Here is a 461373-nt window from a genome sequence, read left to right as displayed (position 1 = left end):
CGAGACCTTCAACACCTGCCTGCTAAACCTCTACCACAACGGGGAAGAAGGCTCCTCCTGGCATAGCGATGATGAGCCCGACTTAAAACAACATGGCGCCATTGCTTCCATAAGCTTGGGCGCCGAAAGAAACTTCCTGTTCAAACACAAGCAAACAAAAGAAAAAGTAGCCATCCTCCTGGAACATGGCAGCCTGCTGCTCATGAAAAACGAGACCCAAAGCCGCTGGCTGCACAGTCTTCCCACCACCAGGAAAATAACCACTCCCCGGATAAACCTCACCTTCAGGACCATTGTTGTGTAACCCATCCCCATTCCCCCTGTTCACCCTGCAATCTTGATAAGATCAAATAAAAAATCCAATCAAACCACTTTTCCGTATTTATCTTTGTCACTAAGATAATTATCCGTCAAGATATATTTATGGACAACACCGATAACGTCACCGCCATCCGGCGCCTGAGCCAGCAGTATGCGTATACCGCCCTGCAAATGCATGAAACCGTGGCCCGCAGGGCAGGCCTGCCGGGTACAGACCATAAATACCTGGGCTTTTTCCTGCAGAAGGGCGCGATGACAGCCGGCGAACTGGCAGCCCTCACCGGCCTCACCACCGGGGCTGTAACGGGCCTGGTAGACCGCTTTGAAAAGAAAAAACTGGTAAAGAGACGCCCTGCAGCAGACGACCGCCGCAAGGTGATCATTGCGCCGGACACCAAGGCGATCATGGCGCTGCTAAAGCCCCTTTACAAAACCTATCGCAGTAAATCCGAGCAACTCATTGCGTCTTTCTCGGATAAGGAACTGGCTGTGCTGGAAGCCTATTTCCGCCAGGCCGTTGCCATCATGGAAAACACCACCCATCACCTTAACAACGAATAATATGCATCCTTATATACTTGGCTTCCACGAACCCGGTGCAAAGAACCCTGCCCTCACTGGTGGTAAAGGCGCCAACCTGGCCGCTTTGAGCGCCATGCCGGGCATATCTGTACCAGCAGGCTTTTGCATTACAACAGCGGTATACCGGGAAATAACAACACACAACCTTGCATTCAACACCCTGCTGGCCCAATTGGAGACGTTGAAAATAACAGACCGGGATGCCATCCGCGACATTAGCGCAAACATCCGTGCAGCCATTACAGCCACACCCCTTCCTTCCACACTTGTTACAGCGATGGCGGAGCAACTGCATTTGTTCAAAGAAAACCAGGCCTTTGCGGTACGTTCCAGCGCCACGGCAGAAGACCTTCCCCATGCATCCTTTGCAGGCCAGCAAGACAGTTACCTGGACATTACCGGCCTGGCCTCCCTCCTCCGGCATGTTAGTAAATGCATGGCATCCCTGTACACGGAACGCGCCGTGATCTACCGCATGCAGCAAGGGTTTGACCACCGCAAGGTGCAACTGTCCGTGGTGATCCAGCAAATGGTACCCGCGGAGGCGGCAGGCATGCTCTTTACTGCGGATCCTGTAACCGGGCACCGGAAAATATCGTCCATTGATGCCGGATTAGGGCTAGGAGCAGCATTGGTAGCCGGAATGGTAAACGCGGATCATTACAAGGTAAGTGAAGGCAGCATTATCGAAAAAAAGACTGGCAACGGTCAGGTGCTTACCGACCTGCAGGCCTTGCAACTGGCGGAACTGGGCCACGCCATTGAACAACATTTTGGCGGCCCACAGGATATTGAATGGTGCCTGGCGGGAAATGCTTTTTATATAGTGCAAAGCCGGCCCATCACCACCTTGTTCCCCCTACCCGCCGTGCCGGATAATGCATACCACGTTTATGTTTCCGTGGGCCACCAGCAGATGATGACAGATGCCATGAAACCACTGGGGCTATCCGTTTTCCAGCACACCGCCGGCCGCACGATGTACAATGCAGGCGGCAGGTTGTTTGTGGACATTGCACCAGACCTGGCCATTCCTGAAAAAAGAACCGTGCTGGTAGATGTTCTGGGCAAGGCGGACCCGCTTTTCAAAGATGCATTGCATACCCTCCTGGAGCGCAATCATTTTCCCAGCCCCCCGGAAACACCCGCCGGCAGTAGCGCCCCGGCCTTCCATACCCTGAACGATTATGACCCATCCGTGGTGCAGGAACTGATACAGAAAAACCAGGCATCTGTACAAAAGCTGCAAGAGGACATTCAAACACAAAGCGGTGCAGCGCTGATCGATTTCATCCTGGATGACATTGCACACATGCGTAAAATCCTGTGGGACCCGCAAAATTTTGGCGTAGTGATGACCAGCATGAATGCCGCCTTCTGGATCAATGATAAGATGCAGGAATGGCTGGGAGAAAAGAATGCGGCAGACACCCTGGTGCAATCCGCGCCCTACAACATCACTGCGGAAATGGGCCTTGCCCTCATGGGCGTAGCAGACGTAATACGCCCTTACCCGGAGATCATCGCCTTCCTGCAGCAAGCCACCGCTGAAAATTTCCCCGGTGGCCTGGTCAATTTCAACGGCGGGCAGCAAGTCCTGGATGCCATTCGTGATTTCCTGCACAAATATGGCATGCGCTGCGCCGGGGAAATAGACATCACTAAAACCCGCTGGCAGGAAAAACCGGTTACACTCGTACCGGTTATCCTCAACAATATCAAAACCTTTGCACCGCATGCCGCGCAGCAGAAATTTGAGCAGGGCCTGCAGGAAGCACTGGAAAAGGAAAGATCATTGCGGGAGCGGCTGCTGCAACTGCCGGATGGCGCGGAAAAAGCCAGGGAAACAACGCGCATGATCCGCCTGCTGCGCAACCTGGCCGGCTACCGTGAATATCCCAAGTACGGCAACGTAGCGCGCTACTTCATTTACAAACAGGCTTTGCTCCGGGAGGCACAACAACTGGTGCAGCTACAGGTATTGCAGGAAGCAACAGACATTTATTATCTCACCCTGGAAGAGCTGCGGGATGTCCTGGACACGCACAGTGTAGACAACACGCTGATCGCCACACGCAAAAATGAGGTCCTACAATTTGAGAAGCTGACACCTCCAAGGATCATGACCTCGGATGGGGAGATCATCACCGGCGCATACAGGCGGGAGCACCTGCCCGCCGGTGCCATGGCAGGCCTTGCGGTATCTTCCGGCATAGTGGAAGGAAGGGCGCGTGTGATAGTAAACATGGAGCAGGCAGACCTGGCGCCAGGCGATATCCTGGTAACAACATTTACAGATCCCAGCTGGACGCCGCTGTTTGTATCCATCAAAGGCCTGGTAACGGAAGTAGGAGGGCTCATGACCCACGGTGCGGTCATTGCCCGGGAATATGGCCTGCCGGCCGTGGTGGGCGTAGAAAACGCCACAAAACTGATCAGAGACGGGCAACGCATCCGGGTGAACGGAACTGACGGATATGTAGCGCTATTAAGCAAGGCACCCTAACGCGGTAAATACTTTGCAGCCACCACCGGCAGGATGGGCAATTTAAAACTCTTCCTCTTCCTGCACGGGCTCCCCTTTCGGAAAAACGAGCGTAAAAGTGGTGCCCATGCCCGGGTTGCTTTCCACGCTGATAGCCCCGTTATTCATCATCGCAAATTCATGGCTCAGCAGCAATCCCAGCCCAAATCCCCGCTCCCCGGCGGTGCCATATTCGGGCTGCTGGGCGGAGGTGAACAGTGATTTTAATTGCCGGTTGCTCATCCCTGCGCCCTGGTCAGTGATCCGGATGGAAACACGATCCCCATCCAACTCCGTGGCAATAATTATTTCACCACCCTCTTTGCTAAACTTTAGCGCATTGCTGAAAACATTGCGGAAGATCACCGCCACCTGGTCACGATCTGCCCGGATGGTATGCCCCTGCAAGATCCTTTTTTTGACAACCACCTTTTTCTGGTGGATGGCAAGATCAAAAAAGTCCAGCACTTCCTGGACCAGGGACAGGACGCCAAAATCCTGCGGAGTGGTCTGGATGCCCTGCAGGTTCCGGGTACTCCATCTCAGCAGGTTATCCAGCGTACGGTTGAACTGTGTGATCTTTTCCGAGAGTATGCCAGTGGCTTCCGTCATATACCGGTCGTCCACCAGCCCTTCATGGAACATGGTCAACAGTCCTTCCAGCGTGGCCAGCGGGCTACGGATGTCATGTGCCAAGATGGAAAAAAGTTTTTCTTTATCCTTGTTCATGGCCAGCAATGCCTGCCGCTGGTACTCTATTGATTTCAGGTTATCCGCCTGGATGCGTTTAAAGAAACCAAGATATGACATCATGCAGATGATGGCCACCGCAATATTGGACCACACCTGGTATTGGCTTACGGGCGGGCCAAGCAGTGGCGGCTGGGGAAATAGCAGTACCGCCACAAAACAGCCACCAGCAAGCCCCACGAGGCACAACAACAACCACCCCCTGTCATAGATCAGCATCACAACGATCAATATCAGCAACAGGTAGTATTCCGCCCCATTGTGAAAATACAGGCCGGATATGGTGTAAACCACGATACTGAAACTGATCACTATCAGCCTGGCGCTGAGGTGCATCCGGCGGCTGTGCAGCACCAGCAAGATCGTCATGGACACGATGTTCAGGAGGTTGAGCATCGCCAGCCCATAGTACCGGTTAAAAAGATTCAGGACCAGGTAAACGAACATCAGGAAGATACCGGGAACAGCGGCCAAATTCAACAACTTGGTGCGCCTGGCCTCGATATAGGGCATAGATGGATCTATACCCAGGTTAATGGTATTGTTCCAGGCTGCAGCAACGCGCACAAAAATAGAGTTCCACATCTACATAGTAATATTAAATAATAGCCTTGTTGGCAATGCGAAGGGGCTTGTTTCCGTGTGCAAGTCACATAACAATTTTTCCATTGGATTACCCTGCCCCGGAAGCCCTAATAGGATTTACGGCCGAATGTAAGCAAAATAAGGATTCGTAAATAAAACGTCCCGGACCATAGCGGAGCGTACCGTAAATACGGAACGCACCTGGCATAGTTTTTACGCCGGATTTTCACAGCAAAGCCGCATAGACCCCGGATCTGTGCAGCTTTACATTTTTTTGTGCGTGGTTATAGCGCCATTTTGCGCTGGCGGGTAAACTTCAGTATGTACCCGGTGCAGATCAGCAGGCCTATGAACGTCATGCCCACACCGATCAGGGAAGGATAATTATATGCATATCCCATGGCCAGCGGAATGCCCCCCAGGAAGGCGCCCGCGGCATTGGCCACGTTGAAGGCGGCCTGCATGAACGCAGCGCCCATCATCTCTGCCTGCGGTGCAGATTCCATCATCATGATGTTGATGGGTGCAGAAACAGACATGGACAAGCCTCCGCACAGGAAGGTGAGCACCATGGCCACGATCGTGTATTGTGCAAAGAAGAACACGCCCAGTAAAGCAAACATCATCAGGAACAACAGGATCACCGTGGTACGGGCCGCGCCAATGCGGTCGGACAGGATACCACCCAGTAAATTACCCACTACCATACCGGCACCGGCCAGCACCATCACGTAGGCCATGTGCGCGGGTTGTACACCCGCTACTTCTGTCATCAGCGGGGTAATGTAGCTAAACCATGCAAACAGGCCACCAAAGCCAATGGCGGTGATCAGCAACACATACCAGGTTTGCCCGCTGGTAAGGAAATGCAGTTCATTCTTCACGTGCGTTCTCTCTTCCACTTCCATATCCGGCAGCCAAACGGCCAGGAACACGATGGTGATCAGCCCTATCAGGCTTACAATGGCAAAGTAGAAACGCCAGTGATACGTATGCCCAATGAAAGTGACCAGCGGCACCATGGCCAGGTTTGCCACGGTAAGCCCGGTAAACATCAGTGAAATATACAACGCCTCTCTTCCTTTGCCCGCCAGGCGGGAAGCTACCACCGTGCCCACGCCAAAGAAAGCGCCGTGCGGCAGGCCGGATAAAAAGCGGGCCACCATCATGAGGCCGTAATTGGATACAACAGCCGATAACCCGTTGAACAAAGAAAACAGGATCATCAATCCCAGTAACACTTTCTTGGGCGGCTTGCTCACCGCATACCGGATGAGCAGGGGCGCTCCGATCACTACCCCCAATGCATAAGCGGAGATCAGGTGGCCTGCTTCGGGAATATCCACCTTCAGGGAATGCGCAATATCCGGCAGTAACCCCATGATCGTAAACTCTGTGGTACCAATTCCCAGCCCACCAATAGCCAGTGGTATAACACGCTTGTCCATCGTTCTTCCTTTAAATTTTTAGCATACTGTACGGGGCCGTTCCAACTTTTGAAGACCGCAAGTTACGCAATACCGCCTGCTTTGTCATATTAAAAAATTGTACAAAGCTATTATTAATCTGATGGCCACAGCCGGCACATCCGCCCAAAACAAAGCCTGCCACGCATTCCGCGCGGCAGGCTGTTATGGAAGATTTGGGGCTATTTTACCGGTTAGTTCAGCGTACCCGTAAAGGTAAAGTCGGGATTCTCCACGTCTTTGAACTGGCCCAGCACCTGCCCGGTGCCCTGGTCCACGTAATAATCCAGTGTGAAGTGATCCACGTTCAGGCGCTGCTTGGTGAGCGGGGCCATGTCGTTGCCGATCAGGGAAGCGTTGCCGCTCAGGGCCGCTGCTGTAAAGGTATACACCCCATCCGCCGTTTTCGTGTAGCTGTAGTTAAAGTCTGCAATGAACTTGTTGCTGCCCTGGTAAATGTCCAGCTCAAAGGTCACCTTGGAATTATCCACGTTGAACATGGCCTGGAGGCGGTCCATGCGCAAACCGTAAGGGCCGTTGGCCATGGAGGTGGATGCTGCGGCCCTGCGGGTCACAAAGTCAGATCCCCAGCCCGGGTAGGTAGTAGCATAAGGAATAATGATATCCGTGTAGCTGATGCCAATGAGCAGGTGCAGGGGCAGGATGGGCGTAGCAGATACCTGCACGGTCACTTTCTGTCCGTCTACCATGGCATAGAGTTCCTGTTTATCCGCATCCCAAAGCAGCTCCGTGATCTTTTTACCGTTGTACACCAGCGGCTCTTTCAGCGTTAAGCCAGTAAGCGTGGTGGCAAAGGGCGTAGCAATGGAGTTCACAACACCTTTGTCGTCTACCCAGGTAAGAGTGACTGCCTTGGTAGCAAAGTTGATTGAAGTGGCCACCTTGGTGGTGCCATCCAATACCAGGTACAGGTTCTGGTTGACACTGGTATAGTTCACCATGTCCATCAGGATGGATTTCAACCCGCCAGCCTTGAATGCTGCCGCCTGTGCCGCGGTTGCTTTTACCATCAGCATTTTGCTGTCGTTCAGGTTACCATGCATGGTCATGGAATCGGTAGTGAGGGTGTCTATGCTGAATTCAAAATCAGAATACAGTCCCCAGCCCATCACACCGCCATTCTGGTTGGCATCCGGGTCGGCCAGTACATGCATGTAGTTGTACGTATCAAAGAATAATGCGGGCGATATGGCCTGCCTTACCTTGTAACTGCTTTCCATTGGATCAGCGGCCATATCAAAGCTAAGGTCCGCTATCATATTCACACGGTTACTGTCGGAGAAGGTCATATAAAAGGAGTAGCCGCCACCTCCATCAGGGTACAGGTATGCGATCCACCCGTCTTTATTGCCGGTCAGCGCATCCTGGTATTTTTTCAAAGCCGCCGCCGTGCGCTCTTCGGGGCGCTGTCCGGTGGCCGGTTCAGTTTCCTCTTTTTTACAGGCGGTCATAAAACCCGCCAGCAAAGCGATATAAACGATCAGTTTCTTCATGTTGTTTTAGTTTAAAACGCCAATCAAATAAGAATTGGGATCACTTACCTTATAGAAGGCAGCCTTAGCCCCTTTTGCGCCCTGCGACCCTGGCACTACATCCGGCGCCCAGTCCAGGTGGAAAGGCGTGTTCTTGATGTAGCCATCCACGGTTGTCATCCACGCGCTTATAAACTGCATGTTGGAATACACCGTGCCACTTGGTTGCGGAGACACCGGCACCAGCGTTACCAGGCCTGCCGCGCGGTCGGTGAATACCATGTCATAATCCGTATCGCCATAGTAAGTGGTGGTACCTGCGGCATTGGTAAAGTAATAGCGCAGGGTCATCTTGCTATCGGAAGTGAAGGTCATATCATATTTCACCAGCGGGAAGTTGTGGGAAGCCATCGTTGCTTTGGCGGCATTCCAGGCCGTCATGAATTCCGCTGATTGCGGCGTTTCGGTAGAGGGGCTCGCGGCAAACTTCGTATACAGGCTGTTGGGTCCAAGCGAGTTGCCCAGGATCACCGGCGCCGTAGCCTGCACGGCGGCCTGCACCTGGCGTTGCAGTTCATAGAAGTCAATGTTCCAGGCACTCTTGAAATAGGTCACTACGATCTGCTCCTTGGCGCGCAGCTTTGCCTGGGGATCTGCCGGCAGTGCATTCACAATGTTGTTATACTCGTAGCTGCCCATCATCAGCATGTTGGCCACCATTTCTGCAAAATCTTCCACCGGGTTGTCACGGGAGTACTGGGTAATGAAGCCCAGGGAGCGCGCTTCAGACAGGCTGAAGTTGTACCAGTTTGCCGTGTAATCCGCTTTGGTTACCAGGCCAAAAGCCGGGTCCACCGCGGCCTTCTGGTTGAGGATGTGGGTAAACTCGTGCTGGATCACCTGGATCATCTGCTTTACATTACCGGGATTGGTATGGTCAAAATAGTTGATCACGTACAGCACGATCTTGCGCCCACCTTCTGCAGTACCCAGGGTAATGGTGCCATCATCATTGAACTCCGGGCTGCCCACCAGTACAAACTGTTTGGGTGCATTGAGCTTCATAAAATCTGCACCGCCTACTTTCTCATATGGTCTTATCCAAACGTCCGTTACCGTTTGCATGGCCGGTTCCACCTGGTCTTCCAGCGGGGGCACCATGTCTTTGGACAGGTTCAGCTCAAACGGGTCCCAGCGGTACTTTACCTCGATATTGTAAGGCACCACGAAATTGGCATCCAGCCATTTGTCCAGGGCCGTTTTGGGCAGGTTGTTCTGGTCAATGGCGTCCAGGTTGGTGCTCAGTTTTTCATCTTTTTTACAAGCGCTGAACGCAAACAATACCAACGCCAGCAAATTGATGATATATAGCTTTTTCATGTTTGACAAGTTTTGATATTGTTATCTCGGGTTTAAGGGCACGTTGGAAAGCGCAACCTCTTCCGGCAGCTGGAACAGGCGGCGGGGATCGTCCGGCTGCAGCGTTACATAGGTATCGCTATTGTTCTGCGCCTTCACATTGTGTACCACCGGCAGTTTCAGGCGGATAATATCCAGCCAGCGCAGGCCTTCCTGTATGAACTCGCGTTTCTTGAAGTCCAGGATGGTCTGTACCAGTCCTTGCTTGGGATCACTGATGCCATAGAAGTCCTCGATCTTAGCCAGCGTTACCCCATGGGTAGCCGGATTGTAGTTGCGGATGCGGGTGCTGGCAAAAGTGTTGATGTCTGCCAGAGCCAGGTCATTCTGCCCGAGGTTTGCATAGGCCTCTGCCCTGTTCATCAGCAGCTCATCTGCGGTGAACTGTATCATCATGGCATACGGGATACCGATGTTCGCATTAGGGCTGGAACGTACAAACAGCTCATTCCATTTCAGCAAAGTGAAGTTGGCACCGCCGTAGCTGTACATTTTTTCACCACTGAAATTAGTGCCTGTTACCATCTGTGTGCTCAATTCATCATTGAGGTAATAACCCATTCCATAGCGGTAGAAGGAGTTATTACGCGCCCAGATGGAAGGGGCTTCTGTGAGCAGCAGGTTGGAATTCTGCGAAGCCTGGGTGAACATGATCTGCATTTCATTGGCAGATGCATTGTAGTATGTTGTGTTCCACGGGCGGATATTGGAAGCAAAGCTATTGCCCGGGAAGGCGGCCGTTGCATATTCCACTACCTTGTCATATTCGTGCTTGAACAGGTAGAAGCGGGCGGCAAATGCATAAGCAGCAGCCGTATTGAAATGGTATTTGGGTACGGCGTAAGCACTGTTGCGCAGCAGGGGCAGGCCTTCCAGCAGGTCCTTTTCGATCTTGTCATAGGTTTCCTGCACGGTACCGCGGTCGTATTTTTGAAATACCACTTTTTCAGGCGTAACCACATACGGAATGCCGGGCGCAGTGTTCTTGCCACCCGGTTCGTACGGGGTGGCATATAAAATGGCCAGCATAAAATGGGCATAAGCGCGGGCCACCAGCGCCTCGCCTTTGTAAGGCTGGTAGGGCTTGGGGTCGGCTGCTTTGGCAATGGCGTCCAGGGCCGCGTTGGCCGCTGCAATGGCCGCGTAGCTGGCATTCCAGAAGCCGGTGGGCGAACCGCCATCGCGGCTGCGCACATCCGTCCAGTTATAGGCGTCCTGGTTCATGGGGTCCAGGGTACCTACGTTGATGCCCTTGTCTTCGGCGTTGTCTGATGCCGCCTCCGTGAAAGTGGCATAGTCTGCCTGCGTGTAAGCAGTGCCCAGTATTTCGGCCACTTTCTGTACCGTGTTCAGTTGGGTACGCTGGTCCGGCGCCTGTTCCAGGTATTTTTTACAGGAGGTGCCAGACAGTAGCAGTGCGGCGGATAGGAGAAGATATTTTGATTTCATGAGATGCAGTATTAGAGTCCAACCTTGAGCGATAATGTGAATTGGCGCGGAATGGGCAATGCCACACCACCGGCACCAAAGAATTCAGGATCCTGGCCATTCAGCTTTTTATCCGCGTAGATCAGCCACACGTTGTTAGCCACCAGCGTAAGGGATGCCGTTTTCAGGCCCGCCCGGCGCACCAGGGTAGGCGGCATCATGTAGCCCAGGGACACTGTTTTCAGTCTCACGAAGCCACCATCTGCCACGCGTGCATCAGAGTAGTTGTAGTTGTTGTACGGGTAGCCATCCAGCTTACCGGATTCACGGGGTGTGATGATGGAAGGTACGTTGGTGTGCGCTTCATCACCCGGCATTTCCCAGCGTTTCAGGAAGATGGAGGACATGGCATCCAGGTCGGTATAGCTGGTTTTGAAAATGGGGTTCAGCCTTACCTTGTTGCCTGCACTGAAAGTTAACAGGGCAGAGAAAGTGAGCGCCTTGTACCGCACGGAGTTATAGTAACCGCCGGTAAACGTAGGATCCACCGGGCCTTCGTAATGGAGGTACTTGGTCACGTCACTCTGCAGGTACACGTTGGTGCTGCGCGTACCGTCTTCATTGGTAAAATAGGGAATACCGGTCAGGTGGTCGAGGCCAACAAACGGAATGGAAAAAAGACCGCGTTGTGCATATCCTTCCTGGGCACCGCCATCAGGCTTTACCAGGTCAAAGATATTGGGCTGATTCTTCAGGTTCGTGATCTTGTTCTTATTGTGCGCAAAGGTGAGCTGCGTATTCCAGCTCCAGTCCTTCTGCTTGATGATGGCAATGCCCAGGGTAACTTCCTGGCCTTTGGAGCGCATGTCTGCGTAGTTGGCCACCTTGGTCTCTTCCCCGCCAATACCGGAAGTACGGATAGGCCCGATCAGGTCAAAACCACGGCGGTCATAATAATCCGCGGTAAGGGTAATGCGGTCTCCCAGGAAACCCAGGTCCAGGCCCAGGTCCAGTTCTTTCTGCTTTTCAAAGGTCAGCTCTGAGTTTTCCAGGCCGGCAATGTACAGCACCGTTTCCCTTTCAGAAAGATAAGGACGGTTTGTGGTATGCGCCTGCAGGTACAGGCTGGAGTTGGTAGCAGGGCCCATGCTGGCGGTAAGGCCATAAGTGGCACGCAGCCTGGCGCTGCTCAGTACATGCAGCAGGCGGGTATTGCGCTGCATGAAATTCTCGTTGTCAATATTCCAGGCACCAGACACGTTCCAGGTGGGCAGCCAGCGGGCAGTCTTGGACTGTCCCAGCAGGTTAGAACCATCATAACGGCCGGTGGCATTGAAGCTATACTTACCCTTGTAGGAGTAAGCCGCGCGCATCTGGTAGTTCAGATAACGCTCGTAGTTATAGTTCATGCTGTAGTAGTTGAAGTTGGACTCCACGTTCTGCTTCACGATGTTGGGATCAATGAAGGGAACGCCCCCCTGGTCAAACTGGTAGCCGTAACCATCAAAGGTTTTGTGCTGGCGGTTAATATAGCGCAGCTCCTGTGCAGCATACACATTCACCAGGTGGTCCTGGCGGAAAGAAGTGTTCCACTCCAGCGCATTACGGAAATAATAGTTGGTAATGTTATCATCCACCGTGTTATAAAAACCACCATAAGGCAGTACCGTTACCGGCAGCGCATTCGGATCGTCCGGGTTGTGGTACAGGAAACGGTTGTTATTCATAATGGTGGTGTTCTGCTCTGCCACACCTGCGCGGTAAGCCTCGGCCTGGTTAGAGTTTTCCGTCACCTTATGTTCCTGGCTGGTTTTAGCATAGCGGTAAGAACCATCGAAGGAGTATTGCAGCGTTTTGGTGATCTTGTATTTCAGCCCACCCTGTCCTTTAAAGTCTATCTGGGTAAGGCCCAGTGTATTGTTCTGCAACTCATGGATGATATTGAACGGCGCGTAGTCGCGGGTAAAATATTCCAGGTTGCCCTGGTCATCATACGGCGTCAGTACGCGGCTGGTGTTGAGCGCATAGCTGAAGGGATTGATGTCAAAGTCACGGTCGTACTGGCCAAACACCGGGTTGCTCAAACGGCCTAATGTACCGGGTGCCATCTGGTCACGCACGGAGGCTTGTGTGAGTAACTCAAATGAAAGACGGTCGTTGATCTTGAAAGAACCTCTCAGGTTGCCGGTAAAGCGTTTTACATTGTCCCCGATGCTCCAGCCGTTATCGTGGAGAAAGCTGGTGGATGCATAGAACTGTGATCTTTCAGAACCGGAAGACACGCTCAGGGAGTGTTCCATCATCAGCGAATTTTTGAACAGCACATCAAACCAGTTGGTGTTGGCATCCGCATAGCGCTGCAGGAAAGCCTTTTCACTGGGGATGTTGTTGTTCAGCTTATAATTGCCGGTAGCGGTATCATAATCGTACATCTCATTGTACATCTTGGTAAATACGCCGCCATTGGCATTATTAGCCGTTGAAGAGTGGTTCAGCCATCCTTTGTTCAGCATCTCCAGGTATACGTTCATCTGGTCTGAAGAATTCAGGATGTCGTAGCTGCTGTAAGAAGGTTTCAGGTAAGAAGTGAAGTTACCGGTGTAAGAAATATTCGGTACACCGGCGGTGTTCTTACCTTTCTTGGTGGTCACTACGATCACCCCGTTCATGGCGCGGGCGCCGTATTGCGCGGTAGCGGCAGCGTCTTTCAGGATCACGAAGCTCTCAATGTCGTCAGGGTTCAAACCCGCTACAGAAGAGCCGATCAGCGTATTGGGGTCGCCGGTGGAAAGCTGTTCGTTGGAGATGTTCACCACGTCTTCCAGCACCACGCCGTCTACCACCCACAGCGGTTTATTATCACCGTTGATAGAGGTGGCGCCACGCACGCGGATCTTGGGCGCCGCACCAAACGTACCGGATACGTTCTGCACAGATACACCGGCTACGCGGCCTTCCAGCATGCGGCTTACGTCGGTGATACCATCGCGCTTCACGTCCGATCCTTTCAGCGTGGTAGCTGCGCCGGTAAAGAGCTTGCGGTCCAGGGTCTGGTAACCCGTGGCCACTACGTCCACTTCACTGAGCGACTTACTTTCCTGCTGCAGTTCAATGTTGAATACGGGATTGCTGCCGCTTACCACCCGCTCCACAGACTTGTAGCCAACCATGGAAAATACCAGGACACCGTTCTGCGGCACTTTGATGGCAAATTCACCATTACCATTTGTAGTGGTACCGGTACGCGTGCCTTTGAGCATTACGTTCACACCGGGCAGGGGTACTGTATTACTGCCTTCCCTGGTAGTAATGCGGCCCTTTACCACCACGTTGTCATCTGCCGCTTTAGGCGCTATAGTGGCCTTTTTGAGGATCACATTATTCCCTACAATGGTGTATTCAATGCCCGCCTGGGAAGGCAGGTCGCGCAAAGCATCGTCCAGCTTGCCGGAGTTGCGGCGGCGGGAATTAATGGCGATCACCAGGTCTTTGTTGATCTCCGATCCATCATAAATGAAGGCAACATGGAACGTGTTCTCCAGCTGCTTCAGGTAAGGTTCCAGCTTCTCCGATGTGGGAGCCTGCCGGGCAAAAAGTGGTGCTCCCGGGTTCAGCGAGAACAACATACCCAATAGGGATACTTGGCAAAGCCATACGGCCCGCCTGCGGTAAAGATTTTGGTTCATACGCTACAAGTTAGATTGGCATTTTATAGAGATTATTTGTTCTTGACGATTAACCGGTCCCCCTGCTGCTCTATCCGGATGGGGTACGTCTGTTCCAGCAACTTGATCACTTCTTCCAGGCTATTGTTATTGAATGTGGCGTTTAATTTCCCGAGGTTGGAAAGATTGGTATCCAGGTCTATCTGCACATGGTAATGATCTTCCAGTTTGCCGAACACTTTTTTCAAAGGTTCATCCACAAAACGGAGCTCACCGGTAAGCCATGCATCGCTGTTCTGATTTTGATTGCTATAGGTGATGATGCTATCTGTTTGCAGGTTGTAACGCGCTATGGTACCTGCGTTCAGCACGGCCATGGGCTGGTTGTCCGACAGGAACATGACACGGCCTGTTTTCACATCCACAGCGATATGGGTGGTATCCTTGTGAATATTAAAACTGGTGCCCAGTACTTTTACCGCCGTCCTGTCCATCGTTACGGTAAAGGGTCGCATGGAGTCCTGCGCAATTTTGAAGAACGCGTCTCCATTTTCCAATACAATGTTCCGGTTGTCTGCCACAAATTTTTCAGGGTAAGCCAGGGTGGTGTTAACATCCAGGTACACCGTAGAACCATCGCTCAGCTGCAGGGAGTCACGGAGCTGGTGCGTGGCGCGGGTCAACATTTTCACCGTTCCCTTCCGGGTAAGGCGGTACCCGCCTGCTACTGCCAGCAGGGCGGCCACAGCAGCGGCAGCGCTCCAGGCCCAGCGCTTCCTGCGGGAACGGGCTGCGCCGGCCTCATAAGCAGCATACATGCCGGGTACAGCGCCCGGCAGCGGGGACATTTTTTCTTCTAATCTTGCTACAGCCGTAGCTACATCGATGTCACGCAATACACTGGCCGCGGACGAAGCTTGCCATAATTTACAGACCTCCCGGTAATAGGTCTCATTGCCAGGGGCCTGTGCTCTCCAGTTCTCTACAGCGGTGGACAGGTGCTCGTCTTCAGGGGTGTTAAGGTGCCGTACGATCAATAATAACGCTTGATCCTCCAGGGCCATTTAGATTTGGTTTGGTATTAGACAAATGGCCGGAAGGTTCTCCCCTAGTCCAATTTAAAAAAAATTAAAGCGGCTTTTTTGAAAATATTTTAACCGGCAGTAGGTAACGGAACTGGCGGAAATGTAAAAATGCTACTAGTGCATGCTTAATATCAATAACAGGGACTTATATTTTTCAAAGTTTGCCTTAAAGCTTTTTTCTTCCAGGAGGTTCTTGCGCAATACTTTCAGCGCATGGGCAATGTGGTTTTCCACGGTACGTTCACTGAGCTGCAGCTGCTCCGCTATTTCCCGGTATTTGAGGCCATCAAAACGGTTCATTTTAAACACCTTTTTACACTGCTCCGGCAGCCGCTCTATTTCCCCGTACACCATCACCTGCAACTCACTTTCGTGCAGCCGCTCAAAAACATCCTGCTCTGTGATCTCCTGGCCTATCAGCTCATGATGGCGCTGCAGGTTCTTTTCCCGCTTCAGGTGGTTGAGGGACCGGTTGATGATGATACGGCCAAAGTAGGTTTTCAACGCCTGCGGATTTTCCAGGGTGAACGGGGCTTCCCAGTATTTCAGGAATGTATCCTGTACAATATCTTCCGCCACACGCATATCTTTTACATATTGCATGGCCAGCAAGGCAAAGGTTTGAAAATGTGCCGCGTATAACCTTGTAAATGTTACTTTCCCGACGAAATCCGTATCCACACTCATTGTTTGGTGTGCGTTTGATAGTAATAAACGTATACGTAAAACATATACGGTGGTTGCACCACAATATAATAAAATAGTGTTTATTTTCTGTTATCTTACGTCCAATGGACCAAGCTTAGGAAATTTCAACCACACATGAGGAAAAATTTATTGCTGCTGATGCTGCTGGCCACAGGTGCCGGCACCAGCGCCCAATCTATTACTACTAACAACCACCCCCGTTATCCGCTCATTCCCTGGCCCTCCAGCCTGGAAGCTGCCAGCGGTACGGCCCACGTAGATGCACATTCCCGTATTATTGTTCCCGCAGGTACCTTCACCGGCGAAGCCCGCGCCCTGCAGCAGTTGCTGCGCAAATACCTGGGCCCCACCGCGGCACCCATTACCAGCGCCGGCGCCAGCACCACTGCCACAGATATTGTGCTGCAGGACGATGCCGCCCTCACCGCACCGGAAAGCTACCAGGTAACCGTAAGTGAAAAACGCATCACCCTCTCCGCCCACCAGGCAGCCGGCATGTTCTACGCAGTGCAGACCCTGCGACAGCTGATGCCTGCATCCGTGGAAAACGGCCATGGGAAAGACATTCCCCTGCCCGCCGCCCACATCCGGGACCAGCCGGTGTACGCCTGGCGTGGCATGATGCTGGACGTATCCCGCCACTTCTTTTCCATGCGCTACCTGCGGCGCTTCGTGGACATGATGGCTTTGTATAAATTCAACAAGCTGCACCTCCACCTCACAGACGACCAGGGCTGGCGCATTGAAATAAAAAAATACCCCAAACTGACCACGTTGAGCGGCTGGCGTACGTTCAACGACCAGGACTCTGCCTGCATGAAACTGGCTGCGCAAACCGGCAACCCCGACCTGGAAATAGATCCCAGCCACCTGCGTCACGTGAACGGACATACGCAGTATGGCGGCTACTATACCCAGGCAGAAATGAAAGCTTTCATTCAATACGCCGCCGCCCGCCATATTGAGGTGATCCCTGAAATAGACATGCCCGGCCACATGATGGCCGCCATTCTCCAGTACCCCGAACTTACCTGCAGCGGCCAGGCCAGGGACTGGCGGGAGAGCTTCTCCACGCCCATCTGCCCCTGCAAAGACACGGTGCTGGCCTTTGCCCGCAATGTGTTTGCCGAAGTTGCCGCCCTCTTTCCCTCCAAGTACATCCACATTGGCGGAGACGAAGTGGAAAGGAGCGAATGGGAAAAGTCTGCACTGTGCCAGCAGTTCATGAAAACGCATGGACTTACCAACACGGCCCAACTGCAATCCTGGTTCATTGACCAGATGGAGACCTTGTTCCATGAAAAAGGCAAGACCCTCCTGGGCTGGGACGAGATCGTGGAAGGTGGTATAGACAGCACCGCCACCGTAATGTTCTGGCGCACCTGGGCCAGGATGGCGCCGCTGAAAGCCGCCAGCAATGGCAACAAGCTGGTAATGACCGCGGATGGGCCGCTTTATTTTGACGCCCTGCCAGACAGATATAGCCTGAGCGCGGTGTACCACTACGATCCGAATGATACCATTTACCACATGAATGCCACGCAGCAGCGGCAGATCATGGGCCTGCAGGCCAACCTGTGGACGGAAAGGGTACCCACGGAAAACAGGGCAGACTACCTGCTGATGCCGCGCATGACCGCCCTTGCAGAATCTGCCTGGAGCCGCAAAGACCTGTATGCGTCTTACCTGCAACGCCTGGAAGCGCACTATCCCCGCCTGGAGAACATGGGCGTGCATTACCGCCTGCAAGACCTGCCAGAGGCCAGTGAGCACCGGGTGTTTGTAGATACTGCCACCTTCTTTCTTGCCTCACCCGCACCACAACTTACGCTGCGGTATACAGAACAGGGCTTTCCTACCGCATCTTCCCCAGCCCTCACCAAACCTTTGCGGATCAACAGTAACCGCACGGTACGCGTGGCCGCATTCACCCCAAAAGGCCGCCGGGGTGATATTAAGACCATCACGTTTGAACAACAGGCCTATGCCGCGCCGGTGGCTACATTCGCCCAACTGCAGCCCGGCCTCCAGGTGCAGCGCATACCGGGCGCGTTCAACACCACCAAGTTGATAAAAGGAAATGCAGATACCACCATGGTGCTCACAAACGTGGCACTGCCAGCCGGCATGCCGGAGTCTTATGCATTACTGTTCCACGGTTACCTGAAAGTGCCTGCCACCGGCATTTACAGCTTTTTCCTTTTGTCTGATGACGGCAGTGTGCTGAAGATCGCAGACCGTGTAGTGGTGGATAATGATGGCGGGCATTCCGCAGAGGAAAAAAGTGGGCAGATAGCCCTGGGCGGGGGGTTACACCCGTTTGTACTGGATTATATGAACATAGGTGGCGGGGCCGACCTGCAACTGTTGTATAGCCAGGATGGGGGTAAGCCGCAGCCGGTACCAGCTTCCTGGTTCTTCCGCAGCGGTACCCCCAACTGATGTGCTATTTAGAATTTGATCTGCAAGGGTTCTTTGGTGTACTGGCCTTCTTTGTAAGATTCAAAGTACCAGTTGCCACCGGTTTTCAGCACGATGCCATGTGCGCCATTGCCGTCTGCAATGAACAGGTCCGGCTGCGAGGTTTTCAGTAACGTGAGTACGATCTTCGGAGACGTATCGATCAGCTGGAAACCGGTGGCAGTGGCCTGCGCATATAGCACGCTGCCTGCATTGGCAGCTGCCGGTGTACTGGCTGCTGCTGTTGCAGCGGGAGCACCCGCCGCTACCATAGCAGCCGCAGGTTGTGCTGCCGCAGGTGCGGCTTGCACGGATGCTGTTGCAGCCTGGGTGGTTGCGGCTACCGTCTGCGGGGCAGGTGTACCGGAAGGCCCCACATAGCTGTAGGGCGTTTCGTCCAGCGACTTGAAAGCCTCGGCCAGCGCCTGGTTAAAGGCTACTACGTATTCTTTTTCCCAGCTTTTACCTTCTTTACCTTTGAACACGATATTACCCTGGCAATCTTTGAGAAGAAGGGTAAGGTTGGTCACAAACATGCCCTTTTTCTGCACCACGTCTGCGGTGAGTGCCTGGCAGCGGTTGCCCGCAATTTCCTGGGGCAGGTTACCATTGTCACTGTAAGCCGTAAAACCTTTCTTGCCCAGCAAGGCCAGGGATTGGGTGTTCAGGCCGTATTGGTCCGGCTCTTTGGAAAAACCAAAGCGCTCCGGCACCAGCACATATTTGTAGTTGTTGATCGTATTCTGGGCATAGCCGGCAAAGGAAACAAGCAGCAGAATAAGGACGGAAAATCTTTTCATAATTTTTAGCTTCTGATACCAACGAATATAGAAAAAATACAGCGGTTATAACATTGACTGGAAACTGAACCTGGCCATGCTCCAATATTCATCCAGCCCTATGATCCGGGGTTTAAAAAAGGAAATGATGGCCGGCCAGTCTTCCGTGCGCATCACAGACACGCCCGGCAGGTCTTTGCGCACGCGGCTTACGGGGCGCCCGTATTCATCCATGGTTCGAGGCTGCCATTGCCAGTCTTCCCCGCCCAGGGCTTCCACCAGGATGGGGCGCTGGCCCAGGAGGTGCTGATACAGGCGCTGCTGCAAACCCGCATCTGTGGCGGAGATCTCTACTATGACACTGGCGGTTTTATGGTCTGCATCCAGTTTAAAGCTGATGCCGGGCACCCGGGTCTTGTAGTTCGACCAGCTTATCATTTCCCCATCCGCGGAGAGAATGGGTTTCATATATTTTCCAAAAGCCGTCCAGAAGGCCTGTTTCTGCCGGGAAATTTCCTGCTTCGTGTACATAACTTCCACCTTGATCAATCGCCTAAAATTACAGGGAAAGCAGGCGCGGATGAAATTATTTTATACCCGCCATGACCACGCGGGGCAAGATCACAACGTAAAACTGCCCTTCAGTTGTATCGCATCGCTGGCGCCGCCCACCATCACGGTAAAGCTGCCCGGTTCCACTACCCATTGCATTTGTGCATTGAGCAGCTGCAGGTCTTCCGGGGTTAAAGTAAAGCGGATCTCCTGCTGCTCACCAGGCTGCAGGCGAATGCGCCGGAACCTTTTGAGCTGCTGCACGGGTGTTACCACGGAGCTGTAATCATCTTGCAGGTAAAGTTGCGTTACCTCATCACCGGCTACGCTGCCTGTGTTTTTCAGTGTGTACGTTATCTCCACGTTCTTGCCCTTTACCGTGGTGCGCAGGTCACTGTAAGTAAATTTCGTATAGCTAAGACCGTAGCCAAAGGCATACAATGGCCTGGCATCCATTTCCACGTAGTCGTGACGGGAGGCGCTTTTGTAATTGTAATATACCGGTAGCTGGCCCACGGAGCGCGGGATGGAAATGGGCAGGCGGCCGGCGGGATTGTAGTCCCCGAAAAGCACGTCTGCAATGGCATTGCCCCCTTCCTGGCCGGGATACCAGGCATTGAGGATGGCCGGTACATGCGCCGCGGCCCAGTTAATGTTCAGCGGGCGTCCTTCTATCAGCACCAGGATCACCGGTTTGCCGGTAGCCACCAGGCTTTCCATCAGTTTATTTTGTAGGCCCATCAGGTCCAGGCTGACGCGGTCGTACCCCTCCCCGCTTTCCATATCGCTTACGGCGTTTGCATTCACTTCCGCAGCGCCGGTGGCCTGGTACGATGTTTTGAAATCACGGGCACTGGAACCACCCAGCACCAGCACTACTGCGTCAGCATTGTTTGCGGCAGCTACTGCCGCATCTATGTTGCCCGTGGTAGTGTCACGGATGGCACAGCCTTTTACGTAAGTGACTTCCCCGTTTATCTTCGCTTTAATGCCTTCCAGTACGGTCACGACCTTATCGTCCGGCTGGGGTGCGGTGTAATCGCCCAACTGGTTGTAAATATTGTCTGCATTGGGGCCTATCACCGCCAGGTGGCGGATGGATTTGGACAGGGGCAGCAACTGGTTGTCATTCTTCAGCAGCACAATGGACTCCAGGGCTACCCTGCGCGCCAATGCCCGGCTGGCGGCTGTTCCCACGATCTGCTCCACGGCGGCAGTATCTACATAAGGATGTTCAAACAGGCCCATTTCAAACTTGAGCCGCAGCACGTGGGCTACAGCGCTGTCTATAACGGTCATGGATACACGCTTATCCTTTACCGCTTTTATCAGGGCATCTCCATATGCTTCCCCGCCCAGGTCTGCATCCAGGCCGGCATTGATGCTCAAGGCAGCGGCAGTTTCCAGATCCGGCGCCACGTGGTGGTTGGACCTTACCCCGGGAATACCGCCCAGGTCGGATACTGTAAAGCCTTTGAAGCCCCAGTCCTTTACCAGCACATCTTTGAGCAAATAGCCGTTGCTGCTGCAGGGAATGCCATCAATAGCATTGTAAGACGCCATGACAGACAGGGCACCGGCTTTTACCGCTGCGCGGAATGGAGGGAGGTATGACATCTGCAGGTCACGCGGGCCGGTAAGCGCAATGCCGCCATTGTGGCCTCCTTCCGGCGAGCCGTAAGCGGTGAAGTGTTTGAGGGTGGAGATCACATTGTGACCGCTGTTAATGCCCGTACCCTGGAAACCCTTTACCATGGCCACCCCCATCTGGCCGATCAGGTATGGATCTTCCCCGTAGGTTTCCTCCACGCGCGACCAGCGGGGCTCCCGCACCAGGTCCAGCACCGGCCCGTAACCAATGTGGGCACCCTGTGCGCGCGCCTCTGCTGCAATGGTACTGGCCATGTCATGTATGAGCGCCGTATCCCAGGTGCTGGCCTGACCAATGGATGTAGGAAACACCGTAGTGCCAATGGCCATGTGCCCATGCGGGCATTCCTCCGCCAGCAGCAACGGGATGCCCAGGCGGCTATGTTCCATCATGTAACGTTGCAATGCGTTGGTGGCCATGGCAGACTGGCGGGGCGACAGGCCTGTTTCCAGGGTCTTCTTCGTCCACGGGTCTGCACGCAGGGTAGCCCAGAAGCTGCCGATGTAACGCTTGGTCTCTATCTGCCTGAATGCTTCACTCACTGTTACTGCATCGCCATGCTTTTCATACATTTCCCAACCCAGCAGAGTATTGAGCTGTCCTACCTTTTCCTCCAGGGTCATGCGTTGCAGCAGGTCCTTTACCCTGGCGGGTACCGGCGCTTTGGCATTCTTATAGGTTTGTGCACCGGCGCTGCCGGTGGTCAGCAGTAAAGCAAACAGAATGATGCGCGTCCTCGTCATAGCGTTAAAAATAAAGCGGAAGCGGTGCAGGAAGGAAGAAATGTGCAAATCGTATCACGGATTGCGTAAATAACATTAAAATACCTATTTTTCCTACACCGTTAAACATCCCGCCCATCATGCTGCATAAAATACTTTTCACACTGGTGCTCACCCTTTTGCCGGCAGCGCCGCTTTTCGCCCAAAGCCGCTACCACACTACGTATGCGCAGCTAAAGGATTTTAAAGGCCGTTATGAGGCAGCTGGTGGCAGCACGCTGGATATTGCCGCATCGCCGTGGGACACGCTGCTGTACGCCATCCTGGGCAAAGCCAAGTACCCACTGCGGCCGGCCGCAAAAGATGTGTTCCTGAACAATGGCAATCAACAGGTGGGTTGACACACCGGGCACCGTGGGCCGTCACAACTCCGGCAATCCTATTACTGTGGGTTATATCATCCAGCAAAAAGCAGGCATGCCTTTGTCCACCTATGCCGCTAAAAATCTTTTTGCGCCCTTACAGATCCAGGACTTCCGGTGGGATTTCCGCCCGGACCCATCCAATGAAAATAACTACTGCCAGGTATTCCTGACGCCCAGGGACATGGCCAAGTTCGGGCAACTGTTTTTGCAAAACGGGCGGAGGAAAGGTAAGCAGCTCCTACCGGCAGCTTGGGTCAGGGAATCCACCGCCCCGCACTCCGTTGTGCAAAATATACCGTATGGTTACTTCTGGTGGCTCAAGTACCTGGACGCGGGGAACACGCGCTATTACAGCTTTGCAGCCCAGGGCAATGGTGGCCAGAAGATCTACGTATTCCGCAGCCTGGACCTGGTAGTGGTGACCACCGGCGCAAATTTTAATTCCAAATCACCGGCAGATGAACTGATCGCAAAATTTGTGCTGCCGGCATTTAATAAAAAAGGCCCGCAATAAATGCGCGCCTTCTTTAGCAGGAGATTGCATTGCACCTAAGCCACCGGCTGGTAATTCACCATCCAGTTGATCCCGAATTTATCCGTGAAGCTGCCAAAGTAAGCGCCCCAGAACATATCCTGCAGTGGCATGGAGATATTGCCCCCGGCAGACAATGCATTAAAAATACGATCTGCTTCTTCGCGGGATGCAGGCTCCAGGTTAATATGCATGTTATTGCCCTGGGTTACTGTAAAGCCCATTTCCCCGGGTGCATCCGTACCCATGAGCACGTGCCCATCCAGCAGGGGCAGCTCCACGTGAAGTATCATTTTCTTCAATGCGTCAGACAGCGGATGCTGCGGATCGGAAGGCGCTTCATCAAAACGTTGTATACCATTTACAAATTCAGTTTTGAATACGGAGCGATAGAAGTTGAAGGCCTCTTCCGTATTGCCCGGGAAGTTTACATAGCTGGATACGCGGGGTTGGTTGTTGGGCTTCTTTTGTTTGCGCAGGTAAAACTGTGCCTTGATGTATTCGTCCAGGTTTTCCATGCCCATGGTAAAGCCTTCGCGGAAACCCATGCTGATAATGGCTTCCAGGTCCTGGAGCGATTCAAAATCCATCTCCACATTCACCACGGTACTATCACCTTCCGATTTAAAACTGTTACTCCATCTTACGCGGGGTTTGTCGTCATTGGCCACGCCGTTCTCGTCGCAGAAGGCATCATTGCCGGCGTAATGTTTTCCGGGTGTAATGCTTTCATAATTGAACAGGCACCAGTGTCTTTCGCCCTTGGGGCTCAGCATGCAGTACAGCCAGCGGCCACCCACGCGGAAGTCCATGGACTTGGTTTCATTTTTATAAGGCTTGGGCGCCCACCATTGGTCCAGGATGTCCGCCTCTGTCCACGCGGCCCATACCAGGTCTGCCGGGGCATCAAAAGAGCGGTCCACTTTGATCTTGTTGTGCTCCTTGTCAACAATAAAATTGAATAGAATGGCTTTGTTCATCGTTTTTTATTTTTCAGGTTCAACAATACTTGATCCAGTTGTTCAAAGCGGTTCTCCCATAGTTTCCGGAACTGCTCTAGCCATTTATCGATCTCCTCCATTTTCTTTGCTTCCAGGTGGTAATACACTTCCCGGCCTTGCTGCTGGGAGGTCACTACTTCACATTCTGCCAGGATCTGCAGGTGTTTAGACACGGCCTGGCGGGTGGTCTGGAAATGTTCTGCCAGCCCGTTGGGCGTCATGGCCTGCAGGGCCAGCAGGGCCAGGATGGCGCGCCGCGTGGGGTCTGCAATGGCCTGGAATATATCTCGTCTCATAACTGTATAATTTACGCAACCGTTCAGTTGCAAATATAAGCAACCAATCGGATGCGCAAAATTTTTTGTGGAAGTTTTTTGGAAAAAAATGTAGGGTTTAGCTGGTGGTTAAATTAGGTGGCAATAAAAAAGGCCTGCACAGATGCAGGCCTTTATAATGAATGCGGAAGAAGTTTTGAAACATACACTGGTGCAAATTCCTTTGCCACATCCGCCAGCGTGGTCTTCCCGGTGGGCACGGTATCGTTTATTGATGGTACACCGCTGCAAATTCCTTTGCCACATCCGCCAGCGTGGTTGTTCCCACGAAGGGCTTGTGATGGATATAGTCTTCCTCCAGCAGGCCAGTGTGGATGGCACTGCCCAGCTCAACGAGGTTTACCGCAAAATGCTCCGGCAAACCAGCGCCCAGCAGGCTTTGCAGCACCTGCTCGTCCGGGAAGGTTTTCCAGGTAAGATCCGGCTTGCCAATGGCGGCGCCTAATGCCTGCGCAATTTCCTGGCAGGTGTGCTCTTCACTTACCACGTAACGGATGCTGCGGCCGGGTACCCTGTTATTGAATGCAGCGGCGGCGGCAGCGGCGATATCGCGCGGGTGCACCAGCAGGATGCGGTCATTATCCCCATGATTAGAAGCCATGAAACCAGCACTTTTGATCATGCCCACATAGGCAAAGAGGTTCGTGGCAAAATAGCCGGGACGTAGGTGCGTAACCGTTATATCGTTCAGTGTGTTGAGTATTTGCTCAGCATCGTGCGCTCCCAGGATAATGCCTGTGCCATGGTCCAGGTGGGCGCCATAACTGCTCAGGTGAACGATGTGTTTTACACCTGCCTTGCGGGTTGCCTGTGCATAATTGCCTGCCACATCACGGTAGTAGGCGCGCAGGTCGTGGGTAGCATGGTTGGGCGGTATCATGGCAAACACTGCTTCCGCACCCTGGAACGTTTTCTCCAGGAAAGCCACGTCATTTACAACGCCAATGGCCGCGCTGGCGCCAATCGCTTCAATGGCCGCCTGCTTATCCGGGCTGCTGCTGATCACAGTTACATCATGCCCCTGCTGCGCCAGTGTCTGCACCAGGGGTTTGGCTACATTGCCCAAAGAACCTGTTACTATTACTTTCATAAATACCATTTTAGTTTGGTATTACAAAAGTCCGCCAATCAAAACGCCCGCACGTAGCCTGATCTACGATTGTTGTAGCCGATTTTAACGCGGGCTTACCGGCGCCCTTTTATACCGGCCCCAGGCCACAAAAATACAGAGCAATACCACGACAATATTAAATCCGGTCAGGTGTGCCTCCCCCCTCATCACATGAAACACTATTGCGCAAACCATCAACAACACCAGGCCCAGTGCCGCCAGGGGCGTGAGTAGTGGCTTCACGCGCAGGGCCGCCGGCAGCACCAGGCCCAGGCCTCCTAACAGGTCTATAATGCCGGTGCCTTTTACCAGCAGTGACGATACCTGCCCTACCCAGGGCCACATCACCGCCAGTTGTGGGATGGGTGTGCTTAATTTCATAACAGCCGCCCAGGCAAACGTGGCGGCCAGCACTACCTGCACCACCCATAGCGCTATGTGCAGGGTCTTTAATGGAGATGTCATTGTCATGGGACCGATCATTTTTTTGGTAACTGCACAAAACTAAGCACCTTTACTAACCAAACATAAGTACTATACACCTGGTTAGTACTTACACAGAAGTTAGTAACGCAGCCAGGCTAAAAAATAAAATATGCTGACAAAAGGCGGATGCCCGAAAAATATGCTGTCCATACGTGATGCGCTGGAAGCCCTGGAAGGCAGGTGGAAAATGCTTATCCTTTTCTCCCTGTCCACCGGGCCCAAACGCTTTGGACAGATCGCCAAAGAAGTAACCGGCATTTCTGACCGGATGCTATCGAAAGAACTGAAGAACCTGGAGGCTAACAAACTCGTGAAACGGGAGATCTACAGCACCTTTCCGCCCACCGTGGAATACACGATCACTGCACATGGGAGATCCCTGGAGAACGTGATGGATGCCCTGCACTACTGGGGCCTGGCCCATCGCAAAAAGATCATGGGGAAATAACAATACCTTTATTACATGCTACACCGTTTTCCACCGCCTCCTTCCGCTACAGACGCTTCTTTCCTGGCCAGCGCCACGGAAACATTTGCCAAGCTGAAACAGGAATCCACCGCGGGCAGACGCACGGTAATGATGACCGAGCATACCCTCATCTTTGTGCTCAAAGGTGTAAAGCTGCTCCACTTTGCCCATGAAACAGTGCGCGTATCGCCGGGAGAAGTGTTCCTGCTGCGCAAAGGCATTTACGTGATGGCGGAATATATTGAAGAGGGGCTGGACTTTGAAGCGCTGATGCTTTTCCCGCCGGGCCAATTGCTACGCAGCATGACCGCACAAAGCCGCGCCGGCACTACCTTACCGGACGGCCGCTGCCTGGTGTTCCCAGCCACCCCGCTGGTCAATGCATTTAAGGAGGGTTTCCGGCAATATTTTTCCCGGCCGCCATTGCACCTGGAAACGCTCCTGCCCTTGAAACAGCAGGAGATCTTATGGCTGCTGCTTTCCGGCCCACAGGGCCACCAGGTACAGGCCTTCATACAGGCTGCCATTCGCGCGGAACCTACCGATATTGATCACATTGTGCGGGAATACCTATTGCAACCGGTGAGCATTGCAGAACTGGCGGCCCTGGCTAATTGCAGCCTGGCCAAGTTCAAGCGCGATTTCCAGCAGCGCTATCAATGTGCACCACGCCAGTGGATCAACCAGCAACGGCTGCAGCATGCGCGCATGCTGTTGCAGCACACCCACAAGCAAGTGACGGAAATTGCGGCGGACTGCGGCTTTGAGAGTACCTCTTATTTTATACGGCTTTATAAAAGCAACTATGGGTATACCCCGGCCCGGGAAAGAGCCAAAATTGCTATGGATTGAGCCATCCGGGTTAACAGCCAGGGGCTGCCACGCTGCAACTTTGCAGTAAATATTTTACCATGAAAATTTTAGTGATCGGTGGGCAGGGCACCATCGGGCAGCGTGTGTGCGCAGCTTTCCGCCAGCGTGGGCATGCGGTGGTCGTTGCCGGCAGGAATAGCGGCGATGTGCAGGTGGACATCAGTCAGCCAGCCAGCATTACCGCCATGTTCACCAGCACCGGCATGGTGGACGCCTGCATCTGCACCGCCGGAACGGGCTACTATGGCCCATTTGAGACCATGACCAGCGCGATGATGATGCCGGGGATAGAAGGCAAGTTACTGGGGCAGGTAAACCTGGTATTGCTGGGTAAAACCTGGTTGCAGGAGGGCGGCTCCTTCACACTTACCAGTGGCATAGCCGCACAGCACCCCGCGCGCAACGGCACGTGCGTGGCCATGCTCAATGGTGCGGTGAACAGTTTTGTGCTGGGCGCCGCGCAGGAACTGAAAGGGCAAAGGCGCATCAACGCCGTAAGCCCCGGGCTGGTGGAAGACAGCAAGGACCGTTATGGCGCTTTCTTCCCGGGCTATAACCTGGTACCGATGGACAAGCTGGTAAACGCCTACATCCTCAGCACGGAAGGCGCCGTGAATGGGCAGATCCTGAAGGTATACTCCTGAGATCCCGAAGGTATGCTCCCGATGAAAGCCATCGCAAATGCCCGGATCCTGAAAACATATCCCTGGCAGCACCCATCGTAAGATGGCCGGATCCCGAGGCATGTTCCCAACACGGTGCTCAGGATACAGTCTGGTGGCGGGCTTGCAGGCCTGCTGCCATTTTGTGCATATTCTGCAGCCAGCCTTTATCCATGGCGTCAAAGATCCGGAGATTTTCCAGCACCTTAAACCGGTCGTGCACCAGCGTCATTTCAGTACCTTTTTCTTTGGGGCTGAGGGTGATGGTCACCACGGAATCAAGGTTGGTACTGCCATCGCCGGGCCCGCCTTTCCAGGAATAAGAGAGCTTATGCGGGGCCGCAATTTCCAGCACCTTGCAATACACGATACCGTCAAAATCAAACTGGGGCATGGGCGATATGCGGAAGGTGAACTCATGACCCGGGAGGGGCTTAAAATCATTGGGCATAAGCCACTGGGCGATCAATTCTGCATCAGTAATAAACTCCCACACCTGCTCCGGTTGCTGGGGAAAGAAAATGCTGTGACGGATCTGCTTTTCCATAATGAGTAACTTTTAGGTTACTTAAAACTAAGCGTAACTTTTGAGTTACGCAAATTTATTTTGAAGGAGGCGGGCGCCGGGTCCCATTAATTAACCCAGGTGAATGACCGGCCCGTTCGCAGTTCCCAATTTTGTGACAGTAAAAACACCTGTTCACATGCTCTATCATTTGCTCCTCATCGTTCACATCGCCGGCTTTCTGCTCATGGCAGGCACCACCCTGGCAACCTGTATTTTGTTTTTCCCGGTCCGCCGCCATCCGGCAAAAGCCACCGCGGTACTGCCCGTTATTCACTCCTTGTCCATCGCACTGCCCATCGGGGCACCACTATTATTGCTTTCCGGCACAGGCCTGCTCTGGCTTACCGGCGGCGCATTCCTGGCCCAACGCTGGATGCTGGTAAAACTGGTACTGGTGGCCCTGCTTCCCCTCAATGGATTCACCATTGGCCTGGCACAGGAAAAAAAGCTAAAGGCTAACATTAACGCACGTACGTTGCGCCACATGCATTGGTTCTATGCTTCACAGCTGTTGATATTCATTAGCATTTTGGTGCTCGCAGTTTTCAAATTCCAGTAATCCACCTTATCCTTCATCGCATATACAGGCACCGTTTTGCGATGCCTGCCGGAGGGCAGCCGGGTGAAGCCGCGCCCATTCTTTCCATTATCTTTGCGTTGCAAAAAACACAAATGCCATGGACGCTAACCGGTACCTGTTGCTGATGCTTGCACAAAAACTCAAAGCTGAACGGTATCCCGTAGCTGTTTCCGACAGTAAGGATACCCTCAATGTGGCCGGCACACTGGATGTGGCCACCGGCATTACACAGGCTATTGAGAACCGCCTCATCAACGTGCAGGTGATCACGTCCAACCCGGAGCTCTTCCCGGAAGGCATCGTGGAAAACCTGCTGGGCACCGGCCCTTCACTGGAATCGCAGATCGCCTCCGCAGTGGACAATTACCTGCAGACCACTTTCCCTGCCATTGCGGAAGCCTTCCAGGACGGGCACATAGCAGCACTGGACTTCACGGACGATGCCGGCATTGGCTGGCACTCCCGGCCCGGTGCGCTTTCCCTGCAAGGCCAGTGGGCGGATCAGCCCGAAGGAGAGCCCGTGCTGGAAATACTGAAGCCTGCACTGGCGCATGCACTGCCCAATAAAAAGATCAACTGGCTCAGCGCCACCGCAGGCCGCTTCAAAGACGGATCAGTGACCATTGAATGCCTGCTCAATAACACGCCCTGGACCGCGGGCACGGCAGCGATGCAACGCCTTGCTGACAGCTGGCCGGCGCAGGAAAGCTTCCGGGGATTGAAGCAATTCATCGCCTTTCGCCGCTGCGATAAATTTGACCCACAGTAGTTTTTTTTAGAAAAAAATTTACTTTTGTACTACCAATCAATACAGCTCCGCTGATGTAGAATCTGATTTCTTTCCGGCAAACGACTAACCTGGCACCGCTGCAAACGCAGTGTGGACGCCGTTTTTACGCACCCGTAACTGAAATCAGGCATGCAACTGCAAAACGTAACCTACTTCCATCCCAACAAGGACCTCCTGTTTGAAAATATCAGCCTCACCATTGCCCCGCATGAAAAAGCGGCCCTCATTGGCAATAACGGTGCAGGTAAATCAACCCTGCTGCGTATCCTGGCCGGCGAGCTGCAACCCGCATCCGGCACCGTGATCAGCGATAGCAAGCCTTTTTATGTACCCCAGCAGTTTGGCCAGTTTAACCACCTCACCGTAGCCCAGGCCCTGCAGCTGGAAGACAAACTGAAAGCATTGCACGCTATCCTGGATGGTGATGTAAGTGAAACCAATATGGCCCTCCTCAACGACGACTGGGCCCTGGAAGAGCGTTGCCACGAAGCGCTGGAAGCCTGGGGCCTGGAAGGCCTGGACCTGCATCAACCTATGCAGCAACTAAGCGGCGGGCAGAAGACCAAGGTGTTCCTGGCCGGCATTGGCATACACCAGCCAGACATTGTGCTGCTGGACGAGCCCAGCAACCACCTGGATAGTGACGCCCGCTCCCTGCTGTACGATTTCATTGAAAACACCCAATGCACCTTACTGGTGGTGAGCCACGACCGCCACCTCCTCAACCTGCTGGACACCATGCTGGAACTGAGTAAGCGCAGCATCACGGTGTATGGCGGCAACTATGAATTTTATGCCACACAAAAACAGATAGAACACAACGCCCTGGACCAGGATGTAAAAAGCAAAGAGAAGGCGCTGCGCAAAGCCAAAGAAACTGAACGGGAAGCCGCGGAAAGACAAGCCAAGCTCAATGCCCGCGGAAAAAAGAAACAGGAAAAATCCGGCTTGCCCACCATCTCCATGAACACCTTCCGCAACAACGCTGAGAAGACCACCGCCCGTATGAAAGATGCGCACAGCAACAAAACCGGCCAGTTGCACGAGGAACTGACGGAGCTGCGCAAAGCCCTGCCGGATATGGATAAAATGAAATTCGGGTTTGAAAATCCTTCCCTGCACAAAGGAAAGGTGCTACTAACGGCTAAGGCAATACGCTTTTCTTACGGCACACGCGAGTTATGGCCGGAAGGACTGGACCTGCAGCTGCGCAGCGGGGAGCGCCTTAGCCTGAAAGGCAGGAATGGCGCGGGTAAAACTACCCTTATCAACATTATCCTGGGCCGCCTGCAGCCTACCGCGGGCACAGTAGAAAGCGCCATCAGCAATGCGGTGTACATAGACCAGGACTATTCCCTGATCAACAACCAGCTAAGCGTATATGAACAGGCCGCGCAATTTAATACCGCCGCCCTGCAGGACCACGAGATCAAGACCCGGCTGGCCCGCTTCCTGTTTACCCACGACTACTGGGATAAGCCCTGCAGCACACTAAGTGGCGGGGAAAAAATGCGCCTGATGCTCTGCTGTCTTACCCTGGCCCGGCAGGCCCCGGATGTGATCATCCTGGATGAGCCTACCAATAACCTGGATATGCAGAATATTGCTATCCTCACCACGGCTATTAACGCGTATAACGGCACCCTCATCGTGGTATCGCACGACCGTTACTTCCTGGAGGAAGTGCGGGTGGAACGCAGCATTGACCTGGAGGGTGGATGGTTTGCGCAGCGGGCGCATGATGGGGGTGATCCTTTGAAATAAAATTAAGTACGGATAACCGATCCTGAACAACAAACCCTGCAGGCAGCCTGCTGCAGGGTTTATCTCTGTTATGCCGGAACAGCATTATCGTTTTAAAAACTTCAGCAGCTCCGCATTGAATTTCTCCCTTTCTTCAATGAACGTGCCATGGCCGCTTTTATCAAACGTTACCAGTGTTGCGTTTTTTATACCTGCGTGCATTTGTTCTGCCAATGCATAAGCGGCAATTGCATCGTCTTTTGCGTGCAGGATAAGCGTAGGCACCTTTATTTTAGCCAGGTCTTCGCGCAGGTCTTCATCACGCAGGGCGGTGAGCGCCTTCACCATGGCGTAGGGAGATGCAGTTACACCCAGGCTGCCCAGCCACGCAAAGTAACCGGGTGTAAGGGTGTTGGTAGGCAGTACAAATCTTTCGCCGACGGTGTCCGTTAACGCGGGGCGGTTCACTTTCAGTAGCTCCAGCCAGGAAGAAATGTCTTCTTTGGTGAACAACGGGTAAGGATAATCAGCTGCTTTCGTGTGCTTGGGTGCAGCAGCAGAAAAGAGGGCCAGCCCGGACAGGTGCTCCCCACCATACTTAGCGGCAAAGTGCAGGGAATAAGCACCTCCCATGGAATGCCCGCCCAGCACGGCATTTTCGAGGCCCAGGGTTTCCATCACTACTTTCAGGTCGTCTGCAAATACATCGTAATTGTACCCCCCCTCCGGCTTGTCGGACAGGCCAAAGCCACGGGTATCCACCCCGATGGCGCGATAACCGGCTGCTACCAACGCGTGAATAGTGTACTCATACATCGCCGCGCCAAAAGGATAGCCGGGGATCAGCACTACCGGCTGCCCGGCTCCCATGTCTGTTATGTGCAGGCGCACGTTGGGTTCCACTTCAATGAATGCACTACGGCCTAATGATGCTTTCCTGCGGGACTGGAATGTTTTACTGCTCATCATAAAAAAGTTTACCGCAGGCAGGACAAAGGGTATTCCACACCTGTAATCAGCCATGGCATGGCATTTCACCCGCGTACCATCCTTACGTTGCCTTACGGTATATCGTGAAATTATGTCGGCTGGTAAAACCCTTTTCATTCCACCGCCTTTATGCCCTGCGATAAATCCACGATATATCGGAAAACAGCTTTGGCACAAGTATATACCAATGCCCTCACATTCAATATCTTAAAATACGGCAGTGCGTTTGCCTTTTCCAGGGCAAACTTAAATACACACGCATGCAACAAACAAATTTTTGGAAAAAGACGATCTGCCATGCAGCGCTGCCGCTGGCGCTTGTATTGGCCGCAGGCAAATCAATGGCCCAGGATGTAAAGCCCGCCGGTATTAAGAACATTGTGATCGTGCATGGAGCCTTTGCCGATGCATCGGGCTGGGAAGCCGCTTACAAACTGCTGGTAAAAAAAGGGTATAAAGTAACCCTGGTGCAAAACCCCACCAGTTCCCTGGCTGCGGATACTGCTGCCACCAATGCCGCTCTGGAACGCCAGGATGGTCCCGTAGTACTGGTAGGCCATTCCTGGGGTGGTACGGTGATCACGGAAAGTGGTAACGATCCTAAGGTAAAGGCCCTGGTATACGTGGCCGCCTTCATGCCTGATGCCGGGGAATCCACCCTGGAGCTGGTGCAAAATGCAAAGCCCCTGCCCGTACAAGGCATCCTGACACCCGACGCACGGGGAAACGTTTACCTGGGCCAGTCCACCTTCCAGCAGACTTTCACACCTGGTCAGTCCAGGGAAAAAGCTGACTTCATGTATGCGTCACAAATTCCTTTGACGGTGGAAGCCTTTACCGACAAGGTGACGCATGCAGCGTGGCACAACAAACCGGTGTATTCCATCAAACCTTCTAACGACGGCACCGTAAGCCCTTCCCTGGAAGACTGGATGAACTCCCGCGCCAAGGCCAAAGTGACTGTGATCAAAGGTGGCCACACCCTCTTTATGGATAACCCGGAAGCAGTAGTGAAGGTAATTGAAGCCGCAGCGGTGAACAGCTAACCAGAAGCCGGTGTTAATCCAATGATGGTTAACCGTTAATTGCGGTGGATGTTTTATAAACGCCACTTTGACTAACGGTTAACCATCTTGATTATACGGCAACCGGGAAACAAAAATACCGCGCATGCTGCGGCAGCAGCAGCAAACGGTGTATCCCCGGTTTTAACGGGCTTTCAATAGGGCCCTGCACTGGTGTGCTATTTCCAGTTCTTCATTGGTAGGTACCACCAGTACTTTTGTTTTTGCGCCGGCGGCGCTTACGTCCCTTATACCTTGCTGGCGGAGGGCGTTGCGTGCGGCATCGAGCTGTATGCCCAGGAAATCCATTTCCGTGCAGGCCATTTCCCTTACCAGTGCATCGTTCTCCCCTACACCGGCAGTAAACACGATGGCATCCAGGCCATTCATTACCGCGGTATAAGCACCAATGAACTTTTGGATACGGTAGCAGTACATATCATACGCCAGCTTTGCAGCTTCATTGCCTTGCTGTAATTGCGCGGTAATGTCGCGCATATCACTGTGGCCGGTGAGGCCCAGCATGCCGCTTTTCTTATTCAACAATTCCGTGAGCTGCGCTGCGCTGTAATTTTTTTGCTCCATGAGGTACAGCAGTACTGATGCATCAATATTACCACAGCGGGTGCCCATCACCAGGCCATCCAGGGGCGTGAGGCCCATGCTGGTATCCAGCGCGCGGCCGGCCTTTACAGCGGCCATGCTGCACCCATTGCCCAGGTGGATGGTGACCAGTTTTGCATCCGGCTTTTTCAGAAATTCCATGGCGCGGCCGGCCACATAGTGGTGGCTGATGCCGTGAAAACCGTATACCCGAATGCCATAATCTTCATAGAAATCCTGTGGGATGGCGTAATGAAATGCTTTTGCAGGGAGGGTTTGATGGAAGGCGGTATCAAACACGGCTACCTGCGTTGCCTGGGTAAAGATCTTTTCCGCGGTTTCAATGCCTTTGTAGTGCCCGGGATTGTGCAACGGTGCCAGAGGATATAGTTGTTTGATCTTTTCTTTTACTTCCGGCGTGATCACGGTGGTTTGCGTAAGCGTTTCCCCGCCATGCACAATACGGTGGCCTACCACGTGAATCTCTGCTGCATCAGCTATCACCGCAATATCCGGGCGGGTGAGCAGCTTACCTACTTCCTGCATACCGGTGGTATGGTCCGGCACAGGTCTTTCAATTTTGATAACGGCTTCCTTACCGTCGCGGAGAAATTTGTGGGTAAGATTGCTGTTGGGCAACCCAATGCGCTCCACGATGCCCTGGCAGCGCGGGGTATCTTCCCCGTCCATGAATAACTGGTATTTTATAGAGCTGCTGCCGGAATTGATCACAAATATGTTCATGAATGCTGGCTTTGAATAGCGGTGATGATCACCGTGTTAAATACATCGTCTACTGTGCAGCCGCGGCTCAGGTCATTCACCGGCTTGTTAAGCCCCTGTAACATGGGACCAATGGCCAGTGCACCGGTTTCACGCTGTACGGCTTTATAGGTGTTGTTGCCCGTATTAAGATCGGGAAAAATGAGCACGCTGGCTTGCCCCGCCACCGCGGAACCAGGCAGCTTTTGCCGCCCCACGACGGGATCTACCGCCGCATCATATTGAATGGGGCCTTCCACTTTCAGGTCGGGCCGTTGTTCCCTTACCAGTTGCGTGGCGCGCCGCACCTTGTCCACATCTTCCCCTTCACCGGAAGTACCACTGGAGTAAGACAGCATGGCAATGCGTGGTTCAATGCCAAAGGCCCTGCTGTTATCCGCAGAAGAGATCGCGATCTCTGCCAGCTGCTCCGCCGTAGGATTGGGATTCACCGCGCAGTCACCAAACACGCATACCCGGTCTTCCAGGCACATAAAGAAAATGGAAGATACCGTAGAAATACCCGGTCTTGTTTTAATGAACTGCAGCGCAGGACGGATGGTGTGTTGCGTGGTATGCACTGCACCGGACACCATGCCATCCGCATGGCCTTTATACACCATCATGGTACCAAAGTAAGATACGTCTGTCATCAGGTCCCTGGCCATTTCCAGGGTTACGTGTTTAGCCTTGCGCAGTTCGTATAAGGTTTGCACATAATCATCGTAGTTGGGCGAAGTAGCCGGGTCAATGATGGGCACCTCCAGCTCAATGCCCAGGCGCTTGATGGAAGCGGCAATGTCAGTAGGATTGCCCAATAAGATCACATTTACGATCTGCTGCGCTTTTAAACGTGCGGCCGCCAGGAGGATACGGTCATCGTTCCCTTCCGGCAGCACGATGGTCTTCTTTTGCCGCTTGGCCCATTGCGCCAGCTGGTACTGGAACATGTGCGGGGTCATTACATCGGAATGATAGGTAACGATCTTTTTATCCAATGCATCGATATCTACAAAGCGGTGGAACGTTTCAATGGCCAGCTGGATCTTCCGCGTATTGTCCGGCAGGATGCGGGCCTTTACGCTGGCCACTTCGGTGGTGGTCTCAAACGTACCGGAAGCCACCGCCATGATGGGTACTACGTTTTGCAGGCCTTCTATCAAACGTGTTACCGGTTCATCCGGCACCGTGTCTGCACTAAGCACAATGCCGGCCACGCGGGGATAGCTGGAAGACAGGTTGGCCTGGAGGGAAGCAATGATGATATCGCCCCGGTCACCGGGGGTTACGATCAGTACATTTTCCTTCAGGTAATTTAAAAAGTTGGGCACCTGCATGGCACCTGTAAGGAAGTGGTCGACCTGGTTTGATAAGTGATCCTGCCCGAAGAGCAGCTTACCACCCAGGTGGGCAAAGATGTCGCCCACGGAAGGATGCTGCAACGCGCGGTCCGCGGGGATGGCGGCGGCCAATACGCCCGGCGGCAGCTGGGCGGCCAGGCTTTGCCGCACCAGGTCTACCTGCGCAGGGTCTACCCGGTTGGCCACCACAGCGATTACCTGCACATCATGGCTCAGATAAGAGCGGCAAAACGTAAGCCCTTCCTGGATCACTTCCGCATTGGTCTTGTGCTCACCGGAAATGAGCAACAGGGCGGGTGCATTCAGGTTCTTGGCCAGCGTGCGGTTGATCTCAAATTCAAACGCGGTACCCTGACCGGCAAAGTCGCTGCCTTCTATCACTACAAAATCATACCGCTCTTCGAGCGCTTTATAGCGGGCTATTACTTTATCTATCATTTCGCCCTGGCGCTGTGTGCGTATGAGCTGCAGGGCATCCTGGCGGGTAAAGGCCCATGCATCATCATAAGATTGCGGCAACTGGAAGTGCGAGAGCACGGTTTGAATGTGGGTATCAGGATGCGCAGGGTCGTCAGAAAGGATCACAGGCTTGCAGTAGCCGATCTTCTGGGTTTTGCCCAGCAGCATATCACATAGCCCAAGCGTGATCACGGACTTGCCGCTATAAGGCTCTGCGGAAGCGATGAAAATGCTCTTTGTCAATTTGAAGGGAGTTAATTGTTAATTATTAGTAGTCAATCGTACGCCAGCAGTAAGTTACTTGTTAAACGTTGATTGTTAACCGTGCGTGGCCCACGACAAGCCAGCCACCACAAAAAGTTAACCATTAATTATTTTTCATCCCTTCACCCGTTCCCTTTTTAACAATGAACGGTTAACGCATCCCATTTAACCATTAACAATTAACGGTTAACAGGTAACGGTTACGCCTTCACGGCTAAGGAATGAACGAATTGCGGCAATAATTTGTTTAATAAGTACCTCGCCGGCCAGGCAGCGTTGGCGTTATTCTTGTGCCATTGCTGGGTGCCCGGCGAATGAGGTGCCTGCTGGTATTTGCCCGGCAAATGTCCGGCATTCATTCCCGGGAAAAGTTGTATTAGATCAGTTTAAAAACTGACCTTCCTCATGGAAATAAACAGGGCAATACCTGTTCTTTAAGCTATATTACTATAAAACCAGGTTTGTATGATTGAGCAATATTCCAATCCGCTTTCACCCGAAGCATTGCAGCAGATAGATGCATACTGGCGGGCGTCCAACTATCTTTCCGTGGGACAGATCTACCTGCATGATAATCCCCTGCTGAAGGAGCCCCTGAAGATCGAACACATCAAACGCATGCTGCTGGGCCATTGGGGCACTACGCCGGGGCAAAACTTCATCTATGTGCACCTGAACCGCATCATTAAGCAGTACGACCTGGACATGCTCTACATTTCCGGTCCCGGGCACGGCGGGCCGGCCATGGTGAGCCAGACCTACCTGGAAGGCACCTACAGCGAGGTGTATCCTACCATAGGACAGGATGAGGCGGGACTGAAACGGCTGTTCACCCAGTTTTCTTTCCCGGGCGGCATTCCCAGTCACGTATCGCCGGAGTGCCCGGGCTCCATGCACGAGGGCGGGGAACTGGGATATTCCCTGAGCCACGCTTTTGGGGCCGTGTTTGATAATCCCGGCCTGGTGGTAGCCTGCGTGGTGGGTGATGGGGAAGCAGAAACCGGGCCCCTGGCCACGGCCTGGCATTCCAATAAATTCCTGAATCCCGTGAATGATGGCGTAGTGCTGCCCATCCTGCACCTGAATGGTTACAAGATCGCCAATCCCACGGTGCTGGCCCGCATCCCGGAAAAGGAATTGTTTGCCCTGTTTGAAGGCTATGGCTGGAAACCCTACCTGCTGGCGGGCGATGATCCCTTGACCATGCACCAGCAAATGGCCGGGCTGCTGGACACCGTTGTAGCAGACATCAAAGCCATAAAAAAACAAGCCACGGATGACGCCACGGCGGCGCGTCCCTGCTGGCCTATGATCATCCTGAAAACACCCAAAGGATGGACAGGGCCTAAATTCGTAGATGGGTTACCGGTAGAAGGAAGTTTCCGTTCCCACCAGGTGCCCCTCTCCGACCCTTCCCAACATCCCGAGCACCTGACCCAACTGGAAGAGTGGTTACGCAGTTACCGGCCCCAGGAACTCTTTGATGAAACCGGCCGCCTGCAACCGCAACTGCAAGCCCTGGCCCCGGAAAAAGAAAAGCGCATGGGCGCCAATCCCCATAGCAACGGGGGCCTGCTGCTGCAGGACCTGCGCATGCCGGACTTCCGGGAGTATGGCTTAAAGCTGGACGGGCGCGGCATGAAAGGCCCCGGTGACACCCTGGTACTGGGCAAATTCATCCGGGATGTGATCCACTTAAACCGCGACAAAAAGAACTTCCGCCTCTTTGGCCCGGACGAAACCCTGTCCAACAAACTGGACGCAGTATTTGAAACCACCAACCGCCAATGGATGGCCGAAACGATAGACACGGATGTGTTCCTGAAAAAAGAAGGCCGTGTGATGGAGATGCTCAGTGAACACCAATGCGAAGGCTGGCTGGAAGGCTACCTGCTCACCGGGAGGCATGGCTTGTTCAATTGTTATGAAGCCTTCATCCACATCATTGACTCCATGTTCAACCAGCATGCAAAATGGCTGAAAGTAACTGCAGGACTGCCCTGGCGGCGCAAGCTGGCATCGCTCAACATCCTGCTGGCATCGCACGTGTGGCGGCAGGATCACAACGGTTTCACGCACCAGGACCCGGGCTTCCTGGATCACGTGGTGAATAAAAAAGCGTCGGTGGTGCGGGTATACCTGCCGCCGGATGCCAACTGCCTGCTGTCTGTGATGGACCATTGTTTAAAGAGCCGGCATTATGTGAACGTGGTGGTGGCCGGCAAACATCCTTCCCCGCAGTGGCTGTCCATGGATGAAACGGTGATCCATTGCACCAAGGGCATTGGCATCTGGGAGTGGGCCAGCAACGATGCGTGCCAGGATCCCGATGTAGTGATGGCATGCGCGGGGGATGTGCCCACCCTGGAAACCCTGGCGGCAGTATCCATCCTGCGGGAACGCTTGCCGGAACTGAAGATCCGCGTGGTGAACGTGGTGGACCTGATGAAACTGCAACCGGAGAGTGAGCACCCGCATGGGCTGAGTGATACGGATTTTGACGCACTATTTACAAAAGACAAGCCCGTGATCTTTGCCTTTCATGCGTACCCGTGGCTGATACACCGGCTTACATACCGGAGAACGAACCATAACAACATCCATGTGAGAGGATACAAAGAGGAAGGTACCATCACCACGCCATTTGATATGACGGTGCTGAATGAGATGGACCGTTTTAGTTTGGTGCAGGACGTGGTGGACAGGCTGCCGCAGCTGGGAAATACCGGCGCATATCTGAAGCAGGAAATGAAGGATAAGCTGATAACGCACCGTAATTATATCCGGGCTAACGGGATTGATATGCCGGAGGTGAGGGACTGGAAGTGGAAAGGGTAAGATAAAGTGCGGAAATTAGCCGCGCCTCCGTAAATTAGGCACCTAATCCACTTTACATGCAACCACTGATCTCCATAAACGATCCTGCTATCACTGATGCCCGCACGGTACTGGTAGATGCCCGCGGGGGCGCCGATGCCCGCCAGCGTTACCTGGCCGGCCATATTCCCAACGCCATCTTTGCCGACCTGGAAACTGACCTGGCCCTGGTGCCGGAAAACCCTGCCCACGGCGGCCGCCATCCCCTGCCCCCGCTGGCAGATTTTGCCCGCCTGCTGGGACGCATGGGCATCACCCCGCACACGCACGTGATCGTATATGACGACAAAGCCGGCGCCATGGCCGCAGCCCGCTTCTGGTGGATGCTGCGCGCCATAGGCCATGAAAAAGTGCAGGTGCTCAATGGCGGCCTGCAGGCTGCCACCGGGCACCTGGCGCTCACCCATGAAGTGCCCCAGCCCACCCCGGCATCTGCCTACCCGGTACCGCCCACCTGGCCCGGCACCGTGGATATGGAAACCGCCGGTGCTGCCGCGCAGGACCCGCACAAACGCGTAGTAGATGTACGGGAAACACCGCGCTACCTGGGCCGTACGGAACCAATTGACCGCATCGCCGGTCACATTCCCGGCGCGGTGAATATTCCCTACCTCACGAACCTGGATGCCGATGGCCAATACCTGCCCCCTGCCACGCTGAAAGCCCACTATGAAGAAGCATTGGGCGGCACACCTGTGCAGGACGTGATCGTGCACTGCGGCAGCGGCGTTACGGCCTGCCACACGTTGCTGGGCATGGCACATGCCGGCATGGAAGGCGCGCAGTTGTATGTAGGCTCCTGGAGCGAGTGGTCGCGCAATGATAAACCCATTGCCACTACCCTGGCATAAGTTGCAATTTTAACATCTTGCTGACACCCGGGCACAAGGTATGTGGTAACTTTGGTAAAACATTTTACATGAAAGCATTCATCGTGCTGCTGGCCTTTATCACCGTAGGTTTAACGGCCTGCGGCCAATCTGATAAACCAGCCGGCCCCAATCCCTACTACTCCCGCACCGATACGCAGCAGCTGCACGTGGATAATGCCACCTGGAAGAAGATCCTTTCTCCCGACCTCTACGCCGTGGCCCGGGAAGGCGCCACGGAACGGGCTTTCACCGGTAAGTACTGGAACACGGACGACCGGGGTACCTATTACTGCGCCGTGTGTGGTAATCCGCTTTTCCGCTCCACCGCTAAATTCTCCAGCGAATGCGGCTGGCCCAGTTTCTTCCAGCCCCTCCGCAAAAACGCTACCGTGTACCTGGAAGACCACTCCCTGGGCATGGACCGCATAGAAGTACGGTGTGGCCGCTGCGGCTCCCACCTGGGACATATATTTGACGATGGCCCTCCTCCTACCCACAAACGGTATTGCATGAATTCTGTGTCACTGGAGTTTGTGCCGGATAAGAAGTGAAAATTGTCTTAAGTCTTAGGTCTTAGGTCTTATGTACCTTGCGTTGTTGCATGAGGGAAGACCTAAGACCTAAGACCTAAGACCCCCATTGAAAGATTTGTTAATATTTCCCTCCGCTTTTGCTTATCATTGCAACCTTACTTAGATTGGACCTGAAATGGTTCCCGGAAAACAACGCTTGAAAACAACTACGCTTCTTATAACGCTGCTCTTCCTGCAACTGGGCGCCATGGCGCAAAAGCTGCAACTGGTAAAGGGCACCGTGTACGACCGTACTGCGCGCTTTGGCATGGTGGGCGTAAGTGTAATGAGCAATTCCGGCCGCGGCACGGTGACCGATTCCCTGGGCCAGTACGCCATCCGCCTTCCCATCACCGATTCCATCAGTTTTTCTTACCAGGGCAAAGCCACCATGAAGTTTGCGGTGGCGGAGTTGCCACCTAATCACCCGTTTGACATGAGCATCCGGGTGGATGTACACGTGCTGCCCACCGTAGTGGTAGACGCAAAGCGCCTGCACGATTACCGGCGCGATTCCCTTGAATTCCGCGACGAATACCGCAAGGTGTTTGATTATGGACGGGATTATTTCACCGCGGTGAATGGGGGGGCCGGTATTAACCTGGACCTGCTGTTCAGCCTCCGGAAAGCCAAGCGCATGGAGCAATTCCAGCAACGGCTGATAAGGGATGAACAGGAAAAATACGTGGACTACCGCTTCAACAAAACCCTGGTGCGCCAGATCACCGGCCTGCAATCCCCTGCCATAGACACTTTTATGGTATGGTACCGCCCCAGCTATGAAATGCTGCAAAGTTTTGAGAACGAGTACGCCTACCTGAAATACATCCAGGAGTGGGGCGATTACTTTGGCCAGGAATGGAGAAAGCGGTACCACCAATCGGCCTATAAGAAAGGCTATTGATCCTCCTGTCTTTTTTGCACCGGGGACTTTCATGGTTCGCTAATTCTCCCTATCTTGTTGTCACCTATACTAGAACCCTTATGTTAAATTGTCCCAACTGTACAGCCCCGTTAACTGCACAAACAGCGCATTGCCCGACCTGTGGCGTTTCCCTGCAAACAACTGCTATTCCTCATACCTGGAGCCAGCGTGCTACCCCGGACGACCAGTTGCGCGTGGATGACCTGCTGTACAACAGCGATGTATACCCCCGCGCCAGTTTATGGCGGCGCTTCGTAGCCTACCTGATAGACTCGCTGATCTTTGGCGTGCTGTTTGTGCCGGCCATCGTTACAGTTGCAACCGAAAATGACAGTAATACAGCCGCCAGTACAAACCTTGCGTTCGTCATTTTGCTCCTCGTTCCGTTTGTGTACTTTATTGGGAAGGATAGCCTGTTCCGGGGGCGCAGCTTAGGCAAAATGGCCATGGGGCTGATGATAGTAGACGTGGCCAACCAGGTGCCCTGCGGTGCAGGTAAAGCAATTGCCCGTAACCTGGTGGGCTTTGCACTGGCATTTGTTCCTCTTGGAAGTATTGTAGACGTGGTGCTGATACTTACTGACCCTGAAGGCCGCCGCCTGGGAGACCGTGTTTGCCGCACGCAGGTGGTCCCGCAAAGTGCTTATCATAAGGCCTGACCCAAGCCTATTTCACATACTGACCTGTCCCGGAAATTTCTAATTTGACGTGGATGGCCAATAAGGCACAGCCCAACGACGGAAAAACCCCACGAACGACATATGCCCCACACGAGCGGGCCCAAAGTGCTGCAACGGTTGTCTGCAACCCGGTTGCAGCGCTTTGTCTTATTTATAAAAATGGCATACAGCAATACTGCAACTTTGGATTAAAACAACGCCATATGAAAAAGATCCTCTTATTACTCTTCGTATGGATAGCCGCGCTCCTTCCCGCCAAAGCCCAGTCCATGATTGACCCGGAAGATGAAGCCGGTATCCAGCAAACCATTGCCGGCGAGACCGCCGCTTATGTAAACCGCGACAGCGCCCTGGTGCTGAGCTATTACACGAACGATCCTATTACCCAGGCTGTGTGGAACGCACCGGATGGTGGTTATGGCAGCTACCGCGGCTACGAAGTACTGAAAGCAAACGTGGCAAGCGACTTCCAAAAACATCCTGAAAAGCCCATTGAGCCTACAGTGGAGCGCACGGACTGGTTTTTCCGGCCACTGGGCAGGGACTGGATGTGGGTGAACTTTACGCAACGCAGCGTAACGCCGGACGGTAAGAAAATGGAGAACTATGAAACCCGGGTAATGAAAAAAGAACGTGGTAAATGGAAAATAGCAGTGATGTATGCCATGAGTGATCACGGCAGACATTAATACTGCAAAAGGTGAAGTACGCAACTGCTTCACTTTTTTTTATACACCCATGCCACGCGCAGCGTTACCAGCAACATGAGTATGGCCGCCACCGTGGCCGTAATATGCAGGGAGTGTAAAAAGGACGACCGGGCTGTTTGTACTAACGCCTGCCCTGCCGCAGCTGGCAGGCGCTTTGCCGCTTCCACGGCGGCTCCCAGCGTGTTGCGTGCCTCGCCACCGGTGTGCTGCATGGCTGCCCGGTACACCGCCGTACCCATGCTCCCGAGCAGGCCCACGCCCATGGCAGCGCCAAAGGTGGTACTGGTTTCATAAATACCTGCCGCAGCCCCAGCCTTTTCATGCGGCGCCGCAGAAATTACTTTATCAACACCCAACGTGACCGTGCTGCTGGTGCCAATGCCCATACACACCGTACCCGCGATCAGCATGGCCAGGTCACTGGCCACTGCATAGCAAACCAGTGCCAATGCGGTCATCAACATGCCGCTTATGATTACGTTAGGCGCGCCCCACCTGCGTGCCAGCTGTGGCGCTGCCATGCAAAAGACCATGCTCACCAACGTGGATGGCAGGGTCCAAAGGCCCGCTTGCAATGGGTCCAGGCCCACTACCAGTTGCAGGTATTGTGCAACAAATAAATACAACCCTGCCCAGCAAAAAAGCGACAACAGGAGGCCCAGCAACGTAGCATTGAAAGAGGCCACTTTAAAGAGCTGCAGGTCTATGAGCGGATGCGCGGCCTTTGCCTGCCTTTGCAGGAAGCCCAGCAACACCAGGATGCCTCCGCAGGCCAGCCCTGCAGAAACCCCATTCACGGCCACCGCCTCGCTGCTGCGCTTCACGGCGTAGATCAGGGATAACAGGCCCAGTAACAGCAGGAATGCGCTGCCTATATCAAAACGGCCTTCCTGCGGCGCACGGTATTCCGGCAGGAAACGGGGCGCCAGCACAAGGAATAGCAGCATCACCGGTGTACCGATCAAAAACACGGAGCCCCACCAGTAATGATCCAGCAACAGCCCGCCCAGCAAGGGCCCCAGCATAGTACCCGTGGAAAAACAAGTGGTCCACACGCCCATGGCCACCGCCCTCTCCTTATCATCATGAAAAAGGCTCCGCACCAATGCCACGATAGACGGCATGATGGCCGCACCTGCCATGCCCATAATGCCGCGCGCCACGATCAGCATATTCGGGCTGCCGGAAAAGGCCCCCATTGCAGATGCCAGGGCAAACACCACGGCACCGCACAGCAGTAGTTTACGCCGCCCTATACGGTCGCCCAGGGTGCCCATGGTAATGAGCAGGCCTCCCTGCAGGAAAGAATAAATATCCGTGATCCACAGCAGCTGCGCACTACCTGGTTGCAAAGCCGCGCTGATATGGGGCAGGGCCAGGTAGGTAACGGTGAAGTCCATAGACACCAGCAATGTAGGCAGCGCCAGCGCTGCCAGCCCTACCCATTGGCGCCGCCCGGCCTTTGCCGGTGCTGCTTCCAGGGGAATAACCATCTTATCCGTCATATGGTAAAAATAGGAATGCAGGGGTAAAACCAGGCTGTGCGCGCGGGACAAAGAACGGGGGTGATAAAGACAAAAAAGGTTCTACCGGCTCAGGAGTTTGCGTGCCACATATTCATCAAAAAAATGCTGGCGGTAAGCATTGCCAATGGGCACTTCAAACTGGCGGAGGAATACGGTGTTGTTGTCAAAAGAAGTAATGTGCTGCACATTCACGATATAAGATTTGCTGATACGCACAAAGAGCTGGGCGGGCAGCTGGTCGTGAATGGTTTTGATGTTCATGGCAGTAATAATATTCTGTCCTTCCGTATGCAGCACCACGTAATCTTTGAGGCCTTCAATAAAAAGAATATCCTTGAAAAAAACCTTGAACACTTTGCGATCTGCCTTCACGAAAAAATAGTCGCCGGCAATGTTTTCAATGCTGGCCATCTGTGGTGAGCCTTTAAGCAGTTGCAGGTAAGCCTGCGCTTTCTGCACGGCCTTCTGGAAGCGCTCGGGGCGTATGGGTTTGATGAGATAATCCACCGCGTCTACATCGTAGCTATCCAGTGCGTATTCCGCGTAAGCGGTGGTGAAGACCACCAGTGTCTTTGGGGAAATGCTGCGCGCAAAATCCAGCCCGTTGGTGCCGGGCATCTGAATGTCCAGGAACACCAGGTCCACCGCGTTTTCATCCAGGAAAGCGGCGGCAGCGGCGGCGTTGCTGAAATTACCCAGCAGTTGCAGGTCCTTTTGTTTACTGATCAGCAGGGCCATGCCTTCCCGTGCCAGGGGCTCGTCATCTACCACGATGCAATTCATAAGCGGATGCTTAATTGGATGATGAATTGGTCTGCAGTTTCATGCATCTGCAGCCGGTGCCGGTCCGGGTAAAGCAAAGCCAGCCTGCGCTTTACGTTTGCCAAACCCAGGCCGCCCTCTTTTTTGGGGCCGGCTTGTACCGGCTTTGAATTTACGCATTTAAACTGCAGCATGTCATTTTGCACGGAAAAATAAAGTTCCACGTAAGACGGGGAATCCGCATCCAGGTTGTGTTTCACCGCGTTTTCCACGAAGGTGACAAAGAGCAGGGGCGGTACCAGTACCCCGCTCAGGGCGCCTTCCTGTGAAATGGAGAAGCGGAACTGGTCCCGGCGGATGCGCTCCAGGTTGAGCAGGTCATTGAGAAAATGAATATCTGATGTGAGGAGCACCTGTGCCCGGGTACTATCGTACAGCAGGTAGCGCAGGAAATCACTGAGTTTCAGGAGCACCTGGGAGGCCTTCTCCGGGTCTTTTTGCGTAAGCACATTGGCATTGTTCAGCATATTGAACAGGAAATGCGGGTTGATCTGGTTCTTCAACTGCTCCATTTCCGATTGCAGTGTATTGCGTTCCAGTTCATTGATGCGCTGCGTATCCAGCACCCAGCGCTGGAAGAGCTTAATGGCCGTAGAAGCACCTACCAGTGACATGATGAGCACTACAAAAGGAAAGATGCGGGGCCCGTCGTTCAGGTGGCCGTCATTCAGGTAAGGATGCAGCACGCGCTTTACAAAAGTGACGATCTGGTAGGCAATAACAAGGTACACGAGCAGGCCTGCCGTGAAGTGCAGGTAGCGGCCTGTCAGCAGGAACTTAGGCGTAAGCCAGTACATATTGGTATAGAACATGGCCACCAGCCATACAAACAGGCAGCTCTTCACATACGTGGCCAGGGGCTCATTGCCCACCATATTGTTGTTATACAAGGCTATCGCCACAAAACACAGCACCAGCACATGGCGGAACACCCGGTAGCGTGCTTCCAGGAGGAAGGATAGCAGCCAGGCGGAGGCCAATTGCCCATTCGGATTTTTTCGCATGGTACAAAAATAAAGCGAGGGGGCTATTCGTCTTCCTGTTTTATACAAAACTCCCCGGAAATTATACCAAGTATGCACCGTTATTTTGGTATAAAAAAAGGCACCTTTGCTATAATTTCCCGCAAACAAGCCCCGCCAGGCAGTAGTTTTGCAGCATTCTATTTTACCAGTTTCTAAAACACCACATCGATGCGTCGATTCTTAATGCTAGGGTGGCTGTTGTGCACCGGGCTTGGAGCCTTTGCGCAGGACCAGCTTACCTTTACCTCGCTCGACGATGTATTTGCCTACGCGGAAGCGCACAGCAGTACGTACAAGAACGCCTCCCAACAAACGCTGCTGGCCAAGTACCAGACCCTGGCCGCCCAGCTCTCTAAATGGAACCTGAAGGCGGAGGCCAATTTCACCGCCATAGACAATACCAAGCTGCCCGTAAACTTCCTGCCGGCGGAGATCTTCGGCGGCCAGCCCGGTGAGTTCAAGACCATCACCCTGGGCCAGCAATACGTAAGCACCATCAGCACCTCTCCCCAGTTTGACATCCTCAACCCCTACGCCATGGGGCTGGTAAAAGTATCCAGGGCCAATGAGCAGCTGACCCGCATTACCAACCAGCTGAATAAAAAGACCCTTTGTGAGAGTATTGCGGCTTCGTACTACAATATCCTTTCTTACAAATGGCAGCTCCTGGCCCTGCAGGAAAGCCTGGTCAATGCGGATTCCCTTACGCAGATCATGCAGCGCAAACAGGTGGAGGGCATAGCCCGCACCCAGGATGTAAACAACTCCCTGGCTAACCAGCTGGCGATCAAAGACCGCATACAGCAGCTGGAAATACTGGCTGCACAGGAAACAGAGAACCTGAAACTGCTCTGCGACATTCCCGCCGGTGCGGAAGTGAGCGTAACAGCCGCCCAGCCATCGCCAGTGTTTGACGACAACCTAACGGCAACGAATACACTGAATAAGCAGCAATGGGAATGGCAGCAGAAATACCGCAAGGCAGACCTGGAAGCCAACAAAAAATGGTTCCTGCCCACGGTGAGCTTCATCAGCAATGTAGGATGGAACCAATACAGTAACAACCGTTTCTTCGACAAAACTTCCTGGCCAGGCACCAATTATGTGGGCCTGCGTTTCAGCGTGCCCCTGGCCCCGGACGTGACCAAAGCCGCTACCGTGCGGTATGACCGGGTGTACATGCGGATCAATGAAACCAATATTGCCCATGCCGCCCTGCAGGACAGCGTGAGCAACCGGCAGGTGGTGCTGGACTATAAAAAGGCATTTACCAGCTACCAGCTCTCATCACACATTGCCTCCCTGAAAAAAGATTCTTACCAGAAGAACCTGGATATTTACAAGGAAGGCATTCTTTCCGCTACAGACCTGCTGATCTCTTTCAACGATTGGCTGAACAGCAGCATTACCACGGTGGCCCAACTGGCCACCAGCGAATACGACAGATCCAAGATAAACATCAACAATACTTTCAAATGAGACTTGCCCGCTTATTACCGGCCTGCATAGGCCTGCTGGCCCTGAGTGCCTGCGGTGGCCAGAAAGGCGTGAGCCCTGAGCGCCACGACATTACCGAAATGGTATTTGCCTCCGGCGTGCTGGAAGCTTATGATCAATACAACCTCACCGCCCAGCAGGATGGCTACCTGGTGCAGCTCAACTTCAATGAAGGAGACCTGGTCAGCAAAACCCAGCTGCTGGCTGTAATAGACAACCACCAGAATGTGCTGAACTCCCGCAGCGCGGAAGAACTGCATGGCATAGCCCAACGCAATACCCTGCCCTCCGCCCCTGCCCTGCAGCAGATCCAGGCTAACATCACGGCCGCGGAAGCCAAACTGCAACAGGACCAGCAGCTGGCAGACCGTTACAAGCGCCTGTACCAAAACAACAGCGTATCACGCCTGGAATATGAAAACGCACAACTGGCGGCGGTAAGCTCCAAAGCCACGCTGGATGGGCTGCAACAAGAGTATAACAATGCCAGGATCAATGCCACCCAGCAGGAAGTGGCCCAGCGTTTTGCCAGCGGGGTAAACCAGGTGCTGGCAGGCCAGAACCAGGTAAAGGCAGTGACCAATGGCCGCATTTATCAAAAGCTGAAGCAACTGGGAGACTATGTAAAAAAAGGCGATGTGATCGCCGTGATCGGTGACCCGGACCTGATATACGCCAAGCTGAATGTGGATGAAACCAACATGGCCAAGGTGAAGGAAGGACAGGCCGTAGTGGTGCGCCTGAACACCAACCGCGCTAAAACTTACAATGCCACCGTACACCAGATCCTGCCTGCATTTGACGCCAACACACAATCCTTCCTGGTAAAGGCGTACTTTACCGACAGCCTGGATTTCCGCATAGCCGGCACCCAGCTGGAGGCCAATATCATCACCGGTGAAAAGAAAAATGCCCTGGTAATACCCCGCTCCTACCTGCAATACGGCAGTACCGTGCTGCTGAAAAAAGATAAGAAGAAGGTGCCCGTACAAACCGGCATCATCTCCAGCGACTGGGTGGAGATCCTGGGTGGCATAGATGAACACGCGGTATTGATCCAGGACAACAAATAAAGATCATGGCAGACAAGCACAGGCATAACATTGATTCGGAGATCTCGCTCACATACATCACTACCAGCCGCAAACTCACGGCGGTGGCGTCACTGGGCGTTACCATCGGTGTGGCCATTTACATATTCATGAACTCCATGGCGGCGGGCTTTTCCAAAAAATCCGATGCTACCATGTTCAAAAATGTACCCCACGTAAGGGTGTACAAGGATGATGAGATCAGCGCCCCGCTGCGGGCTGGCGCAGGCAATGGAGCACTCCCGGTGATCGTAAATCCCCGTGTGGTACCGGAAAGCCAGAAGATCATCAACCCGGACCAGGTACTGGCCCTGCTGCGCCAGCAACCGGAGGTGGTGATTGCCACACCCCAGGTAGGCGTGGATGTATTCTACAACAGCGGCCGCACACAGATAGCAGGAACCGCGTCCGGTGTGATCATTGAGGAGGCAGATAAGATGTTCAGCATTGCCGAAACCATGGTGGAAGGCAGGATGGAGGACCTGAAAAGCACGCCCAACGGCATCCTGGTGGGGGTAGGCGTAGCGCAGAAGATGAGTGTAAAAACGGGGGATAACATCACCATCACTTCTTCCCGCAATGTAACCAAGGTGATGAAAGTGGTGGGCATGTTCAAGACCAGCAATTCCAATATTGACAAAACAAAGTCTTACATCAACATCAGCACCGCCCGGCAACTGAAGCTGGAAAGCCCCAGCTACGTGAGCGACATCGATGTGAATGTGAAAGACTACGACAATGCAGCCAGGTACTCCGCACAGCTATCCTTCCTTACCGGTTACAAAGCGGAAGACTGGAAAGCGGCCAATGAAACCCTGGTGGCGGCAGCCAGGATGCGCACTATCCTGATCAATGTGATCTCCATGTCTATCCTGCTGGTGGCGGGTTTTGGCATTTACAACATCCTGAACATGACCATTAACCAGAAGATCAATGAAATAGCCATTCTCAAGGCCATGGGCTTCCAGGGCAGGGACGTGGTACGCATCTTTGTGCAGCAGGCCATGATGATTGGGCTGGGCGGCATCGTGATGGGATCCTTGTTATGCTCCCTGCTGGTGTATGCGCTGCAACATGTGTACGTGGGCGGTGATATTGGCTACTTCCCCATCCATTTTGAACCGCAGATGTATACCCGCGGTATCATCTTTGGCCTGATCATCACTTTCTTTGCCGGCTATTTTCCTGCGCGTAAAGCCTCGAACGTAGACCCGGTATCCATTTTCAGAAAATAAGCATATGCAGTCAGAAGTTATTTTGCAGGCGGATAAAATAGGTAAATATTTCTATGACCCCGAAAAGTTCCGGGTACTGAATGATATTTCCTTTACCGTGAACCAGGGTGAATTTGTAACCCTGGTGGGCAAGTCCGGCAGTGGAAAGTCAACCCTGCTCTACATCCTGTCTACCATGGATACGGAATATGATGGCACACTCTCCATACACAACCAGCAGATAACCGGCATGAAGCAGAACAGCCTGGCGGCCCTGCGCAATGAGAAGATCGGTTTTGTATTCCAGTTCCACTACCTGTTGCCAGAGTTCAGTTGCCTGCGCAACGTAATGATACCGGCGCTAAGACTGGGCAGATACTCCCGGAAAGAAATTGAAGAAAGGGCTTATGAAAAGCTGAAGATGCTGGGCCTTGAAGACCAGGCCCTGAAACTCTCCGCCAAGCTCTCCGGTGGGCAACAGCAACGGGTAGCCATTGCCCGCGCGCTCATCAACGACCCGCTGATCATCATGGGTGATGAGCCTACCGGCAACCTGGATAGCAAAAACACGGGCATTGTGTTTGACATCCTGCAGGACCTGGCACACAACTACCACCAGACCATTGTGGCCGTGACGCACGACAATGATTTTGCCCACCGCAGCGACCGTACCATTGAGATGCAGGACGGCCATATCATCACTACCCAAAAGCAGTTTTGATCATGCGCTGGCAAGGCTCTTCACAGGATTAGCCAGGGCGGCCCTTACAGACAGGTAGCCCACCGTGCAAATGGCCACCAGCCCGGTACCTGCAAACGAAAGCAGGAAGATGCCGGGACCTGGCGTGATGTGATACTTGAATTGCTCGAGGTAACGGGTGGCCGCATACCAGCCCAGGGGCGCTGCCACTACAAATGCCAGCAACAGCAGGCGGCTGAATTCCTTTCCAAACAGCCAGAGGATCTGGTGCAAACCGGCACCCAATACCTTGCGTACGCCTATTTCACGGGTCTTGTTTACCGCCAGGAAGGCAGCCAGGCCATACAGCCCCAAACAGCCAATGAACACCGCGATCGCTGTAAATACTTCCACCAGGCGCAAGATCACATAATCCTGCTCATAGAACCGGGCAATGTGATCATCTATAAATTCGTAAGTAAACACCGCGTTGGGAAATTCGGTAGCCCAGAGCGCAGACAGGGATTTCAATACTTCCGGAATATGTTCCGGATCTGTTACCACGGCGCAGTGCGTATATTGATGATAGTTAGGCATGATCACCACCGGCCCTATCTCGTTATGAAAAGAAGAGTTGTAAAAATTCTTCACCACCCCTACAATAGTACCCACGCCACTGCCCGCATCAATGCTTACCTGGTGGCCTATGACATCAGCCGGCGTTGCAATACCCAGGAGCTTTACAAACTTTTCATTGACCACAAATTCTTTCGCGGAATCTGCCGGGAAAAAGTTGCGGCCCGCTACCAGTTGCAGCCCAAAGGTGGAGAGGTACTGGTCATCCGCATCTTTCTCATCCACGTACCAGCTTTCCGGCTGCGGGCGTGCTTCAAACTGCACGGTGGTAGCATTGCCGGAAGTGGAGGCAGGCGGCATAAAGAACACACTGGCTTTGTACACACCAGGAATGTGCTGTAACCGGGTACGCAATGTCTGAAGCTGCAGGCGGTGCTGCTCCGGTACATTGACCATCACCACCGCATTGCGCTGGAAACCTAAGTCTGCATGCACGGCATAGTACATTTGCCAGGCCACCACCACTGCGCCAATGATCAACACCTGTGAAATGGTGAACTGCAACACTACCAGCACCCGCCGCAGGGAGAACCCACCAACCTGCTGTTGGGATATCCCGCCCCTGAGCGACTGTACCGGCTGGAAACGCGCCATCACCAGCCCGGGATAAGCGCCCGCCAGCAAGGTGACCATGATGACCAGCAGGGGCAGGAAAACCAATACCGCAGGACTATACAGCTGGCGAAGGCTAAGCTGCACCTTCACCATATCATTAAGCGCGGGCAATAAGATAATAGTGATCAATACGGACAACAACACGGATAGCAACGTGATGATGGCAGTTTCCAGCAGGAACTGGCCTACCAGCTGGCGGCGCAGGCTTCCCATTACTTTACGCACCCCTATTTCCCGGGCACGGTTCAGCGCCCGGGCCGTGCTGAGATTTATAAAATTGACACACGCGGTGAGCAGTATGAAAGCCGCGATAGCGGCCAGTGTCCAGAGGTTCTTCTTATTGGCATGCTCCCGGTACCCGCTGAAGAAGTGGGCATCCTGCAAGGGTATCATTTCAAATGCCCAGCCCTGGCGGGTGATCTCATCCGGCTTGTAGTTCTTTTGTACCACCTGCTTCAATGCGGCTTGCATTTGTGCGGGCGTGGTACCCGGCTTCACGAGCACATAGGCCAGGCACCGCCCATAGAATCCATCCCAGCTGCTATCGCTGGCGGTGAAGGGATTTTCCTGGGCAAGGTTGGCATCAGACACAAACACCTTTGCGGTTACATCGGTATTACCTGGCAGATCGCGCAGCACGCCCTTTACAATGAAATCTATCTTGTTCTTAAAACGGATCGTTTGCCCCAGCGCAGCGGCGGGGTTTCCAAAATATTTACGTGCAGTGGTTTCCGTTAGTAATGCACCGCCGGGCCCCTGTAACGCGTTGGGATCGCCCAGCAGCAGGGGGAAATCAAATATTTTAAAGAAGGAGGGCCCGGTAAAGGCTACGCCGCCTGCTTCCATGTACTTCTGCACGGTGCCATGCTGCGTGGTGCTCACCAGCGTGTTGGGATAGGTAACAATGCGGGCGGTGTTTTCCACGAAAGCAAATTCCTGCCGTATCGCCTTGGCCAGGGGGCCCGGCACACCGGCAAAATGATTGACGTTGCCGTCATTGAGGATAGTGGTAGCCTGGTAAATGCGGCTGGCCTTTGTATGAAAACGGTCGAAACTAAAGTGCCAGCTTACCACCAGGAAGATCAGCAGGGAGCAGGTAATGGCCAGGGTGAGGCCCATGATATTGATGATGGCATAGCCGCGGTGGCGGCTTAGCTGGCGGAGGGCTACTGTGAGGTAGTTACGGAGCATAGCGCGGAAGTTTGATGCTGCAATGCGCAAGGCTTGCAAAAGCCCCGCCGGTTTTGCAAACTATTGATTTACAACACACGGCAAAAGCACAGGCACTTGTGCATTGTCCGCCATGGCACAGGAACTGTCCGTTTCCGGACGGCCGGTTTGATCGTGAAAAATACATCCGCAAATGTTCGGCCCTGAGCGGGCGGGCGCCCAATGTACATTTTACAGATTATTGGGTAAAAGGGATAGAAAAATAAAAGCGGCTGCCATGGCCTGGTGTAGACTCCACCCAGATCTGCCCATTATGCAGGGCCACGATCTTCTTTGCATAGGCCAGGCCTATACCCGCGCCGGGGTACTGGTCCTTGGAGTGCAGGCGCTGGAACATCATAAAGATCTTGGACATGGCGGGTTCCTCCATGCCAATGCCATTGTCTTTCACACAAAAGATCCAACGGTTGCGACTGCGTTCTGCCGTCACCGTTACATGGGGCACTTCTCCCGGGCGGCGGAACTTAATAGCGTTGCTCACCAGGTTTTGCAATAGCTGGCGCAGTTCCAGGCGGTAGCCTTGTAAAACTGGCATGTTTTGCCCCTCTACAACAGCGCCGGTGGTGCTGATCATATCATGCAGGTCCTGCTTTACTTCCTCCAGCAGTTCCGCGGAATGCACGGTGGCAATCACTTTGTTGGCCCCCAGCGTGGAGTATTCCAGGATAGCGCGGATCAGCTCCCGCATGCGTACCGCGGCCTTCATTACCAGCGATATGTAAAGGTGTCCGTGCTCGTCCACCAGGGGCGCATATTTGTGCTCAAACATGCTGAGGAAATTGGTGATAGTGCGCAGGGGTTGTTGCAGGTCGTGCGAAGCAATGTAAGTGAGCTGCTCCATTTCCCGGTTGCGGTCTTCCAGTTGCTGCAGGTAGCGCTCCTGCGCCTCCTCCGCTTTTTTATTGGCGGTGAGGTCTTTGGTCACTTTGGAAAACCCGATCACTTCACCGGCATCATTGTGCAGGGCTGTGATCACGATGCTGCCCCAGAACAGGCTGCCATCCTTGCGCATGCGCCAGCCTTCATGATGAGCGCGGCCCTGTAGCCTGGCCATGGCCAGCAGTGCTTCCGGCAACTGGTGCTGGCGGTCCTTCTCGGGATAGAAAATACGGAAATGGCGCCCGATGATCTCTGCGGCCGTGTAGCCCTTTAATTTCTCCGCGCCAATGTTCCAGTTCTGTATACCACCTTCCGTATCCAGGAGGAGGATGGCATAATCCTGTACCGCTTCCACCATGCGGCTGTAGCGTTCTTCAGAAGCCCGCAGGCGGTCTGTATATTCCTTTTGTGCGGTAAGGTCGCGTGTAACTTTAGTGAAGCCTATCACCTCCCCATCATCATCGTGGATGGCGGTGATCACGATGCTGCCCCAGAAGCGGGTGCCATCTTTACGTACGCGCCAGCCCTCATCACGGGCGGAGCCGGTGTTGCGGGCTATATTGATGAGGCGGTACGGCCGGCCGGCCTCCTGGTCCTCCGGGGTATAGAACACATGAAAGTGTTGGCCCACTATTTCATCGGCGGTATATCCCTTTACTTTCTGTGCGCCGCGGTTCCAACTGGCAATCTTGCCCTCTGTATCCAGCAGCAATACAGCATAGTCTTCGATCTCCTCCACCATTTTCTGGGCCATCAGCGCCTTGATATCAATGGCATGCATATTTGTTGTCTATTGTGCTCGTTAAGGTTCTTTATCACACCGGTTGGGCTAAACAACATGGTTTCAGACGATGGATAATGGCTTCCGTATTCACAGCCAATACATTACAAGATAGGTTAATTCAGTAAGAAAACAAGCCCACGCTAAGATGCCTGCACACGCGCGTCGGGTATATCGGCAATATTACCCTCCCAGTATACGCCTTTCCGGTGCCCGTCTTCTATAGACCATGTTGCCATGGCTACCAGCACTTCCCGCAGCCTCCAGCCGGCTTCTGTGAGGCTGTAAGTTACGTAAGGCGGCACCACCGGTTTTGCCTCCCGGGTAAGCAGGCTGTCTGCTTCCAGCTGCTTCAGTTGCTGGATCAATACCTTCTCCGTAATGGAAGGCATGGACTTCCGGATCTCGCTGTAGCGCTTGGGGCCGGAGAGTAGGTTGAACAGGATGATGGGCTTCCAGTAGCCGCCTATGCGCTCCATGAGATACGTAACAGGGCACTGCTGGAAGGTAAGTGCTTTATTTTCCTGGATGGTGGATGTTTTCTTGATCGCGGTCATATAAACCTACTTTAGGGTAAGTACTTGTACAAAAGTAAGTACAAAAATACCTTTGTGCAACAAAAAACAAAAACGCCGTTTTATGAACATCACCATCACCGGTTCACTGGGCAACATCAGCCGCCCACTGGCCACCCAACTGATAGCTGCCGGTCACCATGTAACCATCATCAGCAGCAACCCCGGCAAAACCGATGCCATCCGTGCGCTGGGAGCCACCCCTGCCATTGGCTCCGTTAATGACGAAGCTTTCCTGGCCACCGCTTTCCATGGGGCAGACGCCGTGTACACCATGGTACCCCCGGACTTTTCCGCGCCCAATTACATTGACTACGTGGCTGGTACCGCCCGCAATTACGCCAGCGCGATCCGTGTGAATGGTATTACCCGCGTGGTAAACCTGAGCAGCATAGGCGCCCACCTGGAAAGCGGCACGGGCATGATCTCCGGCCTGCACCAGGCGGAGCAGGTGCTGAACCAACTGGAAGGCGTTCACCTCACCCACGTGCGCGCGCCCTTCTTTTACACCAATTTCATGGGTAACGTGGACATGATCAAGCACCGGGGCATCATTGGCTCCAACTATGCCGGTCGCCTGCTGCTGGTGCATCCGGCAGATATTGCCGATGTAGTGGCAGCGGAGCTGCAGCAACCCGGCCAGGGCAGGCAGGTGCGCTACCTGGTAAGTGATGAACGCAATACCAGCGAGATCGCGGAAGTGCTGGGCGCCGCCGTGGGCAAGCCGGGACTGCCCTGGGTACAATTTACCAACGAGCAACTGCTGCAGGGGCTTACCGGCAGTGGCATGCCGGCGCCCATTGCCAGCCTGTTTGTAGAAATGGGGACCGCCGTACACAGTGGGGCGCTGTGGACAGATTTTGATGCTCACCGCCCCGCCGCCGCACAACGCCGCCCGCTGGAAGTGTTTGCAAAAGAATTTGCCACCCGCTTTTAATGTGCCCTGGCCATGCATAGGGAAGCCGCCTGATCACAAGGCGGCTTCCCGGCGTTAATAACGGTTGTCTGTACGCTGTAATCCCGCTTTCTTACAGCGCCACCCACACTTGTTGAAGCCCGGGTGGCCATTTTTTATCAAAATGAAAAAGGCCACCTGCGAAAGGTGACCTTTATTTTAAGCGATCAACAAAAATGCTGTTGGGTACAGCAGTTATTTCGCTTCCGGCAGGTGTACCAGCCGGACTTCATTTTCATTGGTAAAATATTTTGCAGCGGTTTGTTGCACGCTTGCCCTGGTTACCATGGCCAGCCTTTCATCAAAATGCAATACTGCGTTCATCGGGTCGCCGTTTTGCAAACGGCCCACCAGGTATTGCATCCAGAAGCCATTGTCACGCAGCTGTAACTCCTGGCTGCGGCGGGTTTCCGCCACAAACTTGGCTACATCATCTTCGCTGGGGCCATTGGTCTTCAACTTGTCCATCTCTTCTTTGGTAGCAGCGATCAGTTTTTCCACGTTAGCAGGTGCGCAGGTGATCTGCACGGAGAAGGCATAGCGGCCTTCCGGCAGCTTATTGTAAGTAACGCCGGCGCGGGGAGAATAAGCGCCTCCCTCTGTTTCGCGGATACGTTCCGTAATACGGAACTGCAGGATGGATCCGAGGGCGGTCAACTGCATATTATTGTCTGCATTGTATGCATATGTACCACTGAACACCAGGTTCACCACCGCCTTGTTATCATTGCCTTTGTACACCGTGGCATTCACCTTGCCTTCCGGGATATGGATGCCCAGGTCTTTCCAGTCACTGGTGCCTGCATGTCCTGGCAGTGATGCTACGTACTGTTCCAGCAGCGGATAAAGGCGGGCGGTATCAATATTACCCACCAATACAAAAGTGAGCAGGCCCGCATTGGCAAAGCTTTCTTTGTACACGCGGTAGGCCTCATCCAGCTTCACCTCTTCCAGCCTGGCTTCCGTGAGCGGCTGGCGGCGGTAGTGATGCATGCCCATGATCGCGGCGGCGGTATCTGCAAATACCGCATCGGGGTTATTGCCGCGGCCCGCGAGGCTGGCTTTGGCGCGGCTTATAAGGCCGTTGAAAATATTGGTATCCTTGCGCGGCGCGGTCACCTCCAGGTAAAGTAGCTGCAGCGCCGTTTCCAGGTCTGCAGGACTGGCACCACCCTGGAAGCCCTGGTAACGCTCCTGGATAAAGGGCTGCATCATGGCATTCTTACCGGTCAGTAACTTTGATAACGCCACCGGATCCATATTGCCCAGGCCATTGGCCGCCACCAGCTGCGCCGCGTTAGAAGCCGACATAAATAACGGGTCAGGATATACGGAGGTGCCGCCTGCGCTGAATGCGGAGATCATCACCTGGTCATTTTTATAGTCCGTAGGTTTAACCAACACCTTGATCCCGTTACTCAGCACACAGGTATACACACCCAGGCTATCCGGCCCGCTGCGTTGCAGGATGTGGCCGGCCACCGGCATGGTTTCCAGCAAGCTTTGACCGGTAGCGGCTTCCTGCCAGGGCTGCAGCGGCGCACGGGCCACCGCGGCTATCCAACCATCTACGGTTGCGGCATCGGGCAGGGATGCTTTATCTTTCTCCGGCGCTTCCATGTAAATATCCCGATCGGTGTCCCTGATGGCTTGTTTTGCCAGGGCTTTCACATCGTCTAAGGTGATGCCGGGTACAAGTGTTTTTACCAATGCATACTCTGCATCAATACCCGGGGAGGCGGCGCCCTTCAGGAAGTACTGCACATATTCTTTCACGTAGGAATCGGAAGGCGTTTTATCCCGCTCTTTCCAGGCGGCTTCAAACTCCTGCAGGAAGTTCTTTTTACCACGTTCCAGTTCTGCTGCCGTAACGCCAAAGCGCTGCATACGCTGCACCTCCGTCCATACCATGTTGAATGCTTCCTTCAGTTGCCCGGGCTTAGGGGCTATGTTCACCGTAAAAGCATCCAGGCCGCCCATGAAGCCACCCAGGCCGGCCTGTACCTGCAGGAAAGGTGGATTGCCCTGCGTGGTGATCTGCTGGAAACGTTCCTGCAGTGCGCCATTCATCATCTGCATAACAATAAAGCGGCGGTAATCTTCCCGGTTGCGGATCACCAGTTCCGGTTGTTTGATCATCACCTGTACCTGCGTACGTTGCTGTTCCGCATCGGTAAGCGCCATGAACTGGTTCTTGCCGGTAAGGGCGATGGTGTAGTACTCCCGCTTCTTTTCTTTTGCAGGATTTTTCAAAGTGGCAAACATTTGCTTTACCTGCGCCTCCATCGTGGCCACATCAATATCACCCACCACGATCAGCGCCTGCAGGTCCGGGCGGTACCAGTCCTTGTAAAAAGAACGGATGGTTTCCGGGGTGAAGGTTTTGAGCACACTTTCCAGGCCTATGGGCAGGCGATCCGCATAGCGGCTATGGTTTACCTGCAAGGGCATCATCTGATCCTGGAAACGTTGCTGGGCGCCATTGCGCAGGCGCTTCTCCTCCAGCACCACGCCACGCTCCTTGTCTATCTCCGTGGGATCCAGCGTGGCTTCCCCGGCCCAGTCGCGCATGATCTGCAAGCCGTTGCGCACAATACTGCTATCATCCGAAGGCAGGGGCAACTGGTATACGGTTTCATCAAAAGCGGTGTAGGCATTCAGGTCTGCACCAAAGCGCACACCTGATTTCTGCAGGTATTCCACCAGTTCATTTTTTGGATAGTGCGTCGTACCATTAAAGCTCATGTGCTCCATCATATGCGCCAGGCCACGCTGGGCTTCTGTTTCCTGCATGGAACCGATCTTGTTCACCAGGTAAAAAGTAACCCGGTTCCTGGGCGCTGTATTCTTGCGGATGTAATACGTAAAGCCGTTGGCAAGTTTCCCGGTATGTACGGCAGGGTCCAGGGGAAGCGACTGGGCATGCCCCTGCAAAGGAGCGCCCGCGCCCAGTGTGGTCAGCGCGCAGAGAGCCGCGCAGCCACGGAAGCTGAGTTTAGACATTGTCAGATTTTTTTAATGCGGTTTTTGATCTGCAACAAACCTACATCATTTCAAGAATACGTTCATTACCGATGATCATCATTCCATGCCGGTCATTGGTAATCCCGGCTTGCAGTGTATACGGATAACGGGGCACCGGGCCATCCATCACCGTAGGCAGGAATGCAAACTGTACACCGGCCGCCTGCTGCTTCAGTGGCTCCCCTACTTCTATGATGTGGGTGGAGATAATAAAGCAGCAATTACGATAGGCCGCAAAAGCCGCCGTGACGGCCAGTGTAGCATCATATGCGTCTTTCACATTGGTGCCCTTGAACAGCTCATCAAAGATCACTACCAGGTCCTTCCCTTCACTCACCGCTTGCGCCACGGCCTTTACACGCAATACCTCTGCGTAAAAATGGCTGTACCCAAGGCTCAGGTTATCCGGTACATTGATGGAAGAGAACAGGCCATCGCGCACGGAGAACTCCATGTTTTCCGCGGCCACCGGGAAGCCCATGTGGGCAAGATAAATGGCAATGCCAAACGACTTCATGAATGTGCTCTTGCCAGCCATATTGGCCCCGGTAAGGAATAACAGGTTACACTCCGCTGATAACGACAGGGCATTGGCCACCGCGTTGGCAAGGGCAGGATGGCGCAGTGCCGTGGTGCTTACCCGGTGTTGTGTTTTAGGCAACGCCCGGGCGTAGGAAAACAGCCGATCTTTTGCAACGCCACTCACGGCGATATACACATCCAGGTGATATACCCGCTCCAGTATTTTTTCTACCGCATCGCGCAGGGTATGCCGCAGCAAAAGGTCGTACTTCACTAACTGCATAAAGGATAGCGCTGCATGGTCACCCATACCCCATACGCTTTCCAGGCGGCGGTCTGCCAGCAGCGTTTTTAAGGAGGCTGCCTCATTGCTGTACGCGGACCCTTCCGGCACCCTTAAAGCATCTGCAAACCTGCGCAGGGATTGCAAAATGTGCAGGGCTGCCACCACACCGGCTTTCAGGGCAGCAAACTGCTCATCGTGCACCAGGGCGGCACCTGCCTTTTTACGGAAGGTGGCGGCAAAGACCGCCGGGAAATTAGTGCCCGTGCCCATGCTCAGGTAATTTTCCGCGGTACGGAACACGCTCGTTGGCAGCGGAAAGGTGAATGCCTGCTGCTGGAAGTATTGGAAAATGCTGCTCCGCGCATTGATCGCCTCCGGGTCGGTAAGCGGCTGGGCAAACATGGCGTCCAGCAGGCGCTCCCCGCCGGTGGTATGCACCTTGTTAAACAGGTTGTAAATGGAATGCGGCTTGAACTTGCCCAGCAAGTTAAGGTCTTCCAGTGTTTGCTTGTCTGCAATAAAAGCCATATGCTATTTTTTAGCCAGCCCGGATCTCAGGATATCCAGGATGCCTTCATTGTTGATAATGATCATACCATGCCGGTCGTCGGTAATGCCGGGGGCCAGCGTGTAGGTATATACGGGCCGGTGGCCATCCATGCGCGTGGGCAGGAATACAAAGCGTACGTTCCCACACTCCGCCCGCAACACCTCCCCCGCCTCTATAATGTGGGTGGAAATCACAAACAGGCTGCCCCGCTGGCGGGCAAAGGCTTTCACAATGGCGATGGTGGCCTCGTACGCGTCCTTTACATTGGTGCCGCGGAACAATTCATCAAAGACGATAAAAAGCTTTTTCCCCTGCCCCAGCTCCAGGGCCATTTTCTTTACCCGCAGTACTTCCGCATAAAAATGGCTGGCACCCATGCCCAGGTTGTCCGGCAGGTTAATCGTAGTATAAATACCGTCCAGCACCGCAAACTCCATGGATTGCGCCGGCACAGGAAACCCCATGTGCGCCAGGAACAATGCTATACTCAGGGATTTCATGAAAGTGGACTTCCCCGCCATGTTGGCCCCCGTGAGAAAAAGCACGTTCCCTTCCGGTGTGACCGTAATATCGTTGCCTACGGCGCCTTTCACCTGCGGGTGATATACGCCTTCCAGCCGGACGCCGGATGCGCCGGCCGGCAGGGCGCGGGGGAATGCAAAGCCCCGCTCCGTAGCCACACGGGCTATAGACAGGTACACATCCAGCGCGGCAATATGCCGCAGCAGTTGCTGCACCACCGTCCTGTGCCGGAAGCGCAGCAGCACATCGTACTCCGCGATCAGCGCATGTGATAATTTATCCTTTGCACTGGTTTGCAGCACGGACAGCAATCCCGGTTCTGACAGGAGCAGTAACATTGCCGTCTTCTCCGTTTCATACACATGCCCCGGCCCTATGTCCAGTCCCTGTAAAAAAGTCTTCGTATCACTTAACAATGCCACCAGGGCCTGCACGCCTTTGTAGATCATGGCCGTTTCCCCATTCTGGGCCACCAGGTTACCAAGGCGCTTTGCAAGGGAGTCATCGGCGGCCTGCAATTTCGTACGCTCGTCTGTGTTAGCCAGGTAAGTATCAATGGCATCAAACTGCGCGGGCTGGAAAGGGAATACCATGGCACCCGTGGCAAAATATTGAATAATGCCGCTCCGCCGGTTGATCGCCTCCGGGTCGGAGAGCGGATGCCGGAACATGTCTTCCAGCAGCGCCGCGCCTCCCCGGGTGTGCGTGCGATTAAAGATATTGTACACGGAATCGCCTCCGTGCTTGCCAAAAATATTCAGGTCTTCCAGCGTTTGCCGGTCCGTTGTAAATAACATCTGCTTTATTTTCTTTTACGCCTGATCAGCAGGATGGTTCCAAAAATGAGCAACACACCCGGTATTACCCATACCAGGAAAATGCGCAACACATCCACACCATCCGTAGTGATACTTACACGGTTGTCTTTACTGGGCGGGCGCGAGGTATCGATCGGGAAATCGCCATTATCCAGCCAGCTGAAAATGCCGGTAGCCAATGCGAAGTTGGTCTGCATGGGATTATACCGTTGCAGTTCTTTGATGCTCATAAAGTCCGCGTCACCGGCAATGATGATGTGCTGCTCCTTCCCATTCCGTTTGCGGGACAGGCCCACTACCGTGGGAAACGCACGTTGGATATCGCCCTGTGCGGCATTGAATTCCATTGCGGTGGAATCGGCCACCACTTTGGCTTTGGTCAGCCATGCCTTTTGCGGATCGGTGGTCACCAACTCCTTTACCGCATAACCGCTATCCATTGTGTAGGACAAGCCGGCGGCCGTGGGCATGCTAACCACCACACTGTCTTCCATGGCTTCTTTTACTTTGCTGGTGAAGGCCGCGGCGGCGGTGGTCAGGTTGCCCAACACCAGGTCCTGGGAGAGCTCTTTATGTTTTTGCACGATCATGCCATCCATCAGCTGCACGCCAAATTGTTTCAGGAACGGGTTCAGCACGGCCTGTTTGCCGGGTTCTCCCGCGATAAACAGGTTACCACCCTTATCTACATACTGTTGTATCTTAGCCAGGGTAACCGGGCTCAGTTCCGTCTTTGGATCGGCGATCACCAGTGCGGTAACATCGCCGGGCAGCTCCTGTGTATCCAGTGATATGCTGTCTACGTCAAAGCCCTGGTTCACCAGTGCATTGCGGAAAGTGGTTTCACTGGTAAGGGTATGGTAATCACGGTCGCCATTCTTGTATACGCTGCGTTCCAGGTTGCCCGCCAGGAACAAGACCTTAGGCATCTTGGCCTGCAGCAGGCGCTTAAAGGCTGCCGACACCTCGGTTTCGCTGGGGAAGATCAACTGGTCGTCGTAGATGCGCAGGAAAGTGCTACGGCCTTTGTATTGCAGCTGCATCACAAACCGGTTGTTTTCCGGGCGGAGATTGATGATCTTGTGGATCTCCTCCGGTGATTTGAACAATGACATCTTAAATCCATTGCTCTTTGCCATCTGCTGCGCCATTTCCTTCAGCGTGGCCGGTTCTTTGCCGCCGGTGCTGAAGCTGATGCCATTGCGTCTAAACGTACTGTCGTAATAGTTAGTGTACGTAAATTCGATATCCGGTTTGAAACGCAGGTAAGGCTCCCAGATGGCCAGGAAGTTGTTGCGGAACTCTGGCAACCCAAAATAATAGTATTGATCCAGCATGTTGCTGTACACGTTCACCTGCAGTTTATCGTCTCCCAATTCTTTGATGATGCGTTGTGCATTCGGAGTCAGCGTGCGGGTACGGTTGTTGGTCACGTCCGCATATAATACCATCTTGGGACGGGAACTGATATACCCGATGGCCAGCGCGGATGCCAGCACCATTACATACCGGGCCGCGTTCTGCAACGCCGTTTTGGATTCCCGCGTAGCCTTCAGCCGCACAATGCTCATACCCAGGAAGATGTAAATGATCACGATGAAATAGATCACATCCTTGCTGGTGATCAGCCCCGCCATCATCGCCTGCGCGCGGCCGGACAGTGAAAGGAAGTAGGTAAGGTCCCGCACAAAATCCACCCCCTGCCACAACTGTCCAATGTAGCTCAGGAACCCGATCATTACAAACGTACATACCGCTGCCACCACCTGGTAAGTGGTAAGACAGGACATGAACAGCCCAATGGCGGAGTAAGCGCACAAAAGCAGGTAAAAGCCCAGTGCGGCCGCCAGCAGGGTACCCAGTTCCAGGTGGGGGATATTGAAGTAAGCCGCTACGATCAGGATGCCAAAACCTGCCACCATCAGCAGGCTATACACCATCATGGAAACGTATTTACCCAATATGATCTGCCATACTTTCACCGGGGAAGAATACAGCAACTTGATGGTACCACTGCTGGTTTCGCGGCTGATGAGCCCCATGGTCAGCAACGGGATATAGAAATAAAGCTTCTCCATGATGCTGCCAAACACGCCTCCCCTGCCGGCAAAGATCCTGGCCGTAAGTTCTTTCATATAGTCCAGGCCCCGGCCGCCCAGCTCCTGGGTCACCGCATTGCTATTGAGCACCGTGATATAGGAAAGCGAGCACTGGAAAAGAAATACAATGAGCAAAAACCAGGCAATAGGCGAGTAAAACAGCGTCTTGAGTTCTGTTTTTGCAATTTTAAAAACCGTCTTCATGTATCGGAAATATTATTGGGATGATTGGTTGGATAATTGTTTGAAAATCTCATCGAGGGCGTTCTTGTCGAGATTGATCTCACGCAATCTCCAGCCCTGCTGCACGCTGGCGGCTATGAGCCTTTCCGCAATTTCCTGGTCGCCGCTAAAGTACACGCGCACCTGGCGGGCTGTGAGAAAATCAACTTTGGTGACACCCGGCACTTTCAGCAACTCGGCCTCCGTGGGCGGGTTTTCCATGTTCATCAAAGCACTGTGTGGCTCCACATAGTTGTTGAAAGCATCCATGGTGTCTGAGAATACGATCCTGCCCCCTTCGATCATTTTGATCTCCTTGCAAAGGATCTGCACTTCTGAGAGGATATGGGAAGAAAAGATCACGGCCCGGTCTGTAGCAATCTCCCTGATCAGCGCGCGCACCTCCGTGATCTGGTTAGGGTCCAGGCCATTCGTGGGCTCATCCAGCACCACGAGGCGGGGCTGATGAATGATGGCCTGCGCAATACCCACGCGCTGGCGGTAGCCACCGGAAAGGTTCTTGATCAGGCGCTCGCTGAAATGCGCGATGCCACAACGTTCCTTCACTTCCTTCATCGCCCCCTTGATCTTATCCCTGGGCATCAGCCGCAGGTCAGCACAGTACTCCAGGTATTCATCCACGGTCAGGTCCATATACAGGGGCGCCTGCTGGGGCAGGAAACCGATCAGCTGCTTTGCCAGCTCTGGTTGTTCCCGCATGTTAATGCCGGCAATGTATACATCACCTTCCGTCTGGTTCAGTGCCCCACATAAGATATTCATGGTGGTGGACTTCCCGGCCCCGTTAGAGCCGAGCAGGCCTACAATGCCCGTCTGGCTGATCTCCATGTTGATATCGCGGATAGCCCAGGAGCTGGTATACTTGTGCGACAAATGTTCTATTTTGACAATTGCATTGTCCATCTTCCAAAATTGTTTGTATAATGATTTTATTTACTGATGGTTTTATCTTTCACGGTAAGCAACACTCACGATCCTGCCAAAGCCTGTCCAGGATCTTTTGAAGACCAGCGGCTCATTGGCATCCACCACGCCGTATTGCTCCAGCGTACCGTTGGCGCCTGCGGTGCCGGCCGGATCATACACGCCTACGGAGAGGTAGCGCATCCACACGCCATACGTGGAAGGATATAAACTGGTATGTGTAAATTGTTCAAAGGACAGGTAGCTGATCTCCGCCGGGCTTTTATCCAGCATCAGTTTACTGGTCTGGAGAGACAGGTCGTACTCATACACTTTGCCACCCACGCTGTAAAACAGGTATTCAGGATTGTTGCTCACGGCAAAGTGTGTAGCCTTGTCAATATCCGTAGCGTTGAGTGTTTTCACATAAGTGGGATTGGCACCCGGCAGGAATTTCACCAGCGTGTCTATACCCGTGCCCGGGTTCCTGATAATGGCAACCGCATTGCCCCCGGAGCTCCGGTCCATCCACACCAGCTGGTTACCTTTGGGATAGGCCAGTTCCCCCGCCACCGGCGGCGTGGGATCTGTTACATTAGTAGCGGTGATGCGAGTTGTCACCGCAAAACTGCCATTGTCCATGTTGAACAACGTTGCCCCGCCGGTACCGTCAGACACCACCCAGGGCGATGCCTTGAAGAGGGGCTTACCCACGTATTTATTGATGGGCAGGTTGTACACGGGCGTGCCAGCGCCACTCTTGTTGTACACGTTGTTACCGGAAGTCATGTAATACGTGAGATAATAGAATTGCGGATCCACGCGCAGGTTATCCGCCTTGAAGCCGGCCGGTATATCACCCGTCACTTCGTAGCGCAGATCGTACGTGGGCGTCCAGCTGAATGTTTCCGGATGTATGCGGTTGGTGCCGGAAGCCGTAAGCAGGTATATGCCATAGGTGGAATCGGAGTAATTGAAGGCACTCTGGATGGCACGGGAACACAGCACTTTGTAAGGTTGCCCCTGCGTGGGCAGTGCGGATCCCAGCCGCTTCAGCACGTCTGTGTATTGGGTGAATTTGGCACCCACGGCATCGTAAGACAACATATCCAGGCGGGTATTGCCCCCTACGTCATTCAGCACCAGGTAGCCCTCATATACATCCGTACGTACCAGCAGTGTGGTGCGGATATGAAACAAAACCCCGGTGGTAAGGTCTGTAACCCGGTATTGCAGTGGGTAGGAGCCCGGCAGTTCATCAATCCTCACTTTCAGGTTCTTCTCCGTGGAGATCACCCGATCCCCGGCAAAGCCCTGGTTCACCGACCACTCATAACTGTATTGGTGTGTACCGCCGGCGTCCATGCTGTAAGTAAGCACGGGTGAGATCGACAAAGTATCGCCAAAGGACGCCTTATAACCATTTATGGTATCAAACCCTGCAAAACTTATTTCATTGATCGGGTGGTAGCTGTAGTTACCCTTTTCCTTATTGCAGGATATAAAACCCAGCACCTGTAATGCCAGCACTGCAAAAACTGATATCTTTTTCATTCCAATTTCGTTTTTTGATTACGGTAAAGCCCTTGCATTACTGCTGGAAGTAAGATCCCATCGTCATGGGCGTTTGCCCGTCTGCCTCAAAAATGGTATTACCGGCCGCCGCGTGATCTGTCAGGTAGCGATAGGTAAACCCGCCATAGTAAAGCGCATTGGCCCGCTGCTGCGTAGTAGAGAGCTCCACGGACCAGAAGTCCAATGGCATACCCGCCACCTGGTTCATCAGCCTTACTTTCTTTTCACTGAAATCTCCAAAGTAATAGGAGTAGTTGCTCCAGTAAGGACCGGCCTGCAGCTGGTCAGACACCAACACTTTAAACGTGAGGGTGTGGCTCGTATCGCCTGCGGCGACGTAAGACAGGTCATTGGCGTTGCGCGAGCGGTACTCGATCTGTGTTTTGAACTGGTCATTCTCCCGTAGCCGGAGCGTAAAGGAGAGTACACTGGTCTTCAGCGTTGCAGTGCGTTTTAACGTCACAGGGATGGTATCCGTGATACGCCCGGCATGCATCACAAACGTGGCCGGCAGTATATAATCCGTACCGGCGGTTGCCGTGGCGCCCGCGTCCACCGCCACATCAAAATTGCGGTCCGTCCCTTTTGCCGTACCGGTAACGGCCACGGGTATACGCAGTATGGAATCGGTTTGTTTGTCAGGGCTGAATGCAAATGTCACATTGAGCGAGTCCGCGTAGAACAAGGGCCCCGAATTGGTCTGGTAGCTGTAGTTGAAATAAATGTTATCAGCGGCATGGTAGGTCATCAGCGATTCCTTTTTACAGGAAGCCGCCAGTAGCACGCATACCGTCAGCAATAATATGTTGCAGGATCTTTTCATTGTTTCACTTTTAAAAATCAGCAATGCTTACCGGGTGGAAGTCTCCGACAGCGGCAAAGGCACCACGTATGCGGGATCCACGGTAATGAAATCATACGGGTAGGCTGCATCCGGCACCTGCGTGGCATTGATTCTTTTGTAGTAAAAGAACAACTGTCCCTCGCCCCAGAATTCTTTCTGGTATTCCTTGCGCAGTTCTTCCGAGATGCTGGCCGTAGCAGTCAATGCGGTGAGGCCGCGGTTACGCCTTGCGGTGTTCAGGTAACCCAGGGCAGTGCCAGGGTCCGTATCCGTTTCCGCGAGGATGAAATACATTTCCGACTTGCGCAGCACCGGCTGCAGGAAGCGCCATGGCAGCGCGGGCTGGGTGAGATCCTGGTATTTGAAGAAAGTGCGGTATGACTTACCGGATGCGATCCAATCCTGGGAATAGCGGTAATCGCCTTCATTGCTTTCATATACATTGGCCAGGCGGGTAGGATCCGGTGCGAGGATATAAGCATCCTGCAGGTCGGAACTGAAATAGGTGGTAAAGTTGGTATACAGTGCAGGATTGTATACGGAGAACAATATTTCCGAAGAGAAGATACGATCCGGGTTTACGGGATCATTGGCTACATCATAAGTGGTCCAGGGAAACCACTTCTCCCCTTGTGTGAGCACGGTCAGCGCTGCCTCATGCGCATGTTGTTTATCGCCTTCCCACAGGTAAGCACGGGCCAGCAGGCCTTCCACGGCATAATAGTTCAGGCGCTGGTTGCGCGAGCCGGTGTAGAAATCTGTATTCAGGATAATGCCGGAGGTGATCACCGGGTCATGCTGCAACAGTTGCTGCGCCTGTTTAAGGTCCGCGATCACGTTTGCGAGCACGGTGCCTCCACTAAGGATGGGTTGCGATTGTCCATCGGCTTTCCTGTAATAAGGGATAGCCGGTGAAGTACTGTCCACGGAAAACACGGGGCCAAAAAGACGGAGCAGGTCAAAGTGCATCATGGCACGCAGCGCTATTGCCTCCCCTTTCAGTTCATCTGCATGTGCGGAAGTGATCACTTTAGCGCCCACCGCATTGTCTATCTTGGACAGGAATACGTTCGCCGCCAGGATGGTGGCATATCCCTGGCGCCACAATGTATCAAAAGTGGCCTGCGCTGCGGCTGAGCCGTACTGGTAATAATTAAACACGCTGAGATCGGGGTTGTTGCTCTGTGTACGCGGTTTATAACGTTGCGCCAGCAGTTCCACCGTAGTGGTGGTAAGGTTAGCGCCGTACAACTGGTTTGCGGCCAGGTTCAGGTAAAGTCCGTTCAACGCCTGGTCAATGGCCTTTTCATTGCCATACACCTGCGACTCCGTGTAAGACGTAAGCGGCTGCACGTCCAGGTATTTTTTACACCCGGCCATCGTCAGCAAACCACAAACCAGGAACAGGGTAATGATATAACTGTTCTTCATAAAAAGTCCTTTTTAAAATGAAACATTCAGGCTGAAAGAAGCGGAGCGTGCAAACGGGTAGTCCAGCCCCCTTTCACTTTTTACACTTTCAACCCGGAAAATATCATTGACGTAAAATGTAGCGCTGAGGGATTGCAGGCGCAGGTTCCGGATCCACTGCGCACTGGAGCGCCAGCCCAGGTTGAAAGACTCCCCGATGATGTGGTTGTCTTTCTCCACGAACCTGGAAGAGATGGGATTGGCCGAATATTGCGTCAGGGAAGTAAACTGTGCTATATCACCCGGCTTCTGCCAGCGGTCATACAGCGCGCGGCGGTCCAGGTTAGGGACCACTGTACCCATACCGTTCACCATACTGATGTTCTCCACTTTATTATACAGGGCGCTGTTAAATACATAACCACCCACGCGGTAACGGGCATTAGCCCCCAGTGAAAAATCCTTGTAAGTAAAGTTGGTAGACACGATGCCTTCCACTTCCGGTCTTGTATTGCCCACGCGCACAATGTCCTGCGGGTCATACACGAAGGATATCTGCCCATTCTTTTTCTGGTATAGCTCATGCCCGGTGGCCGGATCAATGCCCAGCGAGCGCACCGCCCAGATATCATCCGGGCTGTAACCATCGTAGTACCGCTCCAGGCCCTTGCTGTCCAGCTCCGCTTTATTGAGGGCGGCAAGCCGGTTGCCAAAACCGCCGTATGTGCTTTTGCTCTGCACACCGCTCACAGATACTGTCCATACAATGCGGTCCTTAAGGTTATAAATGGGCGAGTACCGGAGATTGAAATTCCATCCTTTAGTGGTGAGTGTACCCACGTTGATCACGTAATTATCATTCAGTGCCACGGAAGAAGGCAACGTACCGTTTGCGCCCACAGCCAGGGGATCTGTCTTTTTATGGTAGTACTCTACCAGGCCGGAAATGCGGTTGTTCATAAAAGCAAAATCCAACCCATAGCTACCCTGCAATGTTTTAGACCATTCCAGGTTGGGACTGCCCAGCGAAGCAAGGGACAATCCCTGCCCGAACGTGTTGTTATTCCCACCTACAAAAGAGTAAGTGGACACGGAGGTGAAGTTGCCCAGGTTCTCATTACCGGAATAACCCAGGTTAGCCCGCAGCTTCAGGAGGTTCATCCACTTCATGTCCATGAAGAATGCCTCCCGGCTCAGGTTCCAGCCCAAACCTCCTGATACGAACGGTTTGTATCTTTTGTTACTGCCAAAAACACTGGCGCCATTGAGGGTGTATACTCCGTCAAACATGTAGCGGCCATCATACGCATAGTTTACGCTGCTGGTAAAATCCATGGCCCGCGTGGTCACCTGCGAGGCGCCGGGCACACTGTAAGGCGTGAAGCCATATGCAAACACCGGGTTACCATTGGTACCGTAAGGGAAGCCTACCACGGAGAAAGACACACCTTCATTGGTAGTACTCTGCACCTGTCCACGGGCAATGGCAGTGACCTGGCTTTTACCGATCACGGTGCCATAGGCCACGGTTAAATTGCCGGTGTAGGAACGGCTTTCGGAATGACTGTACGTATAGCTTCCCTTCTGGCGCGCATCCACCCCGTCAAACTGGGTGTTATCCGGCGGGATGAACACAACGCCGGTGGCATTGCCCTTGCTGAGTTGCAGCGCGCCTTCCAGCCGGAACGATTTGGAGAGGGTGTAAATGCCGCGTATGTTATTGGCGAAGGAGAATGTCTTTGCCTGGTTAATGCTGTACAACATGGCGTTGTACAGGGGATTGATCTGGGCGGTGTCATATACCGGGTCCAGCTGGCGGTTGATCACACCGGTGGAATCCGTTTTACGATAATACGGGTTCACAGCGGCATAGCTGGCAAAGGAACCGTAGGGCGATTCTGTGGCCGTATTGCCGGACACCAGCACCTGGTCAGTTACATTCAACCGGCCCTTGCGGTAAGTAACGGTCATATTGCCAGCCCAGTTCTTGCGGCCGGAGCCCTTCATCACGCCTTCCTGGTTGCTGTAAAGGCCCCCTGCGTTGAAGGTAAATTCGTTGTTGCCGCCATTGAGCTGGAGGGAATGTTTATTGGTGATACCCGTTTGCACCGGCACTTTCAGCCAGTACGTATTCACACCGCGCGCCACATCTGCCTGGCGGGCTGCATTGCGCTCTTCCGTGAGCCAGTAATTGGTGCCGCTGGAGGTGGATGGCGTACCAGCAGTCAGCTTTTCCCATTGCAGTTTTTCTGCTGCGTTCATGAGGTTATAACTGCTCAGGTCCGGAAGGTCCAGGCTGAGGTCTGCCACATAGCTGCCTTGCAGCCTGCCCGGTATGGGACGCTTGGTTTCCACCACTACCACCCCGTTTGATGCCTTGGCCCCATACAGCGCGGTAGACGCCGCGTCCTTCAGGATGGTGATAGAGGCCACACGATTCATATCCAGGTCGTAAATAGCCTGCAGCGTGGTTTCAAAACCATCCAGGATGAACAGGGGCTGGTTGGGATCCGCGTTGAACTGGCTGTTCAGGTTCGCGTTGGTAAGCGTTGTCTTGCCGCGTATTTCCAGCGTAGGTAATTTATTGGGATTGGAGCCCTGCAGGTTGTTATCCACTTTGATGAGGGAAGGATCCAGTGTAGCGAGGCTGGCCAGCACATTACGGTTGCCGATGGTCTTCAGCTCATCGCCTGTGAAGGTGGATACCGCGCCGGTAAAACTTTCCTTATTACGTTTAAAGATCCCGTTGTTGATCACCACTTCGGTGAGCGCGGTGGTAACGGGTTTGAGGGAGATCACGAACACGCCATTCTCCAGCCGGCGTATCAGGGTGTTATCCACAACCACCGTGCCCCCGCGGGGCAGGTCTACCAGCCTTTCCACCGGCATGTTGAAGGTGGCGTAGCCAATGCAGGAGATCGTGATCGTTGCATGTACCGGCGCATGCGGGAACACGAACGTCCCGTCGCTCCTGGTCACATAGCCGCGGTCCCCGGCTTTAAAGGAGATCGTGGCGCCTGCCACGGCCTGGTTGGTCTGTGCATTCATCACAAACCCGCTCACATCGATCGTCGGGTCTTGCACGGTGGGGCTCATGACTGTGGCCGGCGCCGGCGTTACCACACCAGGCACCTCCGACAGGATGATCGTGTTATCCTTTACTTTGTAGGTAAATGGCTGGTCCTTCATGATCACGGAGAGGAACCGGTTCAGGTCCATATTCCTCGCGGTGATGGTGACCGGGTGCGAGTGTTCCAGGAAGTCCACCTTCCCCCACACGAGGTAGCCCGTCTGGTGTTCTATGGCCTTGAACACTTCTTTTAATGGCATGTCCTTCGCCGATAAAGAAATGGTTTGTGAATAGCTGGCGGCGGAGAGGTGCATACAAAAGACCAACATTAAGATGGTGGTTATTCTCATAATTTTCAGCATTTGGGCCCGTAGCCGGAACATGCCTGGTGGTGGACAGGCATAGGGATGGTGGCTACAATTAGCAGTTTTTTGCATAAATTGCAGTGTTTGGTTGTTAAAATGTCATGTAAGAAATCACCTTTTGATAAGCCAGACTTCACCGGATCACGCCGCAAACGTGTTCCGGTTTTTTTTTGCTGCCCATCGTGCATAGAGAGGGCCGTTCCATCGCTGGGCCCCCAGACGGTTAGATGTAAAAAAGCATACTTTTTTGGTTGACTAATAGACTTGGTTGATACTAAAACTGCTTACCTGTTATTGGTTGAAATCAAGATCTTCTTCCTGTTGTGATTATATTTCCTTTTTTTATCCTTAAGGCATTACCATTAATTTCCTGCCGGGCAGCATTTCATAATGCAGTCCAAAGCCTTTCAAAGCCCCCAGTACCGTTTCCAGGTCTGCCTTACGCGGTACTTTACCAAAGAATTTCACCTCCGGCACATTGGGCGCGTAAACCACCTGGATATCATACCAGCGCTCTATCTGCATCATCATTTCCCGCAACCCCACGTCTTCAAAATTGAAGATCCCGTTGCGCCAGGCGAGCGCCTTTTCCATGTCAGCATTTTTCAGGAGGCTGATCTCGCCGGAGATCTGCGCCTGCTGACCAGGCTTTACGATCTTTTTATCGCTTCCTTTGGAAACCCGGATCAGGCCTTCCACCAGCGTAGCGTCTATGCTCCCGCCATCTTTATAAGCATTCACGTTGAAACTGGTGCCCAATACTTCCACACCTGCTTCGTCATTAATACTGACGATAAAAGGTTGTGCTGCATTGCCCGCCACTTCAAAATAAGCCTCCCCGGTGATCCGTACTTTGCGTTCCCCGCCGGTGAATACCGTTGGGTAAGTAAGGCTGCTGGCGGCATTCAGCCACACACGTGTACCATCCGGCAATATCACCTGGTACTGGCGCCCCCGCGGGGTGGTCATGGTATTATACACAACCGTAGCGTTGGCATCCTGTATATGATTGTATTGCAGCTGTCCATTTTGGAGGCTTACCTGCGCCCCGGGCTGTGTAGCCACAAACCCGTTCTGCAGGCTGTCCAGGGTTACCTGGGCCCCATTGGCCAGGGTGAGCACGGCACCGTTCCGGCCGGGGGGAATGCTTTGTGCGGTTTGTTTTGCCAAACCGGGTGCGGACGGGTATTGCAACAGCTCATAGCCGCCTACTGCCAGCAGCAGCAACCCTGCCGCCGCGGCCCACCAATAGCGGCGCAGGAAATGTACGCGGTGCACCGGGGGCGATGCTACCGGAGCGGCAGCTTCCCCGCGGATGCTTTCCTGCAGCCTGTTATAAATACGTTCTCCTGCTGCATCCTGTTGTGCTTCATTCTGGTCTGCCGCCGCCGACTGGCGGTAGTCCAGTATAGTAAGGTAGCTCTCTGCAAACGCCTGTTCCTCCGGGCTGGCGGTACCGGCGGCATAACGTTCCAGGAGCTGGGATAATAACTCTTTATCCTTTTCTGCAGGTTGCATATAGCAGTGCGTTTAAGTACCTAGACACAAAAACGGGAAGATCGTCCCGACCTTCCCGTTCTTTTTTTAAATTTTTTTTTATCCCTTGCCGTTCAGCACTTCCAGGAGCAGGAGCACCGGTAGCAAGTGGCCAAAACGGACGCGCAGGAACTGCACGGAGATACTGAGCTGGTTCCGGACGGTTTTCTCGGAAATATCCAGCTGACTGGCGATCTCGCTGGTAGTAAGGTGTTGGAAATAATAGCGGACAAAGATCTTCCGGCGCTTTTCGGGAAGCGCTTCTATCCAGGTGGAGATCAGGGCAATGAGGTCTTTTTCCAGCACTCCCTGGTCTGCGGCATAGAGGGAGGCACCTGCATGCTCCAGTACATTAAATAAAAAAGTGTCCTTTTTACGCGCCAGTTCATTCAGGATACGGTTGTGCAGGGACTTGCCAAGATAAGCCGGCACGTTGTCTATATAGAGGGTTTCCCGGCGGCGCCAGATCTCGAGGAATACATCGTGTATCACTTCACTGGCCTGTTCCGCATCCGCCAGCTTGCGGCTGGCCGTCATATACAGTTTTCGCCAATAGCGCTGAAATAGCTTTGCAAAGGCATCTTCTGAGCCCAAAGCTATTTGGTTGAGTAGTTCCTGGTCGGTATGTTGATATTCACTGGACAATGCTGGAAGGGCATGGGAAGACACCCATCCGGGTAAATTTAATAAAAAATCTTTACGGATGGTATTTTCTTTCCCGCGGGCAACAGCAGGGAGATCTGCCCTATATCATTTCAAGTATCCCTTCGTTATGGATGATCATCATACCATGCCGGTCATTGGTAATACCTCCCGTTAGCCGGTAAGTATAACGCGGCAACGGGCCTTCCATCACCGTGGGCAGGAATGCAAACTGCACACCGGTGACCTGCTGTTTCAGCGGCTCTCCCACCTCTATGATGTGGGTGGAGATAATAAAGCAGCAATTACGATAGGCCGTAAAAGCCGCCGTGACGGCCAGTGTAGCATCATGCGCGTCTTTTACGTTAGTCCCTTTGAATAATTCATCAAAGATCACCACCAGGTTTTTACCTTCACTCACCGCCTGCGCCACCGTTTTTACGCGCAATACCTCCGCGTAAAAATGACTGTACCCAAGGCTCAGGTTATCCGGTACATTGATGGAAGAATAAAGGCCGTCCCTGACGGAAAACTCCATTTGCTCCGCTGCCACCGGGAAGCCCATGTGCCCCAGGTACACTGCGATGCCAAAGGACTTCATCAGCGTACTTTTACCGGCCATGTTAGCACCGGTGAGGAACAACAGGTTGGAAGATGCTGAAAGCGTAAGCGCATTGGCCACGCCCTTGTCCAGCGCGGGGTGGCGCAAACCGGTGGTAAAAAACACCTGTGCCGCCGCAGGCAAAGCATGCGCATAGTGAAAGCCCTTTGCTGCCGCCACTCCACTCACTGCAATGTACACATCCAGCCTTCCCACCTGTGCCACTAACTGCTCCATCTCTTCCCGCAATGTATGCCGCAACAGGTGATCATAACGGGATAGCGCCCATACGGAAAAAGCACGGTCCGTTGCCGCCGTCCAAACCGGCTCCAGCCGCCTGTCCGCCAGCAGCGCATTGAATGCCATAAAGGTTTTAAAGTACGGTTCCGTATCCGGCACATCCAGTGTTGCCATAAATTTCTTAAGCACCTGCAGCATGCGGATGACCGCCGCAGCGCCTTCCTGCAGTTGCTGCCATTGTTCGTTCCTCAGTAAACCGGCAACTACTTTTTTACGTGCCAGGTCTGCCCACACCGCCGGAAAGCTGTGGTGTGTGCCCATGGACAGGTACTGCACCGCGGCATGAAACAGCGCGGGATCCAGCGGGAAGCGGAATGCCTTGCGCTGGAAAAACTGAAACGTGCGGCTACGTTCATTAATGACCGCTGCATCTGTAAGCGGCCTTGCAAACATGGCCTCCAACAATTTCTCCCCCTCAGTTGTCTGCACTTTATTGAAAAGATTATAAATAGACTGCGGCCTGAATTTCCCTACGAGGTTCAGATCCTCCAGCGTCTGTTTATCGGCTATAAAGTCCATACACTATGTTTTAGGTAACCGGGATCTCAGCATATCCAGAATACCTTCGTTATTGATAATGACCATGCCATGACGGTCGTCCGTGATGCCTTCCACCAGTTTATATGTATATACAGGCTGCGTTCCGTTCATATGCGTGGGCAGGTAAACAAAACGCACGTTGTCACAAACTTCCCTGAGCACCGCACCTGCTTCTATGATATGCGTGGAAATAACAAAAAAACTATTCCGTCTTCTTGCAAATGCTTTTACAATGGCAATAGTAGCCTCGTAAGCGTCCTTTACATTGGTGCCGCGGAACAATTCGTCGAATACAATAAACAGGTTCCTGTCTTGCCCCAGTTCAGCAGCAATTTTCTTTACCCGGAGCACTTCCGCATAAAAATGACTGGCGCCCATCCCCAGGTTATCCGGCAGGTTGATCGTTGTATAAAGACCGTCCAGTGCAGAGAATTCCATTTGCGCAGCCGGCACCGGGAATCCCATATGTGCGAGGAACAACGCAATACTGAGCGATTTCATAAATGTGCTCTTACCAGCCATATTCGCCCCGGTAAGAAATAATATGTTGCCCGCCGGCATGATCGCTATATCGTTAGGCACGGCATGCTTTACCAGGGGATGATAGACACCCGTAATCCGGATCCGGTGCTGCGTCCCGGGCAAGGCCTCCGCAAACGTGAACCCACGTTCGCGCGCCACCGCTGCCACGGACATATATACATCCAGTTCATAACAATGGTTCAGTAAACGCTGGATCGTTCCGCCATGGCGGAAGCGGAACAATCCATCGTAACCAGCCAGCACATTGTGCGGCAATTTATGTTTGACGGCATGTGTCAATACCGTGGTAAGATCAGGTTCTTCCAGCAGGCGCATTATCGCATTACGGTCTGCCAGGTACGGATGCGCATGTGGCAGTGCAAGCGATGTCATAAAATGATGTATTGCCTGCAACAATTCCACGAGCGCCTGTATGCCTTTATAGAGCATGGCAGTATCGCCATCCATGGCTACGAGGTTACCAAACCTTCGCGCCATGCCGGAGCCTTCTGCACTAAGCCTCGTCCGTTCATCCGTATTGGCCAGGTAAGATTCAATAGCATCGAGCTGTGGCCCGGTGAACGGGAGCTGTAACCCCGCGCTGGAAAAGAACGACAGCTTTCCACTGCGCCGGTTAATTTCATCCTGGTTGCCAAGCGGGTACCGGAACATCTCTTCCAGTACCGCCGCCCCTCCTTTCGTCACCGTCCGGTTGAACAGGTTGTAAACGCCACCGCCACCATGCTTGCCGAAAATATTCAAGTCGTCAAGCGTCTGCTTATCGGTTGTAAAAAGCATGGATAAATTTTATCTGGTAGATCATAAAAGTTACAGCTGGCACAGGACAGGTCATTTCCTCCTTCTGCGGATCAGCAGGATGGCGCCGGCCAGCAGTACAAGGGCAGGCAAGATCCATACTAACAGGATCTTCAATCGCGCCACTCCTTCCGTACTGATGTTAACACGCCTGTCTTGCGAATCAGGCCGGGTGGCCTCTATAGGAAATTCACCGTTGCTCAGCCAACTGAAAAGGGCCGTATTAAACTGAAAATTCGCTGTCTGGATATTGCTACGGCTCAATTCTCCGTTACTCATCACGTCAGCATCGCCTACCACCACGATGCGTTGCTCCTTACCATTCACCTTGCGCGACAGGCCTAATGCGGTAGCAAAGGATTGCTGTACATCGCCTTCTGCCGGCGAAAATTTAACCGCGCCGGAATCAGCCACCAGTTTTCCCTTCTTTAACCAACTGTTCTTTGCATTGGTAACCAGCAGCGGTTCTACCGTAAAACCACTGTCGGCCGTGTACCATAACGGTGCGGCAGAAGGCATGGATACCGGGATCGTATCGTCATACTGACGGCCTATTGCCGCAGTGAATTTGGCCGCCAGGGGTGTAATGCCCGCCAGGACGAGATCCGGCGACTGATCGTCGCTGGGCTGTACCAGCGTGCCATCCATCAGTTGTACACCAATATGCTGTAACAACGGGTTAATGACCGCCTGCTTCCCTGTTTCCGCCAGCACTATCAGGTTACCACCCGCATCAATGTAGTGCTTAATTTTATCCAGCACCGTTGCGGAGAACGCTACCCTGGGATCCGCAATTACAAGCGCGGAGATATCCTGCGGAATGCCGGAAACATTGGCATCCAGTGTATCGATATCAAAGCCCTGGTTGATTAGTGCATAGCGGAAGGTAGTGGCCCTTGCCTGTGTAATAAGATCCCGGTCCCCTGTTTTATTTACATTACGCTCCAGCTCACCGGTCAGGAAAAGCGCCCTGGGCATCTTATCCTGCAGGAGGCGTTTCAGCGCCGCACCTACTTCCGGTTCTGCGGGAAAGACAAACTGGTCGTCAAAGATGCGCAGGAACGTGCTCCGGCCCCTGTATTTCACCTGCATCACAAACCGGTTAAGCTCCGGGCGCAGATCTACTATTATGTGGATCTCCTGCGGGGTCTTAAAATCCGCCAGGTTGAGGTCTGAACTTTTCGCGATCTGCGCGGCAATGTCTTTCACCCCCTTGCCTTTATAGGAAGCAAACATCATCCGGGCATTGTCGTAAGAGGTGTCATAATAGTTTACGAACTTAAAGTCAATATCCGGCTTGAAGCGCAGGTAGGGTTCCCACAGGCTCAGCAACACATTCCGTTGTTCCGGCAGCCCCAGGTAATAATAATTTCCCAACAGGTTGTTATATGTTGTGACCTCCACCTTCTCTTTACCCAACGTTTTCAATATCTTCTGGCTGGCTTCAGAGATGGTACGCGTTTTATTTGCAGTAGCATCATAGTAAAATGCCAGGGAAGGGCGCCCTGTCACATAACCGATCATCACACCAGACAGTACTACGGCAATGTAACGCGCCGCCTTCACGGTCCACGGCTTGGACTCCATGCCAGACCTGAGTTTCAGGATGGTAAGACCAAGGAAGATATAGACGATGATCACGAAATAAAGCACATCCTTTGAAGAGATCAGCCCTCCCAGCATGTTCTGGGTACGGCCCGACATCGACAAGAAATAAGTAAGGTCCCGCACAAAATCAACGCCCTGCCATAGCTGGCCTACGTAACTAAGGAACCCGATCATCACGAAGGTAGCTACCGCGGCTACTACCTGGTAAGTGGTAAGACTGGACATGAAAATCCCGATGGCCGCGTAGGCACATAACAACAGGTAAAAGCCAAATGCGGCGGCGAGCAGCATTCCCACATCCGCATGCCGGATGTTCATACTGCCAGCCAGGATCAATATACCGAGCATACAGATCATCAACAGGCTATAAACCAGCATGCTCAGATATTTACCAAATACGATCTGCCATATCTTTACGGGGGAAGAATATAACAACTTGATGGTACCACTGTTCATTTCCCGGCTGATCAACCCCATTGTGAGCAAGGGGATGTAGAGATACAATTTTTGCATTACGTTCGGGAATACGCCATACCGCCCGCCGAATATCCTTGACGTGAGTTCAAACATATACCGGAGCCCTATGCCCCCGATCTCCTGTGTACGGGCATTATTACCCAGCACTTCTATATAAGACAGGTTGCACTGCATCAGGAACACGATCATCAGGAACCAAGCAATGGGAGAATAAAATAAATTGAGTAGTTCTGTTTTTGCAATTTTAAATACTGTTTTCATGTCAGGCTTACGCAAATTTTTGAGTGGACAATTGTTTGAAGATCTCATCCAGGGCGGTCTTATCGATCGAGATCTCGCGGAGGCGCCAGCCTTTTGCAATGCTGGCTGCGATCAGCTTTTCGGCGATATCCTGGTCACCGGTGAAATACACGCGTGCCTGGCGGGCCGTAAGGAAGTCCACTTTCGTCACCCCGTTTACCTGCAACAGTTCCGCTTCAGCCGGCGGATTTTCCATATGCATTAACAAACTGTGAGGTGCCACGTAATTATTGAATGCATCCATGGTATCGGAGAATACGATACGGCCTCCTTCGATCATTTTGATCTCTTTACAGAGCAGCTGAACCTCAGAAAGGATGTGGGATGAAAAGATCACCGCACGGTCCGTAGCGATCTCCTTGATCAATGCCCGTACTTCGATGATCTGGTTAGGGTCCAGGCCGTTGGTAGGTTCGTCCAGCACAACAAGCCTGGGCTTATGAATAATAGCCTGGGCTATCCCCACACGCTGGCGGTAACCGCCGGAGAGGTTGCGGATAAGGCGGTTGCTGAAGTGTGCGATGCCACACTTCTCCTTTGCCTCTGCAAGGGCAGGCCTGACCTCATTTTTGGGCATCAGCCGCAGCGACGCACAATATTGCAGGTACTCATCCACGGTGAGATCCATATACAGCGGCGGGTTTTGTGGCAGGAACCCGATCTCGCGCTTGGCCCGGTCCGGGTGCTCCCGCATGTTGATGCCGTTAATAAAAACATTGCCTTCTGTTTGGTTCAGCGCGCCACAGAGGATATTCATGGTGGTGGATTTTCCAGCCCCGTTAGATCCCAGCAGCCCTACGATCCCCGTGTCTGCAATCTCTAAATTTATGTCACGGATAGCCCAGGCTGTCGCGTATTTGTGCGACAGCCGTTCCAGTTTTACAATCGTATTCATATTGAAAGTATATCGGTGTTTAATGCATCAGGGATTGTTCTCCATTCCCGTGTTGCCATTGATGATATTAGGCGGTAGCCGCAGCGTGAGCCGGTTGGGCTGATCCATATGATATTCCGTCGTGGTACCATCGGCGTTATATTGAACGTGTGTAAACACCATGCCGGCAAACAGCGGGTCTACAGACAGGCGGCGCATATCAAACCAGCGGTAGCCCTCCAGTGCGAATTCGCGGATGCGCTCGTCTATCACAAATTTGATCAGCGCGTTTTGATTACCGGCGGTGGCGGCGGGCACGGTCGCATCAGCAGCAGGCATGCGGTGGCTGCGCAGTACTTCCAGGTCTGTTTTGGCACCAGCAAGATCATTGGCCCTTGCTTCTGCCTCTGCGCGCAGCAGGTATAGTTCTGAAAGCTGCAGGCCATAGCGGGAGTATTGCACACCGTACTTTCGCAGGCGCCCTCCCGCGTTTGGCGAGCCATCAGGGTTCTTATTGGTATAGAGCAAAAGGCGCAGGTCACCTGCACGAAACAATGCCTGTGTAGCAGGCGTCAACACCAGGCCATCATTACAAAGGCCATTACCGTTGTATGACGTATTCGGGAATATCTTGGATACTACCGCTTCAGTTAGATCATTGTAATTCTTACCCGGTCCCTGCGGACCATAGGTAGGATCAATAGGCTGAAACACACCACCGGCAGCAAACTCCTGGTTGTAGTCATATAACCTTACGCTGCTGTTGGCCGCCAGGTCCGTGAAGGCGGCATTGAACATTTGCAATGCATCTGCATTGCGGCCCATGAACAGGTACACCTTGCCCAGTAATCCTTCCGCCGCCGGTTTGGACATGCGGGTTTGTATTACAGCTTTTACCGGCAGGCTGGTGATGGCATCTGTAAAATCCTTAATGATAAAATCATAGGTTTCCTGTACTGTACCGCGGGCATAAGGCCCGCCGTTCACATCTGCTTTGGTGATGATGGGAAAACCCGGATCGGTGCCGGCAGTAGCTGCTGCATAGGGTTTTGCGTAATAGTTCACCAACTGGAAGTAGGTCCAGGCGCGGGTGGCCTTCGCTTCTGCCAGGATCCTTGCCTTGTCAGCATCCGTACCATCCTGGGAGTTCATTACTTCATTAATGATCTTATTGAGCGTGTATAGTTCCGACAGGAAATGTGACAGGGCAAACGGGGGCATGTCCCCATCTTTGTAGATCACCGCCTGCCACTGGAACAGCAGCATGGACCATTTGGAATACTGGTTGATGAAAGGCGCCTCCACGGCCACTTCATCCCCCATCAGCTCCGGGTCCTGCCAGCCACCGGCATAGCGGTCAATATAAAAAGCCGGATCATTCATAAGCTGGTCATAATCATGGGTTGTTACGGCCACCTGCTCACCTAGCGGTATCACTTCCAGGAAACTCTTTTTACAGGAGAACAGTGTAAATACAGCAGTAATATAGAAAAGAGGATAAACGATCTTTCTCATAATCCTTCTTAGTTTAAAGTGAATTAAAGTGTAACATTCAGACCTACGCTATAACTATGTTTGAAAGGCGGCAGGTCCCTGTAACCACCATTCAGCGACATGTATTCGGGATCTATGCCATAATGGTTTGCTTTCCATACCATAAAATTGGTCACCTGGCCATAAACGTTCACCCGTTTCACTTTCAGCATGCGCAACACGGAAGGTGACAGATCGTAACCCAGGGTGAGGTCCCGGATCTTCATATAGGATGCGCTCACAACGTTCAGATCGCCTTTCATATAGTAATCAACATTCCGGCGGGAATAGCTGCTATAATCCGCAACAAAGGAAGGGATATTCGTTTTCTTCTCATCACCAGGCTGCTTCCAGCGGTTGAGGAAAGAAGGTGCAATATTGCCCCCGAAAGTAGCGGCATTACCGCCCAATCTCCCGGAATAGAACTGGTTCACATCCTCTCGCATAACATATCCCAGGTTGTATATCATATTTACGGCAAGGCTTAATCCTTTATACCGGAAAGTATTGCTAAGGCCACCGTAATAAGGCGGCACCGTGGTGCCTTTAAACACCAGGTCATTCTTTGTGGCGATGTACGGGTCCTTGGTAATGGTCTTGCCATCTCCCAGTTTTATCTGGGGATCTCCCATGTTATCCAAACCCGCGAAACGGTATGCATACAAAGGCTGCAATGGCAGTCCGACAACATAAAGCGCGCTCATGAGGTAACTGGGTGTATTCATATAATCCTCGATCACTCCGTTGCCCAGGCTTACAAGCTTATTCACGTTATGGCTGAAATTAAAGTTCGTGCTCCAGATGAAATCCCCGATACGCAGGTTTTCGGAGTGGATCGTCAACTCAATGCCCTTGTTACGTAATTCTCCGAGGTTACCAACCGAACTGGAAAATCCATTCAATTGGTTGGTAGGTAAAGGTGTTAACAGATCTGTTGTTTTCTTGTTATACACCTCGATGGAACCGGTTATCCTCCGGTTCAACACACCGAAATCCACGCCCAGGTTGAGGGTATGCGTACTTTCCCAGGACACCTTGCGGTTCGCGGCATTAAGTATATTCAGCGCATCACCCGCCACGCCACCGGAGTATGCGGCAGGATTTGCCTGCAGGATGTCTTCCACCGAAGCAGCGCCTAGGTAGGGTGAATTGCCAGTTATCCCATACGTAGCACGCAATGCCAGGTCATTGAGCCAGTGGATATTCTTCATAAATTGCTCACGGACCAACTGCCATTTGCCTCCAAGACTATAAATAGGTTTGTTCTGCGCGGAAACGTCGCTACCAAAGAGATTGCTGTGATCCCGGCGCCAGCTTAAATCCAGGTTGTATTTGTTATCAAAAGTATAACTTCCCAAAGCGAACCAGGAATTATAACGGGACACAGGCTTTGCAACCAGATATGTCTGCCCATTGAAATAGCCATAACCAGTCACTGTGCCAAATACACCCTGGCTCAATGTTTTATTATCGAGCACCGCATAAGTACCCAACGCCCGTTTGTATCCATACAGCGTGTTTGTGTTGCTATAAGAGACATCCTGTGCCGCTTCTGTACCGGCTTGCAGGCTTACCTGGTCTTTACCGTGCCTGGGAGCAGCATTATAAGCTAGCTGATTACGCACCGTCCAGTTACGCTGATCATAGTTAGTCACCGTGTACGTGCCGCCATCCGTAGGAAGCAGGTATTCCGGTGTAGCACCGATATAGGGCGCCCTGGTAAATGACAGGAGTTGTTTACGCTGTTGCAACATTTTGGCGTCTGAATAATTTTCCGAAGTACCGGGCCCTGTCACGTAACCATAAGTACCGATGAAGCTCAGGCCTTTCCAGATCTTTAACTCTGCGTTAGCCGTAACATTAACGTTCAGGATATTATTATTACTGCTACCATACCCCCGTTCTTTCACAGGATCATAATCCAGGTTTATAAGGCTCCTGGCGGAATAGTCCTGGCGCAAAGAATCACCATAGCCGGTCATGTAAGGCATGTTGATACTATTGCCGTGTGCATCCCTGAATAATTGGTAAGGAATAAAATTATTACTCACACCGATCTCATTATCGCCGCTCGACACGCTATTGATCAGGGTTGTATTTAAGGTAATATTTAATCGCTTGCCGGCATTTACATGTTGGCTTAGGCTTATGCGATAGCTGTTATTACGGCTACCGGGGGTATTGCTTTGCACACCTACCCAACCTAGTGATCCATAAAAGTTATAAACATCTGTTCCCCCAGATACCGACACTGTATGATTGTTGGTAATTGCGTTCCGGAACCAGATATCCTTTATCTGGCCCAGGTTATTGATCCTGCTCAGGCTATCAAGGCGGGCATTTGCCTGTGCAGCACTGATCAGGCCACGGTATTGGTCATAGAGGATCTGCTCATGTGGCCATACTATGCCGGTATTTACATCATTCCAGCTAAAAGCCACCGGATCGAAGACCTCCTTCGCCGTTTCAATGAATTGCTTGCTGCTTAGCACCGGCACATAACTGAAATCAGGTTTGCCCTGGAAGTTAAGGGAGCCTGTATAGTTGATACTAAGCGGCTGGTTTCCATGGCCGGATTTAGTAACGATTACTATCACACCGTTAGCTGCACGGGCGCCCCAGATAGCAGCGGCGGCAGCATCTTTCAGTACCGTGATATCCTGGATATCATCTGGATTTACAGATGCAAAATTATGAACCAATACGCCATTCACCACATATAGCGGATCCGTGCCAATGCTAGCATTAGCCGTGGTAGCACCGCGAACAAGACTCTTGCGTGTAGAAATTCCATCACCATTGTAATTGGATGAAATATCACCAGGCTGCCCGATAGAAAGCCCTGCCACCTGCCCTTCCAGGCGACCTATGATATCATTGGTACCTACCCGGTTGTGGAACGCCTGCATGTCCGGCTTACCAAAGGAACCGGTAGCCCTTTCCTTGCTCAGCGTCTGGTAGCCCGTGCTAAAAGTGACAGTTACCGAAGACAGGGTTGTGATCTTCTCATGCAGCACTACGGACATAAGGCCACTCAGCCTTACAGGCAAACTCACCGGCTCATAACTCACACTGCTAAAAAATAATGTATCGCCAGCGGACAGGTTGCGAAGCATAAAAAAGCCATGGTCGTCAGTGGCGGTGACCACGCGGCCACCTTTTACGATCACTGTCACACCGGGAATCGGGCGCCCTTTTGTATCGTGCACCACGCCACTCACTTCGCCCCGTACAGGCTGTCCGCCAGATGCAATCACAGGCGCAGCCGCGGGCTTTTGCACTTCTGATTTACTTATGAAGATGGTTTTACCCTCCATTGAAAACTCCAGCTGGCGTGCTGTCAGTACTGCCTGCAATGCATGCTGCAGTTCCTCATCCTTCCACTGTACCGTCACCGCCGGTGCGCCTTCCAGGTCTTCGTTGCGGTAAAAGAATTTATACCCCGTTTGTTCCCGGATCACCGAGAGCACCTGCTGCAGGGGTACTGCTTTACCAGTGTAGGTGATCGTTTGCGCCATTGTTCTTGCACTCACCTGCAACACCATTGCCAGTAGTAATACAGTTGTTAATTTCATCACTAAAGCGATTTTGGTTGATAAGCTCCTCTTTGGTGCATACGAACGTAACTTCAAGAGGATAAGACCCTTAAATTGCATACTTGCCTTGTTTAAGTTTTGAGAAAACTAGCGCTTAGACACCTGTTTTTTTTAGCATAACTTTCCCCATAGGCCGGCGTAGGACGCCAATCTTTGCATCCGGCTTTATGGTAAAATGTTTATGTTCTAAAGTGGTCCCTGCGTTCTACATCTTTTGGTTGTTGTAACGACTTTGGTTGACCTGCATACCCCTATTGATGGTAGGAAATAACGGGGCGAGGATGAAAGGCAGCGATTTTTACATACATTTACATTGTTTAAGTTTTGAGAAAAGCGGATTAGACACCTGTTTTGCGAAAAACACAAACAACAGCCAGGGGTAGGACGCCAATCTTTGCACCTGGCTTTTTTGTGCCTTCACATTTATCTTGTATGATCTATGGCCGTATCACCAGCTTACGACCATTCTCTATTTTATAATTCAGCCGTGTTTTAGACAAGCCCTTCAGCACCTGGTCCAGCGTAAGCGAACGGTCTATTTCCCCACTATAGCTGCCTTCCGGCACATTCCCGTCAAATACCACCTCTATATCATACCAGCGCGCAAGCTGGCGCATCACCGTTTTAAGATCCGCGTGGTTAAAGGCAAAACTGCCATCTTTCCAGGCAGTTACCGCCTGCAGGTCTACATTTTGTTCCAGTTTTATATATGTGGCGTTGGCCGGCACCTGTGCCTGCTCACCGGGATGCAGTAGCTGTGATGCGCCCCGGGTCACTATTCTTACCGCTCCCTGTAAGAGCGTCGCATTTATGCTGGCCTCATCCGGGTAGGCATTTACGTTAAAATGCGTACCCAAAACCTGGATCTCGGTACCATCGTTCACTTCCACCCTGAACGGTGCCGTTTGGGAAGCCACCTCGAAATATGCTTCCCCGCTTACCTTCACTTTACGCTCCGTTCCATCGAATGCTACGGGGTAAGTAAGGCTGCTGGCCGCGTTCAACCATACTTTAGAACCATCCGGCAGTACCAGCTGGTACTGGCGCCCTCTCGGGGTAGACATTGTATTATAAACCGTCTGTTTCGTATGTGCGTTCACGTTATATATTAACTGGCCATTCCGGAGGTTCACGGCCGCCCCGCCCTGGGTAGCTACTACGCCATTATGCAGGCTATCCAGTACCACCTGGCTGCCATCCGCCAGGGTAAGCACTGCGCCGGCATGCCCGGGCTGCACGTCCTGTTGCGCCGCCACAGTATGGATGGGTCGCTGCCATACGCTGTAGAGGGAATAACCGATCCCAGCCAGCAATACTGCGGCGGCCGCGGCGGTCCAAATACGCCGCTTCCCATATACAGGCCGGAGGCTGACAGTTTCCCGGTCAGCTTCCATAGCATGATGGAGCTTTTGATAGATCTCATCACCCACCGCGCGCCTTTCGGCATCCGGGAGGGATGCCAGTTCAGGACCGCGGCTGTTCAGCATTTCCAGGTAACGTTCTGCGAATACCTTTTCCCGGGGGCTGGCAGTGCCAGCCTCGTAACGTTCCAGGACCTGGAAAAAGAACTCCTTATCTTGTTCAGAAGGGTACATGCAAAAGCGCTGTTTAGATATATAGTCAGGTAAAAAAGAGGATCTTCCCGGCCTTCACCGGGATTTTTGAAAAAAAATTTAAGGACGCCTTGTAATTTCCTGTACCAGGAGTAAAACAGGCAGGAGATGCCCGAAATGGGCGCGCAGGAATTGCACCGCCATGCTCAGTTGGTTCTGCACGGTCTTATTGGAAATATCAAGCTGCGCCGCAATTTCACGGGTTGAAAGATGCTGAAAGTAATAGCGGACAAAGATCTCCCGCCTGCGCTCCGGCAGTACATCCAGCCAGGAAGAAAGCAGGGCGGTAAAATCTTTTTCCAGGAGTTCCTTGTCGGCTGTGTAGGCTGACGTACCGGGATTTTCCAGTATATCAAAAAAGAAAGTGTCCTTTTTAACTACCAGTTTATTAATGATCCGGTAATGTAATGCCTTGGCGAGATAAGCAGGCACATGTGTAATGGAAAGCGACTCCCGGCGGCGCCAAATGTCCAGGAATATATCGTGCACCACTTCTTTTGCCAGCTCGGCATCAGCCAGCCGGCGGTTCGCGGAGAGGTAAAGACGCTCCCAATAACGCTGGAACAGATCTCCAAAGGCACTTTCATCGCCTTTCACTATCTGAGCAATGAGCTCCTGGTCGGTATTTGAAATATCACTTGACAATTGCACATAGGTGGGAAAAGCCCATGCGGGTAAATATAGTAAAAAAAAATTCCGGGGAAGGAAGCAATCCACCCCAACGGGTATTCCTACCGGAGCCGCTTCAGTTGTTTATCCAGTTCCAGCGCGGCACTGATCAATGCCAGGTGCGTAAAGGCCTGCGGGAAATTGCCCAGGTGTTCACCGGTGTGTCCCAGTTCCTCGCTGAACAATCCCAGGTGATTGGCATATCCCAGCATCTTCTCAAAATTCTCTACTGCCTTGCTGACCTGCCCACTCTTAGCCAGGGCTTCAATATACCAGAAGGAGCACATATTAAAAGTGCCCTCCTCTCCTTCCAGCCCATCAATACGCCTATCCGATCCCTGGTAGCGGTACAGCAGTACATCCAGTCGCAGCTTTTTGTCCAGGGCTTCCATGGTCTTTGTCCACCGCGGTTCCATTGGTGCAATAAAATGCGTGAGCGGCATGAGCAGCACACTGGCATCCAGCAGGTCACTGCCTTTGGACTGCACCCAGGCTTGCACCTTCCCGTTCCAGAAGTTGTGGTAAATATCGTTGTAGATGGCATCCCGCAGGGATTTCCATTCCTGCTCGGGGTAAGGGAATACGCGGTGCTCCGCGATCTTGATAGCCCTGTCCATAGCCACCCAGCACATTAACCGGCTGTGCAGGAACGGCAGCTTGTCACTGCGTATTTCCCAGATGCCATGGTCTTTGCAGTCCCACTGTTCTGTTACGCATTCCACCAGGGTGCAGATCATGGTCCAAAACTCGTAGCTAATAGGTTTATAGGATTTATTGTAGATGTAAATGGTGTCGATCAGTTCACCGTAAATATCCACCTGCAACTGGTCTTTGGCCGCATTGCCAATGCGTACCGGCCGGGAGCCCTGGTAACCATCCAGGTGGGGCAGTTCTTTTTCATCCAGCTCCGTATTGCCATCAATGCGGTAAATAAGTTGCAGCTTACGCTCCTTACACAGATTGAACACCCATTCTAAAAAGTGATGGGCTTCTTCGTATAGGCCTAGCCGTAAGAAGGCATACATGGTAAAGGCAGCATCCCTTATCCAGGCGTAGCGGTAGTCCCAGTTGCGGTGCCCGCCCATGGTCTCCGGCAGGCCAAAGGTAGCCGCCGCAATAACAGAGCCGTACTGGCCGGAGCTTAGTAATTTCAGGGTAATGGCAGAACGCTGTACCAGCTCTGTATAGCGGCCATCGTAGGTGATCTGCCGGCACCACTTGCGCCAGGTGTCTATGGTGTCTATATAAGTGTGCTGTACGTAATTTTTAATATCCGGCTGTTCCTGTATATCGCCGGTAAAAGATTCCAATACAATGTGCACGGAATCATTTTCGCTTACGGTAAATTCTGCGTAACCATCCGCACCGCGTATTTCCAACGGCACTTCTGCCAGCAATCTAAGTTTGGGTAAATGAGCGGCACCTGCGGTAAATGCGATGGAGGGCCCCTGCTGCTGCGCTTCATGCGGGGTACGCGCATAATCAAACCGGGGCGCACAGTGCATGCGGTAGGTGATATTGCCCCGGATGGTTTTTATTTTACGGATAATGCACCCGCAATGATCTTCGTAATGGTCCGTCAAAGGCATATAATCAGAGATCTCCGCGATGCCGGCGTCTGCAAAAAAGCGGGTCAGCAATACTGCCGTACCGGGAATGTACAGTTGCTTGCTTTTGTATTCTTTCATCACCGGCTCTATAGAAAAATAGCCACCCTTTTTGGCGTCCAGCAGGGTGGCAAATACGGTAGGAGAATCAAAACGCGGGCAGCACATAAAATCAATGGACCCGCGCAGTGACACCAGGGCCACCGTTTGCAGGTTGCCAATGATACCATAGTTTTCTATGGGCTGGTAAGAACGCTTTTCATGTTGCATGCAGTACCCAATACAAAGGGTGTACCAGCAAAATGGCGCCCGGCGCCAGCCTTACTGCACTGCAGCCACCTACTTCAGATCAAAACCGTACTTCTTATATACGGCTTGGGCGGCAGGGCTACGGAGAAAGCGCAGGAAATCTGCGGCCGCCTGCGCGTGAGGGGCAGTTTTCAGGGAGCCGGCCGTGTAAATCACCGTGGCATTTTGGGCATCTGGCACCGTTACCAGGTCCACCGGGTTACCGATCATTTTTTGATACCAGGCTTCTGAGTACCATACCGGGCCGGCATCGCTCTGGTTGTAAAGGATACGCATGGGCGTTTGGCGGTGATGGATCTTGGTAAGGTAAGTAGTGCTGTCTTTCACCTTTGTTTCCATGATGGTTTGTTTTAGCGCTTCACCACCGGCTTTTACATAGGATGCCTGTATTTGTTTGGCAACGCCTTCCCAGGCAGGATTGGGCATGCTCACCCGCACATCTTCACGGCCCAGGTCTTTCCAGCCCTGGATATGCTTAGGGTTGCCGGCGCGTACCATGATAGCCAGTTTATTGGAGGTGTAAGACACCGTGTCCTTTAACAGGCCGGCCTTTTCTTCCAGCATGCCTTTGCTGGCGGTAAACACATCGGGGCGCAGCGTGATATGCAGGTTACCGATGGTAAGGTCGCCGCCGGCAATCTGCTGGTCCAGGATGCCTGGTGGTAGCGTTTCTGCAAAGACGCGGGTATACTGCGGGTATGCTTTTTTAAAACCGGCCAGCAGGTCATCAATGCACATAAACTGGTTACCGCCAAAGAAGACCACCAGTTGCGGATCATTGATATCCCCATACAGGTCCGGCACATTGTCTATACCGGGTACCGTGAAGTTTACACTGGCCCGGGGCGGTGTGTTCCAGGGTGGATCAAAAGAATGGTCCTGCGCATGACCTGCCCCTGCAGCCGCCAGCAACAGGGCCGTTATCACTATCTTATGTCTCATGTGTTATGGTTTTACAATGGCCCAGTGCTCCGCCTGGCGCAGGATCAGCTCCCCGTTACCACTTGGTACAATGGCAATAAAATCAAAGACCTTGTCCTGCGGGATCTTCCTTTCCCGCAGGGAATTAGCGCATTGAGCCACGATCACGCCTTTTTCAATAAGGTCCTGCAGGTCCTTTTCATAAGGGCCATCTTTCAGCACTACGTCCGTGCCGGCCGCAAAAGTGACCAGTTCAATGGTGACCTTGCCCTGCAGGCGGGGATCGCTGAGCGCGTTCTGGATGTTGCGGAATGCCTTGACGATGGTCTTGGGATCGTTGGAGTCCAGTTGATAAATAGCGTTATAATGTTTCTGTGTGGCCCTGGCACCGGTAAAAGCCTTGTTGGCAGCCAGTTTGCCGGTATCGGCCTGCGCGTGCGCGGCGGTGGCCAGCAGCAGGCAGCAGGCCAGTTGGATCGCTAATTGTTTCATGGAGTTTTGTTTTTATTGCTTGCGTAAAATACTTGAATAGGTTTAAAAGGCCCGTATTTATGTTGCCGTTCCGTATAAGGATCCGCATAAGGGCCAAATGGGAAATCCAGCGGTTTTCTTTCCCGCATCTGCCAGTCGTTCTGTTGATTGTAATGCGGGCGGGGCTGGCTGTTTACAAAGGCTGCCACGTCCCACGCAGTTGCCTCACTCAGTTGGGGATGTTGATAGTCTGTGCCAAAGGGCATGTTGTTGTACACAAAACCCGCCATGTTGCTGATGCGGTACAGGCCTGCTCCATCGTTAAAGCTATGTGGCCCCCATAACGGCGGATAGGCGTACCCGTTATGGTCCGGGTTGAGCTGCCCCTGCCCGTCACTGCCATGACAGCGCTGGCAGGTAGCGGCATAAACAGCCTTGCCGGCGGCGGGACTGGCAGGGCGGTCCAGGTAAGCCAGTTTCATAATACTGGTACCACCTGGCACCGTGCCTTTGGGCACATCTTTACCCAGCCATTTAATGTAGGCATAAATAGCCTGCATTTCTTTGGTGCTGCTATCCAGCGGCTGGCCATTCAGGCTGCGTTGCAGGCAGTCATTCACCCGGTCATAGATATCCTGTATGCCGTTATTACGGGCGCGGTACAGCGGGTAGGTGGCATATACTTTACCATAGTTATTGCCAAAAGGCACGGTCCCGGCCTGCAGGTGGCAGTTCTGGCAGTTCATGCCATTGGAGATATGCGCCACGCTGCCCCGGGGGCCCAGGTAAGCGGAGGTGTTGGCCACCAGGTCATGTCCATACCGCACCTGTGCATCATCCGGCAGGTCTTCCACCCCTGCACCATGCCATAGTGTATCTGCGCCGGCCGGTTGTTGATCATTCCTGTCCGCTACCTCCTGCTCCCGCCGCGCGTCCCGGACCTGCTGGCAACTATGCCATACACCTGCGCAGCAAATGCAAAACAATAAAACCGGGAACCAGTGTTGCTTCATCATACGTTTAAAATGCTTCCGTTCACCCCAAAGATAACACGCATGTTCCTGGGGTGCTTATTGGTAAATGTCATGCGGCATTACCTTTGGTTATGGTAAGATACGCAGGCTGGCTTTGCTAAAAAAGCGGTATATTTTGTGATCATTTTGCTGTTACCATATCTAAAACTAAACCCACGTACATGATCAGGTCTATTGCAGGCATACTCTGTCTATGCTTTGCCAGCAGCTGCATATTTGCGCAAACAGCGCCCCAACTGGGCCACAGCCCTTTACCGGAGGTGGTAAAGGCTATGACCACCGAAGAAAAAGTAAAGCTCATTGTAGGCATGGGCATGCGCATTGAAGACCTGCCACCCGGCATGCTGCCCCCGGCCGACCCGGGCGATGACCAGGTGCCGGAAAAAGTACCCGGTGCGGCCGGCCGCACGCACGCCATTCCCCGACTGGGCATCCCGTCCATCGTGCTTTCCGATGGTCCTGCAGGGGTGCGCATTAATCCCATCCGCAATGGAGACAGTGCCCATCCTTACTATGCCACCGCTTTCCCTGTAGGCACGTTGCTGGCCAGTTCCTGGGACACAGCCCTGGTGCGGCGCGTGGGCCAGGCGTTTGGCAAAGAGGCACTGGATTATGGTATTGATGTATTGTTGTCGCCCGCCATTAACCTGCAACGCAACCCGCTGGGTGGCCGCAATTTTGAATACTATTCTGAAGACCCCGTGGTGGCAGGCAATATTGCCGCCGCACTGATCAATGGCGTACAGGCCAATCATGTAGGCACTTCCCTGAAACACTTTGCGGCCAACAACCAGGAGTTTAACCGCATGCAGCTGAACACCCATGTGAGTGAGCGTGCGCTGCGCGAGCTGTACCTGCGCGGGTTTGAGATTGCCATAAAACAATCCCAACCCTGGACCGTGATGTCGTCCTATAACCTGGTGAACGATACTTACACTTCTGAAAGCCGGCCCCTGCTCACGGACATCCTGCGCGATGAATGGGGTTTCAAAGGGTTTGTGATGACAGACTGGTTTGGCGGGCAGCATCCCGTGGCGCAGATGAATGCCGGTAATGACATGTTAATGCCCGGAACCCATGCCCAAACAGAGGCACTACTGGCCGGTGTGCAAAGCGGTGTCATTACCCCGGCACAGCTGGATGAAAACGTGACCCGCATCCTCAACATCATCCTGCTCTCGCCGGCGTTTAAACACTACAATTACAGTGATAAGCCAGACCTGAAAGCACATGCGGCCGTGAGCCGCGCCGCCGCCGCAGAAGGTATGGTACTGCTGAAGAACAAGGACAATGTATTGCCCCTGGCCCAAAGCAGGCGCATTGCCTTGTTTGGCAATACATCTTACGACCTCATTGCCGGTGGCACCGGTAGTGGTGATGTAAATAAAGCATATGTGGTATCCCTGCTGGAAGGCATGCAGGCAGCTAATTTCCCGGTGGACGCAGCGCTCTCAAACACTTACCAGGTGTACATTGCAGCGCAGAAAAACCATCGTTCCAAACCTGCCATGGCCTTCCTGGCACCGCCACCCATTGCTGAAATGCCATTGGAAGAAACACTGCTGCAAGCCAAAGCTGCCAGTAACGATATTGCCCTGGTGACCATAGGCCGCCTGGCGGGTGAAGGCGGCGACCGCAAAGTAGATGACGATTATACCCTCACAGCTGCAGAACTGCAAAACCTGCACAACATCAGCAACACTTTTCACGCTAAAGGAAAAAAAGTAATTGTCATAATGAACATTGGTGGCGTGATGGATGTAAGCAGCTGGCGCGATGATGCAGACGCCATCCTCCTGGCCTGGCAGCCTGGCCAGGAAGGCGGGCACGCGATTGCAGATGTAGTGACCGGGAAAGTAAATCCTTCCGGCAAGCTCACCGCTACCTTCCCCGTGCATTATGAAGATGTGCCTTCGGCCAGGACCTTCCCGGGCCAGCTACTGCACCCGGACGATAGCACGGCCGGCAACCCGCTCATGGGCAAGCCCGCGGAAGTAAGTTATGAAGAGGGCATCTATGTAGGCTACCGTTATTACAAAACCTTCAACATCAAAGCAGCGTATGAATTCGGGTATGGATTGTCTTACACAAACTTCAGCTATGGCAAGGTAACCCTATCCGGCAGCCACTTTGACGGCACGCCTATGACCGCGACCCTCACGGTGACCAACAGCGGTAAGGTACCCGGTAAAGAAGTAGTAGAGCTTTACCTGGCCGCACCGGCAAAGATGGCGGACAAACCCGCACAGGAACTGAAGGCTTTTGCCAAGACCAAACTGCTTGCACCCGGCGCTTCCCAGACGCTCACTTTTACATTAAGCATTAAAGATCTTGCATCGTTTAACACGGCCCAGTCGTCCTGGATAGCCGATGCAGGCAACTATGAAGTACGTATAGGTGCATCGTCTGAAGACGTCCGCCAGACGGCCACTTTCACCCTGGACAAGGAAATGCTGGCGGAGAAAGTACACACTGCGCTGGCACCGCAGTTGCCGCTTCATGAACTGCATCCGTAAGATTTTCACTGCACCATCAGTGCAGTTTCATTTTATTGCGCTTATGCGTAAACGTTAGTAATCAATTCTTAGAAGTGCCGGCTGCAGCCAGTTTGCAGCCGGCACCTTTTTTTTCGTGTACCCGTTGTTGTCCGATTTACTGATTTCTCCGGTTGCGCATATTCAATGCGTTTTGCCAATGTATTTTAGCCTCCGGCATGTGCCCCAACATGCTGTCCTGAAAGCATCGATCGAAAAATTTCCGGCCCCCATTTTTAAACCCAACAGCTCAAAAAAACACAACCAAAAGGAGGACATCATGAGTATCAACATCACTGCCATTAATGGCCGCAACCCCTTGTTTGACTATGAGGCTTTTGAAAGCAGCTTTAACCAGCTGGTAAGCGGCACGGCACTGGACGCGCAGGTATTTGCCTTCAACAATTTCCCCGTACCGGTATCTTCAGAAGCCAATATAGACCTGCTGCTGGTACTGGCGGTAAACCCGGAAAAAGGCAACTTTTACCGGTTTAAAAAGAAAGACAGGTATGTGTACCTGCACAACCTGGTCATCCCTGTCAAATTTGTATCCCACCTGAAAACAGCACCGGTGACAATTTCCGGCCTGCAGCTGCTGCACGATGCCGAAGTGCTGGACTACAGCACGGAGATCAGTTCCCTGCGATTTAACCTTACCAACTACCTGGTGCACAAATGCGGCTTCCAGAAAGACCAGCTGTATGTGCAACCCCTTATTTTCATCCAGAACCCACATGAGCAGGTGCTGGACAATTACCTGGTGGCGCCGCAGCTGGACTTCTTTGCGCTGAACCGCTACTTCCTGGAAAGCACATCCGACATCTTCATTTCCTACAAAGAGTGGAAGACAGACGCGGGCTATGCCGCCCTGCCACACCAGCTGCACGCCCTGGCGGAACAGGCCATCCGCGACAGCGAAATAGGCTTCCTCACCCGCCGTAAAACGGAACGCCTGGGGCGCCAGCTAACGAATGAAAAGACCTTGTTTGAAGAGCTGAATAAAAACCTCATCATCATTCATGGTAAGGCCGGCACGGGAAAGTCCAGCGAGTTACTGACCCTGATGATGAAGTGTACCGGCAATGGCGGCAATGCACTCTTTCTCAGTTACAATAAGCTGCTCATCTTTGACATAGCCCGCACTATCAAAGCCCACCAGAACATACAATGCCTGGAACGTGGCGGCAGTATGCCCGGCGAGGCTGCTGTGCTTACCCTGCACTCCTTCTTCTACCGGCTGGCCAGATCACTGGGCGTACTGCATGTGCTTTCTGCCGCCAGGCTGGAAAAGCTCCAGCACCACCTGAAGGAGCGCATGCGCCTTATCTACAATTTTACAGAGCCGCTGCTGCGCCAGCAAAGCGGGTGGGTATCTCTGAAGCAGGCATTAAGATCCACCACCACCCTGGACACAGGCGCCAAAGAAGCGGGGCTTGATTTTATCCGCTTCCTGGAAAGAAGTGAAGATTTTAAACCGGCGCATTTTAACCGCCTGTCTAAAGAATATTACGAGCGCAAGGTCGTGCTGCTGTCACAGGTGGAAGCCAGCAAAACCTTCATTGCCGATTACTATGATGTACTGGAAAACACGCTGCTAGCCATTTCCGAACCGGAAGTATATTTTGAACAGCACGGCATTGCTCATAAACATTCCTTGCTGCTGTGGGCATTGCACTTGCAGGAGCACCAGGTAGTACGGAACGAAGGCGGGGTGAAGATAACGCTGGAAGGCTTTATGGAACAGGTATCGCGTATCCTGGCCGGGCACCAGCGAAACCGTACCGTGTTTGTAGACGAAGCACAGGACTGCCACCGTTTTGAAAAAGACATCCTCCTCTCCCTGTACGGCGCCAATAACCTGGTGGTGGCAAACGGCGGGAAGGACCAGCTGGTGCGGCATACGGAGCTTTGCAACTGGGAAGTATCGCAAAACAAAAAGATCGCCTTTAAGAAGTATTACACCCGCAACAGATCTTTCCGCATCAAGAAAACGGTGGCAGACTTCTGCAACTTCGTGGCAGCCCAATTCAATATCGACTTCCACCTGGAGCCGATGGACGCACCGGATGACGGTGAACTGCTGATCGATTTCCGCCAGCAAAACCCGGATACAGCAGTGAAAGAAGTATTCAACCACCTTGCGTTGAAAGGTGCGGTGAATGGCTGCACCCGCTATGAAAGCCTGCTGGTGCTACTGGAAAGCAACAGCCAGCGCGCTACAGACCAGGGCGAGTTACAGGAGCGCCCCGCGGTAATGGTGAGTGAGCATGGTAACATCCGCGAAACCCTGCACCGCCGTAAGGGCGGCTGGAAATACATGCCAGGGCTGGAAACTTACAAAGACCGCTTCTGGGATGGCACCATTGACGATAAATCCCAACAGGCCGTTCCCGGGCCGCATGAATCGCGCATTATCTATTATGAAAGTTGCCGTGGCCTGGAATCCTGGTCTGTGGCCTGCTTTGCGCTGGACAAATTCTTTAACCAGAAGCTGGAAGAACCCGATGCCGCGCTATTCCTGGCGGAAGATCTTTTCCTGGCCACGGATGTGGAGAAACGCAGGCAGATGTTCGCAGCCACCTGGGTGCTCATGGCGCTTACCCGCGTTATAGACACGTTGTACATACAGCTCAATGACCGTGAATCTGTGTTTGGAAAAGTAGTAGCAGCATACCTGGCCCTGGATCCCGCACACGTGCGGGAATTAGGGCCACACCTGGTAAAACAGTGATCACTACCAAGCGGTTGAAACCTTGCAGATTCCATCAGCCCGCCACGGTGAGGCCTGAAAATTGCGTACATTGTGTAGTGCCGGTGTGCAAACCGGCGTACTTAAAAACGCGACACTTATGGAACACATCGTAAAGATCATCTCCCTGCAACTTGTGACCCACAATGTGCGGAGATACCGCTTTAGCAAACCGGCAGGCTATCATTTTGAACCCGGGCAGGCCACGGACGTATCCATCAACCAACCCCGCTGGAAAAACGAGCTGCGCCCTTTTACATTCACCTGCCTGAATGACGATGACTTCCTGGAGTTCACCATTAAATCTTACCACGACCACGACGGCGTAACCCATACGCTGAGCACCTTGCAAGTGGGTGATGAACTGATCATCCGCGATGTATGGGGCGCTATCAGTTATAAAGGAGAAGGCTATTTCCTGGCCGGCGGCGCGGGCATTACCCCTTTCCTGGCCATTTTGCGCCAGCTGCATAAAGACAATAAGATCGCGGGTAACCAACTGTTCTTCGCCAACCAGACCATGCAGGATATTATCCTCAAGGAAGAGCTGGACCAGATGCTGGGCCGGCAGGTACATTACCTCATCAGCCGGGAAGATTCTCCCTATCACAAGGGTCGCATAGACAAGGCTTTCCTGCAGGCGAATATCAAAGATTTCTCCAAGCCCTTTTACATTTGCGGACCGGACCAGATGGTGGCAGACCTGTCTAAAACCCTGGAGGAACTGGGCGCGAAGGCAGATTCCGTTGTATTTGAAAAATAAGGGGGCCGTCCCCAAATGGACGGGGCGCGTATCAAAAGCGGACAACCGCGGGGTACAGGACCTGCTAATTTACTGGCTTTCAAGGCCCTCCTGTCAGGCCGGATTCTTGTGCAGCAGCCTGTAAACCGCCTGCTGCATGTTCCACAGTTACCTGAAAATAGCGCTCCGCAATTTATGGAAGCACCGCTTTTATACGCTTCTCAACGTGCTTGGCCTTTCCCTCGGCATGGCCGGAGGCCTGGTATTACTGCAGTTCATCCGTTTTCACCTCAGTTTTGATCAATACCATCCCCACCCGTCACAGTTGTACCGTGTAGTCACGGAACTGCACCTGGATGATGGCAGCACCGTGCATGAACAAGGCAGCCCGCTGGCCATGGGCCCTACCTTGCAACAGCAGCAAAGCGGCATTGCCGCACAAGCCGTGCTTACGCAGCTACCCGCGGCCACGGTGGGTGTACCGGGCACCGCGCAGACCACCTACTTCAAGGAACATAACAACGTAGCATTTGTAGGCGATGCATGGTTCCACCTGTTTACTTATCATTTCTTACAAGGCAGTTACTCCACAGCCCCTGGCAGCGCAGTGATCACGGCATCGCTGGCACGTAAATATTTTGGCAGTGACAATGTAATTGGTAAAGCGCTGCAACTGGATAGCAAATACGAAGTAACGATCAGCGGCGTAATGGCCGATCTTCCGGGCCATACGGACCTTGGCGCCAACCTGTTATTGTCTGATGCATCTTTCCGGGGTTTCAGCACGGAGGCAGCAGCAATGCTGCAGGACTGGAACTACATCAAGAGCAACACCCAAACGTTTGTGCAACTACGGGAAGGCGTGGATGTCAATGACATCAACAAAGCCATGATCCGCCTCCGTAACCAGCACTTCCCGAATGATATTGCAAACGTATACCAGTTCACTTTACAGCCTTTAAGTGACGTCCACTTCAATCCCTTTTTTAGCGGCACTATGCAACACTCCCTGCTTACCACGCTGGCATTTGTGGGCATTTTCCTGGTGGTGATCGCCTGTTTTAATTTCATTAACCTGGCCACTGCCCAAAGCGCCCGGAGAGCCCGGGAGATCGGCACCCGCAAGGTACTGGGCAGTGCGCCCCGCAGCATCTTCTGGCAATTCATGCTGGAAACCACCTGCGTTGCCCTCCTGGCCATGCTGCTGGCACTCGCATGGACCTTTGCCGCACGCCCGCTGATGAACAACTGGGTGCAGGTACCCATTTCCCTTAACGTTTTCAAAGACCCGCTCCTGGCGGCTTCCATCGCAGGCTTGCTGGTCTTCATCATCAGTGCGGGTGGTAGTTATCCCGCCATTATAATGAGCCACTATAAGCCGGCAACTGCTTTCCGCGGGCATGGCCAACCCGGTGAACAGCCTCAAAGCAGAATAAAAAAGCCATCCCAATCGGGATGGCTTACAACGTATATGCAGCAACATTATGCCGGCTCTACATGCACCAGCACATCTTTGATATTCAGGTCACTTTGCAGGAGCGTGTCTTTCACTGCGTGCGCGATCTCGTGCCCGCGCCGTACACTCAGTGTATCCAACACCTGGATGTGGATGTCTACAAAATAATCGAAGCCCATTTTGCGCACATAGCATTTTTCCACCAGCAGCACATCCGGGTTTTCACCGGACAGCGCCCTTACTTTGTTCACAATAGCCGCGCCAGGTGTGGCGTCCATCACTTCATTAAGCGCGGGGCCCAGCAGGGAAATGGCATTGTAGGCAATGATGCCGCTGGCAATGAGGGCCGCCCAGTCATCAGCCGCCTCATAACCCTTGCCCAGCAATAAAGCAATGCCCACGCCAACGAATGCCGCAATGGACGTAATAGCATCACTACGGTGGTGGTAAGCATCTGATTTTACCGCCTGGCTGTTGATCTCCTTCCCTACTTTCAGCACGTAACGGAACATCCCTTCTTTAATGAGGATCACCGCGCCCAGTACCAATAAGGTAAAGCGCCTGGGCAGCTGGTGGGGCGTACGGATAAATTCAATGGCGTGCCAGCTTATCCATACCGCCGCGCCCAGCAGGAATAATGAAATGAGAATGGCCGCCAGGGGCTCTGCCTTGCCATGCCCGTAGGGATGTTGCTCATCCGCAGGTTTCATGGCAATGCGCAGGCCTATCCAAAGCAGGCCGGAACTCAGCACGTCCGAGGCGGTTTCAGATGCATCCGCCACCAGCGCGTAGGAATGCCCGAAATAGCCGGCCGCCAGCTTTACAAAAATCAGCACAATACTGATCGCAATACCCAACAAAGTAGTGCGCATCGCTCTTTCGGAAGGATGAAGACTGGCAGTTTGCATAAGCAGGTAGTGGTTTAGAAGGCGCAAAAATAAACCATCTGTTTTGAAAGATAAATTTGTCTGTATGAAATTATAAAAGTAAAGCGCCCCAGGTTAGATGCATCTAACAAAAAGCCCTACCAGCAAGCGTTTGCAGGTAAGGCTTTTCTATGTTATAATTACGTTAATCCCGTTCTTATTGCACGGAAGGTGGCGGTACTTTTATGCCCCAGCGGGTATTGGGTTTGCTGCCCATCACCAGCTTCAGTTCCCCGCCTTTCATCAGTACATCCCGGTACAGCCAGCAATTGGCCAGGGGCTTTCCATTGAGCGTGGCGGATTGTATGTAGTAATCTTTATCCGTGTGATGGGGCGCGCTGATCACCAGCGTGCGGCCGTTCTGTAACTGGATGGTGGCCTTATCAAAACGGGGGCTGCCCAGCTCCACGATGGGGCGCAGGTCTGTAAAGCCTTTCACATCAAAAATGCCCAGTGATGCCAGTACATACCAGGCGCCCAGCTGGCCCTGGTCTTCATCCTGACCATAGCCATAACCATGAATGGGCGCTGTGCCGTAAAACTCATCACAGATCAGCCTCGTCCATTTCTGTGTGAGCCAGGGACGGCCGGAGAAATTGAACAACCAGCTGATATGCAACGCAGGCTCATTCCCATGATTATAAATGGATTTGATACCGGCAAATGCATCGATCTCCTTACCGCCGCCAAAGCTGCTCTGCTCCGCGGATTCAAAGATCTTGTCCAGCTTAATATTAAAGGAATCCTTGCCCATGGCAGCTATCAACGCAGCAGGATTTTGCGGCACAAAGTAAGTGTACTGCATGGCATTGCCCTCCTGGTAACCACGCCAGGATGCATAGGGATCAAAATTGCCCAGGAAAGTGCCCTCCGCCAGTTTGGGCTGTATGAGGTGATTGGCCGGATTGAAAAGATAACGCCAGCCATTGGAATATTTGATCAGCGTCTTGTAATCCGCTGTATGTCCCATGGCCTTTGCCATTTGTGCTACGGCAAATGCGCTGAACGCGTATTCCAGGGTGTGGGAGGCGGAGAAATGTGCTCCCGTGCTATCCGCAGGATCACTTTCCTTGTAAGGGGAATAGCCATATTTCAGGAAGGCACGCGTATCTGTTTTGCCGGAACCGGTAGGCCTGTTTTCCCAACCCAATTCATTTTTCTTTGCAGCAGCATAGGCATAAGCCGTATCGTAGTCCCGGATGCCCGCCTGGTATGCCGCCGCCACCACCAGTCCTACAAAGTTGGTCCCTACCCCGGATACATATTCACTGTTCACAATCCCATCGCCAAACCAGCCCCTGTCCTTAGACAGTTGCAACTGCGTCTGTACAAAATTGATATACGGCTGGCGGTATGCCAGTGACCATAACTGCGTAAGATTCCAGTAACCGCCCCAGATGGCATCGGTGTTGATGAACTGGAAGTTGGCATGCGCCGGCAGCTGGCCTGCGGTGGCCATGTGCTTGGGGTAAGCACCATTCACATCACTGGCTGTGCCGCGGCCCAGCAGTACGTGAAACAGGGAGGTATAAAATTTTATTTTGCTATCCTCATCACCTGCTACGCGGATCTTTTCAAATGCGGTTTCCCAGGTTTGCTGCGCCAGCGCCTTGGCCTGGTCAAAGTTGAGATCCGCAGCTTCCGTTTGAAGGTTCAGCTTTGCATTGTCAATGGAGGTATAAGACAAGCCCACCTTGATCTCCACGGCTTCCTGGTCTTTGGTGGTGTAGTTCAGGTAAAGCCCCGCCCCAACGCCTTTGGCTTCCTGCCGGCCTGCCTGTACCCCGGCTAACGTAAACGCCCCTACGCTATCCGGGCGTTTGCTCAGTTCCCCGTAAATGTACATAGACACCTTGCCGCCGGGATCGTCGTGCTTCGTATACTTGGGCGCGGTGAGTACAAATCCTTCAAAGTGGGTGGCATCCGTCATGCGCACGGAGGCGTCCAGTATGGGCCCGCTTTCGCCCTGCACATTGCCTATGTCGAGGATGATGTGGGACTGCTTGTTTTCCGGGAAGGTATAACGGTGAAAGGCCACGCGGGTGGTGGCGGTAAGTTCCGCGGTGATGTTATAATCGTCCAGCAGCACTTTATAATAACCAGCCTGTGACACCTGATTTTTCCGGTCAAAGTGGGAGCGGTAGCCGTTTTTAGGGCCTTCCAGGTCGCCGGGCTGTACCCGCAGCGCGCCGGTGGTGGGCATAAAGCTTACACCACCCAACTGCCATTCGTGAAAATGCACGAAGCCTTCAATGGAATTATGGCGGGCATCGTAGCCCACGGCTTCCCAGCCGGAAGGATTCCCATAGTGGCCGTTGGTAGACGGGGCCAGCTTGGCCATGCCGCCTGGTACGGCAGCGGGCGTGTAGAAGAACCAGCGGCTGTGTGCCGTGCCTATTTCAGGATGTGCGTACTGTAAAAGGGACTGGGCCTGCACCTGGGTGCTAAGGCCAAGGGCCAGCAGGCCTGCGCTTAGTAAATGCTTCATAAATGCAATGGTTTCCGGAAAGCCAAGGTAGAACAATTTCTAAAAAACAATTTCCAATGCCTGAGGCAACCCACAAATTCAATTCCCCCAAATAAAGAAGCCTGCCACTGAAAACGTATGTGTTCCAGCGGAAGGCTTTAAAATTTTGCAGGCGTTTATTGTGCTATTGCACTACCGTGAATGCAGCTTTGTTCACCTTTTTCAGGCCACTCATGCTGGTACCGGTGTACTCCACCGTGTAAGTGCCCGGTAGTTTAATGTGGTATACTTTGGTAATGTCTGTACTGCCTGTTTGTTGCTGGCCGGCGCCCACCGTGATGAAAGATTCCGCCGGCGGGGGCATCATGCGCTTTACCATGGGGCCGTGGTATTCCAGCAGTTCCCCTGCAGGATTGCGGATATCCAGGAAATCATTCAGGAATCCTTCAAAGGGCGTTTGCCATTTCAGGAATTGCCGGTCCTTGCTCCCGGGATTTTTTACGGTGAAGGTGACCATGATCGGGTCTCCGGCTTTCACGGTGGAAGGCAGGGTCATTTCAGTGATGAGGTCTGCATCGTCAGTATTGGCGGGCTTTTGCATGGTTTTACAGGATTGGGCGGTAAATGCAGTGATACCGGCAGCTGCCAGTACAAATAGTAATTTTCTCATTACGTTGTAGATTGTGTGCGGCAAATTACAGGAAAAAATGAAGATTCCACTGTATCTTGAACAACACCCAACTTTCCTTCATATTCCACAAAACACTGACCATGAAACCAATTGCTACCGAAAGTGCCCAAATGCCCAAAGGAACCTCCAGCGTACTGGATGCCCGCAGCCTGGAAAACAGCTATGCTTCCCTCCTGCCCTTGCTGCATAATGGCATGCGGGTACTGGATGTAGGCTGTGGCACCGGTGCTATCACGGCCGGTATTGCCAATGCGGTAGGCCCGGATGGTACAGCAGTGGGCATTGACAGCAGCGCCCATCTTATTGCCAAAGGCCGGGAAGATCATGCGGCCATTCACAACCTGCAACTGGCGGAGGCTGATCTTTTCAGCTACACACCGGAACAACCGTTTGACCTCGTGGTGTCTGCCCGCGTGCTGCAGTGGCTGAGCAATCCTGTAGCAGCCCTGGAAAAATTCAAATCGCTGCTGCGCCCCGGCGGCTGCATCTCCATACTTGATTACAACCATACCGCCATTGAATGGAATGCACCGCCCCCGCAAAGCATGCGGGATTTCTACGCCGCTTTCCTGCAATGGCGGGCGGATGCCGGCATGGACAACGCCATTGGCGATCACCTGGCACAACTCTTTCTCACCCTGGGATTGCAGAACATCCGCTGCATACGCGCCAATGAAGTATGCAAAAAAGGAGAAGACGGTTTCTTAGCGAAAGCCGGCCTCTGGACAAAAGTAGCCGAACTGAGAGGACCGCAGATGGTGCAGGATGGTTACATCACCGAAGCGGCACGCCTGCAGGCCATTACGGACTATAACGCATGGCTGGAAAGTGACGCGGCACAGTGGATGGCCATGAAACTGAATGATGTACAGGGAAGCCTGTAGCTGCTTTAAGAAACAGCTTCCTGTTTGGGCTGGATGTTTGCAAATGCATCCGGCTCCACGGGGTCAATGGTTTGCTGTGATTTAAAACGCAGCGAGATCTCCGCGCCATCATGGCTGCGGAAGGATAAAGCAGCTTCCAGTTGCTCCGCAAATAATTTCATGAGCTGGATGCCCAGGGAATTGTTATCCTTCAGATCAAAATCGTCCGGGAAGCCCTGGCCGTTATCTTTAATGCGCAACAGCACTTCATCCCCGTTAAACTGGTGCACACTAATGACAATGCGGCCTTTCCGGTGAATGGGGAATGCGTACTTCACCGAATTGGTGATAGCCTCGTTGATAATGATACCCAGGGGCACCGCCTGCGATACATCCACATTCAACTCTTCCACATCCAGTTGGAAGCTGATCTTTTCATAACCGGAAAAACTGCTGCGCAGGTAGATCACCATTTCCTGGATGTAAGAGCGCAGGTTAATGCGGGTGCTGCTATCCGGCTGGTATAATTTCTGGTGGATGATGGCAATGGCCTGCATGCGTTCCCGGCTTTCGCGGATGGCTTCTACAGCGGATGGATCGTTGAGGAACCCGGCCTGCACATTCAGCAGGCTGATAACGATCTGCAGGTTGTTCTTCACGCGGTGATGGATCTCCCGCACCAGCCATTCTTTCTGGGCCAGGAGTTTTTGCTGCTCCGCCAACACCTGTTCCAGGCGCTGGTTCTTGCTATTGATCACTCTTTGCTGCACCTGCAGCTGGATGTTGTGCCGTTGCTTAAAACGGTAACCGGTATAGAGCAGCGCAATGAGCAGCAATGATGAAATAATGATCACGTTGCGGATCAGGTTCGCCTCGCGCAGGCGCGCATCCTGCAACAGGTTCTTGTTCACCAGCTGCACAATGTTCTTCTGTTTTGTTTGCAACTCCTTGTCCTTCTTCTCCGTCTGGTAGCTGATCTCCAGCTCCTCTATCTGCTTACTCTTGTTATCATTGAAAAGGGAGTCGTCTATATTTTTGGAAGTTTCAAAATGCTGTATGGCGGCAATGTAATTCCCCCGGGCAGAGTCCACGGTGAACTGCATACGGTTGATCTTGCTCAGTGTTACGGGGCGCACCGTGCCTTTGGGCAGCCCCAGTATTTTGCCAAAATAGGCGCCCGCCTTTGCATACTGTTTGGTAAGCACGTAAAAATTACCGATCACCTGGTTGTAATGAATATAATCTGTGGTCATCTGGTAATTAGTGCTGTAAAAGGCCTGGTTAAAGCTGGTCTGCTTGTACAGGCGCATCATTTCCAGGTAGTACTGTTCCGCTTTTGCATACTGTTGCATATTGGCGTAGCAGTTGCCATAGCCTTCATAAAGGTCCACCCGCTGCGCGGCATTGAGCGGCGGTACTTCGCGCGCTGTACGCTTCAGGAAGGCAATGCCCTCTTCCGGCTTGTTCATCACGTTAAAGTTCCAGACGGCCAGGCTTACGTAGCCATAATAATCTTCCAGCTGATGCCTTCTTATCAGCACGTCCATGGCCTTGAATATCCAGGTCTGGCTTTGATCATGCATGTTCAGGTCTGCATAAGTGAGGGCCAGTTTGGAATAGAAATAATCTGCGCGGGCCGTATCGCCGGTGGCTTCCATATTCTTGATGAGCTCCAGTTTGTAAAGCAGTTCCTTGTGCAGGTCTGTTTCCAGTTTACTCACTTCTGCCAGCAGCTCATAAGTATCCACCAGTTTGTCATAGTGCAGTGCATTATAAGCGGCCAGCATGCCCAGTAATTCCTTTTCTGCTTTATCCAGTTCACCGGCTTTGATGCAGGCATATGCAATTTCCTTGTGCGCGGCAATGTTTTGCAGTTGCCCGCCTTTGGAAGCCAGCCCGGTGCCGCCGGCTTCAAAGTACTGGATATTGTCCGGCACCATGCCTGCATGTACACCGCCGGTCACTTCCAGGAGGCGGTCCTGGTAATGTTTTTCCATAGCCTTATTGCCGGCTTTGCGGTAAAAGTCGATCACGCGGATGTAGGCAGATTTTCCTTTTTCCCGGTCGTCTTTTTCATAGTAATAATCCCCCAGGCGGGCCTGTGCTTCATTTTGCCAGTATGTATTTTTAATAGTATCTGCCAGGTCCCTGGCGCGGGTAAAGAAAACCAGTGCGGAATCCAGGTCGCCGGGGAAGCGGCCGGGTTTGTAAAGGTAATAACTACCGGTGCGCAGGCTAGCGGCAATGCGGTCTGTATCCGCCATGGGCGGCTGGAAGGTTACCACTACCTGCCGGCCTGCGTCAGCGGGCGCAGGCTGCCCGCTTGCGGCTGTGCCACAAAGCAGTAAGCCCAGGAAAAATAGCAATAGCCTTTGCATGGCGGATATAACAGTTTACCGTGAAGCCGGGAGTGGAAGTTTCAATACGTGGTGTGTGTGCTAAAGATATTGTGTCTGCCTGTGTGCCGCGCGATCCCGGAATGAAAAGTACAATAAAATACCGGATCGCTACAAGTGATCCGCTAAAGAAGCTGCCTGCGCCTGCGCGGGGGAAAGTCGCGCCACTGTCACATTCTTAGCCAGCCATCTTGCAAAGCGAAAATCCTTTACTTTTATTGCCGTAAATGAACGGCTTGTATCCGCCATGGTCATTTGAAAATTATATACTACAGATATGGAATTAGGCATCAGTACATTTGGAGAAGTACAGCGGGACAATGGTTCCGGCCACGCCGTACATGCGCACCGGCGTGTACAGGAATTACTGGAAGAAGTAAAACTGGCCGATGAAGTGGGGCTGGATGTTTATGCCTTTGGCGAGCATCACCGCCCGGACTTTGTGATCTCATCACCGGAGATCCTGATGTCTGCCGCCGCTGCCATTACAAAGCAGATCCGGCTTTCCAGCTCAGTAACGGTGCTTAGTTCTGCAGACCCCGTGCGCACTTTTCAAAACTTTGCCACGGTGGACCTCGTGTCCGGTGGCAGGGCGGAAATGATAGCAGGCCGGGGATCTTTCATAGAATCCTATCCCCTCTTTGGTTTCCGGCTGGAGGATTATGATGATCTCTTTACCGAAAAACTGGACCTGCTGCTCAACATCAATAATAACGAGGTCGTAACCTGGAACGGCCATCACCGCGCCGCCATTCCCGGTCGCGGCGTATATCCGAGGCCGTTACAGCAAAAGATCCCCATCTGGATAGGCGTAGGTGGCACCCAGGCGTCTGCCGTGCGCGCCGGCCGCCTGAACCTGCCCATGATGATCGCCATCCTGGGCAGCCCTCCCCGCCAGTTCATTCCCTTTGTAGACCTATACCGGGAAGCGGCACAAAAAGCAGGGCACGATGTGAGCCAGCTGCAACTGGGCATCAGTTCCCAGTTCTTTGTAGCAGCCGATTCAAAAACAGCGGCAGATAATTTCTATCCCTCGTACGAGGCCCTGATGAACCGCGTGGGCAAGAGCCGCGGATGGTCTGCCATGACCTACCCGCAGTTTGAATACCTGCGCACCAATGGTCCCCTCGTGGTAGGTAGCGTGCAGGAAACCATCGACAAGATCATGGCCCAGTACGAGATCTTCCAGAACACCCGCTTCCTGGCCCAGTTGGTAACGGGGCATGTGCCACACAAGAACATATTGCAAACGATAGAGCTTTTTGGTACTAAGGTGGCGCCGGTGATCCGCAGGGAAACCGGTACCGTTAAAGCCTGATCCTGGTCTGCCTGCAGCAGGTACCTTACTAAAACACGGGGCCTTTTGCAGCGCTATACCTTGCTTGCGCCCGGACATGGACCTGTCCATTTTTTAATGCAATCCAACCAAGTGGCATACTCGTTTGTTATAGAGATACCTCATTTAAACTTCCCTTTATGGCATTTACTTTCACCAGCGTCATAGAGCGCTATCTCCCTGCCGATGTAATAGCCCAGGCGGCTCATTATTATGGAGAGCAACCTGCTGCTGTGCAAAAAGGCGTAGACGCCGTGATCCCCTTATCCCTGGCCGGCATCCTGCAACAAACAGACACCGGGCACGTGGCTTCCCTGCTCGATTTTTCCAATAAGGCTTTTAACAGCGGCATCCTCCAGAACGTTACGGGCACCTTTACACAGGCGGGCGGTGGCATCCCGGCCAGTTCTCCCGGCCTGCTCAATGATGTATTTGGCAGTAAAACCGGTGCAGTGGCCAATGCGGTGGCTACCTATGCAGGCCTCAAGGGCAGCACCGCCTCGGGCCTGCTTGGCACCATCCTGCCACTGGCGCTGGCGGTGCTGGACAAGTACGCCAACGACAATGACCTTAACGCAAGTGCCGTTGCCGCATTGCTGGGCAGGCAGCGAAAAGATATCCTGGCCGCTGTGCCGGCGGGCATAGATGTCACTAAACTGCTGGGCATCCCCGCTGCCGGTGACGGCGTGTACAACCTTCCCAACCCGGCGGTGCCCACCCCCAAAAGGACCAACTGGGCCGGCCCCCTTATCCTCGGCCTGCTCATCATCATAGGCCTGTGGTATATACTGCGCAGCTGCAATCATAGCCCTGCGGCAAAGGCCACAACAGACACTATTGTCAGCGCAGACCAAACCATCCGCCCAGACACGGTAACGGCGCTACGAAAAGAACCTTTACAACTTACCCTTCCTAATGGCATTACCATCAATGCCTACAAGGGCGGCATAGAAGACGAGCTGATCTCCTTCATCAGGGACCCGAATGCACAGCCGGGCAAGGACAAATGGTTTGACTTCAATACCCTCAACTTCAAATTTGGCACCGCGGAGATCCTCCCGGAAAGCAGGACGGAGCTGGAAAACATCGTACAGATCTTAAAGGCTTATCCCAAAGTGAAGATCAAAATAGGTGGTTATACAGACAAAGTAGGTGACGAAGTGGTAAACAAAAAGATCTCCCAGGCCCGTGCTACCGCGGTGTCTAAGGCACTGAAAGACGGCGGCGTAGGCAGCCAGGTGACCGGTGCGGAAGGCTATGGATCACAATATGCAAAATACGCCGCGGATGCGCCAGAAAGCGACCGCATCAAAGACCGGCGGATCGCGGTGAGCGTAAGAGAAAAATAGGTAACGTTCAATGGGCCTGCAACACCGCCAGTGCTTTCTCTGCCGCTACCTGGTCCAGGCCCATGATGGGCATGGTGCGCACCCAGCGCGGCCGTGCCTTTTCCGTGAGCGACAGCAGGGAACTGTCGTCGTCGATGATCACATACCGGTGGCGGTCGCCATGCAGGCGCACCCATTCATTCAGTTCCTGCAGGCGGGTCATCCCTTTCTTTGGCGGCAGGTAATCGTCCATCACCTGTACGCTCTTCACATGTGGGCAGCGCCCGCGGAACAATTGCAGCCAGGCCTCATTGCTGTAGCGGCTCCGGTGGTTACTCGTAAGAATAATATGCGCGTTGCATTGTGTCATCAGCCAGTCCAGCCACTGCTGGGCCACCGGGCTGAAAGCATAGAACTCGTCTCCCTGCAATGATACGGGTCTCCAACTTACGGCAGTGATCATCACACCGTCTATATCCAATAAAATGACTTGTTCCATTGTTAGTGCACTGGTAGTAAATAGGCCACAGCCGGCAACAAGGTAATCCCTTGCGTGCAGTTTAGTTGTTGTGTATATGAAATATACATAAAAATGCCCCCAACATACAAGAATGCCGGGGGCTACTTACACAAAATAGCATTACTTTCTAAGCATGCGCCTCGGTGTTGATCACCCCGCGGAAATAGCCCGCAGATTCGGCGATGCCGGGCAGGGGATCGTCCATGTCTTTCTCAAATTCTATGCTGCAAACACCCTGGTAGCGGATCTTATTCAGCGCCTTGATCAGCGCCGGGAAATCGATCACACCACGGCCTATTTCAATGGCCTTACCATCTTTTACGGCGGCCGTTACGTCCTTGATGTGCAGGTCAAAAATGCGGTCTTTGTAGGTCAGCGCGGCCGTAGCAGGATTTTCACCGGCGCGGGTAGCGTGGCCAATGTCCATGCACAGGCCCATGCGGCTGTCGCGGTTCTTGATGAGGTCATACACGATCTTCGGCGCGGGATACAGCTTATCTTCCGGGCCGTGATTGTGAATGGCGATGCGGATGTTGTATTGTTTTACTTTCTCTTCTGTGTAATCGATCAGCTCGGGGTTGGGCACACCTACGATCAGCGGTACGCCTACCCTTTTAGCATATTCAAAAGCCTGGTCTACCGCCTCTTTTGTCTTCATATAAATAACGCCTACCGCATATACGTTTACACCGGCGGCAACACATTTATCCAGTGCCGTTTTGATCTGCTCCGGCGTACTGTTCAGCGGCAGGTGTATGTCTTTGATGGACAGGTAATTGATGCCTACCCGCTTCATCATGGCCAGGCCATGGTCCAGGTCTACCCTGGCAAAGGTGTAACCGGCAATACCCACCGGCAGTTTGCCCGCGGGGGCGGCAGTGGCCTCATTGCGGCGTGTATGCGCCAGCGTGGCAAGCGGAGATAAACTGGTGGCAGCAAGGCCCAATGCACTCTGTAACAGGAAATTTCTTCTCGTGGACATAACGGGTGTGTTAAAGTTTCCGTGGATGCGCGGCCGTACCGCACAGGTTCAACATGCCCAAGATGTGCATTTTTTTTCATTTTTTCCGGAAAAAAGCCCGCCAGTCACGAAAACGTTTTCGTCCGGGCGGGCAAACAGGTAGGGGGCGCCGGTCATTGGCAATAAGCCGCTGCTTAAAAAAATTGCAGGCCCCCGGGGTGGAAGCCTGCAATAACCTATCCGTAAGGATCTCATTCGGTGTAGCGGGAATTACTGCTGGGCGGTGCCGTATACCACCTCCACCACAGCGGCTATCAGCCCGGGCACCATGTCCATTTTATTAGACGTATGATTTTTCCAGGGCGTTTCTTCCCCTGGGTTTTCCGCATTGGGCGCCAGGATGAAAGTGTAATGCGTGTTGTACATCGTGATGGAAAATTCTGTTTTGCTTTTATTCAAAAGCTGGAAGAAGTAAGTTCTAAACTGGTAATGTGCTTCTAAAGTATCTGCCATATTCAAAAATGAGTTGCAAAGTAAGGGCAAATTAAGAAAATTCCAGCGCCCGGAGGTCGTCTTCCAATGATTGCAGTTGCTGAAAGTATTTCGCCCGGTAGTACAGGTGAGTGCCCAGTACAGACACCGCACCTGCAATAAGGGAGATGATCAAAACCGTGCTCCAGGACAAGTGCCAGTAAGGCATGAACAACTCGATCACTGCAAAAAAATAGGCCGGGTATAACGCTGCGTAGGTAATGAGGAGCGTCCGGTAGAAGCGCTTAAACCCGGTAATGGTACATTCCAGCGTCAGCTTCACATTCTCACTATTATAGCTGGTGAACAGTTGCTCCTGCTTTTTATACATCCATATGGTAACCACACAATACAATAAAATGATCAGCAACCACCCTACCGCTACCAACACATTATCCAGCTCATGCCGGTAAGCGCCTTCAATGATAATGATCGTTCCTACACCCCCCAGTGCCGCCAGCAGCGCCTTCATGGAAGACCTGCCAAACCTGCTCCAATAGCTACTTCTGGCGTGCAGCTCGCCAATGGTATTTGCTGTATGCATGATGATCTGGTTTAATTTTTCCGGTGGAATATTGTAACACCCGGATTCTTTTTCCTGTAGCGCATCCCAGTGCGCCTTAAAGTCGTCCAGTTCCATATTGCCCGTTGTTTACGATTGTTTTTAATTTGGTGCGGATCTTATTCAGCAGGAAGCCCACGTTGGATTCCGAAAGGCCCATCACGCCTGCGATCTCCCGGTAGCTGTGGCCATCCATGTATAAGATAGTGATAGCGCGGTCTACCGCGGATAGCTTTTTGATGGCCGCATACATTTGCAGCACCTGTTCGTTCTCCTCTTTATTATCGGTGGCAGCTATTTCCAATACCTGCTCATCCAGGCCTTCGTACCTTTCCCGTTTGGAGGTCTTCCGGAGGCGGGTAATGGCCGTATTGAGCGCCACCCGGTAGATCCACGTAGACATCCGGGATCCGCCATTGAACGAGCCATAGGCACGCCAGAGCTGCAGCACGATGTCCTGGAAAAGGTCTTCCTTATCTTCCGGGTTGCTGCAGTACATATTGCACACCTTCAGCAACAGGCCCTGGTTAGTGGTTATCAATGAAATAAACTGCTCTTTCAATTACGGGCTATTTATCGATCCATATAATTAGTCGCACGGCAGGGTAAAACCTTAGCGGGTTCCCTAAATTTAATTTTTGGTGCTGGTTTCCGCAAACTACGCAACACGGGGTAACGGGCGGGCATTTTATATTATCTTGTTTGCCGGTTCCACAAAAACACGTTAAATGAACAGGAAACTATTGTGCTGCTTCTTTGCCAGCTTATGCCTCCATGCAGGCCTGCTCCATGCCCAGTCAACGCCACGTTCCACCACGCCCATGATGGGATGGTCCAGCTGGAACGAATTTCATGTAAACATCAGTGAACAGGTGATCCGCGGCCAGGCCGATGTGATGGCCAACTCCAAACTCAAAGCCGCCGGCTACCAGTACGTCAACACAGACGATGGTTTCCTGGCCGGCCGCGATGCTAAAGGCCACCTGCTGACCAACACCAAACGCTTCCCCGCAGGCATGAAAGCCCTGGCCACTTACATCCACAGCAAAGGCCTCAAAGCGGGCATCTACTCTGATGCCGGCATTAATCTCTGCGCCGTGTATGGCGACAAGGACAGTATAGAAACCGGCTCCGGCCTGTATGGGCATGAGCAGGAAGACCTTACGCTCATGCTGCAAACCTGGAACTACGACTTCATTAAAATAGACTGGTGTGGCGGCACCCGCCTGGGCCTGGATGAGCAACTGCGCTACACACAACTGAGCCAGTACATCCGCGCCATAAAACCCAGCGCGTTCTACAACATCTGCCGCTGGCAGTTCCCCGGCAAGTGGGCGCCCCTGGTAGCAGACTCCTGGCGTATTTCCGGCGATATCAGCAACCACTTCAACTCCATCCTCCACATCATAGACCTGAATGCAGATCTCTGGAGATACTGCACTCCCGGGCATTTCAACGACATGGACATGCTGCAGGTAGGGCGTGGCATGAGCCAGGACGAAGACCGCACCCACTTTACCATGTGGTGCGTCATGAACTCTCCCCTGCTGCTGGGCAACGACCTGCGTACCATGAGCAAGGAAACCATGGACCTGGTGACCAACACGGAAGTGATAGCCCTGAACCAGGACCCGCTTTGCTACCAGGCACGCCGCCTGCAAAAAAGCGGTGACCAGGAAGTATGGGCCAAACCCCTGGGCAGCACCACCAGCGGGCAGGTAGGCGTGGCCCTGCTGAACCGTGCCAATGCACCGGCCAGCATTACCCTGAACCTGGACAGCATTGGCATCCAGGCCGCTTCCGGCTACGTACTCCGCGACCTGTGGCAGCACAAGGACCAGGCCCGCAGCACCGCCGCCACAGCTGCTTTCCAGGTACCCGCGCATGGCGTGGTAGCGCTGAAAGTAAAAGGCACCGCGGTAAGCTTCAATATTTTCCAGGCGGAGAAAATGGAAAACTAACTCCTTTATCAACCATATAAAAAGCCCCGCGCTGCATACGCAACGCGGGGCTTTTACTTTTCCCGGCAGGCTTACTGGCGCCTGCCCGGGAATGTATCATCAGTTGCTTTGTGCAAGGCTGATCATCGCCGATACTTCTGCTACCGCGGCATCTTCCCCACCAGAGAAGCCAGTGAAGCGGAAGCGGATATTGCCGTTCTTATCAATGATGAATTTTGTGGGAATGCCATTCACCTTGTAACTGCTCACTACCTTGTTTTCCCCGGTATCAGCATCTTTCAGGTCCATCAGCACCTGGAAGGGATAATGATGATCCGTGATAAACTTGCGGGCTTCCGCGGTGGCTTTTGCACTTTTTTCCCAGGTGTGCACAAAAAGGAACTTCACGTTGGGGTCATTTTTATATTTCTCCTGCGCCTTCTGCATGGCCGGGAAAGAGGCTTTGCAAGGGCCGCACCAGGTGGCCCAGAAGTCCAGCACCACGGTCTTTCCTTTCAGGCTGGCCAGTGTTACGGTCTTACCATTCAGGTCTTTCAGCGTAAAGCCGGGCGCCGCTTCGTTGATAATGGTCTTGGCCATTTCTTCGCGCACGCGGTCATTGAGACCGGCTTTCAGTGAATCCAGGTAGGCGTCAAAACCGCTACCACCCCTTACTTTGGCGTACACCGTGGCCAGTTCTGCTTTGCTCAGGGAGTCCAGTTTCCCCTTTGCGGCGATGTCACTGAGGAAACCCATTGCTTTCGGGTAGTCACCTTTTTCCATCAGCACGCGGGCATACATTTCCTGCACCTGCGGGCGGGGCGGGTTTTCTGCTTCTAATGCACGCTGTATGTACACCAGCGCAGAGTCATATTCCTTATCGTGGTACAGGCAGTTCACATAATCTGCCAGGTAGCCGGGATAGCCAATGGCGGCAAAGCTTGCGCCCATCTCGGCTTTGCGTGTAGTACGGAAAGACCATGCATCTTCAATAGCTTTCTTCAGCAGCGGTTTGGCGGCTGCGTAGTTGCCCAGCTTCATAAGCCGCTCTGCGGTGCCTACCCAGCCCTGCCCTTTCCAGAAAGGCGATGCAATACTGTCTGCATAAGCAATGCCCTTGGCAACGTTGCCAGCATCCAGGTAGGCCATGCCCACCGCGTTGCGGGCATAGTCGTACACAATGTGGTCATTATTATCATACCGGGCTGGCGGAAACCTGGCCATCCACGCATCTTTCAGCGCTTCTTTCTTCACCGGGTCTTTTTCATCATACACCTGCTGCACGGCAGTATTGCGCACATAGACACCTTCCGGGAAACGCTTTGCCACAGCGGCTTGTATGGAGTCTACCGTTTTGGCTTTTTTAAGCCGGTAAAAATAATTGGCAGCGGTAAGCCAGTCCTTTTCTGCCTTGCTTTGCAGCAGGGCATACAGCTTGCCTTCCAGTTCCAGGTGGGCGGCGCTGTCGCCGGCCAGCAGCTTGTTATAGCCGGCGGTCACGGGGTCCGGCTGGGGACCCTGTTGTGCTAACGCTGGTGCAGCTACAGCCAGCAGGCCACTGCATACCAGCAGGTAAAAACGTTTCTTCATGTAAATGGTGGTTATGGGTGATGGATCAATAACCCGGGTTCTGCGTCAGCGCGGGATTGGCCGTGCGTTGCGCATCCGGGATGGGATACAGGATGTCTGTAGAAGACCATGTGGCCGGGCGCATGCCGCCTATCACATCGTCTGCGCGTGTTTTACCGGCAGTGATAATGCTGGCGGTGCGCTTCAGGTCAAACCAGCGGTGGCCCCACTCTGCAAAGAGCTCTGCCTTCCGCTCCTTTTCGATGGCCAGCAGCAATGCCTGTTTGCCAAGGCCGTTGTCAAGCATGGGCAGGCCTGCACGGCTGCGGATGCTGTCCACATCGGCAATGGCGCCGGTAAGGTTATCCCGCTGCGCCCGTGCTTCCGCGCGGATGAGGTACTGCTCCGCAAGGCGCAGCACCACGTTATATTCCGTACCAATGGAAGCCCCGGCGGCCAATGCGCGTTGTTTGTACTTGGTGATGAATTTCCAGCTGGTGCCACCCAGTACCGTAGGCGTTATCCAGTTGGCCTTACGCAGGTCCCCGTCTTCCAGGCTGTTGTACAGCGTGTCTGTAAGCACCATGGCCGGCACTGCGCCGGCTGCAGCGGAATAGCTGCCGCCTTGTGAATCCTGGTTGGTCATGTAAATAGAAAGACCATTCACGGTGTACAGTTGCCAGATGATCTCGTTGCTGCTGTTGGTAAATACACTGTTCAGGTCTTTATTCAACGTATATAGTCCGGAGCTCATCACCAGGCTGGCCGTGGTTTCTGCATTGGCATAATCCTTCGTGTACAGGTAAGCGCGGGCCAGCAATGCATTGGCTGTTTGCCGGTTTACCCGCGCCCGCAGCGGAGTAGGATATGCATCGGTAAGCAGTCCTTGCGCATCCGAAAGATCCTGTATGATCTGCTTCCACACATCTGCAGCCGGTGTGCGGGGCAGCGTGGCATTGGCAATAGGATCGTCTGTAAGCGGCATGGGAATATCTCCAAAGCAATTCACCAGTTCAAACAGCAGGAAAGCACGCCAGGTCTTTACTTCACCCAGCAGTTGGCTTTTTACGCCCGCGGAAAGGGCATTGCTGCGCGTAATGCCCGCCAGCATGGCATTGGCCTGCCCCAGTGCACTGTAACCATATGCCCAGATGGTGTTGGTAACAAGGCTATTGGTAATGGTGAGGGAATTAGTGCTGAATTCATCATAAGCGGCAGATGAGACGGAGTTCATCATTTCATTGGCAGACAATCCCGGCAACTGGCTCATAGGTAAAATAAGAGAGCGGGTGCCCACACTGTTATACACACCCAGCACGGCGCTGGTAGCAGTAGCATCGCTGGCAAAGGCCTGGTCCAGCCCCACCTGATTTACCGGCGGGCCTATCTCCACCAGCTTTTTACAGGCGCCCAGGGTCACCGCGGTGAGCAGCAGGGCGGGTATGAATTTTTTATGCAGTGTAAAACGTAACATGACTTTCAGGTTTAGAATGAACAATTGATACCAAACACGATGGTGCGCAGCGGCGGCATGGCAATGTTGCCCGTACCAAGGCCCGGAGGGCCGCCCGGCACGCTGGTTTCAGGATCAAAGATGTACTTGTTCTTCATCCAGGTAAAGAGGTTCTGCCCTTCTGCATACACGCGGAAGTTGCTGCCCCTGATCTTCGTAAGCCATTTGGTAGGAAGGCTGTAAGAAAGGCTGGCAGAGCGCAGTTTCAGGTAGCTGGCATCGCCCCACAAAGCGGTGGAGTTGCTGTAAGGCGTGTAAGCCAGGTACGTGGGCGTACCGGCTGTGGTGGTAGCAACGGGAAAAGCAGCATCATCGCCCGCTGCACGCCAGCGGTCCAGCACGGACACGTTCTGGTTAGCACGGCTGCTGCCAATGGGTGAGCTCACGTTATTGGTGCTGCCTTTGCGGTGATTGTACTGGAAGAAAATGCTCAGGTCCCAGTGGCGGTAGGAGAAGGTATTGCCCATGCCGCCAAAGTAAGGCGTGCCGGGAGGGATGACAGCGCGGTCGTTATTATAATCAATGGCACCATCATGGTTCAGGTCCTGGAATTGCGGCGCACCGGTGGTCTTGTCGTACCCCAGGTACACATATTTACGCTGCAGGTCAATGGGCTGGCCCACGATGTAAGAAGTGGCATAGAATGAATTAGCCAGTCCCGGGAAGCTGATGAGTTTATTTTTCGGGAAGGTAATATTGAAGGTAGTGGTCCAGCCAAATGATGCCGTCTTCGTGTTCAGCGTGGTGAGTTCCAGTTCCACGCCGGTGTTTTGTACTACTGCAGGCAGGTTCACGGTATAGCTGTTGTAGCCGGATTGGGTGGCCAGGGCCGCAGCGAGCAACTGGTCACTGGAACGGTTGCGGTAATAATCGCCGGTAAAGTTGATCCGGTTACGCAGGAAACCCAGTTCCAGCCCAAATTCCAGCTTACGGGTGGTTTCCCATTTCACGCCTTCATTGGGTAGGGTGGCACGGGATAAAGCCGTTTGCCCCTGGTAGGTACCTGCGGAAGAAAGCAGGGGTATATAAATGTAATTCGTGATCTGGTCGTTACCCGTAGAGCCATAGCTGGCGCGGATCTTACCCAGGCTCAGCCACTTCAGGTTATCTGCAATAAAGTGCTCCTGTGAAAAGATCCAGGCAGCACCCAGCGCGGCAAAATTGGCAAACTGGTTATCCGGTCCAAAGCGGGATGAAGCGTCGCGGCGGAAGGTGGCATTCACCAGGTACTTACCATCGTAATTATAATTTACACGGCCAAAGAGGGATGCATATTTATAATCAAAATAGTTATTGTAGTTCACCGTGACCAGGCCTGCACCGATCAGTGAGCTCATCAGCGCCTCACTGCTATAATTGCTGGCCGTGAGGTAGTTGCCATTGGACAGGCTGCGCTGGATAGTACCTCCTGCCAGGAAATTGAAATGATGCTTTTGCACATCATAGGAATAGTCCAGGGTAGGTTCCACGATGTAGTTCTGGCTTTTGTTCGTGGTGAAGTACGCGTAAGAAGTAGGATTGTTCTGCGGGTTCTGGGTAGAAGCCGGCATGGGCGATACCTGGTCCAGCTGCGTGTTCGTGTAGCCCAGGTTCACCTTCAGGTTTAGGTTTTTGATGATGGTGTAGCGGATGTTGGCATTCGTCATCAGGTTAGTGGTGGTGCCGTTGTAGTTCCGCTTCAGCGCTGCCAGTGGGTTGGTATAGCCAGTTACCCAAACCAGCTTGCCGGTGGAATCCTTCAGCGGCATATTGGGTGGCAGGTTATAATAAGACGTTACATCTGCAGTGGGCAGCAACGTTTTATCGTTGGAGTAATTAGCCGTTACAGCTACATACAGCTTGCGGTTGGCAGAGCTGTGGTCTGCGGAAATGCGGCCTGTGAGGCGCTGGTCATTGAAGTTGCCGGGGAACACTGTTGTTTCCCGGTGGTAACCGCCGCTGAAAAGAAAGTGGGTAAACGCATCCCCTCCGGATACGGAAGCTTCTGCATCCGTACTGTGCGCGGTGCCGCCCAGGAGCAGGCGTTGCCAGTCCGTATAGGCATGCTGGTCCCAAACGGTGAGCTCCGGTGCGTTCACACTGTTGGGCGTTGTTTTGTCATTGGCAAAGGCTTCCTTGCGCAGGGCCAGGTACTGGTCCGTGTTCATCATGTCAATGAAGTGGCCCACTTTACCGGTGCCGGTGTACACATTGGCATTGAACTTTGTCCTGCCGGCCTTGCCTTTCTTGGTGGTGATGAGGATCACGCCATTGGCGCCGCGGGCGCCGTAGATCGCGGTCGCATCGGCATCCTTGAGAATGTCCATGCGTTCAATATCATCTGGATTGATCATGCTGAAAGGGCTGATGCCGCCATTGGCGCCACTGGTGCCCCATGCATTGAGATTATCATTTACCGGTTGTGCGCCACTGAAGTTGGTGAAGGGCACCCCGTCTATTACATACAGCGGTAAGTTACCATAGCTTAGTGAACCTTGCCCGCGGATCTGCACCACGGCAGCCGATCCGGGCAGGCCGTTCTGCTGGGTGATCTGCATACCAGGCACGCGCCCGGGCAGGGCCGCCAGCGGGTTGGCCACGGGTTGCTTCCCGATCTCCTCCGCAGTAATGCTGCTTACGGAGCCGGTGTTCATTCTTTTGGTAGTGGTACCATAACCGATCACCACTGCTTCATCCAATGATTTGGTCAGCACCTGCAGCGCCATGTTAATAGTAGTGCGCTCCCGCACCGCCACGGTCTCCGATTGATAGGAGATGTAGGAAAATAAAAGGTTGGCATTGCGGGGTACCTGGTTAATAACATACTCGCCTTTTTCATTGGTCATGGCGCCAAAGGGAGTCCCCGGCACCACTACAGACACGGAAGGCAACGGCTGCCCGTTGCTGGCATCTGTTACGGTACCGCGCACCGTGATATATTTGGCCTGCATACCAGTGCGCTGTTCTTCTTTAGCCCGGATGGCAATGAAATTACCGGAGCGGGAGTAGGTAAAGGGCTGGTTGGCAAATACCAATTTCAATACGGCATCCAGCTCTTCCTGTTTTACGGCTATGGTTACATGCACCGCTTTTTCCAGCTGGTGCTGGCCATAGATAAAGCTTACGCCGGCCTGCTTTTCTATTTGCCGGAATACTTTTTCCAGCGGCGCATCATTGGCCGTAAGGCTTATTTTCTGGGCATAGGCACCCAGGGTACAAAAGGTGAAGATCACTACACACAGGCTGCGCAGCGCTGCGTGCCACAGGGCTGCTTTCCGCGCGGGTGGACGCTGGGATGGCCTGGCATTGGTTGGTTGAAAATGGAGCTGGCTCCATGACTTGATTAGCAACATAGCTTTTGGTTGACAGTTGACAAAATGAACACACGACGTTTGGTTGATATTAGACACGGTAATCCCTGCTGCCGGCGCAGACGTGCACCAGCGGCTTGCAGCACTACACGGTATTGATTATCTGATCACGGTGATGCGGCGCCCTTCTATTTTGAAGTGCACGAGATTGGTCATCTCAATCAGGTCCAGCACCCTTGAAATGGGAACATCCCGGGGTATCCTGGCCACGAAGCGCTCATCTACATTGGTTTGGTACACCACCTCTACATTGTAGAACCGTTCCAAATCCGACATAATGGTGGGTATGTCGTTTCCATTAAAATAAAACAGGCCGTCTTTCCATGCCATTACGGCTTCCAGGTCTGCAGTTGTGGTAAGCTGTATGTCGCCGTTGCTTTGGCTTACGGCCTGCTGGCCGGGCTGGAGCAACTGTGAACTTTTATCAGTTGTCACGCGCACCGCCCCATCTGCCAGGGTCACGGTCACCCGGTTTTCATCCCGGAACGCGCGTATATTAAAGCGGGTGCCCAGTACCTGCACCACGGAACGGTCTGCCCCGTTCTTTACCTGGAAAGGCTGGTGGGCATCCGGCGTTACTTCAAAGTAGGCCTGCCCGGTCACCGTTACCGGCCTTGTCCCCGCGCTGAACGCCGTGGGGTAGGTAAGGCTGGAACCCGCATCCACCCATACTTGGGAGCCATCTGCCAGTACCAGGTGGATAGCATTGCCACCGGTGGGCACCTGCACCGTGTTGAATGCCGTGGCGCTACCGGCGCCATTATATACCAGCGCTCCCTGCTGGTTCTTGCGCACTGCCAGGCTGCCTTCCTGTGCCAGCAGGCCGTTTCCGGCACTGTCCAGGAGGATCTGCCGGCCGCTGGCCAGCGTAAGTATTGCATGACTGCCCACCGGGGCCGGCACGTCATTTTTGAAACGCTGGGCCTGTGGCGCCACTGCAGCACGGCTGCCGGTGTGCAGGAAGAAGTAACCACTCCCTATCAAAAGGGCCACCACCGCGGCTGCGGCCCAGCGGTAGGCAATCCTCATCACCCGCGCCTTCCGGGAGCGGTCCAGCATGGGCTGCAAGCGGCGACGGATCTCCGCGCCCACCGCGGCTTCATGGCCCATCAGGCTTTCATCCCACCCCGGCTGCACATAAAACTGCCGGAAGACCTGATGGTATTGCATCAACTCTTCCGTGGTGGCTGTTCCTGCCGCCACTTTTTCTGCCAGTGCTATGATCGCTTCTTTTGTCATTACATACATGCTGCCTTTACATAGGCAATTGCCAAAGGGCCTACCCCTAAAGCACGACAAAATTTTTTTCCAGGGAACATTAAATGCATGGATGGATGGCACCAAAGGTGATGTTGCGCATGCCCGGCGCTCAGGCGCAGCCGGCTGCTAACGGTACCAGCAGCATGGCCAGCAGGTGGGGGGCCAGGGCGGTGCGGATGCGGCGTAGCGCAATTGTTTTTTGTGCTTCTACGGTTTTCAGGGAAATGTGCAGCAGGTCGGCGATCTGCTGGTTGGAAAGCTGGCCGTCCCTGCTGAGCAGGAAGATCTCCCGGCATTTTTCCGGGAGGCTGCTGATCACTTGTTGAATGACCACTTGCAGGTCGTGCAGTTCCAGCAGGTCCTGTGGCCCGGGAGCGGACGGCGGAGGTAAGGTAGAGAGGCCTGTGTAGAAGTCCTCCCTTATTTTGCCGGAGCGGATAAAATTGGCCACCTTGAACTTAACAGCAGAGCGGAGATAGGCCGGCACAGCCTGGATGTCCAGCTGGCGGCGCTTTTCCCACAGCCAGGTAAAGATGTCCTGGACGATGTCCATAGCAGCATCCGCATCGCGCAGCAGGTAAAAGGCAGCCTGGTACATGGAAGACCAATGACGGGCATACAGCAGGTCAAACGCCTGTGCATCTCCATGCTTCAACATGCTGATCAGCTCAGGATCGCTATAATTATTATCACTAATCAAATTTGCCCGTTTCTTAGCGCTAAAGTAACTAAAGCGGGGTACAATTACCAGCCCCCTCCAAAAATCAACGCCCCAAGGTAATCGTCAGGCACACGTGATAACCGTAACTAGTGCCGCGCGGCCGCGCCAATGTCTGCCAGCACCGCTTCCAGTTGGGTATTGAATGCCGTAGGCGCTTCTATCATGGGGTAGTGCCCCGTGCCATGGATGGTAAGCAGGCGCACTTCCACGCCTTTGCGCCGCAGGGCAGCGGTGTCTGTAGGTGTATAGTCACTGTTAATGAGGTAAAGCCGCTTATGCAGGACTGCCAGCTTTTGCACACCGTTGTATTGGTCCCCTGCTTCCAGGGCACCCACGGCTATTTTAGGATCTGCATCCAGGATATCCTGCATTACTTTTTCTTTCACAGCCGTATCCGTTTGCGGGGCAAAAAGATAGTGGGCAAACTGGGGCATGGTGCCCCGGTAATCTGCACGGGCCTGTGCATAAAATGCGGCACTGGCACTATCCCCGGCTGGTGTGCTGCTATCTCCCACGCTCTTGAAATTATCAATCCCAACCAGGCCAATAATGTGTTTGTCGTTTTGCGCCGCCGCCTCCACGATGATATTGCCGCTCATGGAATGGCCCACCAGTACTACATTGCGCAGGTGCAGTTGCGTGATCACCGCCTGCAGGTCCTGCCCGTAAGCAGTAGTAGAAAAGTCCTTACCATTCTTGCCCGAGGCGCCAAAACCCGGCAGGGTAATGGCCACTACGCGGTAACGCTTACTGAAAAATAACACCTGGTTGGCCCAGTAATCTTTGTTGATACACCAGCCTGGGGCAAAGAGCAGGGTGGTATCGCCATGGCCAGCTTCGTCATAATCCACCAGCACGCCCTGGCTGTATACAGCGGGATGCTGCGGGTGGCAGGCGAGCAAACAAGCCGTGGTGGCTACATACAGCAAGTACTTCATTGCATGGAATTTTAAACGTTACACTTTTACACAGCCATAGATCTGGAGGTCTACCAGTTCTACATTCCGCTTGCGGTAATCACTTTTAAGGAGGCCTTCAAACTGGAAGCCGCAACGCTCCGCGGTCTTCACACTGGCCAGGTTATCCACCCCTATTTTCATATACAACCGGTGAAAGGCCTGCTCATGAAAGCACCAGTCGCGGAAGCCAGCCAGGGCCTCCGCGCCGTACTGGTAGCCGGTAAATTCCTTGAAAATAAAATAAGCCAGCTCCCCCTTCGGCACCCGCCAGTCTATATCCCGTACAGACACGTGCCCGATAATGCCCGTGCCTTTGAGGAACACACCACAGGCAAATCCTTTACGGGCCTGCCATTGCTCCGCCTTCTTTTTAAAATAGGCTGCCACGTCTTCTTCGGAATGCAGGTGCTGTACCAGGCTGGCAAAGTAGTCCACCAGGTAGTCCCGGTTATGCTGCAAATGCCGGTAAAAGCCGGCAGCATCAGACACCTCGTAAGGTTTGAGGATAAGACGTTCGGTGAAGATCATAGCGATGGTTTTACGGTGAAATGCCGGTGGACAGGAAAAACGGCGGCCCACGGCCCAAAGGTAGCGACTTCCGCCTACAACCACCGCCTCCACATCACCCGCTCCGGCTGATAAAGCGCGCGTGGCCCGGCGGCTTTTTCCATAAATATTTGTTTACATTTGTTGCACCATAGCAGCCCGCCGCAAGGCAGTTGCATTTCACTACTAATCCATTACATGCAAACAACATCCAGTAAACCAGTGGCCGTCATTACCGGGGGTACCTCCGGCATAGGCAGGGCACTGGCAGAAAAATACCGCCGCGAAGGCTTCCAGGTAGCCGTATGCGCCCGCAAACAACCGGCCCTGGAAGCGCTGAAAAATGAGCTGAATGCATCGGACCTCTTTACCCAGGTGGCCGATGTGAGCATAGAAGCCGATTGTAAATCCTTTATTGACGCGGTGTACAGCCAGTTTGGCCGGATTGATATATTGATCAATAATGCCGGCATTTCTATGCGCGCCCTTTTTAAGGATGCAGATATTTCCGTACTGAAATCACTGATGGATATTAATTTCTGGGGCACGGTGTACTGTACCAAATTTGCCATGCCGGCGCTGCTGGCCAGCAAAGGCACGGTGGTAGGTGTGTCCTCTATTGCAGGCTACCGCGGGCTGCCCGGCCGCACCGGCTACTCCGCGTCCAAGTTTGCCATGCAGGGCTTCCTGGAAGCACTGCGCACCGAAAATCTACGTACAGGCGTGAACGTGATGTGGGTATGCCCTGGCTTCACCGCTTCCAACATCCGCAACACGGCCCTGAACCAGCATGGTACCGCACAAAGTGAAACCCCGCTGGACGAAGGCAAACTCATGACCTCCGAAGCGGTGGCCACCGAGATATTCAAAGCCGTGAGCAGGCGCAAACGCACGCTGGTACTTACCGGACAAGGAAAACTCACCGTCTGGCTGAACAAACTGATCCCCGGCATTGCAGACGGGTTAGTGTTCAACCACTTCAAAAAAGAGCCCGGATCGCCCTTGCAATAAGGCTTTCCACAATGCGCTCTTTACAGCAGGCATGCGCATCTTACCCCGGCTATGTGCATCACGTCGCATGCCTGCCCTCCTTCCCACACGGCCCAAGTGCCCTTCCCCAGACCATTTCAGCACTTCACTTATATATTTAATACCTTCATTACGTTCTTTGATGATCTCCGCGTGGATGAAATAAATGTTAAATAACAACAGTTATCCACGTGAATATAAAATCCAAGGCTATCGGCAATTTATGACCGTTCTTTGCAACGCGGCACTAAAATTGAAGTATAGCACGCGTTTCAGGACTACGGTCCTCTTTTTATTTTCATCATGTCTATCATTACCTTAACATCGGATATCGGACTGCAGGATTACCTTGTAGGTGCCATCAAAGGGCACCTGTGGCAGCATTGCCCCGATTGCCAGGTGATGGACATCTCACACCATATCTCCCCTTTTAACCTCCCGCAGGCTACCTACATCTGCAAAAGTGCATTTTCATTTTTCCCGGAAAGTACGTTCCACTTTGTGCTCATCAACCTCTTTGACCGCAAGCAGGAACATGTGCTGCTGGCCCGCCATAACGGCCAGTACATTGGTTGTGCAGACAATGGCCTGCTCACCATGATTGCAGAGGGCACGCCGGAAAAGGTGATCAAATTACCGCTGGACACTGCGCAACCCAAGAATACCTTTACCATCATCAACACCCTCATGCGTGCCGTGAAATCCTTACAGGCAGGGCATTCCATGGAGGAGGTGGGAGAAGTGGTGAGCGAGATCGTGATCCGTCACAACCTGCAACCGCTTACCGGCGATGATTACATTGAGGGCCAGATCATCCACATCGACAGCTTTGAAAATGTGGTGGTGAATATTACCCGCGCCCAGTTTGACCATTGGCGCAAGGGCCGCCGCTTCTCTATTTTCTTCCGCCGTGACGAAGTGATCACGCAGATGAGTGAAACCTATGCGGATGTGCCGGAAGGCCATAAACTGGCCCTGTTCAATGCAGCCGGCTACCTGGAAATTGCAGTGAATAAAGGGAATGCCGCCGGCCTCTTTGGCCTACAGGGCTTCCAGCGCGACCAGCTGATGCAGCCGGGCCTCTCCGCGCAACTGAGCTTTTACCAGACCGTGCGCATCGTGTTTGAATAATCCCGCGCATACTAACCCTTGCGGAAAATCCGTTTATCTTTAGCGCTGAAATGATTTCATGTCCATGATTCCCACATCCCTGACAGTTCCTATTGTAAATACCCAAAAATGGGGACGCAGGCACCAGGTGTTCTATGCCTGCCTCGGGCTTTGGCTGCTGGCCATCCCCCTGAACCTCGTATTTTTCCAAAGCATCCTGGGCTGGCAGTTCCTGGTAGTAACGCTGGTAGTGCTACTGGTGGTAAAGCAGTTCATTGGTGATCCTTACACCATTACCGGCTATCTGAAACTGGAGCCCTGGCAGCTCACCGCAGAATGGACGGACGACTCCTTCATGGTATTCTCCATGCAGGACCTGGAGCAGATCAGCGTGCTCATTGAGGCCGCCGAAGATGACCAGGGCTTTACGGGCAGGGATGACCGGAATATCACCCGCAACTACGTGCGCTCCGGGCTTACCAACGTGCTGGAGTTTTATGAAAATGGGAAACAATACCGCTTCCAGTTCCGCCTGCGCGATGAGGATATGGATGCGCTGAATGCGTGCCTGCTGTTCTGGGTGCGGGGCCAGTATGATGTGCGGATTGATGATTATTCCGGGCGGGCTATTCCACACCGGGTGGAATAAAATTCGATCACCCCCTGCCCCAAAAACCGCAAAAACCGCGCTCCCGCCACCCCCTTTACCCGCCAAAACCCCCTTTTTACAGACAGAATATCCCCAATCAGCTTTCCGTGATTTTCGCATTCATTTATTCCCTTAAATTGCGGCCGGCCTTATTCAGCTTTGTCGGAGCGCCATTGTAACCCTTTACCAAAAGACCTGCAACCAACTCCGCCTGGCTTAATTAAACCTTAATTCCTTTTACCATATTAGCATTATTTACTACTTTTTCTATTTTTGTCGGAATATCTTAAAACAACCGTATGAATTTTAACCGGATTAATAACATTGTAGGCTGGATCGTCTGTATCATTGCCTGCACTGTGTATGTAATGACCATGGAGGCGACCGGCAGTTTGTGGGACTGTGGTGAATTTATTTCCAGTATCTACAAAGTGCAGGTACCCCACCCCCCGGGAGCACCCCTCTTTGTACTGATCGGACGTATCTTCACTTTACCCCTCAGCCCTTCCAAAGCTGCACTGGGCGTAAACTTTATGTCCGCCATCGCCAGTGGCTTTACCATCCTGTTCTTATTCTGGAGCATTACGCACTTTGCGCGCCGCCTCATGATCACCACCGGTGAAGTGGTAGCCTCTAACAAGATGATCGCCATTATGGGCGCCGGTGCCGTAGGTGCATTGGCTTACACCTTCTCCGACTCTTTCTGGTTCTCCGCCGTGGAAGGTGAAGTATACGCCATGTCTTCCCTCTTCACTGCGCTGGTATTCTGGCTCATGCTGAAATGGGAACACGAGGCAGACCGCCCCAATGCAGACCGCTACATTGTGCTCATCGCCTTCATGATGGGCCTCTCCATCGGTGTTCACCTGCTCAACCTGTTGACCATCCCCGCCATGGTGATGATCTATTACTTCCGCCGTTATAAGGTAACCACCTGGGGCATTGTATGGGCCTTCGTCATGGGCTGCGTGATCACCGGCCTGGTTCAGAAGTTCCTCATCCAGGATACCATCAAGGCTTCCGGTCTGATGGACGTGTTCTTCGTGAACAGCCTGCACCTGCCTTTCTTCTCCGGCTTTGCCTTCTACTTCATTGCCCTGGTAGCAGTACTGGGCTATGGTTATGTAAACCCGAAAGTAGGCGTATACGGCCCACTGGTGCTGATGGCCTCCGTAATACTGATCCCCGGCTTTAACGATGGCGATAACACCGCAGGCCTTATTTTCCGCCTGCTGGTTACCGCGTTCCTGCTGGGCCTCCCCTACCTGCTGAAGGTGGCAGGTTATCCCATCAACTACAACCGCATTAAACACGTGACCCGCCTGGCCGCAGCCAGCATCCTGTTCCTGCTGCTGGGCTACTCCACCTATATCACCACGATGGTACGTTCTACCGCCAACCCGTCGGTAGACATGTACAACGTGGACAACCCCATCTCCCTGGTAGGTTACCTGGGCCGTGAGCAATACGGCGATTTCCCGCTGGTATACGGCCAGGTGTTCACCGCCCGCCCCACGGAATACAAGACCGGTGGTAACAACTACGCCCGTGGTCCGAAGAACTACGTGATCACCGGCCAGCGCAGCGAACCGGTTTACGCCGCGGCCGACAAGATGCTGTTCCCCCGCGTATGGGATGGCAGCAACGACCAGGGGCACGCAGATTACTACCGCGACTGGCTGGGCCTTGCACAGGGCCAGGCACCCAGTTATGCCGATAATATCAAGTTCTTCCTGGGCTACCAGGTCAACTTCATGTACTTCCGCTACTTCATGTGGAACTTCTCCGGTAAGCAGAACGATGTGCAGGGTTATGGCAACCCACGCGATGGCAACTGGATCACCGGTATTCCCTTCATTGATAATCTCATGTACGGCGACCAGGACCTGATGCCGGACAGCCTCAAAAACAGCAAGGCGCACAACGTGATGTTCATGCTGCCGCTGATCCTCGGTATCCTGGGCTTTGTATACCAATACCAGAAAGGCTTCCGTGACTGGCTGGTGGTAGGCCTGCTGTTCTTCTTCACCGGGCTGGCCATCGTAGTATACCTGAACCAGGCCGGTAACCAGCCCCGCGAGCGTGATTACGCTTACGTAGGTTCTTTCTATGCCTTTGCCATCTGGATAGGCCTGGGCGTGCTCTGGCTGTACGACAAACTGCTACCCCGCCTGAAAGGCAGCACGGGCGTGGCCGTAACGGCGATAAGCCTGCTGGCCGTACCTTTGCTGATGGGCTTCCAGGAATGGGATGACCACGACCGCTCCCAGAAAACACTGGCCCGCGATGTGGCCAAGGACTACCTGGAGAGCTGCCAGCCAAATGCCATCCTCTTTACGGTGGGCGATAACGATACCTACCCGCTGTGGTATGCACAGGAAGTGGAAGGCATCCGCCCGGACATCCGCGTGATCAACCTCAGCCTGTTGGGCGTAGACTGGTACATTGACCAGCAACGCGCCATGGTGAACAAAGCGCCGGGGGTACCCATGAGCTGGACACCGGACAAATACAATGGAGAGAACCGTAACTATGTACAATTCTTTGACGATGGCCGCTTCCCGCAGAATAAATACTTCAACCTGAAAGAGGTAATGGCGTTCATGGGCAGCGATGAAGACGCCGCCAAGGTGGTGAACCAGAACGATGGTGACAAGATGAACTACCTGCCCAGCAAGAACCTGGTGATCCCGGTGAACAGGCAGCAGGTGATCAGCAATGGCACCGTATCTGTGGGCGATACCGCCCGCATCGTGGACCAGGTACAGTTCCAGATCCCCCAGCAGAAAAATTTCCTGCTGAAGAATGACCTGGCCCTGCTGGACATCATTTCCGCCAATAACTGGAACCGTCCCATTTACTTCACCAGCCCCACAGACCTGGGCCTGAACGATTACCTGCAGACCGATGGGCTCACTTATCACCTGGTGCCCCTGCGTAAAGCGGAAAGCAACGATCCGTTTGGCATGGATAACAACATGAACGTACCGGTAGCGTACAATAACCTGATGACCAAGTTTGCCTTTGGTGGTGCTGAAAAGAAAGGCACCTACTTTGATGAGCCGAACCGTAAACTGCTGCTCTACGTGCGCAATGCCTTCACCAAGGAAGGTATAGCCCTGGCACAGCAGGGTAACAAGGAAAAAGCCCTCACAGTGCTGAACAAGGCAGACCAGAACCTGCTGGAAAGCAACTTCCCGTATGCCATGACCAGCCTGGGTAATACGCACAACTACTACTCCCTCCAGACCGTGTACGCTTACTACCTGGCAGGCGATCTGAAAAAAGCAGGCGAGATCTCCCAGCAGATCACCAAAGACTGCCAGCAGCAGATCAACTACTTCCGCGCCCTGCCAGCAAACCGCCAGTCCGGCTCCCTGGAGCAGGAAGCCCGTTCTTCCGAACAGTTCATCGGCCTCCTCCAGCAGTTGAAACAGCAGTTCTCCGACGCCGCCAAGGCACAGGAACTGCAGCAGAAAATGAACACCAGCGCCACTCCGGCGGATAGTGCAAAGAAATAGTATCATTTGTTGATCATAGTCAGCGGGCGTCTCCAAACGGGGACGCCCGCTTTTTTATGCCAGCCGGTTTCTAGGCTCACCAACGGCACAGGCTATTGCCCGCAAACACCCATTCTGGCGTTACCAGCGCGCTTCCAAAAGCAGTACTGTACCATGGTGAGTTACTTTGGGGATTTTTAAGGATGTGAATGTCCTGGGCAGGCATATAGCTTTGCGCCAGCAGGAAACGCTTTTCCCCCGCTGCATTCACCGCTACATCCATCACGATCACCGCATGGCCGGGCGAACCGCCTTTAATAAATACATCGCCCGGGGCTATGTCCTGTACATGGGCCACCGGGTGCAGCTGCCGGCTCAGGGAAAGCGTGCCTGCATAGCTGAAGACCACCTGCAGGTACTGGTCAAAATCCGCCCGGCTGGTGGAGGGGCCGGCACTTTTCACCTTTTGCAGGTGCCGGTTACGCAATACAAAGCGATAGCCCTGGCGCCAGTCTTCGTAGTTGAGCAACGTACCATCCGTGGCGCGGAACACGATCCCGCCGTACTGCTGGTGGGAGTAGCGCCACTCCGCGTAAAGGCGCATCACGGCGTCTGCGCATTGCTGCAGGTCCTGGTGGCCTACGGAAATATCCAGCACGGCATACTGGGCCTGCTGGTTGCCTTTGGGCGTGCCATTGTAGAGGTACACGGTCTTATCTTGTTTAAGGCCTACCTGGCGCAGCCAGCTGGCAAAGGAACCCGGCGGGGCTCCCACCCGGGTAAAGCCCGCCGGTGGCGGGATGCTGCCGGCCTGCTGTTGGGCAAACACGATGGAATGGGCGCATAGCAAACAGGTAACCAAGAAGCGGAGTTTCATAAAACAATGTATTTTACCCCCCGGATGCAGCATCCGGCATTTTCCATAAAGCTGGCCGTAAACTATATACCTCCTATTCTTTTGGATAGCACCAACAGGCCCCATCCCCGCCACCAGCCGCTTTCCGCTGCCTGGTACCAACAAAACGTTAATCCTGCCCGGGCCTGCCGTTATTCCCCGCGTTTTTTCTGTAATTTTAAAGAACGAAACCGCGAAGACTAGTTAAAACCGCTGCCACCATGCACCAGGACCGCCATCCTCCTGATTGGGGCAGCTAAAATCTGTGACGAATGAGAAGTATCTTTTTTGGAAAATTCAACCCGGACGATAACCAGAAATCTCCCTTCGACCGACTGCTAAGCGCCTTTACCCAACTCCTCACCTATACCAACGGCGACGCCACCGAGGCCCTGCAATGGCTGACGGAACTGGATAAAGAATACCAGCTTACTGACGATGAATATGGCATGGGGGATTTTATCCAGGAACTGCGCGAACGCGGCTACATCAAGGAAAATGAGCAGGACGGCTCCCTGGCCATTACCGGGAAGACCGAACAGACCATCCGCAAAAGCGCCCTGGAAGAGATCTTCGGCAAGATGAAAAAATCGCCTGCAGGCGAGCACAGTACCCGCCGCCCCGGCCAGGGCGATGAGCTCAATGCAGACACCCGCCCCTACCAGTTTGGCGACAGCGTGGAGCAGATAGATTTCACCGCCTCTATCCGCAACGCACAGATCAACCACGGGGTGGAAAGCTTTAACATGTACCAGGACGACCTGGAGATCAAGGAAACGGACTTCAAGGCGCAAACTTCCACCGCGCTGATGATAGACCTCTCCCACTCCATGATCCTGTACGGGGAAGACCGCATCACTCCTGCCAAAAAAGTGGCCATGGCGCTGAGTGAACTGATCACTACCCGCTATCCCAAGGACACGCTGGACATCATCGTATTTGGGAACGATGCCTGGCAGATAGAGATCAAGGACCTGCCCTACCTGCAGGTAGGCCCTTACCATACCAATACCGTAGCCGGCCTGGAAATGGCCATGGACGTGCTGCGGCGCCGGCGCAACCCGAACAAGCAGATCTTCATGATCACGGACGGGAAGCCAACCTGCCTGAAAATAGGCAGCCAGTATTACAAGAACAGCTATGGCCTGGACCGCAAGATCCTGAACCGTACCCTGAACCTGGCCGCCCAGTGCAAAAAACTGAAGATCCCCATCACTACCTTCATGGTGGCTACCGATCCCTGGCTACAGCAGTTTGTCCAGGAATTTACCGAAACCAATAACGGCAAAGCATTTTTCTCCGGCCTCGATAAACTGGGCCAGTTCCTCTTCCACGACTTTGAAAGTGGCAAGCGGAAATTGATGAGATAAGAGAAGTTATGAGTTAATGGTTAAAGGCTGATCGTGCACAAGTGCCATTAGCCGCTGACCATTAACGACTAACCATTAACGATTAACGATTAACATTTCCTGATGAACATTAAGAACATCCAGACTTTTGGCGAATTAAAGAAGAGTGGTTATAAACCGAAAAGTGTAAAAGAAGAGGTAAGACAGAACCTCATCAGCAAACTGCAAAAGAAAGAGATCACATTTCCCGGCATCGTAGGGTACGACGATACCGTTATTCCCGATACAGAACGCGCGCTGCTGAGCCGCCATAACATCCTTTTCCTGGGCCTGCGCGGCCAGGCCAAAACCCGCATGGCCCGCCAGATGACCCACCTGCTGGATGAGTATATCCCCATCGTGGCAGGGTCCGAAGTGAATGACAACCCTTTTGATCCGCTGAGCCGCTATGCACGTGACCTCGTGGCCGAAAAGGGCGATGACACCCCCATTGACTGGGTGCACCGCGATGAGCGCTATGGCGAAAAGCTGGCCACCCCGGACGTATCCGTGGCAGACCTAATCGGTGATATTGATCCCATTAAAGCGGCCAACCTGAAACTGAGCTATGCCGATGAGCGCGTGATCCATTTTGGAATCATTCCCCGCTCTAACCGCGGCATCTTCGTGATCAATGAACTGCCGGACCTCCAGGCCCGCATCCAGGTGGGCCTGTTCAACATCCTGCAGGAAGGCGACATCCAGATCCGTGGCTTCAAAGTACGCATGCCCCTGGATATCCTCTTCGTATTCACGGCTAACCCCGAGGACTATACGAACCGTGGCAGCATAGTAACGCCGCTGAAAGACCGTATTGAAAGCCAGATCATCACCCACTATCCCAAGACCATTGAAACTTCCCTGCTCATCACCGAACAGGAAGCCAGTGTACATGCGGAACAGCTGGGCAAAGTACATATGACGGAGGTGATCAAACGCCTGATAGAACAAGTGTCTTTTGAGGCCCGTAACTCGGAACTGGTAGATAAGAAAAGCGGTGTGAGCGCCCGCCTTACCATTGCCGCATATGAGAATGCCGTGAGCGCCGGTGAGCGCCGCGCCATCATTAACCGGGAGAAAGAGACCTATGTGCGCATTTCCGACCTGCTGGGCATTGTACCTGCTATTACCGGCAAGGTGGAACTGGTGTACGAAGGCGAGCAGGAAGGCCCGCTGCAGGTGGCTTACAACCTGCTGGACAAGGCTACCCGTACCCTGTTTTCCAGCTACTTCCCCAACCCGGACAGCTTTAAGAAGCGCAAGGGCCAGGCTGCACAGGAAAACCCTTACCGCTCCATCATCCAGTGGTTTGATAAAGGCAACAACCTGCAATTCCTGCAAGACGCCACCGACCAGCAATACGAGGCATTGCTGTACTCCGTGGACGGGCTGCACGCGATCGTAAAATCGCACTACAAAAATGCCAGCGCCAAGGAAATGCTGCAACTCATGGAGCTGGTGCTGCACGGGCTGGCAGCCTATTCCCTCATTAGCAAAAAGACACTGGAAAATGAGACCCGCTTCAGTGACCTGCTGGGCACCATGATGAACTTTAACCTGGGAGGCGAAGAGACAGAAGAAGAATAGTATTTGCGCTGCGCGCAATGCAGATAATTAAATGAAGGGCCCTGGCGGAATGCCGGGGCCCTTTTTTTGTGGTGGCATTTCCCCCGGCCACCCCCGCTCCCACCCAATATGCCAACGTTTGCACAAAACTTCGTTTTTTGATCAAAAATTTTATATTTTAACCCCCGGTTCCACTACTTTTCACGTTATCAAATACAGAGATCATGCAACATTCCCGCAGGCAATTCCTCAGCACTGCCGCCAGCCTGGCTGCCGGCGCTGGCCTCCTTTCCTCACTCCCCGCAGCCGCCCGCGGCATCATCGGGGCTAATGACAAGATCCGCATCGGCGCCATTGGCATCAATGGCATGGGCTGGAGCGACCTCACCGCCCTGCTCCGCAATCCCGAGGCAGAAGTAGTAGCCCTTTGCGATGTGGACAAGAACGTACTGGACAAACGCGTGGCCGAACTGGCCAAGCAAGGCATCAAGGTGAAAACCTACAGCGATTACCGCAAGCTCCTGGATGATAAGGACATTGATGCCGTGGTGATCGGGGTGCCCGACCACTGGCATTGTCTTATGATGACAGACGCCTGCGCCGCCGGCAAAGACGTGTACGTGGAAAAGCCCATCGGCAATTCCATTGCAGAATGCAAGGCCATGGTAGCCGCGCAAAAGAAATACAACCGCGTGGTGCAGGTGGGCCAATGGCAACGCAGCCAGCAACATTTCAATGATGCCGTTGCCTTTGTGCACTCCGGCAAACTGGGCCAGGTACGCCTGGTAAAAGCCTGGGCTTACATGGGCTGGATGCACTCCATTCCCGTACAGCCCGACAGTGCCCCGCCTCCCGGTGTGGACTATACCAGCTGGCTGGGGCCCGCGCCCACCAGGCCTTTCAACCCGAACCGCTTTCACTTTAACTTCCGGTGGTACTGGGACTACGCCGGCGGCCTCATGACCGACTGGGGCGTGCACCTCATAGACTATGCGCTCCTGGGCATGAAAGCCTCCCAGCCTAAATCCGTGATGGCAGCTGGTGGCAAATTTGCCTACCCGGACGATGCCGCAGAAACACCGGATACACTGACCACCGTGTATGAATTTGATGGTTTTAATTTACAATGGGAACACGCCATTGGTATTGATGGTGGTCCTTACAACCGTGACCATGGTATCGCTTTCATTGGCAACAATGGTACGCTGGTACTGGATCGCGGCGGATGGGAAGTGATCCCCGAAAAAGGCAAGATGGAAGCCGTGCCCCGCCGCGACAGGGTGGATGACGGCCTTAACCTGCACACCACTAACTTCCTGCAGGTAATGAAATCCCGCAAGCTGGAAGACCTGCATACGCCCATCCAGGCGGGAGAACTGGTGGCCACCGTATCGCAGATGGGCAATATCGCCTTCCGCACCGGCCAGCACCTGCACTGGGATGCCACTCACCAGCGCTTTAATGAAGCCGCTGCCAACGCCTACCTGGCCAAGGAATACCATAATGGCTACAAACTGCCCAAATTCTAAAATGGCACCAGCCATCGCAATACGTGTATTCATCTCCATTCAAAGTGTAATCATATGTGCAAAGTTATATTATCCGCAGCCCTGCTTTCCTTTACCATGGCTGCTTTTGCACAAACCAAGCCGGAAGACACAGAAGTGTGGGAGCCCGTGCCGGCTGTCATAAACCCTGGTACTTCCACCGCAACACCGCCCGGTGATGCCATCATCCTCTTTGATGGTAAAGACCTCAGTCAATGGGACGGTGAAAAAGGCGCGCCGGCCTGGCTGGTAAAAGATGGGGCAGTAACTGTTGTAAAAGGTACCGGTACCATCAAAACAAAAGAGACCTTTACCAACTTCCAGTTGCATATTGAATGGCGTACGCCTGCCGAAGTAGTGGGTGAAAGCCAGGGCCGTGGCAACAGCGGCATTTTTATGCAGGGCAAATATGAACTGCAGGTATTGGACAATTATAACAACCGCACTTACTCCAACGGCCAGGCAGGCAGCTTTTACAAGCAACGCATCCCACTGGTGAATGCCTGCAAAAAGCCCGGCGAGTGGCAATCTTATGATGTGATCTGGACCGCGCCCACCTTCAATGAAGACGGCAGTGTGAAAACACCTGCGCGCGCCACCGTACTGCAAAACGGCGTACTGGTACAAAACAACGTGAGCCTGGATGGCCCCACGGAATACATTGGCAAACCAGTATATAAAGCCCACGGCGCAGGCCCCATCGTGCTCCAGGACCATGGCAACCCGGTGAGCTTCCGGAATATATGGATCAGGAGATTATAATTGTTTCAGGGCTTAGGTCTTAAGTCTTAGGTCTTAAGTCCGGACTATAAAAACAAAGCGGGAGGCACAACCAGTGTCCTCCCGCTTTTGCTATCAATGCGGTTTAAAATACCTTACTACTTCACTACCTAAGACCTGGGACCTAAGACCCAGGCGCCTTCCCTACGCTACGGTCTCCGGCTCCAGTCCACGCGTGAGATACACGGCGTCGCTGATAGGATTATCGTAGTACGCAGCAATGGGCTGGAAACCCAAGCTGGTGTAGAGTTTAATAGCGGGACGCATGTGGGCCAGTGTATCCAGCACAATGCGTTTATAACCCAGCCTGCGGGCTTCTTCCACGGCGGCTGCTACCAGCGCGCGGCCTACACCCTGTTTTTTAAACTGGTCCCGCACAAAGAGTCTTTTCATCTCGCAGGTAGTATTATCAAAAGCGCGGAGGGCAACGCTGCCGGCCGGCTTTCCGTCTATTCTGGCCAGGAACAGGGCACCGCTGGGTGCCGCATAACCGGCGGGGAGTGTATCCAGTTCTTCTTCAAAACCCTGGAATGTCAGGTCCACATCGAGCCACTGCGCATACTCACGGAAAAGTATTTTTACCTGGTCCAAATCTGCCTGGCTGCTAACTTTAGAAATGCTCACCATACCTCAACATTGGTTTTAATTAAAAAGCAAAATGCCTCCTGGCACGCAGAAGGCACTAATGAGGTGAGGTTTCGATAAATATTTATGCTAAAGCGTCACTATCATCCGGAAGCTATGGGAACCATCCTTAAACGTTAGTCGGCTTTGTGGTTGCACAAGAAGTAAAAAAACTGCACTAATTCCTGCCTTCTGTTTAAAACCAGGGAAAGCAATTTAAGAAAAATAAACCAATAAAACTATTATTACTTCAAATTATTTCGAGGCGTCAAATCCCTGATAATAAAGCGTTTCAGCCCATTGTGCAGCCCGCAAGCAACTGCTGTATGCTGTCACCAACCGGCCGCTATCCATACACATATCAATGCAATGATAGCCGGCAGGGCCTGTACATAAAAGATACGGCGCGCCGCAGTCACTGCCCCAAAAAGGCCTGCAATGCCTACACAGCTTAGAAAGAAAGTGGCTACCTGCGTGCGCCAGTGCAGATCGCCTATGCACAACGACCAGATAAGGCCTGCGGCCAGGAACCCATTGTACAATCCCTGGTTAGCCGCAAGCCCTTTGGTAGGCTCAAACAAATGGGCAGGAAAACTACGGAATGCCTTTCGCCCGGCGGTGGTCCAGGCAAACATCTCTATCCACATAATATATAAATGTTCAACGGCTACAAGGCCTACGAGCAAAGCTGCTACAAGCTGCATGGGTATTGTATTTAGCCCGAAAATTACAGCTTATTTCCAATCGTGCAACGCGTACTTCTACCCCATCTTTATAACGTAATTCTACGCACCAGCCTGCAATCCGCCACCCGTCCTGCCTATTCGCTCCATGGCGAATGCAGGATACACTGGCAGAAATCTTTCCGCTGGAATCCCAGCATCATATACGCGCACACATCTGCTTTAATGTTGCCGAAAGTAGTATCTGTCTTATGTTTGAAGCCCTCAAAGAAAGTAGGGATGATCTGTTGTTTAAACCCGGCACGGGGAAATGCCTGCACAATAGCCGCGCGCTCCGCCTCCGGCAGTTCGTGGTAACCTTCTCCCATTACATCCAGTCCCACGCCGGCATACAACAGCGCTACTTCCGGTTCCTTATATTCCGCAATGCCAATAGTGGTGTGCAATGCAATGGTATCCCATACGCGTTGCAATGCCGAGGGCCCCAGGCCATGGCCTTCCAGGAAACTGCGGGCCGCATTAGCCCCGTCTACTTCAAAACGCTTGTCTGCACTGCTGTAACGCGGTGTAAGGCCCAGGTCATGAAACACCGCGCTCACGTACAACAACTCCCCGTCATAAGCCAGTTGACGGCGCTGGCCATTTAACGAAGCAAATACAAATACGCGCAGGGAATGATTGTAGAGGAACTCCGTACCATGCTCCAGGAGCAACTCCGTAGCCTGTTTTGCAATAGCGCTGTCGGGGATGCGCACCCCGGCAACGGATGATGATCTGTTAACTGCCATAATCTTGTTTTTGTACAGCAAAACTAGACCACATGCGGCCAGGGGTCAATGTTAAAACCTGCACATCACATGCTGGAATTTACAAACCGCTCCCGGTACTGTTGGGGTGAGAGGAAGGTCTTTTTCTTGAAGAAATGACTGAACTGGTCTGGCGTGGAAAAATTAAGGGTAAACGCGATCTCCTTTACCGGGCGGGAAGAAAATTGCAGGAAACGTTTTGCTTCCGTGATCAGCTGTTCACTGATGATCTCCTTGGCCCCCTGCCCGCTGAACTGCCGGCAAAGGTCGGACAACTTGCGGGTGGTAATGCCCAACTGGCGGGCAAATCCGGCCACCTCATGCTGCTCCTGGTACTGGTGCTTCACCAGTTGCAGGAAGTGACCGTAAAGTGCACGGTCATGGTCTTCCGCACCTTCGCGCAAGGCGGCATATACATTGGCCGTTTTGATCATAATGATCTTGAGGTACGCGGCCAGTGCATCTGCTTTATTCGTGTAAGCAGGCCTGATGAACTCTGAATAAGTAGCGGTAAACAGATCGGAGAGTGATGCCAGGTCTGGCGCAGGTAATGGTAACCTTTGATGAGCGGAGGCATCGTTAAACAATACCGTCTTACAGTTTGCCGCACTGGCGGGCGCTTTTTCCCAAAAGCAATCGCCAAATGCCAATTCAAAACCATCTGGCTTACTGCCAGCCTGCCAGGCAAACAACTGGCCTTTGGCGATCAAAAATATTTCACTGCCCTGTATAGGAAATGTATGGTCATCTACCTGTAAAATGCCGCTACCGCCCTGCAATAGCAGTAAGCGGTGGTAAGCCGCCCGCCGCAATGCAGTACCCACGGGCATTTGCGGCCACGGCCCTATGGCAAAGGAGTCTTTGATATCAATGTCCGGCTGTATCATAGCCTGCATATTTCACCTTTACCAGGTCTGCCACTACCTTGTCAATGGGCAGGGTGATCACGTCAGCGGAGAACTGTTCCCACGGTATCCAGCGGGCACCTTCCACTTCCGTTACACCGGCAGGCACTTCAAAGTCGAACGGCTGGTCCGAAACCTTTGCCACAAAGGGTGAGCGGGCCTTTACCAGGTAGTAGATGGAAATGATCTGCGTTACATTATCAAAAGCAGATATCTGGAAAAAATCCGTGGTGTAGATATGCTCAAGCACTTCAATTTCCTGGCGCAGTTCTTCCTGCCATTCCCGCACCATGCACTCCAGCGTGCCCTCTCCAAACTCCAGGCCTCCACCCGGGAACTTGGTATAATAGCCCCCGCGGATGTACTCATCCATTACCAGTACTTCCCGCTTTGCGTTGATCATAATGCCGTACACGCGTACGTTGAAGAGTGCCATTTTCTTGCTGTATTAGGTATATTAGGTATTACGTCTTATGTCTCAGGTCTGAGATACCTGTAACGCCAGGCTGCAAAGCATGTGTACCTGGTACCTAAGACATAAGGCCATTTCAGATCACAATATCCCCTTCAAATACCAGGGAGGCAGGGCCGCAGAGCCAGATATGGTCATAGGTCTGGGGGCCGGTTTTGTTGAACTTTACCACCAGGTTGCCGCCCAGTGTTTGCACGGGCACCTCGTAGTGGCGGGCTTCGGGGCCGGCAAAGGTGAGTGCCGCGGCGGTAACACCGGTACCGCAGGAGTAGGTTTCATCTTCTACCCCACGCTCATAGGTGCGCACAAAAATGCCATTACTGTCTGCCAGCGGCTCCACGAAATTCACGTTGGTGCCTACGGCTTTAAAGCGCTCGTTATAGCGGATGCTGCGGCCCTTTTCGTATACGTCAAAATCGCCCAGTTGGGCCACGTATTGCACGTAGTGTGGGGAGCCGGTATTGAGGTAAAAGAAAGCAGGATCTGCTTCCACGCTGTCCACATTTTTCATGAGCAGGTTTACCCAGTTGTCGCCTTCCATGGTGGCTTCATGCGGGCCATCACTGGCTATGAAGCGGATGTGGTCTTTACGGATGCCCATTTTCCAGGCAAAGGCCGTAAGACAGCGGCCACCGTTGCCGCACATGCTGCCGGGGCGGCCGTCGGAGTTGTAGTATTGCATGGCAAAATCATATCCCTCCTGTACGTTGAGCATCATCAGCCCATCGCCGCCCACGCCAAAGCGCCGGTCGCACAGCAGTTTGATCTGTGCTTCGGTGAGCGCATCATAATGCCCGTCCCGGTTGTCCATGATCACAAAGTCATTGCCGGTGCCCTGGTATTTAAAGAAATGAATGTTCATGCAGTAAAAGTAGTGAAAATGAAATTACTGCGCCAGTACAGTTAATGCCTGTTTGATCAGGTTTTGTACTGCCGCGGCGCCGTCTTTGCTGAACTGCTGCGCAATGCGGTTTGCCACGATGGCGCTGATAGACAGCGTATCATGTCCCAGCACGCGACCCAGGCCATAAATGCCGGAGGTTTCCATTTCAAAGTTGGTAATACGGTGATGCTCGAAGCGGAACTGTGTCAGCTGGTCTATCAGGTGGGGATGGGAAAGCGGCCCACGCAGCGCACGGCCCTGGGGTGCATAAAAACCGGGGCAGGTAACGGTGATGCCTGTATGAAAACCGTCGCGGAACTTTGCGGCCAGGCTTTCATTGGCAGTAATGATATAAGGAGCCGCCACGCCGTTGCTCACTTCCACCTGTCCGCGGAAAGATTGCAGCAGCAGCTTCTCTGCATCGGTGTTCTCAAACTGGTAATAAGGCAGGAGGTTATCCAGCCCCAGGCCATGGGACGATACGACAAAGGCATCCACGGGGATATCGCCCTGCAAAGCGCCGGATGTGCCCAGGCGCACGATCTGGAGGGAGGTGAGGCTTTCCTTTACGGTACGGGTGTTGAAGTCAATATTTACCAGCGCATCCAGCTCATTGAGCACAATATCGATATTGTCTGTGCCAATGCCGGTAGACACCACGGAGATCCGTTTGGGGCCCAGGTAGCCGGTATGTGTAACAAACTCGCGGTGCTGGGTTTTAAATTCCACCCGGTCAAAGTGTTTGCTCACTTCCCCTACGCGGTCCGGATCGCCCACGGTGATCACGGTGGAGGCCAGTTCTTCCGGCCTTACATCAAGGTGGTACACCGCGCCGCGGCTGTTCAAGATCAATTCTGATTCTGCGATACGTTGCGCCATTTTGTTGGGTATTTAAAAAATCCCGGAGGAATTTTGAGTTTGATTTGGCAAATATCGAAAATTTACTACTTTTGCAGTCCTGTAAAATTGAAAAATACAACGTAACGTTGCACAGGAAACAAAGGGTACCGTGGCCGAGTGGCTAGGCAGAGGTCTGCAAAACCTCGTACAGCGGTTCGAATCCGCTCGGTACCTCAAAAGGATCACAGTAATGTGGTCCTTTTTTATTTTATACCTGCGTGCAAATGGTCTATCCGCGCACAAATATTTTGAATACGGTCTACCCCATACAAAAACGATTCCTGATTGATCTGCATCCAGTGAAATAATTGTAAAATCAAGGCGTAATCCGCCCGTATAGGAGCAGTACTGGTTTGTGCTGTTCCAGGGGTAAAGCAAACCGGCTCGTGATGAGCAATGCGGTTGCGTAATTCGTTCAGGCGTTCCAATGACCGGAACACGAAGTTGTGGTCGTAACGCTGTGCAGGCGTACTTTTCGGCTTTTCCGGGAAAATACGCAACAGGGACTGCCCGCCCACAAAATACTGGTGCTTTGCAAAGCAATAACGCCAGAAACCAAATTCCAGCGTGGAGAGTAATTTGCAATGATCGTACCCCGTCAGCCGCTGCAGCGCTTCGCGGATAATGTGGGGCGTTTTACCACAATTATGATTGTCAAATATGCCGCCGCATTTAACAGCATTTCGCAGCCAGTCAGCACCGTGCACTGTTGAGTAATGGGCATCAATGGCATTGCGCAGGGCTACTTCAAAGCAACTGATAACAGAAAAGAAATCATGAGACAATCTGAGGTTCAAACGATAAAGGGTCATGGCTTTCCGGGTATTCCCGCGTGTGGCTGCTACGTACCTGCTGAGCCTGCGCGCCGATATAACCCGTTGAAATTCTTTGAATTGCATTCCGGGAAAATATTTTTTGCTAAATATCGGCTAAAATCCGGATATTTGTACAGTACAGTTCCCGGATGTCCCTGAAGCAATTCAAACTTCCGGGTTTTTGTTTTTATCCCCCTTCTTTTTCCTTTCAACTAATTTCCCTGCATGATACGTTGCCGGTGCCCGCGACCCCACAGGGCCATTTCATGAATAAGCGGCTCCAGCGTTTCCCCGTAAGGCGTAATGGCGTACACTACCTTGCCATCCTGCCCGGTACGTTGCACCAGGCCGTTTATTTCCAGCTCCTGCAATTCCCTGGTAAGCATTTTGGGTCCTATGCCCCTGATGCCTCTTTGCAGGTCCGTAAAGCGGCGGGGGCCGTAACCAAGGGCAGCCATCAGCGTCACTTTCCATTTACCGCCCAGCAGGTCCAGGGTGTCATGAATGGCGCGTAAACGGCCGCGGCAATCCGCAAATTCAGTATCGTTACAGATCATGGTGCACAATTTTACTTTCCTGCATGGAAGCGCTTCTGCCGCGGAATTTCCTTGCATTGCAAAAGTAGTTCTTTTACTTTTGTTGCAACAAAATTGCATTTAAAAAAATGGAGCAACATTTTGAGATCATCATCATAGGTGGCAGTTATGCAGGCTTGCAGGCCGCACTCACCCTGGGGCGCGCCAGGAAACGCACGCTGGTGATAGACAGCGGCGCTCCCTGCAACCGCTTCACCCCGCACTCCCATAATTTCCTGACCCACGATGGGGCCGTGCCGGCCAGTATTGCCATGGCCGGCAGGCAGGAACTGGCCGCCTACCCTACCGTGCATTTCCTGGAAGACAAGGCCCTCACCGCCAGGCAAACAGGCAATGGTTTTGAAATACTGACGGCCGCGGGCCAACTGTACCAGGCGGCAAAACTGGTCTTTGCAACCGGCATCCGTGATATTTTCCCGGATATTCCTGGCTTTGCAGCATGTTGGGGCAAAACCGTGATCCATTGCCCCTTCTGCCATGGTTATGAACTGAGAGACCAGCCCACCGGTGTCTTCGGCCCTGCGGATGCCATCTTCGATTTCAGTAAGCTGCTGGTCAACTGGGCCCATGACATCATCCTTTTCCCCGACGGTGCTGCCAGTTTCACGGAAGAACAACTGGCCAAATTACAGCAGCACCAGATCCGCCTGGTTACCGTACCAGTGCAAACCATTCTACAGGAAGGCGGCCGGGTACGGGCAGTGCAAACTGCCGATGGGCAACAGTTTCCGCTCAATGCACTGTATGCGCGCATCCCCTTTGAGCAGCACTGCGATATTCCCGCACACCTGGGTTGTAAACTCACCAACACCGGCCACCTGGAAGTGGATGCCATGGGCAAAACAAGCGTGGAAGGCGTATTTGCCGCAGGCGATAACACCTCCCCCATGCGGAGTGTAGCCATGGCCGTGATGAGGGGGCAAATGGTGGCTGCGGCCATCACCCATGACCTGGCACACGCCACATTCTAGCCCGCTACTACATCCGCACCGGCTACAATATCATCTTTGCCCATAGCGGCAGCTTTCATCTTTTCCGTTGTTTCCTTACCCAGGTATTTTTCTATGCGGTGCTCCAGGAAATAGATCACCGGTGTAAGCACAATGGCGCAGGTAAATTTAAAGGAGTAATTTACCAGACACACAGCCAGCACCTGTTGCCAGCTCCAGTTCTTCCCGAGTTTAAATGCGATATACAGCACGATAAAGCTGTCCACCAGTTGTGATACCACCGTGGAGCCGGTAGCCCGCAGCCATACCCGCTTTTCACCGGTTACCCGCTTAATGCGGTGGAACACCGTTACGTCTACGATCTGGCTTACCAGGAAGGCCGTGATGCTACCGGCAATGATCCACATGCCCTGCCCGTAAATATTACTGTAAGCGGCCTGCATATCCGGTACATCCGGCTGCCCGGTGCTGAGCCAGAAGGCGGCCGGCGGGGTGCGGATAGATAAAAAGAACATGAGGAATGCATAGCTGATCAGCGCTACTGCAATATAAGAGATGCGGCGCACCGCCCGGGGGCCGTAGTATTCATTGACAATATCCGTGATGATAAATTCCAGTGGCCACAGCAACACCCCGCAGGTAAGACTGTAAGACAGCCCCGACTGCCCAAACAGGGTAAAGGTATGGATGGGCAGGCCAAAGGTGGTTTCCAGGGAAAAGATCTTGCCTCCGATGCATTCTGCGATCAGGGCATTTGCCACAAAAAAGCTGGTAAAAATAATCAGCAGGCGGGTGGGCTTATCACTCAATAGTTTGTTGATCATGTGAATATTTGAAGCAGTAAAATTACAATGTTACTTATGAAAACCCAGGGTGGCAGCGCTTTCCAGCTGATGCGGCGCAGTAGCAGGAACAGGCCGGCCAGCAGTATACAGATCACATTCAGATAGGGCGCCAGCAGGATACCCAGGGACGCCAGGCCGGCTGTGAAGCTTTTAAACTGGCCCTGTGCATCCACCCGTTGCAGCACGGCAATAAGCAGGAAACAGCAGTTACAGATGAATGCTAATTTTAAGAGAAATCTAACCAGTTGCATGCTCAAAATTATTCTAAAATAATATTTTTGCTACCTTGTCAGAATATTAAATAAATAAATATGAAGAATAACTGGCTGAAAGTGGCGTTGCCGCACTTCGTAGCTGCGCTTATCTTACTGCTGATAGCTGTTATCTATTGCAAACCCGTACTATCTGGCAAGGTGCTCAGCCAGAGCGATAATATCCAATGGCAGGCCACTGCCAAGGAATCCATGGATTACAAGGCAAAACACGGCATTACCCCACTATGGACCACCAGCATGTTTGGTGGTATGCCCACTTACCAGCTCTCCGCAGAATCGCCCTACCGCCAGTTAGACTGGATCCAGCACATCTTTTCGCTGGGACTGCCCAAACCGATGGCTTACTTCTTCATGGCAGGCCTGGGCTTCTACCTGCTTTGCGTGGTGCTGGGCGCCAGTCCATGGGTAGCATTACTGGGCGCTATCGGCTATGCCTATTCTTCGTATGACCCGATCATCGTGGCCACCGGCCACGACTCCAAGATGCTGGCCCTCAGCTACCTGCCGGCCGTGGTGGCAGGCCTCATGCTGATCCTGCGTAAAAAATATGCGCTGGGTGCGGGCGTAATGGCCCTGTTCCTGGACTATTTTGTGGCAGCAAACCACCTGCAGGTCACTTACTACTTCTTCCTGGTGCTGGGCGTTATCTGCCTGGTATTTGCAGTGTACAACATCATCGCCAAACAATACAAACATTTGTTCATCAGCGCAGCACTGATCATTGCCGCCGTTGGTTTTGCCATTGGCTCCAATGCCATGCTGCTGTGGACCACTTATGAATATTCAAAAGCATCTAACCGCGGCGGAGCCTCTGAACTGACACCTGTAACCGCAGATGCAAATACAACAGATGCCAACGCAGCCCCTGCCAGCAAAGACACCCGCGACCGCGAGTATGCTTTCAACTGGAGCTATGGCCTGTTTGAGACTTTTACGTTCTTTGTGCCCAATGTAAACGGGGGCGCCAGCGGTGGTGAGCTTTCCCCGGGCTCCAACACCTATGAAGCCCTGAAGGCCATGGGTTATCCCGATGCGCAGGCAGAGCAGGCCCTTGCCCACATTCCCACTTACTGGGGCGACCAGCCCTTCACTTCCGGCCCGGTGTACCTGGGTATTGTGATCTGTATGCTGGCCATCATGGGCTGGTTCCTGGTGGATAGCTGGCATAAATGGTGGCTGCTGGCCGTAACCATCTTTGGTATTTTCCTGGCCTGGGGCAGCAACTTTAAATTGTTTAACTACTTCCTGTTCGATCATCTTCCTTTCTACGATAAGTTCCGCGCGCCCTCCCAGGCACTGGTCATCCCCCAGCTGGCAGTGGCTATCATGGCGGCATTGGGCCTACAGGCGCTGATTTCCGCCAAACCTTCTCCGGAACTGTGGACCAAACTGAAACGCAGCTTTTACGTAACCGGTGGTATCCTGGGCTTCCTGCTGCTGGCTTCCTTCATGGTATCTTATTCCAGCACCAATGACGCCCAACTGGCACAACAGGCCGGCGAGCAACTCATGCAGGCCATCGTAAAAGACCGCCAGTCCCTGTTCCGCAGCGACGTATTCCGCTCCATTATCTTTGCAGCCCTCGCCGTTGCAATGATCTGGTTCTACTACAACGGAAAACTGAAACGCAATTACCTGCTGGGCGGCCTGGTGGTCATCACGCTGATAGACCTGCTGGGCGTGGACCTGCGCTACCTGAGCGATAAGAACTACCAGGACGCGGCCACGTATTCAGCTAACTTCCCGGAAACCTCCGCAGACCAGCAGATCCTCCAGGACCCGGATCCTTACTACCGCGTACTCAATCTCACTACCGATCCCTTTACAGACGCCTTTACCTCTTATTATCACCACTCCATTGGTGGTTACCATCCGGCAAAGCTGCAACTGTATGTGGACCTGATTGACCGTCAGCTGCGCAAGAATAACATACACGTGCTGAACATGCTGAACACTAAGTATGTGATAGTACCCGGGCAACAACAGCCCGGCCAGCAGCAACAAGCCGCAGCGCCGGTGGCACAACGTAACCCCGAGGCACTGGGCAATGCCTGGTTTGTACAGCACATCATCTGGGCCGACAACGCCGATATGGAAATGAAAACACTGGACAGCCTGGATACAAAGACCACCGTAGTGATCGACAAGCGCTACAAGGCAGACGTGACCACCCCGCCCGCCAGCGCCGCGGACTCTACGGCCAGCATCAAGTTGATCAGCAATGACCTGAACAGCATTTCCTATACGTCCAACACCAGCACACCGCAATATGCCGTGTTCTCCGAGGTTTATTACAAGGCAGGCTGGAAAGCCTTTATTGATGGCAAGGAAACGCCCTACAGCCGCGTGAACTACCTGTTGAGAGGCATGTCTGTGCCAGCTGGCCAGCATAAGATCGAATTTAGATTTGAACCGGCCTCTTACTACACCGGCAGCAAGATCTCCATCTTCAGCTACGCGGCTACCCTGGTGGTCGTGATCATTGGCCTGGTGCTGGGTTTCCGTGGTAAAAAGAACGATCCCCAGCCCGCATGATCCGTGTACTGGGCATAGCGCCTTATAAGATACTGCCCGCCAGGAATGGAGGCGAACGGTACATCACATCGTTCTTCGCTGCCCTGGCGGGCTTTTGCAAGCTGGAAGTGGTGTCTGTGCGCAGGAACGAAGCGCCGGCGTTGCCCTACACCCTGCACCGGCTATTTTCAGATAGCCCTACCCGTTATATCAATCCCCTCAACGTATTTAAACTTGCCCGGCTGGTAAAGCAGCAAAAGGCACAGGTAGTCTTGCTGGAGCACCCTTACATGGGCTGGATGGCAATACTGCTAAAGCTGTTCACGGGTGTGCCTTTCGTGGTACAATCCCATAACATAGAAGCGCAGCGCTTTAAGACCATTGGGAAATGGTGGTGGCGGGGCCTGGCAATTTATGAAGGCTACATCCACCGCAGGGCCGCATTCAGCTTCTTTATTACCCAGGCGGACGCGGATTACGCCATCACCCATTATGGTGTACACCCATCCCGCGCCAGCGTGGTCACCTTTGGCATGGAAGCCCCTGAAATAAAGGACAGGGAGCGTTACCGGCAGCAACTGCTGACCGCACATAACCTGGCACCGGATACCTTCATTTACCAGTTTAACGGCGCCCTGGGCTATCCACCCAATGCAAATGCCGTGCAGCATATCGTTGCGGATGTTCTGCCCAGACTATCCCAGCGGGCAAGCTTCCCCTTCGTAATACTCATTTGTGGTGGCAATCTCCCGGGGCACCTGCAGCAAGCCATTGCGGCAACAAACGGGAAAGTGATTTACACCGGCTTTGTAGCAAGCATTGAAGATTACCTGCTCGGCTCCGGTATGTTCATCAATCCTGTGATGACAGGCGGCGGCATCAAAACCAAACTGGTAGAGGCCATTGCAAACGGTCTCACGGCCATCAGCTGTGAAAGCGGGGCCACCGGCGTACCCGCAACAATAGCCGCCCCCAAGCTGAAGGTAGTGCCAGATCATGACTGGGATGCTTTTGTAGCCGCCATGTTGCAAACACAGGACGCCCAAACGCCCGTGCCTGAAAGTTTTAAGACTTATTTCGATTGGAAAAACATTGCCCGCGAAGCAGCGGGAAAGCTGGAGCATACCGCTCACAACACCTTGTAAAAATGCGGTTTGCCACGTATGATCTCAGGCGTTAATGCCCACATCTTAGCCACATTTACCGCCAGCCCCCAGGCGGAGCCCCAGTACTGGAAAGGGTTTTTCAGGTGAAACAGGTTATCAAAAAAGCTGCAGATAAAGAACACCGGCACATCCCAGGTATAATTCAGCAGCAGGATCAAATACCACAGCACACCATACTGCTTGCGCACCCGCAAGTGGTTAGAGAGGATGATCTGCAGGCCTTTCCGGTCAAAGATGCCATGGTAGCCTTTATCCTGGGTCTTAAAAGTAGCGTTGGCCGTTTCTCCCTGCAGGTGGGTTACAAACAAGTCGCCAAAGATGGCCAGCTTACCGGCCTTGCGCAGGCGGCTGCACCATTCTGTTTCCTCCGCGTACAGGAAAAAATCTTCGTCCAGCAGGCCGGTTTGGGGCAGCACGCTGGCCTTCACCATCAGGTAGGCCCCATTGATCCAGTCTACTTGCTGTACAGTGCTGGCCTGTAGCACATTGGGCACTTTGGTTTTCATGGCATAGCCCAGTGCACGGATGAGGCCACCCCAGTAAGGCAATGGCAGCAGGTGATTGAGCCCTCCTTTCATGAAGTAATTGCCGGAGATCTGAGGTGTGCCGTCTTCGTTGAGCAACTGCACCCCGCAGGCCACCAGGTCACTTTCTGCGAAACGCGCCACGCATTTATCCAGTGCTCCATCCAGCACCAACGTATCAGGATTAAGCAGCAATATGAATTCCCCCTTTGCTATGCGGATGCCCGCATTATTGGCCCGTGCAAACCCGGCGTTGTAGCCCATTTGCAACCATTGCACTCCGGGGCAGGCAGCCTTAATAGTAGCCTCACTGGCATCGCCGGACTGGTTGTCCACCACGATGATCTCGTAGGCAACCTGCTTCGTTTCCCGCTGGATGGAGCGGACGCAATCCACGATGAGCGCGGCACTCTTATAATTGACGATGATAATGGAAAGCTGCATCAGGCGCGTTTACGGAACAAAAATGAAAGGGTCATCAATAACTTGGACACCGGCCCTATGCGCAACACGGACAAGGGGAACACCCGCTGTCGCTGCACGATCTGCAGCACGGTGGGCGGTATGGGTACGGCCAGGCGGCTTACCTGCAGGTCTGCGGCGTTCCTGATCTCCAGGTTGCGCATGTTGCGCCAGAAAAAATCATAGACATAAATATTATTGAGCGCTTTTACGCCGCGTTTTTGCAGCAGGTAAAAGTTTTCCGGGATCTCCACTTCACGGTTGCGGAAGCAGTCCTGCGTGATCTGCTCCTCTCCTATGCCCACATTCACCAGCACCTCATCAATGTATACAAAACGCGGGTTGTGGGTCAATACTTCCATGTAAAAATTAATATCCACTACCCAGCGGGTTTGCACATCATAGCGGTAAGCCGGCTTGTTGCGGTGCATGATCACACTGGGCGGGCCAATGAAATTGGTCTGGAACAGGTTCACCGGGTCTTCCTGTAACAGTTGCTGATAAAAAGCGCTGCAGTGTACTTCTTCTGTGCGGCCGGTGGCCAGGTATTGATTGCGGTAAGCGCTGAAAACAAGATCGGTGTCCGGGTGGGCGTCCAGGGCTGCTGTCATCTTTTGCAGGGCCAGCGGGCTTTCCAGCCAGTCGTCATCATGGAGGATCTTGATGTAGTCACCCTGGCATTTGTCGTACGCAGTGTTCCAGTTGGCCGGCATTCCATGGGCCGGGGTGTTCTTAAAATAACGGATGGGCAGGCGCTGGCTGTATTCATCTGCCACCTGGCGCACGCTGTCATCCGGGCTGTCGTCCGTGATCACCAGCTCCCAGCTTTCCATTTGCTGGAGCACCAGGGAATCCAGTGCCCGGCGCAGGAAAGCGGGATTTTTATAAGCGGGTATACATACAGAAACTTTCACGTTGTGTTATCCTTTTTTGAGCCGTTGCCAGGCCGGGAAAATAAAAAATTTAAAGCCTTCTTTCCACAGGGCGGGTGTTTGAACCACCTTGTTGAGCCTCAGCCACCGCCGGCGCAGGGTGCCGCTGATAGGCTCCTTTAGCAGCCGGTTGAGCCAGAAATGCTGTACGGCCACTTCCGTGCCAGCCGGCGCGGTATCTATGCTGGTGGGCAAAGGTACGGTATTCCACTCCTGGTGGAAACGGATGGCATTGGAGATCCAGGCATCGCCAAAGTTACCTTTTGAAAAGTGCAGCAGGTCTACGTCATATACATTAGCCACGGTGAAGTGCTGGCTTACACGCAGGCTGAAGTCGATGTCATAAAAATGGAAGCCCGGGATGCTGCTGCTGAAGCGCACCTGCTCCCACACGGACTTGCGGGTGCAAAGCCATACACCATCCAGTGTCTTTACGGGCACGCGCATGTCTGCGGCATCGCCGGGGTGTAGCCATACCCTGGCGGGGGCTCCGCCGGGCGTGGATTGCAGCACATTGCAGCAATCATACTGGGGGCGGCCGCTGGCCCAGCCGGAAAGCACGGCGCTTTTGTACCGGCTGCCCGCCAGGCCAATGAGGCCGAGGGTGGGATCTGCCTCAAAATGGGCCAGCACCCGCAGTCCCCAATCCGGTGTATGCAGCTCCACATCATCATGCATGAAGCAGAGCAGGGGATATTGGGCCTGGATGGCGGCATTATTGTACGCGGGGCACATACCGCCCTGGGCCAGGGCATCGGGCACCAGCAGCACTTCGTGCGGCAGGCCAATGGTGGCGGCTACGTGGGCGGCGATGCCGGCGGCACGGTTTCTATCGGGAGCACAGATGATAACGGAGATCATGCAGGAGCGGTGGCTTTTCTTGGTGAAGTTTCAAAAATACAAACTTTGGGGCAGCTGTCCATTTCGCAGATATTGTGTTGTTTTTAACAGTGCGTTGCGACAGTGGCTTCCCCGAATGGTCATTTTTTCCCATCTTTACACGGATTCATAAGCACAGCAATGGGTATTATCAGAAAACAAAGTATTACTTCAACACTTTTTATTTATATCGGTTTTGCCATTGGCGCCATCAACACATTATTATTTACCGGAAAATATTTCACGGAAGCCCAGTACGGGCTCACCCGCGAGTTGTTTGATCTGAGCACGACCTTTTTTGCATTGTCCAACCTGGGTGGTATTTCCATCCTGTACCGCTTTTATCCGTACTACCGCGACCGGCTGCCTCTGCAAGAGCGGGACCTGTTCACTAAAATGCTCATGTTGTCGTTATCCGGCTACATTGTCATTGGCATTTTGGCTTATGTGTTCCAGGGCTTTATCGGGCAATATTTTATTGTGAACTCCCCATTACTGGTACATTACCTCTATACTGTTTACCCCATGACTTTATTCTACCTGCTGTTTTCCATGCTGGAAGCGCAGGCCTGGAACCACTTTTCATCCATAGCTGCCAATTTCTTCAAAGAGCTGGGGCTCCGCCTGCTTACTACAGTGCTGATAGCGCTGTATATTTTCAAATGGATCGATTTCAACCAGTTCATTATTGCCTACTCTTTTTTATACGGCATCATCTTTCTGGGACTACTTTTTTACTTATACCGCAAAGGACAGATCTCGCTTACTTTCAAGACCAGCAAGATCACGCGGCGCATGTATAAAAAGATGATGCCCTTTGCCAGCTTTGTATTTTTTGCCTCTCTGTTCACCATGCTGGCCCGCAATTTTGACGGGTTTATAATCTCCAGCGTTTTAAGCCTCACACAAACAGGTATCTTCAATTTTGCCAATTACCTGACGTCTTTGATGGAAGGGCCCCAGCGCGGACTGGTGTCTGTATCAGTGGTGGTGATAGCGCAGGCGTGGAAAGACAAGGACATGGAGCGCATTGCCAGTATTTACCGGAAAACTGCCCTGAACATGCTGCTTTTTGCCGGCTTTCTTTTTGGCCTGGTGCTGTTAAACCTTCATGCAGCCTTCGAGGTGTTCCACATCAAAGCTTCGTTTTTACAGGGGGAAATGGTACTGGTTTTTCTCGGCCTTACCAAGATGGTGGAACTCGGTACCGGCGTAAATGCCCAGATCATTGCCACCTCCCGTTACTGGCGGGTAGATTTCATTTCCACTGTATCCCTGCTGCTTATGCTCATCCCATTGAACTACATCCTGATCCGGCACTTCGGCATCACCGGTTCTGCCATGGCCACGCTCATTGCTTACTTCTTCTTTAATCTCGTGCGCTATATTTTCATTTGGGTAAAATTTGACATGCAGCCTTTCACCTGGCGCAATGGTGCGGTGCTGGTGATCCTGGCAGTCAATTTTTTCATTGTACGGCTCCTGGTAGATGTATCTAATCCACTCCTTGACATTGCCTGCAAATCAGCCCTGTTTACAGGGTTAAACGCCGCGGTGCTGCTCAGCCTTCACATCTCTGAAGACGCTAATAAATTGTGGAGTATGGGACTGGAAAAAGTAAAAGCAATAATAAGCAGGTCATAGGTCTAGTAAGGGATCTATGATAGCGCGGAACTGGGAGACCACTAGGGTGGGATCTCCATGCAGTGCAAGGCCTTTCCGCATGGCTTGTTTCCCCTTCTGTTCACGGGCGTCCAGGTCGTTGTAAAGGCCCAACAATAGTCGGGCAGCCGCCGCCGCGGTCATTTGGGGCAAGACCCAGCCTGCATCATTCCCCACAAACTCAGGTATGCCGCCGCCGCCGGCAAAACACACGGAAGGCACGCCCATAAATGCGGCCTCCAACACTACCAGCGGGTAAGGATCTTCACGCGAGGAAAGGAAGAACACGTCGAAGGGAATTGTATTGTAGTAGCTATGTGGCAGGGGCCCGGTAAAAACCAAGTGTCTCTGTAATCCTTTATCCATCAACATTTTCCTGTAGCGCGCTTCTTCTTCCGGGGACTCAAAACTACCAATCCAGCAAAAACGGATGTCAGGATTTTCTTTCACAACGGCTGCACAGGTCTCCACAAAAATATCGGTGCCTTTACGCTGGGAAACAAGTCCCATTCCACCTACTACCATGCTTGCATCTTCCAATCCGTAACGCAACCGGAAATCGCCTAAGTAAGCATTGAATGCGGAAGGCATGTGTACCAGCGACATATCCACGGGAAAATAATAATTCAGCGCTTGCAGCCGCTGCTCCGGTACATTCCCAATGGACTGCAGTACCTGCTTCACTTTCAGCGAAGGATAGACAAACTGGCGTGTATGTGTAAAGGTGAGAGCGGCGTCCCCCGTGGGCAGGTAGGCTTTGATCACTTCATCCAGCTCGTGTACATACGTGGCCACGGGCTTTTTGAAGAAGGCCAGCGTTTTAAGCAGCTTCCCGTTCACGATCGTGTTGTTGAATACCAGGTCTATACGGGGCATGCGGGCAAAAAGACGGGCCAGTTGCCAGCGGTTCCTTGCCATATCTCCCAGGCGCTTTAAAATGCCGCCCTTACCATAGCCGGCGGACTTCAATACCATTACCGGGAAATGCCTGGCATACTCTTTTACATAAGGTCCATCCCTGCGCACCACTAGCGTGATATCGACTTCCTCTTTTACCAGCAGCATCAGGTTAAGCAGCAGGATGGGCGCGCCGCTGAAGGAGCCTTCATGCCCGATAAAAAGCAGGTGTGGTTTGCGCTGTGCCAATGCCTTACTTAGTTTTTGTAAATATCACAATGATGTTCCGGCCCTGAATAAATGGCGACACGGCCGCAGTGAGCATCTTATATAGTGGGCGGGGCACGGCAGACATGAGTTTTCCCAGCCAGGGCTTGGTTTCCAGATAATAATCGCGCTGAGCAAGATACCAGATCTTGTATTGGCCCAGCTTATAGTGCAGCCGTTCCACTATCAGTTTGGAAATATGCACATCATAATAACCCGGCAATGCCCGGAATGCCGCTGGGCTCCAATGTCCTGCATGATGGGGAGGCAGGTTGAGCAGGTCCCACTTATTATGCTTGTAGAGATACGGATTGTTGTTAGGCACACCGAAAATAACGCGGCCACCTTTCTTTACTGCCTTGAGACAGGCTTTCAGGAAATCGTCCACGTCGTAAATATGTTCCAATACCTGGAAAGCGCAGAGCACATCGTATTCTCCGGCATGCACATCTGCGTGGGTCTGGATCAACTCATTATGCATATCCAGTCCGTTGGCACGACCGGCTTCAATGGCCTTATCATTTAATTCCAGACCGGTGGCGTGGATGCCCCTTTTACGGAGGATTTCCAGGAAAAAACCATCACCCGCTCCCACTTCCAGTACTTTTTCGCTTGCCTTTACCTGGCTGGCCACATACTGGTGTTCCCATTTTTTCTTGGGATAATATGCTTCATTTTCCCTTTCCAGATCTTCATAAAATTTGCCATCTCCGAAGATGGAAGAGGGGTGAAAAAAGCGGTAACCCGTCTGTTGACATTGATATAACCCTATTTCGTCGATACCTTCAAAAAAACGGCGAACGTCCACTTTTTCGTGTATACGGTATCCTTCAATGATCCTGTCTGTGGGGAAAGTGGTTATCAATTTGGCTTCCTGTTTTGTGATCGGGCTCTTGACCATGATGGGCGCGGATTTAGCAAAGGTATGGTTACAAATATAGAAATGTTGGGCTACAATCGCCCCCCGCCGGCATAGTATTTTTTCCAGTACGGCTCATTCAGGTCACTGATCATCACGCCCCCCGTGGTAGAGGCATGCACAAATTTATCGTTGTCCAGGTAATACCCCACATGACTAACCCGTTTCCTGTAAATGCGGAAAAATACCAGGTCGCCCTGCTGCAATTTATCTTTGCTGGCAATGCGGTTCGTCTGCTCATACAACTGTGCCGCCGTGCCGGAAGTGCTCTGCTGGAACACAGTGGCCAGCAGGATATTCACAAAACCGGAACAGTCTACCCCCGTCTTGTCCTTGCCACCCATGTGATAGGGCGTGCCCCACCACTGGTCTATAAAGCTGTACAACCGGTCATTGGTCATCACTTCTTCCACCGGCACATCCACCAGCTGCGCATATTTGAACTGCCAGGTATGTGCATTTTCAATATACGTGTTGCTGAAGGTCAGCCCACGGTTGATCTGGTGGTCCTCTCCCCTGTTGTAACTGCCTTTATGGCCAGACAGGCGCTCCATCTGCGTGGGCGTGCGGGCCGGCGCCGCGGCCCTGGTAATGGAAGTAGTCTTCTTCGTCGAGGAACAGGCGCTGAGCAGCCACATACTGCACAAAGCCAGCAAACCGGTCCGGGCGAACTTTATCATCATTTTAAATAGTCGAAATTTTCGCAATGTTAGTTAAAAAATCGTACAATGTACAACGTACCGCGTACAACGAGCTTACATTTTGTCATAAAATGCCGGTAATGGATACGGCTACCGTCATTCACACTGGTAGTACGTTGTACGCTGTACACGGTACGTTGTACACCTTTTGTGGATAAATTTTACAATCCATCAATTTGTTATCTGCGCTAACTGACAGACCTTTGGTCGTTGCGGGGCAGATGACAAATGCCTGTGCCTGAACCGACAGAGAAGCATATGAAATTTTCGCACTTACACGTACATACCCAATATTCCCTGCTGGACGGCGCTGCCGACATCAAGGGATTGTATAAAAAGTCCATGGCCAGCGGCATGCCGGCACTGGCCATTACCGACCATGGCAACATGTTCGGTGCTTTCCAGTTTGTAGCAGAGGCCTATAACCATAAGCTTAATCCCGAAGATCCCAAGGACAAACGCCTGAAAGTGAAACCTATTGTGGGCTGCGAGTTCTATCTCGTGGAAAACCGCCACAAGCGGGCCTTTACAAGGGATGAAAAAGATATCCGCTATCACCAGGTACTGCTGGCCAAGGACGAGGTAGGCTATAAAAACCTCATCAAGCTCTGTTCCCTCGGCTACATGGAAGGCCTGTACGGTAAATATCCCCGCATCGACAAGGAACTGATCCTCCAGTACCATGAAGGCCTCATTGCCACCACCTGCTGCCTGGGCGCCTCCGTGCCCAAGGTGATCCTGAAAAAAGGAGAAGAAGCCGGCGAAAAAGAATTTAAATGGTGGCTGGATATTTTTGGCGAAGATTACTACGTGGAGCTGCAACGCCACGGCATTCCCGAACAGGAACAGGTGAACGTGGTGCTGTTGAAGCTTGCTGAAAAATATAATGTGAAGGTGATCGCTTCCAATGACTCCCACTACGTGGACCAGGAAGATGCCAACGCGCATGACATCCTGCTTTGCATCAACACCGGTGAGAAAAAGAGCACGCCCACCATGAAGGAATTCTCGGATGACGAGGCCTCCCCGAAGAACACCCGCTTTGCTTTCTACAACGACCAGTTCTACTTCAAGACCACGGAAGAAATGACGGCATTGTTCCATGACCTGCCCGCGGCGATTGACAATACCAACGAGATAGTGGATAAAGTGAAGCTGCTGGACCTGAAGCGCGATATCCTGCTGCCCAACTTCCCCATTCCCAAAGAATTCTTTACACAGGACCACTACCTGCGCCACCTCACTATGGAAGGCGCCCGCGCCCGCTATGCGGAGATCACGCCGGAAGTGGAAGAGCGCCTCAACTTTGAGCTGGATGTAATTGAGAAAATGGGGTTTGCCGGTTACTTCCTCATCGTGTCGGACTTCATCAAGGCCGGGCGCGACCTGGGGGTGTTCATTGGCCCGGGGCGTGGCTCTGCGGCGGGTTCCGCGGTGGCCTATTGCATTGGGATCACCAATATCGACCCTATTAAATACAACCTCCTGTTCGAACGTTTCCTTAACCCGGAACGCAAGAGCATGCCCGATATTGACACGGACTTCGACGATGAAGGCCGCCAGAAGGTAATTGATTACGTAGTACAGAAATATGGCAAGAACCAGGTAGCGCAGATCATCACCTACGGTACCATGGCCGCCAAGATGAGCATCAAGGACGTGGCCCGCGTAATGGACCTGCCCCTGCCCGATTCCAACGGGCTGGCCAAGCTGGTACCGGACAAGCCGGGCATCCAGCTGGACCGCATCTTCAACGCCCCGCTGGAGGGTGAAAAAAGCCTGGCCGATAAGGAAGGCCTGGGCGGCGAAGACATTGAAAACGTAAAAAAACTCCGGGAGCTGATCAAAGGCGACGACCTGCAGGGCGAAGTACTCCGCGAAGCCTGTGTACTGGAAGGCTCCGTGCGCAACACGGGCATCCACGCGGCGGGTATCATCATTGCCCCCCAAGACCTGCACGACCTCATTCCCGTGAGCACGGCCAAAGACTCCGACCTGCTGGTAACCCAGTTTGAAGGCAGCATTATTGAAAGTGCCGGCGTTATCAAGATGGACTTCCTGGGCCTCAAAACCCTCACCATTATTAAGGGTGCGCTGAATATGATCAAAGCGAACTACGGCGTGGAAATAGACATCGACTATATCCCGCTGGACGATCCCAAGACCTATGAGCTGTACCAAAAAGGCGAGACCAACGGTACATTCCAGTTTGAGTCGCCAGGTATGCAGAAATACCTGCGTGAACTGAAGCCCGACCGTTTTGATGACCTCATTGCCATGAACGCCCTGTACCGCCCCGGGCCTATCGAGTACATCCCCACCTTCATCCGCCGTAAACACGGCCTGGAAGTGACCACGTACGATATCGATGCCATGGAAGAATACTTAAGCGATACCTACGGCATTAACGTATACCAGGAACAGGTAATGCTGCTCAGCCAGAAACTGGCCGGCTTCTCCAAAGGCGATGCGGACGTACTGCGTAAGGCCATGGGTAAAAAGCAGAAAGCCGTACTGGACAAAATGAAATCCCAGTTCATGGCCGGCTGCGCCGAACGTGGGCATGATACCAAGGCAGCGGATAAAGTTTGGACGGACTGGGAAGCATTTGCCTCTTATGCGTTCAACAAATCCCACTCTACCTGCTACGCACTGGTGGCCTACCAGACGGCCTATCTCAAGGCCCACTACCCGGCCGAGTATATGTCTGCGGTATTGAACAACGCCAGCAGCATTGAAAAGATCACCTTCTTCATGGAAGAGTGCAAGCGTATGGGCATCGAGGTATTGCAGCCGGATGTGAATGAATCGTTCAAAGGCTTTGCGGTGAACAGCCGCGGCGCCATCCGCGTGGGCCTGGCCGGCCTCAAAGGCGTGGGTGAAGCAGCCATCGAGAACCTGATCGAGGAGCGCACAAAAGGCGGCCCTTACACCTCTATTTTCGACATGATCAAGCGCGTGAACCAGCGCATGGTGAATAAGAAATCACTGGAAGCCATGGTAATGTCCGGTGCATTTGACTGCTTCCCGGCCCTGCACCGCGCCCAGTACTTCCACAAGCCGGAAGGGGATACGATGACCGGGCTGGACAAGATCGTAAAATTTGGCAACCAGGTGGCCGCCGGTGGCACCACCGTGGGCAGCCTCTTTGCCATGGATGACATGCCCGCCGTGGAGCCGCCCAAGATAGCCCCCTGCGATCCCTGGCCGCTGATCATAAAACTGAACCATGAGCGGGATGTGACCGGCATCTACATTTCCGGCCACCCCCTGGACGATTATAAATTTGAGCTGCAGCACTACAAAATGGATCCCATCCAGAAGCTGCTGGACTACCAGGCAGAGATCACCACACCGGGCAGTACCGGCGGGCGCAGCCGGGAGCGCAATTTCCGCCTGGCGGTATTTGTGACCAGCGCGGTGGAACGCATTTCCCGTAACAACCGCCAGTTTGGCGTGCTTACCGTGGAAGACTACTCCGGCAAGTTTGAATTTGCCCTCTGGAGCGAAGACTTTATCCGTTTTTCCTCCTACATGAAAACCGGCCTTTGCCTGTACATCAACGGGGGCTTTAAGTCCAAACGCTTCAATGAGAATGAATACGAGTTCAAGATCAACGGCATACAGTTGCTGCAGGAAGTGAAGAAAACCCATACCAAAAGCGTGGTGCTGGTAACCATGCCCAAGCTGCTCACCAAGAGCACGGTAGACTTCCTGGTAGACAATGCATCCCGCCATCCTGGCAGCGCAGAGCTCTTCATACAGCTGATAGACCGGGACGATAACCTGGCCATTAAATTGCATACCTTCAACAGGCACCTGGAAATGAATGATGAATTAGCATCCTTCCTGGGGAAGCAGCGGGACATCGATACCTATATAGAGATTCTCAATAGGTAGCCGGTCAAAAATGCAGTACCTTGCATCACGGTTCGTTATTTGTTATAACTTACACACGGAAAAATCAATAAAGCAAACAATAAAATAAATCATATGGCACTCGAATTCACAGACTCAAACTTTCAGACAGAAGTGTTAAGCTCTGAACAGTTGAGCGTAGTAGATTTCTGGGCAGAATGGTGCGGTCCCTGTCGCGCAATCGGTCCCGTAGTTGAGGAACTGTCTAAGGACTATGCTGGCAAAGTAAAAGTTGGCAAAGTGAACGTAGATCAGAACCCGCAACTGTCTGTTGCTTACGGTATCACCAGCATTCCCGCTATCCTGTTCATTAAGAACGGCGAAGTGGTGGATAAACAAGTAGGTGCTGCTCCCCGCTCCGTACTCGAGAAAAAAATACAGGCTCACCTGTAAGAGATATAAAGCTGGATGTAATATCAACTGGAGAACGCAGGCCGCAATGCCTGCGTTTTTTCATGCAGGCTGTTACAAAAAAGCAGGTCACACTAATGACCTGCTTTTTTATTTTATGCCAATGCGGCTGCGTTATTTTACCAGCGCCGTTCGGAGAAAAGGCATTGGCAATACCAGGATAAGTCACTTCTTTTGCCCCTCTTTTCCCTTTCTGGATTTCCGCCCTGCCGCCACCGGACCATTCGCCGCCGGCACCCTACCCCGCACCACGATACTCGTATCCGCCCCACAACCAAAACCATCCACCAGGTGCACCGTATAAATACCCGCCGGCAAATGCAACAACACGGTATCCTTCACCGGCACCTGGTCCCAGGAAATATCATAAGGCGGCGTACCACCGCCAGGGCGCAAGGCGATGCGGCCGTTATGCAAACTGGTCTCATCTCCCACCACCGGCGAAAAATGCAGGGGCGCACGCCCGCTCACCGTAACCTGCAGCGTATCTGCACAAAAATCACTCTGCACAATAACGGTATGCTGTCCTGCAAAAACATGGCTGAATACATTGTTGGACCGCGCCGCCTGCCCATCCAGCGCAAAGGTGAAAGGAGGCGTGCCGTGGTCAATATTTACCTGGATGGAGCCATCGTCGCTACCCGGGCAACGCGCACCACTGACCATGGCAGAGGTAAGCAATGTACGCTCCGGGAAACCCTTTACGGTAAAGGGCTCGGGGGCAGACAGGCATCCCAGGCTATCCCGCACCCGGAATACATAATCACCCGGCGCCATGCCGGGAAAAAGCGGGCCACGGGTAAAAGCGCCACCTTCCAGGGCAAAGGCGTAAGGCCCGCCGGCGCCCCCGTCCGGGTGCAGGGTAAGCGTGGCAGAAGCATGTTTACAGTCAATGGGCCGGCTGGTAATGCCCAGTTCCGGCCTTGCGGCGGCATGCACCTGTCGTATATTGCTCACGTGCACTCCCAGGCTGTCCGTAGCATTTACCTGGTACTGGCCTGCATTTGCGATGATACTTTCCGTGGTATCACCGGTAGACCACTCGTAGCGCCGGAAACCGGTACCTGCGTGCAGCAGGATGACCATGCCCGCGCAGATAGTGGTATCATGGCCAATGAAAAGTGGTGCCGGTGGTGCTGCCGGTGTTGCAACTGCAACAGCAACCTGGCTGGAATCCGCTACAGCAGACAATTGCAGCTGCTCCTGCGGTTTCATATACATCGTATCCCGGCTTCCTGCTGCTAAGACGTTGCTTGCGCCGGTGGTATCCACTTTGTTAACACCAGGTGTATCCAGGGTTGTATTGTTTTCCGGCACCACGGTCGTATCACCCGCTATCCCTTCGCGCGCAGCGCGCCCCAGATCATCTGCGCCACCCATCCCGCGCCCATGCGCGGAAAGCGCCTGCTCACCTGTTTCAAAAAACATCCCCGAAAGTAAGCCGCAAACTAAAATAGCCTTCCAAAGCGTTATATGCCCGTCTGAATGCATGTAACAATTTTTTTAAAAACCCTTTACCACCACAAATATTAATTTTATTTAATGAATATCAAAGCCCTGTGTAAAAGCATTGGCCGCAACAAAACCATGATTTGTCCTGTTTAGGCTTTTATGCTGAATACATTTTATATTATTGCAACAAAATGCTGCTTCTTTAGCCATTCTACCATCTACTAAAACCCTTACCGAATTGCGTCGATACTTATTTCTTTTCCTGGCGATCCTCTGTGGAACTGAGGCCATAGCGCAAAGACGCTGCGGTACGGATGAAGCCATGCAACATTTGTTTGCACAAAATCCCAAGCTGGAAACGGCTTACAAGCAGCAGCGGCAAGCCTTGCTACAGCACCTGGCAAACATGCGCAACCTGCGCACCACGGCCGTGCCCAGCACCATCACGGTGCCGGTGGTCATCCATATCGTGATGCCGGATCCCAGCGTGATCACAGACCTGCAGGTAGCCCAGCAAATGAAGGTGTTGAACGAGGATTTTGCCGGGGACAATGCAGATACCGCCGCAGTGCCCGCCGTCTGGAAACCCATCATCGGGCATACCCATATCCAGTTTTGCCTGGCCCAGCGTACGCCCAATGGGGATCCGGCTACCGGGGTGGTAAGGGTGACCAGCAGCCACGCCCCCTTTGAGGTATCCACCGCCGCCCAGGATGTGAAATACACCAGCACCGGTGGTTCCGACGCATGGGACAGCGACAGCTATTTCAATATCTGGGTATGCCAGCTTGCCTCCGGCAACCTGGGCGTAGCCACCCTTCCCGGTGCCGGCTACCCGAAGGAAGAACAGGGCATTGCGGTGGACTATACCGGCTTTGGCACCAGTGGCACCGCGGAAAGCCCCTACAACGGCGGCCGCACGGTAACCCATGAAACAGGTCATTACTTTGGCATGCACCATATCTGGGGCGATGATGACGCGGATGGCGTGGCCCGCTGCACCGTGGACGATGGCATTGCAGATACGCCGCCCCAGGGCAAGCGCACCTTTGGCTGTCCCGGCTTCCCGATGACGGACCTATGTTCCCCCACCTACCCTGGTATTATGTTCATGAACTACATGGACTATACGGACGATGCCTGTATGCACCTTTTTACCGCCGGCCAGGCTACTGTGATGGATGGCGTATGGCAGTTGCAGCGCGCTTCCCTGATCAACTCACAGGGCTGCCAGCCGGTAAACCTGCTGGCCAATGACGCCCAGGCCTTTGCCCTGCTGGGGCCCATGGACAAGGTGTGCGACAATGAAGTAGCCCCCACCCTCATCCTGAAGAATAAAGGCACCACTCCCCTGCAATCCGTAAAAATATCCTACCGCATCAATAACAGCGCTCCCGTAACCTATAACTGGACCGGCAGCCTGGCGTCCCTGGCTACTACGGTAATAACACTGCCCTCCAGCGTGGTGGATACCGGCCATTTTACGTTTGATGTATATACCGACCTGCCCAATGGCGTAACAGACCAGGACCATAGCAACGACACCGCCCATGGCAGTTTCCATTATGATGCAGACGGTACCTACCCGCTGGTGGAAGGTTTCGAGAGCGATGATTTCCCGCCCGGTGGCTGGAAGATCAATAACCCGGATAATTCCTTCACCTGGGAACTGAACCGGGATGTAGGCCACAACAGCGCCCATTCCGTGGAAATGCGCAACCTGGGTTATGCCAGCAATGGCCCGGTAGATGAGCTGCTTACATCGGTATACAATGCACCGGCCAGCACTGATTCCGTGTTCCTGTTTTTCGATATCGCAGCCGCCACCACCTCAGACATCCATGGTACCAATACTTACTGGGATACATTGCAGGTACTGGTCACCAAAGACTGCGGCCTCACCTACGAGACCACACCTTACAAAAAAGCCGGCGCCACCCTGGTAACCCGCCAGACACCGGTGAACGGCGAGTTTACGCCTACCCTGGCCAGTGACTGGCGCCGCGATTCCATTGATCTTACAGCACTGGTAAGGGGCAGCCGCTACCAGGTAGTGTTCCGTAACATCACCAACTATGAGAACAATATCTACCTGGACAATATCAACCTGGTGACCAAAGCGGTGAACCCGCTGCTCCAGGAAAAAGGCATGCTCTACTGGCCTAATCCCACGAACGGGCCCGTTACCATTGGCTTCTACGAGATCCCATCCGACCTCCAGAACTTTGCGGTCTACGATGGTTCCGGCAGGCTGATTATGACCCGCAGCGCCGGCGATATCGGGGCCAACAACCGCATTACTTTTGATTTGGCAAATGAGGCAAATGGTGTTTACTTTGTGAAACTTATTTACCGGGATCGCAAGAAGACCATTAAAATAGTGAAAGTAAAATGACGACTAGCCAAGCCTCCCCCTCAATTGAAGCGCTGCTGCAAAGACCCTCACTGGATGCGGGCCTGAAAGCTGTAGCCGAAAAAGTGCTCAGACAGGAAAGATTAACGCCGGAAGACGGCCTGCTGCTGTTTGAAAAAGCCGACGTAGGTTTTGCAGGCGCCCTGGCCAATCACGTGCGGGAGCGCATGCATGGCGACAATACCTACTTTAACCGCAATTTTCATATTGAACCCACGAACGTCTGCATCTTCACCTGCAAATTCTGCTCCTACTCCCGTCTTTACAAGAACAAGGAAGAGGGCTGGGAACTAAGCATAGACCAGATGCTGGACATCGTAAAAAAATACGATGGGCAGCCCGTTACCGAAGTGCACATCGTAGGTGGGGTGCACCCGAAAATGAACCTGGACTTCTTCTGTGAACTGATCAGCAAGATCCGCGCCCACCGCCCGGACCTACACATCAAGGGCTTTACCGCCGTGGAACTGGATTACATGTTCCGCAAGGCAAAGCTGACCATTGAAGAAGGCATGAAGAAACTCCACGACGCGGGCCTGCAATCCATGCCTGGCGGCGGTGCGGAGATCTTCCACCCTGATGTACGCGCGCAGATCTGCCATGATAAGGTAGATGCGGATGGCTGGCTGGCCATTCACCGTGCGGCGCATAACCTGGGTATGCATACCAATGCCACCATGCTGTATGGCCACGTGGAAACCTACGCCCACCGCGTAGATCACATGGAGCGCCTGCGCCAGCTGCAGGATGAGACCCATGGTTTCAACACCTTTATTCCCCTGAAATTCCGTAATAAGGATAATGAAATGGCCCACATACCGGAGGTTTCCGTGATCGAAGACCTGCGCCTGTATGCCATTGCACGCCTGTATATGGATAACTTCCCCCACCTGAAAGCCTACTGGCCCATGCTGGGACGCCAAACCGCGCAGCTCACCCTCTCCTTCGGGGTCAATGACCTGGACGGGACCATTGATGATACCACGAAGATCTATTCCATGGCGGGCGCGGAAGAACAACACCCTTCCCTGAACACGGCCCAACTGGCCATGCTGATCCGCCAGGCCGGCCGCAAGCCTATTGAGCGCGATACGCTGTATAACGTGGTCAAAGATTACAGTGAGGAAGTGTTTACCGACGCAGAGTTGCTGGGTGCATCAAAGAACTAGGTTCAGTAAGATTTTTTCGAATAAATTTTGGAGTAAAGCGCCTGGCAATTGCCGGGCGCTTTACTTTTTACAGGTGCTATCAACTAATAAAAGCGGCCGTCCCTGTTTTCCGGGGACGGCCGCTCCTCATTGATTAAATGTCCGGTTATTTGATCTGCAATAATTCATCCATGGTAAACGCTTTCTGGCGTCCGGGATTTGCGTCCCGCGTTCTACGTATATCCTGTTCCGTTAGGGGCGCAGCCTTATTGTACCAGGACTGGCGAATGTAGCTCAGGAGCTGGGCAATGTCTGCATCCGTAAATTCCCTGTTGTTGCCAATGGCAGGCATATCACCGGATATCTCGGGATAGGTTTTGCCGCTTACCCTGATGGGGCCTCCCAGGCCAAAGAGCACGATGGAGCTGAGTTTGCGGGGGTCGCCATTCACCCAATCGGAACCATTGAGGGGAGGTGCCAGGGCGTGAATACCGTTACCATCGCCACCATGGCAGGTTTGGCACACGGTGTTGAAGATCTGTGCACCACGGGGGAATTGTTTTGCCAGCGCTTTGTTCTTCTCTGCCAGCTTTGCTTCTGCCGCTTTTTTAATGGCACCTTGCAGGCGGCGGTAGAAGACCGCGTTGGTATCGCGTTTCATGGCGCGGTACCCCTCCGCCCACTGTTGTTCTTTATCTTTTGCGTTGCTGATCAGCGCGTCTGACAGGTATACATCATTGGTCCCCACCATGGATAATGCAGCGGAGAGCTTACCAGCTTCCGGGTTATTGCCAAAGGCAGGAAGATCCAGGGCAATGGGCACACCGAGATGAGGATAGCTACCCGCCAAGTGGCCCAGTACAGCAAGGATAGCCGTACTGTTTGATGCATTTACCACCGCCGGTAAAACTGCCAGGGCCTGGACCTGGCGCTGCTCATTGCGTGCGTCTTGCAGCAGGGGTTCCACATCGTTCCAGGCCAGTGCATGCAGGCCTTCCAGCGCCCAGAGCGCGTGGATCCAGGCATTGCCGGTACTGTCTGCCAGTATTTGTTTCAGCTGCGGCACCAGTTCCTGCAGCTGGCGGTCCACGATCTGTTGCTGGGCCATATCACGGCGCCAGCCGTTATTGCTGTGCAGGGCTGCCAGCAGGCTGTCTGGCGAGGTATTGAGCGGTTGTATGAGCGGATGGCTGCCGGCACGCACTATGCGGTAAATACGGCCGCAGTTCAGGGGCTTGGTCAGCTCCCGTTTGCGGATCTCCCCTTTCAAGTAATCCGTGAGGTAAGTTTTATGCTGGATAATGCCGCGGTACATATCCACTACATACAGGGCCCCTTCCGGGCCGGTATACAGGTTCACCGGGCGGAAGCGCTCATCATCACTGGCCAGGAATTCCTTGCCATCGTAGGCCTGGTGGCCTTTTACCTTGAAAGCGCTGTCTGGGTTCAGGATGTTACGTTTCACCAGGTTGCCTGCGGGCTCTGCCACGAAGATATTGTTTTCAAAAGCGGCGCCCAGGGCAGGACTGCGGAATACTACCGGGCCACAGGCGGCAGTAAATTCGCGCAGGCGGCCTTCGCTGTCCAGGGTTTCCTTTACATAGCCCCGGTTTACGCCCGTGTGGTGCAGCGGGTACACTTTGCTATTGCTGACGATGGTTTCATCAAAGCCCCTCACCCGTTGCTGGTGCGGGTTGCCGGCACCCAGGCCCGGTGCAAAGTAATCACCCAGTACATTGGCAGAGTTATTATTGTAGAACAGGCGCCCGTAATTGTCCTGGGAAATGCCCCACTGGCCGCGAAAATGCGTATCGCTGATCATCCAGCGGCCGTGGTCATAGCGGTAACGCTTGCTGGACTTGGCACTGTAGATACAGTTGTCCATCGCCCTTACCAGGCCGTTAGGCTGGTGCTCCACGTTGCCGCCGTAGGCGTAGGCACTGTCTACCAGCGTGCGTTTCCCGGGGTGGTCATGATCGTTCTCAATGAACCACAATTTTGGGGGCTCCGCCACCAGTACGCCATTGCCTACCAGGCATACGGCGCGGGGCAGCACCAGGCTGTCCAGGAAGATCTTGCGGGTGTCCATGCGGCCATCGTGGTTGCTGTCTGACAGGATCACGATCTTGCCGTTCATATCGGCTTCGCCGGTACCCAGGGTATCGGGCATATAGCTGGTCATTTCCACTACCCAGGCGCGACCGCTGGCATCAAAGCTCATGGCCACAGGCGCCACTACCAGGGGCTCAGATGCTACAAGTTGTACCTGGAGGGGATCCTCCACCTGCAGGTGGGAAAGGGAGGTCTGCGCGTCCAGGGACGGTGGTGGCGTATTGTCCGTATCTACTGAAGATTTGCCAGGGTGACAGGCAAAAAATGCACATATGACGGCTGCCGTCAGTAATAAGCGATGGTTCATGCGTTGGTTCCTAATGGGCAACAAATTAATAAGTGATCGCGAGCAATCAAACATTGGCAGTAAATTAATCGCGGATGCATTCAGAATCAATATGATATTAAATTATTTACCATATTAACAAGCATTAACATCTCGCCACTTATGCGTACCTTACATTTGTAGCATGGCCCCCGGCACAGGTTTTGCCTTTATACCCTCACTAAACGATAAGAATTATGACGCAATTAACTCCTGGCGAATGTTATCGGATCGGCTCTGGCGCTATCTCCTGGCTGAAAGAAAAATTGGGAAATCTGGATTTTATTGTGAAAGTGGTTGCGGTAGATCACGACAAGGACCGGACAGCTTTTAAATTACAACGCATTGTAGGCGTGCTGGATGAAAATCCACAGGCGCTTGGCACGGTGAAATATTTTGTGGAAGGTCCGCTGGTGAAAGTGCAGGGTGCACCGGAAACAGAAGGTGCGGCAAACTTCCGCCATGAATCGCGCTTTTTGAATTGGGTAAATGAGGGGTTGGTAACACGTTACCGGACGCCGAAATTTGCCGAGAACTGATCATACTCCGGACGATTTTTTAGGGAGGCGCTCTTCGATTGAAGGGGGCCTTTTTTGTTAAGCTAATGGTCTTAATCCTGTGCCTGACAATTAACGAAACAATGTATCAATTCGTCATCACTGTCCCTTATAATAGATCTCATAAGTTTGCAGAGAAAGGGTATCCTTGTCACCCAGCTTTACCTTCGTGATCGCATTGCAGGAGCCAGGGCTTGATGCTACATAATCCGTTTGAGTAGCGTTATTTACAATCCGCCGGTGATAAATATAAAAAGGCATCATCAGGTCATGCATATCACCATAGGTATCGATAACTTTCACACACGTAGTTGGCGTAGGAAAAATAAAAGGATATTTGTGTAAGGCTTCATCGGTTTCTTCGAATATAGGCTTCGTGCCATCCGGGTTCACAATATAAAATGGCAGCGCATACTGCAATAAGATGGTAGGCCCATTTATTTTAACACCTATTCTCCCATCGCCATCTGAAGCACTAGCGGAATCTTTACTAAGAAAAACAAAACTTGCTGCCAGCTTCATCACAGAATCAGGTATGAAGTAATTTTCCGCCCACTTATTGAAGTTGGAGATAGTGGTAGCGTCTTTGATCTCTCCGTTCTTTGTAATTAGACGCGCCTTATTTTTTATCTTTATGGAAGTGGCTATCATGGTTACCGGGTAATTGACCGGCGGGATTATGTCGTCCTTTTTACAGGCAACGAAAAGGCTGGCCAAAGCCAGGCAACAGGCTAACTGCTTCATTTTAATGTTGGTCTTGTTTCGATTAGGGTTACAGTTCTAGTTGATTTTATAAATAGAATTGCAATATAACAATACTTATGTATAAATACCTATGCATAGTTGGCTCACTCCATCCCCACCGTCTCCTTAAACCCCGGCACCACCCGATGCCCCGTAGCCTGCTCATACGCATACGCCAGCGTGATCACCGCCCCCTCCTGCCAGGCCCCCGCAAAAAACGACAACCCCACCGGCAATCCTAACACCTGCCCCATCGGCACCGTCACATGCGGGTACCCCGCAATCGCCGCCGGCCCTGAAAAATCATATTCCGTATTGGCATCTCCATGAACCGGGTCAATACAGCAAGACGGCCCAAACGTTACCCCGCACAAAGCATCCAGTTGCTGCTGCTGCAAAAGGTCATCAATCGCCTTCCGTGCCACGCTTAAATTACCGCTATGCGCCGCCACATATTCCGGCGTTTGCAGATCCCCCTTTACGTTACTCGTCTCCAAAATCTCCTGCTGGAAATATGGCATCGCCTTATCAGCATGTTCTTTGTTAAACGCGATCACGTCCGCCAAGTTCTTCACACCCGCATTAGCAGTGGATAAATATTTGTTCAATCCATCCTTAAACTCATATTCCAGTACCTTAAATTCATGCTCTCCCAAAGGGTTTATACGGGAAGCCAGGTCCACCTCCACCACCGTAGCCCCTTGCGCACGTAGCACATCCAGCGCCTGCGCCACCAATACATCCACCCGCTCATGCCGCTTCAATTGTGATTTTTCAAAGCCGATGCGTTTACCCCGCAGCCCCTTTGCATTCAGGAACTTCGTATAGTCGTGTTGTATATGCCCCTCACTCAGCGTACTGGCCGCGTCCTGCGGGTCTATACCAGTGAGCGCGGTGAGTAAAATAGCCGCATCCGTAACGGTGCGTGCCATAGGACCAGCGGTATCCTGCGTAGCAGAAATCGGAATGATTCCGCTCCTGCTCAGCAACCCCACCGTAGGTTTTATGCCCACAATACCACAGGCAGACGACGGGCACACAATGGAACCATCTGTTTCCGTACCAATGGCCACTACACAGAGGTTGGCAGCCACAGCCACCGCCGAGCCGGAGCTGGAGCCACACGGGTTCCGGTCCAGCACATAAGGGCTGCGCGTTTGCCCGCCCCGGCTGCTCCATCCACTGATGGAACGGGTGGAACGGAAGTTGGCCCATTCACTCAGGTTCGTCTTGCCCAGTAACACCGCCCCTGCCTTGCGCAATTGCTGCACAATAAAGGCATCCTTCCCGGCCCGGTGCTCCGCCAGCGCCAGGGAACCTGCACTGGTAACCATTTTATCGCCTGTATCAATATTGTCCTTGATCAGCACCGGCACCCCATGCAGCGGGCCCCTCACGTTACCTGCAGCACGTTCCTGGTCCAGCGCAGCAGCTATTTCCAACGCATCGGGGTTCAACGCGATCACCGCCCGCAATTGCGGGCCTCCCTGGTCTATTTCCTGGATACGGCGTATATACATTTCCGTTATACTGCGACTGGTCTGGGCGCCACCTTTCATTTGCTGCTGCAACTGGTCTATCGTGGCTTCATTAAGGGAAAAATCTTTGACAACAGGTCCAGAAGCGGCAGCAGCGAGAGAAAGACCCCCAAGGGCTGGAAGCCCCAGCAGGGAGCCGCTTTTAAGGAAATGACGCCTGTTCATGGGTGGTAGATTTTGGTAGTAACGTGAATATAAAAAAAGGAGCGCACATTCCGTACGCTCCTCCCTATCTCAAAATTTCTTTTCTTTAATTACTCAAACTCCGGAAATCCACCGGCACCAGCTTACTCACACCTGGCTCCTGCATCGTCACGCCATAGATCACATCCACAGCAGCCATCGTCTGCTTGTTATGCGTTACAATGATGAACTGCGAGTTATCGGAGAACTTGCGGATCATGTTGGTGAACTTGCCCACGTTGGCATCATCCAGCGGGGCATCCACTTCGTCCAGGATACAGAACGGCGCGGGTTTGATGAGGTAGATCGCGAAGAGCAGGGCCGTTGCGGTGAGTGTCTTCTCCCCACCGGAAAGCTGTGTAATGGCTGCCGGCCGCTTGCCTTTGGGCTTTGCAATGATCTCAATGCCGGTATCGGCCAGGTTGGCCGGATCGCTGAGGATCATGTCACACTGGTCTTCTTCTGTAAAGAGGGCCTTGAACACGCGGATAAAGTTTTCTTTCACCTGGTTAAAGGTATCCAGGAACTTCTGGTTGGCCGTGGTCTCCACTTCCTGGATAGTGGTCATCAGTGATTCCTTGGCGCTCACCAGGTCCTGCTTCTGCTCCAGGATAAATTCATAGCGCTTCTTCATTTCCTGGTAAGCCTCAATGGCCGTGGGGTTGATCTCGCCCATGTTCTCCATACGTTTCTTCAACCGTTCTGCACTGATCTGCAGTTCTTCCATGGTGTCATTGGTCTTGCGCAGTTCATCCAGCACTTCTTCCAGGTTCACTTTAAATTCCACGCTGAGGCGCTCTTTCATGGAGGCCAGTTGCAGCTTCAGTTCATTCACTTTGTCTTTCAGCACCGCCAGTTTCTGTTCCAGGTCTGCGCGGCTGCGTTGTTTGGCGCGCAGGGCGGTTTCCCGCTCGGCCAGGGTGTTCCGGAAGTTGTAGTATTCCTGGTCTTTTTCGTTCACGGCTTTACCGTCCTCCTCGCGCTGGCGGAACATTTCCACCAGGCCGTCTTCTGCGTGAGCCAGCTTTTCTTCCGCGGCGGCAATGTTGGCGGCCGCGTCTTCCAGCTGGGCTTTATTGTTAGTGATCTGCGTGTGCAGGTCACTGAGTTGGTTGCGTTTAAATTGCAGTTCCTGTTTCAGGCCCTGCACCTTGCTCTGCTGGCGGGTATGCTGCAGGTTCTGGTTGTTGAACTGCACGTTCGCCTGGTTAAACTGGCTTTCTGCTTCCTGTGCGGCACGGTCGGCAGCTACAATGCTGTCGTGCAGGGTGTGCACGCGGTCATTGAGCACTTCCAGTTCATCACGTACAGTGGAAATGCTTTCCTGGTTATCATCCAGGGATTGCTGCAGGTCTGCCAGGCGTTTGTCGCCCTGCTCCACCAGGTGATGGAAGTTCTCAATGCGGTTCTGCAGGCCAAAGAGCTGGTTGTTCAGCTGGTTGATCCTTTCACGGCTCTGGTTGATGTTGGTTTCATTCAGCTGGCTGTTGAAACCCAGTACTGCGTTGTGTTTTTCCTGGATCTGCTCTTTCAGTTTGGTAACGGTATCTGTCAGCGTTCTGATCTCTGCTTCCAGCTTTTCCAGGTTTTTGGCGCGGCCCAGTTTCTTGCCTTCAAACAAGCCTACGGAGCCACCGCTCAGGCTATATTTACCACGATAGATGCGGCCACTTTTTTCGGTGATCAGCACATCATTGTCCGGCAGTTGGGAGTAATCAATGGCAGTGGCATCGTCGGTGATGAACACCTTGCCCAGCAGGTAATTGCCCAGGCCTTTGTATTTCTCTTCTATCTCCACCACATCCAGTGCAGGAATGGTATTGGGCGGGGTAAATAAAGCCCCGGCCTGGTGGTGGAACTGGTCCAGGATAAAGAAATTGGCCTTGCCTTTTTTGTTGGCGTCCAGCAGCTGGATGGCCTGCACGGCTTCGGCGGTATTGTTTACCACGTAGTAGTTCAGGTAAGGCTCCAGCAGGTTTTCCACGCAGGTCCGGTATTCTTCCTTACAGAAAAAGATATCGCTCAGGATGGGGGCCTTGTTGTTCCAGTCTGTATTTTTCTTGAGGAACTTGATGCTTTCCGGGTAGCCTTCCAGGCTGTCTACCAGCGATTTTAAAAGATCGTACTCGTTTTTCTTGGCATCCAGTGCACGGTTTTCGTTCACCAGTTTTTCACGCAGGCCTTCCATTTCAGACTGGGTGGAGAGGATCTTGCCCTTGGTCTCTTCGTGAAAGGCGATCATCTCTTCCAGGTCTGCCCTGGCATCCTGCACGGTGAGTTGCAGGCTTTCTTTTTCGTCCTGCAGTTGTGCGATCTGCGTTTGGCGCTGCGTCTTTTCTTCCTGCAACTGCTGGATAGTGCGCACCAGGTTTTGCACGGAAGTATCGGCTACGGCCACTTTCTTCTCGGCTTCAAACTGCTGGCGTTGCCATTGCTGCTGGTCTTTCCGCAGGCTTTCCAGGGCCAGTTTTTTCTGGTTGAATTGTTCCCTGCGTTCTTCCACCAGGTCTTTCAGCGTTTCCACACCGTCCATCATGGTTTCAAACACTTCCTCTTCTTCCTCGCTCTGGCGCTGGGTAAAGCTGATGCTTTCCGTAAGGCCCTGCAGTTGGGTATCGGCATTGGCCAGGAAAGTGGTCAGGCTTTTTTCCCGCTCCCGCAGGTAGGTAAGCTGCTGGGTGGCCAGGTTCTTATCGTTTTCGCGGGTGCGAATATTGGATACCAGCTCATTGTACGCTTTCTGCATTTCCTGCAGTTCGCGCTCCTTGGCCACAAAGTGCAGCTTGTCGTTTTCCACGGCTGCTTCTTCGGTGGCTATTTCCGCATCCATGGCCAGTTTCTTGTCCAGCTCCTGTTGCTGCTCGTCCTGCAGGTCTTTGAAGGTGATATTAAAGCCTTCCAGGGCGGCTTTGGCCAGTTCTATGCTTACTTCGCGGTATTCTTTTTTTACCTCGTAGTAACGCTCTGCCTTGCGGGCCTGGCTTTCCAGGGTTTTGAGGTTATTGTTGATCTCAAACAGCAGGTCGTCAATACGGTTCAGGTCGCCTTCGGTGGCGTCCAGCTTGGACTTGGCTTCCTTTTTACGGGTTTTGTAAATGGAAATGCCGGCAGCCTGCTCCAGCATGCGGCGGCGGCTGTTTTCCTTGTCGCGGATGATATCATCCACCATGCCCAGCTCAATGATGGCGTAGGAGTCTGTACTCACGCCGGTGTCCATGAACAGGTTGTGGATGTCCTTGAGGCGGCAGGCTACGTCATTCAACCGGTATTCACTGTCGCCGTTCTTGTAAAATTTACGGGTAATGGTAACGGTGGTAAACTCCGTTGGCAGTACATTCTTATTGTTCTCAAAGGTCAGGCTCACCTCCGCCATGCCGCTGGAGGAGCGGGTCTTGGAGCCGTTGAACACCAGGCCGGACTGGTTTTCCGAACGCAGGTTACTGATCTTGTGCTCCCCGATCACCCAGCGGATAGAGTCAATGATATTGCTCTTTCCGCATCCGTTGGGCCCGATAACCCCCGTGATCCCCTCATCGAAATTCAGCACGGTTTTGTCGGCAAAGCTCTTAAACCCTTTTATTTCTAATGTTTTTAAACGCACGTATTACTCCCGGTTTTTTAGAGGTGTCAAAGATATAGTATTCGGAAAAGGTAATTTAATGGGCTTATCATTAATAATGACATTATTTTATACACACCTGTGGAGAAAAACTGGGAGCCGTGGGGCTAGGGGGTTGATTTTCTGATCCGTATAACAAATTTCTATAATTTTGGCCCATGCACAGCGAGCGGATCCTACGCGACATTAAGCGTTTCATTTTCAGTTATCATTTCAGCAACGGGCTGCGCATGACCATTGGCGTGGTGCTCCCCTCGGTGGTTTTCTATTACCTGGGGCGCCTGGATATTGGCATTGCCCTCTCTACCGGCGCGCTCTGTACCGGCATTTCGGACGTACCGGGCACCGCCGTCCACAAGCGAAACGGGCTGCTTATCAGCACCGCCCTCAATACCGTGGTAGCCCTGGGCACGGGCCTGGCCATCCCCTACCTTTTCCTTTCCATTCCCTGGATTGTGCTGGTATGCTTCTTTTGCGGCATGCTGCTCGTGTACGGCAACCGGGGCGGCAATATCGGCATTGGCGGTCTGCTGGTGATGGTGCTGGTCATCGGCGAGCCCCCGGCCAGCATTGGGGAAGTACTCCTGTTTGCCAGCCTGGTACTGGCGGGCTGCCTCTGGTACGATTTCCTGGCCCTCCTGCTCTGGCAGGTGCGCCCTTACCTCAATGTACAGCAGGCCCTGGGCAATACCCTCATTGAAACGGCCTACTACCTGGACCTCCGGGCCAATTTTTACCTGCCGGGGGTCAATGTACAGGAAAATTTCACTGCCGTGCTGGCCCAGCAGGTCAAGGTGAATGAACAGACAGAGTCCGTGCGGGAACTACTCCTGAAACGGCGCGCCGACCAGCAGGGCACCACCTCCATCAATAAAAGCCTCGTCATGATCTTCCTGGAAGCTGTGGACCTGCAGGAGCAGATCATGACCTCCCACATTGATTATGAAGAGCTGCACCGCATTTTTAAGGACGATGCCGTGCTGGGCCCCTTCCGCCACCTCATTTACCTTTTTTCAGAAGAACTTAAAAATATAGGCCTGGCCATTAGCGCGGGCCTGCGTTCCAAGCCGGAGCACAACCTGCAGCGCGAGCTGGAAAAGGTGAAAGTGCTGGTAGCAGACTATCGGAAAAGCCGGCCCAGCTTCCAGGAAAGAACAGAGCTGCTGGCCCTTAACAGCATTATACAAACCCTGGAGGAAATGGCCGTGCGCTACCACTACCTGCACCGCCTTTCCCGCCTGGATGCGGAAAAACAGAACAATATTGATCCCAACCTGGACATTTCCAGGTTTGTGACCCGCCAGCGCTATGACGTGGAAGTGTTTGTAAACAACCTCAGCTTCCGGTCCAATAACTTCCGCCACGCCGTTCGCCTCAGCCTGGCCACCATCACGGGTTTCCTGCTGGGGCAGATCCCTTTCCTGGGCCTGCACCGCGTGTACTGGATCCTGCTTACCATCGTGGTGATCCTGAAGCCGGGCTTTAGCGTTACCAAGACCAAGAGCACCCAGCGCCTCATTGGCACCGTGGCAGGCGCCTTGTTTGCCCTGGGCCTGCTGCACTTTGTACATGTGCCCGCGGTGATCTTTGCCATGATGCTGGTTTGCATCCTGGGGGCTTATAGCTTTACTACTTACAACTACACCATCAGCGTTTTCTTTACCACCCCGTTTGTGATCTTCCTGCTGCATTTCCTGCATCCGAAAGACATTGAAAACGTGACCCAGCGCGTACTGGACACGTTCATAGGCGGCACCATCTCCTTCCTGGCCAGCCACCTGCTGTGGCCCAGCTGGGAGTACAAGTACCTGCCGGAATACATGCTGAAAATGATCCGGGCTAACAGCCGTTACTTTGGCCAGACCATGAAACTTTACACCGGGGCGCCTTTCAACGTCACCGAGTTTAAGCTGGCCCGCAAAGAAGCGCATGTGAATACGGCCAACCTGATGGCCGCCTTCCAGCGCATGCTCTCTGAGCCCAAGCGCCGGCAGAAAAATGGCAGCCAGGTATATCATTTCGTGGTGCTCAATCACACGCTCACTTCACACATTGCCACCCTGGCCAATATGGGCCTGCAACACCCACTGCAATATCCCCGCCCGGAGTATGGCCCCATCAGTGATTCCCTCTGTGCGTTCATGGACTACCTTACCCAGCGCATGGCCGCCATTGAAATGGCCGTGAATAGTGGCAATCCCATTGCCCCTGTGCCGGAGTTTGACATAGCGCCCAAAGCATTTGCCCCGCTGGATGCGCACCTGGAACAACTATTACAGGCGCGTCAAAAGGAGATCGATGAAAAGAGCTCCCCTTCACAGGTACGCAAAGAACTGGTGGAAGTAAAACATGTGCACGACCAGCTGCATCTTATTCACTCGCTGCTGCGGGATATGTTACGTGCCGTTAACGAGCGGGAGGAATAATAAAAAGGGCCGCATCATGTTGACACAGCCCTGAAACACTTATCTGTAAAGGATTTTACGCCTCTTCTTCTATTATAATAAACTGGTCGGTGATGGGAATGATGTGCTCCAGCAGCACATCAAAAAACGCCGGTCCATACTGCGCGTAATAAGGAATTAAATTTTCCTTGCGTTCCTGGAGACTGCCTGCGGGAAACAGCTTGCTCTTCAACGTTTGGATGCTTTCCGTTTGCCATGCAAATTTCTTCTTTTCTGCCTTCAGGAATTTGTGTTCCAGCTTGCCGATGGACTTGCCCGCTTTCTTAAACTCCGCCGCTACACTGGCTACCAGCGTTACATCAATGGCGCGGGCCTTTTCTGCCAGTTCGTCAAACAGCTTTTCAATCGCATCGTATTCTGTTTTTAATACCAACCCGGCATTGGTATGTTTTTCCACGTAGGCATCTACCAGCTCCAGTGTATCCTGGAAAAGATCGGTGCTTTGCAGTTCCAGCTTTTCCAGCCGCTTACGCGCGTTGTTATCCACCCACAGGAAAGAATTGCGCAGCAACAACAAAGGATACGGCACTTTATAATGCTCAAACAAGGATTTTAATTCCAGCCAGTAGGCAATTTCGCCCCCACCGCCTATGAAGGCCAGGTTGGGCAGAATGGTTTCCTGGAACATGCCGCGCAGGATCACGTTAGGACTGAAGCGTTCGGGATGCGCTTCCAGTTCGGCCAGCAGTTCGGCTTCTGTAAAATCAAATTCCGTATTCAGTACAGACCAGCGGTTGCCTTCTTTTACAATGCGTTCCCGCTTATCGTCAAGGAGGTAAAACAGGTTGATCTCCCGGGGATTGGCCTGCACTTTATAATGCTGGCCCAGTTGCTCCATGGTTTTGGTCACCAGCTTGTAGGACGTTTGCTGCAGCAACTCTTCCTTCATCACCGGGATATACAGGCGTTTCAATGCAGGGCTGTCTGGCACCAGTACCACCAGGCCGTAGCGGCCAAAGAGCTCGTTCACCAGGTACAGGGTAGCCTCCTGGATGTTGGCCCCGGGCCGGTAGGCGTTGGCGAGTAATGCCAGCAGGGTTTCTCCGTGTGGCAGGAATCCAATACTGTTGGCAATCTGCTCCAGCATGGGCTCCAGCCCTTCCGTGTGCATGCGGCCCACGGCCCCATGCTGCTGGGTGTTCCAGGTAAGCGTTTTACCATCCAGGTAAATGCTGCCCAGTTCATCCAGGTCGGCATCTTCACTGCCCATGTAGTATACAGGCACAAAATTGTATTGCGGGTACTGTTGTTTAAGATCCTGCGCCAGTTTCACGGCCTGGAGGATCTTGTAGGCAAAGTACAGGTAGCCGGTGAAGAGGTTGGGCTGGTGCGCGGTGCACACCGTAAAGGTACCGGGTGATTGCAGGTGGGCTATATTGGCCTGCACGGCATCGTGCAGGGTGAGGCCTTCGTATTGCTGCTGCAGGGCCTGCACCAGCACGGGGCGGTCTACCGGCACCTGTTTGCGCGCGGCGATCACCTTTTCAAAATCGGCCTGCAAGGGAGCGTAAGCATAGAAAGGGCTGACCTGTGGATGGGCAGCGAGGAAATCCAGGACCAGCTGACTAAAATAACCCGTCTGCTGGTAAGGCAAATGCCGGACGAAATAGCTCATAATTCCTACGTACGAAAAATAAATCAAGGGCGAAGGTAGGGAAAAATAGCCCGGGCGGGGAGAGAATATCTTTTTTGATAGTTCATTCCTGGATGGCTGGTGGTTAATGGGTAAGGGATGCTTTTACATGATAAAGTCAGGATGGTGTTTGGGGAATGACGACATCCGGGGCATTTTGGAGGATGTTTTGCTATGGATCCTATCCGGTGATCATCGCCTTTAACGGCATTTTGGAGGAGGTTTTGCTATGAAACCCGGAACCTGGAAATTATAACAGCCCATGAAAATAGGAATTTTAGCACCCGTGGCCTGGCGCACCCCGCCCCGGCATTACGGCCCCTGGGAACAGATGGCGTCTAACCTGGCGGAGGGCCTCACAGCCCGGGGACATGATGTTACACTATTCGCCACCGGCGATTCAATCACATCAGGGCACCTGGAAGCCGTAGTGCCGGCGGGGTATGCAGAAGATCCGCAGGCAGATGCCAAGGTGGTGGAATGCCTGCATATCGGGCATTTTATGGAACAGGCGGAACGTTTTGAGGTATTGCATAACCATTTTGATTTTTTGCCCCTTACTTATTCGCGGCTGATCCATACACCGATGGTCACTACCATTCACGGGTTTTCTTCACAGCGTATCATCCCGGTGTACCAGCGCTATAATGACCGTTGCCACTATGTTTCCATCAGCAATGCAGACCGTAGCCCGTTGCTGCACTATGCGGCCACGGTGTATAACGGTGTACGTACAGAAGATTTTCAATTTAACCCGGAGCCCCAGGACTATTTGCTGTATTATGGCCGCATCCACCCGGATAAGGGCACGCTGGATGCGATACAGATAGCGCTGGGAACCTTGAACCGGCTGCTGATTGCGGGCATTGTGCAGGATGAAGCGTATTTTAATGAAAAGTTGAAACCTTACATTGATGGGGAACAGATCGTTTTCCTGGGGGCTGTGGGTGGGGCCCGGCGCAGTGAGTTATTAGGGAATGCAAAGGCGTTGCTGCATCCCATTCATTTTGAGGAGCCGTTTGGGCTGAGCGTAGCGGAGGCCATGTTGTGTGGTACGCCGGTGATTGCATATAAGCGGGGGGCTATGCCGGAGCTGATCCTGCATGGGAAGACAGGCTTTCTTGTGGAGGACCTGCAGGGGGCTAAGGATGCGGTGTTGTTATTGAAGGAAGTGCGGCGGAGCGATTGCAACGAGCACGCCTATGCGCGGTTCAGTGTGGAGCGGATGGTGAGTGGGTATGAGGAGGTATATGGGCGGATAATGTAAAGGCATTCTTTAAACGCCTGGTATAATGTTATAGTTCCTGAAGAAAATCCTTATCCTTATAGCTGTTCTCAATTTACAGGCATTTCAGCCAAAGACAATAATCCCCATTCGGGGTGTGTCCCTTTTTTGCATACCGGTTCAACTACAACAAATACCAATTCGGCTACTTTTCATCGGGCGGCAATTAAGAATTTTGTACTTGAAATTTAAGTCTGCCTGGAAAACAATTTAAAAAAGAAGTTATGCAAAAAAGAAAATTAGGAAATAACGGGTTAGAAGTTTCCGCACTGGGCTTTGGTTGTATGAGTTTAAACTTTTTGGACGGTAAAGGAATTGAGAAAAAGGAAGCAATAGCACTACTGCGCAGCGCCGTTGAAAGAGGCGTCACATTTTTTGATACCGCAGAAGCCTATGGGCCTTATACCAACGAAGAAATTGTGGGCGAGGCACTTCAGCCATTCCGTAAAGACGTGGTCATCGCAACAAAATTTGGTTGTAAAAACGCTACCGCAGTAGCAGGTTTAGACAGCAGGCCTGAAACCATCAGAGCTGTAGCCGAAGCATCTTTAAAAAGATTAAAAACCGATCACATTGATTTGCTTTACCAGCACAGGGTTGACCCTGATGTTCCGATAGAAGATGTGGCAGGAACCGTAAAAGACCTGATACAAGAAGGCAAAGTAAAATATTTCGGCTTATCAGAAGCGGGTGTAAAAACTATTCGTAAGGCACATTCAATTCTTCCTGTAGCAGCACTGCAAAGTGAATACTCTTTATTTTGGCGTGAGCCCGAAGCGGAGATCATACCAACACTAGAAGAGTTAGGGATTGGCTTTGTTCCTTTCAGTCCTTTGGGCAAGGGCTTCCTCACAGGTACTATAAAGACAAAATTAGCGGATATTGACCGCAGAAATATCCTGCCCCGTTTCAGCGAAGAAAACATACAAGCCAATCAGGTTCTGGTGGACGCACTTTCTGAAATTGCCAAACAAAAAAACATTACATTGGGGCAATTAGCATTGGCCTGGCTCCTGGCTCAAAAACCGTTCATTTCGCCCATACCCGCCACCACCAAATTGCATCGTCTGGAAGAAAACATTAGCAGCATAAATGTTGTATTAACAGCCGATGAGCTTGCAAAAATCAACACCACGGTAAATGCGATCCCACTTGTGGGCGACCGTTATCCCGAAGTCCTGGCAAAGCAAATAGATAGATAATAAAGCAAAACAAGGTGTGAGCATGCAAAATATTACAGGAAAAGTAGTAGCCGTTACGGGCGCAAGCAGTGGCATGGGAAAAGCAATTGCCATTGCATTAGCAAAGAACGGAGCAAAAGTTGTTCTGGGCGCAAGACGAACAGAACAATTACAACAACTGGTTGAAGAGATCAAAAGTAAAGGCGGCGAAGCCACCTTTATCACAATTGATGTAAAGAACAAGGCCGATTTAGTCCGGCTGGTAAATACGGCCGTTGAACAATACGGGAAATTAGATGTCATTGTAAACAACGCAGGTGTCAGTCAATTAAGCCGGATTGATGAACTGGATATTGACGGCTGGGAAGAAATGATCGACATCAACCTCAAAGGCGTTTTGTATGGAATGGCGGCTGCAATCCCGGTTTTCAAACAACAACAATCGGGTCATATTGTCAATATCATCTCTACCGCAGGCATAAAGATTGTGCCAATGCAAGGCGTTTATGCAGGAACCAAAAATGCCATTCGCACTATTGCAGAAGCGTTTCGGCAAGAGGCAGACGGAAGCATACGGATTACAGGAATTTCGCCCGGGTTTGTAAAAACGGACTTTGCGAACAACATAAAGAACAAGGAAATGAAAACTGCCATTCAGCAAGGTATGGAGCAAATTGCCATAGATCCCATTGCAATAGCCAACGCCGTAATTTATGCAATAAGCCAGCCCCAGGATGTTGAAATTGGCGACATTGTTATTCGTCCGTCAAAACAAAACTGATTAAATCCGTAACCGGGAAAATGCAACGGCCATCTAACATACATCATATTCAAAGTATATCTCAACTGGTGCGAATATTGGGGCTTCCTGCCCCATTGCACCCGTTGATTGCATTGCTCGATTACAACAATATTCCGATTGAGATGTTTCCAAAAGGGGAAAAAATAAGTCTTGATTTTTATAAAATTTCCTTTAAGCCCACATTTAAAGGACAAATAAAATACGGACAAGGATATTACGATTTTGAAGAGGGCGGACTAGCATTTTTGAAGCCTAAACAAGTCGTCATTCCACCAGAAGATACAGAAAATTATGAAGGGGCTGTTTTGTATTTTCATCCCGATTTTATACGAAATTACCCGTTAGGGAACACAATAAATCAATACGGATTTTTCTCCTACAATGTTTCAGAAGCCTTATTCTTATCGGCAAAAGAAAAGGAAATTATAGCCGGTTTATTTGCTTCAATAGCCAATGAATTGAACACCAATATCGACAAATTCAGCCAGGACGTTTTGGTTTCTCAAATAGAATTACTGCTGAATTACAGCAATCGTTTTTACGATAGACAATTCATTACAAGGAAGGCGGTCAACCACGATATCTTAACTTCCCTGGACAAGCTCTTAAGCGACTATTTTGAAAAAGAAAACAGTTTGAAAGATGGCTTGCCGTCCGTTAAATATGTCAGCACGCAGTTAAACCTGTCACAACGCTATTTAAGCGACATGCTGCGTTCATTAACAGGATTGAATACACAACAATATATCCAGAGCGCAATCATAGAAAAAGCGAAAGAAAAATTATCTACGACCAATTTATCTGTTTCGGAAATTGCTTACGAACTGGGGTTTGAGCACCCGCAGTCTTTCAGCAAACTTTTCAAAACCAAAACGCAATTTTCGCCATTGGAATACAGGCAGTCGTTTAACTAACAATCAACGGATAAGGGATGACATAGTCACACTCCGTCCTCCTTAATCTTCTCCAGTAAATTCTGCAGGTTCACCGTAGCAAACGAAGACGCATAATCCGACAACCCATAAGGGATGATCAGTTCATCATTGTGCACCATGCTTCCGCATGAATACAGCACGTTCGGCACATACCCTTCCCGCTCATCCTTATTCGGGATCAGCAACGGCTCCCGTAAACGCCCTATCTCAATGGTCGGGTCATCCAGGTCCAGCAAACTGGCGCCAATGCAGTAGGTCCGCATAGGCCCTACGCCATGCGTGATCATCAGCCACCCTTCCGGTGTTTCAATGGGGCTGCCGCAATTCCCGATCTGCACAAACTCCCACGGGTGCTTCGGCGTTTGCAGGATCTGCGGGTTTTCCCAGATTGTAATACGGTCGGAGTACATGATGTAATTATTGAACCCATCTATACGCGAGATCATTGCATACTTGCCATTGATCTTGCGGGGAAACAATGCCAGGTTCTTGTTCTGCGCGCCTTCTCCATACAGCGGCATGATCTTGAAGTTGTAGAAATCGCGGGTCATCATCAGCTTGGGCTGGATGGTGATGCCGTCAAACGCCGTGTAGGTGGCGTAATATTTTACATCCCCGTCTTCACTGGTGTACTTCACAAAACGCGCATCTTCTATCCCCCGGCTTTCTGCTTCGGAATAAGGGAAAATCACGCGGTCGGAAATATCGGTATCGAGGGAGAAATTTAATTCATAGTACGCATCTGCCAGCCAGAGCAGGCGTTCCAGGGATTTCTTCAGCAAGTGGTCTTCCTGGTAGCGCTGCTGCATGTCGCGGATGGCCCGCTTTAATGCTACGTAATCAAATTTTTCTTCCAGGGTGTCCTGCACTTCCTGCATCACGCTGTCCGGTAGTTTGATGGATACGGCGTTCTGGAAAAAACTGCTTTTCTGGTATTCCGCGTTGCGGATAATTTCTGCTTCATCCACGTAGTTGCCGGCAGGCACCAGGTCTATCTGGTTATTCTTGTTGATAATGCCACGGCGGAAGGCAATGGAAGAAATATGGCCTTCGCCCACGGCGCGGAAACTCAGGATCACCCGCTTCTCCCCTTCTTCCAGGCCGCTCTGGTCCACGTCTTCGATGAGGGAGGGGTTAAAAAAAGCAGCAGATTCTATGGAATATTCATTGGTGAAGTAAGAGCCTATGAGCAGCCGCCTTTTCAGGTCCATGGTGTCATAATTGATCTCCAGGGCATGGAAGAGCACCTTCAGCTTGTCTGCATGTCTTTCAAAAACACGGGTAATATTGCGGTGGCGTTTGGAAAACTCGCGCAGGATGGGGGTGATCACAATGTCTATTTCCTGTTCCGACATAGACACCACCCGCTGGATGATGGCTTTTGCGCGGGCTTCGCCGTTAAAGAAAAAACGGGCTACTACGCGTTTCAGGTCTGGTGATATCCGGTTTGAGTGTCGCTCAATTGACAATCGCATAACTTCGGGTTTTATAGCAAAGCAACAGGCCATGGAACATAGCTCCATGGCCTGTTTCCGGGAAGTCTATTTTAGTTCAAAGCCATCCGGCAGGAAGGCGCCTTTCTTGATCACCACGATGCCTTCCTTGATCGTATATTTCTCAAAATCGCCATCGGCCAGGTGGGGGCCGCCCAGGATCTTCACATCGTTGCCAATGCTGCAATTCTTGTCGATGATGGTATTATTGATCTCACAACGTTCGCCAATACCCACCAGCGGCTTGCCGGCTGCAATGGAGCGGTTGATCTCGTCCAGCGTCTGGTAAAAATCATTCCCCATGATATAGCTGTTGGAGATCTCCGTATCCTTGCCTATGCGGGCACGGATGCCCACCACGCAGCGTTCCAATTTCTTTGCCAGAATGATGGAACCTTCTGCGATCACCGTTTTATTCAGGGTAGTACCGCTGATCTTGGCCGGGGGGAGCATGCGGGCACGGGAAAAGATGGTATGGGTAGCGTCAAACAGGTTAAAGCGGGGCACGTCATCGGTAAGCTCCAGGTTGGCCTCAAAGAAAGCAGGAATGTTACCAATGTCGGTCCAGTAGCCTTCGTATTGATAGCTTACCACTTTGTGTGTGGAAATGGCATCCGGGATGATCTCTTTCCCAAAGTCCGTAGCATTGGCCTGCCGGGTCATCAGTTCATTAAAAAGGGTATCGCGGTTGAAGATGTAAATACCCATGGAAGCCAGGTACACGCGGCCTTCTGCCTTCATTTCCGGGCTCACTTCGCTCTCCCAGCCATTGCGGGCATCGCCCTTTGGCTTTTCAATGAAGGAGGTGATATAGTTATTGGCGTCCGTTTTCATGATCCCGAAATCGCTGGCATCCTTGGCATTTACCGGGATGGTGGCAATAGAGATCTGTGCTTCACTTTCAATATGGTGCTGCAGCATATCGCGGAAGTCCATCTGGTACAGCTGGTCACCGGAGAGGATGAGGATGTATTCAAAATCGTAGTTCTCAATATGGTGCAGGCACTGGCGTACGGCGTCGGCGGTACCCTGGTACCAGGTAGGGTTGTCTGGTGTCTGTTCTGCCGCCAGGATATCCACAAATGCCTTACTGAAGTGGCTGAAGTGGTAAGTGTTCTTGATATGCTTGTTGAGTGAGGCAGAGTTGTATTGGGTCAATACAAAAATGCGGTTCATGTCGGCATTCAGGCAGTTGGAGATAGGGATGTCCACCAGGCGATATTTACCGGCCACGGATACAGCGGGCTTGGAGCGGCTGCGGGTCAGGGGAAACAGGCGGGTACCGGCTCCACCACCCAGGATGAGAGAAATTACGGCATTTGACATAACGAACTATTTTAAAGAGTTATAGAGATCCAGGTATTGCTGGGCGGATCTGTCCCAGGAGTGATCGATCAGCATGTTATTCTTTCGCATTTTCTGGTGCATCTTGTCATCTGCATACAGATCAAGCGCCCTGCCAATGGCATGCGTTACGTCGTGCGAGCTGGCATGCAGGAAGCGCACGCCGTTGCCGTCCTTGTCGCCAAAGTCCGTTACTGTGTCGCGCAGCCCGCCGGTGGCCCTCACAATGGGAATGGTCCCGTAACGCAGGGCATACATCTGGTTCAGGCCACAAGGCTCCACCCGGGAGGGCATCAGGAGAAAATCGCTACCCGCGTAGATCTGGTGCGAGAGCGCTTCGTTATAGCCGATAAATAATTTGAAACCTTCGGGGTTCAATGCCAGGGTTTGTTCCAGCATCCACTCAATATGCGGGTCTCCACTACCCAACACGAGGAAATTAAGCCTGTCTTCCAGCTCATACAAAGAGCGGCCCACCACATCGGGCAGCAGGTCTGCGCCCTTATCGGCTACCAGGCGGCCTATGAAGGAGAACAGGGGCAACTTGGGGTCCAGGTTAAACTTTTCGCAAAGGGCCAGCTTGTTGGCTTCCTTACCCTTGGTCACGCTGGCCGCCTTATAATTGGCCGTGATCATGGGGTCCGTAGCGGGGTCCCATACCTGGGTGTCTATCCCGTTGAGAATGCCGGAAGTTTTGCCTTTTTCATAATTCAGCAGGTCCTCCAGGCCATTGGCATCGGAGTACAATTCCCGCATGTAGCCGGGCGATACGGTGGTCACCTTCCAGGCGTTCTTAATGGCGGCCGCCAGGGGATTAATGGCATTGTTCCACCCGATCAGGCCTCCCTTTGCCGGGTCGAAGGCTGGCAGGCGGTGCATCTGGTCCCATCCAAACTGGCCCTGGTACTGGGCATTGTGGATAGTGAGCACCGTGGGGATGCCGCTGATGCGGTGGTATTTGTAAGCGTGTTTAATTAAAAAGGGAATGAGGCCGGTGTGGTGATCATGGCAATGGATCACGTCCGGCACATGGGCCCAGTCATTGATCCAGTCCAGCACCGCTATCTGGAAAGCCAGGAAACGCTCTGTGTCGTTCCAGGCACCGTACACCCGGGCGGAGTTAAAGAGGTCGGGGATCTCTACCAGGTACAGGTCAAAGCCCAGTTCATTGGAGGATTCCTTTAAAACATTGAAGTGATACCATTGCTGGCCTACCCAGACGCCGGACTGGTGTACCTGTTCAAAATCGTGGGTTTCCACAAAGCGGGTACGGTAAGCGGGGAGTACAACCTTGGCAATGGAACCGGCTTGCTGCTGGTATTTGGGCAGGGCGCCCACTACATCACCCAACCCACCTACTTTGGCTACCGGGTAACATTCTGCGCTGACGTGAATTATTTCCATGCTATATAAATAAAAATTGAATGCTGGTGGTCTTGTAAGCGTGCCGGAAGAAGCAACGGGACATTTACATACGGTTCATAAAAGTTAAGATGGAAAACACACAAATCAAAGTGCCTGCCAAAAAGAACGGGTAAAAAAGGTATTAAGTATGCAGTAGTCTGAGCAAGTATTATGCGCAAGGGCCCGTCATCGCTCCGTTTGAGCGTTCCTGCTTTCCAGGTGTACGTTTTATAGTGGTGGCGCGGCAGGTTAGCTTATATTTGTAAAGGTAATGGCTTTGGAAATAAATGTAAGGCTTTAAGTGGTATGTAAATAGTATAAAAGGTGTTGTACAAATTACACTAAGCCACCGCCCCCCACCCCCGCAGCCTGGTTTTAAGCCCAAAGTACGTTACCCCTGGCACGGCAGGCATGGTACCTCATATACCTGCGCCATGCCCGGCTCTTCATACCTGATACTTCATACAATCTTAAACCCATGGAATTTGGCCGCGTACCGGAAGAAACACTGAACGACATTGATTTTAAACTGCCGGCAGAACCGGCGTTCAACAAGGCCGTGCTGAAAGGCAAGCCCGTAAAGAAACCCAAGCTGTACCTGGGCTGCGCCAAATGGGGGCGCAAGGAATGGCTGGGCAAGATCTACCCGCCCAAGACCAAGGAAGCCCAGTTCCTGGACCATTACGTGGAGCATTACAACAGCATTGAGCTCAATGCCACCCATTATAAAACCTATGGCCCGGAAGAAATTAAAAAATGGGCGGATAAGGCCAAGGGAAAGAATTTCGTTTTCTGCCCCAAGGTGCCCCAGAGCATCAGCCATTACAGCACGCTGATAAATACGGGCCCGCAAACAGATGCCTTCCTGGAAGGGGTCATGGCCTTTGGCAAGCACCTGGGCCCTATCTTCCTCCAGCTGAGCGACCGGTTTTCGCCCAACCGGCGGGATAACCTCTTCAAATACCTGGAATCCCTTCCCAAAGACCTGAGCTGGTTTGTAGAAGTGCGCCACCCGGACTGGTACACTGATGAGGCCATCCGCCGCGAATATTTTGACACCCTCCGCAAACTCAATACCGGCGCCATCATCACAGACGCCGCCGGCCGCCGGGACTGCCTGCACATGGAGCTCACCGTGCCCCGCACCTTCATCCGCTACGTGGGCAACAGCCTCCATCCCACGGACTATACCCGGGTGGACGACTGGGTGAACCGCATCCACTACTGGCTGCAACAAGGCCTGCAGGAGCTGTACTTCTTCATGCACATGCACAACGAGGCCTACTCCCCGGAACTGACCGTTTACCTCGTGGACAAACTGCAACCATTTGTGGAGGTGGAACTGCTGAAGCCAAAGTTTGTGAGCGAGGGCGGGAATACATTGTTTTAGGGGTGCGGTGGAGATCTGCTTTGACATTCCCATCAATAAGAACCGTTGAAGAAGGCCGGCCGGGGCATTTAACCCCGGCCGCGTTTTCATGCCCCGCGTGGTCGCCCGCGCGTTCGCCCCACCCCGTATTGCCTATTTACCCGGTAGACTTTTATTCCCGGAAGGATTGTATTATTTTTAGGGCTTCACGAACTGATACGCGCCGGCACCCGGCTGCCTGATAAGGAAAAAAGAGATGAAAGAAGCACTGCAAGGCCTTTCCAGGGAAATGGAAGGCACGCTCTACACAGATGATACCATGCGTACCCTGTACGCCACCGACGCCTCCGCCTACCGCGAAATGCCACTGGCCGTGGCCATTCCCGCCCACGTGGCAGACCTGAAAACACTGATTGCCTTCGCCAATAAACATCATACGTCCCTCATTCCCCGCACCGCCGGCACCTCCCTTGCCGGGCAGGTAGTGGGCAATGGCATCATCGTGGATGTGTCCCGCACCTTTACCCGGATCATCGATTTTAATAAAGAAAAGAACTGGGTACGCGTGCAGCCCGGGGTGATCCGCGATGAACTGAATATGTTCCTCAAGCCCCACGGCAAGTTCTTTGGCCCGGAAACCTCCACGGCCAACCGGGCCATGATAGGCGGCATGGTGGGCAACAACTCCTGCGGCTCCAACTCCGTAGTGTATGGCAGCACCCGCGACCACCTGCTGGAAGTCACTGCCCTGCTCAGCGATGGCAGTGAAGTCACCTTCGGCAACCTTACGCTGGACCAGTTCCACGCCAAATGCGAAGCCGCCCCCTCCCTGGAAACCAGCATTTACCAGGAAACCCGCCGCCTGCTCAGCAACCACGCCACCCAGGAGGAGATCCGCCGGGAATTTCCACGGAAAAGCATCAACCGGCGCAACACCGGCTACGCGGTGGACCTGCTGCTAGAAACCGCCCCCTTCACCGCGGGCACAGAAGATTTTAATTTCTGCAAGCTCATAGCCGGTTCTGAAGGTACTCTGGCCTTTATCACCGAAATAAAACTGCATGTGAACGAGCTGCCGCCTAAGGAAACAGGCCTGCTCTGCGTGCACTTCCATAATATAGATGAGTCGCTGCGCGCCAATATCATTGCCATGCAGTACAAACCCAGCGCGTCTGAGCTGATGGATCATTTTATACTGGAGTGCACCAAGGATAATATTGAACAAAGTAAAAACCGCTTTTTTGTGCAAGGCGATCCCGGCGCTATCCTGGTGGTAGAGTTCCAGCGCAATACCCGCGAGGAGATCACCGCCGTTGCCAATGAGCTGAAAGCCGCACTGGAAGCGGCCGGGCTGGGATACCACTTTCCCCTCCTTTTTGGCGATGATACCAAGAAGATCTGGACCCTCCGCAAGGCTGGCCTGGGACTGCTCAGCAACCTGCCCGGCGATGAAAAAGCCGTGCCCGTGATCGAAGACACCGCGGTAGACGTGGAAGACCTGCCCGCCTACATCCGCGACTTCAACGAGATCCTGGGCAAGTACGGCCTTTACGCTGTGCACTATGCACACGCCGGCAGCGGGGAGATCCACCTGCGCCCCATCATTAACCTGAAAACGGAAGAAGGCAACCAGTTGTTCCGCACCATCGCAACAGAAATTGCCACCCTCGTTAAAAAATACAAAGGCTCCCTTTCCGGCGAGCATGGCGATGGCCGCCTGCGCGGGGAATTTATCCGCCAGATGGTGGGTGAAAAGAACTACCAGCTGCTCCGCGAGATCAAACAACTGTGGGACCCAAAGCAGGTCTTCAATCCCAACAAGATCGTGGACACTCCCAGCATGAACAGCATGCTGCGCTACACGCCCGGGCAAAAAGCGCCGGACCTCAGGACCATCTTCCACTTCCCTAACCAAACCCTGCTCCAGCACGCGGAGCAGTGCAACGGTTCCGGCGACTGCCGCAAAACACAGCTCAGCGGCGGTACCATGTGCCCCAGCTACATGGCCACCCGCAATGAGAAAGATACCACCCGCGCCCGCGCCAATATCCTGCGCGAGTTCCTCACCCACTCCACCAAGGAAAATAAGTTTGACCACCAGGAGATCTACGAAGTGCTGGACCTCTGCCTGGCCTGCAAGGGCTGTAAGTCGGAGTGCCCGTCAAACGTGGATATGGCCAAACTGAAAATGGAATTTCTCCAGCATTATTACGATGCCAACGGCGTGCCCCTGCGCGCCCGCATGATCGGCAACATTGCAAAACTGAACGGGCTGGCGGCCATCGCACCCGGCATTTACAATGCCGTAACCGGCGATAATGCCATGGGCCGCATGATCAAAGGCTTCTCCGGCTTTGCCAAAGAACGCTCCCTGCCGGCGCTGTACAGGACCACCCTGCGCAACTGGTATCAAAAAAATTTCCTGCCACAGCGCAGACAGAAAGCCTACCTGCAGCAGGTCTACGTTTTCTGCGATGAATTCACGAACTATAACGATACGGAAATAGGCATCAAAGCCATACAGCTGCTGGATGCACTGGGTTATGATGTGAAGATGGTGGACCACCCGGAAAGTGGCCGTGCCTACATGTCGAAAGGCCTGCTGCGCAAAGCCCGCACCCTGGCGGAGACCAACGTACAGCTGTTTTCCTCCCTCATTTCCGGCAACACGCCCCTGCTGGGCATAGAACCCTCCGCCATCCTGAGTTTCCGCGATGAATACCCGGACCTGGTGCACGAAAACCTGCGTACCACCGCGCAGGCGCTGGCGCCCAACGTGTTCCTGGTGGATGAGTTCCTGGCCGCACAGGCCGACGCAGGACGCATCAAGCCGGAACAATTTACCGGCGAAGCCCGCCAGGTGAAGCTGCACGGCCACTGCCAGCAAAAAGCGTTATCGTCTGTAGCGTACAGCAAGAAAATCCTCTCCCTCCCGGCCAACTACTCCGTGGACGTGATCCCGAGCGGCTGCTGCGGCATGGCAGGCTCTTTCGGCTACGAAAAAGAGCACTACGACATTTCCATGCAGATCGGTGAGCTGGTGCTCTTCCCTGCGGTGCGCAACGCCGCGGAAAGCGCCATCATCGCCGCTCCCGGTACCAGCTGCCGCCACCAGGTAAAAGACGGCACCGGCCGCAAAGCGCTGCACCCGGTAGAGGTGTTGTTTGAGGCGCTGCTAAATGGTTAAAACAGTTGAATGGTTAGATTGACAAATGGTCAGCGTGCTGGTTAACAGCCTGCTGGTGCCGGGTTATCAGGTTCCCGGATGGCAGTTCCTGATAGCGCGATCAGTGGTGAGTCTGGCCGGATTGTTGTATTTTATGGGCAACGGACTGTACCAACACGCTATACCGCAACAGGAAGAGCAATGCCGCTGCACTGGCATAGACAACTCACAATCTGTCAATCTAACCGTCTGACCATGTTATCCGTTGATAAGAAACAAGCATACCTCCTGCACCAGGCTATCCAGTACTGGGGCACTTCCCAGCTCATTTCCGAAGCGCAGGTAAAAGAACTGGAAGCCAGTTACCAGGTGAAGAACACTGACTGGCAGGCCATTGGCATGTATATCTTTATTGCTGCCATTTCCTGCGCCCTCATGGCCTTTGGCTCGCTGGTGCTGGATGAAAAATGGATAGAAATTCTCCGTAAAAAATTCTCGCTGAACAATGGTGTCGTGGCCGTGCTCTTTGCTTTGCTGTCGGCTTTCCTGTGTTACCACGGGCAGCGCCGCCACCGGCGCTATGGCGCCTTTTCATTCGACCAGGAGTTGTATTGGGTATTGCCCATTCTCAGTATAGGCGTGGCCGTTGTATACACGGGTAAAGGGCTGGATTATATTGGGGGGAATTATGGCATCTTCTGGTTACTGGCGGGCATCATTTACGGGGTTATTTCCGTGGCGCTGGATTCACCACTGCTGGGCATTGCCGCCTTGCTCTGCCTAGTGCCGGGGTACGTGAATGTGACCTATTTTACCACAAAGCCAGCCCCCTATTTCCTGGGCATGAACCTGCCGGTGCGCATACTACCCCTGGGCGCTTTATTGCTGCTGGTGGCCTGGCCGGTGCGCGTAAGCAAGGTGCCGGAAAATACCAAGCAATTATTATGGTACGGTGGCTGGCTGCTGGTACTGGTGGCCGGCTGGCTGATCTCCATTTTTGGCAACAGTGCCACCTGGGAGCATTGGCAGGCCGTGCGCCAGTTGCAGTTTATCTGGTGGGTGATCTTCTACTCCATCGTGTGCGCAGGCGCCATCGTACTGGGCGTGCGTCTCAAAGACACGCCCCTGCGGGATATGGGCGTAGTGTTCCTCCTGGTGGACCTGTACACACGCTACTTTGAATACCTCTGGGACGTTACCCACAAAGGCCTGTTCTTCGGCATCATGGCGGTGTCTTTCTGGCTGCTGGGCCGGCAACTGGAAAAATTCAAGCGCCGCGAAAAATCACCCCGCCTGCCGGTTTCGTGATAACCGGTGAATGTTTATTCCTGTAAATAAACACGCCCATTCTCATCAATGAAGGCGCCTTTCCCCGCAAAACAGGAACGCCGCCATCCCGAAGGACTGCGGCGTTCCTTTATGGAAGCAACTTGCATTACAGGTACATGGACGGCCGGTCCCAACGGTTTTCCGTGATATGGAACCCTTCGGGCTGTAGAATAATGCTTGCCGCTTCGTTGATGGAGCGGGTAATATGATCCGGTGTGCGGCCATACCCGGTGGTATGCCACTCCGTTTCATTCCCGTTGTTAATGAGGATGGTACTGCAGCCAGCACGGTTGCCTGCTTCCACGTCGTTGAGGATGTCGCCCAGGGCCCAGGAGTTACCCAGGTCTATATTCATTTCCCTGGCTGCCTGCAAAAACAGGCCAGGCAGGGGTTTGCGACACTCACAGGCGTAAGCGTATTGCACCATGCGCCCTTCCGGGTGGTGCGGGCAGTAGTAAAATCCATCCAGCACGATGCCCTGCTCATACAGCAGGGACTCTATCTTAGCACGTACACCTTTTAAATGATGTTCCGGGAAATGGCCATGGGCCACACCGGCCTGGTTTGTGACCACCACCAGCAGGTAACCGGCAGCCTGGAGCTTACGGAGCCCGTGCACCAGTTTTTCCTGCAGGAAGATCTTTTCCGGGTCGGCATTATAAGGCACATCATAGATCAGTGTACCATCTTTATCGAGAAATATAGCTTTACGCATATTGTATGTTTTTCTAAAGGATCTGGTAGTTGTGGTATGCACAGCAACATTTGTCGGTAATCCTTCCTACCACAATAATAAATCCAAAACATACACTCCTCCCGGCGCAAAGCAGCGTCCCGGCTGCATTGTAGACGCAGTGCCCCGCATCGTGCTTCCACGTTCACCACACCGGCCAGCCCCATCTTACCGTTGACCTTGGCTTGATCATTGTGCCTCCATCCCAAAATTGAAATCATGTTTCTTGCCAATGAATATGTAAGCTGGACCTACCTTATATTAGATAAGCTGAACCGGTGGCTGGTCAGTTTTGTGCGCATGCTGCCCAACTTTGTGATTGCCGTTATTGTACTCGTGGTTTTCTTTTTCGTGGCCCGCCTGGTCCGTAAGATCACATACAGGATCGTGCATGGGCTGGCCCATGCAGAGGCCTTGTCCAGCCTGTTTTCCAGTATCGCCTATATGCTGGTACTGTTCGTAGGCTTGTTCATGGCCCTGCAGGTATTGCAGCTGGAAAAAACGGTCAGCTCCCTGCTGGCAGGCGCCGGCATCATCGGACTGGCACTGGGCTTTGCTTTCCAGGACCTCACCGCCAATTTTATTTCCGGCATTTTCATTGGCCTGCGCAAACCATTTGAAGTAGGCCATGTCATAGAGACCAACGGCTTTGTGGGCAACGTAGAAGATATACAATTGCGCTCCACCATCCTGCGCACCTTTGACGGTCTCTACCTCAACATCCCTAACAAAGAGATCTTCCAAAAACCTATTATCAACCACACCCTCTCCACCAACCGTAAAATAGAGATCAACCTGGTGGTACCCGTTGCCAAAAATGATCCCGGCACGGTGATCTCCCTCATCCAGGATGCCATCAGGAGCGAAGCCCACCTCTCCGCTGAAAAAGCGCCACAGGTGGTCTTTACAGACATAGACGGTACCAACCTCAAACTCCAGATCAACATCTGGACAGACCAGCCCTCCGTAGAAGCCCTCCGCATGCTACGCCATGATGTGGTGATGAAAGTAACAGCGGTATTGAAGAACAAAGAAATGCTGTAAAAATTGCACGGTGCGTAGCGGAAGACTGCGCAGAGGTGCAGCCCTCCGCATGCTTTGCAGCGCCCAGGCCTTTTACAACTATGGCTTTAACTCATACATGTCCCCATTCCGCACCAGGCTGTATTTTATTGTGCGCGTGGCGTTGGTAACGCGTTTGCTGCTGCTGTCTGTAACCGGATACTGGCGGACGAGGCGGCGCTGCGCATTGTCTATGTAAAAGGTATCCTGGCCTGCGTAGCCATTGGTGGCAGGTGAAAGGTCAGTGAATTTAATGGGGTAAGACCTCCCACTGCGCATCGCGAGGGCAAACACGCTGCGATAATTATCCTGGCCACCGGATCGGGTGAAGGCGTAGATCTCCGGCTGGTGATCATGGTCCAGGTCTGCAATGGCCGCATTATACAGGATGCCGGTAAAGCCCGGCTGGGAAACACTATCCGGCAGTTGCTTCCCCGGCGCCGTGATCACCACCGCGAGGCGGGTGCCCATGGCTTTTATCGTATAGTCTTCCCTGTTAAAGGTGAGTTTTTGGGTCACGTTCTCATTGTCAGGAGTCCCACTGGACCAACTGGAATCGCCGGCTGCAGCGGGTGGCACGCCCTGGGCGGGTGTTTGCTGATCATTGTGTTTTGTCACAGGAGAATTGCATGCCATGACAAAACCTGCCAGTGGCACCAGCACATAACGCATTTGAAAAATAGTGAAACGATGCATCTTGATGGTTTTTAGTTTTAACATTTTTTTAAATCAACGTCAACTAATATGCCATCCTCTTTAAATGTGTCCGCTGAAAAGCTTATCCACAGCGGGTTACAGCCATTCCACTTACATCATCATTTTAGTAGACTATTTGTATGAACATATGAAAGTGTGTTTAGCACGCAGTATAAAAATTTCAATATCTAAAAACGTCAGCGTAAAAAATTTAGCGCGCAGACAAACTGTTTTAACCCGTCGTTCTGAAAAGCGCACAGGGTTTTAGCACTATGATTATCAAATCACAACGCCGGGATTTTCGGCAAGAATATTGTCTCAGACGAACATGAATTGAAAAACCATCATTCACCTTCAAAATTTTTAACCATGAAAACAAAGAAAATGACCATCGCCGCACTGGGAGCGTTTGCTTTCTTTGCCACTGCAACTGCTATGGCTTCCAGCGCAGGCAAACATGCCGGCTTTATGAAAGTTGATTCGCTGGCGTCCGTTGACACCGCATCCATGATGGACAAGGCAGCGTTCAAGATGGACACGGCCTCCTTTAAGAACGACACCGCTGCTTTCAAGATGGACACCGCGGCCTTTAAAATGGACACCGCTGCATTCAAGAAAGACACTGCTGCATTCTTCCTGAGAGACACTGCATCCTTTGCGCGCGACACGGCTGCCTTCACAAAGGACACCGCCGCTTTCCGTAAAGACACTGCTTCCTTTGCCAAGGACACTGCTACCTTCAAGATCATCAAGGACACTGCATCCCTGAAGGCAGTAGCAGATACTTCCGGCAAGAAACACAAAGCAAAAAAAGACAGCACCGCTACCAAGCCTTAAGCTGAATGGAATAGTTGATTTGTGTTTAACGATAAAAGCGACCTGGTTCACACCGGGTCGCTTTTATTTTATGAGAAAATGGTTGCTGCTTATTTGCCGGCATTGGCATCTGCCAGTGTATATCGCCAGGGCACGCTTCGCTGTGTTCCAAAGATCTCATCCAGGAAGTTGCCCATGGCCACCCAGGAGCGGCGGGCAGCGGCCTCGTTGTATGCTTTGGACCCCGGCTCTGTGAAGCCGTGCGGGGCATCCGCATAAATATCCATCTGCCAGTCTGCTTTACTGTCGCGCATTTCCTGGCGGAAGTTCTCCACATCCGCATGGGTCATGGTCTGGTCTGCATCGCCATGCAGCACCAGCACGCGGGTCATCACCGGGGTCACGGTGCGCGTGGTATCGCGGGTAAGGCCTCCGTGAAAACTTACCACTCCCTTTACGGGCAGGTCTGCACGGGCCGCCTCCAGGGCGCCGGTACCGCCAAAGCAATAGCCGATCACCGCAATGTTATTGGCATCTGCACCTTGCGCCACCAGGGCATCAATGGCGGCTTTAATGCGTAGCTGGTATTCCGCATAATTCTTTTTGTAATAACCGGATTTCTCCGCGGCCGTCTTTGTATCAGAGAGCACCTGCCCATCCCCGTAAATGTCTGCCACCAGGGCGTTGTAGCCGTAAGTACCCAGCAGGTCCGCCACTTTTTTGGAGAAGGCGGTAGGGCCCATCCACGCCGGCAGGATCACTACGCCTGGCCTTTTTTGTTGCAGCGCGGCGCTTACAAAATAGCCTTTCAGCGTGGCGGAACCGGCATGGTATACTACTTCTTTACCATTCAGGTCCTGGGCGGCGGCGCTCCCGGTAAGGCCCACCAGTGCGGCCAGGGCAAGCATTTTTAGCATAGCGGTCTCGTTTTTCTGTTCACGATAAAAATAACCAATTCGCCCCAGTGCCCATAAAAAAACGCGGCCCTCTTTCGAAGACCGCGCTTTTAATCGTGCGTGTTAGTTATGTTTTCAGCCTTAGCTAAGATCAGAAGCTGTAACGCAGGCCCAGCTGCATCTGGTAACGGCTGTTGAACAGGTCGCGGGAGTACGGAGCCAGCGGCTTACCCCATTTGTACTGGGGCGTTTCGGCACCGGTGGTCGGATCTGTAACGTAAGCGGGTTTCAGTGCGGTCAGACCCACGCTGCCGGTAGAGTTGTAGGTGTTGGGAGAGAAATACTGCCAGCCCCAGTTCTTGTTCAGCAGGTTGGTCAGGTTCACGATGTCGTAAGTCAGGGTGATGGTGTGTTTCACCTTGCCAGCCTGGATGTGGAAGTCCTGTGCAAAGCGGAAGTCCAGGGAAGTGTTCCACGGGGTGCGGGCACCATTACGTTCGGTGAACTGGCCACGGCGGGTCTTCAGGTATTTATCGTTGTCGATAAAGGTAGAGAAGGCGGCTGCCTGTGCAGCATCAGGAACGATCCGTTGTTCTTCGCCTTTCTTCGGGATGTAAGCCAGGCTCACCTGTTGTGCGGTATTCTGCACGGTTGCGTTCTGGAAGCCGTACGTGTAAGGCAGGCCGGAAGCGGTGTTGAAGAACAGGGTGAAGTTAGAAACGAATTTATGTTTGTTGGACCAGTCCAGCTTGTAGTTGGCGGTAGCCACAATGCGGTGACGGATGTCAAAGTTGGAGTAAGCCAGGCCGGGGTTGTTCGGGTTCAGGGCCGCGTTCAGCTGCCAGTTAGACTCCATGGAGTTGCGGATACCGTTTGCAATATCCTTTGCTTGTCCATAGGTGTAAGCTGCCATCACGTTCAGGCCGAAGGGGAAAGACTTCTGTACCTGGCCGGTAATGCTGTAGCGGTAGCCTTCCTTGGTGTTACTCAGCAGGTAAGCGTTGGTAAACTTAGGGTTGATCTTACCACCATTCTGCCAGATCGGCTGCTGGTGCTTGGTATCGTAAGAATAATAAATTGGGTTGTCGGGTACGTTCACCTGTTGGAATTTCAGGTCGTAGATCACTTTGGTGTAGATACCTTCTACCGTGAATTTCCAGCCATCCTGGGTGCTATAATCAAAGGCCAGGCTGCTTCTCCATGCCTGCGGCATTTTGAAGTTGTTGTCGATCATATCCACCTGCGTAGCGCCGGTAGCATCATTTACATTCACTCCTTGCTTGGCGGCAAAGTTAGCTTCGCCGATCACACCTTTACCAGCATCCGTGATCGCATCACGGATCGGGTCTGTACCGGGTACGAAAGGCTTGGCGGAAGATTTGTTGTCATATGCACCATACGTTACACCGTTGTTGTAGTAAGCATAACCCATCCAGGCGAAGGGGATACGGCCGGTAAACAGGCCGGTACCACCACGCAGGATAGCGCTCTGGTCGCCATTGATGTCGTAGTTGAAACCTACGCGGGGAGACACCTGCACATTGTTCATGAAATCGTTGCGGATGTCTTTCGGCTTGGTGTAAGTGAAGGTGTTACCATAGTACTGGTCCACAGGCGCACCAGTGGTCTTGTCGCTCAGCGGCTGCTTGTTGGGAATATCGGTGTAGTCGAAGCGCAGGCCCAGGGTCAGGCGGAACTTGTTCGTCAGGGCGATTTCGTCCTGGCCATAGAGGCTGAACAGGTTCACTTTGAACTTGGCTGGCGGGTTGTCCATGATATAATCACGGGTGTTGTTGGTGTAGTTATAGTTACCACGTACACGGTTCGGGTTATTAGCCAGGAAGTCTGCTACAGAAGCGTAGTCTACACGACCGTTCCAGGAGTTTACGAAACCGTAGCTGATGTTGTAGAATTCGTTGTGGGTCCCGATAGTCCAGGTATGATTGCCTTTGAACAGGGTCACGTTATCAGTCACCTCGGCGGTTTTCTGCTTCATGTTGAAGATAGCCGCTTCACGGTCTGTACCCAGGAAGATGGTACCGGAACCGTTAGGGCCAGCGATCTGGATCTGGGGCAGGGCCGGGTTGGAAGTAGGCGTGCGATAATCGTGGATGTCAGAATAACCCAGTACCAGGTTGTTGGAGATCACGCTGTTAAAGCGGCTCTTCAGTTCAGCAACGGTAGAGTTCTGGTTGTTGGTCTGCACGTAATCAATGCCTTTGAAACGGAAGTTCTGCTGGTCGCGCTCCAGGTTAGTAGCCTCAGAGTGGATATAGTTGTTACGGATGGCCAGCTGGTGCTTTTCACTGATATTCCAGTCAACGCGGTTAAAGAACTTGTTGGAGTTGGAATAAATGCTGGAATTGCCGTAAGTACCGGGATCCACACCGTAAGCAGTTTTCATGTGATCCGTGATGGCCTGTGCGTCAGACAGCGTCATCAGCTGACCAATATCTTTGGAACCAGCGCCCAGGATCACGGGATCCACGCGGCGGGTGATTTCTTCATTGGTGAAGAAGAACAGTTTGTTCTTGATGATGGGGAAACCGAGGCGGATACCAGCCTGGTAATCATGGAAGTCAGAAGGTTCTTTGGAACCGTCACCGGCGTTGTTCTTACCAATGAAACCAGCCGTACGGCCAAAACCATACACAGAACCGTGGAAGGTATTGGTACCGCTACGGGTTACGGCGTTGATAGAACCACCCAGGAAGTTACCGATCTTCACGTCGTAGGGAGCCAGCAGTACCTGGATGTCCTGCACCGCATCCAGGGATACGGGGTTGGTACGGGTAGAGCTGCCCGGCTGGCCGGAAGCGTTGGTCTGGCCACCCAGGGAGGGGCTGAAACCGATAGCATCATTATTGATGGCACCATCCAGCGTTACGTTGTTATAACGGAAGTTAGTACCCAGGAAGGAGTTGTTATTGCTTTGCGGCGTAGTGCGGGTCATGTCCTGCAGGCTGCGGTTGGCAGAAGGCAGGTTGCGGATCTGCTCCTGGTTGATCTTGGTGCCGGAACCGCGGGGAGCGGATTTACCGGTAACCACCAGTTCCTTCAGGGCAGTAGATTCTTCATTCAGGGTGAAGTTCATCGTGGTACCACCGAGAGACAGGTTCAGTTCAGGGCGATCCTGTTTCTGGTAGCCAACATAAGTTACAGAGAGATTGTAAGGACCACCGGGATTCAGGTTGGTGATAATGTAACGGCCGTCAGCGTTCGTGGTGGCGCCGGCTTTGGCCCCGGTGGCGGTGTTTACGATAATAATGGTAACACCGGGAAGACTTTCACCCTTGGCGCTTACTACTTTACCCGTAAGCTGGGAAGTAGTTACCTGCGCGTTAACCGAAGGTGTGAAGAAAAAGAAACTTGCGATTACTACAAGTACTGCGTAAAACTTGTTCACGTGCGTAAAATTTTCGCAAACCTACTTTCACACTGTTAAGGAATTGTTACGTGAACATTATTAAAAAGTTAACATTGGAAAAACAGCATTGTAAATCAATGAATTAAGTTGAAAATATAGCAACCGGAAGCATAAGCAAATGTTAATTTTTTCGTGTTACTTTTAATACATTACTGAAATTAATTATCTATAAATCATGCCTTGCGCTAAACTTTTGGCAGGTTAACAAAAGGGTTAATGGCGCGTTATTCCGGCGCTCCCGGCTGGCCGGTGCGCCGGAAAATATTATATTGTTCCTGCAAAAGGATCATGTTATGCAAAGCCTCTCCCCCAACCTGTTTGTCCGCGACATCCACCAGAGCATTGCCTTTTATGAGCAACTGGGATTTGAGAAAGTAATGAGTGTGCCAGAGTCCACGCCGTACCACTGGGTCATGCTGGCCAGCGGCCCGGTGACCATTATGCTGCAAACGCTGGAAAGCCTGGGCAGAGACCTCCCGGAAATCCAGCGGGACAAGACCGGCGGCTCCCTGTTGCTATACATTAAACGGGACGAGGTGACACATTTCTTCGAGACCATCAAAAGCAGAGTTACCGTGCTCAAAGGCCTGGAAAAAACATTTTACGGCGCTACGGAGTTCACCATCATTGATACGGATGGATATGTGCTCACGTTTGCGGCAGATGAATAAGAAAAGATGGACGCGCTACAGTTATTTGCTCCGGGCCATGGTGCTCCTGGTGCTCGTGGAATGGTACGTAAGGTTGTGTCAATGGCTCATCAGCGGTCGGGTCAGGGCACCCAGGCCGGCAATAGCGGCTCCCATCAGCAGCCCGAAAATGGAACGGCGGGCATGGTCATTGCGCAGCATCAGCCCCAGGGATAAAAGCAATTCTTTTTCCGGCACGCTGGCCCTTACCAGTACGCTGCCGTTTGCCCCGGTGAGTTGCCAGGGCTCTTTTGCACTCATTACGATCCGGTGGTGTTGCCGCCACTGCCAGTCGGCACCCAGCAGGCGGCTGTTCAGCCATCGGTAAGTGTTGCCGTCTTCCAGCTCCAGGATGGCGCGGGGCACCCAGCGGAAAAGCGGCTTGATCAGGAGCCTGCCAAGGCTGCTCCGGGTGGCCTTATCCTCAATGTGGATGACCCGGGTAAACAATCCTGATTTACTGAATTTAAACCGGCGCCCCGCTATATGGGCGTCCATGGTCCAGCCCAGCCATTCCGTTTTATACACTTTACCGATCTGCACTGCTTCATTTAAAATGGAATAGTTGTCCTGTAACGCAGCTGTCTGATAAGTGAGCGTTTGCAGCATTTGGGAGGGAATTTGATTAACGTGGTCAGGATAAATTTACAATAAAATAAATGATTTCCCAATAGGCCAGTAGATGTTACAACACATAATAACCATCCTCCTTACGTATAAAAAAAAGCGGGCGCACCGGTATCCGGTACGCCCGCTTTCAGTATAGTAAATCCAGTACGGTAAAAATGTGTGTATTGACGGGTAACTGCTATTGGCCTTTCATCCTTACTATTGTTAAAGATCCTTTACCGTACCGGGTTTTACGCTTGTTTAGTGCATGTTGGATGCATCTACCTTGGCACCCGCGGAGGCTTTCACCATGAGTACAAAGGGAATGCAGATGAGGAACATGATACCTAGGTACAGGAACACGTCCATGTAAGACATAACGGTAGCCTGCTTCATCACCGCATATTCAATGCTTTCCAGTGATTTCAGGAAGGCGGTATTCACTGCGGAACCATGCGCTATAAAGTTGGCCTGGCCCCCGTTAATACGGGCTGCGGCGGCGGCATTGTCCACTGTTACGTGGCTCAGCAGGTTCACGCGGTGCGCCTGTGTATCACGGGCAATGTAGGTGGTGATCAGCGCCACCCCGAAGGAACCACCCAGCTGGCGCATCATACCGGTAAAGGCGGCGCCTTCCCCGATCTGCTTGCCTTTAAGGGTAGACAGGGAGAGCATGGTGATGGGAATGAACAGGAAGGCCAGGCCCAGACCACGTACTACCAGCATCCAGAAAAAGGCATCTGCACCGGTATCCGGGGTAATGATCTTATAGCCCCAGAAGCTGTAAACAAAAAAGGTGAGCATCCCGAAGGCCACCATGTATTGTTGCTTGGCACCCCGTTGTAGCAACTGTCCTACCACGGGCATCATGAAGGCCGTTACCAGCGATGCCGGGAGCATGAGCAGGCCGGATTGCTGCGCGGTCCACCCCAGGGTAGCCTGGGTGTACAGCGGGATGATGAAGGTAGATCCGTACAACCCGAAACCCAGGATAAAGGACAGGATAGTACCAATACGCAGGTTACCGTTACCCAATACCTTCAGGTTTACGATGGGATTGCGGAAGGTCATTTCCCGCCACAGGAAGAAGAAGAAACCGAAGAACGATAAGATGGAGAAGATCACGATGAGCTCTGAGGAGAACCAGTCTTCGTCCTGCCCGCGTTCCAGCACAAACTGGAGGGAGCCTACAAACATGGCCAGCCACACAATGCCCCACCAGTCTACGTCCTTGATCGCTGTCTTGGCCCCGTATTTCGGGCTCTTTACAAACTCCAGGGTAAACAGGGTTGCAATTACGCCCAGCGGGATGTTGATGTAAAATATATAAGGCCAGTCGTAGTTATCCACGATAAAGCCACCCAAAGGAGGGCCCAGGGTGGGGCCTACGATCACGCCCATCCCATAGATGGCCTGGGCCATACCACGTTTTTCGGGCGGATAAGCTTCCGTGATGAGCGTTTGGGAGGTTACCAGCAAGGCACCACCGCCCACCCCCTGGAGGAAGCGGAATAATACCAGCTCCGGCATGGTATGCGCGTTACCGCAAAGGAAGGAGCAAATAGTAAAGAGCACGATAGATGCCGCAAAATAATTGCGCCGGCCAAACTGCTGGGAAAGCCAGCTGGTGAGCGGCACCACGATCACGTTACCGATAGCATAGGCGGTTACCACCCAGCTTACTTCGGTGAGCGTAGCTCCCATGTTACCCTTGATATTATTGAGCGCAACGTTTACAATGGTCGTATCCACGATCTCTAACAGTGCGCACAATACGGCCGTGATCGTGATGATCACGCGGCGGAAGCCGTATTCTACCAATGATTCTTGTTGCATACGTTTATGTTTAAAAGCACTGCGTGCCAGGCCGTTAGCCTTTAGCAAACAATTTTAATAGTCTTTATCCAAGCTGTTACATCCTGACTGCTAAAAGCTAACGGCATGCGCCGCGTGCCTTTGTGGAAATTAGTCTAAGTGCACGTCCACATTCACGTTCATACCAGGGCGCAGGTTCTTGATGCGTTCGTCCTTGGTATCAACAAATTCTACTTTCACGGGCAGGCGCTGTACCACTTTTACGAAGTTGCCGGAAGCATTATCCGGAGGCAGCAGGGCAAAGCGGGCACCGGTTGCGGGTGAGAAGGAAGTGAGCTTGGCTTCAAATTCATGGTTGGGATAAGCATCCACTTTTACCATTACCTTCTGGCCGATCTGCATTTTAGTGAGCTGTGTTTCTTTGAAGTTAGCGATCACCCACGGCGCTTCGTCCAGCACCAGGTTAAAGAGGGCCTGGCCCTGCTGTACATACTGGCCTACCTGTATGTTGGTCTTGCTCAGGATACCGTCTGTAGCGGCGGTGATCACAGTGTAAGACAGGTTCAGGTTAGCATTGTCCAGGTCTGCCTGGCGCTGCTGGATGGTGGCCTGTTGTACCGGCACCTGGTTGATGGTGGTCTTGGTTTGGGAGCTCACGGTAGTGGTCTGGCTGGAGGCCTGTTTGCGTTGGCTCTGCAGCACTTCCAGCTGGCGTTCTGCGCTTTGTTTGGCAGCTTCAGCCTGCTCAAACTGTTGCTGGGTGATGGAGTGGTCCTTGATCAGGTTTGCATAGCGCTCGTAGTCCTGGTTGGCCCTCCACAGGGTTACCTTGGCGGCTTCGATCTGTGCGTCTACCACTTTCACGTTTGCTTCGGTGGAGTTGATACCGATCTTCGCGGCTTCCGCAGCAGCCTCAGATACTGCCAACCCGCTCTGGGCGGCCTGCAGGGCTGCCTTGGCCTGCTCTACTTTGATCAGTTCATCACGGTTGTCCAGCACCAGCAGGGTATCCCCTTTTTTCACACGCTGGTTATCCTGTACCCGCACTTCGGTGATGTAACCGCTGATGCGCGGGATAACGGGGCTGATGTTTGCCTCAACCTGGGCATCATCGGTTTCTTCGTGGTGCTGGCTGTGGATGTACTTGGTTATACCGAAGCTACCACCGGCAAGCACCAGTACGGCTAATACTATGATGAAGCGTTTGTTACTTTTCTTTGGCGTTTCTTCCACTTTTGTTTCTTTATTTTCCATATAAAGCAGTTTTTATATTGAAAGGTGTGTTTTACGGATTATTGTTTGGTATTAGTGGTGTTAGTATCAGGTGTTGCGTACTGTGCGTTCAGTATGCCGCTGGTCTGCAGCAGTTTCTTGTAAGCAACCACGGCGTCTGCCTTGGCAAAGGCAAAGTTCAGTACTGCCTGCAGCTGTGCTACGTTAGCGTCCAGCAGGTCGGTAGTGGTAACCAGGTTGTTATCGTGTTTGTTCTTGGTGATCTTGTAGTTTTCATTGGCCTGTTCCACCGCAACATTATATACATCGATCTGCTTGCGGGCCAGCAGGTAGTCCTGGTAAGCCTGGTTGATCTGCAGGCGCACCTGGTCATCCAGTTGCTCCTGGTTCACCTGTACCTGGCGGGCCTGTGCTTTGGCTTTCTCCACCTTGGCGGGTGTTTTCCAGAAGGTAGCCACGTTGTAAGACACGCCTACACCGATGTTCACCGCGTTGGTCACTTCCAGGAAGTTGGGCACGTTCAGGGCTACATAACCACCCGTGAGGGCCACGGAAGGCAGGTAGTCAGCCTTGGCAATGCTGATGGCGGAGGTGGCGGCTTTAGCGCGGGCAGACAAAGCCTGCACATCCTTACGATTCTGGCCGGCGGCGGTTTCCCAATCCACCACTGATTTGGCATCGGGCAGTACATCCAGTCCGGTGGAGTCTACGTCCAGCTCAGTATCTTCCGGGAGGCCCAGCATCAGGTTCACGTTCACATTGGCCATTTTGCGGTTGCGTTGCGCATCCAGCAGGGCCAGTTCCACGTTGGAAGTCTGCAGCTGGGATTTCAAAAGGTCGTTGCGTGCCAGCAGGCCATTTTTTTCCAGGTTGCTGAAATCGTTGTCGCGCTGGCGGCTCTGGTCCAGGTTCTGTTGCACCAGTTCTACGGATTTGCTGGCCTTGTAAAGGTTTGCATACGCGTTGATGGTGTTCTGGATCACGGCGTCGCGGTTAGACTCTGCATCCAGTTTGGCGGCCTGGGCCAGGTACTTGGCCGATTCAATGCCATACTTGATCTTACCACCGGTATAGATGGGGAGCGACAGGCTGGCCATTCCATACATGGCGGAGTTCACGTTGATGGAACTGCCACCACCGCCGGAAGAGTCGGAACTGCCGCCGCCGGTGCGCATGGTGATGTTAGGGCTATTTACACGGAGATAAGATCCGCTTAACTTCAGGTCGGGGAGCCTGTTGTCCTTGGCTTCTTTGAGGGAGGCGGTCGCTTCGTCGATCTGTGCCTGGTTCAGTTTCAGTTGCTTGCTGTTCTGCAAACCTAACTGTACCGCTTCGTCCAGTGTCAATTTACGGGCCGACTGCGCCGATGCCTGCTGTACGGAGAACAGCGTCAAGCACAGGAGCAACCAAACGCCCACTTTGTTAAACACATTAGGCTTCATACGTCAATAATGCTTTAAATACTGTTTTTAAATAACTGGTTAGTGTTTTCTTAAGGTGTGCCCGGAAATCGTCTTCGGACATCGACTCCATATGATGTGTTTTACGGTAATGGGTGGCGGTGGTAAGCACCTGGTTAGTGGTCCCTACCAGCATTGCCATGATCAGGAAGGCGTCTACCTCATGTTTGAACTCTCCATTGTCCTGTCCGTCTTTCACAATCCGGGTGATCGTGTTGAAGTTGCGTTGCCGTACGGATTCTATTTTGTCTGCAATCACGCCCTCCGATTCTACCTGTTCGCGCACCCAGATCTTATTGAAATGGGGTTGGCTCATCAGTTTTATCACGTAAGTATCTATGAGTGAGTACAGCTTTTCCAGGCAGCTCAGGTGGGGGTCCGCGTAAAGCGTTTCCATCTGGGCACGGCTGCCTTCCATGCGGTTCTCGAATACAGCTTCCATCAGTTTCTCCTTGGAACCGAAGTAGTAGGAGATCATGGAAACGTTCGTATTCGCCTCATGGGCAATATCCCGTACTGACGCACCCTCAAAGCCTTTTACGGCAAACAGCCGTTCGGCTGCTTCTATGATGGCCATCTGTTTCTTGGTATATTCCATGTCTTGATCGAATTACGACGCAAATTTCAAACAAACGTTTGAATAAAACAAACACTTGTTTGAATTTTTCTGTTCAAAATTCGTAATCGATTAATTTATAGTCATTCACAGTATGAAAAAAAGTTGTAAGTTGGGTAAGGTGCGGTGGATATCTATAAAGGCCAGGTCGCAAAATGGTGCGGCTGCCGGGTACTATTTGCGGTTTTCGGATGCGAAGGTAAAGCGAATTTGTTTCATTGTACATGGTGGGGTTATCTATTTCTATGCTTTTTAATCTGGTCTTAATAAAGTCACATTGAAATAAACACAAATCCATTTTTCCCGGGATAGCGTTTGTAGTAAAACAGCGATCATACAAGTACGTTTTAATATATATTTTTGACCAATGTAAGTATCTTAGAACGTCTTGTTGAATGGCTGCTACCCTTAAAAACGAGCTGTGCACGGAGCCTTCTGCTATAACATGTGTGCCATGCATTGCCCCGTCAGTTTGAAAATATTTCCCAAAAAAGTGAATCTGCACGATTATATAGCAACCGGCATCCTGGAAAAATATGTACTGGGATTAGCATCTCCACGGGAAGTAACGGAGGTGGAGCACCTGCGTCGCCTGTCGCCGGAGATCCGCACGGAACTTACGGAGATAGAAAAGCGTATGGAGCATATGCTGATGGATACACCGGTGCACCCGCCCGCAATGGCCTTTCACCAGATCGTGCAGCGACTGGACTGGGAGGAGCCCGCGCAACAGGAATCTTCTTCCCCACCCCTGGAAAAACCTATGTATACTTTATTATCCGGTAAAACAATGACCATCAGTATCTGGTGGCGGTGCGCATTTGTAGCGGTGGTGATGCTTGCCATTGTGATGGCAGTGGCGGCACTTTATTTCTACCAGCGCGCGCACGCACTGGAGCAAATGCTCTGGCAGCGCTAGGCATACTCGCTATACCATGGCCAGCGCATTTGCTTTATACAAATGCACTGTGCCCGGTGATAGCCCTGCCCACGATGAGGCTGTTGATCTCCTTGGTACCCTCGTAAGAATAGATGGCTTCCGCATCTGCTACAAAGCGGGCTACGTTGTACTCCAGCAGGATGCCATTGCCCCCCATTACCTCGCGGGCACCTCTTACCACATCGCGGGTGCGCATGCTGCAGAATACTTTGGCCAGCGATGCATGCTCGTCTTGCAATAAGCCCTGGTCCTGCAATTCAGACAAGCGGAATACGAGGGTTTGCATGGCGGTAAGGTTGGAAAGCATTTCCACCAGGTGGTTCTGGATAAGCTGGAAAGAAGAAATGGGCTTTCCAAATTGTTTGCGCTGCTGCGTATAGGCCAGTGCATTTTCATAAGCACCGCGTGCGCAACCCACGGCCTGCCAGGCCACACCCGCACGCGTCATGCGGAGCACCTGGGCGGTATCTTTAAAGCTATTAGCATTTTGCAGGCGGTCTGTCTCACTCACTTCACAATCCTGCAGGGTAATGAGCCCGTTCTGCACAATGCGGAGGGCCATTTTGTCTTCCATTTTTGCCACCTGGAGGCCGGGTGTACCTTTGCGCAGCAGGAAACCCTTTACCTGGTTATCCGCGGTGTCGCGGGCCCAGATCACCAGCACGTCTGCAAAGGTGGCGTTGCCGATCCATTTTTTCTGACCATTCAGCACCCAGGTATCGCCCTTGCGGGTGGCCGTGGTGGTGAGGCCGCCGGCCGCGCCACTGCCTACTTCCGGCTCAGTAAGCCCAAAAGCCCCGATGGTTTTCAGCCGTTGCATGGAGGGGAGCCATTGCTGCTTCTGCTCATCGGAGCCCAGCAGGTAGATGGAGCCCATGGCCAGGCCGCTTTGCACACCAAAGAAGGTGGCGATGCTGGCATCCACGCGGGCTATTTCCATGGCAATGATGCCTTCCATGACAAAGCTGCGGTGGGGGCAGCCGTAGCCTTCGTAAGTAACCCCGCAGATATTGAGTTCCGCCAGTTTGGGAATGATCTCAAACGGGAAGGCGGCTTTGTTCCAGTAATGATTAGCGATGGGTTGAATTTCCTTTTCCATGAAGGCACGCACTTTCAACTGCGTTTGCCGGTCTTCCGGGGAGAGGGCCGCGCCCAGGTCGTAGAAGTCGCCATTGATGGGCGGTTGGGGCTTTTTAGCGTGGCCGCCGCTGCTTAGCATTTTCACGAGGCCATTAAGCTGGGTATCGTCCATTTTGCCAACGGTGGCCATAAGCTGGGGAAGGTCCACTTTGCGGGACAACTTGCCCAGTTGTTCCATATCGATGCTTTTGAACAGGTGGATGGCCTGTTTTATTTTGGCGAAGGTATTCATGGTGATGGTTTTCGTGGTGGGCTAAATGTAGCAATTATCGTGCGGGCAGGTAGCGGGCAACTGCTTTCCAAAAACACTTCCCCATCCGCGCTTTTGTCAATGATAAGTTCTTCATAACCAACGCCCCCAATGCTGATCTTGTAATCGATTTAAAAAAATATTATTAAATGTCGATCATACACTTTATTTTAGCAGGGATCAAAAAACACGTTATGAAAAAATGGATGCTGCTGCTATGTGCCTGCATTACTTCCCACACTTATGCCCAACAGGCAGCCACACTTTCTGTATCAGATAATTCAAATCTTACCATTAACCGTAACATTTACGGCCACTTTTCAGAACACCTGGGCCATTGCATTTACAACGGTTTCTGGGTAGACTCATCGCTCCACGTGGAAAAGCAGGACCGCATCCGCCTCGATATTGTAAAGGCCCTGCAAAAAATACATATCCCCAACCTGCGCTGGCCCGGTGGCTGCTTTGCAGATGAATACCACTGGCGCGATGGCATTGGCCCCCGCGGCAGCCGGCCCAAAATGGTGAACACCAACTGGGGCGGCGTTACCGAAGATAACAGCTTTGGCACCCATGAATTCCTGGAGCTCTGCGAACTGCTGCACTGCCAGCCCTACATCACCGGCAACGTAGGCAGCGGCACCGTGGAAGAAATGTCCAAATGGGTAGAATACCTCAACTTTGACGGCGTAAGCCCTATGACCGCACAACGCGCTGCCAACGGCCATGCCGCCCCCTGGAAAGTACAGTTCTGGGGCGTAGGCAACGAAAGCTGGGGCTGCGGTGGTAACATGACACCGGAATATTATGCGGACCAATACCGCCGCTACGCTTCCTTTGCCAAGAACTATCCCGGCAGCCCCCTGCTGAAAATAGCCAGCGGCCCCAATGCAGATGATTACAACTGGACGGAAGTCATGATGAAGCAAGTACCCAACTGGATGATGTGGGGCATGTCATTGCACTACTACACCCTGGCCGGCGATTGGGGCCACAAGGGTAGCGCTACTAACTTTGACGAACAAACGTACTTCAGCGCACTGAAAAGCTGCCTGCATATGGAAGACCTGGTGCGCACCCACAGCGCTATCATGGACCGTTACGACCCCGCCAAGAAAGTGGCCCTGGTAGTAGATGAATGGGGTATCTGGACAGACGTGGAGCCCGGCACCAATCCCGGTTTCCTCTACCAGCAGAACAGCCTGCGCGATGCGCTGATCGCGGCTACCACCCTCAATATTTTCAACAATCACTGCGACCGTGTGCGCATGGCTAACCTGGCACAAACCATCAATGTGCTGCAGGCACTCATCCTCACAGATAAGGAAAAAATGCTGCTCACGCCCACCTATCACGTGTTTGATCTCTACCAGGTACACCAGGATGCTCACTACCTGCCGGTAGCATTGAACAGTCCTGATTACACCCTGGGCAAAGAGAAGATCCCTGCCGTGAATGCCTCTGCCAGCAAGGATTCCACCGGCACGGTGCACATCTCCCTGGTAAACCTGGACCCGGCGCATGCCATCACCGTGAGCACCCAACTGGCGGGTGTAACGTATAAGACCATCAGCGGAAAGGTGATCACTTCCGCGAAGTTCAATGACGTGAACACATTTGACCAGCCCAATAAAATTGTACCACAGGACTTCAAAGGCGCCAGCAAAAAAGATGGCAACCTGGTAGTGACCCTGCCCGCAAAATCAATCGTGGTGCTGGAATTGAAGTGATCAGGTGTACAGGACCTGGCATAAAGTACAGTAGAATGAACGGCGGTTGGCCTTGCCCAGGTGTTGCTTGATAAAAGGTACATGGTCACGCGGGCAGATCTTCCGGGTATGCGCCAGCCAGTGTTCCCGCAACTTAAATTCCTTTTTCCATTCCAGGAACTCAAAGCTGTAGTTCACCGCTTCTGTGAGCATGGCCTTTAGCTGGCGGGCTGGCAACGCCCCTATCCTGCTACGTGGATCTACCCGGATGCGGAAGAGCACTTCGTTCTTGATGATATTACCCACCCCGGCAAAGATGTCCTGGTTCAGCAATGCATCACAGGCCAGCAGGCCGGGGTTGGCTTTCAGCTTGGCCCTCGCCTTCTTTTCACTCCAGGTGGGACTCATCACATCTGCACTGAAATCATAGATCTCATCCAGCGGCTCGGTGATGATCTGTACAGAACAGGTATAAAAATTCAGTTCCCCTTTGGAAAAGCCCAGGTGCAACCTTGGGGTGGCGCCGGGCTTTTCTTCATTTATACGGTAACTGCCAAACATCAGCAGGTGGATGCGGATGGTGGCCCTGGGAAAGCAGATAAGAAAATGCTTACCCCAGGATTTAAAGTCCACGACCTTTTGCCCGGAGAATGGCTCCAGGTCTACCTTGCTATTGCCCCCAATGCTTAATACTTTCTTACCCTTAAACGCCTGTACAGCTTCCTTCAATATCACGATGGACGGTCCTTCCGGCATATGCTTTTTCTTATGCAATACAAGCCCTGTGCCGGCCCACAAAAAAACTGGCCGGGATAAGTCCGCGGCCAGGTTAGATGTTCTACTATTTACATCAACAGGTTAAACTTCCGATGGTTTGAACAGCTCAATGGTCTTATTAACAATAATGGGCCTTGCCCAGATGCCAATGCCGCCTATGTAGCTCATGGTCACAAAAAGCACGGCCATACCGGCTTTCAGACCTGCCAGGTCGCCCAGCCACCCCACAAAAAGGGGCAATAACGCACCGCCTATAATGCCGGTGATGAGAATGCCTGCAAAGGAACCATGATGTTCATCTATAGAATTAAGCGCCAGTGAAAAGATCACCGGGTACATTACCGAGGCAAAGAAACCCACCGCCGGGAAAGCCATGCGGGCCACGGTGGCACTGCCGTACAGGGCCATTGCATAACTCACCATGGCCAGCGCCGTGAAGCTGATCAGCACTTTGCGGCTGTCCACAAACTTCAGCAGCACCAGGCCCAGGATACCCCCGGCCGTCATCATGCCCCAGAAGTTGGCCACAGTATCCGCCCCCACCGTTTGCGGGTCTATGTGATGATAGGTGAAAAGGAACTGGGACATCCAGTTGTTCAGGCTTTGCTCTGTGCCTACGTAGGCGAAGATGCCGAAGAAATATGCCTGTACCACCGGCCGTTTGAACAACGCCAGGTGCGTGCGCACAGAGCCTGCCACCTCATCACTTTTCAGCACCACTTTCGGGAAGCGGGATGCCGCCAGGATCAGCATCATCAGCAGGCATACCACCACAAACAGCCAATACAGCGATACCCACGGCAGGCTGGCCGGCACCATGTGTTGCAGGGTTTGCAGCCACCCCGCGCCGGGCGATGGCTCCTGCAAACGGGCCACCAGCCAGGAATACAGCTTAGGACTGGCAAAAGACGCCAGGCCAAAGATCAGTTGGGCCAGTACGGAGTTAAATGCATAATGCTCTTCCCCACCCGCCGTGCGCAGCAGCGGGTTGATCACCACCTGCAGCATGGCCATACCTCCACCAATAAGGAATAAGGAGCACAGCGCCGTACCGTAATTAGGCCAGCATGCCAGGAGCAGGGAACCTGCAAAAGCCACCGCAAACGCGGTGACCATGATCTTCTTCTCTTTATATTTTTCCAGCAAAATACCTGCGGGAATAGATACAATGCCGTAAGCAATAAAAAAGGTAAATGGCAGCAGGCCCGCCTGCACCAGCGTAAGCCCGCCAAATCCCCTGATAATATCGGGCACCAGCGGCCCCGTGATATTGGTGAGCAGGGAGATCACGAAAAACGTGAGCATGATAAGGCCTACAATGTAATAGCTGCGCTTCATAGTGGTTGCAATATATTTAGGGAAATGATCATTCTACATTCCAGCCCCCGGTGGTAACCAGCGGCGGGCGGCCACCCAGGTCGCGGGTGTAGACCCAGCCTTCCAGGGTAATTTCTTCTCCCGGCATCAGCGTCACATCATTCTCCTTCCAGAACACGGGGCCCACCGGATCTTTCGTAGCTGCATTGCGGATATCCAGGTGTGCCATGAAAGCCAGTGTGGAAGCGGGGTTCCGCAAGTGAGCGGTTACCAGTGTCTTTTCACCCACTTCGCTGGTCTTTATATCCGACTCCAGTTTTACCATGGGCAGTGTTTGCAACTTCGTAAGATCCCCATAGCTTTTAATGGGCGTGATATACCAGTTGCTGCGGGCATTGTCCAGCTCATCTTCCTTCATGGACAATGCGTAGAAGTTGCGGCTCACTACCGTGCCTTCCCGGTCTTTCAGCTGCAGGTTCAGGAACCAGGTATTGCCTGCCACACCTATGCCGGGAATGTTGTAGGTATATTTTGTTTCCTGTGCCTGCAGGCCTGGTACGTCTTCCTGGCTTTCAAAGATCATCTGCAGGTTGCCATCGTAGCCGGTGGCTACTGCTGTGTAGCCGCCCATTTTATCGTTGGTATTGTTCAGCACCATCACCGCATTGCGCCCGTAATCGTAGGCAATATGCACCGGCTCATTGGCCTTTTGTGCGCCGTAAAAAGCGCCGGTGGGCAGCAGGTAAAAATCATACAGCTGCCACCACAGCTTGGGCCAGGAAGCATTGTACATCCACTGGATAATGCCGGTGGACTGGAAACGGTGGGCTTCAAATGCTTCATACATGGCACGCATACCTTCGTAGTTGATGTATTGCGCCTTGCGCAGGTAATCATGCAGGTCTGTGGGCTTGCCCAGGCGCATTTCAATGGCACTGTCGTAGGCCGTGAGATTATGGAACTCCCCGCGGGCCGCATGGAACATCCAGCCGCTGCCTACCGGCCAGAGGGAATCTGCCGGGATCATCTTTTGCAGGGTTTCCAGCACAGGCACCTGGGGGCCGGGGCCGGTTTCTGTATTAAAGCCAAAAGCCCCACCCAGCTTGGTATCCACGTACCAATAGGCAGGCGGTACATAATCATAAGGTCCTCTCATCTTCACGGCGCTGGGGCCACTCAGTTTACTGGTGTGCTCCTGTGCAGAGGCCAGTACACAGCGGGTGGTATCGTATTTTTTCAGGATGGCAATGTACTGGCTTTCCAGCGCGGGGCGGGGTAGCTTGTCACTGCCATACATCCACACGCAAACGGCAGGATGGTTGCGCAGCCAGATCACCTGGTCTTTCCAGGAAGTAGCGGCGATGTACATCTGTTCCGGTTTGCTGATGGCGCCATATTTATCATCTGCATTGCCAAAGAAATTACTCCACTCCCAGGCCGCGCTGTAGCCCACCATGATGAGCAGGCCTTTTTCATCTGCCAGGTCGTACAGGTGATGGTTGCTGCCCCAGAAGCCTTCCATGCGGATGGTGTTAAGGTGCATTTGCACCGCGTAGTCCATGCCGGCATTTTCATATCCGGGGGATGCATCCAGCAGCATGCGGTCTGTCCAGCCGCCACCTTTTACCAGGATGTTCTTCCCGTTCAGTTTATAGCCGCGGTGCCCCTGTGGAGTGAAATAATCCGTAATGGAACGGATGCCAAAATGCAGGCCGGTACTATCTTCCAGCTTACCTCCGTTTTCAAAGCGCAGTTGCAGCCGGTACAGTTCCGGTTTGCCCAGGTCATGTGTCCACCACACGCGGGGGTGTGTTATTTCCAGTTGTTGATAGGCCGCGGGGGTAAATACGATCTCTTTGGATTCACCGGCTTTCAGCGTTACCGGCTGGGCTATTTCAATCCCGCCTTCCACGCTGCCTTTCAGCACGCCGCTTACGGTGCGTTTACTATTATTATGCAGCAGGGCGCTGATGGTGAGGGATGCATGATCCAGCGTGGCCGTATCCAGTTTGGGCGCTACAAAAGGCTGCGTGATAGACACTGCGCCGCTGGTCACCAGGTGCACTTCCCGCCAGATGCCCAGGTTATGGTCCGGGGGCATGGGGTTCCAGTCTACGAAGCCCAGTGTAGGATCGCCGGGGCCAGGCCGGGTTACCTTTACGGCCAGGATGTTCTCTCCTTCTTTGATATAAGCACTTACGTCAAACGTGAAGCGGCGGAAGCCCCCCCGCACACTGTCTGCCTTTGCCAGCAGGTGGCCGTTCAGCCAGATGTCTGCACGGTAGTTAATGCCGTTGAACTCCAGGCGGGCCGTGCTTTTAGCCTCGGCAGCAGTGAGAGAAAAGGTGTTGCGGAACCACCAGGGTTTTGCAAACAATGTATCGGGGACCTTCTCCAGGTTGTTGCCCATGAAGATGTCTTTATATTGGCCTAAAGCCACCAGGCTCCCCATGACGGTACCCGGTACCCTGGCAGGATACCACCCGGTGGTTTGGAAGTTGGCATTGGTTATACCGGCATCTGTGGCAGCCACCTTTTCAGATGATTGCATCTGCCAGTTGGCAGTTAATATTTTGTCCTGTATGGCGGGCGTTTGTGCGTTGCTTTGCAGGCATAACAGGCTCAGGGCCAAAAGGGGAAAGCATGTTTTCATAAAATGTGTATAGCGTCTAAAGTACGGTGGTAGTGGAATCAGTGCTGCAAGATAATGGAGCGTAGTAAACAGATCAACATAAAAACAGGCGCCGGCATCAATTCCGGCGCCTGCCGTTTGGTATATTATTTCAAGTGCTGCTAGTAGTTCTGCTGCAGGGTAGCCACTCCATTCTTCGTGCTCAGGTCTATCTGGCGCTGGGGAATGGGATAGTATTCATTTTTACCCGTGGTAAAATGCGGGTTCAGGCCGTTGTAATCTGTGAGTTTATATTTTCCTTCCGCCGTGTAATAAGCGGTAAGCGCTGTACCGGCAATGCCCCAGCGTACCAGGTCAAAGAAGCGCTGCCCTTCCATGGCCAGTTCCAGCTTGCGCTCAAAACGGATGGCGGTATTGGCATAGTCTTTTCCCTTGGCAGCAAAATCACCATCGGGGTAAGGATTGATCACGTAATTAGCGGCGGGAGTATTGCTAAAGCCGCCGGTCGGGTTCTCATCATCGGCATACTTATACACCCAGCTTCTGGGGTCTTTGGCGCGGTTGCGCACGCGGTTTACATATGCTTCTGCCTGCGCAAGGCTACCGGCTTCCACTTCACATTCCGCCGCCATGAGCAGCACATCTGCAAAGCGGATCACCAGGGTATTGATGGCCGTGCCGGGCGCCCACTCGCTGAAGTCTACAAATTCATCCATGGTAGCCTGGCGGTACATCATCTTCACCGGGGCATACGGGCCTGCAAAAGGCTGTGACACCACCCAGTCGCGGCCGGGATTTACGCCCCAGTCCAGGTAAGGCACTCCACGGCGGCCGGCGGTCCAGTCCAGGCGCGGGTCCAGCGGGCCCTGGTCCGGGGTGTAGTTGCCACCGGATGATACGCCCTGGTCACTCTTCACGGCAAGGGCATCGGTGTTGTAAGATCCATCCAGGTAAGGCAAGCCGCCCGCGGTGGTCCGGTAAGAATTTACCAGGTCAAAGGAGGGCTGGAAAAAGCCACAGCACGGCGCAATATTGGGCGGGTAGTTCAGCATATCGCCCTGGTTCGCATTAGCGGCCGTGGAGGTACCATCGTGTACGTTGTTCTGGATGGCGAACACAGATTCAGCATTATTCTCCGTAGCTGCGTTCCAGTTATTCTGGAAAGGCACCAGGTCATAATGCAGGCCATTGCTGGTCTGGCCGTTATTGATAGCGTCTGTGAACAATGGCAGCGCATCTGCATACTTCTTTTCATAGAGGTACGTCTTGGCCAGGTACACTTCTGCGGCATACTTATTGGCCTGCCCCACGCTGGGTTGTGTGGGGGGCAGGTTGTCCATGGCATACTTAAAGTCTGCTTCAATGTTCGGGAAAATGTCTTTATCATTCTTAATGTACAGGTTCGTGGAGTCTTCATCCGTCCACGGTACATTCTTGAACATCTTACGCAGGTCAAAGTAATAGTGACCGCGCAGGAAACGCGCTTCCGCAGCGGCTTCCGTCTTCTCTTCGTCCGACATGTCTGTCACCTTTTTCAGGGTAGACAGCACCAGGTTGCAACGTTTGACGCCTTCATATACGCATACCCATTTATCGTTAAAGAAACTTTCAGTAGGGTCTGCAGAAAATGCAGCAATGTGCAGGATATCATCCTGATCGCCGGAGGTACTTCCCTTGTGCGCATCGCCCCCCACCACAGAGCCATAGATCCAGTTGTCCGGCGCTGCGGTAAAACCACCGCCTCCATTCAGGTTGATCATGTCCCCGTTATCATTCTGCCCATCCAGTGCGCCATAAGCGCCGATCAGCAGTTTGGAAATACCTTTCTTATTCGCGATCACATCTATTTCCAGCGCACCGGGCGGGTCATGCTCCAGGAAGCTTTTAGAACAGGCAGACACCAAAGGTAAAGCCGCCAGCAGGGTGATATAGCGCAAACGATTATGCATACGTTTCATGTTCTTCATTTTAAGCGTAAAAAATTAGAAACCCACATTCAGTCCCACCAGGTACTGGCGCTGGTTGGGGTAGCCCATTTCATCCACCCCGAAATTGGTAGCAGCGTTGCCGTTCAGCTCAGGATCCAGCCCGCTGTATTTCGTGATGGTGAACAGGTTTGCAGCCTGCACATACACATGCAAGCGGGATACCCCCCATTTGCTGAAAACATTTGCCGGTAATGTATAGCCCAGTTGCATGTTCTTGCAGCGCAGGTAGCTGCCATTTTCCACGAAATAAGAATTGGCCACCTGGCCGGTGCTGAAATAAGTTTGCTCTTCCTGCTTGGGCGCCCTGGCGTTGTGGTTTTGTTCCGTCCATGAATCATAGAGGGCGGTGTAGCTCTTAGCCGTATTAAAGTTGCCGAAGAAATCCCTCCACCAGCGGACGTTGTTCCAGATATCGTTGCCTTGTGTGCCGTACAGGGTCATATTGAAATCAAATCCTTTGTAGGTAAGGCCAATGTTCAGGCCATAGGAAAAATCGGGGTGTGGGCTACCGAGAATGGTACGGTCGTCCGGGGTGATGATACCATCCCCGTTCATGTCCTTGTATTTGAAACGGCCTATGCCTTCGTCTGTTTCATAAACTGCATCCGGCCCGTTCTTCTCCTGTGCCAGTTTGTCTGCGTTGTCAATGTCCGCCTGGCTGTTAAAGAAGCCATCGATCTTGTAGCCGAAAAAGGCGGAGGTGGGGCCACCTACCTGGTTGCGGATAATATTGCCCAGGCGTCCCTGGAACACGTCAAAGTAAGTAGCATTGTCCGCCACCTTCTTCACGGTATTTTTATACGCGGTGAAAGACAGCGTTGCATCCAGTTTCAGATCGTGGGTAATACCGGCATGCCCGGTCACGGCGAGGTCCACGCCACGGTTGGTCATCGTACCGATATTGATAAACGGTGAAATGGCCGTACCGGCAATACCCGGCGGAGTGGGCGCAAACAGCAGGTCTTTGATATCTTTTTTGTAGTAGTCTGCACTGATCTCCAAATGATTGTTCAGGACCGTTGCATCAAAGCCAATGTTACCATTGATATCCTGCTCCCACTTGGCTTGCGGGGCGCCGGTCTGGTAAGGCTGGAAACCCTCCAGGATGCTGTTATTGCTACCGGTGAGATCATAATAAGAAGAGGTGCGCACCCCGGCAAACGTAGTGTAGCCGTTTGTGGGCGAAGGGTTTGTCTGGTTACCCATTACACCGTAGCTACCGCGGATCTTCAGATCATTCAGCCAGCCAATGCCCTTCATGAACTTTTCCTCTGAAATACGCCATGCGGCGCTGGCGGCGGGGAAATTACCCCATTTGTTATCCACGAAAACGGAAGAGCCATCACGGCGGATGGTGAAGCCCAGCAGGTACTTGTCTTTGAATGCATAGTCCACGCGGCCGATCAGGGAAAACAGGCTGCGCACATAACTATCGCTGGAGTTGTTATGTTGCCCTGCACCGGTGGACAAGGTGGGATAAGGCGGATCAAAGCTGAAGTAGTCCGTAGTGCTGCCGCCAATGCTGATAGAACGTGCATCGTTAGCCTCGGTACCGGCAATCACTTTCAGGTCGTGATCCTTACCCAGCACCTGGTGATAAGTGAGGGTGTTGGTCCAGGTCCATTCGTGGTTGTTGTCAGCATACTGGCTGTATTGGTTCACCGAAAAATATTCCTTGTTCTCGTAAGTGGGATAGCTGAAAGAATGCCCCCAGTCGGAGCCTACCTCCCCGCCAAAGCTGGTACGGAAGGTAAAGTGCTTCAGCAGGTCCACTTCGCCCCAGATGTTGCCGAACAGGCGGTTGGTAAGACTGCGGTTATTGCGGGTGCGGTACTGGTTGGCCACCGGGTTTTCCGCATCACCGAGGTCGCCGCCACCGTAAGAGCCGGCAAAGTTTCCTTTAATGTCATAGATAGGAATGATGGGCTGTTCCCGCATCACCATGGCCAGCACACCATCCGGTGAGTAGTTGCCTACCTGCGGGTTGTCTACCAGGGAAAAGGCCAGGTTCTCCCCTACCCGCACATGATCAGTAATATTAAAAGACGTATTGGAGCGCAGGGTATAGCGCTTGTAGTAAGTATAATCCAGTGTACCCTGTTGGTTAAAGTAGTTGAGTGAAAACAGGTAATTGGCCTTGTCCGTACTGCCAGAAACGTTGATGTTATGGCTGGTCATCGGGGCATTTTTGAACACCGCGTGGTACCAGTCTGTACCGGTTTTATTGGCTTTGGTGATCCGGTAAAAATTATTGTATTCATCCAGGGATGTGTAGTTGGGATCTACATAATACAAATCAGGGTTTACGCTGGGATCGCCTTCCTTGGCGCCTTTGGGGGCAATGTAATCCGGGATCACCGGCTTATCACCATAACCATAAATATCGTTGCCGGGGTCCTGCATGGCTATCCAGCGCAGGTCTGCCGTTTCCTGGGTATTGAGCGTATGCAGCACATTCCCCCCTTTGGGATGCTGCACGCCATAGTAACCATCGTAGGTAACCTTTATCTTGCCGCTGCCGCGTTTAGTGGTTACAATGATCACCCCGTTGGATGCGCGGGAACCATAGATGGAAGCAGATCCTGCATCCTTCATGACCTGCATGGAAGCAATGTCTGCGGGGTTCAGGTCACGGATATTGTCAGTAGGCACACCATCCACTACATACAGCGGATTGTTGTTGTTAAACGTGTTCACCCCGCGCACCCGCACCTGGGGCGCAGCGCCAGGCTGCCCATCCCCGATCACGGTTACACCGGCCGCCTGGCCTTGCAGTTGGGCCGTTACATCGCCCGTGGGCTGGCGCGTCAGTGCGTCCATTTTTACCACGGCCACCGCACCGGTGAGGTCTTTTTTCTTTTGCGCGGTGTACCCGGTTACCACCACCTCGTTCAGGGAGCTGGAAGTTTCTTTGAGTACAATATTGAACTCCAGTTGCCCGCGTATATTGATGGTCTGTGTTTCAAAACCCAGGTAAGTGATCTCCAGTTGTTCGCCGGTAGCACCGGGCGTTTGCAGTTTAAAGTTGCCATTGATATCCGTTACGGTGCCCACGTTGGAGCCCTTTACTTTTACCGTAACACCGGTGAGTGCATTGCCCTTCTCATCGCGGACGGTACCGTGCACCGGGTCTTGCACCATTGCGGCGCCGGCACTGGGCTGCTCCTTTTCGGTCACCATATAAAAATGTTCGCGCACTTTTTCAAAGTGGAGCGGAAAGCCTGTCAAAGCCTTTTCCAGCGCTTCTTCCGCTGATCTGAAATTGTCAACGCTGAATTGCAGTTTCCTGCTTTTTACCAGTTCACTTTTGTACGCGATGGATACGCTGAACTTGTCTTCGATCTCCTGGAAGGCAAACTTCAGCGTTACCTCGCTGGGCTGGCCGGCCGTGGCGGGCATTTCCACCCCGGCAGCCACTGCCGGCTGGTCCGCGCTGGCCCCCACTTGCCGTGCCAGCAAGGAAGACGTTGGTAATAGCAGGGCTAATGGAAGCATTAGCATCACATGTACACCTTTTTTCATGTGGAGCAGGATTTTAAAACGTTGCGCACCCCGGGGAGGGCGGCAACAACTGTTAGGTAAATAGTCACAAACAGCAGCGTACAATCACCCATGCGAAAGCAGGATGCCTGTGCAACGCCATGTAACTGTTAATGCAAATAATGATTCAAATATGACCGGGACATTTCCCGGCGACCTTGGTTGAATGAATTACTGGTGTTAAAAAACGTTATCGGGCTCCCTGGCTGATCCACACATTATCCCCGTTCCGGTATGCCCTTACTTTAAATACCCGGCCCAGTTGCAGCAGCATCGTATCTGCATTATACACAATGGGCATGGAGCCCGAAATGTGCCGCTGCAGCAGGTTATGGTCTGTTATCACCAGGTGTTGCCCAAACACCTGCTGCATGAATTGCGCTGCATCGGCCAGCGTATAATTATCCATTTCCAGCCGGCCCTTTTTCCAGGCCATGTAGGGCGTGGTAACGATGGCGGTTCTGGTGAATTGCCCGTTTGCTTTCTCATACGTCAGCATTTCACCGGGGCGCAGGTTCAGCGTTTGTTCTTTTTCCGTGTAGGCGTCACCGATATGCAGGCGCACACTGCCTTCTTCGAGCACCACCCTCACCTGTTTGCCAATGCTGTTTACATTAAAGGCGGTGCCCAGCACGGCCACGCTTACTTTATCATAAGTATGCACAGAGAAGGGGCGCTGGCCTTGTTCATGTTTTACTTTAAAATAGGCCTCCCCGTCCAGCCACACTTCGCGGCGGCCGGTGTCTGTTGCGGTATAGAGTAGCCGCGTATTGGCATTGAGCGTTACCGCTGTGCTGTCTGGCAGGTAACAGGTTTTTGTTTCTCCATAAAGGGTGTGCAGGGCCAATGTCTGGCTGCCCACTGATCTGCGGGGCTGCAGCAACATCCAGCCGGCTGCGGCGGCCACACCGAGTACAATGGCGGCTGCATACTTCCGGGCCTGCCTGTACCAGGCGGGTGCAAAGGTGGTAGTGGTATTGATTACAGGATGATGTTCTTCTTCTCCCATGTGTTCCCACAGGGTATCCCAAAGTTGGTCTTTCTCTTCCGGGGCCAGGGCATAGGGCTTAAAGCCAATGCTGCGCACCATCGCGGCCGCCAGTGCTACGTCTGCCGCTTTTTCAGGATGCGCTGCACACCAGTTGACCCAGAAGGCACCAGCCGCTTCCGGATGCAGCACCCATTGCTGGAAGCGCTCATCCAACGCCAGTTCCTGCGCCGTATACACTGCATAATCTTTTATAGCCAAGTGGGTGCATTTACTATAAAAGAGCCTGCGATGCCGCGAATCTCATCGTTAATTTTAAAAAATCTTTACCTTTTTTTTCTGCGCGTGGAGCTTACAAAGACGGGAGGGTAAAAAGCGTGGTTGAATGCCATACCCTGGCAGCGGTCAGCGCTGGTGCAGGAGCATTAGGAATAAAGGCAATACCATGGCCTTTTTCAGGGCGGCAATGGCTTTGGATACCGTATTGTATACGGAGTCTGTTTTCATGGCCATCAGGGCCGATACCTCTTCATAGGAAAGGTCCTGGTAGAAGCGCAGGTAAATAGCTTCCCGCTGGCGGCGGGTAAGGCTGGTAAGGGCCTGGCGTAGTTGCTGCACCTGGGCGGCCGCCGTTTCATCACTGATCAGCTGGTGCTCCCGGGGCAGGGCCCATTCTATTTCAAAGCTTTCCAGGTCGGGCCGGGTAAACCAGTTGCGGTCCCGGTGCAGGGAGCGCAGCAGGCGGCGGCGCAGGCTGCTCAATAAATAATACCGGATGTTACGGATCTGGGTGGAAAGGTGTTCCCGGCTTTGCCACAGGTCCTGGAAAAGGTCCTGCAGGCAATCCTTCACCCGCTCTCCATCCGTGCAAAAGTGCATGCCATAGTGGTACAGGTCATCCACATGCTGGCGGTACAGCAGGGCAAAGGCTTCGCGGTCTCCCTGCTGGAAGCGCTCCCACAGGGTGGCCTCGCTCTCCACCACCCGGAGATTGGCCCCGGGCCGCAACATGTCCTGTAAATTATTTTCCATTGGCATTTTCAGGTGTTATGTACAGGTATTAAGTACTGACCGGGAAGTGTGTAAATAGCAATATATTTCCGGCTGAAGGGAACGAGCTGAAACGGAATACCAGGCATTTGATGCATTGTAAAAAGATGCGTTCGTACCTACTGCATACTACTTGCTGTCTCCTGCAATTTTTTAGATAATGGTTGACGGTCTGTTGAATCCTGCAAACAATTTAACGATTTTATTTTCCATTGCTGTAATTTTTATCCGTATTTTTCTTTTGTGCTACGCAGTTCCCTTGCGCACCATGGTCCGATTTTCGTGCAGCGGAGAACGCACCGTTGTCCTCCCGGTCCTGTTATCCCCGTTCCTTCCTTTTTTAAAACCATAGAAACCATTTTTATATGAAATCCCAGTTTTCCGATTACGTAGTATTGCCCGGCAGTTTTAAAAGGGAACCCGGCGGCGCGCAGGCCAAGGCCGCTGCACAGGGGGGCAAAGACGCCCTGATCACGGTAACCATTAAGGTAAAGCCTAAAGAACCGCTGCCAGACCTGCTTTCCGGCAAGGCATCCGCACCGGTGGACCGCAACACCTTTTATGAAAAGTATGGCGCCAACCCGGCGGACATCCGGCAGGTCACCGACTTCGCCCACCACAAAGGCCTCAGCGTGGTAAAGGCAGATGCGCATACCCGCACAGTAGAGCTGCGCGGCACGCACGCCCAAATGGAAGCCGCGTTCAAAGTAAGCCTGCAACAATACGAGCAGCATGGAAAAAGCTTCCGGGCGCGCAGTGGGGATATCTATATTCCGCAGGAGCTGGCCGGCATCATTGAAGGCGTGTTTGGCCTGGACGACCGCGATGCGGCCACCCCGAAATTCAAGGTGAGGCCGCACACCGCAGCCCCTTCGTCCTTTAATCCGAACGACCTGGCCAACATTTATAACTACCCCAAAGATGTAACGGGTAAGAACCAGTCCATAGCCATTATTGAACTGGGCGGTGGCTACAAGCCGGCAGACATTACCAGTTACTTCCAGGGTCTCCACATTCCCGTGCCTAAAGTAGTGGCGGTGTCTGTAGATGGTGCGCACAACAGTCCCACCACGCCCGACAGCGCGGATGGGGAAGTGCTGCTTGATATTGAAGTGGCGGGCGCCATTGCACCCGGCGCAACCCTGGTGGTATATTTTGCCCCCAACAGTGATAAGGGCTTCCTGGATGCCATTACACAGGCCGTGCATGATAACACCTACCATCCTTCGGTCATCTCCATCAGCTGGGGCGCTGCGGAAGTGAACTGGACAAACCAGTCCCTGCAAAGCTTCAACCAGGCTTTTCAGGAAGCTGCCACCCTGGGCATCAGCGTATGCGCGGCAGCAGGTGACGATGGCTCCAATGATAATGTGAATGATGGCAACGCCCATGCAGACTTCCCCGCATCCAGCCCTTATGTGCTGGCCTGCGGCGGCACTAAGCTCACCGTGGCCAATGGCCAGATCACCAGCGAGGTGACCTGGCATGAAGGCAGCGACAGCGCCACCGGTGGCGGTATCAGCGATGTGTTTCCCGTTCCGGATTACCAGGCCAGTGCCAAAATACCGGTGTCTGTAAACACCCAGCAGCCAGGCCGTGGCCTCCCGGATGTAGCCGCCGTGGCTGATCCTGAAACCGGCTACAACGTACTGGTGGATGGGCAACGCTTTGTGATAGGCGGCACCAGCGCCGTGGCACCGCTAATGGCAGGCCTGCTGGCGCTCATCAATGAAAAAGTGGGCAAGGCCGCCGGCTTCATCCACCCGAAGCTCTACGCCGCCAGTGGCGTGTGCCGCGATATTACGGAAGGAGATAACATTACCGCAGCGGGCAAAGGCTACAGCGCAGGACCCGGCTGGGATGCCTGCACAGGCTTTGGCGTGCCGGATGGGATGAAGTTGCTGGAGCTGCTGGGGTAAACGTAGGGTGTACAGCGTACAGCGTACAACGTACAACGTACCGCGACCGGGGGGGTGTATTAAGTTATTGTACAGGACCGTGCTCCAGGGCGTGGCGCACTGCGTATGTGCACAGTGCTATGCGGGCTGTGCCCCCCATTATACACAACACATGCGTTTACCAGTGCACCGTTCGCAGCGGGTCATCGCTGTACGTTGTACGCTGTACGTTGTACGTTGTACGTTGTACGCTGTACGCTATACGCTGTACGTTGTACGTTGTACGCTGTACGTTGTACGCTGTACGATCTCCCCCCTAAAAACAAAGAAGGAGGTGAAAACACCCCCTTCTGTAATTGATCAACATGCTTATGTAATAGCAAAACTTCAAATATGTTTTATAGTAAATTTCTTTTGTATAGGCTCATAATGCGCCCGTTGCAACGGAGTGCAGCAACGGCAACAGCGGATTGTTGGTAAATACAAGGCGGCGCCTCATGTCGCAACTGTCTGTTGATCTTACCGGCTATAGGAAACCAGGAAAAACGATAACTACAATAAGCTAAAATGTAACTGCTAGATACTGCAACTATTTGCGACAGATAAGTGCCCGCTTCAAGATTTGGTATTAGATTTTGGTTGATATTATCCTGGCATATCTCAAGTACGTCCAGCGATTTCTTCGTCTCTAAAATAATACTTTTTTTGATTTTATAAAAAAACAACTCGACAATTAAAAAAATAATCGCTATTACCGCCAGTATCCCGGAAAGCGGTAAACGATAAGCGATGTCGTGGCTGGTAATAACCATTTAAAACTCAATAATTTAACGTTGGACAGCTCCTGCCGGTAGCTGGCCGGCGCATGTTTGTGACATAGATACAGGAACCAATTTTTCGGCCCATCCGGTACGGGAAGACAAAAGATCCGCACGGGGGGCATTTTCACACGCTCAAATACTACAGCATACAGGAAACCTGCGGCGCCCGGGAGGGTACAGCCGCGACTGTGTTTTTGCTCATAACAATTGAATGGTTGGTCGGTATTATCGGCGAAAATTAGGTGCAAGAAATGTACTTAGCAAGCGATATATTATTTTTAACAAAATAAACAGGCAAAATGTTAAAATAACATCAGTAACCGCACCTGAATTTTTCAAGTGGCTATATAACGGCAACTACTATACGAAGTTGGCGGTATAGTATTTGAGCACCCATTATCTCACCCTCCCAAACTGCTGTGTATGAAAGCTATCTGGAACAATACCGTCATTGCTGAAAGCGATAAGACCATCGTGATCGAGAACAATCATTACTTCCCACCGGAAAGCGTGCAGCAGCAATACCTTCAGGGCTCCTCCACCCACACGCACTGCCCCTGGAAAGGCGATGCATCTTACTACACCCTGCAGGTGAACGGGCAGACCAACAAGGATGCTGCATGGTATTACCCTGCACCCAAAGACGCCGCCCACCAGATCAAGGACTATATAGCTTTCTGGAAAGGGGTGGTGGTACACGAATAGCTTTGTATATAACCGTCCCCGCATTGTACAACCACGGCCTTTGTACTGCATCCTGCAGCCTGGCTTGTTACTTTGCGGCTGGTAGCTAAACTGATCTTTCCATGAGAACATTCGACGCCATCGTTATCGGATCCGGGCAGGGTGGCAGCCCCCTTGCCAAACAGCTGGCCAAACACGGCCTGCGCACCGCCATCGTTGAAAAACGCTGGCCCGGCGGCACTTGTGTGAACGATGGCTGCACGCCCACCAAAACCATGATCGCAGATGCCCGTGTGGCGTATGTAGTAAAACATAGTTACGATCATGGCGTGGATGTGCGCAGCTTTTCAGTAGACCTGGAACGCATTAAAGCCCGCAAAAATAAGGTGGTGGCCTCTTTCAGGGCAGGTACGGAAAAAGGGCTTACCAACACGGAAGGCCTGGAGCTGATATGCGGCAATGCCGTTTTCACCGGTCCCAAAGTGCTGGAAATAACATTGACCGATGGCAGTAAGGACACGATCACCGCGGAAAAAATATTCATTAACACCGGCGCAAAGCCAATGGTACCAGGCATTCCCGGCCTTGATACCATCAACTGGTGCGACTCTACCTCCATCCTCGATGTGGATAAGATACCGGCTCACCTGGTGGTTATCGGGGCTTCCTATATTGCCCTGGAAATGGGGCAACTCTTTCGCCGCCTGGGCAGTGAAGTAACCATCCTGGAACATGGCAAACGCTTCCTGGCAAAGGAGGATGAAGACATTGCCAATGCCGTACAGGGCATCCTCACGGAAGAAGGCATCACCATCCTCCTGGACACACAAGTAACGCAGGTATCGCAATCCGCCCCGGAAAAACTCAGCATCACCCTGCACAACGGCACGGTGCTGGAAGCCTCCCACCTGCTGTTGGCCACCGGCCGCACCCCCCAGGCAAAACCGCTGCAGCCGCAGCTTACCGGCCTGGCACTGGACGAGCATGGCTACATCCCGGTGAATGATGCCCTGGAAACAAACGTTCCCGGTATTTATGCACTGGGCGATGTAAAACCAGGACCTGCTTTTACACACGTGTCTTACAATGATTACATTATCCTGCTCAATAATTTATTCAATGGCAAGCAGCAGTCTGTCAAAGACAGGCCCCTGCTCTACTGCATGTTCACCGACCCGGAACTGGGGCGCGTAGGCCTCACAGAGCAGGATGCCCGTAAACAAAATATCCCCATCAAAGTGGCCACCCTGCCCATGAGCCACTCCGCACGCGGTATAGAAACGGGTGAAACAAAAGGCATTATGAAAGCCATTGTGCATGCAGACACCCTGGAGATCCTGGGTGCCAGTGTCCTGGGAGCCAGTGGAGGCGAAGTAATGACCGTGCTGCAAATGGCCATGGCCGGGCATATCAACGCGCCGCAACTGCGGGAAATGATGTTCGCGCATCCCTTATTTTCTGAATCTCTCAACAACCTTTTCCAGGGCATTACAGATCATTAAAAAGATAGTGTGCCGTGGCCCGGCAATCTGCGTAATTTTCTCAACAGAATGTGTGCTTTTTGTTAGCATCTTTTAATGCCACGTGCGCGTTTTTTATCGTAACTTTTTTCTTTTATCCGACGCTGCCCCTGGCGCGTCTCCGCTGTCATGATAACATTATCCAACGTTTCAAAAAAGTTTGGCGCCAGGACCGTCCTGGATGACATTTCCTTCACGGTGGCACCCGGGGAGGTCCTGGTGCTGCTGGGCACCAGCGGCAGTGGTAAAACCACGCTGCTGCGCACCATCAACAGGTTATTGCCAGTGGATAGTGGCCGCATCACCGTAAAGGACCAGGATATTGAAAGTATGGCGCCGGAGCTGCTGCGCCGGCAAATGGGTTATGTATTGCAGCACCATGGCCTCTTCCCCCACTACACCGTGGCGGAAAATATAGGCCTGGTACCCGGCCTGCTGGGGTGGGATAAACACCGCATACAGCAGCGGGTACATAGCCTGCTGGAAAAAATACATTTATCACCTGCGGAACATGCAGCCCTCTATCCTGCACAACTCAGCGGGGGCCAGCAACAGCGGGTAGGCCTGGCGCGCGCCCTGGCCGCACAACCGCCTATCCTGCTGATGGATGAGCCCTTTGGAGCCCTGGACCCCGTCACCCGTTATCATGTGCGCAAAGAGCTGATGAGCCTTGATGAGATCCGGGACAAAACCATCGTACTGGTAACGCATGATGTAGAGGAAGCCTTTGCCCTGGGCCACCGTATCTGCCTGCTGCACGAAGGCCGCATCCAGCAGCTGGGCAGGCCCGCGGAACTATTGCTCCGTCCTGCCAATGACTTTGTACAACGCTTCTTTGCAGCACAGCGGCTTTCCCTGGAATGGAAGACCATCGATCTCAAAACGCTCTGGCCTTACCTTCCTGCCGCTGCGCCGGATACCGCTGCGCCCGTGATGCACGCGCAACAAAGCAGCTGGGACGCACTGGAATTCCTGAACGCCCACAGCGGCACCACATTAAACATCGAGGAAGGCGGTGCCCGCAAAAGCGTGGACAGCGCCGGTTTGATCAACGCTATAAAACAGTACAAGGAAGCCTGATCATTCCGGGCCTTCCCATCACAACGACGACCATGCCTGACACCACCGGCTTTTTTCACTTTGTACAGCAACAATCCGGCAAGCTACTGGAGCAAACCCTGGTACACATCGGGCTCACCTTTATTTCCGTGTGCCTGGCTGTGCTGGTGGGTGGCGCACTGGGTATACTCATTACCCGCCGCAAAGCGCTGGCCGGGGCGGTGCTGGGCGTAGCCGGCATTTTACAGACCATTCCCAGCATTGCCCTGCTGGGCTTTATGATACCGCTCCTGGGTATTGGGGCTAAACCCGCCATCGTGGCACTTTTCCTCTATGCCCTGCTGCCCGTGGTGCGCAATACCTACACCGGCATTACCGGCGTGGATGCCACCATCCTGGAGGCGGCCCGTGGCATGGGCATGAGCAACCGGCAGGTGCTGTGGAAAGTGCAGGTCCCCCTGGCCATGCCCGTGATCCTGGCCGGCATCCGCACCGCTACGGTGATCAACGTGGGCGTAGCCACCCTGGCGGCCTACATTGGCGCCGGTGGCCTGGGTGAATTTATTTTCGGCGGCATAGCGCTCAATAACGTAGGCATGATGCTGGCCGGTGCCGTACCCGCTGCCCTGCTGGCTATCTTGTTTGACTGGGGGCTAAGCCGCCTGCAACACCTGCAGGGTCGCCACTTCCGCGCTGCGTTATACCTGCTGCCGGTGGCATTTGTGGTATTGTCTTCTTTTTACTTATTGCCCATTAGCTTTAAAGGCAAGCTGCTGGCCGGCTTCACAGCCGAGTTCATGGGCCGCCACGATGGCAATATGGGCCTGCAGGAAGTGTACCACCTCAACATCCGCACGGTGGTGATCAATGACATGATCATGTACAAAGCCGCTTACGACAAGAAGGTGGACGTGATCAGCGGCAGCACTACAGACGGGCGGGTAAAGGCTTACGACCTGGCCATCCTGGAAGATGACCGGCATATCTTTCCACCTTATTACGCAGCCCCTATTGCCCTGCAAACCACCCTGGACGCGCACCCGGACCTGGCACCCGCGCTGGAGAAATTATCCGGCATCATTAATGATAGCATCATGGGGGCGCTCAATTACCGGGTGGATTACCTGAAAGAAGCACCGGAAACAGTGGCGCGCCAGTTCCTGGCGGCCCATCACCTGCTCCAGCCTCCCGGCGATGGCAGCGAAGGCACCATCACCGTGGGTGCAAAAATGTTTGGCGATGGCTACCTGCTGGCCCACATGTATGCACTGCTTATACCAGGCTACACCCATTTGAAAGTGGTGACCAAAACAGGCCTGGGCGGCACCAAGATCTGTTTTGACGCGCTGATGAACAAGCAAATAGACCTGTACCCGGAATACACCGGCACGGGCCTGCTGGTACTGCTGCAGGCGCCTAAGCATACAACAGACAGTATCATTACCAGTCCACAAAAAGTATATGATTATGTAAGCAACCGCTTTATGCAACAGTATCATGTAAAATGGCTCTCACCGATAGGATTTAATAACACGTATGCTTTAATGATGCGGCGCGCACAGGCGCAGGCACTGCACATCCGCTCCATCACGGATCTGCAGCATTATCTGGCATATCACTAACCACCTGGTATATGCACCTGACAACACAATACAGGACCGTGCGCGAAAGATCCATGCAGATCTGCCGGCCCCTGAAAACGGAAGATTATGTAGTACAACCGGTAGTGGATGTAAGCCCTCCCAAATGGCACCTGGGGCACACCACCTGGTTCTTTGAGACCTTTCTCCTTAAACCTAACGTAAAAGGCTATACGGAGTTTGACCCGGATTACAATTTTGTATTCAACAGTTATTATGAAACCGTGGGCGCCCGCGTGGTACGCACAGACCGCGGGAACCTGAGCCGCCCTGGCGTGGAAGACGTGATGCGCTACCGCGATCATGTGGACACCGCCATGGAGGCCTTCCTGGAGCAAGGGCTCCCGGAACCCCTGCATGATCTTTTTATCCTGGGCCTCAACCATGAAGAGCAGCACCAGGAACTCCTCTGCACCGATATAAAATACATCCTGGGCCACAACCCGTTGCTGCCAGGCTACGGGCATGCGCCTTATGCACCTGCACCGGAGGCAGCGCCCACCCTGACCAGCATCCACATGCCGGAAGGCGTATACGAAATTGGTTTTGCGGGCAATGGCTTCTGCTTTGACAATGAGCTGAACCGCCACAAGGTGTACCTGCAGGAATATTACATTAATACCACGCTGGTAAGCAATGCAGAATACCTGGCATTCATGGAAGCCGGTGGCTACACGGATTTCCGCTACTGGCATGCGGAGGGCTGGGACTGGGTAAAGACGCACCACGTGCGCAGCCCCCTGTACTGGCACCAGGTAGACGGGCAGTGGATGCATTATAGCTGGCATGGCCTGGAGCCCCTGCCACCGGACCAGCCGGTGTGCCACGTGAGTTACTATGAAGCCTACGCTTTTGCCGCGTGGAAAGGCATGCGCCTGCCTACCGAAGCAGAGTGGGAGGCCGCTGCGCCACAGTTGCAGTGGGGCCGGCGCTGGGAGTGGACGGAAAGTGCCTACCTGCCCTACCCCGGCTTTACCAAGGCACCGGGCGCCATTGGCGAGTACAATGGCAAGTTCATGGTAAACCAGATGGTGCTGCGCGGCGCATCGGAAGTAACACCGCCGGGACATAGCCGTATCACTTACCGCAACTTTTTTCAAACGCCGCTGCGCTGGCAATTCACCGGCATACGGCTCGCAAAATAGCATGGCATCCAGTACAGAACTTTTAAAATTGTGCGTATGTTCACCATCAAACCTGTAATGACCCACTACCTGGTACCCGGCGCCACCCGCCACGATACCAGCTTTTACCACGATGTGATCCGGGGCCTGGGCGCCCCTCAGAAAAAACTGGACTCAAAATATTTTTACGACAGCATTGGCGACCGCCTGTTCCAGCAGCTCATGTCCTGCAAAGAGTATTATCCCACGCAATGTGAACTGGATATCCTCTCCCAGCAACAATCTGCCATTGCCACGGTGATCCAGGAGCAACTGCCGGAGGGCTTTGACCTGGTAGAACTGGGCGCCGGCGACGCCACCAAATCCACTTACCTGCTGCAGCAACTGCTGTATAACGATAACGACTATACGTATTTCCCGATCGATATTTCTGCCAATGTGATCAGCACCCTGGAACGGGAGCTGCCGCAGCGCCTGCCGGGACTGCGCTTGCAGGGATTACAGGGAGAGTATTTTGATATGCTGCAGGAGGCCAATGCGCGCAGCCGCCGGCCCAAGGTGGTGCTCTTCATGGGCGCAAACATCGGCAACTTTACGCGCGCGGAAGCCGGTCACTTCTGCACCGCGCTGCGCCGCCTGTTAAAGCCCGGCGACCTGCTGATGATCGGTTTTGACCTGAAAAAACATCCTGCCATCATCCTCAATGCGTATAATGATAAAGAAGGCATTACCCGCGCCTTTAACCTCAACCTGCTTACCCGCATCAACCGGGAACTGGGCGCCAATTTCAATGTGGATGCCTTTGCGCATTACGCCAGCTACGACCCCATCAGCGGCGCCTGCAAAAGCTTCCTGGTAAGCCTGGAGGCACAGCGGGTACATATCGGCGAGCAGGTATTCCGCTTTAAGCAGGATGAGTGCATTGACATGGAGATCTCCTTAAAATACAGCCAGGAGGATATAGACCAACTGGCCATGGAGAGCGGCTTCACACCCGTCACCCGGTTTTACGATCCGAAGAAATGGTTTGTGGATTGTATCTGGAAAGTGTAACGCTAAAGCACATAAAAGATCTTGCTCCTGTTACGGCAGCAAGACAGCCAACCGGCAATTGCATTTGCATAAAAAAACCTTGCTCCTGTTACGGCAGCAAGGTTTTCTTTATTATCGAAACATTCAGCAAGTCAGCTTTTCCATGCACCCAGTAATCTTCTCAGCACGATCATTTCACCCACGTGATAGCTGGTATGGTCAATGATGAGGATCGCTTCCCGCAGCAGGTTTTGCCCATCGCCATGGGGGAAAGGCGTGTACAGGTCTGCACCTTTAGCTTCCAGCAGTGCAATGAAAGCTGCCAGGTCACTTTTGATGGCTTTAAGCGTATTGTTCCAGGCATGTGCGTCCGGTGGCTGCGGGTCCCTGGGCCAGTAGCCTTCCGGCCAGGCTGGGGACACATGTTGTGGATTTTTGGAGAACTCAAGTATGTCCCATTGGGTAATGCGGATATGTTCCAGCAACTGCCACAGGCTGTAGGGCAGGTCGTTGGGCACTTCCCCGCGCAGGTGGGCCGGCAGGTCTTTTACGGCGTCATCCAGCGTGGCATGGGCGTGGCGCCCGTCCAGCATGTCCACGAGCGTTTTTACGGTGGTGCGGTGATGGTCTTGGTTTGTAGTGGTGCTGCTCATAAAGTTTCAGGATTTGGAGTAAAGCTGCAATTTTGGGGCCTGAGCACTGTGGCATGGGCGGCGGGCAATCAGGTAAGCAACCCGTCCATAAGATCATCTTTCAGGTGCACGCCTGAAAGACCCTGCCGCAGCGCATTCCGGACCAGGTGCGCCAGGCGGGCGGCGGCCATTTCGCTGGATAAGCCCCCGGGGCGGATGTTGGAAATACAATTGCGTGCTTCGTCTGTAAGCCCCGGCTGCGGCGCAAAGGTGAGATATACGCCCATGCTATCCGGGCTGCTGAGGCCCGGCCTTTCACCTATCAGCACCACCACCAGCCTGGCCTGCAATAACGCTCCCACAGCGTCGCCCACCGCCACGCGCCCTTGCCGCACCAGGTGCAGGGGAGACAAGCTATAGCCACTTTCCAGCAGTGCCGGCAGCACCAGCGATAATAACGGTAACGCATGTACGTTTACCGCCGTGGCAGACAGGCCGTCCGTGATCACAAAGGCAATATTCTTTCCCAGGTCTTCCGGGGGCAGGTCCTGCAAAGCGGCCACAGACACCGCATCCAGTTGTCTCCCTTTATCCGGCCTTTGCAGGTACACCTCCCGGTCTGCCGCCTGGCTGTGCAGCACCCGCACCGGCAGGCGGAAAGCCTCGCTGCAGGCTTGTTGCAGCGCATCTACCTCCAGGAGGGAGTACACCGCGTCCCGGGCGTGCGCGTGGGCAAGGCGGAAGGCCAGCATTTCTTTCAGGGGAATGCTGGTCCCCGTGCGGCCCAGCGCGATGCGGGCGCTGGTAAATTGTTGTAAATGTACCCAGGCGTCTTCCATGAATTTACATTGCTTTTGATACGTTTTGCCCCGTCCAGTTCCTGTTCGTCACATTCGCCGCAGGCGCTCCGTTATTTACCCTAATATCGGGTAGTTATGAAAAAGGTCCTTATTGTTTTACTGCTGGCGGCGCAAGGCGCGCTTGCGCAAAAAGGCCCGGTAGTGAGCTTTGGCCACGTGGACACCCTGCACTCCAACATCCTGGGGGAAGACCGCCGCCTGCTCATTTACGAGCCTCCACATGACACGGCGTACTTCTCCAAACCGGCCTACCCGGTGCTCTACCTGCTGGATGGGGATGGCTACTTTGCCGTGGTCACCACCCTGCTGCAACAACTCAGCTACATCAATGATAACAAAGCCTGCCCGGAGATGATCGTGGTGGGCATTACCAACACCGACCGTAACCGCGACCTGGCGCCGGTACCCGATTCCCGCCTGCCGCACAGTGGTGGCGGGGCAGCCTTCCTCCGCTTCATGCAGGAAGAGCTGATCCCTTACATAGACCAGCACTACGCTACCGCGCCTTACCGCGTGCTGGCCGGGCATTCCCTGGGCGGCCTCACCGTGCTTAATGCCTTAGTGCATGCACCGCAAGCTTTCCAGGGCTACATTGCCACAGAGCCCAGTGTATTTTGCGGCAACGAATGGCTGCTCCATACGCTCCGTGACACCGCCCTGCATTTACAGCAGCACGACCTTTACCTTGGCGTGGCCAACACCCTGTATGCAGGGATGGACACCGCACAGGCAAAAAAGGATACGTCTTTGTACACCTATCACTTCCGCGCTATCCTTGCCTTCCGCGATTATTTAAAGCAACACCCGGAAAGCGGCCTCCAGTGGGCCTGGCACTACTACCCGGATGATAATCATTCCACCTCCGCCACCATTTCCCTGTATGATGGCCTGCGCTTCATTTTCCGTGACAACCCGTGGCCGCATCAACTACCAGTACCGCTTTTCCAGGACACCACGCTCAGTAACGATGCATTGCGGACCATGCTGACCACCCATTTTACCAAACTGGCCGCACACCGTGGCTACCCGGTAAAACCATCAGAGCCGCTGATCAACCAGATGGCTTATACCTGCCTGCAAATGGGTATGCCGGAGCGTGCAAAAATGTTCTTCCAGCTCAACATCGACTACTACCCCGAGAGCTTTAACGTGTATGATGGCATGGGCGATTATTATATGGCCGTGCAGGACAAAGCACATGCAAAAGCATATTGGAAAAAGGCACTCTCCCTCAAGTTCACCGACGAGATCAACAAAAAATTACAGGCCGCCCAGTAACTGATGGGAGCCCGCCACTGGCAGGAGTTTCCCGGCTTCATCCGTAATGCCCTGCCGCAACAGCCATGCTTCAAATTCAGGCGCCGGCTTCAGCCCCAACACGCTTCTTGCATATTGTGCATCATGAAAGGAAGTGGACTGGTAGTTGAGCATAATATCATCCGCGCCCGGCACGCCCATAATAAAATTGCAGCCCGCTACGCCCAGCAGGGTAAGGAGGTTATCCATGTCATCCTGGTCTGCCGCGGCATGATTGGTATAACAAATATCTACGCCCATGGGAAGCCCCAGCAGCTTGCCGCAGCAGTGATCTTCCAGTGCGGCGCGGGTGATCTGTTTTCCATCGTATAAATATTCCGGGCCAATGAAACCCACCACGGTATTCACCAGTAAAGGACTAAAATGGCGGGCCACGGCATAGGCGCGCGCCTCAATGGTTTGCTGGTCTGCCCCGCCATGCGCATTGGCAGATAAGGCGCTCCCCTGGCCGGTTTCAAAGTACATCACGTTATTGCCCACCGTACCGCGGTGCAGGGAAAGGCCCGCATCATAGGCTTCGTGCAACAGTGCAAGGTTGATCCCAAAACTACGGTTGGTAGCCTCCGTGCCGCCAATGGATTGGAACACCAGGTCTACCGGGGCTTTGTGGATGATCTGCAACGTGGTGGTCACATGGCACAGCACACACGATTGGGTGGGTATATCAAACTGCTGGCGCAACTGGTCCAGCAGTTGCAGCAGCAGCATGGTCATGGCCGGGCTGTCTGTAGCCGGGTTAATGCCGATCACCGCGTCTCCGCAGCCATATAGCAACCCATCCAGGGTGCTGGCCATGATGGCCCTGGGATCGTCCGTGGTATGATTGGGTTGCAAACGCACTGCCATGCGGCCTTTCCCGCCAATGGTGTTACGGAAGCGGGTCACCACTTCACACTTGCGTGCCACGCTGATGAGGTCCTGGTTGCGCATGAGCTTAGACACCGCCGCTACCATTTCCGGCGTAAGGCCTTTGGCCAATGCCTGCAAGGCTGCGGTATCCGCTGCATCGCTCAGCAACCAGTCGCGCAGCTGCCCGGTGGTAAAATGACGCACGGGGGCAAAGGCGCCGGCATCATGGGTGTCTATGATCAGGCGGGTCACCTCATCCTGCTCATAGGGAATGATGGCTTCCTCCAGGAAAGTTTGCAAAGGCAGGTCTGCCAGCGCCATCTGGGCGGCCACCCTTTCCTCGTAGCTGGATGCTGCCACGCCTGCCAGCACATCTCCCGAGCGGTGCGGGGAAGCCCTGGCCAGCAAGGTTTTCAGGCTATCAAAGGTATAAGTATGTGACCCTATGGTATGCTTGTAAGCCATACGCGTTTATACTTTCCCGTTAGATAAAAATACAATACGGCCAGGGCCAGCCCTGCCAGGAACAGCAGTGATAGCTGCACGTTGTAATACACAATACTTCCCAGCGCCACCAGCGACAGCAGCAGTGCCATTGCAGGCGTATACGGGTAACCTGGCACCCGGAAGGGCCGCTGCATGGCAGGACGGCGGCTGCGCAGCCGGAACAGGCTGATCATGCTGATCACGTACATGGTCACGGCGCCCAGCACAGAAAGCACCACCAGTTGGTCCGGGTTACCCAGGCAGATAGCGAGTATGCCTGCGCCGGCCCCGCAAAGCAAGGCCCAGTAGGGCGTTTGCCGTTTGGGACTTACCTGCGCGAGGAAAGATGGCAGGTAACGGTCACGGGCCAACGCAAAAAGCTGCCTGGAGTAGCTAATGATGATACCATTGAAAGAAGCCAGCAGCCCAAACAACCCGATACCTGTAAATATACCCGTAAAACGGCTTTCCCGGCCGAGCACGCGGGCAATGGTTTCCGGCAGTGGGTAGGTGATATTGGTAAGCCCCCGCCAGTCTGTAGCACCACCACTCAGTACCATTACGCCAAGCGCCAGTAACACCAGCGTAAGAATACCTGAAATATACCCAATGGGGATGGTGCGGTGCGGCCGTTTCACTTCTTCTGCCACAGTGGCCACCCCTTCAATACATACATACAGCCACATGGCAAACGGCAACGCCGCAAATACTCCTACCCAACGGATGGGCAGGGCTTCCTTCATAAAGTTAGCAGTTTTAAAGGAGGGTCCCACGATGGCCATGAACACCAGCAATTCCGCTACGGCCAGCAGCGTAACTACCAGCGTAAAGCCTGCGGATTCCCTGATACCCAGCAGGTTTACCCCGGTGAGCAACAGGTACACCAGGATGGCCGTACCCGTTACCGGCATGGCCGGGTGCAGGAAATGTACATAAGTACCCAGCGCCACGGCAATAGCTGGTGTGGCCAGCAGGAACTCCACAAGTGTGGCGTAACCTGCCACCAGTGCGGCCCACGGGCCCAGCGCCTCCCGCGCATACGTAAACGGCCCGCCTGCCTGGGGAATAGCAGTGGTAAGCTCCGTGAAGCTGAAAATAAAAGTCCCGTACAATACAGTGATCACCAGTACGGATACCAGGAAGCCCAGGGTGCCGGCGACGCCCCAACCATAGTTCCAGCCGAAGTATTCACCGGAGATCACCAGCCCTACGGCAATAGCCCAGAGCTCTAAAGGCGTGATGGCCTTTTTGAGCGAAGTGTTTGCAGACATGATCTTGTTGCTTGTGTATTTGGTTGAAAAAAGTTTCGCCCGCGGGGTTGGTTAGCAAACAAGATAGTGAAAAATAAATGGGATAAAACCTTCACCGTATAATTTAATATGGCGCACCAAAGAGAAAGCCCGCCTTAAAAAAGACGGGCTGTGCAGATTATTGAAATGTAAAACAGCTTTAAAAAGAAAGGTAAACAACCGCGGGTAATGGAACATGGACGCCCGTATACCACTGCGTTGATACTTTTTGCTGAAAGTAAAAAAGGTTAGAACCGTGAGCCGTTGCGGCACACACGTAATAAAAAGTAAATAGAAACACACTTGCCTGCCGGCAAAAAGATCCTGGATTTTGGCTGGCCCCACCGCATGGGTGCGGGCAATAAAAATTTTAATTGTCAGTAAAATAGAAACACACCGGAAACTGCTGCTGCCTGTGCAGCAATGCATTTGTTAGTCTTAAGAAAACGTGCGCCTGTTGTCCAGGCAATTTTGGTTGATGCAATGTTTTAGATCCTGTCGAATTACAGTCGTTCTTCTTCAATTATATCTTTGCTCCTTTATATCTGTGAAACAGGTCACTTGCCTGCAGCTTCATCAAAAGTCTCCATCACCAGGGCTGCGGCGCCCAGCAATTCAGCATCGTAGGCCAGTTGGGAGATCTGTATATCTGTATAGGCTGCCAGTGAGGGGATGCAGTATTTATTAAGCGCCTGTTGTATGGGCGCCATCAACACCTTGCCCGCGCCGGTACCGCGGCCACTGAGCACTATCAGCTCAGGGTTCATGATATGAATGAGAATGGCCAGGCCTTTCCCGATCTTATAACCGATCTCTGATAATACTTCAATGGCAAACTGGTCGCCTTTGTTGGCAGCTTCTATCACCGCATCGCCCATAAGCTTACCGCTGTCCTTGCGCCATCCCAGCAAGCTGGAAATGTGGCCCTTTTCCATGGCGGCAGCAGCTTTGCGGGCCACTACCAGCAGCGAGGCTTCTGTTTCCAGGCAGCCCCTTTTACCACATACGCACAATGCGCCGTCGTCTGCAATGGGGATATGACTCAGCTCACCGGCGTACCCGCTGTGACCGCGGAACAGTTGCCCGTTCACGATCATGCCCAGGCCTATGCCCCAGCTTACGTTGATCACCATCACCTGCGCGTGCTTTTTGGCCAGGCCAAATTTCAGTTCAGCGAGCGCTATCACACTGGAGTCATTATCTATGTGTACCGGGAGGCCTATCATGCGCTCCAGGTATTTTTCCAAAGGTTCGTCACCGCTGTGCAGGTAACTGAGGTTGCGGCCCTCGCGGGTATTTACAAACCCCGGCATGCCAATGCCTACGCCCAGCATTTGTGCCCGGGGCAGGCCGGAGGCGGTGATGAAGTCGTTCACTTCCTTAATTAAAGTAGGCAGTGCATCTTCATTATTCTCCAGGTCCATCACCAGGTGTTTGGTACCCGTGATGTTCTCATTGAGCAGGTCCATGATGGCAATGCGGGTGGTCAGCTGGTCCATGGCCACGGCCACGGTATACAGCTTGCGCGGGGGCAGGGAATACATCTGCGGGCGGCGGCCTCCCTGGGAGGCGGCAAAGCCCTGTTCCACTACCAGCCCATCTTCCACCATTTCCGCCAGCGCTTTGGTTACCACGGGAATACTCTTGTCCAGGTGCTCACTCAGGGTAGCACAACTCTGCGCCTTCTCAAAATAGAGTTGCTTCAGGATGCGCTTCTGCAAGGTGTTCACCGGGCGTTGGATAAAAGTGGTACTCATTTTTGATGCTGGAACGGTTATATCTGCTCGATTCTTAACAAATATTTAAATCTAAGCTAGGGAATTTTAATAAGTAAACACAACTTTTTAAAAATAAATATTCCCCATCTCCTATCCGAAAGGAAGTTAGTGGTTTGGTTGGGAATTTATATTATAAAATAATATAATCTCCTTACCTCCCCAGACCAGGCCCTATGGCGTTGTTCCCGGGCCTGGTTGGGGAATCACCCCAAAAAAATTCTTCCACTCCGCCAACAATTAGCACTCCCCTCCTGTTATACTTATAAACATAACACCCATACCTGAAACGCTTTTAGCAATAGGTACACAATAGTAACTCTCTTCATGAATACGGGGCAGCTCTTCAGCCGCCCCGTTTTTTTGCAACTTAATTTTATTACCCTATAGGATTTATAGAGTAATAAAAATATCTTTGCTCCCGGAACATCAACTTACCACCGGTTGATCATGCGCCCCGGAAAGGCAGGTACCACCCCTGCTGTGAAAACCGATCCGTATTTATTACTGCAGCTCCTGCCACCACCACGGGAAATGCTTACGCCGTAGGCACCGGTACCACCACGGAAGCACACGCACCACACACATTCAACCTTCATCCTGAAAAGGGAATGCTCTTCCCGCATGGACAATCCTTTATGGATCTGCCAAACGGAACCGCTATGCCTGTTGCACAACCATAAGGCTTGCCCTGGCGTTTGTGGCCTGTAAATTTCGTATAGCCAAGACCGTAATCACGGCACTTTCATCCAGCTGCATCCCTGCCTTCCGTCACCCGCAAAACACTGGTTTTGCGGAACAGGATACCTATTGCCATGAGAGAAAATAAACCGATGATATGAAATCAATCTTACCCTTCTTTGCCGTATCCCTGCTGCTGGCGCCACTGGTCCATGCACAGGTACAAAACGGCACAGTGAGCGGATCCGTGCAGTCCTCCAAAGGAGAGTTGCTGCCCGGTATCAACGTGCGCATCAAGCACGGGACGCAAGGCACCGCTACGGACGCCAACGGCCATTTTTCCCTTGCCGTAAAACCACAGGATACCCTGGTGATCACAGGCCTGGGCTACAACAGCCAGGAGATAGCGGTGAAGAACCAGCGCAACCTGCTGGTACGCCTTAACGACAACACCGCTGCGCTGAACGAAGTGATCGTGGTAGGTTACGGTACTCAAAAGAAGAGCGATCTTACGGGCTCCATCACTTCCATTAATGAAGCGCAGTTTAAAAAGACGCCCACGGTATCGCTGGATAATGGTCTGAAAGGCCGCGCCGCGGGCGTGCAGGTAAGCACTACCTCCGGCCAGCCGGGTGGCGCCACGTCCATCCGCGTGCGGGGCAGCAACTCGGTGAACACCGGCTCTGAGCCCTTGTATGTAATAGACGGGTTTCCCGTGTACAACGATAACAGCGCCGCTGCAGCCGGTGCTACGGTAGGCCCCAAACTCAATGCCCTGGCGCTGATCAACCCGAACGACATTGTATCCATTGAAATATTGAAAGACGCTTCTGCCGCCGCGGTATACGGCGCACGGGGCGCCAACGGCGTGGTCCTGATCACCACCCGCAAAGGCAAAGAAGGCCCTACCCGCTTTGATTTCAATGCATTTTACGGCATACAGCAGGTGCCTAAAAAACTGCCCCTGCTGAATGCGACTGACTTTGCCAACCTGGTGAACGATGCCAACGGCACACAGCTCTACACCCCGGAACAGATCAAATCTTTTGGCGAAGGTACCAACTGGCAGGACCAGATATTCCGCACGGCGCCGGAGCAGAACTACCAGCTTACCGCCGCCGGGGGCGATGCCAAAACAAAATATGCACTCTCCTTCAACTATTTTAACCAGGATGGGATTGTGATCAATTCCAATTTCAAACGCTATGCGACCCGCTTTAACCTGGAGCGCCAGGCTACGTCCCGGCTTAGCTTTGGTACTAACCTGTCCATTGCACGCACGGACGCCAACCAGGCCCTCAGCGCCACTTCCGGCGGGGAAGGCACCCAGGGGGTGATTGAAGAAGCGCTGGCATTTAACCCTATTCTCAAAGTACGCAACCCGGATGGCACCTATGTATTGCAAAGTGACCGGGGCATTCCCATGGGCAATCCTGTGGCTACTGCAAAAGACCTGCTGAACCGCAGCACCACTTACCGCATCCTGGGCAATGTATATGCGAACTTCAAGATCCTGGACGGGCTCGACTTCCGTACCAGCGCAGGCGCGGACGTGATCAATACCAAAGAAAAATATTACGCGCCCCGTACCGTGCTTTCCGGTTACAATGTAAACGGGCAGGCCAGGGTATCCAGTGCCAACAGCACTTCCTGGCTGAATGAAAATACGCTGACCTATCATCACAATTTCAACGATCATGCGCTCACCGTGCTGGGTGGCTTTACCGTTCAAAAGTACAACCGGGAGACCGTGACCACTGCGGCATCCGGCTTTGTGAACGACCTGCAAAAGGCAGACAACCTGGGCGCCGGTGCTATCATTGGCTCGCCGGTCACCAATGTAGACAACTGGCAGCTGGCGTCTTTCATTGGCCGTATTAACTATGCGTTTAAAGACAAATACCTGCTTACACTTACAGAGCGCGTGGATGGTTCTTCCAAGTTTGGTACCAACAACAAGTTTGGTTATTTCCCTTCCGGGTCTGTGGCCTGGAAACTGTCGGAAGAAGACTTCATCAAACAGCTGCACCTCTTCAGCGAACTTAAAATACGCGCCAGCTATGGTAAGATCGGTAACCAGGAAATAGCCAGCTACCAATCACTGGCCGGCCTTTCCAACATGAGCTACGTGATAGGTGACCAGGTGGTGAAAGGCTATGCACCCGGCAATATCCCGAATGGTGACCTGAAGTGGGAGTCCACCGCGCAGGCAGACCTGGGCCTGGATGCCGGTTTCTTTAACGGGCGCCTGAATATAACGGCGGACTGGTACAATAAGAAGACCACAGACATGCTGCTCTTCATCAACGTGCCCTGGAGCACGGGCTTCTCTTCCGCCCTGCAAAACATAGGCAGTGTACAGAACCGGGGCGTGGAGCTGGGCCTGAATGCCGCGGTGATAGACAAGCAATTTAAATGGAACGTGAACCTTAACATCGCGGCCAACCGTAATAAGGTGCTGAGCCTGGGGCCCGTGTCGCAGATCCTTACCGGTGAGATCAATGGATACCTGAAGATCTCCAACCCGGTGGTGGTGCAGGCAGGTCATCCCATCAGTTCCTTCTTTGGTTATGTGAGCGATGGCATTTTCCAGACAGGCGATGCTATTTCACATAGCGCACAACCCACGGCTGTAGCGGGCGACCGCCGGTACAAAGACTTGAATGGCGATGGCAAGATCGATGCAACCGACCGTAAGTTCCTGGGCAATGCAGATCCAAAATTCTTTGGCGGCATGACCCACGATTTCTTCTACAAAGGTTTTGATCTCAGTGCTTCGTTCAACTGGGTGTATGGCAATACCATCCTTAACAGCACCCGCGCGGAACTGGACCTGCCCACCGGCCAGAAAAACAGCTCCGAACGCGTGAAGTACCGCTGGACACCCACAAACCCGAGCAACAGCATTCCCCGCGCAAGCCTGAACCGCTCCTTCCTGTTCTCCAATGCACAACTGGAAAGCGGCTCTTACTTCCGCCTGGGCGTGCTCACCCTGGGTTACAGCCTGCCGGCGCGCTGGTTACAGGCGGCCCGCATCCAGCAACTCCGCGTATATGCGTCTGCGTTAAACCTGTTTACCATCACGCACTACACCGGTTACGATCCGGAGGGTAACCAAACCGGCCAGGGCACCATCCTGCGCGGGGTGGACGCCGATACCTACCCCACGCCTAAAGCATACATGGTAGGCCTGAACCTGAATTTTTAGTGGACCAAAATGAGTAACATGAGAAAGATATTGCTTGGCCTCCTGCTGGCAGCCGGAATGGCATCGTGCAAAAAGTTCCTGGAAGAAAAACCAACTTCCACCATGACAGCGGAAAACTTCTACAAAACAGCGGCCGATGCAGACGCCGCCGTGGTAGGGGCTTACGATGAATTGAACAACCAATCCGAGGTGTACTACCGCGGCATGTACCTGCTGGCAGAACTGCCCACGGATAATGCAGAATGCGGGCAGGGTGTGGCCAATGCCTACATCTTTGCCCTGAAAAATTACACTTACGGGCCGGTAAACGACCGTATAGAAACGCTGTGGACGGGCATTTACAAGGGTATTGCCAATGCCAACGTGGCCATCGACAAAATACCCGGCATCGCCATGGACGCCACTAAAAAGGCAAGACTGATCGCGGAAGCCAAATATATCCGTGCCTTGCTGTATTTTGACCTGGTACGCCTGTTTGGCCCCGTGCCCCTGGTACTGCACCAGGTAACCACCCTGGACAGTGTGAGCCAGCCAAGAGCCGCACAGGAAGCCATTTACAGCCAGATCATCAGCGACCTGAAAGAAGGCGAACAAAACCTGGATGATGTGAGCAGCGCCTCCGGCAATGGCCGCGCCACCCGCGCTGCCGCCAGCGCCCTGCTGAGTAAAGTATACCTTACCCTGCATGACTATGCCAATGCCCGCGCGGAAGCCCGGCTGGTGTTGAACAATGTGCAATATGGCCTGCTGCCCACCTATGCAGACATCTTTGCGCCGGCCAACCGCTTTAACAAAGAAGTGATTTTTGGCATCCAGAACAAAGGCAACACTGGTACGGGCAATGGCTTTGCCATGGCGCTTTTCCTGCCCCGCTCCACCATCCCGCTGGCAGGCGGTGGTACCGTGGGTGGCAACAGTGCAGACGTGCCCACCGTGGAATTTTACAACAGCTTCTTAACGGGTGATCTGCGCAAAGACAAGACCTTCTTTACGCAATATGACGCCGGCGCAGGCCTGGCCACCTTCCGCCCGCACTGGTTCAAATACTTTGATCCGGCTGCTATCACGAACCTGGGTGAAGGTTCACTCAACTTTCCCATTGTGCGTTATGCAGACATCCTGCTGACGTATGCAGAAGCGGAGAATGAGCTGAATGGCCCGTCTGCCACAGCCTTGGACGCCCTTAACCAGGTACGCCGCCGCGCTTATGGCAAGTCCATCACCACACCCGATGCCAGCATAGACATCAGTGGGGTAAGCCAGGCAGGCCTGCGCGATGCGCTGCTGAATGAGCGCCGCTGGGAATTTGGGTTTGAGGACCAGCGCTGGTTTGACCTGAAACGTACCGGCAACCTGCTGACCTTACTGAAAGCAAAGGGACTGGGCATCCAGGATTACGATACCCTCTACCCCATTCCACAACGGGAGCGGGATGTTAACAAACAACTCACCCAGAATGGCGGGTATACTCAATAAAATTTGAGTATTTTCTATGCGGGACATTTTATCATGCTACACAGGTTCCACTCCTGGCCGGCCGCTAAAACCGGCGGCAGCGTTCAATTTCCAATATCAAAAACAAAAACTATAACCGGTATTACATGCAACGTCTTTCTTTCCGCCTGCTGGCCCTCGCCTCCCTCCTGTCTTTACAGGCAGTGGCCCAGCACAAACAGCCCAACATCATCGTGATCTTCTCTGACGACCACGCCTACCAGGCTATCAGCGCTTATGGCAGCAAACTGGCCGTAACACCTAACATAGACCGCATTGCCAGAAGTGGTGCGCTATTCAGCAACGCCCTGGTGACCAACTCTATCTGTGGACCCAGCCGCGCCACCTTGCTCACGGGTAAGTACAGCCATGAAAATGGTTTTAAGGTGAATGAAAGGCAGATCTTCAACCCCAACCAGGAGCAGTTCCAGCAGGTACTGCGCCAGCAGGGCTACCAGACCGCTTGGATCGGTAAATGGCACCTGGGCAGCCTGCCCACCGGCTTTGATTATTTCAATATCCTTAATGGTCAGGGCCAGTATTACAATCCCGATTTCATCAACGCAAAAGATACCGTGCGCCATGAAGGATATGTAACAAACCTGATCACGGACTTTTCTGAACAATGGCTGAACCAGCGCGACACCAGCCGCCCCTTCTTCCTGGTGGTGGGTGAAAAGGCCACGCACCGCGAATGGTTCCCCGACCTGCAGGACCTGGGCGCTTATGATGATAAAGACTTTCCCCTGCCCTCCACCTTCAAGGATGATTACAAGGACCGCGTAGCCGCGCAAAACCAGGACATGACCATTGACAAGACCATGCGCCTGCGCGAGGACCTGAAAGTGCATGTGGACTACGACCAGAAAAAGAGTCCCTACAGCCGCTTTACGCCGGAGCAAAAAGAAAAGTTCAAGGCTTACTATGACAAGGTGAGTGCAGAATTTGACCGCCTGCACCTGGGTGGCGATGCGCTGGTGAAGTGGAAATATGAGCGCTATCTGAAGGATTACCTCTCCACCGCAAAATCACTGGACCGCAATATCGGTAAGCTGCTCGACTACCTGGACGCCCACCATCTCCGTGAAAATACCGTGGTGATCTACGCCTCTGACCAGGGCTTTTACATGGGTGAGCATGGCTGGTTTGACAAGCGTTTCATTTATGAGCAGTCGTTAAAGACCGCTTTCCTGGTGCGCTACCCTGGTGTGGTAAAACCCGGCACCCGGATCAACCAGCTCACCGCAAACATAGACTGGGCGCCTACCTTGCTGGACATTGCACACGCCCCCATCCCGGCAGGCATACAGGGCAGATCATTCCTGCCCCTGCTCAAAGGTGACAAAACCCCCATTCACGATGCGGTATATTACCACTACTACGAGTTCCCGCAACCCCACCATGTGTACCCGCATTTTGGCGTACGCACCCCGGACTATACGCTGGTACATTTTTACGGCGAGGCCAATGCATGGGAGCTGTATGACCTGAAAAAAGATCCGCAGCAGGTACACAACCTGTACAAGGATGCGGCCTATGCTAAAACGGTAACATCCCTGAAAACCAGGCTGGAAGCGCTGATAAAGCAGTATGACGATAAAGACGCCTTGGAAATATTTGAAAGGGAAAAGTAAAAAGAAAGCCCGGCGCAAATTGAAGTGCGCCCCTAAAGTTGAAGTGCCCCCAAAAGTGTTTAGCTTTTTGGGGGCACTTCACAAAATTGTGCCGGGCTTTTTTATGCTTGTGCCATGCTGTTATTTCGGGATGGCAATCGCCTGCCCCGTAGCCACGGGGATACCAAAATCCGGCGTTCCATCTGCTTTCCAGCTGATGCGCTGTGCACGCGGGCTACGCTGTGCGCCACACCCCTGGTCCGTTTCAGGATTGGCGTGGTACAGGATCCAGTCTTCCTTACCGCTGGGCGATTTGAAGAAAGAATTATGACCAGTACCATATGCATGGTTTTCCGGTGATTGTACAAACACCGGCTCCGGTGATTTGGTCCAGGACTTAGGGTCCAGCAGGTTGGCATTCGCATTGGCAGTAAGCATACCCAGTTTATAATCATTGGTCCAGCAACCGCTGGCGGAGTATACCAGGAATAACTTGTTGCCGTGGGCCAGTACTTCCGGGCCTTCATTTACATACACCGGGCGGCTGGGATGGCCCTTGGGATTATTGTCCCAGATGCGCTCCCAGGGCAGTTCCGGGGAGGATACCTTTACCCGCGGGCCTTCAATGGTCCAGGGATTTTTCAACGCGGCGATGTAGATGTTCTGCATTTCAAAATCCTGCTCGCGTTTTTCCCACCCGGACCAGATGATGTACCATTTGCCTTTGTGCTCAAACACGGAACCATCTATAGCCCACTGGTCCGTAGCATCGGCCACTTTACCTTTCATGGTCCAGGTGCCCTGCAAGGGGTCTGCGCTGGCATTCTCCAGCACCCACAGGCGGTGGTGCGCATTGGAACCATCATCCGCCGCAAAGTAGATGTACCATTTCCTGTTAATGAAATGGATCTCCGGCGCCCAGATCTCACGGGAATAGGCACCAGTATCCGGCGGCGTCCACACCACTTTGCTTTCCGCGTTCTTCAGGTCTGCAATACTTTTTGTTTTCCAGATCTTCAGCGTGTGGCCGGTAGTATGCATGTAGTAATAAAAACCATCCTGGTAAATAACCCAGGGATCGGCACCGCCGGGCAGCAGCGGGTTGGTAAACGTTTGTTGCGCACGTACCGCGCAGGCGCCCAGCAGCAACAGGCTAAACAGTAAGAGGCGGCGCATTATTGGGCAGAATTGGCTTTATTAACATCAGTAAATTCGTAGGTAGTGCTGGTGGTGTAAGTTTCACCGGGTTTCAGCACGGTGCTTGGGAAGCCGGGCTGGTTGGGCGAATCCGGGAAGTGCTGTGTTTCCAGCGCCAGGGCGGTGCGGTAATCGTCTTTACCCCCTTTGCCAAAGTTGTTGGCCCCCTTCATGAAGTTGCCGCTGTAAAACTGCAGGCCGGGTTCTTCGGTGAAGATGTTCATTACAATGCCGGTCTTGTCGCCGGTGACGGTAGCGGCCAGGCGGCGGGTATGCGGCTTGTAGTCATTGAGCACAAAATTGTGGTCATAACCTTTACCATTTTTCAGCTGTTCATTGTCTTCGTTGATGCGGGTACCAATGCTGTCGCCCTTCGTGAAGTCGAACGGTGTACCACGCACCACGGCCAGCTTGCCGGTGGGAATGAGGCCGGAATCCACAGGAGTGAAACGGTCTGCATCGATCCAGAGCTTGTGATTCAGGATGGTGCCGCTGCCCATGCCGTTCAGGTTAAAGAAGGCGTGGTTGGTAAGGTTTACCACGGTGGTCTTATCGGTAGTGGCTTCGTAATCTATTTTCAGGCCGTTGGCATCCGTGAGGCTGTAAGTGACCTTCACATGCAGGTTGCCGGGAAAATTCTCTTCCCCGTCTTTGGAAAGATAGGTCAGTTCCAGGGTGGAGTCATTCAGTTTCCTGGCGTCCCAAACTACGGCCTGGTAGCCTTTCTTGCCTCCATGCAGGGTATTAGCCCCATTGTTTGTGTACAGCTGGTAGCGCTTGCCATCGAGGGTAAATTTGCCTTTGGCAATACGGTTGCCGTACCGGCCAATGGTGGCGCCATAATAAGATTCACCGGAATTGATGAAACCATCTATACTGTCAAAGCCGTCTACCACGTTTACCGGGTTGCCGTCTTTGTCAGGTACCACCAGGGCTACCAGGCGGCCACCGTAATTGGTGATGGCAGCTTCCATGCCTTTCGCATTTTTCAGCACATAGAGGTCGGTTTCTTTACCGTCTACTGTCTTTTTAAAAGAGGCCTCCGCCGGCAGCAGGGCTGCGGCTTTGTCCGTGGATACCGCGGTGCTGTCTGCAGGGGTCTCGGACTTCTTGGCATTGTTGTTACAAGCAGTAACCGCCACCAGTAAGAGGGAAGCGGCCAGGATGGGCGTGAGTCTGTTTTTCATAATTTTTATTGAGGACTGTGTGTTACATAAATCTACCGCCGAAATTAGAAAGTGACTTCCTATAAATTAACCGGGAATTTACGGCAACGGCTATACGCTGGTACATGGTTTTGCACTGGTTTCACATTCATAACGTCGGAGCCCTAAAATAAGCGTTTTTTATTAATAAAGGTAATATTTACACTTTCTCACAAATGGCCGCGTTCACAAAACGGCCGTAGTAGTCTTTTTGTTGTACCAGTTTGTAACGGTATTGGCGGAACAGGGCGTCCATATCATTGAGCTGGCGGGCCTGTACCTGGCAGAGGGCGCCAAAGAAGAAATACATGGCCTTTAGCAGGGGGCGCTGCCAGAAGCCCCTGCCCTCCGCCAGTTTAAAATCGGCAAAGAGCCAGTACCCGCCGGGCTTTAAGGCATGGTGCAGCTGGGCAAACAGGGCCGCACCCGCAGCCGGCGGAAAATTATCAAAGAGAAAAGCGGTGAGCACGATATCAAAACTTTCCGGCGCCAGTTGCTGTGTGGCAATGGAATCATTGATGAAGACCACTTCATTTTTACCCACCTGCTTTTTCATAGCCAGGGCGGTCATGTTTGCGGAAATCTCTATGTAGGTGATGTGCAGGCCCTCCGGCACCCGGGCGCTCATGGCTTCCAGGATCCACCCGCTACCGCCGCCCACGATAAGCACCCGGTGCCCGGGGTGCAACACGCTTAACAAGGACCACTGTGCACGGCGGAGCGCCCCGCCAAAGATGAGGAGCGAGAGCCGGTCGTAGAAGGAGGCAACCTTATCATAGTTGTTAGGCGCGGCAGGCATGCGGTAAATATAAGCATTTCAGCCGCTTGGGTCAGCGGGCTTCCTGCTGTTGCTGCTCAATGGCCTGCAACAGCTCCTGGCGGCGGCTTTCAAAGATCTCTGCCGTGATCACGCCTTTTTCTTTTAACGCCTGCAGGTTGCTCAGTTCCTGGAATAGCTCCGACTTGCTTTCGGCTATCACCGGCGGGTTGCCATTGAACACAATGCCATATACCAGGCCGCAAATGGCCAGGGCCAGGGTGAGGTAGCAACCAATGCTGAATGATACCGGCAGGTCCTGCCGCTTCACCAACACGTAACCCATAAAGGCAAGGGTGATGGCCAGGATACCGGCGTAATCCCAGTACCATATTTTCAGGCGGAATACATCGCGGCAGAGACCGAGGATACACAACACCGGGATACCGTACAGCAGGTAACTGGTGTAATCGCGGTGGGTGCTGCCAGCGGCTTGCGCCATTTCCTGTAGGTTACTGACGTAGCGGGGTATCTGGAAGGCGCTGGCATCAAAGAAAAGGACGTTCACCCATGGGAGGAAGAAGGAGACCATCAGGCCGATGGTAAAGAGGAGGGTGAGTTTGAAGTAGCGATGCATAATGTGGGGAATTGCGGGGGCAATATACGGTTTTTGCAACACGCGCACGCCTCCTCACACCTTAATGATAATACCCCGCTTATAAAGCAGTAACATCATCATCCACACCAGCCCTACAAATGCCATGGCTGCCAGCACTGATGCCAGTTCCGGCGCACACACCGCCGCCAGCGCGGCATACACAATATGCAGCCCCCGCGCATGCCCTATCACGATCATATTCACAAACTTTGGCAGCACCTCTGCTACTACGTAAGCAAAAATGGCATTGGTACCAAACACCAGCAAGGGCCAAAACCGGCGCCCATACTGTCTTACATCAAAATACCAGAACGAGATGCCCAGGCAGCTCATACAAATACCGCCTGTATACAGCACGTAGGCACTGCTCCACAATGGCTTATTGATAGGAAAAATAAAATCTGCCAAAAGGCCACCGGCCGTCAGCAACAGGCCGGTACGCAGTAACTGTGCTGTTTTTGCCGTGGGATCGCTGGTCTGTTTTAAAATGTTGCCGGCTTCAATGCCCAGCAGGGCCGTTGCTATGGCGGGCAATGTGCTTAGGAGGCCGCAGGGGTCCGTATAAGCCCATTGATAGAGATGACCAGCGCCAAACAAGGTATGGTCTACGTAAGCAACGATGTTGTGTTGCGGATCAAAAAGATCAACGCCTTTGCCCGGGAATGGAAGCCAGAACAACAAATAATACCCTGCCAGCAAGCCCCATGATACCAGGCGCAATTGCCTTGCTTCCAGTTTAAGGAATAAAAAAGTGGCGATAAAATATACCAGGGCAATGCGCTGTAACACGCCAGGGAAGCGCAGATGCGCGGGATCGAAATGATACACCAGGTTTATGCCCCAGCCGATGGCGATCAATGTAAGCATGCGGCGCAGGGCTTTCAGGAGCATACCGGGCGATTGTCTCTTCTTGCCCAATGCAAATACAATGGATACCCCTGCCATGAAAATAAAGCCCGGGAAGATCACATCCGTGGGCGTGCAGCCATTCCACTCAGCGTGTGTGAGCGGATGGTACACGTGGTCGCCATCGCCGGGGGTGTTTACCAATATCATGGCAGCGATCGTAAAACCTCTTAACAGGTCCAAAGACTGTAGGCGCGCGGCTTTCCCTGCCGGCTGCGCAGCGGCACTTGATTGATCTGGCATTTGTTTTTTCTAAGATTCCTGGTACAATATACAGTTATTTTATTATTTTCGTGTACGTACACGTTCTATTTACTTTGCTGTAGATTAACCAGCATTTTTCAACCAATCTTCCACCCTCAAAAACTGCATTTCATGAAAAATCTCCTCGTGCTTGCACTGGCTTGTGCAAGCTTAATGGCCTGTAAAAAAGACGCTACCAGCGGAAAGACCGGCGGTAATTCCACGAATACACAACCCCGCGCTGTAACGCTCAACTTTTCCGGCTACACCTGGACGGTGACCAGCAGCGGTACCGGCACACAGGGCCCCGGCCCCAATCACTTCAATTCCAGCAACGCCTGGGTAGACAGCAACGGCTTCCTCCATCTGAAGCTGGCCAAGAACACGACCACCGGTAACTGGGAATGCGCGGAAGTAACCCTCAACCAAAACCTGGGCTACGGCAAGTACCAGTGGAAAGTGGAAGGCGCCATTGACCAGTTAGACAAGAACGTGGTATTTGGCATGTTCAATTACTCCGGCAATGATGGCTATGATGAAATGGATATTGAATACTCCCGCTGGGGACGTGCCAATAACAACAACCTTGATTTTACCCTCTACCCTGCCACCGGCAGCTCTCAGAGCAGTGTAGAGACCACCGCCCTTATTTCCCTCACCGGCACTTACACTACGCACCGCATCACCCGGCACAGTAACTCATCTGTAGACTTCCAGAGCATTGCTGGCTTCTACGATGACAATACCAATGTGTATGCGGCCAAGACTTGGAATAACCCGCCAAACTCCATCAGCACCCTGAGTATGCCCGTGCTGATGAACCTCTGGCTGTTCAACGGCGTGGCGCCTTCTAACGGGCAAAACGTGGAGATCATCATCCACGAGTTCAAGTTCACGCCCCAGTAACACAAGCATCCGGCGCTGGTTAATCGAAAAAAAACGGGAAGCAATTCCCGTTTTTTTTTCATTTTTGCCAGATCAGTAGTGTGTTTCCCCAGGCCGGCGCCCACCCAAAACGCTCTCCTGGATATTTTTAATACCAATAGCATGAGAAAAAAAGCGCCGGAATTGACAGGTGTAAAAGAAATAGCCAGGCGGGCAAACGTGTCTATCGGCACGGTAGACCGCGTGATCCACAACCGAAAAGGGGTGTCTGAGCAAACCAGGAAAAAGATCAATGCCATCATCGAAGAGCTGGGCTACACCCCCAATACCATGGCCAGCCTCCTGGCCAAGAAAAAGGTGGTCACCCTGGCGGTGCTGATCCCCAAAGCCTCCCCGCAAACGGATTACTGGACCTACCCGCTGGACGGCATCAACGTAGCCCACGCGGAAGTAAAACAATTCGGCATCCAGCTGGATCTGCATTTTTACGACCTGAATGTAAAGGCCAGCTTCCGCAAGGAAGCGGAGAAACTGCTGCAAACCAAGCCAGACGGGCTTATCCTGGCTCCCAGTTTCGTGGATGAATCACTGGAGTTCATCTCCAAGGTAAAAGCATCCGGCATTCCCATGGTGTTCATCAACGCTGATATCCCGCACCAGGAGCCGCTCAGCTACATTGGGCCGGACCTGTTTCAAAGCGGCAAGCTGGCAGCGCAACTGATCAGTTTTATGCTGGGCCCGCAGGATGAAATGCTGGTAGTGAATATGTCTACCGCACTGGAAAACGACCACCACCTGCGCAGGAAGGAACTGGGCTTCCGCCGCTACTTTGAAGAACACGCCATTTTCAATAAGATCACCACCCTCGATATTAAGAACACAGCGGCCGATGCGCTGGAAAGCACGCTGCTGCGCCATTTCCCGAAGCAGCACCACATCCGCGCCGTATTTGTGACCAACTCCCGCGTAAGTCAGGTAGCGCAGATCATCAACAAGCACAACCTGGATGTGCTGCTGGTAGGATACGATTTCCTCAAAGAGAACATCCGCTGCCTTTCCAACAACACGGTACATTTCCTCATCTGCCAGCGGCCCAAGGAGCAGGGCTACCTTGCAGTAATGACGCTTTACCGCCATCTCTTTAACACCGGCACCGTTGAACCAACGGTGTACATGCCCATCGACATCATTACCCGCGAAAACTTCATCTTCTATAAAGCATAAAAGCCGGCATTCCGCCGGCTTTTATGGTAAAGGTATTTATTCTCAGTAACCGTTATTCTGTTGCAGCACTGCATCCTTATTCAGGTCTATTTCTGATTGCGGGATGGGTAATAACAGGTTATGGTCTGAAATGCCAGTGATCTTCAGGCCACGTCCCTGTACCCTTTTCACCAGTGTCCCGGTACGCATCAGTGTCATCCGGCGGTTCTCTTCCCCTACCAGTTCCCGCACCCGCTCATCCAGGATAAAGTCCATATTCATCTGCGCGGCCGCTACCTGTGGTGCATGCGCCCTGGTACGCAGCACGTTGACAGTAGCGGCGGCACCGGCTGCATTGCCTTGTTGTACCTGCGCTTCGGCTTTCAGCAGGTAGGTTTCGCCCAGGCGCATGATGATGATGTCTTTGATCGCTACGCCACCAAATGTATTGGCAGGATCAAACTCATCCCACTTATTGGTCTTGGGCACAATGTTGCGGTTTGTATCAATGCCGGGGCCCGTTACCAGCTTACCGTAATTAGCATTTGACGGATCGTTGTAGTAATAATTGCGGCGCAGGCTGTATTGTGAGTTGCGCATATCATTATCATCATACAGCTTCAGTACAAAATAAGTGAGCGCCATGCGACTGATACCGCGGCCACCCAGTGTATCGCAAAGCAACATGCCCGGCGTGTTGTAATAACGGCTGCCCCATACCCGGCGATGCTGCAGGCCCAGGAAGCGGTAACCGGGAAACTTGTCGTTAAGATCCGGCCCAGATCCATTGGGTACCAGCGCACTGTTCTCCGTTTCCTGTACCCAGATCGCTTCATGGTTACCCTGGCTCCTGCGTTGATTACCGTAGAAGAACATGTCGGAAAAAGGGTCTCCGGGCTGGCTGGCATGAATGCCGTAGCGCGTGGTGGTGAGCGAAAAATCACCGCTGTTGATCACCGCATCCGCCGCCTTTTCTGCATCTGCAGGGCGCCCCACGCGCAGGAATACTTCTGCCAGCAGCTGGGAGGCCATGGCGCGATGCGGGGTAGATGGCGTTTTCAAATTTTCAATGCCTGGCAGGTGGTCCTGCGCATACGTGAGGTCTGCAATAATAAGATCATTCACTTTCGCAATGGGTGTGCGCGTAAAGTCTGTCTTCGGCGCCGTAAGGGGTTCCGTGAGCAAGGGCACATCGCCAAACAAAGTGGCCAGGTAATTATATCCTAATGCGCGGTAGAACATGGCCTGCCCTTTTACACGGCTGCGGAAACCATCACTCACCTGAATGGCAGGATTATCAATATTTGCCATCACCAGGTTGGCATTGTTCACCAGGTTGTAAGCCCACTTCCACACAAAGGCCGCGGAGCCATCCTGGGAGGTTAGTTTTTCATAATTGGTGTAAGGGATGGACATTGGATCCAGGTCGTCCGGGGCCTTGTTGTATGCCACGTCTGTGCCCATCTGCCACACGCAAAGGAAACCCTGGTTGCCATTGGGATCTTCTTCCATGGTGTTCCAGAGATTGTACTGGCTCTGCAGGCCAATGATGCTGGCTTCAAACGCCAGCGAATCGTTGAGTGCTTCCGGGGTGAATTTGGAATACACACTTTCCTTTAAAAAATCTTTTTTACACGCCGGCAGCAAGAACAACGCCGCTGCTATGACCGTGAAAATACAGGTGTACTTTTTCATATTAACGAAGTGTGATGTTAGCGCCTAAAATAAATGAACGTACCAGTGGGTAGTTGCCTTCCGTATCGCCGGAAGTGCCATAGCCGGCTTCAGGGTCCCAGCCTTTCCATTTGGTAAAGGTGACCAGGTTGCGGCCGGTTACATACAGCGTCAGTGCCGCAATGCCGATCTTATTTGCTATAGCGGAAGGCATGGTATAACTCAGCGTGGCATCTTTAATGCGGGTATAGCTGGCGTTTGACACGTAACCGTAGTTGAGGTAATTCACGTACGTGAGTTTGGGACGGGTAGCGCTTTTGTTGGCTTCCGTCCAGTAACCAATGCCGGTGGGCAGGTTCATACGGCCGCCAAAATCGCGGAAGTTGATCAGGTCATTGTTTTGCATAATGCCCTGGGCCGTTTGGATGAACACGTTCAGGTGGAAATTTTTATAGTGCCAGGTAGAGGTAAGGCCACCGGTCCATTTGGGAATAGTCTGGCCCAGGATCATGCGGTCATTGGCGTCGATGCTGCCACTGTGGTCTTTGTCTTCAAACTTCAGGTCGCCGGGAGTGGCTGTGGGGTCCTGTTTAGAAGGGTCCTCCCCCGTTTGCCAAACGCCCGTCATCCTGTAATCATACACTACGTTCACCGGGTGACCAATGAAGAAACGGTTGCCGATATCATCTTTCTTATCGCCATACAGGTCTACGATCTTATTCTGGTTGGTCGCAAAACTGAAACTGGTTTCCCAGCGGAAATCTTTGGTAATGATGTTCTGCGTGCGCAGGGTGATCTCCAGGCCTTTATTGGCCACCTTACCAATGTTGGACACTACGTTCAGGTAACCGGTAGCAGCGGGCAACGTGCGGTACAGCACCAGGTCCCTGGTGCGTGTATCATAGCCCTCTATGCTACCGCCTATGCGCTCATTAAAAAGAGAGAAATCAATGCCCACGTTAGCACCGTACGTGCTTTCCCATTTCAGGTCTCCATTGCCTAATACATCGGCCAGCACACCGGTTACCGGCTTACCACCGGAAGGCATAGTGGTGGTGGTGAATGTAGTGATGGTGGAGTTGGGAGACACCGCGCTCTGGTTGCCGGACAGGCCGTAGGAGGCGCGCAGCTTCAGGTTGTTCACCGCTTTCACGTCTTTCATGAATGGCTCATTGGAGATATTCCAGGCAGCCGCCAGGGAAGGGAACAGGCCGTACTTATTGGTATTGGCACCAAAGGCAGAATACCCATCACGTCTGGCGGTGGCAGTAAGGAGATAGCGGCTGTCATACCCATAGTTCACGCGCAGCATCTGCGATACGATGGTAGATGTGATGGCCGATGAAGAAGCGGAGAAGGTAGTAGCACCCTGCACATCATTAAACTTGAGGGCATCGTTGATAAACCCTTTTGCAGTGACGGAAGCGCTGAACATGGTATTCTTCTGGGCGCTGTACAAACCAGTAAGCTCAAGGCGGTGTTTCTGCCAGGTCTTTTCATAGCCCACGATGTTTTCCACGATCCATTTTTTGGTTTCGCCGTTGGAGATGTTGGCCGTTCCACCAGCAATGTCACCGGAGGGCCGGCCGGCATAGCTTTGGAAGAGGGTGGGTACATCAGTGTAGCCTGCATTGATACGGTATTTGAGACCCGTGATGGGGCGCACTTCGGCGTATACATTGGTGATGATATTCTGGCGCCGGTCGTTGCGCGTAGTGGTGAGGCCCAACATGGGACTTTTAAATGCCTCTTCCTGTTCCATCGGGAAAATGGTGTAGGAGCCGTCTGCATTCTGGTAACGGCCCCAGGGGCTCACTTCCATGGCTTGCTGCAGGTTCACCCGGCCACCGTCGGAGTTATTATTCACGTACAGCAGGTTCACGCCGGCAGAAAGCCAGGAAGTGATGTTTGCATCCAGATTGGTGCGGATGCTGGCACGCTTGTTCTGGTAACCTTTGAGAATACCTTTCTCACTGAAATACTCACCGGATACATAATATTTTACATCCGCACTACCACCACCGATGCTCAGGTTGTGGTCCTGAATAAAACCCTGCTGCGATATTTTACTAAGCCAGTCTGTACTTTTGCCCGCGGCATAATTTTCCTGTTCGTACTGGTTGGGCACAGCAAAATCGTTGGTCACGCCGGCCTGCTGTTTCCAGTCCGCATACTTCTGCGCATATTCCGCTCCATTCATCGGATCCACTTTGTGCGCAAATCCTTCAATACCGGCATAGGTGCTCAGGGAAATAGAAGCTTTGCCGGTTTTACCGTGTTTGGTGGTGATGAGGATCACCCCGTTGGCCCCGCGGGTACCGTAGATAGCCACCGCCGACACATCTTTGAGGATGTCGATGGAGGCAATGTCATTTGCATTCACATCGTTCAGGGAAATATTTTCATAAGGCACTCCATCCATCACGATCAGGGGATCTGTGCGGCCGTTAATGGTATTCACACCGCGGATGAGCACCCCGGGCGATGCACCGGGCACATTGGTACCGGTGGTGACGTTTACCCCCGCCACAGCGCCTTCCATGGCACTGAGCACATTGGCCACGGGGATCTGGGCCAGGCGTTCTTTGGGCACAGACGATACGGAGCCGGTTACGTCGGAGCGCTTGGCGGTGCCATAGCCCACCACCACTACTTCATTGAGGGCCTTATTGATCACTTTGAGTTTTACCAGCAAGGGAGATGTACTGCCGGTGGCTAGTTCCACCGGTACAAAATTCACGGCGCTCACCTGCAGGGTGCCGCCGGCGTCCATATTTATCTTAAAGGCACCGTTTACATCCGTTACAGTGCCGCGGGTGCTGCCTTTTACCCGCACGGTGGCGCCTATTACCGGCTGGTCATTACTTACATCCAGTACCTTACCGCTCACCAGGCGGGATTGGGCCAGGGCGGCCGGTGCGGATAGAAAAACCATAAAGAAGGAACATACACCATACAGGAGCGCGCAGCGCAATAAGCTGACAATCGGAGGTCGTTGTTTTCGCATAATAGTGGATTTGATGTTTGGAAAAATGGAGCGATGACTTTGGTTGGTTCGCGATTCCTTAACTTTTACGTTAACGTACACGTAAAACAAATATAGAGAATGCTTTCAATTTTCAAAACATCCTTTTAAAAAAAATGGAAAATGAAGATAAGAACAGTCAAAAAAAAGTATACACCTGGTGCAATCCCTTTTCCAGTAAGGCCCCGCGCACACACGGCTTCCAGGGAACCCACAACCTGCTTTTGCGACTCCGGAAAAAAAATCTTACCTGGAAACCAAAAAAGTGTTTAAATTCGTGTACGTACACGTTATGACATCATAAAAACATCTTCTTCTTATGTTTATACACCATACACAGGCCCTGCTCCTGCTGCTATGCCTGGGTGGCGCAGGCCTTACTACGCCTGTTTCTGCCAGGGCACAGCCTCCCTACAAAGTAATTGCTTACGTAGGCGCATTTGGCCACCTCCTGAACGTGCAGGCCATTGACGCTAAAAAGCTCACACATATTAATTATGCCTTTGTGAATTGCAAAGACAGCCTCTGCTACCTGGACCATCCACAAAACGACACCACCAACTTCCACCAGCTGAATGGCCTGAAGCAGCTCAATCCCAGCCTGAAGATCCTCATCTCCATCGGCGGCGGTACCCGCAGCCGCTTCCTTTCAGACGCAGTGCTGACGCCCACTTCCCGGCATAAGTTTGTAGCCTCCGCGGTGGGCCTGGTGCAACACTTTGACCTGGATGGTGTGGATGTAGACTGGGAATACCCCGGGCAGGCCGGGAATAATAACAATACATTCCGCCCGGTGGAAGACAAACCTAATTTTACGCGGATGTGGGCGGAGTTCCGCCGCCAGCTGGACTCCCTGGGCCGCATTACGCACAAGCACTACCTGCTCAGCGGCGCCTTTAACGTATCCAAAGCTTACACGGATCATGTAGATCTTGCGGCAGTGGCCCGCTACATGGATTACATCAACCTGATGACCTATGATTTCTCCGGGCCCCAACATACTGTAGGCCATCATACCAATTTATATGGCTACGGTACCTTAAGCCCCCGCTCCGCGGATAAAGGCATCCGCGATTATATAGCCCAGGGCGTGCCACCCGGGAAACTGCTGATAGGCGTAGCCTTCTATGCCCATGGCATGAAAGCCGCTACCACCGCACATCACGGCCTGGGAGAAAAAGTTGACACTCTTTCCACGGGTGAAAAGATCCCCGCAGGCGGCTTCACCCAACTGAAAGACAGCGTAATTAACCAGCACGGCTATACGCGGTATTGGGATAGCGCCGCACATGCTCCTTATCTTTTTAACGACAGTACCCGCTACTTCATCACCTACGATGACGAAGCCTCTACCAGGGAAAAAGCCGTGTACGTACAGCAACATCACCTGGGCGGTGCTTTTTTCTGGGAATATTTCAATGATCCGAAGACCTACCTGCTACCGGTGCTGCATGCACAACTGGGGCAGTAGTGTATCACATTTCACATGCGTATGGAAGTTGCCACTGCCAAGGTAAAAGGCCCGTTGCTCCTGGTCTGCATGGTATTTTTTGTACTGGGTTTTGCCACCTGGGTCAATGCCATGCTGATCCCCTATTTCAAGGTAGCCTGCCAGCTTACTAATTTTGAATCATACCTGGTTACGTTTGCCTTTTATATTTCTTATCTCGTCATTGCCCTGCCGGCGGCGTCCCTGCTGCAGCGCATTGGCTTCAAACGCGGCATGACAGTGGGTTTCCTGCTCATGTCTGCCGGTGCCTTTGTATTTGTACCGGCCGCTTACCTGCGCGCTTACGGTGTATTCCTCACCGGCCTTTTCATCATTGGCATAGGGCTGGCCATTTTACAGACCGCCGTAAACCCTTATGTAACGCTGCTAGGCGCTAAAGAACGAGCGGCACAGCGCATCAGCATCATGGGCATCTGCAACAAAACGGCCGGCATCATTGCGCCCCTATTGCTCGCCGCGGCCATCATCAAGCCCGGCGATACTGCATTGTTTGCCTCCATCCATGAGATGGGGCTGGCACAAAAAAATGAAGTGCTGAACATGCTGGTAAAAAGGCTCATCCTGCCTTATGTACTGGTGGGTAGCGTGCTGTGCATACTGGGATTGCTCATCCGCTTTTCCAATTTACCGGAGCCTCCAGAACACGCCAGCAGCAAGCATTCCCGGGGCATATTGCAACACCCCTCGCTGGTGCTGGGCGCTGTGGCAATCTTTGTGCATGTAGGCTCCCAGCTCATTGCGGTAGATACGATCGTAAATTACGCCCACACCAGCGGCCTCTCCATTCCCGAGGCTAAAGTATTTCCCTCTTACACGCTCTTCACCACCATTTGCGGCTACCTGCTGGGCATCAGCCTTATTCCATGGGCCATTTCCCAGCAAACTGCTTTGAAAATATGTACCCTCCTGGGCATCATCCTTAGCGGGATGGTCGTAAATTTAAGCGGCACCGTGCACCTGCTGGGCCATACCACCGACATTTCCGTGTGGATGCTGGTGCTGCTGGGCTTTGCCAATTCCATGATCTGGGCCGGTATTTGGCCCCTGGCGCTGGATGGACTGGGCACACGGGTAAAGCAAGGTGCCTCCCTGCTCATCATGGGCCTTAGCGGCAATGCCATATTACCCCTGCTCTATGGCCACCTGGCCGATGCAGGCAGTCCACAAAAAGCTTACTGGGTGCTAATGCCCTGTTATCTATTTCTAACATACTACGCCTTCTACGGCCATCGTATAAAAAGATGGGCCTGAACATTATGCAACTGAAGATCATAAACGCAAAAGTGATCCTGCCCGCCGGCATTGTTGAAGGCGGCACCGTACTGGTAAACGGTGGAAAGATCATGGACATAGCCCCGCATGATACCGGTGTAAAAGCGGCTGAAACCCTGGATGCCGGGGGCTTGTACCTCTCCCCCGGTTTCATAGACATCCATGTGCATGGGGGCGGCGGGCACGATTTTATGGACAATACCGTGGAGGCGTTCCTTGGCATTGCACAGCTGCACGCACGCTACGGCACCACTGCGCTTACGCCTACCACCCTGAGTTGTGAGCAGGACGACCTGCTGACCACCCTGGACACCTACGCCAGCGCGCATGCACAGAATACCCGGGGCGCCCGCTTCATCGGCATGCACATAGAAGGCCCCTATTTTTCCATGGAGCAGCGGGGCGCACAAGACCCGCGCTACATCCGCAACCCCGACCCCGCGGAATACCGATCCATCCTGGAACGTTATGATTACATTAAACGCTGGAGCGCAGCCCCCGAACTGGAAGGTGCGTTAGCATTCGGGCAATACCTGCAAAGCAAGAACGTGCTGGCAGCCATAGCCCATACCAACGCGCTGGACACGGAAGTGCTCACCGCATTTGCACAGGGCTACACACATGCCACGCATTTTTATTCCTGCATGTCCACCGTAACGCGGCGCCATGCATTTCGCTATGGAGGTGCAGTAGAAGCGGCTTACCTGCTGGATGGCATGACGGTGGAAGTAATAGCCGACGGCAAACACCTGCCCGCCTCCCTGCTGCAACTCATCCACAAAATAAAGGGCACGGAAAACATAGCCCTCATTACCGATGCCATGCGGGGAGCAGGCATGCCGGAAGGGCCCAGCATATTGGGTGGATTAAAGAACGGGCAACCCGTGATCATTGAAGATGGGGTGGCCAAGATGCCCGACCGTACTGCCTTTGCGGGCAGCGTAGCCACAGCAGACCTGCTGGTGCGCAATATGATCCACATGGCCGGCATACCGCTGGTGGATGCTGTGCGCATGATAACGGCCACGCCTGCACGCATTATGGGGGTAGACCGGCAAATGGGCTCCCTCCTGCCCGGGCGGCAGGCAGACCTGGTGCTTTTTGATGACCATATCCGCATACAACGCACCCTCCTTTCCGGCCAAACCATTTTTCAACAGTAACCATGCATGATGTTCAAGAAAGATAACCTTACCGTACACGTATCGCCCACCCGGCAGGCACTGGGCCGGCACGCAGCCGCCCTGGTAGCGCAATACCTGCAGGTGCTCACCGCGGCGAAAAGTGAAGTGAACGTGATCTTTGCCGCGGCGCCTTCCCAAAATGAGTTCCTGGCCGCGCTGGTGGCCGATCCGGAGATCCAATGGCATAAGATCAATGCCTTTCACATGGATGAATACATTGGCCTGCCGGCCGATGCACCCCAGGGCTTCGGCAATTTCCTCCGCACCCGCATTTTTGAGCAGGTGCCCTTTGCTTCTGTGCATTACCTGGGCGATAACATAGACGCCTATACGCAATTGCTGGAACTGCACAAGCCGGATGTGGTGTGCATGGGCATCGGGGAAAATACCCACATTGCATTCAACGACCCCCCCGCGGATTTCCTGGATACGGCATTGGTAAAGAAAGTAACACTGGACCACGCGTGCCGCCAGCAGCAGGTCAATGATGGCTGCTTTGCCAGCATAGAACAGGTACCCACCCACGCCATTACGCTTACCATCCCCGCCCTTATGCAGGCAGGTGCCATCTTCTGCATGGTACCCGGCCCCACGAAACGCCAGGCGGTGTACCATACGCTGACGGAGCCCGTGTCTGAAACTTATCCTTCCACCATTCTCCGCACGCATGCAAACGCTGTTCTTTTTGTTGACGAACAAAGCTATCAACCCATATGAAACGACTGCTGCCCGCCCTCCTGCTGTTGATTGCCTGCTGTACCACCCGGGCCCAGGCCCCCGCGGTACGCGGCTTCCACATAGACCTGCGCATACAAGTGATGAAAATGCCGGCCCTTAAACAACTGGCACTTCAACTCAGCCAGCAGGGCATCAATACCCTGGTGATGGAATGGGAAGGCGCCTACCCTTTTGAAACGGAACCCGTGATCCCTAACCGCTACGCCTACACGCGCAGCGAGGTAACGGATTTTATACACTATTGCGATAGCCTGCACATGGATGTTATTCCCCTGCAGCAAAGCTTTGGGCATGTAGAGTACATCCTCCGCTACCCGCGCTACGCCGCGCTCCGGGAAGACAGCCGCGATTATTCACAGGTATGCCCCAGCCAGCTGGCGGCTAACAAGGCCCTGTTCACAAAGCTGTTCAAAGAAATGGCAGCCACCCACCACTCGCCTTACATCCACATTGGCTGCGATGAGACCCACCTGCTGGGCCACTGCCCGCTATGCCAGCAAAGGGCTAAGAACAGAGGGGTATCCAAACTCTATTTCGATCACGTGAAAATGCTTTGCGACATCGTGATCAGCCTGGGCAAGATCCCCGTGCTCTGGGCAGACATTGCCCTGAAATACCCGGAGTACTTACAACAACTGCCCAAACAAGCCGTGCTGGTAGACTGGAACTATGGCTGGGCACTGGACCGTTTTGGCGACCATCGCAAATTGCTCCAAAGCGGCTACCAGATCTGGGGATCTCCTGCCCTGCGCAGCGATCCCGATAACTATTTCTACACCGGCTGGCAGCGCCACTTTAATAACATCCACGACTTTGTGCCCACCACCCGCCAGCTGGGCTACAAAGGCATTGTGATGACTTCCTGGTCCACCTCCGGTGAATACGATGCCGTATTCAACGCCACCGGCGATCTTACAGACCTGTACCCCGTGCGCAACGTGTATCCTATCAGTGGGTTCAATATGCTGATCGCTGCCTTCCTGCAGTCTGTCCACCAGGTACAGGCGCTTAACACGGATAGCTTCATTACCCGCTACTGCCAGGAGCAATATGGCCTGGATGCCGCCACCGCAGCGGGCTTCCGCCGTGCTCTCTTTTGCGCCAAACCCGGCACCCAGGGGCTGGACAGTGCGGAATGGAGCGCCCGCATCCTGCACGCCATGCAGCCCACCAAACATGCGGATGAATTTGAGCATTATCGCCTCATGGCAGACGTGCGCGTGTACTACCTGCGCTACAACGCCATTGAAGCAGCACTGAATAAAGATGACCACCCGGACCTTGCAAAATATGCCGCGCAACTGAAAGCGCTTATGGATACGGAGCCTGCGCTCCGCGAAACATTTACCAGGCTGAATGACCGTGTGCTTTACCCGTCAGCAATAGAGAACGAAAACGAGATCAGATGTTACAAGACCCATCAGCTATACGCACGGCTTACCCGGACCAGGTGAGTGTATTGAAAATTCCCTTCCTGCCGGAAGGGGGCCCGCAGCCGGCCCTCACGTTGCAACCTATTTCACAGGAACCATGGCCGGCATTCCGCGATGCCCGCGCCAGCGCCGCCTTTTCCATCGCTTATGACGCTACGGGCATACACCTGTATTTTGTGGTGTGCGAGCCTTTCCTGCGGGCAAGCAAACGCCCGCCCAATGCGGAAGTGCACCATGATAACTGCGTGGAATTTTTTATTGCATTGGATAATACAGGCGGGTATTATAATTTCGAGTTCAACTGCATGGGCAGCATTAAGGCCGCTTACGGCCCTAACCGCCACCAGCGCAGCTTTTTACCGGAAACCGTGCTACGGGGCATCAGTGACCAGCTCAGTATTTCGCTGCACAACCTTGCGGAGCACCGCTACCCACGATGGGAGATCTGCGCCGTCATCCCGCTGGATGCCTTTGTGCATCACCCGCAACTGCAATTGCCAGGCCTGCAATGCACCGCCAATTTTGCCAAATGCGGGGATGAACTGCCGGAACCTCATTTCAAAAGCTGGATGCCTATTCAAAGCGCCACGCCGGACTTTCACCAGCCGGAAGCCTTTGGTAGTATTGTATTTGAACCACCTTACGAACCTTGATCCTCATGATGAAAAAACACCTGTTAACGGCATTGGCATTATTAACAGCCGCCACCACCTTTGCCCAGGAAGCGCTGCAAAAGGCACCGGCTATTATTCCCGCGCCCCGGAAAATAACAGTAACAAGCGGTAGCCTCGCATTGCCCGCCCACGTGCTGTTTACCACGCCGGCCAACGACCTGGCGCCCCAGTTGGTCTACATTAATGACATGCTGGGTGGCAGCGCGGCCTACCCGGTGGAACTGAGCCTTACCGGCAATCCACAGGACGCCGCGGGCTACAAACTGCACATTGACCGCACGGGCATCAAGATCACCGGCAATGATAAGGATGGCCTCTTCAATGGCCTGGTCACCCTGCTGCAACTCTGTAAAACCAATACCGCCGCCAATGGCAGCATCACCCTACCCTGCCTGGATCTGGATGATGTGCCCTCCACCCGCTGGCGGGGTTTTATGCTGGATGAAGCGCGGCACTTCTTTGGCAAAGCTGCTGTAAAGCAATTGCTGGACTGGATGGCTTTCTATAAACTGAACCGCTTTCACTGGCATCTTTCCGATGCACAGGGCTGGCGCATTGCCATACAGCAATATCCAAAACTCACCAGCATAGGCGGCACCGGCAACTTTACAGACAGCACGGCTGCCGCAAGGTTCTACACCCAGGATGACATCCGGGAAATAGTTGCCTACGCCAAAACGCGCAATATTGAGATCATCCCCGAAATAGACATGCCCGGCCACGCCAGTGCAGCTACCAGGGCTTATCCCGAGCTTTCCGGCGGCAACGCGCCCGGCGGTTACGACGGCTTTACGTTCAATCCTGCGGCTGAATACACCTATCAGTTCCTGGGCAATGTGACCCGCGAGCTCCTGCAACTATTCCCCTTCCACACCATCCACATTGGTGGCGATGAAGTGGCCCTGGGCATCAAAGCATGGGAAAACAATGCCGCCGTGCAGCAAATGATGCAGCAACAGGGCTTTCACGAGCTGAAGGAAGTAGAAGCCTATTTTTTAAAACGTATAGCTGATACCGTTATAGCACAGGGTGGCAGCGTATTTGCCTGGGACGAAGCCGCCAGCGGCAACCTCCCTTCCACAGACGCAGGTATTATGTGGTGGAGGCAAAATATAACGCAGTCCCTCATGGACGCGCAGGAACGCTACAACGTGGTGTATTGTCCCCGCCTGCCTTTCTATTTTGATTTCATACAGGACAGCACCCACGTATCCGGCCGCACCTGGGGTAAGGAAAAGTTATACAACCGCTACAGCGATGTGTATAATTTCCCCGCTGACCCGGCTTTTGCAAACCTGGTGCCCCGCCATCCTTTTGGTATGCAGGCTAACCTGTGGACGGAAACGGTGATCACCGGCAAACGCCTGCAATTCCTGGTCTTCCCCCGCCTGGCAGCTTTTTCAGAGGCCGCGTGGACAGAAGCTTTCCGTAAAAACCTGGATGCCTTTAACCTGCGCCTGCAGCAGCACCTGCCCCTGTATGACCAGGCCGGCATTTACTACTACGATCCCTTTGACCCGCATAAACATGCAGAACCGGTAGATGTGCCGGTGAAGCCGCAGGTCAACGATTAAACACGCACTGTTTTTAGCCTACCTTTTCATATACAAGATTGAAAAAGGCCGCTCCATTCGCTGGAGCGGCCCTTGTTTTTATTGGAAAAATTTCCATCATTAAGGAGAAAAATTTCATCTCCCTTACGGACGGCTGTTTCAGAGACTATAGCTGAACTTCGCTTTCTCCCCGCCGATCATCACTTCAAAATCGCCCGGCTCAGTGACCGTTTTCAGGTCTGCGTTTACAAATGCCAGGTCGTTCTTATCCAGGATGAAGGTCACGGTCCTGCTTTCGCCGGCTTTCAGGTCTATCTTCTGGAAGCCGCGCAGGCGCTGCATATTGGGCGTAATGCTGGCATACAGGTCGCGGCTGTAAAGCTCTACCGTGTGCTTGCCATCGCGGGAACCGTTGTTGGTAACGGTTACGCTTATACGCAGTTTATCATTGCCCTTGAGCGTGGTGCTGCTCAGCGTAACGGGGCTGTAGGAGAATGTAGTATAGCTGAGGCCAAAACCGAAGGGGAACAGCGGCTTGTAGCCATCCATCGTCATATCGGAGTTGAATATCTCGCGGATCTCTTCCGTGGGCTTGCGGTCATACAGCACCATTTCTCCCATGCTGCGGGGGTAGCTGTAGGGCAGGATGCCATCAGGGTTGTAGTCGCCAAAGAGCACGTCTGCAATAGCTTCTGCGCTTTTGCGGCCACTCCAGTAGGCCTGCAGGATGCCTTTCATCTTAGGCTCAAAGCTGGTGATGAAACGGGGACGGCCTTCAGAAAGCACCAGCACGACGGGCTTACCAGTGGCGGCGGCCGCATTGGCCAGGGCCACCTGGTTGGGTGCCAGCACCAGGTCCTGGATATTGCCAGGGCTTTCAGCATAGGCGTTTTCACCCAGGCACAGTACGATCACGGCTGCATTGGCCGCGGCATTTTTCAACGCGGTGGTATCGTAGTTGGCATCGCTGTCGTATCCTTTTACGGTAGTGGTGATCACGTTGCCGGCACCTACTTTATCGGTAATGGCCTGCAGGATGGTCTTACTGTTGGCCGGGTACCATTGTTCTTCCTTTCCCTGCCAGGTATAGCTCCAGCAGCCATTCAGGGCGCTGATGCTCTGGGCGCCGGGGCCGGCTACCAGTACCTTGGTGTCTTTTTTCAGGGGCAGCACATTGTCCTGGTTCTTCAGCAGGGTCATGGCTTCGTGGGCGGCCTGCAGGGCCAGGTCCTGGTATTCCGGCTTGCCAAAGTTAGCCCGGGCTGCAGCCTCGGGGTAAGCATTTTCAAACAGGCCCAGTTTGTATTTCAGGGTGAGGATACGGCGCACGGCATCGTCAATGCGGCTCATGGGCACCTCTCCTTTTTGCACGGCTTCCTTCAGCAGGTCCGGGAAAGAATAGTCCATGGGCACCATGCTCATATCAATCCCCGCGTTGATGGCCATGGCCACCGCTGCGCGGGGCGTAGGCGCCACATTATGACGGGTATGCAGGCGGATGATGTCTTCCCAATCGGTCACCACCACACCTTCAAAGCCCAGTTCCTTGCGCAGCACCTGGGTAAGCAGGTATTTGCTGGCGTGTACGGGCGTACCATTGATCTCACCGGAGTTGATCATCACGGTGGAGGCGCCGGCCTTTACCGCAGCGCGGAACTGGGGCAGGTAGTATTCCCGCAGTTCTATTTCCGGCAGGTAAATGGGCGTACGGTCTTTCCCCGTGCGGGCCGCAGCGTAACCAATGAAGTGCTTCATGCAGCTGGCCACCGCGGTAGGATTGCGCAGGCCGTCCTCTTCATACGCATGGATCACGGTGCTGCCCATGGTCTTACCGATAAATACGTCTTCCCCGTAGGTTTCCGGGAAGCGGCTCCAGAGCGGCTGCCGGCCACAATCCAGCACTGGCGCAAAGTTCCAGCGCACGCCGGAAGCGCGCAGTTCCGCCGCGGCCACCTTGGTAATGGCGTGGGCCAGGGCGCTGTCGCGGGTGGCGGCCATGCCAATGTTCTGGGGAAAGAGGGTGGCGTCCAGCGTGTAGGTTTGACCATGAATGCCGTCCAGCCCAAAGATCACCGGGATCTTGAGGCGGGTCTTGGCGGCGGCGTCCTGGATCTGGGTGATCACCTGGCCCCAGCGGTCCACGGTCACGGCGTGGTTCACCACGTTGAGCAGGGATCCTACCCCGTAGGTCTGCACAGCTTTTTGCAGGGCTGCAGGGTCCAGGGTGGCTTCTTCCACGCCGGGTTTCCCGTCTGCCACCACGCCCAGGGTAAGCTGGGTCATCTGGCCGATCTTTTCTTCCAGGGTCATTTTTTTCAGGAGCGCCTCCACTTTGGCCTTGTCGGCATTGGTGGCCGCTGCCACTGGGGGAGTGGGCCTGGCAGGGGGCGTCAAGGTTTGTGAATGGGCAGCCAGGGCCAGTCCGGTCCCCAGCAAGAGCAGATAGTGTTTTTTCATAAAGCGGAAAATGTGGTATTTAGAGGAGCTAAAGATAACGTTTCGGCCCGGTATGTGCCGGACTTTGTGGGGTGGTCTTAACCGCTACGGCGCGCGATTTGCGGAGCATGGTTAATTTCCGGTCATAACATCCAGAGGGCCTGACATATCCGTAAGTATGGTAATAACTTGCATTACACATTCAACGATTTAGGATTTAATAAAAAGTTTTATATTCATTACAATAATTACATTTTTTAAAATCGGTTTACACAGCTATCCATTACCTGCCCTGTGTCATGGGGGCATGGCTCCGCAAAACTCATCTTTTAAATTATGGCCAATATTTTAGTAGTCGAAGACGACCTCCTCATGCAGAAAGTTGCAGAAAGTATTCTCCGCCGCGAAGGGCACCACGTAACCATTGTAAAAGATGGCAAGGACGCTTTTGCCCAACTGGATAGTGGAACGCCCTATGACCTGGTGATCACTGACATCCTGATGCCTTATGCCAACGGTTATGAAATTGTAAGCCGTGTAAAGCAGATGAAAGCCCCGATACCCGTGGTCATTGTTTCCAGCGTGGGAGATGAGGATTCCGTGCAGGAGGGTATGAGTATTGGTGCGGATGGCTACCTGAGCAAGCCGATCATCGGCAGTGAGCTGCTTGCCCTGGTGAGGCGCCTGCTGGGCCAGTCGCAATAACAGCGGCCGCACACGTTCGTTCCTGTCATCCCTGTTGCCCCCACGTTAGCAGAACCTTATTATCCATATCCATGTTACTACTTCTACCTTGGGACACTCTCGCGGAGTGGTTCAACAATGTCCGTTATGCACCGGTGGTGATCCACATTGCCGGCGTCTTCATATTCGTGGCAGTGAGCTTCACCGTGACCGCTTACATTACCATTCTTTATAACCGTTTCCGTGGCAACCGCCAGGACCGCCTCCAGGCAAAGGTTCGCCCGCTCATAGACGAGCTTATTGTGCAGCATATCCTTGCTAACCCGGACATACAGGGCCAGGAAGCAGCAGATATGATGGAACTGCCGCTGGAGCCGTTCCAGATCCCCCTGTTTGAAAAACACTGGGCCCGGCAGGCCCTCATTGACCGCATTATTGACTACCGCAAGAACGTGCGCGGGGTGCTGGGCGACCTGCTGCGCAGCCTGTACATCCAGCTGGACCTGGAGCGGGAATCCTTTAACAAGATGAAATCCCGGCACTGGGAAATGAAAGTACAGGCGCTCAATGAATTCACGGAAATGGATATTCACATTGCAGACGTGAACATCCTGCCCCTCACTAACCACCGCAACCGAGAGCTGCGCGCCGCCGCCCGGCATGCTTACATCAAACTCAGTAAGAACGAGCCCTTCAAATTCTTTGATATTACCACAGAGCCCCTGCTCATGTGGGACCAGGTGGAACTGTTCAAGATCATCACCACTACCCAGAGCATTGGCATTCCCAACTTTGCGCGGTGGGTTACGTATTCCAATAATAAAAGCGTGGTGGATTTCTGCCTGAAACTGATCGTACACTACAAACAAGTGGAAGCCATGCCGGCCGTGATAAAACTGCTGGATACCAAGGACCACTTCCTGAGAGCCGCTGCCATCAACTGCTTGGGCAAAATGCGGTATGAGCCCGCGGCAGACCAGCTGGTATATATATTCAGCAGCCAGCCGCTGAACTGCCAGGTGGAAATACTGAAAGCCCTGGGCCGTATGCGCAGCGCCGAGTATATGGAATTCCTCAAAAAAGAATTTCTCTACGCCACGGATTTTGAGCTGCGTAAACATGCAGCCAAGTCCATCGTGAAGAACATGGCCATCACAGGCCCGCTGGTGGATGAGTTGTTGCAAACCGCCAATCGTGACAACCTGGTCATCCTCAAACATGTAATGAACCCGCTAATTAAATTTTGATGCAGTCTGTCTGGGAATCCATAGGGCATTTTTTTGAATCGGCCGTATTCGTTTACGGCACGGTGCTGCTGGTCATTTATGCCCTGCTGGCTATCTGTTCCATTATTGCCGTGAGGCAGTATGCGCACCGCTCTTCTTACCACCAGAACGATACGCTGCTGCGTTCCCCGCTGGCACCGGGGCTTACCGTGCTGGCGCCGGCTTTCAATGAAGGCCTCACCATCATTGCCAATGTACGCTCCCTGCTCACGCTGAAATATCCCCGCTTCGAGATCATCATTATCAACGATGGCAGCACAGACGATACCCTGGAACAACTTATCACAGAATTCCAACTGGTGCCGGTGGATTTTGCCTACCAGGCCAAGATCCAGACCAAGCCGGTGAAGAAACTGTATAAGTCCACCAACCCGGCCTATGCCCGCCTCATGGTAATAGACAAGTTCAATGGCAAAAGCAAGGCCGATGCGGTGAATGCCGGCATCAACGCGGCTGCTTTTGACTACTTCGTGTGCACGGATGTAGATTGCATCCTCCATCCCAACACGCTGTTGAAACTCATCCGCCCCGTAATGAACGAGCCAAAGAAACGCGTGATTGCCGTGGGGGCCACCCTGCGTCTGGCTAACTCGTGCGACTTTGACGAGGGTGTGATCGTGCGTATGCGCCCGCCCAAAGAGCTGCTGCCCCGCTTCCAGGAAGTGGAATACATCCGTGCCTTTGTGCTGGGTAAAATGGGATGGAGCCTGCTGAATTGCGTACCCAACGTATCCGGCGGCCTGGGTTTATTTGATAAGGAAGTGGCCATCCGCTGCGGGGGCTACGATCACCAGTCGTTTGGGGAAGATATGGAACTGATGACCCGCATGGTGCGGTATTGTTATGATAACAAGATAGACTATGCCATTCGCTATATTCCAAAAACCCTTTGCTGGACGGAAGGCCCCAGCTCCGTGAAGATCTTCATGCGCCAGCGTACGCGCTGGGCCAGGGGGTTGGCGCAGCTGATGTATGCACATTTTTCCATGTTCCTCAACCCGCGCTATGGCCACATGGGCCTCGTGATATTTCCTTACAATTTCTTCTTTGAACTGCTGGCGCCCATCATCGAGTTCTCCGGCATTGTATTTTACATCGTATCCGCCTGCCTGGGGCTTATAAACTGGCCCACGGCCATTATGCTGCTCATTTTCGTATATGCGTACTCGGTAATGATCACTACCCTGGCCATTCTCTGGGACCAGCTCACCTTCCGCACGTATAAGACCTGGCGGGAAGTAGCATTGCTTTGCACCACGCCTTTCCTCGAATTCCTGATCTACCACCCGCTCATCGTATTGTTCTCCCTTCGCGGCTATTATTATTTCCTCACAGGCAAGAAAAGCACCTGGGGCAATATGCAGCGCAAAGGCTTTAAGAAAAATACGGCCGCGGCCTAGATCACTGACCATAAAATAAGGACTACCTTGATAGGGAATATTTTTGAAAATATCGTATTCGTATACGGCTGCGGCATGCTGCTGGCCTATGCCATGCTGGCCATCCTCTCCTTCCGGGGCATACGCCGCCATCACCGGCGCAATGCCTATACGGACTATGCCAAGGTGCTCTATTCCTCCATCTCACCAGGCATTTCCGTGATAGCGCCCGCCTTCAATGAAGGCCTCACCATCATCTCCAACGTGCGTTCCCTGCTCACACTCAACTACCCCCGTTTTGAAGTGATCATTGTAAACGATGGCAGCACGGACGATACGTTGCAAAAACTCATTGATGAATTTCAGCTGGTGCAGGTAGACTTTGCCTATAACGAGCGCATTAAAACACAACCCGTGCGCCGCATCTTTAAGTCTACCAACAGTGGTTATGATAAACTGCTGGTGGTGGATAAGGTGAATGGCAAAAGCAAGGCCGATGCTTCCAATGCGGGCATTAATGCCGCCGCCTTTGATTATTTCCTTTGCACAGACGTGGACTGCATCATTGAAAAGAACACGCTGATGTACATGATCAAACCCTTTATGGACGAGGAGCACAAGAAAGCCCGCCAGGTGGGCGAACCTTGCCCGGAGTGCGGCTATGTACATGTGATAGAAGACAACGTGCGCGTGATAGCCACCGGCGCCACCCTGCGCCTGGTGAACAGTTGCGAGGTAGATGAGGGCACCATTACCCGCGTGCGCCCGCCCCGCCAGTTACTGCCCCGCTTCCAGGAAATGGAGTACATCCGCGCTTATGTGCTGGGTAAAATGGGCTGGAGCATGATCAATTGTGTGCCTAATGTATCCGGCGGCCTGGGCCTGTTTGACAAAGAAATTGCCATCAAAGCCGGTGGCTATGATCATAAATCCTTTGCGGAAGATATGGACATCATTACCCGCATGTGCACCTATATGATGGACAATGATATGAAGTATGCCATCCGCTACATTCCCACCTCCCAGTGCTGGACGGAAGGCCCACCTAACATGAAGATCTTCAGCCGCCAGCGCACCCGCTGGGGCCGCGGGCTTATACAGCTGATGAGCATTCACCGCAAGGTGATCTTCAATCCGCGCTATGGCAAACTGGGATGGGTGGTAATGCCTTATAATTTATTCTTTGAATTCCTGGCACCGGTGATCGAGTTTGCCGGTATCCTCTATTACATCTACCATGCCGTACGCGGGGAGATCAACTGGAGTTATGCGCTCATATTATTGCTGGGCGTATATCTCTATTCCGTCATGATCACTACCCTGGCCATCTGCTGGGACCAGCTTACACACCGATACTACAAGACCTGGAGTGAAGTGCTGGGGCTGGCCCTCATGGCCTTCCTGGAGCCTTTTATCTATCATCCCCTCATCGTGTTCTTTGCGCTGAGAGGTTATTATTTTTTCCTCACCGGTAAGAAAAGCAGCTGGGGCAATATGCAGCGCCAGGGCTTTGGACAAAAGAAGAAAGTGGCCACGGCCTAATCTGTATGCTGATGAAAAGATCCTGTTACATCCTATTATTTTGTTGCTGCGTGGTAACCACTGCGCAGGCACAATTGTTCAAAAAATCACAGGACCCGGACGCCCTTTACACCAGCGCCCTGGCCCAAACCCGCGCGGGGCAGTACGCAGCGGCCACCCGGCAGATCGATGAAGCCATCCGGCTGGCGCCTAAAAACACGGATTACCAGACCCTGAAGGCCAGGCTGCTCCTGCTGCAAAACCGCCCCCAGGAAGCCCTGCCCATGCTACAGCGCATCCTGGCAGCCAATCCCCGCAACCGTGATGCCTACTTCTATGCCATCAATAGTGCCACAGCCATGTCCAGGCAGGACGACGCGGTGTGCTACGTGGACGAAGCCCTGTATTATTTTCCCCGGGACCGGGAACTGGCTATTAAAAAACTGGGGGTACTGGATAATGCGCAGCAGTTTGGTAAGGCCAATGCCTACGCAGAAGAGCTGTGGGCGCGGCACCCGGACGACAGTGTGATCAACCGCGCCTACATAGACCACTACCTTTACACGGGCGGTGCCTATGCAAAAAACGGCAATCCCATTCTTTCCCGCATGGCCTACGAAAAGGTGCTGGAGGCCGAGCCCGCCAATGCAGAAGCCAGTACCGCGGTGCTGGGCCTTTACCTGAAAAATGAAGATTATGATGCAGCGCTGATCCGCGTCAATGCCGCACTGGCAACGCAGCCCAACAGCTACGAACTGCTTATGCGCAAACTGGGCATCCAGCAGGAAACCCACCGCTATGCCGATGCACTGGCCACGCTGCAAACCATCCGCAATAAATACCCGAACGATGCCAAAGCAGCGCAACTGGAAAACAGCCTGCGCCTGGAAGCAGCCGCATACTACAGCAATATTGATCCGTACATGCTTTACCTCTCCGTGCTGGAAAAAGAGCCCAATAACAGCGAGGCCCTGCAAAAAGTGATAGGCCTTACCGTGGCCAGGGGCGCATATGAAGAAGCGCTGGGCTGGATAAACCGCGGCCTTAGAACAAGATCCAACGACCCGGTGTTATTAGGGCAAAAGGTGGATATGCTGGAGCATGTGAACAAATACCCGGAAGCCGCGCAGATAGCCCGGCAACTGTGGCAACAAACCCGCAACAGCAGCTGGGCCCAGCGCACCGCGCAATTGAAAAATGCCAGCGGCCGCTATTACCTGGGCCAGCAACAATACACCCTGGCATTGCAGGAATTTGAAGACGCGCTGAGCGCCGCACCCGGCGACCGGGATGCGCTTAATAACCTCGTGAACTGCTACATCGCGTTAAAGCAAACTGACAATGCCCTGCTCACCGTGCAGAAGGCCTTGCAGCAATATCCCAATGATGAAGCATTGCTCAGCAAGGAAGCATCCATCCTCTCAGATGCCGGCCGCTATGAAGAAGCAGCACAGGTAACCCGGCAACTGCTGGCCGTCCATCCTGGCAATGCCGCCTACAGCACTACCCTGGCGGATCAGCAACTGGCGGCAGGCCGTATCCTTATGCAGGCGGAAGACTATGACCTGGCCCGCACCCAGCTGCAACAGGTGCTGGCCCAGCAACCCAATAACCTGGATGCCCTCAATTACCTCATTAACCTGGAAAGTGGCGCAGGCCGGCCAGACAGCGCATTGAACTATGCTGACCAGGCACTCACCACTTACCCGGGCGACCGGGAACTGCTGCTTAAAAAAGCGTCCATCCTGCAAACACTGCAACGCTATGATGAAGCGGCGGCCATAGAACAATCCCTCATGGAACGCTACCCTTACACGCTCAAATACCGGAACGCCTATACGGAAACACTGATGGCACGGGGGGATAGCTTCCGCCGCAGCCAGCAGCCAGACAGCGCCCTGGCCCAGTATGAAAAAGTACTGGCCTTGCGCCCAAAGGATTCCCTGGCATTGCTCTACACCGCCAATGCATGGCTCGGCAAGCAGCAGCCGGATAGTGCGCTGCCTTACATTGACCGGGGCATCCGCGCCTATCCCACCAGCATCGCCTTTTTAGAGAAACGCGCCAATGTGCTGGAAGCGCGGAAAGATTATACAGCAGCCGCACTGGCGGCAGACTCCCTGCAGCAAAGCGCACCCACCACGGACCATCGTGAGTATGCAGACTTCCTGCAAAGCAAGGGGCTCCACGACCAGTTTGGCATGTACTACCTGAACAGTACGTATGACTACAACAATGACCACTATAACGTGGCCACGCTGGAATACCGGCACTACATCAAAAAGGGCAGCTACGCTTTCCGCGTGGGCTATGCCGGGCGCCAGGAGGGTACCGGTATACAGGGTGAAGCAGAACTGTATTACAACCATTCCGCCAAGACCTATTCCTACGCGCTGCTAACCGGTTCCAACGGCCTGGCATTCCCGCAGGTAAGGGCCGCGTATTCCCTGTTCCACACCTTCCCGCACGGCTTTGAAGGCGAGATCGGGGCGCGCTACCTGCACGCAGACAGTACCAACAGTATGTCCGGCGTGGTGTCCATTGCCAAAAGCATTCATGATTTCTGGGCCAACTTCCGTACGTACCTGATCAGTGAAGACGGCAGCCTGTATACTTCTTTCAACCTTACCACACGTTATTACATGAACCGGCAGCAGGATTATATTTCCTTTGTGGCCGCCCTGGGTACCTCTCCGGACGACCGCAGCCGCCTCATTGCTTTTCCGCAACTGGTAGGCCTGCTCACCCGCAGTGTGGGCGCGGGTTTCCAGAAGACCTTCCGCTTCCGGACCACCGTTGGCGTCAACGCCATGTGGATCAACCAGAAAATCAGCGACAGCCAGTTCCAGAACCAGTACGACCTTTACTTCACCCTGCTGCGTAAATTCTAAGTGATGATGAAACCTGCCTTCCTGCTCTGCTTATTGTTACTCACCACTTCCTGCAAAAGTGCCGGTGATGAACTGGTACTCACAGACCATGGGAAAAGTAATTACCAGTTGCTGCTGCCTGCGCAACCTACCAGGGCAGCGCAAAAGGCCGCCAACATACTGCAGGATTATGTGCAACGCATCAGCGGTGTAAAGCTGCCCATTGCCACGGAAGGCCCGGCGGTAACCGGTGCCGGCATTTACATAGGCGCTACAGAGGCCGGTACCCCGGAAAAGATCCCCCCGGAAGGCTTCGTGATCCGTACGGATGCAAAGAACGTGTACATCCGCGGCGGCAGTGGCCAGGGCATCGTGTACGGCGTATATCATTTGCTGGATACTTATTTTGGCTGTAAGAAGTTTGATAACGGTACCGCCTATACGCCAAGGGAGCAACGCCTCCACCTCCGCGCTAATATGCGGGATGCGCAGCACCCGGCATTTATATACCGCCAGAGTTATTACCCCGCATCGCAGGACCCGGAATACCTCTCCTGGCATGGCTTGCAGCAGCTGGATGATCTCTGGGGCCTGTGGGGACATTCCTTCTTTAAGATGCTGCCCCCGGAGGTGTATTTCAAAGCGCACCCCGAATATTATTCACAGGTGAATGGCAAGCGCCAGCCCATGCAGCTATGCTTAAGCAACCAGGCGGTGTACGATGCGGTGGTAGCCTACCTGGACAAAGCGATTCAACACAACCCGGACGCGCTCTACTGGTCCATTGCCCCGGAAGACAATAACAACTATTGCACCTGTGATATTTGTAAAAAAGCAGATGCAGCAGAAGGCAGCCCTGCCGGGAGCCTCATCCGCTTTGTGAATAAGCTGGCGGCCCGCTTTCCCCAGCAGCGCTTTACCACGCTGGCCTATGGCTACACGGCGCAGGCGCCACACACACCGCCGGCGGATAACGTGTATATTTTTGTAAGCAGCATAGACGCCTACCGTGGCGTGCCCCTTGCCCAGGAGCCCAGCGCAGCGGCCTTCCGCAAGCATTTGCAGGACTGGAAAGCGCTGGGCAGTCACCTGTTTGTGTGGGACTATACCACCCAGTTCACCAACTACCTGGCCCCTTTCCCCGATTACGAAAACCTGCAGCCTAACCTGCAGTACTTTGCCAGCCAGGGTGTGCAGGGCGTATTCTCACAAGGCAGTGGCGATACCTATGGCGATATGGCTGCGTGGAACAGTTACCTGCAGGCCGCCCTGCTCTGGGACCCGCAGGCAGATGTAGCAACATTGAAAAGAGAATTTTTTAAAGGCTATTACGGCAAAGCAGGTGCCCTGGTAAAAGATTATGCAGATGCACTCAGCAACGCCGTGAAGGCAGGCCAGGTAAAGCTGGATATTTATGGCAGCCCGGTAAATAATGTGAATGACTACCTCTCCCCTGCAAACATGGCCCGGTATACCGCCCTGTTGGACAAAGCCGAACAGGCAGCGGGCAATGAAGCCCCTTATGCGGAGCATGTCTGGAAAACCAGGCTGGCATTGGATTACACCATGCTGCAGCAATCGTTGTTCTATGGCATACAGGAAGGAGGCTACCGGGTTGCAGACAATAATGACCATCCCGTAAAGCCGGAGTGGCAGGGCAGGATCAGCAGCTTCTACGACCGCTGCCTCCGTTTTGGTGTAAAGGAAATGGCAGAAGGCGGCCTTACACCGGAGCAATATAATAATGAATGGAAAGAGCGCATCAACACCGTGTGGATGCCTAATAAAGCACTGAATGCCCCGGTAAAAGTGGCCACGCCTTTTTCCCAGGACTACATGACCCGCGGGGCTGCCAGCCTTACAGACGGGGCCCTGGGCACTACGGACTACAGCTTTAACTGGTTGTATTTCCAGCGCCAGCATTTAGATGCCACCATTGAGCAATCCCTTACCTTCAGCAGCGTGCAAACCCAGTACCTGGAAGATGTGCGCCACTTCATTGTAAGGCCCGTAGATGCTGCGTTGCAGGTATCTGACGATGGTGTGCATTTCACTACTATTGCCACACAAAAGCTTTCGCCCATGCTGGAAGATACTGACGATGGAAAAGCGCAGATAAAAGTGTTGCAGTTTAAACTGCCCCAACCTGTAAGCACCCACTACCTCCGCCTGCAGGCCAGTTGCCCGGATGTATTGCCGGAGTGGCGCGGTTCTTCCCACGCACCCGCTATTTGTTTTGATGAAATTATTGTGGATTGATCTCCAGCCTGGTCATCTTGCTTTTCAGCGCAGCGGCCGCATGATGCACCATGGTGGTCCAGTCTTCACCGGCGTCCCCATTAGCGCCATCAGAGATATACTTGAGGCAAAGGAAGGGAATATGTTCCTGCGCGGCTATCCAGGCCAGCGGAAAGGCCTCCATATCTATGACATTGTAATCATCTGTGCTGTGGTTGGTCTCAAAACTATCACCAGTGCCGCAAATGCCCTCTGGTAGCCCCTTTGCAGCCAGCCCGTAATGCAATACCGGCGGATGCTCGGAGAAGGGCGTCTGGTATTTTTCATACCCCAGGGCCCTCACATCCATGTCCCGCTGCACAAAGCGGGTACAGCACACCACCTCTCCCCGCGAAAAAGTATGGCTGCCCGCAGAGCCCAGGTTAATAATGATGCTCGGTTTATTCTCCGCAATGCGTTTCATGAGGTGATAGGCAGCATGCACCTTGCCTACTCCTACAAACAAGGCAGGCACATGCGCAAATTCTTCAGCGGCTTCCGCAGCCAGCGCAAAAACATACAGCGGGTTGGAAAGCAGTTCGGCAGGTAGTTTGGTCATATTGAAATACAGGCAGCAGGTATTATGCAGTAAGTACATTTTTCCACCAGTAAAAAATACGTTGTACGTTGTACGTTGTACGTTGTACGTTGTACATACTACATAATACCCAACCTCCTTTTACTTTTTAGAAAACTTCGTTAAAGGTACACCTTCGTTGGTGATCTTCACAGGCTTGATAAGGCCATTCTCATCAAACTCCATTTTATCGATACAGGTTTCACGGTGGTTACCATCCGTTTCCGTGAGAGGGCGGCGGTGGTACACGATGAACCATTGGTCCTTGCCGGGGCCTTTGAGCACAGAGTGGTGGCCGGCGCCGGTGGCGATCTTAGGGTCCTGTTGCAGGATCTTGCCAATGCGCTTGAAGGGGCCCAGCGGGGAATCCGCTATGGCGTATGCCACGGAATAATCGGGGCCGGTCCAGCCGCCTTCAGACCACATAAAATAATACTTGCCGTTGCGGTAGATCATGAAAGGGCCTTCCACGTAGCCTTCCGGCGTAATGGAGCGGAAGGTGGTACCGTCTTCAAACGGGATAAAGCCGGTGAAGTCGGGCTTCAGTTGCGCAATATTGCAATGGCCCCAGCCTCCATAGATCAAGTAAAATTTGCCATCCTTATCCTGGAACACGGTCTGGTCAATGGGTTGGGCGCCGTTGTAAAATTTATCCACCAGGGGCTTGCCCAGGTAATCTTTATAGGGGCCTTCCGGCTTGTCTGCCACGGCTACGCCAATGCCGCCTTCCTGGTTATCGTTCTGGATATCATTGGCAGCAAAGAAGAAATAATATTTGCCATCCTTTTGCACAAAGGCCGGCGCCCACATGGCGCGGTGGGCCCATTTCACGGCCGCGGTATCCAGGATATCCGGGTGCCTGGTCCAATGTACCAGGTCCGGGGAGGAATAGGCATCAAAGAAAACCTGTTTCCCGTATTTGTCTGACGTGGTGGGGAATACCCAGGCCTGGCCTTTGATCATGGCTGCCTCCGGGTCTGCATACCACCCTGGGAAAATGGGATTGCCCGATGTTTTTTTGTCCGTTGTTTTTTGCGCAAACGCCGGGGCAGCGAGGGCTGCCAGCGAAGCGATCAGCATGATTTTTTTCATTAATCCTTGGTTCTGGAATAAAAGATGGCAGAAAAGTAGGAAAAAACAGGCGGAGCCGCAAGTGAAAAGCGTGCCGGCTGATTTTTTCACCAAATCACTACCTTCGCTCCTATGAAAGACTACAAAGCACATTTCATTATACCGGCCCCGCCGGAAGAAGTATACCGCGCGCTGGTAACACCAGCCACCATCCGCCTGTGGAGTGGTGAAGAAGCGGTAATGAGTGAAGAACCAGGCAGTGAGTTCTCCCTGTGGGAAGAAGCCATCGTGGGCCGCAACCTGGAGTTTGAAGAGCCGCACAAGATCGTGCAGGAATGGTACTTTGGCGACCAGGAACCCGCGTCCATCGTAACCCTGCTGCTGCACCCATCTAAAAAAGGCACAGACATTGAAGTGCGCCACACCAACATTCCTGATGAAGATTACAACGACATCATGGAAGGCTGGAAAGACGTATACATGGGTGCCCTGCGGGAATTTTATGAAGAATAGCCTGCTCCCGTCTAAGACGTCCGGGGTTAGTCCACACCCGCTGGTGACCAGCCAGGCAACATGGATGGTGAGCTTACATCCCCATCCTGCGTGGACTACATTTTTTAGGTACCTGGACTATTCCCGTAGCGTGGCAGGATGCTACTTTTGAATGATGGAAAATGTTCAATATGCCCGCACTGCGGAACAAATAGCGGCCTGCTGGCTTCCCATCCAGGCACTACGCCCCCACCTGGATGCAGCCACTTTTGTGCAGGTGATCCAGGAAATGATGGAAACCGGGTACCAGCTGATCTACATTGCCGATGCCGGCAAACCCGTGGCCATCGCCGGTTTCCGGGAAGAGCACAAACTGGTGTCCGGCAAAACCATTTACATCGATGACCTCAGTACCCTCGCATCGCACCGGGGCAGGGGCCTGGGCGGCCGGTTGCTGGACTTTATCCATACCCTCGCCAGGCAACAGGGCAAAGACGGTGTATACCTGGACAGCGGCCACCAGCGCCACGATGCGCACCGCTTATACCTGAATAAAGGCTACACCATTACGGCCCATCACTTTACCAATAAAAACCTGTAACTTTTCTGCATGCAGGTGAAGCGATCCATCAAACTCCCCCTTACGGACGCCGAAAAAAAACAGTTACGCGCCCACAAACTGAAGATACAGGACCTGTCCTCCCGTTCTGCGGAGGACATTGCCCGTTTATTACAGGTATCCACCACCCGGGCCGTTGCACTGCAGGCCCTTATTGCATTCCAGGGCATTCCTTCCCTGGGGATCAAATTCGCCCAGGACATGGTAGACATGGGCTTCCATTCCCTGCAGCAACTAAAAGACAAGACCGGGCCTGCCCTCCTGGACCAGCACGAAAAGCTGGTAGGCTACTGGACCGATCCCTGCGTGGAGGACCAGTTCTGGCTGGCCGTACACGTAGCCCGCACCGGTGACCTAAGCAAAACCTGGTGGGACTTTACCCCGGAAAGAAAGGCGTACCGCGCCAAACATGGTTATCCAGCGGACCGGCCGGGAAAGGATTGGATGGCGGCCTATGCAGAGCAGAAAAAATCTTAAAAAAAATTTAACCCCCTTGTAAGGGTATTCCCCAAAATCCCTGTCCTTTAGTTAGCATCCACCTTATGGACAAGGAACAATTCTTATCACTGGTCATGAAAGTCATGTCTGGCAACCATACGCCGGACGAGGAGTCCCTGTTGCAATCCACCTTGCGCACACATCCCGAATATGGCCCGCTCTACCAGCAAATGCAGCGCTACTGGGCCACAAAAAGCCCACAGCCATCCATACAAGTGGAAAAACGCTTACAGCAAACCTGGGATAAAATACATGCAGCCGGTGAAGAACCGGCCCGTCGCCGTGTGCCCCTGCGCAAGTGGAGCGCCATAGCCGCCTGCCTGGCCGTCACCATTGGCAGTTGCTGGTGGATGGTGACCCACTTAAAAAGTAAGCCGGTAACCACGCTGATAGAAAAGCACAACCCGAAAGGCGTGCGCTCCAGCATTGTGCTCAGTGATGGTACCATGGTGTGGCTCAATGCCGGCAGTACGCTAAAATATGCAAGCGCCTTCCCGGCCAAAGAACGCGTGGTATACCTGGATGGGGAAGCCTTTTTCAATGTAGCCCAGCAGGCCAACCGGCCTTTCCGGGTGCAAACCGCGCACGGCACGGTACACGTACTGGGCACGGCGTTTAACATCAACAGCTTCGCGGAAACCGGCACCCTGCAAACCGCCGTGGAAAGCGGCAAAGTGGCCTTCATCCCCCTGTACAGCACTGCACAGCAGCCAGACACCTTCTTCCTTACCCACCAGCAAAAAGCGGTGTTCAACATAGCAACCAATGCAGTAAAAGTTGGCATTGCCAACACACAGGAAGACAAAGCCTGGATAAACGGCACACTCATCTTCCACAGTAACAAACTCGCGGAAATAGCCACCACATTGGAACGCACGTATGGCAAACCCATACAGTTCCACAGCGAAAAAGTAAAGCAATACCGGTACACCGGGGTTTTCAACAACACAGAAGAAGACATCCTGAACATATTAAGCAAAACCAAACACTTTAATTATACGGTCTCCGACTCCCTGATCACGATCGGAGAATAGCTCAGAACAACCATCTAACTTCCATCATTTCAATTAAACAAATTACACGTTATGGATTGCACGTTGCAGCAGTCTGCCTCCTCGCGCAGACTAGTGAAACTGCTGTTTGCTGCCGCTTTACTCACCGGCGGGCTTCCGCCAGCGCTGAAAGCCGCCGTGGACAATCATCGCGCCAGCACCGCCATCGTTGGTACACGCCAGGTAAAAGACATTGACCTGGTTTGTAAAAGCAAGGAACTATCCTGGGTGATTTCCAACTTACAGCAACAAAGCGGCTTCGCTTTCGTTTACTCAGACGACGATATTGACACGCATCAGAAGTTATCGTTGAACCTCCAGCATGAAGAGTTCAGATCATCGCTCAAAACGATTTTCGCACCACTGGGCATCCGCTTTGAAATGCTCAATGACAAGGTGATCCTGCGCAAAGGGGAAACTACCACTCCCGCTGCCAGGCCTGCCAGCGCTACCCTCGTGGATGGTGAAGTACATGGGCGTATTACCGATGAAAAAGGACAGCCCATTCCCGGTGTATCCATACAGGTCAAGAACACGTCCAAAGGCACCGTAACAGATATTAACGGTTATTACAAGCTCTCCTTCACGGGCGACAATGTAGTACTGGATGTATCTTTCCTGGGCTACGACAAGCAGGAGCTTACCACTGCCGGTGGCATGCTGAACATCCAGCTGAAGGCTTCCAACACCACGCTGAATGACGTAGTGGTAGTGGGTTACGGCACACAACGCCGTGCCACGGTAACGGGCGCCATTGACCAGGTAAAAGCGCAGCAGATAGAAGGCCGCCCTGTGGCTAACACGGTACAGGCCCTGCAAGGTGCCGCGCCTAACCTCATCATCCAGCAGCCAAACGCACAGCCGGGTGCTGCCATGAACATCAACATCCGTGGCCTCAGCACCCTGGGCGACAATACGCCGCTGGTGGTGATTGACGGTATTCCCGGTGGAGACCTGAACCTGCTCAATCCTACAGATATTGATAATGTATCTGTGCTGAAAGACGCAGGCGCCGCAGCCATCTACGGTTCCCGCGCGGCAAACGGCGTGATCCTGGTGACCACTAAACGGGGCAGCAAGACCGCCAAGCCCACGGTAACTTACAACGGAATCCTGAGCATCACCCAGCCCAAGATCCTCTTCCACCCGGTGAAAGGATATGAAAACATGATGCTGCGCAATGAAGCCATCGTGAACGCAAACCCGAACCAGACGCCGATCTACAGCCCTGCTGATATTGAAGCGCAGAAAGAGCGGGGCGACGAAGAATGGATCCTGGATGCCATCCTGGAAAATGCCATGCAGCAAAACCATAACCTGAGCGTATCCGGTGGTAACGACAAAACCACTTACCTGGTATCTGCCGGCTACCTGGACCAGGCCAATAACTTCGTGGGCCCCAACTATGGTCTCAAGCGCTACAACTACCGCATGAACCTGACCACAGAAATAGGCCGCTTCAAATTTACCAGCCTGTTGTCTTACACACATGCAGACCTGAAAGACCAATCATACGATGCAGGCTTTCTCATGGCGGATGCAGAGCGTACGCCTACTTACTATGCGCTGAAAGATTCCCTGGGCCGCTATCTCACGAACGATGTGCTCACCGAATTCAACCCGCTGGGCATCCTGGAAAAAGGCGGGTCTGTAAAGAACGATAACGACAACCTGTTTGGCAGCTTCACCGGCGAGCTGGCGGTGACCAAAGACCTGAAACTGCGCGGCGTACTGGGTGGTACGCTCAATGCCAACCACCGTTTTGGCCGCGTGCAGGAAGTGGACTTTTTCCCGAAGGGCACTTATGGGCAAGACCGCACCACCGATGATTATAACGAGAAGAACCTGTTCATCAACACCCAACTGCTGGCAGAATATACCAAGACCCTGGGCAAGCATAACATCTACTTCCTGGGCGGCTTTACCAACGAGTCATTCACCAAGCGTGGCAACGAGGTAAAACTGAAATACACCGACCCTGACCTGGGTGTACCCACCACTGGTACTATTGTAGATCCGGGATCTACCAATACCAACCAGAACACCACGGAGACCAGCCTCAATTCCTTTATTGGCCGCGGTTCCTGGTCGTATGAAGACCGTTACTTTGCAGAAGTGGACTTCCGTGCGGATGAATCTTCCAAGTTTGCACAGGGCCACCGCTGGGGCTATTTCCCCTCCATTTCAGGTGGCTGGCGCATCAGCAATGAAAAGTTCTTTGCACCATTTACCAACACAGTGAATGAGCTGAAACTGCGCGCCTCTTATGGTGTGCTGGGTAACCAGAACATTTCACCTTACCAGTACCTCACTACGTACACGGTGTATAACAACTCCTACGGTTTCAATAACGTGCCCGTATCCGGTACCGGTTTCACCCTCTCTAACCCGGACGTAACCTGGGAAAAGGCCACCACACTGGATGGCGGCGTGGACCTGGGATTGTTTGAGAACAAGGTGACTGCCTCTTTCGACTACTTCACAAAACTGACCAGCAACATCCTGCTGGTACCGCCTACCCCCGGCGCTTATGGTGGTGCCGTGCCTTTCTTCAACCTGGGCAAGGTGCGCAACCAGGGCTGGGAATTCAGCATCCACTACCGCACCGGCCACACCGTGCGCCAGGAATTTGGCTTCAACATTGCCGATTCGCATAATGAAGTGACCTATCTCGATGGTCAACAATACATCAGCAGCGGGGATGAAATGCAGGTGATCCTCAAGGAAGGCCTGCCCTACAACTCTTACATTGGCCTGAAACGGGACGGTTACTTCCAGAACCTGGATGATATCCAGAAAGCGGCCAAGCCCGCAGGCCTGGACGTGGGCCCCGGCGATATCAAGTTCAAGGACAAGAACCACGATGGCGTGATCGATGACAACGACCGTTATGTGCTGGGCAATCCCTTCCCCCGCTACACGTTTGGGTTTAACTACAATGTGTCTTACAAAGGTTTTGATCTTGGTTTGCTGATCCAGGGCGTGGGCAAACGTGCCATGTTCATCCGCGGCGAGCTGGTAGAACCTTTCCATTACAACTACTCACAGGTTATTTATGAACACCAGCTGGACTACTGGCGCCCGGACAATCCAAACGCCCGTTATCCGCGCCTGGCGGCCAATGGCAGTGCGTCTAACACGAACAATTTCCGCCGCGGCTCCGACCTCTATATTTTCAATGGCGCTTATGGCCGTCTCAAAAATGTGCAGCTGGGCTATACCCTGCCGGCACGCACGGTACAGCACATTGGCATGAAGAAACTGCGCTTTTACCTCACCGGCCAGAACCTGCTCACCATTGCAGGGGTGAAGTTCATCGACCCGGAATCTACCGAGTTTAAAAACGGCACCGGCGCCGGCAACCAGCAGAATAACCTGTCTGTGACCGCAGGCGGCAACAGCGGCCGTGCTTATCCCACGCCGGTTTACTATGGTTTTGGTATAGACGCCACTTTCTAAAAACTGAAACATGAAAAAGTTACATCGCTTATTATACAGTGCGGGACTGCTGGCCATCAGCCTCAGTGCCTGCAAAAAGATGGACCTGGCCCCCACGGACCGCTTTACCGATCTCAATTACTGGACCTCCACCACCAAGGCATCGGAGGTGCTCAATATGGCGTATTCACAAATGATGAACAACGACCGTTTCTTTTACAATGAAGGCCTCTCTGACAATGCTTACGTGGGCCGTGGTGATAACCAGGGCGCCCTCTCCATTTCCAACGGCACCTACGACCCTTCCTTGAGCCGCCTGAAATCTGAATGGGACGACCGCTATGCCGGCATCAAAACGGCAAATGTATTCCTGGAAAACGTGGACCGCGTGCCGGACATGGATGAAACCCTGCGTACCCGCATGAAGGCGGAAGCCCGCTTCCTGCGTGCCTTCCAGTACTTCCAGTTGTACACCTGGTTTGGTGATATCCCCTTCTTTACCAGTGACATCAGCATTGCCGAATCCCGCACCATTGCGCGCACACCGCGTGCCACCGTGGTAGACTTTGTGCTGAAGGAAATGGACGCAATAGCGGCCGTGCTGCCCAACAAGCAGCAATATGACGCAGCCGATGCAGGCCGCATTACCAGCGGCGCCGCCATTGCCCTGAAGGCACGGGTGCTGCTCTATGAAAACCGCTATCCGGAAGTAGCCGATGCATGCGAAAAACTGATGGGTGGCAACTACGGCCATTACGACCTGTTCGCTAATTACGAAGGTGTTTTCCTGCCCCAGAATGAGAACAATATTGAAGACATGCTGGACATCCAGTACGTGCCGGAAGTACGCGCTTACAGCAACTACTTTGACCTGGCACCGCTTTCCGTAGGCGCGCGCGATAATGCCATGGCACCCCTCCAGGAACTGGTGGATGACTACGTGATGCTGAACGGCAAAGGCATCAAGGAAAGCGGCTCCGGTTATGATGAAAGCCATCCTTACCAGAACCGCGACCCGCGCATGGGCACTACCATTGTGTACGACGGCTATGCCTGGAAAAAACCGGATGGCACCACACAGACCATTTACATCAAGCCTGGTTCTGATCCTGACCAGAGCAAAAAGCTGGATGAATACGGTCCGGGCCGTGTAAGTTCTCCCACCGGCTATTACATGCGCAAATACTATGATCCGCAGGGCGGCAATAACTTTCTCTCCGGCCTGAACCTCATCCTCATCCGCTGGGCAGACGTGCTGCTCATGTATGCAGAGGCCAAGAATGAACAGGGGCAGATGACCCAGGAGATCTGGAACAATACCATTGGCAAACTGCGCACCCGCGCAGGTTTCACTGATGCTGCCGCCATTAACTACAATGCTGCCTGGACACAGGCGGACCTGCAAAGCATCATCCGTCGCGAACGCCGCTGCGAACTGGCGATGGAAGGGCTCCGCATTTTTGACATCCGCCGCTGGAAAACGGCAGAGAAAGTGCTCAACGGCTGGGCACATGGCGCCCGCTTTGGCGACGCCGGGATTGACAACGGTTACATCCGCGTAGCGCAACGCACCTTCGATGCCAAGAAACACTACCGCTGGCCTGTGCCCCGCGACGAACGCGCTTTGGATCCCAACCTTGGTCAGAACGCTAACTGGTAATTCATTTTTCACGTTAAAAAAATCATCATGTCCATAAAATATATCTCCCGGTATTTTCTCACCGCAGCTGCCGCCCTGCTGGCTTTTACCAGCTGCAAAAAAGATAAGGAAGTAAGCACCGTGGTGACCCCGGTCGATAATTTCTTTGCGCCCCAGGATAGCCAGTACATTAAACTGCAACCTACAACTGCTGCCACCGTAACGTTTGAATGGGCGCAGTCCCTGGCGGCTGATGGTGGGCTGGTGCAGTATGAGCTGCTGTTTGACAAAGATGGTGGCGACTTCTCCCACCCGGTGTACGAGATTGCTTCTGATAACAATGGCCTGTACAACAAGGCTACCCTTTCCCACAAAGACCTGAACAAAATTGCCGCCCTGGCAGGCATCCAGTCACTGGGTGTAGGTAAGCTGCACTGGGCCGTGCTGGCCACCAAAGGCGTGAACGGCCAGCGGTCCAAGATCTCACGCACATTGATCGTGGAAAGACCTGCCGGCTTTGCAGACATCCCCACCGATGTATACATTACCGGCAGCGCCACAGAAGCTGGTGACGACCTGAGTAAAGCCATCCGCATGAAAGCCCTGGCTACCGGTGGCGAATTTGAGATCTATACTTCCCTGAAGCCCGGCACTTACCACTTTGTAGACAAGACCACCGGCACGCCAAACACTTATGCCATCCAGGGCGGCCAGATCTCTTCTGCCAACCAGATCACCGTGGGTGGTACGGATACCAAAGTATACCGCATTAAACTGGACTTCAACAACGCGGCGGCTACCGTTACGGAGATCAAGTCACTGGGCCTGTGGTACGCGGTAGACAACAATGTACGCTTCCCCCTCACCTACGCCGGCAACGGTACCTGGAAACTGGTGAACACTGAAATTGATTTTGTGCAGCAATCCTACGGTGGTGAAGAGCGCTACAAATTCCGCCTCAGCGTGAACGATGGTACCAACGATAGCTTTGAATGGTTTGGCAGTGCCAACTCCGATAACCAGCGCCCCACGGATAGTTCACCGGCTGCCTACTGGTACATGTTCCCCATCAGCGGAAACGACCAGTGGAACTATTGCTTCAAATTCAATGGCAATGTTGACAAGCAGAAGTGTGATATCAACGTGTACTTCTCTCCTGACAAGGCAAACTATACGCACGAGGTGATCATTAACAAGTAATGGTAAAAACCAAGCAGATTATGAAACGCATTTATATCCTGGCCATGGCAGCCGCAGGCTTGTTCCTGCAGTCGTGCGAGAAGAACTACGACAACGTAGACCTGGGCGACGGCAGCACCACCACCAAATATGCGATCAACTGGAACGCTGCTGCAGACAGCAGTTCCAGCTGGTTGATCAACAACTTTTATAATGCCAGCGGCGCGTATTTTAATAATACCAATACCAGCGACATCACGTTCAACTACTGGCCACAGGCCCACGCGCTGGATGTGCTGGTGGATGCCTACACCCGCAGCGACAGTGCCTTTTACCTCACCTATATCCAGCAATGGTATGATGGGGTGAAAGCCCAGAACGGGGGCAGCTTTTTGAATAATTTCTATGATGACATGGAATGGAACGCACTGGCCACGCTGCGCGCCTACAACGCCACCAACGACACCCGTTACAAAGATGCGGTGAACACCATCTGGACCGATGTAAAGAACGGGTGGAATGAAACCATGGGCGGCGGCATTGCCTGGCGCAAATCACAGACCTACTACAAGAATACCCCGGCCAATATGCCGGCCTGCATCCTGGCTTCCCGCCTGTACATACAGTTCCATAACGCAGATGACCTGGCCTGGGCCAGGAAGATCTTTGCCTGGGAAAAATCCAAACTGTACGATCCGGGGTCCGGCCAGGTATACGATGGCATCAATGGCGACAATGATGGCAAGACCAACACTTCCTGGATCTTTACTTACAACCAGGGCACCTTTATTGGCGCGGCACTGGAGCTTTACAATGCCACCCAGGAAGCAGGCTACCTGGATGACGCCGTGAAGGCGGCAGACTACGTTCTGAACAGCAAACTCACTACCGGCGACCGCCTGCTGGCAGACGAAGGTACCGGCGACGGAGGCCTGTTCAAAGGCGTACTGGTACGCTATATGACGCAGCTGATCCTCAACAAGGCTACGCCGGATGATAAGCGCAAGCAGTATATCACCCTGCTGAAAAACAATGCGGAAACCCTCTGGTATACCGGCGCCAATAAGACTGCCGGCCTGTATGCCAGCTACTGGAAAACGCCGGCCGGCTCCCAGACAGACCTCACCACGGAGCTGAGTGGTTGCATGCTAGTGGAAGCCGCCGCCCTCCTGCAAAAAAACAAATTGCTGTAGCACACTATATGAACAAGACAAACGCCTGGCTCCTGCTTGTGGTATTGCTGGTGAGCCTGGGCATGAAAACGGAAATCACTTATGCACAGGAAAACGCGCCTGCAGGGAACTACCTGCAGGCTTTCCTGTCCCTGAAAACCGCTGTACACCAGCATTACCTGGACTCCGCATCGGGCCTTTACCACCCCGATCCTGGCGAAAAACACCGGAAATATTCCTACCTCTGGCCACTCTGTGCCTTGTTCCAGGCAGCCAACGAGGAAGAAAAGGTCCGCCCCGGCGAAAGTTACCTGCAGCCTGTGTGGAAAGCCATCCGGCATTATTACGACAGCACCGGGCCTGCACCGGCGTATGCCTCTTACCCGCCTGCGGAAGGCGGTGGGTCCCGCTTTTACGACGACAACCAGTGGATAGGCATTACCCTGCTCAACGCCTATCCGCGTGGCCATGAGCCCGCAATGCTCAACGCCGCAGAAGGCATTTACCGCTTCATGATGACGGGATACGATACCACGCTGGGCGGAGGGCTGTATTGGGAAGAGGATAAAAAGCATTCCAAGAACACGTGCTCCAACGGGCCGGGCATCCTGGTAGCGCTGCAGCTGTACCAGGTAACCAAACACCCGGCTTACCTGGATACCGCGCTGCTGCTGTATAACTGGGTGAATGAAAAGCTACGCTCCCCGCAGGGATTGTATTTTGATAATATCCGGCTGAATGGGCATGTGGGCGGACCGCAATTCTCTTACAATAGCGGCACTATGATGGAAGCGGCAGTGTATCTCTACGAGATCACCCGCAACCGGCAGTACCTGGACCAGGCGAGGGTCATTGCAGATGCAGCGCTGGAGCGGTTTTACGCCGGCGGAAATTTCCGGGACGCTCTCTGGTTCAACGCCGTGCAGCTGCGCGCCTTCCAGCATTTCCTGCGCTATGATCATAACATTAAGTATGTAAAAGCGTTTGAAAACTGTACATTGCAAGCGCTGAAACGCATGACAATGCCAAATGGGCTGATGGGCCTTGACAACAAGCCCGTGTCCCTGGTAGACCAGGCGGGGATGATGGAGATCCTTGCCCGGCTGGCCTGGATGCAAGCACGGAAACTGATCTGATAAACAAAAAAACTTGTACTGAAACCGATGGAAAGAAGACAATTTATGCAGCAGGCCATGATGGCCGGCGCCGCACTTACCTTATCGTCCATTACCAGGGGTGTCCTCGGCGCCCCGCTGGTGGCGGATTTCCCGGTAGTCCGCATTCCCGAAAGCCAACGTAAATTCAAGAGTAAAGCGGTAGAAGCACTCATCACCAAAATCCAGAAAGACATTTCCAACAAGGAACTGGCCTGGATGTTTGGCAACTGCTTCCCCAATACCCTGGACACTACCGTAGACTTCAACATGGTGGACGGCAAGCCTGATACCTACGTGATCACCGGCGACATTGACGCCATGTGGCTGCGCGATTCCTCCGCCCAGGTATGGCCTTACCTGCGCCTGGTGAAGGAAGACAAAAACCTGCAGCAGCTTATTGCCGGCGTGATCCACCGCCAGGCAAAGAACATCCTGCTGGACCCTTATGCCAATGCATTCTACAAAGACGCCTCCAAAGAAAGCGAATGGGTAAAGTCCGACCGGACAGACATGAAGCCCGGCATCCATGAGCGCAAATGGGAAATAGACAGCCTGTGCTATCCCATCCGCCTCTCCCACGGCTACTGGAAAGAAACCGGTGATGCAACACCATTTGATGCCCAGTGGGTGGAAGCGATGCAAACAGTGATCAACACCTTCATAACGCAACAGCGTTTCCACGGCAAGGGGCCGTATAGCTTCCAGCGCGAAACCGCTTTTGCCACCGATACACAGCCCATGGGTGGTTATGGCTATCCCGTAAAACCCAATGGTCTTATCTGCTCCATGTTCCGTCCCAGTGATGATTGTACCATCTATGCTTACCTGATCCCGTCTAACTTCTTTGCGGTAGAGTCCCTGCTGCAACTGGAAGAAATGGGTAGGGCCATTCCCGCGCTGAGTGCCCTGGTGGCTCCTGCCGGCAAGCTGGCCGCCCAGGTAAAGAAAGCCCTGGACGAACATGCCAAAGTACAGCATGGCACCCTGGGCAAGATCTATGCATTTGAAGTGAACGGCTTTGGCAGCTACAACCTGATGGATGATGCCAACATTCCTTCCCTGCTGTCCATGCCTTACCTGAACGCGGTGAGTGTGGATGATCCCACTTACCAGGCCACCCGCAAATTTGTACTCTCTGCAGACAATCCCTTCTTCTTCAAAGGCACTGCGGCGGAGGGTGTAGGCGGCCCGCACATAGGCCTGGATATGATCTGGCCCATGAGCATCGTGATGCGTGGTCTCACCAGCAATGACGACAAGGAGATCAAATGGTGCCTGGACACGCTGCAGAAAACGCATGCGGATACAGGCTTCATGCATGAATCTTTCCATAAGGACGATCCCAAGCACTTCACCCGTTCCTGGTTTGCCTGGTCCAACACAATTTTTGGAGAATTTGTATGGAAAGTATACCGTGAGCGCCCGCATTTACTGAAGGCGTAACCGCGTGTGTGTGTTATAAATGAAAACGCTTTATGCAAGGGGCTTTGAGACCGGTGCATAAAGCGTTTTTTTATGGGTAGCAGTGCGTATCATTATTTTTTCCGTTCACTGCTTATTAAACATTTGAGACTTTGCAGCCACCTGGCTTTACAGCTACTGTAATCTTCGTCCAAATGTTAATGCCTTTCAATTACATAGAGGCCCCTCATGTAGATGTTATGGCAATACGGGCAATAAGATGTTAATGCATCGTAAAAATGTAACAGGTTTACAATCAATCACTTCCCCGCCAAACTTCGCTCCCCTTCCTCCAGCGCAGCCCGGATCTTACGGGTGGCCCGGTACAGCTGGGTTTCCACCGTTTTTATACTGATATCCAGTATATCCGCCACTTCCCGGTACTTCAGCCCTCCTTCCTTCACCATTTTAAAGACCAGCTGGCACTGTTCCGGCAGCGAGGCCACCGCCATGTCTATACGGTGAAATAACTCTTTCCATTCCAGCTCCTTCCCGGGATCGTGCAGGTTTTGCAACACGCCTTCGTCCAGGTTTTCCAGTTGCACATGCAGGGAGGAGAACTGCTCCCGGTGGTTAAAGCAGCGGTGCTTTACCGCCACGTACAGGTACACCGGCAGGTTTTGGATGCCCGGCAGGGTATCCCGTTTCAGCCAAAGGTTACTAAATACATCGGAAACAATTTCCTCGGCCACTTCCGAGGAGGCTACAAACTGCACGGCAAAATGCACCAGGCGCACATACAGGCAGCGGAACAACTGGTCAAAAGACCGCTGGTTGCCGCCGGCAATCTCCTGCTGCCAGGCTAAGATCTGTTCCTTTTCATTCACAGGCATTTCAAAACGTGGTAATTCTTGCTAAAATACAATAATTCCCCATTTATCCATCCCCGGAACCCCGGAAATAAATCGTTTTTGCAGACACGATAAATTGCCCGGCGGGTACGTCCGGAAATATCAGTTCTTAGGCCGGAAGCCCCTGATATTATAAATAAGGCTCAGCATCGCGTAGCGCTGCAACACCATGCTCTGGTAATCGGATACATAGTTGAGATATACCCCACGGTACAGGTTATTATGCTGGTTCAGGATATCAAAGATGGCGGCCTTCACCTGGTAGCGGCGGTCTTTGCCTATCATGTAGGACAGGGACGCATTCCACAGGTAGTTGTTCCGCGAAATGCCGGGGTCCAGCGCATCATTGAAGCGGTACACCAGGTTGGTCTCAAACGTAAGGTTCTTATCAGGCCGCACTACCATGTTGGTCGTAATGCGGTTCACGCGTGTGCTTTGTGACTGGTAGCTTTTCAGCTCAAACATAGACCGGTTATAATCCAGGTTAAAACGGGTGCTCAGTTCAAACACATCCTTCAGGTTCAGCTCCAGGCCTGCCCTGGGCGAAGTGGAAAACGTGGTCTGCCCGCTCACCGGGCTATTCACCGCTACAAAGCTTTTACCATAATTAACGTCTGCCCCTGCGGAAAGTGACAGCCGCCACGTTTCTGTTTTATGCAGCCCGATGGTGCCTTCCCCGCTCAGGTAAAAGCGGTAAATCCCATCCTTGTTAATGAAGCTGGTCACCTGCGAACCATCTGCGTTCACCTTGCTCACCCGCATGGCTTCGTTAGACGAAGCGCTAAAGCTGGAATAGGCCCAGATACTTTTATCATCCTTTGCGGCCTGGTAGTAAGCACTTACATAATCCCGTACGGATGGCTTCAGGTTGGGATTACCAACCGTTATAGCCAGCGGGTTGGAAATGTCCGGCCTGGGTTGGATCTGGCTGGCCCAGGGCAGGTCAACATTGCGGCCATAATACACATTGAAACCTTTGTAGTTAAAGCTCAGGCCGGGAATGAAATTAGTGATACGCTGGTCTACCGGTGAAAACTTAGGCCCGAAAGTGGAGTGTACGGTTTGTTGCTGCCACTGTCCGGAAACATTCAGGCTCATGGACTTTGCCAGCTTAAAACGCAGTCCCACCTGCCCGTTGGTAGTCCAGCCGGCACGGTGATTCTCGCTGGAATATGCAGAATCCAGGGCAGATAACTTGTGTTCTACCGTATCACGGTCGTAAGTGTGTAGCACGTTGTCCTCGCTGCTGTAACTGGCAGATGCCGTGAATGTAAGCGTGACCGCTTTCGTCAATGGTTCTGAATAAAACAACCGCTGGTTGACATTCAGCGTCTTCTGGTGGCTGCGTTTAAACTGGGCCAGGTCTACCACTTCGCCGGTAAGGTAGGTGTGGCTCAGGGAGGTGGTGGAGTCTCCTCCATTATTGGTGCGGGTATCAATATCCTGGCTGAAAGTGATGGACCTTCCTTTCTTCTGTTTAAAATTATAAGTGCCCACTATACTGTGCCGGTAGCTGTGAAACGTGGAATGTCCTTCCGAGGTGGTGCGCTGGTCATTAAGCTGCGGTGCATAGTTGCTGCTGGTAAAGCCTTCATTCATGTTGCTATGATCGGAATTACCGAAGCTGATGCTGGGCACATAACGCCAGTTGAACGTGCTGTCTTTCTTCCCGGCCAGCTTAAAGCTCAAACCATTGCTGGTGTTGGATCGTACGCCAGTGCCGCTGCCGGTGTTAAACAGTGTGGTGTCTCCTATCAGCTGTTTGGTATTATTACGGGAGGCCGTTTCATTGCGGGTATTGCCCAGGAAATATTTACCATTTACACTCAGCTTATCGCCCAGGTCATAGTTAATATTGATGCCGCCTGCCTTATTGGTCCGGATGCCATTGTCTGCACTGCCAATGTCTACCCCACTTACCTGCATGTAGTCATCGCCCCAGAGGTTGGCGCCATTTTCACCGCGTTCCATACCCCCCATGCTCCTTACATCGCCTACGGAAAAACCGGCTTCATTCACGTTGTTGGCAAAGCCCAAAGCGCTGATCTGGAGCGTATCCCGGAAGGAGTTGATGATGCCCCCGGCCTCATACCGGCTGTTTGTGCCACCGCCTGCATACACCTTTCCGAATGCACCTTTTTTAATTGATTTCTTTAGTTTGATGTTGATCACCTTTCCCACTTCTTCCTCGTGCTCCCCGTTCAGCTCCTCCTTCTGTTCTTTATCATCTGTTACCTGTACTTTATCAATAACGTTGGTAGGCAGGTTTTGCAGGGCAATAGAGGGATCATCGCCAAAGAACACTTTGCCATCCACCAGTATTTTATTCACCTTTTTTCCGTTGGCCATCAGCTCGCCCTTGGCGTTGAAACTTACGCCTGGCAGCTTTTTCAGCAGGTCCTGCAATACGGCGTCCGGCAGGGTTTTGAAGGCGTCTGCATTAAACTCCATGGTATCATTGCGCATTACAATGGGCGGCGCTTCGGAACGTATTACCACTTCATCCAGTTGCTTGGTGGTGGTCTCCATATTCAGCTTTCCCAGGTCCAGCGTGGTTTTATCAGGATGGATGGTAAATACCTTGCGCAGCGGCAGGTAGCCGGTATAGGTCACCGTTAGGCGCAAAGGCACATTGAGCGGCAGTCCCGGTATCTTAAAATCGCCGCGTTCATTGGCCAGGCGGTAGGTGACCAATGTACTGTCGGCCGTGCGCCGCACCTGCACCGTAGCCATTCCCGGCTCACGTTTATTCAGCGTGTCCGTTAATTTCCCGGTCACAGTTCCCGTTTGGGCATGGGCAATGGCGAGCCCCAGGCATCCACAGATGACAAGCACTAAAAATTTCATGAAGGGCAATTAAAGCAGTACGAAAACCTATGCTACTACAATTACAACGTAGTGGTTAGCGGGAAAGCATGATTCACAGTCACAGGGTCAGAGGGTCAAAACAAATACATCGCGCTTATACCACATGGCCTAAAAGTAGCCATGTTTTTGAAATCGTTATAGTATCGTAGTTGTGTTTAAGAAACATTTAACGATTCCCGGTAAGCTTTATTGCAATCCGCTCAATAATCTTTTAATGTTCTACGGATAAAGTCAGATTTCGCAGCTGTGTAGGCGTCACGGTCGTGGCGGTATTCTTCGGCCAGCATGGTCTTCAGTTCTGCATAGGCCTGTCTTACATATACGTTGTCCTGCAGGATGTCGCGGAAGCGCAACTGTTCGTGCCAGCGCCTTTCTTCGGGTAGTACCAGGTGCAGGTGGGCAATGCGTTTGTTCTGCTCCACCTTGATAAAAAAACGGCGCCAGGGCCGCTGATCCAGTTCATACGGCACATAGTGCCAGTGATACGGCGCCAGCATGCGGGTAATGACAGCCGTACGTTCCAGTGATTCAATGGGCGCCACCAGGTCCAGTACCGGCTTGGCCCGCAGGCCTTTTACGGCCGTGCTGCCTACGTGCCAGATGCCGGAGTTGCCAAAGGGCCGCAGCAATGGCTGCAGGGCGCGGATCTCTTCCATGGCCTGTACAGCCCAATGGGGATCATGATCTACGACCACTACCGGTTCTGTGGCCCATACCGGCCATCTGGTTTCATGGGGAGGTGTATGCATATGGGTGGTGGATTCACGCGCGGAGGTGTACTTAAAGTTACACCAATTGCGTGATTTTTACAGGAATAATCCGTTCATCCTGTTTATTTACCACTTTTCCGCAGTTCTGTACAAACGCCGCTCCTGCACGGGCAACGACCTTTGGATGACTAATGCGACCTATCATGAAACACATTTTCCTCACTGGTGTTACCGGTTACATTGGCGGCTCTGTAGCAGTAAAACTGGTAGCCGCCGGCTATTCTGTAACGGCCCTGGTGCGCCAGCCCGCCGATGCGGTCCGGGTACAGGCGATGGGCATTCAAACCGTCACCGGCAGCATCCAGGACCCCGCGCTCCTCCGCCGGGAACTACAGGCTGCAGATGCCTTTATCAATACCGCCACCGCAGATGATCCCTACTTCATAGCCCTGGTACTGGACATCCTGGCGCGTACCGGCAAGACCTTTATCCAGACATCCGGTTCCAGTATTGTGGCAGATAAAGCCGCCGGCGCCTTTGCCGCGGAAACCCCGCTGGAAGACCTGCCCACCACCGTGATCCTGGAAAAGACCGGCCGCGTGGCCATAGACCGCGCGGTGGTGGACGCGGCGCAAAACGGCATCCGCAGTATTGTAATATGCCCGCCCATGGTGTATGGGCAGGGACTCGGCCTGAAAACAGACAGCATACAGGTGCCCGCGCTCTACGCCACGGCGCGCCAGCTGGGCCAGTCCGTGGTGATCGGTGAAGGCCGGAATATCTGGTCTAATGTGCACATAGAAGACCTGGCAGACCTTTACGTACTGGCCCTGGAAAAGGCAAAGGCCGGTAGTTTCTTTTACGCAGAGAACGGGTTGAACAGCCTGGCCGAAATAGCCGCCACCATCCGCCGGCGCAGCGGGCTTACCACGCCGGTACGCCAGCTAACCATGGACGAAGCCACGGCCCTGTGGGGCGCAGAAGGCGCACATACCGGCTTTGGGTCCAATAGCTGGCTGCTGGCAGATAAAGCCCGGCGTGAACTGGGCTGGGCGCCCCGGTACGCAGATATGCTGGCAGTCATTTGACAGTAATTACCCCGGAAAGTGCCCGAAAATGGTTACTTTGCCGGCCGCTAATCTGAACTGACGTATGCGAGTAGATATCAGTGTAGTAAAGGAACGCTACGCGAAAATGAGTGATGAAGAATTTATCCGTACCACTACTACCAATGCCCGTGGCCTTACGCCGGTAGCGGTGGAAGTGATTGCCTACGAAGTGGACCGGCGCCAGTTGCCCGCCGGTATTTTTGAAGGCGTGGAAGCCCAGAACCGGGATCAGACACCGGAAGAAATAGCGGAGCTCTGCGAAGTCTTGCAAGGCCTGCAATGCCCTGCATGCTCCAGCCGGGAACCCCTGAATGGCACCTTTTCCCGCGAGGTAAGGGCCATGCTGCTGTCTAACCGCACCACAGACCGCTATACTGTAGCCTGTCCTGCATGCCTGGATAAGGCCACCAGCAGCGCTTTATCCCGTACCCTGGTGATGGGCTGGTGGAGCGTAACCGGGTTTATCCGCACCCTGGGCGCTATCGCCCTTTACTTCCGCCACCGCAAGCACCATCACGATGCTGCCCCCAGCCCGGCCCTGCGCAAGTTTGCCGCACTGCATGTAGGCGCACTGGTAGCTTTCCGGGGAGACCGGCAACGACTGCAAAGCATCATTGCACCACGATAACCGGAACGCCGCTGCCACACCAGCGGCGTTTTTTATTGCTGTTATAATTATAGCCGTTCATATCTGTTAATTACTGTTAACCGGCCCTTCATAAGTCCTACAGATTCACTGGAACACTGTGCCAATAAGGATTACAGGCTTATCACCCTTCCTAACGTCCACGTATACCGGAAGAACCGCTGGTTCCCACTGTTAACAAATCTTTACCATACTATTACGATTTTGTTATAAGGGATGAAGGGTTGAAACCCGCAATCGTTTTTTTATTTCTTTGCCCGAAATTCCTAAAAATGCGATTGCGATTTCTGTCTTTACTTACCCTTTCCCTTATTCCCCGTATTGCATTCAGCCAACAAGCACACCACGTTATCAAAGGCACCATCGTTGATGCTCACACCAAAGAGCAGATGATAGGCGCCACCATTTTCATTCCCGAGCTAAAACGCAGCACCAGCGCACGCCTGGACGGGTCTTTTGTCCTGGAGAACATACAACCAGGCACCTATCATTTCCAGTGCAGCTACGTAGGCTACCTGAAGCTGGATACGGTGATCACCGTGCGTGACAATATAAAGATCAGCCTCACGTTACAGGCTTCTTCTTCCGCCCTGAATGAAGTGGTGGTTACCGGCGCAAACTATGACCGGGAATCAGAAAACAGCGCTAAAAGATCTGAGCAGCTGGCACCAAATACGATGAACATCATATCTGCCAAGGCCATCCGGCTCTCCCCTGATATTACCATTGCCAATGTGATGCAGCGCATCTCCGGCGTGTCTGTAGAACGCAGCAGCAGCGGGGAAGGCCGCTATGCTATCATCCGCGGTATGGACCAGCGCTATAACAATACGCTGATCAACGGCATCAAGATCCCCAGCCCGGATAACAAGAACCGCTTTGTGCCCCTGGACCTTTTCCCGGCAGACCTGGTAGAAAGAGTGGAAGTGTCTAAAACGCTTACGCCTAACATGGAGGCAGATGCAGTAGGTGGCACCGTGAACATGGTGATGAAGAAAGCGCCCAACCAGCTGTATGTGAATGCCAGCGCCGCTACCGGTGTAAGCCAGAATGTACTGGACAATGGCTTTGACGCATTTCCCGTGAGCGCCATCAACAAAAAATCTCCCTACCAGGCAAAAGGGCCCTCTTACCAGGCGCAGCCCAATGACTTCACCCGCGATAACCTGAACTATACCCACCGCAAAGCACCACTCAACTCCATGGGCACGCTTTCCCTGGGCAACCGCTTTCTCAACGACAAGCTGGGCATCATGCTGGGTGGCTCTTACCAGAATACCTATAAATCTTACCACAGCATTTTCATGCCGGGCGAGTATGACGAAGGTGACCAGCTGTATATCAAGCATGCTTACTTCCGCGATTACGCTACCCACATCACCCGTTCTGCTGCCAATGCGAACGTCGATTACAAATTCAACGACCAACACAAAATAAGCCTGCAGGCATTGTATGCAGACCTGCAGGATGCACAGGCACGCCTCACTACAGACTCCCTGATGGTGGCGCCCCGCACAGGCCCCGGCATAGGCCAGGTATGGAATTACGGACGTTCCAAATACCAGGAGCAGACCATCCTTACCACTTCCCTGCGTGGTGATCATGAACTGACCACCCATTTGCACCTGGACTGGACAGCGGTGTATTCTAATGCGACCAATAACATCCCTGACTGGGCGGAATATGAATATGACGGCGGCACTTACGGTGATGGCAACAATAACACGCCGGTGTACCACGCGCCTGTTGCGGCTAAATTTAACCGTGACTGGTGGCACAATACTGACCGCGACCTGGCGGGCTATCTCAACCTGGCTTACAGCAATAAACTACGCAGTATTCCATATACCGTCTCTGCAGGTGGCCTGTACCGTAATAAGCACCGCGATAATACCTACGACCACTACATCCTCGATCCTATCCCGGACCCGAACAGCAATACGCAGGCATGGACTAACATCTATAATCTCAGGTGGACTGTATCGAACCCTGCCGGCAGCAACGGCAGCGCAAACAATTACCGCGCGGATGAAGACATTACTGCCGGTTATGCCATGGTGAAATTCAATGTAAAGAAACTGGAAGCCGTGGCCGGTGTGCGCTATGAAAGCACTACCCAAAGCTTTGACACTAACCTGCCGGAAACCTCCGCGGGCAAGAGTGGCAACATCAGTTATGGTGATGTATTACCGAGCCTGAACCTGAAATATGCAGTGAACGCGGTGACCAACGTGCGTTTCGGCTATTATGCGGCTATCACCCGCCCCAACTTCTTTGACATTGTACCTTATAATTTTGATGGTGACAACTTTGCGGAGAAAGGTAATTCTTACCTGAAGCACAGTACGGCCCAGAACCTGAACCTGCGCTATGAATGGTATCCCCGCGCCAACGAACAACTGTTGTTAGGTGCTTTTTACAAAAACATCCAGGATCCTATCGAGTATGGCTTTACCATCACGGGAAACATGGTCAATAACACCTTTTACCAGCCCAACAACTTTGGTAACGCCACTAACTATGGTTTTGAATTTGTATACGAAAAATACCTGGGCAATTTTGGCCTGAGAACTAACTATACTTACACTCACTCTTCCGTAACAGACAGCAAGTTCAGTTCTGCTATCATTGATGGCATATCCCAAAAGATCCCCGTTACGGAAACACGTCCCCTGCAGGGGCAGGCCGCACACATTGCCAATGCTGCCTTGCTGTACAAGAACCAGCAACTCGGCCTGGATGCACAGCTGGCATGGCAGTACACCGGCAAGCGCATTGTGTTGGTATCTCCCTACTATGGGTTTGATTACTGGCAGCAACCCACCAACTTTTTTGACATCTCTGCAGAAAAACGCTTTGCGAAACACTTTGCCGTGTTTGTAAAAGTGCAGAACCTCCTCAATGCCAAATACGAAGTGGACGTTAACAAGCCGATCAACAACAGCGTGGAGGTCCCCCTGCAGCATCCTGCTTCAGGTAAAACACTGGCCCAGCGCGACCAGTACGGCCAGACCTATCAACTGGGTTTACGCTTCACTTTGAAACAATAATAGCATCACACATCTTTTCCCTTCATTCTTATCAAAGCAACAATTATGAACAAACATTTCCTGAGAGGCGGCATGCTCGCCATGATCTCGGTAGCTATGTTCTCCTGCAAAAAAAACGGAGAGAAAGTTAATATCTCCAAACCCCTGACGGTGATCGGCGAGCCGATCTCCGACACCGTGTTGCCCAAGCTGGACGCCAATGGCCACGCCATTCCCCTGAAAGGCACCATGCTGGCTGGTAAGACCTACCACATCACTGCCGATGTGACCATCAATGAAGGTGATACCCTGTATGTACAGCCGGGTGTAAAAGTGCTGATCAAGGGCGATGGCTTAACAGCCGCCACCAGCCCCACCTTCTTCGTAATGGGCTCCCTGGTAAGCGCGGGTACCAAAGAAAACCCCAACTGGTTTACCGTAGAAGAAACGCCCAGCACACCTAAATCCAACAGCACCATTACAGATGATCCTACCGGCGATCCCGCCTATAAAGGCTACTGGGGCGGTTTCCAGGGCGGCCCGAAGGCTGACATGATGATCTTCCGCTGGACACACATTGAATATACCGGCGGCCCCTGGGGTGATAATGCCACTGATTTCGGTGCTACCGCAGGTGATCCGAAGTATACGATCTATATGAACCGTGCCACTGATTTCAGTAAGCTGATCGTAGAAGACTCCTGGCTGTTTGGCAGCAAGGACGACTGCATCGGTAAATGCCAGAACACTTACGTGAGCATCATGCGTAACACCTTCAACAAGCTGGGTGGTACCGGTGGTGAAGGCATGAACCTGAAGAGCCACGTGTTTGGTGATGTAGCGTACAACCTGTGCTACGGCGTAGCCACCAATGGTCTGAAAACCGCCGGTTCCAATGGCGTGAACACCATTGTAAATATCTATAACAATACCGTGGTACAGTGCGGCTTCCGCCAGGCCAAGGCCACCCGCAATGGTTCTATTAACACAGAAACCAACACCGGCGGCTTCCTCTACAACAACATCATCGTAAACTGTAAATCAGGCCTGCGCATCTCTTTCAAATCTGAAAAAGGTAAACCCAGCGATACCCTGAACACTTCTTATGGTAACAACCTGACCTGCATTGGCCGTGGTACCCCCATGAGCACTGCGGTGGAACAATACATGATCTTTATCGAGCCACTGCAGTTCACCCAGAAAATGCCCGGTGACTTTAACGGTTATGTGAATGGCCCTACCCTGGCTGATGGTACTAACAACGGTACCAACATCGCTGCAGACTCCCTGAAGTACGATCCCATGTTCGTGAACTACGACGTGAAGGCACGCAGCGCCAACTTTGAATACCGTAACTCCGTTATTCCTGCTGGTGCTGACTTCCACCTGAAAGCTGGTTCTCCCGCTATTGGTGGTGGTGTATTCAAAGGAGGTACCGGCATCTATGCCCTGCCCATGAAACCTACTGCTCCCCTGCTGGTGCAATATGGCTTCCCGATGACAGTACTGCCTGTAGGTGGCGAATTTGGTGCTAACGTAACGCCGCCGAATAAAGATATGGGTGCTTATCCTACCGACAACACCGGTAACCAGCACACTTACTAATTCATTTGTACACCCTTTACTTTATGCTAACACAAAGGCACTCCTACGTCTTTGTGTTAGCTTTTAATTTTTATGCATGAAACGAAGCGCACTCACGCCGGTGTTAGCCATGGTACTGTGCATGGCCTGCTCCAAGAACACCAGGGACACCGCCACACCCGGCGGCGGCACTAACCCACCCGTTACGGAAGACAGCATCCCCGAAGCCAGATACAACATCACCCTGCTGGATGCCAACCAGGCCTTTGTAGCCACACCGGTAGTAAGTAACATGGCACGCCAGGATTACAACGAACTGTCCGGCATAGCTGCCAGTAAAGTGAATGCAGGCGTCCTGTATGTGCATGATGATGCCAACGGTACCAATGAGATCCCGCTTACCAATGCCAAAGGCGAAGACCTGGGCAAACTGGTGCTGGACGGCATCAGCCCCCGTAACCCGGAAGATATTAAAGTGGCCCCCGGCCCGGATGCCAATACCAGCTATATTTACCTGGCAGACATTGGCGATAACGCTAACGGGCGTACGAATGTGGCCATCTACCGCTTTGCAGAGCCCTCCATCACCACCCCGGGTGCCAGCACGGTGGTGCATATCAGCACCATCGACAAGATCACGCTGGTATATCCGACCGGCGCAGTAAATGCCGAAACCCTGCTCGTAGACCCGCTCACAAAGGACCTTTTCATCGCTTCCAAACAAACCGGCAGGAGCACCATTTATAAGGCAGCCTACCCGCAGTCCACTACCGCTACCATCACGCTGAAAGCGGTGCTGAAAACCAGCTTTGACCTTTTCACCTCCGGAGATGTATCGCCGGATGGCAAGGAGATATTGCTGCGCAATAAAGGCCAGATCTTCTACTGGCCCCGCACTGCGGCGCAAAGCCTGGCAGACGCTATGCTACTGGCCCCGCAAACCGTACCCTATGCCGGCAATGAGCACCAGGGCGAGGGCATTTGCTTTGCTGCAGATGCCGGCGGTTATTACACCGACACGGAGATCAGGGATTATCCCGGCGCTGTGTCCACTATCTCATTTTATAAAAGAAAATAAACCCACACGTATCACCTTTCTAAGGTCTTAGGTACCGTGCATATTAAACAAAAAAGACTGCCTTTATACGGCAGTCTTTTTGTCTTTAAACCTATTTACTAACACAACTAGTTCCAATCGTGTTGATCTATATCCATTCTAGCTATTCATTATTTACAAACCTGGTACTTAAGACCTGCGGTAATTCCTACTTCCATCCTCCACCGAGTGCGCGGTACAGCTCTACGTTTGCAGAGAGGCGCTGGCGGCGGATATCCGCGAAGTCCAGCTGGCTTTGCAACAGGTTGCTTTGCGCGGTGATCACTTCCAGGTAGTTCGCCATGCCGGCTTTGTACAGCAGGCTGGCGTTGAAGATGGCCACTTTCAATGTATCCATGCGGTTGCTGGTAATGGTCTCCTGCTCGGCCAGGTGATCGATGGATGCCAGGGCATTGGACACTTCTCCTACGGCATTGAGCACGGACTGTTTGAAGCTGATCACAGCCGCTTCGCGGTTGATCTTGGCGACTTCATATTGTGTTTTCAACTGGCGGTGCTGCAGCAGGGGCTGCGCAATGGTGCCGCCTACAATGCCGAACAGTGAATTGGGGATATTGAACCAGTTGCTGGCCTTAAATGCATCGGTGCCACCGGAAGCGGTGATGTTAAGCACCGGGTACATATTGGCCTGTGCCGCGCCTACATTGGCATTGGCGGTCACCAATGCCAGTTCGTTGCTGCGCACATCCGGGCGGCGGCTCACCATAGCGGCGGGCACTCCGGCGGTCAGCTGGTCTTCCACAGGTACGGAACGGAGGTCTGTGCGGGTCAACACCGGGCCGGGCAAAGTACCGGTAAGGATGTGAAGGCCGGTTTCCTGCAGGGCAATAGCGCGCTCCAGTTGCGGGATCAGTACGGCAGCGGCCTGGCGCTGTACGTAAGCCTGTTCTACCGCCAGCTGGTTGGCATCGCCTGCAGTTTTTTGCAGCTGGATGATGGACAGGATGCTATCGCCCAGTTCCACGTTGTGGTGGGCAATGGCCAGCTGTTCATCCAGCATGAGCAGGTTGTAATACGCGGTGGCAATATCGGCCACCAGCTTTGTTTGCACCGCCTTCTTCGCTTCGTAGGTCTGGAGGTAGCCGGCAATGGCCGCTTCTTTCTGGCGGCGCAGTTTACCCCACACATCTACTTCCCAGCTCACCCCTACTTGTGCGCTGTAATCCTCCACGTGATCACTCTTGAGGAACTGGCTGGTGCTGAAGCCATTCAGGCTGTTCTTGGAAACGTAGTTGATGTTAGCACCCACCTGCGCATTCACCGTAGGTTGAAAGGCGGCGCGGGCCTGTTTTACCTGTTCGCCAGCGGCCTCAATGCGGGTAATGGCCAGCTGCAGGTCATAGTTATTTTGCAGGCCGGTATCGATGAGCGCTACCAGCTGCTTGTCTGTAAAGAACTGCTGCCAGGGCTTATCTCCCACGCTCAGCGTGTCGGCGGTGGCCGTCTGGAACTGGGCGGGCAGGGGCAAAGGCGGCTGCACATAATTCCTGCCGGTGCGGCAGGCCCAAAGGCCTACCGTCAGCAGCAGTAACGATGTATATAGAGGAAATGATTTTCTCATACTATTAGCTTGAATATACATTAGTCGGTGATGGTGATTTCTTTGGGTCTGCGGGCACTTACCTTCTCCTGCCATGCCTGGAAGATCACGAACAGTACAGGGATGATGAACACACCCAGTACTACCCCGCTGAACATGCCCCCTACCGCACCGGTACCGATGGAACGGTTACCCAGCGCAGAGGCGCCTTGTGCACGCAGCAACGGCAACAGGCCGGCGATGAAGGCAAAGGAAGTCATGAGGATAGGCCGCAAACGCAGGCGGGCCGCTTCCAGCGCACTTTCCACGAGGCCCATACCAGCCTGGCGGCGCTGCACCGCGTACTCCACGATCAGGATGGCGTTCTTGGCCAACAGGCCCACCAGCATGATCAAACCTACCTGCACATAAATATTGTTTTCAATACCGGTGATACCGATGAAGATAAACACACCCATCAGACCTGTGGGAATACTGAGGATCACCGCCAGCGGCAGGATGTAGCTTTCATACTGGCCAGCCAGCAGGAAGTACACAAAGATGATACAGAGAATGAAGATGATACTGGTTTGTGAACCTGCACCAATTTCTTCACGCGTCATACCGGTCCACTCATAGGAATAGCCACGGGGCAGGGAATGTTCTGCCACTTCCTGGATGGCCTTGATGGCATCACCGGAGCTGTAGCCAGGCTTGGCCACCCCGTTGATGGTCACCGCGGTGAAGAGGTTATTACGGGCAATGGTTTCAGGACCATACACGCGGCGCAATGTTACCAGCGTGGAGGCCATTACCATCTGGCCGCTGCCGTTCTTCACATAAATATTATTCAGTGATTCCGGTTCCGCGCGGGACGCCATATCTGCCTGCACCACCACGCGGTAGAACTTACCAAAGCGGCTGAAGTCGGACGCAAAGCTGCTACCATAGTATACGGAGAGCGTCTGCAACAGGTCCGCTACGTTCACGCCCAGTTGCTTGGCCTTCTCCTGGTTCACGTCTATCTGGTACTGCGGGTTGCCGGTGTTGAACGTGGTGAATGCGTAGGCAATTTCCTTGCGTTTCATCAGCTCACCGATAAAGCCATAGGCAGTGGCACCCAGTTTCTCCAGATTGCCGGAACCGGTACGGTCCTGTAACATGAATTCAAAACCGGAGGTGTTACCAAAACCTTGTACGGTGGGCATGGTGAGCAGGAAAATGCCTGCTTCCTTGATCACGCTCAGCTTACCATTCAGGATGCCCATGATCTGGTTAATATCCTTCACCGCACCGCGGTCCTGGTAGTGTTTCAGGCGTACAAAGCCCACACCGTAGTTGGAACTGTTAGAGTTGGAAATAATATTCATACCCGCTACAGAGAAGTTCCTTTCCACGAAAGGTTCTTTTTCCAGGATGGCATTGATCTTATCCAATGTGGTCTGGGAGCGGTCCAGTGAAGCACCGGGAGGCAGGCTCATTGAATAGATAATGAAGCCCTGGTCTTCTGTAGGAATAAAGCCGGTAGGCGTTCTGCGGATAAGGAACACGGTGAAGATGGTGATCAGCACCAGGCCGGCAATGCCCACCCATTTGCGGCGGAACAGGAACTGCAGGCTGCGCTGGTATTTATTGGTCATGGCAGAGAAGCCGGTATTGAAAGCGGCAAAGAACCGCTTGCCAAGGCCTTTCTTTTCTGCATGGCCATGCTCCCCTTCTCCATGGATATTTTTCAGCAACAGCACGCAAAGCGCGGGGCTCAGCGTAAGCGCGTTCATGGCGGAGATGATAATGGAAATAGCCAGGGTAAAGGCAAACTGGCGGTAGAACACGCCCGCGGGGCCACTCATGAAGCCAACAGGGATGAACACCGCAGCCATTACGAGCGTGATGGAAATGATAGCGCCGGAAATATCATGCATGGATGACAGCGTAGCGGCACGTGGCGATAAATTGGTAGACTCCATCTTGGCATGCACCGCTTCCACTACCACGATGGCGTCATCCACCACGATACCGATGGCAAGGATGAGTGCAAACAGTGTCAGCAGGTTGATGGTAAAACCAAACAGCTGCATAAAGAAGAAGGTACCGATAATGGCCACCGGCACGGCAATGGCGGGAATGAGCGTGGAGCGGAAATCCTGCAGGAAGATGAACACCACGATAAACACCAGCACAAATGCTTCCAGCAGGGTATGTACCACCTGGTCAATAGACGCGTCCAGGAATTCCTTGGCAGAGTACATGGTCACGTAGCTCATGCCTTTGGGAAAGTCTTTGGAAGCTTTTTCTACCAGCTTGCTGGCAGCGGTGAGGATGTCATTCGCATTGGAACCGGCCGTCTGGAAGATAGCGATACCGGTAGCAGCCTGGCCATCCAGGTGGTTTGAGGCCGCATAGCTCAGCGCACCAAATTCCACGCGGGCCACATCGCGCAGGCGCAGTACGGAACCATCCGGGTTTGCCTTCAGCACAATGTTTTCATAATCTGCATTCTTACTCAGCTTGCCTTTGTATTTTAATACATACTCAAACGCTTCCTTGCTGCTCTGGCCAAAACGGCCGGGAGCTGCTTCCAGGTTCTGGTCGTGGATAGCGTTCAGTACATCCTGGGCAGACAGGTTATTGGCAGTAAGTCTTTCAGGCTTCAGCCAGATACGCATGGAGTAATCTTTACCACCAAAGATCTGGGCCTGGCCTACACCGGGAATACGTTGCAGGTCCGGTACGATGTTGATCTTGGCATAGTTCTGCAGGAATGTCTCATCAAAAGTGGAGTCATTGCCTTTCAGCCCAATTACGTAGATCATACTGTTCTGCTGCTTCTGGGTAGAGATGCCTGCGTTCACTACTTCAGCGGGGATCTGGCTGGTAGCGCGGGACACGCGGTTCTGCACGTTCACGGCAGCCAGGTCAGGATTGGTACCCAGTTTAAAGTACACGCTCAGCGTCATGGTACCGTCGTTGCTGGAGTTGGAGGTCATGTAGGTCATGTTCTCCACCCCGTTCACCGCTTCTTCAATGGGGGTAGCCACGGCGCGGGCCACTACTTCCGCGTTTGCACCGGGATAGGTGGCAGTTACCTGCACACAAGGCGGCGCAATGTCGGGAAACTGCGTGATGGGCAGTGTCAGCAAAGACAGCACACCAAGCAGGGTGAGTATGATAGAGATGACCGTTGATAACACCGGTCTTTCAATAAATCTTTTAAGCATTGTAGATGATTTGTGCTTTTCGCCAGGCATGCGCTGGGCTGTGCTCCACGCACGGGCGTGCAGTAAAATCGTGATAAGTACCTAAAACAGCGGGTGGCGCGCAAGGCATCCATCCCTTACCGGGCAAGGCTTTCGGCTATGGTGTGTTTTGATGCTGTTGATTCATTGTAACATCTTACACGGTTTGGGCCGATGCAGTGCGCCCCGCATGTTTTAACAACCTGATAAATAAATATGGATTAGAGTGGCTTGCCACTTACAAGGCTATCCAGTGGTTTCAGCTCGGGCTGGATCACCGCGCCATCACGGAGACGATCCAAACCGGTGTACACGATCTTGTCGCCGGCGGCCAGGCCTTTAGACACCAGGTAATAGTTGCCGCTGTGGCCACTTACCGTGATCGGTTTGCTGGATACTTTGTTGCTGTCGCCTACCTGGAATACGAAGATCTTGTCCTGCAGCTCAAAGGTAGCTTCTTCCGGGAGCAGGATGCTGCCGCTGTGGTGGGAGGTGATGCGGATCTTACCGGTATTGCCGGAGCGCAGCAGGCCATCTTTGTTCGGGAAGGTAGCGCGGAAGGCGATACTGCCGGTACCTTTATCAAACTGGCCTTCTACGGTTTCCACCTTACCTTTTTCTGCGTATACGCTGCCATCAGCGAGGATCAGGTCTACCGGCGGGATCTGTTTCAGTTTTTCTTCCACGCTCTTGCCGGGCTGCCCGTTCACAAACTCCAGGAAAGCAGATTCGCTCATGGAGAAATAGGCGTAGATATTCCTTACATCAGATACCATGGTGAGGGGCTGCGGTTCGCTGCGGCCTACCAGGCTACCGGTCTTGTAAGGGATCTTACCGATGTAACCGGAAGCAGGTGCAGTAACGGTGGTGTAACCGAGGCTGATGCCGGCATTGCCTTGTGCAGCCTGGGCCTGTGCCAGCTGTGCTTTTGCGGCGCTGTACATGGCCTGTGCAGATTTGAGCTGCACTTCGGAGATCACGTTGTGCGCCACCAGCGGTGTGAGGCGGTCTACTTCAATACGGGCTTTTTCCACGTTGGCCTTTGCGGCTTCCAGGTTTGCGCCTGCATTGTTATACTGCTCACTGTAGCTGCGGTCGTCTATTTTGAACAGGGGCTGGCCCTTGGTTACGTAGGCGCCTTCGTCCACATAGATCTTGGAGAGATAGCCATCTACCTGTGCGCGCACCTCTACGTTCTGGGTGCCTTCCAGGGAGGCGGTATATTCTTCGGTGGTATTAGCATCGGAGGCAGCGATGGCAAATACCGGCAGGGATGGCGTCTGCTGCTGGTAGTTACCTTCTGCGTTCGTATGACCGCAGCTGCTGAGGGCCATGGAGAACAGTACGGCGGCTGTGGCGAGTAGCGCGGCTGTGCTGATGGCGGGTTTGGTAATAGTACGATTCTTCACAAGCATAAACATTGAAATTAAGAGAGTGATAGTGTGTGTATGTGTGTTCTTTTTTTGGGGGTAACAAGCAATAAACAAGATAATTTTACCATCGTTAGTTTATTTACCAGTGTTAACCTAATATGAACAAAACGGCGGTGAAAAACATAACATTTTGTACATCAGTGTTTTTGGTAAATCTTACTGGTTAATGCTCCGGATAATGCCTTTGATGGCGTCATTGAGGATAGTACGATTGAATTCCTCAGAGAGGCAGCTGTTCTCCACTTTTTTCTGTACGAGGTTCAGTGAGATCAGTCCGTGCAGAATAGCCCAGAAGGTGTAGAAACGGCGGTCTGCGTCCTGGTCTGGGTGCTTGCTGTGGGCGATCATTTCTTCGATCACAGCCATCACCTGCTTGGAGGCCATTTCAAAAGAGGGGCAGTCGCTGAGCGTAGCTTCACAACAACCCATTTCCACACCGTACATGAGTTTATAGTAAGCCGGTTGATCAAAAGCGAAGTCCCAGTAGGCCAGCCACATGGCTTCCAGTTGATCTTCCAGGGTGTGGTGCGCTTCGCGGGCGGCCTTCACCTTGGCGCTGAGCAGCATGTGCCCTTTTCGGGTAAACTCCAGCAGGAGTGCGTCCTTACTTTGAAAATGCCCGTAGATGATGGGGGCAGTGTATTCGATAGCGTCGGCGATACGGCGCATGGAGAGGGCGGACCACCCTTCCTCTTCCACGATCTGCCATCCTGCTTCCAGGATCCGGCAGCGTACATCTTCTTTAAGCCTTTGTTTTCTTTCTACACTTCCCATTTTTTAGGGCATTAAGTTTTTTAACACCGTTAAGCAAAAGTAGAAACAAAAATTGATTCGGTGTATCAGGGGGGTGAAAAAATATTTTCCGGCTTGATTAATTTAGTTGATTTTCAGATGGTTAGGTAGGACTATCATTCCGGATAGTGGGGACGATCCGCCCGGAATCATATTGAAACTCATATATGCAGGATAATCTTTACATTTAAGTTTTAAGCATGTACCATGAAAGACTGGCAATTACTGACTGAGAAACTGAGGCAATTTAACCTCGAACGTGACTGGTCGCAATTTCACAATCCGAAGGACCTGGCCCTGGCCTTGAGTATAGAAGCTGCTGAGCTTAACGAGCTTTTCCTGTGGAAACAGCCCTGGGAGGCAAATCCACTTAAGGTAAAGGAGGAACTCGCAGACATTTTTGCCTATGCGTTGCTGCTGGCAGACAAATACAATCTTGACATCAACGAAATAGTTACCGATAAGATCAGCCAAAACGCTCAAAAATACCCTGCGAACAAGGCCAAAGGCAACGCGCGCAAATATGATGAACTATGAGTGAAATTCATCCATTTTCTATTGTAACCTATCCATTCGATAAATCCCTTCCTGAAAAAATCGAAAACGAATTTTTTGCTGACGAGGGTTGGCCAATCGTTTACCTGTTGAGCAATCAAAGTAGTAAAGAAATCTATATAGGTGAGACAACCGACGTTAACCAGCGTTTTAAGGCCCACCTGAATACACCCGTTAAATCAAAGCTCATTGATGCCCACGTGCTTAACAGCCGCCTTTTCAACAAATCCATCACACTGGATCTTGAAGCCAATCTTATTAATTACATGACTGGCGATGGAAAATTTAAGTTGCTTAATGCAAATGCCGGGATGGGTTCCCATAGTTACTTTCAAAAAAATGAGCTTTACAAAGATTTCTTCCAGCAGATCTGGCGACAACTTATCGAAAAAGGACTGGCAGATGGTTCGCTGGAAAAAATAAAAAATGCTGAACTCTTCAAGTTATCGCCCTTCAAGACATTGAGTGCAGATCAAAAAGCCGGGCTTATTACAATTATACGCGCTGTACTAGATGATAAACATCGCACGGTATTTATTGAAGGAGGCGCCGGCACCGGAAAGTCTGTATTGGCAATCTTCTTCTTCAAGCTTTTACATACCCCTATCAAGGATTTCAGTTTCGTAGATTTTGAAGCCGCTGAACAAACGGAACTGAGAGACCTTGTTTGGAAATTGAAAGAGAAATACCCGGAACCAAAAGCCGCAATAGTGGTGCCAGTTATTTCGTTCCGTGGCTCATTATCAAGGGTCTTTTCGAAGATAAACGGCCTCAGGGCAAATATGGTTATAGGCCCTAACGACGCCACCAAAAAACATTATGACATTCTCGTTGTAGATGAGTCTCACCGCCTGCGCCAGGACAAAAACCTTATGCCAAGACATTCGAATGTTTTTAAACAAAAGTCTATTACATTGGGTATGACCCCCCATATTCATACTGAGTTAGACTGGACACTGAAACAATCCGATAAAACCATACTCTTTTATGATGCGTTTCAAGGCATCAAGCCAAGCGATGTGCCGGAGGAGGAATTTGATAAGTTAAAAAATGATCACGAGCATACGAAGGTCGAATACCTTACCTCACAATTCAGGGCTAAAGGTGGCAACAAATACCAGCGGTTCGTAACCCGTCTGCTCAATGATGAGTTGCCCAAAGATCAACAAATGGCTAAATTTCCAGAGTACGATTTCTTTTTATTTGACGATCTGAAAGTGTTTATCGAACAGATTGCCCTTCGCGAACGGGAATTTGAGCTTTGTCGAGTGGTGGCAGGATTTGCCTGGCCCTGGCTATCCAAATCGGACAAAAGCAAGTTCGACATAGAAATTGGAGATGTGAAATTAAAATGGAACCACAAAACAAAAGATTGGATAAATTCTAAAGGTGCTAAAGATGAAGTGGGTTGCATCCACACGGTGCAAGGCTATGATCTCAACTACGCTGGCGTAATATTCGGCCCCGAAATAGGTTATGATGAAATACAAGAGTCCATTGTTATCTACGAAGACAATTACAAGGACAAGGCTGGTAAGCGGGGGGTGAAGGATAAAGTACAACTGAAAACATATATCAGGAATATTTACAAAACCCTTCTCCTCCGTGGCATTGAAGGAACCTACGTTTACGTTTGTAACGACGCCTTGCGAAAGCATTTTGCAAAATATATACCATGGTTCAAGGAAACCTACACGGCGCAAATCGGACTAATTGCAACTGTTCCGCTCTATAGTATAAAGGTTGCCGCAGGGCAATTTGGATCAACCCAGGCTGTCAGCAGTGAATTTGAACAAGTTCCCTTGCCTCCCGGTATTCGCCATAGTGAAGATCTATTTGCCTGCCAGGTATTAGGAGAATCGATGAATAAGAAAATACCCAACGGGGCTGTCTGTCTTTTTAGGAAGTACAGTGGTGGCAGTAGAGAGGGTCAAATTGTGCTAGTTGAAATGACAGATCCACAGGAAGCTATTCCCGGGTCTTCCTATACAGTAAAGGAATACCAGAGTTTAAAAATTGCAACCAGCGATGGGAGCTACCTACACACTGCAATAAAACTGATACCACACTCAACGGATAACCGGTTTACTCCTATTCATTTACAAGCAGACGAAATACTGGAATTGAAAGTCATTGGTATATTTGAATGCGTGCTATCTTTACCCCAATGACAAACCTCCTTGCTGTACGCGCCGCCCTGGAAAAACTAACCCTCTTCCCAGAGCCGGAATGGGTCATTTTCCGGGATCATCTGCAGCCGGCCGGTTTTAAAAAGGACGAATTCCTCTACCGCGAAGGCCAAATGGAGCAGCATATCTATTCTATTTCATTTATGAAGGCGTGACCCGGTCTTTTTTCTCAAAAGATGGCCGGGAGTACACGTTTGATTTTTTCTTGTCGACCATTTTGCCACCGCCTTCACTCTTTTTTGCAGCGCGCCCCTCCGCCATCAATATCCAGGCCCTGGAGGCTACGAAGGCCTACCGCATTCATCACGAAGACCTGGAAACATTATATAAAACCGGTGCGGCGGCGGAGAGGGTGGGCAGGCACGTGGCGGAGCACCAGTTCATCCGGCGTAGTGTAAAGGAATTGAAACTCCTCTCACTTACGGCGAAGGAGCGCTACCAGCACCTGTTTGAAGAGCACCCAGACATAGTGAGCCGGATCTTCGTGAAGAATTTGTCTTCTTACCTGGGCATACATCCCGAACGCCTGAGCAGGATCAGACGGCAGCCACGCTGAATGCAGAAACTAACCCGGGTCATTTTTTCTTGCGATCATTGGCCCACCTTTGTCTTCAAACGCACGCCATGAAACCACTGATCATCGTACTGGCCTCCGCCTCCCTCAGCTCTCTGCTCGTCTTTCATTCCGTACATGGAGGCTGGCAGCTGGTATGGCCCGCCAGCATTGGCATGAGCGCCATGCTGCTGCTTACCGCCGTCGGCCATTTCATGTACACATCCGGCATGGTGCTGATGCTGCCTCCCCTCCTTCCTGCCAAAAAATTCATTGTATTGTTTACCGGTGTATTGGAAATGGCAGCTGCCATTGGCCTGCTCCTTCCTGCATGGCGCAGCATCACAGCCATCTGCCTGCTGGTATTTTTCATCCTCATCTTGCCGGCTAATGTATATGCCTGTATGAAAAAAGTGAACCTGGTCAGGGCAGATCATACCGGGCCAGGCCCCTCCTATTTATGGCAGCGCATTCCTTTCCAGACAGTGCTTATGGCATGGGCGGCATTCCTGGTATAAGAAACGCGGCCCCTTACGAGGCCGCGTTCCAGGTAAAAGAATGGCGTGTTTTATTTGATGCTCCACTTGAAATTGCGGATGCCGATCACGGCAAACACAATGGTGTAGCCTATTGTAGCCAACAGGGCCAATGTAGTATCGTGGGTCCAGTGGGAAATGTCCATGCCGCCGGCAAGAATGTTGCGCACCACACCGTAGGGCGACCATTCCGTGATCGTTTTCACCTGTTCACCCAGCTGGCCAAATTGCCCCAGCATGCCCACGAAGATGAAAATGAAATACACCATGCGGGAAGTAGCGTTCACGGTTTCAGGATTCTTCAGCATGCCTACAATGATCTGGCCTATACTCAGGTACAGGGCGCCGCTTATCAATGCAGTGAACAATGTAACCACGTAGCCGGAAGCACTGATGGTGACATGATCAAAATAATAACCACCCACGTATACGAAGACCACCAGCAGCAGGATCATGGCCAGCTGTACCAACAGGCGGCTCACCATGATGGACCAGCGGGGCACGGGTGCCACCCGCAGGCGCTGGAATACACCTTTCTCGCGGTCGCGGGCAATGGAGTTGGAATAACCCATGAGACCAATGGCCACCAGGCCAATGGTGATAGCGCTGGACAATATGTAAGCAGCACCAAATTTATCGACCAGCGGGCGCCAGGAATAGAGGATGATCACCGGTACCAGTAAAATCAATATCATGGAGCGGCGGTTTCTCCACTGGGTGGTCAGATCCGCACGCAGTAAGCTTTTTAGTGCAGTTGCAGTTGAAGGGATGCTCGTTTGCATAACAGTTGTTTTTTAAGCGCGCACGCTGGTGCCGGTTAAACCAATAAATACATCTTCCAGGGTGATGCGCCCTTTGCGGGACACGGCGATCACCTCCGCATCGTGGCGGTGCCGTTCAATCAAAGCTTCCGGCGTATCGGTAGCGATGATGCTGCCATGATCAATGATGGCAATACGGTCACACACAGACTCTGCTTCTTCCATGGAGTGCGTGGTGAGCAGGATGCCATGGCCCTGTGTGCGCAGCGCTTCAATGCGTTCCCACAATGCGCGGCGCGACTGGGGATCGAGACCGGTGGTGGGCTCGTCCAGCAGTACCAGTTTGGGATCGTGCACAATGGCGATGAGAAGGGACACCCTTTGCTGCTGGCCACCGGAAAGCTGGCCGTAGCGGCGGTTTGCAGCATCGGCCAGGCCTATGCGGTCCAGCATTTGCTGCAGGGCAGCGTTGTTGAGTGATACCCCGTAAATGCCTGCATACAACTGCACGATCTCGGTGATGGTAAGCTCTGCCTGGAAGCTGTTGGCCTGTAATTGCACGCCCATGGAGGCGCGGGCATGGAGGGGATGGGAAGTGATGTTGTAGCCATCTACGGTGATGGTACCGGCATTGGGTGTTAGCAAGCCTTCGATGGCGCTGAGGGTACTGGTTTTGCCGGCGCCATTGGGGCCCAGCAGGCCAAAGATCTCGCCGGGTTTTACGCCAAACGAAACGCTTTTTACCGCCTGTACATTGCCGTAGCGCACCTGCAGGTCTGCTACCTGTAATACATACTGAGTTTGGTTGTCCATGTGAGGAGTGTTTAGATCAACGCTGTAAAATTGGGTAAACAAATGTACGGCGCCAATAAACCCTAGGCTACCGGCACAGGACCACCGGTAAAAGGAGCAAACTGACCGGTGAAAATGGCCCCGGGGCTTTTCCGTTCATATAAACGTTGCAACACCTGATACCTGGCATCGGCAAAAAATCCTATTCTTGCAGTATGCGCTTCACAAAACTCATCCCCAATATTTTTTATGCGGACATCCGCGTGGGCTACCAGGTATTCGTGGACTGCCTGGGCTTTACCATCGCTTACGAAGAAAAACAGGGCGAGCCATTCGCCGTTATTGTACGGGACGATCTGAAGATCCACCTGGTGCAAAGCGCGGAATTTGCCGCCAAGGACCGCCCGGAGATCCGTATAGAGACAGACGATATCGAGGCCGCCTTTGCCATGGTGTCCGAACGTTTCCCGGAGTTGCTGCACCCCAACCTGAAGGCCATCAAGCGCCAGCCCTGGGGCCCGCGTGAGTTTGCCCTCCGTGACCCGAGCGATGTATGCATCATTATTGTACAGTGGGACTAGCCTGGCAACGCAAACGTCCCTATGAAGATCGCAAGGGCGTTTGCCGCCAGGATGGATGCTCAAATTTATTTTAGTAACGCCCGCATGTTAAGGATGGATGTATTCTTACAATGTCTGCATGCCCGGAATGGATGCTCCCTGTATCCAGACTATGCATGCGGATGAACTGCTATGCCTTCTTATGCCAGCAGGGCTTTAGTGCCCAATAGCTGGTCGGGATTTTTCAACGCCTGGTAATGTAACAGACATAAGACATGGTTTATCCCTGCATGCCCAAAATATGATGCCAAAAGCAGGCCGGCTCCGCCATGGGAGAATGTTTAAAAAAGAACGCCAGCCCTGGGGGCCGGCGCTCTTTCGTTTAACCAACGGTGACGGTAGGTATAGGGCCAACAGGGGGAGGCGGCACAATGGGTACCTGCAAACCATGCTGTCTTGATTTTTTCCTGCCCCGGAAAAACAGGTAAAGATTAAAGAAGAGCATAACGCCCAGGTACACACAATAACCACCCAGCTTGGTGCTCAGGGCTTCCATGAGAGAGCGTGCGCCTGGCAGTTCACGGCTGATCTCCATGATCCAGAAGGCAAAGCCCAGGTTGAGCAGGTAGAAGCCGGTTTCAAAGAGTTTATTGGTAGCGCTGGCAATGTCTGCCCTGCCATGGAAAATATCCAGCATGAACACCTTTCCATTTTTGAACAGGATGTGCGCCACATACCATGTTAAAATAGTAACCACGGGGAGATAGATCAGGTAAGCCTGAAAATTATAAACGGTTTGCATACAACTATGATTTATTGAATGAATGCGGTGCTGTTGGTGAATGGAACCAATATCATGATGTGGGAGAAGTGACCCAATGCTATGATTCCGGAGGCTTGATTGAATGCAGTTTTTCGCGGGAAAGGTACAACCAGCCCATGTTCGCGAAGTGCATGAAGGCCAGGGTGAGCATGATCTTGCCGGTCATGGTGGTGATGCTGACGAGCAGCTCCATCGGGTTATTGACGGTGCTCCAGCGCTGCAGCATGAGGGCAGCGTAACCAAGGTTTACGAGGTAATAGCCTACCAGCAGGGCGCGGTTGATAAACTGTGCGAGGGCGGCATCGCCATGCAGCAGCTCCAGGATGAAAAGGCGGCCGTTACGGTAAAAAAGCAGGCCTACGCGTACGGTAATGAGGTAGGTCAGGAAGAGATAAATGAGGTAAGCTAAGGTGTTCATGTGTTATCGCTTCGTTGATAACTCAAAATTACGGAATATTCGGAACTTTCAAAATTTTCTGAAAATTTATTTTCGCACGGATCATGAAAAAAACAGGATGAAAGGAAATGTTTGTGCAAACAAAAAAGGGTCAATGCCCACACCAGTGGACATTGACCTTTTTCCACTGTTTCGGCGGAAGGAAAGTTACGTTTTGTTATACCATCACCTACTGCTCATCTGCAGACGGACCATAGCTGCCGGGGATGGGGATGTCCAGCAGGCGCAGGTACACGCCCAACTGGGCACGGTGGTGGGTGATCTGGTTCAGCGTCATGCGGATCACCTCGGCCTTGGTGCGGCGGTCCAGGACCTGCTCACCGACGCTCAGGGTCCATTCTTTATCCAGCTGGCTGCCATCGTTACCTTTCAGGGCATCAAGGCCGGTAGAGAGGGACGATTCAAAGTAATCCAGGATGTCCTTGGTGTTTTTAGGCACCATCGGCTCATAAGGGTTGGCCTGGAAATCAAGGCCGTCGGTGTGCAGGGCCATATCCGCCCAGGCGGGCAACTCTGCCACATGCGATGCCAGCTGGCCCAGGGTCATGCTCTTGGGATGGGGCTGCCAGCCCAGCTTATCGCCTGGTACACGTTCCAGCATTTTACGGGTGGTCACAGATTCTTGATCAAGCTCTTTCAGGAAGATGGAATTCAGGTTCATATTTGTGTGTTTTTGTTTTACAATACAAAGAACCACACGCGGTGTGACAACCTTATGTCAGTAGGTTTTGACAACTTAAAAAAAAGCGGGATTTTTCCCGGAGGGAGGCATAACCGGCATCAAAATTCCTTGCGCAGTGCCTCCAGTTCGCGGCGGTACTCATATTGCAGGTCTTCATGCTGGGCTTCTATGCCCACCCGGATCTTTTTTAATAACTGGTCATACATATTGGATAACTGCACGCTGTGCCGGAAAGGGATGCCGGATTCCGCGGATTTCTTGCCGAAATACAGGAGCAGCTCTATCTCCGCCGTTTTGGAACCGGTATAACGTATATGCTTGTTCGTGAGCCGCAGGATACGGCGGAGGGATTTTTTTACCAGGTAAAGATTGGAATATTTTAATGCGGCAAACTCCTCGTCCAGGAAGGTCTTTACAGACTCGATGTAGCGTTCCAGGTTATCCCCATCAAAGAGCAAAAAGGTGAGCAGCTCCTTGTTTTCCATTTTGTATTTGGCCAAACGCAGGCAGATCTCCACCAGGTCTTTGTGAGGTACCTGCAGCAATTCCTTCTTTATTTCCGCAACAGAGGCTGATTTCATATCCCCGCTAAGTTAGCGGTTTTCCTGCGTTTGCGAAGGGGCTGTTAACGCAGCGAGATCGTCTTCACATCCCCCCACTCCATACGGCCCCCATCCTTCTTCGGCTTCGCATTCCAGAACAGCTGGCGCACCGTAAGCTGCAGTGTTGCCTGGTCAATGCTGATCAGCTGGAATGACAACTGCTGCTCATCACTGGCAGACTCCTTGCCTTTCATCGGGGAATCTACCCGGAACACCGGCAGCGCTACGTTTTTGGAAGGGCCACTGTAGGTATAGTATTGATTCCAGTTTTCATGGCCATGAAAGTAAGCCCGGATGTTGGGATGCGCCTGCAGGAAACGGGCAAACTGTTCCTGCTCATAGGTATTCGTAGGTGGCGTGTGCAGGGTATCTGACAGGAGGTTCTGGTATTGATCCTTTTTATTAATCGTATGCGGCGGGAAGGGATTGATAAAATGCGATGCATCACCGTCCGGGGGATCGTGGGCAAAGATGAGCACCGGGGTGCCTGCGGCCACATGGCGCAGGTCTTTTTCCATCCAGCCCCGTTCTTCACTATCCGGCCAGATGCTGATAAAAATGCAATGCACTTTGCCAATATCCCGGGTGTAATGGATCTTGTCTTTTTTATAATTGAAAGTAGCGGCAGTTCTTACGGCGGGTTTCATCTCCAGGTTGTAGATACCTACCATGGAACTATTGTCGGTAGCGGGTTTCATCGGTTTATAATAACCGGTCGCATCGGATGCGTCATGATTACCGGGTACCAGCAGTAAGGGCGCATGGAGTGTAAGCTTGCCCAGGTATGCTTTAGTGAACTGTTTCCAGCTCACCGCTGCAGGCGGGTACGGCGGTTGCTGGCGGTTACACAGGTCGCCGGTGATAGCCACATAACTGATCTTATCAATTGCCTGGCCCTCCCCTGCACCCTTATCTCTGGGCAGCTCCAGTCCTGGCAGGATATTCATTTGCGCAATCATGGCCTTGTTCACCGTTTCTGACGGCACTTTTTTCTTTCCACGGAATTCTTTGCGGCTGATGCCAAAATGTACGTCGGATGTAAAGACAATATGGGTTACCTGTGCAAATGTGCTGTGCCATACAAACAGGAGCACCAATGTACCAAGGATACGTTTCATAACAATAAATTAATACGGCCCGGCATCCGGACCGTCAAATATAAACACAAAAAAGCGGCCGCAAAGAATTGCAGCCGCCTTCACATATGTAACCATTTATCAAACTATTCTCCTGAAAGAAAGTGGTCCCTGAAACAAGGGCATGTTGATCGTAATATCTTAATCTATGCCAGGTGAATATTTAAATATGCAGACCATTGCTCGTGCTGGCGGGAAAGTCCCATCAGGAACGCGCGCATATCCCCGTCTATATGACATTTGCAGGTATGATACAGGTAACGGTGGAGGCGGTTGCGCAATCCCTCGAGCCGGTGTTGCAGCAGTTGCAACTGCTCCTTGCCACTGGCTATATAACGCACGGCCTCATTGCATGCATCTCCCAGCATCTCGTCCAGCAGGCCCTCGGTATAATAACCGGTATCGCAAAGCCTGCGGCGCACTGCATCTATTACAATATCCATTTCCATGCAGAAACGCTGGTGATAACGCCGTACAGTGGTCTCGTTACCGCCGCCGGTGTCCCAGTAACAATTGCGGGCAAAGAGGGCCAGCCGGTGCTCGTCTGCCAATACCTGGTACAACATGGCCGCCGTGGCCAGCGCCCGGCTATCCTGCTCCGGGCCAGGCTTGCCAGTGAAAATGGAATAAGATGTGAAGCTCATTTTCTTCCGTTTTAATGTATGTGGGTTGTCATTCTCATTAGCCAACTTGCATGCCATTCTCCAGAACCCTTGCTGGTACTGACTTTCATTAAAACTGCCCTTTGCCCCGTTCGCGATATTTCGTCAATTAGCCATTTTATTTACGAAAACCGGCCTTCCGTTACCGGTCGCCCCGGCACTTTATCCATCTATAACGCTCACATCCCTGAAGATGTTCACAGGCAAGGATGAATCTTTTTTGGGGAACCAATATTTAATCCCGGCGCAGGACGGCCTGTAGATGCCCGGGAAGTTTACAGCTCCGGGTTTGTTTTACCGGATTTTATTCTTATCTTCATCATGAAGCACTAAGGACCACCGACTACCACCGGTTCGTGATGTTACCCGATCTCCATATTATAAACCAATTACCGGCGGCTGTTTTCTGTACATTTCTCCGTATCACATCATTGTTTCCCGGCCAGGAATTGGCAATGTGGCTCATCACCCTTGCTTCTCACTGATTAAAATTGTTGTAATTGTTTCACCGGCACGACAACCACGCCTGCCGGCGATCTGTGGCTTGTAACACGCTGCCCGGCTGATGCCGGGGGGATGCCGCTGTATTGTGCTTATTCATTATTAATAAACCCAAATTCCATTAACGTATGAAAATTGTAAGTTATCTCCGTTTCCTGCTCGCGATGGCATTCTTATTCGGCATGAGTGCCTGTTCCAAACAAGTGATCAACAAGACCGGCGGTGAGGCCGGCACCACTCCAAGAGCCATATCTGCCGCGGATTTTCGCGTGGTGGGCTACATGCCCTCCTGGGCAGGCGATGTGAATGCGGTGCAGTATTCAAAACTGACGCACATCAATTATGCATTCATCCTGCCCAACGCATCCGGCACGCTGCAGGCGCTGGACAACCCGTCCAAACTGCAATCCCTCGTTACCCTTGGGCACCAGCACAACGTAAAGGTGCTCATTTCCGTAGGTGGATGGAACAATGGGGACGACAGCGGCTTTGAAGGCCTGGCCGGGACGTCTGCCAAACGCACCACGTTTGTGAATGCAGTCATCAACCTCGTAAACCAGTACAACCTGGACGGGGTGGACATTGACTGGGAATACCCGGACAATGGAACATCTTCCAGCAATTACACTGCGCTGATGTCGCAGCTGAGCACCGAGATGCACAACCGCGGCAAGCTGCTCACCGCGGCTGTAGTATCTGACGGTGGCTCCAGCATTGCGGCGGCCGTATTTGGTTATGTAGATTTCCTGAACCTGATGGCTTACGATGGAGATGGTCCCAATCACTCTCCCTACTCGCTGGCTGTTACTTCCATCAATTACTGGGAAGGCCGCGGACTGGCCACCAACAAGGCTATCCTGGGCCTGCCCTTCTATGGCCGTTCTTCCTCGGAGTACGTGGATTACAAAGACATCCTCTCCCGCGGTGGCAGTCCTAATTCCGACAGCTACAATGGTATTGGTTACAACGGCATTCCGACCATCAAGAGTAAAACGGAACTGGCATTCTCATCTGCCGGAGGCGTGATGATCTGGGACCTGAATGCAGATGCTTCCGGCGCCAACTCACTGCTGAGCGCCGTGCACGATGTAGTGGTAGCGCATGCCAATGGCGGTAGCACCAACCCGGGTACAGCGCCCATTGGCCAGACCATTACGCTGAAAGGCTTTAATGGCATGTATGTAAGCAGCAAGAATGGCACCGCACCTATGATCTGCAATGTGAGCACCCTCGGTAGTTGGGAAAACTTTACCGTGGTGGATGCAGGCGGTGGCAAGATTGCCCTGCGTGGCAGCAATGGCCTGTATGTATCCAGTGAAAACGGGCTGGCAGATATCAATTGTAACCGCACCACCATCCAGGATTGGGAGAAGTTTGACTGGGTAGGCAATGCCGCCGGCCAGGTAGCTTTCCGGGGTAATAACGGCAAGTTCATTTCTTCTGAGAATGGCACCAAGAATATGACCTGCAACCGGGACGTAGCCTCCGGCTGGGAATATTTTGGCGTGAATCAATAGCGGGAAAACGCCGGGATGCAGCGCACACCCACATCCCGGCGTTCTTATAAGTGCTACTTTCGTTACCGGTGCTGGCTTGGGACGGCAGGCAGCAGATGGCCTGGGAGTTTTATTTTTCTCTCCCAAAGCCCCGCTGGCAATATTATTGCAGCAGAAAACAACCGGTACACAATTCCAGTTCAAGGGCAGGCATACCAGCGACGTGGAGTTGTATTAAACCGTTTTTCACATGAAACAATTATTCGTATTTGATCTCGATGGTACTTTGGCTCCCAGCAAAGCCACCATTGACGAAGAAATGGCCGGGCTCCTGGCCCTGCTTCTGCAAAAAGGCCACGTGGCCATTATTTCCGGCGGCGCGTGGACGCAGTTTGAAAAACAAGTGCTCGCCCACCTACCCCCTACGGCTATACGCCAGCGGCTTTCCATCCTGCCCACAAACGGCACCCGCTTTTACGCGTATGATGGCGCATGGAAACAGTTGTATGCAGATGACTTTACGCCTGCGGAAAAACAGCAGATCACGGATGCATTGAACAAGGCAATTGACCAATTTGGCGTGCGCCCGGCCCAAAGCTGGGGCGAGCTGATAGAAGACCGGGGCAGCCAGATCACCTATTCCGGCCTGGGTCAGCAGGCGCCTTTGGAGGAAAAGGAAAAGTGGGACCCTGATTTTTCAAAACGCCAGCAGATGAAGGTGGTGCTGGACGCGGCATTGCCCGATTTTTCCGTACACCTGGGCGGCGCTACGTCCATTGACGTTACAAAACATGGCATTGATAAGGCCTATGGCATCCGCAAGCTGGAAGAGATCCTCCACATACCTATTACGGATATGCTTTTTATGGGCGATGCTATTTTCCCCGGCGGTAACGACTACCCGGCCAAGGAAGCCGGTGCGCAATCCATCCTGGTGCGCGATGTTACAGAAACCAAACGCGTATTGGACGGCATCACTGCCTGCCTGCCAGACCTGGGCTAAAACTGCAGCACCGTGCGTTCCATGGTGAGCGTATCGATGAGCAGGAACTGGTTTGTAAGCACAGGGCGACGCAGCAGTAGGTTGATGGCGGTATTGGCCAGGATAGTGCCAATGATGCCAGGCACCGGCCCCAGTACGCCGTTCTCACTGCAATCCGGTACATCGCCCGGCTGTGGCGGCTCCGGGAATATATGCCGCAGGTGCCGGCTCCCTTCCAGGTTGAATACCGCTACCTGGCCCTGGTCACCAAGGATGCTCCCGTACACCAGTGGTAGCCCAAACTGCACGCAGGCATCATTTACAACGTAGCGCGTGGTAAAGTTGTCACATCCATCTATCACCAGGTCGTATCCTTGCAGCAGGGCTACGTTATCTCCTGTTATCATTACGGCATGTGCAGTTATTTCACAATACGGGTTTTGTGCCTGCAAGATTGCCTGTGCCGCGGTTACTTTCTTCTTCTCAACATCAGCAGTCGTGTAAAGTATTTGCCGGTGCAGGTTAGATGCGTCTACCACATCGTGATCAAATACCGCGAGGTGCCCAATGCCTGCCGCGCATAAGTATTGCAGTACCGGGCAGCCCAATCCCCCTGCGCCAATCACAGCCACCCTGGCTGATTTCAGCCTTTGCTGCCCTTCGCTGCCTACAAAAGGCAGTTGCATTTGTTTAAGATAACGGAGTACTTCGTTTGTTGCCAGTTTCATCAACATAAAGTTTGATCCCAGTCTTTCCATACCGGTTCATAACCCTGGGCTTTGATCATCGCCGCAATGACGGCCGGGCTGCGCTCATCTGAAATTTCAAATTGCTCCAGCGATTGTGGCGCCACTGCATACCCACCGGGATTTGTTTTAGAACCGGCGCTCATGCTGGTAATGCCCAGTTGTACCGCGTGATCGCGGAAGCGCTCCTGCTCCCGGGTAGACATCGATATTTCCAGGTCATCACGCAGCAGGCGGTAGGCACAGATCAGTTGCACCAGCTCCGCGTCATTCATGTATTTGGAAAATGTCTTGTGGCCTTGTTCCTGTGCAATGGGGCGCAGGCGCGGAAAGGACACGGAGTATTTTGTTTGCCAATAGGTTTGCTCCAGGTACTGCAGGTGCAGGGCGGTGAAGAAAGCGTCTGTGCGCCAGTCTTCCAGGCCTATGAGCGTGCCCAGTCCTATTTTATGGATGCCGGCTTTACCCAGCCGGTCCGGCGTGGCAAGGCGGTATACGAAGTTGGACTTCCTTCCTTTTGGATGGTATTGTTTGTAGTTTGCTTCATGGTAGGTTTCCTGGTACATCAGCACCGTGTGCAGGCCTTCTGCTTTGAGCAGCGCATACTCATCTTCCTGCAAAGGCTGTACTTCCAGCGAAATGTGCGCAAAGAATGGCTTTATAAGACGGATGGCATTTTGCAAATAAGCAACCCCCACTTCATGACTGGCCTCGCCGGTAACCAGCAGCACATGCTCATAGCCCATGGCTTTGATGGCCTGTACTTCCTGCAGGATCTCTGCATCTGTAAGGGTTTTGCGGGGAATGTGGTTATCCATGCTGAATGCACAGTAGGTACAGATGTTCTGGCAAACGTTGCTCAGGTACAGGGGCACATACAACTGTATGGTTTTCCCAAAGCGCTGGCGGGTAAGGGCGCGGCTTTCCACGGCCATGCGCTCCAGGAAAGGCTTTGCTGCCGGCGATACTAACGCTTTAAAATCCTCCAGCGTGCGCCGGGGACGTTGCAATGCGCGGAGCACATCTTCACTGGTTTGGGCATAAATACTGTCTGCCACCTCCTGCCAGTTATATTGCTGAAATACGGGATAGAACATAACCAAACATTAAACATCCAGGAATGCAGTGAGCGGGCTGCTGGCCATGGCGTGATCCCTTACAGCCGGCAGCGTGGCTTCAAATGCGCTACGGCCGGCTTCTACCGCCAGTTTGAAAGCATGGGCCATCTTTGCAGGATCTTGTGCCGTGGCAATGGCTGTATTTACTAATACCGCATCAGCGCCCAGCTCCATGGCGTGTGCCGCGTGGGAAGGTGCGCCAATACCAGCATCCACGATCACAGGCACCTTGCTTTGTGCAATGATGATCTCCAGGAAATCCAGTGTGCGCAACCCTTTGTTAGTACCAATAGGAGCACCCAATGGCATCACCGCAGCGGTGCCGGCATCTTCCAGTTGCTTGCACAGCACGGGGTCCGCATGGATGTAAGGCAATACGATAAAGCCCATTTTGGCCAATGCTGCTGTAGCCTTCAGGGTTTCTACGGCATCGGGCAGCAGGTACTTCGGATCGGGATGTATTTCCAGTTTGAGCCAGTTGGTCTGCAATGCTTCCCGCGCCAGCTGGGCCGCCAGGATGGCTTCTTTGGCATGGCGGGCGCCGGATGTATTGGGCAGCAGTTGCAGGTGGGCATGCTGCAGGTATTGCAGCGTATCATCCTGTTGCTGCAGGTCCAGGCGTTTTAGTGCCACCGTAACCAGCTCTGTGCCGGAAGCCAGCACCGCAGCTTCCATTTCCATGGAGGAACCAAATTTCCCGGTACCCAGGAAAAGGCGGGAATTAAACGTATTACCGGCTATTTGCAAAGCGGCCATAAAGCATTTGATTAAATTGTGAAACGATGTGCTGCTTATCTTCCGCAGCAGTGATAACACCAGATACGGCCACACCATGTACACCAGCATCCAGCAACGCCGGTACATCCGCGGCTGTTATGCCACCAATAGCGTAAACCGGCAGCGGGCAATCTATGGCTGCCAGTAAGGACTGGTAGCCCTCCAAACCCAGGATGGGACTGAGCTTTTGCTTGGTGGTGGTAAAGCGGAAAGGCCCCAGCCCAATGTAATTACAGCCCTCCGCCACCCGCCGGTGCAGGTGTACCAGCGTATTGGCAGTACCGCCTATGATCTGCTGCGGCCCCAGGATATTGCGGGCTACACGGATGCTTCCGTCTTCAAGGCCCAGGTGTACGCCGTCTGCACCGGCATACTGTGCCACCGTTACGGAATCATTGACAATAAAGGTGGCCTTGTAGCGCTCACAAAGTAATTTGGAACGGATGGCCAGGGTGCAGTAATCCTTTTCCGGGATGTTCTTGCAACGCAGCTGTATCCAGGTGCAACCCGCATCCAGTGCGCCCTGTAGCTGCTCATAGCTGGCGGCAATGTATTGTAACCGGTTATACATAATGATAAGCTAAACGTTGGTTATTACTGGCTAATATCTTTTCCGTATATGCCTTAGCGTTAGTGCAGGCAGTAACAAGCCCCTCTCCTTTTGCCAGGCCGGCGGCAATGGCCGAGGAAAGCACGCAGCCGGAGCCATGCTTGGCAGGCAGCTCGCCGGAAGAGGGAAATTCATGCATAAGCGATATACCCCTGTACAAAACATCTCTTCCTTTATGCGTTCTATCATGGCCACCTTTCAGGTAGGTGGTGCAACCGGTACGTGGCAGTTGCAGGACATTGCTTTCCGGCACATTGGGCGTCACCAACATAACCCGGTGCAGCACTTCTTCCAGCAGGTGGTCCGTAATTTCCTGCAGGAAACTCCCTCCTGCACTAGCCACCAGCACGGGATCCCATACCACGGGCACATTGGGCAGCACCTGCAACAGTGTGCGTAATATTTCCAGGTTTGGAACGATGCCGATCTTCACGGCGCCGATCCTGTACTGCGATAATAATGGCTGCAACTGGGAAAGTATTTCCTGTAATGACAGCCAATGCACACTTTCAAACCGGCTTTCCGTTTGCACGGTCCATGCGGTGGCCACCCCCATTCCTATGCAGCGGTGTTGCTCCACCGTTTTCATATCTGCCAGCAAACCCGCCCCCCCACTGGGGTCCAGGCCTGCCATGCTTAGTACAATTGGTCTGCTGTATGCCATGCTGTATTTATTTTCTGAAAGGCAGTTACCGGGTCCGCAGCCTGCCATACCGCGCCACTTACGGCAATGCTCCGGATACCGAGCGAACGAAGCTGGCAGCAATTAGCGTCGGTAATACCGCCAAGGGCCACGTATGCATTGCCGGTGAATAACGTGTGGATAGCATTACCCGCCGTATATCCCTGTTTGGAAATGCTGTCGAACACCGGGCCGGCAAAAGCGTAACTGAAGCAATCCGGCAGCTGTACCGGTTTGTGGATGGAGGTGCTTAGCACACATTGCTCTACCTGTAGCAAGCGCCACACATCGGGTTGGTAGCGCAGGCGCATCCACTCCGGGAAATGCAGGCGCTTACTCCCATAGCGGATGGCCAGGTGATGGCTTTGGTGCCAGGCAATGCGGTGGTAGCACTGTTCATCCACAGCATCCATCAGCGCGCGCAATGCCGCTTCGGAAGCCCCTGGTTTGCGCAGGTGCAACCGTTGCAGGCCTGCGGCAAACATCGCATTGATGTGCAGGGCTTCATCCCGCAACATTTCCGGGAGGGTCACCACCATCACCATCAGGAATAGATTTCGTGGCCCTGTGCTTTAAATGCTTCCGCTTTTTCAAACATGCCTGCTGCGGCGGAGCTGCGTATTTCCTGGGTGATCTGCATAGAGCAGAACTTTGGCCCGCACATGGAGCAGAAATGGGCCACCTTGGCACCTTCCGCCGGCAGTGATTCATCGTGAAAAGCACGCGCGGTATCCGGGTCCAGGGACAGGTTGAACTGGTCTTCCCAGCGGAACTCAAAGCGGGCCTGGCTCAATGCGTTGTCGCGGTACTGCGCACCAGGATGGCCTTTGGCCAGGTCTGCTGCGTGCGCGGCCAGTTTATAGGCAATAACACCATCTTTCACATCCTGCTTATTGGGTAGCCCCAGGTGCTCTTTGGGCGTTACATAACACAACATCGCAGTACCAAACCAACCGATCATTGCGGCCCCGATAGCGGATGTGATGTGATCATAACCTGGTGCAATATCGGTCGTGAGCGGGCCAAGCGTGTAGAACGGTGCCTCCTGGCAGGTGGCCAGCTGCTTATCCATATTGGCTTTCACAAGATGCATGGGCACGTGGCCAGGGCCTTCGATCATTACCTGCACATCGTGGCGCCAGGCAATTTTAGTAAGCTCACCCAGTGTTTCCAGTTCTGCAAACTGCGCAGCGTCATTGGCATCTGCAATGCTGCCTGGACGAAGGCCATCTCCCAGGGAGAATGCCACATCGTAAGCTTTCATGATCTCACAGATCTCTTCAAAGTGGGTGTACAGGAAATTTTCCCGGTGGTGTGCCAGGCACCACTTGGCCATGATGCTGCCGCCCCGCGACACAATGCCGGTAAGGCGTTTGGCCGTGAGCGGTATATAACGCAGCAACACACCTGCATGGATGGTGAAATAAGAAACACCTTGCTCCGCCTGTTCTATCAACGTATCCCGAAAAAGCTCCCAGGTAAGGGCTTCCGCCCTGCCGTTCACCTTCTCCAACGCCTGGTAAATTGGTACAGTGCCAATGGGAACCGGTGAATTGCGGATGATCCATTCCCTTGTTTCGTGGATATGCTTGCCGGTGGAGAGATCCATGATAGTATCTGCACCCCAGCGGCAGGCCCACACAGCTTTTTCCACTTCTTCCTCGATGGAGGAGGTCACCGCGCTGTTACCAATATTCGCATTCACCTTCACCAGGAAATTACGGCCAATGATCATAGGCTCTAATTCCGGGTGATTAATGTTTGCGGGGATAATGGCCCTGCCGGCGGCAATTTCATCCCGCACAAACTCCGGCGTGATCCAGGAGGCTGGTGTATTGGCGCCAAAGCTATGTCCAGCGTGTTGGTGGGTAAGCGTGGCATCCCCGTTGCGGAAGGCTTCCTGCAGACGCTGGTTTTCACGGATGGCCACGTATTCCATTTCCGCGGTGATAATGCCTTTGCGGGCATAGTGCAGCTGGGATACATTAGCGCCGGCAATGGCTTTGTGTGGGCGGTGCTGGCTGTGAAAGCGCAGGTGATCGAGGCTCTCATTGGCCGCGCGCAACTGACCGTAGTGCGAGCTGGGGGCAGGCAATTCCACGGTGTCTGCACGGTCTGCTATCCAGCTTTCGCGTAAGCGGGACAGGCCCTTGCGCACATCTATCTCCGTAGCGGCGTCTGTGTAAGGACCACTGGTGTCATACACGGTAACGGGTGCATGCTGTACGGTGGTTCCGTCTTGCAAGCGTGTATCCGTAAGCGTTATCTCCCGCATAGGTACCTGCAGATGAAACAGAGTGCCGGGCACATAGATCTTCCGGGAGCCGGAAATGGGTGCGGTAGTGATGGTGGGCGATGTAACTTGCATACCTTAACCTCCTTGTGTGGCTTTGATGATGAGGATGTTGTCGTTAGCCTGCAGGGCATGCGTGGCATAGCGCTCCCGGGGGATGACCACGTGGTTTACCGCCACGGCGATGCCGTGCAGTTTTTCCCCGAGCCTTTCCTGTACAACGTCGTGCAGGCAGGCATTTTCGGCAACTTCTTCGATCTGGTGATTGATGGTGATATTCATTCCTGTTAAAGCTTGGGCACTTTAGGAATGACGGGTATGCGCATGAGGATATGCAGCAGCAATGTCATTGTAGCTTTTCCCTTCGGCAGTACTAGCTGCATCAGGTTCAAAGGGTATCATCTCAGCCTTCCGGCACCCCTAAAGTGTTGTGAAGGTAGAAAGAAAATTGGGATGCCAAAATATTTTTTGGCGGAACGGGAAGAGCGACGCCTATATATACGAATTTTTTTTGCGGGCAGGAAAACGCCTTTCCCCCCGGGGAGTGGAAACAGCAAAAATTACGATACCCGTCACCACAGAAGCACTATTTTAGTGTGCTTTTCTTCCAGCCTTCTTCCTGCAGCCAGCACCGCACACACACATAACCTGTCAGCCTGTTCAGCTTTTGAAGCATTATTAACCTATTTCATCATCCAAAATCCTTCAAAATTTTCAAGGCAAAAAAAGGCCCGGCACTTCACGCACCGGGCCTTCTACAGTAAAACAATATCATTTTTACACGCCCACTTTCACCACCACTTTCTTCACTTTCACTGCGTCATCTACGCTCAAATTTGGCATATGCAGATCCGTAGGAAAAAAGACCGCAAACTGCCCCGCTCCCAGCACTGTAAAGAAAGCCGGCGCCTCCGCAAACAGCATAAAATCCTTCTCCGCATCATATGCCTGGGAAGGTGTTTTATCCCCCATAAAATCATGCCCTACGCGCTCCACGCCGCTAGCCACGTATTGTACATCAATATACCTGCGGTGAGACTCCATCTGCTCTCCTGCTATATCAATGGTGTCATACTCATTAACGATGGCAAAAATATCATCTCCGTCAATCGTGTATCTTCCCTTCTCCACCTGGCTAAAATCCGTTTGTAGCAGGTATTCAAACGCCTTTACAAATTTAGGTCCCAGGCCGTAGTAGCGTTGCGCGTTGGCTAATGTATCCAGTATCATAGATCAGTATTATCCTTTATAGGCTTTACAATAAGCTTCGTAATCGGCGTGCACCTGTTGTGCATAACGGGCGGCATAGTCCAGCACCGCCGTTTTCCAGTTGTCTGCCTGTTGCGCAAAGTTAATCATGTCGTCGGCAATATCCGAGCCCTGCCTGCCGGTGCAGCGTAATTGCCCGGAAGCCGTGACGTGCGCCATGGTCTCCAGGATGCGGCTTAGTTTATTCAGCTTGCCTTTGCACAACAACAGGTCCATACGGTCCGCCGAGGGCTGTAACTCTTTCAGCACAAAATCCTTCTGCTCCATGTGCACAGCATGCAACATGGCAGGCGACACATGCTGCAGGCGTTTTTGCAGGTTAATCACGCGGGCGGCCTCGGATGGCCACGGAGGCTGCGCCAGTTTTACGTAAGGCAGCACGGATGAAGGCGTAGCTTCCTTCACATCCAGCAGGCGGTATTTGCCCGTGGCCGGCTCCTGCACCAGTAGTACATAGCGCTGCAGGCCCACGCTACCGGTACCGGCTATACGGTAAGCAACGTCTTCCACCTGGAACTTTTCCATGCCCGGAGCCTGAACAAACCAATTTTTGAAGAAAGAAAGCAGCTGTTGCCTCCGCTCGCCCGGTAATGCTTTTACTTTCTGGTCATCGATCAGCAGTTGCAGCCCGTCCCGCCTTTGCACGGTGCGGGACCGTACCAGGTCGCGGGTTTTGCGTTGCCGCACCTGGTCCAGGAAGAATGCCAGCAGGCCGTCTGCGGTTTCCTTTTCAATGACCAGGGGCTTCCCACTGTTCAGCACCTGCAGGTATGCATCCAGGTAGATCTTGCAAAGTGCACCGGCCGTTTGTACATCATAATTGACAGACTGGCCGCCCACGTAAATACTGGTGAGCAGGCGCACCACCTCCCAGGTGGGTGGCGCCATCAGGGCTTCATCAAAATCATTGATATCGAAATACACCACGCGGTTATCGCCCTTATAGCTGCCGAAATTTTCCAGGTGCAGGTCCCCGCTGATCCAGATGCGGGACTTGTCTTCCCAGTTTTGGCCAACGGCCAGGTCTTCATAAAACAAATGATCCGTACCCCGGAAAAAACGGAAAGGGTCCAGGCTGAGTAACTTATATTTCAGCGCTGCCAGTTGTGGCTCCCTGTTCTTATTAAAAGCCTGTATGCGTTCATAAACGTTGGGCATATACGAAGATTAAAAATCAAACTCCAGGATGTCTTTGTCCTGCAACAGGCGCTGCACCAGGCGCTCGTGGTTGATCTTGGCACCCTGCACGATCCAGTTGCCCGTGATCTGTCCTTCCTTCTTGCTTTGCCGGCCCCTCACCGCCCGCAGTTTGTATTCCCTGAACAATAACTCGTAGCGCTCCAGGGTTTCCTGCTGGTATTCTGTTACGATCTTATAGTTACGCAGCTGGTTAAACTGCTCAATAACGTTCTGCATATACACCAGTAGTACCAGCACAAACAGCACCACCAGTGTACCTACCAGCGCCGCGGTGAAATGCCCTGCCCCAATGGCCATACCCAGGGCTGCCACCATCCAGATAGTAGTAGCCGTGGTAATGCCCGTCACCTTGTTGTCATCTTTGAAAATGACGCCCGCACCCAGGAATCCAATGCCGGTCACGATATTGGAAGCAATACGATCCGGGCTTCCAGTGCCAATGCGGATAGAAAGCAGGGTAAACAAACAGGCACCCATACACACCAGGATAGTGGTACGCAAACCGGCGGATTTGCTGCGGTACTCCCGCTCCGTGCCGATCACTGCCCCAACGACCATGGCAATGAGCATGCGGGTCACGTCTTCTGAGAGCCATGTATTCATAACGTAATCATTTATATAAGCATCTAAAATAGCCATTACCCTGCAATTAAAAAAATAGCGCCCTCCCCTTCGGGCAAGGCGCTACAGCGATTTACGGTTGTATTATTCAGGCGGTAACGGGCGCTAGTTTCAGGAACTGGCGGGCATGTACCTGCCATACGATCACGCACCACATCACCAGGCTGGGTAACGCTTTGATGGCATAAGGCACGGCAATGTGGGTACGGAACCAGGGTGTAAACACATCGGATTGTGCAAACTGTGCCAGCAAAAAGGCAATGATAAAAAAGATGTTATTCACTTTGCCCGGGTATTGCAATACATACCAGATACACAACGCCGGGAATGCAATGATATAAGTAGGCGACTCCGAACTGCTGCTAAACAATACAGTGAACAACAGCACTGAGCACAGGATATAAAACTGGTAACGCCTGTCGTCTTTGTACTTCAGCCAGATGTATTGTGAGCAAAACAGGATAACACCCGGCATAAACACCAGCAGGTCATTAAACGCCTTCAGGTGAAACACGCGCCGGATAAGGCCCATGGCGGATATGTTCTGCAATACAATGCCCTGCTCAAATTGGTCATTCTGCGCCGTTTTTACACGCAGCGCGTTAAACCAGTCCTTATAACACTGTACAATGAAAGCCGGCGACGCAATGATCATGGGCAATACAAAAAACGTAACCGCCCAAAACAACAGCCCTGCGATGAACTTCAACCGGTGCCGGCTAAAAAAGAAAAATGCACAGCCCACAATACCGTAGATCTTCACAAATGCGCCGATCATAATAAAGAAGGCCGCCCAGAAATCCCTTCCTTTCAGGATGAGGGAAAAACTCAGGATAATGCAGGCCGCCACCGCCGTATTGAACTGCAGGTAGCTGCTGGCGCCCATGAGCTCATGACTGGACAATAACAGGATGATATTTTGCTGCAGGCGGGTCAGCGGCAATTGACGCACCGCGTACAGGAGAAATGCACAATTCAGCAGCACCCACACTACGCAGGCAATGTTATCCGGCAGGAAGGTAAAGGGCGCGATGATCAGGCTGAAGAAAGGCCCGTAGTTGTTTACATCGAAATACTCGGGATAGTGAAGGTAAAGGTTCTGGTGCTCACGCACGTGGATGAACACGTGCTTGTACACGAGGTAGTCATTAATGTTATGAATGGAGATCTCCTTGAGCACCACTATGAGACTCAGTCCGAACCAGAGCAAGAGCACCAGCCACTCCTGCGCGCCCAGCCAGGCGAGTGAAAATCGATTTTTCAACATCATGTTACAGCAGGTCCCCTTTTCCGGGAGCCGGGCCGAAAATATAACCTTCCCGGCAATTTTGCTTATTAAATTGACGCGGCGGCGGTCAACAAAAAAGAGAGGCGTCGCTGCCTCTCTCCTCTTCTTAGATGCTCCTGTTGTGCTATGAACAATCTTCCGTTAAAATGCCGTGGCGGTGGCCATTGTGGCTACTTCCGCCATATCTGTTGTTACCGTTTTCATTTGTGTTGCCGCACGCGCATAAGCATCCTCACCCAGGAAAAGGTGCACTACCTGTTTAGGTGCTTCTGCCTGCGCCATCAATACCGCGGCGGCTTTCACGGGATCTCCGGGCTGGTTGCCATTGATCTGTTCTGTGTGTGCTGCGGAACTTTCCCTCACATTTGCGTAAACATCCAGAGCATGGGCTGGTTGGGCCAGGGAACCGGACGCCAGAAAATTAGTGCGGAAATAACCCGGCATCACTACGCTCACCCGGATACCAAAAGGCGCCGCTTCTTCCGCCAGCGCTTCAGACAATCCTACCACTGCAAACTTGGTAGCGATGTAAGTGCTCCAACCCGGGAAGTTACCCGAGTATCCAGCCACGGATGCAATATTGAAGATGTGACCGGATTGCCGTGCACGCAGGTGAGGCATTGCATGGCGCAGCACATGCAGCAGCCCAAATACGTTCACATCAAAACTGCGGCGCACTTCTTCATCGGTAAGTTCCTCCACGGCGCCTAGCTGGCCATATCCTGCGTTATTCACCACCACGTCCATACTGCCAAAATGTGAAACTGTTTCCCTGATGGCCTGCTTCACGCTTTCTTCATTGGTAAGATCTACTTCCAGCGGAAGGAAATGCTCCGATGCCGGTACCGCTTCCCGCAATGCTGCTGCCTTGCGGGAGGTAGCAGCTACCCGGTAACCTGCTTTCAATAATTCCTGTACCAGCGTTAAACCTAAACCTTGCGATGCGCCGGTTACAAACCATACTTTCTTTGTGCTCATAATCTTTGCGTTTTTGTTAGCACAAAATTAGAACCGCATGCTACGCAACTTTTCCCTGATTCAAAGCAATCGTTGCTCAAATCAAACATGCCTGAAATAAGACGGCGCCTGGCTGGTTTGCTTTTTGAAGAAGTGGTTGAAGTGGGACGGCGCTTCAAAGCCCAGCGCATAGCCTATCTCCGCGATATTCCAGTCCGTGTGCTTCAGCAACGACCTGGCTTCGCAGACCAGCCGTTCCGCGATCATATCGGTAGTGGTTTTGCCGGTAGTTTCTTTCACGGCGCGGTTCAGGTGGTTCACATGCACAGATAATTGCGCCGCAAAATCGCGGGCGGAGCGCAGCTGGAAGCGCTGTGCAGGCGATTCGATCGGGAACTGCCTTTCCAGCAATTCCATAAATACCGTGGTAATGCGGGCTTTGGCATCCGGGTGCTGGTAAAACTGCTCCAGGGGCTGGGTCTTGAGGGCAAAGTGCGTCATCTCCGTAACATAGTTGCGGAGCAGGTCGTATTTAAACGCATAGTCACTTTCATTTTCTTCCAGCATTTTTTCAAAAATATCCACCACCCGCTGCTCCTGTTGTGCATTGAGCAGGTAAGCAGGCTGGCCGCCGGTGGCGAACATAGGCAAGGTACCCAGCCCGCCGCGGATCTTTTCCGAAAAGAACGACTGGCTGAAAATGGTGAAATACCCACTGTTCAATTCTTCCACAGCCTCCCAGGTGTAGGGCACATGAGGGTTGAAAAACAACAGGGCGGCGCCCTTTACCTCCAGGCTTTTATCCGCATAATGAAAAATATAGTGGCCGCGCAGAAGACTGATCTTATAAAAATCCCGCCGGGAATAATGCTTCCGCTCATGCAGGCAGGAATCATCTACCTTAAACACGTTGAAATGACCGATAGTAGCGGGCGTAAGCGGCGGCGCAGTGTTAAAGTTCCGGAAGTAGAACTGTTGCAGGGATTCTGCTTTATTCATAACATACCATTTGGATCAGGTACAAAATTACCGTCATCCGCCCGGCCGGCACTTACGTCAATCAAACCAAAAGTTGTCAAATTCAAATAATGAAAAATCAAAAGCGGCTACCCTTGCGCAGGGCAGCCGCTTTTAGCATGCAATTATCATCCAGCTAAACTAGTGTTGCACTTTAGCCGGATCGTCATAATTTACCATCCAGTTAATACCAAACTTGTCAGTAAACATCCCGAAATATGCGCCCCAGAAGGTATCTGCCATTGGCATGGTAACCTGTCCGCCGGCGGATAGCCCGTTAAAGAGCTGGTCCGCTTCCGCCTTGGTGGCAGCGCCAACGGAGATAGAAAAGTTATTGCCCGCTTTGTAGTGGGGCGCCCATTCACCGCCCGCATCACTGCCCATCAATACGGTTTCCTTGCTAATGGGTAAGCTGATGTGCATGATCTTGTTCTTGTCTGCTTCGGGCACCGGTTTGCCATCCTGAGTGGGCATTTCGCCAAAAGTACCGGCGTAGGGGAAGTCGCCGCCAAATACAGATTTATAGAATTCAAAAGCTTCCCGGCAATTGCCGTTGAAAGTCAGGTAAACATTTACGACTGCCATGGTTATTTATTTTTGAAGTGGAAAATGTAAAATATTTTATGCGCTCATCTTTTGCGACTCTTCGTAGTTGGGGCCATACAGGGAAGGCACCTTATTGCCGGTAGCCCGCAGGTGGAAGATCCGCTCACCACCGGGATGCTATAAGTGGTTGTACAAAGAGCCCCGCACCACCTGCAAGGTGTGGCCGGCGGCGATGGTCCAATGGGCTGTCCGGGATCATAGACAGCAGTTTCCGGGTGTTTTCCGCCTCATGGCGGAATTCGCCCGATAATGCTTGTTTCATCATGGTTTTCTATTTTAAGAAGTGAATAGGTGGGATTTACAGATAAAGGGGAATTGCTCCGGTGAGGGGAAAGCATGTCTTCCCCGTCAATTTGCGTCCCTAAATTAAATAAAATAAAGGTGCACACCGGCAATTGTCGGATTCTCCCTCCTCATTTTTTAATTGTTTGATTTTCGCAAGTTATCGTTTGATTGGCGTAAGCCTGTTCCGGGATGCCCGCCCTAATTTTGCCATACCAAAATACCGGAACACATGAGCAATCAAAAAGTATGGTTTGTAACCGGCGCCTCCCAGGGCCTGGGATTGGCGCTCGTAAAAAAGTTACTGGAAAAAGGCGATGCGGTGGCCGCCACTTCCCGCAGTGCCGAAATGCTGCAAAGCGCCATTGGCAGCACCAGCAAGGATTTACTGCCCCTGTCCACTAACCTGGGCAGCCCTGAAAGTATCAAAGCGGCCATTGCAAAAACAATTGAAACCTTTGGCCGGATAGACGTGGTAGTGAATAATGCCGGCTATGGTATAGGCGGCGCCCTGGAAGAGATCAGTGAGAACGAACTGCTGGACAGCTTTGGCATTAATGTGTTTGCCACGGTGCACGTGATCCAGGCCGTAATGCCGCAATTGCGCAAGCAGCGCTCGGGGCATATTATAAACATCTCCTCCATTGCAGGCTTTGCACCGGCCTGCGGCTGGGGCGCCTATGCAGGGGTAAAGTTTGCCGTAATGGGCCTCACCCAGGTGCTGGCAGAAGACGTCAAGGAATTTGGTATAAAAGCCACGGTGGTGGCGCCCGGTGCTTTCCGGACCAACTTCCTGACCAGCAGCTCCCTGGTGATCGCTGAAAACAGGATCGATGATTACACCGCTGTGCACGACTCACACACCCGCTATGCCAGCATGGATGGCCAGCAGGCAGGAGACCCGGACAAGGCCGCAGCAGCGTTCATTGCCCTTGCGGAAAATGAAAATCCGCCCGTGACACTGTTCCTCGGCCAGGATGCGTACGACCGTGCACAGTTGCGCATAGCAGGTTTGCAGGCGGAAATGGAGCAATGGAAAGCGCTTACGGTGAGCACCGGATATTAATGTTTCCCCGGAACACGCAACGGCAAAAACCGCCATTAATGGTAGTAAGCTGCACGCCCCGGTGACGTAAGTTCCGCATCCCTCCCTTCCTGCCTGCCACAATGCCCGGTTTTGGCATTGGGAATATTGTTTGAAGCGGTAACGACAAAATCAATACCATGGATCAATATTCCCAAACCATCATTCAAGCGGTGGAAAAGGTAAGGACAGCGGTGGTGAAAATAGAAACCTATCATACACAAGACCAGCGTGAAACCCTGGCCGGCACCGGCTCCGGCTTTATCTTTTCTTCCGACGGATACCTGGCTACCAACAGCCACGTGATCCACAATGCCAGCCGCATTAAGGTAAAACTCTACGATGGCAGCACTTTCCCGGCCGCCCTTATTGGTGAAGACCCGGACACAGACCTGGCCATCCTGAAGATCTCCGCCACTGATTTTACACCCGCAAAACTGGGTAATGCAGAAGACCTGCAGATTGGGCAGCTGGTGATCGCCATTGGCAACCCACTGGGCTTCCAGCACACTGTAACCGCCGGCGTAGTAAGCGCCCTGGGACGCAGCCTGCAAAGCCAGACGGGCCAGATGATGGACAGCATGATCCAGACAGACGCCTCGCTGAACCCCGGTAACTCCGGCGGCCCCCTGATCAACGCGGACGGGGAAGTGATTGGCGTGAACACCGCCACCATTCGCGGGGCACAAGGCCTTTGCTTTGCCATCAGCATCAGCACCGCTAAAGAAGTGGCCAGCCAGCTGATACGCTTTGGCAAGGTGAGGCGCGCCTACCTGGGCCTTTCCATGCAGCAGATAGACCTGGTGCCCAAACTACGCTCCATGAACGAACTGCCTAACAAACAGGCGCTCTTCATCTCCGCGGTGGCTACCAATAGCCCTGCTCAAAAGGCCGGCATCCTGAGCGGCGATATTCTTTACGCATTCAACAACCAGCCTGTGGAAACCTCCGACGCCCTTTTTAAAATGCTGACCGAAGACAAGATCGGGCAGTTCCAATATGTGGGCATCCTGCGCGATAACTACAAGCGGGAGTTCAGGGTAACGCCGGTGCAGAAGAATTAAAAATTGTACCAGGCAGCATGTAGTAAGTATTGTGTACAGAGTATTGGCATAAACGCATTATCCGCGCAGGCGCCAATACCCTGGCCCGGTACGATGAAAACCCACCGGACCTGGTGACTGGATACTGGAAATACATTTCGTAGCCCGGGAAAAACAAATAGGCAGCTTCTTGGAACAATTTTTAACCTGATAACAAAAGCCCGCGGAAAACATCCGCGGGCCTTTTGTTTATACCAAAAAACACTGTACAATTTAATGCGCCACACTCGCTTTCTTTTTCTGAAAGCTGTAGATCAGGTAAAACACGGCCGGTAAAATAAACACGCTCCCCAGCAGCAGCGCCCACCCCAAAGCAGCCATGGTATGCTCATTACCCGCATGCTCCAGCAATGAAAGATAACCGCCGCCTTTCAGCAATACGATCTTGGGATAGTGGCGGTAAGTGGTGGTCAGCAAGATCATCGTTACCTGGAAGCCCGCCAGCACGCGCAGGATCTTGGTTTTACCATGAAAAAGCAGGTACCAGAGCAGCACCAGGGAAAGACTGGCCAGCACAATTGCCGTAATGCCTACAGGATTGCCAAAGATCCAGTCCATGAGGGGAATGTGTTCCACCTGTGCCGCGACGAATACCAGCGCGCCGGCTATCACCGCCAGGATGTTGGTAGTGCGGGCTTTGGAAATAAAGCGCTGGCGGTCTGTTTCATTATCCGTTTCCCCGATCAGGTACACCGATGCCAGGAAGCCACAGATGGCTACCGTAAAAAAACCGATGGCTACGGAAAACCAGTGCAGCCAGCTGAATACATAGGCGTCGAGAAAATTAGTGGCATGTGTATCAATGCGCCCGGCCACTGCGCTCCCCGCGATGATGCCCAGGAAGAACGGCGTTACGCAACTGGCGTACATAAAGATGCGGTTATAAATGACCTGCATGTCATCTACCACCGCATCATAATTGCGGAATGAAAACGCGGTGCCCCGCGCAACGATGCCCAGCAGCATAATGACCAGCGGGATGTGCAGGTAGATGGACATGGTGGTGTAGATCTCGGGGAAGCCCACAAATAAGATCACGATGGCAATGATCAGCCACATATGATTGGCCTCCCAGATAGGGCCAATAGCGCGGTACATGGTCCTGCGCGTACGGTCCTGGTTATCCCGGGAAGTGAATAGTTCAATAATGCCTGCACCAAAATCGGCCCCGCCCAGCAAAAGGTAGAGCAGGATGGACGTCCACAGGAAAATGATAACCACGTATAACATGTGCACAAGCTTTTAATGGGAAGAAGGGACCGGCATTGCGGGCAGATCATATAACTTGCCTACCATGCGGATCTGCCGGTACAGCATGAACGTTACAATTACAGCCAGCGATAGATACACGGCGGTAAACAGGTAAAAGGAGTAAACAATGCCCGGCATAGGCGTCACAGCATCGGCCGTGCGCATAATGCCGTTGATGATCCAGGGCTGCCGTCCTACTTCCGTCACCGTCCATCCTGCCTCCACCGCCAGGAAACCCGCGGGTGTGGCCAGCACAAAGAGTTTGAGCAACCATTGTTTTTGCAGCCATTGTTTCTTTTTCCAGACAGCTATAAAATACAACAGTGAAATAGCCAGCATCAGCATGCCCAGGCCTACCATCACCTGGAATGCATAATGGGTAACGGCTACAGGCGGATGGTCTTCCGGTTTTATCTGGTCCAGCCCCGTTACTTCCGCATTGAAATCGTCATGCGCCATGAAGCTGAGCATACCGGGTATTTCAATGGCAAAGTGTACGGTTTTGTTTTTTTCATCCGGGATGCCGCCAATGATCAGGGGCGCCCGCTTTTCAGTTTTAAAATGCGCTTCCATAGCGGCCAGCTTGGCTGGCTGGCGGCGGCCTACGTCCTTTGCGGAGATATCCCCGCTCAGGGGCTGCAGCAGGGCGGCCACGCAGGCAAATACTGCCGCTATCCTGAATGCCTTGCCATGAAACTGCACGTGACTGCCCCGCAGGATCATGAGAGCATGCACACCTGCCACTGCAAAACCGGTAGCTGCAAAAGCAGCAATACACATGTGCAGCGCCTGCGAAAACCATGCGTCATTAAACATGGCCTGTATGGGATGGATATTGAGATACTGCCCGTTGATGTAATCGAAACCGGCGGGACTGTTCATCCACGCATTGGCCGCCACCACCAGGATGCCGGACACCAGCCCGCTTACCCCCACCAACACGCCGGTGCCCCAGTGAAACCATTTATTAAAACGATCCCATCCATACAGGTAAAACCCCAGTGCGATGGCCTCGATAAAGAATGCCGTGCCTTCCAGCGAAAAAGGCATCCCGAAAATAGGGCCTGCATGCTTCATAAATTCGGGCCAGAGCAGCCCCAGTTCAAAAGAGAGCACCGTACCGGATACTGCGCCGGTGGCAAAAAAAATGGCCACGCCTTTACTCCAGGCCCTGGTCACGTTCTTATACATCACATTACCCGTGCGGAGCCAGATGAAGTGCGATACCGCCATAAAAAAAGGCATCACCATGCCTATGCAGGAGAACACAATATGAAAACCCAGGGAAAGGGCCATTTGTGAGCGGGCGGCTATGAAATCATTCATATAAGAGCTGTTTATACCTGGGATAACTGCCTGCAAATACGGCCTATCCAGGTACGAAAATAATACGCGTATTTAGATTATAACATGATTTATTACAGGAATACCGGTACTGTTTATCCGGCAAGATTTGCCGCAGGCGCAGGCCATAGCTATGACAACAATATTCCCTGCTGTTTCTCCTATCCCGCCACGTTACCAGCACTATGAAAATCGTTGCCACCAGGCAGGCCGCTCATAAGCAATGGTAACATAATAAGTCCAGCTTCCCATAACAAATGCAGCCACCCCGCACGTTGGGCATTGTTATTTACCCGGCACGGGCTTTCTCATGATAAAGTAAAATGGCTAAAAATGCTGTTAAATCTGTTCTAAAAGGCCGTCCGGGCAGCAATGCAGCCGCGGCCAATGTGTTTAAACTACACTAATTGCGTATCTTTGCAGTATGAAAATGAATAACCAGGACACTTTGAAAATTGCGGAGATCAAAGTGGACCTGCTGGAGCCACCTTATACTTTTAAGCTGCACCAGTTTGCCCTGCCCAAAGCGCAGGCCGCCCTGGACACGGTAAAAAAGTACCACCCTACACCAGCGCAGGTGCAGATCATGGAGTCTTTGATAGACCAGATCAACGCCCACGCCGGTTCCATAACAGAACTCCGTAACGACCTGAAGCAGTTCGCCCGTGCGTTGAACGAAATTTCAAATAAATAGACTGCTTTTCTTTTTGGTGAAAGCCTGCAAGTGCCTTGCGCTTGCGGGCTTTTTGTTGTGGGAATGGCTCCTTGCGGTGAAGTGGCGTTCCTGTTTTGGGAGGTGCCCTGTTTGGGGCGGCGTTCCTGTTTTCTAAAAGCCGCCCCCTGCGCCCGCCTCCGGGCGACAGTGGCACAATCTTTATGTTATGCCCTCCATGAAGCATCCACTGTTTTTTTGTGGTACCAGCAATATGGTGTTTGCAGAGCCAAACAAGGCGGCGTTTCCCCTTGCTTTCCAGGACAAACCGAGGCTCACTTATTACGCTTCCCGCTTTAACAGCCTGGAGGTGAACAGTTCCTTTTACAAAGTACCCAAACCCGCTACAGTAGCCCGCTGGGCCACAGAAGTGCCGGAGCATTTCCGCTTCACATTCAAACTATGGAAAGGTATTACCCATGTACGCGGCAGCGTGCACCAGCAGCACGATCTGCTGCATTTCCTGCGGGTTATTGACGAAGCAGGCCAGAAGACCGGTTGCCTGCTCATCCAGTTTCCCGCGTCTGTCGGGGCCGATCATGCACCGGTATTGGAGCAAATGCTGGGCACCATTGTACAGGCAGGCAATAAGTACAGGATAGCCCTGGAAATGCGGCATACCAGCTGGTATACAAAGCGCATTTATGCACTTGCCGATACGTATCGTGCCGGCATCGTGCTTCATGATATGCCCAGGTCCCTTTTCCAGGAAACAGCCACCGCGGCACCCTTTGTCTACCTGCGCTTCCATGGTCCGGCGGGCGATTACAAGGGTGGTTATACCGATGCGCAGTTGCAGCAATATGCCACGCGCATCCACACATGGATGGGAGAAGGAAAAGAAGTGTATGTGTATTTTAACAATACCATTGGCGATGCATTGCAGAATGCCATCACCCTGCGCAGCATGGTTACAGGCGGCTGAAAATTCAAATGCCCGGGCCCAGGGGTAGAGGATGCCGAACAGCTTGCTGAGCTCCGGATACCGTCAAAAAAGCGGGCATGCGATCAGTTTTTGAAAATTCAGATCCCTTCCGGGCCAAAGGTGGAGATGTCGATCAGTTTTTTCAGGTTGGTGATGAAGATAGTGCGTCCCCGGGTTTCCACGATGTGGGCGGTTTTAAACTCCCGCAGCAGGCGTACTACATTTTCCTTGGCAGTGCCCACCATATTGGCCAGGTCCTCCCGGGAAATATTAATGCTTACGGGGCCACGGTGGCTGTTTTCCTTGTATTTTTCCCGCAATACAATGAGGGTAATAGCCAGGCGCTCCCGCACAGAACGCTGGGCAAATATGGAAATACTGTTGGTCAGCACCGTGTATTCATGGCTGAAGGCCCGCAACAGGCGGCGGGATAATACGGCGGAGGTATCCAGGGTGGCCAGGAAGTCTTCCCGGGGAATGAAGGCCACCCGGGTGTCTTCCAGGGCGGCGGCTGAATCGGGGAAGCGCTCCTCTGCCAGCACGGCGTGGTAGCCCAGCAATTCGCCTTTGTTGGCCACATAGAGGATATGTTCTTTCTGGTCGCGATCTGTTGTGAAGCGCTTTACCCTTCCTTCGCGGATAAAGAAGATGCCCAGTGGAAGGCCTCCTTCGCGGAAAAGCAGGTCGCCCTTGGCATAGCGCTGCTCACTCATGTGCAGGCGCAGGCGCTCCTCGTCTGCCTCCGGAAGCTGGTGCAGGATAGACCCGGACCTGAGGTCCCACTTATCGATAGGAAATAACCCTTCCAGGCTCATCATCCGGTTTTTGGGGAGAAAATTGACAAAAATCAACTACTGGAAGGTACATTAAAAGTATCTTTGCAGACACAAAAGTTATCAGACTTTTTCTCAGCATGCCATGGGTCGCTTACTATTCCCAATGCCTGGAAAAACGGATGCACCACATCCAAGTTTGCTTTAAGACTATGCTATCAAATACACGTGTAAAGCCTGCGGCATTCAGCAGCGACGCCGCTTTCGATGCTGTATACCCGGAGCGTATCCGGGAACTTTCAAAACATCACTGGACGCCGCTTTCCATAGCCCGGAAAGCAGCACAGTTCCTGGCCCACAAACCCGGTGCGTCTATCCTGGACATCGGCAGCGGGGTAGGTAAATTCTGCCTGGCCGCGGGCTATCACCAGCCTGGCGCCCGCTTCTACGGGGTGGAACAGCGGGAAGCCCTGCACGAAGTGGCCAAAACCGCGCAGATCAGCACCGGGGTACAAAATGTAGAATTCCTGCATGGCAATTTCACTCAGCTGGATCTGAACGCCTACGACGGCTTTTATTTCTACAACGCTTTTTTTGAAAACCTGGACCAGCAGCGGGCCATCGCCAATGATATTGCCCACTCCGTGAGTCTTTACACCTACTATTCCCACTACCTGTTCAAAGCATTGGAAAATGCAAAGAGTGGTACCCGCCTGGTGAGCTTCCACAGCCTGGAAGATGAGATCCCGCAAAGCTATCACCTGGTAGACATTTCAGACGACCAGCTGCTGAAGATGTGGATCAGGCGATAAGGATGTGGAGCGCATTGTTACCCCCTCCTACTCATACCATTCAAATACCAGGTTACCAATTACATTTACCAATCCCTGTGGCACTCCTGTAATGCGCCAGCCTTTGGGCGTGCAGCGCAGTACACCCACATGCTCATGATTCAGGGTGATGTCCAGTTGCTGGCATACACCATGCGCACAGCTGGACATGACCGGGATGGCCACACCTTCGTAGTCCTTATTACGGTAAGAGAACGCCAAGGGAATAGGTACCGTTTTTTCCGGTTCCTGCTCCAGTTCCGTGATCAGTCCCTGCAGAATGCCAATGAGGTGCTGGCGCTGGGCCTTGTCAGATGCACTCCAGGAAGCCTTGCCGGCACGCTTGTGGGCCAGCTTGAACTTGAGGCCCACCATGGAGGTGGTGTAATCGTCTGCGTTGAGTTTTTCTACGTATTGGTGGGAGAGGATGAACCAGTGATACCCCGTACCTACAGGTACTCCACTGCCCTCCGGCGCATGGCCGGCGCGGCGCTTGGTCACCGCGTAACTGATTTCCCAGCGCTCCGGTGTTACCTTGGTTTCTTTCCAGATGCCTTTATCATAGTACCATTTGTGGCTGTGGCCAATCTGCATGCCGGTATATACCTGGCCTTTGTATTCCTTGAACTTATCGTAACCGGTAACAACCTTCCTGCCAGTGGTTTTGGTGGCCTTCTTGGCGGTGGGTTTCGCAGCTGGCTTTGCAGGGGTTGTAGCCTTCTTTGCAGCACGTTTTGCGGGAGTAAGTCTCCTGGTCAAAGGTGCGGTCTCTTTCCCGGCGCGCTGTGGCTTATTGCTGCTGGCGGTTTTCCGGGTGGCCCGGGTTTTTGTTGCTGTTGCCATAATATGCATTTATTCCATGCTGATGGCTCAAACGGCATGCCCGTACCAATGCAGACACTGCTGGCCCGGTTTATTTTCCCCTTAGTTTCCTTTTGTGATTAGCCCCCCATTCGATCATCGCAGAAATAATGGGGGCAAAGGTGAGGCAGTAGTCAGTGGACTCATATTCAATAAGCACGGGGGTTTCTGCGTACACTTTGCGGGTAATGATCTTGTTCAGCTCCATATCCTTCAACTCCCGCGAAAGCATGCGGGTAGTGATACCGGGGATGGCCCGTTCTATTTCCTTAAACCGCTTGTTGCCATTGCAGATGGCATTGATGATGGGAATCCTCCACTTTCCGCCCAGTACGTAAATAGTATCCTGTAAGGCCTGCATTTCCTTGGCTGCGTCGCGAAACGGCAATGAGATTGACTTATCCATGTCTTTGTTGTACTGGTATACTCAGGTATACCAATATCAAAGTTATACCAAATCGATCAATAACTTTGCTGGCAACATAAAAATCAACAGCTATGGAAATGTTAAAAGGCAAAGTGGCCGTGATCACAGGCGGCAACAGTGGCATAGGATACGCCACTGCAAAGGAGTTGAAGGCAGAAGGCGCACAGGTGGTCATCACCGGCCGCCGCCAGGAAGCAATAGCGCAGGCAGCACAGGAGCTGGGGGTTACGGGCCTGGTAGCAGACCAGGGAAAAGTGGCGGACATAGAAAAGCTGGCCGTCCAGGTAAAGGCGCAGTTTGGCAAAGTGGATATCCTCTTTATCAATGCCGGCGTGATAGACAAATTCCAGGTGGAAGCAGCCACGGAAGCGCAGTTTGACGGCATTATGGACATCAATTTCCGTGGGGCCTATTTTACGTTAAGCAAATTCATTCCCCTGCTTAATGATGGCGCGTCGGTGATCTTCCTCTCTTCCAATGCAGCACAACTACAGATAGTGGGTTCTTCCGTTTATTCCGCCAGCAAAGCAGCACTGAACGCGGTAATGCGCACCGCCGCACTGGAACTGGCGCCCCGCAATATCCGGGTAAACAGTGTAAGTCCCGGCCCCACGGAAACAGAGATCATGAAAAAAACGTTATCTGGAACGGAGCTGGATGCCGTGCATAACTGGCTGCTGGAAAGGCTGCCCCTGCGCCGCATTGGCAAAGCAGCAGATGTGGGCCGGATGGTGGTGCACCTGGCTGGTGACAGTGCCAGCTTTATTACAGGATCTGAGTTTATCATGGATGGGGGCATGCTGCTGGGGTAAGCAGCACGTGCCAGGCACAGGCATTGCGCTGCTGTTAAATAAATACAAAGTCTCCCCGCACATCGGGAAGACTTTTGTATTTTACACACATGAAGATCCATCAACACGGCGTACGGCTTCCGCAGAAACCGCGGGGCTTTCACCTCATTACCCAGGAGGTGCGCCAGGTGCTGTCGCAATACGCCGATGTGCAGACCGGCATGTGCCAGGTATTTATCCGTCATACTTCCGCTTCCCTGACCATCAACGAGAATGCAGACCCTACCGTGCGCAAGGATTTCGAGATGTATTTCAGCAAAGCCGTCCCTGAAAATGATCCCCAGTATTTACACGATGATGAAGGGCCGGACGACATGCCCGCCCACCTGAAAGCCTCGCTGCTGGGCAGTTCCGTGATGATCCCCATTGTGCAGGGGCGCCTGGGACTGGGCACCTGGCAGGGCATTTACCTTTGCGAACACCGCAACGATGGCGGTCCCCGTGAATTGATCATCACCGTATGGGGCATGTAGCGATGAAACGGCTGGCGATCTTAATAATGAGTTTCGGGGTGTTCATTACCATTACCAGGGCACAAAGCCCTGAACCGGTAAAAGGCATTCACTTCTTTACGGGCAGTTACCAGGCGGCCCTGCAAAAAGCCCAGGCGGAGCACAAACCTGTTTTCATAAACATCTATGCCACCTGGTGTGCACCTTGCACCCTGCTGGAGTCTGTCGTATTCACCAATAAAAAAGTGGGTATTTACTACGATGCACATTTCATCTGCCTGTCGCTGGATGGGGAGCAAGGTGAAGGCGCCCAACTGGCACAGGATTTTGGCATCCAGGGTTACCCTTCCCTCATTTACCTCAACAAAACGGGCACTACCATGATCTATGAGGCAGGCTACCGCGGGCCCAGGGCGTTTATAAAAACAGGAGCAGGTGCATTTGCGCGGCTGGTAAATGCGGAGTAGCCCACTTTCGCCCTATTCACTCCTTACCCTGAAAATGACCTCATGCTCCCTGCTGGCAAATGCGCAGTAACGCGGCGGCACCCAATTCCTCCTTACCCTGAAAATAAACTGCATGCTCTCTGCTGGCAAATACCCAGTAACGCGGCTTTCGACCCGCTTGGCTCCTCTACCTCAAAATAATAAAAGATAATTTTGTCTTTTATTAGAAAATGTATTTAGCTTTGTTTCATCAAAGAGCCCCTGCTGCTGGCAGCGTTATTTTTTGAGGCCCGCTGACGGGTAGAAAAAAGGGGCCCTTTGCCTCTTACAGGAGCAGGCGATAAATCGTATGGATATGCACATGTTAAAAGATATTGAAGGACGGGAGGACATTGTGTGGCTGGTGGATAACTTCTACGCTAAAGTGCGGGAAGATGCCTTACTGGCGCCGGTGTTTGCCTCGCGCATACACGATACCTGGGATGCACATCTGGAAACGATGTACAACTTCTGGAACATGGCCATTTTTGGCGTGCGTGACTACCAGGGCAATCCCTTTTCCAGGCACGTGACCCTGCCCCTGGAAGGTGAACACTTCAACCGCTGGCTGCAACTCTTTTCTGCCACGCTGGATGAGCGTTTTGCAGGCCCGGTTACCGATGACGTACGGCGCAAGGCACACGGCATTGCCGCCACTTTCCAGGCGCGCATGAACATCCGCCCCCAAGACACCGTTTTCAAATCATAGCATTCGTATTTGCTACACCCACCGATAAACATATGCAGGATATTCTGACAGAAGAAGATATTACAACGCTGGTGCACCAGTTCTATGGCAAGGTGAGAAAGGATGCCCTGCTGGGGCCCGTATTTGAAAAGGTGATCAACGGCAACTGGGGCCACCACCTGGGCATCATGTGTGATTTCTGGAGCACCCTGTTGTTGTATTCCCGCCGCTACCCGGGCGACCCGATGTCTAAACATATGCCCATGCCGCTTAAAAAGGAGCATTTTGATGTCTGGCTTACCTTGTTCAAATCCACAGTGGACGAACATTTCAGCGGCCCTACCGCTACGGATGCCAAACAAAGGGCACAAAACATTGCCAACCTTATGAAGGTCATGAAGCAAATTCCTTTACAATGACCCCCTTTATAAACCAGTGGCCGTGCTGCTTTCCTGTTCTGGCGCGGCATGATAGCCGGGAGGGTGCATCTTTGGCCAAAGCAAATTCTTAGATCATGTTTTCGAAGACTTGTGAATATGCCATTCGTGCCATGATCTTCATTGCACAAAAAACAAAGGACGGCAGCCGTGTAGGCATCCGGGAGATTGCGAATGGGATAGACTCTCCGGAACATTTCATTGCAAAGATCCTGCAGGACCTGGGCCGCAAAAAACTGGTCGATTCTGTAAAAGGCCCCAATGGTGGCTTTTTCCTGGACACAAAAGGGCGCAATGTATCACTGGCTGATATTGTGAAAGCGGTGGATGGAGATAACATTTTCTCTGCCTGCGGGCTGGGATTGAAACAATGCTCCGACAAGCATCCCTGCCCCCTGCACCACCAGTTCGTAGATATCCGCAAGGGCATTTCCCAGTTGCTGCAAAACAACCGCCTGGGCGATCTCCAGGAATCGCTGGACCAGCGCCTCACCTTCCTGAAACGCCGATAAAATCTTTTGCTCAAATAAAAAATAAAATGACCTGTAAAGGGCCTACAACAAAGGGGCCTGGGGCATGGCAGATATTGATCAACTGCTAAAGGTTTCCTACATCCTGCAATGGGAAACGGAGGCCCGCAGCGGGAGGAAAGATTGCTGTTGCCAAATACCACTGTTCCCAACGGGCCCTGCCCCATGGTGCACTGGCAGCAGTGCGTTACTTTTTTTGTGTAGGATTCCAACTATTTCTTAAGGCAAAAAATACAACCATGAACACCGGAAAAGTTGTACCTTAGTTGGGATGAACATTAAGAGCAAGGATAATAAAAAAACCGGCGCTTACTGTTTGTGCAGATGAAGTATTTCCTGATATAAAAACCAGGGACGTCATTATTCTCAACCCGTCTTATATTGTAGCATCTTTATTTGGGCCGGTGTTATGCACAGAAAAGAAAAATGGCCCAAGAATGGGAAGCCATCTTAGCGCCTTACAGATAATTGTATACCCATTAATATTCGCAAGCCGCCAGGGATAACCTGGCGGTTTTTACTTTCTGTTCATTTCCAATGCTTTTCCAGCCACGCTTTCAATACCACCGCATTTGATAACGCCTCTTCCTTCGCAGCATACACTAACGTAAAGATATGCTGCCTTGCATGCGCTTCCATAAACGGGTGCAAGGCTTCATTGACCTTCAATTCTGCTTCATATTTTTTACGGAATTCGTCCCAGCGGGCAGGATCATGATCATACCATTTCCGCAGTGCCCCGGTAGGCGCCAGGTCCTTTGCCCATTCATCTATCTTTGCCTCCTCCTTGGAGATCCCGCGGGGCCAGAGCCGGTCTACCAATACCCGGTAACCGTCTTCCTTTGCAGCCGGTTCATATGCGCGTTTCAAATAGAACTGTGGTTTCATAAATTGTGCTTGTTCCCGTTTAAATAACACAGAAATTACCACTATTCCCGCACATAAAAATGCCTGCGCTGTTTCCCCCTGCATTGCGCTACATTTGAATGTATGGAACAAGATCAACTGGATAACCCGGTATGGGCGGCCCTCCAGGGCCGGCATGCCGCATTTGCTGAAGGCACCCACACCGTAAAACGCTATAACACTACCACTTTACCTTTCCTGGGATTTGACACCACAAGCACGCAACCGCTTGCTGACATTGCCCCCTGGGTGGGCGGCCATGCCATTGTTTACGCAGTAGGCCCCATGCCTGCACTGGCACCGGGATGGCAACTGGAACAGAGAATGAGCTGTGCACAGATGGTCTGTGAGCAACCCACTTATCCTGTCATTACCCATCCTATTGAACTGCTCGGCCCATCAGACTATGCAGACATGCAGGCGCTTACGCACCTGGTGCAACCCGGCTATTTCCTGGAAAACACACCGGCCCTGGGCCGTTATTTTGGCATTAAAGATAAGGGCAGGCTGGTGGCCATTGCCGGGGAGCGCATGGCACTGCCGGCTTTCACAGAGGTAAGCGCCGTATGCACCCACCCGGACTATACCGGCAGGGGGTACGCGCATCAACTGGTGGCGGCCGTGTGCCGCGATGTTATCAAAGATGGTTTTACCCCTGCACTGCACGTGGTAGGCACCAATGCAAGGGCCATTGGCATTTATGAACGGCTGGGCTTCCGCACCCGCCGCGAGCTCCCCTTCTGGCGGCTGCGCGCACCGGCGGGCCAGCACTGATTTTTGCCGCAAATTCTGTGATTATTTAGCTACATTAGCAAACAGGCCTCCGCCGAAGCCGATCATACCATTCACACAACAGCTGCTGCTAACTTATTGCATTATGAAAGCGATCCTGAAGAAGGCGGTCCCCACGCCCGAAAGTTCTTTTAACGTGCATAAAGACGTAGGCCCTGAAATGCTCAGCGCCTGGCATTACCACCCTGAAATTGAACTGCTGCTCATTAAACGCAGCGCAGGCACCTGCCTGATCGGTGATTTTGTGGGGCCTTTTAAGGCCGGCGATGTGTACCTCTTTGGCAGCAACCTGCCTCATACCTTCCGGCATGAAAGCAAATATTTATTCCGCCCGGAAGATAAGATCGGGGAATCTGTAGTGGTGCTGTTTCCACCAGATCTTATGGCCCGCCATTTCGGCAACCTGCCGGAGTGCAAAGCCATCCTGAAACTGCTGGAACTGGCCAACCAGGGCCTGCGCATGCAAGCCTCCAGCCGAAAGAAGGTAACGCCCCTCCTGGAAGAAATGCTGCACGCCACCCCGTCGCGCCGCCTGGTGCTGCTGCTCTCCGCCCTGGAATGCATAGCCGGGGAGCGGGATTATGAAACCATTTCCAGCAGCGGTTTTTTCCATACTGCCAATAGCCTGGACCAATCGCGCGTGCAGACCATTTTTGATTATACATTCAGCAACTTTCACCGGAAAATATTGATAGAAGAAGTAGCGGCGCAGATCTCCATGAGCAAGCATTCCTTCTGCCGCTTCTTCAAAGCCAAAACCAAAAAAACGTACCTGGATTTCCTGATCGAAGTACGGATAGGGCATGCCTGCCGCCTGCTGCTGGAAAACAGTGACCTGAGTGTGGCGGAGGTCAGTTATATGTGCGGGTACAACAACCTTTCCCATTTCTACCACCAGTTCAAGGAGATCATGCAAAAGAATCCGTTGGAATATAGAGCCCAGTATTTAAAAAAAGACCGGGTATTGATCGCTATCTAAACTTCCAGCTTACAGTATGATAAAGGGCGCCACTTGCGGACGCCCCTGTGTTTTTTCTATGTGTGTGTATTAAAGGAAAAATTTACGGGGCCTTTCGTTTGTAACCAGTGATCACAAAGAACGCCAATAGACACACGTGAATAATTTAGTATGAGAGCATTTTTTTGTGGGATATTAACATGGGGGATGTTCCAGGTCCTGTGTCTCAGGACCTAGGTCCTAAGTCTTAGGTACTGGTCATTCAACTTTAAAAGTTAAACATGGAAGCCGCTTACTTAAGACTGGCTTCCGAGATGTGGGCCCTCCGGGCTATTTCCCAATACCCTTCCAGAAATTTTCTTTTGTTGCGCGCTGGCGGATAAAGTGTGCAGGAATAAAATCAGGACGGTACTACCGCATGCAATAAAATTTTCCATACGGTAAGATGTGGATTTAGATAAGGACAAAAGTAGCGGTGGGGTAAAAGCGATATTGATGCTATTCCGTCAAATTATGATGCAGGGGCTCAGGGGTATCAATAAAAAAGCCCTTCCCTGTGTGGGAAGAGCTTTGCTGCAAATAATTTTCAACTTTTAATTTCCAGGTTACAAGGAAATTAAAAGCACTATTTCCAGGTTTCAAAAATTGCGGAGGGCTGCAGGGAAAGTTGTTTACAGTTTTTCCACGGTTACGGCAGTGCCGTAGGCCAGTACTTCTGTTACGCCGTCCATGACTTCGTTGGCATCGTAGCGCATATTGATGATGGCATTGGCCCCGCGCTCTCCTGCGTGTTGTACCATCAGTTCAAAGGCCTCAGCACGGGCCTTTTCGCAGAGGTCCACGTAGATGGACAGTTTGCCACCAAAGATGGCCTGGAAGCCGCCGGCCACGTTTCCGAGCACGGAGCGGGAGCGTACGGTAATGCCGCGTACCACGCCATGCTGGCTAACAACGCGGTAGCCTTGCAGTTCAATGCTGGTAGTGATGAGATTGTGATCCATAGTGTGCAGTTTTGGGTTTATGCCCAATTTACAACAATTGCGCGTTCCTGCCGGCAAAATGGGGCGAAAGGCCCCTGCACTTCCGGATGTATCCACCTCCTTCCACAGGCAAATCACCAGGGTATTTCACCGCTTCCCGGATGGGTCTCTTCACTGAAAAACCTGCCGTTCGGGCCATTTTCATCGATAAGGGCATACTTCACGATGCGGCGCCCGGCTGTTGCAACGTCCCCACCATTGTTCCCCGTAAAGTCTGTTTTCGTATACCCGGGGCATACTGCATTCACCTTAAATGGTGTATTCCGTAATTCATAAGCCAGGTGCACGGTGTACATATTCAATGCCGCCTTGGATGCGCCATATGCAGCATATTTTCCATAATCGTAAGCGGGCCAGGCAGGGTCGCTTTGTAACGTTAATGAACCTACGCTGCTGCTTACATTCACAATTCTCGGATGGGCCGCTTTCTGCATCAGGTCCAGGAAGGCCTGTGTCACACGTGCCACGCCAATGACGTTGGTGTTAAATACTGCCAGGAATTGTTCGGGAGATGCTGCTATTGCGGTGTAAGGCGCTCCCCCGCTAATGCCCGCGTTATTGATGAGCACATCCAGGCAGCCTGCCTTACGCCCGATGGCTGCCCGGGCAGCCGCCACCGACAACTGATCCGTTACATCCAGTTGAACAGCTTCCACCTGGTTGAGCCCCTCCGTATTAAGCCGGGCCACGGCTTGCATGCCTTTTTCCAGGTCCCTGCACCCGATGTACACGTAAAATCCCTGTTGCAGGAGTTGTTTCGCAGTTTCAAATCCGATCCCTTTGTTAGCCCCGGTTACCAATGCAGTTTTCATTTTGATACGTTTTGTTGAATGCTTTAAACAAAACTAGCCGTTAACCAGGCACGCGCATTTACCATTTGGTAAATACCGGCTCACTGCATGTTCCTCCTGATCCGGCTTAAAGACTGCTGGGTAACGCCCAGATAAGAAGCGATATAAGACAGCGGGACACGCTGTATAAGGGTAGGATAATTCTCCATAAATTCCCGGTAACGTGTGGTGGCATCCTGGGAAATAACAGGGCCCTTCCTGGATTTCTGGTACATGCACAGGTGCACCATTTTGTGCTTGATCGCATCCCACCCTTCTACTAAATGGGAAAGCGCTTCCCAATCTTTCTTTTCAAATGCGATAAGCCTGCACGGTGTACAGGCCTGGAGATATTCAGACGACCTGGTTCCCGCTTCAAAATGGATATAATCTGCCACCAGGCTGTTTTCCGCGATGAAGCAACGGGTGACCTGCTCTCCTGCTGCATTGTAATAATAGCCCCTGATCACGCCCTCCAAGATAAACCCAACCTGTTGTGGGATGTGCGCTACTTTTGAAAAGTATCCATCTTTGGGAAGCTCCATGTACGAAGCATGCTCCCGTATATGGGCTATGCCTTGTTCATCCACTTGCCCAAGCTTCAGTATGTAAGCTATCAGTTCATCCATATGCCGCTCCGTTACCATTATGTTAGCGCCGTTGGGGGATTAGGGGTTAACCCCGCCTCCATCAGGGCTATTATCCTTTCTTTGCTTTCACCAGCCTTGCCACCTCCTTCACTAACAGCGGAAATCCCGGCGTAGGCATGCCACCATGATCATACCCCTGTTCTTCCAGCAGGCGGGTGGTGGTATTGCCACACAGCTTCATCATGCGGAGCAGGTAGGCATTTTCTTCATAGCGGCCCAGCAGTTCCATTTCCCGGTCGCCGGTGATAAGAAGCATAGGCGGGGCGTCTGCGCGCACAAAATACAGTGGCGCCATATTATCGATGATGGGTTGTGTGCCCTTAATACCTCTTTCTTCGCGCACCGTGAAGTGGGTGATGCATTGGCCACTAAAGGGAATAAGGCCCGCGATACGGTTGGCATCAATATCATACTTAGCCAGGTAATGCTTGTCCAGCCCCACCATCATATCCAGGTAAGCGCCTGCGGAGTGGCCGGAGAGGAAAATGAGGGAAGAGTCGCCGCCATACTCCCCAATATGGTTAAACACCCAGGCAATGGCTGCCGCTGCGTCTTCTATATAAACAGGTGCTTTCACTTTGGGCGACAGGCGGTAGCCCACGCCCACAATGGTGTAGCCTTTGTCTTTGAGCGCATTGGGAATTTCTTTCTGGCCACCGGTAATGCCTCCCCCGTGGAACCAGATGATCACCGGCGTTTTTTCAGACGCATTTTCCGGGTGATAAATATCTATCACACAACGCGCTGCGGCATAGGCATCGTTCTTATATATCGCATCGGGATAGTAGCGGATGTTTGGCGTGGTCTTGTAGGTTTGTTGGGCATTGGCAGCAAAACCCGCCAGCAGCAAAATAAAGAGGGCAATTTTTTTCATATCGTGCATTTAATTTCCGTGCAGGGCAGCGCCCGGCAGTACTAAGATAATATTTTGCACACGCCATAGAACGTTTTTCATGGAATTACCTATATTCAAAGTACAAATCACCCTCCCATGCTATTCGGCGACAATGAACTGCTACAACTGGAAGCCAGTCTGCATCCCAACGGGCATGTAACCCTTTTGCAATGCTGTTTCCGCAGCAATGGTAAAGCCATTGGCAATCCCGGCGCGTCCAGCGTGCTCACCACCGCGCTGCCCTTGTTCCGCCAGCTGCTGGAGGCCAAAGGCACGCGCAAGGTGCCTTTTAACCTGGACTACCTCACGGGGGACATTATCAACTCCCTCATCTCGCTGAACTGGGACGTGAACCCCAGTTCTTCGGTACATTGCTTCAACAAGGACATCGCGGAGCGCCTGGAAGTGAATGTGCAGGGACTGCCCAGCTTTGACGGGTTTCATTTTTTCGTTATTGAAGAAGGTGGCTATGAACGCTTTCTCTGGAAAGATATACAGGCTAATAAAGGCTACGAGATAAGATTGCCCAAAGACTACCTGTATAAAACACTGACGGCCTTTTTGCAGGCCGTGCAGGACTCCACTTACCTGGCCGTAAAACCAGGGGCTGCATTGAGCCGGTAGCGGCACTGCATACAGCAAGAAACGGGTTGTACCCCGCTGCAAACAACCGTACATTTGCCTTATAAAACTGACAGCAAATGGCTACTACATTTTCCGAACTGATGGAACAGGAAATGCGCCTGCACAAGAACGTGCTGCTGCATACCCTGCAACAGTCCCAACTTACGGAAGTGCCGCACCACTTCCCCGTGATCCCGATGACGGACGCGGAATACAAGACCCTGCACATCCGCTACAGCGCTGTAAATACGCCTATTGGCAAAGTACTACTGGCCGCTACGGACAAGGGCATCTGTTTTACCGGCTTCTGTGATGTGGAAGATATTGATGCGCTGGAAGACCTTCGCCAGCGCTTCCCGCACGCCAGCTTTGCAGCGCAAACAGACGCCTTCCAGGACACTGCGCTTACCCACATCCTGGAACCGCTGCACAATACCCGCATACTGCCTTTCCACCTGCATGGCACGCCCTTCCAGCTCGGCATCTGGACACGCCTGTTGCAGATCCCGTTTGGCGCGCTCAGCACCTACAGTGATATTGGTGAAGGCAAGCTGAAAGCCAGGGCCACCGGCACTGCCGTGGGAGCAAACCCGGTAAGCTTTTTCATTCCCTGCCACCGTGTGATCCGTAGCAACGGGGAGTTTCACGGTTATTACTGGGGATTGGAAATGAAAAGAAGGTTGCTGTATTTTGAAAGCCAGCATAAACAGTAAAAGCGCAAGAAACAGGTTTTCAAACATTCCATCCCACACTAGTTTTACGGCATGGAATCATACAACATCCCCACTACCCTGGCGGCCCAAAACTGGGAAGCCCTCCATACACAGCTCCACCAGCAAGGCTTTGCCCAGGTGCAGCACCTGCTCCCCGGAGCTGCCTGCAATGCGCTGATGCAGGATTACCAGGCAGACCAGCAATACCGCAAGACCATCAACATGCAGCGTTACCGTTTTGGCAAGGGTGAATATAAATACTTCCACTATCCGCTCCCTTCCCTGCTACAACAATTGCGCGAAGCAGTATATCCTTACCTGGCGCCGGTGGCAAACCAGTGGATGAAAGCCCTGCGTATACCCATCACCTACCCGGGCACCCACGCGGCATTCATTGCACAGTGCCACGCCCATGGCCAGTTACAGCCCACCGCGCTGATCCTGCAATATGACGCGGGCGGTTTCAACACCCTGCACCAGGATCTTTACGGCGATATATTCTTTCCCCTGCAGATAGTACTGATGCTAAACCAGCCAGGCCGGGATTATACCGGCGGCGAGTTTGTGCTCACGGAGCAAATACCGCGTGCCCAATCCAAAGCCAGCGTGCTGCAACCGCAACAGGGAGATATGCTGATCTTCACCACTAATTTCCGCCCCATAGCAGGCAGTAAAGGTTACTACCGCGCAGCCATGAAGCATGGCGTAAGCCCCGTGCACAGCGGGCAGCGCTACAGCCTGGGCATTATCTTTCATGATGGGCGCAACTGAGGTTTCCGTAAATTGCCGTAGATCAAAAACCCTTTCTGTATGCCAGACGCCATTCAGCATCATAATCCCGACGGGCTTTTCAAAAGCCCGGCCTTCTCCCAGGTGGTGACCACACAGGGCCCGGGAAAAACAATTTACATCGGCGGCCAAAATGCCGTGAACGCCAGCGGTGATATTGTAGGCGGAGGCGATATTGCTTTGCAAACAGACCAGGCCATGCGCAACCTGCTTACCGCACTGGCCCACTGCGGCGCCACTTTTGCGGATGTGGTAAAAGTATCGGTGTACCTGGTACATGGACAGGATGTGCGCCGCGCTTACCAGGCCGCCCAGAAACACATGGCTAACCAGGGCCCCCCACCGGTTGTTACAGGGCTGATGGTAGCCGCATTGGCCAATCCTGGCTTCCTGGTAGAGATTGAAGCCATTGCCTATTTGCCGGCTTAGTGGCTGTAAACGGGTTTTGCAGATAGGGATGCCCTGCAGCGTCAGGGAATGAGCACGATCTTGCCCCGGGTATGGCGTTGCTCCAACTCCTTATAGGCGGCCTGTACTTCGCTCATGGGGTAAGTGGCGGCAATGGGGATGGTGAGCTTTCCTTCGGCCATCATAGTGGCCAGTGCCTGCATGACGCCGGCATTGGCGCCCGCGGCATTACCGGCGGTTTTGGTACCGTATTTTTTAGCGGCTTCAAAATCGATGATGGTGTCTATGTTCTCCGGTTTTATACCAAGCCTGATAGCCATGTCTACATATCCCCCGCCGTAGAGATCGATGAACACATCTTCTTTGTTGCCGGCCACCAGCTGCCGCAGCTTATGTTCCAGGCCATTGCCATATGGCACCGGCGTTACGCCTTGCTGTTGCAGCCATTCCTGGTTGTCTGGCCCGGCTATCCCGATCACCCGCAGGTTCGCATTCCTGGCCAGCTGGATCAGCACAGAGCCCACTCCGCCGGCGGCGCCGGAGATGACCAGCGTTTCCCCATGGCTCATTTTCATGGCCTGCAGGGCGGCAAAGGCCGTGGTGCCCGCCACGAAGAGGGCGCCAGCCTGTTCCCAGGGCACGTTAGCGGGTTTTAACACCAGCTGGTCTGTAGGCACCGCTACAAATTCCGCCTGGCTGTTGCGGCGGTTGGAGAAGCCAATCACTTCATCACCCACTTTAAAGTCTTCTGCCGATGCGCCTGCGGCCACTACTACGCCCGCAAAGTCGCTACCCTGGCCTGAAGGGAATGTGGAGGGGAATTGTTGCGCCATTTTACCCTGGCGGATGGCGGCTTCGCCGGGATTAATGCCGGCTGCTTTTACCTGCACCAGCACTTCTTCCGCATCCGGTGCGGGTTTGGGTACCTCCCCTATATAAAGCGCCTCAATGCCGCCAAAACGGTCATAGCGTACTGCGCGCATTTTTGCATTTTCCATGGTCGGATGTTTTACCAGGAATGTACAAGAATTGTTCCGTGCGCTTACACAGCCAGTAATACTGCTACATAATGGCACAAGGCGCCCACCAGTACCAGTGCATGCCACACTGCATGGGTATATTTATACCTGTCCCATACGTAGAAGAATACCCCCATGGAATAGCAAATGCCACCCACCACCACCATCACGATCACGCGCAGGGGAATACTTTCAAAAAAGCGGTTACCACCCACCACCATGATCCATCCCATTACGAGGTAAATGACCACAGACACAATTTCAAACCGCCCGGTAAAACGCACCTTGAAAAAGATACCCACCAGCGTAAGTCCCCATAAGGTGGAAAGCAGGGCAATACCAAATGGATTGAACAAATAGATGAGCAGGAAGGGAGTATAGGTACCTGCTATCAGGAAGTAAATACTGATGTGGTCAAATATAAGGAAGAGCCGCTTCACCGCGGGTTCCAGCGAGAGGTGGTAAACGGTGGAATTGACAAAACACAAAATGAAACTGAACCCGTAAATGCCGGCACCCACCACGCCCGCGGTGTTGTTGTGTATAGCTGCAATGCTGGTGAGCACCGGTAGCGCTATCACACCAAAGATCACGGCTGCGGCGTGTATTAATCCATTTACTATTTCCTGCTGGCGCGTGTAAGTTTGTTGTACAATGATTCCCATATTCGACTGATTTTCCTTACCGCTAATTTACCGAATCAGCGCCGTATTGCGCTTTATCAATTCCTTACACCGGCCCTGTTATACCGGCGCCGTTCCCACTTATATTTATCCCTTGCTGTAAACCGCCCTGGAAAACCAGCTGGTTTCCGCCAGCACAGCGTATCCTACCTGGGCCAGGATGAACACAACCAGGTAGTACATGGATTTGATGTGCACCCAAAGCATGGATTCCACGAGGCTTTCCGGGCCATGCACCCGCATGTAGCCGGTGTACAATGCCACGGCCAGGCCGGCATAGAACAGCATATACAGCCACCCTTCCACGCGCTGCAGCATGGGAGCGCTGCGTGCAAAGGGTGGTGTATAGCCAGTGCCCCGCAATTTGGTGAGCACCACGCGCAGCAGGTACAATGCAATGAGCCCGTAGCCCGTCGTCACATGCCATTGGCGCAGGGGCTCCCATGCAATGGTGATGACCATGAAACAAACACAGAGCGCAATGCTCCAATGCAGGTATTTATGAACAGTTGTAGCTTTCATGTGCTTTAAATAAAAAGGTGAAAGATCAGGCATCAGAGCGCTGGCGGATAGCGCGCCATACGCGGTGCCGGGCCACTGGAAGAAGATCGTAGAACAGGACAGTCATTAACAGCAGGGGCACTGCGTAAAATATTTTCAGTTCCAGCTGGTAGTATGCCAGTGCGCCGATAAGGCCCCCTATAAAGTAACAGGCCAGGATGGTAATGCGTACGTACAGGCGGTCCCGTAACGGAGTAGACTTTTCTACCCCGGGATGCAAGTGCTCCGCGGTTTCCGCGCCCAGGTCTGTCATCAAACCGGTGAGGTGGGTAGTTTTGATCAGGCCGCCGGATATTTTGCTTACGGTACCATTTTGAAGCCCCATGGAAAAGAGCAGGCAGGCAATGATAGCCTGGCTATGCTGGCCATGATACCAGGCATCTGCATAAATGGCCACGAGCAAAAGAATGAGTGCTTCAATAAAGATAGGCGTGGCGTGCGCCCGGTACACGCTGATCTTTTGCAGCGAGTGTATGATATAGCTGGCAATGAACGCCCCGGAAAAAAAGGAGATCAACCATACAAAAAGTGAGATCACATCACGTTTGTCCACATCAGCGATGTGCTTCACCAGGTTTGCCATGTGGCCGGTCACATTGGAAGAAAGCGCAAAGAACGCTATCAGCCCGGCCACGTTCACTAATCCGGATACAAAGGCAGTAGATGATGCCAGCATTAAATTCTCTTTGAGCGTACGGGTATTACGAACATTTCTCAGCATATAATTGTGTTTTCGGTGTGTATGTGTAAAATGATGGCACGGCTCTCCCCTGTCCACCGTGTAACGTACGGTGGAAAGAATAAGCATGAAGAGTCCGGTTGCAGTGCAACAAATGTTTACGCAACAGGCAAACCGGTGGCTGTGCCACGTGTAAATGTCAGCTTAAGCAGCAGGAACTATAGAAGATAGATCATGCGACCTTGGGCGGGCGCAGCAGATCTTCTACGTAAGGATGTGGGAGGGTATCGGAGTCCGGTAAATGGTAGCTCCGGCTGAAGCCAAACTCTGGAACAGTGGTCAGGAGCGGCCTTTCGGGTTCGTGAAAGTGAAAATGTAGTTCGAGGCTGAGGTCTTCTTCTGCCGGCTGGCAGGGAGTGGGTGGGAGCTTGTCATCATCTTGCGGGCGCTGCACACGGTCTGCGGCAACACCGCTTCCCGATCGACGCTCGCAAAAATGCTCAAAGACGTATTTGATCTTTACCAACTGTGTGAGAAAGGCATTGTCAAATACGACCACTGCAAATAATATGTGAAACAAAAGTCGTTTCATGTGAGCAAAAATAGGGGAACCAGTTTTTTAGTCCAAGTTAAATCATTGCGTACTTAGAACATTAACAGTTTTTTGGCAATCCTAATGAAAATCAATTTCAATGTTTCCGTCTTGGGGAAATGCAGGATTTCCATTGTAAATAACTCCACGCTGTATGGCCGTTTATGCGTGTATCAAATACAGAACCAACTTTTGAAGGCGAGGCAAAAAAAGTTTTTATCACTCCCCATTGCCATCCACCGTAAGCACATCGCTCATATAATCCAGGAAAGGCCGCATTGCTTTAAACGTTCTATTTGCCTCCTCCAGGAAATTATCTGCCAGCACCTGCACATCGGTAAAATCCCGGCGTACCAGATACTGTTTGTAGCGCAGCAGGTCCACCGCTTCGTGCTCTGCGGGAAAGCCTTTCGGGGCGTTCTTCAACTGCTCTCCGCGCAGCGTGCCAAAGTATTCGGCAAAAGTTCTTTGCTTTAAGATCTTGCGCAGCGGCGTGGCATCAAAGGCAATGTCATCGCGCACACGCTTCAGGTCATCTGCCGCGGGGGCCCAAAAGCCGCCCGCCATGAATGTATTGCCTTCTTCGATATGAAAATAATAACCACCCCTGCGCTGGGCAGTAGCGCGGGTGAAGTGGCCGCTCCAGTGGGTTTTGTACGGCGTTTTATCATGCGAGAAACGGGTATCGCGGTAAATGCGCATGAGTGCCTGTTTGCCGGACGCGGTTTCTATGACGTCATGCGTATTGAGTTTGGCCAGCAAGGATGATGCAAAGTTTTCCATGTGCTGGAGCTCCTGCTGGTACACCTCTTTATGGGCATTGAACCATTCGCGGTTGTTGTGCTTGCGCAGTTGTGCTAAAAAAGCAAAACCGGAGGCGGGGATCACTGCCATTTCTTTTTTGGACATTGTAACCAGGAATTAAAAAACTGCTGCAAATATACGCTCAATGCTGCCAGTAAATATTCCTGTTTTCCAATGGTACTGCTGCCTGCGCATGCTTTCCCTGCAGGCATACCGTATAATCTGCCGCCGCACGCACCACGGGAATGCGGGCGCGGTAAAGTTGCATGGGCTTTGCAGGCACGACGGCGGTTTTCTCGGGGCTGGGCGTCAATTGCAGCTCATGCTCTGCACGGGGCAGGTTGTCCACTGCATCTGCATACAGCATTACTTTAACCGCATCTGTGCTCAGGTCTGCCAGGAATACCGGCACCTCGAATACATACTCGTTGCCTTCCTGTTTTACCTTGGCCTCCCCTATTTCCAGGCGGTCCCACGCGCGGTCTGTAGCTTTCCTCCACTGTGCCACGGAGCGGCCCACTGCTGCATGATCTGCCGCACGTTGCTGGTAGGCGCGGGCCCCGGGTAGATAATATTTCAGCGTGTATTCGCGCACGGCGCGGTTGGCGGAGAATGCAGGGGTATGTACGGCCATGCTCTGGCGCATCATTTCTATCCAGGCTTCGGGCAGCTGCGCTGCATTGCGTTGATAAAAGGAGGGCACTACCTGTTGTTCCAGCGTAGTGTAAAGATCTTCTGCTTCCAGGGCATCCTGGTGGTCATCATCATCATGATGTTCCAGGCCATCGCCCAGGGCCCAGCCGGTTTGCGGGGTGTAGGCCTCTGCCCACCAGCCATCCAGCTCACTGAGGTTAATGCCCCCATTCACCAACACCTTCATGCCGCTGGTCCCACAGGCTTCCCAGGGGCGGCGCGGTGTATTCAGCCATACATCCACGCCACCGGTCATGTGCGCAGCCATGAGCATATCATAATCCGGCAGGAACACTACGTGCGCGCTCATGTTGTAGTCGTGGATAAACTGCAGCCAGTGGCGGATGATGCCCTTGCCTTGTTCATCTGCGGGTGGTGCCTTGCCGGCAATGACCAGTTGCACCGGTTGTTGGTAATTCGTGAGCAGGCGCACCAGGCGGTTGGGGTCGCGCAATAAAAGATCAGGGCGTTTGTAGGGCACAAAGCGGCGGGCAAACCCAATGGTGAGGGTATGTTCATCAAACAGTGCGGGGTTGCCGCTTTGGCGGCGCACATAACCCACCAGGGATTTGCGGGCCTGCTGCCGCATGGCCCACAGGGCGCTTGCCGGCGCCTGGAGGATGGCGGCCGCGGGCCCCTCCCCTCCATTCTGCCAGCCGGTCTCTCCGCCTACCTGGGCCCAGAAGGCGCCCGCCGCACGGGATTCCCAGCTGGGTACATGAATGCCATTGGTCACGTATCCTACGGGAATGTCTTCGGGATTCCAGCGGTTAAAGAGGGGCTGGAACAAGCCTTTACTCACTTCGCTGTGCAGGCGGCTCACCGCGTTTACAGCGCCGCTGCCATTAATGGCCAGGTAGGCCATGTTGAAACGCTCATTGTCATCGGCAGGGTTCTGCCGGCCCAGGGCCAGCAATTGATCTACAGACAATTGCAGTTTTTCCGCGGCATACGTGCCCAGGTAAGTGGCCATGAGCCACGGCTCAAAGTGATCAAAACCGGCTGCCACGGCGGTATGCGTGGTAAAGAGATTGCCGGCGCGCACAGTGGAGAATGCGGTATCGAAAGAAACTTTTTCACTGGCCATGAAGCTGGCCGTTCTTTCCAGGATGGCCAGGGCAGCGTGGCCTTCGTTGAGATGGCACACATCCGGCTGTAAGTTTAATGCTTCCAGCACCCGCCAGCCACCGATGCCCAATACTATTTCCTGCTGCAGCCGCATGGTGCTGTCGCCGCCATAAATCTGGCTGGTGATGCCGCGGTAAAAAGGCGGGTTGGCCGGGTCGTTACTATCCAGCAAAAAGAGCTTAACGCGACCGGCAGTCACCTCCCAGACCCGCAACCAGAGTGGTGCATTGGGCATAGGTACTTGTATGCGCAGCCATTCGCCATTCTCCGTGAACAGGGGCTTGATGGGCAGCTGCCCCGGGTCATTGTAAGGATAATAGGCCTGTTGGTTCCCGCTGGCGTCTATCACCTGGCGGAAGTAGCCCTGTTGGTACAGGAGGCCTATGCCGGTTACCGGTACTCCCAGGTCACTGGCGGCTTTCAGCTGGTCGCCCGCCACGTTGCCCAGGCCGCCCACGTAGATGGGCAGGGCTTCCGTAAGCATAAATTCCATGCTGAAGTAGGCAATGCCTTTCACGTCGCTGGCCCCCTCCTGCCTGGAAAACCAGGTGGGCGCAGCATGTGCCGCCTCCCTGGCGGCTTCCAGGGCATCTATCTGGGTGCGCATCTGCGGGTCTGACAGTTTTTGTTGCAGTTTGTCGGTAGCCATGGTCTGGAGGATCACCCAGGGGTTGTGGGTCTGGCTCCATAGCTGTGGATCCAGCTGCTGCCAAAGTGCATCTGCTTCATGATTCCAGGACCAGCGCACATCCAGGGCAAGGCTTACCAGGGTTTGAAAACCGGGAATTTCATTCTTGTGCATAGTGTAAGTTATGGGTAAAAATTGATCGGCTTTCTACAAGTTGCATTTTTATACCGTCCGGCTGCCGCAAAGACCGCTCCACTAGCGGGTGAAAAAAGATGAAGAAATTATTATATTCCGTTATCTTGCGCGCTTACCTGTACCCGTAGCATCGTAGCGGGTTTATCTAACCGGAACGGAAACCGTAGCACGTTATGAACCAATTGCAGCCTGGCCTTTTGCAAACACGCCGGCATTTCGAGATCCTGGACGGCCTCCGGGGAGTAGCCGCCATCGTAGTCGTTGTTTTCCACTTCCTGGAATGCGTGTATTCGGATTATTCCAGGAACATCACCGGCCACGGATTCCTGGCGGTGGATTTCTTTTTCTGCCTGTCCGGCTTCGTGATCGCTTATGCCTATGATGGCCGTATGGAGAAACTGGGCGTAAAGGAATTTTTCAAATCCCGCCTTATCCGCCTGCATCCATTGGTATTCATGGGCGCGGTGCTGGGTATCCTCACCTTTTACCTGGACCCGCTGAGCACTTACCGGTTCCACTACAGCGGAGGGTACATGGCCCTGCTTTTCCTGGCCACGGCCCTGCTGATACCCGTACCGGTAATGCCGGAGCGCCTGTTGAACCTGTTTGTGCTCAATGCGCCTGCCTGGTCCCTTTTCTGGGAGTATATTGCCAATATCGTATATGCCCTGGTGTTATGGCGGCTGAAGCGTGTATGGCTGCTGGTCATTGCGATCGTAGCTGCGGCGTTACTGGTGGCCATGTCCCTGCATTACAATACGGTAGGCATGGGCTGGGGCGGCCCCAGTTTCTGGGGAGGTGGCGCCCGCCTGGCCTGCGAGCTCACCGCTGGTATGGTGGTGTACCGCTACAAATGGATCATCCCTAACCGCCTGGGCTTCCCGGGGCTCACATTACTGCTGCTGGGCGCACTGATGATGCCCTACTTTAAGTATAACCTGTACGTGGAACTGGCCCTGGCCATCCTGTATTGCCCGCTGCTGGTGGCCCTGGGAGCCGGCGCCGTACTGAAACCATACCTGCAGCCCCTGTGCCGGTTTTCCGGCGCCATCTCTTACCCGCTGTACATGGTACATTACGGGTTTATCTGGATCTTTTGGGAATACATTGTGCTGCATAAATCCAGCATTGGAGAGATCACGTGGATCGTAGTAATGGGAGTGCTCCTGCTCGTTGCTTTTGCTTACTTCATCCTGAAAGTATACGATGAGCCGGTACGCCGCTATTTTACCAACCGGCGCAAGGCCGCATAAACACCGGCCCAGCCTCCCGCGTTTGTAACCTGACTCCTGCACGCATAAAGTGGGGCTGCTTTCTTTTTACGCATGAAAGAAAATCCGCAGCCCCGCTTTCCTTTCCGCTTTGGCCCCTGGCCCTATTTAGCCTATTTTAGTGCCGCCAATCACCACACCCATGGAAGCACAAGACCTGCAAATTTTTATTGCTTTATTCCAACAGGCATGCCTGCGCTGTTGGGGCCAGCTTCCTGCCACACCACTGGATGCCGCTGCCAGCGCGCACATGAGCCATGTCGTGCACCAGCGCACAGGGTTGTTCCTGAGTGCCCGCATCATCCAGCACTATGCTGCTTTTGCGCTGGCGCAGGAAACGCCTGTCACCGAAACACCTTCCGGCGCATCGCTGGATACACTGGCGCGTTATGTAATGGATGCGCCTTACACCACGGAAACGGAACGCAAAACGCGGGAAGGATATTTTCCTTACTGGCACTTGTTCAAGGCGCAATACACCACCGGTACCACAAATGAAGTGGAAGACAATTCCGTGCCGGCACGTACCGTCACATCGGAGCCAGACAGCACCGGGTCGCAACGCATACGCCGCAGGGCACTCGCGGTGGGCATTGTATTGATCGTACTGGTACTGCTGGCGCTGGCGCTGCTCCAATAACTGTTGCCTGCTAAATAAATGTATATGTCATCCAAAGACAACGTTGTAAAAGATCTCCGGGAGCTATACGCCATCCTGGGCCTGGAACAGGTAGACGCCCACGCCGGCTTCACGGTGCATTACCTGCAGGATACTTTTAAGCAGCTCCCCTTCCGCTCCCAGCCTTTCCGGCCTAACTATTTCAGCTTTCTTTTTATCCGCGACGCCTTTGGCCAGTACACCATTGACGATCTGCAGTTTGAAGTGCGCCCGCTTACCGTCTACTTCACTAACCCGGGCAACTACCGCGTGTTTGAATGGCACGCCATCCGGGACACCTGCCTGATCACCTTTGACGAAGCCTTCCTGAAAGAATACGTACATGCCGATGTGTTCCAGCAATTCTCTTTCCTGCTCACAGAAACCATGCAGCCCCGCCCCCTGCAGCCCTACGAGTTTGACACCCTGGAGCAACTGTACCGCTACATCCACCGGGAGCAATACGGCAATTCCCCTTACAAACAAAAATTGATCGGGGCACTGATGGCATCCCTGTTGCTGAAAATAAAGGAATACTTCTTCCAGGATTATAATCCTATTTATGAGGGCAACCGCAGCTCTGAAATTGTAAAGACCTTTAAAATAGACCTGGAGCAACACTTCCGCGACCTTACCGCCGGTAGAACAGACACTCCGCTGCGGGTACAGGATTACGCAGATAAACAGGCCCTGCATGTCAATTATCTCTCCAATGTGATCAGCACCAAAACAGGTAAATCCGCAAGCACCTGGATAGCGGAAAAGACCATCTCCGCGGCCCGGGTCATGCTGCAAAATCCGGCGCTGTCAGTTAAGGAGATCACGGCCAGGCTGGGTTTCCTGGAGCCGCCCCATTTTAGTAACTACTTTAAAAAACACACCGGCATGAGCCCTGCCGCCTACCGGAAACAGCACCCGGAAACCCGTTCTTAGAAATTTGCAACTATCCCTGTGATCCTTGTACGCACAAGGGCCCGTTCATGACGCAACTTTGTATCACAAAAACAAACAGTCATGAACAAAACACTCTCCAACAAAGTAATCCTGGTAACCGGCGCCTCCCGCGGTATTGGCGCCACCATTGCCACCGCTGCCGCTGCCGCCGGCGCCAAGGTGATCGTTAACTATGCGGGCAGTAAAGATGCCGCGGACAAAGTAGTGGCCAATATCATTGCCGCCGGCGGAGACGCACTTGCCCTGCAGGCAGATGTAAGCAAGGCTGCAGCCGTAAAGGCCCTCTTTGACAATGCCATTGCACATTATGGCCGCATGGATGTGCTGATCAACAACGCCGGCGTGGTCGTGTACAAACTGATCAAAGACACCACAGATGAAGATTTTGAACGCCAGTTCGACATCAACGTTAAAGGCACTTTCAATACCCTGCGCGAAGCAGCTACCCACCTGGCAGACAATGGCAGCGTGATCAACTTCTCCACTTCTGTGAACCGGCTGATGATGCCGACCTACGGCACCTATGCAGCCACCAAAGCTGCTGTGGAGCACCTGACCCGCATCTTTGCCAAAGAAGTGGGTGCCCGCGGCATCAATGTAAACTCCGTATCTCCCGGCCCTACCAACACAGAGTTGTTCACCTTTGGCAAATCTGAAGAGGTCATTGCCAGGCTGGCATCCCTCTCTGCATTCAACCGCATTGGCGACCCGGCAGACATTGCCAAAGTAGTGCTCTTCCTGGCCGGCGATGATGCCAAATGGGTATCCGGTCAAAACATTGGTATTAACGGCGGCATGGCCTGACCTTTTTACAACTTATAAATCTTACAACATGAACTCCTTACAAAATAAAGTGGCCGTAATCACCGGCTCTGCCCGCGGACTGGGCAAAGCAATTGCAGAACGTTATGCGGCGCTGGGTGCAGACATCGTGATCAACTATTCAAAAGACAAAGCATCTGCGGATGAAGTGGTAAGCAACATCAAGGCCATGGGCGCCCGGGTGCTGCCCGTGCAGGCGGATGTGAGCAAGGTGGCGGAGATCCGGCACCTGTTTGCCGAAGCGAAACAAACCTTTGGCAGGATCGATATTGTGGTGGCCAATGCCGGCATTGAGATGGTGGAAACGCCGGTGACCAACTTCACGGAAGAACAGTTTGACAGGGTATTTTCCATCAATACCAAGGGTGCCTATTTCACTATGCAGCAGGCAGCCCTGGAGGTGGAAGACGGGGGACGTATCATTTACATTGCTTCCAGCACCACAGCCTTCCCGGTGCCTGGCATGGCAGTGTACGGCGGCAGCAAAACCACGCCGCGCTACATGGTGGAGGTACTGGCAAAGGAAATAGGTCACCGGGGCGTTACCGTTAATTCCATCATACCCTTCGCGGTAGACCATTCCGGTATATTCGCGGACCCGGCCGCCTATCCCGAACTGCGCCAATCCTTGCTGAACAGTTGTCCCATGCACCGCCTCGCCGAAGTGGAAGATGTGGCCAATGTGGCGGAGTTCTTTGCAAGTAATCTTTCTTCTTTTGTGAACGGACAGCACCTGCTGGTGAATGGCGGTGCAAACCAGTAATGATATTACGTATTACGTATTAGGTAGCAGTTCACAGGTGGTATTTTTTTTCAGGGCGATCACCAGGCAGCCGTCACTCACTTTGGGAGTGATGGTTTTGCCGTTTTGAGAGAACCTCATCCCTGGTGGCACATCACCTGCCTTTATGCGCAAAACGGCATCTGTAGTAGCTTTGAAGCGGGCCTTGGTGATCACTTTATCCCTCCAGCTGGCGCTCACTTCTATACCACCCCGGGCGCATAACCGGCTGAAACTTCCATCCTTCCATTGATCCGGCAATGCGGGTAGCAGTTCAATATATCCCTGCTGGCTTTGCAGCAGCATTTCCGCAATACCGGCCGCACCACCAAAATTGCCGTCGATCTGGAACGGTGGATGCGCGTTAAAGAGGTTATTGAATGTACCGCCTCCATTGCGCATGTTGATATGGTCTGCCGCTTCTACTGCCACGGGCCGCAGTACGCGGTGCAGTAATTTAAATGCGCGGTTGCCATCATGCAGCCTTGCCCAGAAATTGATCTTCCATGCCAGCGACCAGCCAGTGCCATCATCCCCACGGCCTTCCAATGAAGCGCGGGCAGCATTGGCCAGCGGCGTGCCGGCTGCTATTTCATCACCAGGATACAAGCCCCACAGGTGCGATAAGTGACGATGGTGCGGCTCCACTTCCTTGTACTCCTGCAGCCATTCCATGAGGCGCCCGTCTTTGCCTACCTGGTTGGGCGGCAATTGTACTACGGCAGCTTCCAGTTGCTTGCGGAAAGCAACGTCTGTGTGCAGGATATTACCCGCCTCTATAGTAGCATGAAATAGCTTCCGCAGGATCTGGTTGTCAATGGTAGGGCCTGCGCAAACACTGGCCTGCTGGCCGTTTGGCAACAGGAACGTATTTTCCGGCGAGTTGGAAGGCGCCGTGACCAGCCAGCCGTGGGCAGGCTCTTTTACCATGGCATGCAGGTAAAACGCCGCGGAGCCTTTGAGCAGGGGATACAGGCGGCGCAGGTAAGCCGTATCTCTTGTAAATTCATAATGAGCCCACAGCATCTGGCACAGCCAGGCGGAGCCAGTGGTGAACGCACCCCAGGTGTAGCCTTCTCCCGGCGACGTATAGCCCCAAACGTTGGTAATAGGATGTGCTACCCAACCGGGGGCATCGTAATAGGCCTTGGCGGTGCGGGCACCGGGTTGTACCAATCCCTCCACCAGCGTTAGAAAAGGCTTGTTCAGCATAGGCAGGTTACCCACTTCCAGGGGCCAGTGGTTCATCTGGATGTTGATATCCAGGTGGTAATCCCCATTCCACGCAGTGGCCACCTTGTTGGCCCAGAGCCCCTGCAGGTTGGGCGGCAGGATATCCGCACGGGTGCTGGAAATAAGCAGGTAGCGGCCGTACTGAAAGTAGAGATTGGCCAGGCTGTTATCATTTACGTCATTCTCAAAAGTACGCAGGCGCTCATCGGTGGGCAGGTCGTCTTTGCCACCACCACCAATGTCAATGCCGGCCCGCCCGTACAACGTTTGATAATAGCGTACGTGGGCCCGTTGCAGGGCGGTGAAATCCATTTGCATAGCGCGGTTCAGCACCTGCGCGGTGAAGGTCTTATACCCTGGCCTTTTAAAGCTGGTGCCCAGTGAAATATAGACCGTAGCGGCATTGGCATTGCGCAGCTGTAAGGTATTACCCACGGCCTGCAGGCTGCCTCCCTCCTGTTGTATGTGAACACGGCCCATGTATTGCACGCCTTTGCCATCGGTGCCGTTGTTCAATTGCCCCGTCATTTGCAGCTCGTTGCCGGCAATCACCGTGGTAAAGCGTTCCGGGCGATCCATGCCCAGTGTGAAGCTGATCTTATGCGCCTGGTCTGCCGTGAGGTGAATGGCAATAACATCTGCTGTGAAGCTGGCCAGGTAAGCCCTTTGGTAGTGCACATTGCCGAGTGTAAAATCCGTGTGGGCAACGGCGCTGTCCAGCAGCAGGTTGCGGGTATAATGCGTGGCAGTCGTATCTGCCGTGCCGTAGTCATAACGGATATTCATGTTACCAAAGAGCTGGTAGGCGCCATACTGGAGGTCTTTACCATCCGCTTCGCCGGAACCGGGGCCTTTGCACACAAAGTGCTGCGCCATGATGTCCTGGGCGGCTACGTTGTCTCCTTTCAGTAGCAGGTCCTGTATCTGCTTAAGATAAAGATGCGCGTCTGCCTTATCCGCGTCTTGTGGACTGCCAGACCACATGGTGATGTCATTGAGTACAATCTGTTCACGGGTAATGCCGCCATCCGGCGTAGCGCCAATGCGGCCATTGCCAATGGGCGTGCAATCTTCCCAGATCTTTGCGGGTGATTTATACCAGAGTTTCAGTTGCTGGGCGCGGGCCGCGACGGTGATGGCCGTGAGCAGGGCCAGCATGCATATTTTTCTAAGCATGACGTGGATTTGGTAGCCGTAAGATAAGCGGTGGGGGCGTTGGGTGGAAGGATGCGATCAAATTGTACCAGGAATGCGCAAAATAAGCTCATTGCGCTTTCAGAACAGAATTACCCCTCCACTATAACGCCGTTCTTTCCCCTGGCTCCAGCATTTGCAGGCGTTCAGCAATACCCAGCGTGGTAAAAGATTGCCTTAGCATGTCTCCCGTTTCCGTGTAGTGGGTCCATCCCTCAAAATGCACAGGGATAATCTTAGCCTCCGGGAAGGCAAAAGCAGTATCCAACGCATCATTGGTACTCATGGTTAGGCTGAAAGGGCCACGGGGCTTGGCCGCGCCGGCAAAGATGAACACGTAGGCGGGATCAGATTTCTCCGCTACGGACCGGACGCCATCATAGAAAACCGTATCGCCGGTGAGGTAGAACTGGCGCCCTCCATACGTGAGCAGGAATCCCACTACATCACCCGCGATCCTTTCTATACCGGCAGGCCCGTGACGGGCAGGGGTAGCGGTGATGGTGATCAGCTCCCCGGTGGGCGTGGTAACGGTAACGCTCTCCCAGGGTTGCAGACCGCGGGCATTGCCCTTCAGGCGCTCCGCTCCTGTAGCAGTGGTAAAGGTTTGGGGAACGGTAGCCAGCAATTCCCTGCCTGCATAATCGAGGTTATCATCATGTTGGTCATGACTGAGTAATACCATGTCTATCTTTCCCACGTCTGTGATCACGGGGCCCTCTGTTTTGGAATAGGCGGGGTTATTATTGATCATATAAGAAGTGCCTGCGGGATCGAGGGTAGGATCGGTCATAATACGCAGGTTACCTACTTCCAGGATCACCGTGGGACCACCAAGGTAGGTCACATGGATCTTTCTATGTGGCATGATTTCCAGTTTTGATAAATGGCATAAAGGGGCAGTGGCATACAGCCAAATTTAAGCATTCCTACCTTTTTACAAAATAAAGCCGTTTAAAATAAGCATGATATATGGAGGTCATACATTCAAAGGATAAAAAGTTTTCTCCCTAAAAACTGACGCGCTGAACAAAGTAATTTGACTGGCTGAGCAAAGCCGCTCTATAACCGCTATCCTAGTTTTGTAACATAAAATCACTCCGCATGTTACAACCAGATAATTACGACGGCGCTTTGCAACGCCCATTGTCATCCGGCTTTGATGCCGCTACCACCGCTGCAACCGTGATGCAGGGTGTAGATCTTTCCGGCAAGACGGGCTGTTATCCGGCTTAGGTGGTGTATATGGTGAAAACGCAGACGTAGCGGAGCTGGACGAGGGGCAAATTGAACATAATTACGACGATCCGGCTTCCCTGCGCGGGGTACAGCCCTACTCCGTGAGCGCGGCTAATGCCCAGCGCTTATGGGTCCTCAGCGAAACGATGACCGGGCAGGCATTCCCTGTAAGATAGCAGCACATGGATTTTGAAACACAATACATAGACGCAGACATCAAGCTATCGGTGCTCAAAGGCAACTTCTTTACCACGGAAGTGATGTTTGAGCATCACATGCTGGTGTGGCTGATCTCCGGTGAGGCAACCATCATACAAGCGGATGGGCGGCACGTTTTTCACGGGAACGATATATTCCTGCTGCCCCGCAACCAGCTTACCACGGTGATCAGCCGTGCCAAGGATGGGCTTCCACACAAATCAGTGGTCATGCACCTTACCACGGAAAGGTTGCGGGCGTATTATGCGGAGCATCCTTTGTCCGGCGGACGCCCACACCCCCTGGATAAAGTGTATCATTTCCGTAAACATGCATTGCTGGAAAGCTGCCTGGCCTCCCTGATCCCGTATTTCAACCTGGAAGGTAATCTACCGGCAGATATTGCCAGCATCAAAATAAAAGAGGCCATTACCATCCTGCGCACCATAGACAGCGGTGTGGCATCATTACTGGCGAGCTTTGAAATGCCCGGCAAGATTGATCTTACGTCCTTCATGGAAAAGCATTACATGTTCAACATGACACTGGACCGCTTCAGCTATCTCACCGGTCGTAGCCTGGCCACCTTCCGGCGTGATTTTAAAAAGTTGTTTTATACCACGCCGCAAAAATGGCTTACAGAGAAGCGGCTGGAACTGGCCCATTACCACATTGCGGAAAAACAACGCTGCCGGTGGAAGTGTACGCAGAGGTGGGGTTTGAGAACCTCTCTCACTTTTCACACGCATTCAAGCTCCGGTTTGGGTACCCGCCTAACCAGTTATTGGAGCGTCATAAATAACAGGAATGGTCTTCAGTAACAGCAACGATCACCCTGGCATTCTATCCCAATTTTCTTTCCAGGCCTTAAATTCGGATGGCCTGATCCGGTAACGCGCAAAATTACCGTCATGGAGGGAAAGTATCTCCGTGCTTACCACTTCAATAAACCTTTCCTGCCCCTTTTGAGAGCCCAGGGCTGTTGCGGCATGAATAACTGCTTCGCTGGCTGCTTTCTGACCCATTGCTCCAATGACAACACGGCGAACGATCTCGTTGATTTTTGCCCGTTGTTGTTGCTTGAACAGGTCTGGTTCTCCAACGGCCTGCCTAATCGCCGCATAGCTATCTGCAGACCGTTGGTATGCCCACATGAAGATTTCCTTCAGCAGCCTGATATCGTTGCGCTCATAAACTGCCAATAGCCCTTTGACGTATAATTCCTTGGGCACCCCTACAAAAGTTAAAGGCGATAGATTTGCCTTGAATAACGGAATATTGGCAGCCAACCGGGAGACGCGTTTATTTACATCGTCAAACGGTTGCAAATAAGGCAAGTGTACCATGATAAAAAAAGACCGCTCAAATGGATCTTCAATAGCCTCCGCCTTGTCCAGCATGAGGTCAAAAAGCTCCTCCAGTTGCTGAGTGGTTGCGATGGGTTTGTATGTTGACTGTGCTATTCCCACCGCATGGCTCCGGATCCGTCCGGATGCCGCCGCAGGTAACAGGTTATTGGAGAGGATGGCATGGAGGTTCTTAATTGTGTAACTGTTAAACCCTATATCATCTTCTCCATCCACCAAAAATTCAATGGCATCCTTATGGTTCAGGATCATAGTGGTTTCTACCAGGGACTTTCCTTCCATCATACTACCCTGTTCAATCAGGCGCTTTGTATCCAGTAAGCTGTAAGTATTTCCTTCCAGCCTGCTGGAGTTCCATGAAAGATCTATCAGCAGGCGTTGCAGCACCTGCCGGGCGTATGTACCTGCTGGTTCAAGAAGATGCGTGGTTACACCTGTTGTAGCCAGCAATTGTTTTTCCTGGTGTGTCAGATAGCTTGTATGATTAGGGGTATATGATTTCAAAAAATCCGGGTTATAGCCTGCTGCCTTCCTGTTCCTGGCAGGAATGTCAAAATAAGCCAACAATGACCTGCTTTCTCCACTAAGATTTAATGACCGGTCTTCATTAAAGCGCGCGCCTTCTTCTTCCAGCATGAAGGACATGTCTGCCAGCACTACGGGAGATTCATTTTTATATATGCGCTGCTTTTGTCCACCCTCCTGGCTTATTTCCTTCAGGTCAAGAAGGCTGCTTATCCGGCGCTTCAATGTCTTGTCACTAACCTGAAACGAAAGCCGTTTTTTCAATTGCTCAAAGGTCAATCCGGTGTAGGAATCCCTGATCATGTCTCTGATCTCTCTTAGCTCAGCGGCAACCGCGTCCTTTTTAGACATTTTTCATCAAAATTTTGTCTAATTTACTTCTTTTGTCCAAAACTTCTCTCCCCCAAACCAAATTTTGTCCAAATTTATTTTTTTTGGACAAAAAAGTGGCTATCCATCACGAACCTCCATGCTGCTGGTATGCCCAATTTACCGCTCCACCGTTACGGGCAGGATATCCTGCCGGCCATGCAACACTGCCTCGCCAATATTCATTTCTTTATATACATCCAAATTATATTTGTTAATAGTCCTACCAATTGTTCATAATTTTTAAAAAGTATTTACTTTAGCGCCCATTGGTACCCGTAACACATCGTTTCTATCCTACCCCGATTGTTTTATGGCCCCTGAAAAACCAGTTTCTGCGATCTCCTTTTGACAAACCAATCTGTAAGCGTCTGACACCGCGCTGTAACTGTATTTTGTTATGAACCCTGTTAATCAGCATTTCACACTTGTTGTTGGCATAGATTCCCATTTTACTACAACGCCGCCTTTCAATCCATTGCACCCGTTCATAGGCATGATCGCCGACCCGGTGGATTACATCCCTTTTATCGGCGCTTCCGTGTTTGTAAACCGCGTACCCCGTGGCGTATCAGACACCAGTGGATTCCTGTTCTCAGGGCAGCATATACCACTGGTGGGCGCATTCGCGGAAGCACCGCTCATTGCCCATGAATCTGTGAATTTCTTCGGGAGCCTGCACACCTTTGCAGAAGGCAGGAGACTGTCGCCCTGCGTTTACAGTGTTATGTCCTGCAATGATGTGGGCATCCCGCTATCTGCGCATGCAGGTGAGAAATACACCCCGAAATTTTCGTTGTTTGCACCCACGTCCTTTAGTATTCCAATTCCAAAGGGCAACCCCGTGCTGGTAGGCGGGCCAATGGTGCCCGACCTCACCGGTGCGGCTATTAATCTGCTGGCATCTTATGGCTTCAGTGCATTGCTGAAGAAAGCCGGATCCTTCTTTAAAAAACCTGCAAAACAGGTAACAGACGACCTGGGATCCACCCTGGAAAAAGAAGCAGATAAAACCATCCATTGCGGCGACCCGGTAAACGTAGTGACAGGCGTAGTACAATACACCGGCTGCGATTTTGAACTACCCGGTCCCCTGCCACTGAAGTGGGAGCGCGCATGGTACAGTGACAGCCGCTATACAGGCCTGCTGGGCCATGGCTATACCATTCCTTTCGATACGCAGTTGAAATGCTGCGGTGATTATAATGCCGTGCTGCTGCCAGATGGCCGTGGCGTAGGCTTTCCACTGCTGCAACCGGGAGAACAATATTATCTCCGTACCGAAAAGCTTACCTTGAAGCGGGAGGTAGATCACTATCAACTGGTACAGCACAAAACAAGACTGCGTTATCTCCTGAAACCGCATCCCGAAAAAACGGATGAATACCGGCTGTCCGCCATTTTCAATGAACAAGGTTTCTCCATCAACATCGCCTACCACCACGATCAACTGGCTTACATACGTGATAGTACCGGCCGTATGATACACGTTACCACAGACCATAAACACCGCATTACCGCCGTGCGGGTGGCAGAGAAAAGCGGGAAAGTACATCCGCTGGTGCAGTACATGTACAATGAAGCAGGTGACCTCTGCGAGATCAAAGACGCACTGCACCAGGCTACCCGGCTGGTATACGAAGCGCACCGCCTGGTTAAAAAAACAGACCGTAACGGGCAATCTTTTTACTGGCAATACGAAAATGGCCGCTGCATCCACAGCTGGGGCGATCATGGCCTGCTGGAAGTAAAGCTTGACTACCACCCCGGCTATAACATCATTACCGATGGCCTGGGCCGCAGCACTACATATCACTATGATGAGCACCATCTTATCACACAGATCACCGCAGCCGGTGCACACCGTTTTATAGACTACACCGCGTTTGAAGAACGCTTCCGCGATATAGATGAAGCAGGTCACGTTACCGGTTATAGTTATGATGAACGGGGCAACTGCACCAGCATACAACGGCCGGATGGCGCGCTGGAAAAATTCATGTACGATGAAAACGACCGTGTAACCCTGCACACCGATGCAGCCGGCCATCACACGGTGCGGGTCTATAACACGCAGGGATTGCTGCAAACCCTGATCCGCGCGGATAACGGCATGACCACTTACGAGTACAATGCAGACCATTTGCTGGCGGCTATCTGCGAAGAAGATGGCCGGCGCACTACTTTTAAATATGATACCGCCTATAACCTCACTGCGCTTTGCCGCCCGGATGGCAGCACAGACACCTGGCATTACGATGGCCTGGGCCGCTGCATCCGCGCCGTCAATGCGGCCGGCGGGGTGCAGTCATTCCTGTACGATCTGCTGGGCCGTGTAACCCGCATCCAGCAACCAGATGGCAATATTGTGTGGCTGGACTATAACGCTTATGACGATGTAATCAAAGCACAGGACAGCCAGCACGATGTGCACTTTTCTTACACGCCGCTGGGCAGCCTCCACCAGCGCAAGGAAGGCCATCGCACCCTGCAATTCCTTTACAACGGGCAGGAAGAGTTATTGAAAATCGTGAATGAGCACCATGAAGCATACCGCTTTCAACGCGATGACCGGGGCCGGATCATCAGCGAAACAGGTTTTGACGGCACTACCCGGCAATATGAACGACTGGAAAACGGATGGATAAAACAAGTGACGCACCCCGGCGGCCGGCACACGCTCTACGAATATGATGCTGCCGGCCGCGTGGCGAGGTGCGAGTACAGTGACGGCAGTTGGGAGATCTTCAACTATAATAAGAACGGGCAGCTTATTGAGGCGACGAACGAGCAGGCCACCATATCCCTTGAGCGCGACAACATGGGACGAGTGGTACTGGAACGCAGCGTGGTGGCGGGCCAGGCACATACGGTGCACAGTATATATAACCGCCAGCATCAACGAACGGCCATCCACAGCAGCCTGGGAGCCGCCATACACCTGCATTACACGCCTATGGGCCAGGTAGCACGGTTACAGGCGGACATGGAGGATCAGCATTGGCAGGCGGATTTTGGGTACAATGTCTTGGGCCTCGAAGCGGAGCGCTGGCTGCCGGGAGGGATTATATCGTCATTTGAATATGACCATGCAGGTCATCCGCTCCGGCATAAAATACACAAAGGAAATAAAGACCTGCGTAAACGCAGGTATGCCTGGAATGCCAATGAACGCCTGGTGTCTATGCTGAATGAGCTGAACAACGGCCAGGTAAATTACACCCACGATGATTTTGGTAACCTGGCCATGGCGGAATTTGAAGACGGCCGCAAACAATACAAATCACCCGATGCCGTGGGTAACCTATACCGCAACCCACAACGGGAGGACCGGCGCTACCACGCAGGAGGCCAGCTGGCCCGGGCAAACGGCTGGACGTATGCCCACGACGCTGAAGGCAACCTGCAGCGCAGGACAAGTGACACCGGGGCTGTATGGCAGTATACTTGGTGCAGCAACGGCATGCTGCGGACGGTAACGCGGCCGGATGGTGAAGTTATTTCTTTCGAATACGACGCCCTGGGCCGCCGGGTGAGTAAGATCGCGGAAGGACAGGTCACACGTTGGGTATGGGACGGTAATGTGCCGCTGCATGAATGGCGGTACGCACTGGATGCCCGGCCTGCTTGCACACTGGACGAGATGGGGCAGCTACAGGTAGCAGGGACTGAGCCGGTGGAGGGGCTTATTACATGGGTGTTTGAGGAAGATGGGTTTGCGCCTGCGGCGAAGCTCAGGGCCTCGGGGAGTGATACTATCGTTACAGATTACCTGGGCACACCGGTAGAGATGTATGATGCGCAGGGTAATAAAACATGGGGGTGTGAGCTGGATATTTATGGCAAAGCACGTACATTAGGGATGGGTGAGGCAGGAGATTGTCCATTCAGGTACCAGGGACAGTATGAGGATGTGGAGACGGGGTTGCATTATAACCGGTTCAGGTACTATTCCGCAGAAGAGGGTACTTTTCTTAGTAAAGACCCAATTAAAATAAGAGGTGGGTTAAACCAGTATAAATATGTCTCCGATACTAATGCACAAATAGATCCATTAGGACTTGAAGGAACATATTTATTCAGAGGAGATGATTACTATACTGGAGGCAATGTTGGCACGCCACTAGGAGGAAATGCAGATATCACAACGCCGTGGGAACATGTCAGGAGAGCTTCTGATGGAGAAACCAGCCGCTTTACATCCTTCTCTGAGAATAAAGGCAAAGCACAAAAGTTTGGCAAAACACGAAAAATTTTCCGTGGCGACCTCGAGCCGCTTGAAAAAAATGGAAAAATAAAAATCCACACGCCTGAATCGGTCTATGATGCTATGAAAAACAGTGGCAATAAAAAATTAATGAAAGATGCAAACAACGTCAAAAACATCATGAAAACAAATATGGAAATTCTTATTGAAGGCGAGATTGACGGAACGTTTTTCAAAGCTTGCAACTAATCTTAAAAATATGCAAATAGCCGAAGCAGCCAATACATGGGAACCTGCATTTTATCTTTTGAAAGAAAAAAAATATGTTATTGAGCCGGAGCTTGATGAAAGTGAAAATATTGTGGGATGGAGCGCAAAAAAAGAGGATTTGATTGTTTATGCCGCCAGTCCTCTTTCCCTTTTAGGATTGGTAACGTTAGCAGAAACATATGGGGAAAATTGGCGAAAACTTGATTGCCGGGGACTGATGGACCAACTAATCGGTAACGATTAATAGTTTCGCAATAAATAAAGCAACCACGTCCACCTGAAAGAATTAAAATTCCCTGCAAATTTTTACTACTTTTAATCCACTTGCCACTGAAACCAAAATCCAGCGGGTGTGAATGATGCTGCCTACCACTAATGACACCGATGCCTCGCTGCTGCAAAGCCTCGCCGCCGGAAACGCAGCCGCATACCGCCTGCTCTTCGAACGCTATTGGGACGCCATCTACTCCTCCACCCTCCAGCTCACCAAACTGCCAGACCTTTCAGAAGACATCACCCAGGACGTATTTGCCATGGTCTGGGAAAAACGTACCCAGCTCACCGGCATCGACAACCTCCAGGCCTTCCTCTTCGTAAGCGCCCGCAACAAGATCTACAGCCGCCTGCGCAAACTGAGCAGCCAGGACCACTATGAACAATACCTCCGCCAGTACTTCCAGGAAATCCGCCACCAGAGCGGGGAAGCGGCCATCTACTCCCGGGACCTGGAGCTGCAGGTGCAGCGCGCCGTACAACAACTGCCTCCCCAGCAGCAACGCGCCTTCTGCCTTAGCCGCTTCCAGGGACTGGACCATGAACAGATCGCCCTCATCATGGGCGTATCGCGCGTTACCATCAAAAGCTACTTGGTACAGGCACTGGCCACGCTCCGCAAGGTGCTCTCCCACTACACCCTCCCCGTGCTGCTGGGCATTTTCCTGGGCCATTAATTTTTTTTCATTTCCGGCACCTCCCTTTTATCCACTCGTGCGTCAATGTTAATGTACGGCCTCCCAAATGCCGCAACACCACGTTATGGAATCATCCACCCTTGCAGCGCTGATCAGGAGATACATTAATGATGAACTGACTGAAACAGAGCTTTCCGCGCTGCTGGAAACCCTCCGCACCGATGAACACCGCGAACAGTGGGATACCGCCATGGCGGCCCTGCTGCAAGATACCACCGCCCACGGGCACACAGACCCGGCTACCCTGGAAAAGGTTTGGGAACGGTTGCAACCACCCCCACCGGCCATCCATCGCCCCCGTTCTTTACATACCATCCGCAAATGGGTAGCCGCTGCCGCCTTGCTGGCAGGGGTAGCGGCCGGCACTTATTATTTTACACAGCAATACACACCTCCTGTAAAACCGGCCAGCAAACCCGCCACCAGTACCTCCCTGGCTGTGAAGCCCGGCACCAACAAAGCCGTGCTCACCCTGGCAGATGGTACCCAGGTACCGCTGGACAGTACCGGCAGCGGTGCCCTGGCCTTGCAAGGCAACAGCCGGATCACGCAGCAGCGCAACGGGCAACTTACTTACACCGCTAACGGGAACGCATCAACGACCTTACAATATAATAACCTCCATGTGCCCCGGGGCGGCCAGTTCCGCATTACCCTCTCTGATGGCACCAAAGTATGGCTGAACGCCGCTTCCGACCTGCATTATCCGACCAGTTTTGGCCCCGGGGATCGCCGCGTGGAACTGAGCGGGGAAGCTTATTTTGAGGTAGCACAGCAGGCCAACCATCCTTTTAAAGTAGTTGTGAATAGTTCAGAGGTGCAAGTACTGGGCACCAGCTTCAATGTCTCCGCTTACGGCGACGAAGCCTTTACCAGGACCACCCTGCTGGAGGGCGCGGTAAAGGTGAAATCCCTGCAGGGAGAGGCCCGCCTGCGCCCCGGCCAGCAGGCCCAGATCCACACCGGTGGCCAGATCACGGTAAAGGACGATGTGGATATGGATGAAGTGGTGGCCTGGAAAAACGGCTACTTCCAGTTCAACCACGAGAAGATCAGCGGCGTCATGAACCAGCTTTCCCGCTGGTACGACCTGGATGTAACCTACCAGGGCACCATCCCGGACCGTGAGTTTGGTGGCCACATTTCCCGCAGCAGCAGCATTGAAGACATTATCAGGATATTGGAGCTCAGCAAGATCCACGTTAAAGTAGACAACAAAAAAATCACCGTTATGCCATGAAACAAAACATTCACGTTATGAAAAAGTAAATCCAAACCAAACCACTTTGCTGCCTAAAAAAAACCGGAAGTGTTGGAGCACTCCCGGCAGGTATTTGGGCAACAGTTGAAATCGTTCCGCGACCTCACCACACCTGGTACATTACCGGGAGGGGATTCTATTACCCAAACAAATCAAAAGTATGAATTTTAGTGCTATCAGGCGCCCGGCTTTTCAACCACCCGGGCTGGCCAAAACATTCCTCGTTATGAAACTGACTGCGATCATTTTATTAGCCGCATGCTTGCAGGTAACTGCAAAAGGGTACTCGCAGGATATCACCCTTTCAGAAAAAAATGCTCCACTCAAAAAAATATTCCGGCTTATTGAAAAACAGACCGGCTACGCCTTCTTCTTTGATCACAGCCTGGTGGACCAGGCGCCCAATGTGAGCATAGCAGCAAAGGCAGCCTCCCTGGAAAAAGTAATGAGCCTCTGCCTCCAGGACCAGCACCTCACCTACACCATAGTGGGCAAGAACGTCGTGATCGAATCGCGCGATGAAAAGGCTGCGCGTGCCGACGCGCCCGTGCTGGCCATGATCAGGGGAAAGGTAACGGATGAACAGGGCAACCCTTTACCCGGCGCCTCGGTAATGGTGAAAGGCAGCAAGGCAGGTACGGCTACCGCGGCAGACGGCAGCTTCCAGCTCAATGCGCCCAATGACGCCGTACTGGTGGTATCCTACCTTGGTTATGAAAATAAAGAAGTGGTGGCCAATGGCAATGCACCGCTCACCATCGTGCTGAAACTGTCTGTAAACACCACCACCGAAGTAGTGGTGATCGGTTACGGCACGGTGAGGAAATCGGACCTTACCGGCGCGGTATCGCAGGTAAAAGGCGCTGATGTGACCAGCCAGCCCGTATCCAATGCCATGCAGTCGCTCAGCGGGCGCGCGCCCGGAGTACGCGTGGTGCAAACCAATGGCGCACCCGGTGGCCCGGTAACGGTGCGCATCCGCGGTACTAACTCTATCCTCGGTGGCAATGAGCCGCTGTACGTCGTGGATGGCTTCCCGTATGATGGCAACCCTGACTTCCTGCAACCCAGCGATATTGCTTCCATGGAGATCCTGAAAGATGCTTCTTCCACCGCCATTTACGGCTCCCGTGGCGCCAATGGCATTGTGATGATCACGACCAACAGTGGTAAAAAGAACGACCGCACCCGCGTGGATTTCAATACCGGCTACGGCATCCAGTCCGTAACCAAGAAAATGAAGCTCCTCAATGCACAGCAATATGCCAAGCTGTATAACGAGCAGGCGGCCAATGATAACCTGGCGCCTTACTTCACCCAGCAACAGATAGACTCCCTGGGCTCCGCACCGGGCACAGACTGGCAGGACCTGGTGCTGCGCAATGCACCTTTGTCCACCACCTCTGCTACAGTGAGCGGCGGTTCTGAAAAGACCCGCTTTTCCGTATCTGCAGGGGCTTTCCTGCAGGACGGCATCATCCGCAATTCCAACTTTAAAAGATATTCCCTGCGCAGCAGCATTGAGCACGATATCAGCAAGATCTTCACCGTGTCTTACAACGCTACGCTGGTACAATACGGTGGCAACGAGCAAACCAGCCTGCTGGGCAACCGCGGCAGCGACGTGGTATCCGGTATGCTGATGGCGCCGCCCACGTTGTCCCCTTACCTCCCGAACGGTGGATACCGCCGCCTGAACACGGCTTATCCTTTTATTTCCAATGCCATCATCAACCCGGTGATGACCATCAATCAAACGTCTAACCAGTTAAAACGCAACCGCGTATTTACCAATGCAGCCATCACCATCAAGCCCCTGGATGGCCTGGCCATCCGCATCTCCGGGGGATTGAACAATGCAGATGACCGCCGCGACCAGCATTCCAATATTGAGCCGTCTAACAACTCCGTGGGCAGCGCTTCTGTAAGCACTGCGCAGACCACTAACCTGCTCAACGAAAACGTGGCCACCTATAACAAGACCTTTGGCCGCCACGCGATCAACGCGCTTGCGGGTATCACCTACCAGGAAAATACCAATACCACCTTGCTGGGCTCCGGCATTGGTTTCCTGAGTGATGTAACCGGTACCGGCAACCTCCAGAGCGCCGGCACACCGGGCATTCCCAGCACCAGCTATAACAAATGGGCCATCATCTCTTACCTGGCCCGCCTCAATTATACCCTGGATGATAAATACCTCTTTACCGTGAGCATGCGCCGGGATGGTTATTCCGGTTATTCCAAAGGCAACCAGTGGGGCAATTTCCCCTCCGCCGCTATTGCCTGGAGGGTATCCAACGAGCCCTTCCTCCGCAACTCCCAGGTGATCAATGACCTGAAAGTAAGGGCCAGCTATGGCGTGAGTGGCAGTAACGCCATAGGCGCTTATCAGACCCTGAACCTGCTCACTGCCTCCACCACCGTGTTTGGCGATGGCCAGCATATCGGGTATGCTCCCGGCAGCCAGCTGCCCGGCGATCTGAAATGGGAAACTACCTACCAGGGCGACTTTGGTGTGGATGCCAGCTTCCTCCACGGCGTACTGCACGTAACGGCAGACTTCTATGACAAACGTACCAAGAACCTGCTGAACACCGTGTCCCTGCCGGCTTCCATGGGTTACCAGACCACGGTACAGAACATCGGTGAGATCAGCAACCGCGGTATGGAATACGCCGCAGATGCTACGGTATTGGACCGCGCAGTACATTGGAATGTAGGCGCCAATATTTCCTTTAACCGCAATAAAGTGGTGAAACTGTACAATGGACAGGACATCTACGGCACCCCTGTGTACACCGGTTCTATCAATGATTATGTGAACCTGTTACGTGAAGGACAGCCTTTTGGCATCTTCTACGGTTATAAAGAAACCGGCTACACAGACAAGGGCACCATCCAGTATGAAGACCGCAACAAGGATGGCCTCATCAATGCCGCGGATAAAACCTACATCGGCAATCCGAATCCTAAATTCATCTACGGTTTTAACTCCGTGGCCACGTACAAAGGATTTGAGCTGACCGTGTTCATACAGGGCTCCCAGGGCAATAACATCTTCAACCTGAACCAGGCCGCCACGCTGGACCTGGGCATGGGCCTGAACTTGCCGGCCGCCGTAGCTACAGACCACTGGACACCGGACCATACAGATGCGAAATACCCGAAGATCACTAATACACTCTCCGGCAATATTTCCAACCGCTTTGTAGAAGATGGTTCTTACCTGCGCTTCAAGAACATACAGCTGGCTTACACAATTCCTTTCAAGGGCGATGCCATGAAGTGGTTCAAAAAAGCACAGGTATATGTGAGTGGGCAAAACCTGATCACGCTGACCAAATACTCCTGGTACGATCCGGAGATCAACGCCTACACCGGCACCAGCCAGGTAATGCAGGGCATTGACTACACCACCTACCCGGCCTTTAAATCCGTGACCTTCGGCATCCGCTGTGGTTTCTAAATCTTTCACCGTTACAATTCCTCGTATGAGATATAATCTTGCATTCATATGCTGCCTGCTCTTTTGCACTTCCTGCTCCAAGCTGCTGGAAGAAAAACCGCAGGCCATTGCAGCCAGTAATTTTTATAACACCTCCGCAGAAGTGCAGGCAGGCCTGAACGCCATCTATGTACCCCTGCGCAAAGACGGTACCATGGCGGCTTTGTACCAAACCCAGTTAGAGATCTACACGGAGTATATGTATGGCCGGGGCAGCCATGCACCGCTGAATAATTACCAGGGACTGGACAATACCAACATTACCCGCATCAATAACATGTGGAGCGGCTTTTACGAAGCCATCCGCGATGCCAATATCGTGATCCAGAAAACCCCGCTGGGCAAGAACATCAGCCAGGACGATGCTACGCACTTTATTGCGGAAGCAAAGTTCATGCGCGGCCTGGTGTACTTCCACCTGGTGCGCAACTGGGCAGGTGTACCCCTGCGCACGGAAGCCAACATGGAGCAGCAGGACCTGCCCCGTGCCAGCCAGGATGAGGTGTACAAGCAAATCGTGGACGACCTCACCGCTGCAGAAACCGGCCTGCAGGAAACCGGCCGCTTGCCCGGCGCGCCCACGAAATGGTCTGCCAAGGCCGTACTGGCCGATGTGTACATGAACATGCACCAGTATGACAAGGCGCAGGATGAAGCCAAACAGGTAGTGGAAAGCCAGAAATTCCGCCTGGTGAACGTGACCGTAGCCAGTGATTTTGATAACCTGTATGGTCCGGATGTAGAAGGATCGCCGGAAGAAGTGTTCTTCCTGAAGTTTTCCCGCACCCCCAATAACCAGGGCTTCACCTTCCCCATTTATGCGCACTACCCCAACTCCGGCTACTATCCTCCCGGTGGTTATTACACTTTTTACAGCGATACTGAAAAGAATACCTTCGTGAAAGCGTGGGATCACAACGACCTGCGTTATATTTATAACTGGTATTCCCAGACATTCGGCCTGGGCGCTACCACTATCCTCAATAAAAAGTTCAGCGATAAGACCACCACCACTTCCGGCGGCAATGATTACCCCATGTACCGCTACGCAGATGTGCTGCTCTTTTACGCGGAATGTGCGGCCCGCGTAGCCAACGGCCCCACGGCGGATGCCATGGAAAAACTGAATATGGTGCACCGCCGCGCTTATGGGAAAAACCCGCTGCTGCCCGATGCCACCGTGGATTTTAAACTGGCAGACTACCCCACCCTGGATGCCTTTGTAAACCTGGTGGTAAAAGAAAGAGGTTACGAAGATTGTGCAGAAGGCAAACACTGGCTGGACCTGAAGCGCCTGGGTACTGTAAAGCAGGTGATCAAAGCGATGAAAGGCATTGATGTGGCAGACAAACACCTCCTGTGGCCTATCCCGACAACAGAATACAATTACAATAAAGCCATCGACCCTGGTAAAGATCAAAACCCGGGTTATTAATTCCAGTTATCATGCTATTAAAGAAACAATTCATCTTTGTACTAGCCCTGGTGTGCAGCGCCACTACCAGCCTGTTTGCAGCGGCGCCACCCCGCCAGGTGGACATCTGTGTGTACGGCGGCACCTCCGCCGGTGTAATTGCAGCCTACACGGCAAAACAATTGCATAAAAGTGTGTTGCTCATTTCGCCGGACAAGCACCTGGGCGGCCTTACCTCCGGTGGCCTGGGTTATACGGACATTGGCAACAAATACGCCATCACCGGCATTTCCCGCGACTTCTACCGCCGCGTAGGCAAACATTACGGCAAGCTGGAACAATGGATCTTTGAGCCCCACGTGGCCGAACAGACCTTCCAGCAATATATCAAAGCGGCCAACGTGGAAGTGCTCTACGAATACCAGCTCGCGGATGCCAAGAAAGAAAACGGCAACATCACGGAGATCACCCTGACCGGCCCCCACCCCCTGACGGTGAAAGCCAAGGTGTTCATAGACTGTTCCTATGAAGGCGACCTGATGGCCAAAGCCGGCGTGTCTTATACCGTGGGCCGTGAAAGCAACGACGCCTACCACGAAACCTACAACGGGGTACAACTGCGGGAAAAGCACCAGTTCCCCGACGGCATTGATCCCTACAAAACACCCGGAAACCCCGCCAGTGGCCTGCTCTGGGGCATCAGCGATGCCAAACTGGACCCGCAGGGCACCGGTGATAAAAAAGTGCAGACGTATAACTTCCGCATTTGCCTGAGCAACAAACCGGATAACATGATCCCCATCACCAAACCGGCGGACTACGATGCCTCGCACTACGAATTGCTGGCCCGCCTGCTGCCTAAGATCAATGCAAAGAACCTGAATGCCATCCTGAAGTTTGACCTGATGCCTGATGGCAAAACGGATATCAACAATAATGGGGCCTTCTCTACAGACATGATCGGCATGAACTGGAACTACCCGGAGGCTGATTATGCCACGCGCAAAAAGATCATTGCCGCGCATGAAAGCTACACCAAGGGTTTGTTGTACTTCATAGGTCATGATGAACGCGTACCGGCAGCATTGCGTACAGAATTCCTGAAATGGGGCTACCCCAAAGATGAATACCCGGATAACAACCACTGGACACCGCAACTCTACGTACGCGAAGCAAGGCGCATGATCGGCGATTATGTGATGACACAAGCCAACTGCGAAGCCAAAGAAACCGTGACAGATGGTGTAGGTATGGCCGCGTACACCATGGACTCCCACAATTGCCAGCGCATTGTGGTGAATGGAATGGTGAAGAACGAGGGCGATGTGCAGATAGGTGGCTTTGGCCCTTACCCGGTATCGTACCGCGCCATTATCCCCAAACCGGAAGATTGTAGCAACCTGCTGGTGCCAGTGTGCCTTTCGGCCACCCACATTGCCTACGGTTCCATCCGCATGGAGCCCGTGTTCATGGTACTGGCACAATCTGCTGCCACCGCCGCCGCCGTGGCGATAGACGCACACGCCAGCGTGCAGCAGGTAGACGTGAAGAAGGTGCAGGCTATGCTGATCAGCAACCCGCTGGCAGACAACAGTACACCAGAGATCCTCGTGGATAATGACGATGCCACGCACGTGACCATCACCGGCGACTGGGCCAGGGATACCCGCGGCTGCTACGGCCCCAACATGTTCACTGACAACAGCAAAGGCGCCACTGAAAAGAAGGTGCGCTTTACGCCGGAAGTGAAGAAAGCAGGCCGTTACCACGTGTACACCTATGTGCCCCGCCTGCAGGGACATGCCGCCGTAACCTTGTCTACCATCAACGATGGCAAGACGAGCAAAACCGTGAAGATCTTATCTGAAACCGTAAAGGTGGAAGGCCAGACCTCCGGTGAGTGGGCAGACCTGGGTACTTACCAGCTGCCTGCGGGCAACCAAGCCTGGGTGGAGATCAGCAACACCAAGGCAGATGGCGCCGTAGTGGCGGATGCCGTGTTGTTCATCCCGGAAAAGTAATATAACGGAACCGGTTTATAACAGAAAGGGCTGTATCAATGTGATACGGCCCTTTTCATTTGAAATGTATAATGTGCTTCCTGCGTTATTCCGTCCGCATGCTCTTCACGGGATCTGCCAGCGCGGCTTTGATGGCCTGGAAGCTCACGGTGCAAAGCGCGATGGTCACTACCAGTAGTGCCGGCCCTGCGAAGATGGCCCAGTTCAAGGTAATACGGTAAGGGTAGTTCTGCAACCATCTATTGGCCGCCAGCCAGGCCAGTGGCGCGGCAGCGACAAGCGCAATGAACACCAGCTTTATAAAATCGCCGGAGAGCTTAGCGGCAATGTGCTGCACGGAGGCACCCAGCACTTTGCGGATACCGATCTCCTTGGTACGTTTTTCTGCCGCCAGTACAGACAGTCCAAATAAGCCAATGCAGGAAATAAAAATAGTCAGTACGGCGCTGAATAAAATGATCTGTTTCCACTTTGCCTCTGATTCATAGGCACGCAGGTTCTGCGCATCCTTAAATATATATTCGTACGGGCTAAGCGGGAAATACTGGTGAAAATCCTGCTCAATATTTTTCAAGGCCGTAGTGGCGGTATTGGGTTTTATTTTGATATAGAACATACCGTACGGGTTGGTGTTCTTCATGGTAAACAGCTGGGGCCTTATCTGTTCGTTCAGGGCGCTAAAATGATAATCTTTAATCACCCCGATCACCGTGTAGATATGATTGTTCTCAAAATTGAAATTCACCGTTTCCCCCAGCGGGTTTGTCCAGCCGGCCTTCTTTACAAAGGCTTCATTCACGATAATTGACTGCACAGAATCAGCGGGATGGTCTGCAGAAAAGTTGCGGCCCATGATGAGGGGGATCTTCAGTGCAGGGAGGAATGATTCATCTACCGTTTCATAGTTAAAGCCGATGGCAGAATCGTTCTTTAACCGTGCGCCGGTCATCCAGTTGCCGCCATTTTTAGGCGCCACCATGGCTATCTCGGGGTGTTTGAGCAGCGCGGCTTTGAAGGCAGCTGCTTCCGTATGGCGCATGTTGTCTTTGCTCACCAGCACTACGTTGCTGTCGTCATATCCCAGGTCTGCCTTCGTGAGATAATCAAACTGGGCATAGATGGTGAAGGTGGCAATAATGAGGAAGGACGCGAGGGTGAACTGCAGCACGACCAATGACTGCTGCAGGTAGTTCTTCCCTTTCAGGTTAAACCGGCTGTAGAGTGTTTCCACCGGGCGGTAGCCGGATAATACCAGGGCCGGGTAAAACCCTGCCAGTAAACCCGTGAGCAGGAACATACCGATATAGCCTGCCACCAGTTTTGCATCCAGCAGGTAGCTGAGCGAGAGCCGCTTATTAGCCAGGTCATTGAACAGGGGCAGCACCAGTTGTGCCAGCAGCACCGCCAGGATAAATGCAATGCCGCACAGCAGGAAAGACTCTCCCATGAACTGTATCACCAGCTGGCGGCGGTCGCTCCCTACTACTTTGCGGATGCCGATCTCCTTGGCGCGTTTTACCGAGCGTGCCACCGTAAGGTTCACGAAGTTGATACAGGCTATCATCAATACAAACAGTGCAATGCCGGAAAGAATATAAGAGTAAATGGGATTGCTGCTGTGTTGCAGGCCATTCGTTGCAGAGAGATTAGTGCTCAGGTGCATATCCGCAAAGGGCTGCAGATAATAGGTACCCATAGGCTGATTGGGGTCCTGCTTATACCGGGCCAGCATTTCTGTGAAAATAGCACGTGCATCCCTTTCATAGAACCGTGTCATCTGGTTGGAGACCACCCTGGGATCTGCATGGGGGTCCAGTACCACGAAGGTGCTGAGGAAAAAAGTGAACCAGGATTCGCTGTTCTGCATCTGCTCTTCCTTAGCCGTGAAAGGCACCAGCATGTTATATTGAAGCGAAGAGTTTTCCGGGCAGTTTGCCGTAACGCCGGTCACTGTGAATGGCACAAAAGCATCCTCCTCCTTGATCATCATTGTTTTACCCACTGCGTTGGTAGTACCGAACTGCCGCTTGGCTTCGTCTGCGGTGAGCACGATGGAATGCGGTTGGCGCAGGCACGTCCCGGGGTTGCCGTTCAGCATCGGGAAGGTGAAGACCGACAGGAAGTTGGGATCCACAAACAACAGCTCTTTGCTCTTTATATCCGTACCCGTTTTGATATCGCGGTTGCCCGAATTGACGCGCACAAACTCCTTGATGCCAGATACGTTCTGCGCAAAACGGGGGCCTTGCAACAAGCCCGTGGCCGTCATATAATTCACATCTGCGCCATTGGAAGCTTTGGACACGACGCGGTAAATATTGGGGCCGTTCCGGTGAAAACGGTCAAAACTCACTTCGTCCTTCACATACAACAGTATCAGCATGGCGCAGGCCAGGCCAATGCTGAGGCCTGCCACATTGATGAAAGCATAGGCCTTATTGCGCCGGAGATTGCGCACAGCGATCTTAAGATAGTTGTTTAACATAGCGTAGCGGTAGGGTAAGCCCAACCGGGTTCAATGGATATGCCAATTCCGCGATGGCCGGCCCATGGCGGCTAAGCGGGGTGGGCGCCATGGGCAGATTGTCCGATTGCGGACAAGGGCTGTGCGGGGATGGACAGGGTTCGCCTGTTACTTCGCCTGCCCTTCCGGCAGCGCCCATTCCGGGCGGATGTAGTGGCAGGTATACCCATAAGGATTTTTCTGCAGGTAATCCTGGTGCTCCACTTCTGCATCCCAGAAATCGCCGGCAGGCACCACCTGCGTTACAATGGGTACGGCCCAGATATGAGCGGCGTCCAGCTCCTTAATGAGCGCTTCGGCAGTTTGCTTTTGCGCATCGTCCATATAAAAGATAGCGGAGCGGTAAGAAGTGCCTATATCATTTCCCTGGCGGTTTCTCGTGGTAGGATTATGGATCTGGAAGAAGAACTCCAGCAGTTTGCGGTACGACAGCTGTTCAGGATCGAAGATGATCTTGATACCTTCCGCATGCGTACCATGGTTGCGGTAAGTGGCATTGGGCACATCCCCGCCGGTATACCCCACCCGCGTTTCAATAACCCCCGGGAGTGCGCGGATCAACTCCTGCACACCCCAGAAACAACCACCTGCTAATATTGCTGTTTGCGTTGCCATATATCTTTGTTTTCTGCCTGGAAGGCAGCACGATCTGTGCCAAAGACGGTATTGCCATATTGGCTTGAACAGACGGGGCCAGGAACGGCAAAATTGACATCCTCCCTCTAAACACTTTCTTTGCCCCGTGGCAGGCAGAAGATTGCATTATCCAGGCATAATCACTATTTTAACCGCCCGGCAGCCTGCTATACAATTCCACGGCTGTGGCAACCAGTCTCAAACAACAATCACACGAACGGAAAACTATGAAATTTACACATCGAATGACCGCCAGCCTGTTGCTGCTCTGCAGCCTGTCTGCCGGAAGCTTTGCCCAGGGCAGGCAAATCGATTTCACCTCGCCGGACGGCCAGCTGAAACTGCACTTCAACCTGGCAGATAAGATCTACTACAGCGTAGCTGCCGGTGGCAAGGAACTGCTAAAAGAAAACCACCTGGGCCTTACCCTGGCCAATGGTACACTGGGCGAAAACCCCAAACTGGTAGCCTGGCATACCATCAAAAAGCAGGAAACCATCACTCCCCTTGTGCCCATGAAATTCTCCACGGTGAACACGGAGTACAATGACCTGCAGATGGACTTCAAAGGCTATTCGGTGGAATTCCGGGCGTATAACGATGGTTTTGCCTACCGCTTCATCCTTAAGCAAAAGGGGGATGTGGAAGTAATGAATGAAGATCTCACCCTCAACTTCCCACAGGAAGCCTTGCTGCACCTGCAGCAGAGCGGAGGCTTCCGGACCTCTTACGAAGAGCCTTACCGGCACGTATCTTCCACGCAATGGAAACCGGAAGACCACATTGCCACCCTGCCAGCCCTCATCGATACCAAACAGGATTATAAAATACTGGTCAGCGAGTCCGACCTACATGACTATCCCTGCATGTTCCTGAAAAGCGGCGGCAGCAACGTAGCGCAGGCCACCTTTCCCAAAACACCGCTGGAATTTGGGCCGGACGGGGACCGCAGCCTGAAGATCACGAAAGCAGCGGACTACATCGCTAAAACAACCGGCACCCGCAACTTCCCCTGGCGCTATTTTGTAGTGGCGCATGACGATAAGCAACTCCTCGAAAACACGATGAACCTGCGCCTGGCAGGCCCCAGCGTGTTGAAAGATGTATCCTGGATCAAGCCCGGCAAGGCCAGCTGGGAGTGGTGGAATGGCGCCGCACCCTACGGTCCGGATGTGAATTTTGTGTCTGGTTTTAATACTGATACCTACAAGTACTTCATCGACTTTGCATCCAAATATGGCATCCAGTACATCGTAATGGACGAAGGCTGGGCAAAGACCACCGAAGATCCTTTTACCGCCAACCCGAACGTGGACGTAAAAGAACTGGTAAAATACGGCAACAGCAAGAACGTACACATCGTGCTCTGGCTTACCTGGCTCTGTGTGCATAACCACATGGAGCTGTTCAAAACCTTTGAAGAATGGGGCGTAAAAGGCGTGAAGATCGACTTCATGGACCGCAGCGACCAATGGATGGTGAACTATTATGAAAACGTAGTGAAGGAAGCCGCCAAACACCACATTGTAGTGGACTTCCACGGCGCCTTTAAGCCTGCGGGCCTGGAATTTACCTACCCCAACCTTCTCTCCTACGAAGGCGTGCGCGGCATGGAACAAATGGGTGGCTGCACACCGGACAACAGCCTGTACCTGCCCTTCATGCGCAATGCCGTGGGGCCCATGGATTACACACCCGGCGCCATGTTCAGTATGCAACCGGAAGACTATGCATCTGAACGCCCCAACGCCGGCAGCATTGGCACCCGCGCCTACCAGATGGCCCTTTTTGTGGTGTTTGAAAGTGGCATTCAGATGCTGGCAGATAATCCCACGCTGTATTACCGCAACCCGGACTGCACCGAGTTCATTGCCTCCGTGCCGGTAACCTGGGATGAAACCAGCGCCCTGGCAGCAGACGCAGGCCAACTGGACGTTGTAGCCAAAAGAAAAGGCGACAAATGGTTCATAGGGGGTATTACCAACAACCAGGAAAAAACGAGGGATGTGAATATCAACTTCAGCTTCCTGCAGCCTGGTAAAACTTACACCATGACCTACTTTGAAGATGGCATCAATGCCGGTCACCAGGCCATGGATTACCGTAAGAAAACCATCCAGGTAAAACGGGGCGATAACTTCACGATCCACATGGTGCGCAACGGCGGTTTTGCGGGCGTAATTGAATAAGCATGAACCGGAACTTCTTTCTTTTTATCACCTTGCTGCTGGCCATTATGAGCCAGCAGCAAGTGTTTTCACAGGGCCGTAATTTCGATAACAACGGCCATAAAATGATCCGCTTCAGCAAAACCGGTGACGCCATTGACGCGCACGACGGGGAAATAGCACAGTTCAATGGGGTTTACTACCTCTATGGTACCAGCTATGATTGCGGATTCCAGTGGGGCAATAAAGCAGCTCCCTTCTGCGGGTTCAAAGTTTACACCTCCACCGACCTGGAAACCTGGACGGACAAGGGTTACCTCTTTGACGCCACCACACCTGTATGGCAAACCCGCTGTGATGGCAAGACCTATGGCTGCTTCCGGCCGCACGTGATCTATAACAAAAAGACTAAACAATACGTGTTATGGATCAACGTGTATGACAATGTATCCGGCTACCGGGTATTCACAAGCGCCACACCCACCGGACCTTTCACAGAAGTAGCGGAGCCCGCACTGGCCGTGAACAGCAGCATGCCCGCTGCAGGCCTCAACAACGGTGACCACGATACTTTTGTAGATGACGATGGTACGGCTTACCTGGCTTATACGGACTGGCGCAGTAATGGTTCCATCGTGATTGAAAAACTCAGTGACGATTACCTCACCGGTAGCGGGCAGGTGGTGCAGCACGTTACGCCCGGTGCTACAGAAGCACCTGGTTTGTTCAAGCGGGATGGCCGTTACTACGTCGTATATTCTGATCCCAATTGCGGTTATTGCTCCGGCACCGGCACTGCATACCGCACGGCTCCCACCCCGCTGGGCCCCTGGTCTGAAGGGAAAAAGATCAGCGATAACTCCTGCGGCGGGCAGCCATCATTTGTATCCGTGATCAAGCTCAATGCAAAGACGGTGTACCTCTACGGCAGTGATCTCTGGAACAATGCGGCGAAGAACGAGGCCCTGGCAGATTACTACTGGGCGCCGCTTACGTTTGCGGCAGATGGCTCCATTGAGCCCCTGCAATGTAAAGAAACATACCGGCAGCCTAAAGGTAATACAAGCCTGGAGGAAGGATTCCACCCGGTGGCGGATATCACGGATTCAACACAGCGGAAGGGAAGCTTTACAGGCTTTGCGGATGGCAAGTTGGCGAAAATGAGCATTACCCTCTTCAAGCTGGATAACCCGGACCAGCCGTTGGAAGTGCAATTATTTAAGACGGATGCAAAGGGAGAACCGGAAGGCAATGCACTTTACAGCGGGGAAATAGCAGCAGCGGAAATAGGATGGTCTCCAAAGAGCATATGGATACAGCCACGCATTCATGTGAAGAAAGGGGCCAATTACATCTTTACCTTGAAAACCCGCGCTGGCAAAGGCGCTTATGGCGTAGCGATAAAAGAAGATGACGGGAGGCCCTTGTTGAAATTTGAACCGTTTGTAGCCGTGAGGTCACGTAAATAATATCAGGTTGAAATATTTTAAAAACAGGAAAGCTGCAGACAAAGATGTTTGCAGCTTTCCTGTTTATATGCAATGTATAACGGTAAGGTAGCTACGCTGCTGTTACATTCAGCTTACGGTTGTCCGGCCGCAGCGCCCAGGATGCCACGATGAGCAGCAACGTAATAAACGCTGCAATGCTGTGCGCAAATGTATCATGCGCAAAGATATGCGAAGCCGCGGCACCGGACATCAGGAAAAAGAACCCGGCATATGCCCATTCTTTCAGCAGCTTATATCCCGGCACCAGGATGGCAATAGTGCCCAGGATCTTCCAGGTGCCCAGGATAAACATCATGTACAATGGGTAATGCAGCGCTACAAAGCCCACCTGGGCATAATCCGCCTGCAATACCTGGCTGATACCGCCAGACAGCATTCCCCAGGCCAGCAGGCCGGTAACGATCCAATAGAGAATTTTCTTTGTTTTTGCGTTCATAGTGTGTTTGTGTAGGATTATTTGTATTGATTCATTACTTCCTGTAGGCGGTCGTGGGCCATGTTAGCACCAGGGGCCATGCCCATGCGGATCATATCATCACGCTCTTTGTTGCTGCGGTAAATGGTTTGCGTGGTCAGCTTACTGGTATTATCCGTCAGTTTGGTGAACGTGTGAAATTCCAGCTGCACACTGGGCTCTCCCTGCTGGCTGTCCATCTGGAAAGTGCGCACCAGGCGGACGGGTGCTTCAATATCATGGATCACTCCATAGAAATTGAAGGTTTGTCCGCTGGGGTCTTTCACGGTGTAATGCCAGGCGCCCTGGGGCTGGGCGTCCAGTTTTTCAACGGTCATTTTTGCATAATCATTGCTCATCCATTGGGCCAGCAGCGTGGGGTCTGTATGTGCCCGGAAGAGCAGTGCTACGGGCAGGTCAAACTCGCGGTTGATAAAGAGTTCCTGTTTTCCCGGTTCAGCGGTGATCTTGGTACGGTAATCCATAGCGTGTGTGTTTTATTTTTTAAAAGGTTTCATGATCTCTTCCAGCTTGTTGAAGCGGTCGTCCCACATTTTTATGAAGGGCTGCAACCAGTCCTGTACTTCTTTCATTTTTTGCGGATTAAAGTGATAGTAGATCTCCCGGCCAGCGGTTTCCTGCTTCAGCAGTTCACATTCCGTCAGGATCTGGATATGCTTTGAAATGGTTTGCCGGGAGGACTTGAATTGCTCCGCAATGGCACCCGGCGTCATGGCGCCCAGCGCTACCAGCGTAAGAATGGCCCTCCGTGTCGGATCGGCAATGGCTTGAAATACATCCCTTCTCGTTTCCATAATATGCAGCTATATGACTGCAAATATACGTGCAGCCATTTGACTGCACAAAATTATTTTTTCACTTTTTTATAAAAAGCAGTGAAAAAGCCCGCCTTTTTAAGGGCTGGGAAAAGGCTCATACCTGGAAGGAAAAGCTCACCTTTTTAAAGAACAGGGAAAAATTTGAAGAAAAGTGAAAAACCAGCCCTGGGAAGTGGCCGGTTCAGCAGTGCTTCGCTCGCCTGGGCCACATGGGCTGGGCTTAGGACAGGTGCCACATGACACCTGCCCCTATTCCGGGGCTACCAGCATTGCCCCGGAACCGCGGCACAAGCCCCAGGCCCATGATAGTAAACGCCGCATTTCTAATAAAGCCTTTCTTGCTATATTCGTTGCACGCATGGCTATTATTGTTTCTCCAGGGATAAACGGGTCTTTTTCCAGCTATAGGCAGGCTTTATAACATTACGGGGATGATCCATAACCAGCCCGCCGGCACCGCGCCACATGCAATATCTACTACATTCCGCCGGAAGGCCTTCCGTTAACCTTTATAAATTGTACCGGCTCTTCACAAGGAGTAGTAATAAGTTTTAACTATTAAATCATAGAATTAATAAATTTTATTTATCGAAGGAAGGCGCCTACTTTTACCGGGCAATTGACACAGACCACGTTTCAATCATATTCGCTCACTTCTTTTCAGACCATAAAAATTTTACCATGGCAAACGAGTCACAAGACATCAGCAAATGCCCATTTCATAATGGCACGATGAAAAACAGTACTGGCGGCGGCGGTACGCGCAACCGGGATTGGTGGCCCAACCAGTTAAAGGTGAGCCTCCTGCGCCAGCAAGCGCCCCAATCCAACCCGCTGGGCCCTGGTTTTAATTATGCCGAAGCCTTCAAAAGCCTCGACCTCGACGCCGTTAAGAAAGACCTGCATGCACTCATGACCGACTCGCAGGACTGGTGGCCGGCCGACTTCGGGCATTATGGCCCCCTGTTCATCCGCATGGCCTGGCACAGCGCAGGTACCTACCGCGTTACAGACGGCCGTGGTGGCGCCGGACAGGGACAACAACGTTTTGCGCCACTGAACAGCTGGCCTGATAACGTAAGCCTGGACAAGGCCCGCCGCCTGCTCTGGCCTATCAAACAGAAATATGGTAACAAGATCTCCTGGGCAGACCTCCTGATCCTGACCGGCAATGTGGCCCTGGAATCCATGGGCTTCAAAACATTCGGTTTTGCCGGCGGCCGGGAAGACGCCTGGGAACCCGATGAATCTGTATACTGGGGCGCTGAAACCACCTGGCTGGGTGGTGACCTCCGTTACGCCCATGGCTCACCCGGCGTGGAGAAAGACCAGGCAGTATTGTCTGCCGATGAACCGGCAGACGGCGACATCCACTCCCGCAACCTGGAAAAACCACTGGCGGCGGTACAGATGGGCCTCATCTATGTAAATCCTGAAGGCCCGGATGGCAACCCTGATCCCATTGCGGCCGCACGTGATATCCGTGACACTTTTGGCCGCATGGCCATGAATGATGAAGAAACCGTAGCCCTCATAGCCGGCGGCCACTCCTTTGGTAAAACCCACGGCGCCGCACCGGCCAGCTACGTAGGCAAAGAACCGGAAGGGGCCGACCTGGACATGCAGGGCCTGGGCTGGCAAAACAGCTTTGGCAGTGGTAAAGGAGCAGACACTATCACCAGTGGCCTGGAAGTAACGTGGACCACCACACCCACGCGATGGAGCAATAACTTCTTTGAGAATCTTTTTGCCTACGAATGGGAGTTGACCAAAAGCCCCGCCGGCGCCCACCAATGGGTAGCCAAAAATGCAGATGACATCATTCCGCATGCGTACGACAAGAACCGCAAAGGCAAGCCCACCATGCTGACCACGGACCTGTCACTGCGCCTGGACCCTGCTTATGAAAAGATCTCCCGCCACTTCCTGGAAAACCCGGACGCATTTGCAGATGCTTTTGCCCGTGCCTGGTTTAAGCTCACCCATCGTGATATGGGGCCACGTGCCCGCTACCTGGGCAAGGAAGTACCGGCAGAGATACTGATATGGCAGGACCCCATTCCCGCAGTAGATCATCCGCTGGTAAATGATAGCGATGTAACAGCGCTCAAATCCACAATACTCGGCACCGGCCTTAGTGTGGCTGAACTGGCATCGGTGGCATGGGCATCTGCCTCCACCTTCCGTGGTTCCGATAAACGCGGCGGTGCCAACGGCGCCCGCATACGCCTGGCCCCCCAGCGCTACTGGCAATCCAACAATCCTGCACGGTTGCAGAAAGTGCTCACGGCACTGGAAGGTGTGCAGCAGGCATTCAACAGTGCTGCTACCGGCGGTAAAAAAATATCCATTGCAGACCTGATCGTACTGGGTGGTGTAGCCGCCGTGGAAAAAGCTGCTAAAGATGCAGGCCATGACATTACCGTACCATTTACACCCGGCCGCATGGATGCCTCCCAGGAACAAACCGATGTAGAATCTATCGGTTACCTGGAACCCCTCGCAGATGGTTTCCGCAATTACCGCAAAGCTAAATTGCCCGCATCTACAGAAGCTATGCTGATCGATAAGGCGCAACTGCTCACCCTCACCGCACCGGAACTAACTGTGCTGGTAGGTGGCATCCGTGCACTCGGCGCTAACTACGATGGCGGTAACGATGGTGTATTCACCAAGCGCCCCGGCCAGTTGACCAACGACTTCTTCGTGAACCTGCTGGATATGCGCACAGCATGGAAGGCGGTGTCCGCAGACCGTGAGTTGTACGAAGGCAGCGACCGCACCACCGGCGAATTAAAATGGACCGCCAGCCGCGCGGACCTGGTATTTGGTTCTAATGCTGAACTGCGTGCACTGGCGGAAGTATATGCCAGTGCGGATGGCCAGGAGAAATTTGTGAAGGATTTTGTAGCCGCATGGAATAAGGTGATGAACCTGGACCGTTTTGATGTGAAGTAATAAGTTCAACACGATAAATCAGATTGAAAAAGCCCCCGGTCGCGGGGGCTTTTTTCGTTTTCTGCGGTGCTGCCTGTCAGGATCATTACCAGGCAGCGACTAATAGCAGGTGCCATATTTTCAATCTATACACGCAAGTAATGATCAACATGCTTTTTCTCCTGCCGGTAAGGATTACCGGGCCATCACTCCACTGATCTTACGGCTTGTGATGCTCTCCGTGGTGATGGGGCTGTTCCTGGTGGTGTACTGCGTATTTCACATCAGTAATTAATGATGCCCTTCAGGCGCATAAATCTATTTTATTCACACTAGAACAGCCTTTTATTTTACTACACCCTGTTTTTTCTACATTAGTACAGGAACCCTTGCAGAAGTCGTGTCAAAAAAAACATTACGGGCACCTAAATCATTCGTAACGTATCCTGATTTTGTTATACCTTGCCCCGGAACAAGAGCATCTGCCCGCCAGCCAGCCAGATTTGAAATCGCATCACAAACATTAATTGCTGCAATCCACGTATGCCAGCAGTGATCTAATTTATTGAGTCATGTTTTTGTAGTTGTCTGAGTATGGGATACATTCACTACACGGACCCGGAGTTGTTGCAATTACTCAGGGAAAATAACCGGTCCGCCTATAACGAGATCTACAACCGGTACTGGAAAAAAATGCTGCTGGTGGCCTGGAACCACAGCAGGAATGAAGAACTGGCCAAGGATATTGTCCAGGAAGTATTCATTACCCTCTGGGAAAAGCGCCAGCAGCAGGATATCCAGGGCCTCTCCGCCTTCCTGGCCACCGCCGTCAAATACCAGGTATTTAAACATTACCGCAAGGAACAGCGCCGCACCGCACTGGCCCGGGAAAACTATACTGTTGAAACAGCCAGCCAGGACGAGGCCCTGCTGGAGGCCCGTTTCCTGAAAGACCTGATAGACGGCATTGTGGAAGAAATGCCGGAAAAATGCCGCCTGGTATTCCATTACAGCCGCAACCTGGGCCTTAATAACCATGAAATAGCCGAGCAGACAGACGTTACCCGCAAAACGGTGGAGAACACCCTCAACAGGGCCTTGCGCATTATCCGGGGCCAGCTCAGGAACCATGGCATCACCCTCTTTGCCATTGCCCATTTCTTCTTCAAAAAATAATTTTCAGACGGATAGGGTGCAAGCATCCTTTTATGGGCACTATCTATTGACAGCGACCAAATCAGCAACCGGTGTGCAATGGGTAAGGCCGGCTTACGCAATGCCACACCTTGTTAAATGACTTCCACGTTTTACCTGAACAAATGGATCTACAGAGAATTAATGAATTGATCAATAAGCTCGGCAATGGTACTGCCTCCCTGGCAGAACAACAGGAGCTGATGGATTGGTACCGGGCCACCGGCTACCAGGACGCTGCATTTCCCGGCAATGAGGAACAGGTACAGCAGGAATTGCTGCAACGCATTCATCATGCCACCGGCCTTCATCCGGTGCGTTCTCCCCGTTACCGCAAATGGGCGGTGGCCGCTTCCGTGGCCCTTTTGTGTGCTACCGGCGCAGGCCTTTATTTATCCCGGCGCCATGCCACACCCGTCACCTATGCCACCACGGCGGTAAAGCCAGGCAGCAACCAGGCCATCCTTACGCTGGCCAATGGTAAACAGATCGTACTGTCCACCACTGCCAACGGCAATATTGCCACACAAGGAAATGTACGTATTACCAAAGCAGCCAACGGGCAATTGCTGTACGAGGTAACAACCGGCAACACCGGTGCAGATACCACAGCTGCCCTGGCTTATAACACCATCAGTACACCGGCCGGCGGCCAGTATAAAATAGTGTTACCGGACCAGACCACCGTGTGGCTTAATTCTATGTCCAGCCTGCGTTTCCCGGTATCGTTCTCGCATACGAAGGAACGCCGTGTGGAGCTTACCGGTGAAGGATATTTTGATGTGGTACACAACGAGGCACAGCCCTTTAAAGTGGTAACGGGTGCTTTTGTAACGGAAGATATCGGCACGGCCTTCAACATTAAAGCTTATGCGGATGAGAACAACATCAGCACCACGCTGGTAAAAGGCGCCGCACAGGTAACCGCCGGCGGTGCGCCGGTGCTGCTGAAGCCTGGCCAGCAGGCCCGCTACCAGGGCGGCATCAGCGTCACTGCTGCCAACGTGGAAGCGGTGACCGCCTGGAAAGAAGGCTACTTCCGCTTTGATGATGATGCGCTGGAAGATATTATGAAAACCATTGCCCGCTGGTACAATGTGCAGTACGTATTTGAAGACGAAAGCCTGCGCAAAGAAACCTATGGTGCAGTGACCACACGTTTCAGCAACATCGCCACGCTGCTGAACCTGATGGAAAAGGCCGGCACGGCCCGTTTCAGAATAGACGGAAATACCATTATCATCAGTAAAAAGAAGGAGCTGCACAGCAATCCCTGATTCCTGGTCATCACATCATTATCAACCGCCTTCACGCGCCAGCCTGCCTGGCGCGTGCGGCCCTACACGTTCCACACCTAAACAGCGCTTTTATTACATGTGCATTCCCCTTACGTCCACGAACGGTAAGCCCCCGGGCTTCAAACTGCAATTCCTGCGTTTTATGAAAATAACATTCCTGTTGCTACTGGCCACCCTGCTACAGGCCCACGCCACCGCCTTCTCCCAGAAAATAACGCTGCATGAAAAGGGCATTACCCTGAAGCAGTTCTTCGTGGAGGTGAACCGGCAAACCGGGTACAACGTAGTGTGGTCTTCCAAGAACATCAAAGATCTTCCCAAACTGGATGTAAACTTTGATAACACCTCCCTGGAAACCGCGCTGGGCGAGGTATTGAAGAACACGTCCCTGCGCTACAGCATTGACGAAAAGAACATCATCATTGAACCGGCACCTGATGCCGGCATCACAAAAAAAAATCTGGCGCCGGCTCCCCCGGCAGACGTCACCGTAACCGGTAACGTGCGGGACGCCAAAGGGCAGATCATGCCCGGTGTAACGGTGATGGTGGCAGACAATCCTAAACAAGGCACCGTGACCGACGAAAACGGCAACTTTGTGCTCACGGTAAAAGAAGGCACGGTACTACGCATCTCCTCCATCGGTTTTGTGACACAGCTCTTCACAGTTACCGCTACCAACAAGGCGTTGAAAGTGGTGCTGCAGGAAGACATTCAGCACACAGAGGAAGTGGTGATCACCGCGTTTGGTAAAAAGGAACGCAAGGAAGCCATCGTGGGCTCTGTAACCTCCATCAAACCGGAAGAGATGAAGATCCCTGCCAGCAACCTTACCACGGCGCTGGCCGGGCAGGCGGCCGGTGTAATTGCTTACCAGCCCACAGGCCAGCCCGGGCAGGACAATGCGCAGTTCTTCATCCGTGGTGTTACCACCTTTGGCTATAAAGTGGACCCGCTCATCCTCATTGACAACATTGAGCTGAGCACCAATGACCTGGCGCGCCTGAACGTGGACGACATTGCCAGCTTCTCTATCCTCAAAGATGCCAGTGCTACAGCATTGTATGGCGCACGTGGTGCTAACGGGGTGATCCTCGTCAACACCAAGGAAGGTAAAATGGGCAAGCTGTCTATCAATGCACGCATTGAAAACTCCCGCTCACAGAACACCCGCTCTTTGAAGATCGCAGATCCTATCACATACATGAAGGCGTTCAACGAGGCCACCCTCACCCGCGATCCTTCCCAGCCCCTGCCCTTCAACCAGGACAAGATCAATAACACCATTGCCACCATGCACCATGAGCCGGGCTCCAACCCTTACGTGTACCCCGCGGTGGACTGGCTGAAAACGCTGATCAAAGACCATACGAACACGCAGCGTGGCAATATGAGCGTAAGCGGGGGTAGCCCGCTGGCACGCTATTATGTGGCTGGCTCTTACAACCTGGATCATGGCAACCTGGTGGAAGATACCCGGAACAATAACCACAACAACGTAAAGTTCCAGAACTACCAGTTGCGCTCCAACGTGAACGTGAGCCTGACCAAGACCACAGAAATGATCATCCGCTTCAGCGGTACGTTCAGCTCTTACCAGGGGCCGCTCACTACGGATGGTTCTTTCAGTTCTGATATTTACAACCTGGCGCTGCATACCAGCCCGGTATTATTTCCCGCTTATTACCCGGCAGATTCTGCGAACCTGACCACGCAACATATTCTTTTTGGCGCGCCCCCCGGCACCTTTAACGCCACACCTTTCAACAACCCGTATGCCTTGCTGCTGCGCGGACATAAGACTTCTTCGGAATCGCGGGTACTGGCACAACTGGAGCTGAACCAGAAGCTGGATGCGGTGACCAAAGGCCTTACCTTCCACGGTATTTTTGAGACCAACCGCTATGCTTATTTTGATGCCAACCTGGGTTACAATCCTTTCTACTATAACATCGGCTCTTATGACCGCAAGACCAATGTCTATACGCTTTCCTGGCTGAACCAGGAGCCCGGCGCGGCTACGGAATACCTGGGTTATTATCCCGGCACACCGGTGATCAATACCGGCGCTTACCTGCAGGGCAATCTCGATTACGTGCGCCAGTTTGGCAACCACAACCTGTCCGGCACCCTGGTAGGTACCATGCAGCAAACGGTTTATTCCAACGCCTCCTCGCTGGTAAATTCATTACCCCACCGCAACATGGGCCTTGCCGGGCGTGCAGCCTATAACTACAAGAGCAAGTACTACATGGAATTTAACTTTGGGTACAATGGCTCTGAACGTTTCTCCAAAGAACACCGTTACGGCTTCTTCCCCACCATTGGCGGGGGCTGGATGCTGTCTGAAGAAAAATTCTTTGCGCCACTGCTGCCCATCCTGAGCCGGGTGAAGCTGCGCGGCAGTTATGGCCTGGTGGGCAATGACAATATCAGTGACCGCCGCTTCTTCTACAGCTCTGATGTAAACCTGGCCAGCGGTGCCGGCGCGGAGTTTGGGACCAACCGTGGCTACAGCCGTCCCGGCGTATCCATCAACAATTACCCCGACCCGGAAGTAACCTGGGAAACGTCCCGGCAGATGAACCTTGCACTGGAGATCACTACACTGAAGAAACTGAACTTTACCGCAGAATATTATAACTACAACCGCTACAATATCCTGCAGAGGCGCTCTTATATCCCCACTACCAACGGGCTGGAAGCAGATATCTACGCCAACCTGGGCAAGGCCAACGCCCGCGGCATTGACCTTTCTGCGGATTATAAACAACAGGTGAACCGTGACCTGCTGGTATCTGCCCGTGGCAACTTTACGCTGGCTGCCAACAAGTATACTTACTACGAAGAGCCGAACTATCCCGAGCCATGGCGCCACACGGCGGGCCATCCCATCCGCCAGGGATACGGGTACATTGCGGAGCGCCTCTTCGTGGATGATGCAGAAGCGCAAAGCTCGCCCCAGCAGCTGTTCACCGCCGACAGTAAGGCACCCCGCGGTGGTGATATCAAGTACCGCGACCTGAATGGCGATGGCGTGATAGACCAGCGCGACCAGACCTTCATTGGCTACCCGCAGGTGCCCGAGATTGTGTATGGCGCCGGCTTTTCCGTGCAGTACAAAATGTTTGACCTCTCTGCTTTCTTCCAGGGACAGGCACGCGTATCATTCTTCATTGATCCGAGTAAAGTGAGCCCGTTCATCCAAAGCCCCGATGCTTACGTGTACGGCAACACCCAGTTACTGCAGGCCTTTGCAGACAGCCACTGGTCTGAAGACCACCAGGATATTTACGCACTGTACCCGCGCCTGGGCACTAATGGCAACGAGATCACGAACAACCGGCAAGCCAGCACCTGGTGGCTGCGCAATTCCGATTTCCTGCGCCTCAAATCCGCGGAGATAGGCATTTCCCTGCCGCCCCGCATGGCCAGGCGCTGGGGGCTGCGCAATGCCCGTCTTTACTTCAATGGCCTGAACCTGATCACCTGGAGCTCCTTTAAACTGTGGGACCCCGAACTGGGTGGCAACGGCTTTGCCTACCCTATCCAGAAAGTGTACAACGTAGGTCTCAACGTAAATCTTTAATCCACGGCAACATGAAATCGTTTTATACCGTCTTATGCATTACAGGCCTGCTGCTACTGGGCAGTTCCTGCCAGAAATACCTTGATGTGGTACCACCGGATGTAGGTACCCTGGACTATGCCTTCAGAAGCCGCAATGAAGCCGAGAACTATCTCTTCTCCTGCTACAATGCCATCCAGGGTTTGAATGATATGAGCCGCAGCCCGGCCTTCACCACTTCTTCGGAACTGGTGTACCCGCTGAACCTGCCCGGCAATCCACTGAACATTACCGGCTTTTCACTGATCACCGGTACGCAGAACACAAACAGTCCTGGTTTGAATTACTGGGATGGCGGCGGCAACGGCATCAACATGTGGCAGGCCATCCGCAAGTGCAATACCATGCTGGAAAACATAGATGAACCGGCAGACCTGGGCGCGGCCGAGAAAGCACGCTGGATTGCCGAAACAAAATTCTTAAAGGCCTATTATCACTACTATCTCTTCCGCCTGTACGGGCCTATTCCCATCGTGGACAAGAACCTGCCGGTGGAAGCCACGCCGGACCAGGTGCGCGTAAAACGCCGCCCGGTGGATACCGTGGTAAATTACATTGCCGGCCTGCTGGACCAGGCTATCCCGGACCTGCCGCCTTCTATTGAGAACCCGGCCAAGGAACTGGGCCGCATCACCAAACCCGCCGCCATGGCCATTAAAGCAGAACTGCTGGTAACGGCAGCCAGCCCGCTGTTCAATGGTAACACGGACTATGCATCGTTCAGGGATAAAGACGGGCAACTGCTGTTTCCCGCCTATGATGCTACCAAATGGCAAAAGGCCGCCGATGCGTGCAAAGCCGCCATCGACCAGTGCGAAGCAGTGGGCCTCCACCTGAACAACACCTTCGCGGCTGCACCTAACGTGACCAACCTTCCGGACCAGATCCGCCAGGAGCTGGTGTTCCAGACCGCGCTTACCCAACGCTGGGACCTGAACACAGAACTGATCTGGTCACTGAATGCCATCTGGCATGGGCAGGAATACTGCATTCCCCGCATGACACAGCTGGCTAACCAGAACGACAATGACAACCCCGCGTATTTTGCTGCGCCCATCTCCACAGCTGAACTGTTTTATACAAACAATGGTGTGCCCATTGAAGAAGACAAGAACTGGGATTACAATGACCGCTACCAGTTACAGGATGGGGATGCTGCCAATGCGAACTATATCAAACAGGGATATACCACCATTAAGGCACACTTTAACCGCGAATCCCGCTTCTATGCCAGCATTGGCTTTGACGGCGGCATCTGGTTTGGCAATGGCATCCTGGATGGCAGCAACCCACATTACGTATCGGCCCGTGGCCAGTCTTCCCTGGCAGGCCCCAAGACTTTGCAAAAGACCAACATTACCGGCTACTGGCCCAAGAAACTGGCCAACTACCTGACTGTGTATGACAATGGTTTTAACTGGACGGATTTTTCCATGCCGGTCATGCGCATGGCAGGGCTGTACCTGCTGTACGCAGAGGCGTTAAATGAAGTGAGCGGCCCTTCTGCGGAGTGCTATGCCAACATTGACAAGGTGCGCAACCGCGCCGGCTTACCAGGTGTTGTGGATGCATGGGCGCAGTACTCCAGGAACCCGGGCAAACCTTCTACCAAAGATGGCCTGCGCGCTATCATCCACCAGGAACGCCGCATTGAACTGTGCTTTGAAGGGCAGGCTGGCTGGGACCTGAGAAGGTGGAAGGAACTGCAACTGGTACTGAGTGCGCCGCTGAAAGGATGGAGCATTTACGAAGACCAGGCCATCAACTACTACCGTCCCAAGAACGTGGCTATTCCGGTATTTGGTACGCGTGATTACCTGTGGCCCATTTCTACTAACAGCCTGGTGGTGAACAGTAACCTGGTGCAGAACCCGGCCTGGTAACCCGATTTTTAAAACGCTTTACACTCCGTTATGAGAACGATCAGAACATTCCACTATAACACGATGATCATGGCGCTGGCAGCTGTGACCAGTGTGACATTGCAGGCCTGCCAGAAAGATAATTACCGCCAGCCACCCTCCGGCGGCAACAAACCGGGCGTAGTGACAAATGTACGCACCCAGGCGCTGAACGGGGCCGTGGTAGTGCGTTACGACCTGCCCAAAGACCAGGACCTGCTGTATGTGGTGGCAGATTATAGCATCCGCCCGGGTGTGAACCACGAGATCAAATCCAGTTATTTCTTTGATACACTGCGGCTGGAGGGATTCCATGATGCGATCGACTACCAGGTGACCCTGAGAGCCGTGACCCGCTCCAACAAAGAATCTGATCCCGTGACCATTACCGTGCACCCGGACACGCCTTATTACACGCTGGTGCGCAAATCACTGCAGGTAGGCGCGGACTATGGCGGCATCAATGTGCAGGCACTGAATACGACCAACAGCGCCATTGCCATCAACACGCTCACCATTGATCCGGCTACGAACAAATTTGCCATTGCCGATGAACATTACACTTCACTGGATACGATCAACTATGCGGTGCGCGGCTTCCAGCCGGTGTCCACCAGGTTTGGCGTGTATGTGACGGACCGTTTTGGCAATATCTCCGATACCCTGATCACGGACCTTACGCCCGGTGTGGACCAGGTGCTGGACAAGACCAAGTTCTTCAACTACATCATGCCCAGCGATGCATTTATTGGGTATGGCGGCGTGGTGCCCAATATCTTTGACGGCAACACCACGGAAGATAACAACGCCAATGCATGGCAAACCACCATTGGCACCAGCCAGCGCCTTATGCAGTGCACCTTTGGCCTTGGCCCTACCAGCTACAAGCTCACGCACTTTATGATGTACTTCCGCGATTATGGCTATAACAACCCAAAGGATTTTACGATCTATGGGTCCAACACAGACCATCCCGCAGATGCGGTGACACCCGGCAATGTACCGGTGGGTACGCAAACCGGCGACTGGATAGCACTGGGCAATTATCGTGTTCCGGACCCTCCTTCCGGGCTGCCACAGGGACAAACCAATGCGGCCGACAAAGCCTACATGAACAACGGCATTGACTTCAGCATGCCCAAGAACCTGCCGGCCGTGAAATACATCCGGATCGTGGTGACGGATACCTGGTTTGGACTGGACTACACGATCATCCGCGAAGTAACTTTTTCCGGCGCTCCGCAATAACTACAAACCGTAAAGACAATGAAACACACATTCCGCAACCTATCATGGCTGCTCTTTGCCGTAAGCATCCTGGGCTGCTCCAAGAAGAATGAAGCCTATAAAGACCTGCTGGCCGGCGGGGAGATCTACTACCCCGGTATTATCCAGCACGCCGGCTACCGCGCCGGTAACCTGCGTACCATGCTGGTATGGAATCCCAGCCCGGACCCCAAGATAGCGCGGTACAAGATCCTCTGGAACAACGGTCAGGACTCCACCACCATGAATGCCACCAGTCATAACCCGGAAGACACGGCCGGTATCATTATTCCCAACCTGGCAGAAGGCACGTACAATTTCAACGTGTATTCGATAGACTCCGTAGGCAGGAGCTCCATTGCGGTGAACATTAACGGCGTGCGCGTATACGGCCCCAAATACCAGGGCGGCCTTTTCAACCGTGCTTACAACGCCGCCACGCCTTACCTGCTGGACCTTTTGCAGGGCAATGTGCGGGTGCAGTTCAATACACCAGACTCCATCAATACTGGTACAAAAGTGATCTTCACCGATAATAACGACCAGGTGGACACGCTGGTGCTCCCCGGTGACAGCAGCGGCATTACCCTGCCCAACTTCAAATTTGGCACCCAGGTAACTTTCCAGTCCAGCTACATTCCCCAGCGCAATGCGCTGGACACCTTTACCGTTGCGGCAACCAGCACCTTCCCGGACATTACCCGCGCGGGTGATGTAACCGCGGTGTTCATCAAGAATGCAGGCAATCCTTTTTACCGCAGTGACAATGGCAGCGGCAAGTGGGGCCTGCCCAAAGACTGGCAGGTGAATACCAATGTAGTGAACCAGAACAATGACCAGGGCGGCGGATGGTCCACCGACAACGGTGGCTGCATCCATTTTGAAGCAAAGAACTGGGGCGATGCACCGATGCTGAACGGCAAGGTGTACCAGTCCTTTACCCTGCCCGCCGGCACGTACGACCTGGATGTAACCACCGCTGGTTATGGTGGCACCATAGATGCCAACGAAGTGGTGGCCACCGGTACTTTCCTGCCGGATATTGACAACCTGGATGGCAATGCCACGATCCTGGCCCGCTACCATGGTGACCAGAACAGCATAGGCGGCACCCACACGCTCACTTTTACCATTCCGCAGCAAACCACTGTCACCTTTGGCTGGGTGGTAAGCGAGCAAACTTATACCTATCTGCAGTTTACGAAGGTTGTACTCCGGATACGGTAGCAATCCAATCCCGGGAGGCCGCTCCAAAACGGGGAAGCGGTCTCCCTTTTTTAAACCCGGAAACTATGCGGCAACCGGCATCTCCCGCCGGCGCCATATTCTTTTTATAACATTCTCTTCATGAAAAGCATTTATCCTTTATTCGGCCGGATGTGCCGGATACTTTGCCTGCTGGGCATTCCAGCGGTAACGCATGCACAACTGGACCGGGTGGACCTGGGCAGCAGCTCCCGGCAGGACTGGTATGTAAAAGCTGCTGCCGGCACCACCACCGCCAAAGATCCCGGCATAGCCCTTACCGGGTGGACCAAGGCCATTGTGCCCGGCACCACCTTTGGCTCTTTTGTAGCGGCAGGACTGGAGCAGGACCCCAACTTTGGCGACAATATCAACAAGGTGGACCGCCGTAAATACGACCAGGACTACTGGTACCGCACTACCTTCACCATACCCGCGGCCTATGGGCAGAAAAGGACCTGGCTGAATTTTGATGGGGTGAACCGCAAGGCCAGTGTTTATGTAAACGGGACCCTGGTAGGCAGCCTTGATGGCTTTATGACCCGTGGGCATTTTGACATTACCCGCCTGGCGAATGCCGGTGCGGAAAATACACTGGCGGTGCTGGTAAGCATACCACGGCAACCGCTGGCCAATGCGGGCAGCCCCAATTACCTGTCCAGCGCAGGCTGGGACTGGATGCCCTATGTGCCAGGCCTCAACTCCGGCATTACAGACAAGGTGTACCTGACCAGCAGCGGCGATCTTACCCTGCAGGACACCTGGGTGCGCAGTGAGCTGCCCACCAATGCAAAGGCCTACCTGTCTGTATCCACCCAGGTGCAGAACCATACCGGCAATGACATGGATGCCATCCTGGAAGGGACCATCATGCCGGGCAACATCCGGTTTTCCAAAAAGATCCGGGTAAACCATGGCAACGCCAGCGACATCACGCTCAGCAAGCGGGATATGGAGCAACTGGTTGTCAATAACCCCAAGCTCTGGTGGCCCAATGGTTATGGTGATCCCAACTGCTATACCCTGAACCTGCAGCTGCGGGTCAATGACCAGGTAACTGATGCACAGACCGTGACCTTCGGCATCCGCCGTTACAGCTATGACACCACGGGCAATGTGCTGCATATTGCCATCAATGGTACACCGGTGTTCATCAAAGGGGGCGACTGGGGTATGTCTGAATACATGCTGCGCTGCCGCGGCGCGGAATATGACCTGAAGATCCGCCTGCACAAGGACCTGAACTTTAACATGATCCGCAACTGGCTGGGCTCCGTGACGGACCCGGAATTTTATGAAGCGTGCGACAAGTATGGCATCATGGTATGGGATGAGTTCTGGCTGAATGCCAATTCCAACCTGCCGGCAGATCTCAACGCGTTCAATGCAAATGCTATTGAAAAGATAAAACGCTTCCGCAACCATCCGTCCATAGCTATTTGGTGTGGGGAAAATGAAGGCTGGCCGGAACCACCGCTGCGCAACTGGCTGCAGGAAGATGTACGTGTGTTTGATGGTGATGACCGCTATTATCAGTCCAACTCCCACGCGGACAACCTGACCGGCAGCGGCCCGTGGGGCGCGCATGATCCGCGGTACTACTTCACGGCCTACCCCACCGGCTCCGGCGGTAACCTTGGCTGGGGGCTGCGTTCGGAACTGGGCACCGCGGTATTTGTGAACTTTGAGAGCTTTAAAAAATTTATGCCGCAGGACAAGTGGTGGCCCCGCAATGAAATGTGGAACCAGCACTACTTTGGTCCCAACGCTTTCAACGCCGACCCTGACGGTTATGACCGTATGATCACGGAAGGTTATGGCAAGCCCAAAGACATTGAAGATTATTGCCGCAAAGCGCAATTTGTAAACCTGGAAAGCAACCGGGCTATGTATGAAGGCTGGCTGGATCACATGGGAGAAGATGCATCCGGCATTATGACGTGGATGAGCCAATCCGCCTATCCTTCCATGGTGTGGCAAACGTATGATTACTACTATGATCTTACCGGTGCCTACTTTGGGGTAAAGAAAGCCTGTGAGCCTTTGCACATACAATGGAACCCGGTAGATAATGCCATCAAGGTAATAAACACCACGCGGCAGGATGTGGATGACCTTACCGCCACTGCGGAGATCTACAACCTGGACGGGCACATTGCCGCGCAATACACGCATACTGCCGTGCTTAGCTCCCCGGCCCACAGCGCGGCTACCGCCTTTGCGCTGGACTTCAACACGGACCACCTGGACCTGGCAAAGGGCAAAAACATCGCTGCCTCTTCCGCACCGGATGCCGCGGCCAATGCCAATGATGGCAACCCACACACCCGCTGGTCCAGCCGCTACAACGATGACGAATGGCTCTGCGTGGACCTGGGCAGGGAAGAAGTAGTGAACGGTGTAGGGCTTACCTGGGAAGACGCTTATGCAAAGACCTTCAAAATAGAAGTATCCAATGACAACGAACACTGGCAGCAGGTATACAAAACAGATAACGGCCACGCAGGCCCCATGCAGCTCACCTTCCCGGAAGTAACCGCCCGCTATGTACGCATGCATGGCATGGAGCGCGGTAGCGGATGGGGCTACTCCCTGTTTGACTTTGCAGTGTACCAGGGCGATGTGCCCAGCTCCGGGCTGAGCGATGTGCATTTCATCAAGCTGAAGCTCACGGACAGCCATAACAAGCTGGTGTCTGAAAACCTGTACTGGCGCGGCAATAAACGGAAGGACTATACGGCGTTGAACACGCTGCAGCCTGTAAACCTTTCCTGCACGTATACCACCAGGGAAGTGGGCAACCGGACGTTTGTGAATGCAGTGATCAAAAACCCCGCATCGTCAAAATCCGCCGCCTTCGGCATCCGCATGAACGTAACCCGCAATGCAGACGGGCAGCAGGTACTGCCGGTATTCATCAGTGACAACTACTTTACGTTGATGCCCGGTGAAACCAAGACGGTGCAAATGGAATATGACAACACCCCGTATAAGCACGATAGCGTGAAATACAGTGCAGCACCATATAATAATTACATTGTACATTGATCAATGTTGCTTACTACATGGATGTGGTGAACACGAAAAAGCCTCCGGTTGCGGAGGCTTTTTTTGTTTTACAGACATGCCCTACTCCAACCGCTTCAACCGGAACAACAGCTGCTGCACCGCTTCCTGGAAATCATCCAGAATAGCCTGGGTGAATTTTTCAGGGAAGTCCTCGCGGTTCTTATCCACGTAAGTGTAAAATTCCTCGATGTATTTGATGTAATTCTGGGGGCGGCGGGTTTCAGGGATCACGATCTCCAGGGTGCCCATCACGGCAATGGAGGTTTCCACCAGCCGGTCTGTAACATCAGTGAGGGTGTCAATGGCCTGGTCCAGGGAGATGTGGGCCTCATAGCTACCCCGCCCGGTGATGGACCAGTGAATGAGTTTTAAATTGTTGCGGAAAGAGATGATCTCCCCCAGGAAGTCGATCACCGTTTGTTTTTTGTTTGCCATATGCATGCAGTTTTAATTGATAATAGTGCGTTATCCTCACCGCTGCGCCACAAATACCGGTCCATACGGTAGCGCCGGCAGCAGATATACCATAACGGCTTGGGCCTTAACTTGGCAAAGAAGTGAGCGCGGCTTCGGCAACCTGAGATAAGGGCACCTTGGTATAAATGTAAAAGCGGCTGCTTCCCACACAGGAAACAGCCGCTTTTTGTTATACAGGGCATTTACATTTTGGCGTGCGCTTTATCCGGGTAGTTGTTGAAGAGGATGAGCATCCGCTTATACACTTCAGGATCCCGGTCTTTACGGTTCTCCCGTTCACCGGGATCTTCGGAGATATTGAATAGTTCTACCTGCCGCTGGTCTTTTTGGGTGATGATGCGGAGCTTCCAGTCACCATCCCTTACCGCCTGCAGCTCGTTATTGTGTACGTAATAAAATGGCTGGTGCCGGAAGCCCGTGGCCGTGCCGGTGAGCAGGCCCGCAATGGATTGTCCATCCAGTGCTACATTACCGGGTAGTTTGGCCCCGGCCCACGCTGCCAGTGTGGGCAGCACATCCAGGCAGGTGACCGGCTCCCGGATCACGCGGGGGGAGATGTGCCCCGGCCAGTATACAATGAAAGGCTCGCGGGTGCCGCCTTCGTAAGTAGTGGCCTTGGAGCCGCGGAACACGCCTGCATAACCGGTATGATTGCGGTGGGTCACGCCATCGCCTTCCATACGGGCATCGTAATTATTCCAGGGGCCGTTGTCACTGGAGAACATCAATACGGTGTTATTTTCCAGGCCTTGTTCTTTAACCGCCGCCCAAATGGCTGCTATCCGCTGGTCCATTTCATTGATCACGATGCCCAGCTCTCCTCCTTTGGAAAGATCACCTTTCTGCTGGGCGGCAAACCATACTGGCAGGTGGGGCATGTTGAACGCCAGGTACAGGAAGAAGGGTTGTTCCTTTTTCTGCTGCCGGATGTAGCGGATGGCTTCCTGGCTGTAAAGGTTCGTCAGGGAGCTATCTGCCGGTCTTAAAACTTCCGGCGTATAATCCCGGTATAGTTTAATGGTGGTATCGGTCTTAACGTAAGGTGCGCGGTAATCATGGCTGTACAGCAGGCCGTAGTAACTGTCAAAGCCATGTTCCAGGGGCAGGAAACCCTTTTTATCCCCCAGGTGCCACTTACCGATCATGGCGGTGTTATAGCCGGCGGATTTCAACACATTGGCAATGGTCAGTTCATTGGGCAATAACCCCATGGAAGAGCCGGGGCCCAGCGGGTAAGGGATGTTATACCGGGTGGGATACCGGCCGGTGAGCAGCGCGCCCCTGGAGGGAGAGCAGGTGGGCGATACCACGGCATAATTAGTGGCGCGCACCCCCTCACTGGCCAGTTTATCCAGGAAAGGCGTTTCTATCACCGGGTTGCCGTAGCAGCCCAGGTCCGCATATCCCAGGTCGTCTGCCAGCACAAAAATGACATTGGGCCGTTGCTGGGCCGGCGCTTTCACCGGGGAAAATGCCGCCAGCAGCAGGAAAAAGATCATTATACTGATGGGACGATTGAAATGAGTAGGGTGCTTCATAAGCTGACAGCTCTTATTTTGTATGAGATCGGGTTTAGGTCCCCTAAAGTACACATCCTTGTTTACCGTTGCAATCCATCTTATAACACGCAACCAAAAACTACCCTTCTTACTTACCACCATCCTTGCAGCCCTTGCATTGCACTCACCCGCTTACGGCCAGGGTAATACCCGGCCGGAAACCCTGGATATAATGTCCTCCCCTTTCAGGCCACCCCAACCCGGCGCCGGAGCACCAGCGCCACAATATTTACGCATGAGCCTGTACCTTTTTACGCAAAATGTGTTATGATTGCATTAAATATTATTATCCCGGGAATGCTGCAATAGCCCCAGAGCCTGTAAACTATGAGGTCCACGAAACGAAAACAGGCGTTAGATTTTGACGCCATGATTGAAGAGCGAATAAAGTCAGAGGGCAATAAACGCTGTCCTGTATGCAGATCGGTACTGCCCGGAGATCATACTGGCCCTTGCCTGGTATGTCACCAGCTGCCCCCCAAACGGAACTTTTTCCTGAGGCTGTTGCTTTTCTGGAAAAAGTAGTCAGCCGGCTACTTGTCCTGCCGGTTCCTGGCTGGCTTCGTAGTTGATGTGTGCTTCCGCTATTTCTGTGAGCAGGGCATCTGCTTCATCTTCTTCGGCCAGGGTATCTTCCTGGATGGCGGCTACGTCATCCAGCTTCAGTGTGCGGGCCAGGGACACCAGGCTGCCGTAAGTTGCAATTTCGTAGTGCTCCACCTTCTGTGCGGCAATGATGAGCGTCACGTCCCGCTCTGCGCTGCCAGTGGGTGCCTTATCGATCACGCGCCAGCCTTCATCAAAAAGGCCCTGCAAGCCTATGCTTTGCCTGGGCTCTGCCGGCATGCCCATGGCGGCAAACACCCGCTCCAGGCGTTCCACGTGCTCCCTGGTTTGCACCCGGTGCTGGCTAAAAGCGTCTTTCAGCTCCGGGCTGGTGGACGTTTCGCTCATGGTATCCAGTACATCCAGGAAAGTTTGTTCTCCCCAGTACAGTTCTGCCAGCATGGAGGAAAAATAAACCTGCAGGCGGGATTGCTGGTCAGCGCTGATCTGCTGTTTTGCTTTCTTTTTTTTAGGGGAATTCTTTTTCATCGTTGTTAATTTAATGCTTACAATAAAAGAAGGCCGGCGGCATTGATGCCCGGCCTTCGTAATTCTTGATCCGTTATCAAATCTGGACGCTAGGCAGATTTGCTCGTTGCTTTCTTACGGGTGGATGCTTTCTTGCGGGTAGCCTTTTTTGCAGCGGCTTTCTTGGGCGCTGCTTTTTTTGCGGACGCCCGTTTGTGTGTAGCCTTCTTTGCGGCTGCTTTCCTGGGCGCTGCTTTCTTTGCCGCGGACCTCTTTGCGGTAGCTTTTTTAGCGGCAGCCTTTTTAGTCGTCGCTTTCTTTGCTGTAGATTTTTTAGCTGCTGCTTTCTTAGGCACCTTTGCTCCTTCCTTGCGGGCTTCAGAAAGACCAATGGCGATGGCTTGTTTACGGCTGGTCACCTTCTTCCCGCTACGGCCGCTTTTCAGCGTGCCTTCCTTCTTTTCATGCATGGCGCGTTCTACTTTATCGCCCGCATGTTTGGAATACTTTGCCATGTTGTTGAATTTATAGTTAGGAATTAGTAAGTCATCCTATTTCATATCAACCGGCATACCAATTTTTTTACCTCCATGCCGTAAAAGCTACGGTGGAGCTGGCTTTAGCGGGATGTGTAGGTATGCTGGCAGCATTCCAGCAATGCATCCAGCAGGTGTTCCGTGTAGTACAATTGTACTTCCATCCCCTCCTGTTCACCTACCGTTATGCGGCCTGCTTTGATCACCTGGTCATTGCAGGCAATCGCATAAAAGGCAAACACAGTGTCAATATGCTTCTCCGGCATTTTGGCGGCATAGCCGGTAATTCCCAGGCCATAGCTGGCGGAAAAATTACGGGCTACCTGCAGGGCCATTTGCGCTGCCACCGCGGGCGATACACTGTTGCATGCTTCTGCCTCAATGGGCTCTACAAACAGGTGGCGGGCCTTCTGGCCCAGGTTATACGCTGTAATGCCGCCCTGGAAGAATTGCGCGGCGCCGGTGGCTTGTGATAATGCCGCCTGCACATGGCCGGCCGTTACGCTTTCTGCCACGGCAATGGTTTCATGATGCTGTACCAGCATGTCTTTCAGAAGATTGATCTTTTCAACAGGATACATTGTTTCCGGGCTTTTAAGGAGCATGTTCCAATTCCGTACCACCCCTGTTGGCACAGAACTTTCATACACTTTCTCAAAACCACCCCACTTATGGACAAGCGATACCAGACCTTCCAGGTAGCCGATTATGCGTTGCAGGCACGTTACGAACAAATAGGCGACGCTAATACAGATCAGTTAAAGAAGCACCTGCTGGATGCCGTAGGCTCCATGTTCTTCGCCATAGACAAGCCTCCCCTGCAGAAATTATTTGCACAACTGGAGGTGCTGGGCGTGGGTGGTCCGTGTAAAGTGCCGGTGGTAGGCTCACTCCCTTATGACCGTGCCGCCCAGGTATACACAGCCCTGGTACGTTATCCTGATTTTATGGATAATTACCTGGGCAAAGAATCTACCTGCCACCCCAGTGATAACCTGGGGCCATTGCTGGCGGCGGCGCAATTCCGCCCTACCGGTGGCCGGGATTTTCTTACCGCTATGGCGGTAGCTTACGAAATAGCATGCAGGCTCACTGAAGAAATACCGGTGATGACGGAGGGCATTGACCACACCCTGTTGCTTTCTTATTCCATGGTGGGCGGCATGAGCCGCATGTTTGGGCTTACGCTGGACCAGGCGGCCAATGCACTGGCTATTTGCGGATGCTCCATTGCCCCGCTGGCGGTGAGCAGGGCCAGTTATACCAGCGAGTGGAAAGGCATGGCCTCTTCTATGGATGCACTGGACTGTGTAAACAATGTGCTGCTGGCCAGGGAAGGTATGACAGGGCCCATTGCTTTATTTGAAGGGCCTAAAGGTTTCAAGGAAGTATTTCACATGAACCTGGATTATGAGTGGAGCAAAGATAAGTTTGAGTTGCTGCACCGCTGTATATTGAAAAGTTATAACGCGGAAGTACATACGCAGTCGGCCATCTATGCAACGTTAAACCTGCTCAAAGAACATGAAATTGCCACAGCGGATATTCTCAAAGTGAATGTGACCACTTTCCTCACCGCCTATCACATTGTAGGCTCGGGGGAATATGGAGACCGGAAGATCGTGAAAACAAAGGAACAGGCAGACCACAGCCTGCACTACCTGATTGCAGTAGCTTTACTGGATGGGCAGGTGTACCCGGAACAGCTGACCCCGGAGCGCATTCACCGGGAAGACGTGCAAACCTTGCTACAAAAAGTAGAAGTAAACACCCATTTCCCTTTGCACAAACCCGTAATGCTGGCGGGTGTGCTGGATAAATACACGCAGCGCTACCCGGACAAGGTGATGGCGAAAGTGGAGGTGATCATGAAAGAGGGCCATATCTTCAGTTATGAAACGGAAGACTATCCCGGTTTCTTCACCCAACCGCTAAGCTGGGAACAGGTAGAGGATAAATGCAGGCGCCTGATCGGCCAGCGGCTTACCACGGAGGAGATGAAAGCGCTGTTTACATTTATCCGCACGCTGGAAGAGCAGCCGTCTATGGAGCCGCTGCTGGCGTACCTGTGCAGGTAGCTGGCCAGTACAGGCCTTATAACACATTCGTTTTATTTTACATATACATACTTCATATATCAATACTTTACATTTACTTTGCGCCCGTGAATGACCTATCATTGTGGTAATCCGCCATCTCCCGGCAGGTCTGTGACGGCCCGGGAAATGTAAGTTCCTGTTCCCAAAATACTGTACGCTTTTAATCACCCGTTTCCATTTTTAAACACTTATTTTTTTATCCCTTTGATTTATGAAAAGACTATTTGCACTGATGCTGCTTGCTGGCTCCTTGTTTGCTACCGCCACCTCCCAGGCCCAGGACCTGGTAAAAGGTGATCTCAAGTTCCTCAAGGACGTAAAAGAATTACAGGTAGTGTACGTGTATGACGACGTAACCGTAGGTAAAGACGGCAAGGAAGCCAACTACGTTAAAAGAAGAAAAGCAGAGAAAGAATCCAAAACACCCGGCTCCGGCGACACCTGGGAACAATCCTGGTATGGCGACCGCAAAGCGCATTACCAACCTAAGTTTGAGGAATTGTTTGATAAATACGCAGACAGGACCCTGAACGAAGAAGCGGGTGCCAGATACATGATGGAGGTGCACACCAAGTTCATTGAAGTAGGGTACAACGTGGGCATCTCTTCCGGCAAAGCAGCCGTAAGCCTGGAGATCTATATCTACGATACGCAGGACACTTCCCCGAAAAGAAAACCGCTGTGCAAGATCATGATGAACGATGTATCTGGTGGTAAAGGCCAGTTTGCCACCGGTATCCGCATTGGCGAGGCATATGCCAAGGCCGGTAAATCACTGGGCAAATTTGTGCACAAGAAAGCAAAGTAATTACCGCGTAAATAGAACGGCCACGGTACATGATGCCGTGGCCGTTCTAAAAAAAGATCATCTCTGCGGATGGCCTTTTTCATGCACATGACCACTATCTAAAAATTTCTCCCAGCCTTTTATCCAGGTCATCGCCGCGAAGATCCATGGCTACAATGCGGCCATCCGGCCCTACCAGGAAATTCCTGGGAATAGCGTGGATACCATATTTCACCGCTACTTCATCATTGAAACCCTGGAGGTTTGAAACCTGCGTCCATTCTAATTTATCATGCTTTACTGCTTCCAGCCACCGGTCACGCGATGCATCCAGTGATATGCTGAGGATGTTCAGCCCTTTGTCCTTGTATTTGTGATAAGCCGCCGTCACGTTGGGGTTTTCCGCGCGGCAAGGGTGGCACCAGCTGGCCCAGAAATCTACCAGTACGTACCTGCCTTTGTAATCTGACAGCTTCACCACTTTATTATCCAGGCTGTGCTGGGAAAAGGCGGGGGCCATGTTGCCTACCTTGGCCACTTTACGGCCTTCCAGCAGTGCTTTCAGCGTCTTTACACGGGTGTATTGTTTCAATCCGGGGCTTAGTATATCACAGAGGCTGTCTGCCTGTTCTGTAGTAAGATCATACGTGCGGATCACGGTTTGTTCCAGCAGCACAAAGCTGTACCAGGAAGCGGGATGCGCTTTGATGAAGGCCACCGTGCGCTCCTTTTCAGATACGCCCTGCTGCATTCTTCGCTGCGCGGCAAAAGTGTCTGCATCCTGCTGCACGGGTGATCCCTGCAGGTGCAGGTCACTGAAGCGGGGACCATGTGCTATTGTGGTATGGCCGGGCATAACGTAGCATTGGGAAAATCCTTTGAAGCGGCCCTTGCTGTTCGGCAGGGACCTGTCTTCCAGGGTAATGGCTGCCTGGATGGCCCCGTCTTTCATGGTACCTGCAAAGTGGTAAGTGTTGTTCACCAACACCGCACTATCCCGTTGCCCGTCATCATTGTCCTCGTAAGCGAGGTATACTTTACCGGTAACGGCAGTATCTGATGCGATCTTTCCATCAATGGTAAATGCCTGCTCCACGCCGGGGATCACTGTCCGCAATTTCTTTTGCAGGTCTTCCCCGCGCAGGTTCATAGCGATGATCTTACCGGAAGGATCGAGCAGGAAATTTGCCGGCACGGAATTGATATGATAGCGCAATGCAGACGGGCCATTCCACCATTTCAACTCAGATACCTGGGGCCATGTCATCTTATACTCCGCGATCTTTTTGATCCAGAGATCTTTTGAATCCGGGCGGTCCAGGGAAATGCTGATGATCTCGAAGTTGTGGTCTTTGTAAGCATCATAGGCTTTTACCATGTTGGGGATCTCCGCTATGCAGGGCGCGCACCAGGTGGCCCAGAAATCCACCAGCACATACTTTCCTTTGAAAGCCGCGAGGGAGATGTTTTTGCCATCCGGATCAGGGATGCTGAAACCGGGTGCGACATCGCCTGTTTTCAGGGTGTTCATGCCTTTAATGCGGGTGGCCAGTTCTGTGCCGGTAGCAGATGTTCTCAGTGCGGGCGCCAACTGTTTGAACAATTGCTCCGTGGTGGCGGCGTCTTTGCCGCGGACAGCGTATTCATTCAGTTCGTCCAGGGCCACGGCGCTGGCGGGATGTGTTTTCACAAACTGCGCAATCACGTGGATCTTGTTTTCCAATACCAGCGGGGAGAATTGGTAGTTGGCATCTGTTTTATTGGGTGCTTGCAGTGTGTCCAGGAAGTGATAGAACAGGGTGTTATAGGCTTCCAGGTCTTTATTCAGTTTGCCGCCCACCACGTGAAAATGATTGGAGGCTGCATCGTACGATACATTGATGATACCTGGCTCCAGGTAGAAGAGGTAAGAGTGTTGACGGCCACTAAAAGTAGCCAGCAGCTGGCCTTTCTGCCGGTCTGCATACACGGTGCCATGGATGACCGCCTGCCCGTTTGTGATCACGCCGCTATCCCGGCGGGCGCCGTTCTTCAGGGTATAGCGGGCCAGTTCCACTTTTGTAACAGGCGTATTGCCCGCAGAGAACTTAACGGTGAAGGGCTGCGTTGCCTGGGCCAGCGCCTGCAGGCTGCCCAGTGTAGCCAGTGTAAAGAAGATATGCTTTAACATAAACATTGTTTAGTTAGTTTGTGCAACAGGTTGTACCAGCCTGGCCAGGTCCCAGAAGGCGTTGATGCCGCGGATGTTCACCGCTATCACCTTGCCCTGCGGGTCCAGCAGGAAGTTAGCAGGAATGGATGCCACCCCCCAGTCTACCGCGGTCTTGCTCTCAAATCCCTTAAGGTCCGATACCTGTGCCCAGGTCAGGTTATCCTTGTGGATGGCCGCCAGCCAGGCTTTCTGGGAGGCCTTCAGGTCCAGGGATACGCCCAGGATCTCGAAACCTCGGTCTTTCAGCTTTTCGTAGGCGGCCCGCAGGTTCGGGCTTTCTGCACGGCAGGGAGCGCACCAGCTGGCCCAGAAATCTACCAACACATATTTGCCCCGGTAGGAAGACAAGGTCACTGCGTGACCGGTAGTATCGTACATAGTAAAGCCGGGGGCTATTTGCCCTACGGCTACATTGGCGGCCCCACGCAGCAGGATGCCCAGTTGTCTTACATCATCGTACTTCGTGAGGGAGGGCGACAGGGTCCTGTAAAGGCTATCCGCCAGCTTGCCCCCAAACTCTTTAGCCTTGTCCTGCAGTACCATGTAACTCAGCCAGTAAGTGGGATGTTTGAGAATAAATCTTTTTACTGCGCCGTCGATATCCCCACTGGCCTTTACATCGGCCTGTATCTCTTCCATGCCTGCCTGCATTTTAGAGCCGGTGATCTTTGCTTTTGAAAAGGGGTTACTATGTGTAACGGTGATATGGGTAGTGTCCAGGAAAAGACCTATGCTGCGGTCTTTGTACTTGGACAGGTCCACACCGCGCACTTGGTTCATGGGCACATCAAACCATTCAATAAACGCGTGTGCGCCGGGTTGGTCCATCACGCCGGAGAAGTGGTAGTGGTTGTGGTCCAGCAATACGCTGTCCCTTTTCACTCCTTTACCTATGATGTATATATATCCCTGTTGGATGGTGTCTGACTGGATAGTGCCGTCCAGCGTAAATTTCAGCTCCTGCGCCCATCCCAGTACAGGCATGGCCATGGCGACCATCGCCGCCCATAATATTTTGTATTTCATGTTCCGTTTTTAAGATGTGGTTATTGCAGTACTTCCTGCAGTTTGGCGGTGAGTGCATCTCCCCGCAGGTTCCTGGCGATGATCTTACCGGAGGGGTCCAGCAGGAAATTCATGGGAATGGACGTGAGATCGTAGAGGTTTACCACCTGGCTGTTCCAGAATTTGAAGTCACTTACCTGGGGCCATACCAGTTTATCTTTATCAATCACTTCCAGCCATTTCTCTTTAGCCCCCGGCCGGTCCAGTGATACGCCGAGTATTTCAAAGTTGCTGTTGTGGAAACGTTCGTAGGCTTTCTTCACATTGGGCATCTCTGCCATGCAGGGCCCGCACCAGGTAGCCCAGAAATCTATCAGTACATATTTGCCTTGCAGGCTACTGAGGGGGCGGGGCTGGTCCCTGGCATCGGGTAGGGAAAAGTCCGGGGCTTTGTTGCCAATGGCGGTGGCGCGCATACCTTCAATGGTGGCGCTTACCTGTTTGCCTTCCTTACTTTCCTTTACGGCATCGTCCATCTTATTAAACACTGCTGCCAGTTCATCCGGCTGCTTGTAACTCCGCACCAGGTTAAGCAGCTGATCCACCCCAATGACGCTGTGTGAATGCAGGGCCATATAGCGGCGCACTGCTTCCAGCACCAGGGGCTGGGCGTCGGGGGAATAGGGCGTTAGCTTTGTGGCCGCTGCCTGCGTGGCGCTGGCGCTATCCAGCAGCGCGGTTTCTATTTTTACGAATGCCTGCAGCTCCTGGTTCAGCGGGGTGCCGCTACGCCGGTCCTTTGTTTTATCGCCCATCACCTCCAACTGGATATTGCCGGGCTCCAGGTAGAAGAGCATAGAATAATCGCCGGGCTGTGCATACACGATCACCTGCGCCAGGACGCGCTGGTCATACGCGTTGCCTTTGAAAGTGAACTGTCCGTTCTTTACAAAAGTAGTATCGCGTTTTACCGTATTGTCCGGTGCTACGTAGCCAAACAACGCCCCGCAGTTCTCTGCCCGGGTGGTATGGCCGGTGATGGAAAAGGATTTGTTCTGTGCCAGCAGTGCTGTGGGAAACAAGGCCCATAACACCATCCAGTGCTTTTTCATGCTATTGTTGGATTAAGTGATTAAAGTAGTGGTGCAGGTTTTGTATTTCGTTTATGATCTTGCTACCCATGCTTCCAGCACGCCGGTGGCAGCATGTACAAACAGGTCCGCCTGCACCAGGTGCAACCAGCGCTGGTAGGCGGCCGCATCCTCCATGAAACTGAAGGATGCCGGTGATGCCTGGTCCTGCCTGTCGGCGGGGAGTTTTAATAGTTGGTTCAATGCTTCTAAATTTTGACGGCGGGCGTCCGCAAACTGCAGGTAGGCGGCTACTTCCAGCGGCACCATGGCGGTATCATGTGCTGCCAGCCACTTGCTCTTTTGTGTAATGGCAGCATACAAGGTATCGTCCATCATGCGGTGCACCTTGGCTTTCAGCTGCGCTACCTGCGGGGCGCCTTCCCAGCGGGTGATGTGTGCCGGCGGGATGGAGTCCCAGGGCAGCACCTGCGGTCTTGTGGCCTCTCGGCGCTTGCCAAACTGGTAGAGATCCGGCAGCAGGAGATCTGGTGTAACACCCCGGTACTGGGTAGAGCTGCCGTTTACGCGGAACAATTGTTCAAAGGTCACTTTCACATATCCCTGCTCCGCACCCACGGGGAACGGCCGCTGTACCGTGCCTTTGCCAAACGTAGGACTGCCGCAGATCACCGCCCGCCCATAGTCCTGCATGGCCGCGGTAAAAAGTTCTGCCGCGGAAGCGGTCTGGCTGTTCACCAACACGGCCAGGGGGCCGTTGTAAATCGGCTGGGCGGTAGTGCTTTTCAGCAGTGCAGGCTCCAGGTCTTTTCCTTTCAGTTGTACCACGGCTTCGCCTTTTACCAGCATGCCTACCATGGCCTGCACTTCCAGCAAAGAGCCGCCGGAGTTATTCCGCAGGTCAATGATCAATCCTTCCACGTGGCTGCTATCCATGGATGCCAGGGCTTTGGCCAGGTCATCCGCGCAGTGGAAACCACGCACCGTATCCAGGTAAAAAGCAGGGAGCACGATGTAGCCATACAAGTGATTGTTCCGGTGGATCAGGGCGGTGCCCAGGAGCATGTTACTTTTCATCCGGTCTGCCACGGCGCCCATGGCGGAAGGCGCAGCCGCAGCGGCCGGGGGAAAATAATCAGTGTGCGGGTCCATCTGGTGGCAGATGGCGCCCGCCAGGATATTAAACAATTCCGGCGTGTTGGTCAGCGCCAGCAGTTTATGATAGCGGGCGGTGATATCTGCAATGGCTTTCTGGCGGGCAGTAGCTTCCTGCACGGCATCGCTGCTATCGGCCAGGGAGCCTTTTTGCAACGCGGAGCGGTATTGCAACGCCAGGTATTTGAGGGACATGGACCTGCGTTCGTGCCACACCTTTTCCGTAGCGGCATAGCCTTGCCCTGAACCACCATCCGCGCGCACCTGGTCATGGGCATGGTACTGGAAAGGTTGCAGCGCCAGCATGCTATCTGCTTCCAGTGCAGCGGCCAGGCGATGCTGGTACAGGGCTGTTACCGCGGGCAGGAAAGCAACGGGCGCCCGGCCTTCCAGCTCATCATCCAGGCGGTGCTCAAATGGGCGGAGCTGGTCCAGATCTTCCTGGCAAAACACGTTATCCGACGGGTCCAGGGTGTGCAGGAAAGTGCGCCACACCTGTGCGGAAAACGCATCGTCTATGTGAGCCGGATGATAGTGATGTGCTTTCAACACCTTTCCCAAAGACACCAGCAGGGTATCCTGTCCCGGTTGCATACCGGCGGTGGCAGTGCTCCACCGCAGCCATGACACTCCCAGCACGGCCATCAGCCATGCAAATTTTCTTCGCTGCATTTGTTCCTGTTTTTTTTATCTGTCCCGGTAGCCCACGCTGACGATCTTGCCAAACCCTGTCCAGGAGTTGGTCTTCACCAGCGGTGCATTGATATCGGAGACGGTGAATATGTCAAGTGTTCCGTTACTGTCTTTAGGACCGGAGGGATCGTAAGACCCTACCAGCAGTGATTTTGTCCAGGCCACATAGTTGGCTTTCCCGTAGCGGGAAGCGATATGCGGGAAGGAAAGGCAGGAGATCACGCGGCTGCCATAATCTGCCATGAGAAAGCTTTGCCGCAGGTACATATCGTACTCGTACAACTTGCCACCCACGCTGTAGAAAATGTAATTATGATCCGGGCTGGCGGCAAAGTTGGTAGCCTGGCCAATGTCTGTGCCCGTCATTTCTTCATAGTAGGTCTGTGGCTGGCGCATGAGGAAGTTGAGGAGGAATACCTTGCCTGTACCGGGATCTTTCAGCACTGCATAGGTATTGGGCTTAATCCCTGCTTCCGCATAATAGATGCACTCCATATACAGCAGATCAAGCCCGGTGGGATAATTCAATGCGGGCAGTGCATCCGTTACCGTTACTGCGCTGGCATTGGCCACGGATACAAAGTTCTTCTTGTCCATGTTATACATCACCGCGCTGGTACCGTCTGTAGCCACATAGGGCGATACGCGGAAGGGCGTGCCGCCAGTCGCATACGCGTTCAGCGGGCTGTAACGGAAGGCATAACCGGCGGAGGTTGAATAGCTGTACATATTCTGGTCCGGGCCATACATGTATAGCTGGTAGCTGTAAGCGCCGGTAGTAATGCCGGTGAGGCGGCTGGCCACCAGGTTAGCAGGCACATTACCCACTACCAAATAGCGGATGTTATAGGTATCATTCCAGGCAAATGTTTCCTGGTTCACACGGTTGGTGCCCGCGCTGTTCAGCACAAAGATGCCGTAGTTCTGCGCGGCCACGTTGGTACCTACATACGGCATGCACAACACCTGGTAAGGCGCGCCATCCATGGGAATGGTGGAGCCCATTTTTTTGAACACATCCGTATACTGGTTGAATACATTGCTGGCCTTTAAGTAAGACAGCATATCCATCCTGGACTTGCCATTCACATCGCTCAGCACCAGGAAGCCTTCATATACTTCGGTGGATACGGTGAGGGTGGTCTTTACATGTACCATCACCTTGGTCTTGTTATCCGTCACCTTGTACATAAGGGTGTAGCTGCCGGGGGGCATGGTGATCTTTGCGGCCAGGTTGCGGGTGGTGGCCAGCAGGGAATCGTCCGTAGAAAACACGGAGGTGCTTTTGCGGTAACTCCACTCGTAGGTATAGGCATCGTCTGCCGTTACGTTCTCTGAGGAAGTGATGGCGGGGATTACGCGGAGGGTGTCGTTGTAAAACGCCGTGTAGCCGTTCGTGGTGTCAATGTTGCCCAACTGCACCATGTTGATGGGATGATAGTCATAGTTCCCGATGTCCTTGTAACAGGCGGAAAGCAGGCAAGAGATCAGTGCGAGTAACCCGCTGTAGCTGCATATTTTCTTGGTCATAATTAACCGTTGGAGGGTTCAGAAATTTGTTTACAGGTAGCCTGCTCCCATGGTCATGGGAGTTACGCCATCTTCATCATACACGGTCTGGCCGGCCTGCTGCTGGTCATCCAGGTAGCGGCTCATGGTAATGGCCCAGGAGGCGCAGCGGGCGGCCATATTCAGGTCATAGATGCCATTTACTACGTAGTCCAGCGGCATGCCTGCCACCTGGTTAATGAGGCGCAGCTTCTTCACGCTGAACGTGCCGAAGTAAGTAGCCAAAATGCTGGTCCAGTAGTTGCCTTGCGTGAGCTGGTCCGAAAGATTGATCTTAAAAGACAGGGCGTTGACCGAATCCAGCGTACCGGTAATGGCTTTGATATCTGTATGAAAATTATGATCCGCCACCAGGTTCAGGCGCAGGAAAGGTATATTGGTCTGCAGGTCTGGTGTGCGCAGCAGCTTTACGGCAAAACTGTCTACCAGGTTGCCGGCCCGCAGCACAAACTTTTCAGGCATCTCGTAGTGTACATTAGCCTGTGCCGTGCTGGTAGGATCTACCGCGATGGTAAATGACCGGTCCGTGTTCACCGGTGCGCCGGTCACCGCCACCTGGATATTGATGGTACTGTCCTGCACCGTAGCGGGGCTGTAGGCAAAGGAGAAGTTCACGCTGTCCTGCTGCAGGTTGCTGCGTTTATAGAAAAAATAAATATTGTCGTCCGCGTTATAGGTAAGCAGCGTTTGCTTTTTACAGGCGGCAAAGGCGGCCACCATGGAAAACAATATCAATATGCTGATCGGCTTTTTCATTTGTCAGGTTTTAGTTGTTAACGCGGGGAAGTTTCCGAAAGTGGCAAGGGCACTACATACACCGGCGCCACGGTAGCGGTGCCGCTGGTGCCGCTGGGAATGCGGGCCACGTTATTGCGTTTATAGTAGTAGAACAGCTGCCCTTCTCCCCAGAACTCTTTCTGGTATTCCTTCTGGATCTCCGTTGGAATGCTGGCGGAGGGGTCCAGCGGGGGCAGGCCGCGGTGGGTCCTTACACTGTCCAGCAGGGACAAGGCCGCAGCAGGATCTGTTTCTGCCAGGATGTAATACATTTCCGTTTTGCGGACCAGCGGTTGTACAAAGCGCCAGGTTTTGGTGTTATCTGCAATGTCTTTGAACTTATCGAAAGACAGGAACCCATTCGGACTGCTATTGAACCAGTAATTATAACGGTAGTCGTTCTTGTTGGCTTCAAAGACCTTGTCCACGTTCGCGTTATTCACCGTGATCACCTGCGTGGCCAGCAGCGTGGAGCTGAAGGAAGCATTGTAGGTGGTGTACATGTTCTGGTTGTAGGAGCCAAACAGTATTTCAGGGGAATATACGCGGTCTGGTGCATTGGCGGCGGTAATAGCGGCGGGAGTGGTCCAGGGGAACCATTTTTCCCCTTCCGCCAGTACTGCTGCGGCAGCGTCATGTGCGGCGGTGGTATTGCCCATCCACAGGCAGGCGCGGGCTTCCAGGGCTTTCACGGCGTAGTAGTTCAGGCGCTGGTTGCGGAAGCCGGCGTAAAAGTCCTGGGCATTGTTGACGCCCTGGGTGATGATAGGATCCGCCGCCAGCAGTTGTTCCGCCTGGGAAAGATCCAGCAGCACGCTGTCCATCACCTGGCTGGCCGGCAAGATGTCCTGCGCCTGGCCGTCTGCCCGGGAATAGTACGGGATGGACTTTGCATCCGGTGCAGTACTGTACACCGGGCCAAAGAGGCGGAGCAGATCAAAGTGCACCATGGCGCGGATGGCCAGGGCTTCCCCTTTCATCTGGGCGGCATGTGCTGCGGTAAGCGTGCCGGCGGCCTGCATGCGGTCCATCTGGGGAATGAAGGCATTGGCATACAGGATAGTGCCATAAGCCTTTTGCCACAACTGTTCAAAGGTGGGCATCACCAGGGTATTGGTATATGCGTAGGTACGCAGGTACGTATAGTTATTGGTACCACCCAGACTGGGGGGCGCAAAGCGCTGGCCCATCAGCTCAATGGAAATGGTAGTGAGATTACTGCCATACAGGTTCCCATCTGCCAGGTAATTGTAAATGCCGTTGAGGGCCGACTGTGCCGCCTTTTCATTACCGAACACCTGCTCACCGGTGAAGGAAGATTCCGGCTGTACGGTCAGGTATTTTTTGCAGCCGCCCATGCCCACCGTGGCGGTAAGTAAGGCAAGCCCTATTGCGAAAGATGTTGTTTTCATTCCAGGAGGTTTTAGAAAGATGCATTAAGACTGAAAGAAGCGGTCCTGTCGAACGGATAGCTGGTGCCCCGCTCTGTTTTGATACTCTCTATCCAGAAGATGTTGTTCAGGTAGAAATTCAGGCTGAGCGACTGCATTTTTAATTTCCTGATCCATCCTTGTCCTACGCGGTAGCCGAGGTTGAAGGACTCTCCGTCAAAGTAGTTGTCTTTCTCCACGAAGCGCGATGACATGGGTGTGCTGCCGGTGGAGGTGATGGATTTGAACTGGCTGATATCACCGGGGTTTTTCCAGCGGTCGTAAAGGGCGCGTTTGTCCTGGTTGTTCAGCAGGTTGCCGATGTTTTCCACCTTGGTGTACAGGGCGCTGTTCAGCTGGTACCCGCCCATGCTATAGCGGATGGCGGCGCCGAAGATGAACTGCTTATAGTTGAAGGAAGTGTTGATCACCCCCTGCATGGCAGGTCGCGTATTGCCCACCCGCACTACATCTGAAGGATTGTAGTCAAAGGTGAGGGTACCGTCTTTTGCCTGGAACAATTCATTACCGGTAGCGGGATCAATACCCCTGGAACGCACGGCCCAGATATCATCCGGGCTGTAGCCGTCTGCATAGCGGTTAAGGCTGTTCAGGGCGGCGGTACCACCGCGGTTGCTCAGGCTATCGCTCTTCTTGTTGAGCAATTCCAGCTGGTTGCCCAGGCCACCGTAGGTGCTTTTGTAAGCGCTACCGGTGATGCCGATGGTCCACACGATCTGTTTCTTCAGGTTATAAATGGGCGAGAAACGTACGTTGAATTCCCAACCGGTGGTGGTGAGGTGGCCGAGGTTGATCACATAGTTGGCATTCACACCGGTAGAAGAAGGCAGGGTGCCGCTGGTGCCAATGGCCATGGGATCTGTAAGCTTGCGGAAGTAATCCACCGTACCGCTGATACGGGAGCCCAGGAAACCGAAGTCTACCCCGTAGCTTTCCTGGCGGGTCTTCTGCCATTCCAGGTCAGGATTGCCGAGGGACACCATGTTGAGGCCCTGACCAAAGTTGTTCTGTCCCTGCTGGAAAGAAAAGGTGGACGTAGAGGTGAACTGGCCCAGGTTCTCATTGCCCGTAATACCAATATCGCCCCTGATCTTTAAGAGATTGATCCACTTCACCTGCCTCAGGAACTGCTCCCGGTGCAGGTTCCAGCCGATACCACCGGATGCGAATGGTTTAAAGAGCCGGTTAGAGCCAAACACACTGGCGCCATCCAGGCGGTAGGTAGCGTCTACCATAAAGCGGTCGTCAAACACATAGTTCACACTACCCAGAAAGCCTACGCTGCGCGATACCACGGTGAGCGCGTTGGGCCGGCTGAAAGGCGTGTACTGGAAGGCATAGGAAGGATTGCCATTGGTGCCGTAGGGAAAACCTACCGCGGAAAAGCTGGCCATCTCGCTCCGGTTCTGCTGCATTTCCGTACGCCCGTTGGCGTTAAACCGGTGCCTGCCTACTACTTTTGCCCAGGTGAGCATGAGGTTCATGCTGTAGGAAGTAGTGGCCGTATGGTTGCTGGTGTAGCTGCCTTTCTGCGTGGGGTCTGCCCCATCAAACTGTGTATTATCCGGGGGCACGAAGAGGACCTGGTCCTGCGTGCCGCGGGCCAGCTGGATACCTCCCTGCACGCGCAGCGTGCGGCTAATGGTGTAAATGGCAGCGAGGTTGTCGTAGAAGTTGAAGTTAGGCGACTTGTTAATGCTGTACAGCGAGGCATTGTACAAAGGGTTCACCAGGGTGAGGCCGGTGGTGTCCAGGTATTTGGGAATGCTGCCATCGTTCAGTCTTTTGCGGTAATAGGGACTTGCATTTACAAAGTCGGAAAAGTTGCCATAGGGAGAGGCTACCGCGTTGCCGCCGGTTACGTTCATCTGGTTGGTAACGTTAATGGCGTTCTTGCGGTACGTGAGGTTGAAATTGCCGCTCCAGGCGCTGCGGGAAGAGCCTTTCATGACCCCGTTCTGCATGCCGTAGGAGGCACCTGCATTGAACATCAGGTCACTGTTACCACCGTTCAGCTGTACGGAATGGCGGTTGCTCAGGCCCAGTTGTACGGGCTCGCTGAGCCAGTAGGTATTTATGCCGGATTGCACAGCGGCCATGCGTGAGGCATAGCGTTGGTCTGTGTTCCACTGGTCTGTGGGCTTATAGTACACCTGTGAGAGCCTTTCAAATTCCAGCTTTTCTGCGGCGTTCATCATGTTGTAGCTTCTCAGGTCGGGCATATCCAGGGAAAGGTCTGCCGTATAGCTGATGCGCAACTGCCCGGGCACGGGGCGTTTGGTTTCCACGACCACCACCCCGTTTGATGCCTTCGCGCCATACAACGCAGTAGAGGCGGCGTCTTTCAGGATGGTCACGGAGGCCACGCGGTTCATATCCAGGTCGTAGATGGCCTGCAGCGTGCTCTCAAAACCGTCCAGGATGAAGAGGGGCTGGTTAGGATCGGCGCTGAACTGGCTGTTAAGGTCCGTGTTGCTTACACTGGTGCGGCCGCGGATCTCGAAGATGGGCATGGCATTGGGATTGGCGCCCTGTGCATTATTGGTGACCTGTACAAAGGAAGGGTCCAGTGTTTTCAGGCTTTCCAGGATGTTGCGGTTGCCAATGCTCTTCAACTGGTCGCCCGTGAAAACGGAGGCGGCACCGGTGAAATCTTCCTTGCGGCGGGTGAACATACCAGTGCGGATGTCCACATGTCCCAACTCCAGCGCCTTCTTGCGCATCGTGGAGGAGAATTGCAGCTGGTAAGCGGTTACGTTTATCTCTTCCGTTTCAAAACCAATGCTGGTGATCACCACGGTAAAAGGCGGCGTCACATTTTCCAGTGTTACATTGCCATGCTCATTGGTCATTGCGCCGCGGCGGGTGCCTTTGATCATACAGGTAGCGCCGGGGATAGGCAGCCCGTCTTCCGACAGCACGTTCCCGTTCACATTCATCCCGCGGGCCAGTGCAGCATCTGCAGTGGCGCGGTTGCGGGAAAAGAAGATAATATTCTTCCCGTCCACCCGGTAATTGATGGGTTGTCCTTCCATGATCCGGTTCAGGAAATCTGCCAGGGCCATGTTGCTGGCCTGTATGCTTACCGGTTTGGTATCCTTCAGCAGGTTTTCATTACCAAACACACCGTAGCCGGTCTGTTTGCGGACTTCGTTAAAAATGGTGCGCAGCGACGCATCCTTGGCGGCGTAGGTGATGGTCTGCGCATGTACCTGCGGGGCCCACCCCTGCAGCACGAATGCCAGTAATACAAAAAGCTTCATCACGGTGCCCGGGTGCCTCTGCTTACCTGTGCGCTCGTGCTGGCAAGGCAATAGTGCGGCCCCGGCGCGCGGCCGGTGACTGGCAAAGATCATGTTCATTTACATAACTTTTTAGGCGCTGCCAACTGGCGTTGACAACGGATCTTGGTTGATAATAAAAACAGGAAGCCCGTGCCCTTCCGCGGAGGGCAGGATGATCCCGAAACATTGCTGTAAAAACTCCAGTTGTGGAAAGGCTGCCGTGGTGGTTTAGGGCAGCACAATAAGTTTGTTGCCTTCTACTTTAAAGTGCACGCCGGAATCCTCCAGGGCGGAGATAACGCCCGACAGGTTAGTATCCCTTCTCAGTTCCCCGTAGAAGCGGATATCCGGCACTGCGCCTTCATACACTACCGATATATCATACCACATTTCCAATTGCTGCATCACATCCGGTAAACGCATATTTTCAAAATTGAAATAGCCATTTTTCCAGGCAACAACCTGGTTGACATTCACATTACTGATCACATTCATAGTGGCACCTGCCCTGGCCTGCTGGCCGGGCTGCAAGGTAACCTGTTGTCCCCCTTCCTTCACGCGCACTGCGCCTTCCAGCAAGGTGGTGCGGGTTTCACCGGCGGCATTGTCATACGCATTGATATTAAAATGCGTACCCAGTACCTGCACTTCCATTTCATTCCTGGTAACGAAGAAAGGCTTATGTGCATCCGGGGCAATTTCAAAATACCCTTCCCCGCTGATGCGCACCCGCCGCTCATTGCCGGTGAATGCCACCGGATAGGTAAGGGAGCTGCCTGCATTGAGCCACACGCGGGAGCCATCACTGAGCGTGATGTCTACCACCTTGCTGCCACGAGGATTGCTCAGGGTGTTGTAAACCAGCTCCTGCCCCGCCCCACCGTTCGTCTGCTCATAAGCCACCTGCCCATCCTGGCGGGTCACTACGCGGGTAAACTGGCCTGTAGCCAGGCCCTGGCGCAGGCTGTCTACCGCCACTACCGTCCCATTTGCCAAGGTAATGGTAGCACGGTTGCGCACGGGCGCCGCCTTATCCGCCACCGGCTTTGCAGCTGTGGTACCCTGGGCCAGCTGGTGCTGGCGGGGCTGGAGCAGCAGGAACCAGGTGGTAAAGCCCAGCAGGACCAGCACTGCGGCGGCTACACTCCAACGCAGCAACGTTTTGCGGCCTTTCATCGCCACTACCGGTGGCGTTACCGTTTGCACACCTTCACCATTTGCATGCGCCAGCACCTGTGTGCGTACGCGGTGGTCTGCTGCGGGTACCAGCACGGCATCACTGCTTTCCGCGCCCAGCGCTATGAGTGCAATGATGTCGGGATCTTCCATGAGCTGTTCGTAGACCGAGGGTTGCGCTGCGATGAAGGCGTACAGCTCCCGGCCCTCCGCTTCGGTGAGGGTATTCCGGATAAAGCCGGACAAAAGTTCTTTATAATATGCGTAGGATGGTTGCATACTCACATCAATGACTTGGAATTGAAAAAAAGGGTTAATCGGAATATTGACTTTTTTTAAAAAAATTTTCCCAGCAGTAAAACGAGGATGGAAATGCGGGCGTTTTTGCGGATGTACTCCCGGAGCAGGGCGTTTGCCTGCGTCATGTGCGCTTTCACGGTATTGGTGGACAGCTGAAGCTCCCGGGCCACTTCTTCGTAGCTCTTCTTTTCCTTTTTACACATTTCATATACGCGGCGGCGCTGGGGGCTGAGGGAGCTGAGTGCTTCCTCTACCAGGGCGTCAAAGCGTTGCAGGTCCAGCTGGCTGCGTTCCAGGGATGCGGAATCATCCTGGTAGTGGTTGAATAACTGGTCTACCAGCTGGCGGCTCACGGCCACCTGCTTGTTAATGTCTATAGCGCGGTTATGACAGATGCGCAGCAGGTATTGACGGATGCCTGTTTTGATCTCCAGGCGGTGGCGCACATCCCAGAGGCGGATAAAGGTATCCTGCAGAAGATCTTCCGCCTGCAGGGGCATCTTTACGATGGTGAGCCCATAGCGGTAAACGTCCATGCGGTAGCGCTCATACAGCTCGGCAAAAGCCTGCGGGTCGTCGCTACGCAATAGCCGGAGAAGGTCCCCGTCGGCATAAGCGGCATAAATAGATCCCAATGGCGATGGTTTTAAATCAACGCCTAAAATAGAACAAATATCTGATTGACGGGGATGGGAGGGATGAGCGGAGCGCAGGCGCCCTTGTTTTTTTACGGCAATGCGATGGCGGCGTACATCATACCGCCGTACACGGAATGCACTTCCCCGATCTTCTCCACGGTTTTCCACCCGGCCTGTTGCAGCAAGGGTTGCAGCTTTGCAAAACTGACCGGCCAGGGCACCCATTGCTCTACGGGGGTATCTTTATCGTACTCCACGATGAGGAGCGGGCCTTTTTGTGCGCCGTTGCGGTAATAGGTTTCCAGCTTTTTGAGGAAGGCGGGCTTGTCTTGCACGTAGTGCAGCGCATTGGCCATCAGGAAACCATCCACTTCCGTGGGTAAGGGCATGGTCAGAAAATCTGCCGGGAAGGGAATGAGCGATACGCCATTCACCGTATCGCTGTGTAACCTGGGCCGGAGATCTATCCCGTACAGCGCGCTGCGCCTGGGCAGCAGGCGGGCCAGGGCTTCCGTGAAAAGCCCATCGCCACAGCCGAGGTCAGCCCAGCACACGGGGCTGGATGGAATGGCCGCGCGCAGGGCGGGATGATCCAGGAGATGGATGGCTTCTGATAAACGCATGCGGCGAAGATAAGGGGCGCCGCGGAAATGGAAGAAAGATGCGCAGGTTTGTACAGGAATTTTTGTTAATATCGCCGCGACCTATAATAACTACGACGTATGGCATCGGGCATCTTTGCAATCCTGGACGATATCGCAGCGCTGATGGATGATATTTCCGTTACTGCTAAAGTGGCAACACAGAAAACAGCCGGCATCCTGGGAGATGACCTGGCGGTGAATGCAGAGAAGGCAACGGGCTTCGTGTCCTCGCGGGAGCTGCCGGTGCTGTGGGCTATTACAAAGGGCTCCCTGTTAAATAAACTGATCATTATTCCCATTGCCTTATTGTTGAATGCCTTTGTACCGGTGGCCATGAAAATTGCACTGGTATTGGGCGGATTTTACCTGGCCTATGAGGGCGTGGAGAAGATCATTGAGTTCCTCTTTCACCGCTCCCATGAAAAGCCAGAACCGGTAACGGCGGCCACCCCGCAGCAACCGGACCTGGTAGCGGAGAAGGGAAAAGTGAAAGCGGCCATTGCCACGGATTTTATTCTTTCTATCGAGATCGTGATCATTTCACTGGGGTCTGTGCTGGATAAGCCGCTGGCCACGCAGGCGCTCACGGTGGCTATCGTGGGTGTGCTGGCTACGGCCGGGGTGTATGGTATTGTGGCGCTGATCGTGCGGATGGATGATGCAGGGTTTGGGCTGATCCGGCGGTCACGTGGGAAGGGGATCTTTGCCGCGATCGGGAGGTTGCTGGTGAAGGCGTTGCCAGTGATCATCCGCATACTGGCGGTGGTGGGCACGCTGGCGCTGGTGCTGGTGAGTGGAGGCATCTTTGTGCATAATATTGAATACTTACATCATGTACTCCCTGGGGTACCGGCGTTTATTACGGAGCTGATAATGGGGCTGGTTGCGGGGTTAGTGATGGTAGGGATGGTGAACCTGGCGAAGAGGATCGTGCGTGTGGTTAAGGAGAGATAGAGCAGCCCCGGTGGGGTGAACATGCAACGCGCCGTTTTGAGAGAGACGGGGCGTTGCATGTTAGGCTAAGGCGTGGTAAATACGCAGAATTACTGCGCCATTTTTAACTCCTGATCTCGCGCCGCATAAAAAGATAATAAGATAAGGCGAAGCAAACAGTTGTTGCTGCCAGTAGCCCGCTTACCTGTGGCCATACGATCATCAGGCTTTCTTTAAAGGGCAGCGGGGCCGGTACAGCGCCTGCCATCTGCTCCATGGTAACGGGGCCCAGGCTGCGCACAGAAGGCATGAGCAGCGTGGTGGTGGCATCCGTGTAAAGCTGGCTGGGCGCCACGCGGAGCAGGTCCAGGATCATATTATTATAGGCAATCACCTGGTCCTGTGAAAGGATGCCTGGATCTGCCGGCAGGATGGCCCGCACCACCAGCTTTACGATGATCTGGTAAAATACCGTAAGGAAGATCCATATGCCAATAGCCGTTAATGCCGCCGTGGCGCCCTGCTTGAACCGTACGGAGAGCAAAATGGAAAGTCCCAGCCAGAAGCCCACATACACCACACTTAACACCGTGAAAGCAAGTATGCGCAGCAGTTCCTGCGGCTCCATGCGCACGCCGGTAAAAACAAGCCCTCCTCCTATCATCAGCAGTTCCAGTGCCAGGAAGAAAACCGTCACCACCAGGCACGCGCTCACAAATTTGGCCAGCAGGAGATTGTCGCGGTACACCGGCTGCGCCATGATCCTGGCCAGCGTGCCATTTTGCTGTTCCGCATTCACCGCATCAAAACCAAGGCTGATGCCGAGCAGTGGCCCCAGGAAACTGATGAACACATGGAAAGGTGGCACCACGTTGTCTGTAACGGTGAGCAGTTTCAGGTAAAGAAAGTTGTGGTCCGGATCGTTCAGGTTGCCGGTGGCGGCGCCGATGGCAGAGAGTGACACGTACAGCGAAGCAATAAAGGTGAGCGCGATCAATGCCATCAATACAATGAGGCGCCAGCTGCGGATGTGATCTGCCACCTCCTTACGCACCATTACGCGGAACGGTGAAACAGTTGTATTGGAGCTCTTGTTATTGCTCCCTGTGTTTTTTAAAGAAAGTCCTTTGAAGGAAACCGGCAGACTTTTCATGGGTAATGTTTTCAGCTGCATTGTTTTCAAAATACTTTTGGTAGATCTCATCCAGGCCGTAGTCTTTTTTGTGCACGCCCGTGATGTCACAACCTTTTTCCACCAGCAGCCGCACAATGGAAGGCGTGATATCGCGTTCACAGGAAAAGGTGGCCACATGATCCTGCACCGCTACTTCTTTTACGCCATCCAGCGCGGTGAAGGCTGGCAGGAGCGGCCATGGCTGGGCAATGGCCTGCGCCAGTGTTACCGTGGTAACGTAGCCTTCCCGGGCCAGTAAGTTGCCAGAAAGGGTGTCAATATTGCCCTCCACTTCCAGTCTGCCATTCACAAAAAGACCTACACGGTCGCACACCTGCTGCACGTGGTGCAGGTGGTGGGAGGAGATCAATACAGTAAGGCCCTGCTGCCTGCTGAGTTGCCTGATCAATGCAAGGAAGTCCCTCACACCGCTGGGATCAATACCCAGCGTAGGCTCGTCCAGGATGATGACGGCGGGTTGTTTGATCAGTACATCCGCAAGGCCCAGGCGTTGTTTCATGCCACGGGAAAAGGTGGATGTTTTTTTATCCATATCACCTGCAAGGCCCACCAGTTCCAGGGTTGCGGCGGCCCGTGCTTTTAGTTCCTGCTCTGCCAGGCCATTCAGGCGGCCAATGTAGAGCAGGTTTTCCAGCGCGGTCATGTTATCGTAAAACCCTACGCTGTCCGGCATGTATCCCACGCTGCGTTTTACCGCGATGGGATGGCGGGTAGCATTATGCCCGCATACATGCACCGTGCCGGCAGTGGGTTCCGTAAGGCCCAGCATCATGAGGATGGTGGTGGTTTTGCCGGCGCCATTGGGCCCCAGCAAACCAAATATTTCCCCCTTGCGGATCACCAGGTCCAGGCCATCTACCGCTTTTTTCTTTCCATAGCATTTCGTCAACCCTTCCAGTTGTATGATAGGATCGTTCATCTGTAAAATGATCTGTTTTGTTGTTGCGGAATGTATGTGTAACAAGGCATGCTGTTACCTGCGGCCGTACCTGCGGATGAGGTAATACACCAGGCCCAGTGCCGCGAGGATCACCAGGATGCCGATCCACCCCGCCAGCAGGGAGGTTTTCACGGTAACGCGGAAAACAGCTTGCGCATTGCTTTCCGGGTTGCGTACGTTGAAAGTGGTGGCATAGTCGCCGGCGATGGTTTTGTCCGGCACACTCATTTTGGCAATCACCTCCTGCGACTTGTCGGGGTCCAGTTGCGTGATCTTGGCCGGGTCAAAGGTGCATTCCCATTGAGAAGGTAACTGGGCGGAGATGTCCAGGTCTTTCAAAGGCAGGGTACCCGTGTTCTTCACCGTGAGGTGGATCTCCTTGTGCGCGCCGGAAGTAACGTCATCGCTGAGGCGGCCGGTGGGCGTGGAGAGATCTACACCATAGCTTCCTTTCACCACCGCTTCCAGTGCCAGGGCCAGTGTGTCCCTGCCGGATACCGCGCGGACGGGCACCGTGTACTTACCAGGCTTGGTGCCGGGCGAGGGATTCATTTCAATGGAGATGTCCTCTGATTTTGCGCCCAGCAGGTTGAGGGCGGTAACCGGTGTGCCCTGGACCCGGAAGGCTACCATCCAGCCGGGCGGTGCACCGGCAGACAGCTCATAGACCACGGGCGTGGTGGCGGCGTTGTGCAGGGTGGCATTGAAGCGGAATGTTTCATTGACCGCCGCTTCGATGTTGATCAGCCGGACGGTAAATTCGGATTTAGCATCCGGGGCGGAGGCGGGTTGCTGCGCCTTCAGCATGGTGTGCCCTGTAAAAAAGACGATGCATAGCAAGTAGCGCGTCCAGTATGACTTGCGCGAGCGGGTAGGTAGAGATTCTTTTAACATGATCCAATAACTAAAATTTATAAAATGATAGTTTTCAAAAAATGTCAGTGGAATGTTGTTACCAGTGAGTGTGGTGGAACGGGGGCAAATTAAAAATGGACGGAATATTTTGGAAGTGGGCCAAAGAATTTTAACAAGTTTTTAAGGACAGGTAAGGGATGCCTTTAGCTGGTGTACCCCGGAACAGCTCGCGGCAGCGGGATGGTTGTTATAAAATGGCGCAAACGTTTGCCGTTGTTTAAGCCACCCGTTTACAGTAGGTTTCCTGCTGACACCTTCCATCCATCACCAGGGAAATCAATGACACACGTGAATATACTACGCCATAAACGCCCGGAACGGGCCACACGCACCTTTGCACTCCTCCTGCCACTGCTGGCAATGCTAACAGCAGCCCAAGCGCAAACCAACAGCCGGCAGGTCATTAATTTTAACAACGACTGGGAACTGTTCCGGATAGATTCCGCACAGCAGTTAAAAAGGGCGGTCAATACCCGGAACGGCAATTCGTTCGTATCGCAGTTCAACCAGGAAACGGTTACCAGTAAGCGGTTGCCGGCAGACAGCATCCGTGCGCAGGAAACACGGGAAGCGCTGTATGGATTTTCCGTGGAATACCCGGCAATAGCGCAAGCTGGCTGGGAGCCCATTTCATTGCCCCACCCTGCCCGGTATGAGCAGGAGCTCAATCCTAATGTAAATGGATTCACCGGGATCTGTTATTACCGCAAGACATTCCATCTTCCGCCCGGCAGCGCGGATAAACACAACTACATCCGGTTTGAAGGCGCCATGCATACAGCCACCGCCTGGATCAACGGGCGGTTCATCACCCAGCATGCGGGGGGGTACCTTCCTTTTAATGTTCCCTTAGATGGCAACGTGCATGACGGCGCCAATGAGATCATTGTAAGGGTGGACAACCGGGATAATGTTAACGTGCCACCGGGTAAGCCTTTGGCACGCATGGGCTTTTTGTACTGGAGCGGTATTTACCGCGGTGCATGGCTGGTAACGACGGACAAAATATTTATCACCGATCCAACAGATGCCAACACCGTGGCGGGTGGCGGTGTTTTTGTACGGCCGCAGCACATCTCCGCACGCAGTGCCGAAGTAGTGATCCGCACACAGCTAAAAAACCTAGCTGCACAATCATCCCCGGTTATTTTAAAGCAAACGTTGATCAATTCCGCCACGAAGGCCCGCTTAACCAGTGTGGTAAAAATGACAATAGCCGGCGGTGCTACGACAGATACCACGCAATCCATCACGGTGCCGCATCCTGCACTTTGGTCGCCGGATGCACCTCACCTTTACACCGTGGTTACGGAAGTGTGGCAAAACAAGCGGCTGGTGGATGAAATGCGCCAGCAGGTGGGCATCCGTAAACTTTCGTATACCCGTGCAGGTGGGTTTGAGCTGAATGACCGGCCGCTGCGCATTGTGGGCACTAACCGGCACCAGGATTTCCCGTTTGTGGGCAATGCCCTTACAGCGGCCATGCAGCAGCGCGACCTGAAGCGGATCAAGGAAGCAGGGTTCAATTTTGTGCGCTTATCCCACTACCCGCAGGACCCGTCTGTGTACACCTTTTGTGATTCCATTGGGCTGATGCTGGGCGATCCTATCCCGGGCTGGCAATTCTTTAATGCCAACGAGGTGTTTTCGCAACGGGTGTTCTCAGACATCCGGCAGATGATCCGGCGCGACCGCAACCACCCGTCCGTAGTGATGTGGGAAGTGAGCCTGAATGAAACCTACCCGGCAGACAGCTTCCGGATCGCTTCTTCACGGGTTGCCCATGAAGAATACCCGGGCGATAATTTCTTCACTGCCGGCGATACATATGCCGCCAAACATACCGCCTGGGATGTGCCCTACAATAGCTGGGAAGATCCGTTTGGAAGGCCGCAGGATGTACAGCCGGAACAACCAGGTTTTGTCCGGGAGTATGGTGATTATGAATTTGGTGGAGACCGCTCTACCACGCGCGTGACCCGGGCGGATGGTGAACAGGCCTTGTTGCAAAGTGCCTGGAACTTTCAATGGGAACATAACCTGCTTTCCGGCCCGCAGTATTATCCCTGGACCATTGGCGATGCCACCTGGGCATTCTATGACGGGTTTGAGGCTACGCATAATACTACTTCCAACTGGGGCTCTGTGGATATTTACCGCATTCCTAAATTCAGCTATTATTTTTTCCGGAGCCAGTTGCCCGCGCTGCAACCGGTTTTTGGTGCGGCCAATAAGCCGATGGTGTATATCGCTAACTGGTGGACGCCGGCGGACCAGCCCGGGAAAGTGGTGGTGTATGCCAATTGTGATGCGGTAGCATTGTACAGGAACGATACACTCATCCGGCAGCAACAGCCGGATCATGGCCCTGATACGGAGTATGGTGATTTTGATAAAGGTGGCCATCCTTTTGATGGAGGCAATGCCAGGCATTTAGCGCATCCACCTTTCACGTTTACGGATATACGCTGGCAACCAGGCACGTTGAAAGCGGTGGGGTATATCAAGGGCAAACCGGTGGCAGAGCAGGTTGTTCACTCACCTGGTGAAGCTACCCGGGTAGGGCTGCAGGATGATACGGAAGGCATCCCGTTGCAGGCGGATGGTGCAGATGCAGTATTTGTGCATGCACGGGTTATGGATGCGAATGGCACTGTTATTTGTACGGATAATGCAACGCAGGTGGCGTTTAGTGTGCGGGGTAATGGCAGGATGATCAGCCCGGCCGTGGTAACGGTGCGGGGTGGTATTGCATCTGTGCTGGTGCAGGCGGAGCGTGGTGGAGGTATTATTACGGTGACAGCAAGTTCCAAGGGACTGGGGAATGCTGATTTGCGGATCAATACTGTAAAGCAATAGGAAAGGGCGTTCCTGACGAACGCCCTTTCCATTTTATAAAGCAGATGATCAGCCTTTGATGAACGCCAGGATATCCGCATTGATGGTGGCAGCTTCCGTAGTAGGCATGCCGTGCGGGAAGCCCGGGTAGGAGATCAGTTTTCCATTCTTCAGCAGTTTCACCGCTTTAGGCGCCGCATTGGCATAGGGCACGATCTGGTCGTCTTCCCCATGCAGTACCAGTACGGGAATGTCAACGCTTTTCAGGTCTTCTGTAAAATCCGTTTCTGAAAACGCCTTGATACCGTCATAATGGGCTTTTACACTGCCCATCATACCCTGGCGCCACCAGTTGTCGCGCACACCCTGGGAGATCTTTGCGCCCTCGCGGTTATAACCGTAGAAGGGAATGGTGAGGTCCTGGTAAAACTGCGCGCGGTTAAAACCGGTACCCTGGCGGATATCGTCGAATACAGCTAAAGGCACGCCATCGGTGTTCTTATCTGTTTTGAGCATCAATGGCGTTACAGCGCTGATCAACACCGCTTTTGCCACTTTACCTTTTCCATATCTTGCTGTGTAGGCGATCACTTCGCCCCCGCCCGTAGAATGGCCCACGTGGATGGCGTTCTGCAGACCCAGGTGGTCGTAGAGCTGGGCTGCGTCTGAGATGTAGGTTTCCATGTCATGGCCTTCTGATACCTGGGTGGACCGGCCGTGGCCGCGGCGGTCATGGGCTATCACGCGGTAACCATGTTGCAGGAAGAACATCATTTGTGCATCCCAATCGTCGCTGGACAAAGGCCAGCCGTGGTGGAATACAATGGGCTGCCCGGTGCCCCAGTCCTTGTAGTAAATTTCAGTGCCGTCTTTTACTGTGAATTTCATGTTGGAAATTTTAGACTGGTGTCTATACTATTTGCACGCCAAGAATTAATTTATTAAAAATCAACTACTTATAAAACAAAGAAAGGATAGCTCGTTTACGACATTTCGTAAATTCGTTAAATAATGCGGAATCGTATCATCATCCGGCAGGTGAACTTAACAGCCATGCCATAATCCCTGGCCAATGCTAGCCCCAGGGAACTTCAACTGCCTCCCCAAACCAACCGACCCCAACCAATCGCTGACCGGAGACCAACAGGCCATCATTTTAAGCCCCCAATTTGTGCGCCACTGCGGTGGTATATCATGGAACGGAAGTTAACTTCAATTCAGCGGCTTTTTAACCCACAATTTCAACCGTTAAAATCAGCTTGCCAGGTCAAAATAGTCTCAAATAAATCGTCCATTTTCAAATTCAGTATCTACCCATCCCCTATTTCAAATTTAAACTCCCAGCAGCATTGATCTCTTATCATTAACCCTTAAATATGTTACGTAACCATGAATTTAGAAATGCTTTCCAAATTTCGGTATCCGTTCCCCACACTTAAAAATCCCTTTTCAGAGGCACTTCAGGAAGTAACAAACAACGAGTGGATAGACAAAGAATACCGCTGGTTATATTATAACGACGAATCTACGAGGTTAAAGTACAAGAAAACAAAAACAGCGCACATTGCCTCTCAATGGTTTCCTACGGCGAGCTACGAACGACTACAATCTGTATGTCGCTTCATGCTCTGGACGCTCTATAATGACGACATGTACGAAGAGGTCACCCCTGAAGAGATACGGCTGGTTCACACACAGACCATTGCAATATTGAATGGAACGGTAACCGCGGAGAAATCCGGCCTGCCACTTGGTCAGCTATTATCCTCTTTAAGGGAAGAACTATTAAAATACCTCTCCCCAACGTCATTGCAGCGTTTTGTTGTCGCTCTCAGCAGGTATTTCAGCGGGCTTGAACAAGAAATAGCTTATAAAACCAGGAGAACTTTCCCGGGTATTGAGGAATGCCTGGCCATCCGGGAAGACTCCCTGTGCCTCCGGCCCTTTCTGGAGCTGACAGACATAGAAACTGAACAGCCCTTACCGGATGAGATACACGATCATCCGGTAATACAACGCATTATTTCACTTGCCATACGGATGATGGTATGCTTTAATGAGGTACAGTCGGTGATAAAAGATGAAGCTACAGGCGGCATATATTATAACGTGGTGAAGGCAATTCAGCATAACCGGAATCTTTCCCTTGAAGAAGCTTGTTTAGAGGACTTACGTATTCATAACGAATACCTGAGAGAGTTCATACACCTTCAGTCCTTTCTGCCTGATTTTGGCCGCTGGCATGACCTGGTAGTAAATCGCATACACTATATCAGTATGACGCTCAGCGGCTGGAAAGCCGTTTCTTTTAACTTACCGCGCTACAATAGCAAGGAGGGGTTCCCATCTCTCGAAACCATCAAACAAAAAAACAGTAAAGTCGGCAGTTGAAGCCATCAGCTCGCAAGATCACCTGCAATACGACATTAGTCAGTGAAAGCCAATTGTACCTCCACATTTTCTAATAATTATAAATTTTTAGCATGAAACAAAAAGATGTTCCTGTTTTGCAATACCCCTGGCCATATGAAGTTGGCCCGTTCGCTGAATCATTCAACCAAGAGGAAATTAACTGGATCGACACGGATTATACGTTCATGTCCGAAACAACAAGGCGTAAATACAAGGGGCATGGCTTAGCACAGGCAACATCATACATGTTCCCGGGTGCAAGGAGCATTGAGCAAATACGCCCCATTGCCAGGTTTATGATATGGTTAACGTTATACGATGATTACCATGAAATTTGCCCGGTTAATGAATTGGCCGGTATCCGGGATCATATCATAGCGGTAATGCTTGGCGAGAATCCCAGGCCGGATGATATTGGGCTATTAAGACAGGTCGCTTTGAGCAGGGAAGAATTCCGCCCCTATGTTAATAATAACTGGTTTCAACGCTGGGCGCAATCTTTCTATGATTATACTACGTACGGAATCATGGAAGAAACACCTTACAAACTATCCATGCAATTCCCCACTTTAAATAACCTGTTGCTGATCCGTGAATATTCAATCTCCATGTATCCATATGGAGACCCGGTCGAGCCTTCCATTAATTTTATTGTACCCGACCATATTTCAAGGCATCCGGTTATCAAGCGATTGAAAATGCTCATGTGCCGCATTATGGCGATCCAGAATGACTTTGCATCGATAGAAAAAGAGCTGGCGGTCGCTACTGAGGTGCTCAACGTAATTCTTGTAATCAAACATCAATATAAGATCTCAATAGAAGAGGCCTTAACTGAGGCAATGCGTATACACGACGATTATGTAGCAGAATTTGTAGAACTACAAAACAATCTTCCCGACTTCGGCTCATACCAAAAAGACATTGACCGGTTTGTTCACTATATGACTTTGATGATTTCCGGTTTGGGAGCATGGTATCATAAGGGTCGCTCTACGCGTTACAAAGCACCGGGTGAGTTTCCTAAACCCGAATATGGTCACGGGGTATAGCCACCGGAAAAGTATGGGAGTTTATGCGAGGGCAGGTAAAAGATACAGTGTCGGGATACACAAAATTTATGGGCTTGGCTGAAAGCCCACAATTTTGTGCAAAAAGAGGTTGTCTCAAACGAGACAACCCTCTTTTGTCCGGGTACCTGACTTCCGTTTAAGTATAAAAAATCTCATCACTTCCTGCCTCGAATCAAATCCAATGTATACTGAATCTCCGGATCTTTTCCTGCATGGATATACTCCTCAAATGCCTCAAACGTCAACTCCTTATCCGGCACACACCCCCTCCCTTTATCCTCCTTCGCTTTCATAAAATATACTTCGCTCATCGGAACAGTCAACTTACTTTTTGTTTTAGGCAGCGTATACGTATTGAACCAGGCCGCCGTAGTGGAAGCCTCTCCGCTACCGGTTTCGGTGCCCACCAGCACACCGCGCTTGTTATTTTTAACCAGCGCAGCAAAGTAGGTGGCCGCGCTTACCGTGCCACCGCTGATCAGCACATACACATTCCCTTTAAAGCTATTCTTATCGGGCGGGTAGTTGGAAATGGAACCTTCCGTCAGGCGTGCATTGCCATAGTAAAACCCTTTTGTGCTGTCGTAATCGAACCGTTGTTTAAGGAAGTTCTCGGTCTGTTTTACTTCCTCCTCTCCCATTTTGGTTCCGTAACTATTCAACAGGTTTTCCGGATCATGCATTTGTATGTTCTTGGTGCGGTAATTGAAAACATTGTCGAACGGGCGTAAGGCCACAAAGGAATACAGCAACGCAGACATATTCGGGTTGCCGCCCCCGTTGGACCGGATATCGATGATAACGTTGCTGATATTGCGTTTTTTCACTTCCGCGAAAAAATCGCTCAACTCTTTGTACATCGCATTTTCCTGCAGCATGAATGTAAGCACGGTGAGGATGGCGGTAGATTCCTGCTCCTGGTATTCCTTCGTTATATAGGCACGTTTCAGGAAACTATTAAAGGGCAGCTCTCCCAGGATCCGGTTGTGGTAGCCGGTTTTAGCGTCTACCGCTTTCAGGTTTACCGTAGTGGAATTTTTAGCCCCATACTCCTTGTATACTACGTCGTAGCTGGCGGCTTCCGGGAAAATGAGGCTGATGAACAAACTAAGGTTTGTGGCGGTGCGATCGGCGCCCGTTCTGATGAAGCCATCGCTATAAGTGGCGTAGCCGATCTCACTGAGCAGCTTTGCGGCGGGCATTTTATTAATACTCAATATCTCCGCACCGAAAGGAATGGTTTCTCCTTTGGCATTCACAATGATCCTGTCTTTAAAAGTGGTGGTGGCCAGCGGAAAGTGATTCATTCCATACAATGCGTCCACCACACGCTCCTCATCATAATCCAGTTTCAGGTGCACATCATTAAATAACTGTATAGGAGAATACCGTAAAGCGCTTAGCAGCGACGGATCTTTATCCAGCCGGTTCATCAGGGAATCCATTTTATGGTTAAACGTAACGGTATCCGTAAACTTATAAGGATTGGGATGCTGCCGCTTCAGCAGCTCAACTGCATATTTAAAATCATCCTTCAAATCCTGCCTGGTAAAGCCGGTGAAAGGCTGTACCTGGGCCATGGCAGATGTGGAGAGCAGGGACATAAGTATCCCTGATGCAAATATTTGCTTCATGTTATTGGTGATTTAAAAAAGTGGCATATTGCCGCGATAGGATCAGGTGAGCGTTTCCCCGCCGTTACATTTTATTGATAAGCGCAATAATTCCCTCGTTTTCGATGATCATCATACCCTGCCGGTCTTCGGTAATACCTTCGTGCAAAACATAGGTATACCGGGGCACATTTCCTTCCAGTACAGTAGGCATAAACCGGAACTGCACATTGGGCAGGTCTTTCAGCGCTTCCCCTACTTCAATGATATGGGTGGATACAATGAACAGGCAATTGTTGTATTCGGAGAACCCTTCCGTAACCGCCAGGGTTCCATCAAAGGCGTCTTTCACATTGGTGCCCTTAAACAATTCGTCAAACATCAGCAGCAGGTGCTCGCCGGTAGCTGCCGCCAGGGCCGCATCCTTCACCCTTACCACTTCTGCATAGAAATGACTGTAGCCCATGGCGATGTTGTCGGCCACGTTGATGCTGGAGAAGATGCCATCGCGTACCGAAAATATCATTTCCGAAGCTGCTACCGGGAAACCGATGTGCGCCATGTACATGCCGATGCCGATAGATTTCATCCAGGTAGACTTACCAGCCATATTGGCACCGGTAAGGAACAGTACATTGCTGCCTTCCTGCATTTGCAGGTCGTTGCCCACGGCTTTCGCAATGCAAGGATGCCGGAGATTCCGGGCATGGAACAGGTTTTCTTCTTTCTCCACCGCTGTTGGATAACAAAAATTCCGCTCCCGCGACACGTGGCCAACGGCGATGTATACGTCTGCTTCAGCAATGAACTTCAGCACCTCCTTCATGGCTGCGTTGTGTTTGTTGCGCAGCAGGAAATCATACGCCGATACGGTGCTGGTAGACATCGACTTGTAGATGTCGCTGTCCAGGATCCTGCGAATATCCTTCTGATGCATGATATCCAGTAAGGATTCCACCCGTCCTTGTAAAGGACTGTTCTCCCGCTTCAGCAACTCCAGCAATCCATAACACTTTTTCAGCGTTATGATCGTTGCCTGCAACTGCAGTAACGTGTTCTTGTAACGGGTGTCTTTGGTGAGGCCCGCCAGCACCTTTTGCAGGTACAGGTCCACCGTTACCGCCCATTGCGAACGCTCAGCCGTAGTGTCGATATACTCCCGCATGAGGGCAACCTGGTCAGCCTCAAAAGGAAATGTAACACCCTTTGCTGCGAAAAATTTAAAGATCGCTACCCGCTGGTTGATAGCGGCGGCATCGTTCAGCGGATGGGAAAACATCTCATCCATCAGCTTTTCGCCGATCCGTGTTCTCACTTTATTGAATAGAAAATATACTGATCCCTGGCGGAACTTCCCCATCAGGTTCAACTCTCCTACCGATTGGCGATCTATTTTAAAACTCATAATTGCTTTTTTAACTTTTTCCCGCCTTTGTTTCCCTGCTTAAGAATGTCCATTATACCTTCGTTATTAATAATGATCATTCCATGCTTATCATTGGTAACGCCTTCCAGCAGGGTATACGTATACTCAGGTACAGCTCCGTTCATGATGGTAGGAAGAAAGTAAAACGCGGCGCTTTCACTTTTCCGCAATTCGTCCGCCGCTTCTATAATATGGGAGGAGATGATGAACTTACTGTCTTTCCGGTTCATAAACGCATTACAAACAGCCAGGGTTCCTTCCAGTGCATCCTTCACATTCGTACCCCGGAACAATTCATCGAACAATACAAACAGTGATCTTCCTTCACTGAGCTCCTGCCCTATTTTCTTCACCCGCAACACCTCTGCGTAGAAATGGCTGGCGCCTATGCCCAGGTTATCAGGCAGATTGATCGTTGTATATACGCCATCCATCACGGAAAATTCCATGGCCGCCGCGGCTACCGGGAATCCCATATGCGCGATATACACGGCAGTACTGAACGAACGCAGGAAGGTGGATTTGCCGGCCATGTTGGCTCCTGTAAGAAAGACCAGGTTACAGGAAGGCGCCATATATAGACTATTGGCCACCGCGTTTTTTAAAAGTGGATGGTATACACCGTCCACTTTTAAAATGCTGGTTCCCTTTGGATGCACCACGGGGAATACCATGTTGTGTTTCAGCGTAACCTGGGCCACGGAAACATACACATCGATATGATAAATAAACTGCAGGAGTTGCAGTACTTTCTGCTTTTCCTTATTACGGATCAGCACATCGAAAGCGGTAACAGCGGCAAAAGATATCCTCGCATTGGGCCTCTCGTTGAACACCGGTAGAAAAGCCGGGTCGTTCAACACCCCGATAGCTGCCAGCCGTTCTTCCTCCAATTCTTTCACCCCGGTTATTTCCGCTGACTCCAGGTACTTCCTGAGCGTGTGAAAAAGATCGATGATCGACATGATTCCATTCTGTACTTCCTTTTCACTGAGCGATACTTTTGTGCCACCATCCGGGTTATCATCGAACGAAATGTATTTCTCTGCCTGGTCCAGCATGGCGCCATCGAAAGGGAAAGTGGCCTTCATTTTCACGAATGCAGTAATAATATTGATCCGCTTGATGATCGCTTCCCGGTTGTTCAGCGGCTTCCTGAACATAGCTTCCATGATGGTTTGCCCGCCACGGGTATGGGAATGATTATAAATATCGTAAATGCCCTTTGTGTCTGCCTTCGAAAACAAGCGCAGATCATCCATCGTCTGCATATCTGTTTGCAAATACATAATTATATTTTTTATAAACCAATTAAAGTACCCGCTATTTACGTTTTCTCCTTACCAGGATCACGATACCTGCCACCAGGATGAGGGCCGGTATAATGTATTGAAGGAGCAACTTCAATGTATTGGCCGGGGTCTTTTTGATCGTAACCCATATATCTGTAGGTACCGGGAAATTATGGTAAACAGGGTACTTGTTATCCACCGTGTAGCTGTAGAACGCATTGCCATAATCCTTTCCGTTGCCCCTACCAGCAGACATCATATCCGCATCGCTGGAAATAATGATCCGCTGTGCTTTGTTGCCGATCTTACGGGTAAGCTGCAGACCGACCGGATAAGGCGCCTCCTTCCTGTAGTCGCCCTCTGTGGCATTGAATACTGGCGCTGCGGAATCAACTACCAGGAGGCCTCTTTCTACCCAGGTCGTTGGATTGTTGGGTATAGTAGTGATCTGCTCTACCTTAAATCCTGTGGTATCGGAATAGCTTAGTACACTGGCGCCGGCGATATTGGTATAACAGGCCCTGCCGATACCATTTCTGAAGTAGAAGAACGGTTGTTCATCAGCCATATCCGTACCTATCTTAGAGATCAACCCGGCAAACTTGTGCGGCAGATCCTGCGGATTGACCTGCACAATGGTACCTTCATCCGCATTTACTCCCACATGATTGAGGATAGGGTTCATGATAAACTGCTTGCCTGGTTCAGAATAGAACATAGCATCTCCTCCATTGTCAATATAGTGTTTAATGCTATCGATAATAGACTTATCCAATACCGTTTTAGGATCGGCGACCACCAGTGCGCCATCGGGCTTTATCACACCAGGACGCAGGGCGGAGATGGTGTCGAAATTCAGTCCCATATTGATCAGCGCATTCCTATTCCCTTTAGCCATTGCATGAATGCCATATTCCCGTTCGCCGCTCTTAAGGGGTGAACGTTCATAGTGCCCTGTAAGGAATTTAATTGTGGGCGTTGTATCATTTATTAAACGCAACAGGCTACCGGAAACATTTCTTTCACTTGGAAAAACTTCCGGGTCTTCGTAGGTTCTCAGGAACGTCTTTCTCCCTTTATACTCCACCTCCATCAATAAACCCTTTTTCTCCGATTCCAGGTCGATCATGCTCCTGATCTCCGCAGGTTTTTTATAGATAGCGAGATCGGTCTTATACATTTCCGCATACTTCTCTGCTATTTCGTCCAACGATTTGCCCGGGTACGCCTGGAATATGGAGCTATCGCCATGGTTTATATCGTAATAATACACATAGTTAAACTCCATGTTTGTATAAAAGCGGCGATACTTGGCCCAAAACTTCCACAGGTAGTTATTACGCTCAGTGGGCAATCCATTACCCAGGTTATACCCTAACAGGTTAGTGTACAGCGTTACCTTCAGCGGCGATCCATCCAACTGCTTTATTACGCCCTGGGTGTTTTCATGCAGCGTATTTATCTTACCTCTTGTTACATCACAATAGCCAATGAACCCGTGAATGGAGCTAACCACCAGCAGCACCACCGTTACTGTGAATGCCAAAAAGTACCTGCCTGCTGACACGCGCCACGGCTTCGACTCCGTAACGGATTTCATTTTGATGGTGGTGAATATGATAAAAAGGGAAGTAATACTGAGGAAGTAAACGAGGTCTCTTGTTGTAATAAGCCCTCCCAGCAGGCTTTCTACTCTTCCCGAGCTGGAGAGGTACCAGGTAACATCCCGCACATAATCCGTTCCCTGGAACCACATGGCTAAACTAGTGAACAGGGTAAGCACCACAAATGTTCCGATGCCGGCAACGATGGGGTACGAGGTTAAACTGGAGATAAACATCCCTACCGCCACATACATGGCCGCCAGTAAAAAGAAGCCCAATATCATGGCGAGGGTAAGCGGGAACTCCACGTTCCTGATAGAACAGAGTAATACCACGATCACACTCAAGAAGATGGCGATCATCAGGCATACAAAACTATACACACCCAGGAACTTACCCAGGATGATCTGCCGTGTTTTTACCGGCGAGGAATGCAGCAACTTAATGGTGCCGCCTGCATATTCCCGGTTAATGACCCCCATGGTCAATAACGGAATGTACAGAAAGAAAATTGTCAGCACCGTGTCGAGCCCTTTGCCGATCACCAATTTGGTTAGCGGGCTATTGAGAAACCCCGGAAAAAGACTCCCCTGTAACTCCAGCATCATATCTTGCTGCAGCGCCGTATCCGCCAAGTTGCCCATGATGATGCCCGCATTAGACATCAGGAATAAAATCAATACAAACCATGCGATCGGGGAAAAGAAAAAATACCGTAATTCCGCCCGCGCTATATTAAAAACTACTTTCATTAACGTAAGATTGAAGAAGCATTTGATGATAATTGTTTGAATACATCGTCCATACCGGAAGACTCTGTTTGAATAGCAGTGAGTCTCCAGTTCTTCTCTGCACTCTTCCTCACAATTCTTTCCGCCAGGTCATCGTTGGGCTGGAACCAGATCCTGCATTTGTTATCCGGCAGCAACTCCACTTTCTGCACATCTTCTATGGCCATCAATTCTTCAGGCGCAGGCATGTGGAGCATCCTGGCCACCATGGTATTAGGTTGCAGGATATTATTGAAGGCATCGAGCGAATCGGAGAACACCACCTGCCCTCCTTCGATCATGATGATCTCTTTGGCAAGCAGGTTTATTTCGGATAACACATGTGACGACAACAATACGGCACGGTCCTGCGCAATTTCTTTTATCAGTTTTCTTGCTTCAATGATCTGGTTAGGATCGAGGCCGTTGGTAGGCTCGTCAAGGATCACCACTTTGGGTTTGTTAATGATAGACTGCGCAATACCTACGCGCTGCCGATATCCACCCGACAGGTTTTTTATAAGGCGCGACCGCATCTGCGTAATGGATGTTTTTTCCAATACTTCATCTACGGCACTTTTTATCAGGCGTCTATCCATCAACCTTAACTGCGCAGCATATTCCAGGTACTCCTGCACGGTAAAGTCCATATACAGGGGTGCCTGCTGTGGTAAAAAACCGATCTGTTTTTTATATTCAATAGGATCGTCTTTGATATTCAACCCATTGATGGAAACATTGCCTTCCGTTTGCAACAGGGTGCCGCAAATGATATTCATCGTGGTAGACTTACCCGCTCCGTTTGAGCCCAGCAATCCGACAACACCGGTATCATTGATCTCAAAATTTACTTCGCGTATGGCCCAGGTACTGGCATACTTATGCGATAGGTTTTCCACCTTTAACACAGGTTGCATATAATGTTACTTATGATTAGAAACTTGGATTAATAATGACCGATACTGGTTGCCCTGGCCGAAAAAACGCTTTGCGAAGTCCAGGTGCCCGTTACCAGCATGGTACGCGCCTTAAACAACCAGTTAGGATTGATCGTAGTAGTGCCCGGATAAATATTTGCGTCGGAAAGGGTGGCCAACGTGACACCTGTAGCATGATCCCGTACTTCGAAACGAAAGTTCTGTACCGATGTGCTGATAGGCACTCTTATAAAACCGGTCAGTTCTTCATAGGCAAGATCGGTAGCCATAGATCCGGGCACCGGCTCCAGTTCTAACACATCGATCGACCGGTTATCGAAGAGATTAATGATCCGGAGGTTGGCCACACTATCATCCACGTTGCGGGTAGGAAGGTTTTCTTTTATGGTCTTCTGTTTTACCGCCGTTGGGCTACCGTACACAAAATGCGTGAAGATGCCGCCAGGTTCCAGTTTGAGGTTGGTTTTCAGGAAGGGTTTATCCGGCTGCAGCGTATCGTTGTTCCTGAACAGCGTAAGCGGCAGGTCCATTTTATCGGTGGCATAATCAAAAGAGTTGCCAGTGCCTACATAAGAAAGCCTGCTGTAGTATTTGGGCCGTGTGGTCCCAAAATAGGTGGTAAGGAAGGAGGTATTATCGTTAATGCCATTCACGATCGTCAAAGACGCCGGAAATTGCGCTGCCGGTACATCCTTCTTACAGGAAGTAACGAGCAACAGGATGCCTCCCGCTAACACACCTGCTTTGAAATATTTTTTGAAGCTGAATTGAAACATCTTTCTTGATTTAATGTTGATCACATTTTAATTGTAGCCAATATTCTGGGAGAGATTGTTATCCCAGCGGATCTCGTCCGGAGGAACCGGGTAGAGCAACTGGTATGGATTCCACGGCTGTTTGTAAGAGATCACAGAAAGCACGTCTGTGGCCTTGCTCGTCCTTTTCAGGTCCAGCCAGCGGTGCCCCCATTCAGCAAACAACTCTACGCGCCTTTCCTGCGCGATGGCATCCGTTACCTGCTGATCGGTTAACGTATAAGGCAGACCGTTTAATCCCGCGCGCGTCCTGATCGTGTTCAGATCATCTATCACGGCATTTTTATTGGCCGCGCTCCGCAACATGTTCGCTTCTGCCCTTACCAGGTACATTTCCGCGAGCCGCATCACTACATAATATTCGGACAGGTTGCCTCCTGTTACACGGTTGTTTTGATTGATCTTGTACTTGTTCGGTGTAAAACCGGCAGGTACATATTGATCGCCGGCGATGACCCTGATCCATGCAGTTTTCCTGTTATCGCCCGCCTCGAAAGCATTCATCAGCATCGGTGCGAGGTAACGGGATGTCATGCTATACCCTTCGGGCGTGGCATTGCCGCGTACCCCATTAGTGTTGGTCTGCTTCAACTGGAAAATAACTTCCCGGCTGGCCATGCTGAACACATTGTCCAGGGTTTCCAGTTGGAACAGGTCTGTGCGGCCAATCACGTCGTTAGCATTCTGATAAGCTTTGTCGTAGTCTTTGGTAAACAGGTATACCCTTGCCAGCATCGCCTTCACATACCATTTATTGATCCGGATGCGCTCTGTGTTGTTACCATCGTAATTTTCGGAAAGATACCCCGACGCTTCTTCCAGGTCGTTGATGATTTGCCGGTACACAGTAGCAGGATTGGCGGAAGGAAGCGTTTGTGTATCGTTATAATCGATGGATAAGGCGAGGGGCACCTTTTCGAACAAATTCACCAGGTAGAAATAGCTCATTGCTCTCACGGCCAGCGCTTCGCCCAGCACCCGTTTCCGGTAGGCCTGCGTAAGCGCTTCGGATGTGGCGCCTTTCACTCCTGCTATCAGGGCATTGGCATTGAAAATGCCCTTATAGGCCGTCTTCCATATTTTCGGGGAATAACCCGTGGTCTGTAATGTGAGCCTGGCGGAGGTTTCCGCATAGTACTGGTATCCTCCGCTGAGCGAGGGTGCATATAATTCGTCCGCGGAGTGCCCGGCGGCCAGCGTAATGCCACCGGCACTGTATAGATCGCTGCCCAGGTCCCCGTTTGAATAAACTTCGGCCGTTCCACCGTTGATCAGGTAAGAATACAAGCCATTAAGGGCAGTGCCGGCTTGTTCATCGTTCTGGAAAACCTCGCTGGTAGTGATCGAATTTATCGG

At 52.8% G+C, this 461373-nt stretch carries 364 protein-coding genes, 1 tRNA gene, 1 pseudogene and 1 riboswitch (2 of these 367 cut by a window edge); of the genes and pseudogenes, 159 read left to right on the top strand and 207 right to left on the bottom strand.

Translation table 11 applies throughout. The features are described 5' to 3' along the window. The 3 genes from DCC81_RS16395 to ppsA all read left to right on the top strand — a co-directional run. Nucleotides 1–304: the final stretch of an alpha-ketoglutarate-dependent dioxygenase AlkB family protein gene (locus DCC81_RS16395; RefSeq protein WP_108687674.1), read on the top strand. 305 nt of this gene lie to the left of the window's left edge; 304 of the gene's 609 nt are visible here — the last part of the coding sequence; the start codon falls outside the window, past its left edge; its stop codon occupies nt 302–304. A 119-nt stretch (nt 305–423) separates the two neighbouring features. Continuing rightward, nucleotides 424–882: a MarR family winged helix-turn-helix transcriptional regulator gene (locus DCC81_RS16390; RefSeq protein WP_108687673.1), complete on the top strand. Its 459-nt coding sequence runs from the start codon at nt 424–426 to the stop codon at nt 880–882. 1 nt (nt 883) lies between these two features. Further along, on the top strand, nt 884–3409 hold the full coding sequence (ppsA, locus tag DCC81_RS16385) for a phosphoenolpyruvate synthase (protein ID WP_108687672.1): 2526 nt from the start codon (nt 884–886) through the stop codon (nt 3407–3409). A 42-nt stretch (nt 3410–3451) separates the two neighbouring features. Here the strand turns inward: ppsA and DCC81_RS16380 are convergent, their stop codons facing one another. The 8 genes from DCC81_RS16380 to DCC81_RS16345 all read right to left on the bottom strand — a co-directional run bounded on the left by DCC81_RS16380 (nt 3452) and on the right by DCC81_RS16345 (nt 16005). Further along, entirely contained in the window at nt 3452–4762 is a 1311-nt protein-coding gene (locus DCC81_RS16380; protein ID WP_108687671.1) for a sensor histidine kinase, read from the bottom strand. 284 nt (nt 4763–5046) lie between these two features. Next, the gene (locus DCC81_RS16375) at nt 5047–6210 is read right to left on the bottom strand and encodes an MFS transporter (RefSeq protein ID WP_108687670.1); all 1164 of its coding nucleotides are present in this window, start codon (nt 6208–6210) and stop codon (nt 5047–5049) included. A gap of 212 nt (nt 6211–6422) precedes the next feature. Beyond that, a complete protein-coding gene (locus DCC81_RS16370) occupies nt 6423–7742 on the bottom strand; it encodes a DUF4302 domain-containing protein (protein WP_108687669.1) in 1320 nt (439 codons plus the stop codon). Between the two features lie 6 nt (nt 7743–7748). Continuing rightward, nucleotides 7749–9101, bottom strand: coding sequence for a zinc-binding metallopeptidase (locus DCC81_RS16365; protein ID WP_108687668.1), 1353 nt, complete (start codon nt 9099–9101; stop codon nt 7749–7751). Between the two features lie 21 nt (nt 9102–9122). Beyond that, a complete protein-coding gene (locus tag DCC81_RS16360; protein WP_108687667.1) occupies nt 9123–10589 on the bottom strand; it encodes a RagB/SusD family nutrient uptake outer membrane protein in 1467 nt (488 codons plus the stop codon). 11 nt (nt 10590–10600) lie between these two features. After that, on the bottom strand, nt 10601–14254 hold the full coding sequence (locus DCC81_RS16355) for a SusC/RagA family TonB-linked outer membrane protein (protein ID WP_108687666.1): 3654 nt from the start codon (nt 14252–14254) through the stop codon (nt 10601–10603). A gap of 32 nt (nt 14255–14286) precedes the next feature. Next, nucleotides 14287–15297, bottom strand: coding sequence for a FecR family protein (locus tag DCC81_RS16350; RefSeq protein ID WP_108687665.1), 1011 nt, complete (start codon nt 15295–15297; stop codon nt 14287–14289). 135 nt (nt 15298–15432) lie between these two features. Further along, entirely contained in the window at nt 15433–16005 is a 573-nt protein-coding gene (locus DCC81_RS16345) for an RNA polymerase sigma-70 factor (protein WP_108687664.1), read from the bottom strand. A 135-nt stretch (nt 16006–16140) separates the two neighbouring features. Here DCC81_RS16345 and DCC81_RS16340 point away from each other — a divergent pair, with 135 nt between their 5' ends. Beyond that, entirely contained in the window at nt 16141–18468 is a 2328-nt protein-coding gene (locus DCC81_RS16340) for a family 20 glycosylhydrolase (RefSeq protein ID WP_108687663.1), read from the top strand. An 8-nt stretch (nt 18469–18476) separates the two neighbouring features. On the opposite strand, the gene DCC81_RS16335 is transcribed toward DCC81_RS16340, so the two are convergent. The 3 genes from DCC81_RS16335 to DCC81_RS16325 all read right to left on the bottom strand — a co-directional run bounded on the left by DCC81_RS16335 (nt 18477) and on the right by DCC81_RS16325 (nt 22211). Then, nucleotides 18477–19286, bottom strand: coding sequence for a hypothetical protein (locus DCC81_RS16335; protein WP_108687662.1), 810 nt, complete (start codon nt 19284–19286; stop codon nt 18477–18479). 45 nt (nt 19287–19331) lie between these two features. Next, a complete protein-coding gene (locus tag DCC81_RS16330; RefSeq protein ID WP_108687661.1) occupies nt 19332–19796 on the bottom strand; it encodes a DUF4268 domain-containing protein in 465 nt (154 codons plus the stop codon). A 90-nt stretch (nt 19797–19886) separates the two neighbouring features. Then, the gene (locus tag DCC81_RS16325; RefSeq protein WP_108688282.1) at nt 19887–22211 is read right to left on the bottom strand and encodes a glycoside hydrolase family 3 N-terminal domain-containing protein; all 2325 of its coding nucleotides are present in this window, start codon (nt 22209–22211) and stop codon (nt 19887–19889) included. A gap of 119 nt (nt 22212–22330) precedes the next feature. Between DCC81_RS16325 and DCC81_RS16320 the strand changes: the two genes are divergently transcribed. Then, nucleotides 22331–22591 carry a hypothetical protein gene (locus tag DCC81_RS16320; protein ID WP_108687660.1) on the top strand — a complete coding sequence of 87 codons (261 nt, stop codon included), beginning with the start codon at nt 22331–22333 and terminating at the stop codon, nt 22589–22591. Continuing rightward, on the top strand, nt 22569–23129 hold the full coding sequence (locus DCC81_RS16315; RefSeq protein ID WP_108687659.1) for a serine hydrolase domain-containing protein: 561 nt from the start codon (nt 22569–22571) through the stop codon (nt 23127–23129). Before DCC81_RS16320 ends, DCC81_RS16315 begins: the two co-directional genes overlap by 23 nt. A 35-nt stretch (nt 23130–23164) precedes the next feature. On the opposite strand, the gene DCC81_RS16310 is transcribed toward DCC81_RS16315, so the two are convergent. The 4 genes from DCC81_RS16310 to DCC81_RS16295 form a co-directional block, all read right to left on the bottom strand. Further along, nucleotides 23165–24127, bottom strand: a complete 963-nt coding sequence (locus tag DCC81_RS16310; protein WP_108687658.1) for an SRPBCC domain-containing protein — start codon at nt 24125–24127, stop codon at nt 23165–23167. Next, nucleotides 24124–24444: an ArsR/SmtB family transcription factor gene (locus DCC81_RS16305; RefSeq protein WP_108687657.1), complete on the bottom strand. Its 321-nt coding sequence runs from the start codon at nt 24442–24444 to the stop codon at nt 24124–24126. The genes DCC81_RS16310 and DCC81_RS16305 overlap by 4 nt, the downstream gene beginning before the upstream one ends. 247 nt (nt 24445–24691) lie before the next feature. Further along, nucleotides 24692–25573: an NAD(P)H-binding protein gene (locus DCC81_RS16300; protein WP_108688281.1), complete on the bottom strand. Its 882-nt coding sequence runs from the start codon at nt 25571–25573 to the stop codon at nt 24692–24694. Between the two features lie 84 nt (nt 25574–25657). Then, a complete protein-coding gene (locus DCC81_RS16295) occupies nt 25658–26065 on the bottom strand; it encodes a DoxX family protein (RefSeq protein WP_205686351.1) in 408 nt (135 codons plus the stop codon). A 154-nt stretch (nt 26066–26219) separates the two neighbouring features. On the opposite strand from DCC81_RS16295, the gene DCC81_RS16290 reads away from it, so the two are divergent. From DCC81_RS16290 to DCC81_RS16280, 3 genes are read left to right on the top strand one after another with little or no spacing between them, the layout of a single operon-like run. Further along, nucleotides 26220–26528, top strand: a complete 309-nt coding sequence (locus DCC81_RS16290; RefSeq protein WP_240613004.1) for a winged helix-turn-helix transcriptional regulator — start codon at nt 26220–26222, stop codon at nt 26526–26528. A gap of 15 nt (nt 26529–26543) precedes the next feature. Beyond that, nucleotides 26544–27401, top strand: a complete 858-nt coding sequence (locus DCC81_RS16285) for a helix-turn-helix transcriptional regulator (protein ID WP_108687654.1) — start codon at nt 26544–26546, stop codon at nt 27399–27401. 59 nt (nt 27402–27460) lie between these two features. Next, on the top strand, nt 27461–28066 hold the full coding sequence (locus DCC81_RS16280; protein ID WP_108687653.1) for a short chain dehydrogenase: 606 nt from the start codon (nt 27461–27463) through the stop codon (nt 28064–28066). A 118-nt stretch (nt 28067–28184) separates the two neighbouring features. Here DCC81_RS16280 and DCC81_RS16275 read toward each other — a convergent pair whose 3' ends face one another. Beyond that, nucleotides 28185–28631, bottom strand: a complete 447-nt coding sequence (locus tag DCC81_RS16275) for an SRPBCC family protein (protein ID WP_108687652.1) — start codon at nt 28629–28631, stop codon at nt 28185–28187. A 157-nt stretch (nt 28632–28788) separates the two neighbouring features. On the opposite strand from DCC81_RS16275, the gene DCC81_RS16270 reads away from it, so the two are divergent. The 3 genes from DCC81_RS16270 (at nt 28789) to abc-f (ending at nt 31786) form a co-directional block, all read left to right on the top strand. Next, a complete protein-coding gene (locus DCC81_RS16270; protein WP_165806614.1) occupies nt 28789–29211 on the top strand; it encodes a hypothetical protein in 423 nt (140 codons plus the stop codon). A 118-nt stretch (nt 29212–29329) separates the two neighbouring features. Then, the gene (locus DCC81_RS16265; RefSeq protein ID WP_108687650.1) at nt 29330–30001 is read left to right on the top strand and encodes a DUF6348 family protein; all 672 of its coding nucleotides are present in this window, start codon (nt 29330–29332) and stop codon (nt 29999–30001) included. A 138-nt stretch (nt 30002–30139) separates the two neighbouring features. Continuing rightward, nucleotides 30140–31786 (top strand): ribosomal protection-like ABC-F family protein, encoded by a 1647-nt coding sequence (gene abc-f, locus DCC81_RS16260; RefSeq protein WP_449384882.1) that lies wholly within the window; start codon nt 30140–30142, stop codon nt 31784–31786. Nucleotides 31787–31870: 84 nt separating this feature from the next. Here abc-f and DCC81_RS16255 read toward each other — a convergent pair whose 3' ends face one another. Next, nucleotides 31871–32731, bottom strand: a complete 861-nt coding sequence (locus tag DCC81_RS16255) for an alpha/beta fold hydrolase (RefSeq protein WP_205686350.1) — start codon at nt 32729–32731, stop codon at nt 31871–31873. 284 nt (nt 32732–33015) lie between these two features. Between DCC81_RS16255 and DCC81_RS16250 the strand changes: the two genes are divergently transcribed. Further along, nucleotides 33016–33801 (top strand): alpha/beta hydrolase, encoded by a 786-nt coding sequence (locus DCC81_RS16250; protein WP_108687648.1) that lies wholly within the window; start codon nt 33016–33018, stop codon nt 33799–33801. A 162-nt stretch (nt 33802–33963) separates the two neighbouring features. Here DCC81_RS16250 and DCC81_RS16245 read toward each other — a convergent pair whose 3' ends face one another. Next, nucleotides 33964–35166: an acetate/propionate family kinase gene (locus DCC81_RS16245; protein ID WP_108687647.1), complete on the bottom strand. Its 1203-nt coding sequence runs from the start codon at nt 35164–35166 to the stop codon at nt 33964–33966. Beyond that, nucleotides 35163–37247 (bottom strand): phosphate acetyltransferase, encoded by a 2085-nt coding sequence (gene pta, locus DCC81_RS16240; protein ID WP_108687646.1) that lies wholly within the window; start codon nt 37245–37247, stop codon nt 35163–35165. Before pta ends, DCC81_RS16245 begins: the two co-directional genes overlap by 4 nt. 486 nt (nt 37248–37733) lie before the next feature. Between pta and DCC81_RS16235 the strand changes: the two genes are divergently transcribed. The 6 genes from DCC81_RS16235 (at nt 37734) to DCC81_RS16210 (ending at nt 43883) form a co-directional block, all read left to right on the top strand. Then, nucleotides 37734–40106, top strand: a complete 2373-nt coding sequence (locus DCC81_RS16235) for a phosphoketolase family protein (protein ID WP_108687645.1) — start codon at nt 37734–37736, stop codon at nt 40104–40106. 56 nt (nt 40107–40162) lie between these two features. Continuing rightward, complete coding sequence (locus tag DCC81_RS16230; RefSeq protein ID WP_108687644.1) at nt 40163–40996, top strand: sulfurtransferase; 834 nt, start codon at nt 40163–40165, stop codon at nt 40994–40996. A 68-nt stretch (nt 40997–41064) separates the two neighbouring features. Further along, nucleotides 41065–41568 carry a peptide-methionine (R)-S-oxide reductase MsrB gene (msrB, locus tag DCC81_RS16225; RefSeq protein ID WP_108688279.1) on the top strand — a complete coding sequence of 168 codons (504 nt, stop codon included), beginning with the start codon at nt 41065–41067 and terminating at the stop codon, nt 41566–41568. Between the two features lie 178 nt (nt 41569–41746). Beyond that, entirely contained in the window at nt 41747–42493 is a 747-nt protein-coding gene (locus tag DCC81_RS16220) for a peptidase associated/transthyretin-like domain-containing protein (protein WP_133177685.1), read from the top strand. 80 nt (nt 42494–42573) lie between these two features. Continuing rightward, a complete protein-coding gene (locus DCC81_RS16215; protein ID WP_108687642.1) occupies nt 42574–43173 on the top strand; it encodes an RDD family protein in 600 nt (199 codons plus the stop codon). A 224-nt stretch (nt 43174–43397) separates the two neighbouring features. Then, a complete protein-coding gene (locus DCC81_RS16210) occupies nt 43398–43883 on the top strand; it encodes a YybH family protein (protein ID WP_108687641.1) in 486 nt (161 codons plus the stop codon). 29 nt (nt 43884–43912) lie between these two features. Here DCC81_RS16210 and DCC81_RS16205 read toward each other — a convergent pair whose 3' ends face one another. From DCC81_RS16205 to DCC81_RS16195, 3 genes are all read right to left on the bottom strand, one after another. Continuing rightward, nucleotides 43913–45409 (bottom strand): MFS transporter, encoded by a 1497-nt coding sequence (locus DCC81_RS16205; RefSeq protein ID WP_205686349.1) that lies wholly within the window; start codon nt 45407–45409, stop codon nt 43913–43915. An 81-nt stretch (nt 45410–45490) separates the two neighbouring features. Then, entirely contained in the window at nt 45491–46213 is a 723-nt protein-coding gene (locus DCC81_RS16200) for a LytR/AlgR family response regulator transcription factor (RefSeq protein ID WP_108687640.1), read from the bottom strand. Then, on the bottom strand, nt 46210–47256 hold the full coding sequence (locus tag DCC81_RS16195; protein WP_108687639.1) for a sensor histidine kinase: 1047 nt from the start codon (nt 47254–47256) through the stop codon (nt 46210–46212). Before DCC81_RS16195 ends, DCC81_RS16200 begins: the two co-directional genes overlap by 4 nt. Nucleotides 47257–47445: 189 nt before the next feature. Between DCC81_RS16195 and DCC81_RS16190 the strand changes: the two genes are divergently transcribed. Genes DCC81_RS16190 through DCC81_RS16175 form a run of 4 tightly spaced genes read left to right on the top strand, consistent with a single transcriptional unit; the run spans nt 47446 to nt 51800 of the window. After that, nucleotides 47446–48756, top strand: a complete 1311-nt coding sequence (locus DCC81_RS16190) for a TolC family protein (protein ID WP_108687638.1) — start codon at nt 47446–47448, stop codon at nt 48754–48756. Continuing rightward, on the top strand, nt 48753–49847 hold the full coding sequence (locus tag DCC81_RS16185; RefSeq protein WP_108687637.1) for an efflux RND transporter periplasmic adaptor subunit: 1095 nt from the start codon (nt 48753–48755) through the stop codon (nt 49845–49847). The genes DCC81_RS16190 and DCC81_RS16185 overlap by 4 nt, the downstream gene beginning before the upstream one ends. A gap of 5 nt (nt 49848–49852) precedes the next feature. Next, entirely contained in the window at nt 49853–51100 is a 1248-nt protein-coding gene (locus DCC81_RS16180) for an ABC transporter permease (RefSeq protein ID WP_108687636.1), read from the top strand. Nucleotides 51101–51104: 4 nt separating this feature from the next. Then, the gene (locus DCC81_RS16175; RefSeq protein WP_108687635.1) at nt 51105–51800 is read left to right on the top strand and encodes an ABC transporter ATP-binding protein; all 696 of its coding nucleotides are present in this window, start codon (nt 51105–51107) and stop codon (nt 51798–51800) included. Here the strand turns inward: DCC81_RS16175 and DCC81_RS16170 are convergent, their stop codons facing one another. The 3 genes from DCC81_RS16170 to DCC81_RS16160 all read right to left on the bottom strand — a co-directional run bounded on the left by DCC81_RS16170 (nt 51801) and on the right by DCC81_RS16160 (nt 56456). After that, a complete protein-coding gene (locus DCC81_RS16170; RefSeq protein WP_108687634.1) occupies nt 51801–54200 on the bottom strand; it encodes an ABC transporter permease in 2400 nt (799 codons plus the stop codon). 217 nt (nt 54201–54417) lie between these two features. Beyond that, nucleotides 54418–55899, bottom strand: a complete 1482-nt coding sequence (locus DCC81_RS16165) for a sensor histidine kinase (protein ID WP_108687633.1) — start codon at nt 55897–55899, stop codon at nt 54418–54420. Nucleotides 55900–56042: 143 nt separating this feature from the next. Continuing rightward, nucleotides 56043–56456 carry a winged helix-turn-helix transcriptional regulator gene (locus DCC81_RS16160; protein ID WP_108687632.1) on the bottom strand — a complete coding sequence of 138 codons (414 nt, stop codon included), beginning with the start codon at nt 56454–56456 and terminating at the stop codon, nt 56043–56045. A gap of 82 nt (nt 56457–56538) precedes the next feature. On the opposite strand from DCC81_RS16160, the gene DCC81_RS16155 reads away from it, so the two are divergent. Next, nucleotides 56539–57411 (top strand): NAD(P)H-binding protein, encoded by an 873-nt coding sequence (locus DCC81_RS16155; RefSeq protein ID WP_108687631.1) that lies wholly within the window; start codon nt 56539–56541, stop codon nt 57409–57411. A gap of 213 nt (nt 57412–57624) precedes the next feature. Here DCC81_RS16155 and DCC81_RS16150 read toward each other — a convergent pair whose 3' ends face one another. From DCC81_RS16150 to DCC81_RS16040, 23 genes are all read right to left on the bottom strand, one after another. Further along, nucleotides 57625–60432, bottom strand: a complete 2808-nt coding sequence (locus DCC81_RS16150; RefSeq protein WP_108687630.1) for a M16 family metallopeptidase — start codon at nt 60430–60432, stop codon at nt 57625–57627. A 40-nt stretch (nt 60433–60472) separates the two neighbouring features. Then, a complete protein-coding gene (locus DCC81_RS16145) occupies nt 60473–61789 on the bottom strand; it encodes a MutS-related protein (RefSeq protein WP_108687629.1) in 1317 nt (438 codons plus the stop codon). A gap of 3 nt (nt 61790–61792) precedes the next feature. Then, nucleotides 61793–63130 carry a MutS-related protein gene (locus DCC81_RS16140; RefSeq protein ID WP_108687628.1) on the bottom strand — a complete coding sequence of 446 codons (1338 nt, stop codon included), beginning with the start codon at nt 63128–63130 and terminating at the stop codon, nt 61793–61795. A 5-nt stretch (nt 63131–63135) separates the two neighbouring features. Further along, nucleotides 63136–65454 carry a Gldg family protein gene (locus DCC81_RS16135; protein WP_108687627.1) on the bottom strand — a complete coding sequence of 773 codons (2319 nt, stop codon included), beginning with the start codon at nt 65452–65454 and terminating at the stop codon, nt 63136–63138. Between the two features lie 12 nt (nt 65455–65466). Next, complete coding sequence (locus DCC81_RS16130; RefSeq protein WP_108687626.1) at nt 65467–66396, bottom strand: ABC transporter ATP-binding protein; 930 nt, start codon at nt 66394–66396, stop codon at nt 65467–65469. Nucleotides 66397–66438: 42 nt separating this feature from the next. Beyond that, nucleotides 66439–67950, bottom strand: coding sequence for a PKD-like family lipoprotein (locus DCC81_RS16125; protein WP_108687625.1), 1512 nt, complete (start codon nt 67948–67950; stop codon nt 66439–66441). Nucleotides 67951–67987: 37 nt separating this feature from the next. Continuing rightward, nucleotides 67988–68794 (bottom strand): DUF4843 domain-containing protein, encoded by an 807-nt coding sequence (locus DCC81_RS16120; RefSeq protein ID WP_133177684.1) that lies wholly within the window; start codon nt 68792–68794, stop codon nt 67988–67990. Nucleotides 68795–68821: 27 nt separating this feature from the next. After that, nucleotides 68822–70246: a RagB/SusD family nutrient uptake outer membrane protein gene (locus DCC81_RS16115; protein ID WP_108687623.1), complete on the bottom strand. Its 1425-nt coding sequence runs from the start codon at nt 70244–70246 to the stop codon at nt 68822–68824. A gap of 12 nt (nt 70247–70258) precedes the next feature. Continuing rightward, nucleotides 70259–73645, bottom strand: coding sequence for a SusC/RagA family TonB-linked outer membrane protein (locus DCC81_RS16110; RefSeq protein ID WP_165806613.1), 3387 nt, complete (start codon nt 73643–73645; stop codon nt 70259–70261). Between the two features lie 363 nt (nt 73646–74008). Beyond that, nucleotides 74009–75178, bottom strand: coding sequence for a FecR family protein (locus DCC81_RS16105; RefSeq protein WP_108687621.1), 1170 nt, complete (start codon nt 75176–75178; stop codon nt 74009–74011). A gap of 78 nt (nt 75179–75256) precedes the next feature. After that, complete coding sequence (locus tag DCC81_RS16100; RefSeq protein ID WP_240613003.1) at nt 75257–75865, bottom strand: RNA polymerase sigma factor; 609 nt, start codon at nt 75863–75865, stop codon at nt 75257–75259. A 76-nt stretch (nt 75866–75941) separates the two neighbouring features. Further along, nucleotides 75942–77258, bottom strand: a complete 1317-nt coding sequence (locus DCC81_RS16095) for a MutS-related protein (protein ID WP_108687619.1) — start codon at nt 77256–77258, stop codon at nt 75942–75944. Nucleotides 77259–77261: 3 nt separating this feature from the next. Next, nucleotides 77262–78599: a MutS-related protein gene (locus tag DCC81_RS16090; protein WP_108687618.1), complete on the bottom strand. Its 1338-nt coding sequence runs from the start codon at nt 78597–78599 to the stop codon at nt 77262–77264. A gap of 51 nt (nt 78600–78650) precedes the next feature. After that, nucleotides 78651–80963 carry a Gldg family protein gene (locus DCC81_RS16085; RefSeq protein ID WP_108687617.1) on the bottom strand — a complete coding sequence of 771 codons (2313 nt, stop codon included), beginning with the start codon at nt 80961–80963 and terminating at the stop codon, nt 78651–78653. A gap of 7 nt (nt 80964–80970) precedes the next feature. Further along, nucleotides 80971–81897 carry an ABC transporter ATP-binding protein gene (locus tag DCC81_RS16080; RefSeq protein WP_108687616.1) on the bottom strand — a complete coding sequence of 309 codons (927 nt, stop codon included), beginning with the start codon at nt 81895–81897 and terminating at the stop codon, nt 80971–80973. A gap of 27 nt (nt 81898–81924) precedes the next feature. Next, complete coding sequence (locus tag DCC81_RS16075) at nt 81925–83391, bottom strand: RagB/SusD family nutrient uptake outer membrane protein (RefSeq protein ID WP_108687615.1); 1467 nt, start codon at nt 83389–83391, stop codon at nt 81925–81927. A gap of 23 nt (nt 83392–83414) precedes the next feature. Next, entirely contained in the window at nt 83415–86984 is a 3570-nt protein-coding gene (locus DCC81_RS16070; protein WP_165806611.1) for a SusC/RagA family TonB-linked outer membrane protein, read from the bottom strand. Nucleotides 86985–87442: 458 nt separating this feature from the next. Beyond that, on the bottom strand, nt 87443–88600 hold the full coding sequence (locus tag DCC81_RS16065) for a FecR family protein (RefSeq protein WP_108687613.1): 1158 nt from the start codon (nt 88598–88600) through the stop codon (nt 87443–87445). A 78-nt stretch (nt 88601–88678) separates the two neighbouring features. Beyond that, on the bottom strand, nt 88679–89269 hold the full coding sequence (locus tag DCC81_RS16060) for an RNA polymerase sigma factor (RefSeq protein WP_165806610.1): 591 nt from the start codon (nt 89267–89269) through the stop codon (nt 88679–88681). Nucleotides 89270–89349: 80 nt separating this feature from the next. Then, nucleotides 89350–91164, bottom strand: a complete 1815-nt coding sequence (locus tag DCC81_RS16055) for a glycoside hydrolase family 15 protein (protein ID WP_108687611.1) — start codon at nt 91162–91164, stop codon at nt 89350–89352. A 69-nt stretch (nt 91165–91233) separates the two neighbouring features. Beyond that, the gene (locus tag DCC81_RS16050) at nt 91234–92145 is read right to left on the bottom strand and encodes a substrate-binding domain-containing protein (RefSeq protein WP_108687610.1); all 912 of its coding nucleotides are present in this window, start codon (nt 92143–92145) and stop codon (nt 91234–91236) included. Between the two features lie 3 nt (nt 92146–92148). Further along, nucleotides 92149–92616, bottom strand: a complete 468-nt coding sequence (locus DCC81_RS16045) for a DsrE family protein (RefSeq protein WP_108687609.1) — start codon at nt 92614–92616, stop codon at nt 92149–92151. Continuing rightward, the gene (locus DCC81_RS16040) at nt 92613–93611 is read right to left on the bottom strand and encodes a c-type cytochrome (RefSeq protein WP_108687608.1); all 999 of its coding nucleotides are present in this window, start codon (nt 93609–93611) and stop codon (nt 92613–92615) included. Before DCC81_RS16040 ends, DCC81_RS16045 begins: the two co-directional genes overlap by 4 nt. A gap of 179 nt (nt 93612–93790) precedes the next feature. On the opposite strand from DCC81_RS16040, the gene DCC81_RS16035 reads away from it, so the two are divergent. The 4 genes and pseudogenes from DCC81_RS16035 to DCC81_RS16020 form a co-directional block, all read left to right on the top strand. After that, complete coding sequence (locus tag DCC81_RS16035) at nt 93791–96145, top strand: glycoside hydrolase family 3 C-terminal domain-containing protein (protein WP_108687607.1); 2355 nt, start codon at nt 93791–93793, stop codon at nt 96143–96145. Between the two features lie 298 nt (nt 96146–96443). Beyond that, the gene (locus tag DCC81_RS25740; protein ID WP_205686348.1) at nt 96444–98894 is read left to right on the top strand and encodes a hypothetical protein; all 2451 of its coding nucleotides are present in this window, start codon (nt 96444–96446) and stop codon (nt 98892–98894) included. Nucleotides 98895–99012: 118 nt separating this feature from the next. Then, nucleotides 99013–99675, top strand: coding sequence for an FAD-binding oxidoreductase (locus tag DCC81_RS16025; protein WP_108688276.1), 663 nt, complete (start codon nt 99013–99015; stop codon nt 99673–99675). A 136-nt stretch (nt 99676–99811) separates the two neighbouring features. Further along, nucleotides 99812–101017 (top strand): annotated as a pseudogene (locus DCC81_RS16020) (ABC transporter permease); the annotation flags it as partial. 119 nt (nt 101018–101136) lie between these two features. Here DCC81_RS16020 and DCC81_RS25865 read toward each other — a convergent pair. The 3 genes from DCC81_RS25865 to DCC81_RS16005 form a co-directional block, all read right to left on the bottom strand. Further along, nucleotides 101137–102018 (bottom strand): cation diffusion facilitator family transporter, encoded by an 882-nt coding sequence (locus tag DCC81_RS25865; RefSeq protein ID WP_108687605.1) that lies wholly within the window; start codon nt 102016–102018, stop codon nt 101137–101139. Nucleotides 102019–102193: 175 nt separating this feature from the next. Next, nucleotides 102194–104524 carry a GH92 family glycosyl hydrolase gene (locus tag DCC81_RS16010; protein WP_205686347.1) on the bottom strand — a complete coding sequence of 777 codons (2331 nt, stop codon included), beginning with the start codon at nt 104522–104524 and terminating at the stop codon, nt 102194–102196. Between the two features lie 163 nt (nt 104525–104687). Continuing rightward, the gene (locus tag DCC81_RS16005; RefSeq protein WP_108687604.1) at nt 104688–105173 is read right to left on the bottom strand and encodes a hypothetical protein; all 486 of its coding nucleotides are present in this window, start codon (nt 105171–105173) and stop codon (nt 104688–104690) included. A 101-nt stretch (nt 105174–105274) separates the two neighbouring features. On the opposite strand from DCC81_RS16005, the gene DCC81_RS16000 reads away from it, so the two are divergent. Further along, nucleotides 105275–106078, top strand: a complete 804-nt coding sequence (locus DCC81_RS16000) for a class I SAM-dependent methyltransferase (RefSeq protein ID WP_108688274.1) — start codon at nt 105275–105277, stop codon at nt 106076–106078. A 5-nt stretch (nt 106079–106083) separates the two neighbouring features. Here the strand turns inward: DCC81_RS16000 and DCC81_RS15995 are convergent, their stop codons facing one another. After that, nucleotides 106084–108435, bottom strand: coding sequence for a tetratricopeptide repeat-containing sensor histidine kinase (locus DCC81_RS15995; protein WP_108687603.1), 2352 nt, complete (start codon nt 108433–108435; stop codon nt 106084–106086). Nucleotides 108436–108730: 295 nt separating this feature from the next. On the opposite strand from DCC81_RS15995, the gene DCC81_RS15990 reads away from it, so the two are divergent. Together DCC81_RS15990 and DCC81_RS15985 are read left to right on the top strand one after the other, a co-directional pair. After that, on the top strand, nt 108731–109771 hold the full coding sequence (locus tag DCC81_RS15990) for an LLM class flavin-dependent oxidoreductase (RefSeq protein WP_108687602.1): 1041 nt from the start codon (nt 108731–108733) through the stop codon (nt 109769–109771). Between the two features lie 158 nt (nt 109772–109929). Then, nucleotides 109930–111138 carry an OmpA family protein gene (locus DCC81_RS15985; protein ID WP_108687601.1) on the top strand — a complete coding sequence of 403 codons (1209 nt, stop codon included), beginning with the start codon at nt 109930–109932 and terminating at the stop codon, nt 111136–111138. 7 nt (nt 111139–111145) lie between these two features. On the opposite strand, the gene DCC81_RS15980 is transcribed toward DCC81_RS15985, so the two are convergent. The 5 genes from DCC81_RS15980 to DCC81_RS15960 form a co-directional block, all read right to left on the bottom strand. Further along, entirely contained in the window at nt 111146–111616 is a 471-nt protein-coding gene (locus DCC81_RS15980) for an HAD domain-containing protein (RefSeq protein WP_133177683.1), read from the bottom strand. A 148-nt stretch (nt 111617–111764) separates the two neighbouring features. Further along, entirely contained in the window at nt 111765–112619 is an 855-nt protein-coding gene (locus DCC81_RS15975; RefSeq protein ID WP_108687599.1) for a sugar phosphate isomerase/epimerase family protein, read from the bottom strand. A gap of 249 nt (nt 112620–112868) precedes the next feature. Beyond that, nucleotides 112869–113111 carry a hypothetical protein gene (locus tag DCC81_RS15970; protein ID WP_108687598.1) on the bottom strand — a complete coding sequence of 81 codons (243 nt, stop codon included), beginning with the start codon at nt 113109–113111 and terminating at the stop codon, nt 112869–112871. 31 nt (nt 113112–113142) lie between these two features. Then, nucleotides 113143–113769: a hypothetical protein gene (locus DCC81_RS15965; protein ID WP_108687597.1), complete on the bottom strand. Its 627-nt coding sequence runs from the start codon at nt 113767–113769 to the stop codon at nt 113143–113145. Continuing rightward, nucleotides 113750–114253 (bottom strand): sigma-70 family RNA polymerase sigma factor, encoded by a 504-nt coding sequence (locus tag DCC81_RS15960; protein ID WP_205686346.1) that lies wholly within the window; start codon nt 114251–114253, stop codon nt 113750–113752. The genes DCC81_RS15965 and DCC81_RS15960 overlap by 20 nt, the downstream gene beginning before the upstream one ends. A 166-nt stretch (nt 114254–114419) precedes the next feature. Here DCC81_RS15960 and DCC81_RS15955 point away from each other — a divergent pair, with 166 nt between their 5' ends. Further along, complete coding sequence (locus DCC81_RS15955; RefSeq protein ID WP_108687596.1) at nt 114420–115652, top strand: glycoside hydrolase family 27 protein; 1233 nt, start codon at nt 114420–114422, stop codon at nt 115650–115652. 99 nt (nt 115653–115751) lie between these two features. Here the strand turns inward: DCC81_RS15955 and DCC81_RS15950 are convergent, their stop codons facing one another. The 7 genes from DCC81_RS15950 to DCC81_RS15920 all read right to left on the bottom strand — a co-directional run bounded on the left by DCC81_RS15950 (nt 115752) and on the right by DCC81_RS15920 (nt 125531). Next, nucleotides 115752–117221, bottom strand: a complete 1470-nt coding sequence (locus DCC81_RS15950) for a redoxin domain-containing protein (protein WP_108687595.1) — start codon at nt 117219–117221, stop codon at nt 115752–115754. A 25-nt stretch (nt 117222–117246) separates the two neighbouring features. Further along, nucleotides 117247–118674, bottom strand: a complete 1428-nt coding sequence (locus DCC81_RS15945; RefSeq protein WP_108687594.1) for a RagB/SusD family nutrient uptake outer membrane protein — start codon at nt 118672–118674, stop codon at nt 117247–117249. Nucleotides 118675–118685: 11 nt separating this feature from the next. Then, the gene (locus DCC81_RS15940) at nt 118686–122045 is read right to left on the bottom strand and encodes a TonB-dependent receptor (RefSeq protein ID WP_108687593.1); all 3360 of its coding nucleotides are present in this window, start codon (nt 122043–122045) and stop codon (nt 118686–118688) included. 117 nt (nt 122046–122162) lie between these two features. Next, entirely contained in the window at nt 122163–123302 is a 1140-nt protein-coding gene (locus DCC81_RS15935) for a FecR family protein (RefSeq protein ID WP_165806609.1), read from the bottom strand. Nucleotides 123303–123432: 130 nt separating this feature from the next. Beyond that, nucleotides 123433–124023, bottom strand: a complete 591-nt coding sequence (locus DCC81_RS15930; RefSeq protein ID WP_133177682.1) for an RNA polymerase sigma-70 factor — start codon at nt 124021–124023, stop codon at nt 123433–123435. Nucleotides 124024–124130: 107 nt separating this feature from the next. After that, a complete protein-coding gene (locus DCC81_RS15925) occupies nt 124131–124982 on the bottom strand; it encodes an alpha/beta fold hydrolase (protein ID WP_108687590.1) in 852 nt (283 codons plus the stop codon). An 18-nt stretch (nt 124983–125000) separates the two neighbouring features. After that, nucleotides 125001–125531: a GNAT family N-acetyltransferase gene (locus DCC81_RS15920; protein ID WP_108687589.1), complete on the bottom strand. Its 531-nt coding sequence runs from the start codon at nt 125529–125531 to the stop codon at nt 125001–125003. A 216-nt stretch (nt 125532–125747) separates the two neighbouring features. Here DCC81_RS15920 and DCC81_RS15915 point away from each other — a divergent pair, with 216 nt between their 5' ends. The 4 genes from DCC81_RS15915 (at nt 125748) to DCC81_RS15900 (ending at nt 131858) form a co-directional block, all read left to right on the top strand. Then, entirely contained in the window at nt 125748–126560 is an 813-nt protein-coding gene (locus DCC81_RS15915; protein WP_108687588.1) for an SDR family oxidoreductase, read from the top strand. 321 nt (nt 126561–126881) lie between these two features. Beyond that, nucleotides 126882–127709 (top strand): SAM hydrolase/SAM-dependent halogenase family protein, encoded by an 828-nt coding sequence (locus DCC81_RS15910; protein WP_108687587.1) that lies wholly within the window; start codon nt 126882–126884, stop codon nt 127707–127709. Nucleotides 127710–127773: 64 nt separating this feature from the next. Then, complete coding sequence (locus DCC81_RS15905; RefSeq protein WP_133177681.1) at nt 127774–128337, top strand: hypothetical protein; 564 nt, start codon at nt 127774–127776, stop codon at nt 128335–128337. 299 nt (nt 128338–128636) lie between these two features. Further along, nucleotides 128637–131858, top strand: coding sequence for a glycosyltransferase family 117 protein (locus tag DCC81_RS15900; RefSeq protein ID WP_108687585.1), 3222 nt, complete (start codon nt 128637–128639; stop codon nt 131856–131858). Between the two features lie 76 nt (nt 131859–131934). Here the strand turns inward: DCC81_RS15900 and DCC81_RS15895 are convergent, their stop codons facing one another. Beyond that, complete coding sequence (locus tag DCC81_RS15895) at nt 131935–132714, bottom strand: DUF4846 domain-containing protein (RefSeq protein ID WP_108687584.1); 780 nt, start codon at nt 132712–132714, stop codon at nt 131935–131937. Nucleotides 132715–133004: 290 nt separating this feature from the next. Between DCC81_RS15895 and DCC81_RS15885 the strand changes: the two genes are divergently transcribed. The 4 genes from DCC81_RS15885 to DCC81_RS15870 all read left to right on the top strand — a co-directional run bounded on the left by DCC81_RS15885 (nt 133005) and on the right by DCC81_RS15870 (nt 137995). Beyond that, complete coding sequence (locus DCC81_RS15885; RefSeq protein WP_108687582.1) at nt 133005–134102, top strand: vWA domain-containing protein; 1098 nt, start codon at nt 133005–133007, stop codon at nt 134100–134102. A 102-nt stretch (nt 134103–134204) separates the two neighbouring features. Further along, nucleotides 134205–135707, top strand: coding sequence for a magnesium chelatase (locus tag DCC81_RS15880; protein ID WP_108687581.1), 1503 nt, complete (start codon nt 134205–134207; stop codon nt 135705–135707). 203 nt (nt 135708–135910) lie between these two features. Then, entirely contained in the window at nt 135911–137215 is a 1305-nt protein-coding gene (locus DCC81_RS15875) for a Gfo/Idh/MocA family protein (RefSeq protein WP_108687580.1), read from the top strand. A gap of 54 nt (nt 137216–137269) precedes the next feature. Then, nucleotides 137270–137995: a 3-keto-disaccharide hydrolase gene (locus tag DCC81_RS15870; RefSeq protein WP_108687579.1), complete on the top strand. Its 726-nt coding sequence runs from the start codon at nt 137270–137272 to the stop codon at nt 137993–137995. A 162-nt stretch (nt 137996–138157) separates the two neighbouring features. Here the strand turns inward: DCC81_RS15870 and DCC81_RS15865 are convergent, their stop codons facing one another. The 7 genes from DCC81_RS15865 to DCC81_RS15835 form a co-directional block, all read right to left on the bottom strand. After that, nucleotides 138158–138640, bottom strand: coding sequence for a GNAT family N-acetyltransferase (locus DCC81_RS15865; RefSeq protein WP_108687578.1), 483 nt, complete (start codon nt 138638–138640; stop codon nt 138158–138160). A 329-nt stretch (nt 138641–138969) separates the two neighbouring features. Further along, on the bottom strand, nt 138970–139341 hold the full coding sequence (locus tag DCC81_RS15860; RefSeq protein ID WP_108687577.1) for a DUF1304 domain-containing protein: 372 nt from the start codon (nt 139339–139341) through the stop codon (nt 138970–138972). Nucleotides 139342–139457: 116 nt separating this feature from the next. Continuing rightward, nucleotides 139458–140108, bottom strand: coding sequence for an HD domain-containing protein (locus DCC81_RS15855; protein WP_108688272.1), 651 nt, complete (start codon nt 140106–140108; stop codon nt 139458–139460). A 65-nt stretch (nt 140109–140173) separates the two neighbouring features. Further along, entirely contained in the window at nt 140174–141013 is an 840-nt protein-coding gene (locus tag DCC81_RS15850; RefSeq protein ID WP_165806608.1) for a helix-turn-helix transcriptional regulator, read from the bottom strand. After that, complete coding sequence (locus DCC81_RS15845; RefSeq protein ID WP_108687575.1) at nt 140994–141467, bottom strand: NUDIX hydrolase; 474 nt, start codon at nt 141465–141467, stop codon at nt 140994–140996. Before DCC81_RS15845 ends, DCC81_RS15850 begins: the two co-directional genes overlap by 20 nt. A 112-nt stretch (nt 141468–141579) precedes the next feature. Continuing rightward, nucleotides 141580–142365, bottom strand: a complete 786-nt coding sequence (gene dapF / locus DCC81_RS15840) for a diaminopimelate epimerase (RefSeq protein WP_108687574.1) — start codon at nt 142363–142365, stop codon at nt 141580–141582. A 24-nt stretch (nt 142366–142389) separates the two neighbouring features. Continuing rightward, on the bottom strand, nt 142390–143265 hold the full coding sequence (locus DCC81_RS15835; RefSeq protein WP_108687573.1) for a nucleoside phosphorylase: 876 nt from the start codon (nt 143263–143265) through the stop codon (nt 142390–142392). A 124-nt stretch (nt 143266–143389) separates the two neighbouring features. On the opposite strand from DCC81_RS15835, the gene DCC81_RS15830 reads away from it, so the two are divergent. Continuing rightward, nucleotides 143390–143460: transfer RNA gene (locus DCC81_RS15830), tRNA-Cys, on the top strand. Nucleotides 143461–143489: 29 nt separating this feature from the next. On the opposite strand, the gene DCC81_RS15825 is transcribed toward DCC81_RS15830, so the two are convergent. Together DCC81_RS15825 and DCC81_RS15820 are read right to left on the bottom strand one after the other, a co-directional pair. After that, nucleotides 143490–144185: an Abi family protein gene (locus tag DCC81_RS15825; RefSeq protein WP_108687572.1), complete on the bottom strand. Its 696-nt coding sequence runs from the start codon at nt 144183–144185 to the stop codon at nt 143490–143492. Nucleotides 144186–144313: 128 nt separating this feature from the next. Continuing rightward, nucleotides 144314–144658, bottom strand: a complete 345-nt coding sequence (locus DCC81_RS15820; protein WP_108687571.1) for a winged helix-turn-helix transcriptional regulator — start codon at nt 144656–144658, stop codon at nt 144314–144316. 107 nt (nt 144659–144765) lie between these two features. Here DCC81_RS15820 and DCC81_RS15815 point away from each other — a divergent pair, with 107 nt between their 5' ends. After that, entirely contained in the window at nt 144766–145668 is a 903-nt protein-coding gene (locus DCC81_RS15815) for an NAD(P)/FAD-dependent oxidoreductase (RefSeq protein WP_108687570.1), read from the top strand. Here DCC81_RS15815 and DCC81_RS15810 read toward each other — a convergent pair. Together DCC81_RS15810 and DCC81_RS15805 are read right to left on the bottom strand one after the other, a co-directional pair. Beyond that, nucleotides 145665–146471 (bottom strand): queuosine precursor transporter, encoded by an 807-nt coding sequence (locus tag DCC81_RS15810; protein ID WP_108687569.1) that lies wholly within the window; start codon nt 146469–146471, stop codon nt 145665–145667. The two genes, DCC81_RS15815 and DCC81_RS15810, sit on opposite strands and share 4 nt — an antisense overlap. Beyond that, complete coding sequence (locus DCC81_RS15805; RefSeq protein ID WP_108687568.1) at nt 146468–146743, bottom strand: hypothetical protein; 276 nt, start codon at nt 146741–146743, stop codon at nt 146468–146470. The genes DCC81_RS15810 and DCC81_RS15805 overlap by 4 nt, the downstream gene beginning before the upstream one ends. A 60-nt stretch (nt 146744–146803) precedes the next feature. On the opposite strand from DCC81_RS15805, the gene DCC81_RS15800 reads away from it, so the two are divergent. Next, nucleotides 146804–149302: a YfhO family protein gene (locus DCC81_RS15800; protein WP_108687567.1), complete on the top strand. Its 2499-nt coding sequence runs from the start codon at nt 146804–146806 to the stop codon at nt 149300–149302. Continuing rightward, nucleotides 149299–150426 carry a glycosyltransferase gene (locus DCC81_RS15795; protein WP_108687566.1) on the top strand — a complete coding sequence of 376 codons (1128 nt, stop codon included), beginning with the start codon at nt 149299–149301 and terminating at the stop codon, nt 150424–150426. Before DCC81_RS15800 ends, DCC81_RS15795 begins: the two co-directional genes overlap by 4 nt. Here the strand turns inward: DCC81_RS15795 and DCC81_RS15790 are convergent. The 3 genes from DCC81_RS15790 to DCC81_RS15780 are packed head-to-tail and all read right to left on the bottom strand — an operon-like array spanning nt 150411 to nt 153226. Continuing rightward, on the bottom strand, nt 150411–151415 hold the full coding sequence (locus DCC81_RS15790; protein ID WP_108687565.1) for a glycosyltransferase family 2 protein: 1005 nt from the start codon (nt 151413–151415) through the stop codon (nt 150411–150413). The genes DCC81_RS15795 and DCC81_RS15790 overlap by 16 nt on opposite strands. Further along, a complete protein-coding gene (locus DCC81_RS15785; protein ID WP_108687564.1) occupies nt 151415–152347 on the bottom strand; it encodes a glycosyltransferase family 2 protein in 933 nt (310 codons plus the stop codon). The genes DCC81_RS15790 and DCC81_RS15785 overlap by 1 nt, the downstream gene beginning before the upstream one ends. 6 nt (nt 152348–152353) lie before the next feature. Then, nucleotides 152354–153226 carry a glycosyltransferase gene (locus DCC81_RS15780; protein WP_108687563.1) on the bottom strand — a complete coding sequence of 291 codons (873 nt, stop codon included), beginning with the start codon at nt 153224–153226 and terminating at the stop codon, nt 152354–152356. A gap of 159 nt (nt 153227–153385) precedes the next feature. On the opposite strand from DCC81_RS15780, the gene DCC81_RS15775 reads away from it, so the two are divergent. Continuing rightward, nucleotides 153386–154888, top strand: a complete 1503-nt coding sequence (locus DCC81_RS15775; protein ID WP_108687562.1) for a lipopolysaccharide biosynthesis protein — start codon at nt 153386–153388, stop codon at nt 154886–154888. Here the strand turns inward: DCC81_RS15775 and DCC81_RS15770 are convergent. Genes DCC81_RS15770 through DCC81_RS15760 form a run of 3 tightly spaced genes read right to left on the bottom strand, consistent with a single transcriptional unit; the run spans nt 154883 to nt 157672 of the window. Beyond that, nucleotides 154883–156052 carry a glycosyltransferase family 4 protein gene (locus DCC81_RS15770; protein WP_108687561.1) on the bottom strand — a complete coding sequence of 390 codons (1170 nt, stop codon included), beginning with the start codon at nt 156050–156052 and terminating at the stop codon, nt 154883–154885. The two genes, DCC81_RS15775 and DCC81_RS15770, sit on opposite strands and share 6 nt — an antisense overlap. A 4-nt stretch (nt 156053–156056) precedes the next feature. Further along, the gene (locus tag DCC81_RS15765; RefSeq protein ID WP_108687560.1) at nt 156057–156971 is read right to left on the bottom strand and encodes a class I SAM-dependent methyltransferase; all 915 of its coding nucleotides are present in this window, start codon (nt 156969–156971) and stop codon (nt 156057–156059) included. A gap of 50 nt (nt 156972–157021) precedes the next feature. After that, a complete protein-coding gene (locus tag DCC81_RS15760) occupies nt 157022–157672 on the bottom strand; it encodes a C40 family peptidase (protein WP_108687559.1) in 651 nt (216 codons plus the stop codon). 276 nt (nt 157673–157948) lie between these two features. Here DCC81_RS15760 and dnaE point away from each other — a divergent pair, with 276 nt between their 5' ends. Together dnaE and trxA are read left to right on the top strand one after the other, a co-directional pair. Next, the gene (dnaE, locus tag DCC81_RS15755) at nt 157949–161590 is read left to right on the top strand and encodes a DNA polymerase III subunit alpha (RefSeq protein ID WP_108688271.1); all 3642 of its coding nucleotides are present in this window, start codon (nt 157949–157951) and stop codon (nt 161588–161590) included. 93 nt (nt 161591–161683) lie between these two features. Continuing rightward, entirely contained in the window at nt 161684–162001 is a 318-nt protein-coding gene (gene trxA, locus DCC81_RS15750) for a thioredoxin (RefSeq protein WP_108687558.1), read from the top strand. A 183-nt stretch (nt 162002–162184) separates the two neighbouring features. Here trxA and DCC81_RS15745 read toward each other — a convergent pair whose 3' ends face one another. Continuing rightward, nucleotides 162185–163447, bottom strand: coding sequence for a SprB repeat-containing protein (locus tag DCC81_RS15745; RefSeq protein ID WP_165806607.1), 1263 nt, complete (start codon nt 163445–163447; stop codon nt 162185–162187). Between the two features lie 262 nt (nt 163448–163709). On the opposite strand from DCC81_RS15745, the gene DCC81_RS15740 reads away from it, so the two are divergent. After that, on the top strand, nt 163710–165866 hold the full coding sequence (locus DCC81_RS15740; protein ID WP_133177680.1) for a zinc-dependent metalloprotease: 2157 nt from the start codon (nt 163710–163712) through the stop codon (nt 165864–165866). Beyond that, entirely contained in the window at nt 165863–167053 is a 1191-nt protein-coding gene (gene mqnE / locus DCC81_RS15735) for an aminofutalosine synthase MqnE (RefSeq protein WP_108687555.1), read from the top strand. The genes DCC81_RS15740 and mqnE overlap by 4 nt, the downstream gene beginning before the upstream one ends. Nucleotides 167054–167198: 145 nt before the next feature. Here the strand turns inward: mqnE and DCC81_RS15730 are convergent, their stop codons facing one another. Beyond that, entirely contained in the window at nt 167199–169451 is a 2253-nt protein-coding gene (locus DCC81_RS15730; RefSeq protein WP_165806606.1) for a DUF7133 domain-containing protein, read from the bottom strand. A gap of 215 nt (nt 169452–169666) precedes the next feature. Between DCC81_RS15730 and DCC81_RS15725 the strand changes: the two genes are divergently transcribed. Next, nucleotides 169667–170008 (top strand): hypothetical protein, encoded by a 342-nt coding sequence (locus DCC81_RS15725; protein WP_108687553.1) that lies wholly within the window; start codon nt 169667–169669, stop codon nt 170006–170008. A gap of 117 nt (nt 170009–170125) precedes the next feature. Here DCC81_RS15725 and DCC81_RS15720 read toward each other — a convergent pair whose 3' ends face one another. The 3 genes from DCC81_RS15720 to smc all read right to left on the bottom strand — a co-directional run bounded on the left by DCC81_RS15720 (nt 170126) and on the right by smc (nt 176092). Next, nucleotides 170126–170770 carry a hypothetical protein gene (locus DCC81_RS15720; protein ID WP_108687552.1) on the bottom strand — a complete coding sequence of 215 codons (645 nt, stop codon included), beginning with the start codon at nt 170768–170770 and terminating at the stop codon, nt 170126–170128. A 104-nt stretch (nt 170771–170874) separates the two neighbouring features. Continuing rightward, entirely contained in the window at nt 170875–172473 is a 1599-nt protein-coding gene (locus DCC81_RS15715) for an amidase (protein WP_108687551.1), read from the bottom strand. Nucleotides 172474–172558: 85 nt separating this feature from the next. Further along, nucleotides 172559–176092 carry a chromosome segregation protein SMC gene (gene smc / locus DCC81_RS15710; protein ID WP_108687550.1) on the bottom strand — a complete coding sequence of 1178 codons (3534 nt, stop codon included), beginning with the start codon at nt 176090–176092 and terminating at the stop codon, nt 172559–172561. Between the two features lie 176 nt (nt 176093–176268). Here smc and DCC81_RS15705 point away from each other — a divergent pair, with 176 nt between their 5' ends. Next, a complete protein-coding gene (locus DCC81_RS15705) occupies nt 176269–178536 on the top strand; it encodes an FUSC family protein (RefSeq protein ID WP_108687549.1) in 2268 nt (755 codons plus the stop codon). A 55-nt stretch (nt 178537–178591) separates the two neighbouring features. Here the strand turns inward: DCC81_RS15705 and bshC are convergent, their stop codons facing one another. Further along, nucleotides 178592–180190, bottom strand: a complete 1599-nt coding sequence (gene bshC / locus DCC81_RS15700) for a bacillithiol biosynthesis cysteine-adding enzyme BshC (RefSeq protein ID WP_108687548.1) — start codon at nt 180188–180190, stop codon at nt 178592–178594. 280 nt (nt 180191–180470) lie between these two features. Between bshC and DCC81_RS15695 the strand changes: the two genes are divergently transcribed. From DCC81_RS15695 to DCC81_RS15680, 4 genes are all read left to right on the top strand, one after another. Continuing rightward, nucleotides 180471–181475 (top strand): glycosyltransferase family 4 protein, encoded by a 1005-nt coding sequence (locus tag DCC81_RS15695; protein ID WP_108687547.1) that lies wholly within the window; start codon nt 180471–180473, stop codon nt 181473–181475. Between the two features lie 242 nt (nt 181476–181717). Beyond that, nucleotides 181718–182695, top strand: a complete 978-nt coding sequence (locus DCC81_RS15690) for an aldo/keto reductase (protein WP_108687546.1) — start codon at nt 181718–181720, stop codon at nt 182693–182695. 22 nt (nt 182696–182717) lie between these two features. Next, a complete protein-coding gene (locus DCC81_RS15685) occupies nt 182718–183455 on the top strand; it encodes an SDR family oxidoreductase (protein ID WP_108687545.1) in 738 nt (245 codons plus the stop codon). Between the two features lie 20 nt (nt 183456–183475). Beyond that, the gene (locus tag DCC81_RS15680) at nt 183476–184390 is read left to right on the top strand and encodes a helix-turn-helix domain-containing protein (protein WP_108687544.1); all 915 of its coding nucleotides are present in this window, start codon (nt 183476–183478) and stop codon (nt 184388–184390) included. Between the two features lie 26 nt (nt 184391–184416). Here the strand turns inward: DCC81_RS15680 and DCC81_RS15675 are convergent, their stop codons facing one another. The 3 genes from DCC81_RS15675 to DCC81_RS15665 form a co-directional block, all read right to left on the bottom strand. Then, nucleotides 184417–185886 carry a glycoside hydrolase family 130 protein gene (locus DCC81_RS15675; RefSeq protein ID WP_108687543.1) on the bottom strand — a complete coding sequence of 490 codons (1470 nt, stop codon included), beginning with the start codon at nt 185884–185886 and terminating at the stop codon, nt 184417–184419. 66 nt (nt 185887–185952) lie between these two features. Then, nucleotides 185953–187230, bottom strand: a complete 1278-nt coding sequence (locus DCC81_RS15670) for a glucose-1-phosphate adenylyltransferase (RefSeq protein ID WP_108687542.1) — start codon at nt 187228–187230, stop codon at nt 185953–185955. A gap of 6 nt (nt 187231–187236) precedes the next feature. After that, nucleotides 187237–188652, bottom strand: a complete 1416-nt coding sequence (locus DCC81_RS15665) for a glycogen synthase (RefSeq protein WP_108687541.1) — start codon at nt 188650–188652, stop codon at nt 187237–187239. A 478-nt stretch (nt 188653–189130) separates the two neighbouring features. Between DCC81_RS15665 and DCC81_RS15660 the strand changes: the two genes are divergently transcribed. The 3 genes from DCC81_RS15660 (at nt 189131) to DCC81_RS15650 (ending at nt 194495) form a co-directional block, all read left to right on the top strand. Next, entirely contained in the window at nt 189131–190042 is a 912-nt protein-coding gene (locus DCC81_RS15660) for a DUF72 domain-containing protein (RefSeq protein ID WP_108687540.1), read from the top strand. Nucleotides 190043–190277: 235 nt separating this feature from the next. Next, on the top strand, nt 190278–193208 hold the full coding sequence (locus DCC81_RS15655; RefSeq protein ID WP_108687539.1) for an FAD-binding and (Fe-S)-binding domain-containing protein: 2931 nt from the start codon (nt 190278–190280) through the stop codon (nt 193206–193208). Nucleotides 193209–193442: 234 nt separating this feature from the next. Beyond that, on the top strand, nt 193443–194495 hold the full coding sequence (locus DCC81_RS15650) for a hypothetical protein (protein WP_108687538.1): 1053 nt from the start codon (nt 193443–193445) through the stop codon (nt 194493–194495). Nucleotides 194496–194622: 127 nt separating this feature from the next. Here DCC81_RS15650 and DCC81_RS15645 read toward each other — a convergent pair whose 3' ends face one another. Next, nucleotides 194623–195231 (bottom strand): D-glycero-alpha-D-manno-heptose-1,7-bisphosphate 7-phosphatase, encoded by a 609-nt coding sequence (locus DCC81_RS15645; RefSeq protein WP_108687537.1) that lies wholly within the window; start codon nt 195229–195231, stop codon nt 194623–194625. A 237-nt stretch (nt 195232–195468) separates the two neighbouring features. On the opposite strand from DCC81_RS15645, the gene DCC81_RS15640 reads away from it, so the two are divergent. Then, nucleotides 195469–196293: a mechanosensitive ion channel family protein gene (locus tag DCC81_RS15640; protein WP_108687536.1), complete on the top strand. Its 825-nt coding sequence runs from the start codon at nt 195469–195471 to the stop codon at nt 196291–196293. A gap of 78 nt (nt 196294–196371) precedes the next feature. On the opposite strand, the gene DCC81_RS15635 is transcribed toward DCC81_RS15640, so the two are convergent. Continuing rightward, entirely contained in the window at nt 196372–197007 is a 636-nt protein-coding gene (locus tag DCC81_RS15635; protein WP_133177679.1) for a hypothetical protein, read from the bottom strand. 369 nt (nt 197008–197376) lie between these two features. Between DCC81_RS15635 and DCC81_RS15630 the strand changes: the two genes are divergently transcribed. Then, complete coding sequence (locus tag DCC81_RS15630) at nt 197377–197844, top strand: hypothetical protein (RefSeq protein ID WP_108687534.1); 468 nt, start codon at nt 197377–197379, stop codon at nt 197842–197844. 89 nt (nt 197845–197933) lie between these two features. On the opposite strand, the gene DCC81_RS15625 is transcribed toward DCC81_RS15630, so the two are convergent. Both DCC81_RS15625 and DCC81_RS15620 read right to left on the bottom strand, forming a co-directional pair. Then, nucleotides 197934–198740, bottom strand: coding sequence for a dienelactone hydrolase family protein (locus DCC81_RS15625; RefSeq protein WP_108687533.1), 807 nt, complete (start codon nt 198738–198740; stop codon nt 197934–197936). A 130-nt stretch (nt 198741–198870) separates the two neighbouring features. Next, a complete protein-coding gene (locus DCC81_RS15620; RefSeq protein WP_108687532.1) occupies nt 198871–202125 on the bottom strand; it encodes a TonB-dependent receptor in 3255 nt (1084 codons plus the stop codon). A 314-nt stretch (nt 202126–202439) separates the two neighbouring features. Between DCC81_RS15620 and DCC81_RS15615 the strand changes: the two genes are divergently transcribed. Beyond that, complete coding sequence (locus DCC81_RS15615) at nt 202440–202817, top strand: VOC family protein (RefSeq protein ID WP_108687531.1); 378 nt, start codon at nt 202440–202442, stop codon at nt 202815–202817. A 78-nt stretch (nt 202818–202895) separates the two neighbouring features. On the opposite strand, the gene DCC81_RS15610 is transcribed toward DCC81_RS15615, so the two are convergent. The 5 genes from DCC81_RS15610 to DCC81_RS15590 form a co-directional block, all read right to left on the bottom strand. Continuing rightward, nucleotides 202896–203444 (bottom strand): hypothetical protein, encoded by a 549-nt coding sequence (locus DCC81_RS15610; protein WP_108687530.1) that lies wholly within the window; start codon nt 203442–203444, stop codon nt 202896–202898. Between the two features lie 261 nt (nt 203445–203705). Next, nucleotides 203706–205280 carry an MDR family MFS transporter gene (locus DCC81_RS15605; RefSeq protein WP_108688270.1) on the bottom strand — a complete coding sequence of 525 codons (1575 nt, stop codon included), beginning with the start codon at nt 205278–205280 and terminating at the stop codon, nt 203706–203708. 129 nt (nt 205281–205409) lie between these two features. Beyond that, nucleotides 205410–206513 (bottom strand): HlyD family secretion protein, encoded by a 1104-nt coding sequence (locus tag DCC81_RS15600; protein WP_108687529.1) that lies wholly within the window; start codon nt 206511–206513, stop codon nt 205410–205412. A gap of 38 nt (nt 206514–206551) precedes the next feature. After that, complete coding sequence (locus tag DCC81_RS15595; RefSeq protein ID WP_108687528.1) at nt 206552–207934, bottom strand: TolC family protein; 1383 nt, start codon at nt 207932–207934, stop codon at nt 206552–206554. Beyond that, nucleotides 207924–208550 carry a TetR/AcrR family transcriptional regulator gene (locus DCC81_RS15590; RefSeq protein ID WP_108687527.1) on the bottom strand — a complete coding sequence of 209 codons (627 nt, stop codon included), beginning with the start codon at nt 208548–208550 and terminating at the stop codon, nt 207924–207926. The genes DCC81_RS15595 and DCC81_RS15590 overlap by 11 nt, the downstream gene beginning before the upstream one ends. Before the next feature lie 511 nt (nt 208551–209061). On the opposite strand from DCC81_RS15590, the gene DCC81_RS15585 reads away from it, so the two are divergent. Further along, nucleotides 209062–209487: a hypothetical protein gene (locus DCC81_RS15585; RefSeq protein WP_133177678.1), complete on the top strand. Its 426-nt coding sequence runs from the start codon at nt 209062–209064 to the stop codon at nt 209485–209487. Between the two features lie 34 nt (nt 209488–209521). Here DCC81_RS15585 and DCC81_RS15580 read toward each other — a convergent pair whose 3' ends face one another. Then, nucleotides 209522–210880, bottom strand: a complete 1359-nt coding sequence (locus DCC81_RS15580; RefSeq protein WP_108687525.1) for an acyl-CoA dehydrogenase family protein — start codon at nt 210878–210880, stop codon at nt 209522–209524. Between the two features lie 212 nt (nt 210881–211092). Between DCC81_RS15580 and DCC81_RS15575 the strand changes: the two genes are divergently transcribed. After that, a complete protein-coding gene (locus DCC81_RS15575; RefSeq protein WP_108687524.1) occupies nt 211093–212628 on the top strand; it encodes an alpha-N-arabinofuranosidase in 1536 nt (511 codons plus the stop codon). On the opposite strand, the gene DCC81_RS15570 is transcribed toward DCC81_RS15575, so the two are convergent. The 7 genes from DCC81_RS15570 to DCC81_RS15540 form a co-directional block, all read right to left on the bottom strand. After that, nucleotides 212629–213363 carry a DNA-formamidopyrimidine glycosylase family protein gene (locus DCC81_RS15570; RefSeq protein WP_108688269.1) on the bottom strand — a complete coding sequence of 245 codons (735 nt, stop codon included), beginning with the start codon at nt 213361–213363 and terminating at the stop codon, nt 212629–212631. A gap of 102 nt (nt 213364–213465) precedes the next feature. After that, nucleotides 213466–214722 (bottom strand): MFS transporter, encoded by a 1257-nt coding sequence (locus tag DCC81_RS15565; RefSeq protein WP_108687523.1) that lies wholly within the window; start codon nt 214720–214722, stop codon nt 213466–213468. Nucleotides 214723–214750: 28 nt separating this feature from the next. Then, nucleotides 214751–217354: a glycoside hydrolase family 2 protein gene (locus tag DCC81_RS15560; RefSeq protein WP_108687522.1), complete on the bottom strand. Its 2604-nt coding sequence runs from the start codon at nt 217352–217354 to the stop codon at nt 214751–214753. Nucleotides 217355–217494: 140 nt separating this feature from the next. Continuing rightward, nucleotides 217495–219291: a RagB/SusD family nutrient uptake outer membrane protein gene (locus DCC81_RS15555; RefSeq protein ID WP_108688268.1), complete on the bottom strand. Its 1797-nt coding sequence runs from the start codon at nt 219289–219291 to the stop codon at nt 217495–217497. 24 nt (nt 219292–219315) lie between these two features. Then, the gene (locus tag DCC81_RS15550) at nt 219316–222843 is read right to left on the bottom strand and encodes a SusC/RagA family TonB-linked outer membrane protein (RefSeq protein ID WP_108687521.1); all 3528 of its coding nucleotides are present in this window, start codon (nt 222841–222843) and stop codon (nt 219316–219318) included. 208 nt (nt 222844–223051) lie between these two features. Then, nucleotides 223052–224110 (bottom strand): FecR family protein, encoded by a 1059-nt coding sequence (locus DCC81_RS15545; protein WP_108687520.1) that lies wholly within the window; start codon nt 224108–224110, stop codon nt 223052–223054. Nucleotides 224111–224254: 144 nt separating this feature from the next. After that, nucleotides 224255–224881, bottom strand: coding sequence for an RNA polymerase sigma factor (locus DCC81_RS15540; protein ID WP_165806605.1), 627 nt, complete (start codon nt 224879–224881; stop codon nt 224255–224257). A 383-nt stretch (nt 224882–225264) separates the two neighbouring features. Here DCC81_RS15540 and DCC81_RS15535 point away from each other — a divergent pair, with 383 nt between their 5' ends. After that, nucleotides 225265–226818 (top strand): S53 family peptidase, encoded by a 1554-nt coding sequence (locus tag DCC81_RS15535; RefSeq protein WP_108687518.1) that lies wholly within the window; start codon nt 225265–225267, stop codon nt 226816–226818. Nucleotides 226819–227195: 377 nt separating this feature from the next. Here the strand turns inward: DCC81_RS15535 and DCC81_RS15530 are convergent, their stop codons facing one another. Further along, entirely contained in the window at nt 227196–227609 is a 414-nt protein-coding gene (locus tag DCC81_RS15530) for a hypothetical protein (protein WP_108687517.1), read from the bottom strand. Between the two features lie 432 nt (nt 227610–228041). On the opposite strand from DCC81_RS15530, the gene DCC81_RS15525 reads away from it, so the two are divergent. The 6 genes from DCC81_RS15525 (at nt 228042) to egtD (ending at nt 234698) form a co-directional block, all read left to right on the top strand. Next, a complete protein-coding gene (locus DCC81_RS15525) occupies nt 228042–228323 on the top strand; it encodes a DUF427 domain-containing protein (protein WP_108687516.1) in 282 nt (93 codons plus the stop codon). A gap of 101 nt (nt 228324–228424) precedes the next feature. After that, complete coding sequence (locus DCC81_RS15520; RefSeq protein WP_108687515.1) at nt 228425–229804, top strand: mercuric reductase; 1380 nt, start codon at nt 228425–228427, stop codon at nt 229802–229804. A gap of 147 nt (nt 229805–229951) precedes the next feature. Then, nucleotides 229952–230902, top strand: a complete 951-nt coding sequence (locus DCC81_RS15515) for an ABC transporter ATP-binding protein (protein WP_108687514.1) — start codon at nt 229952–229954, stop codon at nt 230900–230902. 32 nt (nt 230903–230934) lie between these two features. Next, entirely contained in the window at nt 230935–232503 is a 1569-nt protein-coding gene (locus DCC81_RS15510; protein ID WP_108687513.1) for an ABC transporter permease/substrate-binding protein, read from the top strand. Between the two features lie 11 nt (nt 232504–232514). Further along, nucleotides 232515–233666: an ergothioneine biosynthesis protein EgtB gene (egtB, locus tag DCC81_RS15505; protein WP_108687512.1), complete on the top strand. Its 1152-nt coding sequence runs from the start codon at nt 232515–232517 to the stop codon at nt 233664–233666. A 36-nt stretch (nt 233667–233702) separates the two neighbouring features. Then, nucleotides 233703–234698 carry an L-histidine N(alpha)-methyltransferase gene (egtD, locus tag DCC81_RS15500; RefSeq protein ID WP_240613002.1) on the top strand — a complete coding sequence of 332 codons (996 nt, stop codon included), beginning with the start codon at nt 233703–233705 and terminating at the stop codon, nt 234696–234698. 131 nt (nt 234699–234829) lie between these two features. Here egtD and DCC81_RS15495 read toward each other — a convergent pair whose 3' ends face one another. Both DCC81_RS15495 and eutC read right to left on the bottom strand, forming a co-directional pair. Beyond that, nucleotides 234830–235330, bottom strand: a complete 501-nt coding sequence (locus tag DCC81_RS15495; RefSeq protein WP_108687511.1) for a DinB family protein — start codon at nt 235328–235330, stop codon at nt 234830–234832. 68 nt (nt 235331–235398) lie between these two features. Beyond that, complete coding sequence (eutC, locus tag DCC81_RS15490) at nt 235399–236148, bottom strand: ethanolamine ammonia-lyase subunit EutC (protein WP_108687510.1); 750 nt, start codon at nt 236146–236148, stop codon at nt 235399–235401. A gap of 96 nt (nt 236149–236244) precedes the next feature. Here eutC and DCC81_RS15485 point away from each other — a divergent pair, with 96 nt between their 5' ends. After that, a complete protein-coding gene (locus tag DCC81_RS15485; RefSeq protein WP_108687509.1) occupies nt 236245–237447 on the top strand; it encodes an alpha/beta hydrolase-fold protein in 1203 nt (400 codons plus the stop codon). Here the strand turns inward: DCC81_RS15485 and DCC81_RS15480 are convergent. The 3 genes from DCC81_RS15480 to DCC81_RS15470 form a co-directional block, all read right to left on the bottom strand. Further along, a complete protein-coding gene (locus tag DCC81_RS15480; RefSeq protein ID WP_108687508.1) occupies nt 237430–238800 on the bottom strand; it encodes an ethanolamine ammonia-lyase subunit EutB in 1371 nt (456 codons plus the stop codon). The two genes, DCC81_RS15485 and DCC81_RS15480, sit on opposite strands and share 18 nt — an antisense overlap. Continuing rightward, nucleotides 238779–240092 carry an ethanolamine permease gene (gene eat / locus DCC81_RS15475; RefSeq protein WP_108687507.1) on the bottom strand — a complete coding sequence of 438 codons (1314 nt, stop codon included), beginning with the start codon at nt 240090–240092 and terminating at the stop codon, nt 238779–238781. The genes DCC81_RS15480 and eat overlap by 22 nt, the downstream gene beginning before the upstream one ends. Nucleotides 240093–240667: 575 nt before the next feature. Further along, on the bottom strand, nt 240668–241867 hold the full coding sequence (locus tag DCC81_RS15470; RefSeq protein ID WP_108687506.1) for an ROK family transcriptional regulator: 1200 nt from the start codon (nt 241865–241867) through the stop codon (nt 240668–240670). A gap of 856 nt (nt 241868–242723) precedes the next feature. On the opposite strand from DCC81_RS15470, the gene DCC81_RS15465 reads away from it, so the two are divergent. The 3 genes from DCC81_RS15465 to DCC81_RS15455 all read left to right on the top strand — a co-directional run bounded on the left by DCC81_RS15465 (nt 242724) and on the right by DCC81_RS15455 (nt 248902). Beyond that, on the top strand, nt 242724–245774 hold the full coding sequence (locus tag DCC81_RS15465) for a SusC/RagA family TonB-linked outer membrane protein (RefSeq protein WP_108687505.1): 3051 nt from the start codon (nt 242724–242726) through the stop codon (nt 245772–245774). Nucleotides 245775–245792: 18 nt separating this feature from the next. Further along, nucleotides 245793–247250 carry a RagB/SusD family nutrient uptake outer membrane protein gene (locus DCC81_RS15460; RefSeq protein WP_108687504.1) on the top strand — a complete coding sequence of 486 codons (1458 nt, stop codon included), beginning with the start codon at nt 245793–245795 and terminating at the stop codon, nt 247248–247250. A gap of 125 nt (nt 247251–247375) precedes the next feature. Continuing rightward, complete coding sequence (locus tag DCC81_RS15455) at nt 247376–248902, top strand: sulfatase family protein (RefSeq protein WP_108687503.1); 1527 nt, start codon at nt 247376–247378, stop codon at nt 248900–248902. Nucleotides 248903–249022: 120 nt separating this feature from the next. Here DCC81_RS15455 and DCC81_RS15450 read toward each other — a convergent pair whose 3' ends face one another. From DCC81_RS15450 to DCC81_RS15430, 5 genes are all read right to left on the bottom strand, one after another. After that, nucleotides 249023–250057, bottom strand: a complete 1035-nt coding sequence (locus tag DCC81_RS15450) for a glycoside hydrolase family 43 protein (RefSeq protein WP_108687502.1) — start codon at nt 250055–250057, stop codon at nt 249023–249025. Beyond that, complete coding sequence (locus tag DCC81_RS15445; RefSeq protein ID WP_108687501.1) at nt 250057–251265, bottom strand: aldose epimerase family protein; 1209 nt, start codon at nt 251263–251265, stop codon at nt 250057–250059. Before DCC81_RS15445 ends, DCC81_RS15450 begins: the two co-directional genes overlap by 1 nt. A 178-nt stretch (nt 251266–251443) precedes the next feature. Continuing rightward, nucleotides 251444–252082 (bottom strand): class I SAM-dependent methyltransferase, encoded by a 639-nt coding sequence (locus tag DCC81_RS15440; RefSeq protein WP_108687500.1) that lies wholly within the window; start codon nt 252080–252082, stop codon nt 251444–251446. Between the two features lie 31 nt (nt 252083–252113). Continuing rightward, entirely contained in the window at nt 252114–252677 is a 564-nt protein-coding gene (locus tag DCC81_RS15435) for a hypothetical protein (RefSeq protein WP_133177677.1), read from the bottom strand. Between the two features lie 54 nt (nt 252678–252731). Beyond that, complete coding sequence (locus DCC81_RS15430) at nt 252732–253847, bottom strand: acyltransferase family protein (RefSeq protein ID WP_108687498.1); 1116 nt, start codon at nt 253845–253847, stop codon at nt 252732–252734. Nucleotides 253848–253979: 132 nt separating this feature from the next. Between DCC81_RS15430 and DCC81_RS15425 the strand changes: the two genes are divergently transcribed. Then, nucleotides 253980–254753 (top strand): glycoside hydrolase family 16 protein, encoded by a 774-nt coding sequence (locus DCC81_RS15425; protein WP_108687497.1) that lies wholly within the window; start codon nt 253980–253982, stop codon nt 254751–254753. 141 nt (nt 254754–254894) lie between these two features. Further along, a complete protein-coding gene (locus tag DCC81_RS15420) occupies nt 254895–255956 on the top strand; it encodes a LacI family DNA-binding transcriptional regulator (RefSeq protein ID WP_108687496.1) in 1062 nt (353 codons plus the stop codon). Between the two features lie 42 nt (nt 255957–255998). Here the strand turns inward: DCC81_RS15420 and DCC81_RS15415 are convergent, their stop codons facing one another. Together DCC81_RS15415 and DCC81_RS15410 are read right to left on the bottom strand one after the other, a co-directional pair. Then, a complete protein-coding gene (locus DCC81_RS15415) occupies nt 255999–257630 on the bottom strand; it encodes a RagB/SusD family nutrient uptake outer membrane protein (RefSeq protein ID WP_108687495.1) in 1632 nt (543 codons plus the stop codon). A 1-nt stretch (nt 257631) separates the two neighbouring features. Then, nucleotides 257632–260544, bottom strand: coding sequence for a SusC/RagA family TonB-linked outer membrane protein (locus tag DCC81_RS15410; RefSeq protein ID WP_165806604.1), 2913 nt, complete (start codon nt 260542–260544; stop codon nt 257632–257634). Nucleotides 260545–260953: 409 nt separating this feature from the next. On the opposite strand from DCC81_RS15410, the gene DCC81_RS15405 reads away from it, so the two are divergent. From DCC81_RS15405 to DCC81_RS15375, 7 genes are read left to right on the top strand one after another with little or no spacing between them, the layout of a single operon-like run. Next, a complete protein-coding gene (locus DCC81_RS15405) occupies nt 260954–262105 on the top strand; it encodes a glycoside hydrolase family 18 protein (RefSeq protein WP_108687493.1) in 1152 nt (383 codons plus the stop codon). A 15-nt stretch (nt 262106–262120) separates the two neighbouring features. Then, nucleotides 262121–263395 carry a sugar MFS transporter gene (locus tag DCC81_RS15400; RefSeq protein WP_108687492.1) on the top strand — a complete coding sequence of 425 codons (1275 nt, stop codon included), beginning with the start codon at nt 262121–262123 and terminating at the stop codon, nt 263393–263395. A gap of 5 nt (nt 263396–263400) precedes the next feature. After that, entirely contained in the window at nt 263401–264579 is a 1179-nt protein-coding gene (gene nagA, locus DCC81_RS15395) for an N-acetylglucosamine-6-phosphate deacetylase (protein ID WP_108688266.1), read from the top strand. A gap of 6 nt (nt 264580–264585) precedes the next feature. Continuing rightward, entirely contained in the window at nt 264586–265317 is a 732-nt protein-coding gene (locus tag DCC81_RS15390) for a glucosamine-6-phosphate deaminase (RefSeq protein WP_108687491.1), read from the top strand. After that, nucleotides 265314–266792, top strand: a complete 1479-nt coding sequence (locus tag DCC81_RS15385) for a beta-N-acetylhexosaminidase (protein WP_108687490.1) — start codon at nt 265314–265316, stop codon at nt 266790–266792. Before DCC81_RS15390 ends, DCC81_RS15385 begins: the two co-directional genes overlap by 4 nt. Next, nucleotides 266744–267424, top strand: a complete 681-nt coding sequence (locus tag DCC81_RS15380) for a carbohydrate-binding family 9-like protein (RefSeq protein ID WP_108687489.1) — start codon at nt 266744–266746, stop codon at nt 267422–267424. Before DCC81_RS15385 ends, DCC81_RS15380 begins: the two co-directional genes overlap by 49 nt. Nucleotides 267425–267429: 5 nt before the next feature. Further along, on the top strand, nt 267430–269019 hold the full coding sequence (locus DCC81_RS15375) for a beta-N-acetylhexosaminidase (RefSeq protein ID WP_133177676.1): 1590 nt from the start codon (nt 267430–267432) through the stop codon (nt 269017–269019). Nucleotides 269020–269157: 138 nt separating this feature from the next. Here DCC81_RS15375 and DCC81_RS15370 read toward each other — a convergent pair whose 3' ends face one another. Then, complete coding sequence (locus DCC81_RS15370) at nt 269158–271455, bottom strand: glycoside hydrolase family 3 N-terminal domain-containing protein (RefSeq protein WP_108687487.1); 2298 nt, start codon at nt 271453–271455, stop codon at nt 269158–269160. Between the two features lie 315 nt (nt 271456–271770). On the opposite strand from DCC81_RS15370, the gene DCC81_RS15365 reads away from it, so the two are divergent. The 6 genes from DCC81_RS15365 (at nt 271771) to DCC81_RS15340 (ending at nt 281433) form a co-directional block, all read left to right on the top strand. After that, on the top strand, nt 271771–272139 hold the full coding sequence (locus DCC81_RS15365) for a response regulator transcription factor (protein ID WP_108687486.1): 369 nt from the start codon (nt 271771–271773) through the stop codon (nt 272137–272139). Between the two features lie 71 nt (nt 272140–272210). Next, nucleotides 272211–273365 carry a HEAT repeat domain-containing protein gene (locus DCC81_RS15360; RefSeq protein WP_133177675.1) on the top strand — a complete coding sequence of 385 codons (1155 nt, stop codon included), beginning with the start codon at nt 272211–272213 and terminating at the stop codon, nt 273363–273365. Beyond that, on the top strand, nt 273365–274804 hold the full coding sequence (locus DCC81_RS15355; RefSeq protein WP_240613001.1) for a glycosyltransferase family 2 protein: 1440 nt from the start codon (nt 273365–273367) through the stop codon (nt 274802–274804). Before DCC81_RS15360 ends, DCC81_RS15355 begins: the two co-directional genes overlap by 1 nt. A 27-nt stretch (nt 274805–274831) precedes the next feature. After that, nucleotides 274832–276325, top strand: coding sequence for a glycosyltransferase family 2 protein (locus DCC81_RS15350; protein WP_240613000.1), 1494 nt, complete (start codon nt 274832–274834; stop codon nt 276323–276325). 11 nt (nt 276326–276336) lie between these two features. Continuing rightward, nucleotides 276337–279195, top strand: a complete 2859-nt coding sequence (locus DCC81_RS15345) for a tetratricopeptide repeat protein (RefSeq protein ID WP_165806603.1) — start codon at nt 276337–276339, stop codon at nt 279193–279195. A 3-nt stretch (nt 279196–279198) separates the two neighbouring features. Beyond that, a complete protein-coding gene (locus DCC81_RS15340; protein ID WP_108687481.1) occupies nt 279199–281433 on the top strand; it encodes a DUF4838 domain-containing protein in 2235 nt (744 codons plus the stop codon). On the opposite strand, the gene DCC81_RS15335 is transcribed toward DCC81_RS15340, so the two are convergent. Beyond that, nucleotides 281420–282049, bottom strand: coding sequence for a 5'-methylthioadenosine/S-adenosylhomocysteine nucleosidase family protein (locus DCC81_RS15335; protein ID WP_205686345.1), 630 nt, complete (start codon nt 282047–282049; stop codon nt 281420–281422). The genes DCC81_RS15340 and DCC81_RS15335 overlap by 14 nt on opposite strands. A gap of 81 nt (nt 282050–282130) precedes the next feature. Continuing rightward, nucleotides 282131–283120, bottom strand: coding sequence for a glycoside hydrolase family 43 protein (locus DCC81_RS15330; RefSeq protein ID WP_108687480.1), 990 nt, complete (start codon nt 283118–283120; stop codon nt 282131–282133). A gap of 111 nt (nt 283121–283231) precedes the next feature. Between DCC81_RS15330 and DCC81_RS15325 the strand changes: the two genes are divergently transcribed. The 10 genes from DCC81_RS15325 (at nt 283232) to DCC81_RS15280 (ending at nt 295788) form a co-directional block, all read left to right on the top strand. Next, complete coding sequence (locus tag DCC81_RS15325; RefSeq protein WP_108687479.1) at nt 283232–283612, top strand: SRPBCC domain-containing protein; 381 nt, start codon at nt 283232–283234, stop codon at nt 283610–283612. A gap of 154 nt (nt 283613–283766) precedes the next feature. Further along, complete coding sequence (locus DCC81_RS15320) at nt 283767–284192, top strand: GNAT family N-acetyltransferase (RefSeq protein ID WP_108688264.1); 426 nt, start codon at nt 283767–283769, stop codon at nt 284190–284192. 9 nt (nt 284193–284201) lie between these two features. Continuing rightward, nucleotides 284202–284687, top strand: coding sequence for a helix-hairpin-helix domain-containing protein (locus DCC81_RS15315; protein WP_108687478.1), 486 nt, complete (start codon nt 284202–284204; stop codon nt 284685–284687). 65 nt (nt 284688–284752) lie between these two features. Continuing rightward, on the top strand, nt 284753–285742 hold the full coding sequence (locus tag DCC81_RS15310; RefSeq protein ID WP_108687477.1) for a FecR family protein: 990 nt from the start codon (nt 284753–284755) through the stop codon (nt 285740–285742). A 51-nt stretch (nt 285743–285793) separates the two neighbouring features. After that, complete coding sequence (locus DCC81_RS15305; protein ID WP_108687476.1) at nt 285794–289219, top strand: TonB-dependent receptor; 3426 nt, start codon at nt 285794–285796, stop codon at nt 289217–289219. A gap of 10 nt (nt 289220–289229) precedes the next feature. Further along, nucleotides 289230–290858, top strand: coding sequence for a RagB/SusD family nutrient uptake outer membrane protein (locus tag DCC81_RS15300; protein WP_108687475.1), 1629 nt, complete (start codon nt 289230–289232; stop codon nt 290856–290858). Nucleotides 290859–290885: 27 nt separating this feature from the next. Beyond that, nucleotides 290886–292037 (top strand): SusE domain-containing protein, encoded by a 1152-nt coding sequence (locus DCC81_RS15295; protein WP_108687474.1) that lies wholly within the window; start codon nt 290886–290888, stop codon nt 292035–292037. Between the two features lie 20 nt (nt 292038–292057). Then, on the top strand, nt 292058–293209 hold the full coding sequence (locus DCC81_RS15290; protein ID WP_165806602.1) for a glycoside hydrolase family 76 protein: 1152 nt from the start codon (nt 292058–292060) through the stop codon (nt 293207–293209). A gap of 8 nt (nt 293210–293217) precedes the next feature. After that, entirely contained in the window at nt 293218–294324 is a 1107-nt protein-coding gene (locus tag DCC81_RS15285) for a glycoside hydrolase family 76 protein (RefSeq protein WP_108687472.1), read from the top strand. 27 nt (nt 294325–294351) lie between these two features. Further along, a complete protein-coding gene (locus tag DCC81_RS15280; protein WP_108687471.1) occupies nt 294352–295788 on the top strand; it encodes a glycoside hydrolase family 125 protein in 1437 nt (478 codons plus the stop codon). Nucleotides 295789–296066: 278 nt separating this feature from the next. Here DCC81_RS15280 and DCC81_RS15275 read toward each other — a convergent pair whose 3' ends face one another. The 3 genes from DCC81_RS15275 to DCC81_RS15265 all read right to left on the bottom strand — a co-directional run bounded on the left by DCC81_RS15275 (nt 296067) and on the right by DCC81_RS15265 (nt 300274). Further along, the gene (locus tag DCC81_RS15275) at nt 296067–296639 is read right to left on the bottom strand and encodes an RNA polymerase sigma-70 factor (RefSeq protein ID WP_108687470.1); all 573 of its coding nucleotides are present in this window, start codon (nt 296637–296639) and stop codon (nt 296067–296069) included. A gap of 120 nt (nt 296640–296759) precedes the next feature. After that, on the bottom strand, nt 296760–299504 hold the full coding sequence (locus DCC81_RS15270; protein ID WP_108687469.1) for an outer membrane beta-barrel protein: 2745 nt from the start codon (nt 299502–299504) through the stop codon (nt 296760–296762). 221 nt (nt 299505–299725) lie between these two features. Then, complete coding sequence (locus DCC81_RS15265; protein ID WP_108687468.1) at nt 299726–300274, bottom strand: GrpB family protein; 549 nt, start codon at nt 300272–300274, stop codon at nt 299726–299728. A gap of 164 nt (nt 300275–300438) precedes the next feature. On the opposite strand from DCC81_RS15265, the gene DCC81_RS15260 reads away from it, so the two are divergent. The 5 genes from DCC81_RS15260 (at nt 300439) to DCC81_RS15240 (ending at nt 307681) form a co-directional block, all read left to right on the top strand. Continuing rightward, on the top strand, nt 300439–301323 hold the full coding sequence (locus DCC81_RS15260) for an NAD-dependent epimerase/dehydratase family protein (RefSeq protein ID WP_108687467.1): 885 nt from the start codon (nt 300439–300441) through the stop codon (nt 301321–301323). A 64-nt stretch (nt 301324–301387) separates the two neighbouring features. Further along, nucleotides 301388–301972 carry a hypothetical protein gene (locus tag DCC81_RS15255; RefSeq protein ID WP_108687466.1) on the top strand — a complete coding sequence of 195 codons (585 nt, stop codon included), beginning with the start codon at nt 301388–301390 and terminating at the stop codon, nt 301970–301972. Between the two features lie 290 nt (nt 301973–302262). Then, nucleotides 302263–305040 (top strand): TonB-dependent receptor, encoded by a 2778-nt coding sequence (locus DCC81_RS15250; protein ID WP_108687465.1) that lies wholly within the window; start codon nt 302263–302265, stop codon nt 305038–305040. Between the two features lie 45 nt (nt 305041–305085). Next, nucleotides 305086–306624 carry a hypothetical protein gene (locus tag DCC81_RS15245; RefSeq protein WP_108687464.1) on the top strand — a complete coding sequence of 513 codons (1539 nt, stop codon included), beginning with the start codon at nt 305086–305088 and terminating at the stop codon, nt 306622–306624. A gap of 76 nt (nt 306625–306700) precedes the next feature. Beyond that, on the top strand, nt 306701–307681 hold the full coding sequence (locus DCC81_RS15240; RefSeq protein ID WP_108687463.1) for a hypothetical protein: 981 nt from the start codon (nt 306701–306703) through the stop codon (nt 307679–307681). Between the two features lie 187 nt (nt 307682–307868). On the opposite strand, the gene DCC81_RS15235 is transcribed toward DCC81_RS15240, so the two are convergent. The 4 genes from DCC81_RS15235 to DCC81_RS15220 form a co-directional block, all read right to left on the bottom strand. Continuing rightward, nucleotides 307869–309281, bottom strand: a complete 1413-nt coding sequence (locus DCC81_RS15235; protein WP_108687462.1) for an efflux transporter outer membrane subunit — start codon at nt 309279–309281, stop codon at nt 307869–307871. A 20-nt stretch (nt 309282–309301) separates the two neighbouring features. After that, nucleotides 309302–312457, bottom strand: coding sequence for an efflux RND transporter permease subunit (locus tag DCC81_RS15230; protein WP_108688263.1), 3156 nt, complete (start codon nt 312455–312457; stop codon nt 309302–309304). Nucleotides 312458–312696: 239 nt separating this feature from the next. Further along, the gene (locus DCC81_RS15225; RefSeq protein ID WP_240612999.1) at nt 312697–313884 is read right to left on the bottom strand and encodes an efflux RND transporter periplasmic adaptor subunit; all 1188 of its coding nucleotides are present in this window, start codon (nt 313882–313884) and stop codon (nt 312697–312699) included. A 180-nt stretch (nt 313885–314064) separates the two neighbouring features. Next, complete coding sequence (locus tag DCC81_RS15220) at nt 314065–314682, bottom strand: TetR/AcrR family transcriptional regulator (RefSeq protein ID WP_108687461.1); 618 nt, start codon at nt 314680–314682, stop codon at nt 314065–314067. Between the two features lie 225 nt (nt 314683–314907). On the opposite strand from DCC81_RS15220, the gene DCC81_RS15215 reads away from it, so the two are divergent. From DCC81_RS15215 to DCC81_RS15200, 5 genes are all read left to right on the top strand, one after another. Next, nucleotides 314908–315237 (top strand): nucleotide pyrophosphohydrolase, encoded by a 330-nt coding sequence (locus tag DCC81_RS15215; RefSeq protein ID WP_108687460.1) that lies wholly within the window; start codon nt 314908–314910, stop codon nt 315235–315237. After that, on the top strand, nt 315234–317426 hold the full coding sequence (locus DCC81_RS15210; RefSeq protein ID WP_108687459.1) for a DNA/RNA helicase domain-containing protein: 2193 nt from the start codon (nt 315234–315236) through the stop codon (nt 317424–317426). The genes DCC81_RS15215 and DCC81_RS15210 overlap by 4 nt, the downstream gene beginning before the upstream one ends. Then, nucleotides 317423–317599 (top strand): hypothetical protein, encoded by a 177-nt coding sequence (locus DCC81_RS25570; protein WP_165806601.1) that lies wholly within the window; start codon nt 317423–317425, stop codon nt 317597–317599. Before DCC81_RS15210 ends, DCC81_RS25570 begins: the two co-directional genes overlap by 4 nt. 50 nt (nt 317600–317649) lie before the next feature. Further along, complete coding sequence (locus DCC81_RS15205; protein ID WP_165806600.1) at nt 317650–318000, top strand: Crp/Fnr family transcriptional regulator; 351 nt, start codon at nt 317650–317652, stop codon at nt 317998–318000. A 68-nt stretch (nt 318001–318068) separates the two neighbouring features. After that, nucleotides 318069–318515, top strand: coding sequence for a DoxX family protein (locus DCC81_RS15200; RefSeq protein ID WP_108687457.1), 447 nt, complete (start codon nt 318069–318071; stop codon nt 318513–318515). Nucleotides 318516–318565: 50 nt separating this feature from the next. Here DCC81_RS15200 and DCC81_RS15195 read toward each other — a convergent pair whose 3' ends face one another. Together DCC81_RS15195 and DCC81_RS15190 are read right to left on the bottom strand one after the other, a co-directional pair. After that, nucleotides 318566–319315: an ABC transporter permease gene (locus DCC81_RS15195; protein WP_108687456.1), complete on the bottom strand. Its 750-nt coding sequence runs from the start codon at nt 319313–319315 to the stop codon at nt 318566–318568. A 12-nt stretch (nt 319316–319327) separates the two neighbouring features. Next, complete coding sequence (locus DCC81_RS15190) at nt 319328–320107, bottom strand: ABC transporter ATP-binding protein (RefSeq protein WP_108687455.1); 780 nt, start codon at nt 320105–320107, stop codon at nt 319328–319330. Between the two features lie 194 nt (nt 320108–320301). Between DCC81_RS15190 and DCC81_RS15185 the strand changes: the two genes are divergently transcribed. After that, the gene (locus tag DCC81_RS15185) at nt 320302–320667 is read left to right on the top strand and encodes a VOC family protein (protein WP_108688261.1); all 366 of its coding nucleotides are present in this window, start codon (nt 320302–320304) and stop codon (nt 320665–320667) included. Nucleotides 320668–321028: 361 nt separating this feature from the next. Here the strand turns inward: DCC81_RS15185 and DCC81_RS15180 are convergent, their stop codons facing one another. From DCC81_RS15180 to DCC81_RS15155, 6 genes are all read right to left on the bottom strand, one after another. Then, nucleotides 321029–321448: a hypothetical protein gene (locus DCC81_RS15180; RefSeq protein WP_108687454.1), complete on the bottom strand. Its 420-nt coding sequence runs from the start codon at nt 321446–321448 to the stop codon at nt 321029–321031. 79 nt (nt 321449–321527) lie between these two features. After that, the gene (locus tag DCC81_RS15175) at nt 321528–321887 is read right to left on the bottom strand and encodes a hypothetical protein (protein WP_108687453.1); all 360 of its coding nucleotides are present in this window, start codon (nt 321885–321887) and stop codon (nt 321528–321530) included. A gap of 208 nt (nt 321888–322095) precedes the next feature. Continuing rightward, nucleotides 322096–322587, bottom strand: a complete 492-nt coding sequence (locus DCC81_RS15170) for a DinB family protein (RefSeq protein WP_108687452.1) — start codon at nt 322585–322587, stop codon at nt 322096–322098. Between the two features lie 119 nt (nt 322588–322706). Further along, nucleotides 322707–323189 carry a hypothetical protein gene (locus tag DCC81_RS15165; RefSeq protein ID WP_108687451.1) on the bottom strand — a complete coding sequence of 161 codons (483 nt, stop codon included), beginning with the start codon at nt 323187–323189 and terminating at the stop codon, nt 322707–322709. 44 nt (nt 323190–323233) lie between these two features. After that, nucleotides 323234–324328: a metallophosphoesterase family protein gene (locus tag DCC81_RS15160; RefSeq protein ID WP_108687450.1), complete on the bottom strand. Its 1095-nt coding sequence runs from the start codon at nt 324326–324328 to the stop codon at nt 323234–323236. A gap of 164 nt (nt 324329–324492) precedes the next feature. Further along, on the bottom strand, nt 324493–324990 hold the full coding sequence (locus tag DCC81_RS15155) for a hypothetical protein (protein ID WP_108687449.1): 498 nt from the start codon (nt 324988–324990) through the stop codon (nt 324493–324495). A gap of 647 nt (nt 324991–325637) precedes the next feature. On the opposite strand from DCC81_RS15155, the gene DCC81_RS15150 reads away from it, so the two are divergent. Then, nucleotides 325638–327026, top strand: a complete 1389-nt coding sequence (locus tag DCC81_RS15150; protein ID WP_240612997.1) for a glycosyl hydrolase family 18 protein — start codon at nt 325638–325640, stop codon at nt 327024–327026. A gap of 229 nt (nt 327027–327255) precedes the next feature. Continuing rightward, the gene (locus DCC81_RS15145; RefSeq protein WP_108687448.1) at nt 327256–328008 is read left to right on the top strand and encodes an HAD-IIB family hydrolase; all 753 of its coding nucleotides are present in this window, start codon (nt 327256–327258) and stop codon (nt 328006–328008) included. On the opposite strand, the gene DCC81_RS15140 is transcribed toward DCC81_RS15145, so the two are convergent. The 16 genes from DCC81_RS15140 to DCC81_RS25735 form a co-directional block, all read right to left on the bottom strand. Beyond that, complete coding sequence (locus DCC81_RS15140; protein WP_108687447.1) at nt 328005–328715, bottom strand: HesA/MoeB/ThiF family protein; 711 nt, start codon at nt 328713–328715, stop codon at nt 328005–328007. The two genes, DCC81_RS15145 and DCC81_RS15140, sit on opposite strands and share 4 nt — an antisense overlap. Then, the gene (gene thiH, locus DCC81_RS15135; RefSeq protein ID WP_108687446.1) at nt 328715–329830 is read right to left on the bottom strand and encodes a 2-iminoacetate synthase ThiH; all 1116 of its coding nucleotides are present in this window, start codon (nt 329828–329830) and stop codon (nt 328715–328717) included. The genes DCC81_RS15140 and thiH overlap by 1 nt, the downstream gene beginning before the upstream one ends. 9 nt (nt 329831–329839) lie before the next feature. Then, nucleotides 329840–330607, bottom strand: a complete 768-nt coding sequence (locus tag DCC81_RS15130) for a thiazole synthase (protein WP_108687445.1) — start codon at nt 330605–330607, stop codon at nt 329840–329842. Next, nucleotides 330582–331199, bottom strand: a complete 618-nt coding sequence (gene thiE / locus DCC81_RS15125) for a thiamine phosphate synthase (protein ID WP_108687444.1) — start codon at nt 331197–331199, stop codon at nt 330582–330584. The genes DCC81_RS15130 and thiE overlap by 26 nt, the downstream gene beginning before the upstream one ends. After that, nucleotides 331192–331902 carry a hydroxymethylpyrimidine/phosphomethylpyrimidine kinase gene (locus DCC81_RS15120; protein ID WP_108687443.1) on the bottom strand — a complete coding sequence of 237 codons (711 nt, stop codon included), beginning with the start codon at nt 331900–331902 and terminating at the stop codon, nt 331192–331194. The genes thiE and DCC81_RS15120 overlap by 8 nt, the downstream gene beginning before the upstream one ends. Continuing rightward, nucleotides 331875–332465: a thiamine phosphate synthase gene (locus tag DCC81_RS15115; RefSeq protein ID WP_108687442.1), complete on the bottom strand. Its 591-nt coding sequence runs from the start codon at nt 332463–332465 to the stop codon at nt 331875–331877. The genes DCC81_RS15120 and DCC81_RS15115 overlap by 28 nt, the downstream gene beginning before the upstream one ends. Beyond that, complete coding sequence (gene thiC / locus DCC81_RS15110; protein ID WP_108687441.1) at nt 332465–334288, bottom strand: phosphomethylpyrimidine synthase ThiC; 1824 nt, start codon at nt 334286–334288, stop codon at nt 332465–332467. The genes DCC81_RS15115 and thiC overlap by 1 nt, the downstream gene beginning before the upstream one ends. A gap of 3 nt (nt 334289–334291) precedes the next feature. Then, nucleotides 334292–334495: a sulfur carrier protein ThiS gene (gene thiS, locus DCC81_RS15105; RefSeq protein WP_108687440.1), complete on the bottom strand. Its 204-nt coding sequence runs from the start codon at nt 334493–334495 to the stop codon at nt 334292–334294. Nucleotides 334496–334555: 60 nt separating this feature from the next. Continuing rightward, a riboswitch (TPP riboswitch) is annotated at nt 334556–334645 on the bottom strand. Between the two features lie 345 nt (nt 334646–334990). Further along, complete coding sequence (locus DCC81_RS15100; RefSeq protein WP_108687439.1) at nt 334991–335443, bottom strand: YhcH/YjgK/YiaL family protein; 453 nt, start codon at nt 335441–335443, stop codon at nt 334991–334993. Between the two features lie 9 nt (nt 335444–335452). Then, the gene (locus tag DCC81_RS15095) at nt 335453–336640 is read right to left on the bottom strand and encodes a DUF2252 domain-containing protein (protein WP_108687438.1); all 1188 of its coding nucleotides are present in this window, start codon (nt 336638–336640) and stop codon (nt 335453–335455) included. Nucleotides 336641–336649: 9 nt separating this feature from the next. Then, entirely contained in the window at nt 336650–337285 is a 636-nt protein-coding gene (locus tag DCC81_RS15090) for an MgtC/SapB family protein (protein WP_108688260.1), read from the bottom strand. A gap of 106 nt (nt 337286–337391) precedes the next feature. Then, on the bottom strand, nt 337392–338573 hold the full coding sequence (locus tag DCC81_RS15085) for a glycosyltransferase family 87 protein (RefSeq protein WP_108687437.1): 1182 nt from the start codon (nt 338571–338573) through the stop codon (nt 337392–337394). 159 nt (nt 338574–338732) lie between these two features. After that, entirely contained in the window at nt 338733–339569 is an 837-nt protein-coding gene (locus tag DCC81_RS15080) for an SDR family oxidoreductase (RefSeq protein WP_108687436.1), read from the bottom strand. Between the two features lie 81 nt (nt 339570–339650). After that, a complete protein-coding gene (locus DCC81_RS15075) occupies nt 339651–340547 on the bottom strand; it encodes a helix-turn-helix domain-containing protein (protein ID WP_108687435.1) in 897 nt (298 codons plus the stop codon). Between the two features lie 159 nt (nt 340548–340706). Next, nucleotides 340707–341150: a VOC family protein gene (locus tag DCC81_RS15070; protein ID WP_108687434.1), complete on the bottom strand. Its 444-nt coding sequence runs from the start codon at nt 341148–341150 to the stop codon at nt 340707–340709. Nucleotides 341151–341274: 124 nt separating this feature from the next. After that, nucleotides 341275–341436, bottom strand: coding sequence for a hypothetical protein (locus DCC81_RS25735; protein ID WP_205686344.1), 162 nt, complete (start codon nt 341434–341436; stop codon nt 341275–341277). 249 nt (nt 341437–341685) lie between these two features. Between DCC81_RS25735 and DCC81_RS15060 the strand changes: the two genes are divergently transcribed. Together DCC81_RS15060 and DCC81_RS15055 are read left to right on the top strand one after the other, a co-directional pair. Further along, entirely contained in the window at nt 341686–342519 is an 834-nt protein-coding gene (locus tag DCC81_RS15060; protein WP_108687433.1) for an SDR family NAD(P)-dependent oxidoreductase, read from the top strand. Nucleotides 342520–342677: 158 nt separating this feature from the next. Further along, the gene (locus DCC81_RS15055) at nt 342678–343601 is read left to right on the top strand and encodes a S1C family serine protease (protein ID WP_108687432.1); all 924 of its coding nucleotides are present in this window, start codon (nt 342678–342680) and stop codon (nt 343599–343601) included. Between the two features lie 252 nt (nt 343602–343853). Here the strand turns inward: DCC81_RS15055 and DCC81_RS15045 are convergent, their stop codons facing one another. Beyond that, complete coding sequence (locus tag DCC81_RS15045) at nt 343854–344870, bottom strand: cytochrome d ubiquinol oxidase subunit II (protein WP_108687431.1); 1017 nt, start codon at nt 344868–344870, stop codon at nt 343854–343856. A 12-nt stretch (nt 344871–344882) separates the two neighbouring features. Continuing rightward, a complete protein-coding gene (locus DCC81_RS15040; protein WP_108687430.1) occupies nt 344883–346217 on the bottom strand; it encodes a cytochrome ubiquinol oxidase subunit I in 1335 nt (444 codons plus the stop codon). Nucleotides 346218–346659: 442 nt separating this feature from the next. Between DCC81_RS15040 and DCC81_RS15035 the strand changes: the two genes are divergently transcribed. Both DCC81_RS15035 and DCC81_RS15030 read left to right on the top strand, forming a co-directional pair. Then, entirely contained in the window at nt 346660–346929 is a 270-nt protein-coding gene (locus DCC81_RS15035) for a hypothetical protein (protein WP_108687429.1), read from the top strand. A gap of 196 nt (nt 346930–347125) precedes the next feature. Next, nucleotides 347126–347872: a DUF72 domain-containing protein gene (locus tag DCC81_RS15030; RefSeq protein ID WP_240612996.1), complete on the top strand. Its 747-nt coding sequence runs from the start codon at nt 347126–347128 to the stop codon at nt 347870–347872. A gap of 98 nt (nt 347873–347970) precedes the next feature. On the opposite strand, the gene DCC81_RS15025 is transcribed toward DCC81_RS15030, so the two are convergent. Then, nucleotides 347971–348690, bottom strand: coding sequence for a Crp/Fnr family transcriptional regulator (locus DCC81_RS15025; RefSeq protein WP_240612995.1), 720 nt, complete (start codon nt 348688–348690; stop codon nt 347971–347973). 167 nt (nt 348691–348857) lie between these two features. On the opposite strand from DCC81_RS15025, the gene DCC81_RS15020 reads away from it, so the two are divergent. Next, nucleotides 348858–349457 carry a class I SAM-dependent methyltransferase gene (locus DCC81_RS15020; RefSeq protein ID WP_165806599.1) on the top strand — a complete coding sequence of 200 codons (600 nt, stop codon included), beginning with the start codon at nt 348858–348860 and terminating at the stop codon, nt 349455–349457. Between the two features lie 27 nt (nt 349458–349484). Here the strand turns inward: DCC81_RS15020 and DCC81_RS15015 are convergent, their stop codons facing one another. Continuing rightward, nucleotides 349485–350318 carry a hypothetical protein gene (locus DCC81_RS15015; protein WP_205686343.1) on the bottom strand — a complete coding sequence of 278 codons (834 nt, stop codon included), beginning with the start codon at nt 350316–350318 and terminating at the stop codon, nt 349485–349487. Nucleotides 350319–350388: 70 nt separating this feature from the next. Then, a complete protein-coding gene (locus DCC81_RS15010; protein WP_108687426.1) occupies nt 350389–350742 on the bottom strand; it encodes a winged helix-turn-helix transcriptional regulator in 354 nt (117 codons plus the stop codon). Between the two features lie 92 nt (nt 350743–350834). Here DCC81_RS15010 and DCC81_RS15005 point away from each other — a divergent pair, with 92 nt between their 5' ends. From DCC81_RS15005 to DCC81_RS14980, 6 genes are all read left to right on the top strand, one after another. Continuing rightward, on the top strand, nt 350835–351575 hold the full coding sequence (locus DCC81_RS15005; RefSeq protein WP_108687425.1) for an SDR family oxidoreductase: 741 nt from the start codon (nt 350835–350837) through the stop codon (nt 351573–351575). A gap of 89 nt (nt 351576–351664) precedes the next feature. Then, entirely contained in the window at nt 351665–352087 is a 423-nt protein-coding gene (locus tag DCC81_RS15000; RefSeq protein WP_108687424.1) for a secondary thiamine-phosphate synthase enzyme YjbQ, read from the top strand. Continuing rightward, complete coding sequence (locus tag DCC81_RS14995; RefSeq protein ID WP_108687423.1) at nt 352075–352533, top strand: thioredoxin family protein; 459 nt, start codon at nt 352075–352077, stop codon at nt 352531–352533. Before DCC81_RS15000 ends, DCC81_RS14995 begins: the two co-directional genes overlap by 13 nt. Nucleotides 352534–352867: 334 nt before the next feature. Continuing rightward, nucleotides 352868–353260, top strand: coding sequence for a group III truncated hemoglobin (locus DCC81_RS14990; RefSeq protein WP_205686342.1), 393 nt, complete (start codon nt 352868–352870; stop codon nt 353258–353260). A 32-nt stretch (nt 353261–353292) separates the two neighbouring features. Continuing rightward, complete coding sequence (locus DCC81_RS14985; protein WP_108687421.1) at nt 353293–353658, top strand: group III truncated hemoglobin; 366 nt, start codon at nt 353293–353295, stop codon at nt 353656–353658. A 95-nt stretch (nt 353659–353753) separates the two neighbouring features. Further along, nucleotides 353754–354188, top strand: coding sequence for an RrF2 family transcriptional regulator (locus DCC81_RS14980; RefSeq protein ID WP_108687420.1), 435 nt, complete (start codon nt 353754–353756; stop codon nt 354186–354188). Nucleotides 354189–354734: 546 nt separating this feature from the next. Here DCC81_RS14980 and DCC81_RS14975 read toward each other — a convergent pair. Further along, nucleotides 354735–355094, bottom strand: a complete 360-nt coding sequence (locus tag DCC81_RS14975; RefSeq protein WP_108687419.1) for a DUF488 domain-containing protein — start codon at nt 355092–355094, stop codon at nt 354735–354737. 102 nt (nt 355095–355196) lie between these two features. Between DCC81_RS14975 and DCC81_RS14970 the strand changes: the two genes are divergently transcribed. Both DCC81_RS14970 and DCC81_RS14965 read left to right on the top strand, forming a co-directional pair. Continuing rightward, nucleotides 355197–355886, top strand: coding sequence for a GNAT family N-acetyltransferase (locus tag DCC81_RS14970; RefSeq protein WP_108687418.1), 690 nt, complete (start codon nt 355197–355199; stop codon nt 355884–355886). Between the two features lie 103 nt (nt 355887–355989). After that, nucleotides 355990–356883 carry an AraC family transcriptional regulator gene (locus DCC81_RS14965; protein ID WP_165806598.1) on the top strand — a complete coding sequence of 298 codons (894 nt, stop codon included), beginning with the start codon at nt 355990–355992 and terminating at the stop codon, nt 356881–356883. Nucleotides 356884–357533: 650 nt separating this feature from the next. Here the strand turns inward: DCC81_RS14965 and DCC81_RS14960 are convergent. The 4 genes from DCC81_RS14960 to DCC81_RS14945 all read right to left on the bottom strand — a co-directional run bounded on the left by DCC81_RS14960 (nt 357534) and on the right by DCC81_RS14945 (nt 360256). Next, a complete protein-coding gene (locus DCC81_RS14960; RefSeq protein WP_108687416.1) occupies nt 357534–357863 on the bottom strand; it encodes a YbjQ family protein in 330 nt (109 codons plus the stop codon). A gap of 113 nt (nt 357864–357976) precedes the next feature. After that, nucleotides 357977–358714 (bottom strand): SDR family oxidoreductase, encoded by a 738-nt coding sequence (locus tag DCC81_RS14955; RefSeq protein WP_108687415.1) that lies wholly within the window; start codon nt 358712–358714, stop codon nt 357977–357979. An 80-nt stretch (nt 358715–358794) separates the two neighbouring features. Next, the gene (locus tag DCC81_RS14950) at nt 358795–359361 is read right to left on the bottom strand and encodes a Crp/Fnr family transcriptional regulator (RefSeq protein WP_108688257.1); all 567 of its coding nucleotides are present in this window, start codon (nt 359359–359361) and stop codon (nt 358795–358797) included. 70 nt (nt 359362–359431) lie between these two features. Beyond that, a complete protein-coding gene (locus tag DCC81_RS14945) occupies nt 359432–360256 on the bottom strand; it encodes an alpha/beta hydrolase (protein WP_108687414.1) in 825 nt (274 codons plus the stop codon). Between the two features lie 117 nt (nt 360257–360373). Here DCC81_RS14945 and DCC81_RS14940 point away from each other — a divergent pair, with 117 nt between their 5' ends. From DCC81_RS14940 to DCC81_RS14925, 4 genes are all read left to right on the top strand, one after another. Then, on the top strand, nt 360374–360901 hold the full coding sequence (locus tag DCC81_RS14940) for a hypothetical protein (protein ID WP_108687413.1): 528 nt from the start codon (nt 360374–360376) through the stop codon (nt 360899–360901). A gap of 77 nt (nt 360902–360978) precedes the next feature. Continuing rightward, nucleotides 360979–361614: a methylated-DNA--[protein]-cysteine S-methyltransferase gene (locus tag DCC81_RS14935; RefSeq protein ID WP_108687412.1), complete on the top strand. Its 636-nt coding sequence runs from the start codon at nt 360979–360981 to the stop codon at nt 361612–361614. Nucleotides 361615–361665: 51 nt separating this feature from the next. Beyond that, nucleotides 361666–362385 (top strand): 2OG-Fe(II) oxygenase, encoded by a 720-nt coding sequence (locus DCC81_RS14930; protein ID WP_108687411.1) that lies wholly within the window; start codon nt 361666–361668, stop codon nt 362383–362385. Between the two features lie 39 nt (nt 362386–362424). Then, nucleotides 362425–362832: a RidA family protein gene (locus tag DCC81_RS14925; protein WP_108687410.1), complete on the top strand. Its 408-nt coding sequence runs from the start codon at nt 362425–362427 to the stop codon at nt 362830–362832. Between the two features lie 41 nt (nt 362833–362873). Here the strand turns inward: DCC81_RS14925 and DCC81_RS14920 are convergent, their stop codons facing one another. The 7 genes from DCC81_RS14920 to glgP all read right to left on the bottom strand — a co-directional run bounded on the left by DCC81_RS14920 (nt 362874) and on the right by glgP (nt 369772). Then, nucleotides 362874–363809, bottom strand: a complete 936-nt coding sequence (locus tag DCC81_RS14920; protein WP_205686341.1) for an NADP-dependent oxidoreductase — start codon at nt 363807–363809, stop codon at nt 362874–362876. A gap of 44 nt (nt 363810–363853) precedes the next feature. Continuing rightward, nucleotides 363854–364495 (bottom strand): PAQR family membrane homeostasis protein TrhA, encoded by a 642-nt coding sequence (gene trhA / locus DCC81_RS14915; RefSeq protein WP_108687409.1) that lies wholly within the window; start codon nt 364493–364495, stop codon nt 363854–363856. Between the two features lie 105 nt (nt 364496–364600). Then, nucleotides 364601–365035, bottom strand: a complete 435-nt coding sequence (locus DCC81_RS14910; protein ID WP_165806597.1) for a cytochrome b/b6 domain-containing protein — start codon at nt 365033–365035, stop codon at nt 364601–364603. Nucleotides 365036–365060: 25 nt separating this feature from the next. Beyond that, on the bottom strand, nt 365061–365795 hold the full coding sequence (locus DCC81_RS14905) for a YoaK family protein (protein WP_165806596.1): 735 nt from the start codon (nt 365793–365795) through the stop codon (nt 365061–365063). 190 nt (nt 365796–365985) lie between these two features. Next, nucleotides 365986–366345: a hypothetical protein gene (locus DCC81_RS14900; protein WP_108687406.1), complete on the bottom strand. Its 360-nt coding sequence runs from the start codon at nt 366343–366345 to the stop codon at nt 365986–365988. 219 nt (nt 366346–366564) lie between these two features. Then, nucleotides 366565–367254 carry a DUF2461 domain-containing protein gene (locus tag DCC81_RS14895; RefSeq protein ID WP_108687405.1) on the bottom strand — a complete coding sequence of 230 codons (690 nt, stop codon included), beginning with the start codon at nt 367252–367254 and terminating at the stop codon, nt 366565–366567. Nucleotides 367255–367291: 37 nt separating this feature from the next. Then, nucleotides 367292–369772 carry an alpha-glucan family phosphorylase gene (glgP, locus tag DCC81_RS14890; RefSeq protein WP_108687404.1) on the bottom strand — a complete coding sequence of 827 codons (2481 nt, stop codon included), beginning with the start codon at nt 369770–369772 and terminating at the stop codon, nt 367292–367294. Nucleotides 369773–369966: 194 nt separating this feature from the next. On the opposite strand from glgP, the gene DCC81_RS14885 reads away from it, so the two are divergent. The 5 genes from DCC81_RS14885 (at nt 369967) to DCC81_RS14865 (ending at nt 374261) form a co-directional block, all read left to right on the top strand. After that, on the top strand, nt 369967–371046 hold the full coding sequence (locus DCC81_RS14885) for an acyltransferase family protein (RefSeq protein WP_108687403.1): 1080 nt from the start codon (nt 369967–369969) through the stop codon (nt 371044–371046). Between the two features lie 160 nt (nt 371047–371206). Then, complete coding sequence (locus DCC81_RS14880; protein ID WP_108687402.1) at nt 371207–371704, top strand: hypothetical protein; 498 nt, start codon at nt 371207–371209, stop codon at nt 371702–371704. A 24-nt stretch (nt 371705–371728) separates the two neighbouring features. Next, the gene (locus DCC81_RS14875; RefSeq protein WP_108687401.1) at nt 371729–372655 is read left to right on the top strand and encodes a helix-turn-helix domain-containing protein; all 927 of its coding nucleotides are present in this window, start codon (nt 371729–371731) and stop codon (nt 372653–372655) included. An 81-nt stretch (nt 372656–372736) separates the two neighbouring features. Then, nucleotides 372737–373480, top strand: coding sequence for an SDR family oxidoreductase (locus DCC81_RS14870; RefSeq protein ID WP_108687400.1), 744 nt, complete (start codon nt 372737–372739; stop codon nt 373478–373480). A 28-nt stretch (nt 373481–373508) separates the two neighbouring features. Next, nucleotides 373509–374261, top strand: coding sequence for an SDR family oxidoreductase (locus DCC81_RS14865; protein ID WP_108687399.1), 753 nt, complete (start codon nt 373509–373511; stop codon nt 374259–374261). A gap of 12 nt (nt 374262–374273) precedes the next feature. Here DCC81_RS14865 and DCC81_RS14860 read toward each other — a convergent pair whose 3' ends face one another. Together DCC81_RS14860 and DCC81_RS14855 are read right to left on the bottom strand one after the other, a co-directional pair. Then, nucleotides 374274–376688: a glycoside hydrolase family 95 protein gene (locus tag DCC81_RS14860; RefSeq protein ID WP_108687398.1), complete on the bottom strand. Its 2415-nt coding sequence runs from the start codon at nt 376686–376688 to the stop codon at nt 374274–374276. Between the two features lie 121 nt (nt 376689–376809). After that, a complete protein-coding gene (locus tag DCC81_RS14855; protein ID WP_108687397.1) occupies nt 376810–377574 on the bottom strand; it encodes an MBL fold metallo-hydrolase in 765 nt (254 codons plus the stop codon). A gap of 236 nt (nt 377575–377810) precedes the next feature. On the opposite strand from DCC81_RS14855, the gene DCC81_RS25955 reads away from it, so the two are divergent. Both DCC81_RS25955 and DCC81_RS14850 read left to right on the top strand, forming a co-directional pair. Next, complete coding sequence (locus tag DCC81_RS25955) at nt 377811–377942, top strand: hypothetical protein (protein WP_262510165.1); 132 nt, start codon at nt 377811–377813, stop codon at nt 377940–377942. Between the two features lie 185 nt (nt 377943–378127). Further along, a complete protein-coding gene (locus tag DCC81_RS14850; protein WP_240612994.1) occupies nt 378128–378964 on the top strand; it encodes a helix-turn-helix domain-containing protein in 837 nt (278 codons plus the stop codon). A gap of 9 nt (nt 378965–378973) precedes the next feature. Here the strand turns inward: DCC81_RS14850 and DCC81_RS14845 are convergent, their stop codons facing one another. Further along, nucleotides 378974–380386 (bottom strand): Fic family protein, encoded by a 1413-nt coding sequence (locus DCC81_RS14845; RefSeq protein ID WP_108687396.1) that lies wholly within the window; start codon nt 380384–380386, stop codon nt 378974–378976. Between the two features lie 418 nt (nt 380387–380804). Here DCC81_RS14845 and DCC81_RS14840 point away from each other — a divergent pair, with 418 nt between their 5' ends. The 7 genes from DCC81_RS14840 to DCC81_RS14810 all read left to right on the top strand — a co-directional run bounded on the left by DCC81_RS14840 (nt 380805) and on the right by DCC81_RS14810 (nt 394056). After that, entirely contained in the window at nt 380805–384860 is a 4056-nt protein-coding gene (locus DCC81_RS14840; RefSeq protein ID WP_108687395.1) for an RHS repeat-associated core domain-containing protein, read from the top strand. Between the two features lie 10 nt (nt 384861–384870). Beyond that, entirely contained in the window at nt 384871–385125 is a 255-nt protein-coding gene (locus DCC81_RS14835) for a hypothetical protein (RefSeq protein ID WP_108687394.1), read from the top strand. A gap of 112 nt (nt 385126–385237) precedes the next feature. Beyond that, entirely contained in the window at nt 385238–385831 is a 594-nt protein-coding gene (locus tag DCC81_RS14830; protein ID WP_108687393.1) for an RNA polymerase sigma factor, read from the top strand. An 85-nt stretch (nt 385832–385916) separates the two neighbouring features. Next, nucleotides 385917–387092: a FecR family protein gene (locus DCC81_RS14825; protein WP_165806595.1), complete on the top strand. Its 1176-nt coding sequence runs from the start codon at nt 385917–385919 to the stop codon at nt 387090–387092. A 247-nt stretch (nt 387093–387339) separates the two neighbouring features. After that, the gene (locus tag DCC81_RS14820; RefSeq protein WP_108687391.1) at nt 387340–390582 is read left to right on the top strand and encodes a TonB-dependent receptor; all 3243 of its coding nucleotides are present in this window, start codon (nt 387340–387342) and stop codon (nt 390580–390582) included. Between the two features lie 25 nt (nt 390583–390607). Next, nucleotides 390608–392056: a RagB/SusD family nutrient uptake outer membrane protein gene (locus tag DCC81_RS26135; RefSeq protein WP_108687390.1), complete on the top strand. Its 1449-nt coding sequence runs from the start codon at nt 390608–390610 to the stop codon at nt 392054–392056. Between the two features lie 11 nt (nt 392057–392067). Then, a complete protein-coding gene (locus DCC81_RS14810; RefSeq protein WP_108687389.1) occupies nt 392068–394056 on the top strand; it encodes an FAD-dependent oxidoreductase in 1989 nt (662 codons plus the stop codon). Nucleotides 394057–394141: 85 nt separating this feature from the next. Here the strand turns inward: DCC81_RS14810 and DCC81_RS14805 are convergent, their stop codons facing one another. Both DCC81_RS14805 and msrA read right to left on the bottom strand, forming a co-directional pair. Further along, nucleotides 394142–396541: an ABC transporter permease gene (locus tag DCC81_RS14805; RefSeq protein ID WP_108687388.1), complete on the bottom strand. Its 2400-nt coding sequence runs from the start codon at nt 396539–396541 to the stop codon at nt 394142–394144. Nucleotides 396542–396688: 147 nt separating this feature from the next. Continuing rightward, complete coding sequence (gene msrA, locus DCC81_RS14800) at nt 396689–397195, bottom strand: peptide-methionine (S)-S-oxide reductase MsrA (protein ID WP_108687387.1); 507 nt, start codon at nt 397193–397195, stop codon at nt 396689–396691. Between the two features lie 248 nt (nt 397196–397443). Between msrA and DCC81_RS14795 the strand changes: the two genes are divergently transcribed. Then, the gene (locus tag DCC81_RS14795; RefSeq protein WP_205686340.1) at nt 397444–399405 is read left to right on the top strand and encodes a glycoside hydrolase family 97 protein; all 1962 of its coding nucleotides are present in this window, start codon (nt 397444–397446) and stop codon (nt 399403–399405) included. Nucleotides 399406–399407: 2 nt separating this feature from the next. Next, nucleotides 399408–400853, top strand: a complete 1446-nt coding sequence (locus tag DCC81_RS14790) for a family 43 glycosylhydrolase (protein WP_108687385.1) — start codon at nt 399408–399410, stop codon at nt 400851–400853. Between the two features lie 91 nt (nt 400854–400944). Here DCC81_RS14790 and DCC81_RS14785 read toward each other — a convergent pair whose 3' ends face one another. Genes DCC81_RS14785 through DCC81_RS14775 form a run of 3 tightly spaced genes read right to left on the bottom strand, consistent with a single transcriptional unit; the run spans nt 400945 to nt 402164 of the window. Then, nucleotides 400945–401331, bottom strand: coding sequence for a DoxX family protein (locus tag DCC81_RS14785; protein ID WP_108687384.1), 387 nt, complete (start codon nt 401329–401331; stop codon nt 400945–400947). Between the two features lie 17 nt (nt 401332–401348). Continuing rightward, on the bottom strand, nt 401349–401834 hold the full coding sequence (locus DCC81_RS14780) for an SRPBCC domain-containing protein (RefSeq protein ID WP_108687383.1): 486 nt from the start codon (nt 401832–401834) through the stop codon (nt 401349–401351). Between the two features lie 12 nt (nt 401835–401846). Then, entirely contained in the window at nt 401847–402164 is a 318-nt protein-coding gene (locus tag DCC81_RS14775; protein ID WP_108687382.1) for an ArsR/SmtB family transcription factor, read from the bottom strand. A gap of 705 nt (nt 402165–402869) precedes the next feature. On the opposite strand from DCC81_RS14775, the gene katG reads away from it, so the two are divergent. The 8 genes from katG to DCC81_RS14735 all read left to right on the top strand — a co-directional run bounded on the left by katG (nt 402870) and on the right by DCC81_RS14735 (nt 418705). After that, nucleotides 402870–405146 carry a catalase/peroxidase HPI gene (gene katG / locus DCC81_RS14770; protein ID WP_108687381.1) on the top strand — a complete coding sequence of 759 codons (2277 nt, stop codon included), beginning with the start codon at nt 402870–402872 and terminating at the stop codon, nt 405144–405146. Nucleotides 405147–405719: 573 nt separating this feature from the next. After that, the gene (locus DCC81_RS14765; RefSeq protein WP_108687380.1) at nt 405720–406301 is read left to right on the top strand and encodes an RNA polymerase sigma factor; all 582 of its coding nucleotides are present in this window, start codon (nt 405720–405722) and stop codon (nt 406299–406301) included. 143 nt (nt 406302–406444) lie between these two features. Then, nucleotides 406445–407596: a FecR family protein gene (locus DCC81_RS14760; RefSeq protein ID WP_108687379.1), complete on the top strand. Its 1152-nt coding sequence runs from the start codon at nt 406445–406447 to the stop codon at nt 407594–407596. A 163-nt stretch (nt 407597–407759) separates the two neighbouring features. Beyond that, nucleotides 407760–411206, top strand: a complete 3447-nt coding sequence (locus tag DCC81_RS14755; protein WP_108688255.1) for a TonB-dependent receptor — start codon at nt 407760–407762, stop codon at nt 411204–411206. An 11-nt stretch (nt 411207–411217) separates the two neighbouring features. Continuing rightward, nucleotides 411218–413128, top strand: coding sequence for a RagB/SusD family nutrient uptake outer membrane protein (locus DCC81_RS14750; protein WP_108687378.1), 1911 nt, complete (start codon nt 411218–411220; stop codon nt 413126–413128). Between the two features lie 30 nt (nt 413129–413158). Further along, nucleotides 413159–414394: a DUF4959 domain-containing protein gene (locus DCC81_RS14745; protein ID WP_108687377.1), complete on the top strand. Its 1236-nt coding sequence runs from the start codon at nt 413159–413161 to the stop codon at nt 414392–414394. An 18-nt stretch (nt 414395–414412) separates the two neighbouring features. After that, nucleotides 414413–415639, top strand: a complete 1227-nt coding sequence (locus tag DCC81_RS14740; protein ID WP_108687376.1) for a DUF4998 domain-containing protein — start codon at nt 414413–414415, stop codon at nt 415637–415639. A 120-nt stretch (nt 415640–415759) separates the two neighbouring features. Continuing rightward, on the top strand, nt 415760–418705 hold the full coding sequence (locus DCC81_RS14735; RefSeq protein ID WP_108687375.1) for a discoidin domain-containing protein: 2946 nt from the start codon (nt 415760–415762) through the stop codon (nt 418703–418705). Between the two features lie 81 nt (nt 418706–418786). Here DCC81_RS14735 and DCC81_RS14730 read toward each other — a convergent pair whose 3' ends face one another. The 5 genes from DCC81_RS14730 to DCC81_RS14710 form a co-directional block, all read right to left on the bottom strand. Then, on the bottom strand, nt 418787–419161 hold the full coding sequence (locus tag DCC81_RS14730; RefSeq protein ID WP_205686339.1) for a DUF5856 family protein: 375 nt from the start codon (nt 419159–419161) through the stop codon (nt 418787–418789). A 224-nt stretch (nt 419162–419385) separates the two neighbouring features. Continuing rightward, on the bottom strand, nt 419386–420741 hold the full coding sequence (locus DCC81_RS14725; protein WP_240612992.1) for a sulfatase-like hydrolase/transferase: 1356 nt from the start codon (nt 420739–420741) through the stop codon (nt 419386–419388). Between the two features lie 546 nt (nt 420742–421287). After that, nucleotides 421288–421857: a YciE/YciF ferroxidase family protein gene (locus tag DCC81_RS14720; protein WP_108687372.1), complete on the bottom strand. Its 570-nt coding sequence runs from the start codon at nt 421855–421857 to the stop codon at nt 421288–421290. Nucleotides 421858–421946: 89 nt separating this feature from the next. Next, nucleotides 421947–422351: a DUF6496 domain-containing protein gene (locus DCC81_RS25860; RefSeq protein ID WP_108687371.1), complete on the bottom strand. Its 405-nt coding sequence runs from the start codon at nt 422349–422351 to the stop codon at nt 421947–421949. A 104-nt stretch (nt 422352–422455) separates the two neighbouring features. Beyond that, entirely contained in the window at nt 422456–422953 is a 498-nt protein-coding gene (locus DCC81_RS14710; protein ID WP_165806594.1) for a CinA family protein, read from the bottom strand. 90 nt (nt 422954–423043) lie between these two features. Between DCC81_RS14710 and DCC81_RS14705 the strand changes: the two genes are divergently transcribed. Both DCC81_RS14705 and DCC81_RS14700 read left to right on the top strand, forming a co-directional pair. Next, nucleotides 423044–424450, top strand: a complete 1407-nt coding sequence (locus tag DCC81_RS14705; protein ID WP_165806593.1) for an MmgE/PrpD family protein — start codon at nt 423044–423046, stop codon at nt 424448–424450. Between the two features lie 232 nt (nt 424451–424682). Continuing rightward, a complete protein-coding gene (locus DCC81_RS14700) occupies nt 424683–425279 on the top strand; it encodes a hypothetical protein (RefSeq protein WP_108687369.1) in 597 nt (198 codons plus the stop codon). A 94-nt stretch (nt 425280–425373) separates the two neighbouring features. On the opposite strand, the gene DCC81_RS25850 is transcribed toward DCC81_RS14700, so the two are convergent. From DCC81_RS25850 to DCC81_RS14645, 11 genes are all read right to left on the bottom strand, one after another. Further along, nucleotides 425374–427428, bottom strand: a complete 2055-nt coding sequence (locus DCC81_RS25850; protein ID WP_165806592.1) for a redoxin domain-containing protein — start codon at nt 427426–427428, stop codon at nt 425374–425376. A gap of 9 nt (nt 427429–427437) precedes the next feature. Then, entirely contained in the window at nt 427438–428496 is a 1059-nt protein-coding gene (locus DCC81_RS25725; protein ID WP_205686338.1) for a TlpA disulfide reductase family protein, read from the bottom strand. A gap of 20 nt (nt 428497–428516) precedes the next feature. After that, nucleotides 428517–429587, bottom strand: coding sequence for a TlpA disulfide reductase family protein (locus DCC81_RS14685; protein ID WP_108687367.1), 1071 nt, complete (start codon nt 429585–429587; stop codon nt 428517–428519). Nucleotides 429588–429638: 51 nt separating this feature from the next. Further along, nucleotides 429639–431393 carry a carboxy terminal-processing peptidase gene (locus tag DCC81_RS14680; RefSeq protein WP_108687366.1) on the bottom strand — a complete coding sequence of 585 codons (1755 nt, stop codon included), beginning with the start codon at nt 431391–431393 and terminating at the stop codon, nt 429639–429641. Nucleotides 431394–431408: 15 nt separating this feature from the next. Next, complete coding sequence (locus DCC81_RS14675) at nt 431409–432944, bottom strand: PKD-like family lipoprotein (RefSeq protein WP_108687365.1); 1536 nt, start codon at nt 432942–432944, stop codon at nt 431409–431411. 30 nt (nt 432945–432974) lie between these two features. Then, entirely contained in the window at nt 432975–433739 is a 765-nt protein-coding gene (locus tag DCC81_RS14670) for a DUF4843 domain-containing protein (protein WP_108687364.1), read from the bottom strand. Between the two features lie 17 nt (nt 433740–433756). Further along, nucleotides 433757–435172, bottom strand: coding sequence for a RagB/SusD family nutrient uptake outer membrane protein (locus DCC81_RS14665; RefSeq protein ID WP_108687363.1), 1416 nt, complete (start codon nt 435170–435172; stop codon nt 433757–433759). A gap of 11 nt (nt 435173–435183) precedes the next feature. Continuing rightward, nucleotides 435184–438573 (bottom strand): SusC/RagA family TonB-linked outer membrane protein, encoded by a 3390-nt coding sequence (locus tag DCC81_RS14660; protein ID WP_108687362.1) that lies wholly within the window; start codon nt 438571–438573, stop codon nt 435184–435186. 150 nt (nt 438574–438723) lie between these two features. Next, a complete protein-coding gene (locus DCC81_RS14655; RefSeq protein WP_108687361.1) occupies nt 438724–439950 on the bottom strand; it encodes a FecR family protein in 1227 nt (408 codons plus the stop codon). 56 nt (nt 439951–440006) lie between these two features. After that, nucleotides 440007–440606: an RNA polymerase sigma factor gene (locus tag DCC81_RS14650; RefSeq protein WP_165806591.1), complete on the bottom strand. Its 600-nt coding sequence runs from the start codon at nt 440604–440606 to the stop codon at nt 440007–440009. A gap of 92 nt (nt 440607–440698) precedes the next feature. Further along, entirely contained in the window at nt 440699–441232 is a 534-nt protein-coding gene (locus DCC81_RS14645; RefSeq protein ID WP_108687359.1) for a class I SAM-dependent methyltransferase, read from the bottom strand. 99 nt (nt 441233–441331) lie between these two features. On the opposite strand from DCC81_RS14645, the gene DCC81_RS14640 reads away from it, so the two are divergent. Continuing rightward, nucleotides 441332–442207: a DUF808 family protein gene (locus DCC81_RS14640; protein WP_108687358.1), complete on the top strand. Its 876-nt coding sequence runs from the start codon at nt 441332–441334 to the stop codon at nt 442205–442207. Between the two features lie 103 nt (nt 442208–442310). Here the strand turns inward: DCC81_RS14640 and DCC81_RS14635 are convergent, their stop codons facing one another. Genes DCC81_RS14635 through DCC81_RS14625 form a run of 3 tightly spaced genes read right to left on the bottom strand, consistent with a single transcriptional unit; the run spans nt 442311 to nt 445215 of the window. After that, nucleotides 442311–443339: an ABC transporter permease gene (locus DCC81_RS14635; RefSeq protein ID WP_165806590.1), complete on the bottom strand. Its 1029-nt coding sequence runs from the start codon at nt 443337–443339 to the stop codon at nt 442311–442313. After that, entirely contained in the window at nt 443281–444300 is a 1020-nt protein-coding gene (locus DCC81_RS14630) for an ABC transporter ATP-binding protein (protein WP_108687356.1), read from the bottom strand. Before DCC81_RS14630 ends, DCC81_RS14635 begins: the two co-directional genes overlap by 59 nt. Nucleotides 444301–444354: 54 nt before the next feature. Further along, entirely contained in the window at nt 444355–445215 is an 861-nt protein-coding gene (locus DCC81_RS14625; protein WP_108687355.1) for a COG1470 family protein, read from the bottom strand. A 309-nt stretch (nt 445216–445524) separates the two neighbouring features. Here DCC81_RS14625 and DCC81_RS14620 point away from each other — a divergent pair, with 309 nt between their 5' ends. After that, complete coding sequence (locus tag DCC81_RS14620; protein WP_165806589.1) at nt 445525–448095, top strand: glycoside hydrolase family 2 TIM barrel-domain containing protein; 2571 nt, start codon at nt 445525–445527, stop codon at nt 448093–448095. A gap of 48 nt (nt 448096–448143) precedes the next feature. Here DCC81_RS14620 and DCC81_RS14615 read toward each other — a convergent pair whose 3' ends face one another. Beyond that, nucleotides 448144–448962 (bottom strand): alpha/beta fold hydrolase, encoded by an 819-nt coding sequence (locus DCC81_RS14615; protein WP_108687353.1) that lies wholly within the window; start codon nt 448960–448962, stop codon nt 448144–448146. A 501-nt stretch (nt 448963–449463) separates the two neighbouring features. On the opposite strand from DCC81_RS14615, the gene DCC81_RS14610 reads away from it, so the two are divergent. After that, nucleotides 449464–450465, top strand: coding sequence for a terpene synthase family protein (locus DCC81_RS14610; RefSeq protein WP_108687352.1), 1002 nt, complete (start codon nt 449464–449466; stop codon nt 450463–450465). Between the two features lie 92 nt (nt 450466–450557). After that, a complete protein-coding gene (locus tag DCC81_RS14605; protein ID WP_108687351.1) occupies nt 450558–451538 on the top strand; it encodes a terpene synthase family protein in 981 nt (326 codons plus the stop codon). Between the two features lie 176 nt (nt 451539–451714). Here the strand turns inward: DCC81_RS14605 and DCC81_RS14600 are convergent, their stop codons facing one another. From DCC81_RS14600 to DCC81_RS14570, 7 genes are all read right to left on the bottom strand, one after another. Further along, on the bottom strand, nt 451715–453193 hold the full coding sequence (locus tag DCC81_RS14600; RefSeq protein WP_108687350.1) for a S41 family peptidase: 1479 nt from the start codon (nt 453191–453193) through the stop codon (nt 451715–451717). A 64-nt stretch (nt 453194–453257) separates the two neighbouring features. After that, the gene (locus tag DCC81_RS14595) at nt 453258–454577 is read right to left on the bottom strand and encodes a MutS-related protein (protein WP_108687349.1); all 1320 of its coding nucleotides are present in this window, start codon (nt 454575–454577) and stop codon (nt 453258–453260) included. Then, the gene (locus DCC81_RS14590; RefSeq protein WP_108687348.1) at nt 454574–455887 is read right to left on the bottom strand and encodes a MutS-related protein; all 1314 of its coding nucleotides are present in this window, start codon (nt 455885–455887) and stop codon (nt 454574–454576) included. The genes DCC81_RS14595 and DCC81_RS14590 overlap by 4 nt, the downstream gene beginning before the upstream one ends. Before the next feature lie 34 nt (nt 455888–455921). Then, nucleotides 455922–458246 (bottom strand): ABC transporter permease subunit, encoded by a 2325-nt coding sequence (locus tag DCC81_RS14585; protein ID WP_108687347.1) that lies wholly within the window; start codon nt 458244–458246, stop codon nt 455922–455924. Beyond that, nucleotides 458246–459181, bottom strand: a complete 936-nt coding sequence (locus DCC81_RS14580) for an ABC transporter ATP-binding protein (RefSeq protein WP_108687346.1) — start codon at nt 459179–459181, stop codon at nt 458246–458248. The genes DCC81_RS14585 and DCC81_RS14580 overlap by 1 nt, the downstream gene beginning before the upstream one ends. A 29-nt stretch (nt 459182–459210) precedes the next feature. Next, entirely contained in the window at nt 459211–459978 is a 768-nt protein-coding gene (locus tag DCC81_RS14575; protein ID WP_108687345.1) for a hypothetical protein, read from the bottom strand. 27 nt (nt 459979–460005) lie between these two features. Next, nucleotides 460006–461373 carry the 3' portion of a RagB/SusD family nutrient uptake outer membrane protein gene (locus tag DCC81_RS14570; RefSeq protein WP_108687344.1) on the bottom strand. 93 nt of this gene lie beyond the right edge of the window, so only the last 1368 of its 1461 coding nucleotides appear in the window; the start codon falls outside the window, past its right edge; it ends in the stop codon at nt 460006–460008.

The sequence above is a fragment of the Chitinophaga parva genome (assembly GCF_003071345.1).
Classification (GTDB): Bacteria; Bacteroidota; Bacteroidia; order Chitinophagales; family Chitinophagaceae; genus Chitinophaga; species Chitinophaga parva.
The sequence above is the reverse complement of the archived record's forward strand: the minus strand, read 5'-3'. Positions and strand labels throughout refer to the sequence as shown.

What these genes read in the sequence shown, in the direction of transcription:
- DCC81_RS15775 (WP_108687562.1), top strand. Translation starts at nt 153,386, where the DNA reads ATGGGTATTATCAGAAAACAAAGTATTACTTCAACACTTTTTATTTAT.
- DCC81_RS15630 (WP_108687534.1), top strand. Translation starts at nt 197,377, where the DNA reads ATGAAAACAAAGAAAATGACCATCGCCGCACTGGGAGCGTTTGCTTTC.
- DCC81_RS15430 (WP_108687498.1), bottom strand. Translation starts at nt 253,847, where the DNA reads ATGCCAGATCAATCAAGTGCCGCTGCGCAGCCGGCAGGGAAAGCCGCG.
- trxA (WP_108687558.1), top strand. Translation starts at nt 161,684, where the DNA reads ATGGCACTCGAATTCACAGACTCAAACTTTCAGACAGAAGTGTTAAGC.
- DCC81_RS15060 (WP_108687433.1), top strand. Translation starts at nt 341,686, where the DNA reads ATGAGCAATCAAAAAGTATGGTTTGTAACCGGCGCCTCCCAGGGCCTG.
- msrA (WP_108687387.1), bottom strand. Translation starts at nt 397,195, where the DNA reads ATGGCAACGCAAACAGCAATATTAGCAGGTGGTTGTTTCTGGGGTGTG.
- DCC81_RS15115 (WP_108687442.1), bottom strand. Translation starts at nt 332,465, where the DNA reads ATGGTGATGGTGGTGACCCTCCCGGAAATGTTGCGGGATGAAGCCCTG.
- DCC81_RS15905 (WP_133177681.1), top strand. Translation starts at nt 127,774, where the DNA reads ATGATTCCCACATCCCTGACAGTTCCTATTGTAAATACCCAAAAATGG.
- DCC81_RS16370 (WP_108687669.1), bottom strand. Translation starts at nt 7,742, where the DNA reads ATGAAGAAACTGATCGTTTATATCGCTTTGCTGGCGGGTTTTATGACC.
- DCC81_RS14785 (WP_108687384.1), bottom strand. Translation starts at nt 401,331, where the DNA reads ATGAACGCAAAAACAAAGAAAATTCTCTATTGGATCGTTACCGGCCTG.
- DCC81_RS16310 (WP_108687658.1), bottom strand. Translation starts at nt 24,127, where the DNA reads ATGAACAAAGCCATTCTATTCAATTTTATTGTTGACAAGGAGCACAAC.
- DCC81_RS15290 (WP_165806602.1), top strand. Translation starts at nt 292,058, where the DNA reads ATGAAACGCATTTATATCCTGGCCATGGCAGCCGCAGGCTTGTTCCTG.
- DCC81_RS16210 (WP_108687641.1), top strand. Translation starts at nt 43,398, where the DNA reads ATGAAAAAGATCCTCTTATTACTCTTCGTATGGATAGCCGCGCTCCTT.
- DCC81_RS16330 (WP_108687661.1), bottom strand. Translation starts at nt 19,796, where the DNA reads ATGTACACGAAGCAGGAAATTTCCCGGCAGAAACAGGCCTTCTGGACG.
- DCC81_RS16290 (WP_240613004.1), top strand. Translation starts at nt 26,220, where the DNA reads ATGCTGTCCATACGTGATGCGCTGGAAGCCCTGGAAGGCAGGTGGAAA.
- DCC81_RS15570 (WP_108688269.1), bottom strand. Translation starts at nt 213,363, where the DNA reads ATGCCGGAAGGACCGTCCATCGTGATATTGAAGGAAGCTGTACAGGCG.
- DCC81_RS15400 (WP_108687492.1), top strand. Translation starts at nt 262,121, where the DNA reads ATGCGTATGGAAGTTGCCACTGCCAAGGTAAAAGGCCCGTTGCTCCTG.
- DCC81_RS16070 (WP_165806611.1), bottom strand. Translation starts at nt 86,984, where the DNA reads ATGAAATTAACAACTGTATTACTACTGGCAATGGTGTTGCAGGTGAGT.
- DCC81_RS15870 (WP_108687579.1), top strand. Translation starts at nt 137,270, where the DNA reads ATGTGCAAAGTTATATTATCCGCAGCCCTGCTTTCCTTTACCATGGCT.
- eutC (WP_108687510.1), bottom strand. Translation starts at nt 236,148, where the DNA reads ATGGAAGACGCCTGGGTACATTTACAACAATTTACCAGCGCCCGCATC.
- DCC81_RS15625 (WP_108687533.1), bottom strand. Translation starts at nt 198,740, where the DNA reads ATGCTAAAAATGCTTGCCCTGGCCGCACTGGTGGGCCTTACCGGGAGC.
- DCC81_RS16115 (WP_108687623.1), bottom strand. Translation starts at nt 70,246, where the DNA reads ATGAAGAACAGTTATATCATTACCCTGTTCCTGGTTTGTGGTTTGCTG.
- DCC81_RS16280 (WP_108687653.1), top strand. Translation starts at nt 27,461, where the DNA reads ATGAAAATTTTAGTGATCGGTGGGCAGGGCACCATCGGGCAGCGTGTG.
- mqnE (WP_108687555.1), top strand. Translation starts at nt 165,863, where the DNA reads ATGACGACTAGCCAAGCCTCCCCCTCAATTGAAGCGCTGCTGCAAAGA.
- DCC81_RS15390 (WP_108687491.1), top strand. Translation starts at nt 264,586, where the DNA reads ATGATGTTCAAGAAAGATAACCTTACCGTACACGTATCGCCCACCCGG.
- DCC81_RS14910 (WP_165806597.1), bottom strand. Translation starts at nt 365,035, where the DNA reads ATGAAAGCTACAACTGTTCATAAATACCTGCATTGGAGCATTGCGCTC.
- DCC81_RS16055 (WP_108687611.1), bottom strand. Translation starts at nt 91,164, where the DNA reads ATGCAACATGAAAAGCGTTCTTACCAGCCCATAGAAAACTATGGTATC.
- DCC81_RS15190 (WP_108687455.1), bottom strand. Translation starts at nt 320,107, where the DNA reads ATGGACAACCAAACTCAGTATGTATTACAGGTAGCAGACCTGCAGGTG.
- DCC81_RS15605 (WP_108688270.1), bottom strand. Translation starts at nt 205,280, where the DNA reads ATGCAACAAGAATCATTGGTAGAATACGGCTTCCGCCGCGTGATCATC.
- DCC81_RS15075 (WP_108687435.1), bottom strand. Translation starts at nt 340,547, where the DNA reads ATGAATAAAGCAGAATCCCTGCAACAGTTCTACTTCCGGAACTTTAAC.
- DCC81_RS14600 (WP_108687350.1), bottom strand. Translation starts at nt 453,193, where the DNA reads ATGAAGCAAATATTTGCATCAGGGATACTTATGTCCCTGCTCTCCACA.
- DCC81_RS15275 (WP_108687470.1), bottom strand. Translation starts at nt 296,639, where the DNA reads ATGCCTGTGAATGAAAAGGAACAGATCTTAGCCTGGCAGCAGGAGATT.
- DCC81_RS16110 (WP_165806613.1), bottom strand. Translation starts at nt 73,645, where the DNA reads ATGAGAATAACCACCATCTTAATGTTGGTCTTTTGTATGCACCTCTCC.
- DCC81_RS16160 (WP_108687632.1), bottom strand. Translation starts at nt 56,456, where the DNA reads ATGACCGCGATCAAGAAAACATCCACCATCCAGGAAAATAAAGCACTT.
- DCC81_RS14920 (WP_205686341.1), bottom strand. Translation starts at nt 363,809, where the DNA reads ATGGAAAATGCAAAAATGCGCGCAGTACGCTATGACCGTTTTGGCGGC.
- DCC81_RS15230 (WP_108688263.1), bottom strand. Translation starts at nt 312,457, where the DNA reads ATGCTTAAAAGATTTATTGAAAGACCGGTGTTATCAACGGTCATCTCT.
- DCC81_RS15950 (WP_108687595.1), bottom strand. Translation starts at nt 117,221, where the DNA reads ATGAAGAAACGTTTTTACCTGCTGGTATGCAGTGGCCTGCTGGCTGTA.
- DCC81_RS16285 (WP_108687654.1), top strand. Translation starts at nt 26,544, where the DNA reads ATGCTACACCGTTTTCCACCGCCTCCTTCCGCTACAGACGCTTCTTTC.
- DCC81_RS15005 (WP_108687425.1), top strand. Translation starts at nt 350,835, where the DNA reads ATGGAAATGTTAAAAGGCAAAGTGGCCGTGATCACAGGCGGCAACAGT.
- DCC81_RS15240 (WP_108687463.1), top strand. Translation starts at nt 306,701, where the DNA reads ATGAAACGAAGCGCACTCACGCCGGTGTTAGCCATGGTACTGTGCATG.
- DCC81_RS16340 (WP_108687663.1), top strand. Translation starts at nt 16,141, where the DNA reads ATGAGGAAAAATTTATTGCTGCTGATGCTGCTGGCCACAGGTGCCGGC.
- DCC81_RS15405 (WP_108687493.1), top strand. Translation starts at nt 260,954, where the DNA reads ATGTTTATACACCATACACAGGCCCTGCTCCTGCTGCTATGCCTGGGT.
- DCC81_RS14840 (WP_108687395.1), top strand. Translation starts at nt 380,805, where the DNA reads ATGAACCCTGTTAATCAGCATTTCACACTTGTTGTTGGCATAGATTCC.
- katG (WP_108687381.1), top strand. Translation starts at nt 402,870, where the DNA reads ATGGCAAACGAGTCACAAGACATCAGCAAATGCCCATTTCATAATGGC.
- DCC81_RS15940 (WP_108687593.1), bottom strand. Translation starts at nt 122,045, where the DNA reads ATGTTGCTAATCAAGTCATGGAGCCAGCTCCATTTTCAACCAACCAAT.
- DCC81_RS16315 (WP_108687659.1), top strand. Translation starts at nt 22,569, where the DNA reads ATGGCAATCAACAGGTGGGTTGACACACCGGGCACCGTGGGCCGTCAC.
- DCC81_RS15015 (WP_205686343.1), bottom strand. Translation starts at nt 350,318, where the DNA reads ATGGCAACAGCAACAAAAACCCGGGCCACCCGGAAAACCGCCAGCAGC.
- DCC81_RS14980 (WP_108687420.1), top strand. Translation starts at nt 353,754, where the DNA reads ATGTTTTCGAAGACTTGTGAATATGCCATTCGTGCCATGATCTTCATT.
- DCC81_RS15460 (WP_108687504.1), top strand. Translation starts at nt 245,793, where the DNA reads ATGAGAAAGATATTGCTTGGCCTCCTGCTGGCAGCCGGAATGGCATCG.
- DCC81_RS15495 (WP_108687511.1), bottom strand. Translation starts at nt 235,330, where the DNA reads ATGAGCAGCACCACTACAAACCAAGACCATCACCGCACCACCGTAAAA.
- DCC81_RS15420 (WP_108687496.1), top strand. Translation starts at nt 254,895, where the DNA reads ATGAGAAAAAAAGCGCCGGAATTGACAGGTGTAAAAGAAATAGCCAGG.
- DCC81_RS16300 (WP_108688281.1), bottom strand. Translation starts at nt 25,573, where the DNA reads ATGAAAGTAATAGTAACAGGTTCTTTGGGCAATGTAGCCAAACCCCTG.
- DCC81_RS15235 (WP_108687462.1), bottom strand. Translation starts at nt 309,281, where the DNA reads ATGAGAAAATCATTTCCTCTATATACATCGTTACTGCTGCTGACGGTA.
- DCC81_RS14730 (WP_205686339.1), bottom strand. Translation starts at nt 419,161, where the DNA reads ATGGCAAACAAAAAACAAACGGTGATCGACTTCCTGGGGGAGATCATC.
- DCC81_RS15820 (WP_108687571.1), bottom strand. Translation starts at nt 144,658, where the DNA reads ATGATCTGTAACGATACTGAATTTGCGGATTGCCGCGGCCGTTTACGC.
- DCC81_RS16135 (WP_108687627.1), bottom strand. Translation starts at nt 65,454, where the DNA reads ATGAAGACGGTTTTTAAAATTGCAAAAACAGAACTCAAGACGCTGTTT.
- DCC81_RS15970 (WP_108687598.1), bottom strand. Translation starts at nt 113,111, where the DNA reads ATGGCAGATACTTTAGAAGCACATTACCAGTTTAGAACTTACTTCTTC.
- DCC81_RS14585 (WP_108687347.1), bottom strand. Translation starts at nt 458,246, where the DNA reads ATGAAAGTAGTTTTTAATATAGCGCGGGCGGAATTACGGTATTTTTTC.
- DCC81_RS14995 (WP_108687423.1), top strand. Translation starts at nt 352,075, where the DNA reads ATGGGGCATGTAGCGATGAAACGGCTGGCGATCTTAATAATGAGTTTC.
- DCC81_RS16360 (WP_108687667.1), bottom strand. Translation starts at nt 10,589, where the DNA reads ATGAAATCAAAATATCTTCTCCTATCCGCCGCACTGCTACTGTCTGGC.
- DCC81_RS16235 (WP_108687645.1), top strand. Translation starts at nt 37,734, where the DNA reads ATGATTGAGCAATATTCCAATCCGCTTTCACCCGAAGCATTGCAGCAG.
- DCC81_RS14625 (WP_108687355.1), bottom strand. Translation starts at nt 445,215, where the DNA reads ATGTTAAAAGAATCTCTACCTACCCGCTCGCGCAAGTCATACTGGACG.
- DCC81_RS14745 (WP_108687377.1), top strand. Translation starts at nt 413,159, where the DNA reads ATGAGAACGATCAGAACATTCCACTATAACACGATGATCATGGCGCTG.
- DCC81_RS14940 (WP_108687413.1), top strand. Translation starts at nt 360,374, where the DNA reads ATGCTATTCGGCGACAATGAACTGCTACAACTGGAAGCCAGTCTGCAT.
- DCC81_RS16270 (WP_165806614.1), top strand. Translation starts at nt 28,789, where the DNA reads ATGCTCTATCATTTGCTCCTCATCGTTCACATCGCCGGCTTTCTGCTC.
- DCC81_RS26135 (WP_108687390.1), top strand. Translation starts at nt 390,608, where the DNA reads ATGAGATATAATCTTGCATTCATATGCTGCCTGCTCTTTTGCACTTCC.
- DCC81_RS16295 (WP_205686351.1), bottom strand. Translation starts at nt 26,065, where the DNA reads ATGACAATGACATCTCCATTAAAGACCCTGCACATAGCGCTATGGGTG.
- DCC81_RS16355 (WP_108687666.1), bottom strand. Translation starts at nt 14,254, where the DNA reads ATGAACCAAAATCTTTACCGCAGGCGGGCCGTATGGCTTTGCCAAGTA.
- DCC81_RS16320 (WP_108687660.1), top strand. Translation starts at nt 22,331, where the DNA reads ATGCTGCATAAAATACTTTTCACACTGGTGCTCACCCTTTTGCCGGCA.
- DCC81_RS15215 (WP_108687460.1), top strand. Translation starts at nt 314,908, where the DNA reads ATGAAAGACTGGCAATTACTGACTGAGAAACTGAGGCAATTTAACCTC.
- DCC81_RS14935 (WP_108687412.1), top strand. Translation starts at nt 360,979, where the DNA reads ATGGCTACTACATTTTCCGAACTGATGGAACAGGAAATGCGCCTGCAC.
- DCC81_RS14810 (WP_108687389.1), top strand. Translation starts at nt 392,068, where the DNA reads ATGCTATTAAAGAAACAATTCATCTTTGTACTAGCCCTGGTGTGCAGC.
- ppsA (WP_108687672.1), top strand. Translation starts at nt 884, where the DNA reads ATGCATCCTTATATACTTGGCTTCCACGAACCCGGTGCAAAGAACCCT.
- DCC81_RS15280 (WP_108687471.1), top strand. Translation starts at nt 294,352, where the DNA reads ATGGAAAGAAGACAATTTATGCAGCAGGCCATGATGGCCGGCGCCGCA.
- DCC81_RS14685 (WP_108687367.1), bottom strand. Translation starts at nt 429,587, where the DNA reads ATGAAAAAGCACTGGATGGTGTTATGGGCCTTGTTTCCCACAGCACTG.
- DCC81_RS15340 (WP_108687481.1), top strand. Translation starts at nt 279,199, where the DNA reads ATGATGAAACCTGCCTTCCTGCTCTGCTTATTGTTACTCACCACTTCC.
- DCC81_RS15815 (WP_108687570.1), top strand. Translation starts at nt 144,766, where the DNA reads ATGGAGCAACATTTTGAGATCATCATCATAGGTGGCAGTTATGCAGGC.
- DCC81_RS15635 (WP_133177679.1), bottom strand. Translation starts at nt 197,007, where the DNA reads ATGCATCGTTTCACTATTTTTCAAATGCGTTATGTGCTGGTGCCACTG.
- DCC81_RS15145 (WP_108687448.1), top strand. Translation starts at nt 327,256, where the DNA reads ATGAAACAATTATTCGTATTTGATCTCGATGGTACTTTGGCTCCCAGC.
- DCC81_RS15935 (WP_165806609.1), bottom strand. Translation starts at nt 123,302, where the DNA reads ATGACAAAAGAAGCGATCATAGCACTGGCAGAAAAAGTGGCGGCAGGA.
- msrB (WP_108688279.1), top strand. Translation starts at nt 41,065, where the DNA reads ATGAAAGCATTCATCGTGCTGCTGGCCTTTATCACCGTAGGTTTAACG.
- DCC81_RS15945 (WP_108687594.1), bottom strand. Translation starts at nt 118,674, where the DNA reads ATGTTACGTTTTACACTGCATAAAAAATTCATACCCGCCCTGCTGCTC.
- DCC81_RS15020 (WP_165806599.1), top strand. Translation starts at nt 348,858, where the DNA reads ATGCTATCAAATACACGTGTAAAGCCTGCGGCATTCAGCAGCGACGCC.
- DCC81_RS16035 (WP_108687607.1), top strand. Translation starts at nt 93,791, where the DNA reads ATGATCAGGTCTATTGCAGGCATACTCTGTCTATGCTTTGCCAGCAGC.
- DCC81_RS15365 (WP_108687486.1), top strand. Translation starts at nt 271,771, where the DNA reads ATGGCCAATATTTTAGTAGTCGAAGACGACCTCCTCATGCAGAAAGTT.
- DCC81_RS16150 (WP_108687630.1), bottom strand. Translation starts at nt 60,432, where the DNA reads ATGTCTAAACTCAGCTTCCGTGGCTGCGCGGCTCTCTGCGCGCTGACC.
- DCC81_RS14645 (WP_108687359.1), bottom strand. Translation starts at nt 441,232, where the DNA reads ATGCGTTTATCAGAAGCCATCCATCTCCTGGATCATCCCGCCCTGCGC.
- DCC81_RS15335 (WP_205686345.1), bottom strand. Translation starts at nt 282,049, where the DNA reads ATGTACTTACTGCATAATACCTGCTGCCTGTATTTCAATATGACCAAA.
- DCC81_RS16130 (WP_108687626.1), bottom strand. Translation starts at nt 66,396, where the DNA reads ATGGACAATGCAATTGTCAAAATAGAACATTTGTCGCACAAGTATACC.
- DCC81_RS14950 (WP_108688257.1), bottom strand. Translation starts at nt 359,361, where the DNA reads ATGGATGAACTGATAGCTTACATACTGAAGCTTGGGCAAGTGGATGAA.
- DCC81_RS16255 (WP_205686350.1), bottom strand. Translation starts at nt 32,731, where the DNA reads ATGAGCAGTAAAACATTCCAGTCCCGCAGGAAAGCATCATTAGGCCGT.
- DCC81_RS14575 (WP_108687345.1), bottom strand. Translation starts at nt 459,978, where the DNA reads ATGTTTCAATTCAGCTTCAAAAAATATTTCAAAGCAGGTGTGTTAGCG.
- DCC81_RS15415 (WP_108687495.1), bottom strand. Translation starts at nt 257,630, where the DNA reads ATGAAAAAGTACACCTGTATTTTCACGGTCATAGCAGCGGCGTTGTTC.
- DCC81_RS15455 (WP_108687503.1), top strand. Translation starts at nt 247,376, where the DNA reads ATGCAACGTCTTTCTTTCCGCCTGCTGGCCCTCGCCTCCCTCCTGTCT.
- DCC81_RS15465 (WP_108687505.1), top strand. Translation starts at nt 242,724, where the DNA reads ATGAAATCAATCTTACCCTTCTTTGCCGTATCCCTGCTGCTGGCGCCA.
- DCC81_RS14590 (WP_108687348.1), bottom strand. Translation starts at nt 455,887, where the DNA reads ATGTATTTGCAAACAGATATGCAGACGATGGATGATCTGCGCTTGTTT.
- DCC81_RS25860 (WP_108687371.1), bottom strand. Translation starts at nt 422,351, where the DNA reads ATGGCAAAGTATTCCAAACATGCGGGCGATAAAGTAGAACGCGCCATG.
- DCC81_RS15255 (WP_108687466.1), top strand. Translation starts at nt 301,388, where the DNA reads ATGCGAGTAGATATCAGTGTAGTAAAGGAACGCTACGCGAAAATGAGT.
- DCC81_RS15485 (WP_108687509.1), top strand. Translation starts at nt 236,245, where the DNA reads ATGAAAAAGGTCCTTATTGTTTTACTGCTGGCGGCGCAAGGCGCGCTT.
- DCC81_RS16325 (WP_108688282.1), bottom strand. Translation starts at nt 22,211, where the DNA reads ATGACGAGGACGCGCATCATTCTGTTTGCTTTACTGCTGACCACCGGC.
- DCC81_RS25865 (WP_108687605.1), bottom strand. Translation starts at nt 102,018, where the DNA reads ATGCAAACTGCCAGTCTTCATCCTTCCGAAAGAGCGATGCGCACTACT.
- DCC81_RS15515 (WP_108687514.1), top strand. Translation starts at nt 229,952, where the DNA reads ATGATAACATTATCCAACGTTTCAAAAAAGTTTGGCGCCAGGACCGTC.
- DCC81_RS14705 (WP_165806593.1), top strand. Translation starts at nt 423,044, where the DNA reads ATGGACAAGCGATACCAGACCTTCCAGGTAGCCGATTATGCGTTGCAG.
- DCC81_RS16145 (WP_108687629.1), bottom strand. Translation starts at nt 61,789, where the DNA reads ATGGCTTTTATTGCAGACAAGCAAACACTGGAAGACCTTAACTTGCTG.
- DCC81_RS16305 (WP_108687657.1), bottom strand. Translation starts at nt 24,444, where the DNA reads ATGAGACGAGATATATTCCAGGCCATTGCAGACCCCACGCGGCGCGCC.
- DCC81_RS16190 (WP_108687638.1), top strand. Translation starts at nt 47,446, where the DNA reads ATGCGTCGATTCTTAATGCTAGGGTGGCTGTTGTGCACCGGGCTTGGA.
- DCC81_RS14905 (WP_165806596.1), bottom strand. Translation starts at nt 365,795, where the DNA reads ATGCTGAGAAATGTTCGTAATACCCGTACGCTCAAAGAGAATTTAATG.
- DCC81_RS16375 (WP_108687670.1), bottom strand. Translation starts at nt 6,210, where the DNA reads ATGGACAAGCGTGTTATACCACTGGCTATTGGTGGGCTGGGAATTGGT.
- DCC81_RS14975 (WP_108687419.1), bottom strand. Translation starts at nt 355,094, where the DNA reads ATGAAACCACAGTTCTATTTGAAACGCGCATATGAACCGGCTGCAAAG.
- DCC81_RS14850 (WP_240612994.1), top strand. Translation starts at nt 378,128, where the DNA reads ATGGATTTTGAAACACAATACATAGACGCAGACATCAAGCTATCGGTG.
- DCC81_RS15745 (WP_165806607.1), bottom strand. Translation starts at nt 163,447, where the DNA reads ATGTTTTTTGAAACAGGTGAGCAGGCGCTTTCCGCGCATGGGCGCGGG.
- DCC81_RS14860 (WP_108687398.1), bottom strand. Translation starts at nt 376,688, where the DNA reads ATGCTTAGAAAAATATGCATGCTGGCCCTGCTCACGGCCATCACCGTC.
- DCC81_RS14780 (WP_108687383.1), bottom strand. Translation starts at nt 401,834, where the DNA reads ATGGATTACCGTACCAAGATCACCGCTGAACCGGGAAAACAGGAACTC.
- DCC81_RS14870 (WP_108687400.1), top strand. Translation starts at nt 372,737, where the DNA reads ATGAACAAAACACTCTCCAACAAAGTAATCCTGGTAACCGGCGCCTCC.
- DCC81_RS14825 (WP_165806595.1), top strand. Translation starts at nt 385,917, where the DNA reads ATGGAATCATCCACCCTTGCAGCGCTGATCAGGAGATACATTAATGAT.
- DCC81_RS14955 (WP_108687415.1), bottom strand. Translation starts at nt 358,714, where the DNA reads ATGAAAACTGCATTGGTAACCGGGGCTAACAAAGGGATCGGATTTGAA.
- DCC81_RS15450 (WP_108687502.1), bottom strand. Translation starts at nt 250,057, where the DNA reads ATGCGCCGCCTCTTACTGTTTAGCCTGTTGCTGCTGGGCGCCTGCGCG.
- DCC81_RS15000 (WP_108687424.1), top strand. Translation starts at nt 351,665, where the DNA reads ATGAAGATCCATCAACACGGCGTACGGCTTCCGCAGAAACCGCGGGGC.
- DCC81_RS14740 (WP_108687376.1), top strand. Translation starts at nt 414,413, where the DNA reads ATGAAACACACATTCCGCAACCTATCATGGCTGCTCTTTGCCGTAAGC.
- DCC81_RS15835 (WP_108687573.1), bottom strand. Translation starts at nt 143,265, where the DNA reads ATGGCGCAACGTATCGCAGAATCAGAATTGATCTTGAACAGCCGCGGC.
- bshC (WP_108687548.1), bottom strand. Translation starts at nt 180,190, where the DNA reads ATGAGCTATTTCGTCCGGCATTTGCCTTACCAGCAGACGGGTTATTTT.
- DCC81_RS15025 (WP_240612995.1), bottom strand. Translation starts at nt 348,690, where the DNA reads ATGATGAGCCTGGAAGGGTTATTTCCTATCGATAAGTGGGACCTCAGG.
- DCC81_RS15810 (WP_108687569.1), bottom strand. Translation starts at nt 146,471, where the DNA reads ATGATCAACAAACTATTGAGTGATAAGCCCACCCGCCTGCTGATTATT.
- DCC81_RS15180 (WP_108687454.1), bottom strand. Translation starts at nt 321,448, where the DNA reads ATGCAAACCGTTTATAATTTTCAGGCTTACCTGATCTATCTCCCCGTG.
- DCC81_RS15185 (WP_108688261.1), top strand. Translation starts at nt 320,302, where the DNA reads ATGCGCTTCACAAAACTCATCCCCAATATTTTTTATGCGGACATCCGC.
- DCC81_RS14930 (WP_108687411.1), top strand. Translation starts at nt 361,666, where the DNA reads ATGGAATCATACAACATCCCCACTACCCTGGCGGCCCAAAACTGGGAA.
- DCC81_RS15055 (WP_108687432.1), top strand. Translation starts at nt 342,678, where the DNA reads ATGGATCAATATTCCCAAACCATCATTCAAGCGGTGGAAAAGGTAAGG.
- trhA (WP_108687409.1), bottom strand. Translation starts at nt 364,495, where the DNA reads ATGGGAATCATTGTACAACAAACTTACACGCGCCAGCAGGAAATAGTA.
- DCC81_RS15580 (WP_108687525.1), bottom strand. Translation starts at nt 210,880, where the DNA reads ATGAATACCTTCGCCAAAATAAAACAGGCCATCCACCTGTTCAAAAGC.
- DCC81_RS25955 (WP_262510165.1), top strand. Translation starts at nt 377,811, where the DNA reads ATGTTACAACCAGATAATTACGACGGCGCTTTGCAACGCCCATTGTCA.
- DCC81_RS15575 (WP_108687524.1), top strand. Translation starts at nt 211,093, where the DNA reads ATGAAAAAATGGATGCTGCTGCTATGTGCCTGCATTACTTCCCACACT.
- DCC81_RS14760 (WP_108687379.1), top strand. Translation starts at nt 406,445, where the DNA reads ATGGATCTACAGAGAATTAATGAATTGATCAATAAGCTCGGCAATGGT.
- DCC81_RS16040 (WP_108687608.1), bottom strand. Translation starts at nt 93,611, where the DNA reads ATGATGAAGCAACACTGGTTCCCGGTTTTATTGTTTTGCATTTGCTGC.
- DCC81_RS15655 (WP_108687539.1), top strand. Translation starts at nt 190,278, where the DNA reads ATGAAAGAAGCACTGCAAGGCCTTTCCAGGGAAATGGAAGGCACGCTC.
- DCC81_RS15175 (WP_108687453.1), bottom strand. Translation starts at nt 321,887, where the DNA reads ATGAACACCTTAGCTTACCTCATTTATCTCTTCCTGACCTACCTCATT.
- DCC81_RS15535 (WP_108687518.1), top strand. Translation starts at nt 225,265, where the DNA reads ATGAAATCCCAGTTTTCCGATTACGTAGTATTGCCCGGCAGTTTTAAA.
- DCC81_RS15685 (WP_108687545.1), top strand. Translation starts at nt 182,718, where the DNA reads ATGCAAAATATTACAGGAAAAGTAGTAGCCGTTACGGGCGCAAGCAGT.
- DCC81_RS15765 (WP_108687560.1), bottom strand. Translation starts at nt 156,971, where the DNA reads ATGGTCAAGAGCCCGATCACAAAACAGGAAGCCAAATTGATAACCACT.
- DCC81_RS14990 (WP_205686342.1), top strand. Translation starts at nt 352,868, where the DNA reads ATGCACATGTTAAAAGATATTGAAGGACGGGAGGACATTGTGTGGCTG.
- DCC81_RS15880 (WP_108687581.1), top strand. Translation starts at nt 134,205, where the DNA reads ATGAACATTAAGAACATCCAGACTTTTGGCGAATTAAAGAAGAGTGGT.
- DCC81_RS15220 (WP_108687461.1), bottom strand. Translation starts at nt 314,682, where the DNA reads ATGGGAAGTGTAGAAAGAAAACAAAGGCTTAAAGAAGATGTACGCTGC.
- DCC81_RS14655 (WP_108687361.1), bottom strand. Translation starts at nt 439,950, where the DNA reads ATGCAACCATCCTACGCATATTATAAAGAACTTTTGTCCGGCTTTATC.
- DCC81_RS16175 (WP_108687635.1), top strand. Translation starts at nt 51,105, where the DNA reads ATGCAGTCAGAAGTTATTTTGCAGGCGGATAAAATAGGTAAATATTTC.
- DCC81_RS14710 (WP_165806594.1), bottom strand. Translation starts at nt 422,953, where the DNA reads ATGTATCCTGTTGAAAAGATCAATCTTCTGAAAGACATGCTGGTACAG.
- DCC81_RS15165 (WP_108687451.1), bottom strand. Translation starts at nt 323,189, where the DNA reads ATGAAATCAGCCTCTGTTGCGGAAATAAAGAAGGAATTGCTGCAGGTA.
- DCC81_RS15150 (WP_240612997.1), top strand. Translation starts at nt 325,638, where the DNA reads ATGAAAATTGTAAGTTATCTCCGTTTCCTGCTCGCGATGGCATTCTTA.
- DCC81_RS15160 (WP_108687450.1), bottom strand. Translation starts at nt 324,328, where the DNA reads ATGAAACGTATCCTTGGTACATTGGTGCTCCTGTTTGTATGGCACAGC.
- DCC81_RS15480 (WP_108687508.1), bottom strand. Translation starts at nt 238,800, where the DNA reads ATGGCTTACAAGCATACCATAGGGTCACATACTTATACCTTTGATAGC.
- DCC81_RS16010 (WP_205686347.1), bottom strand. Translation starts at nt 104,524, where the DNA reads ATGAAGCATTTACTAAGCGCAGGCCTGCTGGCCCTTGGCCTTAGCACC.
- DCC81_RS15640 (WP_108687536.1), top strand. Translation starts at nt 195,469, where the DNA reads ATGTTTCTTGCCAATGAATATGTAAGCTGGACCTACCTTATATTAGAT.
- DCC81_RS16155 (WP_108687631.1), top strand. Translation starts at nt 56,539, where the DNA reads ATGAACATCACCATCACCGGTTCACTGGGCAACATCAGCCGCCCACTG.
- DCC81_RS15195 (WP_108687456.1), bottom strand. Translation starts at nt 319,315, where the DNA reads ATGCAAACGAGCATCCCTTCAACTGCAACTGCACTAAAAAGCTTACTG.
- DCC81_RS15250 (WP_108687465.1), top strand. Translation starts at nt 302,263, where the DNA reads ATGCGATTGCGATTTCTGTCTTTACTTACCCTTTCCCTTATTCCCCGT.
- nagA (WP_108688266.1), top strand. Translation starts at nt 263,401, where the DNA reads ATGCAACTGAAGATCATAAACGCAAAAGTGATCCTGCCCGCCGGCATT.
- egtB (WP_108687512.1), top strand. Translation starts at nt 232,515, where the DNA reads ATGCACCTGACAACACAATACAGGACCGTGCGCGAAAGATCCATGCAG.
- DCC81_RS14660 (WP_108687362.1), bottom strand. Translation starts at nt 438,573, where the DNA reads ATGAACATGATCTTTGCCAGTCACCGGCCGCGCGCCGGGGCCGCACTA.
- DCC81_RS16335 (WP_108687662.1), bottom strand. Translation starts at nt 19,286, where the DNA reads ATGAAAAGATTTTCCGTCCTTATTCTGCTGCTTGTTTCCTTTGCCGGC.
- DCC81_RS15320 (WP_108688264.1), top strand. Translation starts at nt 283,767, where the DNA reads ATGGAAAATGTTCAATATGCCCGCACTGCGGAACAAATAGCGGCCTGC.
- thiH (WP_108687446.1), bottom strand. Translation starts at nt 329,830, where the DNA reads ATGTTCTATCCCGTATTTCAGCAATATAACTGGCAGGAGGTGGCAGAC.
- DCC81_RS15645 (WP_108687537.1), bottom strand. Translation starts at nt 195,231, where the DNA reads ATGCGTAAAGCTATATTTCTCGATAAAGATGGTACACTGATCTATGAT.
- DCC81_RS15985 (WP_108687601.1), top strand. Translation starts at nt 109,930, where the DNA reads ATGGCATTTACTTTCACCAGCGTCATAGAGCGCTATCTCCCTGCCGAT.
- DCC81_RS15695 (WP_108687547.1), top strand. Translation starts at nt 180,471, where the DNA reads ATGAAAATAGGAATTTTAGCACCCGTGGCCTGGCGCACCCCGCCCCGG.
- DCC81_RS15085 (WP_108687437.1), bottom strand. Translation starts at nt 338,573, where the DNA reads ATGATGTTGAAAAATCGATTTTCACTCGCCTGGCTGGGCGCGCAGGAG.
- DCC81_RS16265 (WP_108687650.1), top strand. Translation starts at nt 29,330, where the DNA reads ATGGACGCTAACCGGTACCTGTTGCTGATGCTTGCACAAAAACTCAAA.
- DCC81_RS15385 (WP_108687490.1), top strand. Translation starts at nt 265,314, where the DNA reads ATGAAACGACTGCTGCCCGCCCTCCTGCTGTTGATTGCCTGCTGTACC.
- DCC81_RS16230 (WP_108687644.1), top strand. Translation starts at nt 40,163, where the DNA reads ATGCAACCACTGATCTCCATAAACGATCCTGCTATCACTGATGCCCGC.
- DCC81_RS14880 (WP_108687402.1), top strand. Translation starts at nt 371,207, where the DNA reads ATGGAAGCACAAGACCTGCAAATTTTTATTGCTTTATTCCAACAGGCA.
- egtD (WP_240613002.1), top strand. Translation starts at nt 233,703, where the DNA reads ATGTTCACCATCAAACCTGTAATGACCCACTACCTGGTACCCGGCGCC.
- DCC81_RS15995 (WP_108687603.1), bottom strand. Translation starts at nt 108,435, where the DNA reads ATGCAAAGGCTATTGCTATTTTTCCTGGGCTTACTGCTTTGTGGCACA.
- DCC81_RS16275 (WP_108687652.1), bottom strand. Translation starts at nt 28,631, where the DNA reads ATGGAAAAGCAGATCCGTCACAGCATTTTCTTTCCCCAGCAACCGGAG.
- DCC81_RS15170 (WP_108687452.1), bottom strand. Translation starts at nt 322,587, where the DNA reads ATGAACCTGAATTCCATCTTCCTGAAAGAGCTTGATCAAGAATCTGTG.
- DCC81_RS15360 (WP_133177675.1), top strand. Translation starts at nt 272,211, where the DNA reads ATGTTACTACTTCTACCTTGGGACACTCTCGCGGAGTGGTTCAACAAT.
- DCC81_RS14865 (WP_108687399.1), top strand. Translation starts at nt 373,509, where the DNA reads ATGAACTCCTTACAAAATAAAGTGGCCGTAATCACCGGCTCTGCCCGC.
- DCC81_RS14750 (WP_108687378.1), top strand. Translation starts at nt 411,218, where the DNA reads ATGAAATCGTTTTATACCGTCTTATGCATTACAGGCCTGCTGCTACTG.
- DCC81_RS15795 (WP_108687566.1), top strand. Translation starts at nt 149,299, where the DNA reads ATGATCCGTGTACTGGGCATAGCGCCTTATAAGATACTGCCCGCCAGG.
- DCC81_RS16120 (WP_133177684.1), bottom strand. Translation starts at nt 68,794, where the DNA reads ATGAAAAGATCCTGCAACATATTATTGCTGACGGTATGCGTGCTACTG.
- DCC81_RS15445 (WP_108687501.1), bottom strand. Translation starts at nt 251,265, where the DNA reads ATGAAAAACAGACTCACGCCCATCCTGGCCGCTTCCCTCTTACTGGTG.
- DCC81_RS14725 (WP_240612992.1), bottom strand. Translation starts at nt 420,741, where the DNA reads ATGAAGCACCCTACTCATTTCAATCGTCCCATCAGTATAATGATCTTT.
- DCC81_RS14830 (WP_108687393.1), top strand. Translation starts at nt 385,238, where the DNA reads ATGATGCTGCCTACCACTAATGACACCGATGCCTCGCTGCTGCAAAGC.
- DCC81_RS15660 (WP_108687540.1), top strand. Translation starts at nt 189,131, where the DNA reads ATGGAATTTGGCCGCGTACCGGAAGAAACACTGAACGACATTGATTTT.
- DCC81_RS15510 (WP_108687513.1), top strand. Translation starts at nt 230,935, where the DNA reads ATGCCTGACACCACCGGCTTTTTTCACTTTGTACAGCAACAATCCGGC.
- DCC81_RS16205 (WP_205686349.1), bottom strand. Translation starts at nt 45,409, where the DNA reads ATGACGGATAAGATGGTTATTCCCCTGGAAGCAGCACCGGCAAAGGCC.
- DCC81_RS15425 (WP_108687497.1), top strand. Translation starts at nt 253,980, where the DNA reads ATGAAAAATCTCCTCGTGCTTGCACTGGCTTGTGCAAGCTTAATGGCC.
- DCC81_RS15590 (WP_108687527.1), bottom strand. Translation starts at nt 208,550, where the DNA reads ATGGAATATACCAAGAAACAGATGGCCATCATAGAAGCAGCCGAACGG.
- DCC81_RS14875 (WP_108687401.1), top strand. Translation starts at nt 371,729, where the DNA reads ATGTCATCCAAAGACAACGTTGTAAAAGATCTCCGGGAGCTATACGCC.
- DCC81_RS16045 (WP_108687609.1), bottom strand. Translation starts at nt 92,616, where the DNA reads ATGAAACAATTAGCGATCCAACTGGCCTGCTGCCTGCTGCTGGCCACC.
- DCC81_RS14775 (WP_108687382.1), bottom strand. Translation starts at nt 402,164, where the DNA reads ATGGAAACGAGAAGGGATGTATTTCAAGCCATTGCCGATCCGACACGG.
- DCC81_RS14885 (WP_108687403.1), top strand. Translation starts at nt 369,967, where the DNA reads ATGAACCAATTGCAGCCTGGCCTTTTGCAAACACGCCGGCATTTCGAG.
- DCC81_RS15965 (WP_108687597.1), bottom strand. Translation starts at nt 113,769, where the DNA reads ATGGAACTGGACGACTTTAAGGCGCACTGGGATGCGCTACAGGAAAAA.
- DCC81_RS15245 (WP_108687464.1), top strand. Translation starts at nt 305,086, where the DNA reads ATGAACAAACATTTCCTGAGAGGCGGCATGCTCGCCATGATCTCGGTA.
- DCC81_RS15915 (WP_108687588.1), top strand. Translation starts at nt 125,748, where the DNA reads ATGCAAACAACATCCAGTAAACCAGTGGCCGTCATTACCGGGGGTACC.
- DCC81_RS15120 (WP_108687443.1), bottom strand. Translation starts at nt 331,902, where the DNA reads ATGGCATACAGCAGACCAATTGTACTAAGCATGGCAGGCCTGGACCCC.
- DCC81_RS15095 (WP_108687438.1), bottom strand. Translation starts at nt 336,640, where the DNA reads ATGCCCAACGTTTATGAACGCATACAGGCTTTTAATAAGAACAGGGAG.
- DCC81_RS14595 (WP_108687349.1), bottom strand. Translation starts at nt 454,577, where the DNA reads ATGAGTTTTAAAATAGATCGCCAATCGGTAGGAGAGTTGAACCTGATG.
- DCC81_RS15990 (WP_108687602.1), top strand. Translation starts at nt 108,731, where the DNA reads ATGGAATTAGGCATCAGTACATTTGGAGAAGTACAGCGGGACAATGGT.
- thiE (WP_108687444.1), bottom strand. Translation starts at nt 331,199, where the DNA reads ATGTATAACCGGTTACAATACATTGCCGCCAGCTATGAGCAGCTACAG.
- DCC81_RS14900 (WP_108687406.1), bottom strand. Translation starts at nt 366,345, where the DNA reads ATGAAACGACTTTTGTTTCACATATTATTTGCAGTGGTCGTATTTGAC.
- DCC81_RS15595 (WP_108687528.1), bottom strand. Translation starts at nt 207,934, where the DNA reads ATGAAGCCTAATGTGTTTAACAAAGTGGGCGTTTGGTTGCTCCTGTGC.
- DCC81_RS15310 (WP_108687477.1), top strand. Translation starts at nt 284,753, where the DNA reads ATGGACAAGGAACAATTCTTATCACTGGTCATGAAAGTCATGTCTGGC.
- DCC81_RS16165 (WP_108687633.1), bottom strand. Translation starts at nt 55,899, where the DNA reads ATGCATGCCATTGATATCAAGGCGCTGATGGCCCAGAAAATGGTGGAG.
- DCC81_RS14970 (WP_108687418.1), top strand. Translation starts at nt 355,197, where the DNA reads ATGGAACAAGATCAACTGGATAACCCGGTATGGGCGGCCCTCCAGGGC.
- DCC81_RS15030 (WP_240612996.1), top strand. Translation starts at nt 347,126, where the DNA reads ATGAAGCATCCACTGTTTTTTTGTGGTACCAGCAATATGGTGTTTGCA.
- DCC81_RS15315 (WP_108687478.1), top strand. Translation starts at nt 284,202, where the DNA reads ATGCAGGTGAAGCGATCCATCAAACTCCCCCTTACGGACGCCGAAAAA.
- DCC81_RS15800 (WP_108687567.1), top strand. Translation starts at nt 146,804, where the DNA reads ATGAAGAATAACTGGCTGAAAGTGGCGTTGCCGCACTTCGTAGCTGCG.
- DCC81_RS16215 (WP_108687642.1), top strand. Translation starts at nt 42,574, where the DNA reads ATGTTAAATTGTCCCAACTGTACAGCCCCGTTAACTGCACAAACAGCG.
- DCC81_RS14580 (WP_108687346.1), bottom strand. Translation starts at nt 459,181, where the DNA reads ATGCAACCTGTGTTAAAGGTGGAAAACCTATCGCATAAGTATGCCAGT.
- DCC81_RS14635 (WP_165806590.1), bottom strand. Translation starts at nt 443,339, where the DNA reads ATGAAAAGTCTGCCGGTTTCCTTCAAAGGACTTTCTTTAAAAAACACA.
- DCC81_RS14845 (WP_108687396.1), bottom strand. Translation starts at nt 380,386, where the DNA reads ATGTCTAAAAAGGACGCGGTTGCCGCTGAGCTAAGAGAGATCAGAGAC.
- DCC81_RS15805 (WP_108687568.1), bottom strand. Translation starts at nt 146,743, where the DNA reads ATGCAACTGGTTAGATTTCTCTTAAAATTAGCATTCATCTGTAACTGC.
- DCC81_RS15845 (WP_108687575.1), bottom strand. Translation starts at nt 141,467, where the DNA reads ATGGCACTCTTCAACGTACGCGTGTACGGCATTATGATCAACGCAAAG.
- DCC81_RS15860 (WP_108687577.1), bottom strand. Translation starts at nt 139,341, where the DNA reads ATGCAGCTTGTAGCAGCTTTGCTCGTAGGCCTTGTAGCCGTTGAACAT.
- DCC81_RS16390 (WP_108687673.1), top strand. Translation starts at nt 424, where the DNA reads ATGGACAACACCGATAACGTCACCGCCATCCGGCGCCTGAGCCAGCAG.
- DCC81_RS25725 (WP_205686338.1), bottom strand. Translation starts at nt 428,496, where the DNA reads ATGAAATACAAAATATTATGGGCGGCGATGGTCGCCATGGCCATGCCT.
- DCC81_RS15080 (WP_108687436.1), bottom strand. Translation starts at nt 339,569, where the DNA reads ATGAGCACAAAGAAAGTATGGTTTGTAACCGGCGCATCGCAAGGTTTA.
- DCC81_RS14790 (WP_108687385.1), top strand. Translation starts at nt 399,408, where the DNA reads ATGAACCGGAACTTCTTTCTTTTTATCACCTTGCTGCTGGCCATTATG.
- DCC81_RS15040 (WP_108687430.1), bottom strand. Translation starts at nt 346,217, where the DNA reads ATGAATGATTTCATAGCCGCCCGCTCACAAATGGCCCTTTCCCTGGGT.
- DCC81_RS16125 (WP_108687625.1), bottom strand. Translation starts at nt 67,950, where the DNA reads ATGAAAAAGATATCAGTTTTTGCAGTGCTGGCATTACAGGTGCTGGGT.
- DCC81_RS15825 (WP_108687572.1), bottom strand. Translation starts at nt 144,185, where the DNA reads ATGCAATTCAAAGAATTTCAACGGGTTATATCGGCGCGCAGGCTCAGC.
- DCC81_RS16345 (WP_108687664.1), bottom strand. Translation starts at nt 16,005, where the DNA reads ATGAGTGTGGATACGGATTTCGTCGGGAAAGTAACATTTACAAGGTTA.
- DCC81_RS14855 (WP_108687397.1), bottom strand. Translation starts at nt 377,574, where the DNA reads ATGCCACATAGAAAGATCCATGTGACCTACCTTGGTGGTCCCACGGTG.
- DCC81_RS15920 (WP_108687589.1), bottom strand. Translation starts at nt 125,531, where the DNA reads ATGATCTTCACCGAACGTCTTATCCTCAAACCTTACGAGGTGTCTGAT.
- DCC81_RS15140 (WP_108687447.1), bottom strand. Translation starts at nt 328,715, where the DNA reads ATGAAACTGGCAACAAACGAAGTACTCCGTTATCTTAAACAAATGCAA.
- DCC81_RS15540 (WP_165806605.1), bottom strand. Translation starts at nt 224,881, where the DNA reads ATGGAAAATAATTTACAGGACATGTTGCGGCCCGGGGCCAATCTCCGG.
- DCC81_RS14765 (WP_108687380.1), top strand. Translation starts at nt 405,720, where the DNA reads ATGGGATACATTCACTACACGGACCCGGAGTTGTTGCAATTACTCAGG.
- DCC81_RS16195 (WP_108687639.1), bottom strand. Translation starts at nt 47,256, where the DNA reads ATGCGAAAAAATCCGAATGGGCAATTGGCCTCCGCCTGGCTGCTATCC.
- DCC81_RS16080 (WP_108687616.1), bottom strand. Translation starts at nt 81,897, where the DNA reads ATGAATACGATTGTAAAACTGGAACGGCTGTCGCACAAATACGCGACA.
- DCC81_RS15730 (WP_165806606.1), bottom strand. Translation starts at nt 169,451, where the DNA reads ATGAACCATCGCTTATTACTGACGGCAGCCGTCATATGTGCATTTTTT.
- DCC81_RS14895 (WP_108687405.1), bottom strand. Translation starts at nt 367,254, where the DNA reads ATGTCCAAAAAAGAAATGGCAGTGATCCCCGCCTCCGGTTTTGCTTTT.
- DCC81_RS15090 (WP_108688260.1), bottom strand. Translation starts at nt 337,285, where the DNA reads ATGAATACATGGCTCTCAGAAGACGTGACCCGCATGCTCATTGCCATG.
- DCC81_RS25735 (WP_205686344.1), bottom strand. Translation starts at nt 341,436, where the DNA reads ATGATGAAACAAGCATTATCGGGCGAATTCCGCCATGAGGCGGAAAAC.
- DCC81_RS14835 (WP_108687394.1), top strand. Translation starts at nt 384,871, where the DNA reads ATGCAAATAGCCGAAGCAGCCAATACATGGGAACCTGCATTTTATCTT.
- DCC81_RS15345 (WP_165806603.1), top strand. Translation starts at nt 276,337, where the DNA reads ATGAAAAGATCCTGTTACATCCTATTATTTTGTTGCTGCGTGGTAACC.
- DCC81_RS16350 (WP_108687665.1), bottom strand. Translation starts at nt 15,297, where the DNA reads ATGGCCCTGGAGGATCAAGCGTTATTATTGATCGTACGGCACCTTAAC.
- DCC81_RS14925 (WP_108687410.1), top strand. Translation starts at nt 362,425, where the DNA reads ATGCCAGACGCCATTCAGCATCATAATCCCGACGGGCTTTTCAAAAGC.
- DCC81_RS14985 (WP_108687421.1), top strand. Translation starts at nt 353,293, where the DNA reads ATGCAGGATATTCTGACAGAAGAAGATATTACAACGCTGGTGCACCAG.
- DCC81_RS15925 (WP_108687590.1), bottom strand. Translation starts at nt 124,982, where the DNA reads ATGAAGTACTTGCTGTATGTAGCCACCACGGCTTGTTTGCTCGCCTGC.
- DCC81_RS14630 (WP_108687356.1), bottom strand. Translation starts at nt 444,300, where the DNA reads ATGAACGATCCTATCATACAACTGGAAGGGTTGACGAAATGCTATGGA.
- DCC81_RS16025 (WP_108688276.1), top strand. Translation starts at nt 99,013, where the DNA reads ATGGAACACATCGTAAAGATCATCTCCCTGCAACTTGTGACCCACAAT.
- DCC81_RS25570 (WP_165806601.1), top strand. Translation starts at nt 317,423, where the DNA reads ATGACAAACCTCCTTGCTGTACGCGCCGCCCTGGAAAAACTAACCCTC.
- DCC81_RS15680 (WP_108687544.1), top strand. Translation starts at nt 183,476, where the DNA reads ATGCAACGGCCATCTAACATACATCATATTCAAAGTATATCTCAACTG.
- DCC81_RS16250 (WP_108687648.1), top strand. Translation starts at nt 33,016, where the DNA reads ATGCAACAAACAAATTTTTGGAAAAAGACGATCTGCCATGCAGCGCTG.
- DCC81_RS15375 (WP_133177676.1), top strand. Translation starts at nt 267,430, where the DNA reads ATGATGAAAAAACACCTGTTAACGGCATTGGCATTATTAACAGCCGCC.
- DCC81_RS15865 (WP_108687578.1), bottom strand. Translation starts at nt 138,640, where the DNA reads ATGGTGAGCATTTCTAAAGTTAGCAGCCAGGCAGATTTGGACCAGGTA.
- DCC81_RS14755 (WP_108688255.1), top strand. Translation starts at nt 407,760, where the DNA reads ATGAAAATAACATTCCTGTTGCTACTGGCCACCCTGCTACAGGCCCAC.
- DCC81_RS15565 (WP_108687523.1), bottom strand. Translation starts at nt 214,722, where the DNA reads ATGAAGCGCAGCTATTACATTGTAGGCCTTATCATGCTCACGTTTTTC.
- DCC81_RS15100 (WP_108687439.1), bottom strand. Translation starts at nt 335,443, where the DNA reads ATGATACTGGATACATTAGCCAACGCGCAACGCTACTACGGCCTGGGA.
- DCC81_RS15410 (WP_165806604.1), bottom strand. Translation starts at nt 260,544, where the DNA reads ATGGTTTTTCTATCCGCACCGGCCGCCCTGGCCCAATCCCGCCTGGTG.
- DCC81_RS15265 (WP_108687468.1), bottom strand. Translation starts at nt 300,274, where the DNA reads ATGCATACACCTCCCCATGAAACCAGATGGCCGGTATGGGCCACAGAA.
- DCC81_RS15955 (WP_108687596.1), top strand. Translation starts at nt 114,420, where the DNA reads ATGAACAGGAAACTATTGTGCTGCTTCTTTGCCAGCTTATGCCTCCAT.
- DCC81_RS14720 (WP_108687372.1), bottom strand. Translation starts at nt 421,857, where the DNA reads ATGAAAAAGAATTCCCCTAAAAAAAAGAAAGCAAAACAGCAGATCAGC.
- DCC81_RS14670 (WP_108687364.1), bottom strand. Translation starts at nt 433,739, where the DNA reads ATGAAAAAGCCGATCAGCATATTGATATTGTTTTCCATGGTGGCCGCC.
- DCC81_RS15130 (WP_108687445.1), bottom strand. Translation starts at nt 330,607, where the DNA reads ATGGCCGCTTTGCAAATAGCCGGTAATACGTTTAATTCCCGCCTTTTC.
- DCC81_RS15355 (WP_240613001.1), top strand. Translation starts at nt 273,365, where the DNA reads ATGCAGTCTGTCTGGGAATCCATAGGGCATTTTTTTGAATCGGCCGTA.
- DCC81_RS15885 (WP_108687582.1), top strand. Translation starts at nt 133,005, where the DNA reads ATGAGAAGTATCTTTTTTGGAAAATTCAACCCGGACGATAACCAGAAA.
- DCC81_RS16365 (WP_108687668.1), bottom strand. Translation starts at nt 9,101, where the DNA reads ATGAAAAAGCTATATATCATCAATTTGCTGGCGTTGGTATTGTTTGCG.
- DCC81_RS14640 (WP_108687358.1), top strand. Translation starts at nt 441,332, where the DNA reads ATGGCATCGGGCATCTTTGCAATCCTGGACGATATCGCAGCGCTGATG.
- DCC81_RS15725 (WP_108687553.1), top strand. Translation starts at nt 169,667, where the DNA reads ATGACGCAATTAACTCCTGGCGAATGTTATCGGATCGGCTCTGGCGCT.
- thiS (WP_108687440.1), bottom strand. Translation starts at nt 334,495, where the DNA reads ATGAATATCACCATCAATCACCAGATCGAAGAAGTTGCCGAAAATGCC.
- DCC81_RS16380 (WP_108687671.1), bottom strand. Translation starts at nt 4,762, where the DNA reads ATGTGGAACTCTATTTTTGTGCGCGTTGCTGCAGCCTGGAACAATACC.
- DCC81_RS14615 (WP_108687353.1), bottom strand. Translation starts at nt 448,962, where the DNA reads ATGAAATTCACAGTAAAAGACGGCACTGAAATTTACTACAAGGACTGG.
- DCC81_RS15875 (WP_108687580.1), top strand. Translation starts at nt 135,911, where the DNA reads ATGCAACATTCCCGCAGGCAATTCCTCAGCACTGCCGCCAGCCTGGCT.
- DCC81_RS16140 (WP_108687628.1), bottom strand. Translation starts at nt 63,130, where the DNA reads ATGTTATTTACAACGGACCGGCAAACGCTGGAAGACCTGAATATTTTT.
- DCC81_RS15760 (WP_108687559.1), bottom strand. Translation starts at nt 157,672, where the DNA reads ATGATGATAAAGTTCGCCCGGACCGGTTTGCTGGCTTTGTGCAGTATG.
- DCC81_RS14820 (WP_108687391.1), top strand. Translation starts at nt 387,340, where the DNA reads ATGAAACTGACTGCGATCATTTTATTAGCCGCATGCTTGCAGGTAACT.
- glgP (WP_108687404.1), bottom strand. Translation starts at nt 369,772, where the DNA reads ATGCACAAGAATGAAATTCCCGGTTTTCAAACCCTGGTAAGCCTTGCC.
- DCC81_RS15690 (WP_108687546.1), top strand. Translation starts at nt 181,718, where the DNA reads ATGCAAAAAAGAAAATTAGGAAATAACGGGTTAGAAGTTTCCGCACTG.
- DCC81_RS15910 (WP_108687587.1), top strand. Translation starts at nt 126,882, where the DNA reads ATGTCTATCATTACCTTAACATCGGATATCGGACTGCAGGATTACCTT.
- DCC81_RS16200 (WP_108687640.1), bottom strand. Translation starts at nt 46,213, where the DNA reads ATGAATTGCATCGTGGTAGATGACGAGCCCCTGGCACGGGAAGGCATG.
- DCC81_RS14795 (WP_205686340.1), top strand. Translation starts at nt 397,444, where the DNA reads ATGAAATTTACACATCGAATGACCGCCAGCCTGTTGCTGCTCTGCAGC.
- DCC81_RS15010 (WP_108687426.1), bottom strand. Translation starts at nt 350,742, where the DNA reads ATGGATAAGTCAATCTCATTGCCGTTTCGCGACGCAGCCAAGGAAATG.
- DCC81_RS14960 (WP_108687416.1), bottom strand. Translation starts at nt 357,863, where the DNA reads ATGGATCACAATCTCATCACTACCAGCATTGAACTGCAAGGCTACCGC.
- DCC81_RS15895 (WP_108687584.1), bottom strand. Translation starts at nt 132,714, where the DNA reads ATGAAACTCCGCTTCTTGGTTACCTGTTTGCTATGCGCCCATTCCATC.
- DCC81_RS16105 (WP_108687621.1), bottom strand. Translation starts at nt 75,178, where the DNA reads ATGCAACCTGCAGAAAAGGATAAAGAGTTATTATCCCAGCTCCTGGAA.
- DCC81_RS14665 (WP_108687363.1), bottom strand. Translation starts at nt 435,172, where the DNA reads ATGAAAACAACATCTTTCGCAATAGGGCTTGCCTTACTTACCGCCACG.
- DCC81_RS15615 (WP_108687531.1), top strand. Translation starts at nt 202,440, where the DNA reads ATGCAAAGCCTCTCCCCCAACCTGTTTGTCCGCGACATCCACCAGAGC.
- DCC81_RS15325 (WP_108687479.1), top strand. Translation starts at nt 283,232, where the DNA reads ATGAAAGACTACAAAGCACATTTCATTATACCGGCCCCGCCGGAAGAA.
- DCC81_RS14675 (WP_108687365.1), bottom strand. Translation starts at nt 432,944, where the DNA reads ATGACCAAGAAAATATGCAGCTACAGCGGGTTACTCGCACTGATCTCT.
- dapF (WP_108687574.1), bottom strand. Translation starts at nt 142,365, where the DNA reads ATGAACATTCATTTCTTTAAATACCAGGGCACCGGCAATGACTTTGTG.
- DCC81_RS15715 (WP_108687551.1), bottom strand. Translation starts at nt 172,473, where the DNA reads ATGAACAGGCGTCATTTCCTTAAAAGCGGCTCCCTGCTGGGGCTTCCA.
- DCC81_RS15200 (WP_108687457.1), top strand. Translation starts at nt 318,069, where the DNA reads ATGAAACCACTGATCATCGTACTGGCCTCCGCCTCCCTCAGCTCTCTG.
- thiC (WP_108687441.1), bottom strand. Translation starts at nt 334,288, where the DNA reads ATGCAAGTTACATCGCCCACCATCACTACCGCACCCATTTCCGGCTCC.
- DCC81_RS15980 (WP_133177683.1), bottom strand. Translation starts at nt 111,616, where the DNA reads ATGGAACAAGTCATTTTATTGGATATAGACGGTGTGATGATCACTGCC.
- DCC81_RS15285 (WP_108687472.1), top strand. Translation starts at nt 293,218, where the DNA reads ATGAACAAGACAAACGCCTGGCTCCTGCTTGTGGTATTGCTGGTGAGC.
- DCC81_RS15525 (WP_108687516.1), top strand. Translation starts at nt 228,042, where the DNA reads ATGAAAGCTATCTGGAACAATACCGTCATTGCTGAAAGCGATAAGACC.
- DCC81_RS16095 (WP_108687619.1), bottom strand. Translation starts at nt 77,258, where the DNA reads ATGGACTTTATAGCCGATAAACAGACGCTGGAGGATCTGAACCTCGTA.
- DCC81_RS15305 (WP_108687476.1), top strand. Translation starts at nt 285,794, where the DNA reads ATGGATTGCACGTTGCAGCAGTCTGCCTCCTCGCGCAGACTAGTGAAA.
- DCC81_RS15550 (WP_108687521.1), bottom strand. Translation starts at nt 222,843, where the DNA reads ATGAAAAAAGGTGTACATGTGATGCTAATGCTTCCATTAGCCCTGCTA.
- DCC81_RS15780 (WP_108687563.1), bottom strand. Translation starts at nt 153,226, where the DNA reads ATGATCTCCGTTATCATCTGTGCTCCCGATAGAAACCGTGCCGCCGGC.
- eat (WP_108687507.1), bottom strand. Translation starts at nt 240,092, where the DNA reads ATGTCTGCAAACACTTCGCTCAAAAAGGCCATCACGCCTTTAGAGCTC.
- DCC81_RS25740 (WP_205686348.1), top strand. Translation starts at nt 96,444, where the DNA reads ATGAGTATCAACATCACTGCCATTAATGGCCGCAACCCCTTGTTTGAC.
- DCC81_RS14605 (WP_108687351.1), top strand. Translation starts at nt 450,558, where the DNA reads ATGAAACAAAAAGATGTTCCTGTTTTGCAATACCCCTGGCCATATGAA.
- DCC81_RS15975 (WP_108687599.1), bottom strand. Translation starts at nt 112,619, where the DNA reads ATGTCCACGAGAAGAAATTTCCTGTTACAGAGTGCATTGGGCCTTGCT.
- DCC81_RS16050 (WP_108687610.1), bottom strand. Translation starts at nt 92,145, where the DNA reads ATGAGACATAAGATAGTGATAACGGCCCTGTTGCTGGCGGCTGCAGGG.
- DCC81_RS15555 (WP_108688268.1), bottom strand. Translation starts at nt 219,291, where the DNA reads ATGAAACGTATGCATAATCGTTTGCGCTATATCACCCTGCTGGCGGCT.
- DCC81_RS15855 (WP_108688272.1), bottom strand. Translation starts at nt 140,108, where the DNA reads ATGGCAGTTAACAGATCATCATCCGTTGCCGGGGTGCGCATCCCCGAC.
- DCC81_RS15610 (WP_108687530.1), bottom strand. Translation starts at nt 203,444, where the DNA reads ATGCTGCAAACGCTCACTTATCAGACAGCTGCGTTACAGGACAACTAT.
- DCC81_RS15650 (WP_108687538.1), top strand. Translation starts at nt 193,443, where the DNA reads ATGTTATCCGTTGATAAGAAACAAGCATACCTCCTGCACCAGGCTATC.
- DCC81_RS15435 (WP_133177677.1), bottom strand. Translation starts at nt 252,677, where the DNA reads ATGCATCGCTACTTCAAACTCACCCTCCTCTTTACCATCGGCCTGATG.
- DCC81_RS15560 (WP_108687522.1), bottom strand. Translation starts at nt 217,354, where the DNA reads ATGAAAACATGCTTTCCCCTTTTGGCCCTGAGCCTGTTATGCCTGCAA.
- DCC81_RS15155 (WP_108687449.1), bottom strand. Translation starts at nt 324,990, where the DNA reads ATGAGCTTCACATCTTATTCCATTTTCACTGGCAAGCCTGGCCCGGAG.
- DCC81_RS15295 (WP_108687474.1), top strand. Translation starts at nt 290,886, where the DNA reads ATGTCCATAAAATATATCTCCCGGTATTTTCTCACCGCAGCTGCCGCC.
- DCC81_RS14805 (WP_108687388.1), bottom strand. Translation starts at nt 396,541, where the DNA reads ATGTTAAACAACTATCTTAAGATCGCTGTGCGCAATCTCCGGCGCAAT.
- DCC81_RS15850 (WP_165806608.1), bottom strand. Translation starts at nt 141,013, where the DNA reads ATGATACAGCCGGACATTGATATCAAAGACTCCTTTGCCATAGGGCCG.
- DCC81_RS15790 (WP_108687565.1), bottom strand. Translation starts at nt 151,415, where the DNA reads ATGCAGCTTTCCATTATCATCGTCAATTATAAGAGTGCCGCGCTCATC.
- DCC81_RS15300 (WP_108687475.1), top strand. Translation starts at nt 289,230, where the DNA reads ATGAAAAAGTTACATCGCTTATTATACAGTGCGGGACTGCTGGCCATC.
- DCC81_RS16075 (WP_108687615.1), bottom strand. Translation starts at nt 83,391, where the DNA reads ATGAGAAAGATCGTTTATCCTCTTTTCTATATTACTGCTGTATTTACA.
- DCC81_RS14700 (WP_108687369.1), top strand. Translation starts at nt 424,683, where the DNA reads ATGAAAAGACTATTTGCACTGATGCTGCTTGCTGGCTCCTTGTTTGCT.
- DCC81_RS16090 (WP_108687618.1), bottom strand. Translation starts at nt 78,599, where the DNA reads ATGCTTTTTACAACCGATAAGCAGACGCTTGACGACTTGAATATTTTC.
- DCC81_RS15260 (WP_108687467.1), top strand. Translation starts at nt 300,439, where the DNA reads ATGAAACACATTTTCCTCACTGGTGTTACCGGTTACATTGGCGGCTCT.
- DCC81_RS14610 (WP_108687352.1), top strand. Translation starts at nt 449,464, where the DNA reads ATGAATTTAGAAATGCTTTCCAAATTTCGGTATCCGTTCCCCACACTT.
- DCC81_RS14965 (WP_165806598.1), top strand. Translation starts at nt 355,990, where the DNA reads ATGAAAGCGATCCTGAAGAAGGCGGTCCCCACGCCCGAAAGTTCTTTT.
- DCC81_RS16000 (WP_108688274.1), top strand. Translation starts at nt 105,275, where the DNA reads ATGAAACCAATTGCTACCGAAAGTGCCCAAATGCCCAAAGGAACCTCC.
- DCC81_RS15720 (WP_108687552.1), bottom strand. Translation starts at nt 170,770, where the DNA reads ATGAAGCAGTTAGCCTGTTGCCTGGCTTTGGCCAGCCTTTTCGTTGCC.
- DCC81_RS15520 (WP_108687515.1), top strand. Translation starts at nt 228,425, where the DNA reads ATGAGAACATTCGACGCCATCGTTATCGGATCCGGGCAGGGTGGCAGC.
- DCC81_RS15675 (WP_108687543.1), bottom strand. Translation starts at nt 185,886, where the DNA reads ATGCGATTGTCAATTGAGCGACACTCAAACCGGATATCACCAGACCTG.
- DCC81_RS15530 (WP_108687517.1), bottom strand. Translation starts at nt 227,609, where the DNA reads ATGGTTATTACCAGCCACGACATCGCTTATCGTTTACCGCTTTCCGGG.
- DCC81_RS15665 (WP_108687541.1), bottom strand. Translation starts at nt 188,652, where the DNA reads ATGGAAATAATTCACGTCAGCGCAGAATGTTACCCGGTAGCCAAAGTA.
- DCC81_RS15600 (WP_108687529.1), bottom strand. Translation starts at nt 206,513, where the DNA reads ATGGAAAATAAAGAAACAAAAGTGGAAGAAACGCCAAAGAAAAGTAAC.
- DCC81_RS16065 (WP_108687613.1), bottom strand. Translation starts at nt 88,600, where the DNA reads ATGTACCCTTCTGAACAAGATAAGGAGTTCTTTTTCCAGGTCCTGGAA.
- DCC81_RS14735 (WP_108687375.1), top strand. Translation starts at nt 415,760, where the DNA reads ATGAAAAGCATTTATCCTTTATTCGGCCGGATGTGCCGGATACTTTGC.
- DCC81_RS15045 (WP_108687431.1), bottom strand. Translation starts at nt 344,870, where the DNA reads ATGTTATACGTGGTTATCATTTTCCTGTGGACGTCCATCCTGCTCTAC.
- DCC81_RS14680 (WP_108687366.1), bottom strand. Translation starts at nt 431,393, where the DNA reads ATGCAGCGAAGAAAATTTGCATGGCTGATGGCCGTGCTGGGAGTGTCA.
- DCC81_RS16180 (WP_108687636.1), top strand. Translation starts at nt 49,853, where the DNA reads ATGGCAGACAAGCACAGGCATAACATTGATTCGGAGATCTCGCTCACA.
- DCC81_RS15270 (WP_108687469.1), bottom strand. Translation starts at nt 299,504, where the DNA reads ATGAAATTTTTAGTGCTTGTCATCTGTGGATGCCTGGGGCTCGCCATT.
- dnaE (WP_108688271.1), top strand. Translation starts at nt 157,949, where the DNA reads ATGAAATTTTCGCACTTACACGTACATACCCAATATTCCCTGCTGGAC.
- DCC81_RS15210 (WP_108687459.1), top strand. Translation starts at nt 315,234, where the DNA reads ATGAGTGAAATTCATCCATTTTCTATTGTAACCTATCCATTCGATAAA.
- DCC81_RS15900 (WP_108687585.1), top strand. Translation starts at nt 128,637, where the DNA reads ATGAATTTTAACCGGATTAATAACATTGTAGGCTGGATCGTCTGTATC.
- DCC81_RS25850 (WP_165806592.1), bottom strand. Translation starts at nt 427,428, where the DNA reads ATGTTAAAGCATATCTTCTTTACACTGGCTACACTGGGCAGCCTGCAG.
- DCC81_RS14945 (WP_108687414.1), bottom strand. Translation starts at nt 360,256, where the DNA reads ATGAAAAAAATTGCCCTCTTTATTTTGCTGCTGGCGGGTTTTGCTGCC.
- DCC81_RS15705 (WP_108687549.1), top strand. Translation starts at nt 176,269, where the DNA reads ATGCACAGCGAGCGGATCCTACGCGACATTAAGCGTTTCATTTTCAGT.
- DCC81_RS15330 (WP_108687480.1), bottom strand. Translation starts at nt 283,120, where the DNA reads ATGAAAAAAATCATGCTGATCGCTTCGCTGGCAGCCCTCGCTGCCCCG.
- DCC81_RS15470 (WP_108687506.1), bottom strand. Translation starts at nt 241,867, where the DNA reads ATGAGTACCACTTTTATCCAACGCCCGGTGAACACCTTGCAGAAGCGC.
- DCC81_RS15670 (WP_108687542.1), bottom strand. Translation starts at nt 187,230, where the DNA reads ATGTCAAATGCCGTAATTTCTCTCATCCTGGGTGGTGGAGCCGGTACC.
- DCC81_RS15370 (WP_108687487.1), bottom strand. Translation starts at nt 271,455, where the DNA reads ATGAAAAAACACTATCTGCTCTTGCTGGGGACCGGACTGGCCCTGGCT.
- DCC81_RS15035 (WP_108687429.1), top strand. Translation starts at nt 346,660, where the DNA reads ATGAAAATGAATAACCAGGACACTTTGAAAATTGCGGAGATCAAAGTG.
- DCC81_RS15440 (WP_108687500.1), bottom strand. Translation starts at nt 252,082, where the DNA reads ATGCCTGCCGCGCCTAACAACTATGATAAGGTTGCCTCCTTCTACGAC.
- DCC81_RS16170 (WP_108687634.1), bottom strand. Translation starts at nt 54,200, where the DNA reads ATGCTCCGTAACTACCTCACAGTAGCCCTCCGCCAGCTAAGCCGCCAC.
- DCC81_RS16245 (WP_108687647.1), bottom strand. Translation starts at nt 35,166, where the DNA reads ATGAACATATTTGTGATCAATTCCGGCAGCAGCTCTATAAAATACCAG.
- DCC81_RS15070 (WP_108687434.1), bottom strand. Translation starts at nt 341,150, where the DNA reads ATGGCAGTCGTAAATGTTTACCTGACTTTCAACGGCAATTGCCGGGAA.
- DCC81_RS15380 (WP_108687489.1), top strand. Translation starts at nt 266,744, where the DNA reads ATGTTACAAGACCCATCAGCTATACGCACGGCTTACCCGGACCAGGTG.
- DCC81_RS16085 (WP_108687617.1), bottom strand. Translation starts at nt 80,963, where the DNA reads ATGAAAACAGTATTTAAAATTGCAAAAACAGAACTACTCAATTTATTT.
- DCC81_RS16185 (WP_108687637.1), top strand. Translation starts at nt 48,753, where the DNA reads ATGAGACTTGCCCGCTTATTACCGGCCTGCATAGGCCTGCTGGCCCTG.
- DCC81_RS16005 (WP_108687604.1), bottom strand. Translation starts at nt 105,173, where the DNA reads ATGAGAAAATTACTATTTGTACTGGCAGCTGCCGGTATCACTGCATTT.